Source organism: Burkholderia lata (assembly GCF_000012945.1).
Lineage (GTDB): Bacteria > Pseudomonadota > Gammaproteobacteria > Burkholderiales > Burkholderiaceae > Burkholderia > Burkholderia lata.
Genome location: NC_007511.1, coordinates 337301 through 798673, shown reverse-complemented (window position 1 = coordinate 798673; position 461373 = coordinate 337301). Strand labels below are relative to the sequence as shown.

The following is a 461373-nucleotide window of genomic DNA, read 5'->3' as shown; positions in this document are numbered from 1 at the left end:
CGGATGAGGCCTTTTTGTTCTGGTGCGCGTCATCCGTCCGGCTCACTGAATGGAGAAGACGATGGACCAGGCAAGCCCGCTGTTTGACCGTCCCGATCGGCGCCGTGCCGGCACGATCGCGTTACCGACTGTCGTGATCCGTTTCGCGGTCGCGCCGCGCACGACGCTGACGTGGCGCGCGCCGCAGGACGCGGAGCTCCGCACGCATGGCGCGGCGCTGTGGGTCACGCGCCCGCCGTGCGTCGACGACTACTGGGTGCAGCCCGGCGACGTGCTGCGCATCGCACGTGGCGAGCGCATCTGGCTCGGCACCGATGCGGACCGGTCGACCGAAGCGACGCTCACGACCGCATTCGTGCGTCGCGGCGAGCGCTTCAGGCGCACGCTCGCGCAAGTGCAACGTTTGCTCTTCGGGGCAGGGAGAACGAGCGGATAAGCGACGCGCCGTCAGGCACGCGAGACGCGGAACGGCCGCGACCGGAAACGGACGCACCTGCGGCGTTACGCGCCGCAGGTGCGCATCGAATGACGCGGCACGCCGGTGCGTGCCGCGTGCGATCGCGCGCCGTGCGCAGCGACGGGATGCAACAGGGGCATCAGGTGCTGGCGGCGAGACGCGGGCCCGTGCTTCGGGGAGTGGACTCGAGGTCGGGACGTTGCGCCGCCTGCGAGGTCACCCACGGATCGATGCCCTGCTTCTGCACCTCTTCGAGGAATGACACACGTGTGCGCCAGTAATCCGCTTGTAATTTCGCGTCGATGACGCGCTGTTCGGCAGCGAACAGTTCCATGCGCGCCGTCACGAGCATCGACGCAGCGGTTTTTTCCGGCGTGGGGGCGTGTCGCATCGCCCAACGGCTGATCCAGTTCAACATGCTGACCTCCGTGATTACGGACGAACCCGCATCGGGCAATCGCAAGCGGCCGTGCCTGCCCGAACACGCAACGGCCTTGACCGCACTACACCGCCCGGCCTGCACGGACTGCGACTCCCCCGCGTCGGCAATTACCGGCCGGCGTGTGCATGCGCGGTGTATCTATCCTAGAAAGACTTGCCGGTTTATGCGATGGGGTCTTGCAATCTTTTACACAGAAACCACAGTCGCCCCCGCATCACGAAATGACAGTTGCGGGCGGGACGGCTTCGGCGCAGGATAGCCCGATATCTGCAACCGTCTGGACTGACGAATGGCCGCTGCACGCCGCTGCCGGGCATCCGTACCGGCCGCGCACGTGCGCTTGCGCGCACGCGCTGCATGCTCCGCGTTCGTCCAGCATGCCGGCGCTCCGTTTCAGTCGGATGTCATCCCGCTCCCGCGCCGCGCGATACGCCGCGCGTTCCGCCCTGCACGCCGTTGCGCACGCATCGGCCGGCGTCGTTCGCACATCCCGCTCCCGTTTCAGCCATTTCTTCCGGCCCGTTCCGCCCGAACCGGTAAAATGCGCGCCTTCGCCGCGCGGCCGGGCTGCCAGACCGTTCGCGCGCAGGCAGCCGATCGATCTTTCGATCGTGCCCTCCAACTATATCGTCCGAGCTATCCGCGCTATTACAATCCGCCGATAGCCGGGCAATAGTGGCTGGTTACAGTAAGCCGGCCGCGCGCTGCCTTTACAACAATTCGGCACAACAAGCAACACGACAACCCGACCGGAGAAACGCCTTCATGGAATCCATCAAGCGGTATTTCGGCTTCGCTGAAGCCGGCACCGACTTCCGCACCGAAATACTCGCGGGCGTCACCACGTTCCTGACGATGGCTTACATCATCTTCGTCAACCCCGCGATCCTCGGCGACGCCGGCATGCCGAAGGAATCCGTGTTCGTCGCGACCTGCCTCGTCGCGGCACTGGCGTCGCTCATCATGGGCCTGTACGCGAACTACCCGATCGCGTGCGCGCCCGGCATGGGCCTGAACGCGTATTTCGCGTACACGGTCGTCAAGGGGATGGGCTTCACGTGGCAGGCCGCGCTCGGCGCGGTGTTCATCTCGGGCTGCCTGTTCCTGCTCGTCACGCTGTTCCGCGTACGCGAGGCGATCGTCAACGGCATTCCGAAATCGCTGCGGATCTCGATCACCGCGGGTATCGGCCTGTTCCTCGGCATCATCTCGCTGAAGACCTCGGGTGTGATCGTCGGCAACCCGGCCACGCTCGTCACGCTGGGCGACCTGCACAAGCACGACACGATCCTCGCGATCGTCGGCTTCTTCACGATCGTCACGCTCGACCACCTGCGCGTGCGCGGCGCGATCCTGATCGGCATCATCGGCGTCACGATCCTGTCGTTCTTCTTCGGTGACAACCAGTTCCACGGCGTGTTCTCCGCGCCGCCGTCGATCGACGCGACGCTGTTCAAGCTCGACATCCGCGCGGCGCTGTCGACCGGCATCATCAACGTGATCCTCGTGTTCTTCCTCGTCGAGCTGTTCGACGCGACGGGCACGCTGATGGGCGTCGCGAACCGCGCGGGCCTGCTCGTCGAAGGCAAGATGAACCGCCTGAACAAGGCGCTGCTCGCCGACAGCACGGCGATCGTCGCGGGCTCGGTGCTCGGAACGTCGTCGACCACCGCGTATATCGAAAGCGCGTCGGGCGTGCAGGCCGGCGGCCGCACGGGCGTGACGGCCATCACCGTCGCAGTGCTGTTCCTCGCGTGCCTGTTCATCGCGCCGCTCGCCGGCGTCGTGCCGGCGTACGCCACGGCACCGGCACTGCTGTACGTGTCGTGCCTGATGCTGCGCGAGATGGTCGAGGTGCCGTGGGACGATGCAACGGAAGCCGTGCCGGCTGCACTGACCGCGCTGCTGATGCCGTTCACGTACTCGATCGCGAACGGTGTGGCATTCGGCTTCATCGCTTACGGCGGCCTCAAGCTGCTGACGGGCCAGGCCCGCTCGGTCAAGCCGATCGTGTGGCTCATCGCAGCCGTGTTCCTGTTCCGCTTCTTCTATCTCGGCAGCGAGTGATGGTGGCGCTTCGGCGCGATGCTTGATGCACGATGAAAAAACGCCACCTTCGGGTGGCGTTTTTCGTTGTGCGCGCCGTGACTGCCGCCGCCTTGTCCGCGCGGATCAAGGGGTCGCGACGCCCTTGAGCTCCTCGTCGTACAGCCGCTGCGCCAGCGTCGGGTCGAGCGTCTTGACGCGGCGATACAACTGCACCGCGTCATCGGCCCGCCCGGTGCGGCGATAAGCGACCGCCAGGTTGGCCATGAGTTGCGCGTCGTCGGGATACGCGCGGTTCAAATCCTCGAAGATCCCGACTGCCGCGTCGGGCCGCTTGCCGCGAATCGCCGCGATGCCCATCGCCTCCCGCGCCAGCCGGTTCGACGGGTCAAGCTTCAATGCATGCGCCGCCGCGGTCGACGCTTCGTCGGGCTGGCCGATCTGGTTCAGCTCGCCCGCGAGCACCACCCACCCCGCCGGTAGCGATTCGTCCAGCGCAACCGCGCGCCGGAACGATGCGACGGCCTGCACATGCTGGCCCAGTTGCGCCAGCGTCACGCCGTGCATCCGCCATGCCCTCACGTCTCCGTCGTTCAGCTTGATGGATCGATCAAGTGCACTCAACGCATCGACGTAGTTCGACTGCGTCATGTACAGCGCGCCGAGCCGCAACCAGTATTCGGCATTGTCCGGCGCCGCTTCAACCGCACTGTGCATCGCGGTGGACGCATTGCCGGACTGACCTTGCAGCGCATACGCCTGGGTTAGCGCACCCTGAATGAGTGCGGTCGTGGCGGGATCGCTGCCCTTCTGCGCGCTCAGTGCGTGCTGGTAACTGGCGATCGCGTCCGCGAGGTGGCCGAGATCGTATTGCGCGCGGCCGAGTGCGTACCAAAGCCGCATATCGCCGGGAAAGGCCTTCAACCCGTCGTGCAGCACGCCGATGGTGGCCTGGGCATCCGGCTGCGTCGAGGCCAGCAGACTCCACGCGTCGGCCTGGCGCGAACCAGACAGCTCATGTACGCCCCGTTCGAACAACGGTCGCGCAGCGGCCTTGTCGCCGCGCCGCAAATACGCGATGCCGAGATTCATCGGCAGCATCGCGTCCGACGGATCGGCACGCATGCCGGCATGAAACGCGTCGAGTGCGCGATCCATCTGCCCCAGCTCGGCATAGGTGTTGCCGAGCGAACTCCAGCCAAATACGTACGACGGGTCGTTTTCGACCGAACGGCGATAGGCGGCCAGGCTGAGCGCACCGCGATCGGGCAGCCGGCTCATGTGATAGGCATTGCCGAGGTTGTTCCAAGCCCACGCGCTTTGCGGTCGCGCTGCCGTCCATGCAAGGTCATGGCGAATCAGCCCGTCGACGTCGTTCGCCACCGCGTACGCGCGCGCCTGGCTCATCCAGGCGGTCGATTGGAGCGGCAGGTCGACGGCCGGCATCTTCGCCGCCACGGTCGCAATCCACTCGACGGGCAGCACCATGTAGAGCGACGCGGCATTGTCCGCGTGGGCGCCCACCATGCCGATCAGATTGCCCTGCTCGTCGTAGACGCCGGCGCCCGGTTCGGGCAGGCGCGGCGCCGCCGGATTCGGCGACGCGAGCACGCCGGAATGCATGCCGCCGTCCGCGGCCCATGCATGGCAGCATGCGCGCAGCGCAACGGGATCACGACGGCCGAATCGCGCGCCCGCCAGATAGACGGTCGTGGCCGATTCCGGGCTTCGCGCCGTCAACGGCACCGCGGCGACGTCGAGATCCGTCGCCTCGACGATGCAGATGTCGCGATCCTGGTTGCCCGCGACGAGACGCGCGGGATGACGGTGGCCGTCGGGCGAGGCGATGTCGAACGCCTGCCGGCCCGCGAGCCGATGACACGGCGTCGCGACGCGACCCGGCGCCACGACGATACCGCCCGTCGTGACATCGCCCGCGACGATGTTGACCTCACCTGGCGCGCCCTGACCGATCGCGTCGTCATCCGATCGAACCACCGCATCGGCCATCGACATGCCGGCTGCGAGCAACCATGCGCCTGCCAGCAGACGGCGCGCCTTCCCCCATCCCGAACGAGTATCCACGTGCGGTGCCCTCTTTTTATTGTGTTGGTATTCGAATGATTTTCTCTGCGATCCTGACGAATCGAGACGCCGGTTCGTGTCGGCACACTAGCAGCCGGCCCGGTGCAGCAGCAATCCGGTGCGGCCCGCATACGAAAATGCCGCCCGGCCCCGCCGAACGGCATCGCATGAAAGGCAACGTCTTCGCGTGCGCAACGCTCAGCGATGCGCGCCGCAAGACGAGCGTCGTGTCATCAGCGCCAGTTGGCCTCGTAGAAGCGGACGTAGCCGCTGCGCAGCGTCACGCATTGCGCGCGCGTCTCCGACAGCAGGCGCCGTGCAGCCGCCTCGATACGGTCGCGGTGCTGGTCGAATGCGCCGACCATGTCCTCGAAGCGCGGCGACGCCGCGCCGAAGTGATCTTCCAGCGCCTCGGCGGTGATCTGACATTGGACGCGCTCGCCATTGACCAACGCCGTGAACGCAAGCATCAGGTCGCGCCCCGAATACTCGGGCTTCTCGTTCGTGAAATGGATCTGCATGGGAGCCGCCTCGACCGGTAGAAAACGAATGACCGCGTCCGTCGTCCGCTACCGGCCGGACGAAATGTACGCGGGCTCGCCGGCGGAGGCGCGGCCCGCGGATGATGGCGCGGACAATGCATGCCGGTTGCTTTCCACTTTAGACGGTTTCGCGCAGGAGACAAATTTTCCGGCATGCGTCGTTCCGACGCGCATTTCCTCTGATCAGCGCGGCATCCGGCACCGTTTCGACAAGCGGCGTCAGTGAGGATCGTTCGGCCAGACGTTGAGCGCGATGGCAGCCGTCGTGGCGCCCACCGCAATCGCGGCCGCCCCGTATCGCACCGCATCGGTCAGATCGAACAGCAGCCCGTGGATCGCCACGGCGATGCCGCCCAGCATGATGAAGGTGGCGATGGCCGCCAGCACGACTCTCAGTTCCGTCCGAACCATGATGCCTCTCCCGAACGGATGCATGTCGCGTCGCATGCATGTTGCAATGCGGAACACGGCGCGTGCGTGCTCCATTTCCATCATTGCAGGCGGCCATTTAAAAGCAAGGGGATTTTGTTCGCGGTCGCGCTTCGTACGCGGCGCTTGTATGATGATGCGTACCCGGATGGTTGCCGTTCGCACACCGATGGTGCGCCGCACGTGGAGGCGGGAATCCGTGGAGGATTTCGGTGCGTGTGCGGGCGCCGAGAGACGGTCAATTTCGAGAAGCATGGGGCAGCAGCAAGTGTTGAAGCGCTAATTGCTGTCGACCGCGAAGCATGGGGTCCCAGTAAGCGCTAAAGCGCTAACTGGGACCGACCGCGAAGCATGGGACAGCAGTAAGCGCTGAAGCGCTAACTGCTGTCGACAGGAGACAAGTCATGCCGCAACCCTTCGTGCTGCCCGCCACCGCGGGTCGCACCGACCTGCTCGCGCAGGCGCATGCGCGCTCGACCGCGGTCGGCCTGCGCGCGCACGAACGCCCGGATTTCTCGCCGCTGTCGCGCATCGCGCTGCGCGAACTGCTCGACACGAATCACGCGCTGTTCTCGCACGCCCGCCCGGTGATGGAAAACCTCCACGCGCAAATCGCCGACACGCAAAGCCTCGTGCTGCTGACCGACGCCGACGGCGTGATCCTGCACAGCATCGGCGACGCGGACTTCATCGAGAAAGCCAACCGCGTCGCGCTGTGTACCGGCGTCTCGTGGGCGGAAGGCGCACGCGGCACCAACGCGATCGGCACCGCGCTCGCATCGGGCCAGGCCGTCGCGGTGCATGGCTCCGAGCACTTCCTGCGCGCCAATCACATCCTCACCTGCTCGTGCGCACCGATCTTCGACCCGTTCGGCCGCACGCTCGGCACGCTCGACGTCAGCGGCGACCCGCGCGGCTCGAGCCCGCATACGCTCGCACTCGTGCGGATGTCCGCGCAACTGATCGAGAACCACCTGTTCGCGAACCAGTGCGCAGAAGCACTACGGCTGCGCTTTCATGCGCACGAGGAATGCGTCGATTCGCTGTTCGCCGGGCTCGTCGCATTCGGCCCCGACGGCGGGCTGATCGCCGCGAACCGCAGCGCACAATTCCAGCTCGGCGCATCGTTCGACGCACTGCAACATCAGGCCAGCGACGCACTGTTCGGCATGCGCTTCGGCCAGCTCGCGCAGCAGGCGGCACGCGCACCCGGTGCGATGTTCCGCCTCACGCTGTCGACCGGCGTGCGCGTGCTGGCGCGCTGCGAATTCGCGGAAGCGCACAAAACCACCATCGCCGTCACGCCGCCCGCACCCGCCGCACGCGTGCGCACGCCGGACCCCGACACGATCACGTTCGCGACGCTCGACACCGGCGACGCGCGCATGGCCGCCGTGCTCGAGCGTGTCGCGAAGATCCGCGGGCGCGACCTGCCACTGCTGATCCTCGGCCAGACCGGCACCGGCAAGGAATGGCTTGCCCGTGCGCTGCACCAGGCTTCGCCACGCGCGGACGGCCCGTTCGTCGCGGTCAACTGCGCAGCGCTGCCCGATTCGCTGATCGAGGCCGAGCTGTTCGGCTACGAGGACGGCGCGTTCACCGGCGCACGCAAGCGCGGCAGCCCCGGCAAGATCGTGCAGGCCGACGGCGGCACGCTGTTTCTCGACGAAATCGGCGACATGCCGCTCGCGCAGCAGGTCCGGCTGATGCGGGTGCTGCAGGAACGCGCGGTGATGCCGCTCGGTGGCGCACGCGCGGTGCCGGTCGACGTACGCGTGGTCTGCGCGACCCATCGCGACCTGCGCGCGATGATCGCGGAAGGCACGTTCCGCGAAGACCTGTTCTACCGGATCAACGGGCTCGCGGTCACGCTGCCGGCACTTGCCGCGCGCACCGACTTGCCCGCGCTCGTCGAACGGATTCTCGCGCGGCTCGCACGCAGCGAACCGATGCCGCGCCGCATCGCGGCCGACGTGCTCGACGCGTTCACGCGCCACCGCTGGCCCGGCAACCTGCGCCAGATGACCAACGTGCTGCGCACGGCCGGCATGCTCGCCGAAGACGAAGCGGAAATCACGCTTGCCCATTTGCCCGACGATTTCTGGCTCGACTGCGACGACGTGCCGGCGGCACCGGTTGAGCCGGCCACCGCAACACCGGCCGCATCGGCCGGCACGCGCGAAGGCACGACGCTGCAAAGCCATCAGGCCGCGGTGATCGACGCCGTGCTCGCGCGGCATGGCGGCAACGTGTCGGCGGCGGCGCGCGAACTCGGTCTCGCCCGCAATACCGTGTACCGGCACCTGCGCCGGCATTGACGCCAGCGGGCAGCCGGCGCGGGCTGGCCGCACGTTCGGGTATGCTTGACGCGTTGTCGCCGAACCGCCGCCCGCCTCTGCCTCCGCCATGACCGATCCGGAACCCCTCCCCCTCGTGCGCATCGAGCCGCTCGGCGCGACCTTCGATGCACCCGATTCGCTGACGCTGCTCGAAGCCGCCGCGTTCGCGCACGTGTCGCTGCCGCGTTCGTGCCGCAACGGCACGTGCCGAAGCTGCCTTTGCCGGATCGTCAGCGGCAGCGTACGCTACACGATCGAATGGCCCGGGCTGAGCCGCGAGGAAAAGGCCGACGGCTATACGCTGCCGTGCGTGGCCGTCGCGACGTCGGACCTCGTCCTCGACGTACCCGACGCCGTCATGCTCGACTAGACGCGGCGCGCGGATCGCGCGTGCCGTCCAGCAAAGGTTGATCCTGAGTGGAGAACGTCATGACCCAGCAAACCGATCGCATCGAAAAACAGGCCCGGCTCAACGCATCGCCCGACCGCGTGTGGGAAGCCGTCAGCAATTCCGGCGAATTCGGCCAGTGGTTCGGCGTCACGTTCGACGGGCCGTTCGCGGCCGGCCAGCCGCTGTTCGGCCGCATCACGCCGACCCGCGTCGACGACGACGTCGCCAAGGCGCAAGAACCCTACGCGGGCACTGTGTTCGAAATCGTCGTCGACCGCGTCGAGCCGAAGCAACTGTTCTCGTTTCGCTGGCATCCGTTCGCGATCGACCCGAATTTCGATTACTCGGCCGAGCCGATGACGCTCGTCACGTTCGCGCTTGCCGCACAGGCCGGCGGTACGCTGCTCACGGTCACCGAAACGGGCTTCGATCAGTTGATCGAAGCGCGCCGCGCGAAGGCGCGCGAGATGAACGACCAGGGCTGGGCCGCGCAGATGACGCTGATCACGAAATACCTGGCGAAGCACGCGTAGCGCGCGTAGCGCGCCGCCACGCCGCAGGTCCGTGGCGACCTGCGAATCGACGTGCGTGGCATAATCCGCTCCATCGTCGCCCAACCATCGCCGCGCATCGCATGCTGAGTCGTCGCCTCCGGAAGATCGGCAGTCTGATCGGGATGCTCGCCATCCTGATGACGGCGCTCGCGCCGACGATCTCGCAGGCACTGACGACGCAGCAGCGCGTCGATACGCTGCTGGCCGGCTACTGCACGGCCGCGCCGGCCACCGGCGAGCGCGCCACCGATTCGTCGGAGAAGCGCCTGCAGGCCCACCTCCAGGCATGCGGCTATTGCAGCCTGCTTGCTCACACACCCGCACTGCCCGCGCCCGAACTGTCGTTCGCGGCCAACGTGCACGTCATTCAGCATCGCGAAGCGACCCGCTTCGAAAGCCTGCGCCGCGCGCTGCCGCTCACGGCCGCGCAACCGCGCGCCCCGCCGATCGCGTCCTGATTCGTCGTCAACGCCCGTGATGCCATGACGCATCGCGTGGTCCGCGCACGCCGCCGGCGTGCGCGACATGTCACGTTTCGAAGGACGATCACGTGTCACCGGTTTGCGCGCGGCGTTACGCCGTGCTTGCGGCTGGCTGCTCCCGGTTCGTACCGTCGCGCCGACATTCGCTTGCGAGCGAACGTCCGGTCGCGCACATTCGCGCCTGCATCGGCCGCCATCGGTGCTGCTGCGAGGGTGCACGTGCATCCGTCCGTCGAATCCGTGTTGCGCCATCCGATTCGCCACTCGCCCACTCAACCATGAAAACCACGCCTTTCATTCGCGGCGCACTCGCCGCGCTCGGTTTCGTCATCATCCAGACTGCCCACGCACACGCGCTCCCGAAGACGCAGGAACCGGCCGCCGACGCCACGCTGTCGACCGCGCCGCACGCGGTCACGATCGGTTTCAGCGAAGCGCTCGAGCCCGCTTTCAGCTCGATCGCCGTCACCGACAGCCACGGGCAATCGGTCGTCGACGGGAAATCGTCCGTCGATGCCGGCAACCGGAAGCGCATGCAGGTCGCGCTGGCCAGCCTGACAGCCGGCACGTACACGGTCGCGTGGATTGCGGTGGCCAGCGACGGCCATCGCACGCACGGCCACTACGCATTCACGCTGAAATGAGGTTCGCGACGCGCATCGGCGTTTCGCGCCGGTCGCGCCGCCCCGTTACCTTCCGCATCCACCCATAAGGAGAACCAACCATGAAACGCTCGATTCCGACCGGCCTGCTGTTCGCCCTGCTCGCGCTGCACGCCCCCGCCACGTTCGCCGCGCCGGCCGTGCAGGCGGAAAACTGCTGGATCCGCGCAATGCCGGCGGCCGTGCCGTCGTCCGGCTACTTCACGCTGAAGAACGACGGCGATGCACCCGTCACGCTGACGGGCCTCGACTCGCCCGCGTACGGGATGGCGATGCTGCATGAAACGCAAACGAGCGGCAGCACCGCGAAGATGGTTCACGTCGATGCCGTCGAAGTGCCCGCGCACGGTACGGTGACCTTCAAGCCGAAAAGCTATCACGTGATGCTGGAGCAACCGCGCCAGGCGGTCGCGCCCGGTGCGAAGGTGCCGTTCCGGCTGCATTTCGCGGACGGCGCGACGGTGTCCGTGACCTGCGACGCCAAGGCGCCGACCTACGCCGGCCAGTAACGCCACCCGCCCCCGATCGAAGGAGACGCACATGAAACACCGCCTGCCGCTGGCCGACCTGATCGTCCGCTACCGGACGCCGCTGAACGTCGCCGTGATGATCGTCTGCGGGTTATGGGCCGGGTGGATCGCATGGATGACGCGGCCCGCCGCGATCGATACGCCGCCGTCGATCCCCGCGTACTGCATGCGCGACGCAAGCTGACGCGCGCGACGGCGCGGTTCCGGCGCCAGCCTACGCCAATTATTGGCGTGGCATCATCGCTTCATCCCGCCCGCCGGAACCGCCTCTCGGAGCGCCGCATGTCCATTCAGACCTGGATGCTGTTTGCCGCAGCCTATCTCGCCACGACGCTGTCGCCGGGGCCCAACGTGCTGCTCGTCATCCGCAACACGGTGCGCTACGGCACGCATGGCACGGCCGCGACGATCGCGGGCAACCTCGTCGCGCAAGGTGTGGTCGTGGTGCTCGTCGCGCTCGGCGTCGGCGCGGTGCTGGCCGCGATGCCGCCGCTGTTCGTCGCGATGAAGGTGGTCGGCGCCGCGTACCTGGTCTTCCTCGGTGTCCGGCAGTTGCGCGGCGACCGCAAGGCCGCCGCTTCGACCGGGGCGGCGGAGATCGCCGTGCCCGACCGCAGGAAACTGTTCCGCGAGGCGCTGTTCGTATCGGGCAGCAATCCGAAGACGATGATCTTCCTGTCGGCATTCATGCCGCAGTTCGTCGTGCACGACCGCCCGCTCGCGCTGCAGTTCGTCGTGATGTACGCGACGATCGCGTGTACCGTCGTGGTCGTTCACAGCGTCTACTCGGCCGGCGTGCGCCGGCTCCATCGCGGCTTCGGCATGAGCCGCACGGTGCGTGCGCTCAAGCGCGCGAGCGGGCTGCTGTTCGTCGGGCTCGGGATCAAGCTGCTGACTGCACGGCAGGCGTAAGCGAGCGCCCGTCAGCGCGTGTGTGCGGCCAGCTCGGCCGCGATCTCGCCGAACGACGGCCGCGCATCGACGTCTTCATTCAGGCAGGCCACGGCGAGCGCATCGAGCGCGCGCCTGCCGGCCCACGTGTGCGGTTCGCATCGCTCGAGCAGCTCGCCAAGCAGATAGCCGAACGCCCGCACCTCGAGCCGCTCGAACGCCGTAGCACGCGTGCGATCGTTCGTATCGTAGAGCGACGCCGCGCCGAAATCCCCGAGCAGCGCACCGCCTTCGCCATCGTGCAGGATGTTGTGCGCGTACAGGTCGCCATGCATGATGCCGCGGGCGTGCAGATGGCCCGCCACCGACGCGATGCCGTGCGCAATCCGCACGGCTGCGGCCGGTTCGAATCGCGCGTCGGCCGCATACACGTCGCGCGTGCAGGTCGCGAAGCTCGGCGGTCCGGCGAGATTGGTGAGCGCGGGATCGACCAGTTCCATCACGAGGCCGTGCGTGCCGTCGGGATGCCCGCTCACCTTGCCGATCACCGGGATCATGCTCGAATGGCGGCCGGCGTGCAGGCACGCGGCCATTTCGCAATCGGGCAGGCCGTCGCTCGTCACCGCGCCCTTGAACAGCTTGACCGCGACCGCCCGTGGCGGACGCCCATCCGCATGCCACTGCGCGCGAAAAATGACGCCCGACGCGCCCTCGCCCAGCTTCTGCTCGCATGACAGCGACGCCCAGTCGATGTCCGCGACCTCGTCACCGGCCGACGCCGCGGCTTCCGGCGCGGCGCCGAACGGGTTGCCCGCGGCGGCGAGCCACGCGAGGCGCGGCAGGCGCAGCAGCCAGTCGGGCAGTGCGTCCAGCCGGTTCGCGGACAACCGCACCAGTTCGAGTGCGCGGCATGCGGCCATTTCCGCCGGCAGCGTGCGCAACCGGTTGCCCGCGAGCATCAGCTTCTGCAGCCGCGAGCAAGCGCCGATGTCGGCCGGCAGTTCGTCGATGGCGTTGTCGGTGAGGATCAGCCAGCGCAGCGCGCGCGGCAGCGACCCGCTCGGCACCGTCTGAATCCGGTTCGCCTTGAAGCCGATCATGTCGAGCTGCCCGCACGCGCCGAGCACGTCGGGGAACGCGGTAAAGCGATTGCCGGACGCGAACAGGATACGCAGGCGGTGCAGCCGCGGCAGGTCGTCCGGCAGCGCGGAGAGCGCATTGCCGGTCAGGTCGAGCACTTCGAGCGTATCGGCAAGATCGAAGATCTCGCGAGGGAATGCCGTCAACCCGCATGCGAGCTTGAGTTGCCGTGCGCCGGCGAGCTGCCCGGCCTGCAGTTGTTCGAGGGTGTTTGTCACGCGGAGAAAACGGGTGGCGGTTGCGACTATCGTCGGGTCGATCGCCCGAATTCTACCGGGATCGCCTGCGTGAATCCCTTCAATGTGTCACACCCCCTTCACAAACGCGCAACGTCACGCTAGAATTGCGCCCCTTGCAGTGCCGACGTGGTGAAATTGGTAGACACGCTATCTTGAGGGGGTAGTGGCGAAAGCTGTGCGAGTTCGAGTCTCGCCGTCGGCACCAAAAAAGCGCTCCAGCCCGTAAAGTACGGGCCGGCCACGCGCCATCCCTTCCGCAGCGTTCTGCTGCACACTCCCGTTCGCCGGACGCGCAATAGATTCCGCAGGACTTGCTCCAGCGGGAAGCAGACGCGACGTCGACGCCAGCCTTATCCGTTCTCGAACACCTCGATTCCCATCGCCGTCGATCGCGCGAAACACCGCGTTGCGGACGAGAACGTCGTGCGCCGCGAGCACCGGCCTTCGCAAACGTCTCCCCGCCCCCCCAAAGCGATTGCATCGGTCCTCGCACGCACGCCGCCCCGATCACGCTGCGCACCTACTGCATGTACTGCTCGTTACCCATCAAGCCGATCTTCGTCGCCCCCAGCCGCTGCGCGGACGCCAGCACGGCGGCAACGTCGCGATACGGCGCCTGCCGGTCCGGCCTGAGCCGGATCTCGGCCTGCACCGGTTCGGCCGCGACCTGCGCAAGCTTCGTTTCGAGCGCCGCACGATCGGGCAGGCGCGTGCCGTTCCACGACGTCGCGCCGTCGGCAGCCACGTCGATCTGCACGATCTCCGGCTGCGCGGCCGGCGGCGCGTCGCCGACCGGCAGATTCATCCTGACCGCATGCATCTGGATCGGAATGGTGATGATCAACATGATCAGCAAGACCAGCATCACGTCGATCAGCGGCGTCGTGTTGATGTCCACCATCACATCCGGCTCGTTGCCCGACGAAACGTTCATGCCCATGACTGTCTCCTAGCTGCCGCGCGCGGGCGGCTCCGTGATGAACGACACCTTCTCGATACCCGCCCGTTCGCACGCCACAATCACGCGCCCGACGAATTCATAGCGCGTGCTTTCGTCGCCGCGCACATGCACGTCCGGCTGCGGCGTCTGCCCCGCCACGCCCTTCAGGCGCGCGAGCAGCGTCGGCGCATCGACCGGCATCGCGTTCCAGAAGAACGCGCCGTGACGATCGACCGCAATTTCGATGCTCGCGGGCTTGCTCTGCAACGGTTGTACGGTTTCCTTCGGCAGATCCACCGGAATCGTGTGCGTCACCACCGGAATCGTGATCAGAAAAATGATGAGCAATACCAACATCACGTCGACGAGCGGCGTCGTGTTGATCTGCGCGATGACCTCGTCGTCATCGTCCTGACGGACACTGATGCCCATGACCGCCTCCCGCTCAGTCGACCAGCGACGGCACGCGCGCACCGTTGCGCTCGGGCCGTTTGCCGCTAGCCAGCACCACGACGTGAAGCTGCGCGCCGAATGCACGCACCCGCTCCATCACGGCCTTGTTACGACGCACCAGGAAGTTGTAGCCGAGCACGGCGGGTACCGCCACCGCCAGGCCGATCGCCGTCATGATGAGCGCCTCGCCCACCGGCCCCGCGACCTTGTCGATCGATGCCTGGCCCGCGACGCCGATCGCGGTCAGCGCATGGTAGATGCCCCACACCGTGCCGAACAGGCCGACGAACGGCGCAGTCGACCCCACCGTGCCGAGAAACGCGAGGCCGTCCTGCAGGCGGTTCGACACGTTGGTCACCGCCCGCTCGACCGACGTGTCGATCCACGTATTGCGGTCGACGGCTTCGAGCAGCACCTCGTCGTGATGCGCACCGGCCTCGATCGCCGTCTCGGCAATGAAGCGGAACGGCGACGACGCATCGAGTTGCTGCACGCCCTCCACCAGTGACGGCGCGGTCCAGAGCTGCGCGTCCGCCCGCGTCGCACGCCGGTTCGCGCGATACTGCTCGAAGAACTTCGTCACCATGATGTACCAGCTGCCCATCGACATCACGACCAGCAGGATCAGCACGAAACGCGCAACGAAGTCGCCGCCGCGCCACAACGCATCGAGACCGTAGGGATTGATTGCGGCGTTCGATGTTGCGTTCGATATGGCGTTCGATGCGACGGGCGCCGCCTGCGGTGCGGCACCGGCGACGGCCGACGCTGCCGGCGTCACGCCGACCGCGCTCGCGACCGGTGCGGCCACCGTGCCTGTCTCCGCCCGCGCGTCCTGCGGCGCGACGAGAATCCCTGCCGTGCCACCGGCAATCATCATGCTGGCCGCGAAAGCGGCGATTACTTGCTTCGTCATGTCTGCTCCATTGATCGATCTGATTAGGCATCCGGCACGCAAGCGGCCGGTTTTCTGGCGGCGCACCGCTCAGTTCAGGTTGAACGAGAACGGCACCTGCACGCGCACCGCCTGCCCCTGCGAAATACAGCTGAATCGCCTCACCGCCGCGAGCGCGGCCCGATCGAGGATCGGGTCGGCGGACTGCGCGATGCGTTCGCCCGACACGCGACCGTCGACATCGACGACGAACTCCACCAGCACGTTGCCGACGATGTTGTTTTCCAGTGCTTCACGCGGATAGCGCAGCGACGCGCGCACCTGCTCCGAGTTCGGGCATACGACGCCCACTTCGTGGCTCGGCGCCGCGGGTGCCGCCGGTGCGGCCGGTGCCGGCGCGGAGACCACGGGTGCGCTCGTGTGCGCCAGCGTCGACTGCGACGACGCCTGAACCGGCACCTCCGGCGGCGGCACGAACATCCGTGCCGGCGGCGCAACCTTCGACGGCAACGCCTTCACGATCGGCTTCGGCGGTGGCGGAGGGGGCGGCGGCGGCTTGACCGGCTCGATGATTCGCACGTCGACCGGATGCTGGACGATCTGCGTCACGCGATTGGCGAGACCGTTCAACAGCGCGTAGATCAGCGCCGCATGCAGCAGCAGGACGGCCGCGATACCGCCGTAGCGGCGCACGGGATGGCGGCTGGCTTGCCGGAACGGGCGCGGTTGTCCGGCAAGCGTGCGGGCCGGGGCGGAATGCGCAAACATGGAAGCTCCTCGAATCGTCCGCGCGTCAGAACGGCGCGCTCAGTTGCACACCGATCGTGCGTGGCTGGATCACCGATGCCCAGACGTTGCCGCCCAGCGGCACATAGCTCGTATTGGCGGACAGCAGCCCTTCGCGGTTGAACAGGTTCCTGACGAAGAACGACAGGCTCGCGTACCGCAGGTCCACGCCAAACTGGAGATCCGTCACCGCATAGGCTGGCAGGATGAAATCGGGCGAGCCCGTGGCGCCCGCGAAGCTCGCATGACGCTCGCCCACGAAGCGCTCGGCGGCACTGGCCGTGGCCGACCACGGGCCGAGCGGAAAACGCCAGCTCGCGCCCACGGATGCCGCGAACTTCGCCGTGTTCGGCAACCGGTCGCCCGCGCGCGCGCCGACGCTCGGCGCCCCTTTCGTCAGGTACGCGTCGATCGCGGCGAGCGACGCGTTGAACGACAGCGCCGACGTCGGCCGCACCACGCCCGATGCCTCGAGGCCCTTGATCCGCGCATTGCCCGCGTTGACGAGCTGCGCGACGCCGTCCACCGCGCCGTATTGCTGGATGTCGTGCCATTCGATGTCGTACGCCGACAGCGCGACCGAGACGCGGTTGTCGAGCAGATCCGCCTTGTAGCCGATCTCGTAGTTCCACAGCGTGTCGGGCTTGTAGGTGGGATTGCCGGCGATCAGTTGCCCCGTCACCGCGCTGACCGCCATGCTGTTGGGGCCGCCCGGACGATAGCCGCTCGCGACGCGCGCATAGACGTTGCTTTTCGGCGTGAGCTTGTAGCTGGCCGTGAACATGTACGTCTTGCTCGTATCCGACGACGCGCCCGGCGCGGACAGCGGCGTCGGCACGAGCAGGCCCGACGTCTCCTGCCGGTAGTCCTGGCTGTTGTGCGCGATGCGCATGCCGGCCGTCAGCGCGATGCGCGACGTGGGGTTGTAGGTGACGTCGCCGTAGGCCGCGAACTCCTGGTAGCTGCCCGTATAGCCGAGCTTCTCCAGATCGCCGAGCGAGCGGCCGCCCGCCGTCGCGCGATACGCCTGCAACGTGGTGCTGTGCTCATGGTCGTAGTAGAGCCCCGCGACCCACTCCAGCGTGCGGTTGCCGGGCGAAGTCAGCCGCAGCTCCTGCGTCACCTTGTTGGTGCCGACGCTGGAATTCGGCGTGACGGTGCTGACGTCGAGGCCGCCCGCCGCAAGAATCGGCGCATAGAACGGCGTGAAATCGAGCGTCGTGGACGTGCGCAGCGACTGGTACGCGGAAATCGCATTGAGACGTGCCCAGCCGAAATCGTATTCGGCATTCGCCGTGTAGAACTGATTGCTCTGGTGATACGGTTCCGGCGCATCCTGCAATTTGGTCAGCGCGCCGTACGCGGGCCGACCGTCCATCCCGTAGTCGACGTAGTTCTGGCCGTTGCTGTTGATGTTCTGAAGCGTGGCCGTGAAACGGAACGTGAGCTTGCGGGTCGGCGTCACGAGCAGCGACGCACGCACGCCGGTGGTGTCGCTCCGGTTGATGCGCGTGCCGGCGGCCGCGCCGGTCGCATCGACGTAACCCCCGTCGTGGTTGTTGAAGGCGGCGATGCGCAGTGCGGCGACGTCGGATTTCAGCGGCACGTTCAGCACGACATTGGTCGTGTTGTTGAGGCCGCCATGCCAGGTCGACGAAAAACTCGTTCCGACGGTGCCGAAGAAGCTCTCGGTATCCGGCTGGTTGGTCACGTATTTCAGCAAGCCGCCCATCGCGCCCGCGCCATACAGCGTCCCCTGCGGCCCGAACAGGATCTCGATGTGATTCAGGTCGAGCAGCCCCATGTCCAGCGCCAGCGCGGCGCCGCCGCCCGACACGGTATTCGAGCCGAGCGGCGTATCGTCGACATACACGCCCACGGTCGGCCCGACGTCCTTGCCGGCCGTCACGCCGCGCATCGAGATCGTGCCCTGGCCGGGGCCGCCGCCGCTGTCGAAGCCGACGCCCGGCTGCGTCGACAGGTAGTCGCTCAGCTTCGTGGCGCCCGACTTCTGCAGCGCATCGCTCGACAGCGTGTCGACCTTCATCGGCACTTCGCGCGCAGGCTCGCGACGCCGGTTGGCCGTCACCTCGACGGAGTTGAGCGTGATCGCCGCGCCGCTGGCGCGACCTTTGGCGCTGCCCTGCCGGTCACGATCCGCACCGGGCGCCGCGCCCTCGGCGGCGACGGCGGGCGGCGACGTAACGGCACCGGGCTGTGCGGGCTCGGCCTGCGCGCACGCGTCCGATGCGGCGAGAAACATCCGCATCACGGTTACGGCAACCAGCGTCCGCCTGAAAATCGTCGATTCCGCTACGACTCCGCCCTTCTTGCTTGCCATCTGCGACTCCCCTTGTCTGTCTGAACGTAAGCGGACGTGTCCGTCTTCCGCTGCAGTCCTGCATACGGACCGCCCGCTCGAATGACTCCAAGGTAAGCAGCCAAATCGGCCGCTGCTTTTGCGAAACGCCGAAAAACATTGGCTACCGTCCTCGACTGCCGGCGCGCGGCAAACCGCGCGCAACGAACCGTGGACACGTGCAACGCGCCGCCGGACGACGCGGCAATCAGAACGGGATGCGGGAGAAAGTTAACGACGCGCGCCTTCCGTGCGTGCGTTCGCACGGAAGGCGCGTCAATGGCAGGAGAACTGCGTGCGGCGACGTTAAAGCGCCTGCGCGCCGACTTCGCAGGGCGGTTCGAATCGTGTGCGGAAGGTACGCAACACGAGACCCAGCAGGATCACGCTGAAGACAGCGGCCGGCACGCCGAGCCAGACGATCCCTTTGATCAATGCGTACGGCGTGCCGTCGAGGGCATCGGAGATCGCGCCGACGGATGGCACGGACATCGCCTGAAACGCGTACGTGACGAGCGACGACGTGCCGACGACGCGCCCGCGCAAATGCGGCGGCGCGATGTCCTGCAACAGCGTCGGCGTCAGTGCCGCGCCGGCGATATAGGCGGCGATGATGCCGATCATGCAGGCGAGCAGCATCGCCGTGCTCGTCGCGAACGACATCGTCAGCAACAACAGCGCGGCCAGCAGCGCCATCGCGCAACCGATCACGACCGGCAGCAGCCGTCCCCAGCGCGCGCGCAGGCATCGCACGGCCAGCACGCTCACCAGCAAGCCGAGTGCCGATCCACCGCCCACCGCGATGCCGCTGTACAGCCCCGACCGGGCGACGTCGACGTGAAAATCGCGGATCAGCGACACCGGCGCCCAGCCCAGGATCGCGCCCACGTAGAAGGCCGCCATCGCATAGCCGACGACCAGGCACGTCAGCATCCGTCCCGAGCGCCGCCAGTAATGCGCAAGCGTCTCCTGCGCGCGTGCGTGCGCGTCGGCCGTGCCGCCGCGCGGTGGATGGCCGACCAGTGCGAACAAGCCCGCGACGACCGGCCCGGGGATCGCGACGAGCAGGAACGCGAGCCGCCAGGGTTCGATCGACAGCGTGTGTGCGAGCGGCGCGGCCACGCTGAAGATCGCGCCGGCACCCGCGATCCCGAGCCCGGCGCCGAACAGCGCAACCGCGAAGAAGATCGTGTTCGCCGCCGTGCGCAGTGAAGGCGGAAACAGGTCCGGCAACATGCTGTAGACGACCGGCCCGAGCCCCGCCTCGCCCACCGCGAGCGTGAGCGTGCAGAGGAACAGCATCCAGCCCTGCGTGACGAGGCCGCAGAGCGCCGTCCCCGCGCTCCACACCAGCACGCAGGCGACGAGCAGCCAGCGCCGGTCGACCCGGTCCGTGAGCCAGCCGAGCAGCGGCGACGCCAACGCGCCGAACAGGATCGGGCCGAAGCCGACGATCGCGCCCAGGCTGGTATCGCTGAGCTGGAGGTCGCGCTTGAGCGGCTCGACGGCGAGCGTCAGCATCTGACGGTCGGTGATGCCGAGTATCGCGGCCAGCGCGAGCACGGCCAGCGCGAACCACGCGCGTGACAACGACGGCGATCGACCGGTTATTTCATTACGCACGCTGCGCCTCCTGCGCTGACGATCCTGTCTGCCCCGGCCGACGCCGGGCTCATTCCCGGCCGGTCGCGAGAGCCGGCCTGCAGACGATAGCCGCTCGACGGCGGCGAAACTTTCGCGGACGGCCGAAAGTATTCGGCTGGCGTCCGCGCGACTGCCCGACGATGCGGGCCGGGTCAGACCGCGATTTCGTCGAACGGCCACATCGGGCGTGTCAGGCGTGCGTAATCGTCGACCCTGAAATCGAGGCTCAGCGAACCCGGCGTGTCGCAGTAATAGATCGCGCGCGCCAACGGGCCGAACAGCGCCTGGAAATGCTGCGTCGACTTCACCACGACGGCCCGGCAACGGCGCAGGTCAACGCCGAGATCGAAGAAGCAGCTCGGGCTGTAGGTCTGCTGCCGGACGGAGTTGACGACCACCCGCACGCCGTCGATCTCCAGCACGGCGGAAAGGCCCAGGCCGGGCCCGGGAAACTTGAACATGTCGTCGTGTTGCGCCAGCCCCGTTTCGACCGCGAGGACCCGGGCGACCACATCGAGCGGGCGCCCCGCGCGCGGGCCGCTCTTGCCGCCGAGGCGCAGTTCGATCGTCGCGCCCACGCCGGCATCGCGCGCGAACACCGCCGCGACGGGATCCCAGATCATGCCGATCGCCACATCGCGCAGGCCCCGCTCGAGGACAGCCTCGAGGATGAAGGTGGAATCGGAGCCGGCGCCGCCGCCCGGGTTGTCGGCCGTGTCGGCAATCACGAACGGCAGGCCCGACGCGTCGGGCGGCGTCGCTTCGATCTCGTCGAGAATGCGTGCGATCGGCAGGCGCAGTGCATGCGTCTCGTCGCGTACGGCCACGAAGCCGCGCGCCAGTTCGCGGGCATGCGCGCGGGCCGTGCCGGATTCGCCGTCGCTCACCACCAGCACCCCGGCGCCGGTATCCGGAAAGTCGGACCACGGGAATCCGTGGATCAGCGACACCGACAGGACCCCGTCGCGCCCTTCCCGATCCATTGCATCCTGGTTGAGTCGCGCCATGCGCGGTTCGGTCGTGAAGAACATGCCGAGCATCGGCACGCGTTCGAAGTGCATCGTCGGCCGGATTTCGCCACGCGCGGTGCGTTCGGCGAGATCGATCAGGTCGACCGCCCGTTCGTCGAAGTCGGTGTGCGGATAGTGCTTGCACGCCAGCAGGATGTCGCAATGATCGAGCATCGCACGCGTGACGTTGGCATGCAGGTCCAGCTCGACACCGATCACGACGTCGGGGCCGACGAGCGCACGCGTCTTCGCCAGCAGATCGCCCTCGCAATCGTCGTAGCCCTGCGCCATCTGCGCGCCGTGCAACAGATACAGCACGATGTCGACCGGCTGCGCGGCGCGCAACCCGTCCAGGATCTCGTCGCGCAGCGTTTCATAGTCCTGCTTCGAGCACGGCGCGCCCGGTTCGGCGAACGCGAAGATCGAGGCGCTCACCTCGTGGCCACGTGCGTGCGCCTCGCGCACGAACGTGCCGTAGCCGACGAGTTCGTCCGCCTGCCCGTCGGGCACGCCGCCGGCCGGCCGGTACAGCGTGCGTTCCTTGAACGAGTGCAGGCTGGTTGGAATCGGGGAAAAGGAATTGGTCTCGTGCGCAAGCGCCGCAACGAAGATACGCATGGTCACTCCTGCTCGGGTTTGAAATATCGGTCGACAACACGCGCCCGGACGGGCGCGTGGATTTCGTGGTCGCATCGATGCCTGCTGGCCAGCCGTCGATACGATTTGCATGACGAAATAATTTAATTCCACCGGATCTATCGGCTTGCGCGTGTCGCAGTGGAACGGTATTCGCCCGCGGGCGCGTCAGTCCTCGCGGCGCAGATAGCGCAGGCGCGTATGCACGCCGTGCGGCCAGTCGCCGTCACCGCGGAAGGACACCAGCGCCAGCCGTCCGTTGATGCCGCACAGCTGCGCATCGGAGGTGCCTGGCGGCGCGAACAGGTCGTCGGCCAGCGGCTCGAGTTCGAGCACGTAGGTCGAGCCGCCGTCGAACGCATAGCGGGTCTCGCCGTCGCCCGTTTCCACGCCACCGCTCGGCCACAGCATGGCCCGCCGGCTATCGGCGTCCATCTCGGTCCAGTACGCTTCGACCGACAGCCGCTCGTTTCCCGCCACCGATGCGAGGCGCATCGGATAGTGCCGATAGCCGCCGGCATAGCGGGACACCGGCCGGCTCGACGCGGCCCGCTGAAACGGCATCACGGCCTCGTGCCCGAGATGCGCGAGCGTCGCGAGCAATACCTGGTCGTGCAGCGCGCTGGCGCCCGGGCCCGTGCCGGCGGTAAATATCACGAGATCCAGCTCGGGGCAGACCGCGAAGCTCGACGTGGTGCCATACGTCGTGCCGCCGTGCCAGTACACGGTCACGCCGCTCACCGGCACCTTCCACCAGCCGACGCAGATCGGCGGAACGCACGGGCGCCCTGCATCGAAGGTCACGGCCTGCATCGCCGCGACCGTCTCCGGCGCGAGGACCTGCGTGCCGTCGATCGAGCCGCCCGCCAGATGCATGCGCCCGTACGCGAGCATGTCCCGCACCGTGGAAATGGGCGTCGACCCGGCGCCCGCCAGCGACGGCGGCAACAGATACGCACGCGTGGCCTGCAGCCCGCCGCCCGTCGCGTTCGCGAACACGCCCACCGCATGACGATGCAGGATCGCCTGCTCGGCCGACGTGCACGATTCGTTCATTCCGCATGGGCGAAACAGCGTTTCTTCGAGCACCTGGTTGTACGGCTTGCCGGCGAGCACCTCGATCAGCCGCGCGGCAACCACGAAGCCGGCGTTCGAATAGTGGATCGTCTCGCCCGGCTCGAACAGTGCCCCGAAGCCGGCCAGCCGCTCCACGAAATCGCGGGTCGCGCCCGGGCCGGCTTCGGCCATCGGGCTGAAACTGTCGGCATCGATGCCGTTCGTGTGATTGAGCAGATGCCGCACGCACAGGCGTTGCGCGTGCGCCGGATCGGCCAGCGTAAACGACGGCAGATGCGCGACCACGGGATCGTCGAGGCCGATACGCCCCGCCTCGACGTAACGCATCAGCAGGTGCGACGTCATCACTTTGGTAACCGAACCGATCTGCAAGCGCGTATCGACGGTCATCTCCGCGCCCGTGTTCAGGTTCGCGATGCCGCGCGCCAGTTCGATCTGTTCGCCCCGGTGCCAGACGCCGGCGACATAACCGGCCGTGGCCTGACCGGTCACGGCGTTCGCAAGCAGGTCGTCTAGCTGGTGCTTCAGGATTTGCATAGCCGGATTCCATGGTAAGAAAATGGGCGTCGCCGGGCGCCGCGACAACAATGGCGGCCGGCACGCATGTCGCCAATGTAACGACGTTCCGCCCGACATCCTTTTGCCAGCGGCCGGAATGCTTTTGCGTGCGACTGTCGCTCGCATGCCCGACACGCACCACCGATACCGGCCACCCACGCCGAATGCACGCCGCGTCGGGATGCACGAAAGCGCGGAGGCGCGCGACAGTTCCCCGGCGGGCAGCGAAAGCGCACCAACGATGCGTCGGGTATGGTGTGAAGTCCATCGGACGGCTCGCCATCCTGCGTCGCCGTTTCTTCATGTACTGGCGGAATCGGGGAATTCCAATGTTCAAATGGCTTCCGGCCTTCCTGAGCCGCGACTGGGCGGGCCTGCCCATCGCGTTCGCGATCGGCGTCGCGGGCGGCGGGTTCGTCCGCACCGGCCTGCCCGTGTCGGGCGGCATACTGATCGTCGCCGGCATCGCGCTCGCGGCCGGCTCGCTCCATCACCTCGCGTTCCTGGCCCGCGTGCGCCGGGCCTGCCCGCCGCCGGGCACGCTCGTGGATGTCGGCGGCCATCGCATCCACATCCTCGCGGAAGGCCGTGCGGACGACCTGCCGCCGATCGTCTGGATGTCGGGCGCGCACATGGGCGGCCTCGTCCTCCATCATCTGCATCTGGCCTGTCGCGACACCACACGCTCGATCCTGATCGACCGGCCCGGCAGCGGCTGGAGCGACGCCGGCCCCTATCCGCGCTCGACCGCGCGCGAGGCGGAAGAAGTGGTCGAAGCATTGCACCGTGCAGGCGAACACGGGCCGTTCGTGTTCGTCGGCCATTCGTTCGGCGGCCTGCTCGTCGCCAACCTCGTGCGCCGCCATCCGCATCTCGCCTGCGGCCTCGTCCTGCTCGATGCGACCCATCCCGACTTCTTCAACTACGCGCCGCCATGCCTGCGCCCCACCGCCATGACGGTAGCCGGCAACCTGAGCGGCGTGCTGCATCTGTTCGGTATCCACATCGATCTCGTCGACGTGCTGGGCCGCCGTCAGCCCGCCGTCAAGCGGTTGCTCGACCTCGTCGAAAGCCAGCTCCCCGAGGCGCTGGCACTGGGCGCCATGCGCATCGAGATGCATGCGCGTGCCGGGTTCAGCGCCGCGTCCAGCCTCGCCGAACTGGGTGTCGCGCGCAGCGCGCACGCGGGCTTCGACACGCTGGTTCACGACGGCGAACTCGGCGACCTGCCGGTGTTCGTCGTCACCCCGCGCGACGCATCGGAGATGCGGCCCGAGCAGGCCACCGAGAGAGACAAGCTGTATCGCCGCATGGGCGTGGACGAAGCCGGCTTCGAGCGCTATCTCGCGCTGATGAGCGCGTCGCGCGGCCGCTATGTGTCGACGTCGTCGCGAAGCGAACTGATCCACGCGCCGGCGGGCGACGGACACAATTTCCCGTACGAATCGCCGGATTTCGTGGTGCAGGTGGTTGGCCGCATGCTGCGCATGCGCGCGTGCGTCGCCTGACGCGCGCACCCACGCTCAATCGACGGTCGGCACGCGGTCGGCCATGACCGCCCCGCCACGCGCACGCAACTCGCGCGGCGACATGCCGAAGCGTTTCTGGATGGCGACGGAGAAGCTGCTCGGATGGTTGTAGCCCACCGCGTACGCAACGTCGGTGACCGGCACACCCGGCTCGCGCAGGAGCCGCAGCGCCTGCTGCATGCGCAGTTCGTGCGCGTATTCGTGCACGCTCTTGCCGAGCAGCGTGCGAAATCCCGCGCACAGGCTGCTACGGCTCAGCCCGACCTGGCGCGACAGCACATCGAGCGAAGGCGGTGCCGCGAAATGCTCCTCCAGCACCGACTGCGCTTTCGACACCGCACGCCGCGTCATGCGGCTCACTTCGCCGTGGCCGGCTTCGTCGCCGGCGTGGCGCGTGGCATCGGATACCGAATCGATCGCGCGCGCCACGATCTCGAGGCTGCGCCCGTGCAGATAGATCGACCGGCTGCGGCCGTCGAGCGAGCAGTCGCCGATGTCCCGCAGGCATTCGAACATCGCGGGTGAAATCGGCCCCGCATGCATGAACGATTCCGTCAGCGTGCCCTCGACGAAATGTCGCAACGGCAGCGGCAGCGCCTCTTCCGCGCCGGCATAAAGCGCGCTGAGCGCACTGCGGTGCAGGCAAATGCTCGTCACCTGATGATGACCTCGCTCGGTCACGTCGCCCGCCGGCATGCCATCGGGCTCGGCGACCAGCACCATCGACGGGCCGTCGAGGCTGATCTCGCGCCCGCCCACCGCATACGACGCCGCTCCGCCACGACCGACGCGGATGCGCAATGTGTTCTGTCCGCGCGTGCGTCGCCGCACCACGCCCGCGAAGCTGACGTCGACGGAAGTCATCCAGAAAGCCGGCGATTGCGCGTGGAATTCGGTCTGGCCGTCCGCATAGGCGTTCGCGTATTCGACGCGATAGTGATGCCCGTTGCCGATCTGGCGGATCACCGTGGACGGGAAATCCGGCACCGACGGATTCGCGGGCGGCACGGCCAGTTCGCGACTCAGCGAATCGTAATCGAGGTACGGGGAATAGAGGTTCTGCAACATCGGCGCGGGACTCCGGTGGCTGCCCGCGTCCGGCCCGGAAGCGGGGCGCGATTCTCACGATCGCGGCAACGCTTCCTTATATCAAGCCGGAAATACGACGCAAAGAACATGTTTACCCCCGCATCCGGCCGCTGCCGTCAGGTCCGCCGATGCGGCAGGCCGAGTCGATGCGCGATGCCGACACCCGTCATGCAGCGTCAACGTGCCGCTACGCAAGCACGTCGCCCGCCACCCCGCGCTGCGCCGCCTCCCGCCGCCGCAACCGCATCGCGATCAACGCGGCCAGCACCGCCAGCGCCACACCGGCCAGGAACCCGCCCGTATATCCCACCTTCGCGGTGAGCGACAAAATCGTCGACGACGCGATCAGCTCGCCGAGATCGCGCGTGCTCTGCACGGCCGTCACGTCGGTGCCGGCCTGGTCGCTGCCGCCCGCGAAGCGCATGCCGGCCGTCATGATCGACACCGACGTGATCCCGGTCGCCAGTGAGCCGAGTACCGTGCACAGCCATGCCCACGACGACGACACCGGCAGCCACCCGCTCGCCTGTGCGAACCACAGCAGCGCGGCCGCGCCCGCACAGCTCACGCCGGCCGTAAACGCAGGCCACAACCCGAGCCGCCGGACGAGCCACGCGCCGCCGCCGCAACCGAGCACGACCGTCACGATGCCACCGGCCATCCCGAGTTTCCCGATCGCGTCGAGCGTCCAGCCCGCGTCGTTGAGAAACAGCTTTGACAAGCCGAAGCCCGATACGGCCGTCATCGCCGACAGCAGCGCGAGCGACAGCAGCGACCACGAGCGCGGCCGCTTCGCGAAGCGCACGAGGCTCGCATTGTGGTCGGCTTGCACGCGTGCGCGGTCCGCATCGCTCGGCAGCACCCACAGCACGCACGCCAGGCTCGCGAGCGGCACGGCGGCCAGCGCGAGAAACGCGGCGCGCTGGCCGAACAGGCCGATCAGCGTCAACGTGCCGGCGCCGCCGCCGAAGAAGCCGATCATCACGCCCGCGATCTGGATCGCGTTGATCTTCGCGAGCGTGTCGCCGCTGAAGTGCTCGGCGGCCATCCCGTCGTTCGCGATGTCCTGCGTCGCGCTCGCGAGCGACGCGACGGCCAGCAGGCCGACCGCCCACCCGGCCGTCGCGACCGTCATGCCGATCTGCGCGAGGCTGCCGAGGCACAGCACGACGAGCGTCTGCATCGGCAGCATCCAGCTGCGCCGCCGGCCGATGCGCGGCGACCAGCGGTTGTCGACGACGGGCGCCCACAGGAATTTCACGACCCACGGCAAACCGACGAGCGGCAGGAACGCCAGTGCGTGAAGCGGCGCGCCGTCGTGGCGCAGCAGGGTCGGCATCGCGTCCATCGCAATGCCGATCGGGATTCCCTGTGACAGGTAAAGCAGCGTGATCGTAATGACCAGGCGGCGATGTTCGAGCAGATCGCGCATCGAAGTCTCCAGTTGCATGACATTAAAAAGGTTCGGCGCCGGCCGGTACGCGCGCGGGCCGCATCGCATCACGGCGTGGACGACGCGCGGCACGCAGCAGCAACGCGCCGAATGCGACGAGTGCCGCGTCGATCGGCCAGTACACGGGCTCGCCCGCGCCGAGCAGCGCGATCGCGCAGTGCGTCACGCCGGCCAGCCCGTACGCGGCGCCGGCCGCGCCCATCAGCCTGCGTAGCCACGCCGCGCGATCGGCCACGCAGGCCGCGAGCGCGACCGTGCCGCCCCATACGGCCCAGAACAGCATCGCGAGCACATGGTCGACGTGCACGCCATCGGGCAACGCACGCCCTGCGAGCAGCAGCACGCCACCCGCGAGCACAAGCCCGCCGCAGGTGCCGACGGCGATCGCGGCCAGCACGTTCGCGGCGCGATCCTGCTGCGCGCGCCGCCGCTCGATCCACAGATGCAGCCCCGTCGCGCACAGCGCGCACGCGGCGAGCCCCATCAGGAAATGCACGACGCGCAGCACGCCACCCATCGCCCCCACCCAGCCGTACTGCGCGAAGTGCAGCGGCTGCACCGCGATGAACGCGCGCAGCCAGAAACCGCGGCCGCGCGACGTGGCATCCGCGAGCCATTGCCCGTCCGCCGCGCGGTACAGGTGACGCTCGAACACCGCCGTACTCGGCAGGCCGGCCGTCGTGCCGGCAATCTCGACGCGCGCGTTCGCATCGCCCCAGCCATGCAGCACGACCGCTTCGGGCCGGAAATCCGGCATGCGTGCCGCGTCGCGCCGCAACAGCGCATCGAGATCGGGCGCGCGTTGCCACGCGCCACCGGCGGCCGCAGGCGGAGGCCCGCCGAGCAGTTCGGCGAACGCGCGCTGCGGCTGCCCCGGATACGCGACGCCCGCGAGCGACACCGTGCCGAGCGCGCCGAGCCCCGACAACGCGCCGGTGAATGCGAACAGCACGAGCCACGGCGAGCCCCACAGGCCGATCCACGCGTGCAGGTCGAACAGCGCGGCGCGCAACCCTTTGCCGCGCCGGATGCGCGCCGCGTCGGGCCAGCGCCGGTGATGCACGACCACGCCCGCGACGATGAGCACGAGCAGCACGATGCCCCACAGGCTCACGAAGATGCGCCCGGGAAAGCCCGCGAACAGTGTCTTGTGCAGCGTGACGAGCAACGCCGCGCGTCCGCCGTCGGCGAGCCGTTCGCCCGTCGCCGGGTCGAGCGCCAGCGTGCACGCCTGGCGGGCGTCGCAGAAACGGATCGCAGGATCGTCCGGTTGCGGCAGCACGATGCGCGCATCGCGCAGCGAAACGCCGAGCGCCGCCGCGCGCGCGACGAGTTCATTCAGCGGCAGCGACGGCCGCGCGACGGCGATCGACGATGGCCGCCACCAGCCCTGCATCGAATCGGTCGCGAGGCTCCACGTGCCGCTGAACAGCACGACGAACAGCACCACGCCGAACAGCGCACCGGCGCCGCGATGTAGGGCGCGCCAGCGCGAACGCAATGAAGCGTCCATGTCAGCGCCCTCCCCAGAACATCGCGCACGGCACGAGCACCGCGAGCCACGCCCCCGCACGCCACGCGGCCTGCCGCCGCCCGGGCGCGACGAGCACCCACAGCAGCACGGCGACGCCCGCCGCAAGCGACAGCAGCACGGCCGCGTAGAGCCGGTTCAGGCCGTCGGCCGGGTAATGACGGGCGAGCGTGACCGCCAGCGCGACCGCGCCCGGCAGCACGCCGCCGATCGCAAGCGCCGCGCGCGTCCCCCAGCCGCCCGCCATCAGAACTGCCCGCGCACGGTCAGCATCACGTTGCGCGGTTCCCCGTAACGGTTGTTCCAGCCCGGGTTGCTCAGGCTCAGGTAGTACTTGCGGTCGAACAGGTTGTTGACGTTGACCGCCGCGCTCCAGTGCTTGTCGTAGCGGTAGCCGAGCCGCAGGCTCGCGAGCGCGTAGCCGCCCTGGCTCATCGTGACGCCGCCCGCCTGCGCCGAGTAATTGCTCTGCACCTGCACGCCGCCGCCGACGCTCCAGCGCCGTTCCTGCCACGGCAGGTCGTAGTTGGTCCACAGCCGGAACAGGTGACGCGGGTTCAGCAGCGGCGCGAACGACGAGCCCGCGTTCGCGAGGTTGTCCGCGTAGCTCATCGTGTCGTACGTGTAGCTCGCCCACACGCTCCACCACGGCGTGATGCGGCCGTTCGCCTCGAATTCGAAGCCCTGGCTGCGCACGCTGCCGCCGTTCACGTAGTAGCAGTTCGGCCCCGCGCACGGATGCGCGAGATCGACCTGCGGGCTGTTGTCGAGATCGATGCGGAACGCCGCGAGCGACACGTTCAGCTTGCCGCCCGCCAGCTCGCCCTTCACGCCCGTTTCGTAGGTGCGCCCCTTCACCGGCGTCAGGATGCCGCCGCCCCACATCGACTTGGTTTGCGGCTGGAACACTTCCGCATAGCTCGCGTACCACGACCAGTCGCGCGCGAAATCCCAGATCAGCCCGCCGTACGGCGTGAACTGGTGGCCGGTGTTGTAATGCGCACCGAGGCTGTCCTGGTTCCACCAGCTCATGCGGCCACCGAGCACGAGCGTGACGGGTTCCGCGAGCTTGATGCGGCCGAGCCCGTACACGCCCTTCTGCGAAATGTCGTTCTGCTGCGACTGCTGGTACGGACCGACGTCCGGCTCGGGCACGCTGCTCGGGTTCCAGCGGTACACGTTCACCGGCGTGCCGACCACGTTGCCCAGCAGCTGCGCCGTCATCTGCCCGCTGCTGCTGTTCGCGTAGGTCACGCCGAACAACAGGTCGTGCGTGAGGCCGAATGCATGCACCGGGCCCTGCACGTTCGCATCGATGCTGCGGCTGTAACTGCTGAACTGATATGCGCCGCCCGTCAGCGCACCGCCCGCGCCGGTCGCCGGGTTGATCGCGCCGTACGAGCCCGCGTACTTCAGGTCCGAGCGCACGCTCTGGTATTCGCCGCTGACCTTCGCCTTCCAGCCGGCGCCGAGCTTCTGCTCGACCGACGCGAACGCGCGTGTCGTGTCCCAGTCGAAGTGGCCCCACGCGGTGTCGAGGAACGTCGAGCGCGACAGGCCGAGGCTCGAGCCGTCGCGCGCCATCGGCACGCCGGACATGTCGGGTATCGAACGCGTCGTCTGGTATTGCGCGCCGAACGTGAGCAGCGTGTCGCGCGTCACGTCGACTTCCGTGATCCCGTAGATCGAGCGCGTGTCCTGCTTCGCGTGGTCGTAGAAGAAATGGCGATCCTCGTACGCGGCGACGAGCCGGCTGCGCACGGTGCCGGCCGCATTGAGCGGCCCGCCGATGTCGGCTTCCGCGCGATAGCGGTCCCAACTGCCGACGCTCACGCTCGCGTTCGCGGAGAACTGGTACTGCGGCCGCTTGCGCACGAGGTTGACCGTCGCGGCCGGGTTGCCCGAGCCGTGCAGCAGGCCGTTCGCGCCGCGCAGGATTTCCACGCGCTCGTACACGGAGATGTCCTGCGGCGCGCTCGCCATGTCGCCGATCACCACCGGCACGCCGTCGAATTCGAACGAATCGACCTTGAAGCCGCGCACGAAGTACGCGGTAGTGAGCAACACGTAAGGCTGCACGGTCACGCCCGCCGACTGCTGCATCACTTCGTCGAGCGAGAACAGGTTCTGCTGGTCGATCCGCTCACGCGTCGTCACGCTGACCGACTGCGGAATCTCCCGCAACGCCAGCGGCATCTTGCCGACCGTCGCCACCGACGGATCGTCGGCCACGCCACGCGACGCGGTCACCGAAATCGCCTTCAGCTCGCCCGCGGCGGCCTTCACGGCGGTCGCCTCTTCCTTCCGGACTTCCGCGCCGGCTGCCGACGCCGGCACCGGCGCCGTCTCGGCGAACGCCACCGCCGGATGCGCGGCAATCAACAAGCCCAGATACAGCGACGGACGCCAGCGCCCTCGCCCCACACGGGCGACGCGCGCGCCCTTCGTCCTTGATCTCCCAGGTTCCAGCACCTCGTACCGCATTCACGCCCCCGTATTTGATAATCATTCTCATTATCAAATAGAACCGGCGGGCGATTTTTCGATCGAGGGGCTTTTCCTATCGATTCCGGGCACGCCGGATCGCATTGTTCACGTCAGTGTTCGGACTCGGCCGGCCGCGCTTCCGCATCCATGCCCGCATCCACACCCGCTTCGGCGGCCGGTGACGCGCCGGGCGGCCGCCCGGCCCGGGCAAAGGTCGCGTACCACGCGTCAGCCTCGACCAGCTGCGCGTGCGTGCCGGTCGCCCGCACCCGGCCCGCGTCGAGCACGACGATCGTGTCGGCGGCCGCCGCGAGCGCCGGCTGGTGCGTGACGACGATGCGCGTACGCTGCCCGCGTAGCGCGACGAGGCTGTCGCGCACGCGCCGCGCGCTCAGCTCGTCAAGGCTCGCGGTCGGCTCGTCGAACATCAGCACCGGCGCACGGGCCAGCAGCGCGCGCGCGAGGCACGCCCGCTGGCGCTGCCCGCCCGACAGCAACTGGCCGCCGGGCCCCACGTCGGACTCGAGCCCGTCCGGCAAGCGCTCGGCGTCGCGCAGCAGGCCAACCGCGTCCAGCGCGTCGCGCAGCTCGGCATCGGACGCGTCCGGGCGGCCCATCCGCACGTTCCACGCGAGGCTGCCGCGAAACAGCCCGTTGTCCTGGAACACGAGGTTGCGCGTCGCGGCGAGCGTCGACTCGCTCAGGTGCCGCACGTCGGCGCGGCCGAGCAGCACGCGCCCGGCGCCCGGATCGTCGAGCCGGGCGAGCAGGCCCAGCAGCGTGCTCTTGCCGGCGCCCGTGGGGCCGACGATCGCGACGAAGCCGCCTGCCGGACAATGCAGGTCGACGCCGTCGAGCAGCGTCGCGCCGCCGGCCGACCGGTAGCCGACGCGCACCGCATCGACGCTCGCATCGTGCACTGGCGTGCCGCGCTCGGGGCTGTCGAACCGCGGCGCATGCAGCACCGCGAGCACGGTGTCGAGCGCGCGCCAGCCGCCGCGCAGTGCCTGGTCGAGCTGTGTGAGCTGCGCGAGCGGCTCGATGAAGCGCACGAGCAGCACGAGCACCGCCACGGCCGTCGCGGCATCGAGCCGGCCGGCCGAGACGGCCCACGCGCCGCCGACCAGCATCGCGACGAACACACCCTGCACCGCACCGGCAAAGCCGAGCTCGATCGGCAGCGAGCGCCGCATCAACGCACGCGTGCGGCGATGTTGCTCGTCGAACGCGTGCTGCAGCGCGGCGCGCGCATCGCCTTCCCGGCCCGCGAAGCGCAACAGCCCCTGATGCGCGGCGAAGGCCTGAAGCTGCACGGCCATCTCGCGATCGCCAGCCGCGCGCGATTGCTCGAACGCGAGCGTGCGCGTGCCGCCGCGTTCGAGCAGCACGAACAGCAGCACGGCGGCCGCCGCGAGGCACAGCGCGATACGCCAGTCGATCCACGCGAGCCCGGCGACGACCGCGAGCGGCGTCACGACCGCGCCGATCAGCGGCCCGAGCAGGTGCGCCGGAATCCCCATCGCCTGCATGACCGGCCCGCGCAGCAGCCCGGCCGGATGACTGTCGCGCACCGCCTGCCACGACGCGATGCGCGGCAGGTGCCGCACGAGGCGTTCGACGAGACCGGCCGCGAGCGCGCCGCCCGCGCGATAGCCGCCGCGCTGCGCGACATACAGCACGCACGCGTGGCACAGCGTCAGCGCGCCGAACATGATCGTCCACTGCAGCACGGCCGCCTGCACGCCGGCAAACCACGCGCGGATCAACGGCACGAGCAGCAATCCGCAGGCGCCGTCGAGCAAGGCGGCAGCCACCGCCCAGCCGACTCCGCGCCACAGCGCACGGCGCGTTTCGGCGGGCAGGCACTGCAAACGTTTGAGCGATTTCATCTTCATGCGGCCTCCCCGTCTGCCGCACCGCGTTCGCTCCATAGCCGCGCATACAGCCCGCGCGCGGCCAGCAGCACCGCATGCGTGCCACGCTCGACGATGCGGCCGCGATCCATCACGAGAATCTGGTCCGCATGCCGGATTGCATCGAGATCATGACTGACAATCACGCGCGTGCGTGCATCACCGCGCAGCGCATTGCGCAATGCGCGCCCGGTTTGCGGATCGAGCGCCGAAGCCGGTTCGTCGAGCAGCAGCAGCGGCGCCGGCGACAGCAGCGCACGTGCAATCGCCAAACGCTGCAGTTCGCCGCCGGACAGCCGCACGTCACGACCGCATATGCAGTCGTAGCCGCCCGGCAACGCGTCGATGCGTTCGTCGAGGCAGGCCGCGCGTGCGGCTGCGCGAATCGCATCGCGATCGGCGTCCGGCCGGTAAAGCGCGATGTTCGCGGCAATCGACACGTCGAGCGCGGCGGCCTGCTGGAACACCATCGCCACCTGTTCGCGCCGCGTATCCGACGCGAGCAGCCGCAGATCGGCGCCGCCGAGCCGCACCGTGCCGTGGTCCGGATCCATGAAGCGCGCGAGCAGCATCAGCAGCGTGCTCTTGCCCGCACCCGACGGCCCGACGATCGCGGTGGTCGTGCCGGCCGAAATCGTCGCATCGATGTCGCGCAGGATCGGTGTGCCGTCGATGTCGACACTCACGCCGCGCAGTTCGATCGACGCATCGCGCGGTACCTGTGCAGCGCGATCGGCTGGCCCGGGCAGAACTGGCTGCGCGAGCAACGCATCGAGGCGTGCGGCCGCCGCGCGCGCTTCGCGCAATGCGTCGGCACCGTGGCCGAGTGCACGCACCGGCGCCGCTACTGCCCAGATCAGCAGTGCAAACGCGCAGAGTTCGCCGACGGGCAAGCGGCCCGCCGTCAGCCACATCGCGCCGAACACGACCCACGCGAGCAGGAAGGGCGTGCCGAGCAGCACCTGCGTGCACGCACCGGGCCCGCCGACGCGGCCGACCCACGCCGAAAACGCCTGCTCGAAGCGCCCGGTCGACGCCAGCGCGGCCGCCTCGATACCGGCGCCCGGGTACTGCCGCACGAGCGCCGGGTTCTGCGCGAGCTGCGCGTAGTCGCCCATCAACTGTTCAAGCGCGCCGTTGCGCGACGTGACGGCCGGCGCGAACCGCGCCGAACGCATCCAGCGAAACAGTGCGGCGCCCGCGACGAGCGGTACCAGCGCGAACGTGAGCAGCACGGGATTCAGGTAAAGCAGGCACGCGAGCGCCGCGCACGGCACGACGATCAACTGCGTGACATCGGCCGGCGCGTGCGCGACGAGCTGGTGCAGCGCACGCACGTCCTGGTCGACGTGACGCGCGACGCGATCGCTGCCCGCACGCGCGAACCAGCCGAGCGGCAAGCGTTGCAGATGATCGGCGAGGCGCCTGCGCAAGCGATCGGCGAGATCGGCGTCGACCCGGTGCGTCAGGTGCAGCGCGACCGTCTGGCCGCCCAGCCAGCACACGCCGGCCACCACGGCCGCGACGAGCCAGCCGCGCGCCGTCGCGTCGAGCTGCGCCGTCGCGCGCCACGCGTCGGCGACACGGCCGAGCGCGAGCCACGGCACGAGCGATGCGACACCCGCCAGCGCCTGCAGCACGACCGCCGCCACGAGCGGCACCGCGAACGGCCGCAACATCGAAAGCAATGGCCCCTTCATGCGGCACGCTCCAGCAGCATGCCGAGCGTGGCCGCGCCTGCGTCGCCCGGCGGCTGCTCCGGAAAACCGAGCTGCATCGTCAGTTGCTGCCAGACGCGCGTCACGTCGATGGTGCGCTGGTTGCACGCCTGCAACCCTTCACCCGACACGAGCCGGTCGACCGCGCGCACGGCCGCTTGCGGCCAGTTGCGCGCATGAATCGCGCCCCACGTGTCGCGCGCGTCGTCGCAGATCTGGATGCTCGGCATGTCGCTGCCTGTCGTGTCGCCGAAGATCGGGAACAGCCCGTTCTCGTCGATCTCCGGTTCGCGCAGCGCGGGGGCCCACCACAGCGGGCCGTGCGGCGACGCGAGCGTCCACGTGCCGGCGTCCGTCGTCAGCGTGATGCCGAACAGCTGGCTCATCCGGCCGTCGTCGGCCGCCGCCATCTCGTTGTGCACGCGCAGCGACACCGGCGTTGCGGCAAGCACCATCGCGCATTCGCGCATCGACGACAGTGCCGGCCCGATCGGCTCGACCGACCACGGGCCCACGCCCTGCAGCGCGGCCGCGAGCACGTCGAGCGCCGCGAAACTGGCCTGCACCGAGCACACGACGTCCGCATGCACCGGCGCACTCGTTTCGCGCAGCCGTCGCGCGACGGCGATGAAGCGCGAGACGACCGGCAGGTTCGGATAGAAGCTGTTGAGCAGGCAGCGGCGGCCTTGACGCGACGCGGTGCGCAGCACGCGATCCCATTCGTCGGGCAGCAGCGGATGCTCGATCACCACGTCGATCCCGCGTTCGAGCAGCCGGCACGCGAGCGCAGCCCCGTCGGCGCCGCGCGCCGCGCCGCCGACCGCGACGCATGCAACGCGCACGTCCTCGGGTAGCGATTCGGGAGAGTCGAACACGGGCGCGCCGACACGCACGGCCAGCGCGGCGGTGCGCGCACTGCCCTGCCCCAGGATGCCCGCGACACGATACGCGCTGGACGCAGCGAGACCTACCGCGTAGAACTGGCCGAAGCGGGAGCCGGCCACGACGACCGGCAGCGGATGGACCTTCATTGCGCCTCCTTCAGGCGGGTGTCGACGAACGCGGCATTCAGGCAGTCGAAATGACCGCCGGGGATATCGACGGACGTGATGCCGCCGAGCGCCTGCGCCGTCCAGTATTCGGTGAGCGCCGCGCGCTGCTGCGGAATCAGCGGGTTGCAGCGCTCCGGCACGAACAGCCGCAGCGCACCTGCATACGGCGCGTCGCCCGCCCAGTGGCTCGCCTGCACCGAATGCATGAAGAGCCGGTACAGCCGCTCGCGTTCGTCGAGCAGCGGATGCGCGACCTCGTCCTGCATCGACAATCCGGCGGCGGCACGCAGCACGCGGCGGCGCAATGCATCGAGCGGCTCGCAGCGATCGCCGAAGATCTCCAGCTGCGCCTGCAGGCTGCCGGGCGCGAGTCGCGCGGGGTCGGCCTTCAACGCGTCGGCGAGTGCGTCGGCCAGCACGTACGTTTCCGGAAACCCGAGCGCGTCGAGCGGCAGCCCGAGCGTCGCCGCGAAGTTGAACAGCACGAGCCGTTCATCTTCGATCAGGTACGGAATCCGGTAGCTCGACACGATGTCGAGCGTGCGCACTTCGACGCCGAGCTGCACCAGCGACTTCGCCATGTCGAGCGCGACCAGCCCGCCCGAGCAGTACCCGAGCACGTCGACCTCGCGCACGCCGGTGCGCCACAGTGCGTCCGCATAGCGACGGCCGAGCGTCGCGTTCAGGTGGCGTGCCGGCACATCGAGATAGTCCTGCGCGTCGCGCACCGCGAAGCCGAGCACCGGGCCGAGCCGCGCGAGCGCCGGCATGACAGGTCGATACGCATGCACGGTGCCGAGCCCTTCGTGCACGATCACGCGCGGCACGCCCTCGCCCGGTGCGAGCGAAATCGGTCGCACGTCGGCACGCACGCGGGGCGCGGGTGCATGGATGACCGCCGACGCGTGCGCCGTGCGCATTGCAGCCGGTGACGTTGCGGCCGACGGCTGCTCGCCCGCATCGCGCAGGCACTGCGCGAACGCAGCGGGCGTCGGCTGCGCGAGCACCCAGCGCAGCAGCCGGTCGAACGGATGCGCTTGTGCGAGCGGTTCTTCGCCACGCAGCCGCGACACGAGTTGCGCGATCAGCAGCGAATCGCCGCCCGCGGCGAAGAAGTCCTGATCCGCCGTAACGTTGCGCGTATCGAGCACGGCTTCCCACAAGCCGATCAGCCGCGCCAGCAGCGGATCGGCGGCGGTCTGCATGCTGGCCGGCCGAGCGGACGCCGGTTCCGGTTCGCGGATGTCGGCGATACCGGCCAGCGTACGGCGATCGATCTTGCCGTTCGCGGTCACCGGCAAACGGTCGAGCACGCGCAATTGCGACGGCACCATGTAGCCCGGCACGCGCTCCGCGACGAACGCCAGCAACGCGTCCGGCGCGATGCGCGCCGCGCCGCGCTTCACGTGCGCGAGCAGGATGTCGTAGCCGAGCGCATCGAGCGGCGTGCCGGGCGCCACGCAACCGAGCGCGCGATCGCCGCCGTCCGACTGCAACCATTCGAGCCACTGCGCGCGCGGCACGAACAATCGCGCCGACTCGGCACGCGCGTCGCTCGGCGTTTCCATCATCAGCCCCTGGCTGATGCTGATCTCCGGATGCTCGGTCGTCAGTTCCTGGATCACCCACCACGCGTCGGCCGCCGACAGCGCACGCAGCCCGGCGACCAGCGCGACCGTGTCGCGCGCATTGTTCAGCGCGCCGGAGCTGATCGAGACGTCGATCGAATGCGGCGCGATGCCCTGCGCGTCGAACGGCGCATTCATGTCGAACCGCACGAACCGCATCCACGGATACGCGGCGAAACGCTCGCGCGCCGCTGCAAGGAAATAGCTCGACACGTCGCTGAACAGGTAGTCGATCCGCGCGCCCGCTTCGACCAGTGGCGCAAGGGCGTCGACGATCGACCGCGTCGCCGCGGCCGTTCCCGCGCCGATCTCCAGGATGCGCCACGGACGCTGCGGCTCACGCGCAACGATCGCGCGCACGGCCTGCGCCATCCCGTTGTGCAGTGCATGCGCATGTTCGCCGTCGCTGTACATCGCGTCGGCGATATGCGATGCGCCTTCCGGGAACATCAGGCCAGCCGGCGACACGCTGCCGTCCACCTGCACATCGATGCATCCTGCGCTGTCGCGGAAGTAGTCGACGAGAACGGCCGGCCACAGATCCGGCGACGCATCCTGCGCAAACGCGTCCCAGCTTGCGTGCGCATCGGCATGGCCCGCATCGGGCCTCAGACGCCAGCCGCCTGCTTCGGCATCCGCGTGCAGCACGCCGTGCTTGTCGAGCATCGCGAGCCAGTGGCGTAGCAGATGCTGTCGCGCCGACGGCACGCGCAGCCGTTCGCACAACGTCGCGAAATCCGTCGCGGCATCGTCGCTCAGCGCGCCTGCCGGCACGATCCACGCGGCCAGCGATGCAACGCAGGCGGCTTCGAGCTGGGCGACCGACCGTGCCACATCTGCCTGTTCAGGCCAGCGCGCGGCGTCGAACGCCGTACGCACCTGCTTCGCAATCTCTTGCAGCGCGTCGTCCTGCGTCGACGTCGAAGGCTCCGCGCCGTGCAGCGACGCGAAGCTCGCGAGCCGGCGCTCCGCGCCTTCGCCGAGCACGATCGTCGCGGCCGCACCAACGAGCGGATGCGCGGTCAGCGCTGCATCGATCTCGGCCAGCTCGATCCGGTAGCCGCGGATCTTCACCTGATCGTCCTGCCGCCCGAGGAATTCGAGCGAACCGTCGGCGCGCACGCGGCCAAGATCGCCGGTGCGATAAAGCCTGCGTCCGTCGCGATGACGGATGAAGCGTTCGGCCGTGCGCACGGGATCGTTCGCGTAACCGGTCGCGAGCCCCACGCCGCCGATATGAATCTCGCCGCGCACGCTGGGCGGGCACGGCCGGCCGAGTGCGTCGAGCACTTCCATCGTCTGCCCGGTCAGCGCGCGGCCGTACGGAATGCTGGCAAGCTGCGTGTCCGCAGGATGGATCGGATGCTCGATCGACCAGATCGACGCCTCGGTCGCGCCGCCCAGGCTGAACAACGCGCTGTCGGGCCAGCGTCGCCACCAGCGCGTGGGCAGTGTCACCGGAATCCAGTCGCCCGACCACAGCACGCGGCGCGGGCCCGGCACTTCGAGCGCCGGTTCGCTTTCGAGGTAGTCGATCAGCATCTGCCCTTGCGCGGGCACCGAGTTCCACAGCGTCACGCGATGCCGCACCATCAGCTCGGCCCAGTGCGACGGATCGTTGCCGCGCGCCGGATCCGGCAGCACGATGCACGCGCCGCGCGCGGTCGCGCCGAAGAAATCGTAGACAGACAGGTCGAAGCTCAGCTCGGCAAGGCCGAGCACCACGTCGCCGTCACCGACTTCGTGGCGCGCGCTGATGTCGGCCAGCGTGTTGCACACGGCCGCGTGGCTCAGCATCACGCCCTTCGGTTCGCCGGTGGAACCCGACGTGTAAATCACGTACGCGAGCGCGTCGCCGTCGAGGTCGCGCGCGGCACGCGGCGGCCATTGCGGATCGATCGGAAATGTATCGATATCGATGCGCACGCAACCGTCATGTTCGAAGTCGAGCGTCTGCACGCTGACGACCGCACGCACCCGCGCATTGCGCAGGATTGCCTGTTGCCGCAGCGCCGGCTGGCGGCTGTCGACCGGCACGTACGCGGCGCCCGCCTGCACGATCGCGAGCACGGCCGCGAGCTGGTGCGCGCACTTCGGCATCAGCACGGCAACGGTGTCGCCCACGCCGACGCCAGCCCGCTCAAGCGAAGACCGCAGCGCCGCCGCATGCTGCGCGACGTCGCGATACGTGCGCGCCCCTTGTGCATCGATCACCACCGGCGCATCGGGCGTACGCAACGCCTGCGCGGCGAAGCCGGCCGCGATATGCGTATCCGCATCCGGATGGACCTCGGCAGCTGGCACGGCGGACGGCAGCACGGTGTCACCCTCGCGCGACCACGACTCGGCATCCGCAGCGAGCCGGCCCAGCAACGCGACGTACGCGTCGAACATCGCCGCGGGCATCCCGTCCGGAAACAGGTCGTCGCGCACGTCCCAGCCGATTTCCAGCCCGCCGAACTGGTCGGTCACCTGGCAGTCGAGCCAGACCTGCGGCGTCTGACTGATCATGTAGAGAGGCGGTTCGGCTCGGCCCGCATGCTCGCCAAGCAGACGGCCGACGCTGCCGATGCCGCTCGTAAACACCACCGGCATCAGCGCCGCATCCTTGCCGCGCCGCCGCGCGAGTTCGCGCATCACGTCGACGCCGGTAAACGCGCGATGGTCGAGGTCGTCGAACATGCGTGCGCCGATCGTGCGGGCGCGCTCGACGAAATCACGCCCGTGCGTCGCGTCGACCGCGAGCAGGCTCAGTGCGGTGAAATCGCCGAGCACCGCGTCGATGCGCGGATGCACGGGCGGCCGGTTCAGCACCGTCAGGTTCAGGCAGAACGCGGGCGACTGGCTCCAGCGGCCGACGACCTCGGCGAACGCGGCCAGCGCGACACTGGCCGCGCTCAGCCCGAAGCGGCTCGCGTAGCTGCTCAGCGCAGCCCACTGCGCACGATCGAGCCGCGCATGCCGGTGCGTGAAGCGCGGCCGCGCGTCGGAACGCATCGCGGGCACCACCGGCAGATCGGGGCGCGCCGGCAGATCGTCGATGCGTGCAAGCCACCACGCCTTGTCGCGCGCATGATCGGCGCGGGTGCCGGCGTGGGCTTCGTTGACGACGTAATCGCGGAACGTCGCGTCGAGCGGCTCGGGCTGCCATTGCGGATCGTCGTAACGCCGCCGCCATTCGGCGAGCAGCAACTGCAGGCTCGCGTAGTCGATCAGCGTGAAATCGACGGACAGGTGTAGCACCGCGCCATCCGGCCCGAGGCTCACTTCCGGCTGCAGCACCGGCCAGCGGTCGAGCGCGTGCACCGCATGGTCGAGACGCTCGCGCACGCGCTTCACGTGCGCGTCGAATGCGTTCGCATCGGCATCGCGCAGGTCGTGCACCGCGAGCGGCTGCCACGGCACGTCGGGCAGCACGCGCTGCCATGCGTTGTCCTCGACGATCGCGCGCAGCATCGGATGCCGCGCAACGCACGCATTCCACGCGGCCTCGAAGCGCACGCAGTCGAGATTCGCGGGTTCGCCGTATTCGACGTACAGATGGCACGCATTGCCGCCGAACTCGAACGATTCATGCCGGCCGAGCACATACGCGGCCTGCACCGGCGTCAGCGCGAAGCGCTCGTGCCGGCGCGCCGGATCGCTGCGCCACGCGCCGTCCTGCAGAAATCGGACGAATGCGTCGCGTTCGGCCTTGATGCGCGCGGCGAGATCCGCATCGAGCGCGCCGGCCGGCGCGCGATAGCGCAACTGGCCGCCGTCGTCGCACCACAGTTCGATCTGGCGTTCGCGGCAAAGATCGAGCACGTCATCGAAGCTCACAGCACGCCCTCCTCGATCGTTGCGATGGGCGTGTCGCCTTCCGCCTGCGAAGCCTGTGCGGTCGGCGCCGCCTCATCGAGCTGCGCGGCAAGACCCGCGAGCGTCGGCTGCCGATAGAACGCGGCCATCCCGACCCGCACGCCGAGCCGCTCACGCAGTTGCGCGAGCAGGCGTGTCGCGAGCAGGCTGTCGCCGCCGAGCGCGAAGAACGTCGCGTCGCGCGCGTTCGCCGGGCGGCCGAGCGCGTGCTCCCAGCACGCGAGCAGCGTCGCCTGCCGTTCGTCTGCCGGCACGAACGCGTCATGTGCGGCGGGCGCATCGCCGAGTGCCCGAGCGAGCGCATCGCCTACCGCTCGCCGATCGATCTTGCCGTTCGCGTTGAGCGGCCAGCGCGCGATGCACCACAGCGCATCGGGACGCATCGCGTCGGGCAACCGGTCGCGCAGCCAGTCGGCCAGCGCCGCTTGCTCCGCCGGTTCGCCGACACGGTGCGCATCAATGCAGGCAAACGCGGTCGAGCGCCAGCTCCGCGATGCTTCCAGCGCAAAGCCGCACGCGTGTGCCGCCGACGCCAGCGCATCGTGCGCAAACGGCCGCGGCAGCGACGCATCGCCCGTCACGCCCGCGACGAGCTCACGCAGCGGCGAATCGCGCAGCACGTCGGCAAGCAGCAAACGACCATTCTGCGCAAGCAACGCTGCTGCGATCCGGAACGTGTCTCGCGGATCGTCGCGCAGGTGCGCGGCCGCGAAACTGATCACGCAATCGAACCGGCCGAGATGACGGGCGGGTAGCAGGCCGTCCTGCATCGCCTGCAACGTCGGCATCGTTTGTGCAAAGTACGCCTGCGCGTTGTGCAGCAGACCGGGCGACGCGTCGAACAGCGTCACGTCGAAGCGCGGATCGTCGAGCACGCCGAGCCCCGCATCGAACCATTGCCCGGCGCGCGCGTCGAGCACCGCGACCCGCAGCGGTTCGGTGCGCGCCGCGGCCTGGGCCTGGGCCTGGGCCTGCAACGCAGCGCCAAACTCGCGCAGCGCGCGTGCGCCATCCGGCAAACGTGCCGCGAACGCCAGCGGCGCGATCCGCGGATCGAGCGGCACACGCTGCGCGGCGCCTTCAGGATCGGCAGCGAGCGAGCGCAGCGATCCGGTCAGCTCGTCGAGATCGGCGGCATACCAGTCGAGCAGATCGAGCGCGCCGTCGACGGAAATCGATACGTCATCCTTGGCATGCCAATGCGCGCTCAGCGACGGCGGCAAGCCTGTATCGCCGTCGAGCAGCCGATCGGCTAGCGCGCGCGCAAGGGCCGCTTCCGCGTGCACGGTATCCGCAACGTCCGCTTCCGCGAGCACGGACGAGGACAGCGTTACCTCCGACATACGATCGGCCGGTACGAACGCCGCCGCGATACGCGCGGCTTCGCCGCCGACGACGCTCGCGCACGCACCGTCGATCAGCGGATGCGCAGCCAGCGCGGCCTCGATCTCGCCCAGCTCGATCCGGTGCCCGCGCACCTTCACCTGGCGATCCTCGCGCCCCAGGAATTCGAGCGTGCCGTCGGGCCAGTAGCGGCCACGGTCGCCCGTGCGATACCAGCGTCCCGACGCCTGCTGCACGAAGCGCTGCGCGGTCAGCTCGGGATCGTTCCGGTAGCCGCGTGCGAGGCTGTCACCACCGATCAGCAGTTCGCCCGGCACGTAATCCGGTACATCGTGGCCAGCGGCATCGATGACCCGATAAGCCTGCCCCGGCAACGGCCGGCCGTACGGAATCGAACGCCAGTGCGGCGGCACCTCGCGCACCGTCTGCACGTTCGACCAGATGCCCGCCTCGGTCGCGCCGCCGAGCGCATGGAAAGCACACGCGTCGCCGCACCGTTCGCGCAGGCGCGCCGGCAGGTCGAGCGCGATCCAGTCGCCGGACAGCAGCGCCGCGCGCACGCTGCGGCATGCGTCGGCCGCGGCCGGCACCGCCAGCGCCATTTCCAGCAGCGCGGGCGCGGAATTCCACAGCGTCACGCGATGCTGCGCGATCAGCTCGATCCAGCGCGCCGCGTCGCGTGCGTCGTCCTGGGTCGGCAGCACGAGTTCGGCACCGGCACCGAGCACGCCGAACAGGTCGTACACCGACAGGTCGAAATCGAGCGCCGATACCGCGAGCAACCGGTCTGCCGGGCTCACACCGAGCAGCGCATCGATCGCATCGATCGTGTTGAGCGCCGCTGCGTGCGTCATCTCGACACCCTTCGGCACGCCCGTCGAACCAGATGTATAGATCACGTACGCGGTGGCCTGCGGTGCGACCGCGAGCGGCACGGCCAGCGGTTCGTGCCGCATCAGCGCCGCGACGCCGAAATGCGGCAGCGGCGCATCGGCGAGCGTCGTGTCGCCGATCGCGGCCTTCACGCCAGCCGCGCGTTCGATCAGCGCCTTGCGCGCAGCCGGCTGCGCGATATCGAGCGGCACGTAGCACGCACCGGCAGCCAGAACACCGAACACCGCGGCCACCTGGGCGGGCCCGCGCGGCAGACTGATCTCGACGGCGTCGCCATGACCGATGCCGGCCGCACGCAAGCCGCCTGCGATCGCCAGCGCCTGCGCGGCCAGCTCGCCGCGCGTCACCGCTTGCTCGCCGCACCGCAATGCGACGGCCGCCGGCTCGCGCGCGGCCGATGCGAAGAAGTCGGCATGCAGCGTACGCGGACGCCCGGGTGCGGGCACGGCGTTGAGCGCATCGCGCACGCGTCGCTGCGCGGACGGCAGCTCGACCGCGATCGGCAGCCGCCAGTCGCGATCGCACAGCGCCTGCACAAGCGCGACATACGCGCCGAACATCGCATCGATCATCCCGTCGGGAAACAGGCCGTCGACGCTGTCCCACGCGAGCAGCGCGCCGTCCGGCACGCGATAGAGCTGATGATCGAGCCACACCTGCGGCGTCTGCGAAATCATGTCGTGCAGATCGCCGAACACGCGCGCGAACGCGTCGGGCACGAACGGCGCATCGCCGAGATTGCACGAAAACACGACGGGCGCCGCGCGCGGCGCACCTTGCCGGCGCGCATCGCGCAGCACGTCGAGCGCCGGATACGCAGCTTGCGCAATCGCGCCGTGCAGCCGCTGCTGGAATGCGCGCACCGTGTCGGCCGCGCTCGCGTCCGCGCGCAGGTCGCATTCGACGAGCAGCAACGTCGTGAAATCGGCAATCACGCGGCCGAGGTCGGGCGCATCGCCGTGCCGGTCGAACAGCGGCACGTTGAGCAGGAACGCATGACGGCCGCTCCAGCGCGCAAGCACCGCGGCGAACGCCGCGCCGAACACCGACGACAGCGTGACGCCATGCTGCGCGGCCCGCGCCTGCAGGCGCGCGAGTTCGGCCGTGCTCAGCGTATGCGCGACGCGGCTGAAACGCGGCGCGCGAATCGTTTCCGGCGCACGGGCGAGCGGCAGCGCCGGCCCTTCCGGCAACGTCGCGAGCCGCGCATGCCATGCATCACGCGCCACGGCCCGCGCATCGCGCGTATCGGCCGCGCGACGCGCGAGCCAGGCCGGGAACCACGTCGACGGCGCGTCGGGCAGCGCTGACGGCTCGGCGTACGCGGCGCCGATCTCCTGCATCAGCAGCCGCACGCTGTCCACGTCGGCCGCGAGCAGGTCGACGCTCAGCCATACGCGATCCTCGCCGCCCGGCATCTGCACGAGCCCCATCAAGAAGACCTGCGCGTGCTCGACGTCGAGACATTCGTGCGACCGGAACGCGCGCAGCGACGCCCATTCGGTTTCCGCATCGGTGGGCGTCCTGTCGCGCCAGTCCGCATGCGCGAACACCGGCGCGTCCGGCGCCGCGACGATCTGCTGGCGGCCACCGGTGAAGCGCGCACGCAGCATCGGATGGCGCTCGCGCACACGCCGGCACGTCGCGGCGAGACGAGCGGGATCGATCGAGCGGCACCGAAACTCGAGGAACGCGTGACAGCTCACGTTGCCGAGCACTTCGCCGTCGCCGCGGCCGAGCCAGTACGCCTGCTGCACCGCCGACAAATCGAACGGCGCATGCACGTCGACGTCGACCACCTCGGCAGCCTCGACGTCAGGCGCCGCGGGGGCGACGCGCGGCGCATTCGCGAGCAGCTCGGCCCACGCGCCGAGCGTCGGCGTGCGCGCGAGCGCATCGAACGTCAGCGCGTAGCCGAGACGGTTCACGCGCGTCTGCAGATACATCAACCGGATCGAATCGAGGCCGCAACTCAGCAGGTCCTCGTCATCGTCGAGCGATGCGATTTCGTCGACGGGCTCGTCGAGCAGCTCGGCGATCATCGCGACGAGCTGCGAGCGAAAGGCTATGGGAGAAAAACTGGAAGGATCGGAATGATCGATGCTGGAATCGACAGCGGTCTGGCTCATGGGCACGCCTTGTATGGGTCGTTCGATGGCGGATCCGCGCGGCGGCGGCCACCCGTGAATGAGAATCTATCTCATTCATACCCATGAGCCCGGTCGATTACTTTAGGCTGCCGGTCAGTTGTTTTAGATTGCCGCGCTCTCCATCTCGACGTCGTCGATTGCGTTCGACGACGCACGAATATCGCTCGGCGAAATGCCGTAGCGCTTGCGGAATGCGATCGAGAAATGCGCGGGACTGTAGCCAACCCGGTACGCGACGGTCGACACGTTCGCGTCCTCCGCGCACAGCATCGCGTGTGCGGTCCGCAGCCGGTATTCCTGCAGGTACGCATACACGCTCGTGCCGAACACCTTGCGGAAGCCGGCCGTCAGCTTGCGCGAATTCATCCCCACCCGGCCCGCGAGCGCATCGAGTGTGGGCGGCTGCTGCAACTCGCGCGTCAGGATGTCACTCGCCGCGTACACGCGTTCGACATCCGACGACGTGACGCGCACGTCGGCCGGCGCGAACTGCCGCTGCGTCGCCAGAAGCTGCGCACTCAGCGCGGTCAGCTCGAACGCCTTGGCCTTCAGGTAGTACTCGCGCACCGCACCCTCGAACGGGCACGTCGCGATCTGCACCGCGAGCGCCTGCAGCGCCTTCGACGCCGGGCAACTGACGATGCGCGGATCGCCGCCCGTCGGCGCGAGCATCTTCTCCGGCAACAGGCTCAGGTTGCGGTCGAGCGCATCGAGGCCAAGCTGCACGATCGTGTAGCGCAGCGGCGTGTCGCGGTCGTAGATCTGGTGCGTCGTGAATTCGCCGTCGTTGGCGATCACGCACAGGCCCGGCCCCTTGATGCACTGCTCGGGCTGGCCCGGCACGCGGCAGCGCAACTGCCCGCTCTGCACGAGGACGAGCTTCAGCCCTTTTTCGAGCGGCTCCTCGTACCAGTCGCGGCTGTCCGAGCACAGCGTGCCGCTCATGAGTTTCATGCCCGCGTCGATGTGCACCACGCCCGGATGATTGCCGGGCACGAGCACCGGCGGGTGACGTCGTGACGAAGCGAAGGAGGTCGAGCTCATCGGAGGTCCGTTGGTTAGGCGGCACGCGCGGCCCGGCGCGCGCCGGCGGCAACCGGCCGATTGTCCGGCCGGGCCGGGCGGGCGCCGCGCGACAGGCGCCCGATCGAATGAAATTGCCGCGATATCGAAAGAAACGGCGTTATCGCGGCACTTGTTACAAATGATAATACCTCTCATTTACATTTTCTGACAACTTGCCGGAACCCAAGGTCAGCGCATGCAACCCTCCCTTCCCTCCGTGGCGCCGGCCCTCCCGGCCGATGCGCCCGACTGGCCCGACGACTTCGCGCGCCGCTATCGCGACGCCGGCTATTGGCAAGACACGACTTTCTTCGACGCACTCGACGCACAGGCGCAGCGCGATCCCGATGCGCTCGCCATCGTCGACGGCACCTGCCGGCTCAGCTACCGCGACCTGCTGTCGCGCATCCGCCGGCTTGCGGGCGGCCTCGCCCGTCTCGGCCTGACGCGCGGCGACGCGGTCGTCGTCCAGCTACCGAACGGCGCGCGCTTCATCGAGACCTGCTTCGCGCTGTTCCAGCTCGGCGTGCGGCCGGTGCTCGCCCTCCCCGCTCACCGGCACTACGAGGTCGGCGCGTTCTGCCGCTTCGCCGGCGCGCGTGCGTACCTGGGCGCGGCACAACTCGGCGAGTTCGACTGCCGGCCGCTCGCGGCCGCGTTGCAGGCCGACTGCCCGACGCTCGAGCACATCGTGATGGCCGGTGACGACCATGCGTTCACCCCATTCGACGCGCTGTACGACGCGCCGCCGCTGCGCGAATGCGCGGCACGCGCCGACGACATCGCGTGCTTCCAGCTGTCGGGCGGCACAACCGGCACGCCGAAGCTGATCCCGCGCCGCCATCGCGAATACCTGTACAACGTGCGCGCGTGCAGCGCCGCGAGCAGCTTCGACGCCGGCACCGTGTATCTCGCCGCGCTGCCGATGGCGCACAACTTCACGCTGTGCTGCCCCGGCACGATCGGCGCGCTGCTCGCAGGCGGCCGCGTGGTCACGACCGGGCGGCCCGAGCCCGAACAGAGCTTCGCGCTGATCGCGCAGGAGCGCGTCACGCATACCGCGCTCGTGCCGCCGCTCGCGCTGCTGTGGCTCGACGAGCAGCCGCAACGGCAGGCCGACCTGTCGAGCCTGCGCGTGCTGCAGGTCGGCGGCGCGCGATTGATGGACCACGCGGCCGCGCGCGTCGCGCCCGTGCTCGGTTGCCGGCTTCAGCAGGTGTTCGGCATGGCCGAAGGGCTCATCTGCTGCACGCGGCTCGACGATTCGCCCGAACGGATCGCGCAGACGCAGGGGCGCCCCGTATCGGACGGCGACGAAGTGCGCATCGTGGACGATGCCGGCGAACCGGTCGCGCCCGGCGAGATCGGCGAGTTGCAGGTGCGTGGCCCGTACACGATCCGCGGCTACTACCGGCTCGCCGAGCACAACGCGACCGCGTTCACCGCCGACGGCTTCTATCGCAGCGGCGACCGCGTGCGGCGCACCGCGGACGGCGACCTCGTCGTCGAAGGCCGCGACAAGGACCAGATCAATCGCGGCGGCGAGAAGGTCTCCGCCGAGGAAGTGGAGAACCTGTTGCTCGCGCATCCGCAGGTGCACGACGCGGCGGTCGTCGCGATGCCCGACCCGCTGCTCGGCGAGCGCACGTGCGCATTCGTCGTCGCCCGCGCGCCCGCACCGTCCAGGCTGGTGCTGAAACGCTACCTGCGCGACTGCGGGCTCGCGGCGTTCAAGATTCCCGATCGCATCGAGTTCATGCCGCGCTTCCCGGAAACCGGCATCGGCAAGACCAGCAAGAAATCGCTGCGCGACCTGCTGCGCCGTCAGTTGCAGGCGGCCGCCGCATGAGCGCACGACCGACCGATTCGAACTGGATCCGCGAACTGCGCCTGTCGCCGTGCCCGCGCGCGCAGCTCGTCTGCTTCCCGCACGCGGGCGGCACCGCGAACTTCTTTCGCGGCTGGAGCCGCGCGCTGCCGTGGGACGTCGACCTGCTCGCGCTGCAGTATCCGGGCCGCGAGGAACGCTTCGGCGAGCCGTGCCTGGCGTCGATCGACGCACTCGCCGGCCCCGCCGCCGACGCGCTGCAACGCTATGCGCACGCACCGCTCGTGCTGTTCGGGCACAGCCTCGGCGCGGCGCTTGCCTACGAGGTGGCGGCGCGGCTCGAAGCGCGCGGCGCGGCGCCGCTTTACCTGGCCGTGTCCGCGCTGCCGCCGCCGCATCGCCAGCGCCTGTCGGATCTGCACCTGCAATCCGACGATGCGCTCGTGGCCGATGTCGCGCGGCTGTCCGGCGAGCACGCCGCGCTGCTCGCCGATCCGGAAATGCGCGCGATCTACCTGCCGATGATCCGCAGCGACTACCGCGCGATCGAGACGTATCGCCGCGACCGGCCGCCGCGGCTCAATACGCCGCTCGGCGTGATGCTGCCGCTCGCCGATTCCGAGCTCGACAACGACGAAGCGCACGCGTGGCAAGACGTCGCGTCGCGCCCGATCCGCATCGAGACGTTCAGCGGCGACCACTTCTACCTGCGCCACCAATACCCGGCGGTGATCGCGCATCTGGTCGAACGGATCGACCAATCCCTTCGTTACGGAAAGGAGTACACATGAAGACACCGGACGCCTGCACGGGGCTACCCGACATTCGCGACGCCATCGATCGCCTGGACGCCGACATCATCGACGCACTCGGCCAGCGCATGCAGTACGTGAAGGCTGCGTCGCGCTTCAAGCCCGACGAAGCGAGCATCGCCGCGCCGGAACGGGTGGCCGCGATGCTGCCCGACCGGCGCCGCTGGGCCGAACAGGCCGGCCTCGATGCCGACTACGTCGAGACGCTGTTCTCGGGCCTGATCGCGTGGTACATCGCGCAGCAGACGCAGTATTGGCGGCAACAGCGGGGGCTCGCATGAACGCCGGCCTCCCGCTGCTGCACGACACGTTCGCCCGCGCGGCCCGCCGCGCCGCCGATACCGGAACGCCGACGCTCGCGTCGGTGTCGGTGCCGCTGCGCCCGCTCGACTTCTTCGACCTGATCGCCGCGTGGGACGACGGCGCCACGCCGTGGTTCTTCCATGAAGCCGGCGATGCGCCCGTCACGCTGTTCGGCTGGGACTGCGCGCTCGAACTGACCGCCGCCGGCGACACGCGCTTCGCGCAGATCGATGCGCGCTGGCGCACGCTCGTTCGCGATGCCGTGATGGCCGGCCCGCAACCGCCGCGCGTCGTCGGCGGCTTCCGGTTCGATTCGCATGGCGCGCGCAGCGCACACTGGGCGCCGTTTCCCGACGCGAGCATGACGGTGGCGAAGCTGCTGATCGTGCGCGAAAGCGATGCGCACTGGGCCGTCTGCCAGCACGTCGTCGCCGCGCACGACGATCCGGCCGCGCTCGCGCATGCGTGTCTTGCGCGCATCGAGTCGCTCGGCACGCTCGCCGCCGCCCACGATGACGATGCCCCGCATCTGCTGCACACGCAGGCGCTGCAAGCCAGCGAGTGGCAGCACGAAGTGCGGCGCGCGGTGGACGCAATCCACGGCGGTGCGTTCGGCAAGGTCGTGCTCGCGCGCGACGTGCTCGAACAGTACGCGCGGCCCGTTGCCGTCGCGCCGTTGCTGCGCCGGCTGCGCAAGCGCGACGCGCATGCGCACCTGTTCGCGGTCCGCCGCGAAGGCGCCTGCTTCGTCGGCGCCACGCCGGAACGGCTCGCGCGTGTCGCGGCCGGCGACGTGCGCACGCATGCGCTGGCCGGGACGATCCGGCGCGGCGCCACGCCCGACGACGACCGCGCGCTCGGTGCGGCGCTGATGGATTCCGCGAAGGAGCGACTCGAACACGCGCTCGTCGTCGACGCGATCCGCGCTGCGCTCGCGCCGCTGTCACGCGCGCTCGACGTGCCCGAGCAACCGTCGCTGCACCGGCTGCCGAGGCTGCAGCACCTGGGCACGCCGATCCGCGCGACGCTGAAGGCGGACGCGACGCTGCTGCAGGTCGTCGCGGCGCTGCACCCGACGCCGGCGGTGGCCGGCCATCCGCGCGCCGAAGCGCTCGACCACATCCGTGCGCATGAAGGCTTCGATCGCGGCTGGTATGCGGCGCCCGTCGGCTGGATCGACGCGCACGGCAATGGCGATTTCATCGTCGCGTTGCGCTCCGCGCTGGTCGATGGCGGCGCGTGCCGGCTGTTCGCGGGCTGCGGCATCGTCGCCGATTCCGAGCCGGTCAACGAATATCAGGAAACCGAACTGAAGTTGTCGGGCATGCAGGCGGCGATCCGCGTGCGCGATGCAACGGCGGATGCGGATGCCGACGCACGCGGATCGGCAAAGGTGTCGGCCTCGTCGACGGTCGAGTGATGCTTCGTCGCGCAGGCCGCGCGCATCACAACAGCGGCAGCGTGAGCCGGATATGGTCGGCGAACGCCGCCGTCAGATGCGACGGCCGCTTGCGATCGAACTTCAGCGCAATGCCCACGGCCGGCAACGGCGGCAAGCGCGGATCGCCGGTGACGATCGCGAGGTCGGCCGGCACCGCCGTCTGCGTCATCACCGCGAACGCCTGCCCCGACCGCACCAGCGCGATCAGCCCCGCGAGACTGCTGCTCGCATACGCAACGCGGTAATCGCGCCCGGCACGATCCAGTGCTTCACAGGCCGCGAGGTGATCGAGCGTGTCGCGATCGGACAGCGCCAGCGGCAACGGATCGAAATGCGCGGGTTCGAGCCCCGGATAGCCGATCCAGACCAGTTGCTCGCGGCGAATGATGTCGTCGTTCGCGCCGTCGTCCGGCAATGAAATCATCGCCAGATCGACCGCGCGTTTCTCCAGCTGCTCGATGAGCCGCGGCGTCGGCCCGCAGACGACTTCAACGATCGCCTGTGGATGCTGGCTCGAAAACTGCCGCAGCAGCGACGGCAGCCAGACCTCCGCGTAATCGTCCGGGCATCCGAAGCGGATCGTTCCCGACAACCCCGTGCCGCACAGGTCGGCCATCGCCTCGTCGTGCAGCCGCAGGATGCGCTGCGCATGCACGAGCAGCCGCTCGCCCGGATGGGTCAGCACCACGCCGCGCCCGGTGCGCTGGAACAGCGGCTGGTCGACCACCTCCTCGAGCCGTTTCATCTGCTGGCTGAGCGCGGACTGGGTCCGGCCGACCCGCGCGGCCGCGCGGCTGAGCGCGCGCACCTCGGCGATCACGACGAACGAGCGCAGCAGGTCGATTTCGAGCGAAAGCGCCAAGGTATTAGCTCCTTTTCTACCTTGCATAAGAACTATTCGTTTCCATCAAACCAGACACGCGCCTAGACTGCAAGCGCCACCCTGCCCCTTTGCCTCTTGTCTGGAGACGCCCGATGTCCCTGAACGACGACCCGACCTTCTGGCGCAACGCCAGGCAGCACCTGGTCCGCTACGGCGGCACGTTCGAGCCGCTGATCATCGAGCGCGCGAAAGGCAGCTTCGTGTACGACGCGGACGGCCGCGCGATCCTCGATTTCACGTCGGGCCAGATGAGCGCGGTGCTCGGCCACAGCCATCCGGAGATCGTGTCCGTGATCGGCGAGTACGCGGGCAAGCTCGACCATCTGTTCAGCGGGATGCTGTCGCGGCCGGTCGTCGACCTCGCGACGCGTCTCGCCGACGTCACGCCCGCCGGGCTCGATCGCGCGCTGTTGCTCAGCACCGGCGCGGAATCGAACGAAGCGGCGATCCGGATGGCGAAGCTCGTCACCGGCAAGTACGAGATCGTCGGCTTCGCGCAGTCGTGGCACGGGATGACCGGCGCGGCCGCATCGGCCACGTACAGCGCCGGCCGCAAGGGCGTCGGCCCGGCCGCCGTCGGCTCATTCGCGATTCCGGCGCCGTTCACGTACCGGCCGCGCTTCGAGCGCAACGGCGCCTACGACTATCTGGCCGAACTCGACTACGCGTTCGACCTGATCGACCGCCAGTCGAGCGGCAACCTCGCCGCGTTCATCGCGGAGCCGATCCTCAGCTCGGGCGGGATCATCGAGCTGCCGGAAGGCTATATGGCGGCGCTCAAGCGCAAGTGCGAAGAACGCGGGATGCTGCTGATCCTCGACGAGGCGCAAACGGGCGTCGGGCGCACCGGCACGATGTTCGCGTGCCAGCACGACGGCGTGACGCCCGACATCCTGACGCTGTCGAAGACGCTCGGCGCCGGACTGCCGCTCGCGGCGATCGTGACGTCCGCGGCAATCGAGGAACGCGCGCACGAACTCGGCTACCTGTTCTACACGACTCACGTGTCGGACCCGCTGCCTGCCGCAGTCGGCCTGCGCGTGCTGGACGTGGTGCAGCGCGACGGGCTCGTCGCACGGGCCAACGTGATGGGCGACCGGCTCCGGCGCGGCCTGCTCGACCTGATGGAACGCTTCGACTGCATCGGCGACGTGCGCGGACGCGGGCTGCTGCTCGGCGTCGAAATCGTCAAGGATCGCCGCACGAAGGAACCGGCGGACGGGCTCGGCGCGAAGATCACGCGCGAATGCATGAATCTCGGGCTCAGCATGAACATCGTGCAGTTGCCCGGCATGGGCGGCGTGTTCCGGATCGCGCCGCCGCTGACCGTCAGCGAAGCGGAAATCGATCTCGGGTTGTCGTTGCTCGAGCAGGCGATCCGGCGCGCGCTGTAACGGCGCGCCACGGGCGGCGCCGCACGTGTCGAAACCTAGTCGAGCCGCCCGGACCGAAACACGCTGCGCAATTCGTCGTGATTGTGGACGTTGAGCCGGCGATAGATCTTGCGAACATGATCGACGACCGTGCTGTCGCGCAGCGCGAAGTCGCGCGCAATCTCGCTGTGCGAGCGGCCGAGCACGAGTTGCACACAGAGTTCGCGTTGCCGCTCGGTCAGGCCGAACGCGAAACCGAGCCGTTCGACCATCAGCCTGAGCGGCGGAAAGTGTTCGATGTAGATCACGATCGCGGCATCGCGTTGCAGCGCGGCCGCGTCGGTACATCGATAGGCCTTGAAGCGGAAACGCCCTGCGTGGTTGCGACGCTCGAGCGTCGCGGGTGGCGCCGGGTAGCCGAGCCAGATCCGGTTGAGGTTCGACCTCAGCGGCGCGAGCCAGTCCGGCAAGCGTTCGTGATGGTAGAACGCGAGCGGCTCGCCGGTCGCGAGCGCCATCATCCGGATGCTGTCCGCGTTGTGCAGCAGGAGCCGGCCATCGTCGTCGATCACCATGATCGCGGACTCGCTGCATTCCGATTCCTGCAGCGTGGGCTGCACGGGCCGCGACAGCGCATGGGCCAGATGCCGCGCCACGGGCTCGATGTCACGATGATTCTTTTCCGAGAACGGACGACAGCCTGGAGCGCGCGACAGAAGCAAGCTGCCCCAGCCGCGCGTGCCGTCCGTCGCGGTCAGCTCGAGACAGTGGCGCATCGACACCGGTCGCCACAGGTCCGCATACATGTCGCTCGCCAGCAATGCATGGTCGTAGTGCGCACTGTTGTCGAAGCCGCGCCCGCGGCGCATCGCATCGGAAAACGTGATGCCCAGCACCTCCTGCCGGGACGTGTTGTGGATGTTCGCGAAATACGTCGGCAACAGCGTGTAGACCACCTCGTTTTCGCTGCACACGTCCGACACCGCGTAGTGTTCGTCGGCATAGAAGAACATGCCCCAATCGGCACCGACGATGTGCCGGGTCGCCTCAATCACATGAGGAATGACGAGATGCGGCTCGACGGCAAGCGAACAGAGCCGACGAATATGACTCGCAAGCGCGACGTGTTTGTCAGACATGACTGCGCTCCTCGAACAGGCACCGGATTCGCTCGCGGGCCGCGACGAGACGCTCGACTTCACACGCTCCGCGATGTCTGTGCAGTGTAGGCATTCCACATGACAACTACGGCAATTGCCCCCTTTCAAGAGGGCGTTAAACCGGCATGCGGGTTCTATCATTTCGCCATTCCGGCTGCATTCGCGTGACGAACCCACTCCTGCGTTCGGCATGGGGCATTTGTCCGGCGCGATGCCATGATGGCGGAACGACCCGATTCACGATGCGCGAGTCAAACGCGCACAAGACGACTCGACACGCGCGACAGAACCATCGCGCGAATCTGCGCAGGCCGGTGCGTCAGTCGCCGTAAAGCCTTGGGGAATTGCCGGGGGAGGACCGACGTGACGCGTGCGGGCGCAGACAGGCGCAGGCCAGTCGACCGCGGATGCCGACACGTCGCGCATCACGATGCAGGTGAGCGCGCCGCAAGCAGCCGCACGCATGCGGAACGTCGACGTACGCGGACGATACGGAATCCGCGTCGTGGTGGTTGCATGGCTTTTTCATGTGAGGTGTCACGATGAAGAGCATGTATAAGGCGGCACTGGCCGTCATTTGTGTGTTGGGTGCATCGGGGCTCGCCCGGGCACAGGACGACGGCGCCGCGGCAGCGTCGAGCAAGCCGTCCGACTCGGCGATCAGCGCGACGTCGATGGGCAGCATGCCCAGCGCCGGTACGCAGGCCGGTGGGCCGACCGGGCTCACACGCGCGCAAGTCAAGGAGGAATACCTGCGCATGCAGAAGTCGGGGGATCTTCAGCGTCTCAACCAGCTGTATGAGGGCGGTCAGTAGCAACCGATGTCCGGCTCGGCATGGTCGCTCGTGTATCGGGTGGGGGTAGCTGGCGCGACCATGCATGGCCGACGGATAGACAGGCAGCGGGTGGAAGCGCGCCCGGCGTGCTTTCATGCCGAGCGCAACAGCGCTGAAACGCACGGACCGCATCCGTCCGTGATGCATGCACGTACGTGCATACCACCGCGCCGCCGGCCCGCTTCAAGGCGGTGGCATCCCGCCTCATTCACGCAAACAACCCTGCTTGATCCGGTCGTCGGCCAGCAGGTTCGCGCCCATGCCGGCGAGCCTCAGCCCGCTTCGGCCGCCCACGCTACGGCATCGGCGCCCGCCGGAATGCGCATCGGGCACGACGGATCGGTCGCCGCACGCCACACGGCTTCGGCGACGTCCTGCGCATGGGTGATCGGCGCGGATTCGTCGACCAGGCGCGCAAAGGTCGCCGCGACAAATTCCGCATAAGCCTCGTGTTCGAAGCCGTGCATGTGCGCACGTGCGTTGTCGGCGAAACGCGTGTCGGGCGCACGGCCCGGCAGCACGAGACGCGCACGCACGCCGAACGGTTCGAGTTCGAGCGCCACCGATTCGGTGTACGCATTGACCGCCGCCTTGCTGGCGCGGTAGGCGGCGAGCAGCGGCAGCACCTTCAGCGTGACGCTCGACGTGACGTTCACGACGACACCGGCCCCGCGCCGGCGCAACTGCGGCAGCACGGCTTCCGTCACCGCGATCGTGCCGATCGTGTTGGTCTCGAACAGCGCGCGCACGGTGTCGATCGGCATCAGTTCGGCCGGTGCGGCCGCGCCGAAACCCGCATTGTTGACGAGTACGTCGATCGGGCCGGCGGCATCGATCGCGGCGCGGATGCTGTCGGGGTTCGTGACATCGAGCGCCAGCACGCGCAGGTGCGCCGACGGCGGCAACACGTCCTCGCGCGGCGTACGCATCGTCGCGACGACCTGCCAGTCGCGGGCCAGGAAATAGCGGGCAATCTCGAGGCCGAAGCCGGAGGAACAGCCGGTGATCAATACGGTCTTCATGCGAACTCACTCCTGTGACGTGTTGAGCATGTGTTCGTACGATAGATGGCCGAATCCGTATTCGCTACAATCGAAAATCCGATTTTCATTGGCGAGAGTCCGGCGATGATCGACCCGTTGACCGAAGTCGTAACCTTGCTGCAACCGGGCGCGCGGCACTCCAAATACATCCGCGGCGCGAGCCCGTGGTCGATCAGCCGCACGGTCGCGGGCGAGCCGTTCTATTGCGCGATCCTCGACGGCGGGTGCCGGATCGCGATCGACGGGCACGCACCGATCGAGCTGCTGCCCGGCGATTTCATGCTGATTCCGGCGGTGTACGGCGTCGCGATGTCCAGCCTCGAACCGCCAGCGCCAGGGGTCGAAACCGCCCCGCCGGTCGAGCTCGACCCCGGCGAATTCCGGATCGGCGATCCCGCCAACCCGGTCGACACGCGGATGATGGCCGGCAACTGCAGCTTCGGTTCGTCGGACGCCTCGCTGCTGGTTTCGCTCTTGCCCCGATTCGTGCACGTACGTGGCGAACCGCGGCTGACCACGCTCGTGCAACTCGTGCGCGACGAATCGCGTGCGCAGCGCCCTGCGCGCGACATCGTGCTGGCGCGCCTGCTGGAAGTGCTGCTGATCGAGGCGCTGCGCTTCACGTCCGGCACGAACGCGTCGCCCGGCCTCGTGCGTGGGCTGGCCGACAGCCGGCTGGCCGCCGCGATCCGCCGCATGCACGAACGCCCCGCGCATCCGTGGACGATCGTCGAGCTGGCGAAAGAAGCCGCGCTGTCGCGCTCGACCTTTTTCGAACGCTTCAGCCGCGCGGTCGGCCTCGCGCCGATGGAATACCTGCTCACGTGGCGCATGGCGCTCGCGAAGGATCTGCTCCGCCGCAACGAGGGCCGCATCGCCGAGATCGCGGGGCGCGTGGGCTACAGTTCGGCGAGCACTTTCAGCGTCGCGTTCACGCGGCACGTCGGCCGGCCGCCTGCGCAATATGCGCGGGAGGAGCAAGCGACGGCGAACGAAACATGATGCAGCTCGGTGGTGAACTGCGCGGCCCGCTCGTACCGGAAAACGCGGGCCGAAGAAGGCGAAGGAAAAGGCCATGAAGGGGCTGGCGTTGCATGCGCAAACGCCGCCCAAGCAGCCCCGGCGTGCCGATTCAGCGATGCGCCAGCACGTTGACCAGCTTGCCAAACGGATCGCGCACATAGAACCTACGCACGCCCCACGGCTCGTCAGCCGGGCCATATTCGACCGGAATCCCCGCCGCCTGCACGCGCGCGAGCGCTTCATCGACGTCGTCGACCTCGATCGACAGATCGGGCGTCGGCGTGCCCGACCCACCCTGCGATGCGAAGCTGATCTGCACGTCCATCTGCTCGGCGTTGCCGTAGGTCGCGATCCAGCCGTGATCCATCAGCAGGTCGAGGCCGAAGATCCGTTGGTAAAAGCGCTTTGCGTCGTCGACTGATCGGGTGTCGACATTGGCGACGATCCGTTTGACTTTCATCGGGTTCCTTCGCGGGGCATGACAGTACCGCGACGCTACACCGGAACCGGGCGCGCAACCAGTGCCTCAGCGGCCAGCCGCCTCCATGTTCGCCCGCCGCGCCCGCGCGGGCCGCTCGACGTGCTTGCCGGCCAGCCACACGCCAACCGCGACGACCACGATACCGAGATAGGTCGTCACTTCGATCCGGTCGCCGAACATCCACGCGGCCCACATCAGCGTCACGGGTGGCTCGAGATAGACGAGGGTCGCCACGCGCGTCGCGGGCATGCGCTTGAGCAGCGCCCACAACGACAGGTAGGCGACGAAGGTCGAGAACACCGTCAGCCACACGACGGAGATCCACACGTTCGGCTGGGTCGGCACATGCAGGTTGCCCGTGCCGATCCCGCACGCCGCGAACAGCACCAGGCTCACGCAGCCCTGCACGAACAGCGGCAGGAACAATCCGTCCTCGTTACTGCGCGCGGCCGTCAGCGCGCGGCGCCGCTGATAGATCGTCGCGATCGACAGCCCCAGCGCCGACACTAGCGGCAGCAGGTACATGACGAGCCCGACCGACCCGGCCGGCAGCGCATATTGCCCGCCGATCACGATGCCCACGCCGACGAACCCGACGACGAGCCCGGCCCACTGTCGCGCCCCGCTGCGCTCGCTGCCTTCGAGCGACGTCATCGCCGCGGTGATGAGCGGCTGCAACGCCGCGACGATCGCGGCAATGCCCGGCGGCAGGCCATGCTGGATCGCGATATACACGCACGTCAGGTAGAGAAACTGCGACAGGAAGCCGATCACCGCGTGATAGCGAAGCTTCTCCCACGTCAGGCGCCCGAGCTGCCGGTTGAGGACGATCGCAAGACACAGCGTGACGAGCAGGAACCGCCAGAACAGCAGGTTGAACGCACCGGCCGTCTCCGCGCCGAGCTTGGCGCCGATGAAGCCGGAACTCCACGACAACACGAAAACGAGCTGGAGCAGGAATAGCTGCATGGGGCGACGGCTCTCAGAAAGGTGCCGGGGACAGGCGCTGGTCTTCCAGATCCTCGGGGCGAATCGGTTCGAGCCCGAGGCGGAGGTACTGCAGTTCGGCGTCGTCCCGGAGCGCGCGCTGCAGCGCCAGCCAGTTGACGATCGTGCGCGGGATGCCGTCGTCCGACGCGAGATGCCAGAACCCGTTGTCGTCCTCCCGCGTATACGGGCAATGAAACGACAGCACCAGCGACATGCGGCGCCCCGACTCGACCGGCTCGACGCCATGGAACAGCTTGCTGCCATAGATGAGCAGCGCGTCGCCCGCCGTGTCCAGATTCGCGGTCCTCACATGCCGGCGTTCGCGATCGTGGCGGTCGAACGTCTCCGCGGTCGATTCGTAGAACAGAAAGTTTCCGCCCTCGTAGTCGGATCGATCCGACAGCACGATATTCAGCACGAAGCTGGTGCCGTCGGTGTGCCACATGCCCAGCTGCTCCTTGCCGTCGCGCTGGTCCAACGGGTAGTAATAGTTGAACTGCGACCGCGCATTGACCATCGGATACGGAATCAGCGGCACACCGGCCAGACGCGACACCCTCAGCAGGAACGCGCGGTCGTGCATCATGTCGTCGATGAACCGCGAGCGCTCCGTCACCGCACGCACGCGCTTCGAGATGATCCAGTTGCTGCTCGACGCGCTGCGCTCCAGCGCGCGGCCGATCTCGCGCAACGCATGAACCGCTTCATCCGAAAACAATCCGCGAAGATGGCACACCGCGTTGAGCGCATCCGAGCGCGTGCCGCGCATCGGTACATCGCGATAGCCGAGATCGTCGAGGTTGCGCCGGTATCGCACTTCGTAGCTGTCGCGCAGGCAGGCGCTGCTCCAGCGCATCGGTTCCGTCACGGCATCCAGCGCGCCGTCGACGTTCGCGCCGCCGGACAGCGACGTCTGCAGCGCAAGCCTCACCCGATCGAACCCTCGCGCAAACACCGGCAATGCATTTCCCTTGTTCATCGCGTGCCTCGCTGTCGTGGTTGCGGCATTCAGCCCTTGAACTGGGCGATCTGGTACACGACGCTGCCGTCGCCGCTGTGCAGCTCGTCGATCACGCGGCAATTGGCGTGGCTATGGCGGACATGGCGGAATTGCTCCGGCGTGTATTTCAGGCAGACGTTGGTGATCAGATGCCCGTCTGCCCCGGCTTTCGAAACGGGCTGCAGCGTGACCGCCACATGGAACTGGTCGCCGAGCAGATTGAGCCGGACGATCGACACATGGTGCTTGCCGAGCGGCTCGAAGCCCTGCTGCCGGCTGACGACTTCGGAAAACCGCACCATGTTCTCGTTCTGGTAGAAGTTGTAGATGGGCTCTTCACGCCCCTCGACCAGCAACTGCATCTCCGACACGACATAGGTCGACTTGCCGCCGAGATTGCGGATGAGCCGGCCGATCGTCACCGGCAATTCGTTGCCCTCCTGGAACCCGAGCATCGTGATGAACGTCACGTCCTGGCCCACGTCGATGTGGTTCCATTGCACGTTCCGGTAATCGTCGGCGATGTAGTTGAAACAGCCGGGCGTTTTCAGGAACGGCATGATCGCGTGCCGCATCGCGTCTTCCGACGACTCGTTGATGTCGACGGCCGTGTAGCGCAGATGGTCCGGGCCGCCACCGCTGACGGCCTTCACGAGTTCGGTCGTCTTGACCGGCTCCGGCCCGAGCTCGATGTAATGCACATCGCGGCCGCGCGACAACGTCGCGAGCCGCTCGCTCAACTTGCCGATCGCTTCGCGCAACGAACCGTTGCCGTCGCGGTCCGCGCACAGCGCGGGGCTCCGCACGCCCAGCTCGTTCAGGTTCCGCATCAGCGAAAACACCTCGCGCCCTGCTTCCTTTCTCCTCGCATCATCGTCGCTGTGCTTGAGCGTCGAATATTTTTCGTGATTCTCGACCGTCCATACCGACTCGGCCTTCAGCTTCCTGTCCCGCACCAATGCATCTACAACGAAATCGTTGATCGACATGAATCGTTCCCCGGATACGTGCAACGCCCGGCCGGCTGCCTGCCGTTGTCTGCCTGTTGACCGAGAATATGGGATGCCCAATAATTCCGTCAATCGACATTACCTGAATCACTGATTCGGAAAAACCAAATCATGCCGCGCACCCTGGACGTCGACCTGCTGCGAACCTTCCACGCCGTCGCGAAGCTCGGCCGCTTCAAGGATGCAGCCGCTCATGTGAATCGCAGCCCGTCGTCGGTCACGGCGCAGATTCAGAAGCTCGAGGAAATGGTTGCGCAGCGCTTGTTTACGCGGAACAACCAGGCCGTCGAACTCACGCAGTACGGCCACAAGCTGCTCAGCGACACCACCGAGTTCCTGCTGAGCCACGACCGGCTCGTCGAATCGCTGTCGCCGCAGATACTGACCGGCAAGTTGCGGCTCGGCATCCCCGATTCGTACGCCGCGCACTTCATGGCGGAATTCCTGCCTCGCTTCGCCGCCGACCGGCCGCTGCTCGAGCTGACCGTCGAAGCGCGCTCCAGCGAAGAGTTGCAGTCTCTGTTCTCGCGCGGCCAGCTGGACATCACGATCGCCGTGGTCCAGAAAGTGCCGCCGCACGGCGAGCTGCTCAGCAAGACCCATCCGGTGTGGGTCGCCGCGCGGACCTTCAAGTTCAATCCCGACGCGCCGCTGCCGATCGCCGTGCAATTGCAGGGCTGCCCGTACCGCGACACCGCGCTGAACGCGCTGAAGAAGGCGAAGATCTCGCACCGGATGCTGCTCGAAAGCGCCAGCTCGCCGGCGGTCGAAGCGTGTATCGCCAACGGCCTCGCGGTCGGCCTCATCGAACACGATCGCGTGTCCGGCAACCTGACGAGCCACGTCGCCGGGATCGTGCTGCCCGACCTCCCGCCGCACCTGATCACCATCCTGACGGACGACAGCAATCGCGCCGCGCTGCATCTGCGCGACGTACTGAAAAGCACGTTCAGGATCGGACTGTGAAGACAAGGCCGGGAACCGGCCTTGCAAGAGAAAGCAAAAAAAGAAGCGCCGCCGGCCCGTTGCAGGCCGGCGGCTTTCGGCGTCAACCGCCGAGGTACGCCTGCTTGATCCGGTCGTTCGCGAGCAGGTTCGCGCCCGTATCGGCGAGCACCACGCGCCCCGTTTCGAGCACGTAGCCGCGATCGGCCACACCGAGCGCCTTGTTCGCGTTCTGCTCGACGAGGAACACCGTGACGCCTTCGTCGCGGATCGTGCGGATGATGTCGAAGATCTGCGCGATCACGAGCGGCGCGAGGCCGAGCGTCGGCTCGTCGAGCAGCAGCAGGCGCGGCTTGCTCATCAGCGCGCGGCCGATCGCCAGCATCTGCTGCTCGCCGCCCGACATCGTGCCGGCCCGTTGCGCCGCCCGTTCCTTCAGGCGCGGAAACAGCTTGAACACGTGCTCGATGCCGTCGTCGATCTCGTGGCGGCTCGCGAAGAAGCCGCCCATCTTCAGGTTCTCGAGCACCGTCAGGCTCGGGAACACGCGCCGCCCTTCCGGCGAAATCGCCATCCCCTGCCGCATGATCTGGTGCGTCGACATCGCGGTGATGTCCTTGCCCTCGAACAGCACGCGGCCCGACGACGCGCGCGGCGTGCCGCACACGGTCATCATCAGCGTCGTCTTGCCGGCGCCGTTGCTGCCGATCAGCGTGACGATCTCGCCCTTGTTCACCTCGATCGACACGCCCGCGAGCGCCTCGACCGCGCCGTAGTGCGTATGGACCTGTTCCAGCTTCAGCATCACTCTTCCCCCAGATACGCCTTGATCACGCGCGGGTCGTTGCGGACCGCTTCCGGCGTGCCGATCACGATCGGCCGGCCGTGCTCCATCACGAGGATGCGGTCCGATACGCCCATCACGAGGCTCATGTCGTGTTCGATCAGCAGCACCGATACGCCGAACTCGCGGCGCAGCTTGTCGATCAGGTGCTGCAGTTCGATCTTCTCCTGCGGGTTGAGGCCGGCCGCGGGCTCGTCGAGCATCAGCAGGCGCGGCTCGGTGATCATGCAGCGCGCGATCTCCAGACGCCGCTGGTGCCCGTACGACAGCGTGCCAGCCTGGCGGTTGGCCACCGACGTCAGCCCCATCCGGTCGAGCCACACCGCCGCGCGTTCGAGCGCTTCCTTTTCGGCACGGCGATACGCGGGCGTCGAGAACAGGCCCGGCAGCAGCCCCGCCTTCACCTTGCGATGCTGCGCGACGAGCAGGTTCTCGACGACGGTCAGCGACTTGAACAGGCGGATGTTCTGGAACGTGCGCACCAGGCCCTTCAGCGCGATCTTGTGGCTCGGCAGCCCGGCGATCGCGTGACCGTCGAGCACGACGTCGCCGCCGGTCGGCTTGTAGAAGCCGCCGACGCAGTTGAACACCGTAGTCTTGCCCGCGCCGTTCGGCCCGATGATCGCGAACACTTCATCGCGACGCACGTCGAAATCGATGCCGTCCACCGCGAGCAACCCGCCGAAGCGCATCTGCAGCCCGGCGACCTTCAACAGTTCTGCATTCGCGCTCATTGCGGCAGCTCCACGTGGGGACGGCTCGCGGGCAGCAGGCCCTGCGGACGCCACATCATCATCAACACCATCACGAGACCGAAGATCAGCATCCGGTACTCGGCGAAGCCGCGCGCGACTTCCGGCAGCACGGTCAGCAGGATCGCCGCGAGAATCACGCCGAGCTGCGAGCCCATCCCGCCGAGCACGACGATTGCGAGGATCAGCGCCGATTCGATGAAGGTGAACGATTCAGGATTCACGAGGCCCTGGCGCGCCGCGAAGAACGCGCCGCCGATACCGGCGAACGCCGCGCCGAGCGTGAACGCCGACAGCTTGATGCGCGTCGGGTTCAGGCCGAGCGAACGGCACGCGATCTCGTCGTCGCGCAGCGCTTCCCACGCACGGCCCATCGGCATGCGGATCAGGCGGCTCGTCACGAACAGCGTGAAGCAGACCAGCACCAGCGCGATCAGGTACAGGAAGATCACCATGTGCTCACCGCTGTATTCCAGCCCGATCAGTTCATGGAAAGTCTTCGCACCTTCGACGCTCGCGCTGCGCGCCATCTCGAAGCCGAACACCGTCGGTTTCGGAATGCTCGAGATGCCGTCCGGGCCGCCCGTGAGGCTCGTCAGGTTGTTCGCGAGCAGGCGGATGATTTCGCCGAAGCCGAGCGTGACGATCGCGAGATAGTCGCCGCGCAGGCGCAGCACCGGGAAGCCGAGCAGAAAGCCGAACGTCGCCGCCGCGATGGCCGCGATCGGCAGGCACTCCCAGAACGACAGCCCGAAGTACTGGTTCAGCATCGCGTACGTATAGCCGCCGACCGCGTAGAACCCGACATAGCCGAGATCCAGCAGCCCCGCGAAACCGACCACGATGTTCAGCCCGAGGCCAAGAATCACGTAGATCAGCGCGAGCGTCGCGACGTCCACCGCACCGCGCGAGCCGAAGAACGGCCACACGAACCCGATCGCGAGCATCACCCAGATGATCACGCGCTGCTGCTGCGCGCCCATCGCGGGCACCGCCGGCAGCTTGACCGCCGCTTTCGCGCGCACGAGCCACGGCTTGAACAGCTGGAACAGGAACACGGCCGCGACCGCGATCCACACCGGGCGCCAGTGCGGCGTCAGCACGACCTGATAGCCGTCGAGCTTCAACTGCAGACCGAGCACCGGAATCGTGAGGATCGCCGTCAGGAACGCGGCGGCCACGGCATTTTTCAGCGCCTGGCCGATCGAAGCGTCGGCGGCCGGGCGGCGAACGGAAATGACTTGACTCATCTGCGTCTCCCTCAAACCTTTTCGATGTCCGACTTGCCGAGCAGGCCGGTCGGGCGGAAGAGCAGGATCAGCACGAGCAGGCCGAACGCGACGACGTCCTTGTACTCGGCCGGCATGTAGCCTGCGGCGAAGGTTTCGGCGAGGCCCAGCAGCACGCCGCCGAGCATCGCGCCCGGGATGCTGCCGATCCCGCCGAGCACCGCGGCGGTGAACGCCTTGATGCCCGCGACGAAGCCGATATACGGGTTCAGCTTGCCGATCGTCAGCCCGATCAGCACGCCGCCGACGGCGGCCAGCATTGCGCCGAGCACGAACGTGAACGAGATCACGCGGTTCGTGTCGATGCCGAGCAGGTTCGCCATCTTCATGTCCTCGGCGCATGCGCGGCACGCACGGCCCATCCGCGAATGCGAGATGAACAGCGTGAGCGCGATCATCAGCACGAGCGTCACGCAGACGATCATCAGGCGCGAATACGGGATCGTCACGTCGAAGTCGCCGCCGAGATGGATGTCGAACGCGCCGGAGATCAGCACGGGCACGGACACGTCGCGCGCGCCCTGGCCGATCTGCACGTAGTTCTGCAGGAAGATCGACATGCCGATCGCGGAGATCAGCGGCACGAGGCGCGGGCCGCCGCGCAGCGGGCGATACGCGACGCGCTCGACCGCGAAACCGTACAGGCCGGTGACGATCACCGACACGATCAGCGCGGCACCGAGCACGAGCGGCAGCGGATAGCCGGCGGAGATGCCGATTGCAGTGAGGGTCACGAGGCCCACGTAGGCGCCGATCATGTAGATCTCGCCGTGGGCGAAGTTGATCATGCCGATGATGCCGTAGACCATCGAATAGCCGATGGCGATCAGCGCATAGATCGCACCCAGCGTCAGGCCGTTGACCAGTTGCTGGGCGAATTGCGGAAAGAAGTCAGTCATGTGCGGGAAGCTCCCGTTGGCGTTGTGTCGCATGCCGCCGCCGGATCACGGCGTTCGGCCGCGCGCAACGCACGGTGTCGTCTCGGACCGCCCGTTGGCTGCGCACTGGGCCGATGCGCAGCCAATACGCACCCGCCCCGTCCGGGTCTCGGACAGGGCGGGTGCGCGGGCGGGTACTCCGTGTTACTTGGCGGCGGTCTTCGTCGCGTCCTTGTGCCACGTGTACACGACGAACTTGAACGCCTTCAGGTCGCCCTGTGCGTCATACGCGACCTTGCCGATCGGCGTGTCGAACGTCGTCTTGTGCATGTACGCGGCGACCTTGGTCGGGTCGGTCGTCTTCGCTCCGGCGATCGAGTCGGCGATGATCTTCACCGCTGCGTATGCCGGCATCTGGAACGGGCCGTTCGGGTCGCGCTTCTTGTCCGCGAACGCCTTCACGAGCGCAGCGTTGGCCGGATCGGCCGAGAAGTCGGCCGGCAGCGTGACGAGCATGCCTTCCGAGGCCGGGCCGGCGATCGCCGTCACGTCCTTGTTGCCCACGCCTTCAGGCCCCATGAACGTTGCCTTCACGCCCTGCTCGCGCGCCTGGCGCATCAGCAGGCCCATTTCCGGGTGGTAGCCGCCGAAGTAGACGAAATCGACGCCTTGCGACTTCAGCTTCGTGATGATCGCCGAGTAGTCCGAATCGCCGGCGTTGATGCCTTCGAACAGGACGACGGGGATCTTCGCGGCTTCGAGGTCCTTCTTGACCGACGATGCGATGCCCTGGCCGTACGACTGCTTGTCGTGCAAGACCGCGACCTTCTTCGGCTTCACGTTGTTGATGATGTAGTGCGCGGCGGCCGGGCCTTGCTGGTCGTCACGGCCGATCGTGCGGAAGATGAAGTGGCGCTTCTTGCCTTCGGTCAGCTGCGGCGCGGTGGCCGACGGCGTGACCATCACGATGCCTTCGTTCTCGTAGATGTCCGAGGCCGGGATCGTCGAACCCGAGCACACGTGACCGATCACGTACTTGATCTTCTGGCTGACGATCTTGTTGGCAACAGCGACGGCCTGCTTCGGTTCGCAAGCGTCGTCCATCATCACGACTTCAAACTTGTTGCCGCCCGCACCGCCGGCTGCGTTGATCTGCTCGATCGCGGTCAGCGCGCCGGCCTTCACCATGTCGCCGTATTGGGCGACCGAACCGCTCATCGGACCAGCGATGGCGATCTTCACGGTTTCCGCTTGCGCGGCGGCGGCGCCGGCGGCGAACAGCACGGCGGCGACGGAAATGGACGTAAGACGGGACAGCGTCATCAGGAGCTCCTCGATGTTGTTAGTCATACGGGCAAAGGCGGCATGACTTGCGCAATCGAACAGCACCCGGGGCGAGGACATGGGACACGCCCGAGACACATAGAAGACGGAACTCCGGCGGAATGTTGCGTAGCGGGGCCCGGCTCTTGCAGTCCCCGAAGGGGACGTCTGGTTCGGAAAGACATCGTGATGCGTCTTGCATTGCGCAAGCGTTTCGCCTGCCCCGCTTGCCAAATCGCTTGTTCGGAGGGATGGTCCGACAGCCGTTGGCAAGGCAGTCGAAATTATATGGGCGTTTTTAAATCGTCTGTCAAAAATGCCGGTCGACCGAGGGAAAACACGGAGGGTTTTGTGGGGTGATGGTGGCGATCGGGGCGCAACCTTGGGCCGGGCGAGAACGTTTGCCTGGGGTGCAATTGGGTTGCTATGGAGTGGGCTGAGTTGGCTGGTTGCCTTGCAGTGCTTGGTGTTCGGGGATTGTTGATTTCGTGCGGCGTGCTTTCGGGCTGCTAAGGGTCTGATCGCTGAAAATTAATCAACTGATGATTAGTTGGGTGGACACCAACTCGGGGCGTTCGCTTGAGGCGGTAAATCCTTCTGTTTACAAACAAAACTAAACATTTGGAAGCTGGTTGTTATTTTCATGAAATAATACGAATTCGCTTCTGCAATCCAGCCAGCCTTCCTGTGAGTCGCGTACGCCGCGCCTCGCAGTCGCTTCAGGGCCGCTTCGACGCCCGTCCGTCGCCCAGCTGCCAGCCAGTGATCTGCCGTTTTTTCTCATCGCATATCACCTGCTTCGGAACGCTGATGAATCACCTCCCCCGCTTTTCTTCCACCGCCGCCGCGATCGCGTGTGCGCTTTCTGTTTCTGCTGTCGATGCTTCCGGGCGCGATTCGTTGGCCGATCGGTCGGCGGGCGCCAATGTGTTTCGGTCGGAGCGTAGGGCTGCTGCTCGGGATGACGGGCATGCGGCACGTATGGGCCATGGTCGCCTGGAGTACGCGGCGCCGGTGGAGCGCAGCCCGTTCGATACGCCGGATACGCGGCCGTTGAGGGTGACGGGTGATGCGCTTGTGGTGCCGACGCCTTCGGTTGAGCACGAGGCTGATTTTGTATTGCCCGCGAATCGCGTCGCGCTTGGTGCGGGTGGGAGCGACAGCTTTGGTCGCGCGGTGCCTGGATATGAACAGCGCGCGGAGAACTGGAATGAGTATCTGCGCGCTAACGGCTCAAGGCCGGCTGGTAGTGGCGGCTCGTATGCGCCGCAGCGGCCTTACGATGCTCCGCGCGGCCCGCATGGCGCGCCGAATCCATTCGATCCTTCGGTGCCGCAACCGGAGACGCGGACGTTCTATGACAACGGCGCGGGGACGAAGTGCACGGCTACCGGCGGTGCGGGGACGTCGCGGTCGTCTTGCAATATTGGTTGGTGAGGCCGCACAGTGCGCGACTTCGCGCAATGCACTCGCATCCTGCGGAATTTAACCATCCCGAATGGGAGGCACTACCCCTCTCGAAACAGATCGAGATAGCCATTCCGAGCGATGGTGTATTTTTCCTCAAGGGATACGACAGAGCCTCGCCCCGGTTGCCGCGATTATTTACCACATGCGAAATATAGGTTTAATTTTGATGCAGCACGGCAACCTCCCAGACTTCTCTCGAATTCCTCTACTTTAATTTCATCTTCCGGGGAAATATTAAACGCCCACGAATCGAGCGCAGCGAGAAAGAATGGCGTTCGCAACGGAAGCCATACGACTGCATCGCGCTCGTACGTGGCCTGAAATTTCATTGATCGCCCGCGCTTTATTTTTCAAGCGCTTCGAACACGCAATTCACTTTGACGATTTTGCCACGAAATAGGCTAGCGTGTTATTAGTTAGATAATTCCCATTGGAACCATCGAACTTCGCCGCAGCATCCGGCCCCGCGAAGAATCGGGTTTCCGGCTTCTCTCTGACAGCGCCAGTCTCGCGATCGATCAAGTATGTCTTTACTGCAAACTTCTTGAATACTTTCCAGACCACCTTAACAAACTCGTCCGTTGCCTCATCTGTTTCGGGGTCATAGGACGCCGCTAAGCGGCCATCCCGTAGGCTACCTGGTGCATATTTGGCCTCATGCGACCGTAGGAACTGAATTGCCCCAGGCCCCTCCATAGACCCGATATAGCCCGACCCGCCCGGATGAGGAGCAACAAATTCACGCGTATAGCGCTCCACAGTGCAAATCGCCTCATCGAGAATCACGACATCGGAGAATGACTGTCCATGACACTCGGCCATGCTGTCATGCACAGGAGGAATGGGTGAATTCCAAATATACGAATCAATAAATTTGACATGAGGAATATGCGCTTTCAGTAAATCTGAAAACACTGCTTCATCAACACTGGTCATAAAGGTCTGCAACGTCGGCATCTTAGTGGCCAAAACTTACTCCTTTCTTTTATCGGGTAGTGACAGTTCCAGGCGTCATCGTCGCCGTATTCAAGTCTCCCGGTTGCAAGGTTGATCCCTTAACAACCGTGATGACAATCGCACTCGGATCCTGTTGAGTGATGCGATTAGCGTTCGTCCACTCCCGTTGAGACATCCCGTTCACTGAACCCTTATCTACTGTCTGGATATAGACAGGATTGCCTTGAGAATCTGTGAACGTCATGTCTGTATAGGAACTACCCTTTCGCCCATTTCCACTTAATGGTGGCAAATAGGTCTCTGGGCGCTCCCCTCCTGTGAGAGCGTTACGTCCGCCTGCAACGTGTCGATCAGTTGGATTATCCGCAAGATACTGATCTCTGACTCCATCCATGTGGTTCTTAGTCGCTTGGTTACCCCGTCGGCACCATCCCCACGGATCAATCCATATCAGTGGACTCTCAGCATACGCATAAAGATTATGCCCGCCACTCAGGCCAATCGGATCCGGATTAATGAAGCGTCCGATGTCCGGATCATAGAACCGGAACGTGTTGTAGTGCAGCCCGGTTTCCCGATCCAGGTATTGCCCTTGGAAACGCAGGTTCTGCGGCCGTGGCACGTGGGCAGGTGTTGCAGAAGCCAATTGCACCTCGCCCCATTCCGGCACCGATTGCTGCGAAGTCCGCGCAATCCACTCCTCCTGCACCGCGTTGCCCCATACCTTGTATCGAGCCTGCCAAATCAACTCGCCTTCAGCGTTAGTCAGTTCCTCCGGCAACCCCGACACGTCGTTGTGGAAATAGTAGACCGCATCCCGCGCATTGGCGTCGTTAGCCGCCACCTTACCCTGGTCGATCCGCGCCAGCGGCACATAGCTGTTGGACTCATACAAGTACGTCAGCGCTTCCTCGCCCTGACGGTCGTGGTACGTCTCCTGCACGAGCCGCATGCCGTCCCACAGGAAATCCGTACTCGCGTAACCCCCATTGAGCTTCCGAATCCGCCGGCCGAACGCGTCGTATTCGAAATGCGTCGTCCCGACGCCAAGCCGGTCCTTCGTCACGACGGTCTTCAACTGGTTCCAGTCGTCGTACTCAAGCACCAACTCTTTGGCCGGCCCGTGCCCACTCAACTTGCGAACAAGCCTTCCATATACGTCGTACTCGAAGCGCTTGTCCTCGAACATCTTGAGCCGGTTGTGCTCAACGAAGCCTCCCGGGTGATCGCTCGACACCAGGTTCGCCGCCGCGTCCCAGCGAAACACTTCGGACGGCAATCCCGGCCCGGCCGCCTGTTCAATGCGCCCCGTCGCGTCATAGCGATAACTCGTCGTGCCATAGCGCAGATCCCGCTTCTGGATCACGTCGCCTGCGGCATCGTATTGCCATTGCTTCGCCAACAACTCGTCCGCCGCCCGACCTCGCTGTGCAAGTTGCCGGGCACGACGGCCCACCGCGTCGTACCCGAAATGACTGGTCAGCTTGCCTTGCGTCCGCAGAACTTCCCGATGCAGATCATCGCGCTCGATGTCGGCCACTGCAGCACCGTCAACGCGGATCTGGTGCACGTGCCCCGAACCGTAATGCAGCCAATCGATCGTACGCTCGCCCGAGATCGTGGTGCTGACGCGGTTACCTAGCTCATCGTAGGTATGCGCAAGCCAGCCCGTCGGCGTGTACTCCTCGAGCACCTCACCGCGCGCCCCATACTTCAGACTGACCCGATTCTTCAGCGACGAACCACGAGCGGCCAGCGTGTACAACTCGGCCGACGCGATTCGGCTTGCCTTGTCGTACAGGTATTCACATCGCTCATGCGTGGCTTGCTTCGCCGTCAGTCGTCCGATCGCATCGCGCTCGTATCGCGTCTCGATCTTTCCATCCCGCACGATCGTGCCTTGGCCACACACGTCGTATTCGTATGCGCGCTTGTGGCCATCAAGTCCGATCTGCTCAGCCACCAGATCGCGACGGTCATACTGAAAGCGATACGACTCACGATTTTCGTTGGTCAAGCTCGCAAGCCGAAACGCATCGTCGTACCCGAATCGCACGACGCGATTAGCCGCGTCGGTACGCGAAAGCAGCAGCCCACGCGGATTGAGTTCATACCGCGTGCTGCGCTGATTCGCATCAACAACCTCAATAAGACGCCCAGCCACGTCATAAAAGAACGCCTGACGCGCACCATCGGCCGTCCCGATCCCCGTGACCCGCCCCATCGCATCCGTTTCGTACACGGTCGACTGTCCGGCCGCATCGGTCACACGTGCGAGCGCCCCACGTGCGTCATACGCAAACCGCGTGACCTTGCCGGAACAATCGGTATACGACGTCAACTGCGCACGGCCATTCCACTCGAGGAATTTGTACCCACCCCGCGCATCACGAATCGTATGCACGAGCCCGCGCTCGTCCCGGTGATACTCGGTCGCAAAACCCGCCGGATCACGCGTCATCGTCAGGTTGCCGAGATCGTCGTAACGGTAAATCCAGCGCGAATTCGCCGGATCGGTTTCCGCTACGGGCAGGTCGTAGTACCCGTTCCACTCGGTCCGCTCAACCTGGCCAAGCGCATCGATACGCTGCGTCTGCCGCCCACGCTCGTCATATTCGAAGCGCGTCGTGTTCCCCGCCGGATCGGTCGTGCTGACCAACTGCCGCTTTGCGTTCCACTCCAACTGCCACACGTGGCCTTCGGCATCCGTATGGCTCGTCGGCTGTTGATCCTCGTTCCACGTCCAGCGCGTCACACGACCGATCTGGTCGGTGATCGTCACCGAACGCTGCGCGAGATCCGCGTTGAACGTGTACGCTTCGCCGTCGTTGGTCCAGTGGCGCACGACGCGCGCATCGCGGCCGACACCCTGCCACGCGTAAAAACACTGCAGGCCGCCACGCAGCGTGTGCTGGACCATCAGTCCATGCTCGTATGCAAAGCGTCGCCCGATATGGCCGCTACGATCGGTAACCGCCACCAGCTCGCCGGCATTGCTGTACGCGTAACGCACCAACGTGTCGGGTTGTTCGCCGTCAACGCCACGGGTCAATTCGATCGCGGCAATACGTTGCGGATGCAACTTGTCGTAGGACAGTGTCAGCAAGCGACCGGCGCTATCGTGCAACCGTACGGGCCGCGCAACCTCATCGCGGGCCTCTCGCTCAACCTCGATCCAGTTACCGTTGCGATCTTCGAGGCGCCACAGCTTGAGCGTCTCGCCATCCGCATCGGTACGAGCACGACCGAAATCGCGATACACCCCGTCGACCGTTTCGACCACATAGTGGCCGCCCTCGGTACAGATCAGGTAAATGCCTTCCGGCACGCTGAAATGGCTCTCACCCGGCGACACAGCCGGGAACACGATCTCGCGCCCCTGCTCGTCCCAGTACGTAATCGACGCAACCTCGCCATGTTCACGCGCGAGTCGCAACTCGACGCTGATCGGCACGCTCCATCCCGTCCCGAACAGGCTGTCTGCACGATCATCGAGGCTGCTATAGAAACGCTGCCAGACGATCGGCAGCGGTCCGGGCAATACGAAGTCGGTATCGTCCGTGCCATCGAGCACCTTGCTGCCGGTAATGACGTTAACCGGATGCCCCGCCGACGGCCGCGCCAGACTACCCAGCCAGGTACCGAACGCACCCGCCGCGAAATTCATCGCGATACACGGCACCTTGCTCTTCAGAAAGTTGCCCCAGCTCATCTTCCCGCGGCCACACACCGCGAGCGCGATACCGAGCGCAGCCCCCAGCCACCCGAGCCGCGTGGCCGACTTCACGTCCCGCACCCGCTGCGTCCCGCCGCCGATGAAAACGTTGTCCGAGCCTTCGGCAATCGTCCCGTCGCACGTCGTCTTGTCGCCGACCCGCGCCGCAGGTTGATCGTTGATATAAACGCTGCCCGATCCGTCCGCAATCATCTGCGGCCCGGGATGATCGGTACACGCAACGGTATCGAGATCGCCCGGCTTCGCCGCCCGTGAAGCCGGCTTGTTGTTGACGTAGACGTTCCCCGACCCGCTTGCGATCTTGCCTTTGATCACGGGTGGCACGAGCGAATTGGCCACCGACTTCGCACCGTCGTCGATGGCCTCGTTCATGCCGCTCGCTTCCATCAGCGCGCCCGAGCCGACCGCCACGCCTACACCGATCGCAATCACGAGCGGCGTCGCCAACCCCGCGGTGCCGATCTCGAGCGCAGCGAGGCCGGCGAAGATCAGCCCCTCCATCGCCTCTGCCACCAACGCACCGACGATGGCGCCGCCGACCACGGACCCGACCGTGCCGACAAGCTCCCCCATCAACGTCGTGTGCTGGATCGGATCTTCGAAGCGAGCGGCCGCGAAGTTTTCCGCGCTCACGACGCGTCACCCGGCCCGAGCAGGGACGGCCGCGCCGCGCGCGGCTGGAAACTGGCGAGCATGCGTTCGGCAATCGCCTGCTGTTCTTCGTTCAGCGGTGCCGCGCTGGTCAACGTCATCACCAGCACGCGGCCGGCGTCGTCCGACGGAAACATCGTCTGCACCTGGTGCCAGAGCCTGCCATCGCGCTCAAGCGTGGAATCGATCTGAACGCCCGCACGGGACCCCACCGTCACCGGCCGACGCGCTTTCTCGGTCAGCATCCTGGCATCGCGCGACGCCACGTCCCATTCGCGCGCGACGAACGCGTCGAGATTCTCCCCGTCGCGCAACCGACCGCGAGCGATCACGAGGTTGAGGCCGCCCGGGCCTGCATTCATCATCAGGATGTTGACGGTGCGGTCGAGCGCTGCGTCCGGCAGTTCGAAGGTGCCTTCGTGGATTGCGTAGTGCATGGCTGGTTTCGTTCGTATTATTTGTTGAGGTCGATACGCGTGCCGTTGACCATCACGCCGTCGTCGGTCATCAGGATCACGGAGCCCTTGTGCTCGAGGCGGATGCCTTCCGGCGCGAGCGAGATCGAGCTGTCCATCACCTTCAGCAGGATGCCGCGCTCGGCCATGTGGACCTGCGTGCCGCCGCCGCCATCCTTGGCCGGCGTCATCACCTCGACGGTGGTCGCGGTCGTGCTGCGCTTCTCGGCGATCGTCTCTGTCAGGTTGCCCTGCGGAATCTGCTTCTCTTCGCTGCCCGTCGCCACCAGCACGGTACGCATCGGCCCCAGCACCTTGTGCGTCTCGTTGTTCTCGACGACGGTATTCATGTCCTTCTGCGCATGCATGAAGAATTCCTGCATGCCGTTCGTGTCGGTCATGCGGATTTCGTTCGACCCCTGCCCCTTGTGCGTCTGGCTCTTGATCCCCATCGTCTGGCCGGCCGCGCCGTGATACGGATTGCCCTGTTCGCCATTGAACACGCGACCGACGATCACCGGGTTATCCGGATCGCCCTGGTTGAACGCCACGAGCACTTCCTGCTTGATGCGCGGAATCGCGGCCGCGCCCCAGCCGTCGCCCGCCCACGGTTGCGACACGCGCACCCACATCGAATCGGAGCCGTCCTTCTTGCCGCGCCGGTCCCACGGGAAATGCACCTTCACGGCGCTGCCGTTCGTGTAGATTTCCTCGCCCTTCGGCCCGACGACCATCGCCGACTGCGTGCCGTGAATCACTGGCTTCGGCGTGCCGCGCGGCGCGCGATACGGCACCTTCTTCGGCAGCAGCGCGAAGCTGTTGCGGTACGGCAGCTTCGCGCTGTGCTGCGTGTAGTCGTTCACCGCTTCGTGACGCACCTGCAGAATCACGTATTCCTGGTTGTTCTCGAGCACCGGGTGATTCGCCACGGTGACGGCGCCCGCCGTGGTCATGCGCCACGCGTAGCCGCCGCCGGTAAAACGATGGGCCTGCGCCTCCTCGGCTTCCATCGCGAAACGGGCGTAGCGGTTGCCGTCGTCGCCGTGGTCGTACAGCGACTGGTGCTCGAACCGCTCGGTCGCGTCGAGCCGCGCGTGCTTGAGGTTCTGCGGCCCGGCCTCCACCAGCATCAGCGGCGACGACGGGTTCTGGTGGTTGAAGTCGCGGAACGTGACCTTGCCGACGCCGAAACGCCGGCCTTCGTGCAATTGGTCGATGCCGCTGTCCTCGCTCGCCTCGGTGGCCGCGAACGGCACCGTCGCGAGCCCGTCGATCGGGCGGAACAGCAGGTTCGAATCGCCGATCACCAGGATGTGCTTGTCCTTCTCGTAGCGGTGCGTCCACACCAGCCCCTCCTGCTCCATCAGCCGCGCGCAGAAGTTGAAGTAGCTCTCCTGGTACATCACGACGTATTCGAGCGGCTTCTGGGCCGTCCGGATATCGAACACGAAATCGGAGAAGCCGTGCTCCTGGAAGATCTCGGTGAGGATGTCCTGCGCGGTCTTGTTCTGGAAGATCCGGCAGTCGGTCGAGCGCGTCAGGAACCAGAACCACGGCACCGCCGTCAGGTGATACTGCGTGACGTTGCCGGGGTTGCCGGCCCGGTCGAACGACGCGACGTAGCCGTCGAAGTATCGGTCGTTGTCGGCGGCGCCCGATGCGACGACGCGCTCCAGCGTCGACAGGCGAGCCTGCTGGTCGAACCGGATCTTCACTTGCTGACCGATCAGATCCTCGGGGCGCAGGTCGTGGCGATGCGACAGCAGGTCGAGATGGATTTCCGGCAACCGGTTCACGTGCTCGTCGACGACGGCGGCGCTGACCAGCAGCACGTCCGGGCCGAGCGGCGTATCGAGCGTCACGTAGCGGTTGAGCTGGGTCAGGCGCGCGGGGTTCGCGGCGCCGTTGATCGCCTCGGCGATCGCACCGGGCGTCTTGTCCATCAGCGAAAAACCGGTCTGCGCGAGCTGCATCGCGCGCTGGACGGTGTCGACGTGCCCGGCCAGGCCCGCGAGCGGCCCGAGACTGCCGGCGACACTCGACGCAACCGGGCCGGCGAGTCCGCCGAGCGCGCTCAGCGAGCCGAGCGCACTACCGCCCATTCCTGTGGGAATACCCCCGTTCGGAGCGAAACTCATTCTTGTTCCTTCTTGTGGTCTCAGGTTCCAGGTGCCGGCTGACCGGCCCGAAGCCCCGATAATGTAGGACAAAACCCGGACGCGTGAAAGACACCCGCAAACGTTTCCGTTCAGGCCCTCGATAATACAAAAACGGGCCGCCCAGGCGCGGCTGCTCATACCGACGCACCGCGCCGGCACGCGCGGAACACGACACAATCTGCATGAAACGTGTGACAGATCCGTACGGGGCGAGGCATCGCCCCTGTCACGATGGAATAGTGCGAACACTCTGGAAGGAAACGCGCGCCGGCTGGCGCTACAGCACCACTACGCGCTATCGATCATCGCGTTCGATAGCATGAATTCTGGCGCTTGCACGCGCCTTTCACCCCGCCCGGAGAAACCGCGCCCGGTCACCGCGGTGACACCACGATCGCCGCCCGCCGATTCTGCGCCCGCCCGCCAGGCGTCTTGTTATCCCCGACCGGATCGCTCTTCCCCTTCCCGACGATCGCGATGCGCTTCGTATCGAGCCCGACGTCGACTAGCTCAAGCGCAACGACCTCCGCCCGCCGCCTGGACAACTCGAGGTCATACTTGTCCACGCCTTCCTGGTCCGAGTATCCATAGACCCGTACCCCGTTAATCCCCGCCGACCGGAGCGTGCGACCGATCCGTTCGACGATCCGCCGCACGTCGGGCTTGAGGTTGTAGCGATCGAAATCGAACAGGATCGGCCCGGTCGAGCCGAACTCGAAACCCTGCTGGGTTTCCTGGAAGCCGGCCGACTTGAGCGCCGTGACCTGCGTCTGCGTCAATCCACGATGAAGCGGCGGCGCCTTGCAGCCGCCCAGCAGCATGCACAAAAGCAGCGCGCTGCCGACGCACAAGCGCCCAATGCCCACCGGAAACATGTTGTTCATCATTGACCCCTTCGATTGCACCCGCATCGCGAGCGCTCTTTCAACCCACTGCCGCGGCCTCGCCCGCAGCGTGAAACGATGAACCTCAAGCCGCCCCCGCGACCCCTTCCGCCAGTTGCCACGAGCCTGGGCGGGCGCGCTTGGCGCGGTACATCGCGGCATCCGCCGCCCGCAGCAAACCGCTCGCATCCGACGCGTGATCGGGATACAGCGCAACGCCGGCACTCATCATGGTGGCCACCACGCGGCCGTCGGACAGCTCGATCGACGGCGCCATGCCGGACAAGATCTCGTCAGCAATACGACATACGCTACCCGCTTCTCGCACGGCCGGCAGCATGACCGCGAATTCGTCGCCGCCCAGGCGCGCGACCAGGTCGGCCTCGCGCACCTGCATACGCAGCCGTGACGCGATGCCGATCAGCACCGCGTCGCCGGCGTCGTGGCCGAGACAGTCGTTGATTTCCTTGAAGCGGTCGCAATCGAGATACAGGATCGCGACCCGCTGCCCCGTGACCCCGGCTTCGCCGAGGGCGAGTGCGAGACGCGATTCGAACTGCACGCGGTTGGGCAGCCCCGTGAGCGCATCGTGCGTCGCCTTGTGTTCGAGCGACGCGTTCTCGTCGCGCAGCGTGTTCTGCCAGTCTTCGAATTCGTCGAGCAGCGCATTGAAGTCGTCGCCGAGCTGGTTGAGTTCGGCAATCGACGCCGGCTCGACGCGCTGCGCGAACGCACGTTCGCGCCGCACCGCGTGGGCGACGCTGGCCAGCGCGCGCAACGGCGAAACGATATTGCGCAACAGGCGCTTCGAGCTGATATACGCGCCGATCACGCTGACGGCCAGGCAACCGAGAATGCCGCCCACGCCGCCAAGCAGGAATCCGAAGAACTGATGGCCACGGCCGCGCACGACGACGTGGCCGACGACGATGCCGTCATGCACCACCGGCGCGGTCACGGGCCCCGGCAGCGCGAGATCGGCGACGACGCGCTCGAGCCGCGCGATCCCGCTGCCGGCAGGCAGCTGCCACGTCGCGAACGGCTGGTCCTTGCTATCCGTCACCACCACCTGTGCGACGTCCTCGTCGCCGGCGATCAGCCCGATCGCCTCGGCCGCCGCGACGCGGTCGCCGAACACGAGCGCCGCCTCGACCGTATAACCGAGCGAGCGGGCCAGCAGGTTCAGGTTGTTGCCGGCATACGCGCGCAATGCGATCACGGCCACCACGATCAACGACACGGCGGCCATCGCGACGGCGACGAACGCGAGGCGCAGGTGCGCGCGACGCAGCACGCTTTGCAGCGTCGGGCGCGGCACGCGCCGCAGCGAAACGGGTGGGGCGGGCCGTGTCATGGTGCCCCCGGCCGCCGCGCGAGATTGAGCACGTTCGGATGCACGCGCACGCCGCTGCGTGCGACCGCGTCGAGATTGATGTCGAACGACACGCGTTCGCCGTCGACGTTGAGACAGAACATGCCGCCCGCGGTGCACGATGGATCGTGTTCCGAAATCGTCAGCACCGGATGGCCGGCCACCGCAGCTCTCACGCGCGCTCGCTCATCTGCGCCCAGGTTGCCGAGATAGACGATGTCGCAGGCGATGCCGAGCGCGGGATCGTCGAAGCGCACACGCTGCACGTCGAGCAGTGTCGAACCGGCCTGCAGCGTGTCGGTCAGGCCGCGCGCGTAGTCGGGGCGGCCCGTGATGCACAGATGCAGGCGAACGGGTGTCGTCGGCCAGTGGGTGAAGCTGATGATGCCCAGCACGACCTGACGCACGGCCGTGTCGTGTGATGCAGCAGAGGAATCGGCAGAGTCCGCGGGATTTGCGGCAGCAACGATGCGCACCGCGTCGCCCGGATCGACAACCTCGGCGGACACCCCGGCAAGCACGGCCTGCGCGGCCCCCAGAACGCAAACGATTGCGGCCAGCGCGTGCCGCAGCGGAGCGGTTCGACCAGGACGGCCGGGCACCGTTCGCGCGGCGATTGCCGCCGCGTCCGCTGGCGTCGCTGCAGTCGCGAGACTGGTAGCCGACGCGCACACTTTCGCATCCATGATGGCAACATCCGCTGGCGTCGCTCCGGCGCTGCCTCCCGCCTCCCTCCATGCGCGTGCAGGCACCGAATTACGCGCATGATGGCTTCATCTTAGGTAAAAATTCGCATCACCAACCAGTGGGAAACACCCGCGAGCAGCGGGAGAAAGTCTGCGGAATCGGCACTTGCGCACGACGATGCCGGCGAATGCGTTCGCCGACGTCGATCCGGTTGCGACGTCGGCAAATTGATCAGCGGATTGGCGGCCGATGCAGGTCAAACTTCATACGTTCCGTCACGCTACGCCACCGCCGACAAATCGAAAGGCGTCTCCCGCAACCGCTTCCCCGTCAGCCGGAACACCGCGTTCGCAATCGCGGGCGTCACCGCCGGGCTCGACAGCTCGCCGACACCGCCCGGCTTCGCCGGATCGCCCTGCACGATATGAATGTCGGTATCGGGCATGTCGCTCATCCGCATCACGCGATACGTATCGAAGTTCGACTGCTGCACGCGGCCGTGCCGGAAATCGATGCGATCGGACGTCGCATGGCCGAGCCCCCACATCAGGCCGCCGTACAGTTGCTCGTCGACGCCGGCGGGCGACACCGCGATCCCGCAATCGGCGACGCACGTCAGCTTCTCCACGCGCACCGCGCCGTCCTTGCGCACGACACGCGCGACCACCGCGACATAGCTGTCGTACGCCTGGTTCGTCGCGATGCCGAGTGCAACACCGTCCGGCAGCGGCTGCCCCCACCCCGCCCGTTGCGCCGCTTCACGCAGCACGGCCGCATGGCGCGGCCGGTCGCGCATGTGCGCGAGCCGAAACTCGACCGGATCGCGCCGCGCCGCATGCGCGGCCTCGTCCATCACCGATTCGACGGCGAACACGTTCGGGATGTAGCTCACCGCGCGAAACCAGCCGGTCGGCACGCCCGTCTCCATCCGGATCCAGCCGATGTCGCGATGCGGCGCCGCATACGCAAACTCCCATTTCGTGAGCGCCTCGGTCGTGCTGAAATCCATCCGGTCGGTGCGCTCCAGATAGCCGGGCTCCCACTGTTGCGGCGATGCGGGCATCACACCGCGCAGCCACAGCGAGGCCAGATTGCCCTGCGCATCGAGCACGGCGCGCGCGCGGTGGTAACTTGCCGCGTGATAGAACAGCGCACGCATCTCGTCCTCGCGGCTGTTCATCAGCTTCACCGGCTTGCCGGTCTTCACCGCGAGCCACGTCGCCTCGAACAGCCAGTACTTCGATTCGCGCGCGCCGAAGCTGCCGCCCGACACCAGCTCGTGCAACGTCACGCGATGCGAAGGAATGCCGCCGATCACTTCAGCCGCTTCCATCGCGGTGGACGGCACCTGCAACCCGCCCCAGAATTCGATGCCGCCGTTGCGCGCCCACACGGTGAGGTTGATCGGCTCCAGTGGATTCGCGGCCTTGTGCGGCATCGCGTACGACGCCTCGATCGTGCGCGCGCCGGCCGTGTGCGCCTTCGCCGGATCGCCGTCGGCAATCGTCGGTACGACGCGCGCGGCCGGATCGTCGACCCACGCGGCCTGGCGCGCGGCGAGCGCGCTGCTGTCGAACGTCTCGAACAGGCTGTCCTCCCATTCGATCGTCAACGCGGCCTGCCCCTTGTGGGCTGACCAGTAGTCGTCCGCGAGCACTGCGACGCCGGCCTGGTTGCCGCCGAGCACGTCGGGGCGCGGCGGAATCTGCAGCACGTCGCGCACGCCGGGAATCGCGAGCGCTGCCTTCGCATCGACGCTGCGCACGCGGCCGTCGATCACCGGCGCGCGCGTGACGACCGCGACCAGCATCCCCGGCAGCGACACGTCGATGCTGTACGGAAACGAACCGTCGGCCTTCTGCGCAGCGCCGCGCTTCTTGCGCAGCTTGCCGATGTAGCGGAACTGCGAGGGATCTTTCAGCACGACCTGTTTCGGCGCCGGCAACTGCGCGGCCGCCGATGCGAGCGAGCCATACGTCGCCCGGCGGCCGCTCGCCGCATGCAGCACGGCGCCGTCTGCCGTCGTACACGCAGCGGCGGGCACGCCCCATTGATGCGCCGCCGCCTCGACGAGCATCGCACGCGCGGTCGCGCCCGCACGACGCAGCCGGTCGTACTCCATCGCGACGCTCGTGCTGCCGCCGGTCGAAAACACCTTCCACAGCGGGTGGATGTAGTCGGCGAAGAACGGATCTTCCGGCGTGATCACGTCGACCCGGAACGGATCGACGTCGAGTTCCTCGGCCACCATCGCCGCGAGTGCGGTGCGCGTGCCCGTACCCGAATCGTGCTTGTGCACAACGAGCTTGATCGTGTCGTCGGGCAGCACACGCACCCACGCGTTCGGTTCGAATTCGCCGGTGGACGGATGGGGATCGCCGCTTGTGCTCTTGCCCGCGGCCACCGCGTCGGGCATCCGGAAACCGATCGCGATGCCTGCGGCAAGCAATGCCGAACTCTGCTTGAGGAAGCGCCGGCGCGGCGTGCCGTGGTCGTGCGGTGCGTGCGGTGCGTGCGGTGCGTCCGGTGCGTCCGGTGCGTCCGGTGCGTGATCGTCGCGCATGTCACGCCTCCTTCGCGGGTTCGGCCGCGGCCTTCAGCGCCGGATCGCCGGACGCCGCACGCTTGATCGCGCGGTGAATGCGCGCATACGTACCGCAGCGGCAGATGTTGCCCGACATCGCCTGTACGATCGCGTCATCGTCCACCGGCTGCCCGCCCTTCAGCAGCGCGGCAGCCTGCATCAGTTGCCCCGGCTGGCAATAGCCGCATTGCGGCACGTCCTCGGCCACCCACGCGAGTTGCAGCGGATGGCGCCCGTCCGGCGACAGCCCCTCGATCGTCGTCACGTGCCGCCCGTGCGCGGCGACGGCCGGAATCAGGCACGCGCGTACGGCCTGCCCTTCGAGATGCACGGTGCACGCGCCGCACAGGCCCTTGCCGCAGCCGAACTTCGTGCCGGTGAGCTTGAGCCGGTCGCGCAGCACCCACAGCAACGGCATATCCTCCGGTACATTCTCGAGCGAATGGCGTGTATCGTTCACGACGATGTCGATCATGCGCTGTCTCCTGATTCGCATTCATGATGTCGGCCCGCGTCCATGGCGCGGTTGCGGAGCATTATCGAAACGCGATGCACGGGTACGCCAGCGATCATTTCGTCGATTCCCTGTCAGTCGGACTAACAGATGCTCAAGCGATACCCTTCGATCCAGTCGATGCAAGCGTTTCTGCAGGCCGCGCGGGTCGGCAGTTTTTCCAGCGCGGCACGCCAGCTGGCGCTCACGCACAGCGCGATCAGCCAGCAGATTCGCTCGCTCGAGGAATTCATCGGCCAGCCGCTGTTCGCCCGCGCCGGCGGCCGCGTGATGCTGACCGATGCCGGCACGTTGTTCGCGAACCAGCTGTCGGACGGGCTCGAACAGATCGATCGCGCGCTGTCGTCGGTGAAGGGGCGCACGACCGGGCCGTCACTGCGGCTCGACGTCGATCCGGAGCTGATGCAGGGCTGGCTGCCTGCGCGGCTGCCGGCACTGATGCACACGCTCGACGGCACGACGCTGACGGTACTGTCGGCACCGCGCCACGACCGCGATGCATTCGATCGCGTCGATGTTGCGCTGCGCTACGGCTACGGGGAATGGGAAGGCGTGGACAGCGCGCTGGTCTGCCCCGACCGGCTGACCGCGATGGCCGCACCCGCGCTGCTCGAACGTTACGGGCTGACCGCGCCGCTCACGCCCGAACAGGTGCTCGAACTGCCGCTGCTCGGCTATACGAAGCGATCGTGGATTCCGTGGCTCGAAGCGGCCGGGCTCGAGCCCGTCGAACCGGAGACGATCGCCGTGTTCGACAACGCGGCGGGGCTCGTCGCGACGCTCGCATCGGGGCTCGGTGCCGGGCTGGTGCGCGGGCTGCTCGCCGCCGATGCGCGCCGCGACGGCCGGCTCGTCGAACTCTGCACGATCGCGATTCCGACGCACTACAACCTGCATGCGATCTGGCCGCGCGAGCGCCATGCGCGCGTGAAGCCGCTGATCGACGCGATCGGCACGCTCGTCGCGCAGTCGCTCGGGCACTGATACGCCTCGTTACGCGTTGAACGCCGCCGCGACCTCGCGCACGGTGTCGAGGAACGCGCCGAGCACCGCGGACGTATCGTCCGCGCGGTAACGCGCCTGCAGCGACACCTCCAGCTCGGGCGGCAGCAGCGGCACGAACACGACGCCGCCCGTCGAGATCTGCCGCGACGACGCGGGCAGCAACGCGACACCCAGCCCTTCGCGCACCAGCGACAGCAGCGTGTGCACCTCGACAACCTCGTGCGCAATCTGCGGCGTGAAGCGCGCATCGACACAGCTCTGCTGCAGGAAGCGCGCCAGTTGCGAATGCCGCAAGCCGAATGACACGAACTGCTCGCCGGCCAGCTCGCCGAGCGCGATCGCATCGCGCGACGCGAGCGGATGGCCGGACGGCAACACGGCCACGGCCGTTTCGCGCACAACGATCTCGCTACGGATCGACGGATCGTCCTGGAACAGCCGGAAGAAGCACACGTCGAGCCGCTTCTCCTTCAGTGCGTCGATCTGCGCGGCCGGTGTCATCTCGTGCAGCGACCAGTGCACGTGCGGATGGCGCTCGGCGAACACGCGCAACGCACGCGGTATCGGCACGACCATCGCCGAGCTGATGATGCCGACCGCGAGCCGCCCCACTTCGCCACGCCCCGCGCAGCGCGTGAGATCGATCGCGCGATCGAACTGCGCGACGATCAGCGGCACCTGCTCCTTCAGTGTTTTCCCTGCCTCGGTCAATTCGACGCGATGTTGCGAGCGCACGAACAGCGCGGTGCCGAGCTGCTCTTCGAGCAGCCGGATCTGCTGGCTCAACGGCGGCTGCGAGATATGGAGCCGCGCGGCTGCGCGCCCGAAATGCAGTTCGTCGGCCAGCACCGCGAAGTACCGCAACACACGCATGTCCATATCGCAAACGTATCAAGAGCGTCAGTAAAAAATATTGTACAGAGCACATTCGGCTGGTGACACTCGGTCCCAAGCAGCAGTGCACGTCGCAGTGTGTCACTCGATGCCGGCGAGGGGAAGGCGCGAAAAAAAATGCGCCTTGCAAAGGGCCGCATGAATCCGACCGACAGGTCGCTTCATCGACGTGCCTGCCCGCGATACGGCAACCGGCTTTTCCGGTTCCTCTCAAGGAGATCGAGTAGATGATCATCGACACCAGCTGTTACCCGACGAATCTCGTCGACCTCGCATGGCGTCACGACGGCCCGCCGTTCACCGGCGAGCGCCTGATCGAGACGATGAACGGCCCGTTCCTCATCAACGGCAAGCCGCGCCGCGTCGACAAGGCGTTCATCCAGCCGCCGCAAGGCAACACCATCTATACGTATACCGACGGCGAGAAGTCGGGCACCGAATCGATCGACGCGTACATGGCGTACACGGTCGAGATGGTCCGCAAGCACCCCGACCGCTTCATCGGCTGCTTCGTCTACAACCCGCGCTGCGGCGTGGAGAACGGCGTGAACGCGATCGATCACTACGTGCGCAAGCTCGGCTTCAAGATGGTGCAGTTCCAGGCCAACATGCATGCGTACCGGCCCGATCGCGCACTCGACTGGCTGCGCCCCGCGCTGAAGAAGTGCGCGGAACTCGGCGTGCTCGTGAAGCTGCACACCGGCGACGGCCCGTACAGCATCCCGACCGAGTGGGTGCCGATGATCAAGGAATTCCCGACGGTCAATTTCATCATGGCGCACTTCGGCGTGCAGACCGGCGGCGTCTACTGTTTCGAGCCGTTCCAGCTCGCGATGGACCTGCCGAACGTGTATTGCGAATCGGGCTGGTGCCTGCAGTCGCGGATCGTCGAATTCGCGAAGGTGCTGCCGAAGCACAAGATCCTGTTCGGCTCCGACACGCCGCCGAACGAACCGGGAATGTGGCTGCGGTTGCTCGAAGTGCTCTGCTTCGATCCGCCACAAGGGATGAATCTCGACGAGGACACGCTCGAGGATTACCTCGGCAACAACACGGCCCGGATGATCGGTCTCGAACCGACGCCCGCGCCGCGCACCGTCGACGAAGCGAAAGCGCTGCTCGCCGCCTGACGCTCGCGCCCCTCTCTCCCGATTCCGGAGCATTGCATGATCATCGATACGCACCTGCACCCGACCAACCTCGTCGACGAAGCCTGGCGCCACACCGGCGAACCGTTCACCGGCGAACGCCTGCTGAAGATGATGGACGGCCCGTACATCATCAACGGCAAGCCGCGTCGCATCGACATGGGCTTCATCCAGCCGCCGCCCGGCAACACCGGCTACCGTGACGGCAACCGTCGCGGCCGCGACGGCATTCGCGACTACATGGCGTACATCGCCGAACTCACGCAGAAGTACCCCGACCGCTTCATCGGCAACTTCACGTACAACCCGCGCTGGGGCCCGGAAAACGGCGCGGCGGAGCTCGAATTCCACATCAAGGAGTACGGCTTCAAGATGGTGAAGCTGCACGCGAACATGCACGGCTACCGGCCCGATCGCGCGCTCGACTGGCTCCGCCCGGCGATGAAGGTCTGCGCGAAGTACAACATCGTCGTGCTGATCCACACCGGCGACGGGCCGTACACGATCCCGACGCAGTTCTACCCGATCATCCGCGAGTTTCCGATGGTGAACTTCATCATCGGTCACTTCGGCATCCAGACGGGTGGCAACTACTCGTTCGAAGCGTTCTGGATGGCGATGGATACGCCGAACGTGTACTGCGAATCGGGCTGGTGCTACCAGTCGCGGATCGTCGAGTTCGCCCGCGAGCTGCCGCGCAACAAGATCGTGTTCGGCACCGATTCGCCGCCGAACGAACCCGGCATGTGGCTGCGCGAGCTGGAGATGCTGTGCGGGCCCGCGCCGCAGGGGATGGATCTCGACGAGGACGGCCTCGAGGACTACATGGGCAACAACATCGCCCGCCTCGTCGGCATCGAGCCGACCAAGCCGCCGAAGGATCTCGACGAAGCGCAGAAGCGCCTCACATCGACCTACCTGTAACGCGCCGGCAGCCGGATCGCGTACCGCCTTGAACACGCGTGCGATCCGGCCTTTCCCCTTCCGTATCCGACGGAGTGCATCATGGCGTCCAGCCTTTTCGCCGAGCAGCAGGATTTCCATCACTTCGCGAACGCGTATCGCGAACGCTTTCCGGACGACGTGCTGACGCTCGCGCAGCCGCTGTCCGCCGACCAGGACGTCACGGCCGTCGTCGCGTCGCTCGCCGCGCGCGGGCGGCACGAGATGCTCGTCTGCGAGCGCGTCGACGGCCTTTCGACGCCGCTCGTCACCAACGTATTTGCGTCCCGCACGCGCATCGGCCGGCTGTTCGGCGTCGAGGCGAACGGCCTGTTCGACGCGTGGCAACAGCGTGCGAACGCGCCCGTCGCGCCGGTCGTCGTGCCGCACGGCTCCGTGCTCGATCAGGTGACCGAAGGCGATGCGGTCGATCTCGCACAACTGCCGATGATCCGCCACTTCGAAACGGATCGCGGGCCCTACGTGACCAACGCGGTGATCGTTGCCGAAGATCCGGTGACGGGCGTCGCGAACCTGAGCTACCACCGCTCGATGCCGCATGCACGCAACGCGCTGGCGACGAGCCTGCATTCGCGCGGACATCTGTGGCGGATGTTGCAGACCGCCAAGGCGCGCGGCGACACGCTGAAAGTCGCGATGGTGATCGGCGCGCATCCGCTGTTCATGCTCGCGGCCGCCGCGCGCGTGCCGTTCGGCGCGGACGAGCGCGCGATCGCCGGCGGACTGTTCGGCGCACCGCTGCAACTCGTGCGCACGCCGCGTCACGGCATCGGCGTACCGGCCGCCGCTGAGTTCGTGCTCGAAGGCACGATCGATCCCGATGCGCATGCGGAAGAAGGCCCGTTCGGCGAATTCACCGGCTACTCGTCGGACCGCTCGACCAACAACGTACTGCGCATCGACGCGATGATGCGGCGCAAGGACGCGTGGCTCGTCGATGTGGTCGGCGGCCCGTACGCGGAGCACCTGACGCTTGCGCGGCTGCCGCGCGAAGCCGAGATGAGCGAAAAGCTGAAGGCGCGCTTTCCGTCCGTCACCGCCATTCACTACCCGAATTCCGGCACGCACTTCCACTGCTACGTCGCGCTGAAGCAGTCGCGCGACGGCGAAGCGCGCCAGATCATGCTTGCGCTGCTCGGCTGGGACCCGTACCTGAAGAACGTCATCGCGGTCGACAGCGACGTCGACATCACCGACGACGCGCAGGTTCTGTGGGCCATCGCGACGCACTTCCAGCCGCACCGCGACCTGTTCGTCGTCGACGGCCTGCCCGGCAGCCCGCTCGATCCGTCGTCGTCGTCCGACGGCACGACGTCGCGGATGGGGATCGACGCGACGCGCGGCTCGCGCTTCGACGGCGTGCGCGCACGTGTCGGCGACGCCGCGATGCAGCGCGCCGCGCAAGTGATCGCGCAACTCGGCGGAGCGTCGCGATGAGCGCGCGGCGGCTCGTGGTCGGCATCAGCGGCGCGTCCGGCTTCGTGTACGGGATGCGGCTGCTCGCGCTGCTGCGCGAACTCGACATCGAGACGCACGTGGTCGTGTCGCGCGCCGCCGCGTTGACGATGGCGCACGAGACCGACTTCCGGCTGTCCGACATCACCGCGCTCGCGAGCGTGCTGTACCGCAGCGACGACATCGCGGCACCGATCTCGAGCGGGTCGTTCCGCACGCTCGGAATGATCGTCGCGCCATGCTCGATGAAGACGCTCGCCGAGATCGCGAGCGGCCTTTCATCCGGCCTGATCTCGCGCGCGGCCGACGTCGTACTGAAGGAGCGCCGCCGGCTCGTGCTGCTCGCACGCGAAACGCCGTACACGCTCACGCATCTGCGCAACATGGCCGCCGTCACGGAAATGGGCGCGATCGTCGCGCCGCCCGTGCCGGCGTTCTATGCGCGCCCCGCTTCGCTCGACCAGATGATCGACCACACGCTCGGCCGCGTGCTCGACCTGTTCGACCTCGATTCCCGCACCGTCCATCGCTGGAAGGACAGCGAATCCCGGCACCATCCGCAGCCCAACCGACTCAACGGAGACGCATCATGACCCACATCCACACCACCCACAGCGACGTCGAAAAGATTCCGGTCACCGTGCTCACGGGCTTTCTCGGGGCGGGCAAGACCACGCTGCTGAACTACATCCTGCGCGAGAAGCACGGCCGCAAGATCGCGGTGATAGAGAACGAGTTCGGCGAAATCGGCATCGACGGCGGGCTCGTGCTCGAATCGACCGAGGAAATCTACGAGATGACGAACGGCTGCGTGTGCTGCGTCGGCGCGGTGCGCGAGGATCTCGTGCGGATCGTGCGGATGCTCGTCGCGCGCCCCGACCGGCTCGATCACATCATCGTCGAGACGAGCGGCCTCGCCGATCCGTATCCGGTCGCGCAGACCTTCTTCCTCGACGATCCGATCGCGAAGGAAGTCGCGCTCGACGCGGTCGTCACGATGGTCGATGCGAAGCATATCCGCGCGCATCTCGACGATCTGGTGCTCGACGGCCGCGACAACCAGGCCGTCGACCAGATCGTCTGCGCGGACCGGATCGTGATCAACAAGGTCGATCTCGTCGACACGCCCGACGTCGATGCGCTGACCGCGCGGCTGCGCGAGCTGAACACGACGGCCGAGATCGTCACGTCGAGCTACGCGCAGGTCGATCTCGACCGCATCCTCGGGATCGGCGCGAATGAATTCGCGCAGATCCTCGTCGAGAGCGACGGGCTGCAGGCCGATGCACCGCATGCGGACGAACAGGCGCACGAGCACGATCATGAGCACGACGACCACGCTTACGAAGCCCACGCACACGACGACGATCACGATCATCACGAGCACGACGAAAGCGTGTCGTCGGTCGGCATCGAAGTCGATGCCGACGTCGATCTCGACGCGCTCGAAGCGTGGCTCGGCGAGCTACGCCACTCCGATACCGCGAACCTGTTCCGGATGAAAGGCATCCTCGCCGTGCAGGGCCGCGCGCAGCGCTACGTGCTGCAGGGCGTGCACGGCGTGATCGAACTGCGCGCCGCGCAGGCGTGGGGGTGCGAGCCGCGCTCGTCGCGCATCGTTTTCATCGGCCGCGATCTCGATCGCGCCGCGCTGACCGACCGTTTCCATGCCTGTCTCGCCGCGGCGGTCGCGGCCTGACGGGCACGCCAGGCGGGCGCGTCGCGCGCTCGCCCGAAAACGAACCTCAGGAGACTCGCCCATGAACGCTGCTTCACATCCCGTCGATCGGGTCCTGCCGCGCCGCCAGATGCTGACGCTCGGCCTGCAACACATGCTCGTCGCCTATATCGGCGCGATCGCGGTGCCGCTGATCGTCGCGTCGGCGTTGAAGATGTCGCCCGCCGACACGACCGTGCTGATCAGCACCGCGCTGTTCTGTTCCGGCATCTCGACGATCCTGCAAACGGTCGGCGTCTGGAAGCTCGGCGTGCGCCTGCCGATCCTGCAGGGCGTCGCGTTCAGCAGCGTCGGCCCGGTGATCGCGATCGGCCTGACGCCGGGCGTGGGGTTCGCCGGCGTATGCGGCGCGGTGATCGGCGCGGGCATCATCACGACCTTCGCCGCGCCGCTGGTCGGCCGGCTGCGCCGCCTGTTCCCGCCGGTCGTGACGGGCTGCATCGTCACCGTGATCGGGTTGCAGCTGTTTCCGGTCGCGTACCAGTGGGCCGGCGGCGGCGACGCGGCGAAGCTCCAGTTCGGCGAGCTGTCGTTTCTCGCGGTCGCGCTCGTCGTCGCGGTCGTGATCCTCGCGGTCAACCGCTTCGCGAACGCGTTCCTGCGCAACCTGTCGGTGCTGATCGGGCTCGTCGCCGGCAGCCTGCTCGCGATCGCGCTCGGGATGGGCAACTTCACGAACGTCGCGGCCGCGCCGTGGTTCACCGTGCCCTACCCGTTCCACTTCGGCACGCCGGTGTTCGCGATCGTGCCGGTGCTGACGATGGTCATCGTGATGATCGTGCAGATGGTCGAGTCGATGGGCCTGTTCGTCGCGATCGGCGACATCGTCGAGAAGCAGGTGAGCGAGGAGGACGTCGTGCGCGGGCTGCGCGCGAACGGCGTCGCAAGCGCGATCGCGGGCACGTTCGCCGCGTTTCCGTTCATTGCGTTCATGGAGAACGTCGGGCTCGTGATCCTGACCGGCGTGCGCAGCCGCTGGATCGTCGCGGTCAGCGGCGTGCTGATGTGCGTCGTCGCGCTGGTGCCGAAGATCGGCGCGATCGTCGCGTCGACGCCGTCGGCCGCGCTCGGCGGTGCGGGTATCGCGATGTTCGGCGTGGTCGTCGCCGCCGGCGTGCAGACGCTCGCGAAAGTCGACTTCGAGAACAACCGCTACAACGTGCTGATCGTCGGCTTCACGATCGCGACCGCGCTGATTCCGGTGATGGCGCCGAAGGTGTTCGCGCACATGCCCGACTGGACGCAGCCTTTCCTGCACAGCGGCGTCGTGCTCGCGTGCCTCGTGTCGGTGCTGCTCAACGCGCTGCTCAACGGCGTGCCGGCGGCCGAACCCGTTGAATCGCACGTGCATGCCGACGCCGCGCACGCCAGCCCGATGGCGCGCGAGTGCGACTGACGGGCTGTATGCCGCGAGCGGCGTCGAGCCTGCGCGCGGCGCCCGACGAATCACGATCCGACTATCCGAATCCGAGGAGACCCGACCATGAGTGTTCCTTCTTCTTCGCTGCTGATCCGCAACCCGATCGCGGTCATGAGCGGCCGCACCGGCGACGCCGCGCGGCTCGGCTCCGCCGACCTGCGCGTCCGCGACGGCCGGATCGACACGATCGCGCCCGGCCTCACGCCGCTGCCCGGCGAACGCGTGATCGACGCGACCGACTGCGTCGTCTACCCGGGCTGGGTCAACACGCATCACCACCTGTTCCAGAACCTGCTGAAAGCCGTGCCGTCGGGGATCAACGCGGGCCTGCAGGAATGGCTCGCGGCCGTGCCGTATCCGCGCGTCGCCCGCTTTACGCCGGCACTCGCGCGCATCGCCGCTCGGCTCGGCTTCGCGGAGCTGCTGCTGTCCGGCGTGACAACCTGCGCCGATCATCACTACCTGTATCACGCGGGCGGCACGACCGAGACCGGCGACTTGCTGTTCGACGAAGCGGCCAGCTTCGGGATGCGCTTCGTGCTGTGCCGCGGCGGCGCGTTGCAGGCGGCCGGCGATCATCCGGGCTTCGCCGGCACCGCGCTGCAACCCGAGACGCTCGACCAGATGCTGGCCGACATCGAGCGGCTGAAGGCGCGCTATCACGACGCGGGCACGGCATCGATGCGCCGCGTGGTCGTCGCCCCGACCACGCCGACCTTCTCGCTGCCGCCCGACCTGCTGCCCGAGGTCGCGCGTGCGGCGCGCGGAATGGGCCTGCGGCTGCATTCGCACCTGTCGGAGACGACGCGCTACGTCGATTTCTGCCGCGAGCGCTACGGCAAGCTGCCCGTCGAATTCGTCGCGGAGCACGAATGGCTCGGGCCCGACGTGTGGTTCGCGCACCTCGTCCATCTCGAAGCGAACGAAATCGCGATGCTCGCCGAGACTGGCACCGGCTGCTCGCACTGCCCTGTCAGCAATGCGCGGCTCGGCAGCGGCATCGCGCCCGCGCCGCGCATGGCGGCGGCCGGCGTGCCGGTGTCGCTCGGTGTCGATGGCGTCGCGTCGAACGAATCCGGCAGCATGACGCACGAAGCGAATTTTGCGTGGCTCGTGCATCGCGCGGCGCACGGTGCGGCGGCCACCACCGCCGAGGACGTGCTGCACTGGGGCACGCAAGGCGGCGCGCGCGTGCTCGGGCTGAACGCGGTCGGCACGCTCGAAGCAGGCCAGGCCGCCGATCTCGTGCTGTACGACGTGAGCGGGCCGCGCTTCAACGGCTTCCACGACTACGCAATCGCACCGGTCGCGGCCGGCGAGCCCGCGCCAGTGAAATACAACATCGTGAATGGCCGCGTCGTGGTGGACAACGGCGAGATTCCGGGCCTCGACCTGGCTGCGCTGCGCCGTGCTGCCGTCGATGCGGTGCGTCAGTTGCTCGATTGAACGGAAGCCCTGCGATGAATCCGCGCATCCGCATCGGCATCCTGACGCCGTCGTCGAACACCGCGCTCGAACCGCTGACGACCGCGATCGTCGCCGGCTTGCCGGACGTCAGCGTGCATTTCGCTCGCTTCACCGTGACCGAGATTGCGCTCACCGAGACCGCGCTCGACCAGTTCGATGCGGCGCACATGCTGGTCGCGGCGCGGCAGCTCGCCGACGCGCGGGTCGACGTGATCGGCTGGAGCGGCACGTCGGCCGGCTGGCTGGGCTTCGAACGCGACGCGGCCCTGTGCCGCGGCATCGAGAAGGCCACCGGCATTCCGGCGACCACGTCCGTGCTCGCGTTGAACGAACTGCTCGAACGCACCGGCGTGCGGCGGCTCGGCCTCGTCACGCCGTATCTCGACGACGTGCAGCAGCGAATCGTGCGCCAGTATGCGCAACTCGGCATCGATTGCGTGGGCGAACAGCATCTCGGGTTACGCGACAACGCCAGCTTCGCGGAAGTGCCCGATACGCAGATTGCCGCGTTGATGCGCCAGGCTGCGCGGGCACGGCCGGACGCGGTGGCGACGTTCTGCACGAACCTGCATGCCGCGCATCTGGCCGGGCCGTTCGAACAGGCGACCGGGATCGCCGCTTACGACACGGTGTCGACCGTGGTGTGGAAAACGCTGCGGATGGCGGGGGTCGATACGCGCGTGCTGGCGCGATGGGGGAAGCTGTTCGCGATGAGTTGACGATGCGGTGGACCGCCCGCGCGCCCGGCAGGCGCCGGGCGTGTCCGATCATCGCTTGTCGGCTTCCTCGACGAAAATCTCGAACCACGCGTTCATCACGGCCCAGAAATCCACGGGCTCGAGTTCGGTCGGGTTTTCGTGCCACCACAACCACCCTGCCGGGTTGCCACCGCCGGGCCCTTCATTCGAATCAACGCACAGCCAATCGCCGCTGCCGTTATGAAACACGGCCCGCACGAGATCCGGGTTCACGCCGAGCTTGCGTGTCTCGGCGGGTGTCAGGTCGAGCTTGTCCGCGAGCGCAGCCTGATCGGCGAGCGGCACCGGCCCCATCGAATTCGCGGGAAAGAACGTCCAGCCGTCATGCACGGTTCGATGAAAGCGCCGCAGATCTTCGGGCAGTGCAGTCCAGGGTGATTCATCATCCAGCCCCCGCTCGCCCAATGGCGCGCGGCCGATGAAGAAATTCAGGTCGTCGTGCTCGACCGTGTACGGATAGAGCAACACGACGTCGCCACCGTCGTTGCGGAACACGGCCGGACGCGCGAGCTTTTCGTGAAAGAACTGCGCAACGGCCGGCAATCGATCGATGACGCCGGCCCACATCTGCACGAGCGTATCCGCTCGCATGTCGTCCGGCGTGGCGAGCAATGCGCGCCATGCAGCCGGCACGTCGACATCGGCCGGAATCTCGTCCGCCGCGAGCCAGACGCTGCCGGTCGCGCGGTAGCGTTTCAACTCCGCCGCATAAACCGCTGCGGTCAACTCGATCATCGCGCGTCACCTTCGAAGGCCGGAATCCGCGCATTCTACTGCCCGCGTCGTCGCGACGATCGCGAATCGTCTCGTCCGGGCCACCTGCCATGCGCGGGCCACACGCGTCCGCTTGGTGCCCCACGCCGCCGCGAGTATGCTTGCAGTTCGAAGGCTCTCCAACCCGGGCGCACAAGCCTCATCGCGGGCGCGCGCCGCTAACCGTCACTCACCATCGATGGATTTCGACGTCATCGTTCTCGGCGCAGGCATCGTCGGCGTCTCCGCGGCACTCCACCTGCAGGATCGCGGCCGCAAGGTCGCCCTCGTCGATCGCGGCGCGCCCGGCGAAGGCACGAGCTTCGGCAACGCGGGGCTGATCGAGCGCTCGTCGGTCGAACCGTATCCGTTCCCGCGCAGCCCGTTCACGCTGATGCGTTATGCGCTGAACCGCTCGACCGATCTCTACTGGCACAGCACGTCGCTGCCCGCATTCGCGCCGTGGCTTGCACGTTTCTGGTGGGAATCGGCGCCGCTGCGTCACGCGGCGGCATCGCGCGACATGCTGCCGCTGATCGAGCGCTGCATCGTCGAGCACGACGCGCTGATCGCGCGGGCCGGCGCCGGCGAACTCATCCGCGCGAACGGCTGGCTGGAGGCATTCCGCACACCGGCCGCATTCGAACGCGGCGTGGCCGAAGCCGGGCTCACCGCGCGCCGCCACGGGCTCGGCATCACGCCGCTCGATGCGGCCGCGCTGGCCGCGCACGAACCGAGCCTCGCGCCCGGCTTCTGCGGCGCGCTGCACTGGCTCGACCCGAAAAGTGTCGTCGACCCGTCCGAGCTCGTCAAAGCGTACGCACACCTCTTCGTGCAAGGCGGCGGCACGCTGCTGACGGGCGACGCCGCGAGCCTCGACGCGCTGTCGCCGGGCTGGCAGGTCAGCACGCAGGACGGCATGGCCGCCGCGCCTGCGGTAGTCGTCGCGCTCGGCCCGTGGTCCGACACGGTGTTCGGCAAGTTCGGCTACAAGATCCCGCTGCGCGAGAAGCGCGGCTATCACATGCACTACGCACCGTCCGCGCGCGGCGTGCCGTCAGCGCCGATCGTCGATCGCGAATACGGTTACGTGATCGCGCCGATGAGGCGCGGGCTGCGGCTGACGACCGGCGTCGAGATCGCGCGGCGCGGGGTGCCGCCGACCGGCGTGCAGCTCGAACGCGCGGAACGCGTCGCGCGGCCCGTGTTCGGTTTCGGCGAGCGGCTCGACCCGCAACCGTGGCTCGGCTTCCGGCCGTGCACGCCCGACATGCGCCCGGTGATCGGCCCCGCACCCGCGCATCGCGGGCTGTGGTTCTCGTTCGGGCACAACCATCACGGGCTGACGCTCGGCCCCGTCACGGGCCGCCTGCTGGCCGAGATGATGACGGGCGAAGCGCCGTTCACCGATCCGGCGCCGTATCGCGCGGATCGCTTTTGACCTGGTAACGGTTCACGCGTCGACGCGCGCTCAGTCGAGCGCGCGGCCGAAGATGCGGATCACTTCGTCGAGATGCTCGGCCATCGCGCGGCGCGCGGCGTCCGGGTCGCGTGCGCGGATCGCATCGAGGATCGCGCGGTGCTCCAGTTCCGACCGGTGCGGCATGTCGTTCGGCATGTAAAGCGACTGCAGCCGCTGGAACATCAGGTCGTACTTGTGCGCGAGCAGCTGCTTGATCATCAGCGCATACGCGGCGTTGTCGCTCGCTTCCGCGATGCGGATATGAAACAGCCGGTCGCCCGGATGCGTGAGCGAGCCGCTGCGGTTGTCTTCCTGGTTGCGCAGGAACGCCTCGTGGATCCCTTCGATCTGCTCGTCCGAACCGTGCTTCGCAGCCAGCGACGCGGCTTCCGGCTCGATCAGCCGGCGCGCCTGCAGCAGCGCGAACGGCGGGATTTCGGTATCGAGGTCGAGCGCGATGCCGAGTTCGGGATCGATCTCGATGATCGTGAACGGCGCGGCTTTCGTATCGGGTTCGGGCGCGGTGGTGGCTTCAGGGTGGCGCACCTTCACGCCGTCGCCGACGCGCACGCTCACGAGCCCGCTCACTTCGAGGGCGATCAGCGCCTCGCGCACCGAGGTGCGGGACACGCCGAACTGTTCGGCCAGTTCGCGCTCGGGCGGCAGATAGCTGCCCGGCGGAAAATCGCCGGACTCGATCATCGCACTGAGCTTGTCGGCGATCTGCTGGTAGAGGCGGCGGTTCTGAATCGGCTGGATGGACATACGTCGGGGCTGGTGATCGGTTTCATTCCGGACGGTTGAGCGCGCATCGCACGCAACCGTTTGCGCATATTCTAAAGGCTCGGCCCCGGACATCGGGCGAAGAGTCGATGCGACCGCAACCATCGACACGCAGCGGCATCCGCCACCATTCGTCCGACGAAACCGCGCCCCGCCGCACACGCCCGCACGCTCACGTCGGCACCCCGTAACACCGCGCGGCGGTACCGCCCCACAGCGCGTTGCGCTCGGCCGCCGACAGCCGCGATTCGGCCCAGCGCTCGATGATCGACGCGACTTCGTCATACGACGCGGCCAGCAGGCACACGGGCCAGTCCGACCCGAACATCAGCCGCTGCGGGCCGAACGCGTCGAGCGCCGCGTCGAGACACTGCTCGATATGCCGGACGTCCTTCCCGCGCAAGCCGCGCTTCCAGTCGGCCTCGGTCACGAGCCCCGACAGCTTGCACGCGACATGGGGCAGCGCGCCCAGCTCGCGCAACGCGGCGCGCCAGCGCGCCAGCGCCGTGTCGTCGCGCTCGAAGTCGGCGAGTGCCGGCTTGCCGACGTGATCGAGCACGAGCCAGTGCGCGTCGTGCCGCGCACAAAATGTCCACATGTCCCGCAACTGGTGCTCGAACGCGAGCACGTCGTACACGTACCCGTTCGCCTGCAGCCACGCGATGCCGCGATTGAAATCCGGCGCCGCGACGAACGCGCCTGCATCGGCTTCGTCCTGCACCTGGTGACGGAAGCCGCGCAGCTTCGGGCTGCGCCATTCGGCAACGCGATCGGCGAGCTGCGGCGCGGCGAGATCCTCCCAGCCGACCACCGCCGCGATGCGCGCATCGTCGCGCGCGAGATCGAGCAGGAACGCCGTCTCGTCGCGCCCGGCGCGCGCCTGCACCGCGATCGACGCGCCGATCGCCTGCGCGTGCATCAGCGGCCACAGCGCGTCGGGCAGGTAGTCGCGCGCCAGCACCCCCATCCCGGCGCCGATCCACGGATAGTCGGCGGCGCGATAGCGCCAGAAGTGCTGATGGGAATCGATACGCACTGCGCCCATGATGCCCTCGTGTCCGGTCGCCACGACGGCGGCACGCGCCACCGCCGCTCGACGCAACGTTCAGTCGTACAACACCGCCGCGATCTTCGGATCGTCGATATTGGTCTTGTCGTACCAATAGAAACCGGTATCGATAACCTTCGGCAGCTTTTCGCCCTTGATCGCCTTCACGGCTGCCTCGACCGTCTTGTAGCCGATCCCGATCGGGTTCTGCGTGATCGCGCCGGCCATCAGCCCGCTGCGGATCGCGTCCTTCTGCTGCTTGCCGGAATCGTACCCGACGATCACGACCTTGCGCTTCATCTCGCGCACGCCGTTGACCACGCCGATCGCCGAGCCTTCGTTGGTGCCGAACAGCCCCTTCAGCTTCGGATACGCCTGCAGGATCGACTTCGTCACCTCGGTCGACTTCAACTGGTCGCCTTCGCCGTACTGAACCGTCACGACCTGCACCTTCGGGTGCGCCGACTTCATTCGTTCGAGGAAGCCGTCGCGGCGATCGATGCCGGTGCGGCTCGTCTGGTCGTGCGCGACCACGGCCACCTCGCCTTCGTCGCCGATCAGCGCCGCGAGCTTGTCGGCGGCGAGCGACGCGGCGGCCTTGTTGTTGGTCGCGGCCGTCGTCACCGGGATGTCGCTGTCCACGCCCGAGTCGAACGCGATCACCGGGATCTTCTCGGCCTGCGCCTTCTTCAGCAGCGGCAGCGCGGCCTTGCTGTCGAGCGCCGCGAAGCCGAGCGCGGCCGGCTTCTTCGCGATCGCGGCCGACAGCATGTCGATCTGCTTGTCGACCATCGCCTCGGTTTCGGGCCCTTCGAACGTCACCTTCACCTTGTAGTCCTTCGCGGCCTGCATCGCGCCCGCTTTCACGGCCTGCCAGAACTGATGCTGGAAGCCCTTCGAGATCAGCGGGATGTAGGTTTCCTGCGCCTGCGCGCCGGCCGTGACGCCGACGGCGAACGTCAGCCCGACGATCGCGTTCAACACCTTGCTCCTGATCACTTCGCGTCTCCTTTTTTCGTATCGACTGGAACGACTGGGACGCCGGCCGGAACCGGCGATGAAGCACAAGCCTGCGTGAATGCGTGCGTCAGCGGCGCCGCCGGCGCAGGATATCGACGTAGACGGCGAGGATGATGATCACGCCCGTCACGACCGTCTGCCATTCCTGCGCGACCGACATGATGCGCAGGCCGTTCGTCAGCACGCTCATGATGAACGCGCCGATGATCGTGCCGACGATGCTGCCCGCGCCGCCCGACAGCGACGTGCCGCCGATCACGACGGCCGCTATCGCGTCGAGTTCGTAGCCCTGCCCGAGCGCGGGCTGCGCGGAATTCAGCCGCGATGCGATCAGCAGCCCGGCAATCCCGCACACCGCGCCGCTGAACGTGTAGACCGCGATCTTCCACGCATCGACGTTCACGCCCGACAGCCGCAGCGCTTCCTCGTTGCTGCCGAGCGCGAACGTATAGCGGCCGAAGATCGTGCGGTTCAGCACGATCGATGCGCCGATCGCGACGAGGAACAGGATCAGCACCGCGTTCGGAATCGGCAGCGCGGGAATCAGGTTGCCGATCAGCGAATCCTGCGCGATCGACGTGAAGCCTGGCGTGTCGTTGAAGTAGATCGGCCGCGTGCCCGAGATCACGAGCGACAGCCCCTTGAGCAGCATCATCATGCCGAGCGTCGCGATGAACGGCGGCACCTTCATCTTTGCGATCACGAAGCCCGATACGCTGCCCGACAGCGCACCGAAGAACAGCGCGGCCAGGATCCCGATCGGCAGCGGCATGCCCCATTTCGTCAGCACGACGCCGGCCATCACCGCGCAGAACGTCATCAGCGTGCCGACCGACAGGTCGATGCCCGACGTGATGATCACGTAGGTACAGGCGACGGCCAGCACGCCGTTCACCGCGGTGGCCTGCAGGATCGCGACGAGGTTGTCGACTTCGAGGAAGTTCGGCGACGCGATGCTGAAGAACACGATCAGCAGCACGAGGCTCGCGAACGCGAGCAGCTTCTGGCGCGCGGCCGGGTTGAAGAAGCGGGCTTTCAGGCTCGCTGCCGCGGCCGGCGTGTCGCCGGGCGCGAGAGGCGGAACGGGATGCGTATCGTTGGACATGATCGTAGGGGTTGAATCAGGACAATACGGTCGACTCGCGCTGCGTCGCGAGCTGCATGATCTTTTCCTGCGTGGCGTCGGCCGCGCGCAATTCGCCGGTCACGCGCCCTTCGCACATCACGAGAATCCGGTGGCTCATGCGCAGCACTTCGGGCAGCTCCGACGAGATCATCACGATCGCCTTGCCGTCGGCGGCGAGCGCGTCGAGCAGCTTGTAGATCTCGCTTTTCGCGCCGACGTCGATGCCGCGCGTCGGTTCGTCGAAGAACAGGATGTCGCAGTCGCGCAGCAGCCACTTCGCGATCACGATCTTCTGCTGGTTGCCGCCCGACAGCAGCCGCGCCGGCTGCGTCACCGACGGCGTGCGGATCGCGAGCTGCCGCACGTACGATTGCGCGGTGTCGCGCAGCGCACGCGCGTCGAGGAACAAGCCGCGGCGCACGAAGCGGCGCATGCTCGACAACGCGATGTTGTTCTGCACGTCCATCCCGACCGCGAGCCCGAAGTGCTTGCGATCCTCGGACAGGTAGCCGATGCCGTGCCTCACCGCGTCGGCCGGCGAGCGGATCGACACGGTCTTGCCATGCACGCGGATCTCGCCCGCGTCGACCGGGTCCGCACCGAACACCGCTCGCGCGACCTCGGTGCGGCCCGCGCCCATCAGCCCCGCGAAGCCGAGGATCTCGCCGCGCCGCAGCGTGAAGCCGACATCGCGAATCGCACGGCCGCGCGACAGCCCGCGCACTTCGAGCGCGACGTCGTTCGCGGACGTATCGGGCGGCGTGCGGAATTCGGTGGCGAGCTGGCGGCCGACCATCATCGCGATGATCGCGTCCATCGACGTGTCCGCCATCGGCACGGTCGCGACATACTTGCCGTCGCGCATCACGGTCACGCGATCGGCGATCTGGCGCAGCTCGTCCATCTTGTGCGAGATGTAGACGATGCCGACACCGTGTGCGCGCAGGTCGCCGATGATGCGGAACAGCTCGGCTATCTCCGCGTTGTTGAGCGCGGCGGTCGGTTCGTCCATGATCAGCACGCGCGAGTCGAACGACAGCGCCTTCGCGATCTCGACCATCTGCTGCTTCGCCACCGTGAGCTGTCCGACCGGTGTACGCGGGTCGAGATCGAGCCGCATCCGCGCGAAGATCGCGGCCGCGTCGCGGTTGAGTGCCGCTTCGTCGACGAACACGCCGAAGCGGCCGCGCGGCTCGCGGCCGATGAAGATGTTCTGCGCGACGCTCAGGTGGTTCATCAGGTTCAGTTCCTGATGGATGATGCCGATCCCGAGCGCCTGCGCGGCGCGCGGATCGGCGATTTCCACTGCACGGCCGTCCATCCGGATCTCGCCGTCGTCGCGCTGGTAGACGCCCGCCAGGATCTTCATCAGTGTCGACTTGCCGGCGCCGTTCTCGCCCATCAGCGCATGCACTTCGCCGGCACGCAGGTCGAAATGGCAATCGTCGAGCGCCTGTACGCCGGGGAAGCGCTTGCCGATACCGGTCAATGCGATCAGCGGCGGCGCGGGGTTCGGAGTCAGGTCGGGTTGCATGGATCGCCGCCCTTAGCTGATCGCACGGTCGAGATGCGTATAGCCGCCGTCGACGAACAGCCACTGGCCCGTCGTGTGCGATGCGCGTTCCGACAACAGGAATACGGCCGTATCGGCAATTTCGTCGGCCGTCGTGAAGCGTTTGCCGAGCGGCACCTTGCCGGCGATGCCGGCCAGCTTCGCGTCGGGGTCGTCGAAACTGTCGAGCCATCTCCGGTACAGCGGCGTCATCACTTCGGCCGGGATCACCGCGTTCACGCGCACGCCATCGTCACGCAACGCGACGGCCCATTCGCGTGTCAACGCGAGCTGTGCGCCCTTCGATGCGCAATAACCGCTCGTATTGCCCTGCCCGGTCACGGCCGTCTTCGACGACAGGTTGACGATCGCGCCGCGCGTCGCCTTCAAGTGCGGCACGCAGTAGTGCGCCATCACGTAGTAATGGATCAGGTTGCGTTCGAGCGACGCGACAAACGCGTCGCGCCCTGCATCGAGCCCGATGCTGTCGTTGACGCCCGCGTTGTTGACGAGGCCGTCGAGGCGGCCGAAACGCGCGATGGTTTCCGCAACCGCATCGCGGCATTGCGCATCGTCCTGCAACTCGACAGAGATGCAGGCGGCACGCGGCTGCTTCTGCACGAGTGCGCGCCAGAACGCATCGTCGGGCGCGTGGCGCGCGAACACCACCGGAATCGCGCCTTCTTCGGCCAGCCGCATCGAGATCGCGGCGCCGATGCCCGACGCGCCGCCGGTCACGATCACGACCTTGTGTTGCAGATTCAAATCCACTTCGCGTCTCCGTCGTTCATGTTGTCGGCACGCTCAACGCGTGTCAGCCGCGGAACCGGTACTGCTCCAGCGATCCGGGCTTCATCTCGATCGAGAAACCGGGCGCCGTCGGCGGCATGTACGCCGCGCCGCGCACGACGCACGGTTCGACGAAATGCTCGTGCAGGTGATCGACGTACTCGGTTACGCGCCCTTCCTTCGTGCCGGCAATGCAGATGTAGTCGATCATCGACAGATGCTGCACGTACTCGCACAACCCGACGCCGCCCGCATGCGGGCACACCGGCAGCCCGTACTTCGCGGCCATCAGCATCACCGCGAGAATCTCGTTCACGCCGCCGAGCCGGCACGCATCGATCTGCACGACGTCGATCGCGCCGCGCGCGATGAACTGCTTGAACAGCACGCGGTTCTGGCACATCTCGCCGGTCGCGACCTGCACCGGTGCGATCGCCTCGCGGATCTTGCGATGCCCTTCGACGTCGTCGGGGCTCGTCGGCTCCTCGATGAACCACGGCCGCGCGAACGCCAGCTCGCGCACCCAGTCGATCGCTTCGTCCACTTCCCACACCTGGTTCGCGTCGATCATCAGCTTGCGGTCCGGACCGATCACCTCGCGCGCGATCGTCACGCGGCGGATGTCGTCTTCCAGGTTAGCGCCGACTTTCAGCTTCACGTACTCGAACCCCGCTTCGACCGCTTCGCGGCACAGCCGCCGCAGCTTGTCGTCGCTGTAGCCGAGCCAGCCGGCCGACGTCGTGTAGCACGGGTAGCCGTCGCGCTCGAGCAGTGCGATCCGCTCGGCCTTGCCGGGCACTTGCCGGCGCAACAGGTCGAGCGCTTCGTCCGGCGTCAGGCAGTCGGTCAGGTAGCGGAAGTCGATCGCGCGCACCAGTTCCTCGGGGCTCATGTCGGCCACGAGCCGCCACAGCGGCTTGCGCTCGGCTTTCGCCCACAGATCCCATACCGCGTTGACGACGGCCCCCGTCGCCAGATGGATCGCGCCCTTGTCGGGGCCGATCCAGCGCAACTGGCTGTCCGACGTGACGTGCCGCCAGAAGCGGCCCATGTCGGCGCGAATCCAGTCGAGGTCGAGGCCGACGACGAGGTGACGCATCGCGTCGATCGCCGCGCAGCAGATCTCGTTGCCGCGCCCGATGGTGAACGTGAGCCCGTGACCTTCGAGCCCGTCGCGGTCGGTTTCGAGCACGACGTAGGCCGCCGAATAATCGGGGTCCGGATTCATCGCATCGGAGCCGTCGAGCTGGCGCGAGGTCGGGAAGCGCACGTCGAGGACGCGCATCGATCGAATGATAGGCATGACGAATCGTCCGCGAAAGGAAATCAGGCCTGCACGGTGCGCTGGCGTTGCTCGCCGAGCCCGTCGATGCCGAGCGTGATCACCTGCCCGGCGCGCAGATAGACGGGCGGTTTCTGCCCGAGACCGACACCCGGCGGCGTGCCGGTCGAGATCACGTCGCCCGGCTGCAGGCTCATGAAGCGGCTCAGGTAGCTGATCAGGTGCGGCACGCGGAACACCATCGTCGCGGTCGTGCCGTTCTGGTAGCGATGACCGTCGACGTCGAGCCACAGCCGCAGCGCATGCGGATCGGGCACGTCGTCGGCCGTCACGAGCCACGGGCCGAGCGGCCCGAACGTGTCGTTGCCCTTGCCCTTGTCCCACGTGCCGCCGCGTTCGAGCTGGAATTCGCGCTCCGACACGTCGTTCACGACGCAGTAGCCGGCGACGTGCGACAGCGCGTCGGCTTCCGCGATATAGCGGCCGCCCTGGCCGATCACTACGCCGAGTTCGACTTCCCAGTCGGTCTTCTCCGAGCCGCGCGGAATTTCGACGTCGTCGTTCGGCCCCGAGATCGCGCTCGTCCACTTGCCGAACACGACGGGCTCCTTCGGCACTTCCATCCCCGATTCGGCCGCGTGGTCGGAATAGTTGAGCCCGATGCAGATGAACTTGCCGACGCGGCCGACGCACGCGCCGAGCCGCGGCGTGCCTTCGACGAGCGGCAGCGACGACGGCGGAATGTCGCGCAGCCGTGCGAGCGACGCCGGCGTCAGCACATCGCCGGCGATGTCGTCGATCACGCCGGACAGGTCGCGAATGTGGCCGTTCGCATCGAGCAGGCCGGGCTTTTCATGGTGTTTGTCGCCAAATCTCAGCAGTTTCATGTCGTCTTGAGCGGAAACGGAAAGTAAAGGGGAAGGCTTGGTCAGTTCGACCAGCCGCCATCGATCAGGTGGATCGCGCCGGTCGTGAACGACGCTTCGTCGGATGCGAGGTACAGCGCGAGCGCGGCCACTTCTTCCGCGCTGCCGATGCGGCCGATCGGCTGGCGCGCGACAAAAGCCTGGCGCACCTCGTCGGTCGACACGTGGCGCGTACGCGCCTGGTCCGCGATCCGTTGCTCCAGCGACGGCGATTCGATCGTGCCCGGGCAGATCGCGTTGCAGCGGATGCCCCGCTCGACGAAATCGGCGGCCACCGCCTTGGTCAGCCCGATCACGGCCGCCTTGGTCGTGCCGTAGACGAAGCGGTTCGGCACGCCCTTCACGCTCGACGCGGCCGACGCCATGTTGATGATCGATGCGCCGCCGGCTTCGAGCATCGCAGGCAGCAGCGCGCGGATCAGCCGGTACATCGACGTGACGTTCAGGTTCAGCGAGAACGCCCAGGCGTCGTCGTCGCAGTCGAGGATCGAGCCGTGGTGCACGAAGCCCGCGCAGTTGAACAGCACGCCGAACGCACGCTCGCTCGCGGCGAGCGCCGCGACGTCCTGCGCATCGGTCACGTCGAGCCGCCGCGTGGTCAGCCGGCCGCCCGCGCGTTCGGCGTCGGCCTCCAGCCGCACGAGCGCGGCTTCGTTGATATCGGTCGCCAGCACGTCGGCGCCCTCGCGCGCGAACCGCAGCGCGGTCGCGCGGCCGATGCCCTGCCCGGCCGCCGTCACCAGCGCGCGTTTGCCCTGCAATCTCATGAGCACGTCTCCCGAAATAGCCGGCCAGCCGTCGGCCGATTGGCACAAAGGACTAAAGGTCCAACCAATCATAGGAAGTGATGCCGCGTTTGTCACGGAATCGGGATTCGGTATTTACCCGAGTGAGAAAATCGGGCGGTTGAGCAAAGATTCGAGGTTCGAGCGCGCTCGGGGCACGCCCCGGGATTAGGACAAAGCCAATAGCTGCGCGCCTTCCGGTCGATTTTTTCGCAGATGCCTGGCGCGGCGCCACGCCAAACTGACGAAAAAGTCATGTTCACGTCAGGGTCTCAACGGGATGCGCGCGCCATCATGGCGTACCGGACTGCGCTTCCGGTCCATCGCCACCCCGCCCGCGTTCGATCCCTGCGGGCACCTCCGTCCCCCGGCGATGGGCTCCGTGACTGGGCGAGCAGACACGGCGCGCAGGCCGATTTCCCGCCCCGGACGTTGCGTCCGGGGCGTTTTTGTCTGTGCTTTCCAAGAAAATAAGCGTGGATTGTTTCTAAATCGGCAAAAGGTAATTTGAGCCAGACAGGATGTTTTTTCCGGTCACAGACGCTTACATTTAGCGCACCACTCATGGAAACCGCTACGGATTCGCCATCGGGTAGTGACATCCACTGCCAAGGCCGAAACCGCACGAGCTTTAGGAAACGGCAAAATGAAGGCCCCCAAATCCCTGCCTGCGCTCGATCCCGCCGACGTTCACGTCGAAATCCTCGAACGTTCCGATACGCTGCTCGTCGTCCGCTGGGTCGAACCCGGCCGCTGTCACTACGGTGAACAGCGCTGGCGCCGCCGCTTCGCACAACGCACCGGCACCTGCGCGCTGTCGCGCCAAGTGATCCATCGCGGCGACGAAGTCTTCCGCCCGGCCGAACGCCCGGCACCCGCGAACGCAGCCGCGATGATCTCCGCCGCCGAAGTGCTCGCGCTGGCCGGCGGCAGGTAAATCCTGCCGGCCGCGCGCCACGGCACGCGGCACCCCACGATGTGCCGGCCCTAGAAGCGCCGGTCTAATTCCCCCGCTTGTCTGCCACGCCGGCGGGCACTATCGTTACACCACTCAATGTAATGATTAGTGCCGCGGCCGATTGGTCGCGCCGATGGAGGCAGACATGCATGCATGGAGCGCGCGCCACGTCCCGGCGCAAGGCGGCAAGGTCGCGGTCGTGACCGGCGCCAACAGCGGGCTCGGCTGGCAACTGGCGGAAACGCTGGCCGCGAAAGGCGCGACGGTCGTGATGGGCTGCCGCGACGCAGCCCGCGCCGCACAGGCGGCCGACGCGATCCGCCGGCTCCATCCGGATGCCCGCGTCGAAGTCGACCCGCTCGACCTCGCCGATCTTGCGTCGATCGCACGCTTCGCGGCCGATGTGGCCGAACGCCATGGCCGCGTCGACATCCTCTGCAACAACGCCGGCGTGATGTTCCTGCCGCTGCGCCATACGCACGACGGCTTCGAGATGCAGTTCGGCACCAACCACCTCGGCCATTTCGCACTGACCGGCCATCTGCTGCCCGCGCTGCGCGCCGCGCGCCGCGCGCGTGTCGTGACGATGTCGAGCGGTCTCAACCGCGGCGGCCGGATCCGCGTCGACGACCTGCGTGCCGAGCATCGCTACAACCGTTATCTCGCCTATTGCGACAGCAAGCTCGCGAATCTCGTGTTCGCAATCGAACTGCAGCGCCGTTTCGAGCGCGCGGCGTTTGCCGGAATCAGCGTGGCCGCGCACCCCGGCTACGCGGCGACCAACCTGCAGTTCGCGGGCCCGGCGATGGACAGCTCGCCCGCCCGTGCCGCGCTGATGCGCGCCGCGAACCGTTATCTCGCGCAGCCTGCCGACCAGGGCGCGCTGCCCGCGATTCATGCGGCAACCTCGCCCGATCTTGCTGGCGGCGCTTACATCGGGCCCTCCGGGTTGTTCGAGTCGCGCGGGTTGCCGGCGCCCGCGAGCGTTCCGCGTGCAGCGCGCGACGTGGCCTCGGCGGCACTGCTGTGGGAAGCCTCGGAAGCAGCGACGGGCGTGCGCTTCCTCAGCTCGGGCGCGCCAGCGGGACGCTCGCCCGGCCGGCCGTTCGACACGGCGGCCGAGGTGCGCTGAAGCACGCAGCACCTCCCGCAACATTCCTCAGACTTATTGCAACTTCCGAAAAGAAAGCCAGATGAAAGACTGATTCGACGCCCCACTGTTACCACCCAGGAAACAATTTATCGTCAAAATCAGCGTTTACCCTCGACACTCCGGTGACTAAGATTTAGTCAATCGCTTAAGACATGGTGTCGAGAGCGAACTCAATAAAACACCGGAGGTCATCATGAAATCGCTCATTTCCGCAGTCGTTGCCGCTGCCGCCCTGTCCGCTTCGTTTGGCGCATTCGCCCAAAGCACCGTGACCCGCGCTCAAGTGCGCAGCGAACTGGTTCAGCTCGAACAAGCCGGCTACAAGCCGGGCCTGTCGAGCCCGTACTACCCGAACGACATCCAGAGCGCCGAAGCGCGTGTTCATGGTGCCGACACCAGCGGCTACGGCGCACAGCCGGCTCCGGTCGTCCACTCGGGCGCCCCGGCTGCGTCGTCGAACGCTCGCGACTCGATCTTCTTCGGCCAGTAAGCCGATGCGCCCTCGGCGGGCGCCGCGCGTCGCGCGATGAAGCACGAAAGTCCGGACGAGCCCCCTTGCGGGGCTCGTCCTTTTTTATGAAACGCATACCTCCGCCGCCCGGCAACGGGTGGCTTCGCCCGGGCGCCTGGCGTCCGGGCGCTTTTTCATCTGCGAGGTAGGCGTGCGGGCATGGTGAAGCCGGGCGCTACCGTCAGCGCGATACAGCCGCCGCAGGCGCCGATCGCGACAACACGCGCCACCGCGACAGCAGTTCGTCGCGATCGATGTAGCAGCCCTGCAGGTGCCGGCGGCCGGTAGACGGATCGAACTCGGTGCGCGCATGCAGCACGCGCCGGTTGTCGAACGCCCACATGTCGCCCGCCCGCAGCCGGCGCTGCACGCGAAAGCGCGGCTCGCGCGCCAACGCGAGGAACCGCCGGTACGCACGATAAACGGCCGCGACCGAGCCGGCCGGCGCATCGAGCGGCCCGCGCAGGAAGTTCGCAACGCGCACCTCGGTCACGTTGCCGCGCGCATCGAGCCCGATCACCGGCGCCGAGCAGCGGTAGTCGCTGTTCGCACTCTTGTTCCAGAACTCGAACGGCGTCGACGTGAGTTGTTCAAAGTCGGCCGGATGCTCGCGCCGCAGCGCATCCGCCAGCGCGAAGCCGTCGAGGAACACGCTGTCGCCGCCGGTCGCGTCATTCGCGAGGCAATGCAGGAACTGCACGCCCGGCTGCAACTCGCGGGTCGGCAAGTCGGTATGCGGCGGCAGGTTCAGCGACGTATACGCGTTGCTGTCCGGGCGCGGCTTCGATTCGACGTCGAACAGCACGCCGAAATTGCTCTCGCGGATCAGGCCGATGCGGCGCGCGATCTCGTCGACACGGCCGCGCTCGGCCGGCACGCCTTCGACGAGCGTCAGCCCCGTGCGTTGCAATGCGGCGAGCCACGCGAGCAATGCGCGGTCGTCCTCCATCACGTCGCGCCACGCGAACACGCCGATGGCCGTCGCATCGTCACCGGCCCATACGTGCCGCCCGTACGCGCCCTGACGCTCCGCGCGCGACGCATCGTCGTACGCATGCGCGCGCAACCACCCCGGCGACCACGCGCTGCGGTGCCCGTCGTTCCACTCGACATGCAGCGCGCCGTCGGCTTCGACGTGCACGGTGAGCGCGGAGAGATCCTCACGCGCGTCGGCGATCTCGAACACCTGTTCACGCGTGACGGCATGCACGCACGCGGCACACGCGCAGTTGTCGCGCAGCCAGTCGAAATGAAACGGCGATCGTCGCGTATCGCTCCACTCGACGTCCACCGCACCATCGCCAATCGTCGCCGCCGCAATGGCCGCGTCGGCCGAAAACGTCCGCCAGTCCTCGATACGGTGTTGCGCTGCCTGCATCGTTGCCTCCCGGAAACGCCCGCTACGCGTGTGGTGCGAGCAGAAACCCGCCGACCGTCCGGTGCATCAGCGCCGCCTGCGGGCTCGTTCCGAGCGCGCGCCAGCAGCCGTGCACCAGCCCCTCTCCCATCCAGTAGTGCGCGACACCGCGGGCCGCGCGAATCCGTTCGACGTACACGCGCGCATCGTCGCGCAGCGGATCGTGTTCCGCGCCGATCGCGAGCACGGGCGGCAGGCCGTCGAAACGCGACGCCGCGAGCGGTACCGACGCGTGCAGCAACGGGTTGCCGTCTCCCAGCGCATCGGACAGGCCGCCTTCCCAATACAGCGCGCGATAGCGATGGACATCGTCGAGCGTCAGCATCGGCGCGTGCGCTTCCGTTTCGCGCGCGGGCGACTGAGGCTCGAATCCGAGCATTGGATAGACGAGCGCGATGCCGTCGATACCGCCTTCGCCCGCATCGCGCAACGCGGTGACTACGGCTGCCGCGAGCATGCCGCCCGCGCTGTCGCCCGCGAGCGTCAGTGGGTGCACGCACGGCCCGAACGGCCAGCGTGCGTCGCGCGCGGCACGCGTGACATCCAGGCAATCTTCCAGCGCGGCAGGCGCACGATGCTCGGGCGCGAGCCGATAGTCGACCGCGATCACGTCGAGCCCCGTATCGGCCGCCAGCTGCGCGGTGATCAGCGCATGACTGTCGAGCGAGCCGACGACGAAGCCGCCGCCATGAAAGAACAGCACCGTGCCGCGCGGCGTGCCGTGCGCGGACGTGTAGCGCCGCAGCGCGATCTTGTGGCCATCGGGCGCATGCCACACGGCGTCCTGCTGCACGATGCCGGCAGGCAGCGCGGCCGGGGTCCATTCGGCCGCGAAGCGGTCGTACAGGCGGCGCTGCTCGCCGGGCGAGCGCGCGGCCGCGTCGGCCGGATACCACGCGTCGACGGCTGCAACGAACGCCGCGATTTCCGGTTCAAGCATCGTGTGCGCTCCGTGGTTGAAGGTTCGTGCCGGCTAACGGCGCGGCGGCAGCCCGATCACGCGGCCCGCATACGCGGGTGCCACGCAATCGCGCTGCAATGCATGCAGCTCGGCCACGCGGGCGGCCACGTCGTCGTCGAAGGGTGTCGATTTCGCACCGTCGCGCATATCGACGTGCAGCAGCATCTGCTCGCTCGCCGATACCGCATCGTCATGCCCGCCGGCGAACATCTCGAGATACAGGTGCACCCGCTTTGCGTCGTGCGCGAGCACGCGCGCATCGACACGCACCGGCGTGCCCTCCTTGATCTCGTGCAGGTAATTCACATGCGCTTCGAGCGTGTAGACCGAGCGGCCCCGCTCGCGACGCGCGGCGTCGTCGAGGCCGATACGATCCAGCAGCGCATCGGTCGCAAAGCTGAAGATCAGCAAATAGAACGCATCGCGCAGGTGGCCGTTGTAGTCGACCCATTCGGGCCGCACGACGTCGCGGTAAATCGTCAGCGGGGTATCGCCGGTCATCGTCTCTCGTCCTCAGTCTTCGAATCGCATCCCGTGCCGCGCCTTCACCGCGGCGATCGACTTCAGCACCTCGGTGATGCACTCGTCGCGATAGCGTTCGAGTTCCTTGATGCTGCGCGTGCCCTGCTGTTCGGTCGTGCCTTCGACGACGCTGTCGATCAGCGCATCGGTCAACGTCGGCGCGACCAGCTTCGTCCACGGCAATTCGAGCGCGGGGCCGAACTGCTGCATGAAGTGTCGCATGCCTGCGTCGCCGCCCGCGAGCGTGTAGGTCAGGAACGTGCCCATGAACGACCAGCGGATGCCCGCGCCGAAGCGGATCGCATCGTCGATCTCGCCGGTCGTCGCGACGCCTTCGTTGACGAGGTGCAGCGCCTCGCGCCACAACGCTTCGAGCAGCCGATCGGCGATGAAGCCCGGCACTTCCTTGCGCACGTGCAGCGGCCGCATGCCGAGCTTGCGATAGATCTCCATCGCGCCTTCGACCGCTTCCGGCGACGTGCGCGCGCCGCCGAGCACTTCAACGAGCGGCAGCAGGTAGACGGGATTGAACGGATGGCCGACCACGCAGCGCTCCGGATGCGTCGCCCGTGCGTAGAAATCCGTCGGCAACAGGCCCGACGTCGACGACGCGATGATCGCGTCGGGCTTCGCCGCGCGGCTGATCTGCTCGTGCAGTTCGAGCTTCAGCGCCTCGCGCTCGGGCGCGCTTTCCTGGATGAAATCCGCGTCGGCGACGCATGCCTCGATCGTCGAGACAAAACGCAGCCGCGCGGGATCGGCGCCCGGCGCGAGGCCGACGCGCTCGAGCGCGGGCCACGCGTTCGCGACGTTCGCGCGCAGCCGCTCTTCCGCGCCCGGCGCGGGATCCCAGACGACCACGTCGAGACCGTGCGCGAGCGCGCGGGAAATCCATCCGCTGCCGATCACGCCGGTGCCGATGGCGGCGAACGTCTTGATGTCGGTCTTCACAGCCATGTCAACGCATCCTTCAAATCAGGGGAAATCGGTGGGCGGCCGCGCCCGTGCGCGCCGCCGCGTCGTATCAATCAGTCAGGGGAACCACTCACGCGAATTCGGCGACAGCACGGCGTTCGAGCAGACGCTCGCCGCGTGCGGGCAAGCCGAGCTTGCGGCGGCCTTCGGCCGGCGTCAGCACGCGACCGCCAAGCCGTTCGATGACTTCTCTCGCGCGCTCGACGAGCGTGCCGTTGGTCGCATGCACGCCGCGATCGAGCCAGATGTTGTCTTCGAGGCCGACCCGCACGTGGCCGCCGAGCAGCATCGCCTGCGCGACCATCGGCATCTGCATGCGGCCGATCCCGAAGCCGGCCCAGTGCGCGCCCGGCGGCAGGTTGTCGACCATCGCCTTCATCGTGCCCGTGTCGGCCGGTGCGCCCCACGGAATGCCGAGGCACAGCTGGAACAGCGGCGGATCGTCGAGCAGCCCTTCCTTCAGCAACTGCTTCGCGAACCACAGATGGCCCGTGTCGAAGATCTCCAGCTCCGGCTTCACGCCGAGTTCCTGGATGCGCTTCGCGCCGGCGCGCAGCTGCGCGGGCGTCGACACGTAGATGTAGTCGCCGTCGCCGAAATTCAGCGTGCCGCAGTCGAGCGTGCAGATCTCGGGCAGCAGTTCCTCGACGTGCGCGAGCCGCGTGAGGCCGCCAACCAGGTCGGTGCCCTTGCCGAAACGCATCGGGTCCTCGCCCGGACCGATCTCGAGATCGCCGCCCATGCCGGCCGTCAGGTTGATGATCACGTCGACGTCGGCCGAGCGGATGCGGTCGACCACTTCGCGGTACAGGTTCGGGTCGCGGCTGCCGCGCCCCGTCTGCGGATCGCGCACGTGGCAGTGCGCCACCGTCGCGCCGGCCTTCGCGGCCTCGATCGCGGCGGCCGCGATCTCCTTCGGCGTGACCGGAATCGCCGGATGCTTGCCGACCGTATCGCCCGCACCGGTGACGGCGCAGGTGATGATGACTTCGTGGTTCATGCTGGTTGCCTCGCTTGAATCGGGTTGTGTCGCAATGCGGATGTTTCGTCGGGGCGCGCCGGGTGCGGCGCGCAAGCCGTCACAGGCCGAGATACGCCTTCACGGCCGGCAGCCCGTCCTTGCCGTCGAACGTCTTGACGCCCGCGAGCCACGGATCGAGCACCTGCGGGTTCTTCTTCAGGTACGCCTTCGCGGCATCGGCCGGCTTCGTCTTGTTCATCACCGACTGCATCAGCTGGTTCTCGAGCTGCGTCGAGAAGCGCAGGTTCGTGACGAGCTTGCCCGCGTTCGGGCAACGTGAAATGAAGTCGGGCGCCGTGAGCGTGTACACGCGCGCTTCGCCGTAGTTCGGCCCGAACGACGCGTCGCCGCCGGAGAGATAGTTCATGCTCAGCTGGATGTTCATCGGATGCGGTTCCCAGCCCAGGAAGACAACCCACTTCTTCTCGCGGATCGCACGTTCGACCGTCACCAGCATCCCGGCCTCGCTCGATTCGACGAGCTTGAAGCCGCCGAGCCCGTACTGGTTCGTGTCGATCATCTTCTGGATCGTCGCGTTCGCGCTGCTGCCCGGCTCGATCCCGTAGATCTTGCCGTCGAGCTCCGCGCGGTGCTTCGCGATGTCCTCGAAGGTCTTCAGGCCGGCCTGGTATTCGTAGCTCGGCACCGCGAGCGTCGCCTTCGCGCCCGACAGGTTCGGCGGTTCGACGACGTTGATCGACTTGTTGTCGAGGAACGGCTGGAGCTGCTTCTGCTGCACGGGCCACCAGTAGCCGAGCGACACGTCGAGCTGCTTGCTCTTCAGGCCGGCGAACGAGATCGGCACCGACGCGATCGTCGTGGTCGGCTTGTAGCCGAGCGCTTCGAACACGGTCGACGCGAGCGCCGTGGTCGACGTGATGTCGGTCCAGCCGATATCCGCGAAACGCACGGTGCGGCAGGTCGCGGCATCCGTTTCGGCAAGCGCCGTGTGCGTGAACGCGCCGGTCGCCAGCACGGCCGCGGCAAGCGCGGCGATCTTCGTCGACTTCATGGTTCGTTTTCTCCCGGTTGGACTCGCGGCAGCCGGCGCGCGGGGTGTGCCCGGCCTGCATCGTGGGAGTAAAAGTAACGAGCCATATTGGTCGCGAGAAGACCGGCGGCGACCTGTTCTTGACTATTTGCGACTATGAGTGGAAACCACTAGGTTTCTTGAGAGGCTTGGTGGGCGGGGATTTCACGCACATTTCCGATGGGTTCAGATTGTCCACGCGCGGCGCGATGCTTTCGATTCCGCCTGGACCAAACGGCGTGCCGGGGCGGCTTCGTTCCCGCGCTACTCGCGCCGCCCCGACGAACGGGTGTCACGGGCACATGTGAAGCTGGCCCGGCCTCCAGCAGCCGAAAGGGCGTTTCGTATTGTGGAATCCACGTCGAATTCCCGCGCCGATGCCTTTTCGTCGCTTGAAAACTTGTTTTGCATTGCAAAAATCACTACGTAACCCATTGAAAATCAAGCAAAAATAATGTCTTATGTCTTATATAAGACATCGCCAAAAGCTCGACGGGCGGCGTTACTATTTATCCCATGCAGTTCGCTTCGACAGACGTAGCGGGCACGCTCAACCAGTTACTCAAACGCGCTTTGCTCCCAGGAGATTGACATGGCCCAGTATCAAGACGACATCAAGGCAGTTGCCGGTTTGAAAGAAAACCACGGCAGCGCGTGGAATGCGATCAGCCCCGAGTACGCTGCCCGCATGCGTGCCCAGAACAAGTTCAAGACGGGCCTGGACATCGCCAAGTACACCGCGAAGATCATGCGCGCCGACATGGCCGCCTACGACGCCGACCCGGCCAAGTACACGCAGTCGCTGGGTTGCTGGCACGGCTTCATCGGCCAGCAGAAGATGATCTCCATCAAGAAGCACTTCAACAGCACCGAACGCCGCTACCTGTACCTGTCCGGCTGGATGGTCGCTGCGCTGCGTTCCGAGTTCGGCCCGCTGCCGGACCAGTCGATGCACGAAAAGACCTCGGTCAGCGCGCTGATCCGCGAGCTGTACACGTTCCTGCGCCAGGCCGACGCCCGTGAACTGGGCGGCCTGTTCCGCGAGCTCGACGCCGCCAAGGACGCCACGGCGAAGGCAGCAATCCAGGACAAGATCGACAACCACGTCACGCACGTCGTGCCGATCATCGCCGACATCGACGCCGGTTTCGGCAACGCGGAAGCCACGTACCTGCTGGCCAAGCAATTCATCGAAGCAGGCGCATGCTGCATCCAGATCGAAAACCAGGTGTCCGACGAGAAGCAGTGCGGCCACCAGGACGGCAAGGTCACCGTGCCGCACGAGGACTTCCTCGCGAAGATCCGCGCGATCCGCTACGCGTTCCTGGAACTGGGCGTGGACGACGGCATCATCGTGGCCCGTACCGACTCGCTCGGCGCCGGCCTGACCAAGCAGATCGCCGTGACCAGCACGCCGGGCGACCTGGGCGACCAGTACAACGCGTTCCTCGATTGCGAAGAACTGTCGGCCGACCAACTGGGCAACGGTGACGTCGTCATCAAGCGCGACGGCAAGCTGCTGCGTCCGAAGCGCCTGCCGAGCAACCTGTTCCAGTTCCGCGCCGGCACGGGCGAAGCGCGCTGCGTGCTCGACTGCATCACGTCGCTGCAGAACGGCGCCGACCTGCTGTGGATCGAAACCGAAAAACCGCACATCGCACAGATCGGCGGCATGGTCAGCGAGATCCGCAAGGTCATCCCGAACGCGAAGCTGGTGTACAACAACAGCCCGTCGTTCAACTGGACGCTGAACTTCCGTCAGCAGGCGTACGACGCGCTGAAGGCCGAGGGCAAGGACGTGTCGGCCTACGACCGTGCGCAGCTGATGAGCGTGGAATACGACGAGACGGAACTGGCCAAGCTGGCCGACGAGAAGATCCGTACGTTCCAGGCCGACGCAGCGCGTGAAGCAGGCATCTTCCATCACCTGATCACGCTGCCGACGTACCACACCGCCGCGCTGTCGACCGACAACCTGGCCAAGGAATACTTCGGCGACCAGGGCATGCTGGGCTACGTGGCCGGCGTGCAGCGCAAGGAAATCCGCCAGGGTATCGCCTGCGTGAAGCACCAGAACATGTCCGGTTCGGACATCGGTGACGATCACAAGGAATACTTCAGCGGCGACGCAGCGCTGAAGGCAGCAGGCAAGGACAACACGATGAACCAGTTCTGATACCGGTCATCTCCAGGCGAAACGCCAACCCGTTCATGGCGGGTTGGCGTTTTTTTTTATTCCGCGACAATCCGCACGAACGCCTCGGCCAGCGCCGTCGGCTCGACCGGCAACACCAGCGCGCACACCGACTTCGCGTCTTCATCCGAAATCGGCACGAAGACGACTCCGTCGATCCCGAGACTCGCCATCCGTTCCGGCACGATCGCGACGCCCAGCCCGGCTGCGACGAGATTCAGCATCGACGTCTTCGGCGACACGATCCGGGCGCTCGCCGGCACGAATCCACGCGTCAGGCAAAGGTCGATCACGACGCGCGCCAATCCGCCCCGCTCCCGATACACGGCCGATACGAACGGCTCGTGCCGCAGCCGCGAGATCGTCGTGCGCTTGCGGCACGCGAGCGGATGACCGGCCGGCACCGCCACGCACAATCGCTCGGCCGCGAGCTCGACGAAGCGCACGCGCGGATCGCGGCGCAGCACCGGCAGACGAACGATCCCGATATCGGCGTTGCCGTTCGCGATCTCCAGCACCTGATCCTCGGACGACGCGCGGTCGAGATCGATCCGCGCGCCCGGACACGCGCTCATGAAGCGCTCGAGCACCGGCATCAGGCTGCCGACGGGAACGGTGCTCGAATGCAGGAGCCGCAATACGCCCGCTTCGCCGCGCGACAACTGCGCGCCCTCGTCGGCCGCGGCGGTCAGGGTCGCCGGAATCGACGCCACGCGATCGCGATAGATCGCGCCGGCCGGCGTGAGCCGTACGCCTCTCGGCTCCCGGTCGAACAGCCGGAACTCCAATTCGTCTTCCAGTTGACCGATCTGCCGGCTGAGCGCCGACTGCGCGACGTGGAGCGCGCTCGCGGCCGGCGTGAAGCCGCCGAGATCGGCCACGGTCAGGAAATACTGGATTTGCCTCAGGGATGGCATGCCGAAAAGAGATGGATAAGCGCCCGATTTGATATTTGCGTTATACCGTCGCACTTCCCAGAATGGAAGCCTGCCGTGCCGGACCCGTCGTCACGGCCACCTCGCCGGAGCCTCCCGTTTCGTGACTACTCTCCTGTCCTATCTGCTGGTTGTTGCCGCCGGCGTCAGCGTGGCGTTGCAACAGGTGCTCAACGCCAATCTCCGTGCGCAGCTCGGCTCGCCGTGGTGGGCCGGGTCGGTCAGCTACCTCGTCGGCCTGGCCGCGATGCTCGCCGTCGCGCTCCTGTCCCCGCATCCGCGCCTGAGCGGTACCGTCACCGGTGCCGGATCGTGGTTCAGCTGGACCGGTGGGGTTTTCGGCGCGGTATTCGTCGGCATCGCGATCCTGATGGTGCCGCGACTGGGCGCCGCGACCACGTTGGCGCTGATCGTCGTCGGGCAGATGACCGGCGCGCTCGTGTTCGATCACTTCGGCGTGCTCGGCATCCAGCAGCATTCGGCCAGCCCGATCCGCCTGGCCGGCGCGGCGTGCCTCATTCTCGGGGTGGTGCTGGTTCGTGCGTGACGATGCCCCGGATCGCTGCCGAATGCGCGCGCATTGCCGAACCGCCGGCAACGCACGCACCCGCCGCTACGCTCACGCGTAGTTCATCATCACCGACTTGCTTTCCGTGTACTGGTCGATCACCGCGCGGCCGAGTTCGCGACCGAAACCCGACTGCTTCATCCCGCCGAACGGCATCGCGTTGTCGAGCAGCGAGTGGCAGTTGACCCACACGGTGCCGGCCGCGATGCGCGGGATCAGCTTGTGGATCGCGGACAAGTCGTTCGACCAGATGCTCGCGCCGAGACCGTAAGGCGTGTCGTTGGCGAGCTGCACGGCCGTGTCGACGTCGTCGAACGGCATCGCAACGAGCACCGGCCCGAAGATCTCCTCGCGCACGACGCGCATCGCCTGCGTCGTATCGACCAGCACGGTCGGTTCGACGAAGAAGCCGGGGCCGTCGACCGCGCGGCCGCCTGCGGCAGCACGCGCCCCCTCGCCGAAGCCCGAGTCGATATAGCCGCACACGCGCTGGCGCTGCTTCGCCGACACGAGCGGGCCGATCTGCGTCGACGGGTCCATCCCCGGGCCGATCTTCAGGCTCGCGGCGATCTTCGCGACGCGCTCGATCACATCGTCGAACACCTTCGCATGAATGTACGCGCGCGACCCGGCCGTGCACACCTGCCCCTGGTTGAAGAAGATCGCGTTCGCCACGCCCAGGGCGGCCTTGTCGGGATCGACGTCGGGCAGCACGATCACCGGCGACTTGCCGCCGAGTTCGAGCGACATGCGCGTCATGTTGTCGAGCGCCGCGTGGCCGATCGTCTTGCCCGTCTGCGTGGAACCCGTGAACGCGATCTTGTCGATGCGCGGATCGCTCGACAGCGCGGCGCCGGCCGTGTGACCGTAGCCGGTGACGATATTGACGACGCCGTCAGGAAAGCCGGCCTCCCGAATCAGCTCGCCGAGTCGCAACGCGCTGAGCGGCGTATCTTCCGCGGGCTTCAACACGACGGTGCAGCCCGTGGCCAGCGCGGGCGCAAGCTTCCACGCGGCCATCAGCAGCGGGAAATTCCACGGAATGATCGCACCGACCACGCCGACGGGTTCCTTGCGCGTATAGGTGAAGATCTCGCTGTCCGGCATGTATGGCATGCCGGCGTCGATCACGCTGCCTTCGATCTTCGTCGCCCAGCCGGCCATGTAGCGGAAGCACTGTGCGGCCATCGCGACATCGAGGCCCTGTGCCACCATCACGGGCTTGCCGTTGTCGAGCGACTCGATCTCGGCCAGCTCGCGTGCATTCGCTTCGATCAGGTCGGCGAGCGTCAGCAGCAGGCGCTCGCGGTCGGTGGTCTTCGCGGTGCGCCACGGCCCCGCGTCGAAGGCGCGCCGCGCGGCAGCGACGGCCTGCTGCACGTCGTGCGCGTCCGCTTCGGGCACACGCGCGAGCACGGTGCCGTCGGCCGGGTTCACGACGTCGAGCTGGCGTCCCGACGCCGCATCGCTCCACTCGGCACCGATCAGCATCTTCTTCGGCTTCGCGAGAAACGCGCGCGTGGCGTCGAGCAGCGGGAAATGTTCGTTCGTCTCCATCTTCTTGATTCCTCGATTTCCTGAATGGGTCGGTCAGTAGCGATCCGTGACACCGTCGATCCCGCGTGCCTGCAACGCGCGAACGAGGCCGGCGCGCACGGTCGCGACGTCGGAAAAGGCAGGGCGACGGTGCGCGGCGACTTCGGCGGCCGTATACGGCTTGAAGTCGCGCGGCAGCGCGTCGCGGTTCATGGTCGTGAGCACCCAGTTGAGCACGTCGGCCAGATCCTGGTCCGACAGCGCCGAGTTCGATGCGCCGGGCACGCGCATCACGTACTCGCGCCCGGCCGGCAGATGCGTGAAATAGCCGAGCGAGTTGGCGAGCGGCGGTACCTTGCCGGGGATACCGCCGCCCGTCGCCGTGTGGCAGCCCATGCAGTTGAGCACCCAGTGCTGCCGTGCGAGCGCCGCGTCGGCGGCACCTTCGGCATGCACGGGTGCCGCGGCCAAACCGACGACCGCCCCGGCCAGCATCAGCAGTGACGACAGGCGACGCGACACGCCGCCGAGCCACGACGACTCCGCGCACCGCGTGAGCGATGCGGCGTCGCCAACACGAGGCGCGCACGCGAGCTTCACAGGCCAAGCCCCTTGATGACGACTTCGCGTTGCGCATGAACGGCCGTGCCGTCCATCGCCTTCGCACGCGCCGCGCGGATATCGACCGCCGTGAACGGCTTCGCGTCGCCGTGCTGCGCGTTGAGATCGAACACGACGTAGTTGAGCACGTGCGCGATATCGTCATCGCTCGCGCTCGCAAACGACGGCATCTTGAAGTTGTAGTTCTTGTCGCGCACCTTGATCTCGCCGAACATCCCGTGCAGCAGCGTCGCGACCAGTTGCGCACGCCCCGGCTCGGCCGTCGCGTACTTGCCCGGATACTCGGTCAACGGCGGCGCGAGGCCGTCCTGCCCCTTGCCGCCCGCCTGGTGGCACACCGCGCACTGCGCGTCGAACAGGCTCTTGCCGGCCGGGTAATGCACGGTTTCCTGCGCGCCGGCGGGGCCCGCCAACGCAAAGGCCGACACGGCCGTCATGCATGCGACGGCGATCTTTCCTGCTTGCTTCCCTTTCATTGCTTTGCCGCTCCCAGCAGAACCGAAACCGAACAGTGATAGTTCGAATTACCGTTGGCCATGCACCAGTTGATGTCGTTGTTCAGCGACAGCTTGTACAGCGGCTTCTCGCGCTCGTTGCGATTGCAGAAGCACTTGCCGCACGACGTCTTGCCGCAGCAATCGTTGTACGACACGATGTAGTCCGAACCGTCGTGCGGGTTGCGGCACGTGCCGATCCACGTAATGGGTGACGGCGTCGTGCCCGGCGGGCAACTGCTCGACGTGCCGCCGCAGCAACTGCACAGCCAGCCGTCGATCGCGCAATATTTCCAGTAGTCGCAGCTCATCGGATCGTCGCTTGCCCCCGATGCGGCGCCGCCGGACGCCGCCGACGCGCCCGATGCCGCATCGGCCGCATACGCGGTACGATCGACAGGCAGCAGCGGCAGCATCGCCGATCCCACCAGCACCTTGCCGAGCTTCGCCATCGCGCTGCGCCGCGAACTGTGCTGCGCGACGCCGCGCGCCGACCGCTCGAACCATGAATCAAACAGGCCCATTTCGTTGTTCTCCCTTGACGTTGAAAGAGGGTCGGCCGGTCATGCGTGCTGCGCGTGTGCGTCGTGGTCATGGCTATGATCGCCATGCACGAACTGCTGCAGCGATGCGACGCCGCGCTCCTTCGCTTCGAACAGGCTCTCGAGATGCTCGCGCGTGTTGACGAGCCCCTTCGCCCGCACCGTGCCGGTTTCGTCGAGCAACACCGCATACGGCAGCTTGCCGATCTGGTACGCGAGGCCGAGCTCCTGCGACAGCACGTACGGGAAGCGTCCGAGGTCGTGCTTGCGCGCGAAGCGCGTGTGTTCGTCGACCTCGCCGTCGCTCGCGAGCACGATGTTCACCGGCGTCGCTTCGCTCGCCTGCAACGACGGCAGCAGCGGCAACAGCTTCTTGCAGACGGGGCAAGTGGGCGACAGGAAGAACAGCAGCGTCGCCTTGCCCGACGCATCGATACCGCCGACCTTCACCTGCGAGCCGCGAATGTCGGTCAGTTCGAACGTCGGCGCGATCGCGCCGACCGCCGGGCCCTTGTCGATCATCAATGCGCCGGCCGGCATGATGCGTTCGTACAGGATGCCGATCTGACGCACGAGCGCGAGGCAGATCGCGCCAAGCGCGAGGACGGCCACCCACAGCAGGGCGGTGGAAACGGTGAGAGCGGTTTGCATCATGAATTCCTCAAATGGGAAAGGCGCGGTACGTTGGCGAGCAGCACGTCGACGGTGAGCAGCGCGCAGACGATCAGCAGCACGGAGAAGAACAGCGTCAGGTAGTCGAACCACACGACCGCGCGTGCGCCCGGATCGACGAGCGCGGTCGCGGCCAGCGCGGCGAGCAGCAGCGCGCGCCCGACGTGCAGCCAGCCGATGCCGCGCGGTGCGTCCGTGCGCGCCGCCGTGAAGCCGGAACAGCCGCAGTCGATGTCGGTATGACCGCGCAGGAGGTTGATCGCAATCGCGGCGGCGAAGGCCAGCAGCAACGCGATCAGGCCGATCGCGCCGGCCGTGCGCGTATCGGGAAACAGCAGCGCCGCGGCACCGACGACTTCCGCGAGCGGAATCGCGAACGCGACGGGCGCGGTCAGCGCATCGGGCAGCAGCCGGTAGCCGGCAAGCGCCTGGCTGAACGCGGCGGGCCGGCGCATCTTCGCGAAGGCGCCGAGCAGCACGACGACGGCAGCGCCGGCCTGTGCGCTGGTGGCAAGTACGGGATCGAGCGTCATCGCGGCCTCACGGGTTGACGAGCAGCGACGACGTATTGCCGATCTGCTTCTCGATGTTCTGCAGCTTGCCGGTGCGCGCATCCATCACGACGAGGTCGGACGTCGCCGTCAGCCCGTAGAACAGCGGCTTGTCGTCCTCGCTGACCTGGATCGACACGAGCGGATCGACCTTCTGCTGCGCGAGATCCCAGCGCGCGACACGCTGCTTCGACTTCAGGTCGTACACCCACACCTGCGTGCCGGGATCCTTGTGCGAGCCGTCGCCACCCTTGTGCATCAGCACGTAATAGCGGTTCTGCCTGGCCTGCACGGCCGTCTGCTGCATGCCGCCCGGGCGCCAGCCTTCGGCACGCTCGGTATCCGTCAGCAGCGACCACGGCTTGCCGAATGCGGGCTTGTCGCCGCTGAAATCCGCACTGCGCACGTTGCCGCCATACGTTGTGAACAGATAGTCGCCCTTGTAGCGCGACGCGTTCACGAATGCCGGATCCTTGTCGACGTCGATGAACGCATCCGACATCGCGCGCTTCGTCTCCTTGCCGTTCGCATCGAGCGTGACGGTCAGCGCCTTGCCGCTTTCGCACAGCGCGGTGAAGCGGTCGTTGCCCGACGGATATGCAAGCACGCAGGCTGCCGTGTCGATCTCCGACAGCACTTTCTTCGACACCGCGTCGATCACCGTCAGCGATGCGGCCGGCGTGATGTTCGCGACGTACAGCCGCTTGCCGTCCGCGCTGAACGCGGTGTTGTACGGCGACGGCACATGCTGCGCGTGCTTCGCCGGAATCACGATCTCGCCCGCATGATCGAGCGTCGTGTTGTCGGTCATCTCGACGACATCGGTGCGGGTGCCGTGCGAGCCGCGAGAGAAGTAGGTCGTCGCGACGAAGCTCGTCTTGTGGTCGGGCGAAATCGCGAAGCCGGGGCCGAAGCCGCCGTCGATCTGGCCGAGCAGCTTCTTCGCATCGGCGTCGTACACGTAGATGCGTCCGTCGGTCATCGACGGCATCGAGATGTCGACGATATAGACCTCGTGCGGATGCCACGGCGGCATCTTCTGCACGACCAGTTCCTCCGGCTTTTCCGTCGCGTTCGCGCTGCCGACCCATGCCGCCGCGAACGCCAGCGTCGCCGCGAGCACCGCGGTTCGTCGCCTTGTCCTCATGTCGCCTCCAGTTGGGGAATCACGTTATGTGGGGCGACTGTAGTTCGACAATAAATCCGGTCAGCACCCGGACCGGCACCGCGTGCGTGCCGATTCGGGATATTGGAAAACCGCCTGAAAGCCACGCCGGCTGGACGCTTCCGACCCTCTGACAAATGCGCACGGAATAGCGCTCCCCCTTATTGCGCCGACCACGCGGTCGGTTTAATCTTGCGCGGTCCCGATCGACGCACCTGGAGGCGCTGTGTTCGTGTTTCACGAGAGGTTCGACAACGCGGACCGGCATGCCGAGGCGCTGCGCGGCTGGAACCAGCGCTATGACCAGATCGGCTCCGGCGCCTATCGCAGTGCGGTCAAGCATGCGGTGCTGGACGGCATGCAGCTGTTCCAGGAAGCCGCCAACGTGCGCATCATCCAGCGCGGAAGGTTGCCGCACGACCATACGGTGTTCGGCATGCCGCTCACCGGCTCCGGTGCATTCGCATTCGGCGGTGCGCGCATCGAACGCGGCACGATGGTGATGGCGCGCGGCGGTGCGCCGTTCGAGCTGCATTCGCCCGACGACATGTCGCTGATCGGCGTCGTCGCCGATCGCGAACTGATGCAGCAGGTCGAGGATGCAGCCGATGTCCACCTCGACGAAGCCACATTGCGGCGCGGCGTCATCGACATGCCCACCGCCGTGCTGATGCGCGCGAGCGTGCAGGTCGCCACGCAACTCGAGCGTGTGCTGTCGGCACCCGCCACGTACCACGATGCACGCGCGCAACGCGAACTGCGCGGCGAGATCGGCAACGTGCTCGTCGATCTCCTCACGTACCGGATTCCCCAGCCGTCGAACCGTCTCACGCACGCCTGCCGCGCCGACATCGTGCGCCGCGTGCACGACTATGTGATCGACCATCCCGAAGCACCGGTCGACGTGCTGAGCCTGTGCACACAATTGCGCGTAAGCCGGCGCACGATGCAGAACAGCTTCCAGTCGGTCGTGCAGACCAGCCCGTTGCATTACGTGCGTTCGCTGCGCCTGTCGCAAGTGCGGCGGATGCTGCTCGATACGCGGCAGGCCGACCTGCCGATCAGCGACGTGGCCGCGCGCTGGGGTTTCATCCACCTTGGGCATTTCGCAAACGCATACAAGGCGCAGTTCGGCGAGTTGCCGTCGACCACCGCGCGCCGGTCGGTGCGCGGCGCAAAAACGCGCTGAACCCGCGCAAAACCCGCGATAATCTCCCGCTGACCGTTCGGCGCGCGCGAGCCGGCGCGGCACCTGCCCGTCCGCTCGCCGCCCCGCGCAATGCGTGACGACCACCGGATTCCATCCCCTGCCCCGATGCCCGAGGATTTCCACTTCCTGCTGCTGCCCGGCTTCTCCGCGCTCGGCTTCATGTCCGCGGTCGAACCGCTGCGCGTCGCGAACCGCTTTCGCACCGAGCTCTATCGCTGGCATGTGATCAGCGCCGACGGCGCCCCCGTCGCCGCGAGCAACGGCATTCCGGTCGCCGCCGAAGCCGCGTGCGCGGAGGTCGACCAGGTCGATACAGTGTTCGTCGTCGCGGGCTTCGATCCGCTCGTGTGCTACACGCGCGCGATCGGCGACTGGCTGCGCCGCCAGCACCGTCATGGTGCAACGCTGGGCGGCATCGACACGGGCAGCTTCGTGCTCGCGGAAGCCGGGCTGTTCGACGCATCGCAACCGCTCACGCTGCACTGGGAGGCGCTGGCCGCGTTCCGCGAACGCTACCCCGGCCTGAACGCGACGCAGGAGTTGTTCGAGATCGACGACCGGCGCATCACGTGTGCGGGCGGCACCGCATCGATCGACATGATGCTCGACCTGATCGGGCGGCGGCACGGCGCCGATCTCGCGGCGGCGATCTCCGAGCAGTTCGTCGTCAGCCGGATCCGCCAGCGCTCCGACAGCCAGCGGCTCGAGATCGCCGCGCGCTACGGCGTGCACAACCGCAAGCTGATCCAGGTGATCGGCACGATGCAGCGGCACATGGAAACCCCGCTCGGCTCCGATGCGCTCGCGCAGGAAGTGTCGATTACGCGCCGCCAGCTCGAACGGCTGTTCAGCGCGACGCTGAACGATACGCCGACGCATTTCTACCTGAACCTGCGCCTCGATCGCGCGCGTGAACTGCTGCAGCAGACCGACATGAGCATCACGTCGGTTTGCGTCGCGTGCGGGTTCGAATCGCCGTCGCATTTCTCGCGCACGTACCGCACGCGATTCGGTTTGAGCCCGCGCAACGACCGGCGCGCGACGCGCTGATCGTCGCGGGCTTTAAGCACAATCCAGCGCGGTATTGCGCGTTCCGGCGGCGTTTCCCGCCGCTCGCTGAACAATGCCGGCGATTGATCGACGGACTGAAGCGGTCGTCGAAAATAAATTGGAATGTCGTTGAAAATATTCTGTAACATACCAAAAAAAGTTAGATAGGCAGCCTAACGACATGCGCGCTGCATCTCGACATGCATCGCGCCGCACCGGCTGCCAACCGATATCGATTCGATCCGAGGGGTATGACATGACGATGCTCGCTTCGCCGTCGCCGCACCTGCCTGCCGTTCGCTTCTTCGCCCGCTTCTCGTTCTGCTTCTCCCCCGCTTCGCCTGCCTGTTTCTTTTCGACCTGACATTTAGGGTTCCTTAGTCAGTCGACACCCCCAACACCGCTTCGCCGCACCGGCTTGATCGAGCCGGCGCGCGGGCCGTGTCGTGCCTGCGCGCCACGAACGCGCGGGCGTGTCCAACCGTTGAGATGAGGATCACGTATGCAGACATCACGCAAAGCACTGCCGCTCGCCCTGGGTCTCGCGCTCGGTTTCGGCATCGTCGGCGGCACCGCGGCCGATACGAAAGTCTCGAATCCGCAAGCAACGAGCCTGCGCGAAAGCCTGACGCGCGGCGTCGCACCGGCGGCCGCCAAGGCCGATACTGCCGCCGGGCAGTTCCGCCCGGACGGCGTCGCCGTCACGTTGTACAACCCCGCGTACCGCGCGAAGAAAACCGCCACGACACCCGCCGCCACCGCGCGCGACTTTGTCGCGTCGCAGGCCACGCAGCTCGGACTTGACGCGACCGCGCTCGCAAGCCTCGTCGTCACGTCGGAGCGCAGTGATGCCGATTTCACCGTCGTGCGCCTGCAGCAGCAGGCAGCCGGATTGCCCGTGTACGGCAGCGATATCGCGGTGACGGTCGCGAAGGACGGCCGCATCCTGTACGTCGCGAGCAACACGATCAACGGCGTGGTTGCGACGTCGCGCAAGTCGCAGGCCGTCGACCAGCAGCAGGCGCTCGACCGCGCCCGTGCGTATCTCGGCGTGAGCGGCTTCACGAACCTGGATGCGCAGCTCGTCGCGTTCGTCGACAAGACCGGCACGCATACCGCATGGAAGGTGCGCGGCCGCCCGAACGACGGCCCGAAAGGCGACTGGGAACTGCTGATCGACTCCGGCAGCGGCGAGGTACTGCGCGCCGAGGACAAGGCGTTCTACGCGACCGACGGCACGGGATTCGTATTCCGGCCCGATCCGCTGTCGTCGACCAAGAGCAGCTACGGCAGCACGGGCTACAAGGACAACAACGACGGCGATTCGTCGCAGCTCACCGCTGCGCGCGTACGCGTGACGTTGAAGGATCTCGCGCAGTCGGGCGGGCGTTATTCGCTGTCGGGTCCGTACGCGGCGTGCGTCGATTTCGATGCGCCGCTCGACAAGGCGTGCCCCGTGCAGTCGACGCCCACGTTCGAATTCACGCGCGGCAACCTGTATTTCGAGGCCGTGAATGCGTACTACCACATCGACACGTTCCTGCGTTACGTGAACCAGACGCTCGGCATCAAGGCGTTGCCGTACCAGTACACCGGTGGCGTGCAGTACGACCCGCACGGCGAATCGGGCGACGACAACTCGTCGTACTCGTCGAGCAGCGGCCGGCTGACCTTCGGGCAAGGCGGCGTCGATGATGCCGAGGATGCGGACGTCGTGATCCACGAGCTCGGCCACGGCATCCACGACTGGGTGACGAACGGCGGCCTGTCGCAGCAGGAAGGCTTGTCGGAAGGCACCGGCGACTATCTCGCCGCCGCGTACAGCCGCGACTTCAACCAGTGGAGCCCGTCGGACGCGCAATACCACTGGGTCTACAACTGGGACGGCCACAACGAGTTCTGGGGCGGCCGCGTGACCAACTGGAACGTCGGGCGCACCTACGCGCAGGCACGCGGCGCGGAGATCCATACGGCCGGCCAGTACTGGGCGTCGTGCAACCTCGTCGCGCGCGACGCGATCGGTGCGCAGGCGATGGACAAGGCGTTCCTGAAAGGCTTGTCGATGACCAACAGCTCGACCAACCAGAAGGCCGCCGCGCAGGCCGTGCTGACGGCTGCGTCCGCGCTCGGCTACAGCAACGCGCAGCTCACCGCGATCGGCAATGCATACAACCAGAGTTGCACGTACGGCGTGACCGTACCGAAGAAGTCGTAATTCCGCAGCAGGCGGGGGCGCATCGCACGACCTGCGGCACGCCCTCTTCCTCGACATCGCCATCCTCACGAGATCGAACATGCCTACTCTGAAACCGACCCGCCTGAGCGCCGCGCTCGGCGGCATGCTGCTGACCGCCGCCGCGCACGCGACGCCGGTATGGATCACGCTCGGCGACTCGGCGTTCCGCCAGTTGCAACGCATCGACGCCAGCGCCACCGCGCAATACAGCACGACCCTCGACGCCGGCAAAACGGCCGACGGCGCCGCGCGCCGCGAAACCGTCCACGTCGTCGAAATCGACGATTCGCGGCTCGGCGAGCTCGCCCACGCCGTCCACCATACGCGCGGCCACGGGCCCGGCTATGTCGTGCACGATTCGTTCGACGACGCGCGCCAGGCGCTGCAGCCGTTGCCGCCGACGCTCGCGAAGCAGGCCACGGCCTCCGTGTACAAGGTATCGAACGCGCCGCAGATCGGCACGTGGATCCAGCAGCTGCAGGCCAGCAACATCGTCGGCACGATCACGTCGCTGTCCGGCTTCACGAACCGCTACTACACGACGTCGCACGGCGTCGCCGCGTCGGACTGGCTCGCCTTGCAGTGGAAGCAGCTGGCGGGTTCGCGCGCCGACGTCACCGTCGAGCAGTTCGCGCATACGGGCTTTCCGCAGAAATCCGTGATCCTGACGATTCGCGGCAGCGATCCGGCCGCGGGCACCATCGTGCTCGGTGGCCACCTCGATTCGACGGTCGGCCGTACGACGGAGAACACGCGCTCGCCCGGCGCGGACGACGACGCATCGGGCATCGCCAGCCTCACCGAAGCGCTGCGCGTGCTGCTGGCGAACAACTACAAGCCGAAGCGGACGATCAAGTTCGTCGGGTACGCAGCCGAGGAAGCCGGGCTGCTCGGCTCGAAAGCGATCGCGAAGCAGTTCCGCACGCAGAATGCGAACGTGGTCGGCGTGCTGCAGCTCGACATGACGAACTACAAGGGCGATCCGAAGGATATCTACCTGATCACCGACTACACGAACGCGACGCAGAACACCTACCTGACGAATCTGGCGAAGACCTACCTGCCGGAACTCGCGATCGGCACGTCGCAGTGCGGGTATGCGTGCTCGGATCACGCGTCGTGGAATGCGCAAGGGTATCCGGCGTCGTTCCCGTTCGAGGCCGACCAGAACGACAGTCCGTATATCCATACCGTGAACGACACGCTGGAGAATTCGGATCGGCAGGCGAATCATGCGTTGAAGTTCGGCAAGCTGGCGCTCGCCTATGCGGTCGATCTCGGTGGCAACGGCGGCACGACCGTGAAGCCCTGACGGTGTGCGGTCGGGAAGGAAGCGACGGCAAGTGCTTCCTTCCCGGCGACTCCGGTCGAACGAGCGCGCCCTGGATCCGGTAGCGGTGCGGGCTCATCGCCGCGGAAAGTTCTGCTACCGGCGGTCGCTGACACATTCGTTAAAGAATGCCGCCTCCCTGTCGGGCACCCGGCGACATCGCGAAATTGCACAAGTCTCGCTGCCGGCTTCGCGCGCGCGTCCGGATAGAATCGTGACTCGACCACTCCGCTATCCACGCCTGCCATGATCGATACCACCCGCTCCCTCGACGATCTGTCGCCCGCTCGCGTTACGACGGCGTTCGACCTGCCCGGCCATACGACCGTCCGCTCGCTGGGCGTCGCCCAAGGCATCATCGTGCGCTCGCGCTCGATCGTCGGCTCGTTCGGCGCAGCGCTGCAGACGATCTTCGGCGGCAACATCACGCTCTATACGTCGCTGTGCGAGAAGGCGCGCGAGCATGCGTTCGAGAAGATGCTCGCCGATGCACGCAAGGTCGGCGCGAACGCGATCGTCGCGATGCGCTACGACTCGACCGAGATCGGTTCGGGTGTGACCGAAGTCATTTGCTACGGCACGGCCGTGATCGTCGAACCGGCATGATGCCCGACGCCGGCAAACCGCGTTGACCCGTTCAACCAGGCCTGCCGGCCAGGCTTCATCCGCTGTCCCGAAATTGTTCCTGCACATCGCCGGCGGCACCTGATCGCACCCGGGCTACCCGCCGCCGAACCCGCGCGAAACACGTATGAAGTTTTCGATTGACGCGCCGCGCGGTTCCCTCTTACCATCGCACTCGTTTTCATTCATGGAGGCTTCTGTGCCTACCGATGCGAGTTGTAGTTGGTCCTGTACCAACCTGACTGCCGCCTGAGGAAGCTTCGCAGAGCCTTGTCTTCTGCCGCATCCCGGGATAGCAGGATGCGGTGTCTTTCAGGATCGGCGTGCCGTCGATCCGAAGTTCCCGTACTCGACAATTCAGTGGCCGCTCGACACCCGGGCGGCGTCCGTACGTGACCCGCGTCGCGTGCGTGTGTCCGGCCGCATGCCCGCGCGTGTTCGGCCCAGGCACACGCACGTGCCGCGCAAATAGACAGGAGTTCGAAATGGACGACGACAGTAGCCGATTAAGCCGCGCCGGCACGCGTTCGCACGCCATGCCGGCGAACACCCGAATCCCAGCCACTTATCAGCCGATCGCACCCGACGCGACGCGGCGGGAAGCGCACGTCCGTCGTTGACGTCATGACGCTCCCGCCGTGTGCCGTCCGGCGCCTGGAGCACGCATGACACGACTCGCTATCTCCGCTCAGTCGAACCGGCAACACCGGTTCACCCACGACAGCCGCAAGGACGCGCTCCCGCGTCGCCATCCCGCACGTCATTTACGTCGAGCCGCCGCGGCCTCGTCACGTGCTTCGCGATGACGCCGCCCCGATCGCGCACACCACGCCCCGCCCTCTCATGTGCCCGCAACGCGGCAATGCCCGCCTTTCGGCACCACGCCATGTCCGATGTACCGGGAGAACACCATGCAAAACCGTATGAAACTCCATGCGAGCCGCCTGATCCGCGACAGCTACGTCTACTTCAAGATGCCCTATGCGCTGCTCGTGCATTTCGACCGGCTCACGGCAGCCTATGACCAGCTGGAGCGCAAGCAAAAGCTCGCGTTCTCGTTTCCCGATCACACCGACGGCTTCCTGCCGTTCGGGCTCGAATACTCGCATACGCCCGATCGGCCGGATCTGTGCGACCGGTTCTGCTACTGGGTCGCACGGCGCGACACGCATCACGGCTTTGCGCTGGCGAAGTCCGAGTTCTACCGCGAGATGGCCGCCTACGAAGCCTGCCTCCACGCCATCGCGCAGGACCTGCTCGATGCGGTATGCGACAACCTCGGCGGCACGCCGCAGCCGCCGGTCCGGCACAGCTCCTACCTGCAGTTCTGCGCGTACGAGCAGCAACACGGCAGTCACGACCGCGCGTACCTGCAGGATCCGCACGAGGACGGCCACCTGCTGTCGTTCATCCGCCCGACCGCACCCGGCCTGGTCCTGCTGCCCGACTCATCGCCAGTTTCCGCGCTGCCGCGGCCCGACGAAATGATCGTGCTGGCCGGTTCATTACTCGAAGCGCTCACCGACGGCGAAGTGCCGGCGATGCAGCACGCGGTCGAACGCCCGCGCACGCGCGCACGGCGCAAGTCGCTGATGTACTTCGTCAACCCCAACCTGTCCGCCGGGCACGCCCACACGATCGTCAACCCGCGTCCGCTGGACTTGCGGGCCCTCGCCGAACACCGGCACGTCGCATTCGGTAACAGCACGCTGTGCCGCCCGTGCGCAGCCTGACCCGCGCCATCCCGCCCACCTTTTCCCCGGAGAATCCATGCTTGGACGCTTCCTCCCCGTCGAAAACCGCTTTTTCGACTTCTTCGACACGCATGCGCAGCACATCGTGCTGGCCGCATGCGAGGTTCAGATGCTCCTCGACAATCTCGACGATGCCGAGCTGGCCATGGCCAACGTCCAGACCACCGAACGAACCGGCGACAAACTCGCGCACGATGCGATCGACTTGCTGCACAAGACGTTCATCACGCCGCTCGATCGCGACGAGATCCACAAGCTGGTCACGACGATGGACGACATCCTCGACCTGATGGAGGACGTCGCGACCACCGTCGTGGTCTACGACCTGAAGTCCGTCACCGAGGAGGCCAGCGAGCTCGCGGACATCGTCGTGCAGGCCGCGCTGCAAGCACAGATCGCAGTCAACCGGCTGTCCGACATGAAGGAGTCGGCGCAGATCCTCAAGGCATGCGAAGAGATCGATGCGCTCGAAACGCGTGCCGACCGCGTGCTGCGATCCGCGATATCGAAACTCTTTCGCGACGACATCGACGTGAAGACGCTCATCAAGCTGAAGGGTGTCTACGACCTGCTCGAACGCATCACCGACAAATTCGAGGATGTCGCGAACATCATCGAAGGCATCGTGCTGGAAAACGCCTGAGCGAATCAACAAGATGCATTCGATACAACTCGCCCTCTGGATGGTCGCGACGCTGGTGCTCGTCGCGCTCGTATTCGACTTCATGAACGGCTTTCACGACGCGGCGAACTCGATCGCCACCGTCGTGTCCACCGGGGTGCTGAAGCCCCAGCAGGCCGTCGTGTTCGCGGCGGCGTTCAACGTCATCGCGTATTTCATCTTTCACCTGAAAGTCGCGCAGACCGTCGGTAAAGGCACGATCGATCCCGAGATCGTCGACCACTACGTCGTGTTCGGTGCGCTGGTCGGTGCGATCGGCTGGAACGTGATCACGTGGTACTACGGGATCCCGTCGAGCTCGTCGCATGCGCTGATTGGCGGCCTCGTCGGCGCGGCGCTCGCCAAGTCGGGCTGGAGCTCGCTGAACATCGACGGGCTGCTGAAGACCATCGCGTTCATCTTCATCTCGCCACTGCTCGGCTTCATCCTCGGCTCGCTGTTCATGCTCGGCGTGTCGTGGCTGTATTTCCGTACCGCGCCCAGCAAGGTCGACCGGCGCTTCCGCCGGCTGCAGCTGCTGTCGGCCGGGCTGTACAGCCTCGGCCACGGCGGCAACGACGCGCAGAAGACGATCGGCATCATCTGGATGCTGCTGATCGCGTCGGGCTATGCGTCGGCGACCGCCGATGCACCGCCTGCGTGGGTAATCGGCGCGTGCTACCTGTCGATGGGCCTCGGCACGCTGTTCGGCGGCTGGCGCATCGTGCGCACGATGGGCCAGAAGATCACGAAACTCAAGCCGGTCGGTGGGTTCTGTGCGGAAACCGGCGGTGCGATGACGCTGTTCCTCGCGTCGTTCCTCGGCATTCCGGTGTCGACCACGCACACGATCACCGGCGCGATCGTCGGTGTCGGCGCGACGCAGAAGCTGTCGGCGGTGCGCTGGGGTGTGGCCGGCAACATCGTGTGGGCGTGGGTGCTGACGCTGCCCGCGGCTGCGTTGTTCGCGGCCGGCGGGTGGTGGCTCGGGCACCGGATCTTCTGATTGCTTCGGCGCGACTGGGCGCGTGACGCGTGACGTGTGGCGCACGACGCGTCACACGTCACGCGTCGCGCTCGAGCGACTTCATGTTCGTGAGTTGAGGAAACAACCGCATCCACGTGAGCGCGACCAGAATCGTCGCCATACCGCCGACGACGATCGCGGTCGGCGCCCCCCACCATGCGGCCGTCACGCCCGATTCGAATTCACCAAGCTGGTTCGACGTACCGATGAACAGCGAATTGACCGCGCTCACGCGCCCGAGCATGTCGTCGGGCGTGCGCAGTTGCACGAGCGACAGCCGCACGACGACGCTGACCACGTCCGATACTCCGAGTGCTGCCAGTGCGACAAGCGACAGCGCGAAGTGCCGCGACAACCCGAACACGATCGTCGCGATGCCGAACGCGATCACGCCGCCGAACATCGCGCGGCCCGGTCGTCCCTTCAACGGGAAGCGCGTGAGCCACAGCGTGCCCGCGAGCGCGCCGACCGCGGGCGCCGCACGCAGCGCACCGAGCCCCCACGGGCCGACCTGCAGGATGTCGCGCGCATAGATCGGCAGCAGCGCGGTCGCGCCGCCGAACAGCACCGCGAACAGGTCGAGCGACAGCGCACCGAGAATCGCCGGCTCGCGCCGGATGAACGCGATGCCCGAAAACACCGAGCGCAGCGTGACCGGCTCACGGGCGGGCGGTGCGCTGCGCAACGGAATCGTGCCGCTCAGCGCTGCCGCGATCGTGAATGCGACGACGCTCGTTCCGAACGCAGCGGGCGCGCCCACGCCGTACAGCAGCCCGCCGAAGGCGGGCCCGAGAATCTGCGCGGCCTGGTTCGCCGACGTCGACAGGGCGGTCGCACGCGGCAGGTCGGTGCGCGGCACGACGGCCGGCAGCAGCGACGACACCGACGGCGACTCGAACGCACGGGCCATGCCGACGATCGCCGCGAGCGCATACACGGCCGGCGCGGCCAGCCACCCTTGCGCGGCACCGAGCAGGAACACGCCGGCGGCCAGCGCCTCGACGCCCTGGCAGATCGTCGCGATGCGCCGGCGGTCGTAGCGGTCGGCCACCTGCCCGACGACGAGCGTCAGCGCGAACATCGGCACGAACTGCGCGAGGCCGACGAGACCGAGGGCGAACGCGCTGTGCGTGAGCGAGTACACGTACCAGCCGATGGCGACCGACAGGATCTGGAACGCCAGGGAAGACATCACGCGCGTGCCCCAGAAACGCTGGAACGGGACGTGGCGAAACAGGTTGGCAGGTAACGGGGATAAGGGACTGGGGTCGGGCACGGAGTCGGTCATCGAGGTCTCGGCGGGCGGCGCTGGGCGCCGGTACCGTTCGGGAAACGACTGCGCACGCCGATGCGTGCGCGCGACAACGGTGCAGGCGCGGCCAAAGCGCGATGATATGCCAACCGCGGAAAGCGGGCCGTGGGCGTCGGTGCTGACGATTCCGGCGGCCGCGTTGATCGCGGCCGCCGGTTGGTCGCTCGCGCCCCTCTATCCTCCGATGCACGCGGCCCGCGAGCTTCACTGCGGCGGGACGTCAGGCTCGCTTGCGCCCATTGCCATGCCGAACAGACGTTGACCTTCCGGCGTGTCCTCGACTCTCCAGCCTTCGGCGCTCAACGCTTCCCGGATCCGGTCCGCTTGCGCCCAGTCCTTCTCCGCCCTCGCACGCGCTCGCTCACCGAGCAACGCACGGACGTGCTCCGGAACGTCGACCGCAACCGGCCGCCATTCGCGCAAACCGAGTCCCAGCACCATGTCGAAGCTGTCCACGGTCGCTTTCAGGGTGGCGGGCGGCAGATTGCTCCTGACCAGATCCCACAGCACCGCAAGCGCCCTCGGCAGATTCAGGTCCTCGTTCACTTCGGCATCGAATCGCGCGGCGAAATCCGCATCGACGCGCCCGCCGTCCGGCCAGCCGATATAGAGGTGCCGAAGCCGATTCAGCGCGGTTTGCGCCGCATCGAGCGACTCCCACGTGAAATGCAGCTTGCTGCGGTAATGGGCCGTCAGGCACAGGTAGCGGTACGCGAGCGGATCGACACCGCGGCGCTGCAAGGTCTGCAGACGGACGAAGTCGCCGCTCGACTTCGACATCTTCGTGTGGACGTCGAGCGTCAGGAAGTGCCCGTGCATCCAGTAATTCGCGAGCTGCGTGCCGTGGGCCGCCCGCGTCTGCGCGATCTCGTTGCTGTGATGCACGGCGATATGATCCTCGCCGCCGCAATGGATATCGAACAGCGTCCCGAGATACTTCGCCGACATCGCCGAGCATTCGATATGCCAGCCCGGAAAGCCGCGACCCCACGGGCTGTCCCATTCCATTTGCCGCTGGACGTCGGCCGGGCTGAACTTCCACAGCGCAAAATCCGTGATGCTCCGCTTCCCGCCCAGCGCCACCCGCTTGCCTGCCTGCAACCCCGCGCGGTCCAGCCGTGCGAGGTAACCGTAGTCGTCCTGCCGACTGGTGTCGAAGTAGAGGCCGTCGTCCGTCCGATAGACGTAGCCGGCCCGGTCGAGCGTCTCGATGAACGCGATCTGCTCGGCGATGTGATCGGTGGCGCGGCACCAGATCGTCGGCTCGAGCAAGTTGAGCGCGTGCCAGTCCCGGACGAACGCCTCGGTGTAGCGCCGGGCGATGGCCCATGCCGATTCGCCGGTCCGACGGCTACCCTTCTCCATCTTGTCTTCGCCTTCGTCCGCATCCGACGTCAGGTGGCCGACGTCGGTGATGTTGACGACGTGCCGGACCGCGTAGCCGTTGCGCTCCAGTACGCGGCGCAGGAGATCCTCGAACACGTAGGTCCTCAGGTTGCCGATGTGGGCGTCGTCGTAGACCGTGGGGCCGCAGCCATACATGCCGACCTGCCCGGCCCGGATTGGCGTGAAGGGGCGTACGGTACGCGACCAGGTGTCATACAGCGCAAGCGGCATCGAGTTTCTCCGTCCCGAAAGTGTCGGCCCAAAAACAAAAAGGCCGCCTGTTTTGCATCACAGGCGGCCGGAAGGCGATTGCTTGAATGTTTAGCGAGTTCGCTAGACGCAACTTCCCCCAGGCATGTTCTGACAACATGCGCGGATCAACGAGGAGGGGGAAATGGCGAGATTCAGCATGCGGACGATGCTAGCGCCTATAGACGGCAATGGTCAATACCGTCGAGCAACCATTCCCGGTGACGATCCCGGGGTGGCAGCCGGGCGACCGGCATTGAACCGGACGGACCGCATGCCCGCTCACACCCGTCAAAAAAAAGCGCGAACCGTGGTTCGCGCCAAAGAGAGACCGCTCGCTGAAGACGTCACTACCCCACACAACACTGCTCAGAACGAATGCCGCATCCCGATCCGCACGTCGGCCTGCGTCTGCGTCGTCGACGGCGTGAAGCTGTAGCCGATCACCGCATCGACGCCTTGCGACGCACGCAGGTAATCGCCGGAGAGGTACACGTCCGTGCGCTTCGACAGCATGTAATGCAGGCCCGCCGTGCCCTGGTTCCAGTGGTGGCCTTCGAAGCGCGTGTGCTGGTAGCCGGCGATCAGGCTCAACGCCGGCGTGAACTGGTACGAGCCGCCGCCTTCGTAGACCTGCATGTGCGACGACTGGCCGAAGCCCTTGATCGTCGTGTACGAGAAGTTGCCGTCGAGCGTCAGCTTGCCGATCGTGTAGCTCGTGCCGATGCCGAACGTGCCCTGGCTGTCGACGTCCATCGGCGTGTTCGCAAACAGGTCGGTGCGTGCGCCGGTCGCCGGATCGACGGTGACGGTCTGCTGGCCAAGGAACGTGTGCGTGCCGATCATCGCGTACGGGTCGAATGCATAGATGCCGTTCGGGTTGTTCAGGCGCGTGTACGCGGCGCCGATCGAGAAGTCGCCCTTCGTGAAGCTCGCGCCCGCGCTCCATGCGCTGTTGCGATGGAAGTTGCCCGCGACGTTGCCGAACGAGTACATCGCGCCGAACTTGAAGCCGCTCAGGTCGTTCGACAGGAACTTCACCGAATTCGGCAGGCGGTCGCCGTTGAAGCGGTCGAAGTCGCCCTGATGGATCGCATAGCCGCTGCCCCACGCGGAGATGTTGTAGATCGACACGAGTTCGTTCGTGATGTCGAGCTGGTTGCCGAACGACAGCGTGCCCCAGTCGTTCTGCAGGCCGACATACGCCTGGCGGCCGAACTCCGAGCCGCCGAAGCCGAGCTGCCCGGTGCCGAGGCGGAAGCCGCTCTCCAGGGTGAACACGGCCTTCAGGCCGCCACCGAGATCTTCCGTGCCCTTGAGGCCGAAACGGTTCCCGTACGCGACGCCGTCGTCGAACTTGACCACGTGCGAGCCGCCCGTGTTGTTCACGTACGTGATGCCCGCGTCGAGAATCCCGTACAGCGTCACACTGCTCTGCGCATGCCCGATGGCAGGTACACAGGCCGCGCATGCAAGCGCGGCGGCTACGGCAACTTTCGTATGCTTCATTATCGACCACCCTCCCTGAACCGTTCGATGGAAAGAACCTCGTCCCGACGCGTACCGCGATGCGCCAGTGGATTCGAATTCAGTACGCCCGCTGGCTTCGGCATTTCGTTTTCCGCAATAACGCAGCCATTGGCGAAAAATACAAACCCATATTTCGGGTCACCCGTCTGAAGGCGACACCAAATGGTCACGATGCGACCGGTCGGGAAAACACGTAGACGGCGGCACGGTCAAAACCGGCCGCCGCGAGGGAGGGAATCAGTGACTGTCGAGGGCGGCGCGCACGGCCGGCAGGCCCGGTGCGCCGGCTGCCGTCGTCACGCCGTCCAGCCAGCCGGCGACCAGCGCCGGGTCGGCCTTCAGCGCATGCTGCGCCGCGAGCGCGGGTGACGTCTTGTGGTCGAGCATGTCGGCGATCATCCGGTTCTCGACGTCGACGGAGAACGTCATCTGCCGGAACAGCCGCGCAAGGTTCGCGCACTGGCCGGCGAACCCGGTGCGCGTGACCGTGTTGACCGTCGCGCCGCCGTAGTTCGGGCCGAAATACGCATCGCCGCCCGACAGGTAGGTCAGGTGGAACTTCGTGTTCATCAGATGCGGCTCCCACGCCAGAAAGACGATCCAGCGCTTGTCGCGTACCGCACGCTCGACCTGCGTGAGCATGCCCGTCTCGCTCGATTCGACCAGCGACCAGTTCGCCGGGCCGAGCGCATGGTCGGACAGCAGCCGCTTGATGTTCTGGTTCGCGGGCGCGCCGGGCTCGATCCCGTAGATCTTGCCGCCGAAGCGGTCCGCATAGCGCGCGAGATCGGCGAACGTATGCACGCCGGCAGCCGCCACGTAATCGGGCACCGCGAGCGTGAATTTCGCACCGCTCAGGTTCGCGTGCAGCACGTCGATCGATTTCTCGTCGACGAACGGCTTCACGAGCGGCGCCTGTGCGGGCATCCAGTTGCCGAGGAATACGTCGACCTGCCCTTTCTTGAGCCCCTGGTACGTGATCGGCACCGACAGGTTCGCCACGTCCTGCCGGTAGCCGAGCGCCTTCAGCACGACGCCCGCCATCGCGTTCGTCGCATCGATGTCGGTCCAGCCGGGCGCCGCCATCTTCACGTCGCCGCACGTCTGCGGGTCGGCCGCGTGCGCGGCCTGCGTCGTCATCAGGCACGCGGCCGCGGCAAGCGCCGCGCCGATCCGGATTGCTGCATTGCATTGCCGTTCCATCGTCCGCTTCCTCCATCGTTCGTCATTGATCGCGATGCGGGACGCTCAGCGCCCGACGCGCGGAAAACGCGCCATCGCCTCGAGCGTGTCGAGTTCGATGTGATTGCGCATGTAGCGCTGGCTCGCGTCGGTGAACGGCTGCCAGTCCCACGCCTGGATGCGGCCCTGCGTCGTCGCCGCGTAATGGAAGCGCCGGCGCCGCTGGCTCGCGCGCACCTGCCGGTCCAGCTCGGGCAGGTTCCAGCGCTGCGCGGCTTGCGCGCGGAACGTAGCGAGCACGTCGGCCGCTTCCGGCGTGTCGGCGAGGTTCGTGAGCTCGCGCGGGTCGTCGGAGAGGTTGTAGAGCTGGTCGGGATCGGCCGGGCAATGGACGTACTTCCAGTCGCCGCGGCGGATCATCACGACCGGTGCAACTGCGCCTTCCGCAAGGTATTCGCCGAGCGCGACGTCGTGCGCCGGCGTGCCGTGCAGGTGCGGCACGAGACTCGCGCCATCGACCGGGTCAGGCCAGCCGCCGGCCGGTGCGGCGCCGGCGAGATCGACGAGCGTCGGCAGCAGGTCGACGTGCGACACAGGCCCGCGCACACGCGCGGCATCGAAGCGGCCCGGCGCATGCACGATCAGCGGCACGCGGCAGCCGCCTTCGAAGAACGTCATCTTGTACCAGAGCCCGCGCTCCCCGAGCATGTCGCCGTGGTCGGACGTGACGATCACGATCGTATCGTCGGCGAATCCGCACTGTTCGAGCGCGCCCAGCACGCTGCCGAACTGCGCGTCGACGTAGGACGTCGCACCGTAGTAGGCACGGCGCGCGGCGCGAATCTGCGCGTCGGTGGGCGGCGTGCGGTCGTTTTCGCAGACGAAGCGCAGCCGCTGCGAATGCGGGTCGCTTTCCGCCGCATCGAGGTGCACGGCCGGCATGTCGATCTCGTCGTCGCTGTATTGATCCCAGTATTCGCGCGTGATCGCATACGGGTCGTGCGGATGAGTCAGCGACACGACCATGCAGAACGGCCGCGCATCGTGCCCGGCCGCACGCTCGCGCGCGACGTCGTACAGCTTCTGCTTCGCGGCAAACGTGACTTCGTCGTCGAAGTCGAGCTGGTTCGTGCGCACGCACGGGCCGGCCTCCAGCACCGAACTCATGTTGTGATACCAGCTCGGCCGCTCGGTCGGGCTGTCCCAGTCGGGCACCCAGCCGAAATCGGCCGGATAGATGTCGGTCGTCAGCCGCTCCTCGAAGCCGTGCAACTGGTCGGGCCCGCAGAAATGCATCTTGCCGGACAGCATCGTCCGGTAGCCGCCCGCGCGCAGGTAGTGTGCGAACGTCAATGTTTGCGCCGGCAATTCGGCGGCGTTATCGTAGGCGCCGATCCCCGACGGCAGCTTGCCGGTCAGCAGCGAGAAACGCGACGGCGCGCACAGCGGGCTCGCGCAGTATGCGGCGTCGAATACGACGCCTTGCGCGGCGAGACGGTCCAGCGTCGGCGTGCGCGCGACGCGATTGCCATAGGCCGGCAGCGCGAACGGCGTGAGCTGGTCGGCCATCAGGATCAGGATGTTGGGTGTCGGGTTCGTCATCGGCTGTCGTGGGGAAAACGGTGTTCGAATGGAACGGCGCGCCGCTTGCGCGGCGAGACGTCCGGCATGACGGAAGCGGCTCGACGAAAGTGCCGCGCGGGCGGGCTGCGCTGGCTAGAATCGCGGAATACGTTGCGCAGCGGCCGTGACGAAGGCTTTGAAGCGGGCCGAGAAGCGCAGGTATCGCACCGTCCGAAGCACTATCGCCCGCCCGAATTCGCGCGGGTAGGCGTCCGGCCCTTATGGGGCCATTAGAGAGGCTTATGTCGAAATCCGAACCGTTACCGTCGATGCAGGCGCTGCGCGCGTTCGAATCGGCCGCCCGGCTCGCGAGCTTCACGGCCGCCGCGCGCGAGCTCGGCTCCACCCAGCCGGCCGTGAGCCAGCAGGTGTTCCAGCTCGAGGCCGAACTGGGCGTGCCGCTGTTCGAGCGCAGCCCGCGCGGCGTCACGCTGACGGCCGATGGCCAGTGCCTGTACGAAGCCGTGCGGCTGAGCCTCGACACGCTGCGCGGCGCAACCGCGACGCTGCGTGCGCGCCGCGAGCACGGCGCGCTCACGATCGTCACCGACTTCGGCTTCGCGACCTACTGGCTGATGCCGCGCCTGGCCGGGCTGAAGCGCGTGATGCCGGACGTCGACGTGCGCGTCGTCACGTCACAGGATTACGACGCGCAGCGCGACCACGGCGACATCGCAATCCTGTTCGGCGACGGCCACTGGCCATCGTGCACCGCCGCACGGCTCTTTCCGGAATCGGTCACGCCCGTGTGCTCGCCCGCGTTCCGCGACGCTCATCCGCACGTCGCGCGGGCTGAGCACCTGCTCGCCATGCCGCTGCTGCACGTGCAGCCGACGCGCCCCGAGCGCTGGCTGTCGTGGTCCGGCTGGTTCGACGCGCATGGCCTCGATACGGCGGCCGCCGCGCGCGGCGTGACCTTCAACAGCTACGCGCTCGTGATCCATGCGGCGCTGCTCGGCGAAGGCGTCGCGCTCGGCTGGTCGCCGCTCGTCGACGAACTCGTCGCGTCCGGGCAGCTCGTGAAGCTCGTCGACGCGCCGGTCGTCACGTCGCGCGGCTACTTCCTGGTGCGGCCGCCGCAGCGGCCCGAGCCGGACGCGACCCACGTGTTCCGGCGCTGGCTGCTCGACGCCTGCGCGAGCGCGTGACGGGCCCTGCCCGCCCCCGCGCGCTGGCGCACCGATACCAGCCACACGGCGCGTTGGTTCTATCCGCCCCAAAATCGTCCTGATTTACTTGAGCCTCCCGCTACCCGCGCGGCGCGGCGCTTTCGTGCGCCGCCGCACGGCCGTGCGCCCATGCCATCCGAGGAGTCTCATGACCGCCGAGCACCGCCCCGATCAATTCGTCCTGACACTGTCGTGCCCGAGCGCGGCCGGCCAGGTCGCCGCCGTCGTCGGCTTTCTCGATCGCCATCGCTGCTATGTCGATGCGCTGAACGTGTTCGACGACGATCTCAGCAATCGCTTCTTCGTGCGCTGCGTCTTTCATCCGACGGATGAAACGCTGCAGATCGATGCACTGCGCCACGAATTCGCGCCGATCGCGGCCAGCCTCGGCGGCGAGCAGGGTGACATGCAGTGGGCCATCCACGACGTGAACGCACGGCCGAAGGTGCTGATCATGGTGTCGAAGCTCGAGCACTGCCTCGCGGACCTGCTGTTCCGCTGGCGGATGGGCGAGCTGAAGATGGACATCGTCGGCATCGTGTCGAACCATCCCGACTTCGAGCCGCTCGCCGCGCAGCACGGGCTGCCGTTCCGTCACTTCCCGATCACGGCCGATACGAAGGCACAGCAGGAAGCGCAGTGGCTCGACTTCTTCGAATCGAGCGGTGCCGAGCTCGTGATCCTCGCGCGCTACATGCAGGTGCTGTCGCAGGAGACGAGCGCGAAGCTCGCGAACCGCGCGATCAACATCCATCATTCGTTCCTGCCCGGCTTCAAGGGCGCGAAGCCGTATCACCAGGCCCATGCGCGCGGCGTGAAGCTGATCGGTGCGACCGCGCACTTCGTCACCGACGATCTCGACGAAGGCCCGATCATCGAGCAGGTCGTCGAGCGCGTCGATCATGCGCTGCGCCCCGAGCAGCTGCTCGCGGTGGGGCGTGATGTCGAATCGCTCACGCTCGCGCGCGCCGTGAAGGCATTCATCGAGCGGCGTGTGTTCCTGAACGGCGATCGGACGGTGGTGTTTTCGTAAGCGTGCGGCGGGCGGCCCGACCGCCCATCACGCGGAAGCCGACGGCACGCGCGCGGGCGCCGTGTCGATTCGGCGCGCCCTGCGCCGCAGGTACAGGTTGTTCAGGATCAGCGCTGTGCCCGTCAAGGCGGCGCCTGCGATCTGCGCATGATTGGGCACCAGCCCCGTGAACGCGGAGACGATGAAGGCGGTGATCGGCACGATGTCCATGAACAGCGTGCCGTTCATCGGCCCGAGCATCCGGTTGCCCGTCATCCACAGCAGGATCGCGCCGAAGCCGGCCACCGGCCCCATGTACACGAGATGCGGCAGCACCGCGTGCACGGCGGCCAGTGACGGCGCCGCGATCCGGTGCGTGACGATCAGCACCAGGTTGACCGCGACGATCGTGGTCAGCCCGAGCCAGGTCGTGAAGGTCGTGTATTTCAATGCGGACCAGCGGGTGAAACGCGCCGCGCCGAACGTATAGACGACCCAGCACAACGCACCGACGATGATCAGCGCATTGGCCGCATAGTGCTGCGGCTCGTGCAGTGCGCCGATCAGGTCGCCGCGCGTGATCACGAGAGCCACGCCGGTAAAGGACAGCACGACGAACAGCACCGACACCGGTGCGGGCGCGACGCGCCGCACCAGTGCGTTGAGCAGGAGCCCCATCATCGGTTGCGTCGCCATCATGATCGACGCGGTCAGCGCGCCTTCGTCGCCGGCCAGTTGCTGGCCCAGGAACACGAACGATCCGAATCCACAAAAACCGATCGACCCGAGCAGCCAAGCAAGCGCCACCGGCTCGCCGGCGGAACTGAACGCACCGGGCCCTTCGACGATCCGCAGCAGTGCGATGAAGCCCGCGCCGGCGATCAGATAGCGCAGCGACGTGAACGTGAAGGGATCGATGGTCCGCAACGCATCGGTCATCACCGGAAACATCACGCCCATCAGGATCGTCGCGGCCACACATGCCGCGACGCCTTTCCCGTACGCGTTCGCGCCGGGCATTGCGAGTGTTGCGTTATTCATGACTGATCATTCCCAAATTAATTGAAAAATGATGCCGGTGCGGCTGCGCGCAGCGGCAGTGTCGTATCACCACTTCCCTATGGTTCCGACGTGTCCTTCACGATCTCGATGCAGGCATCCTGCAATACCCCACATTTGAAACCGATCATTCTCAAAATGACCAAAAAAAATCAGGTCAGCGCCCGCATCGCGATATCGACGATCGATGCCAGCTCCGCCTCCGACGCACTCGACTTGCCCAGCACCCGCATGCCCTGGATCAGGCACAGCAGGAACCGGCCCACCTCTTCCGGATCGAGATTGCGGTCGAAATCGCCCGACTGCTGGCCGCGTGCAATGACCAGGCTGAATTGCGTGCCGATGCGCAGCAGCGTCGATTCGATGTATGGGCGCAGTGTGTCGTCGCCAGGCAGGAGTTCGACGGCCGAATTCGTGATGAAGCAGCCGCGCCGCTCCGACAGCCGCACACCGATTTCCGTGTAGTACAGGAGTGCCTCCCGGAGGGCCTGCCGCGGCGGCAAATCCGCCGCGAGCCGCTCCTTGAGCCGGGCGATCGCGCCTTCCGCATAGCGGTCGAACGCAGCGACCAGCAGCCCGTGCTTGTCACCGAACGTGCGGTACAGGCTGCCGCGGAAAACGCCGGTTGCCTCGCACAGCGCGTCGATCGACGTTGCGTGATATCCCTGCTCCCAGAACACGCGTGCAGCCGCGTCGATCACTTCGTCAGTGTCGAATTCGCGTGGACGCCCCCTGTCGCGGGCGCCGGAAGATGTCGAGGTCGGGCTCATGGATGCCGATATTAGAACCGATCGTTCTCAAAATCAAGCTGGAGTATCGAAAAGGAGAAAGCGCTACGCATACGCGATCACTCTCCAAAACCGCAAACACACATTCCTTCAATTCACCAACGGAAGGGAGGCACGAGAACGAAAACTCCTCGCCAACCATTGGCTCGACAGTGGTGGCGCCCAACTCTCCCCCGGACAACTTCATGCCAAACTGATGACGGTCGACGATTACACGAGGTACTTCAAGGCGTGGAGTGCGCTCCTGGACTTCAAGAAGGCGTTGAATAACACAGGAATGAAACCTGTCGCCTCGCTCGTCATATTCTAGAGAACCGCTGATAACCGTACTTACGACGATTGACCGATGAACAGACTCGTCCTGTGCATTTCATTCGCCCTTCTCATGGGTGCGTGTACGAAAAAGGAAAACCCGGCGCCTCAGTCGACTACGCTTCCCGACCTCAACAGCGTGCACACCGATCTCGCATTTACCTGCGCACACGAAGCCGACCATCTCCCTTCACTCGATCCCAAGGCAGACAGGTTGTTTCAGTACGCTCGATACCTGCAGAAGCGGATCGGGCCGAAAGACTTCGACGATATCGCTCGCTACTATCGGATATCCGCCGCGTATGGACACTACAAGGCGAACGACAACGCTCAACTCCTGATTTCGCAAGGACTGGCCCATTCTCCCGACCCGGCGAAAGAAGCGGTTGATCTCGCCTCACAACTGGTCGAGCAAGGCATACCTGCCGGCTATTACGACATCGGCCACTATCTCGAGACCGGATACGGCCTGAAGCAAGACGACGAGATGTCGTTGCGTTACTTTCGAAAAGCCGCCGATCTGGGCAACTCCGATGCGCAGTACTACATCGGGGAGCTACTCGCCCCGCGAGACAATGCACCGGCCATTGCAAAGCAGATGCGGGAGTGCGCTACGGCTCAAGGTAATGGCAAAGCAGCCAACATGCTTGGCGCGGACTTGATGACCGACGGCTTTTATCAGGAAGCACTCAAGGTCTTCCAGAAGGGCGCCGAGTCGGGAGACACGCAAAGTGCGTTCATGCTCGAACATGCGTTCCAAGGACCACCTAAATCCGAGGTCCTGTATTACCTGGCCCTGCCCAATGATGTCGAACGCACACGACGCTATGAATTGATCGGCAAATTTATCGACGGCAACGACGGCCGCAACCCGAAGGTTCCCGATATCAACAAGATCGTCCCTCTACCGCCGGCCAAACTTCCGCCCTGGGACGGCACCTTCCAATGGCAGAAGGAGCAGGATGCCGCCACGCCTCCGCAAAAGCCTTCCGACGAGACGATCAACGATATGGCGAAAGCGAAGCATCTCGATCCGGCAACGGGGCTGCCGCTCGCCGGCGCTCAGGGCTAAGCCTCGGAGGCGCCGGGCAACAATCGTGCGTCGCATGTAGCGCGCTTTGCGCCTCCCGTGCCAGACCCGTGTGCGGTTTCCGCGTCCGGCCCGAGAGTCGCCTTGCGCACTACACGTTCATTTCACCCAAGCAAAGTAATACGACAACCAGATCGTCAGCCCCGCGCCAACCAGCGCAACGTAAGGCATCAGGTTCAGCCACATCGCGCGCTTCGGCACTTCGAGTTCCATGTCGCGCTGCATCTGCGCGGGGAAACGGCCCCGATCCTGCCAGTAGTGGCGGAACAGGAACACCGGCACGATCAGCAGCATCGCGATCAGCCCGTTACGCAGCGTGCCGTCGCCCTGCAGGTTCGCACCTGCACCGACATACACCAGGTTCGCGTAGCCGCAGATGGAACCGCCGACGAGCAGCCACGTCGGGCAGCGGAACGGCCGATCCCAGTTGCCGCGATCCATCCGGTGGATCCAGCCCGACTGAAGATTCAGGAATACGAACAGCATGTAGCAGACGTTCGAGATCGACAGCACCGTCATGTAATCCGACATCATCAGCAACACGAGGTTGAAGCCGAGATCGGTCCACATCGCGCGCGTGGGCGAGCCGTGCTCGTTCACGTGCGACAGGTACTTGGGCAGCCAGCCGTCGACCGATGCCTGATACAGCGTGCGCGACGAGCCCATCATCGACGTCATCACGATCAGCAGGATCGACAGCATCAGCATCACGACGACCGCATTTGCGACCCATGCGCCGCCGCCGACGATCTTCGCCATCGCAGCTGCAACGCCGGTACCGTCGCCGATCGACGGATCGAGCATCGCCTGCGTGCCGAGCGCGCCCTGGAACGCCAACGGCACGAGCGTCATCACGACGAGACACAGTGCGCCCGACCAGAAGATCGCCTTGGCGGTATCGCGACGCGGATCGCGGAATTCACGCGTGTAGCAGACAGCCGTCTCGAAGCCGTACGACGCCCAGCCGGCCATGAACATCGCGCCGAGCGCCATCGTGACGCCCTGCCCGTTCCACGAGCCGAACGTCGCGGCCGTGAGATTGCCGTGCGCGTCGTGACCGAGCGGCAGCAGCGGGAGCAGGTTCGACATCGGCACGTCGCCCGTGATGAACGGCACGATGCCGACGATCAACAGCGGCGTGAGCGACGCGATGCCGAGAATGCGCTGCGTACGCGCAGCCTTCGATGCACCGCTGTGCTGAAGCTTGAACGTAATGAGAAGCAGGATCGTCGCGATGATGAACGTCGCATTGATCCGCAGGGACAGACCCGGCTTGATGAACCCGAGATCCGCAACCTTGAGCTGCCAGTGCAGCACCGCCGCGTCGGCGGGAAAGAGACTCGTGAGCGCATAGCTCGCCGCAAGGCCGCAGCCGAGCGCGAGCATCGGCGACCACGCGAGCCAGTTGCACCACACGGAAACCGGGGCGATCAGCTTGCTGTAACGGACCCAGCCGATCGCGCCGTACACGGACGCGCCGCCCGATTTATGGGGAAATAGCCCCGATATTTCCGCATAAGTCGCGCTTTGAACCAGCCCCATCGTGATCGCGGCGATCCAGATCGCCCACGCGGGCTGGCCGATCGTCGCGCATACGCCGCCGATCGTGAACAGCACGCCAGCCGGCACGCCGCTCGTCACCCAAAAAGCGTCTTTCCAAGTCAGGCCACGATGCAGCGTGTGGCCCGTCGAATCATGTGAGATGGTTGCCTCAACATCACTGGTGCGGTTCGCACGCAGTCCTGCCTGACTCATCCAATTCCTCCTGTGATGACTCCGCACAAGGGCGCTAGTGTAACAACTTACGCACTTTTTTGCAGAATCAAAAAAATAATTCCGGGATAAAGCCGTGTCGCAGTACGATTATTTCGCATTACTACCGACCCTTCCCGGACTGTCTCTTTATCTATTTATCGAGGCGATTCATCGCCGGCTTACTGCGCGCCTTCCGTCCACGCATTCACGCGATCCGCGTGCGCGGCGATCCACGCATCGGCGGCCGCATCGGGCTTCGAGCCGTTCTGGATCGCCAGCATCACGCTGTCGATTTCACCCGGCTTCCACTGGAATTTCTTCAGGAAGGCGACCACCGGCTTCGCCTTCGTTTCGAGCCCCGGATTCACGACGCTGTCGACATGTTCCGCGCCGCCGAACACCTTCTTCGGATCCTCGAGGAAGCGCAGCTTCCACTTCGCGAACATCCAGTGCGGCGCCCAGCCGGTCACGATCACCGGCTTGTTCGAACCGACGGAGCGCGCCAGCTCGGCCGTCATCGCACCGCCCGAACTCGGCATCAGCGTGTAGTTCAGGCCGTAGCTCTTGATCGCATCGTCGGTCTTGCGCATCACCCCCGCGCCCGCGTCGATGCCGACGATGCGGCCGCTGAAGTCACTCTTTTCCGCGTTCAGATCGTCGATGCTCTTCGCCTTCACGTAATCGGGGACGATCAGGCCGATCTTCGCGTCGGGAAAGTTCGCGCCGAGATCGACGACCTTCGTCTTGTATTCACCCCAGTACGAGCCGTGCGTGACCGGCAGCCATGCCGACAGCGTGGCGTCGAGATCGCCGCGCGCAACACCTTGCCACATGATCCCGGCGGCGACAGGCACAAGCTGAACCTGGTAACCGAGCTTCTTCTCGATCACGCGCGCTGCGACGTTCGACGTCGCCACGCTGTCGTCCCAGCCTTCGACGTAGCCGATCTTCAACGTGGGCTTCGTATCGGCGAGTGCCGACGCGCTCAGCGCCACCATTGCCGACAGTGCGCCGGTCCACAGCAGTTTTCCGAACAGCTTCATGGTCGATCTCCTTGATGTGCGCCTGCGCGCGTTGTCTCTCTAGGTTCTTCAACCACAAATCCGCGGTATCGTTGTTTTCCGACGGATGCTTGTCCGGGCGCGACGCGTCCGGACCGCCGATGGCGTGTTGCGACTACTTGTCGATCACGAGATCCGACAGCGGCTTGCTGCAGCACAGCAGCACCATCCCCTGATCGATCTCGCGCTGGCGGATACCGCCGTTGTGCTTCATTTCCACCTGCCCCGACACGAGCTTCACCTTGCAGGTGCCGCACATGCCCTGCGTGCACGAGGCCGGCAGCCGCACGCCCGACTGGCGCGCCGCATCCAGCACGTGCTGCTCCGAGCCGCACGAAATCTCGCGATTGCTCTTTGCAAAGCTGACCGTGTACTGCTTCGTGTCGGTGTCGGCGCCTTCGGCCGGCGGGGCGAGATCGGCGAGCAGCTCGTCGCTTGCGGTTTGCGCGAGCGTCTCGAACGAGAAGCTCTCCTCGTGATACTGCTTGCGCTCGAAGCCGGCTTCGTCGAGCAGGTCGCGCACGGCCTTCATGTACGGCGCGGGGCCGCACGTGAAGATTTCGCGCTCCATGAAATCCGGTGCGATCAGCTTCAGCAGCGGCAGCGTCAGGAAGCCCGTGACGCCCGGCCAGTTGGTGCGCGCACCGACGCGCTCGACGACGAACGACGTGCGGAAGTTTGTGTGGTTCGACGCGATCAGGTCGAGCTCGCGCGCGAAGATGATGTCGTCCGGCGTGCGCGCGCTGTGCACGAACAGGATGTCGCGATCCTCGGCGAGATCATGGTGTGCGCGGCTCATCGACATCAGCGGCGTGACGCCCGAGCCCGCCGACAGGAACAGGTACTTGCGCGCCGGATGCCGTGCGCACGTGAATTCGCCGGCCGGGCCGAGCACGCGCACCGGTGCACCCGGCTGCAGGTTGTCGTGCAGCCAGTTCGACACCTTGCCGCCCGGCACGCGCTTCACGGTGATCGACACCGTGTGCGGCCGCGCCGGCGACGACGAGATCGTGTAGCAGCGGTTGATCGTTTCGCCGTCGATGTCGAGCTCGAGCGTGAGGAACTGCCCGGGCTCGAACGAGAACGAGCGGCCCTGCGGCGAACGGAAGAAGAAACTCTTCACGTCGTGCGTTTCCTGCCGCACGTGGCAGCACACCAGCGTTTCCTCGACGTCGCTCGTCCAGCGCTCGGGAAGGCCATTCCAGAACGCCGGGCGCGTCACCCGGCTGTCCGTCGGCTCGAAGTTGGCCGCATCTCGCATCATGTCTGACTCCGCTTTACGCTGCTGGGTGCTATTCGCCGGTTTTTTCGGCGAGTCGGCCGATGTACCAGGCCGAGAATTTTTCGACGAGACCTTCCGTGAACGGCGAGTACGGGCCCGGCTCGTACGCGCTGCTGGTCGCGCCGCGCTGCGAGAATTCGACGAGCGCGCGATCCTGGTCGTTGGTCGCGTTCCAGACGGCCGTGAGGTTCTTCACGTCGTAATCGATGCCTTCCTTCGCGTCCTTGTGCACGAGCCACTTCGTGCGCACGAGCGTCTTGCCGGCCGACAGCGGGATCACCGAGAACGTCACGATGTGATCGCTCATGAAGTGATGCCACGAGTTCGGTTGCGTCCAGAACGACAGGCCGCCGAGGTCCGCCTTGTCGAAGCCGCCGAGCAGCTTCTTCGACGCGACCTTCGCATCGAGCGTCTGCGATTCGCCGTGACGATCGAGCGGCAGGCGCTGCGTGCGGAAGCCCGTCACGTCGAGCAGCTTCTCGATCTCTTCGGACGGCAGGCCCATTTCGGCCCACTCCTTCCCGCGCCGCACGCACGTTTCGGCGAATGCATCCATGCCTTCCGCGTTGGCGTCGGAACGCTGGTAGCCGAAGCCGTATTCGTACAGCGAGATGGTGAGCTCCGGATGGTTCGCGACGCAGTGATAGCACTCGCGGTTGTTCTCCATCGTGAGCTTCCAGTTGCCTTCCTCGATGATGTCGATCTGCGCGGCGATCTTCGTGTTCGGCAGATCGTGCGGCAGCAGGTACGGCTCCATCTCGGCGCGCAGCTGCGCGAAGTCGGCGGGCGGCTCGTCGGCGAGGCAGATGAAGATCAGGCCCGCGAGGTTCTCGACGTGCACCGACTTCAGGCTGTGCTTGCAGCGATCGAACTTCTCGCCCATGTGCTCGGCGAACATCAGCTGGCCCGTCAGGTTGTAGGTCCAGCTGTGGTACGGGCACACGATGTTGCCGACCGAGCCCTTATCTTCGTTGCACAGGCGCGCACCGCGGTGACGGCACACGTTGTGGAACGCGCGGATCGCCATGTCGTCGTCGCGCACGATCAGGATCGAATCGTTCCCCAGTTCCACGGTCACGTAGTCGCCCGGCTCCGGAATGTCCGGTTCGATCGCCACCTGGATCCAGTGCTGGCGGAAAATCGCCTCCATGTCGAGCGCGAAGATGTCCTCGCTCGTGTAGAACGGTGCGTCGAGGCTGTGCCCTTCCTTGCGCCGCTCGATCAATGCACGAATGTCTGCCGATACTTTCATCGTTTGCTCCGGATTCCTTGCATCCCTGGGTTCTTGCCGACAGGCATCAAAATCAGTAGTCGATGAGCTGATGCTCGCGCAAATACGCGAGGATCACTTGTGCTTTTTCGACCGAACTCCCTTCATTTACGACGTTGCCGCCACGGCTTTCGGTCGTCGTCGCGGACAGCATCCGGGCATGCCCGGAGCGCTTCTCGGCGGCGACCAGTTTTACGGGTTTACGCTCGATCGGACCGACCGTCCAAGCGGCCGCATCGGCATCCGCGCCGGGCGCCGCGAGCGCGGGCCGGATCGCGCCGGCACGCAGCCGCGCATACGCGTAGCGCGGCTCGGCATTGGCGAGCGGATGGACGGCGACGACGGCCGGCAGCGCCGCATCGACGCGCCGTCGCAGCCCCTTCGGCAAAAATTGCCGGACGGCCACGCGACCGCCTTCGACCGTCACGTCGACGGCCGAGCCGACCAGCGGATAGCCGAGCGTCGCGGCGATGCGATACGGCAGCATGCCGGTGTCGTACGCGCCCTCGGCGCGCGTCCCGGTCAGCACGAGGTCGTAGTCCTCGACGCGTGCGGCGAGCGCATGCACGGCATCGTCGCCGTCGCGGCAGGCCAGCACCTCGACCTCCCGTGCGCCGAGCGCGAGATATTCGGCCAGCGCCGCATTCGCGGGGTCGCCCGCATGGATCACGTCGAGCTTCGCGCGATGCCGTTCCGCGAGCTGGCGGCCGGTTTCGAGCGCGGCCGCGTCGTTGCGGCTGTAGCGCGCGACGCCGCTGACCGGATGGCGGCCGACGGACACGAGCACCGCAATGCGTTGCAAGGGACGGGGGGCGTTCATGCGGCAACTCCTTCCGGTTCACGGGTGCCGACCGCGGCCGGCGATTCGCCACGCGCGGCGCGCGCGGCCTGCACCTGTTCGATCAAGGCCGCGATCGTGCCCTGCGCATCGCCGACCACCGTCAGATTCGCGCGCTTCGCGATCGGCGCGCTGCCGTCGAGGTTCACCGCGATCACGTGGCGGCAGTCCTTGATCCCCTGCAGGTGCTGCACCGCGCCCGAGATGCCGAACGCGATGTACACGCTCGCCTCGACCGTCTTGCCGGTTGCACCGACCTGCTTGTCGCGCGTGAAGTGACCGTTGTCGACCGCGACGCGGCTCGCGCCGATCGCCGCGCCGAACGCACCGGCCAGCCGCTCGAACGCGCCGATGTCGGACACGCCGTTGCCGGCCGATACGATGAAATCGGCTTCCTCGAGCGCGACCTGGGCCGCGTCGATTTCGTCGAGGCCGAGATCGCGGTACGGTTGCGCGGCGTCGTGCGCCGGGCGGATGAAGTCGGCGGCCAGACGTTCGCCCGCTCCGACGAACGGCAGCTTCGCGTCGACCGCGTTCTGCGCGAGCAGGATCACGTCGGGCAGCGCGCGGGTGGCAAACGCGCGCCCGGCCTGCGCATACGCGCCAACATGTCTGGCGTCGAGCTCGACGACGTGCGTCGCGACGCTCGCACCGGCGGCCGCGGCATAACGCCGGCCGAGATCGCCGTCGCCCGTCGCGTTGTCGGGCACGAACACGTGTTTCGGCGCGAGTGCCGCCACGCAGGCCTGCAGCGCTTGCAGTTCGCTTTCAGGGTCGAACGCACGGCGATCGAAACCGGCGAGTTCCAGCAGCTTGTCGACGCCCAGTTCGGCCACGTCGTCCTTCAGTTCGCCGAACGCGAGCAGTGCGACTTCGGTCTGCGCATCGGCAAGCAGCGCGGCGGCAGCGATTGCCTGCCGCGAATGATCGTCGAGCGCGCCACGTTCGCTGTGCGCGACCACCAGCATCACGTGCTTCGGATCCTGCACCGCGCGGCGCGGCTTCGCAGCCGCTGCGCCATGACCGTGCGCGGACCCGTGCACGGCGTTCGCATCGGCGCTGCCTTCCTCGCCGAGCGTGATGCGCTTCAGGCCGGCGGCCGTGATGATGAACGGCCGGCGCGGATCGATTCGTTTGATCGTATTCATCGATTCACTCCAGCGAGGCGGCGACAAGTTCGGCCACGTCGAGCACGTCGGGGCGCGGGCCCACGACGCCTTCGAGCATCGCCGTGCAGTTCGGGCAGGCAACCGCGACCACGTCCGCGCCGATCGTGCGTGCGTCGGCGATGCGGATGTCGGGAATGCGCTGCTTGCCGGGGATGTCGGTCAGCGGCGCACCGCCGCCACCGCCGCAGCAGCGGCCGCGCATGCCGTTACGCTCCATCTCGACGACCTGGATGCCGATCGTCTTCAGCAGCTTGCGCGGCGCTTCCGTCTCGCCGTTGTAGCGGCCGAGGTAGCACGGGTCGTGATACGTGGTGCGCTTGTCCTGAAGCGCTTCGACGGCCTTCGGCGCGATCTTGCCGCTGTCGGCCAGTTCGGCGAGGTAGGTCGTGTGGTGCTTGACCGTCACGCGCAGCCCGAGCGCACGGTATTCGTTGCGCAGGCTGTGCATCACGTGCGGGTCGGCCGTCACGATCTGCTTGTACGACAGCGTGTCGAGCGTGCCGATCAGGCGCTTCGCCATCTGCTGGAACGTCGCTTCGTCGCCGAGCCGGCGTGCGACGTCGCCCGTATCGGTTTCGGTCGAGCCGAGCACCGCGTAGTCCACACCCGCCTTGTTCAGTACCGTGACGAACGCGCGCAGCGTGCGCTGGTAGCGCATGTCGAACGCGCCTTCACCCGCGACGAACAGCACGTCGACCGGTTTGCCGGGTTGTGCGACGGGCGCGCTCAGGTCGACCGACCAGTCGTAGCGCGCGGCCGTGTCGTAGCCGCCCATCGTGCCCGTCTCGCGCAGGTTCGCGAGCACTTCCTGGCCCTTGCCCGGCACCGTGCCGTGCACGAGCGTGCGGTTGCGGCGCATGTCGACGATCGCGTCGACGTGCTCGATCAGCATCGGGCATTCCTGCACGCATGCGCGGCAGGTCGTGCACGACCACAGCGTCTGCTCTTCGATCAGGCCCGACACGATTGGGCCGTTCGGCTCGCCGCGATGCTGGCCGACCGCGAGGCCCGGCGACGGGCTGCCCGCGTAGGCCGCATCGGTGCCGCCTGCCATCCCGACGACGAGATCCTGGATCAGCTTCTTCGGGTTCAGCGGCTGGCCCGACGCGAACGCGGGGCACGCGGCTTCGCACTTGCCGCACTGCACACATGCGTCGAAGCTCAGCAGCTGGTTCCAGCGGAATTCGACCGGCTTCTCGACGCCGTACTCCTGACGCTCGATGTCCGGCAGCTTCAGGGCGGTCGGCGGCGTGGCCGTGCCGTTGCCCGTGAACGACTCGCGAGTAGCCGCGAAGCGCTCCTGGCGCGGGTGGAAGGCCAGGTGCAGGAGACCTGCGATCGCATGCTTCATCGGGCCGCCCTTCGCGGCGCCGACCGTCATCGTGAACGCACCGACACCGATCAGCACGGCGCAGAGCACCGCGAACGCACCCGACATCGCACCGGTCGGCACCAGCATGAACAGCACGAGGCCGAGCGCGAACGAGCCGAGCAGCCAGGGCAGCGTATTCCACGGGCCGCGCGACAGGCGGGCCGGCACATCCTTCGCCGCGCGCCGGCGCCATACGAACACCGCGCCGACCAGCATCGCGAGCGCCGCGAGGAAGATCAGCTTGTCGAGCCACGGCGAGTAGATCGCGAGGCCGTAGTTGATGAACACCAGCGCGAGTGCGCCGATCGCGCCGCCGGCCGTCGCGACGTGCGTCTTCGCGATGTACGGATCACGGGCGACCACATGGTGCAGGTCGACGAAGTAGCGCTTCGGGATCGCGAACAGGTTCGCGACGCCGAACGAGCCCGGCGCGGTGGCCCGGCCCAAACGCCAGTAGGACGAGCGCTTCGCGACCGCGAACGCGAGCCCCGCCACCGACAGCCACAACAGGGCGGTAATGAGGAAGGACGGATTCATCGTTTAGAAATCCTTCACGAGACGCAGCGAGTCGTAGATCGCACCGTGGACGTTATGCATCGAGATGCAATCGCCGACACGGAACAGCAGGAAACGGCCGTTGCCGAGTTCTTCCGACAGGCACGGTTGCGGCTCGGCCGCGAACAGCGTGTGCGGATCGATCTGGCCGCGGTTCACCGATTCCGGCTTGAGCTTCCAGTACAGCTCGTCGTTCGGCGACGAACCGTTCTCGATCACCACCTGGTCGACCGCGCGCTCTTCCAGTTCTTCCGTGTACTCGTTACGCAGCACGGCGATCAGCTTGCCGTCCTCTTCATAGACGCGATCGAGCATCGTGTTCGGCGTCGGGATCACGCCGAATGCGTACAGGCGACGATAGAAGATCGGGAACGTCGTGCCGCCGCAATCGTCGGCGACCTTCACGTCGGGCGTGACGACCTCGACCTTCGAGCCGCGGCTCGCCATGAAGTCGGCCACGCCCGCGCCGGCATGCGTGCTCACGCCGTCGAACAGCAGCACGTTCTGCTTCGGCTCGACCTTGCCGGTCAGGATGTCCCACGAGCTGACGGCCAGCCCCTCGGCCACGCCCCAGCCCGGCACCTGCCACGTGAAGCTCGACCCGCCCGTCGCGAGCACGACGATGTCCGGCTTCTCGGCCATGATCATCTTCTCGTCGGCGGCCACGCCAAGACGGCGGTCGACGCCCAGGCGCTTCGTTTCCATGTCGAACCAGCGGATGATCCCCGACATCTGTTCGCGCTGCGGCGCCTTCGCGGCGATCATCACCTGGCCACCCACTTCGGCGTTCTTCTCGAACAGCACCACGTCGTGGCCGCGCAGCTTCGCAACGCGCGCCGCCTCGAGGCCCGCCGGGCCCGCGCCGACCACCACGACCTTGCGCTTCGGGCCGCGCGACTTCTCGATGATGTGCGGCATCGTCGATTCGCGCGACGTCGCCGCGTTCTGGATGCACAGCACGTCGAGGCCGTTGTACTGGCGGTCGATGCAGTAGTTCGCGCCGACGCACTGCTTGATTTCATCTTCGCGGCCGTCGCGGATCTTGATCACCATGTGCGGATCGGCGATCTGCGCGCGCGTCATGCCGACCAGGTCGATCATGCCGGTCGCGAGCAAGCGCTCGGCCTGACCCGCATCGCGGATGCTCTGTGCGTGCATCACCGGGATCTTCACGACCGACTTGATGCCAGCCGCGAGGTGCACGAACGGCTCCGGCGGCAGCGCCATCGGCGGCATGCAGTTGGCGATCGTGTTGTGCGTATCGCCGCCCGAGCCGACCACGCTCAGGTAGTCGATCAGGCCCGTCTCCGACATCGCCTGCGCGATTTCCTTCAGCGCTTCGTGATCGAGGCCGTCCTCGTGGAATTCGTCGCCGCACATGCGCAGGCCGACGCAGAAATCCTTGCCCACCGCCTCGCGCACGGCCGTCAGCACCTCGATGCCGAAGCGCAGCCGGTTCTCCAGGCTGCCGCCCCATTCGTCGGTGCGGTGGTTCGACCGCTTGCTCCAGAACTGGTCGATCAGGTGCTGGTGGGCGGCCGAGATTTCGATGCCGTCCATGCCGGCCGCCTTCACGCGCTTCGCCGCGGCGGCGAAATCGCCGATGATGCGGCGGATTTCCTCGATCTCGATGATCTTCGCGTTGCCGCGGTGCACGGGTTCGCGCACGCCCGACGGCGACATCAGGTGCGGCCAGTGCTCGCCGTGGAACGACGAGCGGCGGCCCATGTGCGTCGCCTGGATCATGATCTTCGCGCCGTGCTTGTGCATCGTGTCGGCGAGGCGCGTGAGCGGATCGATGATCTTGTCGGTCGACAGGTTCACCGATTTCCACCAGCCTTGCGGGCTGTCGATCGACACCGGGCTCGACCCGCCGCAGATCGCGAGGCCCACGCCGCCCTTCGCCTTTTCTTCGTAGTAGCGGATATAGCGGTCGCCCGGCAGGCCGCCCGGCTCGGCATACACCTCCGCATGCGCGGTGCTGACGATCCGGTTGCGCAGCGTCAGCTGGTTCAGCTGCATGGGTTTGAACAGGTGGGGATAACGCATCGCTGGCGACCTCTGGCGTTCGAATGTCTCGTGTTGCGGGTGTTGTTGTGTTTCGGTGAATCAGTGCGTCAAGGCGTCAGTGCGCGATCGGCGACACTTCGAAGACGCAGTGGTCGTGATGCTCGGCCGCGCACTGCACCTCCTTCGACTGCGCTCGCGGCGCGCCCTTGCCTTCCGGCGTCGTGTCGTTGACCCAGTCCATCGCGCCGGCGAACCAGCCCGCGAACATGTAGCAGAGCTTGCCTTCCTTGCCCGGCTGCTGGAGCACGAACGACGAGTGGCGCAGCTCGATCTTCGCGCGCGCGCTGGCCGGATCGGCCTCGATGATCGAGAACAGGCCCCAGCCGCGCTGCGACAGGCGCTTCAGGTAGTGTTCGAACACGGCCATGCCGGTCAGGCCATGCAGCTTCGCTTCCTTGTCGCACCAGTGGTAAGCGGACTTGTAGCCGGCCTTGTACAGGATCTCGGCATACGCTTCGACGCCGAGCGCTTCCTCGACGGCGACGTGATTGTTCGTGAAGAAGTGGCGCGGCACGTACAGCATCGGCAGCGCATCGGTGGTCCAGACGCCGGTATCGGGATCGACGTTGATCGGCAGTTGCGGTTGCATCGTGGTGACTCCGTGAGGAAAGTGGCCGCGCGGCTCAGTGCGCAGGCGCGACATCGTCCGCGCGCCCGTGCGGCTTGCACGGGCACGTCCCGATTTCTTTTAATGTTGAATCGCTGAGGGGGTTCGGCGTTCGCGGCGCTTATGCGCCCCACACGTCCTTGAACACGCGCACCCAGTTCTCGCCCATGATCTTGCAGATACGCGACTCCTTCCAGCCGTGGCGCTCCATCGCGGCCGTCAGGTTCGGGAATTCGCCGATCGTACGAATGCCGTCCGGGTTGATCACCTTGCCGAAGTTCGTCAGCTGGCGATAGCGGCCCTTGTCATGCGTCAGCATGTCGAAGAACTCCTTCGCGAAATCCTGCGTGAAATCCGTGCCGATGCCGACCGCGTCTTCACCGATCAGGTTCACGACGTAGTCGATCGCCTCGATGTAGTCATCGATGTTCGCTTCGATCCCGCGCTTGAGGAACGGCGCGAACATCGTCACGCCGACGAAGCCGCCCGCATCGGCGATCTCCTTCAGCTGTTCGTCGCTCTTGTTGCGCGGATGCTCCTTCAGCCCCGACGGCAGGCAGTGCGAATAGCACACCGGCTTCTTCGAGAACGCGATCGCTTCCGACGACGTGTTGCCGCCCACGTGCGACAGGTCGACCATGATGCCGACGCGGTTCATCTCGGTGATCACTTCGCGGCCGAAGTCCGACAGCCCGCCGTCGCGCTCGTAGCAGCCGGTGCCGACCAGGTTCTGCGTGTTGTAGCAGAGCTGCACGACGCGCACGCCCATGTCGGCGAACGCTTCGATGTAGCCGATGTTGTCCTCGAACGCATGCGCGTTCTGGAAGCCGAGGATCACGCCGGTCTTGTCTTCCTTCTTCGCGCGGAAGATGTCTTCCGTCGTGCGCACCAGCGTCAGCAGCTCGCTGTTGTCGCGGATCTTCTTCTTCATCACGCCGATGTTGTCGACGGTCTTGGTGAAGTTCTCCCACACCGACACCGTGCAGTTCGCGGCGGTGATGCCACCCTTGCGCATGTCTTCGAACACCGGCTTCTCGAACTTCGAGATGTTCAGCCCGTCGATGATGATGCTGTCTTGATGCAGCGTGCTCATGTGTTGCTCCAGTATTGTCGGGTCGGGGGGATCAATAGATCGGGAAGCGTTCGCACAACGCGAAGATCTCGCGGCGCACGCGCTGTTCGGTCGCGTGGTCGCCTTCCGGGTTCGCGCGCAGCGCGTCGAACACTTCCAGGATCAGGCGGCCCACTTCGCGGAATTCCGCGACGCCGAAGCCGCGCGTCGTGCCGGCCGGCGTGCCGAGGCGGATGCCCGACGTGACGGTCGGCTTCTCGGTGTCGAACGGAATGCCGTTCTTGTTGCAGGTGATGCCCGCACGCTCCAGCGCCTGTTCGACCGGCGCGCCCTTCAGGCCCTTCGGGCGCAGGTCGACCAGCAGCAGGTGGTTGTCGGTACCGCCCGTGACGAGATCGACGCCGCCCGCCTTCAGCACTTCACCCAGCGCCTGCGCGTTCGCGAGGACGTTGTCGATGTAGGTCTTGAAGTCCGCCTGCAGCACTTCGCCGAACGCGACGGCCTTGCCGGCGATCACGTGCATCAGCGGGCCGCCCTGCAGGCCGGGGAACACGGCCGAGTTGATCTTCTTCGCGATGTCCTCGTCGTTGGTCAGCACGAAGCCGCCGCGCGGGCCGCGCAGCGTCTTGTGGGTCGTCGACGTGACGACGTGCGCATGCTCGACCGGGTTCGCGTGGCGGCCCGCGGCGATCACGCCGGCGATGTGCGCCATGTCGACCATCAGCTTCGCGCCGACGCTGTCGGCGATCGCACGGAAGCGCGCGAAGTCGAGCGCACGCGGGTAGGCCGAGAAGCCGGCAATGATCAGGTTCGGCTTGTGCTCGTGCGCGAGCGCCTCGACCTGGTCGTAGTCGATCAGCATCGTGTCGCGGTTCACGCCGTACTGGACCGCGTTGAACCACTTGCCCGACAGCGCCGGCTTCGCGCCGTGCGTCAGGTGGCCGCCGGCGTCGAGCGACATGCCGAGTACCGTGTCGCCCGGCTTGGCCAGCGCGAGCATCACCGAGCCGTTCGCCTGCGCACCCGAGTGCGGCTGCACGTTCGCATAGCCGGCATTGAAGATCTGCTTGACGCGATCGATTGCCAGCGCCTCGACTTCATCCGCGAACTCGCAGCCACCGTAGTAGCGCTTGCCGGGATAGCCTTCCGCGTACTTGTTGGTCAGCACCGAGCCCTGCGCCTCGAGCACGGCGCGCGACACGATGTTTTCCGACGCGATCAGCTCGACCTGCGACTGCTGACGCTCGAGCTCCTTCAGGATGGCGCTGCGCACCGGCGCGTCGCGCTCGGCAAGGGGCTGCGAGAAGAAAGGCTGGGTGTTCGACATAGTGCGTCCGTGACGAAGAATAAGGGGCTGAAACCGAAGCTCAAGGCCCGCCCTGCCTGGGTTTCCCGCTCGTCCCGTACAAGGCTGCCGACGGCTCTATTCTTGTCGTTCGGATTTTCGGCGGATTGATGAATTTAGACGCGTTCTTTGCCTTTTCCGCCATCCGCGTCCGTTTTATACAAGTGACCGGTCGTGCTTTTTCGGATGACCAAGCAAATGGCCTCCGGCAGTTCACCTATGAACAGGCACGCCGGCGGTGCGATTGCCGCCCGGTCGGGGTGCAGCACATCACGATTTCGGTGCAGTGCAGCATGCGGCTTTCAGCCATACAACGTATGGAGCTAGGGTTTAGCCGTATGGCACGCTTGTTGCGCTGGCTCACACAATACCGCTGCCCGATCCGTGCCTCGGGCGAAAAGCTATTAGAGATTCTAGGAACGCTCCCCATGTCGCCCGACCGCACAGCGTCGCTGTCCCACTTCGCGTTCATGCCGTTACCGAATTTCACGATGATCGCGTTCACCAATGCGATCGAGGTGCTTCGGATGGCGAACTACCTGAGCGGCCAGCCGCTCTATCGCTGGTCGGTCATCAGCCCGGATGGCGGCCCGGTTACCGCGAGCAATGGCCTGACGGTCGACACCGGCCCGGCCGAATGCGTCGGGCAGCCCGACATCGTGTTCGTATGCGGCGGCGTCGACGTGCAGCGCGCGACCACGCCCGCCCATCTGTCGACGCTGCGCCGCTTCGCGCGCGCAGGCATCCCGCTCGGCAGCCTGTGCACGGGCACCTATGCGCTCGCGAAGTCGGGGCTGCTCGCGGGCTACGCGTGTGCGATCCACTGGGAGAACATGTCGGCGCTGAAGGAAGAGTTTCCGGATACGCGGTTCCTGAAGGAACTGTTCGTGATCGACCGCGACCGCATCACGTGCACGGGCGGCGTCGCGCCGCTCGACATGATGCTGAACCTGATCGCCGCGCGTGTGGGCACCGCGCGCGTCACGCAGATCGCCGAGCAGTTCATCGTCGAACACGTGCGCGATACGAGCGCGCAGCAACGCATGCCGCTCGTCGCGCGCCTCGGCTCCGCGAACAAGTCGCTGTTCGAAGTGATCTCGCTGATGGAGAACAACATCGAGGAGCCGCTGTCGCGCGAGGAGCTCGCGCGGCTCGCGAACATGTCGCAGCGACAACTGCAGCGCCTGTTCCGCGAACACCTCGGCATGACGCCGACGCACTACTACCTGACACTGCGGCTGCGCCGCGCGCGCGAACTGCTGCTGCAGACCGACATGTCGATCATGCACATCACGATGGCGTGCGGCTTCCAGTCGGCGTGCCATTTCAGCAAGAGCTATCGCGACGCGTTCGGCGTCGCGCCGACCCGCGAACGCCGCAAGCAGGTCGCGCCGCTTGCGCAGGGTGCGGCGAGTGCCGGCCCCGCCTTCCCGGCGCATGTGCTGCATGCGTGAGCTGCGCGTCGATTGACGCATGAAAAAAAAGCGGCCTTGATGGCCGCTTTTTTCTTTGCGCTTACGATCCCCACACCTGCATTTCGTCGAGCGAATAACCCCACTGCGTTGCGCGCTTCGTACCAACCATTCGCACGTAGCGGCCATGCCCGTTCAGGTTCGGCAGCGTCACGTGGCCATACGACACGCCGTTGTTCGTCGAGTAGATCGTCGTCCAGTTCGCGTTGTCGTTCGACGTCTGGATCTGGTACACGAGCGCGCCCGCATCCCAGTAGAGATCGATGCTGTTGATGGTCTTCGTCGCACCGAGATCCACGGAGATCCATTGCGGATCGACGCCCGCGCCTTCCGGCGAATCCCAGCGCGTGCTCGTGGTGTTGCCGTCGAACGCCTTGTCGGGCGTGAGCGATGCGTTGTAGCTCGCCGATGCGGCCGCCGGGTGCCCCTGCGACAGCAGCGTCGGCTGTGCGGCAGCCGGGCCGCCGTAGTAGCTCGACCCGAGCTTGGCCTTCGTCGTGTCGGCGTTCACGCCGAACTGCGACAGGCTCCAGCGCTGGCCGGTCGTCACGTCGCCGACGTAGAGCTGATAGCCGCCCGCCGTCGTCGACGAGAAGAACAGGTAGTTCGTGCCGCTCACCGGCGCGGGGTCGGAGTTGTTGCTGATGCAGTCGTTGAGCGCCAACTGATTCGGCGTCGATGCCGGGTCCGCGGTCTTCGAGTAGATCTGGTCGAGCTGGCTCGTGTCCTTCCAGCGCGCGTAGAACACCGTGCCGTCCGCACGCACGATCGGATAGTAGGTCTGCAGGCCCGCCGGATTATCGAACACGGCCGTAGCGCCGGTCGCGAGCGTGCGCTTCATCAGGCCCATGTTCGCGCCGGTGCCGCTCGCGTAGTACACGGCGCTCGCATCCGGTGCGAGGAACGGCATCGAATATTCTGCGCCGGCCGGCGCATTCGTCAGGCTCACGACCGACGTGAACACCGGGCCTGCACTCGTGTACGACAGCGTGGCCTGCTTGACGTCGCCGTTCTGCTTGAACACGAGCGTCTTGCCGTCCGCGCTGAATTTCGGGTCCTCGTTGCGCGTGGCGCCCGTGCTGTTGGTCAGGTTGACGGGCGGCGTGCCGGCGCCGAGCTGCAGCATGAACACGTTCCATGCGCCGTTGCTGATGCCCATGAATGCGAGCCACTTGCCATCGGGACTGAACACGCCGTTCATCGGATCGGTAATGCCCCACGTGCTCTTGCTCAGTTGCGTCAGCGTATGGGCCGAGAAGTCGTACAGGAACAACTGGCTCGTGCCGTCGCCGTACTTGACGTAGCTGTGATAGACGAGCTTGCCGGTCAATGCGGCGGGGAACGTCGTGTTGGATTGCGTCGGTGGATTGCTGATGCAGGCGGCCTGCGCGGCGCCGCCGAACAGGTTGAGGGCAACGCCGGCCACGAGGCCCGCGACGAGAGTATTCGATTTCACGCTGAAGGTTTCCGGTTAGGGTCATGACACCGCTGACTAGACCTCGCACGCCCAGGCGTACGGGCCACGGATCAGCCGGCGGACAGCGTGAATTCCGTATCGGTCAATGTCGGGAACGAAGATTGCTCGAGGGACGAAAGCATGCCAGCGAGTCGCGCCGAAAAACAGGATCAGAGCCTGTGAAAAACAAGCGGATCACGGGATAACGAGGCTGTCGCGCAGCGCGCGCCGTGCTACTCTTTTTTCGGCACAAAGCTGCTCGACTTGAGGCACGCATGAAGCGTTATGCGATGCTCGCCCGGACGATTTCCGAGTCGATCCGGCGTGGAGATCTGGCCCCCGGTGCGCGCATCCCGACCGTGCGTGCCGCGTGCCGCGCATATGGCGTGAGCCCGTCCACCGTGTTTCGCGCGTACTACGCGCTCGAAAGCGAGGGCCTGATCGTCGCGCGTGCACGGTCCGGATATTTCGTTGCGAACCTCGAAGACAAGCACGTGCGGTTCGGCCATGAACCGCCGCGCAAACCGGCTGCCCCGCCAGCGGGCAACGGCGATACGTTGTTCCGGCTGCTGGACTCGCTCAAATACGACACCATCGTTCCGCTCGGCTCGGCCTTCGCCAGCTATTCGCTGTTCCCGATGAGCAGCCTGTGGCGCGCGATGGCGTCGGCCGCTCGCAACATGGATCGCACGGCCCTGCTGTCCGGCGCGCCGCCCGGCCATGACGGGCTGCGTCGGCAGATCGCGCTGCGCTACCTGAATGCGGGTGCGGCGTTGCCGATGGACGAGATCGTCATCACGACCGGCGCGCTCGAAGCGCTGACGCTCAGCCTGCAGGCACTGACGCGCCCCGGCGACATCGTCGCGATCGAGCGCCCCGCGTTTCATGCGGTCCTGGAGGCCGTCAAGCGCCTGCACCTGAAGGCCGTCGAGATACCGGTCGACCCGCGCACCGGCCTCGATCTCGACGCGCTCGAGAAAGCACTCGACACGCATCCGGTGCGCGCCTGCTGGTTCATGACGTCGTTCCACAACCCGACCGGCGCAACGCTGACCGACGAGCGCAAGCGCGCGCTGATCGACCTGCTCGCGGCACGCAACGTGCCGCTGATCGAAGACGACGTGTATGGCGAGCTGCATTTCGGCACCACACCCACGCGCCCCGCCAAACTGTATGACGACAGCGGGCTCGTCCTGCATTGCGGCTCGTTCTCGAAATGCCTCGCGCCCGGGTTCCGGATCGGCTGGGTCGCGGCCGGACGCTACGTGCGGCAAATTCGTCAGGCAAAAGGCGCAAGTGCGCCCGCGGCCGACGTGCCTGCGCAGATGGCGATTTCGAGCTACCTGCGCGACGGCGCGTACGACCGCTTCCTGCGCAAGCTGCGGCGCAATCTCGCTGCGCACCAGGCACAGATGCTGGCGGCCGTGCGCGCGTATTTTCCCGCCGGCACCGAAGTGTTCACGCCGCTCGGCGGGTATTTCCTGTGGATCGAACTGCCGCCGCGCGTGGATACGATGCACCTGTTCGGCGATGCGATGGAAAGCGGCGTCAGCATCGCGCCGGGGCCGCTCTTTTCCGCGACCGGCGGATTCCGCCGCTATCTTCGACTCAATTACGGCCGGCCGTGGACGCCGGCGGTCGAGCATGCGATGCAGACCATCGGGACGCTCGCAGCGCGGCAGCGGCAGAACGGATAGTGCGGATCTGACGAATCACGGCCGCCCGCTTGCGCCTTGCGTTTCACGCGACGGCGACCAAAAATGAAGCGGTAGGCCACCACGGACGAACGTGTTCCGCGCACCCGACGTCATGGAGAACTTCATGAGCACCGCATGCGAACGACCGTCGACGACGCACGCTCCGCCGGATTCCGGCACGAGCCGATCGGCTGCCTTGCCGGCAAGGATCATGACGACCGGCAAACATTCGCCGCGTTGACGGCACCCGTCCGCTTCCTGCGATGCGAGTCCTGCCCAACCGCACCCTGCGCGCGCGCGATGACTGGCGCGCGATCCTGAACGCGCGCGCCGAGGCCCGGCGCACTGCCAGCTTCCAGTGCAAGGAATGCGGCTTCGTGGCCTTCCGTGCGCTCGAGCACTGCCCCGTCTGCGGCCGGTGGAACTGGCCGTTCGATCCGATCAGCCTGAAATCGAACGACACGCATGCTCCGCACTCCTTTCATACGTGGTCGTCGCGCATCGCACGTGCGCTTCGCAACGCGGCATTCCATCGGCCGCGCGCATCGAGCGCGCCGATCCTGAGCATCCTGACACTCGTGCTGCTGGTCGGCGGCTATGTGGTGGTCGACCGGACATGCAAGGCCGATCCGGTCTGTCGCGGTTCGAACGGTTCGAATGGTTCGGATAGTTCGGGCATTACGGCGAGTCATTCCGCCCTGTACGCGTCGAACGATCCCGTGCTGCCGGTCTTGCCGGCACCGGTCTATCCGTTTCATTCGACTGACGGAACTCAGGTGGCCACCGCTCGACACAGTCGCCCCGATGTCGCCGAATCCGCCGGCCGGACTGAAGTCGCGCAAGCAGCGCCGGCCATGCGCGCCCCCGACCGGTCGCACACCGCCGCCACGGTTCGCGTGGCGGACTGGAAAGGCAGTCGCAGTGCCGCGCATCGCTCGCACGCCATCCGCCGCGTGAGCATGCACACCGCGCATGCGCGACGCGCCGCCGCCGGCAGTACGCAAATCGCGCAGCTCTATCGCGGCCACTGAGCACGCAGGACCAATCCGGCCACTCGCGTCCGTCGATTCATTTTCCTGAACCGCCCGTCACAAAGCCTCGTTTGCGTCGCGACTCACGCGTGACGTTCAATGGGTCATTCGCCCGTGCCGGCGCATATCGCGTATCGCGTTCCGGCCGGCCGCCCGATCCACCGAACGGAGTCGTCGATGAATGCACTACAGCTCGTGACCCTTGCTGCCATCTGGGGCGCGTCGTTCCTGTTCATGCGCATGGGTGCGCCGGACTTCGGCGTCGTCCCGCTGATCGCGCTGCGCGCGTCTAACGCCAGCCCCGGCACGGACGATGCCACCCGAGCGCGTGCCGATCAGGCACGGCACGCGCCTTGCGTTCTGGCCGGTGGGCGACAAAGAATGAAATCGGAAGGCGGCGTAACGATGTGACGAAGTGAACAGCGGGCGGTCGGCACGACCGCGTGGCGGTTTCAGCGGAGGAATTCCATGAGCACCGAGAGCGCACTCCAGGCGACGATCCAGGCACTCGTTCAGGACGGCAAAGGCTTGCTGGCAGCCGACGAAAGCGGGCCGACCATCGCGAAGCGCTTCAAGACGATCGCGGTCGAATCGACCGAAGAGAACCGCCGCGCATGGCGCACGCTGTTGCTGTCGACGCCGGGCCTCGGTGAATTCGTCAGCGGCGTGATCCTGTATGAAGAGACGCTCGGGCAATGTGCGGACGATGGCACGCCGTTGCCCGAACTCGCCGCTCGCCAGCAGATCGTGCCCGGCATCAAGGTCGACGCGGGCAAAATTCCGCTTGCGCTCGCACCCGGCGACGAAATCACGCAAGGGCTCGACGGGCTTGCGGCGCGCCTCGACGGCTACCAGCGGCAAGGCGCACGGTTCGCGAAATGGCGCGCGGTGTACAACGTATCCGCCACGCTGCCTGGCCATGCGGCGATCCAGGCAAACGCCGAAGCGCTGGCGCGCTATGCGGCGATCTGCCAGGAGGCCGGCGTCGTGCCGATCGTCGAGCCGGAAGTGCTGATGGACGGCGATCATTCGATCGGCCGCTGCGCGCAGGTGACCGACGCCGTGCTGCACGCCGTGTTCGACGCGCTGCACCGGCACCGGGTCGTGCTGGCGCACATGTTGCTCAAACCGAGCATGGTCGTCGCGGGCAGCACGCACACCGCCCAGCCGGCCCCCGCCGAAGTCGCAGAGGCGACGGTGCGCCTGCTGCGCAGCGCCGTGCCGGCCGAAGTGCCCGGCATCTTCTTCCTGTCCGGCGGACAGACGCCGGAGGAAGCGACGGCGCATCTCGACGCGATGAATCGCGTTGCCGGGCGGCCGTGGCTGCTGAGCTTTTCATATGGCCGCGCGCTGCAGGAGCCGCCGCTGGCCGCGTGGCAGGGACAGGCGGCCAACGTCCGCGCCGCGCAGGATGCGCTGCTGCTGCGCGCACGCCTGAACGGTGCGGCCTGCCGCGGTCAGTACGATGCCGCGATGGAGCGCACCCCATGAACGGAGCCGGGCGAATGTCGCCCGGTCGATCGTCCACGCGCGAGCTTCTCGCCCGGCGCTATCGCGGGCACTGAGTGCGCGCCTCCCGAACGCACAAAGGGCCGAGGCGCTTGAACGCCCCGGCCCCTTCGATTGCCGCGCGGTGGTCGGTCGCGTTACGCCGCCAGCAACCCGTGCGGATCGATGACGAATTTACGCGGCGCGCCGCCATCGAACTTCTTGTAGCCTTCCGGTGCCTGGTCGAGCGAGATCACTTCGACGTTGACGATCTTCGCGATCGGCAGCCGGTCGAACAGGATCGCCTGCATCAGGTTGCGGTTGTACTTCAGCACCGGCGTCTGGCCCGTGAAGAACGAGTGCGACTTCGCCCAGCCGAGGCCGAAGCGGATGCTCAGGCTACCGTGCTGCGCGGCCTTGTCTTTCGCGCCCGGATCGTCCGTCACGTACAGGCCCGGGATGCCGATCGCGCCGGCCGGCCGCGTGATTTCCATCAGCGAGTTCAGCACCGTCGCGGGCGCTTCTTCCGAATGGCCCGACGAACCGTGGCCGTGCGCCTCGAAACCGACGCAGTCGACCGCGCAGTCGATCTCGGGCACGCCGAGGATCTGCTCGATCTGCTCGCCGAGCGAGGCGTCCTTCGACAGGTCGACCGTCTCGAAGCCCATCGCCCGTGCGTGCGCAAGGCGTTCCGCGTTCATGTCGCCGACGATCGTCACGGCCGCGCCAAGCAAGCGCGCCGATGCGGCCGCCGCCATCCCGACCGGGCCCGCGCCCGCGATATAGACCGTCGAGCCCGGCTTCACGCCCGCGCTCACCGCACCGTGATAACCGGTCGGCAGAATGTCGGACAGGCAGGTCAGATCGCGGATCTTCGACATCGCCTGATCACGATCGGGGAATTTCAACAGGTTGAAATCCGCGTACGGCACGAGCACGTACTCGGCCTGGCCACCGATCCAGCCGCCCATGTCGACGTAACCGTACGCGCCACCCGCACGCGACGGGTTCACGTTCAGGCACACGCCCGTATGCGTGTCCTTGCACATCGCACAGCGGCCGCACGCCACGTTGAACGGTACCGACACGAGATCGCCGAGCTTCAGCGTCTCGACGTCGCGGCCGATCTCGACCACCTCGCCCGTGATCTCGTGACCGAGCACGAGGCCGACCGGCGCGGTCGTGCGGCCGCGCACCATGTGCTGGTCGGAACCGCAGATGTTCGTGCTGACCACTTTGAGGATCACGCCGTGGCCGATCGCACGGCCGCTCGGATCGACCATCTTCGGATAATCGATTTTCTGGACTTCGACCTGACCCGGTCCAAGATAGACGACACCTCGATTGCTGCTCATCGTATTGTCTCCATGTCTCGTTGGATGGCGCCGCGGCGCGCCGGCTCATGCGGCACACGCGCAACGTGCTGTTCGAGAGTAGTCCCGGAGGCAGGGGCGCCGACGTCTCAAACGCGACACGCGTTTGAACAGCGCCGACATCGATGGCGGAAATGCGAAAGTCGGGCGGGAAACGACGCGAACGCTTCAGGGTGCCGTCATCCCTGAACCGAATAGCCGCCGTCCACGGGAATCACGGCGCCCGTCACGAAGTCGCATTCGGGCGCACACAGCGCGACGGCGATGCCGGCCAGATCCTGCGGCTTGCCCCAGCGCCGCAGCGGCGTGCGTTCCAGGACGCTGCGTTCGAGATCCGGAAACAGCCGTTTGGCCTCGGCAATCAGCTCGGTTTCGATCCAGCCGGGCAGCAGCGTATTGACCTGGATGTTGTCCGGCGCCCACTCGACGGCCCATGCCTTGCCCAGTTGGACGATCCCGCCCTTGCTGGCCGCGTAGGCCGCACCGTACGTCGTGCCGAACAGCGACAGCATCGAGCCGATGTTGATGATCTTGCCGCCGCCCGCACGCCGGAAGGCCGGATGAATGGCCTGCGCGCAGAAATGCGCGCCGCTCAGGTTCGTGTCGATGATGCGATACCAGTCGTCGGCGGTCAGTTCGTGCCCCTGCTGGCGGATATTCATCCCGGCGTTGTTCACGAGAATGTCCAGCCTGCCGAAACGCCGCTCCGCCTGCTCGATGGCGGTCATGCAGGCGTCGCGCCGCGTGATGTCCGCCGGGACGAACAGACCGCGCTCGCTGCCGCCCGGCAGCGACGCGATCGCCGCGTCGCCCTTGTCGCGATCGCGGCCGACGAGCACGACGTTGGCGCCCGCGTCGACCATGCCGCGCGCGATGCCGAGCCCGATCCCGCTCGCTCCGCCGGTGATGACGGCCACCTTGCCTGAAAGTTCGAACACTCGTGCCTCCGATTCGCGTTGCTGTCCAGATTGCGCGACAGCATAGCCCGGTGCAATGCGACGTTGCGCCGGTATCGGACACGATATTTTCAGACGCCGATCATGCGTTTTTCGAATCTTTCGGACGTTGCCTGAGCGGGTGGCCGACGCGGTGCGCGCCGGCAAACGCTCAACCGCCGGCGTTCTCGCGGATGATCGCGGCGGCGGCGCTTTCCGCGTCGCTCGCGACGCCGTCGTGCACGCGCGTGCTGACGGCCGGTGTCGGCGGCTCGCTGTCGAGCGCGTGGCCATTGCGGTCGTGCGTGTCGACCGTCGCGCGCATCGACAGCCCGACGCGCAGCGGATGCGCGGCGAGATCGCGCGCATCGAGCGCGATCACGACCGGCACGCGCTGCACGACCTTGATCCAGTTGCCGGCCGCGTTCTGCGACGGCAGCATCGAGAACGCGCTGCCCGTGCCAGCCGAGAAACCCTGCACGCGGCCGCGATAGGTCACACGCGAGCCGTACAGATCCGACACGACCTCGACCGGCTGCCCGACGCGCATGTGGCGAATCTGCCCTTCCTTGAAATTCGCCTCGATCCACAGCTGGTTGAGCTGCACGATCGACATCAGCGGCACGCCGGGCCCGACCTGCTGGCCGACCTGCACCGAACGCTGCCCGATCGTGCCGTCGACGGGCGCGACGATCGTCGTGCGTTTCAGGTTCCGGTACGCGAGCTTGAACTGCGCGGCCGCCTGCACGACGGCCGGGTTTTCGTCGACGGGCAGTTTGGTGCCGAGCGCGCGTGCCGCATCGAGCTGCGCCTGCGCGGCCGCGAGATTCGCCTGCGCACCGGCGACCGCCGCGCGCGCACGCGCGAGCTCCTCGGGCGCGACGATCTCGACCGACGCGCCCGAGCGCGCGGCAAATGCGCGCTGCGCGAGCGACAGGTCGGCGCGCCGCGCATTCACGGCCTCGACGTACATCGTGTTCGAGATCTTCGCGTTCGCGACCTGCCGCACCGCCTGCGCGAGCTGCGCCTTCGCCTGCGCGAACGCGACGGACGCCTCGGTGTCGTCGAGCTTCACGAGCGTCTGGCCGGCGCGCACGGCCTGCGTATCGGCGACCACGACGTCGGTCACCGATCCGGGGATCTGCGCGGCAACCTGGACGATGCTGCCAGCGACGTACGCGTCGTCGGTGTCTTCGTAATAGCGGTCGCTCAGCAGCCAGTACGCGATCCATGCAAGCGCGGCCACCAGCACGACCGCGAAGAACACGATGAAGCGCTTGCGGCGCGTCGTGCGGCGCGCGTCGAGTGCCGGGTCGTTCAGTGCGGCCGGCGGCGCGGCGGTATGGAGGTTGTCGTGGTGCATCAGTCGCTTTGCGTAACGATCAGACGATCGTGCTGGAACAAGGGGATCGGCGGCATGACCGACGGGCTCGGCGCCGGAATCGCCGCGGCCGTGTGCGCAAGAATGGAGGTGCCGCGAGGCGTCGTGCCGACGGCCGGCGCGCGAGCCGCGTCGTCGCGTCGTGCGGTCGCGGATGCGGATGCGGATGCGGATGCGGACCCCGCATTCGATGCAGCGACGATCGGCGGCACGGCCGCGCTCGCCGCATGCACGTCGGCCGACGCCACCGCCACCGGTCGGCTGGCGGCCACGGCGGCAGTCGGCATGGTCGCAGCAACCACTGCGGGCGAAGCAGCCGAAGCACCCCGCTTCGCCGCCCCGCTACGCGCCCGATGCGCGGCCGGCGCCTGCGCAACCGTTGCGCCCGCATCGAACCCGCCGCCCAGCGCGCCGATCAGCCCGACACGCAGCGTCCGCTGCCGGCCGAGCAACGCGATCATCTGCGCGCGTTCGTCGATCAGCGTGAGATCCGCGACGTCCACATCCTTCTGCATCAGCACGCCGCGCCGGTGACGGTCGGTCGCGATCTCCACGATCTTCTGCGCGGCCGCAACCGCGTCCTGCTGCTGCGCGACGAGCGTCTGCGACGTCTGCAGCGACGTGACGAACTGCGCGACCTGCCCGAGCGCGTCGTCGACGGTCTTGTTGTACATCCCGATCGCGACGTCGGCCTGCGCGACATCCGCACCGAGCTTCGCCTTCAGCCGGCCGCGATCGAAGATCGGCAGCGAGATCGCCGGGCCGACAGAGCCGGCGAGCGCATCGCGCGAGAACAGCGACGCGGGCGTCAGCGCGAACACGCCGCCGAGCGCGACGAGGTTCACGTCCGGATAGAACTGTGCGCGCGTCGAATCGGCATTCGCGAACGCGGCCTCGACGCGCAAACGCGCGGCGACGATGTCCGGCCGGCGGCCCAGGAGATCGGCCGGCAGCCGCGCGGGCAGCGCGCCGCCCGCGAACGCGCCGACGCGCGGCCGCTGCAGCGCGAGCCCGCGCTCGGGGCCGCGGCCCGACAGCACGCCGAGCTGCAATTGCGCGAGCTTGATCTGTTCGTCGTTGAGCGCGATCTGCGCGAGCAGCTTGCTGCGCTTGATCGATGCGTCGCTGGCGTCGTACGCGTTGTCGAGCCCGCGCGCGGTGCGCTCGCGCAGCACGGTCGTCACGCGCTGGCTCACCTTCAGTTTCTGCTGCAGCAGTTCCTGCGTCGCATACGCCTGGTCGAGCTGGCAGTACACGGTGACGATCGCCACCGCCAGCGTGAGCCGCACCTGCTCGGCCTCGACCCGCGCCGCTTCGCGCAGCGACATCAGGCTCTTCGTCGCGGCGCGGTTCTTCCCCCACAGGTCGAGCTGGTAAGTCAGCCCGACGAACACCGACGACGGCGAGGTGTTCGGATCGCCAAAGATCTCGACAGGTACGCGATAGCCGCTGACCGACACGTCGGCGACGTCGTTGCCCGGCTTCGGCATCCGCGCGCGGCTGACCGTCGCGCCGGCCGTACCCGTCAGCCCCGTCAACGAATCGAACTGCTGAAGCTGCGCCTGCGCGATCCGCAGCCGCGCCTGCGCGACCTGCAGGTCGGGGTTGTTTTGCGAAGCCTCGGCAACCAGTGCGTCGAGTTGCGGATCCTTCAACTGCTTGACCCAGTCGGGCGCGGGCCAGGCGCCGTTCACACCGGGGCCGGCCGTATGCGCGAGCGCATCGTCGGCCGGTGCACGCAGCGACAGCGACGGCAGGAAGCCCGACGGCACGCATCCGCCCAACGCCAGCGACACGGCTGCGGCGGCGATCATCATCGAGCCGCCCGTCAAGCCACGCGGCAGACTCGCCGCTTTTTCTTCACGCCGCATCGCGCCCCTCATCCCTGCTGAACGCGCTGCGCACGCGCGGCCAGACGCGGCCGCGTACGTTCGAGCGGGCCGAGCCGGCCGAACAGGCCGTCCGCGACGCCGAACAGGATGCCGGCGAGCTTCGCGCGCTTGTCGCGTTCGACGAGCGCGATCTGCACGACCTGCCACACCGTCAGCAGGTTCGGCACGATTGCCACCGGAAAGCGCAACCCGTACTGCATCCCGAGCTGCACCGCATTGCGTGCGCTGTAGTAGCGCCGTTGCCACGAGTGATTCATCGACGTCATTTCAAAAGGGCCGATCGCGTGACGCTGCTTCGCGCCGATCCGGTGCGGCAGCACCAGCGACGGCACGACATAGAGCGGCACGTTGCGCGACAGCGCGCGGAAACTGTATTCGGTATCGACGTGATCGATGAACAACGTCTCGTCGAAACGACCGAGCACGTCGAACGCGTCGCGCGACACGACGCAGCCCGACGAAATCAGGAACGCGCAGCGCTGCAGCGGCGCACCCGGCTCGATGCGCAGGCGGCGCAGCCCGATCCCGTTGGTCGACAGTTCGGGCAGGAAGCTGCGCGCGTTTTCGTCGAAGATGCGCGGGCCGGCCAGGAACGCACGCCTGCCAAGCCCCGCGCAGACATCGCGCATCGCGGGGAAATACGCGGCCGGCACCGACGAATCCTGGTCGAACAGCGCGACGGCATCGATGCGGTCGCGAAACAGCGCCGCGAGCCCCGCGTTGTACGCGCCCGCGATTCCGCCGCGATTGCCGTGATGCAGCAGCGCGATGCCTTCGCGCGCGCACAGCTCGCGGGCCCGTGCATCGGGCTGCGGCGTGTTGTCGACGACGAGCAGCGCGTCGCACGCGTGCCGCCATGCGCTGAGCGCGTCGAGCTGCGCATCGCTCGGGTGATACAGGATCACGAGTGCGCCGAGTGTCGTCATGTTCCTCTCCTCAATGCCCGAACGACGCCGCCGCGCCGCGTTTCGGCCGCGTCAGCCACATCAATGCCGCGAGTGCGAGACACGTCATGCTCGCCATCCAGAACATGTCGTTGGTCGCCATCATGTAGGCCTGCTGCATCACGACCTGGTGCAGCGTCGTCAGCTCGCGCACACCGTCGACGCCCATCGCGTTCAGCGTGTGCACGAAGCGCTGCGTGTTCGCCGATGCATGCGTGACGGATTGCGACACGACGTCGTAGTGATAGGTCGCGCGGTTGTCCCACAACGTCACGCTCATCGCGGTGCCGAACGCGGCGGACAGCGTGCGCAGGAAGTTCGACAGGCTCGACGCGGCCGCGAGCCGGTCGTCCGGAATGCGCGACAGCGTCGCGGCGGTCAGCGGAATGAAGAAGCACGGCAGCCCGATCCCCTGGATCAGCCCCGGCGCGGCGATCTGCGCGAACGTCATCTTCAGCGTGAAATGCGCATCCCACGCGAGCACGGCCGCGAACACGAGGAAGCCGAAGGTCGCGAGCACGCGCGCGTCGAAGCGATGCGCATGGAGACCGACGAGGATCGAGAACACCAGCGCGAGCACGCCGAGCGATGCGGTCGCGAGCCCCGCGTGGAACGCGTTGTAGCCCATCACGGCCTGCATCCACAGCGGGAACACGACGCCGACCACCGAGAAGCTCATCATCCCGAGCGAGATGATCAGCACGCAGAACGAGAACGTGCGATCGCGGAACAGGCTGAGATCGACGACGGGATGCGCCTCGCCCGCTTCCCAGATCAGCAGCGACACGATCGATAACCCTGCGACCACCGCGAGCGTGACGATCAGCGGCGAGCCGAACCAGCCGCGATCGTGGCCGAGATCGAGCATCGCCTGCAGCGAGCCGACGCCGATCACGAGCAGCACGATGCCCGGCACGTCGATCGGGCCGGCCTCGCCGCGCTGCGCGTCGGGGCGCAGCATCGCGGTGCAGACCGCGAACGAGAACAGCCCGATCGGCAAATTGATCAGGAAGATCCACGGCCACGAGAAGTTGTCGACGATCCAGCCGCCGACCACCGGCCCGAAGATCGGTGCGAGCAGCACCGTCATCGCCCACAGCGCGAGCGCGATCGTGCGCTTGTCCGGCGGGAACGTGCGCAGCAGGATCGTCTGCGACAGCGGCACCATCGGCCCAGAAAACAGCCCCTGCAGCGCACGGCAGATCACGAGCACATGCAGGTCGCGCGCGAGCCCGCACAGCAGCGACGTCAGCGTGAACAGCAACACCGCGCCAACGAACAGCCGCAACTCGCCGACGCGGCGCGCGAGCCAGCCCGTCAGCGGCACCGCGATCGCGGCCGCGACCGAATACGAGCTGATCACCCACGTGCCCTGGCTGTTCGATACGCCGAGACTGCCGGAGATCGCCGGCACCGCGACGTTCGTCACGGTCGAGTCGAGCACCTCAATGAAGGTCGCGAGCGACAGCGCGAACGTCAGCAGCGCGAGCCGGATGCCGCGCACCGGTTGCGCGGCCGGCGCGGGGGCCGGCACGTCGAACGCGGACGGCGCGACGGGCCCGTCGTGAAGCGGCGAAGCGGTGCTCATGCGCCGGCCACCGCAGCTTCGGCCCGCGCGGCGGTCTGACTGCGCGCCGGCACGAATCGTTCGATGAAATCGGCCGCAGCGTCACAGCCGTCCCGGTCGGCCGCCAGCCGTGCACGCGTGCGCGCCGCATGCGCGGCAAACGCAGGATCGCCGAGCACGCGCGCGAGCGCCGCGCCGAGACGCGCACCGTCGATCGGGCCGTCGACCCGCACGCCGCAGCCGCTCACGGCGACCCGTTGCGCGTTGTCGAACTGGTCGTGTGCGAACGGCGTGACGACCTGTGCGATCCCGGCTTCGAACGCGAGCGCCGCGGTGCCGACTCCGCCGTGATGCACGAGCGCGCGGCAACGCGGCAGCAGCGTGCGCATCGGCACGAAGCGGCGCACGATCAAACGGACACTGTCCGGCGCCGCATCGTGCGGCGTCAGCAGGATCCCGCGCGCGCCGGTCGCGTGCAGCGCGTCCGCCACCGCGCGCGCGTAGGCCGCGTGATCGACGCGTGTCGAACCGGCCGTGAACACGACCGGGGGTTCACCGGCCGCGAGATACGCATCGAGTGCCACATCGTCTTCAGGGGTCGCAATATCGTTGAACAGCGGGAAACCGCTTTGCAGGTGATTCGACGGCCAGTCCGGCTGCGGCGGCGCGAACCAGCCGGGAAACAGGCACAGCACGCCGTCGGTCGAATGCAGCCAGCGGCCCAGCACGCGCCGCGCGGGCGCGAGCCCGAGATCGCGGCGCACCGCGTTGAGCGCGGGGCCGCACGCGCGATCGAGCACCTGGCGCTCGATCAGCGTCATCAGCGCCGCCTTCACGGGCAGCGGCCAACGCGCGGGAATCGTCAGGCGCGGGTGCGTCGGCGGCGCATGCGCGGACAGCAACGTCGACGGCGATACCTGCACCGACACGTACGGCGTACCGTGCAGTTCCTGCATGAAGCGCGCGGAGAACGCCCACAGCGTGCCGACGAGCACCGTGTCGCCGTCGGTCAGCGCACGCAGCGCGTCGTAATGCGGGCGCAGCGTCGGTGCGATCACCTGCCACAGCGTGCGAAACGATGTGCGCGAATCCCACAACGCGGGGTTCGCCATCGCGGCCTCGTATTCGGCTGCCGTACCGATCGGCACGAACGCGAACCCGCAACGCCGCACGGTCGCCTCGAACGGCGCATGCGTGCAGAACACGACGTCGTGACCGCGCGCCGCGAGCGTGCGCGCGACGCCGAGCAGCGGATGCACGTCGCCCGCCGAACCGATCGCGGTCACGATCATCTTCGCCATCGCGCGCCTCGCGGGGTTCAGTAGAAGCCGGGAATCAGCGCCGCGACTTCGCGGCGGTACTGCGTGTATGCCGGCCCGAAATACCCGGTCAGCCAGCTTTCCTCGACGCGCACCTTGTACGCGAGCGACGCGAACACGAGCAGCACGCCGATCGCGCCACGCCATTCGCCGCCGATCAGTGCGGCGCCGACCAGCGCGATCAGGCAGCCCGTATAGATCGGGTGACGCACGAGCCCATACGGCCCCGTGCGGACGAGCTCATGGTCTTCCTTCAGCGTGACCGATACGCTCCAGTTCGTGCCGAGGTGCAACCGCGCCCACACCGAGAACAACAGGCCGGCCACCAGCACCGCGAGCCCGCACTGCGCCTGCAGGCCGAAGCGCTGCCAGTCCGGCACGAGCGCCTGCCACGACGGATCGGGCAGGATGATCAGCGCGCCGCCGACGATCAGCGGAACCGACTGCAACGTGCGCGAGCGCGACGCTTCCTTGCGCACGGTCGTCTTCACGCCTTGCGACGTGGCGATCCAGTAGGCGAGCCACGCGGCCCACGGTACGACGATGGCGATGGTCTGAACGATATTCACGGCTGGCCTGCCTCGTTGGGATGGGAATTCGGGAGCGCCGCGCGGTCCGCACGCACGGCGTGCGGCGTCACGACGACAGCGCGTGCATCGGTGCGGGCGCGCACGCCTGCGCGGCGGCAAGCGCGATGCCGGCGGCGAGCGACGACCCGCCGCAGAAAAAATCGAGCAACGCCGAGCGCGTGTATTCGCGCTGCGCGCGGCCTTCGATGTCGAGGAAGTGGCCGGCGTCCGGCACCGTCGCGAACCGTGCGCGCGGCACGTGCGCGCCGAGCTGGCGCACGTCGGCGGGCGTCGTGTATTCGTCGCGCTCGCCGTTCAGGAACAGCAGCTCGCAGCCGATGTTCGAGAACTCGCTGAAGTAGCGCTCGGGCTGCAGCGACAGGATCTGGTCGACGTGGAACGCGACCTGGTCCTGCTCGTCGCGCGGCAGGCGCGTGAGATAGCGGTAGTTGTACAGCTTCATGATGCGCGGCAGGTAGCGGCCGACGGTGTCGTTCAGCAGTTGCGCGGCCTTCAGGTTCTCGCCGGCCGCGATGTGGTCGCGGGCGCGCGTCACGTAGTCGACCATCGCGTCGTTCAGGAACGGCGAGAACGAACAGATCGCCGCGCGCCGCACGCTCGGGCAGCCGCGTGCGAGCGCGAACAGCGACGCGACGCCGCCCCACGACACCGACACGAGGTACGCCGGCGCGAAGCGCTCGACCAGGTGCTGCAGGATCGCGGCTTCGTCGTCTTTCGTCAGGATGAAGCAGCCCGGGTTGTGCTGGCGCGACTGCCCCGCATACGGCAGGTCGAAGCAGATCGTGTTGATCCGCTCGCCGAGATACTGGACGGTCTGCCCGAACGACGCGGTCGTCGCGAGGGCACCGTTGACGAGCATCGCCGTGTCGAACGCCGGGTCGAACACGTTCCGTTCGACGTAGACCTTCAGACCATTCGGCAGCGGGACCACGTGTTTTTCGGTCAGCATCGTCGTTCTCCGGTGGATGCGGCGTCTCGACGTCGCGGCATGCTGCAGGTGCGCAATGACTGCGCCGGTTTTAGCGCGCAATCCGAATCGCGCTGTTGGCCAATGCACCGCGGCAATACCGGCGGCATCGATTCATTCCTCGTAGTGCGGCGCCATACTAATACGGACAATATTACTGACTCAAGTCATTCCAACGATACCCTCTACTCGGTCAGGAAATGCGGCAGATTCAAATTATTCCCGGATTTTTTATGGTAAGCAGAATTCCTTCGAGGGTGATCGCAATCGTTTGCGGAGCCGCAGTCGATCCCCGTTTAATCCCAATATATCCATTCATAATCAATACGTTATGTAGTTTCATTCGCTTATTTAAAACGGATTTCCATGAATGAATCGTGACGTCGTTTCGCGAACCGACTTCCGTGCTTAACCGAATATCACACAGCTCAATACTCTTTCATTCCGTAATCGCATCGACACTCGCAACGATTAACCGGATTGATCGCTCTCTTCAGAAAGCGTTTTAAACAAACTCCAGCATTTTTAATCATCTTTCAATTATTTTTCCGCACCTGCACAACGTGCGATCGAGGGCCTCGTTCACCGGCCGGGAACCCGCCTCCGCCGTCAGACCCCGATTTTTTGTTGATTGAACGATCAATAAAAAACCGCTAAGCTCTCGACTTCCATGGACGGCCCGTCCGGGCGAAAGGAGTCGCGATGCCGAAAGTCGGAATGCGGGAGATTCGCCGCGCACAGTTGATCGACGCCACGCTGCGGTCGATCGACGAAGCGGGCCTGCCCGGCACGACGCTCGCATCGGTCGCGCAGCGCGCGAACATCTCGACGGGCATCGTCAGCCACTACTTCGGCGACAAGGACGGCCTGCTCGAAGCCACGATGCGGCACGTGCTGCGCGACCTGTGGTCGGCCACCACGCACCGCCGCGTGGCGGCACGCAAGGATCCGCGCTCCCGGCTGCGCGCGATCGTCGCCGCAAACTTCGACGACACGCAGGTCAGCGCGCCCGTGATGAAGACATGGCTCGCGTTCTGGTCGCAGAGCATGCACGACCCGATGCTCAAGCGCCTGCAGCATGTCAACACGCGGCGCCTCCATTCGAACCTGTGCGCCGAATTCGCGAAGGCGTTGCCGCGCACCCAAGCACGCGAAGCCGCCAGCGGCCTCGCCGCGCTGATCGACGGCCTGTGGCTGCGCGGCGCACTCGCCGGCGGCCCGATCGACACCCGGGCTGCATTGAAGCTCGCTCACGATTACATCGACCTGCTGCTCGCGTCCGACTGACGCGTCACGCAGTCGCCCTCAAGGAGATCCTCATGTCCGTATTCGGTTTGCAGCGCCTCTACATCGGCGGCGGTTACGTCGACGCCACGAGCGGCAAGACTTTCGACACCTTCGATCCCGCCACCGGCGAACTGCTCGCGCAGGTGCAGCAGGCCAGCGCAGCCGACGTCGACCGCGCGGTCGCGTCCGCCCAGGAAGGCCAGCGCGAATGGGCCGCGATGACCGCGATGCAGCGCTCGCGCATCCTGCGCCGCGCCGTCGACCTGCTGCGCGAGCGCAACGACGAGCTCGCCGCACTGGAAACGCGCGACACGGGCAAGCCGATCGGCGAGACGCTCGCGGTCGACATCGTCACCGGCGCGGACGTGATCGAGTACTACGCGGGCCTCGCGACCGCGATCGAAGGGCTGCAGGTGCCGCTGCGCGCCGAGTCGTTCGTCTACACGCGCCGCGAGCCGCTCGGCGTGTGCGCGGGCATCGGCGCGTGGAACTACCCGATCCAGATCGCGTGCTGGAAGACGGCCCCCGCACTCGCGGCCGGCAACGCGATGGTGTTCAAGCCGAGCGAAGTCACGCCGCTCACCGCGCTGAAGCTCGCGGAAATCTATACGGAAGCCGGCGTGCCGGCCGGCGTGTTCAACGTCGTGCAGGGCGACGGCTCGGTCGGCGCGCTGCTGACGGGCCACCCTGACATCGCGAAGGTGTCGTTCACCGGCGGCGTCGAAACCGGCAAGAAGGTGATGTCGCTGGCCGGCGCGTCGTCGCTGAAGGAAGTGACGATGGAACTCGGCGGCAAGTCGCCGCTGATCGTGTTCGACGACGCGGATCTCGACCGTGCGGCCGACATCGCGGTGACCGCCAACTTCTTCAGCTCGGGCCAGGTCTGCACGAACGGCACGCGCGTGTTCGTGCACCGCTCGATCAAGGACGCATTCACGCAGCGAGTACTCGAACGCGTGAAGCGCATCCGCGTCGGCAAGCCGACCGATGCCGATACCAACTTCGGCCCGCTCGTGTCGGCCGCGCAGCTCGACAAGGTGCTCGGCTTCATCGAAAGCGGCAAGGCGGAAGGCGCGAAGCTGCTCGCGGGCGGCACGCGCCTCACCGACGGCCACTTCGGTAGCGGCCAGTACGTCGCGCCGACCGTGTTCGGCGATTGCCGCGACGACATGAAGATCGTCCGCGAGGAAATCTTCGGGCCGGTGATGAGCATCCTCGATTTCGAATCGGAGGACGAAGTGATTGCCCGCGCGAACGACACGCACTACGGCCTGGCGGCCGGCGTCGTGACCGAGAACCTGTCGCGCGCGCACCGCACGATCCATCGCCTCGAAGCCGGCATCTGCTGGATCAACACGTGGGGCGAATCGCCGGCCGAGATGCCGGTTGGCGGATACAAGCAATCCGGTGTCGGACGCGAGAACGGCATCACGACGCTCGAGCACTACACTCGAATCAAGTCGGTGCAGGTCGAGCTCGGCCGCTACAACCCGGTGTTTTGAGAATCACGAAAGGAGACTGACCGTCATGACGACACGCGAATACGACTACATCATCTGCGGCGCAGGTTCCGCGGGCAACGTGCTCGCAACGCGCCTGACGGAAGATCCGGACGTGACGGTGCTGCTGCTCGAAGCCGGTGGCCCCGACTACCGCTTCGACTTCCGCACGCAGATGCCGGCCGCCCTCGCCTACCCGCTGCAGGGCCGCCGCTACAACTGGGCATACGAAACCGACCCCGAGCCGCACATGGACAACCGCCGGATGGAATGCGGCCGCGGCAAGGGGCTCGGCGGCTCGTCGCTGATCAACGGCATGTGCTACATCCGCGGCAACGCGCTCGACTACGACAACTGGTCGACGCACAAGGGCCTCGAGAACTGGACGTATCTCGACTGCCTGCCGTACTTCAAGAAAGCCGAAACGCGCGACGTCGGCCCGAACGACTACCACGGCGGCAACGGCCCCGTGTCGGTCACGACCAGCAAGCCGGGCGTGAACCCGCTGTTCGAGGCGATGGTCGATGCAGGCGTGCAGGCCGGCTATCCGCGCACGGATGACCTGAACGGCTATCAGCAGGAAGGCTTCGGCCCGATGGATCGCACCGTCACGCCGAAGGGCCGTCGCGCCAGCACCGCGCGCGGCTACCTCGACCAGGCGAAGGTGCGGCCGAACCTCGAGATCGTCACGCACGCGCTCGCCGATCGCATCCTGTTCGACGGCAAGCGCGCGTCGGGCGTCACGTACCTGCGCGGCAGCGAACGCGCAACCGCGCATGCGCGGCGCGAAGTGCTCGTGTGCAGCGGCGCGATCGCATCGCCGCAACTGCTGCAGCGCTCGGGCGTCGGCCCCGGCGCGTGGCTGAAGGAACTCGACATTCCCGTCGTGCTCGACCTGCCTGGCGTCGGCCAGAACCTGCAGGATCACCTGGAGATGTACATCCAGTACGAGTGCAAGGAGCCGGTCTCGCTGTATCCGGCCCTCAAGTGGTGGAACCAGCCGAAGATCGGCCTCGAATGGATGCTGAACGGCACCGGCCTCGGCGCAAGCAACCACTTCGAGGCAGGCGGTTTCATCCGTACGCGCGACGACGATCTGTGGCCGAACATCCAGTATCACTTCCTGCCTGTTGCAATCAACTACAACGGCTCGAACGCGATCGAGATGCACGGCTTCCAGGCGCACGTCGGCTCGATGCGCTCACCGAGCCGCGGCCGCGTGAAGCTGCGCTCGCGCGATCCGAACGACCATCCGAGCATTCTGTTCAACTACATGGCGGAAGCACTCGACTGGCGCGAGTTCCGCGACGCGATCCGCGCGACGCGCGAGATCATGCGGCAGCCCGCGCTGGATCGATATCGCGGCCGCGAGCTGAATCCGGGTGCGGACTGCAAGTCCGACAAGGAACTCGACGCGTTCGTGCGCGCCCGCGCGGAGACCGCGTTCCATCCGTCGTGCTCGTGCAAGATGGGTTACGACGACATGGCCGTGGTCGATGAAGAAGGCCGCGTGCACGGGCTGGAAGGGCTGCGCGTCGTCGACGCGTCGATCATGCCGATCATCACGACCGGCAACCTCAATGCGCCGACGATCATGATCGCCGAGAAGATCGCGGACAAGATTCGCGGGCGCAAGGCGCTTGCGCGGGTGGATGTGCCTTACTTTGTTGCGAATGGGGCGATGGCTCGTAACATCGCGAAGGCGGTGCGGCAGCCGGAGACGGTCTGACGACGGCGGGCGTGCTGCCCGCTCATCAATGGACTGACGAAACGCCGCCGACAGTGATTGTCGGCGGCGTTTTTCATGGGTTCGTCAGCCGCTGTTCACTTCCCGCTTCAAACGCTCGACGTCGACGTTTTTCAGGTAGTTCGTAATGTTCTGCCAGATCGGATGGAACCCGTAGCCGCCGTGCTGCAGCTCATCGAGCGCCTGCTCGCGCGTCCAGCCCTGATACACCATCCGGTACAGCGCCGACACGAGCCCCGTACGATCTGCGCCGTGCTGGCAGTGGATCAGCACCGGGCCGTCCTGGTCGGCCGTGCGCAGCGCCTTCAATGCAGCGACCATGTCCTCATCGCGGATGTCCCACGTGTTGATCCGGATGCGCTGCATCCTGATCTGCGTGCCGGCCAGGATGGTGTCGTCCGCGTGAAACGAACGAAAGCTGATGACCTTGCGGATGCCGAGCTTCTGCAGTTCCGGCACGTCCGAGCGCGACAGCTGGGCACTGCGGTACAGCGTCGGCGTAATGCGATGCAGGTTGTTCACATGCGCATCGGTCACGCTCTGCGCCCATTTGATCGGCCGGGCGGACACCTCGGAGGCCGGGTCCGCGTGGGCCGGCTGCACGAGCCCGGCAAGCGTGACGGCGAGCGCGGCAATGACGGCGATTTTCATGTCGGGTCGGGGATCAATAAAACGCGCGCTTGCGCTCGCGGGAAACAATGAACAGCACGATCGCGGCGGCGCTCATCGTCCAGTAGTCGGTCGGCGCCACGCCCAGCCAGTGGATATGCCACGGCACATTCGCCGGATTGAAGCGGGCCAGGCCATACGCCGGGTTCAGCACGAACCACAGGAAATCCTCGGTCAGCCAGAACACCATGATGCACGCGATGATCCGCGCTTCGACGCGCCACGACCACCGTCCGTTGAACACGGCCGGCAGGTGAAAGAACAGCGCGACGAACGGGAACACCCATGCGTGGTAGCCGGTCATCGGCCGCCCGCCCCAGAAGATGTCGAGCAGCCAGTGATGTTCGATGCGCCACGTCGGCAGGTTGGCGGCCCAACCCGCGCTGCCTTCGATCTGGATCTCCACGTTCGCGAAGAAGTACGCGAGCAACACGACCCACGCGACGACGAACACCGTATGGCGCGTCGGCACAAAACGCGCGACGCTCATGCAGCCGGCTCCAGACCCAGCACGCGATCGAGCACGAACCGGCCGGCCAGCGGCCGCCCGAGCGGCGCGAGACGGCGACGCATGTCGGCAAGACGCTCGGGCGTCTGCAGCAACGCGTGGATCCGGTAGACAAGCGCGTCGTCGTCGATCGCCTTCAGCGCAACACCCTGTTCGAGCAGGAAATCCGCATTGCGCTCTTCCTGGCCCGGAATCGGCGAGTTGACGATCATCGGCAGCTGCATCGCGAGACATTCGGACGTCGTCAGGCCACCTGGCTTCGTGATCACGAGGTCGGCACAGGCCATCAGGCGTTCGACCTGCTGCGTGAAGCCCTGCGGAAACAGCCGGCCTGGATGCTGCGCGGCAAGTTCTTGCAACGACGCCAGCATCGCCTTGTTCTTGCCGGCCAGCGCGATCAATTGGAAGTCGGCATCCATCTCGAGCAGGCGCGCGGCCAGCACGTCGAGCCCGCCGAGGCCCGCGCCGCCGGACATCATCAGGAACGTCGGGCGCGCGGGATCGAGGCCGAATTCGGCTGCGCAGGCCGCGCGATCGAGCGGCTGGCCGAACGCCGGCATGATCGGGATGCCGCTGACGTGCACCGTGTCGGGCGCCATGCCGCGCGCATGCATGCGCCACGCGATCTCGTCGTTGGCCGCGAAATAGCCGCGCATGTTCGGCACGACCCACATGCTGTGCAGGTCGAAATCGGTGACCTGCACCCACACCGGCGTATCGACGCGCCCCTTGCGGATCTCGCGCGACAGCAGTTCGGCGGGCAGGAAGTGCGTGCAGATGATCGCGTCCGGGCGCTGTCGTTCGATCTCCGCGAGCAGCGCCCGGCAATTGAGCCGCTCGATCGCGCGCCGGATCTTCTGCGACGGTGCGGCGGGGTCGACCTCGTCGGTCTTCTGGTACAGGTAGCCCCACAGCGCCGGCTGGCTGCTGACGAGCTTGATGTAGAGATCGGTGTACAGCTTGCGGAAGCCGGTGGACACGAAATCCATCACGTCCAGGTGGGTGGCTTCGATGCCGGCGGGATGGTGGTCGGCGAACGCGCGGATCGCTTCGGCCGCTCGGGTATGGCCGGCGCCGGCACTGACGCTCAGGAGGAGGATCTTCTTGTTTTGCTTTGACATCTGACTGACCGTTTCGATGAAGGTGGTCCGGAGGCGGGTTCGCAGCGGCGCTCTCACGCGGCGGCTGTTTGCGTCCGGCTTACAACAAGCTTGGCAGATCTTCGACGGTGCGGGCGGGCGGTTACAGCGAAGCGATCGCCGGCATCGACTGCGGAATCATACTGCGTTCGGTCGACGGTGCCTGGATCGGGGGTGGCGCGAAGCGGTCGGGCGGTCGGGCGGTCGGGCGGTCGGGCGGTCAAGCGGTCAGGCGGTCAGGCGGTCAGGCGGTCAGGCGGTCAGGAAGGATAGATGGCGTGGAAGGCGTGGCGCGCGGCCGGTGTGGACGCCGACGGCACGACGGCCCGGCGCGTCGCCGCCTGACGCCCATTCACGCGTGCGAACGGGACTAGGCATTTCGGCTCACGCAAGGACGATCGTGCCGGATTCGTTTGGAATCCTTGCGGATTGCTTCGAAAAAAGCGATGCGTCAGCCAGCCTTGTCCCCGTGTTCACCGAATCATGGCGATACACCACCCCGCTTTCGCATCCGCTTCCCGCGGACGATCGGGTTCCATCGCGACGTCAGGCTCATCGCGCCTTGCAGGCGTTCGAACGCGACGTCCTCCTTCGGCCCGAAGCGACTAACCGCCGGCCACGCGAGCACGTGATCGAGCCACACCTGCCACTCGTCACCATGAAAGCGGCGACCGACTTCCCGCACGGCGTCCGGTGCAGCGATCACGATGCCCGCGAGCAAGTAGCAGGCCCAGAAACTGCCCGCACCGACGAGCTGATCGAGTCGGCACACGGACAACGCCGCGAGCAGCCCGTCCACCGACGCGAGATCGGCACGATGCGTGCGGATCGCACGGGCAACGAGGTTATGCTGACCGCCATACGCGGCAACCGAGGCCCCGTCGCCAGCGGCGAGCGCGGCCGAGAACGTCACGAGCGCAGCCATCTCGTCGATGCGCGATGCATCGTCGCGCGGCCCGCACGCGCGCAGCACGATCGCGTCGATGACGGCGCCAGGCATCGCCGACGTTTCTCCACTCGCTGCTGCGACGACGGCCAGCCTTTCTCTCAGGTTCTTCGCTGGCGGCATGTCGTCCCGCGCGCCCTTTTCATGTTCAGTGCATTCACCGTCATCGCCCCCGTTGCATTCGACACCGCCGGCAATCCGCTCGAGCGCGGCCCAGCCGACATCGGGATCGTCGAATGCGCATGCCTCGATCACACCGTGCGCGGTGTCGAACACGGCGCGCGAGCCGGGGCAGCTGCGTTCGGCTTCGGCGAGTTGCTGCATCGACGGCACATGCGAGCATGCACCGCGCGGGTCACTCAGATCGCATGCGCAAATGCCGCCGTCCGAGGCGATCCACGGCGCGAGCCGTTGAAGAATCGCCGCCGCGTCTCGGGACAGGTTCGCGCCAGCCCGCATGCGCATCGCGTGCGACGCGATGACGGTCGTGTCGTCGGCGTCACCCGCCTCCGCCGCGCAAGCGGCAGCATCGAGATGTTCGATCAGGTACTGCAGCCACGCGGCCGTGCGCAGCCGGTCAGGCGTCGCGCCGCGGGCATCTCCATACTTTTCTGGATCGGTAAGCATGGGTCTTCCGGGATAGTTCTGGCCAATTGGAATTGTGTTGTTTCAATCGAATCGGACAGCGCGGCACGCCGCGCCAGCCCTGCCTGTCCACCCGGATCGGATCGCGACACGGGTGGTCAGCCGGCCGTCGCGCCGATACGCGCGACGACACGATTGCATCGAGAAACGGGGCGTCCGTCATCCATATCGCACGGCCCTCGTGCGCCACGGGCCCCCGCATCGATTCGCGACGCTCTTACTGCACGTGGAGCTTCGGCGACACCGTGAGCGGTCCGGAAAACTTGCAATCCGGTGTCAATTCAGCATTACTGAAAGTCAGTAACGAATTCGAATTGCTCCATGTCGCCACGATCTTGCTCGGCCCGCACCCTCCAAGCACCTTGAAGTCCACCTGCGCGTTGTTGATCGAAAGCTGTGTCGCGCTGTCCACCTGTCCTGTCCATGGCGACGAGCCGCTCGCGCTGCCGCTGACCAGTTGACACACGCTGCCCCCGTTGAACTGCACCGACGCGACATTGACGATACCGGCCGGCGTAATCGTTCCGTTGAACGTCACGGAGCAGTTCGCGATGATCTGCTTTATGGAGAGCGCTGTCAGCCCCGCCGCCGAAAACGGCTCACCGTTCGGATTCATCGGCTGGCCGTCCGCGCGCGATACGGTCACCGCAAAAGCAGGCGCGGCCGAAACCGCGGTAAATACCACTGCAGCAACAAGCGATGCAATTTGACGAATTTCCATTTGTACGGCCCTCTCTCTTGATCTATGGCGGCCTTACACGAGACACGCGACCGCTCTGCAGCCTGAATCCGGCCGCCGCGCCGATACACGCGACGGCACGAACCCATCGAAACCGCGGAAACCCGCCGCACATACCGCACGGCCCTCGTGCGCGGCGGGTACCCGCTTCGATCAGCAACGCTTACTGCACGTGGAACTTCGGCGACGTCGCGACCGTGCCGCCCACCGTGCAATCCGGCGTCAGCGTGGCATTGTTGAACGTCAGCGACGAGTTCGGATCGCTCCACGTCGTCACGACCTTGCTCGGCCCACAGGTACCGAGCAGCGTGACGTTCACCTTGACGTTGTTGATCGTCAACTGCGTCGTGCTGTCGGCCTGCCCCGTCCACGGCGACGTGCTACTAGCGCTGCCGTTGATCAGCCCGCACGTCGCAGCGCCCGCGAACGTCGTCGACGTGATATTGACGATGCCGGTCGACGTGATCGTGCCGTTGAAGGTCGCGTTACAGGTTGCACTGATCGATCCCTTGCTGAGGTTCGTGAGCCCGGTCGCCGAGAACGGCTCGCCGTTCGGGTTCATCGGCTGGCCGTCCGCCCGCGTAACGGTGACAGCGAAAGCAGGCGCGGCCGAAACCGCGGTGAAAGCCACTGCAGCAACAAGCGATACGATTTTGCGAATGCTCATTTGAACTGCCCCCTCTCTTCACTAATGGCGGCACGCCGCCAGGAACGCGACCTCCCGGCCGGAAAGGTCCGGCCAGCCGGTCGCAGGAAGCCGCCGGCGCGCGTCATGCGCACCGGTCGGCTCAGAACTTGTAGGAAATCCCGACGAACGTGATCAGCGGGTCGGCCTTCAACTTCGTGCGCGTGGTCGCGAGCGTCGAGCCGTCAGCCGCCTTGATTACCAGCGACGAGTAGGTCTTCAGCGGCATGTAGGTCAGCGTCGCCGTTACGCCCCAGTGCTTGTCGATCGCATAGCTCGCGCCGACGTTGTAGACGGGCGTGAACGACGACGACGCCTTGCCCTCCACCGACGTCGCGCCGGGCTTGCCGGCGCCGGCCGCGAGCACGCTGCCGAGGTTCTCGTTGATGTCCTTCGCGAAGTTGCCGTTCAGTTCGATGTTGCTGAACCAGCTGTACGCCACGCCGATCCCGACGAACGGGCGGAACCGCGCCGTCGACGAATTGAAGTAGTACTGCAGAATGATCGTCGGGCTCCACTGCCGTGCGTTCTTCACCGCCGGCTGATTCGCCGGATCGTCCATGTTGACGCTGCCGAGCGCACCGGCCGGGCCGGGCGGCCGGATCGAGCCGTGCCCGGTCAGCGTGAACTCGGGCGGTACGCCGAGCACCGACGTCACCGCGATATGGTCGGTGAAGAAGTGCGTGAGCGTGAGGCCGACGGTATCGGCGTTGTTGACCGTCAGGCTCGTGCCCGGCGACGTGAACGACCCAGGCAGGCGCAGCGGCCCGTTGATCGGCATGCCGGCAAGATTCGTCGTCAGCCCGTTGGTCGAATCCTGCGGCATGATGTGCAGCCAGCCCAGCGTCGCGACGTTGTCGCCCGCCTGCTGGGCCGATGCGAGCGTCGACACGCCTGCGACGACACCCGCGACAATCAGCTTCTTCATGAAGTCTCCCCTCATTCTGTCCGGGCGCCGCGCACCTGCGCGCGGCGCCACCGTGTCTCCATCCAGGCGTGCGTCACTGCACGAATGCGCCGACCGTGAAGTACGGGTTGCTCGTATCGTTCATGTCGAGGAACCCGAATACGCCGCCGGTGAACACGAACTTGCCGGTCGCCGGCCCCGACGCCGCGTCCGCATGCACGGTCGTCACGACGCCCGGCATCTTCTGCGTGTAGTCGAGGTTCAGCGCACGCGTGAGCGCGGCCTGCGACGCATTGAACGGATCGAGCAGCGTGGCCTGCGCGCCGACGAGCGCGGTCGCGCGGTAGTTGAACGCGCTGTCGACACCCGTGTATTCGCCGTTCTGCGAGCCTTGCGCGATCGCCGTCTGCGGGCTCAGGAGCGAGATGCCCGATTCGTCATCCGCGCTCGGCGGGCCTTGCGTGAGGTCCGCGTTGGCAGCGCCGGTGCGGATGAAGATCGGCACGAGCTGGTTGCGCAGCTTGCCGACGATCAGGATCCCCTTGCCCGCCTTCGCCGGATCGACCGCCGCGAGCGTCGGCGGAATCTGCGGCAGGTAGTTGAGCGACTGGAACGCCGGCGCATCCGGACGCAACGTGAACGGCTGGTTCACGGTCGCGCTCGACGCGAGCGGCTGCCCGCCGTTCTTCTTGCCGAAGTTGTCGGTCTCGACGTAGCTGCCGTCCGCGTTGATCGTGACCTGCTGGTCAAGCGCCACCGGCTGGAAGCTCTGCGACGGCACCTGGTGATAGCCGAGCTGGTTGTACTTGCCGGCGATCTTCGTCAGGTCGGTTTCCAGCGACGAGAAGCTGATGAACGGGTAGTACGGGAACGTCGTCTGCGGAATCTTGCCGACGCCGATCACGCCGTTGAACTGGATCGTCGCGCCGGGAATCGCGCCGCCCAGCACGCCCTCGCCGAGGAACAGCCGCGCGGGCCGGTTCGGGTCGAGGCTCGCGTTCTGCATCCGGAACGTGCACTGGTTCAGCTTCACGGTCGGCAGCCCCGTTTCGTCCGCGAGCGTGCCGTCGACCACGTTGGCCGGCGCCGTGTCGCGCGTCGGCTGCACGGTGCCCGTGGTGGTCGGCACCGGCGATGCGAGATACGTCATCCGGTACGTCATCTTCGTCGTGTCGAGCTGCACCTTCACCAGTTCGCCCGAACCGGAGCCGCCGATGAACACCGTGTTGTAGTCGATCGTCTGCGGGCACAGCCGGACCACCGGTGCGGGCGGCGGGTCGCCGTCGCCGCCGCAGGCGGCCAGCACGGGCGCGAGCGACACCGCAGCCATCCAATTCTTCACATTCATAGGAATCCTCTTTAATTTCGCTTCGCCGGCGGCGACGCGCGCGCCGCCGGTGTTCCGTGTTCAGTACGCCGTCACTGGACGAACGCGCCGACCGTGAAGAACGGGTTGATCTTGCTGTTGTTGACGACCATCGCGTAGACGTTCCCCGCCGTCACGAGCCAGCCCGTGTCGCCCTTGCTGAAGATCGCCACGTTGCCGTTCGCCCCCTTCGCGTTGAAGTCCTGCGAGGCCGTGATCTTGATCTTGCCGGGCGTCGCCTGCGTATAGTCGAGCGCGAACTGCGACGTAACCGACGACGTCTGCGGATCGATGAATGCCGCGGTGGCGCCCTGGAACAGCGTCGACGTGTAGTTCGCGGCAAGCGTCGACACGGCGGTGCCGTCCGTGCAATTTCCGGCCTCGGGCATGAAGAACGTGCCGTTGAACGTGCCGGGCAGGTCCGGATGCGGCTTCAGGCTATTGAAGCTCGGCCCCGAATTCCCCGGCGCGCCATACAGGCCGTTGGACGTCACCACCCCGCATGCGGACGCGCTCGTCGCACCGATGAAACCGCCCTTGAGCGCATTGGCCGCGACCGGCTGCGCGGGAGACAGCATCGAGATGCCGACTTCCGCGTCGGCGACCGACGCCAGCAGGTTGCTCGCGTCGGCATGCGAGTAGCCGACGCGAATCACGATCGGCACCAGCACACCGTTCAGCTTGCCGACGATCATCACGCCATGCGCCTGGGTCGGCGACAGCAGCACGAGCGGCTGCTCCTGGCCGGCCGACGGATAGGGCATGCCGGGATTCGCGCCGCTCACGAACACGTTATCGGCGCTGCCGTCCGTGTTCTTGCGCAGCGTCCACGGCGTACCGGTCGTCTGGCACGAGTAGTCGCTGCCCGACGTGATCGTGCACGTGCCGTCCGCATTGAATGTCTGGTTCCAGTTCACAACATCCGGCTGCCAGCCCTGCGGGGTTGCGGTCTGAAAGCTGCTGCCGGTCGGCGACAGATGAATGCCGACCTCGTTGTAGACGCCGGCCACCTTCGCGAAATCGGTCTCGGTGTCAGTAAAGCCGATAAACGGATAGAAATCGAACGTGCGCGACGGCACGGTGCCGATAAAGAGGCCCGGCGCGAGCGGAATGCCGTCGAACTGGATCGTCGCACCCGGAATCCCGCCGCCGACCACGCCATTGCCGACGAACAGCATCGGCGGATCGGTGCGCTTGATCGTCACCGCATACTTGCCGTCGCTCGTCGCGCCGCTGTCGAGCACGAACGCGCAGCGGTTCTGCTCGGCGGTCGGCAGATTGGTCGGATGATGGAAGGCGCCGCTGATGGTCAGGCCCGCGCGCGTGTCGTTGACCTGCCCGGCCGACGTCGGCACGGACGAGTCGAGGAACTGCATCTGATAGGTGAGCTTCGTCGTGTCGAACTTCACCTTCACGTACTCGCCGCTACCTGCGCCGCCCGTATACGTCGTCGTGTAATCAAGCGCGTCCGGACACAGCTTCGTCACGACCGGCGGTGTCGTTTCAGCCCCGCTCGGCCCGCATGCGCTCCCCGAGCACTGCGGCACATTGATCGGCCCCGGATCGTCACCGCCGCCGCAACCGGCGACGAACGGCAGCGCCAGTACCGCGCACGACAAAATCGCCTTCCGCCATTCAGGAATGCAAATCATCAACCCCTCCTTTTCAGGTACGACAAGTCTCGTCCGGACAGGCTGCATGGCCCGCCGGTTGGTATCGCACCGCGGCACGAACGCGCGGCGCATGACGGTGCGCGCAAGACGGCCGCAATGCCGGTCAGGCAAATGCGGCACACGCCGCAGCGGCAGACAAGCGCTCTCCCGCGGCGCCGTCATGCGGCACGGCGCCGTGAGAACAATCGAAACGGGAAGTGGTTCGCCGCTACACGGCGACAGGGCAACGCAGGGTCGCGATCAGCATCGCGTCTGCATTCAGCGAAAAAACGGGAAACGGCAGTCCGACTGGCCCCGCGGAAAGGCGTCTCATGTATTGGTCTCCATCCGTACGCTTGATTCGTTATCGTGATGCGTCGTTTGTCGAGACTATGATCGGACGATACCCACAAGTAAATGGATGCAGAGTTCCAAACGACCGAAACCGCGCAATCCTAGCGTTTACACGGTATTTGACAGATTTTCAAACAGCCTTCAATTTATTTGCTCAGACAAATACCCGGGCTGTATAACACGCGTTTGAACAGCGACCGCCAACCCGCGCCTGACCAAGCCAGCCGGGCCTGAGCCGCTTTCACACATGTTGCGGCGCAACCTTACACATCGATGATCGCGAGCGTGCCGTGGCTGCCCGGCAGCACCGCATGAAGGGTTCCGGCCAGCGCCAGGTACATCTGCCCGGCCTCGACCACGACCGTCTCGCCCGCGACCTCGAGCATCATCCGGCCGTCGAGCACCAGCAGCCCCTCGTTGTAGTCGTGTACTTCCGCTTCGTAGGCTTGCGCATCCATGCGCAGCACCTTGATCCTCGCCGGCCCCACCTCGCCGACGATCGTGGATTTCCACGCGACGGCCTGCGCCGCCGCCACGGATTTGAAATCGATCAAAGACATGCGCCCCGCTCCGTGAACGATGAAAGGAACGCATTATCGCGAGCGCCGCGCATGCCGTCCCGGTACGGCGCGACGGCCTTCGGGCGGCACAGTCGGCCGGCTACCCGCGCCGCCGCCGAGCCGAAGCGCGATCGCTGCCCGATTCACCGAAAACGACGCAAATTGTTCGCGCATCGCAAATAAAGCGACGCGTTATTCAGCGATGCGCCGTCAATTCACGCAAATCCGGCACCGGCAACGCGCGCCCTTTCCACGAGAATGCATTTCCATCTATCGATTGCTAATATGGCGGTCCCGCGATCCCGCACCACCATGCCGTTCGACATGACGCCCGTTCGCCATGCCGTCCCCGGTCCCGGCCGCTTCGCAGCGGCGGCGGCACCGGGCACGCACGGCGCACGTCGTCGCGCCGACCGGCCGTGCCATCCGTGAGCATGCAACCGATCCTTTCCGTCTCCGACCTCTCCAAGACTTACGCGTCCGGCTTCCAGGCGCTGAAGCACGTGACCCTCGACATCCGCCCCGGCGAGATCTTCGCGTTGCTCGGGCCGAACGGCGCCGGCAAGACGACGCTGATCGGCTCGATCTGCGGCATCGTCACGCCGACCGAAGGCCGCGTGACGGTCGGCGGCCACGACATCCGCGATCAATACCGCGCGGCCCGCGAACTGATCGGCCTCGTGCCGCAGGAACTGACGACCGACGCGTTCGAGACCGTCTGGGCGACCGTGTCGTTCAGCCGCGGCCTGTTCGGCAAGGCGCCCGATCCCGCGTACATCGAGAAGACGCTGAAGGCGCTGTCGCTGTGGGACAAGCGCGACAACAAGCTGATGACGCTGTCGGGCGGCATGAAGCGCCGCGTGATGATCGCGAAGGCGCTGTCGCACGAGCCGCGCATCCTGTTCCTCGACGAACCGACGGCCGGCGTCGACGTCGAGCTGCGCCGCGACATGTGGAAGCTCGTCGATTCGCTGCGCGACAACGGCGTGACGATCCTGCTGACCACGCACTACATCGAGGAAGCCGAGGAAATGGCCGACCGGATCGGCATCATCCTCGGCGGCGAGCTCGTGCTCGTCGAGGAAAAGCACGAACTGATGCGCAAGCTCGGCAAGAAGCAGCTCACGGTGCAGCTCGAGCACCCGCTCGCGGACGTGCCGCCCGCACTCGCGCCGTTCGGCCTCGAACGCGCGGACGACGGCGCCGCGCTCGTCTACACGTACGACTCGCAGCGCGACGACGCGAGCATCGCGAAGCTGATCAACGCGCTCGGCTCGGCCGGCATCGGCTTCCGCGACCTGCACACGACGCAGAGCTCGCTCGAGGACATTTTCGTCAGCCTGATCGACAACCGCCGCAACGGCCTGCAAGGAGCCTGACGCATGAACCTGCATGGCATCCGCGCGATCTACCGCGCAGAAATGGCCCGCACGCGCCGCACGCTGATGCAGAGCATCATCGCGCCGGTGATCTCGACGTCGCTGTATTTCGTCGTGTTCGGCTCCGCGATCGGCTCGCGCATCAGCGACGTGAACGGCATCGGCTACGGCTCGTTCATCGTGCCGGGGCTCGTGATGCTGTCGCTGCTGTCGCAGAGCATCTCGAACGCGTCGTTCGGCATCTACTTCCCGCGCTTCACGGGCACGATCTACGAGATCCTCTCCGCGCCCGTGTCGTACTGGGAGATCGTGATCGCGTACGTGGGCGCGGCCGCGTCGAAGTCGATCCTGCTCGGCGTGATCATCCTCGCGACGGCCGGCCTGTTCGTGCCGCTGCACATCCTGCATCCGTTCTGGATGGTGCTGTTCCTCGTGCTGACGGCGATCACGTTCAGCCTGTTCGGCTTCGTGATCGGCATCTGGGCCGACAGCTTCGAGAAGCTGCAGCTCGTGCCGCTGCTGATCATCACGCCGCTCACGTTCCTCGGCGGCAGCTTCTACTCGGTCGACATGCTGCCGCCCGCGTGGCGCGTCGTCACGCTGTTCAACCCGATCGTCTACCTGGTCAGCGGCTTCCGCTGGTCGTTCTACGGGATCGCCGACGTGCACGTGGGCGTCAGCCTCGGCGCGACGTCGCTGTTCCTCGTGATCCTGCTGGCGATCGTCGCATGGATGTTCCGCACCGGCTACAAGCTGAAGAATTGACGCAACACGGCCGCACGCCGCGCCGCCGCCGATGACGCATTTGGGCAAGCAGGCGGCGCTTTTCCTCTGATGCGGCATTTTGTGGTCGCGTCTACTGAAGATGAAGCATCGGGGCCACGAAGCACGCGCTTCGCGGCCCTTTTTCATTTCAGAGGACGCCATGCCCGCCGCCACCGCTCCCGCCTCCGCCGCCGCCCGGCTCGAACGCCTGCCGTTCTCCGGCTATCACAAGCGGATCTTCTTCATCATCGCGATCGCGTTCTTCTTCGACTCGGTCGACCTCGGCACGATGACGTTCGTACTCGGCTCGATCCGCAAGGAGTTCGGCCTGTCGACCGCGGCCGCCGGCCTCGTCGCGAGCGCGAGCTTCTTCGGAATGGTGCTCGGCGCGGCCGTCGCCGGCCTGCTCGCCGACCGCTTCGGCCGCCGGCCCGTGTTCCAGTGGAGCATGGTGCTGTGGGGCGCCGCCTCCTACCTGTGTTCGACCGCGCAGAGCGTCGACGCGCTGATCGTCTACCGCGTGCTGCTCGGGATCGGGATGGGGATGGAATTCCCGGTCGCGCAGACCTTGCTGTCCGAATTCGTGCCGACCGAGAAGCGCGGCCGCCTGATCGCGCTGATGGACGGCTTCTGGCCGCTCGGCTTCATCACGGCCGGTATCGTCGCGTACTTCGTGCTGCCGCAGTTCGGCTGGCGCACCGTGTTCGCGCTGCTCGCGATTCCCGCCGTGTTCGTGCTCGTCGTGCGCCGCATCGTGCCGGAATCGCCGCGCTGGCTCGAGCATGCGGGCCGGCACGCGGAAGCCGACACGGTGATGCACACGATCGAGGCGAAGGTAATGCGCTCGGCCGGCGTCACCACGCTGCCGGCGCCGTCGCGGCTGGCCGAGCCGGTCGTCGCCCGCGGGCGCGGCGCGCTGCGCGAGATCTGGAGCGGCGCGTACCGCCGCCGCACGGTGATGGTGTGGCTGCTGTGGTTCTTCGCGCTGCTCGGCTTCTACGGCCTCACGTCGTGGCTCGGCGCGCTGCTGCAGCAGGCCGGCTTCGAAGTCACGAAATCGGTGTTCTACACGGTGCTGATCTCGCTCGGCGGCGTGCCGGGCTTCCTGTGCGCCGCGTGGCTCGTCGAACGCTGGGGGCGCAAGCCGACCTGCATCGCGTCGCTGATCGGCGGCGGCGTGATGGCGTTCGCCTACGGCCAGAGCGCGCTGTACGGCGGCAGCATGGCGCTGCTGATCGGTACCGGCCTCGCGATGCAGTTCTTCCTGTTCGGGATGTGGGCCGCGCTGTACACGTACACGCCGGAGCTGTACGGCACCGGCGCGCGCGCGACGGGCTCGGGCTTTGCATCGGCAATCGGGCGCGTCGGCTCGCTGATCGGGCCTTACGTGGTCGGCGTCGTGCTGCCCGTGTTCGGCCAGGGCGGCGTGTTCACGCTCGGGGCGTTGTCGTTCGTCGCGGCCGCAGTCGCCGTGTGGACGCTCGGGATCGAGACGAAGGGCCTCGCGCTGGAACAGCTCGCGGCGGGCGATGAAGCGGGTGGCGGTGGCCGTTACGCGGCTGCGGCGGACAAGGTGTCCTGAGCGCCCGATCAGCCGGGATGTTCCTGACGGCCGGGCGGCGTGCAGTGCAGCGCCGCGCCCGGCTGCTGCGTGACCTGACAGGATTCGCGGCCGGACCGACGCTGCTAGACTGCATCCAGGCACCGTGTCGCGCGCCCCCTGATGCATCGCGGCGATCGCGCGACGGTGGTGTCCGGCCCCCACTGCCCGCGCAAGGATCGCATCGATGGACCACGCTCGTATCGAAGAAATCCGCAGCGGCCTGTTTCGCGCAACGACCTACATCGACAAGCTGAAGCTCGGCTTCAGCCAGTTCTTCGTCCGCTCGCCGAACGGCGACGTCGTCTGCATCGAAACGGGCACGCGTTCCAATTTTCCGCAACTGACCGCGAGCCTCGCGACCGTCGGCATCACGCCGTCGAGGGTGAGCAGCGTGATCGTCCCGCATTTCGAGGTCGACGAGATGGGCGCACTGCCCGACTTCCTCGCGGCCAATCCGGCGCTCGTCGCGTACGCGCATCCGATCTGCACGCACGGGCTCGCCGATATCTTCGGCGTGCGCGCGAAGCCGCTGAAGGACGGCGAGCCGACGACGATTTCCGGTATCGACGTGGTGCCGATCTTCACGAAGCATGTCCATCAATGGGATGCATTGGTCGTATATCTGCCGGCGTACAAGGCGCTGCTGTCGTCGGACATCCTGATGCGCTTCGGCGACGAAGCCGCCGACGACCCGCTGCCGGCGATCGTCGATTCGATCCGGCGCTCGGACTACCTGCCGTCGCTCGCCCACCTGGCGAGTGCGCTGCGCCGGATCCAGGCGCTCGATCTCGACGTCATCCTGCCGATGCACGGCCCGGCCATCACGCACGACATCCCGCGCGTGCTCGCCGGCGCGATCGCGCATTGCGAGGCGGCCGCCGCGTAGCGGGAAAAAAGCCGACAAAAACCACCACGCGCGGGCCGGTTCGCCCGCGCGGCATCAAATCGGTATCGACAGGAGAAGCCGCTTGCGCGCCCGCCAGGCGGCCGCGCAAACGACGACGGCGCTGCTCAGGCGCCCGTGACGACGAACTCTTCCGCCGCCTTGCGCTGGATCGCGGCCATCTTCGCGAGTTCGCGCTTGCTGCGCGGCTCGCTGGACGCGACGCCCGTCGCCTGCTTCGCCTTCGCACCCAGCGGGTAGAAAGCAAACGACGCGCCGGCCGGGGCATCCGGCTCGGCGCGCAGGCGTTTGTTCAGGATCTTCAAGTACTTTTTCTTCGAGACTTCCTTGGCTGCCATAGCACCCTCCCGCGTGAACGTGGTGCGGTCAGCATACCAGCTTTGGCCGCCGGCCCGGAACGGCGTTTGCGCCCCAATCCCGTACACCGCCGGAACGGGGCCGCCCGGCAGCACGCGCGTCAGGCCGCCGGCGCCCGGTGACGCATCACCGGCGCCGCCCACGATTGCGACCGGTCGCGGCTCGGCGGGCAGCCGAACCGCGACTTGTACACGCGCGAAAAATGCTCGATCGATTCGAAGCCCGTCGCCGCGGCCACCTGCGACACGCTCAGCTCCGTCTGCTGCAGCAACTGATGTGCCGTCGCCACCCTCAGGCTCAGGTAGTACTGCAATGGCGCGGTCGCCATATGCCGCTTGAAGTGGCGCTCGAGCTGCCGCTTCGACAGCCCGACCGCCTGCGCAAGCGATTCGCACGACATCGGCTCCGCCATCGACTCGCGCATCAGCCTCACCGCCTTCGCCACCGTCGTGCTCGTCGAGGCCGGCGCGGCCTCGACCTCCGCGAGCTGCAGCGCATCCGCGCCGCGCAGCTTCGCATGCAGCAGGTGACGGGCGATCTCCCGGGCGAGCTCGACGCCCTCCGACCGGCCGATCCATTCGAGCATCATGTCGATGATCGCCGTGCCGCCCGCGCAGGTGATGACGCGAGGCTCGATCGTGTAGAGCCGTGTCGTGGCGCCCACCTTCGGATAAGCCTCCTGGAAGCCTTCGACATTGTCCCAGTGCACGGCCGACGGGCGGCCCTGCAGCAAGCCGGCCGCCGCAAGCAGTTCGGTGCCCGTCTCGATGCCGCCGATCTGCGTGCCGAAGGCCATCTGGTTCTGCAGCCAGGTCTTCACGCCGCGATGCTTCGCATGACGTTGCGCGTCGAAACTCGCGATCACGAAGATCGTCGTGAACCCGCCGCGCGCATCGCCGATCGGCCGCGTCGGCGTCCACATGCCGTTCGTTGCATCCACGGGTTCGCCGTCGACCGACAGGACGGTCCACTCGTAGCGCACACGCTGGGCCAGCCAGTTCGCGAGCGACATGGCCTCGATCACGAGCGCGAGCCCGAGGTGGGAGAACTGGGGCATCACCAGCAGCCCCACCCGGTGCGGCGCCGGTACCGCCGCCGATTGCATGTTCCGTGAAGTCATCGCGAGACCGATCCGGGCCGGACAGGCCGGCCGATTGAACGAGGTTCGCGGGCACGCGCCTGCGATCCTCGCGAACCTTCACTCTGCCGCGCGCGACGTGCCGGGACTTGATGAAAAGCGACATCGACATGTCGCTTTGTGCCGGATTTCCGTCGCCCCGTTGCGCACCGGCCGGATCGGCCCGTCATGGCCGTGCAAGCGCGTCGTGCGCCGTCGCATTCGATCAAGCGAGCGGCTCCGGGCGATCTTATATTCAGCTCGCGTTCCGCCCCGCACCGGCGGGGCACGCCGATCTTCCGACTCCGTGGAACCAGCACATGCACATCAAACAGCTCTATATCGACGGCGCGTGGCAACCAGCCGCCGCAGGCGGGCAGCGCGCCATCATTGATCCTGCCACCGGCGAAGCGATCGCACGGGTCGCGTACGGCTCGGCCGCCGACGCCGGACACGCGATTCGCGCGGCGCGCGCTGCCTTCGACGCGGGCGAGTGGCCGCACCTGCCCGCCGAAGAACGGGCGGCATGCCTGCGCCGCCTCGCGAACGCGCTGCGTGACGAAGCGCCCGCACTCGCCCGCATCGAAACCGCGAACACCGGCAAGACGCTCGCCGAATCGTCATCCGACGTGCACGATGCCGCGTCGGCATTCGACTACTTCGCGAGCCTCGCGGTCACCGAGACGGGCAGCATGAATGCGGCGAAGCCGCACGTGATCAGCGTCACGCTGCGCGAGCCGGTCGGCGTCTGCGGTCTCATCACGCCGTGGAACTACCCGCTGCTGCAGGCGGCATGGAAGCTCGCCCCGGCGCTGGTGGCCGGCAACACGGTCGTCGTCAAGCCGGCGTCGCTGACGCCGCTGTCGACACATCGGCTCGTGGAACTCGCGCATGACGCGGGCCTGCCCCGTGGCGTCCTCAATCTCGTGACGGGCGGCGCCGACGTGGGCGACGCGCTCGCGGCGAGCCCGCAGGTCGACCTGATTTCCCTCACCGGCAGCAACGCGGCCGGCGCCAGCGTGATGCGCGCGGCTGCGGGCAATTTCAAGCGCGTGTCGCTGGAGCTCGGCGGCAAGAATCCAAACCTCGTGTTCGCCGACGCCGATGTCGACACGGCGCTCGATTACGCGCTGAACGCGGCCTTCTTCAACGCCGGCCAGATGTGCTCGGCAGGCTCGCGCCTGCTGGTCGAACGCACGCTGCACGATGCGTTCGTCGACGCGCTCGCCGCGCGCATCGCGGCAATCCGCGTCGGTCGCGGTGACGACGATGCCACCCGGATGGGCCCGGTGATTTCCGCGCAGCAGCGCGACCGCGTGCTCGCGCTGATCGGCGAGGCCGCCCGCGACGGTGCGCGCATCGTGTGCGGCGGCCGCGCACCGGCCGGCGACGCGTTCGCGACCGGCTTCTGGGTCGAACCGACGCTGATCGCAGGCGTGCGGACGACGATGGCAATCGCGCGCGAGGAAGTCTTCGGCCCGGTGCTGACGGTCGAGGCGTTCGACAGCGAAGACGAGGCGGTGGCCCTGGCCAACGACACGCCGTTCGGGCTCGCGGGCGCCGTCTGGACCCGCGACTTCGCGCGGGCGAACCGGGTCATGCGCCGGCTGCGGGCGGCGACGGTCTGGATCAACGACTACAACGTCACGCTGCCGGGCGCGCCGTGGGGCGGCTACAAGGCCAGCGGCATCGGCCGCGAGCTATCGCGCAGCGGCCTCGACGAATACACGGAACTCAAGCACGCGTACCTCAACTTCGAAGCCAGCCCGCAACGCTGGTTCTGATCCCCTCGCTACGGGAGCCCGACATGCTCACAGCCACGCAACCCGACCAGACGCATCGCGCAACACGCGCGGACCTCGCGTGCGCGTTCCGCTGGACCGCGCGCCTCGGCATGCACGAATCGATCGCCAACCATTTCAGCGTCGCCGTCTCCGACGACAACCGGCAATTCCTGATCAATCCGCGTGGGCGCCATTTCTCGCGGATCCGTGCGAGCGAACTGCTGCTCGTGAATGCCGACGACCCGGAGACGATCCGGCGCGACAACGCGCCCGACATCACCGCGTGGGCGCTTCACTCGGCAATCCACAAGCGCCACCGGCACGCGCGCTGCGTGCTGCACGTGCATTCGACGTACGCGACCGTGCTGTCGTGCTTCGCGCAGCCCGCGCTCCCGCCGCTCGACCAGAACTGCATGCGCTTCTTCGAGCGGGTCGCGGTCGACACCGGCTTCGATGGCATGGGACTCGGCGACGAGGCGTGCCGCGTCGCCGACGCGCTCGGCGACAAACCCGTGCTGCTGATGGGCCAGCACGGCGTGATCGTCGTCGCTTCGTCGGTCGCGCAGGCGTTCGACGACCTCTACTACTTCGAGCGTGCGTGCGAAACGTATGTCACCGCGCTGCAAACCGGGCAGCCGCTGCGGTTCGCGACCGACGCCGTTGCGCGTAAAACCATGCTGCAATGGCGCGACGACTATGCGGGGTTCGCGGAGCAGCATCTGGCGGAGCTCCGGGCCATTCTCGACGAGGAAGCGCCGTCGTACGCGTGGTAGCCGCCGGACGGCGCGGCCCGGCAAGGCTGCGCCGTCCGGGCGAACGCATGCATCGCTGACGTGCCGGGCGGCCGCGCAGCTCGACTCGTTTCAACGAGCCACCGCGCTCGCCGCCGCCGCGCGCTACTGCGCAGTCAAGCCGCCATCCACGAGGATCGACGTTCCGGTCACGAAACTGCTTTCGTTCGAGGCCAGGAACAGCGCGACGTCGGCGACCTGCTCCGGCGTACCCATCCCGAGCGGCTGAACCGCGTCGAGCAGCGTGTCCATCGCGTCGCGCCCGCCGAGCGCATCGATGAATGGCTTATTCATCGGGGTATCGATCCAGCCAGGACAGACGGCATTGGCGCGGATGCGATCCTTCGCGTGCTCGATCGCCACGCAGCGGGTCAGCATCAGCACCCCGCCCTTCGATGCGCAATAGGCCGCATGAAGCGGTTCGCCGACGAAGCTGCTCGTGGAGCCGAGATTGACGATCGACCCGCCGCCGGCGCGGATCATCGCCGGAATCGCGTACTTGCAGCCGAGGAACACGCCCTTTAGGTTGACGTCCATGACGGCATCCCAGTCCGCTTCGGTGGTGTCGACGAGCCGGGCCTCGCGAATGACGCCCGCGTTGTTGCACATGACGTCGAGCCGGCCGAACCGGCGCTCCACGAAGTCGATCAGCGCCTCGACCTGCTCCGCCGATCCGGCATCGGCCTGCCTCGCGACGATGACCCCGTCGCCGGCCAGGCGGCAGGTCTCGTCGAGTTGCGCGGTGTTGCGGCTCGTCGTCGCGACCACGCTGGCGCCTTCGTTCGCGAATCGCAGCGCGATGCTCCTGCCGATGCCGCTCGCGGCGCCCGTCACCACGGCGACTTTCCCGGCCAGCCGGCCGGTGCGGTTGTGGCTCATCGTCGTTTCTCCTGGAAAGGACCGAGCCGAGCATACCGCGCCCGGCCCATGGACGCACAGCGCGCACGCCGCCGCCGGTATGGCGGCGGCCGCTGCGCGCGGCCGGCTCAGTGAAGATTCAGCGCGGCCTGGAGGGCCGCCTGCGGATCGCGGCCGTCGACCGTCCTGACCCCGGCCAGCCACCCCTTCAGCACGTCGGGATGCTGCTGCAGCCACGCCTTCGCCGCGACCTCCGGCTGCTTGCCGCCGGCGATCGCCTTCATCACCTGATTCTCCATGTCGGTCGTGAACTGCAGGTTGGCAACCAGCCGCGCGACGTTCGGGCAGCGCGCCGCATAGTCGGGGGACGTCATCGTATAGACCTTCGCCTCCCCGTAGTTCGGGCCGAACAGGTTGTCGCCGCCGGCGAGGTAGCGCATGTTGAAGTCGAGGTTCATCGGATGCGGCTCCCAGCCGAGAAAAACGACCCACGCATGATCGCGGATCGCGCGCCGCACCTCGACCAGCATGCCGGCCTCGCTCGATTCGACCAGCTTGAACTTGCCGAGGCCGAACTGGTTGCCCGCGATCGCCTTGTGGATCAGTTCGTTGCCGTCGTTCCCCGGCTCGATCCCGTAGATCCGGTATTGCAGCCGGTCGGCGAACTTCGCGATGTCGTCGAACGAACGCAGCCCGGCGTCGTACGCGTAGGCCGGCACCGCGAGCGTGTACTTCGCGCCGACGAGATTCGGCCGGTCCAGCACCTTCACGGCCCCGCTCTTCACGAACGGCGCGCTCGTGGCGTCCATCGACGGCCGCCAGTCCCCGAGGTAGACATCGATCTGACGCGCCTTGAGCCCGGCCAGCGCGATCGGAATCGACGCCATCGTCTTGGTCGGCTGGTAGCCGAGGCTCGACAGCACGGTCGACGCCAGCGCGGTCGTCGCGGCAATGTCGGTCCAGCCGATGTCGGCAAACCGCACCGCGCGACAGGTCGCCGCTTCCTGCGCGGCGGCCTGGCCCGTGCAGACGGCAGCCAGTGCGATGCACCCGAGCGTGTTTCTGACGTTCATCGTGACTTCTCCTGAGAAATTGAAGGATGACTAAAGATCGAGAACGAGACGCGAGGATTTCGCGCGTGACACACAGATGTAGATCAGGTTGTTCGCACGTCGCTCGGCGTCCGTCTGCAGGCAGTCGCGGTGCTCCGCCTCGCCGTCAAGCAGCGTGACCGCACAGGTGCCGCACACGCCTTCGCCGCACACCGAATCGACCGCGATCCGCTCGTCGCGCAGCACGTCGAGGATCGACCGGCCCGCCGGCACCGCGACGCGGCGGCCGGTGCGGGCCAGTTCCACTTCGAATGCCTGCGCGCCCGCCTCCGGCTCGCGCGGCGGCGCGGCACCGGCGAACCGCTCGAAGTGCACCGTGCCGGCCGGCCAGTCTCGCGCCACTTCGAGCACGCTGTCGATCAGGCGGCCCGGCCCGCAGACATATACCTGTGCGCCGGCGCGCGGCACGCCCAGCAGCGTGCGCAGGTCCGCTTCGCCGTGCTGTTCGCTGCAATGCAGGCGGGCTTTCTCCCGCAACGGGCCGCGCTCGATCGCGTCGTGCAGCGCCATGCGCTCGCGCGACCGCGCCAGGTACAGCAACGTGAACGACTTGCCGAGCGCATCGAGCCGCCGCGCCATCGGCAGAATCGGCGTGATGCCGATCCCGCCCGCGATCAGCACGTACTCGCTCGCGTGCTCGTCGAGCGCGAAGTGATTCCGGGGCGCGCTCACGTCGAGCACATCGCCCGGCGCGAGCCGTTCGACGAGATACGCGGACCCGCCGCGCGAGCGCGGCTCGCGCAGCACCGCGATCCGGTAGGTCGAACCGTCGGCCGCGCGTTCGACGATCGAGTAATGACGCACGATGCCGTCCGGCAGGCGGACTTCGACATGCGCGCCGGGTTCGGCGGGGGGCAGTGCCGCACCGTCGGCCGCCGCCAACACGATGCCGCGGATCTCGGGCGTCAGCATGGCCGCCTCGACCACGACTGCCGCGATGCGATCGCCGGGCGGGAACGGGATGATCGGTGCCATCGCGTTCACCGCTGGCAGGTGCGCCAGTCGGGCTGCGCCCAGACCGGCGCCGCCGACGGCGGCAGCGGCGCGCGCCCCAGCACGAGATCGCTGCCTTTCTCGCCGATCATCACGGTCGGCGCGTTGGTGTTGCCGCTGACGATCGTCGGCATCACCGACGCGTCGATCACGCGCAACCGTTCGATGCCATGCACGCGCAGGTCGGGGCCGACCACTGCCTCCGGATCGTCCGCCGGGCCCATCTTGCAGGTGCCCGCCGCGTGATAGCCCGTTTCGGTGATGTCGCGCGCCCACGCATCGAGCGCGGCGTCATCGGTCTTGCCCGCGCCCGGCGACAGTTCGTCGCCGCACAGCTCGCGGAACGACGGCTGCGCGAGGATCTCCCTGACGAGCCGCACGCCCGCGCGCATGTCGGCCCGATCGCGCTCCGTCTTCAGGTAGTTGAACAGGATCCGCGGCGGGATGCGCGCGTCGCCCGACGCCAGCGTCACCGCGCCGAGGCTCGTCGGGCGCATCAGGTCGATGTGCACCTGGAACGCGTGTGCGCGCACGCTCTCGACGCTGCCCGGCTGCACGGCGAGCGGCATGAAGGTCAGTTGCAGGTCCGGATGCTCGACGCCGGCGCGCGAGCGGATGAACGCCCCCGCCTCGAAATGGTTGCTCGCGGCAATCCCGTCGCGGTTCGCGAACCACTTCGCGCCGGTCCACCATTTGCGCGGGGCGACCGTCCACGGGTAGATCGAGACGGGTTTGCGGCACAGATACTGCACCACCGTATCCGGATGATCGGACAGCCGGCGCCCGACGCCCGGCAGGTCGTGCCGCGCACGCACGCCCAAGCCTTCCAGCTCGTTCGCCGGCCCGATACCGGACAGCAGCAGCAACTGCGGCGTATTGATCGCGCCACCGCACAGCAGCACTTCGGCACTCGCGCGAACCTGCCGCGTCTCGCCGTCGCACGTGTACTCGATGCCGGTCGCGCGCCTGCCGTCGAACAGCACGCGCAGCACGAGCGCGCCGGTCACGACCGTGACGTTGCCGCGCCCGAGCGCCTCCGCGAGATAGCCGCGCGCGGTACTCCAGCGCGACCCGCTCCACGTCGTGCGGTCGACGCGGCCGAAGCCTTCCTGGCGATAGCCGTTCACGTCGTCGGTGTGCGCATAGCCCGCATCGACACCGGACGCGATGAACGCGCTGGCGAGGGGCGTGTCGGTCCGGCCCGCCGTGACGCGCAGATGGCCGCTGTCGCCGTGGTAGGGATCCGCACCGAGCTCGTGCCGCTCGGCGCGGATGAAATACGGCAACACCTCGCGATAGCTCCAGCCGGTGCAGCCCTGCCCGGACCAGCCGTCATAGTCGCGTGCGTGACCGCGGATATAGACCATCCCGTTGATCGACGACGATCCGCCCAGCACGCGCCCGCGCGGCGTCGCGATGCGCCGCCGGTTCAGGAACGGTTCGGGCTCCGATTGATACTGCCAGTTGAAGCGGTTGCCGCCCACCACGATACCCATCGCGGAAGGCATGTCGATCGACCAGTGCCGATTCGTCGGACCGGCCTCGAGCAGCAGTACCCGCACGCCCGGATCTTCCCCGAGCCGGTTGGCCAGCACGCAGCCGGCCGATCCTGCGCCGACGATCACGTAGTCGTAGTCGCGACGCACGGCGTCGATTCCCTGTGGTTTCTTCATCGCATGCATGCAGTTGATCGAGATCATGGAAGACGAGTGCGCGCAGCGGCAGCGCCGCCCGAGCGCCGGAAGCGGAACGGGGAGCGGCGCTCCCCTGCCGGCTACGCGCCGTGGATGCCGTCGTGCACGAGCGTATGGAAGTGGTGCACGAGATGCTCGCTTTCGTTGCTGCGCTGCGCATCGATCACGTAGCGGCCCTGGTTGTAGCCCACCGAATGCAATCCCTTCTGCACCGAGATGTTCAGGCGGATGTCTTCCGGGCCGAGATCGGTGTTCATCCAGTCCATGCACGCCTTGGTCACCGCGGGCACCGTGTCGTGCGTCGAGTAGTAGCCGAAGCGCAGCAGCGTCTTCTCCGGTTCCAGCGGGATGATCAGGAACGTGGCGAGGAATTCCGAGTACGGGAACGTATAGAACGTGTTGTGCGGCCAGATGCCGATGTTGAAGAAGCACTCGTCGGGGTTCTTGTCGCCGAGCGGCACGCCGTAGGCGGCGGTCGCGTCGCGGTTGGCCGGCGCGATGTAGGTCCACCACTTGTCGTGCTGCGTGAGCCGGTAGCCGGCGAAATCGATCAGGCCGGCCAGTTCGACGTGATGCGGGCCCGACAGCGAGAAGTGATAGCCCTCGATCGAGTTGTCCATGATGACCTTCCAGTTCGCCGGCACGATCACGTCCTTCTCCTCGATCAGCCGGTATGCGTCCAGCTTCGGGAACACGCGTTTCATCTCCGCGTCGGCGCCGGGGAACAGGTCGCGCATCGACGGCGCATCCGGATCGAGATTGAAGTAGTAGAAGCCGCCGAATTCCTCGACGCGCACCTTCGGGATGTTGTAAGCCGCGAGGTCGAAGTCTTCGACGCGATCGGTGCGCGGCGCGCCGCGCAGGCTGCCGTCCGCGCCGTAGCACCACGAGTGGTACGCGCAGCGGAACAGGCCCTTCTGCTCGCCGCGCCGCGCTTCCACGAGGCGATTGCCGCGATGCTGGCACACGTTGTGGAATGCATGGACCTTGCCGTCGCGGCCGCACGCGGCGATCACGCTCTGGTCGAACACGTCGGTCATCACGAATTGCCCTGGCGTGCTCAGCTCCGAGGTGTGTCCGATCACGTGCCAGGCCGACATGAAAATGCGATCGCGCTCGGCCGCGAATACCGCGTCGTCGTAAAAATAGCGCGACGGCAGCGTAAGCGCGCGTTCCGGCCGTTGCTGCATCCAGCGGTCGGCAGCGACGATGTCTTGCTTCTTCACAACGGAGATCGGTTGCATGGGCGGGGTTCCTGTTTCTGTCGTTCGTCGAAGGAGCGGCGGCCCGGTTTGCCGGCCGTCCGCCTTGAAGCGAACTTTATGGGGCCCCGCCGGCCCGCACTTGATGGTTCGCGACGTCGCGACGTCGCTGCCGCCGTCGGGCAATCCGTCGCGATTCAACGGCCCGAAGATTTTTTTTGCGTGATGTCGATTTCGTCGCCGCCCGCCCGTCGTATCGTTGCAAGCCCGAGAAGGCCGCGTTGCACGGCCGGCATGCCCCTCAACCATTCATCGAAGGAGAAACGACCATGCGCGTCCTCGTCATCGTCAAAGCCACCACCGATTCCGAATCCGGCCGGATGCCCGACCCCGAAATGATTGCCGCGATGGGCCGGTTCAACGAAGAACTGGCGCAAGCCGGCATCCTGCTCGCCGCCGACGGGCTGCACCCGAGCATGCGCGGCAAGCGTGTGCACTTCGCCGGCAAGAACCGCACCGTCGTCGACGGCCCGTTCGCCGAAACGAAGGAACTCGTCGCCGGATTCTGGCTGTGGAAGGTGAAATCGATGGAAGAAGCGGTCGAATGGGTGAAGCGCTGCCCGAACCCGATGCCCGGCGACTCCGACATCGAGATCCGCCCGCTGTTCGAGATGGAAGACTTCAGCCCGGCCTTCACGGAGGCATTGCAAGAGCAAAAGGCACGGCTGAGCGCGCAAGCCGAGGCCGGGAAGCACGCGTGAGTCAGTCGGCGTCCGACGGTTTCGCATGACCGCCGGGCGCCGCCCCTACCCGCTGCCGCGTGCGCGGCTTACGCGCGTTTGCGCGGCACCGCGAGCCGCTCGACCGCGCCGCCGGTCACGTCCCTGAACATCCCGGCGTCGCCGTACGCGCGCGCGGCGAGCATCGCGCCATAGACCAGCGAGACGAACGTCGCGGCCTCGGTTTGCACCGACACGCCCGGCTGCACGATGCCGTCTTTCACCCCTGCCTCGAGCACACGCACCAGCCACGCGGCGAGGTCGTCGAAATGCGCCTTCACCGCCCGCGCGACTTCGTCGGGCAGCGCCGGCAGCTCCGCGCCGAGCATGCCGGCGACGCAGAACGGCGCGCTGTCGTCCGCGATGCAGCGTTCCCAGTAGCCGATGTACGCGCGCATCTGCACCAGCGCGTCGGCGCCGCTTGACTCGAGTAGCGACATATCGGCATCGAAATTCGCCTGTGACTGCTGCAGCACCGCGACCGCCAGATCCGCCTTCGTCGGGAAATGGTGGTGGATGCTCGCCTTCCGGATGTCGATCGCGTCGGCGATGTCGGCATAGCTGAACCCGCTGTAGCCGCGCCGCATGATCAGTTGCCGCCCGGCTTCGAGAATGCGGCCCGCCGTACTGTCCCCCGTTATCGTCATATTTGCCTACCATCTAGTCGGATGAAAACTTGAATAGTTTACCGCCGCGAGATACTGTTTCCTAGCCGTACTTTCTCCTTGAAGTTGAAACTACCTACTAGTAGGATGGCTACATCGACGGAACAAAACGACTGTCGATACCCGACGGTTCCTAACTTGCCTTTCTTCTGGAGAATGAAAATGAAGCGCTCGTCCCAACTTCGCCGCATCGCTGCCGCACTCGCCATTTCCGCCGCCGCATTCGGCTCGCACGCGGCCGTCGCCGCCCCCGTCAAGAACGTCGTGCTGGTCCACGGCTACTTCGCCGACGGCTCGGGCTGGCAAGCCGTCTCGAACATCCTGACGCGCGACGGCTACAAGGTTTCCGTCGTTCAGCAGCCGGAAACGTCGTTCGACGACGACGTGAAGGCAACCCGGCGCGCCATCGACGCGCAGGACGGCCCGAGCATCCTCGTCGGCCACAGCTACGGCGGCGCGGTGATCACCGAAGCCGGCAACGACGACAAGGTCGCAGGCCTTGTCTACGTGGCCGCGTTCCAGCCCGATACCGGCGAAAGCCCGCTCGACCTGACCAAGAAGACGCCGCCCGCGACGAAGGCGATCAAGGCCACCGAAGACGGCCACCTGTACTTCGACGAAGCGTCGTTCCACGCCGACTTCGCGGCCGACGTGCCGGCCGCCGAAGCGAAATTCATGGCGATCTCGCAGGTGACGCCGGCCGCGCAGTCGTTCGGCGTGCCGATCACGCACGCTGCATGGCGGACCAAGCCGAGCTGGGCCGTGGTCGCCACCGCCGACCGCGCGATCAACCCCGAGCTCGAACGCTTCATGACGCAACGGGCCGGCAGCAAGACGATCGAACTGAAGTCGAGCCACGTTGCGTACATCTCGCATCCGGCCGACGTGGCAAAGCTGATCGAACAGGCCGCCAAGGGCGCCGGCAAGGAGTGATGCAACGGATTGCCCGATTCCGCCTGTTGACGTCCTCCCTCCGAGTAACGTATCGTTTTGACACGTTACTCGGAGAATTCTTTCCCTCATGCATTCCCGTTTCGACCGTTTCCGCACCACGCCGCTTGGCGCCCAGCTTGAAGCGCTGATCGCGCAACCCTCGCACTACGTCGAATTCGCGGCGCTGTCGCGCGTCGGCGTCGCCGCGATCGGCGCGATTCAGCACGAGATCGCACTGAAATTCCCCGAAATCGAAACAGACACGACCGCCCGCCAGTTCTGCGGCGCGATGGTCGCGGAAGTCATGCGCCGCCACGACCACGACGTCGTACAGGCGCGCGGGCGGCTCGGCGGCACGCTGTTCAGCTACGGCGCGGTGTTCAGCGCGTATCCGCAGTTGCTGCCGTTCGCCGATGTCGTCGCCGCGCTGGCCCGCCTGCCCGATCGGCTCGCCGCGTATGCGGCGCACGTGCCGGCCGCGCTGTGGACACGCCGCCCCGACGGCACGGGCTTCTCGCTCGTCGAGCATGCGTGCCACCTGCGCGATCTCGACGCGGTGTTCGCCGAACGCATCGACGCCGTCCGCACGCTCGAACTGCCGGTGATCGCATCCGTCGACGGCACCGTGCTCGCCACGCAACGCAACTATCTCGCACAGCCGCTCGACGCTGCCGTCACTGCATTCCGCACGGGCCGCGCCGCACTGTGCGCGACCGCGGCCACGCTCGATTCCGCGCAACTCGCCCGCTGCGGATTGCGGGACGGTATCCGCCGCATGTCGCTCGACGAACTCGTGCGCGAGCTGCTCGACCACGATCGCACGCACGTGCTCGAACTCGACGAACTGCTCGCCGAACTCGAATTGCCGCCCCTGCCTTCCGCGCCCGCCCCATGACCGAGCCCACGCCCGCCGTCTTCATTCACGGTTTCATCGGCACGCTCGACGTGCGCGGGTGGAACGGCCCGCATCTCGCCCCCGACCTGCTCGGCTACGGCGCGCATCGCGCGGTACCGTTCGATGCGATCACGCTCGCCGCGCAGGTCGAGCACCTTCGCCGCGCCGTCGATACGCACTTCGGCGCGCAGCCGGTCGATGTCGTCGGCCACTCGGTCGGCGGCGCGATCGCGATGCTGTTCGCGCATGCGCACCCCGGACGCGTGCGGCGGATCGTCAACGTCGAAGGCAACTTCACGCTCGACGATGCGTTCTGGTCGGCGTCGGTCGGCCGCATGACGCCCGCCGAAGCGGACACCATGCTCGACGGCCTGCGCGCCGATCCGCACGGCTGGCTGCGCGGTGCGATCGACGTGCCGTCGCCGGGCCTGCTCGACGATGCCCGCCGCTGGCTCGCGCATCAGCCCGCATCGACGCTGCGCGCGATGGGCCGCTCGGTGGTCGCAACAACGTGCGAGCCCGGCTATCTGCAGCAGCTCGCACAGGTGTTCGAGCGTCACCCGGTCTGGCTGATGGCCGGCGAACGCTCGCGCGCGGGCTGGCACGTGCCCGACTGGGCGCTCGCGCAGTGCGCCGGCTTTGACACGATCGAACGCTGCGGGCACCTGATCCCGGCCGAGCAGCCCGATGCGTTTCGCGCGACGCTCGAGCGCATCGTGTCCGCGCCGCCCGCCTGACAACCCGTAGGATTCGCCGAAATATGGTTGAAAGGCGCGGTTGCTAGAGTCGCCCGAACAGGGTTTCCCGGCGCCCGGCGCCGGATGGGGTCGACACATGCGAGGATCGATGTACCTGGCACGCGCCTTCTGGCTGCTTCTGCTGGTCGCCATTTCAGGCCCTGCTCTCGCATTCCATGCGCGGGTCGTCGCGATTCCCAGCGCCGCGATGAACGAGACGCTCAAGGCAACCGTCGTGCTGCCCGACGCTTATGCGCGCGGCCCCCGCGACGGCGACCGCTTTCCGGTCGTCTATCTGCTGCACGGCTCCGGCGGCGACCACACCGACTGGACGTCGAACACGCACATTGCCGCGCTGGCCGACCGTTACCACGTGATCCTCGTGATGCCCGACGGCGGGCACGAGAGCTGGTACATCGACAGCCCGTTCGACTCGGGCAGCCGCTACGAAACCTTCATCGGCGACGAAGTCGTGTCCTACGTCGATCTGCACTTCCGCACGATCGCGACGCAGCGTGCCCGCGCGATCACCGGGCTCAGCATGGGCGGCTTCGGCGCGCTGCGCATCGCGCTCGACCGGCCCGACACGTTCGGCGCGGTCGGCAGCATCAGCGGCGCGGTCGATCCGCGCTGCTGCGCGGACGAGCCCGGCATCGACCACGTATTCGGCGACCCCGGCCGCCACCCGTCGTTCTGGAACCGCAACGTGATCGTCGCCGGCGCCAGCGCGTTCGTGCGCGCGCATCTCGACCTGACGATCGATTGCGGCCGCGACGACGCGTTCGTCGGCTCGAACCGCACGCTGCACGAACGGCTCGTCGCGCTCGGCGTGCCGCACGACTATGCGGAGCGGCCGGGCGGCCACACATGGGATTACTGGTCGAATGCGATCCGCTACCAGATGCGGTTCTTCGCGACGTCGTTCCAGCACGGCGGCTATGCGTACCATCCCGCGCCCCATGCGCCGGGCATGACGCGCGCGGGCTGACGCGCGCCGCATCGCCGCGCCGCAACGCGGCCCGGCGAACCCGGTGGTACGATGCGCTGGCATCGACCACCCGACACCTTCCATGCCGCGCGACAACTTTGCGGACCTCCTCGCCTTCATCGCCGTCGCGCGCGAGCGCAGTTTCACGCGTGCGGCCGCGCAGCTCGGCGTCTCGCAATCCGCGCTCAGCCATACGATCCGCTCGCTCGAAACGCGCCTCGGCGTGCGGCTGCTCACGCGCACGACACGCAGCGTGGCGCCGACCGAAGCCGGCGAGCGCCTGCTGCTGAATCTCGCGCCGCGCTTCGACGAAATCGAGGCCGAACTGACGGCGCTCGCGGAACTGCGCGACCAGCCCGCGGGCACCGTGCGCATCAACGCGACCGACTTCGTGATCCGTACGCTGCTGTGGCCGAAGCTTGCGCCGGTCCTGCGCGACTACCGCGACCTGAAGGTCGAGTTCGTGAACGACTACGGGCTGTCCGACATCGTCGCGGAACGCTTCGACGTGGGTGTGCGGCTCGGCGACCAGGTGGCGAAGGACATGATTGCCGTGCGCATCTCGGCCGACATGAAAATGGCGATCGTCGGCGCGCCCGCGTATTTCGCGGAACGCGCGCGCCCCGTGTCGCCGCAGGATCTGGTCGCGCATGACTGCATCAACCTGCGCCTGCCGACGCACGGCGCGCTGTACGCGTGGGAACTCGCGCGCGGCGACGACACGCTGCAGGTGCGCGTCGACGGGCAGGTCACGTTCAACGGTACCTACGAGACGCTCGATGCAGCGCTCGCGGGCTACGGGCTCGCGTACGTGCCCGCCGAACTCGCGGCACCGCATGTCGCCGCCGGACGCCTCGACAGCGTGCTCGACGACTGGTGCCCGACATTCCCCGGCCATCACCTGTACTACGCGAGCCGGCGGCAGTCGTCGCGCGCGCTCGCCGTGATCGTCGATGCGCTGCGCTATCGCGCATGAGCCGACGGGGCGCCGCCCATGCGTCGCGATTCATGAACCGGATCGATAAGTGCATGCGGATTGCCGGGGATTATCGATAGACGCATCGGTGGCTACCATCGACGGTGTTCCCCACCTACCCCGGAGCCCTCGATGTCCGAACCGACTTCCCCTGCACGCAAAGCATTCGGCGCCATCGCCCCCGCCCTCGCCGACTACACCGACAACGTGCTGTTCGGCGACGTCTGGCAGCGCCCCGGCCTGTCGCCGCGCGACCGCAGCCTTGTCACAGTCGCGAGCCTCGTGTCGCTGTATCGCGTCAACGAATTGCCGTTCCACCTGAAGAAGGCGCTCGACAACGGCCTCACGCGCGACGAGCTGGTCGAAGCAATCACGCACCTCGCGTTCTACTCGGGCTGGCCGACCGCAAGCTCGGCGCTGACGATCGCTCAGCGCGTGTTCGACGAAGCCGGCGTGTAAGCGCAGCGTCCCCTCATTCAACCGGCGGGCACGCACCCGCATGGAGCGTTCATGGATTACCGCTATCTCGGGCGCAGCGCGCTCAAGGTGTCGCCGCTGTGCCTCGGTGCAATGATGTTCGGCGGCGAGACCGACGAAGCGACGTCCTCACGGATCATCGACAAGGCGTTCGACCAGGGCATCAATTTCATCGACACGGCCGACGTCTATCACGCCGGCCGTTCGGAAGAAGTCGTCGGCCGCGCGATTGCGTCGCGTCGCGACAGCTGGGTCGTCGCGACGAAGTTCGGCTTTCCGGCCGGGCCGGACGCAGAGCCGAACCGGCAGGGCCAGTCGCGCAAATGGATCGTCGAATCGGTCAACGCGAGCCTGAAGCGGCTCGGCACCGACTACATCGACATCCTCTATTTCCATCGCGCGCTGACCGACGCGCCGCTTGACGAAGGCATGCGCGCGATCGCCGACCTGATCCGGCAAGGCAAGGTGCGCTACTTCGGGCTGTCGAACTTCAAGGGCTGGCGCATCGCCGAGGTCGTGCGGCTCGCCGACCAGCTCGGCATCGATCGCCCGGTCGCGAGCGAGCCGCTGTACAACCTCGTCGATCGCACGGCCGAGGTCGAACAGCTTCCGGCCGCCGCGCACTACGGGATCGGCGTCGTGCCGTACAGCCCGCTCGCGCGCGGTGTGCTGACCGGCAAATACGCGGTGAATGCGCAGCCGCCCGCCGATTCGCGCGCGGGCCGCGGCGACCGTCGTATCCAGCAAACGGAATGGCGCCCCGAATCGTTGCATATCGCGCAGCAGGTAGCCGCGCATGCTGCCGCGCGCGGCACGACGTCGGTCGCGTTTGCGCTCGCGTGGGTGATGAAGAACCGCATCGTCAGCTCGACGATCGCGGGGCCCCGCACCGAAGCGCACTGGGACAGCTACATCGATGCGCTGAAGCTCGAACTCGGCCCGGACGACGAACGATTCGTCGATTCGCTCGTGCCGCCCGGGCATGCATCGACGCACGGCTATACCGATCCCGGCTATCCGGTTGAAGGCCGCAAGATCTGAAGCCGAAATGGGATGAGTGAATGACATGCCGGGCGCGATGCCCGGCATGAAGATGAACGCGCGTCGCCCGACGCGCGAATATGTGGAGAAGCGGCGGGATCAGTTGTCTTGCGCGGTTGCGTCGGCGCTGACGACGCGATCGAAGCATTCCTGTGCACGCGCCAATTCGTCGAGCGCGCGATCGAGGCGCGACATCGCGCGTGCGTATTCGGCCGACGAAACGTCGTCGTCGCTTTCGCCGCGCACGGCGCGAAAGGCCTGATCGACGTTGCGCGTGGCTTCGACGAAGCGCTGCGCGGCCCGGGCTTCCCGCGAACAGATGTGGGTCGACATCGACACTTCTCCCTCAGGGTTGCAGTGTGAAGCACGCCGACGCTCAGTGTGCGTGGTGCGCATGTCGGCGGCGTGAACCACGACCCATCGAGTATCGATGCATCGGCCGCCGCGCAGCGCGCTTCGTGCCGATTGTCTCTCTGCGCTCGCCGCTCCGCTATGGCGAGATTGCAACAAATTCTTGCGCGAGCTGCTGCGCGCGTTTCGTCACGCGCGCCCGATACGCGGATGCGCGAGACCCGTGAACGCGGCCGCCTCACTCGGCGACAGGTCGAACAGGTCGCCAGTGAGATCACGCGGATGCTCGGCGGCCGGCCGATTGCGCAAACGTGCCACGTGCGTGGGCGCAACATACGCGGCCGCCGTTTCGATCGGCGGCACATCGAACAGATCGCGCGTGACGCCGCGCACGTCGTCCGTCGGCGAACGACCGCGCAAGCGCGCGACGAGCTCGACGAAGCGATCGAAATCGCCCGCGCGCGTCGCCTTGTTCACTTCCGTGAGATCGCGCGCCTTCAACACGCACGGCTGCGCGAGCCGCACGAAATACGGTGCTTCGAGCTCGACCGACAGCGCAAGCGGATAGCTCTTGCCCGTCTGCTCCTTCGCACGCCCGACACAATCGACCACGGCCGCACCCTGTGCGGCGCCGAGCGACTTGCCGGTGCTCACGCTGCGCAGGTGATCGGGAAACACGCGCAATTGCGTGCCGACCGTCAGCGCGGTGGATGACGCGCACACGAGCGCGTAGTGCTGTTCGCGGCGCCGGCCCGACGGCAACGTCGAGCGGCTGGCGATGAACGTGTGCGGCGGCAACGGCCGCACCTGCCCGCTCGCGTCGACCCATGCATTCCACAGCAGCATGTCTTTCCGCTCGCCTGGACGCGGGCGCGACGCGACCGGCGAAAACAGCGCGAGCAGCGAGCCCGTGCGATGCGCGGCAACTTGCGCGCTGCTGCCGAGCGGCTGGTTGATGCCCCACAGAAAACGCCCGCCCCCAAGCCGGCGCTCCCATTCCTTGCGGAGCACGACGGTCGGCAGTTCCTCGCCGGACTCGGTACCGATCTTGGTCCAGCAGAACGTGGGTGGGAGGTGTTTCAGTGTCATCAACTATCTCGGGATACAGCCTCGCTGGTGACAGCAAGCCCATTCAACAGCCGTAACTGTATAGGTATAATGCATCGCATGGAAGCCCCGGACCAAGATTTTCCCGTTCAAGACCTGTTGCGCCGCTTGATGGCAGATACACGCTCGTCCAGCGAAATAGCGCGACTCTCCGGGGTCAGCCAGCCGACCGTATCGCGCCTGAGGCTGTCGAACGGACATCGGCTGCGCCGTAGCGCGCCATTCAATAAGCTATGCAGTTTCTATGGTGTCGATACCGGGCCGTCGCGCCGCCAGTACAACGACCTGCTGCGCGACGCGATCGTCGACGCGTGGGATGGATCGGACGAGCACGGGCGCGCGCTGCTGGTCGTGATTCAGGGGTTGAAAGGGCTGCAGGCGAAGGCGGATGATGGGTGATGGAGTGGGTTGCTGGAACTGAATACGGATGAAGGATTAGGAGGGACTTCGGTGGAAATCGCTTATCGCCACGGAACGGACACTGCCCATAGCGAGCCAAGGGACTCGAATTGAAAACGGTCATCAAGCGGATTTGCGAGCTTCAGCCAATGTATTCGTCATCGAATACGCCCGAAATGCAGGAGCGCGGCAATCTCATTCGATCCGAGCTAGCGCAAGAACTACGTCGGCGCCTTCCGGAGCTGAGTCGAGCGTTCGATCCGCTGTTCGATGATTTAGCCGTGGAGGGTTCAGACGGCATCGGCAGGAAGACGGAAGCGCCGTGGGTCCGACTCTACTCGAAGGCAATGTCTCCGACTCCACGGCAGGGGTTCTATGTCGTCATTCACTTCTCTGCTGATGGTTCGGCCTGCTTTTTCACCGTCGGTTGCGGCAGTACGGTTTGGAGCGGCGGTGATCTGCGCCCCGTATCTGATGCGCAGCTAACTGCAAAAACGTCGTGGGCTCGCTCCGTTGTTGAGCAGCGTTGGAAAACGCTGGCGCCGTTTACCGACACCATCTCGCTAGGCGCACGCGCATCACTTCCTAGGACATTTGAAAAGGCGACGGCATTGGCCCGACGGGTACCCGTCGAAAGCGTCGACGCATCCGATTTGGATGAGCTACTCTTTTCTGCAGCAGAAAGACTCTCCGCGATATATCTTGCGCAGCTTGATCAACGAGATGTGGCTCCGGGTGATCAAGACGCTCGCGATCTCGAAGCAATCGTAAGGCCGTTACGCCAGCGAACACGTGCACAAGGCATTGGACTCACTGCATCCGAGCGAAAGGCTGTCGAACTGCGTGCAATGCTCTTGGCAATCCAATTTCTCCAATCCGAAGGCTTCACGTGCGACGACAAATCGGCGGCTGAGCCATTTGACATTCTGGCTCGGCGAGACGGCCAAGCATTGAAGATTGAGGTGAAGGGAACGACTAGCGAACTATGCGACTCGATTCTGATGACCCGAAACGAAGTCGAGCTTCATAGGCGCGAAAAAGGCACAACTGGTCTTGTGATTGTTTCTCGAATTCAGCTCAATCGAAGCGGTGCAGCACCGAGCGCTTCGGGCGGAGTGGTAGAGGCCAAAATGCAATGGGACATCGACCAGTGGATACTTGAATCCATAGCCTTTAAAGTGCGCCGACCTACATAGACCACTGACTGGCTGATCGCCCGTGGATGCCTGAGTTACCAGCCTGTCATCGATGGGGACGTCACCAAGAAAACATCATGCGGAGGGCTCTCCGATCGAATGAACTCAGCGGCCCTTTGGTTGTTTCGTTCCGCAGCGTCCAGATCAATAGGAGGATCCGCGCCATCCCAAATGCAATCGATCCTCGCTTCGAATCCAGGAAAATGCCATATGCCACCTTCGATCCGAGCAACTACCAGGCCGTGTTGGGCCGCCCGCTCACATACTGCAATCGCCGCCTCGGTAGAAAGCTTCATCACAATGCTTCCACCGAGGGAAAAGAAATCATCCGATGAATCGTATACGCGGGAACGATCGACGTTCATTGTGTTTATTCCAATTTAATCTAGCGGTCAGGAATCCATTTTGGTCCGTCCTTTTCGATTGTGGACGACGCCAACTACCGCTTTGCGCAACGGTTTTCGACTAGTCCGCTCCGGGCCTTTACTGTCCCTTGCAACTGGACCCATGTGCCAGAAAGGAATACGACAAGGCGCGTCGGAGATTGCGATGGATGTTGCCTGACGCCCCCCCGCAAGCGACACGCAGCTTTCTCGAAAGCCGCCACTCAACCGAACCATGCGTTGGCTTCGATGTGCAGCATCAGCAATCGACGCAGGCTGAATCGGTGCTGCCATCCCGGCCCGCAAACCAGGCAACTTGCGCCCTCTCGTCAATCGAGATACTTGCCGAAATATTGCTTCACGGCAGCTTCGTTGTATTTGTCCTCTCCGCGCCAGTGCTCCATGAAATGCCAATCGTGCCTGCCTCGCGAGGGCCTGTCGTAAGACGACGGTCGCAGAATATCAACGCAAGCCAGAATTTCCATCAACACGTCGCGCTCGCTTTTCGTCGATTTGATGACCGGCGCCAGGTTGTCCCTCAGCGCACTCGGGTGGTCACCTGGCTGGCTTTGAGCGATCACTGACAGCATCGATTTGAGAATGTCGATGTCGGCCCGCGTGGGCTCCGAAATCTCTTCGCGCAGGAATTGCTGCAAATCGAACAGGGTATATATCCGGCCGCCGAGACGCACGCCGCCCCATTTGATGCGCTCGAAATTCAGCACGTTCAAGTCCACCTCTTCATACTCCCGGGATCCATCGCAGACGCCGCAACGATAGGAGGTGTGGGTGATGACACCGTTCGTGTAACCGTGTCCGCTCACTTTCGGAACGTATTCATGTGGCGGCGACAATCGTTGCGCGCACACGAAAGAAGCCAACGCCGAACGCCATTCCAGCCGTCGCGTCGAGAGGCTGCTCAAAAATGCCCTGGCTACGGCATCCTGCGCAACCTTGGGCAGGATTTCCTTGATCGCCGTAATGCTCTGGTCGTGCGTCAGCGTGACGGGGGAAAACATCACGCCTTGTTCCTTCGCATAGGCAAAATCGGCGTCGCTGATGCGCCTGTCCTTTCTGTCTACCCACCCGTTGCCGCTCCAGTAGGTTCTGACCAGGATGTTTTTTGCCTTCTTATCCATAAGACGCCTCATAAGTGGACTGCATGAACCAGCAGCAGTGGACTGGATAGTTCTCGTCCGGATGACCGCAACTGGCCGAATGCAGCCCCGCGCAATCTGCGCAAGTAACCCGTTCCCGCACACGACTCACCCCAGCACCGACTCCCTCAACCACTCGCGCGCCATCGCCGTACATAGCGACGGCCGCTCCAGCGTCGGGAAATGACCACATCCGTCGATCGCTTCAAATCGGGCATGTGGCATCACGCCGGCGATACGCCGGCCGACGTCGACAGGGACGAAGCGATCCGCGGCACCCCAGACGAGCAACGTAGGCACCCTGCTCGATGCAAGCGTCGACCAATGATCCACGCGCGTCAGCGTGGCGTCGGACTGCCGGGCAAACACATCCGCGCCGGCATCGCGGGCCATCTGCACGAACGCGGCCCGTGACGTGCCGTCGTGTGCCGGGATCGCCTGCTCGGCAAACTCCTCAATGACTCGTTCGTGCTCTCCGGCGCGAATTCGTCGGCTAGTGGCACGAGCGGCGTCCGGATCCGGATGAACGCCGGGCTGACAGCTCATCAACCAGAGCCCGCGAACACGGTCCGGCGCTCTCGCGAGCACTTCCATCGCGAGACACCCGCCGTATGCCGTACCGACGAGAATGAACGCACCGCTTGTCGATGCCAGGAGCTGCTCGGCACTCTCGGTGAAGGTTGCATGCGCAAGTACCTTCACGGTCGGCGAAGCAAGATCCTTCAGCGCTTCGACCTGATCCGCATACATGCGGCCATCGCACGGCATCGCGGGTAGAAATATGAGCGGTAGCAACATCAGGATGATTCAGGCAGGTAGTGGATCGCGTTTCGAAACCATCCAACGTAATCTCAGTCGACTTCAAGTTTCTGAGCGCAAGCTCATCAACAACGACATGTACTGTGCAGAAGAAAATCGACTTCACTGTACATTTCATCCCGCTTTTACCTAAAACACAATGCCCATCAGGCTCGGGATCGGAAAATCCGGAAAGGCCTTCTGCATGCCATAGGTGGGTACAAGACGATCAAAGAAATCCGGCCCGCTCGAGGCATCGCGGCGGCGATAAAAACTGGATGCCAATTCCATGAACACATCCGCTGACCAGCTTCCGTCGTCGCTTGGCCCTGCCACGTTTGTTCCATTCCTCATCGCAAGTATCGCGCTCGCAGCCGCATATGGAGCCAGCTTCCTCCTTTCCGAGCATCTGCGTCAAAGCGGCCTGGATTCTTCAATGGCAGGCGCGGTGATCTCGACCGGCATCCTGACCATGATCGTCAGTTCTCTCGTCGCCGGATGGGTAGCACAACGAATCGGCTTGATGTCGACCATCGTGGCGGCGGCTGCCGTCATGGCGCTGTCCATGCTCGCGTTCAGCCTGGCAGCGCACGACTTGAGGATCGCGTTTATCGGCGGCCTGCTTCTGGGAATGGGATGGTCGGCCTTTTACATACTTGCGCCGCTTCAGATCATTCATCACCTCAGGCCCTCAGCGCGGATCAAATACCTGACCTTGCTCTCGGGCGGCCAGATGGTCGGGCTGGGTCTCGCGTCACCGATCGGCCATTTCGTCGCCAGCCGCTTCGGGTCGTACGCCATCGTCTACGCAGGCCTGGCGTGTCTCTGCGTGATCGCCGCCATCGCATTTTCGATTGTCCGACAACGGACGGAACGCATACCCCATCCGCAGGCGGATGCAACCGGACTGACCGCCGCGCGGGTCGCCGAGATCCTGCGCCATGTCACCCGGCTGCCGATCATCATGATCGGACTCGCCGCTTGCGTCTTTTCCGCGTTGTCGAATTTTCAGGCGATCTACGCGGAATCGCGACACCTGTCGCCCGATACCTTCTTTGTGACATTCACGCTGACGACCGTCTTCTGCCGATTCACGCTGGCGCAGACGATCAGACGATCAGCCGATTGCCGGTCCGAAAGCTCGCATTCACGCTGTTCGCGCTGACGCTCGTGGCGCTGGTTCTCTTCGTGTCCAATCCGGGCAGCGAAATCCTGTACGTGATCGGCTCGTTCATCTTCGCGATCGGCTACGGACTCAGCTACTCCACCTTGAACGGCATGGCGGTCAATCTCGCCAGCGAAAAGGGTTTATCCGCGTCGGCGAGCTCACAAGTCTTCACGATCGCCTACTTCACGGGCCTGTTCGGGTTTCCGTATGTAGCCAGCGTATTGGTGACCCACGGTGGCGTGAACTGGATGATCGTCGCAACGATCGCCGTCGTCGTCATCAACTTGCTGATGCTCACTCACACGAGCCTTCGCCGCGACACCGCGCAGATCGCGGCACGCTGACCGCGAACGCGCGATACGAATACAGATACTGCGCCTGTCGCTCCAATCCGATCGCCAGCGGCCGCTGATCGCTACGCCTGCGATATGGGTCGGACGCGCACGGGCGTGCGCTGCGGGTCGTGATTCAGAGGTTGGAGGGGCTGCAGGCGAAGGCGGATGATGGGTGATGGGTGATGGTGTGGGCCGGGGCGCAGCGCGCCTGACCGTCCGCTTCGACCGGCGACGTTTCCTGCCGAGCGGCATGACGAGCGTGTTCGAAACCGCGCCGATGCACACGAAAGACGCGCGCGCGATCGCGATCGATCGCGTGTTTGAGGTGACGTCGCTCGCGTTGCGGTGAAGTGTGAGCAAGCAAAGACGGGATACCGGTTCCGTCGGATGAACTACCGCCCCGTTTCCATGATCGAGAAACGCAGAGATCCGCCGTTCACGGCACCGACACGACCCTCACCTCGACTCGTTAGCAAATGATTCCCGCTCGACCTGCGAGACACATTGCCTAGCGGCATCTGCAACGCGGCTCCTCTGTTGCGCCGATTTTTTGCACCAATACAGGGCCGCAGCCTTGTCCCTGGCCAGGCCCGATCCGCCCCATTCGTAGGATTCGCCCATGATCAGTTGCGCGGTGGCATCGCCCTGATCCGCCTCTTTGCGCGTGTGCGCTACCGATTTTCCATACCAGTATGCCGCCTGCGCAGAATCCTGACGCACGCCAATGCCAAGTTCATAGTCCGTCCCCAGTCGCCGTTCGGCAAGCGCATCCCCCATCTCCGCACCGCGTCTATGCCAGGCGACCGCCTCGACGTGGTCCCTTGGTATGCCAAACAAGCCGTTACGATAGAGTTCTCCGATCTGATTTGCACACCCTGCATTTCCGTGATCAACGGCCTTCTTCATCAGCGCCACGCCCCAAGAAACATCCTGAGGCTGGCCGTGTGTACCCATCACATATCCCAGCCCGACGATGCATTCGCCTTCGGCGTCTCCTTGATTGGCGGCTTTCTGAAACCAGACGTTGGCTTGCGCCTGATCTTTGGGCACCGCGAGTCCCGACTCATAGAGTTTGCCGAGACCGATTTCCGCACGTGAGTTGCCTTGTTCGGCAAGCGGACGCCAAAGTGCGAGCGCGGTTGCGTAGTCCGTACGCTGAAACGCCCTAGCGGCATCTTCAACCTGATCCGCGACGGCAGTGCCGGCGACTCCCAGGATCAGTGCGGTCCACACGACCGACCGCGTGTGCCGTGAAAAGCGGCCCAGGGATTGCAAATCAAGGTGCGTCATGGTCACTCCGACATCGCTGAAACGGAAAACCGGAAAAGACGGCAGCAACGGAAACATTGCCTGCCCCTACTGCTCCAACCCCACCCCCAACGGCCGCTGATCACTCCGCCCGTGATCGTCGACCACCCGCACCGTATAACTGCCAGCCGTCCGCGGCTGCCAGAACAGCGCATCGCCCGGCGCACTGCGCCCGACAAACGCATCGTTGACGAACCAGTACAGCGCATGCGCGCTCGCATCGGCCGTCGCGTTGAACGCGATGCGCGTCTCCTCGGTACGCGTCACGCGCATCGCATACGTACTGCCGCGCAGCGGCGACGTGATGCGCGGCGGATCGCCCTCGACCTGCCCGGCGTCGCGGCAGTCTGCGTTCTGCGGCGGCCGCCGGCGCGGAATGCCGGCCTGCACGAACACCTGTTGCAGATCCGACGGCCAGAACTCGAAGATCTCCGTATGCGTGCGCTTGCCGTCGTACGGCGGGCACGCGGCCTTCCCTGTCGCATCGTCGATCACGACCGGCCGGTGCACGGTACTCACGCGAATCGGCGACGTGCCCGGCATGAACCACGTCCAGCCCTGCTGCGGGCACCACTCGTTCGGCAAGTCGCCGCTCGCGAGGCAGATCCGCACGCGCTTCAGCTTCGGCGGCACCGCACGCGGCGGCTCGACGAGCGTCCGCTCGGCATTCAGCGCATCGACAACCTGAAAGAACAGCGGCGCGGCCGCATCGACGCCGACGAACGCCGTGTTGGTCGAGTTGTCGAAATTGCCGACCCACACGACCAGCACGTACGGGCCGAACACGCCGGCCGTCCACGCATCGCGGAACGACCATGACGTGCCGGTCTTCCAGTAAACCGGCACGCTCGATGGCTGCGCGCCGCTCGTCTCGTCGGGGCGCAGATGCTGGCGCAGCATGTCCATCGTCATGTAGCTCGCCTCGGCGCTGAGCAGACGCCGGCCGGGCAGCGCCGGTTCGTCCGCGCGCAACCGCAGCGGCCGGAACTCGCCGCGATTCGCGAGCATCGCGTAGAGCGCCGCAAGATCCTGCATCGTCACTTCGCCGCCGCCGAGCACGAGTGCGAGCCCGTAGTGCTGCGCGCTCGCGAGCCGGCGCACGCCGGCTTCCTGCAGGAACCCGTACAGATCCGGCGACTTGAGCTGCGACGCGACCCACACGGCCGGCACGTTGCGGCTGCGGTTCAGCGCATCGGTCGCGGTGATCGGCCCGAGGAAATGACCGTCGAAATTCTCCGGCGCATACGGGCCGAATGCGGTCGGCACGTCGCGCAGTACCGTCTGCGGATGCAGCACGCCCTGATCGAAGCCGAGCGCATAGATGAACGGCTTGAGCGTCGAGCCAGGTGAGCGCCGCGCGAGCGTGCCGTTCACCTGCCCGTCGATCGTGCGGTCGAAGAAGTTCGCGGAGCCGACGAGCGCCTTCACCCCCATGTCGCGCGTATCGACGAGGATCGCCGCCGCGTTGCGCACGCCGCGCGTATCGTTGCGTGCGACATAGCGTGCGATCTGCCGTTCGAGCGTGTGCTGCAGGTCGAGATCGAGCGTCGTCACGAGCCGCACGTCGGTGTCGCTGTCGTTCGCCGCCGCGCTCGAGGTCGTACGCCACGCGCTGCGTGCGGCGAGCGCCTGGTCGACCGCATGCGGCGCATCGAACGGCAACGCGGACAACGGCCGCATCGCAAGCGGCAACGCGAACAGCGGCTTGAACGATGCATCGCCCGGATGCTTCGTCAGCCAGCGCGCATACAGCCGGTTGCGCGACACGGCCAGCGCGCGGTTGATTTCATCCTGCCCGCCGCGCACGCGCCGCGCCGGGTCCTGCGGAATCACCGCGAGCGCGAGCGCCTCCGGCAGGGTGAGCGCGTCGGGCATCCGGTCGAAATAGACGACGCTCGCGGTGCCCGCGCCTTCGACGTTGCGGCCGTACGGCGCATCGTTCAGATACGCTTCGAGGATCTGCCGTTTCGAATAGAAGAGTTCGAGCTGCACGGCGCGCGCAACCTGCTCGAGCTTGCCTGCCGGCGTGCGCGTGTTCAGCCGCCACAGCGAGCGGGCGAGTTGCATCGTCAGCGTCGAGCCGCCCTGCGGATTGCCGCCGCGCACGTACGTGATCCACGCGCCGCGCGCGAGCCCGTACGGGTTGAAGCCGGGATGCCACCAGAACCAGCGGTCCTCGTGCAGCATCACGGCTTCGACGAGTTGCGGCGACATCCGGTCGAGCGGTACCCACAGCCGGTAGCGGTCGTCCTTCGCGAGCGTGAGCCGCAGCAAATGGCCCTGTGCGTCGACCACCGCGACCGACGACGGCTTCCAGTCGCGCAGCGGCGGATGCGGCCACAGCCGGCACGCGGCCAGCGCCACGAACGCGAGCAGCGCGCCGGCGATCCAGTTCTGCCAGCGATGCAGCCAGCGGCCGGCGCCGTGCAGCACGCGCTGGCGCACCGAAACGTCGTCAGCCACGCGCGGGCGCTCCTCGCACCCGGCGCGGCCGGTAACGACGTTGCAGCCTCATCGTCATCGCACGCGCTCCACCGTCAGTGTCGACCCGCCGGGCGCCTGGGCCTGCAAGCGGCGGTCGTACATCGACTCGCCGTATGCCGGCGGCGCGATGAAGCGGCCCGCGTTGCTCGCCTTGATCCGGTAGACGAACTCGCGCACGTCGGTCGTCGCGGTGCCGTAGATCACCACACGATCCTCGCGCACGTCCGCGAACTGCGGCTGCCACGTGGAACCCTTCACGCCGATCGGCGAACGCCACGGTGCATCGGCGACCGGCGCCGACGCGGCGTCGTCGCCATTGCTGTCGCCATCCTGCGCGTCGGTGACGGGCGGCGGCGCGATCACCGGATCGAAGCCGCCCGGCAACAGGTCGACGATCGCGATGTTGCCGACGCTCGCCGAGCCCGTCGCCCGGATCTTCAGGTGCACGTCGATCTCCTGGCCGACCGTGATCTTGTCGAGCGGCTTGCCGTCCGTGTCGGTGTAGTCACGCACGATCTCCAGCCCGTTCTTGATCGCCTTCGTCGACGTGCCGCGGTCGTAGCCCGACTGGCTCGTGATCCACCATGCGGGCAACGTGCTGCCGTTCACGAAATCGACGCGCGACGCACCGGCCGACCACGTGCCCGAGCGCACGAGGTTCGCCTGGATCGACGATACGTCCTTCGCCGCGGCGCCCGCGCGCACCTCGTCGATCGCGAGCTGGTCGAGCTGGCCCGCGCTCGACGCCGCATACGCATCGAGCGCGAGGATCGTCATCGCCGACGACAGCGTGTTGTATCGGTTGTCGACGAGCGGCGCGGCGAGGTTGTCCATCGCGCGCGGCGACAGCTTGCGCACGCGCTCCGGGAAGTGCTTCGCGATCAGGTACAGCACGCTCGCGTCGCGCGTCAGCGGATCGATGTAGTAGCCCGTCACGTAGCCGCCGTCGGATGCACGCTTGCGCTCGAGCAGCGCCTGCGGGCCCGCGATCAACGCCGCGGCCTCCTTGTCCTGCTTCAGCAGTTGGTACGACGCGGCAAGCCACGCGGCTGCGAGATCGTTCTTCCAGTCGTTCGGATACGCATCCTGCAGCCGCTTCTGCACGGCCGCGAGGCTGTTGGTCGTCACGTTGCCCTGGCGCGTCAGCAGATACACCGCGTACGCGCGCTGCCGCAGCAGGTCGAGCGAGCCGAGCGAGTCGTTCGCTGCAAGCTTCTGCAGATACTGGTTCCCCGCGTCGAGCATGTCCTTCGGCACCGCGATGCCGCGCTCGCGCGCGTCGAGCAGCACGTGCATCGCGTACGCGGACACGAACGGATCGGCATCCGGCGTCGCGCTCCACAGCCCGAACCCGCCCTGCGCGTTCTGCCGGCTGCGCAGCACGCCGAGGAACTGCGTGATCGCCGCCGCGTTCGTCGCGTCGGCGCCGGCGTCGGTCGCATGCATCGCGCTCGTCAGCGCGCGCACCGACAGCCACTTCGCCGCGAACACGCGCGGCACCGACGCGCTCACCATCTGCTCGCTGCAGTAGTGCTCGAAGTTGACGAGATACGACGACAACCCTTCGGACAGCACGAGCGGCGCGGTCGAGATGCTCGCATCGCGTGACGCATACGCGTCGTACATCGACCGCAGGTTCGGCACGCTTGCCTTCTTGCCCGGATCGAGCCGCGCGATGTCGAGCTGCGTGCGGAACGCGGCGGCCGGCCGCACCGACACGTCGACCCGCTGCTGCGCCCCTTTCGCGCCATAGCGCGCGCCGAACGACAGCGAACCCGAGCCGAGCGTATCGGTCGCCTTCACGCGGAACATGGCGACACCCTCGTGCTGCGGCGCGAGCGCGACGTTCTGCGTGGCCGGCCCGATCACCTGCAACTGCGGGCCCGTCTTCAGCGTGACCGCAACCGGCACCGGCTGGTTGCCGACACCCGTCAGGTTGTTCGCGACACCGACGCTGACGTCGGCTTCGTCTCCCGGCGCGAGCGTCGTCGGCACGTTCGGCGACAGCACGAAATCGCCGCGCACCGTCGTCGCGCCTTCGAACGTGCCGACCAGGTCCGGCGATACCGACACGGCCATCACGCGCAGCTTGCCGTTGAAATAGTCGGGCACGGTGTAGCTCAGGCGCGTGTCGCCGTTCACGTCGACGATCCCCGACCAGTAGACGACCGGCTTGTCGCGCTTGCGCTTGAACGGGTTCAGCTGGCGGCCGATCGCATCGTCGGCGTCGCCGCCTGGCGCGGCCATCGCCATCAGCTTCTCGAAGTCCGGCAGGATCAGGTCGAGGATCTGCGACGTGCCGACTTCGAGCATCCGCTTGCGGAAGAAGAACTTCAACGGATCGCCGAGCTTGTAGCGCGCAACCTGCAGGATGCCCTCGTCGACCGCGAACACGACGACCTTCGCGGGCTTCGCCGAATGCACGGTGAAATTCACCGTGTCGCCGGGCTTCACGAGCGCCGGCGCATCGACCGATACCGCATTGCGGCGCGCGTCGAGGTTCACCGAAAACGGCACGACGCCGTAGCTCAGCGGGCTCATGAAGATTTCATCGGACGACGGATCGCGGATGTACTGCACGTTGATGTAGCCATTGCCCTCGAAGCCGGCCGGCACGGTGATGTGCTGGATCGAGCTCGTCGTATCCGCATGGAACCACGCGTGCGCATACACCTTGTCGCGCTCGATCGTGATCAGGCCGCTGCCCGCATAAGGTGCGCGGATCGCGATCTCGACCTGCTCGCCCGGCTTGTAGTCGTGCTTCGCGAGCGTCACCTGCAGCTCCGCGTTGCGGTCGAGCGAGCGCGTGACGTTCGCGTCGCCCGTGACCGAATACTCGATCCGGTTCACCGCGGCGCCGTCCGCGTTGCGGATCACGAGCGCATAGCTGCCCGGCTTGTCGGTACGCAGCGTGAAGTCGAGCCCGGCCGCCGGAATCGCCAGCGGCTTCTCGTCGACCGGCACCTCCTTCAGCCGCGAATCGTATTTGTACGCGCCGGAATCCTGCTTGGTCAGCACCGACACGTAGCGTTCCTCGACGAGCTGTGCGCGCAGGCCCTTCACGTCGATCGCCTTCGCGTTCGGATCGATCGCGACGAGCCGCACCGTGCGCGGGCTGCCGCGCTTCACGTAGCCGAGATCGTCGACCGACTTGTAGCCGACGAGCCAGTCGTTGTTCGACACGAGCGTCTGCGCGTTCGCGGCGACGTTGCGCCCGCCTTCCGCTTCATAGGCCTTCGCCTGGAAGTAGAGCTGGTAGGTCGCGTCCGCGTACTTGTCGAGATCGAGATCGAACTCGGCATGGCCCTTGTCGTCGGTCGTGCCGTCCTGCAGCGTCGTCGTGTAGCCCTCCTTCGCGCGGCGTGCATCGAAGAAGTGATAGCCCTGCCAGCTGCGGAACGACGGCCACACCGGGCGCAGCGTCAGCGTCGCCGCGACGCGGCGCTTCTCCGCCGGCGTGCCGAACAGGTTCTGCGCATCGACGATGCCCTTCAGCCCCTTCGGCTTCACCCACCCTTCGACGACCTGCTGCGACAGCTTCGCGTCGACCTTCATCCGGTCGGGCAGGAACTCCTTCACCTGCACCGTCGTGCTGCCGATCGGCTCGGCGCCCGGCTGGCCGTCCTTGACGATGTACAGGTTGACCGTCCACGTGCCGGTCGGCGCCGTTTCGGCCGTCGTATAGCCGAGCTCGGTGAAGCCGGTCGCGTCGACCGTCACCGGCTTGCGTTCGACGGTGATCCCGCGCGGGTCGACGATCTCCGCCTGCAGCGGCACGCCGGCCGGGCTGCGCGCCCAGCTCGCCGCGCGCACGATCAGGCCGATGTGGAACGGATCACCGGGGCGATACAGGCCGCGGTCCGAAAACAGGTACGCGGATAGTTGCCCCTGGCCCGTCGCATTGCGCTCGCCGTCGACGTCGAAACGCGAGAAATCGAGCTGGCGATCGCGGCCGGCCACCGGCAGGAACGACAGGTCGGTGTCCTTCTTCACGACATACAGTTGCGGCCGCTTCTCGCGGTCGAGTCCCTTGAACGCGGGGAAATGCACGATGCCGTCGGCGCTGGTGGTCTGCGTGAACAGCGCCTGGCCGTTCACCGCGAGCACCGACACGGTTGCGCCCGCAACCGGGCGGCCATTGCGGATCGACTGGACGAACACGTCCTGGCTGCCGTCGAGCGCTTTCTTGACCAGCATCCCGAGATCGGTCACGACGATCAGGCGCGTGTCGCCGAGCGCGTTGTCGCTGTCGTCGCCATTGCTGTTGCCGTTGCTGTCGCTCGAATCGGCGTTGTCGGACTGATCCTGGCTGCCGTCGCCGGACGATGCATCGCTATCCTTCGCATCGTCGGCCTTCTTTTTCTCGGCCGCCGGGTCGTACTTCGTCAGGTGCAGCAGGAACACGCCGCGCTTGCCGCCTTTCAGGTACTGGCCGAGATCGATGCCTTCGTAATGCGCCTTGCCGGGGTCGCCGGCCGGGAACGCGCGCGTCTGCACGAAGCGCTCGACGATGTGATCCTCGCTGAACGAATACGACAGCTCGGGCCGCGCGTACGTGCCGTTGTTGAAGCTCACCAGATGCTGGAGCTGGTCGGGCAGCACGCGGCCGATCTCGACCTTCATCCCCGGCAGGTTGCGCGACACGACCGACAGCCGCTTGCTGCCGCTCATCGACAGCAGCGAACCGTCGGCCATGAAGCGCAGCAGCTTCGGATAGTCGGGCACCGTGAAGGCGGTCGTCACCGGCTCGGCGAGCAGGTAGCCGCCCGCCGATTTCAGGTCGCCCGCGAAACGCACGACGATGCGATCGCCCGGTGTCGCGTGGTACTTGAAGCTTTGCAGCGTCGCGTAGTCGTTCTCGGTCGGCACCGCGTCGAGCGGCAGCGGCTTCGACTGCTTCAGCACCGCATCGCTGATGTCGGCCACGTTCCATTCGTACGGCGGATCGTCATCCGACTGATCGACGCCCGGCTTGCGCTTCGGCAGCACCCACGCCTTGGCGCGCGCGGCCAGGTCGGCGCTGCGCACGCCGTCCGACGCTTCCGCGACGAGTACCTGCTCGGGCTCGTAGCGCTCGTTGTCGACGAGCGTCGGCGCGATGTTGGCGATCGACAGGCTGTAGAGCCCCGGCACGTTGACCGACGCATGCAGCACGTCCGGCGTGCCGTTGCCGCCGCGCGAACTCTTCACGCCCTTGTCGACGTCGAGCCGGGCCACCAGCGGATCGCGCGGAATCTCGAGCGGCTGCGAGTAGACCCACGCGCTCGTCTTCATCTTGTCGTAGTTGACCGTGTAGCGCAGCGGCGTCGAATTCTTGCCGTCGCGGCCGACCAGCACGAGGCCGATGCGCTTCTCGAATTCGGCCGGATCGACCGGGTAGTTGAAGCGCAACTGCAGCAGCGCCTGCTTCTCCGCCGGATTGTCGGGGTTCTGGTAGAACTCATTGTTGCCGAACGTCGCGGCGAACGCGGGCAGGTCGAAGGCGAAGCGGTCGTCATGCATCGTCACCTGCGGCGCGAACACCCGGTGCACCGCGAAACGCACCTCGACGTGTGCGCCGACCGGCCAGTCGGCCGCCGGCGTGAAGCGCAGCGTCTTGTCGTCGGCCCACTCCCATGCGCCTTTCAGCGCGGGCGTCATCTCGATGCCGTCGCCGGCCGGCTTGCCGACCTGTTCGATCGGCGCCGCCGATTGCGCGAACACGACTTCGAGCGGATGCACGGTGATCTTCGGCTTGTCGGAGTCGTCCACCTCATAGGTGGTGATCGCCGGCGCCTTCACGGTGAAGCTGACGGTCTCGGGCTCGGGCGGCTTCGGGCGGTGCTTGAACCAGTACACTCCGTAGCCGAGCGCGGCCGCGAGCAGCACCAGGCCGCCGGCATGCCACGGCCGGCGGCGCACGGCCGCGACGGTGATGCCCATCCATGCGGGCGCCGTCCACGACACGTCGCCGACCAGCGGCCGCAGCGCGCAGCCGAGGAGCCACCAGACGAAGCCCGCCACGCGAATCGGCAGGAGCAACAGGAAGCGCAGCAAATCCATTGTTATTTCCTTGTCAAGGACATGCTGCCTGGTGCGGCAACCTTCCCCGAATTGTTATGGGTCTGTGACGGCGCGGCCCGGTTGCGCCGTAATTGCTTGGTATGTTCGACCGGATGCTGGGCGCCATTATCGATCAGACCCGAAACGATGGAAATATCGGTGTGCCGCCGCGCAACGCTGCCGGATAACCGGCCGGTCGGGCGGATTTCGGCTCGCCGGCCGACCGCTGCGCGCGGTCACGCCGGGTTCGTTAGAATGCGCGGCTCGGCATGATTCGAATCAAAATGAAAGGAAACCGCTTGAAACTCCCGTTCGAATGGCAGATCGGGCTGCGCTATGCGCGCGGCGGCCGGCGCTCGGCCGGCGACGGCTTCGTGTCGTTCATTGCCGGCGCCGCGATGGCCGGCATCGCGCTCGGCGTCGCCGCGCTGATCGTCGTCTTGTCGGTGATGAACGGATTCCGGACCGAAGTGCGCGACCGGATGCTGTCGGTGCTCGCGCACGTGGAAATCTTCTCGCCGACCGGCGCGATGCCCGACTGGCGGCTCACCGCGCACGAATCGCTGCAGAATCCGGCGGTGCGCGCCGTCGCGCCCTATGTCGACGCGCAGGCGCTGCTGACGAATGCGGGCAGCGTGACGGGCGTCGCGCTGCGCGGCATCGATCCCGTGCTGGAGCCGCGGGTGTCCGAGATCGCGCGCAAGCTGAAAACCGGGCGGCTCGACGCGCTCGTGCCGGGCGAGATGGGCATCGTGCTCGGTTCGGCGCTGGCCGACGCGCTGCACGTGAAGATCGGCGACCGCATCACCTTCTTCGCGCCCGGCAACCGCGCGCGCATCGGCGACGCGCTGCCGCAGTTCCGGCAGTTCAACGTGGTCGGCACGTTCGAGTCGGGCCACTACCAGTACGACAGCGCGCTCGCCTACATCCACCTCCGCGACGCGCAGACGCTGTTCAACGTACGCGCGCCGACCGGCATCCGGCTGCGCCTCGACGATCTGCAGCGCGCGCCGGACGTCGCCCTGGAACTGTCGCGCACGCTGTCGGGCGACCTCTATATCCGCGACTGGACGCGACAGAACCGCACGTGGTTCGAAGCCGAGCGGCTGCAAAAGCGCATGCTGTCGCTGATCCTGATGCTGATCGTCGCGGTCGCCGCGTTCAACCTCGTGTCGTCGCTCGTGATGACCGTCACGCAGAAGCAGGGCGATATCGCGATCCTGCGCACGCTCGGCGCGCCGCCCGGGTCGATCATGAAGATCTTCGCGATCCAGGGGATGACGATCGGCCTCGCCGGCACGCTGGCGGGCGTCGCGCTCGGCTGCGCGATCGCGGTGAGCATCCCGTGGGTGCTGCCGGCGATCGAGCAGTTGCTCGGCATCCGCTTCCTGACGCCGTCCGTGTACTTCCTCAGCTCGCTGCCGTCGAAGCTCGCGGCGACCGACGTGATCGAGATCGCCGCGGCCGCGTTCCTGATGTCGTGCGTCGCGACGCTCTACCCGAGCTGGCGCGCCGCACGGGTACGGCCGGCCGAGGCGCTGCGCGACGAATAGGCGCGCGGCGTCCGGCGCCGGGCTCTGCGAGGCGCGTCGTCAGGCGATCTCGTGGAAACCGATGCTGTTGCGGCCGTTCAGGATGTCCTCGAACGCGGCCCCGAAGCCGACGTCGATCAGGCCCGCGCGTCGGCCGTAGGTCTTCTGCCCCGAATCGTCGACGAAGATCGCCGCGCCCGACGACAACTGACGGTCGGTATCCAGCAGCGCGAGCGTGCCGCGCGCGCTGCCGGCCGACGGGTCGAACTTCAGCGGCGTGCCGTCCTGCGTGGTGAAATGCCCGCCGACCTCTTCGAACTTCTGGTTGCGCGCGACGGACGCATTCATCTCTTTCATGAAAAGGAAGTCGGCGTCGGCGCGCTGGCTGGCCACCTTGCGATCGTCGTCCGTAAACGTCTCGCCCACGGCCGCCGCGCCCTGCCCGGCGAAGTCGACGGCCTGCTGGTGAAACGCGCGCGTCGCGAGCACGAGGCCCGCGTTCGCGTTCAGCGTCGACTCCACCCACGCGCGATCGCTTTCCGTCATCGTCTTCGACACGACCTGGATCCGGCCGTCGTCGGTCTTGAAGTCGAACTGCGCGTCGGCCAGGTCCGGACGCTTCGCGATGATCTCGTGCAAGCTCGTCGCGAGCTGGCTGGTGACGTCGCGCAGCTTCGTCGACAGGTCGCCCAGCATCGACATCTGCTTCATGCGCGCCGCCTGCATCGCGTCCAGGTCCAGCGCCCGGATGGTAATCGGCGTGTCCTGCGGTTGCCCGGACGCCGCGTCCGTCTGCTGGCGCCCGTCGAGCGCCGCTTCCTGCGCCATCTGCGCGAGCGAAAGGCCGCTCGCTGCCGTGACAGAAATCGTCATGCCCTCTCTCTCCTTTCAACGTGTTTTTTACCGTTTACGGACAGATTTCACGGAAATTTAGACCGATCGCAGGTCGATCGTCCGGCGGGCTTCAAAACTTTGTTTGACTCAAACTAAAAAAGTTTGACACCGAGATTTCACTGAGATAAGTTTTGCGCAAGCTTCCGGAAAGCAATCCGGCCAGCCCCGCCGACTCACGTCGCGCTTTCCTGCCGTTGCAGCACCGCCGTTCGCTCCATCCCCGCCTCATCGCATCGTGCCGTTCCGTTTCGTCTGAAACCTGAAGGAAGATCGGGCATGCCCGCATTTGATTCGCACTCCTGCATTCATTTCGTGCCGCGTGCCTCGTATCGACCGCGCGGCCCGAATCAGCCGCCGCACTGACGCTTTTCATTCGGGGCGATGCAGTCGCCCCGACGCTCGCCGGGTGGCGCGATGCGTGACGTGCATCGACACCGGCCGTGACACCCGGGCATCGTGCCCGGCGCTTTCGCAGGTGCAGTTCCGTTTCATCCGATGCAGCACCCGGCCGGGCCGCAGGGGGCATATCGCGGGCCGTCCGGTTCCAGACAATCAAAAGAAGAGGTCGACAATGGACATTCATCGAACCGGATTGCGTCGCGCGTGGCTTCCCGCGCTCGTTGCAGCCGCGACGCTCGCCGCGTGCGGCGGCGACGACGGCGGCAGCGTGGCGGGCGTCTCCGCGCTCGCTCAGGGCCAACAGGAGGGGGCCGCCGCATCGGCGGCCGACAAGCAGTCGCTCGCATCACGCATTTCGCCGTCCGGCGTGCCCTACGCCAATCCGGCGAGCAGCGGCCGCTACCGGCCCGTGATCACGAACGGCCAGGTGCAGCCGTCGCTGTCGGGCGGCACGATCGAGGAGAACGCGTGGGTCGACACGCCGGTCGATTCCGACGGCGACGGCACGCGCGACCGCATCCACGTGCGCATCGTGCGCCCGACCGAAACCGCGAACGGCGCCCGCACGCCCGTCATCGTGCTCGCGAGCCCGTACTACGCGGGCCTCGCCGACAGCCCCGACCACAACGTCGACGTCGAACTCGACGGCACGCCGCATCCGGCCGCGACTGCGGCCTCGACAGCGACCGGCGCCTCCGCGCGCATCATGGCCGCCGCGCCGCAGGTGCGGATGCTGCAGCAGGTCGAAGCGGCCGCCGCCGGACGCTCGTGGATCGAGAGCTACTTCATCCCGCGCGGCTTCACGATCGTCTACGCGGATTCGCTCGGCACCGCCGGCTCGGACGGCTGCCCGACGATCCTCACGCGCGACGAATCGGTCGCGATGGCATCGGTGATCCGCTGGCTCGGCCGCGACGCGACCGCGAAGGACGCGAACGGCAAGACGGTCGTCGCGAACTGGTCGACGGGCCACGTCGGCATGTACGGCGTGTCGTACGACGGCACGCTGCCGAAGATGGTCGCGAGCCTGCGCACGCGCGGGCTCGACGCGATCGTGCCGGTGGCCGGGCTGACGAACATGTACGGCTACTACCGTTCGGGCGGGCTCGTGCGCGCGCCGGAAGGCTATCAGGGCGAAGACGTCGACGTGTACATCAAGGCGCTGCTGACGAACGCGCATCCGGAGCGCTGCACGCACCTGATCGACGAGGCGCTGCAGCAGGAAGACCGCAAGACCGGCGACTATTCGCCGTTCTGGGCCGCGCGCGACATTCCTACCGCGTACGCGGTCGCACCGGCGCTCGTCGCGCAGGGGCTGACCGACGACAACGTGCGGGTCGACCAGTCGACGCTGTGGCATCTCGCGATGCGACGCCAGGGCGTGCCGACGCAGCTGTGGCTGCATCGCCTGAAGCACACCGACCCGACCCGCGTGCCGGCGATGGCCGATGCGTGGACCGCGGAAGTGAACCGCTGGTTTACGCGCTACCTGATCGGTTTCGACAACGGCGTCGAACGCGATCCGCGCGCGGTGATCGAGCAGGCGGACGGCACGCTGCTGAAGGAAGCGGACTGGGCCGCACGTCACGCCACGCCGGTCACGTACTTCGCGGGCGGCGACGGCGCGGGCACCGGCACGCTGCTGCGGTTGCCGACCGGCGGCCCGCTCGCCCGCTTCACCGACGATGCGCGCATTACTGCGCTCACGCTGGCGAACGCGCCGACCGGCGAGAACCGCAGCCGGTTCGAGACCGCACCGCTCACGGCCGCGACACGCCTGTCCGGTTCAGCGACCGCACGCGTCAGGCTGACCTTCACGGCGGTGGCCAACGTGACCGCCCTGCTGGTCGATCGCGCGCCGGACGGCACGGCGACGATCGTCACGCGCGCGTGGACCGACCCGCGCAACCGGTGGTCCGAGTGGCGCTCGGAGCCCGTGCTGCCCGGGATGCCGTACGACCTGAAGCTGACGTTCATGCCGCGTGACTACAAGCTGGAAGCCGGCCACCGGCTGGGGCTCGTCGTGCTGTCCAGCGACAACGAGGCCACGCTGCGGCCGACGCCGGGCACGGGCCTGACGCTCGATCCGGCCGGCACGTCGGTGACGGTGCCGCTGGCTTCGTCCTGAGCAGGCGTGCGGCGCGCGGAACGCACGTCAGCCGGCCCGCGTAGCCGACACAGCCGAACGTCCGGCCAGCCTTCAATCGTTGCGGGTTGCAAGGCTGGCCGGGCGACCTGCCCGACCGGTCGCCGCTGGACATCGGTCAGGCCCGTCGCCCGTTCGGATCGCCCTGGCGACTCCAATAATCGATTAGCCACTGTGCAGCCGGACCGCTCGCGCGATCCGCACGCCGGATCAGCGACAGCCCGTAGCGAAACGTGCGTCGGTCGGCCAGTTGCACCGGCACGAGACGGCCCGACTGCAGATCGTCCTCGATCAGATGCATGGGCATCGATCCCCAGCCAAGCCCCGCGAGCAGCAATCGATGCTTCGCGCCGAGGTCGGCCACCTTCCAGGTGCGAGTCGCATAGATTCCGAATGACTGCCCGTCGGTGACCTTGCTTCGGTCGGTAAGCACGATCTGCGTATGCTCGCGCGCCTCAGAAAGCGGTATGGGCGCGTCGCGCAGCGCGAGCGGATGCATGGGCGCCGCAACGGTCAGCAACTCGAGCGCCCCCATCGATGTCGCGTCGATCGCATCCGGCCAGTTCGGGATCGGGCCACTGATGCCGAGCACACACCCGCCGTCGAACACCAGCTTCAGGACGCCGCCGAGCGCCTCGATCGCCAGGTTGAGCGCGACTGTCGGGAACGCCTCGGCAAACGCCTGCATGCCTTCGACCAGCTTCGGCAACGGAAACATCACGTCGACGGCCAGCGACAGTTCGGCTTCCACGCCGCCCCGCAAACCGGCCGTCTTCGCCTGCAACTGCCCCATCAGCATGTCGAGCCGACGTGCATCGGCGAGCACGACCTCGCCTGCCGCCGTCAGTTGCGGACGACGTCTGCCACGTTCGAACAACGGCATGCCCAACTGCGCTTCAAGGCTGGCGACCGCATAACTCACCACCGATTGCGCCCTGCCGAGCTGTCGCGCCGCCCCCGAAAAGCTGCCTGCCTCGACGACGGCGACGAACGCACGAAGCTGATCCAGATTGGGGCTGCGATCCACGATCTATCCAGAAAATTGATTTTAACGATCCATTTTAGCCAATTGTTTTGATCGAAACGATCCCCTACATTCCTGTCACGCCATGTCGATCGCGCCCCCTCGCGTCGACAGTCCCCCGTCAATGTCACAGGAACATGGAACCATGACTACCGACAGCTTTCTCTCGCCGCCCCGGGCGCCTGCGCGTCCGACACTGTTCGATCCGATCGAACTCGGGCGCATCACGCTCAGGAATCGCATCGTGATGGCGCCGATGACGCGCAGCCGTGCCGGTGCCGGCGACGCCCCCGGCCCGATGAACGCGACCTACTACGCACAACGGGCCTCGGCCGGCCTGATCGTCACCGAGGGAACGCAGATCTCGCCACCGGGCAAAGGCTATCCGTTCACGCCAGGCATCTACAGCGATGCGCAGATCGCGGGCTGGAAACAGGTGACCGACGCGGTGCACCGTGAAGGCGGCCGCATTTTCGTGCAACTGGCCCATGTCGGCCGCATCGGTCACCCGGACCTGCAGCCGGACGGCGCACTGCCGGTCGCGCCGTCACCGATCCGGCCCGACGGCGACGCCTATACGCCGACCGGCCCGCAGCCCTACCCGGTACCGCGCGCACTCGAAACCGCCGAATTGCCTGCCATCGTCGGCCAATATGTGCTGGCAACTCGTGCCGCATTTCAGGCCGGGTTCGACGGCGTGGAGATTCATGCCGGCAACGGCTATCTGCTCGACCAGTTCCTGCGTGACGGCACGAATCGACGGACCGACGACTACGGCGGCACGATCGACAACCGGCTCCGACTGCCACTCGAGGTCGCGCGCGCAGTCAGTCTCGTTTCAGGCCCCGATCGATTAGGTATCCGTATCTCACCTGTCACGCCGCATTTCGGCGGAATTGCGGATAGCGATCCGCAAGCGCTGTTCGAACGATTCGCCGACCGGCTGAGCGGCCTCGCGGTCTATCTCCATGTCGTCGAAGGCATCCCTCAGGTCGCGCCGGACGCGGCGCCCGCATTCGACTACGACGCGCTGCGTCACGCCTTCGCCGGGCATTACATCGCGAACAACGGATACACGAAAACACGTGCGGAAACGGCGCTTTCCGATGGCCATGCCGATCTCGTGTCGTTCGGCTACCCGTTCATCGCGAACCCGGATTTCGCTGAACGCCTCCGGCACGACCGGCCGCTCGCGCATGCGGACATGTCCATGGCCTACGGCGGCGGCGAAGCCGGCTATACCGACTACCCGCCGTTCCGCGCATGAGCGCGCCCCTGAACCCGAACCGCTGAACCCAGCACCGGATCGCCGATCCGCCCCCCCTCGAATAAGGAGTCGCCATGATTCGATCGCTCAACCACGCACTGTACCGAACCGCTGCGCGGACGCCCGCCGTCAACGCCATCCTGTCCGTCCTGGTGCGCATCCTCATCGCCGGCGTCTACGTCGGCGCGGGCATCAGCAAGATCTTCAACTACGCAGGCACCCAGCAATACATGGCCCACATGGGTGTACCGGGCACACTGCTGCCGCTCGTGATATTCGTCGAGGTCGCCGGCGGCCTCGCGTTGATCGCCGGCTACATGACGCGACTGGCCGCGCTCGGTCTCGCGATCTTTTCGGTCATCGCCGCGGTGATCTTCCATGGCGGCGGCGACCAGACGCAACAGACCTTCTTCATGATGAACCTGTCGATGACGGGCGGCCTGCTCGCGCTCGTGCTGAACGGCGCGGGGCGCGCCTCGTTCGATCGCGACGATCGGGCGTCCCTGCCGGATTGATCCGGCCGACGCCGCGCCCTGCCCGACACCTCACACACCCCGGGGGCAACGCCCCCGCATCCGGCGAGACTTTCCCGTGAACACCATGAATGCCATTCAGATCGATCGTTTCGGCGATCCCTCCGTACTCCGTCCGGTCGTGATCGAGCGCCCGACACCGGCTCCCGACGAAGTCCTCGTGCGCGTGACGCGTGTCGGACTGAACTTCGCGGAAACGCTGCAACGCGCCGGTCTCTATCCGGGGCCGGCACCGACTTTGCCGGCGATATTGGGATCGGAAACGGTCGGCACCGTCGAAGCCGTCGGCACAAACGTACAGGGCTTCCGGATCGGCGAGCGCGTGGCCGCGGCGCTGTTCGGCGCCACGAGCGGAACCGGCGGCTATGCCGAATACGTGACGGTACGCGCGCCGCTGATCGTCGCGATTCCCGACGCGGTGTCGGACGACGACGCCGTGGCCGTCATGCTGCAGGGCCTGGTCGCCCGCGTGCTGCTGCGCGAGACGCCGGTGGCCGCAAGATCCGTCGCCATCACCGCGGCAGCCGGGGGCGTCGGTTCGATGCTCATCCAGCTGGCGAGACTCGACGGCGCACGGACGATCGTCGGCCTGGCCGGTTCCATGGAGAAGCTATCGACGGTGCGGGCACTCGGTGCCGATCAGGCCGTCAGCTATCGCGACGAGGCGTGGGTCGATCGACTGGGCGCTGCAACCGGCGGCACGGGCCCCGACGTCGTCTTCGATTCGATCGGTGGTACCGTGGCCCGCACGCTCGTGTCCAGCCTTGCGCCGCACGGTCGTTTCGTCGGCTATGGCGCGGCAAGCGGCCACATGCTTACGGTCGATGAAAGCCTGATGAACGCGCTCATCTTCGGCTGCCGCTCCCTGTCCGGTTTCTCTTTGCATGCGTTCCTCGCCGATCACGTCGTGCGGCAAACGCTCGGCGAGCTGTTCGGTCTGCTGGCCACCGGTGCGCTGAAGCCGTTGATCGGAGGCAGCTATGCGTTCGACGCGATCGCCGACGCGCATGCGACGCTCGAGTCGGGCGGGACGACCGGCAAGCTCGTGCTGCATATCGATCGATAGCACTTCTTGTCCGCCTGCGACAGTCACGGGACTCGTCGCACGCGGGTATCGATCACGGACGAAACGGTTGGCGGCGAATCGTTGTCCGGACGCTGTTCACACCGGCGTGAGCACCGGCTGCCCCGCGAAGTGCCGCACGGCGTTGTCGATGAACTGCTGCACCGACCGATCGAGCGCCTCGGGCGACCAGCCGCCCATGTGCGGCGTCAGCACGACATTGCCGAGATCCGTCAGCGCGCGCGGCGGCTCCGGTTCGCCTTCATACACGTCGAGCCCCGCGCCCGCGATGCGCCCTTCGTGCAACGCCTCCGCCAAAGCAGCGGTATCGACAACACTGCCGCGTGACACGTTGACGACAAACCCGCCGGGGCCGAGTGCATCGAGCACCGCGCGATCGATCAGGTGCCGCGTGCCCGCGCCGCCCGGTGTCGCGACGATCAGGAAATCGGCCCACTTCGCGAGTGCATCGACACGATCGAAATAGCGGTAGGGGACATCCTTCACCGAACGGTTGTGATAACCGATCTCGATGTCGAAGCCGGCCGCGCGGCGCGCGCACTTCTCGCCGATCTTGCCGAGCCCGACGATGCCGAGCTTCTTGCCCGACACGTTAGGCGGCATCGCCAGTCCGTCGCGCCACACGCCCGCGCGGGTTTTCGCATCGAGCTGCACGACGTTGCGCACGGCCGCGAGCAGCAGCGCGAACGCGTGATCGGCGACGCAATCGTCGTTGGTGCCGGCGCCCGTGACCACGGTAATGCCGCGCGCCTTGGCATGCGTGACGTCGATGTTCTCGTAGCCGGCGCCGAGCGCGCTGATGAACGTGAGTTGCGTAAGACGGTCGATCTCGGCCGCGGTGAGCCCCGTGCTGCCGTTGGTCAGCACCGCGCGTATCGTACCGCCGTGTTCGGCGATCGCACGTTCGCGTGCTTCGGATGTCGGGGCGTAGCGCACGTCGAACGACGTGGAGATATCGCGATGCGCGTCGCCGCGCAATGCGATCAGAACCAGCAACTCGGGCTTCATGTCAGGAAGTGTCGGCAAGGCGGGAACGGATTTCAGTGTAACAAGCCTGCAACACGGATGCGGGTTATCCCCACACGGGCTGTGGACACGCCGCCTCACCTGGTTTGCCAAAGCCGGCTCAGTCAAGTAACTTTCGGCGTACGCCCCCGTCCTGGAGAATGGCCCGTATGAAGCTCGCCCTGCCCGCCCGGATCCTGGGCCTCGCGTTCGCCGCCGCCATCGTCGCGCCCGGCGCGCATGCCGACACGCCCGTCGTGGTGTCGTCGAAGATCGACACCGAAGGCAACCTGCTCGGCAACCTCATCTCGCAGGTGCTGAAGGCGCACGGCATTGCCGTCACCGAGAAGATCGCGCTCGGCACCACGCCGATCGTGCGCAAGGCGCTCACGAGCGGCGAGATCGACATCTACCCCGAATACACGGGCAACGCCGCGTTCTTCTTCAACAAGGCCGACGACCCGCTGTGGAAGAACGCAAGCCAGGGCTACGACACCGCGAAGCAACTCGACTTCGCGGCGAACCATCTCGTCTGGCTCACCCCGGCGCCCGCGAACAACACGTGGGGCGTCGCCGTGCTCGCGCCCGTCGCGCAGTCGCAGCACCTGAAGACCTTCTCCGATTTCGGCAAGTGGGTCGCGGGCGGCGGCAAGGTGAAGCTCGCGGCGTCGGCCGAATTCGTGAACAGTGCGTCCGCGCTGCCGTCGTTCGAGAAAGCATACGGCTTCAAGCTGAAGCCCGACCAGCTCGTCGTGCTGTCCGGCGGCGACACGGCCGCAACCATCAAGGCCGCCGCGAACCAGACCGACGGCGTGAATGCCGCGATGGTCTACGGCACCGACGGCGGGATCGCATCGAGCGGCCTCGCGGTGCTCGACGACGACAAGCACGTACAGCCCGTCTACGCGCCCGCGCCGGTGATCCGCGAAGCCGTGCTGAAAGCGCACCCGCAAATCGCGGACTACCTGAAGCCCGTGTTCGCGAGCCTCGACCTGAAGACGCTGCAGACGCTGAACGCGCGCATCCAGATCAACGGCGAACCGGCCGCCGGCGTCGCGAAAAGCTACCTGAAATCGAAGGGCTTCGTTAAATGACGGGTCGCGCGGCAGCGTCCGCGCGACGCATCACGGCGGACAAGGTCGGCATCCTGATCGGGGTACTGACGATCGTCGCCGTGCTCGGCCTGCCGTTCGCGGTACTGCGGCCGAACCGCATCGCGGCCGGCACCGACCTGTCGGTGTTCGCCGCGCTGCCGGCCCTGCAGGGCGCCGTGCTCGCCGCGCTGTGGATCGTCGGCGCGCTATGGGCGATGACGGCAAACCGCCCCGCCTGGCGGCTCGTGGCCGGCTGCGCGTGGCTCGCCACGCTCGCGTACGCGGTCGGCGCGGCCGCGACGCACGTCGTTGCCCCTGACGACACGCTCGCCCGCGTGTCGCCCTCCTCCGGCGTCTGGTTGTTGCTGTTCGCGTGGGCCGTGCTCGTCGCGGACGCGCTCGCACGGCTCGCATTCGGCCCGTGGCGGCGCCTCGCCGCGCTCGTCGTCGCGATAGCAGCGATTTCGGTGCCGCTCGCGAGCGGCTGGTGGGACGGTCTCTCCGTGATGCGCGAATACGCGGTGCGCAGCGACGACTTCTGGATCGAGGCGATCCGGCACGTGTCGCTCGCAGGCGGCTCGGTGGCCGCCGCGCTCATCGCGGGCGTGCCGCTCGGCATCGCCTGTGCGCGCATCGCAGCGGTGCGTACCGTCGCGATGCCCGTGCTCAATATCGTGCAGACGATCCCCAGCATCGCGATGTATGGGCTGATGATGGCGCCGCTCGGCTTGCTCGCCGCACACGTGCCGCTCGCGGCCGCGCTCGGCATCCGCGGCATCGGCGTGGCTCCTGCCGTGCTCGCGCTGTTCCTGTATTCGTTGCTGCCGATCGCGTCGAGCGTCGTGGTCGGGCTCGGCCAGGTGCCGCCGCACGTCACTGAAGCGGCGCGCGCGATGGGCATGACGCGCGCGCAGCGGCTGCTGCGCGTCGATCTCGTGCTCGCGCTGCCGGTGATCCTGAGCGGCGTGCGCATCGTGCTCGTGCAGAACATCGGGCTGACCGCGGTCGCCGCGCTGATCGGCGGCGGCGGCTTCGGCACCTTCATCTTCCAGGGGATCGGGCAATCGGCCGCCGATCTCGTGCTGCTCGGCGCGATCCCGACGATCGCGCTCGCGCTGGTGGCGGCCGTCATATTCGAAGCCGCGACCACGCTCGCGAAGGGACGTGCAGGATGATCGAGATCGAACGTGCGGGCAAACGCTTCGGCGATATCGTCGCCGTCGACGACGTCTCTCTGACGATGAAACGCGGCACGATCACCGCGCTCGTCGGCGCATCCGGCAGCGGCAAGTCGACGCTGCTGCGCATGATCAACCGGCTGATCGCGCCGACCAGCGGCACGATCCGCATCGACGGCGTCGATACGGCCACCGTTGCGCCCGAACAGCTGCGTCGCGGCATCGGCTATGCGATCCAGGGGCACGGGCTGTTTCCGCACTGGAGCGTCGCGCGCAACATCGCGACCGTGCCGCGCCTGCTCGGCTGGCCGGCCGATCGCATCGATGCGCGCGTGAACGAATTGCTCGACCTGTTTCATCTCGCGCCGGCCGAGTTCGCGGACAAGCTGCCGCACGAACTGTCGGGCGGCCAGCAACAACGCGTCGGCGTTGCGCGCGCGCTCGCGGCCGAGCCCGCGATGCTGCTGATGGACGAGCCGTTCGGCGCGCTCGATCCGATCATCCGCAACAAGGCGCAGGACGACCTGTTCGCGCTGCAGCGCCGCCTCGGCATCACCGTCGTGATCGTCACGCACGATATCGAGGAAGCGCTGAAGCTCGGCGACACGATCGCGGTGATGGACGGCGGCCGGCTGCTGCAGGTCGCAACGCCTGCCGAGATTCTCGGCAAGCCGGCGGCCGGCGTCGTCGAGCAGCTCGTCGCAGGCGTCGACCGGCCGCTGCGCCTGCTCGCGCTGACGCCGATCGACGCAGTGGCCGAACCCGGTCATGCCGACGGCGAACCGATTGCCGCGACGCGCACGCTGCGCGATGCCGTGTCCGAGCTGCTGTGGCGCGGTGTCGATGTGCTGCCGGTCGAAGCCGGCGACGGCCACAACACGCGTCGCATCACGCTCGACGCGATCCGCGCGCACGCAAGGAAGCCCGCATGACGACGCGCAGCAGCGTGCAGCCCAAGCGATTGACGCTTCTTGCGGCTGTCGCGCGCGCGGCGGCGCTCGCGCTGCTGCTCGTGTTGCTATTGCGCCCCGCATGGCTGCAAGGCTTGTTCGCGCCGTTCGCGGACAACGGCGCACCGGTCATCTACGATCGTGCGAGCCTGCTCGACCTCACGCTTGCGCATCTCGGCACGGTCGCGTTGTCGAGCGTGATCGGCACGATCGTTGCGGTCGCGGCCGGCATCGCGGTCACGCGGCCATGGGGTGCGGATTTCCTGCCGGTCGCGCGCAGCGTCGTCGACATCGGCCAGACCTTCCCGCCCGTCGCGGTGCTCGCGCTCGCGGTGCCGGCCGTCGGCTTCGGCTTGAAGCCCGTGCTGATCGCGCTCGTGTTGTACGGTCTCCTGCCCGTGTTCGAAAGCACAATCGCCGGGCTCGAGGACGTGCCGCGCGACGTCGTCGATGCCGCACGCGGGATGGGGATGAGCGGCTGGCAGCAACTGGTGTCGGTCGAGCTGCCGCTCGCGTTTCCGGTGATCGTCAACGGGGTGCGGCTCGCGGTCGTGATCAATCTCGGCACCGCGACGATCGGCTCGACGGTCGCCGCGCGCGGGCTCGGCGACGTGATCATCGCGGGCCTGCAGACGTCGAACACCGCGTTCGTGCTGCAGGGCGGCGTGATCGTCGGGCTGCTCGCGGTGCTCGTCAGCGATGCGATCGGCGCGATTGCACGGGTGGCGGCCGCACGGCGCGCGTAGTGGGCGTAGTGGGCGTAGTGGGCGTAGTGCTCGTAGGGCCGCATCCTGTCGCGTACGGTTGCATGTAAAAACGACCGAAACGCAACACCCGGCGACGTTCATCCGGACTCCGATGCGTGTCCGCGCAACGATCGGCTCGCCGCCCGACGCGAGTCGACACAAGCCTACATGCCGCTTTCATTCGAACCGGCACTCGACCACCCGCCGCGATTGGCCGATATACTAGGCGCCTTCCAATTCCCTCACTCCACCATGCGACGGTTTCTCTGGCTGATCGTGCTTTCGCTCGGTATCGCGCAACAGGCATCGGCGCAGCAGGCGTCCGCACTGCCTGCGTCCGCGCCCGAAGCGGCCGCATCGGCGCCGTCCGTCGCATCCGCGCCGCTCGCCGACACCAACGATCAGCCGAACGAAGCAAACCGCCGCATCACGTCCTACCTGACGAAGAAATTCGGTGTCGCGAAGGAGCGGGCCGCGAAGCTTGCCGATATCGTGAGCGTCACTGCGACGAAATATTCGCTGCCTCCGGCCCTCGTTTACGCCATTATTTCGATCGAATCGCGCTTCCAGGAAAAGGCACGCGGCCAGCATGGCGCGACCGGGCTGATGCAGGTCGTGCCGGCCGCGCACCGCGGCCTGGTGCGCAACGTGAAGGACCTGACCGAACCGAATGCGAACGTCGAAGTCGGGTCGGCGATCCTGTCGGGCTACGTGAGGGCGGCCGGTGGCGACGTGCGGGCCGGACTGAGGAGCTACAGCGGCGGTTCGAGCGCGTATGCGGCGAAGGTGATGCAGCGCGTCGATTCGTTCCGCTTCGTGCTCGAACCGGACGACGACGCGAAACCCGCGAACCCCTCGAACGATACGAACGGCCGCATGGTGCCGGTCAGCGACAAGACGAGCCCGACGGCGGCCCGCAACAACTGATCCCGGTTTCGTTCGACGCGCATGCGCCACGCCCCCCGCTTCCTTGCCGTCGCCGCGCTGGCGATCGGCCACACCACCACGTTTGCCGCCGTCGATTGCGAGCAACACGGCCCGACGATGAGCAACGTGTGGATCTGCATACTCGATCAGAACAACCAGGCCGTCGAGCGCGCGTACCGGTCGCTCGAGCACAAGCTCAAGCAGCGCAACCCCGATGCCGCCAGCGCGCTCGCGAAGTCGCAGGCAAGCTGGACCCGCTTCGCCGACGACACCTGCGACTACGTGAAAGCCGCCAATCCGCAGCAGATGATCCCGGAAGACGCGCGGATGAGCTGCTGGGTCGATTTCAGCCAGGCACGTGTGCGCATCCTGAAGAAATGGGAAGCGCAGCTGGACGCGCCGCAACCGGCGCAGAACTGAACGACGAACGGATACCCGCCCGTCACGCCTGTGCGAAACGCTCCCGCAGAAATTCGATGAAATGCTGCGTCTTCGCGGGCAGCAGCCGCGTTTCCGTCATCGCGTAGACCGGAATCGGCTCGCCTTCCCATTCGGGCATCACGCGACGCAACCGGCCGGCGGCCAGATCGTCCGCGACGATCGCCTCGGACAGCACGATGATGCCCGCGTCGAGCGTGGCCAGGCGCCGCAGCATGCCGACGCTGTTCGCCCCGAAACGGCTGCTCACCGGCACCGCAACGGAACGCGTGCCATCGTGCAGCGTCCATGACCCGCTCCGCTGCAGGCCGAGGCACGCGTGCGTGGCGAGGTCTTCCGGCTGTTGCGGCTCGCCCGCGCGAGCAAGATAGCCGGGCGACGCATACAGGTAGTTCCGGAGCGTTGCGATCCGCCGCGCGATCAGTTGCGAATCCTCGGATGGGCCCATGCGGATCGCCACGTCGAACGGTTCGCTCACCAGGTCGACGCGCCGCGACGTCAGTTCGTAGTCGAAGCTCAGCTTTGGATGGCGGTTCGCAAATTCGACGAGCAGCGGCGCCAGAATGACCACCGCGAAATCGACCGGAAACGATGCGCGCAGCACGCCGGTCGGCTCCGCCAGCAGCCCGCCGAGTTGCTCGTGCGCGAGCCGCGCCTCGTCGACGATGCGCTTGCAGCGCTCGAAGTAAAGCTGGCCGGCCTCCGTCAGTTCGATCCGGCGCGTCGTGCGATGCAGCAGCCGCAGCCCGATCGCCTTCTCCAGCGCGCCGATGCGCCGCGACAGCGTCGAGTTCGGCATCCCCAGCGTCTCGGCCGCGCTGCGAAAACCCTTCGCCTTCACGACTTCGACGAACAGCGCCATGTCGTTCAGCAGTTCCATGCTCATTGCCCCATCAATGGATCAATGTTATCCAGATTACCCGGTTTATCCCGAAAAGGAAGCAATGGATGATGGATGCGTGGAGGCGAGGTCGGCACACCCGTGCGCGGCCGGCGCCCGAGGCGGCACCGACCCGGCGCCGCTATCCCGAATCTCGAGGAGCTGACGCATCATGAGCCAACTGTTCACCCCGGTCCGCGTGGGCCGATATACGCTGGAAAACCGCCTGGTCATGGCGCCGATGACCCGCAGCCGCGCCGCCTTCGACGGCACGCCCGGCGAATGGGCCGCCGAGTATTACGCGCAGCGATCAAGCCTCGGCCTGATCGTCAGCGAAGGCACGCAGCCGTCGGACGACGGGCAGGGCTACCTGACGACGCCCGGCATCTATACCGACGCGCACGTCGCCGGCTGGAAGGCGATCAGCGACCGCGTGCATGCGCGCGGCGGCCGCCTGTTCATCCAGCTGATGCACGTCGGGCGCATGTCGCATCCCGACAATACGCCGCATCACCGGCAGGCCGTTGCACCGTCGGCGATCGCGCCGAACGCGCCGATGTTCACGATGAAGGGGATGCTGGACATTCCCGCGCCGCGCGCGCTGACGCTCGACGAAGTGCGCGAGACCGTGAACGACTTCCGGATCGCCGCGCGCCGCGCGATCGAGGCGGGCGCCGACGGTGTCGAGATCCACGGCGCGAACGGCTACCTGATCCAGCAGTTCTTCGCGCCGAACGCCAATACGCGCACCGACGCGTACGGCGGCTCGATCGACAACCGCGCGCGCTTCGCGATCGAGGTGGCCACGGCGATCGCCGACGAGATCGGCGCGGACCGCACGGCCCTCCGCGTATCGCCCGGCAACACGCTGGGCGGCCTCGACGAAGGAACCGAAGGGCCTGACCTGTATCGCCATCTCGCGACGGAACTCGACCGTCTCGGCCTCGCTTACCTGCACGTGATGCATCAGGGCGACGAAGCGCTGCTGGCCGACCTGCGTTCACGCTGGAACGGCACGCTGATCCTGAACCGCCCGGGCCGCGCGCGCGACGCGATCGGCGACGACCTGAAGTCCGGGCTGGCCGATCTCGAAGCGTACGGGCAGATGGTGCTGGCGAATCCGGATTTCGTGACGCGGGTGAAGACCGGTGCGCCGATGAACGACGCGCGGCGCGAAACGTTCTTTGGTGGCGATGCGCGCGGGTATGTCGACTATCCGGCGTTGGGTGGGGTGGCTGCGGCTTGAGGCTGTCGCGCGGGGCGATAGCTGCGACACGCCTGAACTGCATCGCAGCTATCGCAGGTGATCCGCGCGATGTCCGCCAAAAACTGAACCTCTCATTGCTCACCACCTGTCACTTCGAACGGAGCGGGGAAGGACAAAGCGGAGGCAACGGATCAATCGGTATTTCGCATGGCATCCGGTATCCGGTACGTGCCATCGCGATAGTCGAGTGTCATGTTGCGGCGTTGAGCGGGTGACGTGTGTCCCGAGCATGTATCGACTTCGAGCCGGTTCACGCGCTCGACGTACTTTTCGCTGACCCGCAAAACGGCATAGCCTTGCGTGTCTGCCGGGCCGAGTGCGAGTGTGCGTGACGTCTCTGAAGTGCTTGTACAAGGGCCATCACGGTCGCCCGTCCAATCGCTCACGATCAGTCGATCCAACACAGTGCGCAAATGCTGCCCATCGATCAAATAGAGGCTCAGCGTTGCGATACCTGACATATCCGCGGGCGGCCCGCCAGACGACTTGAGGCGCACGCCGAAGGCACGTTGAGTGGAGGTCAGCTGATAGCGCGCCGTGTCGAGCTCGATGCCCTCAAAATAGTGGTCCTCGGCGTAGTGAATCGCCGATCGCTGAAACCGATGCGCGACTATCGCACCCGTAGCCGTGTCGGCAACCACTACTTCGATGTCGACGACGTTCGGCCCGTCGCTGCCGTCTTTCTGCATCAGGGGTAACGCCCCGATCGTCAGCGCCTCGTTCGCGGGCCAGACCTTGCAAACCGCGTGCGTAGCATCCAGAGTACGGCCGGGATGAAGTTGCGCCGACCAGTTCTGGAGGTTCTCACTGCACCCTGCATGCGCGACAAGCGGCGCCAAAGCGGCAACAGCGCACATCACAGCGCGTTTCATCATCGCCTTCCCGATGGTCTTCGTGAATTTTTCCCAATGGCGAATAGTACGTGGGAAACATCGAAAAGCGGTCAGAGGAAGTTCGACGGGGATTGGAACAGGCCGTGCCGGCAATGGTATTGCCGCCGGCATGGCGCGTAGAGGACGGCACCGCGAACATGGGCCGGCAAGGCCAGCGCAAGCTGCTGGAGCGGGTCCGAAGCTGGTCGCCCAAGAGCGCTCGCGTTATACGTGACGGGGGGGTGAACGTCTCATTGTTCCGATATTTCAGGAACAAAGCCGATTACATTCACCGCACACCCATTGTTCTCATATTTCAGGAACAAAGAGATTCGCTCGGCAAACCAGACGCACTGGCTTGCCGTGGCATCCCGCATCAAAACTGCCCCGCCGCCCCCGTCCACCGCAAATAATCCCCACGCGTCCAGTCGAGCGACACGCCGACGCGCTTCGTGCCGGGCCGGATCTTCGGCTTGTACACCGACAGCGTCAGCGACTCCAGCGCCGGCCACTCACGGAACGACAGCACCGCGATATCGGCAACGAGCGTCTCCAGCAGCCGCGTATGCGGCTTGTGCGACAGGAACGCGGCAAGGCGCGCGCAATAGCCGTCGTAATCGATCCACTCGCCCTGCTCGCTCGGCTCGCACCGATAGCCGAGCCTTGCATCGATCACGATCGGCTGCGGCGCTTCATGCTCATGCGCATGAATGCCGATCCGCGCGGGCACCTTCAGTTCGTCGACGAACACGCTCCAGCCGCGCCCGCGCAGGCGCGGCGCGTCGATCGCCACGAACGGTTCGTCGAACGGCTTCATGATGCGAGCGGCGCGGCCGCGTCGAGCATGATGCGCACGAAATAGTCGGCGAAGCTGCGACGCAGGACGATCTCGAATGCATCGTCACCGGTCGGGATCAGCACGATCGACGACTTGAAGTAGTGCGACTGCGCACACTGGCCCGGCTTGAACGCACGCGGATGGAGATCGAGCGGGCAGCCACGCGAGAGCACGTCGCGCACGCGTTCGCCGCTGATCTCGACCACCGTATAGCCGCTGCCGACATCGACGGCCGCCGCATACGAACCCTGCACGGCCTCCGCGAGCTGCGCCTCCAGCACGCCAGCCTGCACGGGCCCGTTCGAGCGCACGAGCCACTCGTCGGGGCCGAGCCACAGCACGTCGTACTCGGCGCCGCGCGCGACCGTGTTCGGTGCCGCGGGCGGCCGGCAGCCGACCACGCGCTCGAACGCGCTGACGAACGCCGGATCGCTCAACTCGCCGCGCACGTTGACGAGATCGAGGAACGGCCGCTCGCGCAGCGTGAACTTCTTCGAGGCGCGCGCCTGGTGCGGCTTCAGCACGTCGGCCGCGCCGACGAACGGCGATTCAAGCGTCACGCCGCCTGCGCCCGCCACCTGCGTCTGGTTTCTGGTTTCATTCCACATGCTGACGCACCCCTTCGGTATCGTAGAAAACCGGGCTCGAGATCTTCGCGGTGATGCGCTTGCCGTTGGCCAGCGGAATCACGACGCTCTCGCCCATCTTGTTCAGGCCGCCCTTCACCACTGCAAGCGCGATCGAGCGCTTGAGGATCGGGCTGTAGTAGCTCGACGTCACGTGGCCGATCATCGGCGTCGGATCGACCGCCGACACCTGCGTGTCCTTCGCGATGATCTGCGCGCCTTCCGGCAGCACGAACTGTTCGTCCTCGGTCAGCAGGCCGACGAACTGCTTGCGGCCTTCCTTGGCGGTGTCCGAGCGCGCAAGCGAACGCTTGCCGAGGAAGTCCTTCGACTTCGCGACGACGCCGCCCATCCCGAGGTCATACGGCGTGATCGAGCCGTCGGTGTCCTGGCCGACGATGATGTAGCCCTTCTCCGCGCGCAGCACGTGCATCGTCTCGGTGCCGTACGGCGTGATGTCGAACTCGGCACCGGCCGCCATCAGCGCTTCCCACACCGCGCGGCCCGCATTCGCCGGCACGTTCACTTCATAGGCGAGCTCGCCCGAGAAGCTGATCCGCATCACACGCGCCTTCGCGCCTGCAACCGTACCGTTCCGGTAGCTCATGAACGGGAACGCCTCGTTGCCGAAGTCGATGTCCTGGCACACCTTCTGCACGACCTTGCGGCTCTTCGGGCCGACCACCGCGAACGTCGCCCAGTGATCGGTGACCGACGACAACCGCACCTTCATGTCGGGCCATTCGGTCTGCAGCCAGCGCTCGAGCCACGTGAGCACGCGCGCCGCGCCGCCCGTCGTGGTCGTCATCATGAAATGCTGGTCGGCGAGGCGCACCGTCACGCCGTCGTCGAACACCATGCCGTTCTCGTCGAGCATCAGCCCGTAGCGGCACTTGCCCACTTCGAGCTTGTTCCACGGGTTCGTGTACATCCAGTTCAGCAACTTCACGGCGTCCGGGCCCTGGATGTCGATCTTGCCGAGCGTCGATGCATCGAGGATGCCGACGCTGTTGCGCACCGCCAGGCATTCGCGCTTCACGGCCGCATGGAGATCCTCGCCGTTCTTCGGGAAGTACCACGGCCGCTTCCAGTTGCCGACGTCCTCGAACAACGCGCCGTGCTCGACGTGCCACTCGTGCACGCAGGTCTTGCGGATCGGGTCGAGGAAATCGCCGAGCTCGCGGCCCGCGAACGTGCCGAACGACACCGGCGTGTAGTTCGGGCGGAACGTCGTCGTGCCCGTTTCCGGAATCGTCTTGCCGAGCGCCCCCGCGAGGATCGCCATCCCGTTGATGTTGCCGAGCTTGCCCTGGTCGGTGCCGAAGCCCATCGCCGTGTAGCGCTTCACGTGCTCGACCGACTCGAAGCCTTCGCGTGCGGCCAGCAGGATGTCCGCGGCCGACACGTCGTTCTGGAAGTCGACGAACTGCTTCGGCCCGCGCGCCGCGGCTTCACGGCTGCCGACCAGCCACAGCGGCTGCAGTGCGCCTTCGACGGCTTCCGCGACCTGCGGCGCGACCGCGCGCTGCGCAGCCGTAAAGCCCGCCGCTTTCGCGGCTTCCACGCCCGCATCGACCGCGAGCCGCAGCGCACGCGCCAGGCCGAACTCGCCGGCCGCGGCACCAATGCTCGCTTCCGCCTGCACGGGCTTGCCCGGCAGGAAGCACGCCTTCTCGTCGTTCCAGCAAGCCTTGCCGCCCGACTGCGCGAACAGGTGCAGCACCGGGCTGAAGCCACCCGACATCGCGACGAGGTCGCACGGCAGCGTCTGCAGCTTGCCGCCCACCTGGCCGTTCGAGATCGACGCGACGTCGACCGACGATACGCGCCACTTGCCCGATGCACCCGTCACGACCGCGCCGCTCATCACCGTCACGCCCTGCCGCTTCGCAGCGGCCGGCAGCGCGCCGTTCGACGATGCGCGCGAATCGACGACCGTCACCTTCGCGCCGCACGCCTTCAGGTCGAGCGCGGTCTGGTAGGCGCGATCGTTGTTCGTGAACACGACCGCGTCGCGACCCGGCAGCACGCCGAAGCGATGCACGTAGATGGACACCGCGCCCGCGAGCATCACGCCCGGCAGGTCGTTGTTGCCGAACACGATCGGCCGCTCGTGCGCGCCGGTCGCGAGGATCACGCGCTTCGCGCGGACTTTCCACAGCAGCTCGCGCGTACCCTTGCGCATCGACACCGGCAGGTGATCGGTCAAGCGCTGCGTGACCGTCACGAGGTTGTGGTCCTGGTAGCCGAACGCGGTGCTGCGCGACAGGATCGTCACGTCGGGCAGCTTGCGCAGTTCGGCCTCGATCTTCTCGACCCACTGCAGCGCGGGCTTCGCGTCGATCTCGGCGCGGCACGACAGCAGGCTGCCGCCGAGTTCGCGCTGGTCGTCGACGAGAATCACGCGCGCGCCGGCCGTGGCCGCCGCATGCGCAGCCGCGAGGCCCGACGGGCCACCGCCGACCACGAGCACGTCGCAATGCGCGTAGCACTTGTCGTAGCGATCGGCGTCGAGCGCTTCCGGCGCCTTGCCGAGGCCGGCCGCTTCGCGGATCTTCTCTTCGTACTTCGGCCACATGTTGCGCGGCCACATGAACGTCTTGTAGTAGAAGCCGGCCGGCAGGAAGCGCGACAGCTTCTGGTTGATCGCGTACTTGTCGTTCTCGAGCGTCGGCTCCGCGTTCACGCTGGACGCGACGAGCCCCTGGTACAGCTCGATCTCGGTCGCGCGCGCGTTCGGCACCGTGTACGGGCCCGATTCGAGCTGCACGACGGCATTCGGTTCCGCGACGTCGGCCGTCACGATCCCGCGCGGACGGTGGTACTTGAAGCTGCGCGCGACGAAGTGCACGCCGTTCGCGAGCAGCGCGGACGCGAGCGTGTCGCCCTGGAAGCCTTGATACGTGCGGCCGTTGAACGTGAAGGTCAACGGGATCGCGCGATTGATGCGGCCACCGGTGCCGAGGCGGTCTTTCTGGCTCATTTGCTCGTGCCCTCTTCGTGTGCGTTGCCGGCAGCTTCGCCACCGAACTTTTCGTAGCCCTTGATATCGTAGGTCACCGTGTCGCGCGTGGCCTTGAACCAGCGGCGGCAGCCCTGCGCGTGCAGCCATTGCTCCTTGTGCAGCCCGCGCTTGTTCTCGCGCATGAACACGTATTCGCCCCATTCGCGGTCGGTCATGTTCTCGTTGTTCACGGGGCGCACGATGTCGGCTTCACCGCCGCACGAGAACTCGGATTCGGCGCGCGGCCCGCACCACGGACATTCGATCAGCAACATGTTTATCTCCTCGTTCAGTGCGCGACGGCGGCAGCGCCGTGCTCGTCGATCAGGTGGCCCGTGTAGAAACGGTCGAGCGCGAACGGCGCGTTCAGCGGATGCGGTTCGTCGCGGGCGATCGTGTGCGCGAACACCCAGCCCGAGCCGGGCGTCGCCTTGAAGCCGCCGGTGCCCCAGCCGCAGTTGAAATAGAGGCCCTTCACGTCGGTCTTGGTGATGATCGGGCATGCGTCCGGCGACACGTCGACGATGCCGCCCCACTGGCGGTTCATCCGCACGCGCGAGAACACCGGGAACATCTCGACGATCGCCTGCAGCGTGCTTTCGATGATGTGGAAGCTGCCGCGCTGGCCGAAGCCCGTGTACTGGTCGATGCCGGCGCCGATCACGAGGTCGCCCTTGTCGGACTGGCTGATGTACGCGTGCACCGCGTTCGACATGATCACCGAGTTGACGACCGGCTTGATCGGCTCGGACACCAGCGCCTGCAGCGGGTGGCTTTCGATCGGCAGGCGCACGCCGGCCATGTCGGCGAGCGTCGTCGTGTTGCCGGCCGCGACCACGGCAACCTTCTTCGCCTTGATGAAGCCCTTCACCGTATCGACGCCGACGACTGCGCCGCCTTCGCGGCGAATGCCCGTCACCTGGCAGTTCTGGATGATGTCGACGCCCGCGCGGTCCGCGCCGCGTGCGAAGCCCCAGGCAACCGCGTCGTGGCGGGCCACACCCGCGCGGCGCTGGATCGATGCGCCGAGCACCGGGTAGCGGCTGTTCAGGTTGATGGTCGGCTCGATTTCCTTGATCTGCGCGGGCGTCAGGAATTCGGCGTCGACGCCGTTCAGCCGGTTCGCGTTCACGCGGCGCTCGGTGTCACGTACGTCCTGCAGCGTGTGGGCCAGGTTCATCACGCCGCGCTGGCTGAACATCACGTTGTAGTTCAGGTCCTGCGACAGCCCTTCCCACAGCTTCATCGCCTTCTCGTACAGCGCGGCCGATTCGTCCCACAGATAGTTCGAGCGCACGATCGTCGTGTTGCGCGCGGTGTTGCCGCCGCCGATCCAGCCCTTCTCGAGGATCGCGACGTTCGTGATCCCGTGCTCTTTCGCGAGGTAGTACGCGGTCGCGAGGCCGTGGCCGCCGCCGCCGACGATCACGACGTCGTATTCCTTCTTCGGTTCCGGGCTCTTCCACTGCTTTTCCCAGTTCTCGTGATACGAGAGGCCGTTGCGGAACAGGCTGAATATCGAGTAGCGGCTCATGTTAGTGATCCTTCGTTTAGCATTCGATGACGTTCACGGCCAGACCGCCGCGCGACGTTTCCTTGTATTTCGTCTTCATGTCGGCGCCCGTCTCGCGCATCGTCTTGATGACCGAATCGAGCGACACGTAGTGCTGGCCGTTACCCTTGAGCGCCATCCGCGACGCGTTCAGCGCCTTGATCGCGCCCATCGCGTTGCGCTCGATGCACGGGATCTGCACGAGCCCGCCGACCGGGTCGCAGGTCATCCCGAGGTTGTGCTCCATGCCGATCTCCGCCGCGTTCTCGACCTGGTCGGGCGTGCCGCCCATCACCGCGGCGAGCGCGGCGGCCGCCATCGAGCACGCGACGCCCACTTCGCCCTGGCAACCGACTTCCGCGCCGGAGATCGACGCGGTTTCCTTGTAGATGATCCCGATCGCCGCGGCCGTCATCAGGAATTCGACGATGCCGGCTTCGTTCGAGCCCGGCACGAACTTCACGTAGTAGTGCAGCACCGCGGGAATCACGCCGGCCGCGCCGTTGGTCGGCGCGGTGACGACCCGGCCGCCCGCCGCGTTCTCCTCGTTGACGGCCATCGCATACAGGTTGACCCAGTCGAGCATCGACAGCGGGTCGCGCAGCGACTCTTCCGAACGCTCGCGCAGGCGGGCGTTCAGCTCGGCCGCGCGGCGCTTCACGCGCATCGGGCCCGGCAGGTCGCCCTCGACCTTGCAGCCGCGCTCGACGCAGGCGGCCATCGTGCGCCAGATCGCGAGCAGCCCGGCCCGCACTTCGTCGGCGGGACGCAGCGCGGATTCGTTGCGCATCATCAGCTCGGCGATCGACAGCCCGTGCTCGCGGCACTGGCGCATCAGGTCGTCGCCGGTGCGGAACGGATACGGCACCTCGACCGCCGCGCGCACGCCGTTCACGCGATCGCCGTCGCGGTTCACGACGAAGCCGCCGCCGACCGAGTAATACTCTTTCTCGACGAGCAGCTGGCCGTGCTCGTCGAAGGCCTGGAAGCGCATGCCGTTCGGGTGCACGATGCTCGTGCCGCTCATCAGCTTGCGATAGAAGCCGATGTGCTCCTTTTCCTCGAAGCGGACGGTCTGCTTGCCGAGCAGCGACAGCGATTTCTCCGCGCGGATCGCGGCGAGCCGCGGCTCGATCAGGTCCGGATCGATCGTGTCGGGCAGATGGCCCTCGAGACCGAGCAGCACGGCCTTGTCGGTGCCGTGGCCCTTGCCGGTCGCGCCGAGCGAGCCGTATAGTTCGACCCGCACGCGGCGCACGAAACCGAGCAGGTTCGCGTCCTCCACGTGCGACGCGAAGCGGCACGCGGCGATCATCGGGCCGACCGTATGCGAACTGGACGGGCCGATGCCGATCTTGAACAGGTCGAAGACGCTGACGTTCATCTGGCTTCCTCTGGGTGGGACACACGTGAAATGACGTTGGCGTCAGTACATCAAAGCGTAAAATCGGCCGATAGAACAAAAACGGCATCGACGTGGGATACCGCCGCCAAGCGCCGCTTCGGCGGCCCCGAAAGTGCGTTTTGGCGATGGTTCGCGACGGAAAACCACAAGTCGGGCCGGAACCGATCAGCGACGCTGGCTACATCCGCGCCGCCCGGCCGCGCCCGACTGCCGTACCCGCATTACCCGTATCAACAGACTGAGTGAGACCGCCCGCCCGGCGTGAAGAGATTGGCCGCGATGACAACCGACGTACCCGCTTCCCCCCTCGCAGAACCCGCGCCGCGGCGTATCCGCTTCGGCATCGTGCTCCTGCCGAACTTCACGCTGACGGCCTTCTCGGGCTTCGTCGACATGCTGCGGCTGTCGGCGGACGACGGCGACTACAGCAAGCCCGTGCGCTGCGCGTGGAGCGTGATCGGCGAAACCCTCGCACCGGTGCGCGCGAGCTGCGGGATCCAGATCACGCCGTGGGAAACGTTCGACGGCGCCGAGCCGTTCGACTATGTGGTGGTGGTGGGCGGGCTGTTGCATTCGGGGCCGCAGGCGGGCCCCGAGACGCTCGACTTCATCCGCCGCTCGGCGGCGGGCGGCGCGACAGTCGTCGGCATCTGCACCGGCGTGTTCACGCTGATGCGCGCCGCCGTGCTCGACGGCTACCGCACCTGCGTGAGCTGGTTCCACTACTGGGATTTCATCGAGCGCTTTCCGGCCGCCGACCCCGACCTGCTGATCGCCGACCGGCTGTTCGTGATCGACCGGCGCCGCATCACCTGTTCGGGCGGCCGTGCGTCGATCGACGTTGCCGCCGCGATCCTGCTGCGCCACTTCGATCACGCGACCGTGCAGAAGGCGCTGCGCATCCTGCTGGTCGGCGAGATGCAGAAAGGCAACGCGCCGCAGCCGCATCCGCCGGGCCTCGAGCCGGCGACGCACCCGAAGGTCAAGCGCGCGATTCTTCTGATGGAACAGCATGTCGGGCGTGCGCTGTCGCTCGACGAGCTCGCGAGCAAGCTCGATTTGTCGACGCGGCAGCTCGAGCGGCTGTTCAAGGCCGAAACGGGCAAGAGCCCGCAGGCGTTCGCGAAGCAGGTGCGGCTGCGCACGGCCGCGTGGCTGCTGACGAGCTCGGACCGCACGGTGGCCGATATCGCGTCGAGCTGCGGGTTCGCCGATGCGTCGCACCTCGGTCGCGAGTTCCGCAAGCAGTTCGGCGTGCCGCCGGCGACCTACCGGGAGCGCGGCGGGGACGCGGCGGAAGCCGGCGCCGCGGCAGAAGCGGCGGCGCCGGCCGAGGACACGATCGACTGACACGCGCCGACCGGCCTGGCCGCGTCACTTCGTCAGGCGTGCGCCCTGAATTGAAACTGCAGCCTGCCGTCCTTGAACGGCAGGCTCGACAGGTCGTCCTGACCGACTTCCTCCCGGATCAGCCGGTTGAGTTTGGCATTCATCTCCACCATCAACGCGCCGTGCAGGTCCGGACGCATCGCCAGGTTGTGCATCTCGTCCGGATCGGTATGAAGATCGAACAGCTCGAGGTCATTGGCGGCCGTCAGATCGGCGAGCGTATCCGGCTCGTTGAAATTCGATAGCGCAAAGTAGCGGCTGAACCGATACCGGCCGTCGAACACGCTGCGGATCGCGCCGCGCTGCGCCAGATCCGGTTGCAGCGCGGCCGCCCGCCGGTGCATCTCGTCGGGCGGCACGCCCCGGTCCCGCATCGTCCTGAACTCGGCGAGCATCCATTCGCTGTCGTAGTAAAGCAGCATCGCGTAATTGAACAGCGCCGCGTCGCGGATCGCATGCACGCTCGCCCGTTCCGGCTGCGCGAGCAGATGGGCGAAGCTGGACCCTTTCGCATCGGGGCCGACGACACTCGCAACCTTGTCGGCCGGCGCACCGGTCAACGCGACGAGCGTCGGCGCGACATCGAGATGCGAAGTGAGCGCGCGGCACGACTTCCCGCCGCGAAATGCCGGATGCCGGACGATCATCGGCACGTGATTCTGTTGCCGATACGCGTTCGCACCCTTGTCGATCATCTGGTGATGGCCCGCCAGATCGCCGTGATCGGACGTCAGCACGACGATCGTCTTGTCGGCGATGCCGAGATCGTCCAGTTCGTCGAGCAGGCGCTCGACGTGCCGATCGCAGTCGCGTATGCAATTCAGGTAGTAATCCTGATAACGCTTGACCGTCGCATCGTCGAATTCGATCTTGCCGATCAGCGCCTCGTGGGCGGCGGAATACATCGCGTGCGCCTTCGGCCGATCCGGCGCGGCGAGCGGCTGGCGGCGCGATACCGGCAGCGGCACCTTGTCCCAGTGCGCACCGTATAGCTGCGTATCCGGCGCCGGACGCGTCGGAATCAACCCGGACCCGTTCGGCCGCCCCGACGGGTCGGTGTTGAGCCACATCACGTCATGAGGATTCACGAGGTTGACCGCGAGCATCCACGGCTTCGCGCCGGCCGCATTGCGCCGCTGCTCGCGCATCCAGCTGATGGCGGCCTGGGTGGTCACGCCGTCGAAGTTGTAGCCGCCATGCGCGGAGCCGACGAGGTCGCCGACGCCAAAGTAATCGTCGAAGCCGTACGAGCGCATCGCTTTGTTGTAATCGGCCACCGGCGCGTTGTACGGCGAATTCGATTCGTGCATCGTCGCGCTCAGATGCCACTTGCCGACGTACACGGCCTGATAGCCGGCGTCCTTCATCATGTGACCGACGGTCCGGATCGACGTCGGCATGTCCGGTTGCCACGGTAGCCCCGCGTTGTCGAACACACCCGTGCGCTGCATGTGCTGGCCCGTATAGATGGTCGAGCGCGACGGCGAGCACACGCAGGCGGCAATCTGGTGGTTGATGAAACTGATGCCGCTCCTGGCGAGACGCTCCCGCCCCGGCACGCTCATCGGCCATGCGTCGAAATAGCGCTCCTGGTCGACGAGCACGAACAGGATGTTGTAGCCGGCCGGCAGATCGAATCGCGCGGACAGCGCAGGGTTCGACTCGTTCGCCACGGGCTTCGCCGCCGATCCGCCGGCCATCGCCACGGACGGCGCGAGGGCCGCCGTCATCGCGACGGCGCCGGACGTCTTGAGAAACACGCGACGCCGGCTGTCGGGAAACGCCCGATTCGCTTCCGGTGAACCTGCGGGATTGATCAGCTCAGGCATGACTCGTTCCAATGACAAAGGACCTGCGACAACATCCGGGGGTGTTCAAATTTGTTCCATGTGCGGAACATTGATTCGTGGACGGCATTGTTGCATAGAGCATTTTCAAACAAAAGCGGTTTTCATCATCGTCGTTTTATCCGAGAAAATTCGGTAAAAACCATGAGTTCTAGGCCAATTGGTTTGATGTTCTAATGTTCCGCACACGCCACAATGTTCCATGTATGGAACAAAAAACTCAAACCAACCACCTGATCCCCACCGCCCCTGAACAAAAATGAACAGAACATGTTTGGTAGGACTGCTTGTCATTTCCGTCAGCGGCGCCGCTTCGGCGCAAAGCAGCGTGACGCTGTACGGCAGCCTCGATTCCGGCGTCGCCTACGTCAACAACAGCGGCGGGCACGCGCTGTTCAAGGCGAACCAGAGCAACATGCAGCCGGATCGCTGGGGCATCACCGGCGCCGAGGATCTGGGCGGCGGATTGCGTTCGGTGTTCCGCCTGGAAAACGGCTTCTTCACGAATACCGGCGCATTCGTGAACCCGGGCACCGAGTTCAACCGGCGCGCCTACGTCGGTCTCGACTCCGACCGGCTGGGGACCTTGACGCTCGGCCATCAGAGCGCGCTGTCATTCGATTTCCTCACGCCGTTCGCCAATGCGTACGCGGGAAACTCGTGGAACATGTTCCATCCGGGCAACGTCGACGGGCTCGCCAACTCCGCGACGTCGGTGATCGACAACGCGGTCAAGTACCGCTCGCCGAGCTACGGCGGCGTCAGCGTCGCCGGGCTGTTCGGGTTCGGCAACACGACCAACTTCGGCCACGGCAACACGTGGAGCGCCGCGCTGACGTATGACCACGGCCCGTTGCAGGTCGCGGCGTTCTACCAGCGCCAGCACAACCAGGCGTTCGCGCTGGCACCGCTGGCGCTGGGCACGTTCCAGGGGCAAACCGCCGCGAGCTATGTAGCCGACCGGGCGGAATTCTGGGGCGCGGGCGGCGCCTATACGCTGGGGCCCGTCAAACTGCATGCGCTCTATACGCGGGTCAAGCTGGAGTCGAAACAACACGCGGACATCTACCAGGCCTACGATTCCGGCGCCGAATGGTCGGTCACGCCATTCACCACGTTGACGGCGGGCGCCAACACCACGACGCTGGATGCGCATCGCTGGACCCAGGTCGGTCTCGGATGCCTCTACGCGCTGTCGAAGCAGACCCAGCTCTACTTGCAGGGCATTGTCGAGCACACCAACCCGGGAGGATTCGCCGCGTTGTCCGTCGCCGGCATTTCGAGCACGAACAACCAGGTGATGGTGTTGACCGGGATTCATCACAGCTTCTGACGGGCGCGAGCGCCCCGCCCGCGACCTTCTTCCGTTCCGGGTAACGATCGTCCGCGACGACGACGCACGGTCGCGCGGTCGCACGATCGCCTCATTGCCGCCCAACCGGAAAACCGACGCGCCCCCGACGCCACGCCCGGCATCGGGGGTATCGCCATTTCTCCCCCTTTCCGCCCGCCCTTCATCGCGCCGCCCACGGCGCGCGCAACCGCGCTCGGGGTTTTACCTCAGCAGCTTTTCCTTGCGATCCGGAGCGATCGGTAGCAGCATGTGCGTTCATTCTAGATCTATGTGTTCATTTTTGAACATTTCAAAGTAACGTGGCAGGAGACAACATGCTGAAGATCGGAATCGTGGGTGGCGGCATCGGCGGGCTTGCGGCGGCAATCGCGCTGCGTCGCGCGGGCCACCAGCCCGTCGTGTTCGAACAGGCCGCGCGCTTCGGGCGCGTCGGCGCCGACATCAACCTGACGCCCAACGCGGTGCGCGCGCTCGACGGCCTCGGCATCGGCGCGAAGCTGCGCGAAACGGCCGCGCGGCCGAACGCACGCATCAGCCGCATGTGGGACACCGGCGAGGTCACGTCGCGGCTCGCGATGTCGGATGAAGCGGAACGCCAATACGGCGCGCCGCAACTGACCATGCATCGTGCGGATGTGATGGCGGCGCTGGAGCAGGTGCTGCTCCCCGGCGAGCTTCACCTCGGCAAGCGCACCGTGGCCGTCGACCAGACCGCCGACAGCGCGACGGTGACACTCGACGACGGCGCCACGCACACGTTCGATCTGCTGCTGGGCGCGGACGGCATCCATTCCGGCGTGCGCCGGTTCCTGCTCGGCGACGAACACCCGCAATTCACGGGCATCGTGTCGTACCGGGCGGTCGTGCCGGCCGAGCGCCTCCAGGGCGGCGATCTCGGCGCCTTCGTCAAATGGTGGGGGCCCACCGACGATCTGCAGATCGTTACGTTCCCGTTGAATCTTGGCCGCGACATCTTCATCTTCGCCACCACGTCGCAGCCGGACTGGACCCACGAATCGTGGACCATGCCCGGCGACCCCGACGCGCTGCGGCGCGCGTATGCCGATTTCCATCCTGACGCGCGTGCGCTGCTCGACGCATGCGATACGGTGCTGGCTTCCGCGTTGTATATTCGCGATCCGTTGCCGAAATGGACCGGCGAACGCATGGCCCTGCTCGGCGACGCGTGCCATCCGATGATGCCGTTCATGGCGCAAGGCGCCGGCATGGCGATCGAGGACGCCGTCGTGCTGTCGCGCGCGTTGAGCGGCGCCGGGCCGGACACGCTCGCCGCGGCGCTGGCGCGCTATGAACGCGCCCGCCAGGAACGGACAGCGCGCATCCAGATCGGCTCGCGCGGCAACAACTGGCTGAAGAGCGGCGGCAATGCCGACTGGGTCTACGGATACGATGCCTGGTCGGTTCCACTGGCCTGAACCCCGCACACGCTTTCAACGACAAAGATGACAACGGACAAACCTGACGCCTCGCGATCAGCCGATGCCTCGCCGTCACCGGTCGAGCGCGCCTTTCGCCTGCTGCGATTCATCGCGGAAGGCGGCTCGACCGCCAATCTCAGCGACATCGCGCGGCAAATCGACGTCAACCGCGTGACGGTAAAACGCTTGCTCGACTCGCTCGAGGCAGCGGAATTGATCGAACCGCATCCATCGGGCGGATCGTATCGGCTCGGCATGTCGTTCCTGACGCTCGCCGCCGGCGCGCTGGGCAATGCCGATCTCACCGCACGCGCGCGACAGGTTCTTCCGGGCCTCGTCGAGAAGACCGGCCTCTCCGCGTACCTCGTGGTGCTCGAAGGCGCGGAGATCGTTTATCTGCTGCGCGAGACGCCCGATACGCCGCTCGTCAGCCGCATTCGCGTCGGCAGCCGGATTCCCGCGCACCGCGCGACGCCCGGGCTGGCCATGCTCGCCCACCTCGACGGCCCCGCGCTGCGCGCACGCTACGCGAACCGCGCGGACGAGCGCGACGCGCCCGACTGGACGACGCTAGACGCCACGCTCGAAGCGGTGCGCGGCAACGGCTGCGCATGGAGTTTTTCGGGCCTCGAAGCCGGCATCGATTCCTGCGCGGCAGCGGTTCGGGACAGCCGGGGCGCCGTGATTGCGGCACTCAGCATCGCCGGCCCGGACAGCGCGTTTTCGGCTAATCCTTCGCTGCGGCAGATCGTCGAGACCAGCATCAAGGCCGCGGCTCAGGCGCTGTCCCGCTCGAGTCTTTGACGCGTCCGCCGTGCCCCGCCGCCGGCAGCAGCCGGCGGACGCGAGGCAGGCGATCGCTCGGCGACGCCCACATGTGGCGTCTGCCTGTCCCGCCACCACGTCGGCCGGGCCCCACAACGAGCCGGAATATCCGAAACTGGAACCGGTTTCAATCCATTTAACCGACGTTGCCTCCCGTTAACTGAGGGTTATCCCGGATGCTGTCGCACATTCAAATTTGTATGATGACCACATAACCTGACAAACCAGAGCACCATGTTCGAGAAAATTCCCGCCCGTGCGATGAGCGACCATGTCGCGCAGCAACTGCTCAAGCAGATCGAAGTCGGCAGTTTCTCCGCCACCGGCAAGCTGCCGACGGAGGCCGTGCTCGCGCAGGAATTCGGCGTGAGCCGCACCGTGATCCGCGAGGCAATCTCGCGGCTGAAGAACGAGGGCGTGGTCGAGCCGCGCCAGGGCAGCGGCGTGTACGTGAACCAGCACGGTGCGATCCGGCCGCTGCGGATCGACTACGCGGAGGCGGTCGAGGCCACTTCGCTGCCGCACCTGCTCGCGGTGCGCCGCGCGATCGAGGCCGAGGTCGCGGCCGAAGCCGCGTTGAATCACACTGATGAAGACATGGCCGACATCGACGATGCGCTGCGCAAGATCGACGATGCGGTGGCCGAAGGGCGCGACGGCGTCGCGGAAGACGTCGCGTTCCACCGCACGATCGCGGCCGTCACCGGCAACCCGTATTTCCTGAAGACGCTGCAGTTCCTGAACCAGTACCTCGAAGCCGGCGTGAAGGTCACGCGGCGCAACGAAGCGACGCGCGAGGACTTCTCGCGCCAGGTACGCGAGGAGCACGCGGCGATCGCCGACGCGATCCGCGCGCGCGACCCGATGGCCGCACGCAACGCGGCACGCACGCACATGTACAACGCCGCCCGCCGTCTCGCGGAAGCCGGCATTTGCTGAAGCGCGCGGCCGCAGCCTCCGCAGGCGCCGCCGCTGTCACGAACCTCTCCCGAATCGATCAAGGTTGACCATGTCACGAAATGTTGGAGTCATCGGCCTCGGCGCGATGGGCCTCGGCGTCGCCCGCTCGCTGCTGCGCGCCGGCCTGCGCGTGCACGCATGCGACGTGCGCGACACCGTGCTGCAGGCGTTCGCCGCCGAAGGCGGCATCGCCTGCGCGACGCCGGCCGAACTCGGCGCGCAGTGCGACGTCGTCGTCACGCTCGTCGTCAATGCCGCACAGACCGAAACGGTGCTGTTCGGCGAGCACGGCGCGGTCGCGGCGATGAAGCCGGGCGGCGTCGTGATCGCCAGCGCGACCGTCGCGCCCGAATTCGCGGTTGCGCTCGGCGCGCGCATCGAGGCTGCCGGCCTGCAGATGCTCGATGCGCCCGTGTCGGGCGGCGCCGCGCGCGCGGCCTCCGGCGAGATGACGATGATGACGTCGGGCCCGGCCGCCGCGTACGCGGGCTGCGAGGACGTGCTCGCGGCGATCGCCGGCAAGGTCTATCGCCTCGGCGATGCGCACGGCATCGGCTCGAAAGTGAAGATCATCAACCAGCTGCTGGCCGGCGTGCACATCGCGGCAGCGGCCGAGGCGATGGCGCTCGGCCTGCGCGAAGGCGTCGATGCCGATGCGCTGTACGACGTGATCACGCACAGCGCCGGCAACTCGTGGATGTTCGAGAACCGCGTGCCGCACATCCTCAACGGCGACTACACGCCGCTGTCGGCCGTCGACATCTTCGTGAAGGATCTCGGCCTCGTGCTCGATACCGCGCGCCGCAGCAAGTTCCCGCTGCCGCTGTCGGCCACCGCGCACCAGATGTTCATGAGCGCATCGAGTGCCGGCCACGGCGGCGAGGACGATTCCGCCGTGATCAAGACATTCCCCGGCATCACGCTGCCGCCTGCCCGCTGATTCGAACGACGCTTCCGCCATGACCGCTTCCGCTTCCCGTCCCCTGCTCGGCTGCATCGCCGACGATTTCACCGGCGCGACCGATCTCGCGAACATGCTCGTGAAGAGCGGCATGCGCACCGTGCAGACGATCGGCGTGCCCGCCGACGGCACTGCAGCTGATGCCACGCTCGACGCCGATGCGATCGTCGTCGCGCTGAAGTCGCGCACGATCCCTGCGGCCGACGCCGTCGCGCAATCGCTCGCCGCCTACGAATGGCTGCGCGCGCAAGGCTGCCGGCAGTTCTTCTTCAAGTACTGCTCGACATTCGATTCGACCGATGCGGGCAACATCGGGCCCGTCGCCGATGCGCTGCTCGATGCAGCCGGCGGCGGCTTCACGATCGCATGCCCGGCGTTCCCCGAGAACGGCCGCACGATCTATCGCGGCCACCTGTTCGTCGGCGACGTGCTGCTGAACGAATCGGGGATGGAGAACCATCCGCTCACGCCGATGAAGGATGCGAACCTCGTGCGCGTGCTGCAGCGGCAAACGAAGTCGCCGGTCGGCCTGATCCGCTACGACACGATCGCGCTGGGCGCGGCCGCCGTGCGCGCGCGGATCGAACAATTGCGCGCGGAAGGCGCGCGCTTCGCGATCGCCGACGCGCTGTCGGACCGCGACCTCTACGTACTCGGCGAAGCGTGCGCGCGCTTGCCGCTCGTCACCGGCGGCTCGGGCATCGCGCTCGGCCTGCCCGCGAATTTCCGCCGCGCGGAGCAACTGCCCGAGCGCGACAACGCGGCGTCGCTGCCGCGCATCGACGGCCTGTCGGCCGTGCTCGCCGGCAGCGCGTCGAAGGCCACCAATGCCCAGGTCGCCGCATGGCGCACCACGCGGCCGAGCTTCCGCATCGATCCGCTCGCGGCATCGCGCGGCGAACCCGTCGTCGACCAGGCACTCGCGTTCGCGCGCACGCACCTGCCGCAGCCCGTGCTGATCTATGCGACCGCGACACCCGACGAAGTGAAGGCCGTGCAGCAGGCACTCGGTGTCGACGCGGCCGGCCATCTCGTCGAAGCCACGCTCGCGGCGATCGCACGCGGCCTGCGTGATCTCGGCGTGCGCAAGTTCGTCGTCGCCGGCGGCGAAACGTCGGGTGCGGTCGTGCAGGCGCTCGACGTGAAGTCGCTGCAGATCGGCGCGCAGATCGATCCGGGCGTGCCGGCAACGGCCACCATCGACGCGCAGCCGCTCGGCCTCGCGCTGAAGTCCGGCAACTTCGGCACCACGGACTTTTTCGACAAGGCGCTGCGCGCGCTGGACGGAGCCGCACGATGAGCGACGAAGCGAAACTGCGGGAAGAGATCTGCGTGGTCGGCGCGAGCCTGTATGCGCGCGGCCATGCGGTGGGCAGCGCCGGCAACATCAGCGCGCGCCTCGCCGACGGCTGGCTGATCACGCCGACCGACGCATGCCTCGGCCGGCTCGACCCGAACGACATCGCGAAGGTCGGCCTCGACGGCCAGCCCGTATCGGGCGGCAAGCCGTCGAAGACGCTCGCACTGCATCGCGGCATCTACGCGCGCAACGCCGAAGCGAACGGCGTCGTCCACACGCATTCGACGCATCTCGTCGCACTGACGCTCGCGGGCGTGTGGCGCGACACCGACGTGCTGCCGCCGATCACGCCGTACTACGTGATGAAGGTCGGCCACATTCCGCTGATCCGCTACCGCCGCCCCGGCGACCCGGGCGTCGCGGCCGAAGTCGCGGCGCTCGCCGACCAGGTGCGCGGCGTACTGCTGGACCGCCTCGGCCCGGTGATGTGGGGGCCGTCGGTGTCGCACGCGTCTTACGCACTCGAAGAGCTCGAGGAAACGGCGCGGCTGTGGCTGATGACGCACCCGAAACCCGAACCGCTCGACGACGCCGCGCTCGACGAATTGCGCACCAGCTTCGGCGCGCGCTGGTAACGACGCACCCCGCAACGATTCCCATGCCCGCCGTGTGCGCGGGCCTTCCGTCAGCACACACACGACCGGCGACGTACGCGCCGCCGGCACACGACATCATTGGAGACGACGATGACTGCTCTCGACGCGGCCGCTGGCCGCTCGCCCGCCGCGCCCGCCCATGCCGCGGAACTCGACCGCACCTACAAGAAAGTGTTCTGGCGCATCGTGCCGTTCCTGATGCTCTGCTACGTGGTCGCGTATCTCGACCGCGTGAACGTCGGCTTCGCGAAGCTGCAGATGTCGCAGGATCTCGCGTTCAGCGAAACCGTGTTCGGGCTCGGCGCCGGCATTTTCTTTCTTGGCTATTTTCTGTTCGAACTGCCAAGCAACCTGCTGATGCACCGGATCGGCGCGCGCATCTGGATCGCACGAATCATGATCACGTGGGGCCTGCTGTCCGCGCTGTTCGCATTCGTGCAGACGCCCACGCAGTTCTACGTGCTGCGCTTCCTGCTCGGCCTCGCGGAAGCCGGCTTCTACCCCGGCGTGATCCTGTATCTCACGTACTGGTTCCCGTCGCATCGCCGCGCGAAGATCATTGCGGTGTTCATGTCCGCGATTCCGGTGTCGGGCATCTTCGGCAACCCGCTGTCAGGCTGGATCATGGAGCGCTTCCACGGCGGCTCGGGCTTCCACGGCTGGCAATGGATGTTCATGATCGAAGCCGTGCCGGCCGTACTCATCGGCATCGCGACGATCCTGTATCTCGACAACAGCATCCGCAGCGCGAAGTGGCTCGACGAGCGCGAGAAGCAACTGCTGGAGGACGAGATCGCCGCGCAGCCGCAGGAACAGCAGCAGCACGGCCATTCGCTGAAGGCCGTGTTCTCGGACCCGCGCATGTGGTGGATGTCGCTGATCTACTTTGCGTTCGTCACGGGCCAGTACGGCCTCACGTTCTGGATGCCGACGCTCGTCAAATCGACCGGCATCACCGATACGCTCCAGATCGGCCTGCTGTCGGCCATTCCGTTCCTCGTCGCGATCGTCGTGATGAACCTGTTCGGCCACAGCGCGGACAAGCGCCGCGAGCGCCGCTGGCACCTGATCGTGCCGGCGCTGATGGGTGCGGTCGGGTTTGCGGTTGCCGCGTCGTACTCGCACAATACGGCGGTGTCGATCGTGTTCCTGTCGCTCGCGGCGGGCGGCGTGCTGACCTGCGCACCGCTGTTCTGGTCGCTGCCGACCGCGTTCCTCGCGGGCTCCGCAGCCGCGGCTGGGATCGCGATCATCAACTCGGTCGGCAACCTCGCCGGGTTCGCGAGCCCGTACGTGATCGGCTACCTGAAGGACGCCACGCACAGCACGGCGTCCGGCATGTACGTGCTCGCCGCGATGCTCGTGATCGGCGCGATCGCCGTGTGGCTCACGCCCGCGAAACTCGTCAACCGCTGATTCGCCAGACGAACGATCCGGCCGCCATTCGACGCGGGGCGCCGTGCGCCCCGCCCCATTCATTCACAGGACCCGCTGCCATGCCACGCTTCGCCGCCAACCTCTCGATGATGTACACCGAGCACGCGTTCCTCGAACGCTTCGCCGCTGCCGCCTACGACGGCTTCAAGGCCGTCGAGTACCTGTTTCCGTACGACTTCGCCGCCGAGGACATCCGTGCGCGCCTCGACGCGCACGACCTCGAGCAGGCACTGTTCAACGCGCCGCCCGGCGACTGGGCCGCGGGCGAACGCGGCACCGCTTCGCTGCCGGGCCGCGAGGACGAGTTCCGGCGCGGCATCGACCAGGCGCTCGACTATGCGCGCGTACTCGGCAACAAGAAGCTGCACGTGATGGCCGGCATGGTGCCGCCGGGCGCCGACCGCGCACGCCATCGCGACACCTACGTGGCGAACCTGCGCCATGCGACGCAGGCCGCTGCCGCGCACGGCATCACGATCCTGATCGAGCCGATCAACCAGCGCGACATGCCCGGCTATTTCCTGAGCCGCCAGGACGACGCGCAGGCGATCTGCGCGGAAGTCGGCGTGCCGAACCTGAAGGTGCAGTTCGACTGCTACCACTGCCAGATCGTCGAAGGCGACCTCGCGATGAAGCTCAAGCGCGATTTCGCGGGGATCGGCCATATCCAGATCGCGGGCGTGCCCGAGCGCCACGAGCCGGATATCGGCGAACTCAACTACCCGTATCTGTTCGCGCTGATCGATGCGCTCGGCTACGACGGCTGGATCGGCTGCGAGTACCGCCCGAAGGCCGGCACGTCGGAAGGCCTCGGCTGGCTCAAGCCGTACCTGTAATTCCCGTATTCCTTTGAGGGTGAAGAACATGAAAGTACTGATCACCGGCGGCGCCGGCTTTCTCGGCCAGCGTCTCGCGCGCAAGCTGCTCGAGCGCGGCGAGCTGACCGGCCCCGACGGCCGCAGCGAGAAGATCGACGAGCTGGTGCTGCTCGACGTCGTCGCAGGCAGCGATTTCGGCGACGCACGCGTGACGTCGATCGTCGGCGACATCGCCGACCGCGCGGTGCTCGACGACGCGATCGACACGCAGACCGGCGCGATCTTCCACCTCGCGGCAATCGTCAGCGGACAGGCCGAAGCCGATTTCGATCTCGGCATGCGGATCAACCTCGACGCGTCGCGCACGCTGCTCGAAGTGTGCCGTGCGCGTGGCCATCGGCCGCGCGTCGTGTTCACGAGCTCCGTAGCCGTCTACGGCGGCACGCTGCCGGATGTCGTGCAGGACGACACCGCGCTGAACCCGCAATCGTCGTACGGTGCCGAGAAGGCGATCGCCGAGCTGCTGCTGTGCGACTACGCGCGGCGCGGCTTCGTCGACGGCCGCGTGCTGCGGTTGCCGACGATCAGCGTGCGGCCGGGTCGCCCGAATGCGGCCGCGTCGTCGTTCGCGAGCGGCATCATCCGCGAACCGCTGAACGGCGAGGAAAGCGTGTGCCCGGTGCCGGGTTCGACGCGACTGTGGCTGCTGTCGCCGCGCGGCGCGATCGAAGCGCTCGTCGCGGGCTGCGAGATTGACAGCGCGAAGCTCGGCAACAAACGTGTGATCAATCTGCCCGGCCTGTCGGTGTCGGTCGATGAAATGATCGCGGCGCTGCGCGAAGTCGCGGGCGACGAAGTCGTGAAGCTGATCCGCCATGTGCCGGACGAACGCGTCGAGAAGATCGTCGGCAGCTGGCCGGGCCGTTGGGATACGTCGCGCGCGGAAGCGCTCGGGCTGAAGGGCGACACGTCGTTCGCGGACGTGATCCGCAGCCATCTCGCCGACGAACGACGCTGAATCCGCGCCGCGCGACACACGTGGCGGGCACGGGCTACCCGGTCACATCAATGCGGCCGGGCGGATTCCCCGATAGGCAACGTCGCGCGTTTCGTTCCGCCCGGCCGGTTCGCCGAACCGGCCGCCCACTGCCATGCCAGCAGGCCCGGCAGATAGAACAGCAGGTCGCGTACGCGGCGGGCACCGGCCAGCGCGAGACAGGTCGGCGGGTCGAACCCGAGCAGCCCGCCGATCAGCACGAACCCGCCCTCCTGCACGCCGAGCCCGCCCGGCATCAGGAACGCGATGCTGCTCACGAGCTGGATCAGCGCCTCGATCGCGAGCGCCTGCGCGAAGGTCGGCTCCGCACCGAGGAAATACAACGCGAGCCAGATTTCCAGCGCGTAGCCCACGAACTGCAGCGTCTGCCAGATCACGAGATAACGCACGACAATGCCGGTCTTTCTCCAGATCATCCGGATCGACTGATCGGTGCGCGCCGATTCGCCGACCAGCGCCACCACCTTGCCGCTCGTGACGCGGTTGAGCACGCGCATCGCGCGCTCGAACGGCCGCGCATGCTGCACCAGCGCGAACAGCAGCAGCACCGGCACCAGCGCGGCCATGCCGATCGCGAGGTTGCCGGCCACCCGCGCGGCGTCGGACGACACGTGCTCGAGCACGTAGCCGATCGCGACCAGCGCGAACACCAGCTGGCTGATCAGCGTCAGCTGCATGTCGGCGACGAGGCTGGCGACGACGGTTGCCGGCCGCACGCCCGCCTGCCGCAGCAGGCCGAACGATACGATCTCGCCGCCGATCCGCGCGACCGGCAGCAACCCGTTGATCGATTCGCGGATCCACACGAGCTTCAGCATCGTCGCGAACGACGGCCGGCGCGGGCCGCGGATCAGCATCCGCCAGTCCCACGCATTCGCGAGCATCGGCAGGATGTGCGCCAGCGCCGCGAGCAACAGCCCCGCGCCGGCGATCTGCAGGCGATGCAGGATTTCCAGCGGATGCTCACGCCAGATCAGCCACACGGCGAGCGCCAGCCCGCCCAGCGCCGCCACCTGCCCCACATGGCGCAACCGTGCGTCGCCCCGCGCGGCATTCCGCTGCGCGGTATCCACGTCGGGGTTCGTCGGTGTCGTCATGATTCGCTCGCGGGCGACAGCAGGCCTTCCCGGTCGACGCGAAAACGCGTGCCGCGCCACACGACATGCGACGAGAAGAAGCTCGATACGAACACGAAGAACTGCAGGAGATCGACAAACGGCAGCCAGAGCGCGCCGCGCAGGCCCGCGCCGGTTGCCCGGCTCGTTTTCAGCATCAGCAGCGCCCGCGCGGCAAGCGCGGCGGCCACCAGCCCGCACGCGGCGGTCGTGCCGCCGGAGAACAGCAGCGCCAGCAGCGCGAGCGGCACCGGATGCATCAGCACCGAACCGGCGTGACCGAGCCGATCCGCCGCGCGGATCGTGCAGCTCCAGCGCAATTCATGCGCGTACAGCTTCGCGAACGTCTCCTCCACACATGCATGCCCGACGACGAACGGCGGAATGACGACCTGCGCGCCCACCTGCCGCACCGCTTCACCGAGCGCATGATCCTCGGCCAGGTGATGCGCGAAACGCGTGAGCCCGCCGATGCGTTCGAGTGTCGCGCGCGTGAATGCAATCGTCTGGCCAAAACACGGCCGCGCGCGCCCGATGAAGAGCCCGGTAATGACGCCCGGCAGGAAATGGTAGTTCGTCATCGCGACGGCGACACCGGGCCAGAAGCCCGGCGAAGCGATGCCGCGATATACGCTCGTCACGATGCCGACATCCGGCTGCTGCAGCGCGCCGACGACGGCGCGCAAATAATCGCGCTCGACCAGCACGTCGCTGTCGGCGAGACAGAGCACCGAATACTCCGCGTGTTCGAGCATGTTCACGAGATTGGCGATCTTGCGATTCGGCCCGTATAGCCGCGCATCGGCGACGACCTTGATGTTCGCGTCGGGGTAACGCGCGCGCAGCGTCTCGACGGCCGCGAGGGCCTTGTCGTTCGCATCGTGCACGCCGAACAGGTGCTGGACCGGCCCCGGATAATTCTGCACGAAGAAGCTTTCGAGATGCTGTACGAGTTGCCACTCGTCGCCGTGCAGCGGCTTCGCGACGGTGACGCCCGGATAATCGCGCGGCTCGTCCGCCGCCCGGGAAAAGAACCGGCCGACCAGCACGCTGGCCGTGATCGTGTAAGCAATGCCCAGTAACACGCCCAGCCCGCAGACGATCGACATTGCCCCGGCCAGCGCGCGCATCACATGCAGCAAAACCATGCTTCTCCCCAGTGGTGACCCGTACGACCACGACACCCGGGAGCCGCCGCGCGCACGCGGATTCACCCGTGCGCGCCGCCGTATCGATTCCCGTGGAGCCGGATGTGAAGGACGACCAAGCGACGATACGCGCAATCAGATGACACAACTACCGTGCGGCGATCGATTCCTGTCACGCGCACGTAGCCGCATGCCACCGCGGCCCGGAATGCGACGTCGGCAAGCTTGCGGGCCGAAAGGATCGCAGTGGCAACCGCGATGACGACCCAGATACGAAACGTCATGGTGGTGAAAAATGATTCGGGTACGCGCCATGCAAGCAATGACACCAGCACGAAACACTGAATGAACATGCCGGCCAGCGCGGCGATCTGCAGATAGGCGCGCCATCGCTCGCTCGTCGAAGGTGCCATGGTGAAAGAATCTCCCGTGCGGACGACCGATACGGATCTGAAAGATTCGAAAGGTCGCGTGGGTCAGGATCAGGAACAGCGAAAGTCCAGCGGAGAACGATTGTGGCGACGCCTGCTTAACGTTTCGTTAAGAAAGCGACCGTAGAATCCGCCCGACCGATATCGTCCCCGTCGTACGCAGGAGTCTTCATGTCCACGCCCGCCCGATATGACACCGTTGCTCGCTTGCTGCACTGGCTGATCGTCGCGCTGATCGTCGCGCAATATGCGATCGGCTGGACGATGCCCGACGTGCATCGCGACACGCAACCCATCGGCCTGATCGCCGCGCACCTCCTCGTGGGCACCGCGCTGCTCGCGGCGATGGCCTGCCGCGTGCTGTGGCGCGCAACGCATCGCCCGCCCGCGAGTGACCTGCCGCCCGCGATGCGCGCGCTGTCGGGTGCGACGCATTTAGCGCTCTACGCGCTGCTGATCGCGGTGCCGCTGCTCGGCTGGATCAACGCGTCGTCGCGCGCATGGAGCGTGACGTTGTTCGGGATCGTGCCATTGCCCGCGCTGTCGGCGGCCGGCTCCGGATTCGGCCATGCGATGGGCGACGTGCACGGCATCCTCGCCTGGGCACTGTTCGTCGGCATTTGCCTGCACGTGGCAGCCGCGCTGGCGCATCGCTTCGTGCTGCGCGATCAGATCGTGCAGCGCATGATGCCCTGGTGATCGCCACGCTGGCGGCAGGGCCCGCGACTGCGCGCATGCATCCGGTTGCCGCCAGGGCCGATGCCAGCGTCGTTCCGGTTCAGCGCACGATCAGCCTGCCGATCCATCGCGCGCGGCTGGCCAGATGATCGCGCCGCCGCGCGAAGCGGCGCGCAATGACGGGCAGCGCAGCCGGCGCCCTTCTGCCGCGTCGAGCGGCACGAAGGGCTGCCGGACTGCCGTGCCGCGAACACGACGGCCTGAAGTCGCACAAGAGCATATCGACACCTAGTTGCTGGTCTGCGCCGGCATACCGGAGGCCGGTGCGTGCGCGGCGGCAGCCGCCATCCGGGCCCGGTCCTGCTCGGCAAGCTTCGCTTCCGCCGCCTGGATGTCCGCCGGATACTCGCCTTCGTCTCCCTTCGCCGGGTCGTACCCGGCTGCTTCCAGGCGGATCAATTCGTCGCGAACCTGTGCGCGCGTCAGCGGCGCGGCCGATTGCGCGAAGGCCGACTGACCGACGATCGCTCCGATCATCGTCAGGACTGCGATATATGTTTTCATCATGAACTCCTTCAATGTTCCGTATCGATCAACCTTGTTGAATTCCTGACCTGCGAATGCAGGCGACTGCGTCAGCTTCCGAAATAGATCGTGCAGAAGCTCGCGGGGCCGACGCATGCGGCAGAACCCTGGCGCGGCGACATCGTCGCCGGCTTGCCCGCTTCCGATGACGCGGCCGGATCGCTGCCCATCGCCGTGCTGGCCTGATGCTCCGGCATCTGTTCGGCCTGCCGCTGGAACAGCGGGCTCACGTCCGGATACGACGTATCGGTCACGAAGCGCAGCCCGTTGTTTTCGGCGTCGATCAGTTCCTGCCTGACCTGCGCGCGCGTCAGTTCCTGGGCCGACGCTTGCGTCGCGATACCCGCGAGAGAAATCGCCGCCACCGCGGCGGCCACCAGCCAATGCGTGTTCATGTTCCACTCCTTGAGAAGTCATCGAGACGACGTGCTACACCCGTATGACGACGGAGCGCGTGGGTTTATTCCCGCGCGTCGCACAACTCGGATCACTCGGCTTCTCCGGCGCCGGGAGCGCCCGGGACGGACGTTCATGAAACTGTCATTCTTTCGTCAGCCGGCGTAACCTGACGTAACGCAGCGCCCGCCGCGCTTCGGGCAGACTGATGTCACCCCTTACGGATCGCCTTTCGATCGACCATGTCCGTCGCTTACGACTATGTAGCCGGCCTGCTGCGCACGCTGTACGACCGCCATATCGACGGCGGCGCGGTGCTCGATACAGCCGCGTTTCCCGACGCCGAGCGTTTCGTCCGCGCGTGGACCGACATCCAGGCCGAGGCATTCGCCGTGGCGCGCGACATGCCGCGCATCCCGCGTTTTCACGAGATCATGCGCGAGCAGTACGACATCTCGGCCAACGACGCACGCGACTGGCGGATGTTCATCATGCAGGCGTACGGCCAGCCGTTTCCGCGCAACCTGTCGCGCTGCCCGACCGTCGCATCGATCGTCGCGGCGTCGCCGGACGTGCTGTCCGCATCGCTGTCGTTCCTCGCGCCCGGCAAGCACATTCCGCCGCATCGCGGGCCGTTTCGCGGCATCCTGCGCGGCTATCTCGTGCTGTCGATGCCGAAACGCGCGGACGGCACGCCGGCCGCCGTACTGAAAGTCGACGGCCACGAGTACCGGCTCGAGGAAGGACGTTTCCTGCTGTGGGACGACACGTTCATGCACGAGGTGTGGAACGACAGCGACGCCGTGCGGATCGTGCTGCTGCTCGATATCCGCCGGCGCGGGATGCCGCGCCTGCTCACGTGGCTGTCGAATGCGGTGATCGGCGTCGTTCGGCTCGGGATCCGGATTCGCGGGCGATCGATTCCGGTCTAGCGAACGTGGCCGGCATGCATCGGGTGACCCATCTTTTCGCGACTGCCCGCTCTTGTGTCCGGAAGGCGCTCAACGCAGCCAGGATGCCGGCGAAATCATCAGGATACCTTGTCGAATTCATCGTCCAACGCGTAGATGCCGCGCCTGGCGACGCACGGGAAAGGCGGATCGATCACCCGCACATTCGTCAGTTCCCAGCACACGTATCCGGCGCACCATTGCTTGCCTTGCGCGCGGGCTTCATCAGGCGTCCAGTCGTGTACCCCTACGACGTCGACCAACGCGAGCGCGATACCGTCAGGGTCCTCCTGCCCGTCCTGTCGCAGAAAAATCGTGTTCTGCACCAGCACGAGATCACGCAACGGCAGGGCCGGCGGCGCCCACGACCGGATTTCGACCTGCTTCCGGCCCGCGACGATATCGTCGACGGCGGGCTTGACGATCGACAGCGCGGATCGCGGCATGGCAAGTATTTCCTTCATCGGCAAGTGGAGAGCGTGCGACCGTCGATCGGCATCGCGGCCGAATCCGGCATGCGACGACGGTTCGGGCAGGATTGTTGCCGATTCGCCTGAACGTGTCGACCGGGACGGATCGGACACGCCGGCGCACCGCGACTACGCGATGCCGGCGTTCCGCCCCTGACGGATCGCCTAAACTACAGACCGTCCCCTCCGCGCGGCTCCTGCCAGCCACCGCCATGGCGCACCTCTTCTTCGCCGCCTCGATCCAGCGGCACATCGAAACGCCCGAACGCGACATCGACGCCCACTCGGTCGGCGAAGCATTCGACACCGTTTTCAGCGAGCAGCCGCGGCTGCGCGGCTACATCCTCGACGACCAGGGTGCGCTGCGCAAACACCTGTCGGTATTCATCGACGGCCATCCGATCCGCGACCGGCAACACCTGTCCGACGTGCTCGGCGACGCCAGCCGGGTCTATGTCGTGCAGGCGCTGACGGGCGGATAAGGGGACGTATGCACAAGCACCGACCGCGCACCCAAACGTCAGGTCGGGCCATCAGGAGACATCGCACATGAACGATCGACTGCTCGTCGCCACCCGCAAGGGCCTGTTCGTCCTGCAGCCCGACGGCCACGGCGGATGGACGCTCGGTGAGCCGCACTTCGCCGGCGAGCCGGTCAGCATGGCGCTCGCCGACCCGCGCGACGGCACGCTGTATGCCGCGCTGAACCTCGGCCATTTCGGCGTCAAGCTGCACCGCCAGCGCGCCGGCGCCACCGACTGGGAGGAATGCGCGGTGCCCGTCTACCCGCCGCAGCCCGCCGACGCCTCACCCTCAAGCGCCCGCGTGAATGCCGGCACCGGCGACGACGACGACGCGCCTCCCGGCCCGCCGCAGCCGCCGTGGACGCTCCAGCAGATCTGGTCGCTCGAAGCCGGCGGCGCCGACGAGCCGGGCGTGCTGTGGGCCGGCACGATTCCGGGCGGGCTGTTCCGCTCCGACGACGGCGGCAGTTCGTGGGTGCTCAACCGGGCATTGTGGGATCGCCCGGAGCGCGCCGAATGGGGCGGCGGCGGATACGACGCGCCGGGCATCCATTCGGTGATGGTCGATCCGCGCGACAGCCGGCACGTGACGATCGGCATCTCGTGCGGCGGCGTCTGGCAGACGGCCGACGGCGGCGCGACATGGCGAGTGACCGCCGACGGCATGGAAGCCGACTACATGCCGCCCGAGCGGCGCGGCGAACCAAACATGCAGGATCCGCACCGCGTCGTGCAGTGTGCGGCCAACCCGGACGTGCTGTGGACGCAGCATCACTGCGCGATCTTCCGCTCGACCGACGGCGCCGAACACTGGCGGCGGATCGAGGCGCAACCTTCGAGCTTTGGGTTCGCGGTGGCCGTGCACCCGCACGAACCGGACACCGCGTGGTTCGTGCCGGCCGTGAAGGACGCGTGCCGGATTCCGGTGGGCGGCAGGTTCGTCGTCACGCGCACGCGCGACGGCGGGCGCCGTTTCGAGCAATTCACGAACGGGTTGCCGAGTGCACCGGCGTACGACCTCGTGTATCGGCACGGGCTCGCGGTGGACGATTCGGGCACACGTCTCGCGATGGCGTCGACGACCGGTGGGTTATGGACGTCCGACGATGGGGGGGAACACTGGCAGTTGGTGTCTGCGCATTTGCCGCCGGTTTACTGTGTTCGGTTCGGGTGATGGTGTGCAAGCGGGCTGGTTCGCGCACCGCGCGCATGGCCCGCTTTACCGCTCAACGCCCGCCCCCATCCGCCCCACCGCCTCCCGCGTCTGCGCAATCTCCGCCTCAATCCAGTCGAGAAACGACCTGACCCACGGCTCGCGCTCCCTCCCCGGCCGGCACAGCGCGACGAAACGCGCGCCCTCGATCCGCACCGACGGCTCGATCGGCGTCAACGCCCCGTGCGCGACATGCTCGGCAGCCAGCACCGAGCTGAGCAGCGCGACACCCTGCCCGTGCAGCACCGCCTGCAACGCGTAATGCTCGTCATCGTAATGACGAAACACCGCGCGCTCGAGCCACGCTTCGCGGCCGGCCGCGCGACACCACGACGCCCAGTCGACCGACACCGGCAGCGGCGTATCCCACACGGTCTCGATCAGGTCGAGCGGCTCATCCGCGCGATGCGCATCGAATCCGGCGGCCGCATACGCGCCGAAATACTCGTCGATCAGCGCAATCTCGTGCAGCGCCGGAAACGTGCGCGACGTCGCGCGAATCGCGAGATCGATCCGCGCATCGCGTTCGAGATCCGCGAGCGCGTTGCCGGTTTCGACCTTGATGTGCAGTTGCGGATCGATGCGACGAAACCGGCCGAGGCGCGGAATCAGCCACATCGCGGCGAATGCGGGTGTGGTGGTCAGCACGAGCGTGCGCTCGCCGGTCGCTTCGGGCCGCACCGCATCGAGCCCGCGGCTCAATGCGAGCAGGGCATCGTGACTCGCGCGAAACAGGCGTTCGCCTTCGTCCGTGAGCCGCACGCCACTCGCCCCGCGCTCGAACAGCAGCACGCCGAGCCGGCTTTCGAGCGACTTGATCTGGTGCGACACCGCCGCCGGTGTCACGGACAGTTCGTCCGCGGCAGCCTTGAACGCGCCAAGCCGCGCCGACGACTCGAATACACGCAAAGCGGTCAGGGGAATTTTCGAGAACACGGGGCCTCGCGGGCCGGATCGGGCCGGGTTGAATTCAATTGAATCGGGGTGAGATTAGGTGAATTGAAGCGGGCACGCAACGCGGATAGCCTTGCGGGACGTCGCGGCACGGTGCCGCGGCGCGTGGCGTCCAACCGGAGAAACAACGTGCAAGGCCTACCGCGCAGGATCACGCAGGCGGTGCTCTACGAAGCGATCGCGATTTCCTGCATCTCGCCCGTGATCGCGGCGATCTTCAAGCAGAACCTCGTCTATTCGGGCGCGCTGTCGGCGACGATGTCGGCGATCGCGCTGCTGTGGAACATGATCTTCAACGCGCTGTTCGAACGCTGGGAAGCGTCGCGCCGCCAGCCGGCACGCACGCTCGGGCGGCGGATCCTGCACGCGACCGGATTCGAAGGCGGGCTGATCTTCATCCTGGTGCCCGTCGTGGCGTGGTGGCTCGACATCTCGTGGCTCGACGCGTTCGTCGTCGACATCGGGCTGTTCGCGTTCTTCTTCTGTTACGCGTTCGTATTCCAGTGGGCGTTCGATCGCGTGTTCGACGTGCCGGCGGCGACGAAAGGGCAATGAGCCGGGCAGGCCGCCCCGCAATATCGGATAGTCGAGAATGGCATCAATCGACGTGTTTGTTTCTATTTTAAACTTCACTCGAATTTTATAATTCCCACACTCGACTTACGCCACCCCATATATTCACAAAGTTAAAACAGCCATAGGGTTTACGTTACATTGCCGCTCCGCAAATTCAACTGCTAATGTAGGTTGACGATTAACACAAGATAATCACCCGCACCCACCCCATATAATCAGCGCAACCACACGCGCCGACTCAATCGCTAAATCCGCCCCGGAAGTTTAGAGGGCGATTTGCGATGTTCGCAGTTCAATTCCTCAACAAGGAAATCATCATGAACGAAAATCAAGAAAAGCAAGATCTCCCGCTGATCGAATGGATGCAGGAAGATCAGCATGAAGATTGGGTCGAGATGATGAAAGACAGCGCAGTCATTCCATTCGCAACCGCTCTGTGGGCATAAGCGGTCAGCCATCGGATGATGGCGGATCGCACTGATCCGCCATTTTTTTGATCCAGAACCTGGATATCCCGGAGAGTGTGATGGAAAAAAGTGTCGAAAATTTCTTTTCGTGCGTCCGCGGACATCCAGCCATGATGCAGAAAAGCGCGCCCGGCGCCAATATCCTGGTCGGCTCGGACAAAAGCCAGAAAAATACCGCGCAATCAATCATTCGGCATTGCCCTGAAAAACTGGAATATTCATTCACCTACGTCGAGCTCGACACGGAAGATCACGAACAGGTCATCAGGGAAATCGACCGATGTGACATGTTCATCTTCATGTACGACTCGTCGATACGTTCCGACATCAATCCGCACGGGCCGTCATTCATCCCGCCCCTCAAGCCAAAAATGGCCGAGCACTGGAAGAAGTCGGTATTGCTCCGCGAGTATGGCGAGTTCTTCAAAGAGGCCTTTTCCGAGAGCATCGACGACATTGCCGTGCGCAACGAACGCATCATTGCGGCAGCGCAACGCGCCCGGCGCGTGCAATTTCACGACGGTTTGGGCGGCTCGCTGCACGGAACGCTGGATCAGACCTGGAAAAGCCTGGATGGCCGCAACCACTACGATTTGATGCCAGGCGAAGTGGCGACCCGGGTACCCGACCTGACCGGCAACGTCGTATTCGGCGGCACCTTCCTGAGCACGGTGCCCTTCGCCATCAAGTACGGCGTCATCGACCCGATATTGCACATCTGGATCGATCGGGGCCAGGTGACCAGCGTCGAATCGGCCAATCGACAGCTCGAGGACGACCTCAAGTTATATCTGGATAAATGTGCGGGAAACCGGATTGTCGAAGAGTTCGGGATTGGTACGAACCTGAACGTCCGGCTGCATGGACGCAATGCGAGTTTCGAAGAACGCCACCCCGGGCTGCACCTCGGCCTCGGTGGCGGTGAACGTGGCAGCCATCATCTGGACCTAGTGTTTTCGTCCGGAACGATTCGGTTCGACGACACGGTCATCTTCGACGGCTCGTTCCACGTCTAGCGAGCGCCTTCGACGACACGGCCGGCATCGAAGCACCGACAAGGTGCCGGCCTCGCGATTTCCACCCTCGGCATCCTGCCCGCGCAGGTTCACGTTACGCCTGTCCCGCACGGTGGCCGCGCACACCGGAGCCGAATCGTCATGGTCGACCTCGAACAGCAATTGCATGTCGCGCAGACGCAATACGCAGGCGCTTCGCATGATCCCGCGCTGCTGCATCGCATCTGCGACCTGCTGACCGCCCTCCGGCGCGAGGAGGACATGCTTCCCTGGGCCGACCGCGCGCTGGCGCTCGATCCGCACGACGCCGTGTTCATTGCGCGACGTGCCGATGCGCTCTACCTGCTGGGCCGGTATGTCGAAGCCGCCGATACATGGCGACGTGATCCGTCGCGGCACAACCGCCCCGAACTCTACCGCTTGCGACTGGGCATGAGCCTGATGATGGCCGGCGATCTCCCACAGGCCATCCGGTTGCTCGACGAAGCCTTTCGGATGGCCGAATCAGGCCATGCCGAAATGACCGCATCGATCGGGTTCGCGATGGGCGAGGCGATGCTCAAGGCCGGCGATCCGCGCGGCTTCGCCTATTGGCGCATGCGCGATGACGTTCCGCGCCTGTCCGCCAATTACCGCCCGATCGACATCCCGGCATGGGACGGTGAATCGGATGTGCGCGGCAAGCGTGTCCTGATCACGCACGAACACGGATTCGGCGACAACTTTCTCCTGGCAGCCTGCGTGCCCGATTGGCTGGCGGCAGGCGCGCACGTCATGCTCACCTGCCATCCGCAGAACCATGCGCTCATGCAGGCGTCACTGCCGCATTGCGAGGTCGTCGCCGCACCCAATCCGCTGCAGTTTCATGCGCCATTGCCCCGTGAACTGCAATCATTGGCAGACGGGTTCGCGCCGGACCTGCATGCAACACTGCTCCATTTGCCCATGCTGAAAGCCCGGCAGACGCGCGTGCCGGAACAATGGTTCGCGCCCTATATCCGGGTGCCGCCGCAAAAGCAGCGAATCGCGGCCGAATGGGCCGCGCAACTGCGCGACAAGCATCCGGGGAAGAAGCTGATCGGACTGTTTTGGGATTGCGTTCAACGACACTGGCCCGAAAAGGGCGCCATCGTCAGGTGCTGGGCCAGCCGCCGCAGCCTGCCGCTCGATGCGATCAACGAGATCGTGGAGCACCCTTCCATGGCGGAATGCCTGCATTTCGTGAATCTGCATCATCCCGCTGCCGTGGCGCTGGCAGGCACGCCGGCCAGCAATGTCAGTCACTACCAGCCGGTGATTCGGGATTTTGGCGACACGGCGGCATGCATGGCTCAACTGGACGCCGTGGTCGCGGTGGATTCAGGCGTCGCCAATCTGGCGGCCATGATGGGCATGCGGACGTGTGTACCGACCCACACCTGTGGCGATTGGCGTTGGGGAGTCGAGGGAACGACGAGCCCGTGGATCAGGCAGGCGACCGCTTTGCGGCAAACCCGGGAAGGTGACTGGAGCGACGTGGTTCGAAGCATCCAGGCGTGGCTCATGCATGCCGTTGCCTGATGCCTGATGCCTGATGCCTGATGCTTGATGCCCGATGCGAACAATCCGACCTGAACAGGCCGGACCAGCACGCCGACGCCCCCCGCATCCCGGGACCTTCCCGAGATGAAGGGGGCGCCAGTCCGTCAAGCCGATTGCGGACCTGACGATCGCTCAATCACGTCGTTCAATGCACGCCGAGATAAGCCTTCACCGCCGGCAGGCCCGGCTTGCCGTCGAGCGTCGTGACGCCCGCGAGCCACTTGTCGAGCGCCTGCGGGTTCGCCTTCAGCCACTCGGCCGCCGCCTTGTTCGGATCTTCCTTGTTCATGATCGGCATCATCACGTGGTTCTCGATCGACGTCGTGAACTGCAGGTTCGACACGAACTTCGCGACGTTCGGGCAGCGCTGCGCGTAGTCGGGCGGCGTCGCCGTCAGCACCTTCGCTTCGCCGTAGTTCGGGCCGAACACGTCGTCGCCGCCGGTCAGGTAGTCGATCTTCATCTGCACGTTCATCGGATGCGGTTCCCAGCCAAGGAACACGATCCACTGCTTGTCGCGGATCGCGCGATTCACCTCGACCAGCATCCCGGCCTCGCTCGACTCGACCATCTTGAACTTGCCGAGGCCGAACTGGTTACCGTCGATCATCTTCTTGATCAGCAGGTTGCCGTCGTTGCCCGGTTCGATCCCGTAGATCTTGCCGTTCAGCTTGTCCGCGTACTTCTGAATATCCGCGAACGACTTCAGGCCACCCTGGTACACGTAGTCGGGCACCGCGAGCGTGTATTTCGCGCCGGTCAGGTTCGGCGTCGAAAGCACCTTGATCTGGCCGGCCTTCGTGAACGGCTGGATGATCGGGTCCATCGTCGGCGACCAGTAGCCGAGGAACACGTCGATCTGCTTGCTCTTGATGCCGGCGAACGTGATCGGCACCGAGGCGATCGTCTTCGTCGGGCTGTAGCCGAGGCCCTGCAGCATCGTCGACGCGAGGCCCGTGGTCGCCGCGATGTCGGACCAGCCGACGTCCGCGAAGCGCACGTTCTTGCACACGGGCGGGTCGGCCGCATACACGGCCGACATCGGCGCGGTTATCCCGATCCCGCACACCGCTGCGATCAATAGGCGCTTCATCTTGCTTCTCCTCAAAGTGATGTCGTTTGCTTGAATGCGGGATCGTTTATTGAAGCCGCGCGCCACGATCCCGGCGGCGTCGCGGACCTTAGGGTCGGTCAGCGCCCCGGCAACCGGCGCTCGTAGCTCGGCGCGTGGCCGAACTGCGCACGGTAGGCCTTACTGAAATGGCAGGGCGAATGAAAACCGCAGACCGTCGTCACGCGCGCGATCGACGCGTCGGTCGTGCGCAGCAGGTCGCGCGCGCGCTTCAGGCGCAGCGTCAGGTAATAGTGGGTCGGCGACACGTTCAGGTACACCTTGAACATGCGCTGCAGATGCCGCTGCGACAGCCGCACGAGCCGCGCGAGCTCCTCGAGCGACAGCGGCTCCTCGATGTTCGCCTCCATCAGCCGCACGACCTCGATCAGCTCGGCGCGCGAGAAGCCGACGCGCGCATCGACCGGAATCGGCTGCGTATCGGTCGAGCTGCGGATGCGCTCGAGGATGAACTGCTCGGACACCTGTGCGGCCAGCTGCTGGCCGAACCGCATGCCGACGAGGTTCAGCATCAGGTCCAGCGGCGCGGTGCCGCCGGTGCAGGTCAGCCGGTCGCGGTCGACGACGAACAGTTCGTCGGCGAACCCGACTTGCGGAAACTCGGCATGCAGCGCGGACAGGTTCTCCCAGTGCACGGTGCAGCGATAGCCGTCGAGCAGCCCGCTCGACATCAGTGCATACGCGCCCGTGCAGATGCCGCCGAGCGGCAGGCCGCGTTCGGCGAGCGCCGCGAGCGTATCGCGTGCGCCTTCGTCGACCACGTCGCGGATGCGGATGCCGCCGCAGACGATCATCACGTCGGGCAGGTTCGTGTAGTCGAGCGCCTGCGTGGGCCGTACCGCGATGCCGTTGCTGGCGTGCACCGGGCTGCCGTCGAGCGAGTAGATCGACCACTGGTAGTGATCGGCACGCCCGACGTAGTTCGCCATCCGAAGCACTTCGACGGCGCTCGAGAACGCGATCATCGAGAAGTTCGGCAGCGTCAGGAAGCCGAAATGGGCGAGGGACGAAACCGGTGAAACGCAGGCAGCGGGCGCGACAGCGACGGCGGACGTCACATCGGTCTCCTGGCGAGGAGGTTGCAGGGGGCCAGCCCCGCGGCCGAAGCCGCGGAAGCCATTATTTATATTCAGGGTAAGCGACCGGGTTGCTCCGGCCGCTGGGGGTCAGGCCTGTGCGGGCGCAGCCTTCACGCGAAACAGCTGCTTGAGACCCGAGAACAGCGGCGCCTTCACGGTGCCCGGCGCACGGCCGAAGCTTTCGGTGATGCGGTCGAGAATGATCGCGAGCAGCACGACCGACAGACCGCTTTCGAAACCGAGGCCGATGTCGAGGCGCTGGATACTGGCGAGCACGTCGTTGCCGAGGCCGCCCGCGCCGACCATCGACGCGATGATCACCATCGACAGCGCCATCATGATCGTCTGGTTCACGCCCTGCATGATCGACGGCAGCGCATTCGGGAACTGCACCTTGTACAGCAGCTGCCACGGCGTGCAGCCGAAAGCCTGGCCGGCCTCGACGATCTCGCGGTTCACGTGGCGGATACCGAGGCTCGTCAGGCGCACCGCGGGCGGCATCGCGAAGATCACCGTCGACAGGATCCCCGGCACGCGGCCGAGACCGAACAGCATCGCAGCCGGAATCAGGTAGACGAATGCGGGCATCGTCTGCATCAGGTCGAGGATCGGGCGCACGATCGCGGCGACCCACTTGCTCTTCGCGGCCCAGATGCCGAGCGGGATGCCGAGCACGAGGCTGATGATCGTCGACGACAGCGTGAGGCCGAGCGTGATGACCGTCTGGTCCCAGAAGCCCGTCGCGAAGATCAGCAGCAGCGACGCGGTGGTGAACAGCGCGAAGCGCCAGCCCACCCGCCACAGCCCGATGCCGATGAAGATGGCCATCATCATCCACATCGGGATCGCCTGCAGGCCATGCTCGACGAATGCCGCGAGCCCCTCGATCGCCTGGCCGATCGCGTCGAACGTTTTTGCGTCGTGGTCGAGCAGGTAGTGAACGGACTGGTCGACCCAGGTACCGAGCGGAATCATTTCAGACATGGGAACCTCGCGAACGCGTGATGGCCTTCAGGATGAGCGCACGATCGACCGAGCCGCAGTAGCAGCCGTCGTCGTCGACGACCGGCAGCGCATTCGGGCTCGCGACCACGCGCGCGACGACATGTTCGAGCGACGCATCGCGCCGGATGGATTCGATCGGGCTCACGGACGGCGTGGCCTGACCGATCGCATCGCGCGTGACGAAGCCGCGAATCTTGCGTTGCGCATCAAGCACGAACGCATAGTCGGCGCTGCCGTTCAGCGTCGCCGCGACGTTCGCGGCATCGCACTTCGATACGATCGGCACGGCGCCCGTCTGCATCAGGTCGCCGGCCGTCAGGTAGCGGCTGGTGTCGATCCCGTCGAAGAACGCGCGGACATAATCGTCGGCCGGGTTCGCGATGATGTCCTGCGGCGTGCCGACCTGCACGAGCCGGCCGCCTTCCATGATCGCGATGCGGTTGCCGATACGCAGCGCTTCTTCCAGATCGTGCGACACGAACATGATCGTGCGGCGCTGTTCCTTCTGCAGTTGCAGCAGCACATCCTGCATTTCGCGGCGCTTGAGCGGATCGAGTGCGGAGAACGCCTCGTCCATGATCATCAGCGACGGGTTCACGGCCAGCGCGCGGGCGAGGCCGACGCGCTGCTGCATCCCGCCCGACAGCTCGGACGGCAGCTTGTGCGAGAACGGTGCGAGGCCGACCTGCTCGAGCACCTCCATCGCGCGGCGTTCGCGTTCTTTCTTGCTGACACCCGCGACTTCGAGGCCGAATGCGGCATTCGACACCACGGAGCGATGCGGCATCAGCGCGAACGACTGAAACACCATGCTCATGTCCTTGCGGCGCAGCGCGGTCAGCGCCGAGCGGCGTGCCGACGCGACGTCGAGCCCGTCGATCATCACCTTGCCGGCGCTGGGATCGACCAGCCGGTTCACGAGGCGGATCAGCGTCGACTTGCCGGAACCGGACAGGCCCATCAGCACGAAAATTTCGCCTTCCTGCACATCGAAGGAGACGTTGTGCACGCCGACGACCTGGCCGGTGCGCTTGAGCACATCGTCCTTCGTCGCGCCGGCGGCGAGCATGTCGAGCGCCTGCTGCGGGTTGCTTCCAAACACCTTGCACAGACCTTCGACCACGACCTTGGGGGCATCCATCGAAACCTTCTCCTCGTGTAGCGGGGACTCGCGCTTGTCTTAGCGTGCCTACATAGTTGCCAGAAAAAACCCCGACCTGCCGACGAATTACGACAAACGCTTGCGCAAATACGACACGGCCTCCAGCCCCGCCGGGCGGGCCGCTGCACGCGGCGGCACCCGATTGCGGCGGCGCAATACGCGCACGGCCAACAACGGCGGGCATCGCGCGCCGGACTTGTGCGCAGCAGCGCGGCACATATCGCGCTGCGCTTTGCGCCAATTCGCATCGGGCACGCGTCGCTTTACGACAATTTCACGTCCGATCACGCGTCGATCTGCTCAGACGAAAGCGCATCGCATCCACCAGTAAAAAGCATGACCGTACAAAAAGCCGCGCGGCGACACCGGACGGTGCACGCCGCGATACCGCGCCAACCCGGAAAATCCGCAACGGCCGCTGTGATACATTCCCCGCCAACAGGCTGATCGGGACGCAGGCCGCCATTACGGCCACCGTGATCAGCAGCGCATGCCGGTTCGCCTGCCGGCCATGCCGATACCGCCTCGATCGGCAAACATCCGATCGCAGGCCGATAACGATACGAGAGAGGGAGCAAGGCGAGATGAACTGGGCTTTTACCGCAATCGGCTTCATCGTGGGCGGGATTGCCGCATTGATCGGGGATTTCTCCGCCATCACCGGCGCAGTGCTCGGCGCCGCGATCGGGTTCTGCCTCGACAACACGCTGCAACAGCGCAAGCGCAAGGCCAAAGGCGCGACACCCGCCCCGTTCGCGATGCAGGCGCCGCCCGCCCAGCCGCCGGTTCCGCTGGCCGAGCGCGTCGCGCGCCTCGAAGCGACCGTCGAAACGCTGACGCGCGAAATCGCATCGCTGCGTGGCCAGCTGGCCGGCACGAAGGCCGGCACGGCCACGACTGACGCGACCGTGCACACGCCCACCGGTACTGCCTCTGCCACCCCGTCCGCACCCGTCCCGCCTTCGGTCGCCCTGCCGCCGCGCGCGCCTGCCCAGCCGGCCGCCGCACGCTCGGACGCACCGGCATCCGCATCGGCACCGGCTCCCACACCCGCTCGCACCGCCACGCCGGCACCGACACCGGCCGCCGCGATCCGCGCGAGCGAAACACCTGCTGCTCCGCCCCCCGCACCGTCGGTTCCTCCCGCCCCGCCCAAGCCGCGCGAACCCGACCTCGTCGAGCGCGCATTCCGCGCCGCACGCGACTGGCTGCTCGGCGGTAACACGGTCGTGCGCGTCGGGATCATCGTGCTGTTCTTCGGCGTCGCGTTCCTGCTCAAGTACGCGGCCGACAACAACATGCTGCCGATCGAATTCCGCCTCGCCGGCACCGCGCTCGCCGCGGCCGCGCTGCTCGCGATCGGCTGGCGCGTCCGTACGCGCCGCGCGGCGTACGGGCTCGTGCTGCAGGGCGGAGGCGTCGGCATCCTGTACCTGACGATCTTCGCCGCGACCAAGCTGTACACACTGCTGCCCGTCGGCGCCGCGTTCCCGCTGATGGTTGCGGTGTGCGCGCTGAGCGCGTTCCTCGCAGTGCGGCAGAACGCACTGCCGCTCGCGTTCATGGGCACCGCCGGCGGCTTTCTCGCGCCGGTCCTGCTGTCGACCGGCCAGGGCAACCATGTCGCGCTGTTCAGCTACTACGCGCTGCTGAACGCGGGCATCTTCGCGATCGCCTGGTTCAAGGCCTGGCGTCCGCTGAACCTGCTCGGCTTCGTGTTCACGTTCACGATCGGCTCGGCGTGGGGCGTGACGGCCTACCGCCCCGCGCTGTTCGCGAGCACCGAGCCGTTCCTCATCCTGTTCTTCCTGATGTATGTCGGCATCGCGCTGCTGTATGCGGTGAAGCGCGAGATCGCGCTGCGGCACTACGTGGACGGCACGCTCGTGTTCGGCACGCCGATCGTCGCGACCGCGCTGCAGGCGTCGCTCGTGAAGGACATGCCGTTCGGGCTCGCGTGGAGCGCCGTCGCGCTGTCGGCGTTCTACGTCGTGGTCACCGCATGGCTCGCGCGGCGCCGCGACCGCCTCGCACTGCTGTTCGAATCTACGCTCGCGCTCGCGGTGATCTTCGCGACGCTGGCCGTGCCGCTCGCGTTCTCGGGCCCGACGACCAGCGCCGCGTGGGCGATCGAAGGCGCGGCCGTCGTCTGGCTCGGCGTGCGCGAGAAGCGCATGCTGCGGTTCGGCTTCGGCCTGCTGATGCAGGTTGCCGCCGCCGGCGCATTCTTCACGAGCCTGCTCGGGCCGGCCGACGCCACCGCGCTGCCGGTGCTCAACAGCCCGACCATCGCGATGCTGCTGATCGCGCTCGCCGGCGTGTTCACCGGCTGGTGGCTGCACGGACGCGGCGAAGCACGCGCGTGGCGTGCGTGGATGCCCGAGATCGGTGCCGCCGCCGCTGCGTGGGGGCTGCTGTGGTGGGTGAGCGGCGGGCTGCACGAGATCCTCGTCTACGCGAGCCGTCACGTCGACCTGCATGCCGACCGCTTCGTCGTCGATTCAACCGCGCTGTTCGCGGCCGGCACCGCGTGGCTCGCGCATGTCGCGCGCCGCCGGCTGGCGTGGCCGCTCGCCGAATGGCCCGCGCTCGCGCTGACGCCGGTGCTGGCGCTGCTTGCGCTGCGTGCGTTCGATGCCCACGAAGCGCCGCTGTCGGGGATGGGCGCGTTCGCGTGGCCCGTCGCCGTCGGCGCAGGCCTCGCGCTGCTATGGCGCCAGTCGCGCGGCACGGCTGGCGCCGATTCCGCGCAACGCACGGTGCCCGGCGTCGCGCCATCCATCTCGGCAGGCATCATCGCGCCGCTGCATACGCTGATGTTCTGGACCGTGTGCGGGCTGCTGTCGCTCGAAGGCTTCTGGCGCCTGCGCGCGTACGTGCCCGAAGGAGCGTGGAGCTGGAGCGCGTGGGCCTACGGCTTCGGCGCGCTGCTCCTGCTGGTGTCGGGCCCCGGCTCGCGGCTGCGCTGGCCCGTCGCGGCGTTTCCGCGTGCGTACCAGGTGTGGGGCGCGGCACCGCTCGCCGCACTGCTGTGGCTGTGGAGCATCGCCAGTGTGATCAGCGACGGCAACGCGGCGCCGCTCTTCTGGCTGCCGCTGCTCAACCCGCTCGACATCGCGCAGTTCCTGGTGTTCGTCGCGTTCGCCGTGTGGCTGCGCCGCCTGAAAACGCTCGGTATCGCGTGGCATCCGCGCGTCGTCGACTACGCAGCGATCGCCACCGTGTTCCTGTGGTTCAACGCGCTGATGCTGCGCACGCTGCATCACCGCTTCCACATGGTCTACGACACCGACACCGTGCTGTCGTCGTTCGGCATCCAGCAGGTGTTCATGGTCGGCTGGAGCCTGTTCGCGTTCGCCGGGATGTGGCTGACGCGTCGCGACGGCATCGCCCGCGTGTGCGCGCTCGCGTCGCTGCCGCTGATCGTCGTGATGTGGGTGTGGACCTTCTATGCGAACTTCACGCAGGACGGCGGAAGCTGGGCGCGGGTGCCGCTCTTCAACCCGCTCGACCTCGTGCTCGCGGTCGTCTATGCGCTCGCCGCGACGTGGTTCGTGCGTGCGCGCAAGCTCGGCTGGTCGTTCGACATCCATCGCGTCGCGCTGCTGAGTGCGGCCGGCGCAACCGCGTTCCTGTGGCTGAACGCGATCCTGCTGCGCACGCTGCATCACTGGGCCGGCGTGCCGTACGAACTCGGCGCGATGGCGGAATCGACGCTCGTGCAGGCGTCGGTGTCCGTGTACTGGACGCTCTGCGCGCTTGCGATCACGATCTGGGCGACGCGCCGCGGGCTGCGTCCGCTGTGGTTCGTCGGCGCCGCGCTGCTTGCGCTCACGGTCGTCAAGCTGTTCCTGTTCGACCTGTCGCACGTGACCGGCATCGAGCGCATCGTGTCGTTCATCGGCATCGGCGTGCTGCTGCTGTTGATCGGGTATTTCTCGCCGCTGCCGCCGAAGGCCGCGGCGCAGCAGGACGACAAAGTATGAAACGACTCACCGCCCTGCTCGGACTGAGCCTGCTCGCGTCGTTCGCGGCGGCCGACGGCATGCCGGGTGCCGGGCACGCCGCGCAGCGCTTCTCGCTCGACCTCGACGGCACTGCCGCGTATTACCAGCTCACCGTGCCGCAGCCCGTTTATGCGGCGAGCCGGCGCGACGACCTCGGCGACGTGCGCATCTTCAACGGCGCGGGCGAGCCGGTGCCGTATTCGCTCGACGCGCCCGCAGTGGCCGTGCCCGCCGTCCCGCCGACACGCACGCCGGTGCACTGGTTTCCGCTGCCACCCGCGCGCGCCGACAACGGCAACGCGCCGCTCGGCGTGACGGTCGGCCCGGACGGCGCGCTGCGCGCGGGCGTCGCCGCACCGGTGCCCGCAAAGCACGGCGCGGATCTCGTCGACCTGTCGCATGCGGACGGCGACATCGACGCGCTGCTCGTGCACATCGGCGACGACAGCTACCAGGGGCGTGTCGCCGTCGAAGCCAGCGACGACCTGCGCAGCTGGCGCTCGCTCGGCAGCACGCAGCTCCTGAAGGTCGGCCACGGCGACGCCATGCTGGTGCAGGAACGCATCGCGCTCGAAGGCGCAGCGCCGCGCTACTTGCGGCTCGACTGGCTCGACGGCGCGCCCGCGGTTACGTCGATCGACGTCGAAACACACCCGCGCGATGCGCGCGGGACCGACACCGCGTCCGTGCCGCGCCAATGGCGCGACGCCGTGCGCGTACGGGCCGGCGGCACGCCTGGCGAGTACTTGTTCGACACCGACGGCGCATATCCGGTCGACCGCGTGCGCATCGACCTGCCACAGCCGAACACCGTCGCGCGAGCGACGTTGCAGAGCCGCGCCGACGCGCAGGCGCCGTGGCGCGACGTCGCGGGTGCCGTGCTGTTCCGGCTGCAGGGCAAGGCCGGTGAGCAGCGCAATCCGCCGCTCGAGTTCGCGGCGAATACGGATCGCGCGTGGCGGATCGTCGTCGACATGCGCAACGGCGGCTTCGGTGGCGGCCAGCCGGCCGTCGCGGTCGGCTGGCATCCGGCCGCGCTGACGTTCGTCGCGCGCGGCACACCGCCGTTTACGCTCGGCGTCGGCGATGCGTCGCTGGTGTCGTCGGCCGTGAGTCGCGACGCGCTGCTGGTCGGCATGGCGCCCGAAGTGCGGCCCGCACGCGTCGGCGCGGCGTTGCCGGTGTCAGCGGTCGCACCGGCGCCGGCCGTCGATACGGACGCACCGCGCCGCTACGTGCTGTGGGGCGCGCTGGTCGTCGCGGTCGGCGTGCTCGGCACGATTGCGTGGCGCCTCGCGAAAGGCGGCGGCGATACGCACGGCCGCGACGGATGACGCAAGGCGCTTGTCGCCCGTCTTTACGCGCCATTTATCGGGCGAACCTGTTTCTTTCGACGGTCGCAACGCATAACTGCGTACAGTCGTCGCATCGGAACCACGATGCGACGACATGCAGGAAACCTATCCATCGTATGACCGGCCGGCGCCGCGCACGCGCGTGCGCCCGGCCCTGCGGCTGAAGCGCTTTCTGCTGCTCCTCCCGATCGTGCTGCCGCTGTCGATCGCATTGCCCGCGCATGCCGACGACACGCCCGCAGCACCGGTCACCGCCGCCAGCACGCCCGAAGCATCGCCGCCCCCCACCCTCGACACGATCGTCATCGCGCTGCGCAATCGCTTCCACGTCGCGTATGCGGACGCACGCACGATCGCGCGCGCGGTGCAGACCGAATCGGACCGCTACGGGCTTGCCCCGGCGCTGCTGCTCGCGATCATCGCGGTCGAGTCGGGCTTCGATCGCCACGCGGTCAGTGTCGCCGGCGCGCGCGGGTTGATGCAGGTGCTGCCCACCGCCCATCGCGATCTCGTCGCGCATGTGAAGGATCTGTCCGATCCGGCCACCAACGTGCGGATCGGCGCGGCCATCTTCCGCGGCTATCTCGACGACGCAGATGGCGACGTCGAAACCGCGCTCGTGCGCTACAACGGCGGCACGAAGCGCTATGCGCAGCGGGTCGCGCTGCGCGTGCAGCAATTCGATGCGCAGTTGCGCCATTCGAACGGCGCAACGAGCGACGAACTGCGGACGGCCGCGAACCCCTGAGCGCGTCGCTACCGCGCGCCGGCAAGCCGGTAGCCGACACCCGTCTCCGTCAAGATGTACGCGGGCCGCCGCGGATCGCGCTCCAGCTTGCGCCGCAGGTGGCCGACATACACGCGCAGATAGTGCGCATCCTTGCCGTGCGTCGCGCCCCACACCTCGCTCAGCAGACGGTCGTGCGTGAGCAGCCGGCCCGCGTGATGCGCGAGCGCGGCCAGCAACCGGAATTCGATCGGGCTCAGATGCACGCGCGCCCCGCCGCGCAACACCTGGCGATCGGCGAGATCGACGGTCACGTCGCCGAAGCACACACGTACCGCATCGATGCGCCCGCCGCCGGCTTGCCGCCGCAGGTGCGCACGAATCCGCGCGATCAGCTCGGCGGCGCCGAACGGCTTGGTCAGGTAGTCGTCTGCGCCCGCGTCGAGCGCGGCCACCTTGTCGCTTTCCGCGCTCAGCGCCGACAGCACGATCAGCGGCGCAGCCGAGCACGCGCGCAGCGCACGAATCAGTTCGGTGCCGCCAATGTCGTGCAGGTTCGTGTCCGCGACGATCAGGTCGGGCCGTCGTGCGCCGACGGCCGCCACGCCCGCCGCACCGGTCGCGGCCTCGCAGACGTGCATGCGTTCGGCCTTCAGCGCGACACGGACGAAATGCCGGATGAACCTGTCTTCGTCGACGATCACGATGACGACGGTCGGTTTGCTCATCCGGCAGCACCTCCGTCCGGTGCGTCATGCGCGCTTAACCGCGCCGCACAGTGCGTGTCCATGCTCACGCCCATCCGCATGCCACCAGCACCATGTCGATCAGCTTGATGAACGGGAACGGCAGCAGCACGCCACCGAGGCCGTACAGCAGCAGGTTCCTGCGCAGCAGCGGCGCGGCACCGAGCGGGCGATAGCGCACGCCCTTCAGCGCGAGCGGAATCAGCGCGACGATGATCAGTGCGTTGAAGATCACCGCCGACAGGATTGCCGACGACGGCGACGCGAGGTGCATCACGTCGAGCACGCTCAATTGCGGATACGTCGTCGCGAATGCGGCCGGGATGATCGCGAAATACTTCGCGACGTCGTTCGCGATCGAAAACGTCGTCAGCGACCCGCGCGTCATCAGCATCTGCTTGCCGATCTCGACGATCTCGATCAGCTTCGTCGGGTTCGAGTCGAGGTCAACCATGTTGCCCGCTTCCTTCGCCGCTTGCGTACCCGTGTTCATCGCCACGGCGACGTCGGCCTGCGCGAGCGCCGGCGCGTCGTTCGTGCCGTCGCCCGTCATCGCAACCAGACGGCCTGCCGCCTGGTGCTCGCGAATCGTCGCGAGCTTGGTTTCCGGTGTCGCTTCCGCGAGGAAATCGTCGACACCCGCTTCCGCTGCAATCGCCGCGGCCGTCAGCCGGTTGTCGCCCGTCACCATCACGGTCTTGATGCCCATCTTGCGCAGCTCCGCGAAGCGCTCCTTGATGCCGCCCTTCACGATGTCCTTCAGCTCGATCACGCCGAGCACGCGAGCGACACCGTCCACCCGCTCCGCCACCGCGAGCGGCGTGCTGCCGCGACGCGCGATGTCGGTCACGACCGCTTCGACTTCGCGCGTGACGCGGCCACCGTGGGACTCGACGTAATGCTTGATCGCGTCCGCCGCACCTTTGCGAATCTCGCGGCCAGCCGCCCCGGGAGCAGAACCCGCGGGGAACAGGTCGACACCGCTCATCCGCGTCTGCGCGCTGAACGACAGGAACACCGGATGCAGCGCCTGCATGTCGCGCTCGCGCAGGTTGAAACGCTGCTTCGCGAGCACGACGATGCTGCGGCCTTCCGGGGTTTCGTCGGCGAGCGACGACAGTTGCGCGGCATCGGCCAGCGCTTCCTCGGTCACGAACGGCGCGGGCACGAACGCCGACGCCTGGCGGTTGCCGAGCGTGATCGTGCCAGTCTTGTCGAGCAGCAGCACGTCGACGTCGCCGGCGGCTTCCACCGCGCGGCCCGACGTCGCGATCACGTTCGCCTGCATCATCCGGCTCATCCCGGCCACGCCGATCGCGGACAACAGCCCGCCGATCGTCGTCGGGATCAGGCACACGAGCAGCGCCACCAATGCGGTGATCGTCACGACATGGCCGGCTTTCATCGCTTCGACCGCGAACGTCGAGAACGGCAGCAACGTGGCGGTTGCGAGCAGCATCACGATCGTCAACGCGACGAGCAGGATCGTCAGCGCGATCTCGTTCGGCGTCTTCTTTCGCTTCGCGCCCTCGACCATCGCGATCATCCGGTCGAGGAACGCCTCACCCGGATTGACGGCGACGCGCACGACGATCCAGTCGGACAGTACGCGCGTGCCGCCCGTCACCGACGAGAAGTCGCCGCCCGCCTCGCGGATCACCGGTGCGGATTCGCCGGTAATCGCCGATTCGTCGACCGACGCGACGCCTTCGATCACGTCGCCGTCGGCCGGGATCGTGTCGCCGGTTTCGACGAGCACGACGTCGCCTTTGCGCAGGTCGGTCGACGCCATCACTTCGACGGCCGCCTTCGCACGCGGCGCCGCAAGCTTTTTCGCGACCACGTTGTGTTTTGCACTACGCAGCGATGCGGCCTGCGCCTTCGAGCGCCCTTCGGCGAGCGCTTCGGCGAAGTTGGCGAACAGCACGGTGAACCACAGCCACAGCGCGATCGCGACGATAAAGCCGGCGGGCGCTTCGGCCTGGCCGAACAGCGCGGCGATCCACAGGATCGTGGTCAGGATGCTGCCGACGTACACGCAGAACATCACCGGGTTGCGGAACTGCGTGCGCGGCGTGAGTTTCCTGAACGAATCGGCGATCGCCGGGCGCACGAGCGCGGGGTCGAACATCGAGCGCACGGCCGTGCGCGCATGGCCTGGCTGCGCGGGACGCGGACCTGTCATGGGAGGGAGAGACATGGCGGTTTCCTTTTGCCGGCGCGCTCGCGCAACGGCAGCCGGCGTCGGTCAGGCGAGCCGGCTGCCGTTGCGCGTTTTCGCGTGCGGCTTCCGTTTCCACGCAACCATCTTATGAAGGTTCGCGTGAAGATCGCGGCAAAGGATCGCGTCGAGGTATAAAAAGCGCGTAAACGCCGGTTTCGCCGCGGCGCGGCGGGGGTGTCTCAAGGGCCGTACACGAGCGGGAGCGCCACACTCCGCTCATTCGGCGTTTACGCGGCAAAGCAGGAAAACGAACCGGCGCGCAGCGTTCAGCCGAACGTGTAGCGCCCGTGCTGACGCGGACGCCACGGCGACGAGCGGCAACTCGCGGCCCCCGCCGCGCGTCGTGCCGCCCAGCCTGCGCCGCGGCGCACGTGCTGGCCGCGCCGGGCCGCTGCGACCACGCGCGCCGGCAACGCATACGCGAGACGCCGCACGGCCGCCACGCGCACAGCCATGCGCGACGCCGGCGACACGCGGCGCGCGACCTGCGCGATCGGCCGCTTGCAAAGGATCGCGCTGTCGTAGCGCTTGCCGTCGAAGCGCATCACGTCGACAACGTCGAAACCCTGCGCGCCGTAGAACGCAAGCAGGTGCGAAGCGGGATGCGGCGTATCGAGTGCGAGCAGCGTATAGCCGCGCAACGCGGCCCATTGCTCGGCGAACGACAGCAGCAACGCGCCGATCCCGCGGCTCTGGCAATCGGGATCCACCGCCACCTGCCGCACGCTCGCGACACCTTCGCGCCGGTACAGCGAGCACGCCGACGACGGATCGGTCGCATACAGCGTGGCCGTGCCGATCACGCGTCCGCCGCACACGGCGACGTAGCACTCGCCCGCTTCCGCGCGGCGGCGCGTGACGTCCTCACTTTGGTCGACACACGTGCAGTTGAGCCCCATCGCGCCGAGCCGCGCGAACGCGCGATGCAGCATCGGCGTGAGTTGGGCATAGCTGTCGAAGGCCGGATCGAAACGCCGCACGATCACCCGATCGGCGCACACTGAAGGCGGCGCGGCGGGAGACCGTTCGGCGATCACGTTCCAGGGTATCGACATTGCCTTGCTCCGTGGTTGGGATGCCCGAAGTCTATGAGCGCGCCAACCGCCCTCGCAAGAAAAAATGTCGTAAAAGTTTGGGGAAATGCGTGCGGGAGGGACGATCTCGACCGTGCGTGCCACGGCGCCGCGCGCATCGTTGCGAACGCATGACAGCGCGCCGATCGTTGTTTGCGCAAGCAATGCGACCCGCGGCCGGATCACGCGTCGGCGAACACCGTTGACACATGCGGCGGCGCCTTCCAGACTCGCGGATTCCTTCCTTCACCGAGCGCGCTCATGATCACCTGCTTCCTTCGCTACGTCATCGATCCGTACAAGCTCGACCAGTTCGAAACGTACGGCAAGATGTGGATTCCGCTCGTCGAAAAATTCGGCGGCACGCATCACGGCTACTTCCTGCCATCCGAAGGGGCGAACAACATCGCGCTCGCGATGTTCTCGTTCCCGAGCCTCGCCGAGTATGAGCGTTACCGCGAACGCTCGATGGACGATCCGGCCTGCCAGGCCGCATTCCGCTACGCCGAGGAAACACGCTGCATCGTCAGCTACGAGCGCAGCTTCTTCCGGCCGGTGTTCGAGTAACGGGCAAGCGCCCGGCGCATCGCGCCCCCTTTCCTGGCCGGGACAAAAAAAAGCCCCGCCTGCATCCGCGCGGCGGGGCCAACCCATGTCAGTAGAGACATCATGGAGGAGACGGGCCCATGTTATCGACCACGGCGCGCCGTCCCAACCAAGCATTTCTGCTATCGATCTGGGCGGCCGCGCACACGATTGCCCCTGCCGCACGGCATATCGATAGAACGAAAAGTCGTTTTCAGAGTGGCGGCGGGGTCGTTACCATCTGGTTTTAAGCCTGTGCTTAGCCGGGCAAGCCATCCCCAAGGAGCGCCCCTTGACTGCATTCGATCAACACCGCCGCCCGTTCGTCGTCGGCATTGGCGGTACCACCCGGGCAGCGTCGTCGACCGAACGCGCGCTGTCGTTCGCGTTGCGCGGCGCGCAGGCAGCCGGTGCACGCACGCGGCTGTTCGACGGCCCGTTCCTGCATACGCTGCCCCACTACGCGCCTGAACACAAAACGCTGACCGACGCGCAGCGCGACCTGATCGACGCCGTGCGCCAGGCCGACGCGATCATCATCGCGACGCCCGGCTATCACGGCGGCGTCTCCGGCCTCGTGAAGAACGCGCTCGACACGCTCGAGGAACTGCGCGCGGACGATCGCCCGTATCTCGACGGCCGCGCGGTCGGCCTGATCGTCACCGCGTACGGCTGGCAGGCGGCCGGCACCGTGCTGACATCGCTGCGTTCGATCGTGCATGCGCTGCGCGGCTGGCCGACGCCGTTCGGCGCGACCGTGAATACGCTCGAAACGCGCTTCGACAGTGCCGACAGCTGCTCGGATCCGAAGGTCGTGGCCCAGCTCGAGACGGTCGGCACGCAGGCGGCCGAGTTCGCGCTCGCGTTCGCATCGCATCGCGCGGCTTCGCATGCAGCATCGGTCGACGCGCTTGCGCCCGTGCTGAAGATCGCCAACCAGTAATTTTCCCGCCTTCCACCGCCCGCGCCCGGCCGACCACGTTCGCCGGCGCGGGCGGTGCGCATTCGGACGAACGGCCACGCGCCGTGCACGCCGACGCTGCTCCCCGCTCGCCCTTCCCCGCGCCCCGTGCCGATAACGATTCGGCCCGCTGCGTGATTTGCATTGGCCGAAAGATTGGTTCACGCCGCGAGCGGGTTTTCGTACGCTGAACCTCCGAACTTTCTCCGCGCACGCCATGAACCGTACGATCCGCTACAAGGGCTACGAAGTCGCCCCCGCTGCCGCCCGGTTGCCGAACGGGCTGTTCGCCGCCAACCTGACGATCGAAAAAGCGAGCGGCGGCCCGTCGCCACGCGCCGTTTCGTTCGACGCGATCGATTTCTTCTTCGAGGAAGAGCACGCGCTGGCCTACGCGTCCCGCTGGGGCCGCCTCTGGGTCGACACGAACGCGTGACGCACGCCTGGCCGGCGTGCGCATGGCCGCTCGAAAATACGCGTTTACGGAAGCTATGCAAAAATCTTTCGACCCGTAAACGTATGACAACAGCCATGAGTGACACGCTGCACGAAGAGCATGCAGCCGCAGATCACGCAATGCGCAACTGGACCTTCGAGAAGCAAGGTCCGGTACGGATCGGTTCCGATGCGCACATGCAGATGTTCTGTCGCATGCTGCTCGACACACACAACCCGTACAAGCCGGCGGTAATCGACTGGCCGGCGCTCAAGCCCGCCGAGCTCAAACGGCTCACGTCGCTGCCGATCTGGGACATCGCGGTGCAGACCGAAGGCCGCGCATCGATCCGCGTGGCAACCTATGCGGCGACAATCGGCAATCCGCTACTGCGCCGCGCACTCGAGATGGACGGCGGCGAGGAAGCGCGGCACAAGGTCGTGCTGTCGAAGCTCGTCGAAGCCTACGGCATCCGGCTCGCCCCCGAACCGGCATACCCTGCGCCGAAAGATCCCGAGTGGTGGTGGATCGTCACGGGCTTCAGCGAATGCATCGACAGCTTCTTCGCGTTCGGCCTGTTCCGTTCCGCGCAGCGCTCCGGCTATTTCCCGCCCGAACTCGTCGACACCTTCGAGCCGGTGATCCAGGAAGAAGGCCGCCACATCCTGTTCTTCGTGAACTGGTACGCGTGGTACTGGCGCTCGCTTCCGTGGTGGCGCCGGCCGTGGTTCTTTGCGCGGGTCGCAGCCGTATGGGTGCATTTGATCCGGGAGCGCATCGGCATCGCGCGCGGCATCGATTCCGACGGCGTCGCACGTGACGCGAACTTCCCGGCGACCGGCACCGGCGACATCGGCGACGCGCTCAACCCGCGCGAGTTGATCGAACTGTGCCTCGCCGAGAACGACCGGCGGATGGCCGGCTACGACAAGCGCCTGCTGCGCCCGATGTTCGTGCCGCGCATGGCGCGGTTTGCGCTGCGGTTTCTCAAGAAGTAGGAAAGCCGTCCCGGGCAAGAGTCCGGTTGCCCGGTTGTCAGGTCGGGCAACCGGGCCAAGCCCGCTCGGCGATCGAAACCTCGGGCCGCTGAATTCCATCGGGATCCGGCCGTCGGCAACGGCATCGCCTGCATACGGCCGCGCGGCAAGCGATACGCGGAGCCCAGCGCTCCGTTCTGTTGGGCGACCCGCGACCCGGGCCGCGTTCGAACTTCGCTACGCGCTCGTCGTACTTCCACGGCAAGCCGCATCACCTGGGCCGCCCTGCCCGCCGCCCGCTCGAAGTCGCCCCATCGCATACGGTGCGGGACCGCACCGACCTGCATCGGCCTGTCGGATGTGGCGCCCCCGACACACTCACTCGCACCCTTTTTTCTTCGGTGCTTCGGCGCGCGCGGACAAATTGTCACACCCGGAATTTGACGAATCGGGGACGTCGCCGCCGACGCCGGACAGCGTCTTTAACAACCTGTCGCCAGCAGGCGCACCGCCGACGCAGGGCCCGCCTCCCTGACGGGTTCGCCCCGTCTTCGAACCCCATTCAATTTTCACCATCGCCGAAATAGTCAATAGGACAAATTCGAAAGATGAATGATGACGGCCCGACCTGCCGCCCCGTAGCACTTTTTTACAAATTCGACGAGCCAACCGGCCCGGAACGCCCGTCGCGCGGGCCATCGCAGCGGACGAGATGCGCAATTCAGCACAGCCCGATGTTCTCAATTTCAAATTAAATTGATTTATAGTTAATCCGCATAATAAATAGAAAATCGACCTCAAAATCACGAATTAACAAATTAACAAGATAGCAATCATATTATCCATCAGCCCATCGACAAATATTACAACAACGAAAGGATTGCTTATCTCGCAAACGTTTGCTATTTCATTTGTCTTACAATTGGTCCAAAACGGTGTGTGACCTATCGCACAAAACAACCATAACATCATGATTTTTATACGAAAAACAGAAACGCACCCAGGAAATCCAAACCCTACATTCAACATTCTTACAACTTTCCAATACATTCTGAGCCGATACATCAAAACGCGATGTATTAACCATCCTTTAACTTTCAATACCCTCCATTTATCACTTTTTATCAATCTGAAAAATCCTCCTCCAATAAACTCCGCCCATCAATTTTGAGATTCGCGCGAGCGCACGGAGTATTCCTCTAACGAAAGAGATCGGTGTGTGGCGTGCATATTTGGAGGTAGCAGGACATGAACCGCACATACCGCTCGATCTGGAACGAATCCCTCGGCGCATGGGTCGCCGCATCGGAACACGACTCGGCACGGGGCAAGCCGAACAAGTCGGCCGTTTTGAAATCGGGCCTGGTCGGCCAGGTCGGAGCCGGCATCGCGCTTGCGCTTGCGCTCGGATTAGCGCCAGCCGAATCGGCGCTGGCGAACAACCTGGCGATCGGTTCGGGGGTGTCGAACGTCTCCACCGGCGCGGCCAACTCTGCGACCAACAACGGCTACAACGCCTCGGCGGGCGCCGACGGCACGAACGCCAACATTGCCATCGGCACGGTGGCCACTGCCGGTGGCTTTGGCAGTACCGCAATCGGTGACACCACGACCGCGTCGGGCCAGGGGTCGACCGCTATCGGCAACATGTCCACCGCATCGGGCGCGCAAGGTACGGCCCTCGGGAACAGCGCGAAAGCGACCAACAGCCAGACGACGGCCATCGGCTACGCGGCAACCGCGTCCGGCAACGGCGCCATGGCAGTCGGGTACGGCGCTACGGCGTCGAACTCCCAAAGCACCGCCATCGGCGCAGGCGCGAGCTCGACGGGCAGCGGGAGCGTCGCGCTGGGTAACGGCAGTACGGATGGCGGGCAATCGAACGTCTTCAGCGTCGGGAACAGCACGACGCAACGCCGGATCGTCAACGTCGCGCCGGGCACCGTGTCGTCGACCAGCACCGATGCGATCAACGGCAGTCAGCTTTATTCGTTGTCGACCTCGACTGCGACGGGGATTTCGTCGGCCAACAGCTCGATCACCTCGCTGTCCACGTCGACCTCGACCGGTCTGTCGTCGGCCAATAGCTCGGTCACCTCGCTGTCCACGTCGACCTCGACCGGCCTGTCGTCGGCCAATAGCTCGATCACCTCGCTTTCCACCGGGCTCAGTTCGACCAACAGCTCGGTCAAGTCGCTGTCCACCGGCCTCAGCTCGACCAACAGCTCCGTCACTTCACTGTCTACGGGCCTGAGCTCGGCCAATAGCTCGACCACCTCGCTGTCGACCTCGACCTCGACGGGGCTGTCGTCCGCCAACAGCTCGATCGGTTCGCTGTCCACCGGCCTCAGCTCGACGAATAGCTCGGTGACGTCGCTGTCGACTTCCACGTCGACCGGTCTTTCATCGGCCACCAGCTCGATCGGTTCACTGTCAACCGGCCTCTCGTCGACCAATAGCTCGGTGACGTCGCTGTCGACTTCAACCTCGACTGGCCTCTCGTCGGCCAATAGCTCGATCGGCTCGCTGTCCACCGGCCTCTCGTCGACCAATAGCTCGGTCACTTCGCTGTCGACCTCCACGTCGACGGGTCTCTCGTCGGCCAACAGCTCGATCACTTCGCTGTCGACTTCAACTTCGACTGGCCTCTCGTCGGCCAATAGCTCGATCGGTTCGCTGTCCACGGGCCTTAGCTCGACGAATAGCTCGGTGACGTCGCTGTCGACTTCCACGTCGACGGGTCTCTCGTCGGCTAATAGCTCGATCACCTCGCTGTCCACCTCGACCTCGACCGGCCTGTCGTCGGCCACCAGCTCGATCGGTTCGTTGTCCACGGGCCTTAGCTCGACGAATAGCTCGGTGACGTCGCTGTCGACTTCCACGTCGACGGGTCTGTCGTCGGCTAACAGCTCGATCACCTCGCTGTCCACCTCGACCTCGACCGGTCTGTCGTCGGCAAACAGCTCGATCGGTTCGCTGTCCACGGGCCTTAGCTCGACGAATAGCTCGGTGACGTCGCTGTCGACTTCGACTTCGACCGGTCTGTCGTCGGCTAACAGCTCGATCACCTCGCTGTCCACCTCGACCTCGACCGGCCTGTCGTCGGCAAACAGCTCGATCGGTTCGCTGTCCACCGGCCTCTCGTCGACCAATAGCTCGGTGACGTCGCTGTCGACTTCGACTTCGACCGGTCTGTCGTCGGCTAACAGCTCGATCACCTCGCTGTCCACCTCGACCTCGACCGGCCTGTCGTCGGCAAACAGCTCGATCGGTTCGCTGTCCACCGGCCTCTCGTCGACCAATAGCTCGGTGACGTCGCTGTCGACTTCGACTTCGACCGGTCTGTCGTCGGCTAACAGCTCGATCACCTCGCTGTCGACTTCGACCTCGACCGGCCTGTCGTCGGCCAACAGCTCGATCGGCTCACTGTCCACCGGCCTCAGCTCGACCAATAGCTCGGTGACGTCGCTGTCGACTTCGACCTCGACCGGTCTGTCGTCCGCCAACAGCTCGATCACCTCGCTGTCGACTTCGACCTCGACCGGCCTCTCGTCGGCCAACAGCTCGATCGGCTCACTGTCCACCGGCCTCAGCTCGACCAATAGCTCGGTGACGTCGCTGTCGACTTCGACCTCGACCGGTCTGTCGTCCGCCAACAGCTCGATCGGCTCGCTGTCCACCGGCCTCAGCTCGACCAATAGCTCGGTCACTTCGCTGTCGACTTCGACCTCGACCGGTTTGTCGTCGGCCACCAGCTCGATCGGCTCGCTGTCCACCGGCCTCTCGTCGACCAATAGCTCGGTTACGTCGCTGTCGACTTCTACGTCGACGGGTCTGTCGTCGGCAAACAGTTCGATCGGCTCGCTGTCGACCGGCCTGTCTTCGACGAATAGCTCGGTCACTTCGCTGTCGACCTCGACGTCGACGGGTCTGTCGTCGGCAAACAGTTCGATCGGCTCGCTGTCGACCGGCCTGTCTTCGACGAATAGCTCGGTCACTTCGCTGTCGACCTCGACGTCGACGGGTCTGAGCACGATTACGACCAAGACGAACAACCTTGGCACCAGCACGGCGTCGGCACTCGGCGGCGGGTCCACGTACGACCCGACGACCGGGACGGTTTCCGCGCCGGCGTACACGACTTATAACGCGAACGGCACGACGTCGACCGCCAACAGCGTCGGCTCGGCGATCAACAACATCAACAGCCAGGGCATCAAGTACTTCCACGCGAACTCGAACGGCGCCGACAGCACCGCGACCGGCACCGACGCCGTCGCCATCGGCACCGGCGCCGTCGGCAGCGCCAACAATGCCATTGCCATTGGCAACGGCGCATCCGCCGGCACGAACAACTCCGTCGCGCTCGGCGCCAATTCGGTGACCGCCGCGGCCAACCCCACGAGCAGCGCAACCGTCAACGGCGTTACGTTCAGCGGATTTGCTGGCGCCACGCCGGTCGGCACCGTTAGCGTCGGCGACCACAACACAGAACGGCAGATCACCAACGTCGCTGCCGGCCAGGTGACCGAGACCAGCACCGACGCGATCAACGGTAGCCAGCTCTATTCGGTCGCCCAACAGGTTGGTAGCGCGACCAGCGCCATTTCGTCGCTGTCGACGTCGACGTCGACGGGTCTGTCGTCGGCCACCAGCTCGATCGGTTCGCTCTCGACCGGCCTCTCGTCGACCAATAGCTCGGTCACCTCACTGTCGACTTCGACGTCGACCGGTCTGTCGTCGGCCAACAGCTCGATCGGCTCGCTCTCGACCGGTCTCTCGTCGACCAATAGCTCGGTCACCTCGCTGTCGACTTCGACGTCGACCGGTCTGTCATCGGCTAACAGCTCGATCACTTCGCTCTCGACTTCGACCTCGACGGGTCTGTCCTCGGCCAACAGCTCGATCGATTCGCTGTCGACCTCCACGTCGACGGGTCTGTCGTCGACGAACAGCTCGGTCACCTCGCTGTCCACCTCGACCTCGACCGGCCTCTCGTCGGCCAACAGCTCGATCGGCTCGCTGTCGACCTCGACTTCGACGGGTCTGTCGTCGGCGAATAGCTCGATCACTTCGCTCTCGACTTCGACCTCGACGGGTCTGTCCTCGGCCAACAGCTCGATCGATTCGCTGTCGACTTCCACGTCGACCGGCCTGTCGTCGACGAACAGCTCGGTCACGTCGCTGTCCACCTCGACCTCGACCGGCCTCTCGTCGACGAACAGCTCGGTCACTTCGCTGTCGACTTCGACCTCGACCGGCCTCTCGTCGACGAACAGCTCGGTCACTTCGCTGTCGACTTCGACCTCGACCGGCCTCTCGTCGGCGAACAGCTCGATCACTTCGCTGTCGACTTCGACCTCGACCGGCCTCTCGTCGGCGAACAGCTCGATCACTTCGCTGTCGACTTCGACCTCGACCGGCCTCTCTTCGGCAAACAGCTCGATCGGCTCGCTGTCGACCTCGACTTCGACGGGTCTGTCGTCGGCGAATAGCTCGATCGACTCGCTGTCGACCTCCACGTCGACGGGTCTGTCGTCGACGAACAGCTCGGTCACCTCGCTGTCCACCTCGACCTCGACCGGCCTCTCGTCGGCCAACAGCTCGATCGGCTCGCTGTCGACCTCGACTTCGACGGGTCTGTCGTCGGCGAATAGCTCGATCACTTCGCTCTCGACTTCGACCTCGACCGGCCTCTCTTCGGCAAACAGCTCGATCACCTCGCTCTCGACTTCGACCTCGACCGGCCTCTCTTCGGCAAACAGCTCGATCACCTCGCTGTCCACCTCGACCTCGACCGGCCTCTCGTCGGCTAACAGCTCGATCGATTCGCTGTCGACCTCCACGTCGACGGGTCTGTCGTCGACGAACAGCTCGGTCACGTCGCTGTCGACTTCGACCTCGACCGGTCTCTCGTCGGCCAACAGCTCGATCACTTCGCTCTCGACTTCGACCTCGACCGGCCTCTCTTCGGCAAACAGCTCGATCACCTCGCTGTCCACCTCGACCTCGACCGGCCTCTCGTCGGCTAACAGCTCGATCGATTCGCTGTCGACCTCCACGTCGACGGGTCTGTCGTCGACGAACAGCTCGGTCACGTCGCTGTCGACTTCGACCTCGACCGGCCTCTCGTCGGCTAACAGCTCGATCACTTCGCTCTCGACTTCGACCTCGACCGGCCTCTCTTCGGCAAACAGCTCGATCACCTCGCTGTCCACCTCGACCTCGACCGGCCTCTCGTCGGCTAACAGCTCGATCGATTCGCTGTCCACGTCGACCTCGACGGGTCTGTCGTCGGCGAACAGCTCGATCGGCTCGCTGTCGACCTCGACTTCGACGGGTCTCTCGTCGGCCAACAGCTCGATCACGTCGCTGTCCACGTCGACCTCGACCGGCCTGTCGTCGGCTAACAGCTCGATCACGTCGCTGTCGACCTCCACGTCGACTGGCCTGTCGTCGGCTAACAGCTCGATCGGCTCCCTGTCGACCTCGACGTCGACCGGCCTGTCGTCGGCCAACAGCTCGATCACCTCGCTGTCGACCTCCACGTCGACCGGCCTGTCGTCGGCCAACAGCTCGATCGATTCGCTGTCGACTTCGACCTCGACGGGTCTGTCGTCGGCCAACAGCTCGATCACCTCGCTGTCGACTTCCACGTCGACGGGTCTGTCGTCGGCTAACAGCTCGATCGGCTCCCTGTCGACCTCGACGTCGACCGGCCTGTCGTCGGCCAACAGCTCGATCGATTCGCTGTCGACTTCGACCTCGACGGGTCTGTCGTCGGCCAACAGCTCGATCACCTCGCTGTCGACTTCCACGTCGACGGGTCTGTCGTCGGCTAACAGCTCGATCGGCTCCCTGTCGACTTCGACGTCGACCGGCCTGTCGTCGGCCAACAGCTCGATCGGCTCCCTGTCGACCTCGACCTCGACGGGCCTGTCCTCGGCAAACAGCTCGATCGGCTCCCTGTCGACCTCGACCTCGACGGGCCTGTCCTCGGCAAACAGCTCGATCGGCTCCCTGTCGACTTCGACGTCGACCGGCCTCTCGTCGGCCAACAGCTCGATCGACTCGCTGTCGACTTCGACCTCGACCGGCCTGTCGTCGGCTAACAGCTCGATCGGCTCCCTGTCCACCTCGACCTCGACGGGTCTGTCGTCGGCCAACAGCTCGATCGGCTCCCTGTCGACCTCGACCTCGACCGGCCTCTCGTCGGCCAACAGCTCGATCGGCTCCCTGTCGACCTCCACGTCGACCGGCCTCTCGTCGGCTAACAGCTCAATCGGTTCGCTGTCGACGGGCCTCAGCTCGACGAATAGTTCGGTGACGTCGCTGTCGACTTCCACGTCGACCGGTCTGTCGTCGGCTAACAGCTCGATCGGCTCGCTGTCCACCTCGACCTCGACGGGTCTGTCGTCGGCCAACAGCTCGATCGGCTCGCTGTCGACTTCGACCTCGACCGGCCTGTCGTCGGCCAACAGCTCGATCGGCTCGCTGTCGACCTCGACCTCGACCGGCTTGTCGTCGGCCAACAGCTCGATCGGCTCCCTGTCGACCTCGACCTCGACCGGCTTGTCGTCGGCCAACAGCTCGATCGACTCGCTGTCGACTTCGACCTCGACCGGCCTGTCGTCGGCTAACAGCTCGATCGGCTCCCTGTCCACTTCGACCTCGACCGGCTTGTCGTCGGCGAACAGCTCGATCGGCTCCCTGTCGACCTCCACGTCGACCGGCCTCTCGTCGGCCAATAGCTCGATCGGCTCGCTGTCGACCTCCACGTCGACCGGCCTCTCGTCGGCCAACAGCTCGATCGGCTCCCTGTCGACCTCGACCTCGACCGGCTTGTCGTCGGCCAACAGCTCGATCGGTTCCCTGTCGACCTCCACGTCGACCGGCCTCTCGTCGGCGAACAGCTCGATCAGCTCCCTGTCGACCTCGACCTCGACCGGCCTCTCGTCGGCGAACAGCTCGATCGGCTCCCTGTCGACTTCGACCTCGACCGGCCTGTCGTCGGCCAACAGCTCGATCAGCTCCCTGTCGACTTCGACCTCGACCGGCATCACCTCGCTGTCCACCGGCCTGAGCAGCACGAACAGCACGATCCTGTCGCTGTCCACGTCGACCTCGACCGGCATCGGCTCGCTGTCCACCGGCCTGAGCAGCACGAACAGCTCGGTGTCGTCGCTGTCGACCTCGACCTCGACCGCGATCAATGACGCGAAGACGCACTACTACAGCGTCAACGACAACGGCACGACACAAGGCAACTACGACAACAAGGGCGCGGTGGGTATCAACTCCCTCGCCGCCGGCGTGAACGCCAGCGCAGCAGGCAACAGCAGCGTGGCAGTCGGCGACGGTTCGAACGCGCAGACGAACGGCGCGGTCGCGATCGGCCAGAACGCATCGGCAACGGGCGGCAAGGCCGTGTCGATCGGCTCCGGCAACACGGCAAGCGGCGACGGCGCAGTCGCGATCGGCGACCCGAGCATCGCAACGGGTACCGGCGCGGTGGCGATGGGCGCGAACGACACGGCGACCGGCAACGGCGCAGTGGCGCTCGGCAACGCGAACACGGCCAACGGCGCCAGCGCGCTCGCCCTCGGCAGCTCCAACCAGGCGCTCGCCGACAACACGATCGCACTCGGCAACCAGGCCACGGCCAACGCCGTCGGTGCACAGGCCTACGGCTCGGCTGCGAAGGCAACCGCCGCCGACGCACTCGCCTTCGGTACGAACGCACAGGCCAACGTCGCCAACTCGATCGCACTCGGCGCGAACTCGGTCACGAGCACCGCGAACCCGACATCGAGCGCCACGATCGGCGGTGTCACGTACTTCTTCCAGGGCAGCTCGCCGGTCGGCGTGGTGAGCGTCGGTGCACCGGGCCAGGAACGCCAGATCACGAACGTCGCCGCGGGCCGGATCTCGGCCAGCAGCACGGACGCGATCAACGGCAGCCAGCTCAACGCGACGAACAACGCGATCAACACGCTGTCGACGTCGACCGCGTCGAACGTCGCGTCGCTGTCGACGGGCATCAACTCGCTGTCCACCGGCCTGAGCGCGACGAACAGCAACGTGGCCTCGCTGTCCACGTCGACCTCGACCGCGATCAACTCGCTGTCGACGGGCCTGAGCACGACGAACAGCAACGTCAACTCGCTGTCGACGTCGACCTCGACCGGCATCGGCTCGCTGTCCACCGGCCTTAGCACGACGAACAGCAACGTAGCCTCGCTGTCGACCGGCGTCACCAACATCAACAACACGTTGAACTCGCTGTCGACGACGATCAACAACAACACGACGCGCGCCGCCAACAACAACGGCATCGCGGCCGACATGAACGGCAAGGGCACCGACGTCCCGACCGTCACCGCGGGTTCGAACTCGGTGGCGATCGGCGCGAATTCGACGGACGGCGGCCGCTCGAACGTGGTGTCGGTCGGTAGCGACACGCAGCAGCGCCAGATCACGAACGTCGCACCGGGTACGCAAGGCACCGACGCGGTGAACGTGAACCAGCTGACGCAAGTGCAGACGACGCTGTCGACGGCACTGTCGGGCCAGCAGGCGCAGATCAACTCGCTGGGTTCGCAACTGCAGCAGACCGACCAGATGGCGAAGCAGGGTATCGCGGCCGTCGGCGCGATGGCATCGATCCCGCAGCTCGATCGCGACGCCAACTTCGGGATGGGCGTGGGTACGTCGACCTTCCTCGGCCAGAAGGCGATGGCGGTCAACATGCAGGCTCGCATCACGGAGAACCTGAAAGCGTCGATCAACGGCGGCTTCAGCGGCGGGCAGAAGGTGATCGGCGCCGGCATGCTGTACCAGTGGAAGTAACGCGTCGCGCCGCCAGGCCGCCCGGCTCGCCAGCCGGGCGGCCCGCGGCGGCCCCGACGGCCGGACGAGCCCGCCGCGCCACCCGTGGCGGGCTTCAGTCAACCCAAGCATTGAGGATGTAACCGTGAACAAACTCGCTCTTGCGCTCGCACTTTCCGCAACGGCCCTCGCCGCGTGCTCGACCGCATCCGGCCCGACCTTCAGCGCCTCCGAACTGCAGCCGCGCGACGGCGTGCGGACCTTCCAGGTGAACTGCAGCGGCCTGCTGTCGGGCCCGCAGACCTGCATGAAGGCCGCCCGCAAGATTTGCGGCGAAGAGCCGGTGCGCGCCGTCGACTCGGCCCGTGCGCTGCGCGACAAATCCGATCCCACGACGCTCGTGTTCCAGTGCGGCGCGGCACCGGCCGAAGCGGCGTCGGCCGCCGCGCCGGCCGCTGCCGTCGTCGAACAGGTGAACCTGTCGGGCGACGCGCTGTTCGCGACCGATCACGCGACGCTCGCCCCGACCGCGCGCGAATCGCTCGACCGGCTGCTGAGCGAGCGTGCCGACCACACGTACTCGCAGGTGAGCGTCACCGGCTTTACGGATTCGGTGGGCAGCGACGACTACAACCTCGCGCTGTCGAAGCGCCGCGCCGAATCCGTCGCGACGTACCTGAAGGCGCACGGCCTGAAGACCGACTCGCTGACGGTCACGGGCCGCGGCAAGGCCGATCCGGTCGCGTCCAACGCGACGCCGGAAGGCCGCGCCAGCAACCGCCGCGTCGAAATCCGCCTGCAGCACTGAGCGGGCCGCCGCCGCGCGCGGCGCCCCGATCCGGCCGGCCGCCAGCGCCGCGCCGGGCTCGCCCCCGACCTCCGCCGGACCGCCCGGGCGCCGCTTCGCCGGCGCCCGTTTCCGTTGGCCGGCGGCTATGTCAAAGTTCGTCACGTCCTGCCAAAACCGGCGGTTTCCGTGCCACAATCGCCGCAGACAGTCGCCGGGGCAGCCTGCCCGAATCGCACGCCGTGCCGGCGTGCCCGACGACACGCCGGAAACCGGCTGCCGCCCTCGCGAACCCGGTCGCCCGATTCGCCCGCCGCGGCGCACCGGCGCACCTGCAACCATGACAATCCACGGCGCGCCGCTTCCAGGCCAGACGCTCGACGCGATGCCCGGACGCACGACGCCGCAGAGGAAACCAACCGGTGACGGACATCATTGAAGCCGCCTCGGGCGGCACCCGCAAGCAACGGCCGGCGGTCGGCATCTCGCTGTTTGCGCGCGACGGCCAGGCGATCTGGGAAAACGGCATACACCAGAACATCGCGTTCCTCGCGATGATGCTCAAGCGCTCGGATCGCGTCGGCCCCGTCTACTTCCTGAACGGCGGCGACGCCAACGCGCTGCCGGCCGGCCTCGAACTCGACGGCCTCGACATCCCGCTCGTGAAACCCTCCGACGTCACGCACGAACTTGACGTCGTGATCGAAATGGGCGCGCAGCTGCCGGTGGAATGGCTCAGGCACATGAAGGCGCTCGGCAAGAAAATCGCCGCGTTCTTCTGCGGGCACGTATACGCCGGCCTGTGCGAAACCCCGATCTTCGGCAAACCGTCGGGGCACATCTTCAACGGTGCGCCGTTCGACGAAGTGTGGCTGCTGCCGCAATACGACAAGACCGCGGCGCCGATGCTGCAGACCATCCTGCGCGCACCGGTTCACCTGATGCCGCACATCTGGTCGCCGTACTTCCTCGAGCGTCGCATCGCCGCGCTCGCCGCGGAAGGCGCGACGTTCGGCTATCGGCCGGGCCGCCGCCCGTGGCACCTGGCGATGCTCGAACCGAACATCTCGGTCGCCAAGTCCTGCCATTACCCGATGCTCGCGTGCGACGAGTTCTACCGTGCGCGCCCGGACGCGGTTCAGCACATGTTCGTGGTAAACGCGCTGCACATGAAGGAGCATCCGACCTTCGTGCACTTCGCGAACAGCCTCGATCTCGTGCGCCAGCACAAGGCCACCTTCGAGCCGCGCCTCGACCTGCCGGGCTTCATGGCGCGCCATGCGGACGCGGTCGTGTCGCACCACTGGGAAAACGGGCAGAACTACCTGTATTACGACGTGCTGTATGGCGGCTACCCGCTGATCCACAACTCGACGCTGATCGGCGACGCCGGCTATTACTACCCGGACTTCGATTCCGCGGCGGGCGGCCGGGCGCTGCTCGAAGCGTGGCTTCATCACGACGAACGCCTCGACGACTACCGCGCGAAGGCCGACCGGCTGCTGCAATCGGTCTCGATCGACAACCCCGCGAACCTCGACGCGTTTGTCTCGCGTCTGGTCGCCTGAACCGGAGAATACGCATGTCGGACTCCAATGCCCGTCAAGCGCCCGGCGAGGGCAAGCGTCTCGTCGTCGGCGTGTCGCTGTTCGTGCGCGGCGCCGGCCAGTCGCTGTGGGAAAACGGCATCTTCCAGAACTGCCTGCTGCTGATCCTGCTGCTGCGCCAGTCGCCGCTCGTCGCGGAAGCCGTGATGGTGAACGGTGGCGAGCAGATCGCCGATCCGCAGATGATGCTCGGCGAATGGGACGTGCCGCTGCTGTCGATGGACGAAGCGCTGCAGCGCTGCGACGTGCTGATCGAAATGAGCGCGCAGTTCGGCGCCGACTACCTGCGCACGTTCCGCGAGCGCGGCGGCAAGGTCGTCACGATGCGCGTCGGCAACGACTACGTGATCGACATCGAGCGCGCGATGTTCGACAAGCCGTCGGGTTTCCTGTTCTCGGGCGCGCCATACGACGCCGTGTGGACGATTCCCGAGTTCGAGCGCTCGTGCCTGCACTATTACCAGACAGGCCTGCGCGCGCCCGTCACGATCGTCCCGCACATCTGGCATCCGATGCTGTTCGACAAGGCGCGCGCGACGCTCGGCGCCGGGCTGTCGTTCGGCTATGAGCCCGGCAAGCCGCGCTGGCGCGTGACGATGTTCGAGCCGAACATCTGCATGGTGAAGACGAGCGTCATCCCGATGCTGGTGGCCGAGGAAGCGTATCGCGCGAAACCGGATTTCCTCGAGTTCGTGCGCGTGTGCAACACGCTGCACCTGAAGGAACATGCGACGTTCGTCCATTTCGCGAAGAGCCTCGACATCGTGAACCACGGGATCACGACGTTCGAAAGCCGCTACGCGGTGTACGAGTTCATGGCCGCGTACGGCGATGCGGTGGTGTCGCACACGTGGGAAAACGCACAGAACTACCTGTACTACGAACTGCTGTACGGCGACTACCCGCTGATCCACAACTCGCCGTTCCTCGGCAAGGCCGGGTATTTCTACCCGGACTTCGACTGCCAGGCCGGCGGCCGCGCGCTGCTGAAGGCGTTCGCCGAGCATGACGCAAACCTCGAGGCGTACCGCGAGGAGTCGAAGCACGTGCTCAGCTCCGTCAGCATCTACAACCCGCAGAACGTCGCCGCGTATTCGGACGCGATCGCGTCGCTCTATCGCGACGCGTGACGCTTGACGCGAACCCTCTGCTTCGGAGCCCGACATGCATGTACTGACCTTCACTCGCGCGAAATGGCTGATCGGCTTCGCCGTCGCGTCGCTGGCATTCAGCGCGCACGCGCAATCCGCGGGAGATTCCGCGAATGAATTGCTGCAGGACGCCGACAAAGTATTCAAGCAACTCGCAGCCGGTCAGTTCAACGACCTCTGGCTCGACTCGGCCGATTTCATCAAGACCCGCTTCAAGCAGGAGCAGTTCGCAAGCGATCTCCGTGGCGCATGGCAAACGGTCGCCATGGTGCGCCACCGAGACTGGGAACGAATCTCCCGCGATCGCTACACGAATGCGACGACGGTACCCGATGGCCTGTATGCGAGCGTCGACTATGTGACGACGTTGACCACCGGGGCGACGGTATACGAAAAAGTGAGCTTCCGCCTCGAAGGCGACGGGCATTGGCATCTGACCGGCTACGCGCCGCGCAGGATCCGGGACATCGCGAAATAGGCATCGCGCCGACGACACGGAGACAACATGAAGATCAATGTCGCGATAACGATGAACGTGCAGCGCGACGCGACGCAGTCGATCTGGTACAACGGCGCGAACCAGCACTGCGTGTACCTGTACATGCTGCTGAAGCAGTCGCCGCTGATCGGCGAGGTCTGGCTCGCGCACGACGACGGCATCACCGACTATCCGCAAGCGCTGATGATGGACGCGTTCGGCGACGCGCTGCGGCCGCTGTCGGCCGTCGTCCACCAGACCGACCTGCTGATCGAGATGAACGCGTTCATCGATTCGACCCACACCGAGGCCGTGCGCCGGCGCGGCGGCAAGTGCGTGTCGTACCGCTTCGGCAACGACTACGTGATCGCCGTCGAGACGATCAACTTCGAGAAGAACTCGTGGCGGCCGAACCCGAACCGCGTGCAGTTCGACGAGATCTGGACCAACCCGCAGCACATGCACACGTGCGCGGCCTATTTCCAGGCCGTCTATCGCGCGCCGGTGATCGAGCTGCCGCACATCTGGTCGCCGTATTTCATCGAGCGCAGCCTCGACGCCGATCCTGAGTTGAAGGCGCGCTTCGGCTATCGCAACCACGGCACCGCGAAGCGCATCGCGTTCTTCGAGCCGAACCTGAACGTCGTGAAGAGCGCGATCGTGCCGATGCTCGCCGCGAACGCGTGCTACATCGAGCATCCGGAACTCGTCGAGCACGTGTTCATGACCAACACGTTCGACAAGAAGGAAAACGTCGCCTTCAAGCATCTCGCGCTCGGGCTCGAGATGGTGCGCGACGGCAAGGCCACCGCCGACGTGCGCGCACCGTTCGTCGCATGGGCCGCGCATCACACCGACATCGTCGTGTCCCATCACTGGGAAAACGGCCTCAACTACCTGCTGTACGACGCGCTGTACGGCAACTACCCGCTCGTGCACAACTCGCCGTTCCTGCGCGACGTCGGCTACTACTACCCGGACTTCGAGATCTTCGATGCGGCGCGTGCGATCGCGACCGCCGCGCAGACGCACGACGCGCGGCTCGACGACTATGCGGCCGCGGCCCGCCGCTGCCTGCACCAGGTCGACACGCACGCCGAGCACAACGTCCATGCGTATTCCGCGCAGATCCAGCAACTGTTCGCCGGCCGCACGCTCGGCTGACCCCATCCGTCCACGCTCCCGCCCATGAATCAGATCGTCCGCAATTTCGTCGTGATCGATTCGATTCACGGTCCGTTCGTCATCAACCGGCACTGCGAGTTTCAGGCCGAGGCGCTGATAAAGACCGGGCGGCCGCACATCCAGCCCGAGCTCGACGCGATCCTGCAGGTGATCGACCAGTTGCCGGACGATGCGATCGCCGTGGACGGCGGTGCGAATGCGGGGCTCGTGTGCGTGCCGATCGCGCACCGGCTGCGCGCGCGCGGCGGCCGCGTGTACGCGTTCGAGCCGCAGCGTACGCTGTTCCATGCGCTCGGCGGCACCGTCGCGCTCAACCAGCTCGACAACGTCCATCTGCTGAACATGGGGCTCGCGGGCGTCAACGGCACGATGAAGGTACCCGACGTCGATTACGGGCAGGACACCGATTTCGGCCAGATCTCGCTCGTCGACGCACACGCGGAAGGCGGCACGCCGACGCCGGTCATCACGCTCGATTCGCTCGGCCTGCCGCGGCTGGATTTCCTGAAGCTCGACATCGAAGGGATGGAGATCGACGCGCTACGCGGCGCGCGCCGGCTGATCGAGACGCATCTGCCGTGGTGCTGGGTCGAATACTGGAAAGTCGGCGAAGCGCCGATCATCGCCGCCTTTGCCGGCCTCGACTACACGTTCTACCGGGTCGACAAACTGAATCTGCTTTGCGTGCCGAACGCGCGCTGGGACCCGCAGCGGCTGGCCATCTCGTTCGAGCCGATCGCCATCGAAACGACGGCCGAAGCCGATACGTCCCCGCCAGCGGCGCCCGCCGCCGACACCGACGCACCCGAAACGAACTGGAACCGCGCGCTCGACCACGAGTCGCGCTGCGAGTGGGGGCATGCGATCGACCGCTGGCAACGCGCGCGCGGCCGCGGGCTCGACGACGACGCGATCGCGTTGCAACTCGCGTCGTGCTACGGCTTCGCCGGTGCGCCCGACGCGGGGCTTGCGGCACTCGAGCGCTTCGGCGATCCGGCCGCGCTCCCCGACGCGACGCGCGGCGACATCGAGCTGATGCGTTCGATGCTGCTGCTGCGCGCCGGCCGGCGCGACGAAGCCGCCCGCGCCACCCTTGCAAGCGAAAACGTCCTGACGGCCGCGCAGTTCGGGCTGCCGACGGAGCGGCTCTACCAGGGCCAGCCGCTGCAAGGCAAGCGGCTGCTGGTAATCAGCTACGGCGGCGTCGGCGACCAGCTCCAGTACGCGCGCTACCTCGGCGCGCTCGACACGCTCGGCTGCACGAGCGTGACCGTCGTCGTTCCGGACGCGCTGACGGGCCTGCTGCGTCACACGTTCCCGCACATCGAATTCATCGGTGCGCACGGCGCGTGGGTCGACACGTCGCAGATCGCGCACGACTACTGGTGTTCGTTCCTGGTGCTCGCCGCACAGTTCGGCTACGCACCGGCGCCCAAAGGGTCGGCGGCCGCATACCTGTCGTGCCCGCCCGAGCACGCGGCCGCGTGGCGCGAGCGCGTGCGGCACGATGGCCATCCCGACGGCACGCGCCGCATCGGGCTCAACTGGCGCGGGCGCGACGAAAGCGACGCACGCTTTCATCGCGCGGCCAGCCTGCGCGACCTCGCGCCGCTGACGCGAATGCACGGCCACGCCGCGTACTGCATCAACCGCGACCTGTCCGCACAGTCCGAGCAATCGGACCTGCCGGTGACGTTCCCGCATCACGCGATCGGCGATTTCAGCGACCTGGCTGCGCTGATGCTGGCGCTGGACGCCGTGGTGACCACCTGCACCGCGCACATTCACCTCGCCGGCGCGCTCGGCGTGCCGGCCGTGCTGCTGCTCAGCCCGAAGGCCGACGCACGCTGGGAAACCGGCGCGCGTACCCCGCTCTATCCAGGCATCCGGATCGTGCGCGCCTCGCGCATCGGGCAATGGGACGACGCGGTCGACCGCGCGATGGCGTTCGTGCTCGGCGGATTCGGGAAGGATTGATCGATTTGATGCGGATCGGGGCCGCTGCGTGCGAATGAGGTCGACGCGGGCCGCGCGCCTCGCGCTGTGCCAGGGCCCGTGACTGGCGTGAACAGGCGCTAGACCAGCACCCGATCGCCGCTCTGCGCGGCGAACGTACGGCCATGCCGCCGTCCCATCCGAGCGAGCACCGCGAAGCAATGCACGACCGGCCGGCTGGCGCCGCCGGATTGCTTGACGAGGCTGTCGGATACGCCCCGCGCGATGGCCGAATCGTCGCCGCACGCGCCCCCGATGACGCCCGCGTAATAGTGCCGCGCCGCCAGCTCGCGGCCGCCGGCGTCGAGCGGTGCCATTCGCTGGATGCGACGCGCAATGGCTTTCAGGCCGTCGAGATACGGCGCGACGTCGATCGGCACATCGGTCGATTCGGCGCCCAGTTGCCACAGCATGTCGGCGAGCTCGGCGATCGCGACGAGGTCGCGCGCACCGGCCACCTGCGTGCCCGTCCCGCCTCCGGCCTTCGTCCCTGCCATGCTCACGCCCCTTTGCGATTCGTCCCGGCCACGCGCCGATCACGCCCGACATCGGCGTGCATCATGCACGCCACCTCGCCTGTTCCCGCGCCGTCACGCGGCGGCCGGCGACCGCCATGAAAAACGGATGCCCTGCGCCCACGCGACGCCGGCATCCACGATGATCTGACGGTCGACCTCGCTCTCCACGCCTTCGACGACGACGTGTCGCGCACCTTCGTGCGCGAACGCGATCAGCCGGCGGAACTGGTAGCGCCCGATCGCGTTGCGCTTGATCAACGACAGGATCGACCGGTCGAGCTTCACGATGTCGGGATTGCCGACCACCAGGTTGTTCAAGGCGCTGAAGCCGACACCGAAATCGTCGATCGCGATGCGGCACCCGGCTTGCCGGAAGCGGTTCACGAACGATCGCCCCGCGACGGGATTCAGCGGCCCCGTCTCCGTGATCTCGACTACCAGCCGCGCCGCGACCGACGGCTCGCGCTCGAGCCGCCTGAAGATGGCCAGCCACGCGTCGTCGACCACCGCGCTCGCCGCCGCCACATTGCAGCCGTAGACGGCAGCCGGATCGGCGCGCAGCGCGTCGATCGTCCGGCCGACCACGAGCCGGTCGAACCACCGCATCAGCCCGAGCGCCTCGAGACGCGGCAGGAACGCGATCGGCGGCAGCGCATCGCGCTCGCCCCACCGCAATCGCGCCAGGCATTCCTGGTACAGCACACCGCCCGACAGGTCGGCCCGGCACACGGGCTCTTGCGCGAACCCGAGCCGGCTTTCCACGAAACTGCGTACCGACGCGAGGTCGGGATGATCGTCGGGGGCGCCGAACACGAGATCGATTTCGTCACGATTCGCTTCCCGATTCGCCTCCAGGCGAGCTTCGACCGCATTCATCCGGCGCTCCGGCAAATGGCGAGCCGCCGATCGCGGCTCGACCTCAAGAAACATGCGAAGCAAGCCGACCATGACGCGCTCCGCCGCCTACCCGGCCCATCCTGTTATGTCGATCTTTTCCGGGAGCGTACTTTTCGCTTCGGCGCGCCGTCAAATTCGATATTTTTCAACGATATTCAGTTACTGGAAATACACCATGTACGCGCGATACCGACTGTGCGACAGGTCACACTAACGCAAATTGCGGAACCCTGATCCGGACGCCGTTTATTATTCTCGTCTAAACAACCTTGCCCGACTCAATTTTCCCGCAATTCACGGGCCCCGAAAATCAGGAAATTCTCGATTGATCAGATAAATACCGGCCCGTGAAGCACTGCCGGCAATCGCTGCCGGCCCCGCCACGGAGGCCGGTCGCCCGGTTTGCGCGTCACCGAAAATCGGCTGCCGCACGTCATTCGATCATCGCAGCATTCAATTTTCTCGTTTCAAACGAATTATTAAATATCCAAACCGGAATCAAACCACCTTGATTCGATAATATCAATTTAATTCATATGAAGATTATCGATTGAAACATGTTTAACAATCTTGAATACTTGTTAACCTATAAAATGATTTCTGACGGACTTCCCTCGGAGCCGTCAAATTCGTGCCTTCAAAAAACCGTCGAACCGATCGGGTTCGGCGGTTTCTTTTTTAACGGCATTATTTCGTCAGACATTAGGGCGGGACAATCCCGATGGCGGGATTCGGCGCAACGGTGTGCGCCGTCCGAAAAATCGGGCCTTATGCGGCCGAGCCGCCGACCAGGTTCGCGAGCAGCGCGTCGTATTCGGCAACGAGTGCCGGATTCGCCGACGTATAGCGGCCGAGGATCTCGCGCTGGCGCCGCGTGTACGCTTCCCAGTCGTCGTCGTGCGAATGCAGTGCGCGCAGCAGCGCATCGGCGCCCTGCTGCACGTCGTTGTCCGGATAGTAGTAGCCGAGATCAGGCGCGAGGCTCGCGTTGTGCACGAGCGGATAGCCCTGCCAGCACACGTCGAAATAGAAATAGTTGAGCGGGTTCGACCATTGGTGCGACACGACGATATCGGTCAGGTCGGCCAGGAACAGCGGCGTATCGAAGCGCCCGACGAAGCTCGCCTTGCCCGCGCGCACGATGTCGAGGTAGTTCATCAGCATCACGAACTCGGGGCTGTCGTGCGCGAGGCGGTCGGCATTCGTCACGTGCGCGAAGCAGACCGCGTCGGGATCGCGACGATACGCTTCGTCGATGATCAGCATCGGGTACACGCAGAACTTCACGACGTTGTGGTTCGGCTCCATCACGGTCAGCCGCTTGCCGGGCTCGCTGCGCGGCCGGTATTCGCCATTCCCGGGCAGCGACGCGGCGCGCGCGCTCAGGAACATCGGGTCCCACACGAACGGCACGACGCGCCCCGGGCAGCGGCGCAGCGACTGCAGGAACGGCAGCGACGACGGCGCGATCTGCGGAATCGCCCACACCTCGTCGTAGCCGCGGTTGATGAACAGCGAATCCCACATCCGGCGGCCGAACAGCATCGATTCCATCGCGTTGATGTACTCGACACCGCAGCAGTAGCTGACGAGCTTCGCACCGCGCGACTTCAGGTACGCCGTCTGTTCGCCGTCGATCTGCCCGCCGAGCTCGATCACCACGTCGAGCGAATCCTTCATGTCGGCGAACGGGCGCGTGTCGTACACGTTGCGATCCCACGGCAGCGCGTCGGTGAGCGGCACATCGGTGGTGTTGACCAGCGTCACACGGTAGCCGTGCGGCGACGCCATCAGCAGTTTCGCGAGAAACAGCGCGTTCTGCTTGATGCCGTTGATCCACAGGCTTTCGTCGGGGGCACGCAGTCCGATCGTGATACCGATGCGCAGGCCGTTCAGGACAGGAGACGTCATCGTCGGCGGGATGGAAGGTTGGATGGGGATGGAATGGACGCAGTGTAGCGCGCGAAGCGCCGCCCGCGTCAAGCGGCGCTCGCCGGCGGCAACCCGGCATTCTAGCGGAGCGCCGGCCCCATACTGTCAGGGATGGTCAGCGCGCGGCCGGCGCATGCAAATCCGCGAGCGGGTTATGCGATACTCCGGCGACCAGCCGCGCTACCGGCATGCCGGGGGATGGCCGGGCGGTATCGGCATCCAGCGCGGGCAGAAAACGACTTCGCAGCAACGCTGCGGAAAAATGGCTGACAGAATGGAACGCGACGCCGCGCAAGTCTTCCGGGCAATCCATCACGAACAGCGGCGGCACGCGCACGAACGCGTGCCCGGCCGCGATGCCGCGCGCAAACACCCCGCGCCCGGCGCCCGCCGTCACCCGCTTCGCGGCCGCCGGAGCGCGCGATGATCGTCCTCAGCCATTTCAGCCACGACGCGCCCGCCAGCCTCGAGAATCACCGGCAATACGCGCAGGCGCACGGATATCGCCACGAAATCGTCGACGCGTCCGCGATGCCGCAGACGCTGCCGTTGCGGCCGCTCTATCGCTACGAATCCCTGCTCCATGTGCTGCGCGGCGCGCAGCCCGGCGAACTCGTGCTGTTGCTCAGCGAAGATGCGGCGATCATCGAGCCCGTCGCGCTCGATCGCCTGATGAGCGGCCGCGACATGTTGTTCGTCGACGCGTTCGCGCCCCCGCTGCCGCAAGTCGACGTACAGGTCTGGCGCAATACGGCGGCCGTGCGGGCGATCGTGATGCAGCTCGTGCAGCGCTGCAAGCTCGGCAGCGAACCGCGGCTGACCTCGGAGGCCGCGCTGTTCGCGGAGTTCGGCACGCATCACTACATGACGCCGATCGACGGGCTGTATCCGGTCATGCCGACCAGCCCCGACCTCGATCCGATGTGGAGCCGCGAACCGACGTTCGCGATCAGCATCGACGACACGCCGCACGATCCCGAACGGAAAGGCACGACGCCGCGCTTCCGCGATACGCTCGTGGCGTACATCAATCGATGCCGGGCCGCCGGCCGGCCGATGTTTTCGTTCGATCACGCCGCCGCGAACACGCCGGACGAAGCCGCGGAGCGCAGCACCTACAATCCGGGCCGCCCGATTGCGTTGATGACGCTCTACACGCCGAACATCGGCAGCTATGCGCGCGTCGCCGAACGGAATTTCCGGCGCTACTGCGACACGCACGGCTACACGCTCTACGTGCATCGCGACATTCCGGCCGAGATCGGCCTGAACGCGACCGGCAACTGGTTCAAGCCGTGGCTGCTGCATGCGTACCTGCAGCATCACGAATGGGTCGTGTGGCTCGATGCCGACGTGCTGATCTCGGACCAGCAGAAACCACTGGCGCCGCTGCTCGAAGGCCGCGACTGGCTGCTCGCGCACGACATCGGCCAGTGGGCGTTCAACTCGGGCGTGATGGCGTTCCGGCGCACCGGGCGCAACGACGCGATGCTGCGCGACATGATGACGACGATCGCCGCGCTGCACGACCGGTCGAGCGTCTACGCGAGCGATGGCGACCAGCTGCATTTCATTCGCGCGATGGAGCACGACGGGCAATTGCACGGTGAAGGCGTGGACGATCTCATCCGCTTCAACACGCCCTGGCTGTTTCGCCGTGCGGACAGCTATATCGTGCATTACTACGGGATGTGGTCCGCGATGCGGGCGCTGATGATGGCGCACGACGACGGCGTGCTGCGCTGACGCCCTCGTTCACGGTGGCCAACGCGACGGCGCACGAATGCGTGGTGCCGCTACATGGCCACGATCCATTTTTCGAACCAGCCTTGACGGGAGATCAGCATGGAACAGATCGGGTATTCGTGGCCGACCTTCGACCAACTCACTCAGCATCTCGTCAAGGCGATCAACCCGAACAGCATTCTGGATATCGGGGCTGGCGGCGGGAAATACGGGCGGCTGCTCAAGCAGGTCGTGCCGGATTGCCGTTTTACGGCGCTGGAATGCGACGAGGAGACACATCCCTTCCTGATCGAGAACGGGTACGACGACATCATTTCCGGCGTCAGCGACACGCTCTATGAACGATCCGGTGACGCGTATGACACGGTCATCCTGGGAGACGTGATCGAACACATGCGTCACTCCCACGGTCGCGATTTGCTGGAGTTCCTCAACTATCGATCGCGGTACATCATCATCTCGACTCCCGAGTGCATGCCGATGAGCGGAGCGTCGTACTTCGAGAGCCACAACTCCGTCTGGCGGCCCGATTCATTCGTGTGGCATGACTTCTGGGCGCATCAGCAATGCGGGGTCATGCACTTCTACCTGCTCAGAGGGCACCTCGACTGGAACGCGATGCGTCTTGATTCGCTTGTGAATTCCGCAAACAATTCGAATCTATTCAATACGCGCGCCAGCAGCGAACAGGAGGCCGCGAATGAAAATATGCTCCAGCCGGTCAACCTGACACTCCATGACTCCCGGTACATGGAAAAAATCGATGGCGATCAATTTGCGGTATTTCGCCCGTTCTGATTTCACACCAAGGAAAAAAGGCGCCAGGCGGCGCCCTTTTTTCGATTTACGAAACGGGCGATGAACTGGGCGCCGGGCTACAGTCGATAACAACGGTAGCCGAAAAATCGCCCCTCGGCGCGGAACTGAGCGCGGTCAATTTGCCACGCTGTCCAGACAAACATTGAACGTTGACGGTTCTTCCATCAATCGGCGTCGTGATAATGTTCTCGCCGCGCCAGATGAAACCAAGTGCCCCGGCCGGATTGCTCTGCGGCACCACGGCCCCAGTAGCCGTGCACGTTCCGCCGGACGGCGACGAACACTGAAGCACGATCGTCGATCCGGTTGACTGCGCATTGGCACTGATAGCAGTGCCAATCAAATACAATGCAAAAACAGCAGTAGCGAGTGATTTCATGACAACCCTTTATAAAATTTATAGAGAGTGAAATTTCCCGTTATCTCCCCGGGAGAGAAAAGCATACGTCACGCATACTCCGGCATCAACATCAAATCCGACGCAATATTATCAACCAGCGATTCGCAATCGTTACGACGATTCAGCCAGCCCATTCCTTCGTCGGACTCCGGAATAGGAACGCACCGCGATTACCTGAAATTTATTATGCAATTCAATTTCGCCGAGTCGTTTACGCGCATATCGGAGTCAAAGTCGCACCTTCGCGCGCGGGTCTTTCCGGTGCGGAAGCCACGGGCGACGAGCCGGGTTGCTCACGCATGACGGGGCATGCGCATCCGCTGGCGGACGTCCGACGGCCGGCGGCGCAAACAACCCAGCAACCGGAAAGGACATCGACGCCGATGATTCGAAGCGACGAACCTCGTGCAACGCGCACATGAAGAGGGATGAACGAATGCGACGCCCATGACGCGCAAGCCGATCGCATGGCACGACCGGTTTTCGCAGGCACGCAGATGGAATTCGTTTGCAGGGACGTGGCTTGCGACTCGAATCGCTACCCTGCCGTGTCCGCAACGGCCCGACACTCAACCAGGCGCGGCGTCGCGACAGCACCCCGTTGGCCAACCGCCAATGCGCCACCAGGGTGCCTCCATACTCTCGGCGCGCGCAGGCGGGTGGCCGGCACGCACGGGCTACGGTCAGATCGCCGTCATCGTCGGCGCAACAGCAGCCGGGTCGGTGAGGCTCGGCTTGCCGGTTTCGACGTGCCCCGCGATGCGGCGCGTCCAGCCTGCGTTCCCCGCCACCACGAACTGCAGGTCGTACCAGTGGCTGCTGCACGACAGATCCCAGTGCGCCTCGACGCGCTGCCCTGCCGGCACCGTCAGCGTGCGCGCTGCGCCGCCGTACGCGACATCGGTCGCCGTGACCGTCAGCGTGCCGGTGCCCGCGTTGGCGATCGTCACGTACACGTCGCCGTTGGCGGTGTCGTAGCACGGCGTGATTTCGGGCTTCGCGCCGGCATCCGCCGCGGCCGAACCCGCGAAGCGCCGGAAATAACCGTTCGGGCCCCACACGCTCACCAGGTAGTTGCCGTTCGCGTCGAGCGCCCACGTATCGGTCAGCTGCTTGCCCGCTTCGACCGTGTAGCGGCGCGGCATCGCGGTCGCGTCACCCGTATAGACCCAGAAGTGCGCGCCCTGCGTGCCGGTATTCGCGAACGTCAGCGCGTAGCCCTGCGCCTGCAGCTGGCCGGTCACGTGCAGCTCGTACGGCAGCGCGCGCGCCGGCCGCGTGCCGGCCTCCTGCGCCGTCACGACCTGCTGCGCGGTGCTGGCCGGCGCGGTCTGCGACGACGCGCGCGAGCACTGCAGGTCCGCCTGCGCGACATACGCCTGAGTGCTCGGCAAAGTCGGCAGCGTGGCATCCGATTTCGAGAAGTCGAGCGCCGACGTCAGGTCGCCGCAGATCGCGCGACGCCACGGCGAGATGTTCGTTTCCATCACGCCGAAGCGCTTCTCGATGAATTGCAGCACCGACGTGTGATCGAACACCTGCGAGCAGACGAAGCCGCCCTTCGACCACGGCGAGACCACGAACATCGGCACGCGCGGGCCCAGGCCGTACGGCAGGTTGTCGGCCGTGTACGTGCCCGTTTGCGTCGAGGTCACGACGTTGTGCCGCTCGAGCGACACATCCACGGTGCTCATGCCGGAACCCGGCAGCGTCGGCGCCGACGGCGGCACGACGTGATCGAAGAAGCCGTCGTTCTCGTCGTACATGATCAGCAGGACGGTCTTGCTCCAGACCTCCGGATTCGACGTCAGTGCATCGAGAATCGTCGACAGGTAGTACGCGCCATACAGCGGCGTGAACTTCGGATGCTCCGAATACGCGGCGGGCGGCAGCAGCCACGATACCTGCGGCAGCGCGTTCGCCTGCACGTCGGCCTTCAGCTGCGTGATCGGGCGCGTGCTCATCCCGCGCGTCTGCAGCGACGAGCCGGCCGGCGCATTCACGAAGTTGTTGAAGCACGCGAGCATGTTCGTGCCGTAGTTGCCGGTGAAGTTGTCGAACCCGGTGCCCTGCTGGTAGATCTGCCACGAGATGCCCGCTTTCTCGAGGCGCTCCGGATACGTCGTCCAGCTGAAGGGCGGCAACTGGATCTTGTCGAACTGATTGTCGATGTAGTCGGTGTTGTCGAGCAGCGGGCCGCCGCCCGTGCCGAGCGGGTCGACCATGCCCGTCATCAGGTACATGCGGTTCGGGTGCGTGTTGCCTGGAATCGAGCAGAAGTAGTTGTCGCACACGGTGAACGCGTCCGCGAGCGCGTAATGGAACGGGATGTCGTCGCGGACGTGGTAGCCCATCGTCATGTTCGACTTCTGCACCGCCCATTGATCCGCGCGACCGTTGTCGATCGCGCCGTGCGTCGTCGCCCACGTATGCGGCAAGCCGCCGATGCACTGCGCGTTGACGCCCGGGTTGGTCGTGTCGTAGCGGAACGGCGCGATCACGCTCGTCTTGTCCTCCTGCCGCGGCTGGAACCACACCGGCTTGCCGTTCGGCAGCGTGACCGGGAAGCGGTCGTTATAGCCGCGCACGCCGCTCAGATGACCGAGGTAGTGGTCGAACGAACGGTTCTCCTGCATGAACACGACGATGTGCTGGACATCCTGGATCGTGCCCGTCACGGAATTCGGCTCGATCGCCAGCGCCTTGCGGATCGATTCGGGCAGCAGTGCGGTGGCGGCGGTCGCACCGGCGAGGCCGGCGGAGAACTTCAGAAAATCGCGTCGCGAATGGGTGGCCATGCTGGTTGCTCTTGATTGGATTTCTGGTGGAAACGGCCGGGATCAGGAAGCGGGCGAGGAGGCAGGTGCGGTGAAACCGGGCGGACAGTGCATCTGCGCGGTGGCGACCACGCCGCCGCCGCAGGCGGCCTTCTGCTGCGCGACGGGTGCGGCGGGGGCGGTCAGGTCGTCGTTGCAGGCGCCGAGGAGTGCTGTCAGCGCGATCAGGCCAGCGACCGCGACGGGCCGTAGGGCCGAGTTTCGCATAACGTCTCTCCGTGGATGGGATGACGTGACACAGGCACGGGTGCGCACCGGTCATGTCGACGGCGAGATGCTAATTTCAGCGTGTTACACGACAGTGTCGCGTAAGGAGGCGTGCACGCAGAGGGCGGCACGTGTCAGGACGGAAGGGAGAGCGAGAGGCGTAATGTAATCGAAAGATTCGCATTGCTTCGTTTTTGCCGAACGATCGAAGCAGGTGTGTTGCAGGACCGGTCGTGCAACGAATCGCGAAGCTTTGTTGACGAGCCGGCAACCGCAGCGGCCGGCCCACAACCAGCGAAACAGGCGATGCTCAGCCTTCCGCCATCATCAGCAACTGCGCGCCATCCGAGACCTGGTCACCGACGCCGTACAGCACTTCCGCGACGACGCCCGCGCTCGGCGCGCCGATCGTGTGCTCCATCTTCATCGCTTCCATCACGATCAGCGGCGTGCCCGCTTCGACCTTCTGGCCGGGCTCGACCAGCACCGCGATCACCTTGCCGGGCATCGGCGCGGTCAGGCGGCCACCGCCCTGCTCCGCGTCACCCGCGTGCGCAAGCATGTTGCGCCATTCGAACGTCTCCGCCGTGCCTTGCGTGAACACGTGGAAGTTGTCGCCGTCCGCATACACGCGGCCGCTGCTGCGCACGCCGCCGAGCGTCACGTCGAAATCGAGCGGCGTGGCGCCACGCGTCCATGCGAACGGTTGCGCGGCGGCGGCGCCGGTCGCGAGGCGTGCAACCGCGCCGTCGTCCTCGTACGTGGCCGTCACGTCCGCTTCGCGCTCGGCCGCGTGCCATTCGAGCGTGCGGCGATAGCCGCCGTTCAGGCGCCAGTCCGGCAGCGCGCCCCACGGCGATGAACCCTGCGCGGCCGCGCCGCGTTCGCGTGCGAACAGCGCCGCGCACGCGAGCGCCAGCATCGCGCGCGGCGGCTCTTGCGGTGCGAACAGCGTGTCGTGGTTACGCTCGATCAGGCCCGTATCGAGATCGGCCGTCGCGAACGGTGCGCACGCAACGATCCGCTGCAGAAACGCGGCGTTCGTGTGCAGGCCGACCACTTCGCAGGCACGCAGTGCGCGCAGCATCAGGCTCAGCGCTTCCGCACGATCCGCGCCGTGAACGATCAGCTTCGCGATCATCGGATCGTAGAACGGCGTGATCGCATCGCCTTCGCGCACGCCGCTGTCGACGCGCACCGATGCACCGATCGCGAACTCGACGCCTGCCGGCAGCCGCAGGTGCTTCAGCGTGCCCGTCGACGGCAGGAAGCCGCGCGCGGGGTTCTCCGCGTAGAGACGCGCCTCGAGCGCGTGGCCCTGCACGTGCAGTTCGTCCTGCTGCAGCGGCAGCGGCTCGCCGGACGCGACGCGCAGTTGCCACTCGACGAGGTCGAGCCCCGTGACCATCTCGGTGACCGGATGCTCGACCTGCAGGCGCGTGTTCATTTCCATGAAGTAGAACGCGTCGCCCGTCATGATGAATTCGACGGTGCCCGCGCCGACATAGGCAACCGCACGCGCGGCCGCGACGGCTGCTTCGCCCATCGCGCGGCGCACGTCGTCCGGCAAGCCCGGCGCCGGCGCTTCTTCCAGCACCTTCTGGTGACGGCGCTGCACCGAGCAGTCGCGGTCGAACAGGTACACCGTATTGCCGTGCGTGTCGCCGAACACCTGCACCTCGACGTGGCGCGGGCGCGTCAGGTACTTCTCGATCAGCACGCGATCGTTGCCGAAGCTGCTCGCGGCTTCGCGCTGGCACGACGCGAGCGCCGCCGGGAAATCGTCGGAGCGCTCGACCACGCGCATCCCCTTGCCGCCGCCGCCCGCGCTGGCCTTCAGCAGCACCGGATAGCCGATCGCGTCGGCTTCGCGATGCAGGTTGGCCGCGTCCTGGTCGTCGCCGTGATAGCCGGGCACGAGCGGCACGGCGGCCGCGTGCATCAGCGCCTTCGCGGCGGCCTTCGAACCCATCGCCGCGATCGCGTCGACCGGCGGCCCGATGAAGACGATGCCGGCCGCTTCGCACGCATGCGCGAAATCTTCGTTCTCCGACAGAAAGCCGTAGCCGGGGTGGATCGCCTGCGCGCCGGTGGCGCGCGCGGCTTCGATGATGCGCTCGATGCGCAGGTAGCTGTCCGCGGCGGCCGAGCCGCCGATGTGCACGGCCTCGTCGCATGCGGCCACGTGTTTCGCGTTCGCGTCCGCGTCGGAATAGACGGCGACGCTCGCGATCCCGAGACGTTTGCACGTCGCGGCGACGCGGCACGCGATTTCGCCGCGGTTGGCGATCAGAATCTTGTCGAACATGGCTTCGGTGTCGTCCGGAAAGAGGGGGTCACGCGCGCTGCGCGATCATTCACGCCACGACGGCGTGCGCTTTTCGAGGAAGGACGCAATCCCTTCGCGCGCTTCCGCGCCGGCGCGGGTGCGCGCGATCCAGTCGGCGGTCTGCTCGATCAGCGTCGCGTCGAGCGGGCGGCCGGCGACATCAGCCACGAGCCGCTTGCACGCCTTCACCGCGTCGGGGCCGTTCGCGACGAGCGTCGCGGCCAGCTTCGCGACCGTTTCGTCGAGCGCATCGGCCGGCACCGCGTCGTGAATGAAGCCGAGCGACGCCGCACGCGCGCTGTCGAACACCTCGGCCGTCGTGAAGTAGCGGCGCGCCGCGCGCTCGCCCATCGCACGTACCACGTACGGGGCGATCGTCGCGGGGATCAACCCGAGCCGCGCTTCCGACAGGCAGAACTTCACGCCGTCGGCGGCGATCGCGATGTCGGCCGCTGCCACCAGGCCCACGCCGCCCGCGTATGCATCGCCATGCACGCGTGCGATCACCGGCTTGCCGCAGCGATGGATCGCCTCGAGCATCCGCGCGAGCTTGCGCGCATCGGCACGGTTCTCGTCGCCCGAGTAACCGGCCATCTTCTTCATCCAGTTCAGGTCCGCGCCCGCGCAAAACGCCGCGCCTTCCGCGGCGAGCACGATCGCGCGCACGCCTTCGTGCGCATCGAGCCACTCGAACGCGGTGGTCAGCTCGGCGATCGTCGTCTCGTTGAACGCGTTGCGCACGTCGGGACGCGCGAGCGTGACGGTCGCCACGCGGCCGGCTTCACTTACCTTGATCGTTTCGTATCGCATCGTTCAGCCCTCCCGGCCGTTACATGCGGAACACGCCGAAGCGTGTGTCTTCGATCGGCGCGTTCATCGACGCGGCGAGGCCGAGCCCGAGCACGTCACGCGTCTGCGCGGGGTCGATCACGCCGTCGTCCCACAGCCGCGCGCTCGCGTAATACGGATGGCCCTGGCGCTCGTACTGGTCGCGGATCGGCTGCTTGAACGCATCCTCTTCCTCGGCGGACCACGAACCGCCCTTCGCCTCGATGCCGTCGCGGCGCACCGTCGCGAGCACCGACGCGGCCTGCTCGCCACCCATCACCGAGATGCGCGCGTTCGGCCACATCCACAGGAAGCGCGGGCCGAAAGCACGGCCGCACATCCCGTAGTTGCCGGCGCCGAACGAGCCGCCGATGATCACCGTGAACTTCGGCACCTTCGCGTTCGACACGGCCGTCACCATCTTCGCGCCATGCCGCGCGATGCCTTCGTTCTCGTACTTGCGCCCGACCATGAAGCCCGTGATGTTCTGCAGGAACACGAGCGGAATCTTGCGCTGGCAGCACAGCTCGATGAAATGCGCGCCCTTCACGGCCGATTCGGAAAACAGGATGCCGTTGTTCGCGACGATCCCGACCGGGTGGCCCCAGATGTGCGCGAAGCCCGTGACGAGCGTCGTGCCGTAGCGCGCCTTGAATTCGTCGAATTCGGAATCATCGACGATGCGTGCGATCACTTCGCGCACGTCGAACGGCTTGCGCGTATCGACCGGAATCACGCCGTACAGGCTCTTTGCGTCGAAGCGCGGCGGCTTCGGCTCGCGCAACGCCACCGGCGAGGCGATTTTCGGCGCGAGGTGATCGACGATGTTGCGCGCGATCGACAGCGCATGCGCGTCGTTCTGCGCGAGATGGTCGGCCACGCCCGACAGGCGCGTATGCACGTCGCCGCCGCCGAGATCCTCGGCGCTCACTTCCTCTCCGGTTGCAGCCTTCACGAGTGGCGGCCCGCCCAGGAAAATCGTGCCCTGCTCCTTCACGATGATCGACTCGTCGCTCATCGCCGGCACGTATGCGCCGCCCGCCGTGCACGAGCCCATCACGACGGCGATCTGCGCGATCCCCGCCGCCGACATCGTCGCCTGGTTGAAGAAGATGCGGCCGAAGTGGTCGCGATCGGGAAACACGTCGTCCTGGTTCGGCAGGTTCGCGCCGCCCGAATCGACGAGGTACACGCACGGCAGCCGGTTTTCCGCGGCGATTTCCTGCGCGCGCACGTGCTTCTTCACGGTGACCGGGTAGTAGGTGCCGCCCTTGACCGTCGCGTCGTTGCACACGATCACGCATTCGCGGCCGGCGATGCGGCCGATCCCGGTGATGACGCCCGCGCCCGGCGCGTCGTCGTTGTACATGCCGTTCGCCGCGAGCTGCGAGAACTCGAGGAACGGCGCGCCCGGATCGAGCAGTTGCGCGATGCGGTCGCGCGGCAGCAGCTTGCCGCGCGACAGGTGCTTGTCGCGCGCGGCCTGGCCGCCACCTTGCGCGAGCTGTTCGATCTTCGCGCGCAGGTCGGCGACGACCGCCTCGAGCGCGGCGGCATTCGCGCGGAAGTCTTCCGAGCGCGGGTTCAGTTTCGATTCGATGATCGGCATCGACGGGGCTCCGTTCGCGTGACGTGGGGCGTTACATCGTTTCCGCGAACAGCTCGCGGCCGATCAGCATCCGGCGGATCTCGCTCGTGCCGGCGCCGATCTCGTACAGCTTCGCATCGCGCCACAGGCGCCCGACCGGGTATTCGTTGATGTAGCCGTTGCCGCCGAGGATCTGGATCGCCTCGCCGGCCATCCACGTCGCCTTCTCGGCCGTGTAGAGGATCACGCCCGCGCAGTCCTTGCGCACCTGGCGGATGTGGTCGCTGCCGGCCGAGTCGAGGTGGCGGCCGACCGCGTACAGGTACGCGCGGCAGGCCTGGAACGTGGTGTACATGTCGGCGACCTTGCCCTGGATCAGCTGGAATTCGCCGATCGACTGGCCGAACTGCTTGCGGTCGTGGATATACGGCACCACCGCGTCGAGGCACGCGGCCATGATGCCCGTCGGGCCGCCCGACAGCACGGCGCGCTCGTAGTCGAGGCCGCTCATCAGCACCTTCACGCCGCCGTTGAGCTGGCCGAGGATGTTTTCCTCCGGCACTTCGACGTCCTGGAACACCAGCTCGCCCGTGTGCGAACCGCGCATGCCGAGCTTGTCGAGCTTCTGCGCGACCGAGAAGCCCTTCATCCCCTTCTCGACGATGAAGGCGGTGATGCCGCGCGAGTTGGCTTCGACGTCCGTCTTCGCATAGACGACGAGCGTGTCGCAATCGGGGCCGTTGGTGATCCACATCTTCGTGCCGTTCAGCACGTAGCGATCGCCGCGCTTGTCGGCGCGCAGCTTCATGCTGACGACGTCGGAGCCGGCGTTCGGCTCGCTCATTGCAAGCGCGCCGATGTGTTCGCCCGACACGAGCTTCGGCAGGTATTTCTGTTTCTGCGCGTCGGTGCCGTTGCGGTGAATCTGGTTCACGCACAGGTTCGAGTGCGCGCCGTACGACAAGCCGATCGACGCCGAGGCGCGCGAGATCTCTTCCATCGCGACCATGTGCGCGGTGTAGCCCATGTTCGCGCCGCCGTATTCCTCGGCCACCGTCATGCCGAGCACGCCGAGATCGCCGAACTTCTTCCACAGATCCATCGGAAACTGGTCGGTGCGGTCGACTTCGGCCGCGCGCGGCGTGATTTCCTTCGCCGCGAACGTCGCGACGGCGTCGCGCAGCATCTCGATGTCTTCACCGAGCATGAATTGCACACCGGGCAGGTTGATCATGTCTCCTCCGTCTCCAGAAAGTGTGTGGCACTCACCGATTTCTGAGTTTCGCTCAAATCGCATGAATACCTAGATTCATTGACCTATACAGCGTAAATTTTGCACAGTTTCGCGCCTCGTCGGGTTCGGCGTCAATAGTTTTTTGAGTGACACTCAGATATCATGCCGAGATGACAGCCGCTACCGCCGACACCATGACCGCCACCGTCAAAGCCGACCGCGCCGACACGCCGCGCGCGCCCGCCGGGCGCAAATCCCAGCAACGCGTGCAGGACATTCTGCGCGCCGGCCGGGAAGTGTTCGCCGAAAAAGGTTACGAGCATGCGACGGCCGCCGAGATCGCGCAGCGCGTGGGTGTGTCGGAGGCGACGGTGTTCAGCTATTTCCGCGGCAAGCGCGAGCTGTGCGCGCGCGTCATCGCGGATTGGTACGACGAAAACATCGCCGCGTTCGAGCACGGGATGCCGCAGGACGCGTCGGTGCAGCAGCAGTTCGCGTTCATCGTGCGCACCCACCTGCGGCTGATGCTGGTGAACGGCACGGGCCTGTGTGCGCTGGTGCTGTCGGAAGGCCGCGCGAAGCAGCATGCGCTGAGCGACGAGCTCACCGCGCTGCAGCGCCGCTACACCGCGCCGCTGATGGACGTGCTCGCGCGCGGCCAGGCGGCCGGGCAGGTGCGCACCGACCTGCCGCTGAGCCTGCTGCGCTCGCTGGTGTTCGGGCCGATCGAGCACGTGCTGTGGGATGCGATCCTCGGGCACCGCAAGCTCGATACGGAAGCGACGGCCACGCAGCTCGTCGACATGCTGTGGGCGGCCGTGCAGCCGCCGGCGCCGGAACAGGCGGCGCTCGTGCGCTTCAGGAACGAAGTGGCGGAAGCCGTGCGGCGGCTGGAAGGCGAAAGCACGCGCGGGTGACACGCGGCGGGCAGCACGCCCGCCGCCTCATCGCCGCGTCCCCGCCGTCGCGGGGTTCGGGGCGCTACGACTCGTCGCCGACGCGCAGCGGCGCGCGGCTCTGCTCGTTGTTCAAATGGACGAACTTGCGCAACAGGCGCACCAGTTCCTGCGAATCGTCCTCTCCCATCCCGTCGAACAGGCCGGCACGCAGTTCCTTCACCGACGGAATCAGGTGCGTGAGCAGTTCGACGCCCGCCGGCGTCAGCAACAGGCGGCGCTGACGCCGCGGCAGCACTTCGCGCACGATCAATCCTTTCGCTTCGAGCCGGACCGCGAGATCCGCGGTCGTCGACGTGTCGAGCGCGACCCGCTGCGCGAGCGTCACCTGATCGAGCCCCGGGCACTCGTAGAGCATCCGCAGGACCGCGTACTGCACCGGCGTCACGTCCCGGCCCAGCTTCTCGTAGAACATCGCAACCGCGATCTGGTGTGCGCGCCGGATCAGGTGCCCGGGTTCGTCGTACAGATCGAGCGGGAAAGCCGGCGCGTCGGCGGGATTCGTTTTTTCCATGAATGAGTCGATGACATAGGCGACGCGCGCCGGTTGCGCGCGCCGACGGCATGGCGCTGCCTCGCGCCATTTCCCGGGAAAACCAGTATACCGCCCGCCTTGCTCCAGCCAATCTCAATGAGTACACTGAATCTCATTCAGTACACGGAATGAAGCGATGCCGCGTACCGGCGGCATCGACCTGAAGGAGACGACGAACGTGTTTCTCAAGAATGCTTGGTACGTGGCGGGCACGCCCGATGAAATCGACGGCAAGCCGCTGGGCCGCAAGATCTGCAACGAGTCGATGGTGTTTTACCGCGCGGCGGACGGCCAGGTCGCCGCGCTGGAGGACTTCTGCCCGCACCGTGGCGCGCCGCTGTCGCTGGGATTCGTACGCGACGGCGTCCTCGTGTGCGGCTATCACGGGCTGGAAATGGGCTGCAATGGCAAGGCGGCCGGCATGCCGGGCCAGCGCGTCGGCGGCTTCCCGCCGATTCGCAGCTTTCCGGCGGTCGAGCGGTATGGATTCATCTGGGTCTGGCCGGGCGACGCGTCGGCAGCCGATCCGGCCAAACTGCCCGTGCTGGCGTGGGCCGAGGATCCGGCCTGGGCCCACGGCGGCGGCCTGTATCACATCCGCTGCGACTACCGGCTGATGATCGACAACCTGATGGACCTCACGCACGAAACCTACGTGCACGCGACAAGCATCGGCCAGAAGGAAATCGACGAAGCGCCGCCGAAGACGGCCAGCCACGGCGACGAAGTCGTCACGAGCCGCTTCATGGAGAACGTGATGCCGCCGCCGTTCTGGCAGATGGGTTTGCGCGGCAACGGGTTGGCCGACGACGTACCGGTCGATCGCTGGCAGATCTGCCGCTTCACGCCGCCGAGCCACGTGATGATCGAAGTCGGTGTCGCGCATGCGGGCCACGGCGGCTACGACGCGCCGGCCGACCTGAAGGCATCGTCGATCGTGGTCGACTTCATCACGCCCGAGACGGACACCTCGATCTGGTACTTCTGGGGGATGGCGCGCAACTTCCGGCCCGACGACCACGCGCTGACCGCCGAGATCCGCGAAGGCCAAGGCAGGATCTTCGCCGAGGATCTCGAGATGCTCGAGCGCCAGCAGCTCAACCTGGAGAAGTGGCCCGATCGCAAGCTGCTCAAGCTCAACATCGACGCCGGCGGCGTGCTGTCGCGCAAGGTGATCGAACGGCTGCTCGCCGACGAGAACGCGTCGAGCTCGCAGCGACCCGTGATTCCGGTCGCGCAGATCAAGGAGGCGTCATGAGCACCACGACGCTGACGGTCCGGGTGGCCCGCAAGTGGCAGGAAGCGCGCGACATCTGCGGCTTCGAATTCGTCAGCGATGACGGTTCGCCGCTGCCGCACTTCGACGCCGGCGCCCACATCGACGTGCATCTGCCGGGTGGCTTCGTGCGCCAGTATTCGCTGTGCAACCACCCGGAGCACGGCGACCGCTACGAGATCGCCGTGCTGCGCGATGCCGACGGTCGCGGCGGGTCGCGCGCCATTCACGACGACGTCCGGCAAGGCGATACCGTGCGGATCGGCGTGCCGCGCAATCAGTTCGCGCTCGTCCCCGACGCACCGCATCACCTGTTGCTCGCGGGCGGGATCGGCGTCACGCCGATCCTCAGCATGGCGCAACGGCTGTTCTCGTCGGGCACGCCGTTCGATCTGCACTACTGCGCGCGGTCGACCGATCGCATGGCCTTCGCCGAACGAATCAACGCAGCCGCGTTCCACGATCGCGCCCGCTTCCACGTCGACGACGGCGCCCCGGCACAACGCTTCGACCTGGCCGCGGTGCTCGCCGCCGCGCCCGCAGGCACGCACCTGTACGTATGCGGCCCCCGCGGCTTCATGGATGCGGTGCTGAACGCCGCGCGCGAACGCAACTGGGCGGAAGCGCGACTGCACTACGAGTTCTTCGGCGGCACGGTCGCGTCGTCCGGCTCGGACCGTGCGTTCCAGGTCCGGATCGCGAGCAGCGGCAAGGTGATCGACGTGCCGGCCGAATGCACGGTCATCGCGGCGCTGGCCGCGAACGGCGTCGACGTGCTGACGTCGTGCGAGCAAGGCGTTTGCGGCACGTGCGCGACGCGCGTGCTGCAAGGCGAGCCCGATCATCGCGACTCGTATCTGACCGCAGAGGAGCAGGCAGCCGGCGACCAGTTCATGCCGTGCTGTTCGCGAGCACGTAGCGACCTGCTGGTACTCGATCTGTAGACGGACTGCCCGACCCGCGACGAACAACCACAATACTGGAGACGATCAATGGAGCAACATGCCCGACCACCGATCAGTACAACTCAATTCCCGGTCGACCGATGGTGGGTCGCCGCGCTGTCATCCGAACTGACGGACAAACCCGTCGCCCGCACGCTGCTCGGCCATCCGGTCGTCCTGTTCCGGCTGCCGTCCGGGGAAGTCGGTGCGCTGGAGGATCGCTGCTGCCACAAGTCGCTGCCGCTGTCGTGCGGCTCGCTCGAAGCGCGCGGCCTGCGCTGCGGTTACCACGGTCTGCTGTTCGACCGCGGCGGCGCATGCGTGGAGATTCCCGGCCAGGAGCGAATTCCGGCAAAGGCATGCGTGTCGTCGTATCCGGTGCAGGAGCAGGACGCGCTCGTGTGGATCTGGATCGGCGCCGACGCGCACGCGCAACCGACCTGCGCGCCGCCACGCTACGCGTTCCACGCGGATCCGCAATACCGGTTCGGCGGTGGCAACTACCATTACGACGCACCGTATCAGCTGATTCACGACAACCTGATGGACCTGAGCCACCTCGGCTATGTCCATCTGAAAACGATCGGTGGCAACGCGCCGCTGCACATGGGTGCGGAAACCCGCGTCAGCAGCGACGGCGATACGGTGACCCTGGTCCGCCGGATGCCGGATTCCACCCCGCCGCCGACCTACACCGCCGCATGGCCGTTCGCGGGCAGCGTCGATCGCTGGCAGGAAATCGAGTTCCACGTGTCGCATATCCGGATCTGGACCGGCGCGATGGACGCCGGCGCCGGCGACCTGCACGATCCGGCGCGCGGCGGCTTTCACATGCGCGGCTTCCACGGCATCACGCCCGAGACGGCTACGACGACGCACTACTTCTGGACCGTCGCGACCAATCCGCAACACGACGTCGAGCGCGTCGCACAAACGGTCATCGAGCAATCCGCGGCGACGTTCGACGAGGACAAGACCGTGATCGAAGCGCAATACAGGAATCAGCTGCGCTTCCCGGACAGCCGCCAGATCGACATTCACGTCGACGCGGGCCCCAATCGCGCGCGGCGCGTGATCGAGCGGCTGCTGCGGCAACCCGAACCCGCGTAAGCGTCGTGCCGGCGCGCTGACGACGCCTGCCGGCCTCGGCGGGCATCCCGCGGGATGCCCGTCAGCCCGCGCATGTGCTTTCGTCCCATCCGCTACCGCCGGCTTCGATTCAATCCCATTTAATTAGTCATACTATTTTTTTAAGGATCTTTGACGTGAGCGCAAATATCCGCAATACGATCGACGAATCCCCGATGAGCGCGTTCCAGACGATTGCCGTCACGGCCTGCGTCGTGCTGAACATGCTCGACGGCTTCGACGTGCTGGCCATCGCGTTTGCCGCGCCGCACCTGGCAGCCGAATGGAAACTGAGCGGCAAGGAAATTGGCCTGCTGCTGAGTGCCGGGCTGGCCGGCATGGGCATCGGCTCGGTGCTGATCGCGCCGCTGGCCGACCGCGTCGGCCGACGCCGCATCATCCTGCTCTGCCTCGCCGTGATCTCGACCGGAATGCTCGCCTGCGCGGCCACGCACAGCACGCTGCAACTCGCCGTCGCGCGTGCGTACACCGGGCTCGGCATCGGCGGCATGCTGGCGAGCCTGACCGTCATCAGCGGCGAGTACGCATCGAACAAATGGCGCAGCGCCGCGATCGGCATGCAGTCGGCCGGCTACGCGATCGGCGCCACCGCCGGCGGCGTCATCGCCGGCTACCTGCTGTCGACGTGGGGATGGCGCAGCGTGTTCGCGTTCGGCGGCATCCTGACCGTGCTGTCGATCCCGATGGTACTCACGCTGCTGCCGGAATCGCTCGACTTCCTGCTGGCGAAGCGTCCGGACAACGCGCTGCAGACTATCAACCGCATCCTCGCGAGAATGAAGCGTGCGCCGATCGACAGGCTGCCGGCCGCGCCCTCGGCCATCGACACGGCGAGCCCCGCGGCGAGCTGGACAGCCGTGCTGCGCGCCCCGCTCGCACGCCGCACGATCGCGCTGTGGATCGCGTTCTTCCTCGTGATGGGCAGCTTCTACTTCGTCGTGAGCTGGACGCCGAAGCTGCTGGTCCAGGCCGGGCTGTCGGCATCGCAGGGCGTCACCGGCGGCGTACTGCTCAACCTCGGCGGCATTGCGGGCGCCTCGCTCTTCAGCCTACTGTCGACACGGTTCGGCCTGCGCAACCTGCTGGGCGCGACACTGCTGCTGGGCGGCGCGCTGATGGTCGTGTTCGGCGCGAATACGGGCTCGCTCGGCGTCGGGATGACCGTCGCGGTGTTCCTCGGCGCCGTGGTCAACGCATGCGTGGCCGGCATGTATGCGCTGTCGCCGACGCCCTACCCCGTCGAAATCCGCACGACCGGGATCGGCCTCGCGGTCGGCATCGGTCGCCTCGGCGCGATCCTGTCGCCGATGACGGTCGGCGCGCTGCTGGACGACGGCTGGTCCGTGTCCCATCTCTATCTCGCGTTTCTCGTGCCGATGGCCGGCGCGGCAATCGCAGTCGCCGTGGCGGGCTCGCGTGCCGCGGCACCGAGCCGGCGACGCGACCCGGCGATGCCGTAACGCGCGACACCCGCAGTCCCGCCGATACCCGTCGACATCGTCCGGGCCATTATAAAAATCGATAAGCATATCTACATACTGTTTGGAGACAGCCATGAAAACGAAACTGGGTGCCGCGCTCGCGACGGCAATGGTGCTGGCCGGACCGGCTTGCGCGCAAAGCAGCGTCACGCTGTACGGGATCATCGATACCGGCGTGTCCTACTACAACAACGCCGCGCACGACGGATCGTTCACCGGCATGCCGACGCTGACCGGCGAGGTGCCGTCACGGTGGGGGCTGAGAGGCACGGAGGACCTCGGCGGCGGCTACCAGGCCTTCTTCGTGCTCGAGAACGGCTTCCAGCCCGGCACCGGTGCACTGAACTATGGCGGACGCCTGTTCGGGCGGCAGGCGAACGTCGGCGTGAACAGTCCGTTCGGCGCGCTGACCCTCGGCCGCCAGATGAACATGTCGATGATCGTACTGACCAATGCCGACGTGATCGGCCCGTCGATTCACTCCATGGCGGATTTCGATTCCTATCTGCCGAACGCGCGCAGCGACAATGCGATCGGCTACAAGGGCACGTTCCACGGCGTGACGCTCGGCGCCACCTACAGCTTCGGCCGCGACGCGGCCGGGCCGGCCGGGCCGTCGGCCACGGGCTGTGCCGGACAGGTGCCCGGCGACATCGTCGCCTGCCGCCAGTACACGGCGATGCTCGCGTACGACGCGAGCAACTTCGGGCTCGCCGCGTCGCACGACGTGATGCGCGGCGGCGGCGGCGCGCTCGCGCCGCTGAACAATCCGGCGTACACCGACACGCGCGACATCGTCGCCGGCTACGTGAAGATCGGCCCCGCGAAACTGGGGGCCGGGTGGATCCGCCGCAACCTCGCGGCGGCCGAACACCTGCAGGCCGATATCGTGTTCGCCGGCGGCACGTACTACGCGACGCCCTACCTCGCGCTCGACCTTCAGGGCGTACGCTACCTGCAGCGCCGCGAAAACAGCGAAGGCGGCACGAATGCCACGCTGCTCGTCGGCCGCGCGAACTATTTCCTGTCGAAGCGGACGACCGTCTATACGTCGGTGGGCTACATGTTCAACAGCACGCTGGCTGCGAACGCGGTCGCTGCCGGCGGGACGGTCGGGACCGGAATGAACCAGCTCGGCGTGATGGCCGGCATTCAGCAGAAGTTCTGAACGCCGGACACCGCGTCAGCACAGGGTCAGTTGGCGAGGCGGCAGTGCGAGAGCTTCAACCCCGGCAGGACGGGCGCATCGATATAGCCCTCGTTCACGCAACTGAAGCGGAACGCCGACGACGTGACGAACGGCTTGATCTCGCCGCCGGGGAATTTCGGCTTCAGCGCATCCTGGTCGGCCACGTCGAAATGCGTGTCGAACTGCTCGCCGTCCTTCGTCAGCGCGCCGAAATAGGTGCCGCCCGGGTCGCTGCCCATCCGGATCACGGCGCCTACGAACACGAGGCGCTTGCCGTCGTACTTCGTCTTCGCGGCGGCCATGTCCTGCGTATAGGCCTCGATCACGGCGCCGTAATGCGCGTCGATCGCGGGCTCGGTGTCCGACGCGGCGCAGGCGGTCTGGTGAACGCCCGCCAGCATCGTGCATGCCGCAAGCGCGGCCGCCGCGAACGGCGCGGAAATCTTCTTCATGGGTGGTCTCCCGTTTAGCGTGGTGGTTGAAATAATCGATCACGGCGCTTCGCCGGCTGCCCGGCGCAACGCCCGATGAATTCGCTTCCGTTGCTTTAATCGTTCGAATGGCGGAACACGGCTGCGATCACTTCTCCACCCGCATGGTCGTGTGCGGTGCGCAGCGTCGCGCTGAACGCGACGTGACAGGAAGATGACATGGTGCGGCCCCCGGCTCTCTCATTGAATTTCACTGCGTCTGATTTTGGTCGCTACGGTAGCAGACGGCCGACGGCCCGGCAACCAAGGCCCGCGCACCGCCAATCGCATCATTACAATTGCAAATGATTCTCATTACATATATTATTCGCCCCCTGGCCGCGGCGAAACGCTGCGGCCCGCGACACGATCCTTAGTACTCCATCCTGCATCGATTCATGCCATCCCGTCGAACGCCCCGCCGCGCCCGGACCTTGCGTCCGTGGCGCACGAGCCTGCCTGCCCTGATCACGCTTTGCGTCGCGAGCGGCACGCATGCGTCCGCCGCCGAACGCGGCGACGCCGTGCCTGCTGCTTCCGCTTCCGCTTCCGCCTCCACGCCCGCGACGCTGGCCGCGCGCGATCTCCCGGCCATCAGCGTCAGTGCATCGGCAACCGCCGATCCGACGGTCGGCTATCAGCCGCGCACCACGCGCATCGCGGGCGGCGACAACCGTTCGATCAAGGAAATTCCGCAATCGGTCGCGGTGGTCAGCAGCAGCGTGATGCAGGACCAGCAGGCGCGCTCGCTCGACGACGTGCTCGGCAACATCAGCGGCGTCACGCAAACGAACACGTTAGGCGGCACGCGCGACGCGTTCATCAAGCGCGGCTTCGGATCGAACAACGACGGCTCCGTGCTCGTCGACGGCGTGCGCACGCCGGTGCTGCACAGCTATCTCGCGACGATCGACCGCGTCGAAGTGCTGAAGGGCCCGGCGTCGCTGCTCTACGGGATGCAGGATCCGGGCGGCGTGATCAACCTCGTCACGCGCAAGCCGGAAGACACGTTCGGTGGGTCGATTTCCGCGTCGCGCACGAGCCACGGCGGCAGCAGCGCGACGTTCGATCTCACGGGCCCGCTCGGCAAGCCCGGCCAGGTCGCGGGCGGCACGCTCGCGTTCCGGCTGACCGGGCAATACGACACGAGCCGCTACTGGCGCAGCTTCGGCCGCCAGCGCGACGCGCTGATCGCGCCCGCGCTGTCGTGGCACGACGCGAACACGTCGATCGATGTCAGCTACCAGTACGTCGACTACACGACGCCGTTCGATCGCGGCACCGTGCTCGTGAACGGCCAGCTCGACGATGCACTGCGCTATCGCCGCTACGAGGAAGCGTGGTCGCAGAGCACCGGCATCCAGGAAACGCTGCGTGCGCGCGTCGAGCACCGCTTCTCCGATGCGTGGCGCGTGCGTGCGACCTACGGCTGGGGCCGCGACCGCTACGACCAGACCATCACCCGCGCCACCGCATTCAACAGCACGACCGGCGCACTGACGCGCTCGTCCGATGCGAACCTCGGGCGCAACGATTCCGACCAGATCGCGACGCTCGGCCTGCTCGGCAACGTGACGCTCGCCGGGATGAACCATGCGATCTATATCGGCGGCGAATACGAGCGGCAGCGCAGCTTCCGCGGCGACACGATCCGCGGCAAGGCGACCAAGGGCTTCAATCTTTACGATCCCGTGTACGACCTGCTCGCGCCGGGCGGCACGCCCAACCCGAAGCAGAGCGATTCGCGCTCGGTGGTGCATGCGTATTCGACGATCGTGCAGGACTCGGTGAAGCTCACCGACCGCCTTACCGCGGTAGGTGGGCTGCGCTGGGAAAACTGGCAGCAGGAATCGGGGATGGGCCGGCCGTTCGTGTTCGCCGACCGCTCGCGCGGCACCGTGTGGCTCCCGCAGTTCGGGCTCGCGTATGCGCTCACGCCGGCGCTGACCGCCTACGCGAACGTGAGCCGCTCGTTCAAGCCGAACGTCGCCACGAACGTCGCCGCGCCGCTCGCGCCGGAATACGGGCGTGTGCTCGAGGCCGGGCTGAAGTTCAGCCTGAAGCCGGCGATCACCGGCACGCTCGCGGTCTACCAGATCGACAAGCGCAACGTCGCGGTCGCGGTCGGCGATCTGACGTCGACGATCGGTACCGCGCGCTCGCGCGGGATCGAGCTCGACGTCGCGGGGCAGATCACGCGCCATCTGAGCGTGATCGGCAGCTACGCTTATACGAACGCGAACGATCGCGACAGCAACACACCGCTCGTCAACGTCGCGCGCCATACGGGCAGCCTGTTCGCGGTGGTCGACACGACGATCGCGAACCTGCCCGGCCGCTGGCGCTTCGGCGGCGGCGCACGTCTTGTCGGTGCACGCCCGGGTGACACCGCCAACAGCTTCACGTTGCCCGGCTATGTGACCGTCGACGCATTCGCGGCCTACGAAACGACGATCGGCAAGTTCCCGACGCGCTTCCAGCTCAACGTGAAGAATCTGCTCGACAAGACCTACTACCCGTCGAGCAACAACAACCTGATCATCGCGGTCGGCGAGCCGCGACTCGTCACGCTGACGACGACCGTGTCGTTCTGATTGTCTGATGGCCTGATGGCCTGATGCGTACGTGGGCTTGCCGGCAAGCGGCGGCCCACGCGCAAACCTGCATCTGCGGCCGCCTTCCGCGCGCAACCGCTCCCCCCTCCTTGGCGCAGCATTCCGGCCACTTCACGGTTGATCGATTGCGGCAAGCCCGCGCACGTTGCGTCGAACAGCAACGCTGCGACGAAACATCGCTCGACCCTCTGGCCCGACAAGAGCGACAGCGAAACACCTCGTTGCTCGCCGCCAACACTCGCGCCGGATTCTGCTTGACCGGCGTCCCGCACAACGCCCGACGCCGCCCTCCACGCGCCTCCCCGGCACCCGCATCTCCGCCCGCAGAAATGCATTCGAGCGATGCAATTCCGCCCGCTCCCGAACCGCATCGCACACCGTATGATCGCCCCGGCCTTTTCCCAGGGGTGCTCGATACGCGCCGTCATCTCCGCGCGCTCACGCGCTCCGCCTCAACCACCCAGCGAACATGTCCCACTTCTCACTCATCCTCGTCGTCTCCCTGTTGAGCGCCTTTGGCCTGATCGCGTCCGACGTCTACCTGCCCGCGATGCCGTCGATGGCCCACGCGTTTTCGATCGGTGCATGGCAGATGCCGCAGACGGTATCGGCGTACCTGATCGCGCTCGCCTGCGCGCAACTGTTCTACGGCCCCCTGTCCGATCGATGGGGACGCAAACCCGTGCTGACGGTCGGCATCCTCGTGTACATCCTCGGCTCGATCGGCTGTGCCAGCGCCAGCGGCTTCGCAAGCTTTCTCGGCTGGCGCGTGCTCGAAGCGCTCGGCGCGGCGTCCGGCCTCGTCATCGGTCGCGCGATCATCGCCGACACCTGCGACAAGCACGCATCCGCGAAGGTCTACAGCATCGTGTATCCGCTCGTGTCGCTGTCTCCGGCGATCGCGCCCGCGATCGGCGGATATCTGGCGGCTTGGTTCGGGTGGCGGAGCGACTTCATTTTCGTCGCCGCGTTCGGCGGGGTCGCGCTCGTGCTCGTCCAGCTTCTTCTGAAGGAAACGCGGCCGCCCGTCACGCCCGGGCAACAGCGCGCCGTGCCGCTGGCCGGCTTCGCCGACGTGCTCGGGGATCGGGCATTCATCCGGTACACGCTCGTCGTCTGCGCGATCTATTGCGCGTGGTTCGTCTACCTGACGCAGTCGCCGTTCATCTTCTCGGGGCTCGGCCTGTCGGAACAGCAGAGCGGCTGGCTTTATCTGCCGCTGACCGCCGGCATCATTTCCGCCAACCTGCTCTCGCGCCGCATGCTCGACCGGATGTCCTACGACGCGATCGTCGCGGCCGGCGTGGGCTGCTTCGTGGCCGGCGGCATCGCGTTCGCCCTGTGCGAGTCGTCGCAGGTCAAGGGCATCATCGCGATCGTGATGCCGATGTTTCTCGTCAGCCTGTCGAACGGGTCGTCGCTGTCGCTCGCCGTGTCGGGCGCCATCGCGAGCGAACACGGGCGCGCGGCCACGGCGTCCGGACTCGTCGGATTTTTCCAGATCGGCAGTGCGTCGCTCGCGGCCACCGTGTCCAGCAGCCTGCTCGGTACCGGCAGCCATGTACTCGCGACGGCCATGCCGTTCTTCGCGATCGTCGCCGCAGTTGCGATCGTGCCGCGCTGGTATGCCGCGCGACGCACGCTCTCGATGCGCAAGGCCCAGCCCCGTTGAGCACCCGGCCCCGCACCGGCGAGATCCCGGCCGCTATCGATAGCGGTCGAACGAAGCAGCAATCTCGGCGGTAACTGCCCGAACGCGCGCCGTCCGGTTCAGGTCCGTATGCGACACGAGCCAGACCTGGTACGGCGCGGCGCGCGACTTGTCGGGCCAGATTCGCACGAGAGAATCATCCCCTTGCGCCATATACACCGGCAGTTCGCCGATGCCGATCCCCGACCGGATCGCTGTCGCCAGCATCAGGCTCGAACTCACTTGCGCAGCGATGCGCCCGCGCTCCATCGACTCGCCGCATAGCGTGTCGCCCTGGTTGGACGTGATGGCGGGTTGGTAGACGACCAGGTCATGCCCTTCGAAGGCGGCCCCGATCGCGGGCTCGCCGTGTGCATCCAGATACTCGCGACTCGCGAACAGCCCGACCTCCCACTCGGACAGCTTCCGGCGAACGAGATCGGGGTTTTCCGGCATCACGGTTCGAATCGCGAGATCCGCATCGCGCCGGGTCAGGTTGAGCACCTGCACCGACGTTGTCAGGATCACGTGTATCGCGGGGCATTTCCGTCGCAACGACCGTATCGCGGGCACGACGAAATCCATCGCGAGGGAATCGGTCGTCGTCACGCGGACCTCGCCTTCGAGCCGGTCGTCCGAGCCGTGGACACGACGCTCGAAGTCGCTCGCCGCCTGCTCCATCGCTTCCGCAGCCTGCAGCGAATGCTCGCCGGCCTGCGTCACGACATAGCCGGACGACGTCTTGAGAAACAGCTTCGCGCCCAGCGCCTTCTCCAGCGCCGTCAGGCGTCGCCCCACGGTGGCCTGATCGACATCGAGCACGGCCGCGGCTTCGCGCAGCGTCCCGGTGCGATGAACTGCCAGAAAAACGCGAGCATCGTCCCAGTTCATGGATAACGTTCTCTCTCGGTAAAGCGTGTGTGTATTCGTCGGTGGGCAATTATACAAGCCCCCCCTCCACTCCCTTCGCCACATAATCAGTCATCCAGATCAATATTCCGGTCAATTCGCCGACCCAAGCCGGAGCTGTCCACTGGATGTCCCCCAACGACCCGGGGCTCAGAAGAAGGTCGAATGCAACACGCGCGCCGATGGCCGTTGCACCGATCGCACCGCCCCCGCCCTGCCGCCCAATCATCAGACCCTCGAATATCTCCCATCCGATATCGCGATTTTCCGTATCGGGCGGGCGCCGCTAGACTGGCTACGCATTCGCGACGCCGCATCGCTGCACGGCAACGCGACACGCCCCCACAAAAACGATTCCGGGAGATAAAAGCCATGTCCGACCGGCATGCGCGCCGAGGCGCGCTCAAGACACTCGGCCTCGCGGCCGGCACCGCGCTGCTCGCCGCCGCGCGCTCCGCTCACGCGGCAACGCCTGAAACCGGCGCGCTGCTGCCCGGCGGCGCCACACACCTCGCCGACCTCACGCGCCGCCTCGCGGCCGCACCGAGGCGGCGCGACTTCAAGACGGTGCCGATGATCCTCGAACGCCCCGACCAGTGGGATCACGCGGCGCTCGCCGAAGTGACCGGCTACCGCGGCGGCCCGAAGCAGGTGTGGGACAACACCGAGCTCGGCGGCCCGTGGCTGAACCTGATGCGCAATTCGCTCAACGCGCAGATCTGGTCGTACCGTCATCCGGATTTCCTCGTCGTGTCGGCCACGCACGGCAGCGCGCATCTCGCGCTGTTCGACCAGGCCGCATGGGACAAATACGGCCTCGCGAAATTCGCCGGCGCCGCGTTCCCGACCAACACGCTGCTCGACGCGAAGCCCGCGCAATCGAAGGGCGCGCAAGACCACGAGTTGCCCGACGGCGCGTTCTCGTCGCACGACAACAGCCTCGCTGCGTTGCAGCAGCGCGGCGTCGTGTTCCTGTCGTGCCACAACGCGATCTGGGAACTCGCGGAACGGCTCGACGGCGCGAACGCGAATCCCGACAAGCTGCCGCTCGATGCGCTCGCGGCCGACCTGACCAACCACGTGATCCCGTCGGCGATCGTCACGCCGGGCGCGGTCGGCACGCTGCCCGAACTGCAGCAGGCCGGCTTCACGTACGCAAAATGAGCCCCGCGATGACATCGATCCCCCGTCAACTGCAACCGACATCGCGCCGCCGCCGGCGCACGCTGCGCGCCGTGCTGGCCGCGTGGCTCTGCTGCGCGTCGGCCCTCTCGCTCGCCGCACCCGCCGGCACCGCCGCGACCGTCTTTCCGCCCTGGCAGGGCGGCCGCAACAACGACGCGACGCATCGTGGCCTCGAATTCACGGTGCCGCAGGTCGACGTGCTCGCCGATTTCCACGGCGACCTCACCGCGCCGAAGCTCGTGCTGTTCGTCGGCGGCAACTATTTCTTCGCGATGGCGCCGCTCGTCGCGAAGTTCGAGGAAGACCATCCCGAGTATCGCGGCCGCATCTACTGGGAAACGATCCCGCCCGGCCTGCTGGTGAAGCAGATCCAGGCGGGCGGCACGATCACCGTCGGCAACATGACATGGACGGTCAAGCCCGACGCGTATTTCGCCGGGCTCGGCAAGATCAACGGGCTGATCGCGGACGGCACGCTCACCGGCCCGGCCGTGCCGTACGTGACGAACCAGCTGACGATCATGGTGCGCGCCGGCAATCCGAAGCGCATCGCGTCGCTGAACGACCTCGCACGGGCCGACGTGCAGCTTGCGATGCCCAATCCGGCATTCGAAGGCGTCGCGCGGCAGATCCGCGCGTCGCTCGTGAAGGCCGGCGGCGATGCGCTCGCGCGTACCGTCTACGACGACAAGGTGCGCACCGGCACGACCGAGCTCACGCACATCCACCATCGGGAAACCGCGCTGTTCCTGATGCAGGGTCGCGCGGACGCGGGCGTGCTGTGGCAATCCGAAGCGGCGTTCCAGGAACAGGTCGGGCATCCGCTGATGCACATCGACATTCCGGCCGAGCAAAATACGACGGCAATCTATGCGGGGGCGATGGTGAAGGACGCGCCGCATCCGGAGGCCGCGCGCACGTGGCTCGCGTTCATCCGGTCGCCGGAAGCGTTCCGGATCTTCCAGCGCTACGGCTTCGGCCGCTACGATGCGGCGACACCGACGCAGCACCTCGCGCCGGAGCAGAAGCAGCCCGACGCGGGCTGACCGCGCGGCCGCGCCGGTAATCCGGCGGCGCGCGCGACCTACAACAAGGAGGGGACACGTGAACGATACGGTGGATACACCGCGACGCCGGTTCGCGCCGCTGCTGCTCGCTGCGGCCGCGCTGCTGGCCGGCCACGCGCACGCGGACGACGCGACGCCCGGCAAGACGATCGCCACACAGGGCACGACGACGGGCGTCGCCGCGTGCATCGGCTGCCACGGCAGCCAGGGCGAAGGCAACGCGGCGGCCGGCTTCCCGCGCCTCGCGGGCACCCCCGCCGCTTATCTGTCCGCGCAGCTTGCGGCATTCGCGGACGGCAGCCGCCAGAACCCGGTCATGCAACCGCTCTCGAAACTGCTGACGCCGCACGAGCGCGATGCGGTCTCCGCGTACTTCGCGAGCCTGCCCGCGCCGGCCGGCATCGCCGCCTCCGACGACACGTCGATCGACCCGGCGAACACCGGCGCATGGCTCGCGACGCGCGGACGCTGGTCGCAAGGCCTGCCCGCGTGTGCGCAATGCCACGGCCCCGGTGGCCTCGGCGTGGGCACCGCGTTTCCGCCGATCGCGGGCCAGCCCGCCGCCTATATCGCCGGCCAGTTGAACGGCTGGAAACACGGCACGCGCCCGCCCGGGCCGATGGCGCTAATGCCGGCGATCGCCGGCAAGCTGTCCGACGCCGACATCGACGCGGTGGCCGCCTACTACGCGCGCGGCGGCGCCGCACAAGGAGACAAGCGATGATCGACCGCACGACGCTGATCCGCCGCGCCCGCGCGGCCCTGCTCGGCGCGGCCTGGATGCCCGCGCTCGCATTCGCGGCCACGCCGCAGGACGCACCGGCCGCCGCTTCCGCACCCGCGCCTGCGCCTGCCGCGATGGCGACCGCCGCCAAACCCTTCGCGCCGCCCGCCGAATCCGCGATACCCGCCGACGAGTTCGGCAAGACCGTGAAGCTCGGCGAGCAGATCTTCCTGCACACGCCCGAGTTCGCGGGCAAGTACGTCGGCAACAAGCTGACCTGCGCGAGCTGCCACCTCGACGCGGGCCGCCGGCCCGACTCGAGCCCGATGTGGGCCGCGTACCTGCTGTATCCGGCGTACCGCAGCAAGAATGGCCACGTGAACACGTTCGCCGAGCGCCTGCAGGGGTGCTTCCGCTACAGCATGAACGGCAAGGCGCCGCCGGCCGGCGACCCGATCCTCGTCGCGCTCGAAACCTATTCGTACTGGCTCGCGAAGGGCGCGCCGGTCGGCACGAAGCTGCCGGGGCAAGGTTTCCTGAAACTGCCGCCGCCCGCACAGAAGGCCGACTATGCGCGCGGCGCCGCCGTCTACACGCAGCACTGCGCGCTGTGCCACGGGGCGGACGGCCAGGGGCAGTCGAGCGGCGGCAAGGCGGTCTTCCCGGCACTGTGGGGCGCGCGTTCGTTCAACTGGGGCGCGGGAATGGGCGACATCCGCAATGCGGCCGGCTTCATCAAGGCCAACATGCCGCTCGGGCTCGGCGGCACGCTGACCGATCAGGAGGCGTGGGACGTCGCCACCTTCATGGACAGCCACGAACGTCCGCAGGACCCGCGCTTCACGGGCTCGGTGAAGGACACGCGCGCGAAGTTCCACGATTCGCCCGATTCGATGTACGGGCTCAGCGTGAACGGGCGCGTGCTCGGCGCGCCGTGATGCGAACGCCGTGCAGGCCATCCGGCCCGCACGGCCTGCGCTGCCCGCGCTGCCCGCGCGTTCACGGATGCCAGCGATACACGATCATGCTGGTGCCGTTGTAGTTGTCCTTCGTGATCACGTATTCGCCGGTCGAGCGCAGGTACGCGCGGATCCCGTACATCGAGTCGACGTCGTTGCCGACGTCCATCGCCGCCGTGTTCGAGTTGGTCAGCGTCGTCACGAGCGCGCCCGTGTTGAGATCGAACACGTCGACGTTCGGCACGGTGTGCACGTAGCCGACGAACAGGTAGTGGCCGGCCGCCGCGATCGATTTCGGGTTCGCACTGGTCAGGTTGATCACCGGGTTCGGTGCGGTCGTGTTGCCGTTCTTCCAGCCGTGATAAACCTCGATGTGCCCGTTCATCGCGGTCCAGTCCCAGTTGTTCGCGAGGCCCTGAGCGAGGATCATCGTGTCGCTGTCCGCCTGGTAGACGATGCGCGTCGTCGGCGCCACGGTGCTCGGCACGGGCGTCGTCACCGGCTTGCCCCATGACGGCTTGCCGGTCGCATCGAAGCCCGTCATCGGGTAGCGGGTAATCGCGTTGGAGCCGTTCAGCCCGGCCCACACGTCGCCGTTGCCGTCGATGTCGAAACCGGTCGTGACCTGCAACGACGTGTTGAACGGCTTGCCCGGCAGCGAGCCGGCCGGATTCGCGATATAGCCGGTCGCCGGCGTGAAGTAATAGAAATTGAAGTTGCCGGGATTCTGACCCGACGCGACGAGAATCCGGTTGCCGCCGACCGTCACGAGCTGGCCGAAATGCTGGCCGCGCTGATAGTCGTTCATGTCGAGGCGCGGGTCCTTCGGATAGGTGAACGGGTCGACCGTGTTCGCGACGAACGTGCCGCCCGCCGAACCCGTATAGACGTTGTTGCCGCTGTAGAAGAACGCGCCGTCGGTTGCCGGGTCGGGCGCGGCGATCGCCTCGAAGTTCAGCGCCTGCAGCTTCCATTGCAGCGCGCCCGTCGGGCTGTACGAATGCAGGTCGGTGCTGCCGTTGCGCCCGAGATCCCAGCCGCCGCCCCACGCGTTGTTGAGCACGTACAGGTTGCCGCCCGAATCCTTGCCGATGCCGACCACGCGCGTAAAGCGCTTGTCGCCGACCTGCCCCTTGATGCCCGAGGTCGTGTCGAGATAGCCGCCCTGCACGCCGAACGTGCCGATCTGCTGGGGCAACCCGGCGAGGCTGTAGATCTTGATGTTCATGTCCGGGCCCTGGTCGCCCACCAGCAATTGGCCCGTCGACGCATCGAAATACAGCGCCGACGGCCGCGCGCCGGCCGCCATCTGAATCGTGTTCATCAGCGTGCCGGTCGCGCTGTACTGCACGACCACGCCCGCGCTCATGCGCGCGACCCACAGGTTGCCGGCCGCATCGAGCGCAAGCGCGCCGGGCCCGGTCACGCCGATGTCGCGCTGCAAGACACCGTCGGTCGTATAGACGCGCACGCGGTTGCCGTAGAAATCGCTCGCGTACAGCAGGTTGCCGGCCGTCGCGAGGCCGGTGATCACGTCCGGGTTCGGGAGGCCCGTCCACGTGCTGACCGGGATGCGCAGGTCGCGCTGGTTCGTGCTGCGGTTGTAGCGGCCCACCGAGCCGCTGCCGAAGTTGCGGTTGTAGCCGAGTGCGACGAAGATCGACGTCGCGTTGCCGGTAATCGCGCCGCCCTGGAATTCGTCGTGGATGCCGATCGTGCCCATCGGCTGGCCGTTCTGGTAGAGCGCGACGCCGCCCGCGTTCTCGTCCCAGCGCGACGACGTGTAGATCACGCCCTCCGGCGCGACCCACATCGAGCGCGCCGCATTGCCCACGTGCTGGGACAGCGTGCCGTACGTGTTCGCGAGCCAGTCGGTCGAGTATTGCACCTGCGCGTGACTCGCCGGCGCCAGCATTGCCATGCACATTCCCAGCAACGCCGCCCGAATTTGTTTCATTGACATGAATAATGCTCCCGAACGTTCAATTGTCGACACTGTAAATCGCGGCACATGAAATATTGGTGATTCCGGCTAAAGCGCATTCGCCGTTATCACGAATTATTCACTCCGTTCTTTTTGCCGTCCGGCGCTTTTCCGTCAACGATGGTCAAACCCGCTCACCGCGCCGCCACGGCTTACCGGCCGCACGACTTCGGTGCTTTTTCCCCGGCATTTTCTTCCGGGCCGCTCAATGCAAATACGTCATTTTTTCTGAAATGCCCGCATTGCCTTTTTCATTGCCCGGAAATGGGCTCGATGATTACAAATCGAAATTGAAATGAAAGAGAAAAAATAATATCCGGCGCAATCGCGGCGTGCGATTCAGCGCAGCGGCAGGTGGCGGGAGGAAGGGAGGGGAAAGCGGGATCCGGCGGAGAAAACCAAAAGACCGCGCCGGCCGTGCCGGCACGCGGCCGCGATCGTTCAGCTCGCGTCGTCGAGCGTCGGGCCGTCCCAGCCGTCGAGGAATTTCGGCAGCGCATCGACGACGTCGATCACGCGGTGCCGGTAGAACAGGTGCATCGTCGGCTGCAGGTCGCCGGGCAGTTGCCCACCGTGCGCGCGCGCGGCCAGGCTGTTCGGCACGACGCGCATGCCGAGCCGGTTGGTGCCGAACACGATCTCGCCGCACGACGCGCAGTACGTGCGCGACATCGACTTCGCCGGATGCGGGAACGTCGCGCTAGCGCCTTCGACGTGCACCTGCTCGGGCGGCCATGCGGTCGCCGACAGCACCGGCGTGCCGTAGAAATCGCGGCAGGTCGCGCAATGGCAGTTCGCGCGCGCCGCAGGCTCGCCGCGCAGCGTCACGGTGACGGTTCCGCACAGGCAACTCGCGGAATGCGTTCGGGTCATGTCGTCTCCTCCAGGAAAGGAGGCGACAGTATAGGAGCACGCGCGCAACGTTGCCGGCATCGGCTGCGGGCAACGTTGCGGCCGCAACGATCGCGATGCGTCAGAACTTCTGGCGCAGGCCGAGGCTGACGATGGCCTGCGAGCGCGAATCGGACGAGTGGCCGTTCGCCTTGTCCGACACCGACGCGGTCGCGGCCACCGGCCGGCCGAGCGCGTCGAGCGTCATGCCCGATGCATGCTGGTACGCGCCGAGCAGGTACACGCTGGTGCGCTTCGACAGGTCGTAGACGGCGCCGAGCGTGACGTTGTGATACTGCGCGCGGTCGTCCACGCCGTCGACATCGCTGCCGCGCGTGTAGCTGTAGCCCGCGAACAGTTGCGTCTGCGGACGCACGTTCCAGCGCGTGAACACGCCGGCGACGTTGAACGTCGCGTGGCCCGTGAACAGCGACTGGCCGCCGCTGCGGTACTGCACGTTGCTGTAGTTCACGCCGACGACGGCCGAGCCGAAGTCGTAGGTCGCGCCGGTCGCGATGATCTGCTGCGATTGCGCGCTCGCATAGCCTTCGTTGATCGACGAGTTGAACAGCCCGTCGTCGGTGCTCTGCCACTTGCCGGCCGTCGGGTCCGTCGCGCCCGTCTTGCTGTTGTCCGACCGCTCGTAGCCGACGCCGACGCGCAGCGGGCCCGCCGCATACGCCGCGCCGACGCTCCACGTGTTGCGCTGCTTCATGCTGCCCGGCTGGCTGCCGAAGCCGTACAGCGCGCCGAACGTGAAGCCCGAGTAGTTGGCGCTCGTGTACTTGATCGAGCTGTCGACCCGTGCGGTCTGGTCGAGGTCGTCGATGTCGCCCGGGTGCGCGCCGAAGCCGCCGATGTACGACGACGGGCCGACCGGGCTCACGAAATCGTCGAGCGACGTGTACTGGCGGCCGAGCGTGACCGTGCCGTAGCGGTCGCTGCCGAGGCCGACGAACGCCTGGCGGCCGAACTGGCGGCCGCCCTGCCCCGACGTGCCGTTCGTGATGTCGAAACCGTTCTCGAGGACGAACAGCGCGCGCATCCCGCCGCCGAGATCCTCGGAACCCTTGATGCCCCAGCGGCTGCCGGACAGGTTGCCGGTCGTGAGCCCGACGCTCGAATGGCCGGTGTACGCGCCCGCGGAGCCGACCCGCTCGTTGCTGCGATAGGTGACGCCCGCGTCGACGATGCCGTACAGCGTGACGGAGCTTTGCGCGGCAGCGATGCCCGCGAGCGAGAGCAGCAGCGGGGCTGCGATCAGTTGCTTGTTCATGATTGTCGTGTCTCCGGGCGGTGAACCCGTTGTTCTGGCTGTCAGTTGCGAGTAGCGCGGGCAGCGAGATCGGCCGGCGTTGCGAGGCCGGCCACGTGCGCGCGCGACGACGCGGCGGGCATGCCCACTGCGGCCGCCATGGTAGATGGAACCGGTTCCGATCGAAAGCGGAATAATGAAAACAGTTTATTTCCAAAATTGAGATAGTCGAGCGGACCGCCCTGTGCGCAGCGCGCCGCGCCTGTACAGCCGGGGCGGGCGCCACCGATAATCGAACGCACGCCACCCATCGGGAGTGCCTTCATGCATGAAACGACCCTGCTGATCTTCGCCGCCGTTGCGTTCGTCGGTATCGCGACACCCGGCCCGACCGTGCTGCTCGCGCTGACCAACGGCTCGCGCTACGGCGTGCGCCGCGCGGCCTACGGCTTCGCGGGCGCGATGCTGTCCGACTTCGTGCTGATCGTCGCGGTCGCGCTCGGCCTCGGCGCGCTGCTGATGGCGTCGGCGTTCTGGTTCTCGGTGGTGAAGTGGCTCGGCGCCGCCTATCTCGCGTACGTCGGGATCCGGCTGCTGATGTCGAAGGGTCAGCTCGACGTCGCCGTCGCGGACGGTGGCACGGCGTCTTCCGGGCGCAACGCGTCGATCTTCGCGAAGAGTTTCCTCACGGCGGTGACGAACCCGAAGGGCTATCTGTTCTTCTCCGCGTTCCTGCCGCAGTTCCTCGATCCGTCCGCGCCGCTCGCACCGCAATACGTCGCGCTCGCGGTCACGTTCGCGCTGCTCGACGGGGTCGTGATGTTCGGCTACGCGCTGCTCGGCGCACGCGCGGTGCGGCTGCTGAAGCGCGCGGGGGCGCTGTGGCTCGAACGCACCTGCGGCGCGATGCTGCTCGCGCTCGCCGGGTCGCTGGCGCTGTACCGGCGTCATGCGGCATAGGAGCGGATTCCGATGAAAATCGCTACACCGCCCTCCTCCGGCCTTCCCGGCCTGTCGCTCCGCCAGATCGAACGCGCCGACCTCGACGCGTGGTACGCGTACCTGACGAACCCCGACGTCTTCCGCCACACGAGCTGGAACCTGCGCTCGCCCGACGATCTGCTGCCGCTGTTCGACGCCATCGAATCGGCCGATCCGGATTCGATCCGCCGTCTCGCCGTGATCGACGACGCATCGGGCGCGCTTGCCGGAACGATCGGCCTGCATACCGTATCGACCGTGAACCGCTCGGCGGAGATCGCATACGATCTCGCGCCGTCGCACTGGGGGCGTGGAATCGCGAGCGCGCTGTGCAAGGCTGTCACCGAGTGGACATTCGCCGAGGGCTTCATGCGCATGCAGGCCGTCGTGCTGACCAGCAACGAAGGCTCCGCGCGCGTGCTGCAGAAGTGCGGCTACCGCTACGAAGGGCTGTTGCGCGCATACAAGATGGTGCGCGGCACGCCGGGCGATTTCGCGATGTACGCGCGCCTCGCGACCGACTGACGCGCGACCCGCGGCTTCACGTACCACCGCCCACCGCTTCTTCGCATACGCACGCCGTTGGACGGCCTGCGCCGAATTGGCGACAATCGCCGTTCCCTTCCTCGACGATTCCGCCATGAAAATCGCCGCGCTGTCCGACATCCACGGCAACCTCGCCGCACTCGACGCGGTGCTCGACGACGTCCGCCACCGCGGCGCCGACGTGATCGTCAATCTCGGCGACATCCTGTCCGGCGCGCTCCATCCGCCCGAAACGGCCGACCGCCTGATCGCGCTCGACCTGCCGACCATCAAGGGCAATCACGAACGGCAACTGCTCACCGGCGATCGCGAGTCGATGCGGCTGTCGGATCGCTGGGCGCACGACACGCTGCGCGCCGATCATCTCGACTGGATCGCCGCGCTGCCCGAACGCATGACGCTCGGCGACGACGTGCTGATGGTGCACGGCACACCCGACAGCGACCTCGTCTATTTCCTCGAAACGGTCACGCCCGACGGCTGCCGCGCGGCCACGCCCGATGAAATCGCGCAGCGCGCGGGCGACGAACCGGTGTCGCTGATCCTGTGCGGCCACACGCATATCCCGCGGACGGCCAGGCTCGACGACGGCCGGCTGATCGTCAACCCGGGCAGCGTCGGGCTGCAGGCGTACGCGGACGACCTGCCGCATCCGCACCGCATCGAGACGGGCTCGCCGCATGCGCGCTACGCGATGGTGTCGCGCACGGCGGCCGGCTGGAACGTCGAATTCCATGCGGTCGAATACGACTGGCACACGGCGGCCGCCACCGCGGCATCGCGCGGGCGCGACGACTGGACCGTCGCGTTGCGCACCGGCCGGTGCTGACGCGTGCGGCTCACCCCGCTCCCCCTTCCGCTTCACTTCATTCACCGGAAAACCGCACCGCCATGCCCGTTCCGTCGCAACTGCTCTTCCTGCCCGGCGCATCCGGCAGCACCGCCTTCTGGCAACCGCTGGCCAATCTGCTGACGCATCCGGCCGAGCGCCGGATCGTCGGCTACCCAGGCTTCGGCGACACGCCGCGCGATCCGGCCGTCGACGATTTCGACAGCCTCGTGGGTCATGTTCTGGAAACGATCGACCGGCCGACCGCCGTGATCGCGCAATCGATGGGTGGCGTGATCGCGATGCGTGCGGCGCTCGACAAGCCCGAACTGATCACGCACCTCGTGCTGACGGTCACGTCCGGCGGCCTCGACATGGCTGGGCTCGGCGCGCAGGACTGGCGCACCGGTTTCGCGGAAGCCAACCCGCAGCTTCCCGACTGGTTCCTGACGTTCCATGCCGACCTGTCTCGGGATATCGGCCGCATCGCGCAGCCGACGCTGCTGCTATGGGGCGACGACGATCCGATCAGCCCCGTCGCGGCCGGCCGGCGCCTGCTCGAACGGTTGCCCGACGCGCGGCTGCATATCCTGCACGGCGGCCGGCACGATCTTGCTGCCGTGCATGCGCAGACGCTCGCACCGCTCGTCGATGCGCATCTGCAGCGCGTGTGACATCGCGCGCCGCGGCTTCAACGTCGTCAGCTTCGGTTTCGGCACACACCTGACACCACGCCGCTCACGCACCGCATCGCATCACGCCGCATTCCTCAACGTGAGCCGCGCCTCGAGCCCGCCACCATCCGTCCGGTTGTTCAGCGTGAGCGTGCCGCCCATCGCGAGCGCGAGCTGCCGCGCGATCGCGAGGCCGAGCCCCGTGCCGCCCGTCTCGCGGTTGCGCGACGTCTCCACGCGCCGGAACGGCTCGAACACCGCGTCGAGCTGATCGTCCGGAATGCCGGGCCCGCGGTCGCGCACGGCGATCACCGCGCCGCCGTCCGGTGCGGCCTGCACGTCGATCTCGGCCGCGCCCGCGAACTTCAGCGCGTTGTCGACGAGGTTGCCGACGATACGCCGCAGCGCCTTCGGCCGCGTGACGAGTGCGAGCGGCGCGCGGCTGTGCAGCGCGACGTCCTGCCCCGCATCCGTGTAGTCGCACACGATGCTGTCGAGCAGCGCATCGAGATCGATGCGGCGCGCGCCCTCCTCGGTGCCGTGCAGCGTGCGCGCGTACGCGACGCCCTCCTTCACCAGATGCTCCATCTCGATCAGGTCCTGGCGCAGCTTCGCGCCCTGCGCGTCGTCTTCCATCATGTCGGCGCGCAAGCGCATCCGCGTGATCGGCGTCTGCAGGTCGTGCGAGATCGACGCGAGGATCTGCATCCGCTCGGCCATGTACTGTGCGATGCGATCCTGCATCGCGTTGAACGCCCGGGCGGCACGCGCGACTTCCGACGGCCCGCCCTCGTTCAGCCGCTCGCCCTTCAGGTCGGGGCCCAGTGCGTCGGCGGCCTGCGCGAGCTGCTTGAGCGGCCGCGTCGCGAGCCGCACCGCGAGCCAGCAGCACGCGGCCAGCACCGCAAGCTGCAGCACGAGCACGACCGGCAGCCAGCCGGACAGCGGCACCGTCGACATCGGATGAATGTCGATCGTCAGCGGCGACCCGTCGGTCAGGCGCAGATGCACCTGCAGATGTTCACGGTCGCCGGGGATCGCGTTCGCGGTCAGCGGGTAGTCGCCGCCGATGCCGTCGGAAATCGACCGCTCGACGCGTGCCGACAGCCGCGCTTCCGGCGGCGTGCCGGTCTCGCCGGGCCCGAGGATGAACGCATAGCTGCGCCGCGCGAGACGCGGCAGCCACGCGGCCCGCTCGGCCGGCGGCAGGTGATCGAGCAGCGCGACCGAGCTCGCGACCTCGCGCTCAATGTAGCCCATCATCAGGTTGGTGGTCGCCTGGTCGCGCTCGGTCACGGTGAGCCAGAACGACAGCGTCTGCGCGAGCGCGAGGCCCACGCACAGGATCAGCGCGAGCCGCGCGAACAGCGAGCGCGGCCAGTGCCACGGCATGCGCGCGCTCATAGCGTACCGTCGACGGCGGTCACGGCCGACGAGAACACATAGCCCTCGTTGCGCAGCGTCTTGATGTAGCGCGGTTCGCGCGCACCGTCGCGCAGGCGCTGGCGCAGCCGGCTCACGAGCAGGTCGATCGACCGGTCGAACGGATCGGACTGCCGCCCCTGCGTGAGATTGAGCAACTGGTCGCGCGTCAGCACGCGTTGCGGGTTGTCGAGAAACACGCGCAGCAGCCGGTACTCGGCGCCGCTCAGCGCGACCAGCGTACCTTCCGCATCGAGCAGGTGGCGCCCGGTCGTGTCGAGCCGCCATTCGCCGAACGCGAGCAGCTCCGCGGTTTCCGTCACCTGCATGCCGGGCGGCAGCATGCGCGCGCGCCGCAGCACCGAGCGGATCCGCGCGAGCAGCTCGCGCACTGCGAACGGCTTGGCCAGGTAGTCGTCGGCGCCCATCTCGAGGCCGATGATGCGATCGGTTTCCTCGCCGCGTGCGGTCAGCATCAGCACGGGCACCGTGCGGAACTTGCCCGCGCGCAGGTCGCGGCACAGCGTGAGGCCGTCCTCGCCGGGCATCATCAGGTCCAGCACGATCAGGTCGGGCGCGCCGTCGTCCAGCACGTTGCGCATCTCGCGGCCGTTCGCGGCCAACGACACGCGCATGCCGTTCTTCTCCAGATAATCCGCGATCAGTTCGCGGATCGCGCGATCGTCGTCGACGATCAGCACGTGGTCGATCTTGTCCATGAGTCGTTGTCGGTGTCGAGGTATTCGGGCAGGCGATGTCCGCTTTTATACCGCACGGCGGGCATGCGTTTGTATCCCAATGTATCGCGCCGCCGTGACGACACACAACATTGCACACGCGTGGCTTGCCGGACACATCGCAGATACGTCGGCGCCGCCTAATGGGGCCTGTCGAAACCCGTCCGGCCGCCGCCACCGAGCGGCGGCCTCCCGCTCAGGAGAACGCCATGCTGCCCCGACTCAAGATCGCCGCCCTCGTCATCGCCCTTGCCGCCACGGCCGGGCTCGCCGCCTTCGCGGGCACCCGCGACGACGCCGGCATGCCGGCCTCGCAGGCCGGTACGGCGGCGCCCGATTTCACCGGCATCGACCGCTGGCACAACAGCGCGCCGCTGACACTCGGCCAGTTGCGCGGCAAGGTCGTGCTCGTCGATTTCTGGACGTACTCGTGCATCAACTGCATTCATACGATTCCGTACGTGAAGGAATGGGACCGGAAGTATCGCGACCAGGGGCTCGTCGTGGTCGGCGTGCATACGCCCGAGTATCCGTTCGAGCGCGACGCGGGCAACGTCGCCGATGCGATCAAGCGCTTCGGCATCAAGTATCCGGTCGCGCAGGACAACCGCTACGACACGTGGCGTGCGTACGGCAACCAGTACTGGCCCGCGCTGTACCTGATCGACGCGAACGGGAAAGTCGTCTACACGCGCTATGGGGAAGGCGAGTACGACAAGACCGAAGCCGCGATTCGCGGCGCGCTCGCGCAGGCCGGCGAAGGCGCGAAGGGCACGACGCGCACGCAGTAACCGGCCGGTGCGCGGGCGTGGCGGTTGCCCGCGCATGCCCGCGTGTCGGGTGCGTTCACCCGCGCTTCGCGTCGGCCGCCGCGATCATCGCTTCCCCGATCGCGAGGTTGCCGTTCGCGACCAGCGCGTCGCCGGCGCCGCGGATATCGGCCACGTCCTTGTTCTGCCCGAGCTTGCGCTTGCCGACGAGCCGCGTGATCTCGATCTGCAGCCCGACGATCGCCTGCAGCATCGCGTCGAGGTAATCCGGCGGCGCGTCGCCCATCTTCCACGGCACCGGCTGCGACGCCTCGTGCGTGCGCGTCAGCCGGGCGACCACGCCGCGCACGAACTTCTCGTCGTCGCGCACCGTGATGCGGCCGTGCGCATGCACGACCACGTAGTTCCACGTCGGCACCTGCCGGTGCGCCACATGCTTGCTCGGATACCAGGTCGGCGAGATGTACGCGTCGCCTGCGCGAAAGATCACGAGCACCTCGTCGCCGTTCGCGACGTCCTGCCAGACCGGATTCGCGCGTGACACGTGCGCATGCAGTTCGCCGAGCCCGCCGTCGCTCGGCAGCAGCTCGAACGGGATGTGGTTCGCATCGAGCCCGCTCTTGCCGTGCGTGATCAGGCTGCCGAACGGATGCTGCACGATCAGCTCGCGCAGCGCGTCGGGGTTGGGTTCGTTGAATTCGGCGGGGACGTACATGTCGGCTCCACGGTCATGCGGGGGTTGGAATGGATCAGGCGCTGGCCCGTCATGGGCCGATTGTGGCGCCAAACTGGTTTATGCTGTAGAGCCGGTTTGAAACATTTTCAGCAGACCAGAATCATGGCAAGAACGGCCCGGAACGTCGATATCCCGTCGCTCGGCGCGCTCGATCGCGCAGCCGGGGACCTGAGCCGCCAGCTCGCGCAGGCGCTGCGTGAAGCCGTGCGGCGCGGCGACGCCCGGCCCGGTGACACGCTGCCGTCCACGCGGCTGCTCGCCGCGTCGCTGCAAGTGGCACGCGGCACCGTCGTCGATGCGTATGCGCAGCTCATCGCCGAAGGCTTTCTCGAATCACGCGGCGGCGCGGGTACGCGGGTCGCGAACGCGCTTGCGGAGCCGCCACCCGGCCCCGAAACTGAGCCGTCCGCGCCGCGCCGCCCCCCGGCGAGCGCCGGCCTGCCCGAGCCGGCCGCCACCTTCGCGCGGATCGCTCGCGAATTCAGCCCGCTACCGGCCATGCCGTTCGCGATCTCGGTGCCGATCGGCCTCACCGCACCCGACGACATCTGGCGCCGGCTCGGCAACCGCCTGCGCGCGCGCGGCGCCGGTGCGCCGTCCGGCTATGCCGATCCGCAAGGCGCGCTGCCGCTGCGCGAAGCGATCGCCGACTACGTGCGCCGCTCGCGCTCGGTGCGCTGCGATGCCGGCCAGGTCGTGATCACGAGCGGCACGCAGCAGGGGCTGCATCTGGCGAGCCAGGTGCTGCTCGGCGCGGGCGATCAGGCGTGGGTCGAGAATCCGGCCTATCGCGGCATCACCGCGCTGCTCGACAGCACCGGGCGGCGCGACGCGATGGTGCGGGTGCCGGTCGACGCCGACGGTATCGACGTCGACGCCGGTATCCGTCTCGCGCCCCATGCGCGGGTCGCCTTCGTCACGCCGTCGCATCAGTATCCGCTCGGCATGCCGCTCAGCATGGCGCGGCGCAATGCGCTGCTCGCGTGGGCGCGTGCGCAGCGCGCATGGGTGGTCGAGGACGACTACGACAGCGAGCTGCGCTACGAAGGCCATCCCTTCCCGTCGCTGCAGGGGCTCGACCCCGACCGCGTGATCTACCTCGGCACGTTCAGCAAGATCCTGTTTCCGTCGCTGCGGCTCGGCTACGTGATCGCGCCCGACGATCTCGTGCCCGCATTCTGCGGCGCCCGCGCGCTGATGGATCGTCATGTGCCGACCGCCGACCAGCACGTGCTGGCCGCGTTCATCGCGGAAGGTCACCTTGACCGCCACATCCGCCGCGTGCGCGGCGTGTATGCGGAGCAGCGCGCACTGCTGATCGACACGCTCGGCGCACGGCTGCCGCGCGAACGCGCATGGGTGCAGCCGGGCGATCAGGGGATGCACGTCGTGCTGTGGCTCGCGGAAGGGATCGACGATCTCGACGTGGTCGAGCGCGCCGCGCAAGCCGGCGTCGCGGTGCGTGCGGTGTCGCCGATGTTCGCGCCGGGTACGGCTCGCCCGGGGCTCGTGCTGGGCTTCGGCGGGTTCGGCCGCGCGCAGATGGAGGCGGCCGCGCAGCGGTTGGCGGATGTGGTTGCGTCAGTGGAGTCTTGATCAGCGCGCATGTCCGGCGCCATTCCAGGCCGCGTCGGCCAAGGCCAAAAGTTTGCTGGCAGGCGCCGAAAGAGGTGTCGACATGTTATGAATCGCCAGGGTGTTGAACCATATCGGTTCGTCGACCTCGACGAACCTCACGCCGTGCCAGTCGAACATCTCGACGGAAAGCGGATCAACGAGCCCTATGCCTGCACCATGACACACCATGGAAGCAACGGTCAGCGTGTAGGCGGCCTCGATGACGACATTGAGTTTCTTGCCCCGATTCGCCAGCATCGCGTCGAGTTGACGGCGTGACGTATCTTTCGACGGCAACGCAATGAACGGGTAGTCCACCAGATCGAACAGCGAAACGCGGGATCGTTGCCCAAGGACATGATCCGCTGGCACCGCAAGTACTGCTCGCCGCCTTGCGATTGATCGGGCGACCAATCCATGGGTATCGATCAGTTCGGCGGCAAACCCTACGTCACATTGCCCGCTCGCAACACGCTCGCGCACCTCCTGGGACGAGTGAATTTCATAGCGAACAAGCAGATCCGGCAAGTCGCATCTCAATTGCGTGATCAAAGCAGGCAACGGCCCGTACCCCAGCGCGGGCAGACTCGCAATCGTCAGGATTCCGCTCCGCCCTTCCCGCAGACTGGTTGCCCGCTCCCGGATCACATCCATCCCGGCGAACATGCGCTCGACTTCGATCAACAGCGCCTTGGCCTCCGGCGTCGGGCGCAGCCGCGCACCATCCCTGTCGAACAACTTGAGGCGCAACGTCGCTTCCAATTGGCTGACGAGTCGGCTGATCGCCGATTGCGACGTGTGCATCAGATCCGATGCGCGGGTCGTCGTACCGGTCGTCATGACCGCCCTGAAAGCTTCGAGTTGGCGTGGATTCATCGACATTACCTATATCAATGGCGACTACCTGCAAGTCAAAACTGCATTGGGAACAACGTATCTGATCACGCATTATCTACGCGTCAAGTATCCATTATCGATATAGATCGGCCAACCAGGTCGACATGACTGAGAGGGCTTGTCGAATCGACAAGCCATGCTGATTCCCCGAGGACTGGTCCCATGAGCGTATGTATCGACGAAACGGAAATGCTTCGACTTTTCTGCGGTTCCGTTCCGCCGCGCCTGTGTTGATGCGGATGGGCTGTGGCAGGTTCCACGCGTGCCGCTTGAGGATCATCGCAAGCTGTCACTCATCCATTGCCTCGGGCAATGCTTCGACCTGCAGATGCCGCATGCACGCGCCCTGCTTTCAAATTACGAATCCGCCATACAGCGCTTCATCAGGGAAAAAGGAGCTGGCAATTGTCATCCGACCATCCTTCAAGAAACCACACAGGCACAGGCGGCAACGATCTACCGCCAATGGTCAACGACCTGTGGAAAAGCGGAGTCCTGCTAGCCGTCCTGGCCTCCTTCACCTTCAGCATCATGAATGCACTGGTCAAGGAACTCAGTGCGACACTGCCACCGGCCGAAATCGGCTTCTTTCGCGGCGTCATTGGTGCGGCGCTCGTGTATTTATTGATGCGGCGCGAGAGCGTGCCGTTCTCCCGCAACGGCCTGTCCATGCTTGTCGTGCGCGGCTTGCTCGGTGCGTTCTATCTCGTCTGCTATTTCTATGCGATCGCGCACATTCCGCTCGCCGATGCGAGCATCCTCGCGCACCTGTCCCCGGTGTTCATCATCCTGCTCTCGGCCATCTTTCTGAAAGAGCACATACCCAGACAGGTGTGGTTGCTGCTCCCGGTCATCCTCGTCGGTGCCGTCTTGATCGTCAAACCCTACCAATACTCGAGTTACTCGATCTATGCCGGACTCGGCCTGTTGAGTGCGGTGTTTGCGGGGGGCGCACACGTCGCCATTCGCCAGCTCAGCATCAAGCATCATGCGTACGAGATTGTTTTCTACTTTCTGGCCATTGCGGCACTCGTGTCTGTTCCGCTGATGTGGAAGGATTTTGTCTGGCCGGATACGCCGCGCCAATACGGCCTCTTGCTGGCACTCGGGGGCGTCTCGCTGTTCGGGCAATTGTTTCTCACAAAGGCGTTTACACATGAAAGGGCGTCGGTCGTCGCGATAACACGCTACATCGGCATCGTTTTCAATGCGTCATGGGGATGGATTTTCTGGCATGAATCGATGGACGTTGGATCAATCGCCGGCGGCATCCTGATCATCGTTGCCTGCATCAATTTGTCCCGACTCAAAACCTGAATCGCTGGGATGACACCCTTGCGCCAGGACGAAGCACGCATCGCGAGCGCGAGGCCGCGCGACGATTCGCGGACGTGGTTTCGTCAGCGGAATCGCGGCCGCGCGTGCCGTAAAAGGTTGTCGGCGGGCAACAAACGTAATCGTCTGTAAATCCTGCAAGCAAACGGCCGTTTTCACGGCCGGCACGCCTGCGTCGTTTGCTAGGATCGCGCCTCTTCCATCCGCGCTCCTGCCGCCTTGAACCGCTTCGTGCCGCTTCTCCGAAATGCGTGGCTCCGTTGCCGCGCCCGCGTCGCACCGTTCGCCGCTGCCTGCGGCGCGCGCCTCCGCGCGCTGGGCGCCGGCGTGCTGCATCGCCTGCGTCATCCGACACGCCGCGGCGTCGCGCTGACACTCGCCGCGATCCCGGTGCTCGGCCTGCTGGTGCTGCTCGCATTCGTCCCGTTCACGCCGAGCATCGGCGACATCCGCAAGGCGCGCATCGACCGCCCCGCGCGCGTGCTGTCCGCCGACGGCCAGCTGATCGCCGAGTTCCGGCCCGTCAACCGCGAATGGGTGCCGCTCAAGCAGATCTCGTCGCACATGGTCGATGCGCTGATCGCGACCGAGGACCACCGTTTCTACGCGCATCACGGCATCGACTTGCGCCGCACGATCGCAGCCGGCCTGCATACGTTCTCCGGCGACCGCCAGGGCGGCTCGACGATCACGCAGCAGCTCGCGCGCAACCTGTATCCGGATGAAGTCGGCCGCGCGCCGACGCTCACGCGCAAGGTGAAGGAGCTGATCACCGCATTCAAGATCGAGTCGGTGTACAGCAAGGACGAGATTCTCGAGACCTACCTGAACACCGTGCCGTTCCTGTACAACGCGTACGGCGTCGAAATGGCCGCGCGTACCTACTTCGGCAAATCGGCCGACCAGCTCGACATCGTCGAAAGCGCGACGCTGGTCGGGATGCTGAAGGGCAACAGCTACTACAACCCGGTGCTGAACCCGGAGCGCGCGGTGCAGCGGCGCAACATCGTGCTCGACCGGATGGCGCAGATGCACATGCTGACGCCGCAGCAGCTCGCGAAACTGCAGCGCCAGCCGCTGCGCGTCGACTTCGAGCCGCAGTCGGGGCAGCCCGGCCTCGCCCCGCACTTCGCGGTGCAGCTGCGCAAATGGCTGATCGCGTGGGCCGATCGCAACAATTACGATCTGTACTCCGACGGACTCGTCGTGCGCACGACGCTCGACGCGCGGCTGCAGGACATGGCGACACAAGCGCTGACGCGACACACCGAACGGCTGCAGGCGATCGCCGACAGCGCGTGGCGCGGCCCGTCCGGCTGCGGGCTGCGCAACGACCTGTTCCGCGGCTTCATCCGCCAGACACCCGAGTATCGCCAGGCCCGCGACACGGGGCTTGCCGATGTGCCGGCGCTGAAGCAGCTCGGCGCCAACCGGGAATTCATGCGCACGCTGTGCGAGCGCAAGACGCAGGTGCAGGCCGGCTTCGTCGCGATCGATCCGCGCAACGGCGCGATTCGCGCGTGGGTCGGCAGCCCCGATTTCGGCAGCGAACCGTTCGATCACGTGTCGCAGGCGCGGCGCCAGCCCGGCTCGACGTTCAAGCCGTTCGTCTATGGCGCCGCGTTCGCGGACGGCATGCGGCCGGGCGATACGTTCGTCGACCGCCCCGTGGCAATCCCGATCGACGGCCGTGCGGTCTGGCGCCCGACCGATGCCGAGCCGCCGACCGATGAGCCGATGACGCTGCGCGACGCACTCGCACTGTCGCGCAACCGCATCACCGCGCAGGTGATGCAGCACGAAGGCGCCGCGAAGGTCGCACAGCTCGCCCGCGCGATGGGCGTGCGCGAGAGCCCGCTCGACGCGGTGCCGTCGCTCGCGCTCGGCACGAGCCCTGTCACGCTGAAGGAGATGGTGTCCGCGTACGGCACGATCGCGAACCGCGGCGTGTACGTCGCGCCGCAGATGATCACGCGCATCGAGGATCGCGACGGCAAGGTGCTCGCCGCCTTCGACAGCGCGCCGCCCGAACGTGCATTGACGGAGCCTGCGGCGCAGACGCTGGTCGACGTGATGCGCGACGTCGTCGATCGCGGCACCGGCGCCGACATCCGTTCGCGCTACGGGATCCGCGTCGACGTCGCCGGCAAGACGGGCACGACGCAGGACAACGCGGACGGCTGGTTCATCCTGATGCATCCGCAGCTCGTGGCCGGCGCGTGGGTCGGCTTCGACGACGGCAGCGTGACGCTGCGCAGCGACTACTGGGGCGCAGGCGCACACAGCGCACTGCCGATCGTCGGCACGTTCTACGATGCGGCGCTGCGCGCGCGAGCGATCGATCCGCACGCGCAGTTCTCGCCGGACTTCCGGCCGCGCAGCGCACCGGCGCCGCGGCGACGTGCGCCGCATCCGGGCCTGTTCGACTGGCTGAGGTTCTTCCGCTGATCGGGGTGCCGGCGGGTCACGCCGGCATCCACGACAGCGGCCCCGCCTAACGAAGCGTCGTCGTCGCTTGCCCGTCCGCGTACAACCATACCGGCACGCCGTCGTCGCGCAACGCGGCGACCGGTTCGCCCAGGCTCCAGTTCTGCGCGACCGCGACACGGCGGACGAACCACGGCATCAGCATCGCGTGTCCGGCGGCGTCGCGATCGTCGTCGAACAGCGCATCGTCGCCGATCCGCGTGTAACGCGCCGGATGCAGCACGGTGCCGTCCGCGCGAAGCACCGTCGCCCGCACGTCGTTGCCGCCCTCGTCCTGCATACAGGCCAGCCAGCCGTGATCGGCGCCCCAGAACAGGCCGGCCACGTCGTCGTAGCGCCCCTGCGCGACCGTCGCGCCTGTCTCGAGATCGCAGATCGCGAGCTGCGCCGGCTCGCCCGGCAGGACGCCGATCGCGTAACGCGCGAACAGCTCGCCCGGTACGGCTTCGTCATCGGGCAACCACGGCAATGCACCCATGTTGACGAAGTCGAACGGCGTCAGCACGCGGCCCTGCCCGTCGACGATCGAGCAACGCCCGTCGTCGCGCCGGACGATGTGGCGGATCGCGCCGAGCTCGGTCAGCATGTCCGTCCGTTCGTCGTCGGTCAGCCTCGCGACTTCCGCGTAATGCGGCGCGACGACGACCCGGCCCTTCGCATCGACGAGCCCGACGTGACCGTTGCGCCGCGCGAGAAAGGCGCCGCATTCGGACGACCATTCGAGCGCATCCCACTCGCGCTGCGCGCGCCATTGCCCGTCGCGCCCGATCAGCCCCCACCGCTCGCCTTCGGATACCGCCGCGACGATGCCGTTCTCGAATTCATGCGCATCGTCGAAACGCGGCGGAATCACCCACGCACCGTGCGTATCGATGAAGCCCCAGCGGCCATCCAGGCTCGCGGACGCGACCCCGCCAGTGAAATCGCCGAAATCGTCGAGCGACGGTTCGAGCACCCACGTGCCATCCGTGCGCACGAGTCCGAACCGCTCGCCGACGCGCACGCAGGCGACGTCGCCGCTGAAATCCCACACCGCGTCGAATGACGGTTCGCGCACGATCCGCATCTCGTCGCCGTCGCCGTCGCCGTCGACATCGCCATCGGCGAACAGCAGGCCGACCTTCCCGTCGCGCGCGGCCCACAGCAACCGGTCGTCGCGCGCGCCGCTCGTCCACAGGTTCGTCCACTCGGGCGGTACGATCACGCGCCATGCGTCGTCGGTTTCACGCCGCACGCCCCACAGGCCGTTGCGTGCGCGAAAGCTGAACGTGCCGTAGCCGAGCCAGTTGCCGTGCACTTCGCCGGCATCGAACATCTCGGCAAACGTCACGCCGCGCGGCGGCTCCTGACGGATGAAATAGTGATGCGACATGCAGCCGAACCCGAAGCCCCACGCCCAATCGCGCCAGTCGGGCGGCGACCCGATCTCGAGCGCCACGCGCACGCCACGCACGTCGCGGAAGTCCATGCAGTTCGCGACCTGCCACCACAGGCGCGTGCAGGTATCGCGTTCCTGGTCGATGTAGTCGTCCGGATCGCCGCCGTCGAGCCACGACAACTCGTCGAGATTCGCGGAAAACCGGGGTGAGCCGTGCGCATCGCCAAGCGCGTCGATCGATTCGCCGAGATGGCGCACGACCGCATCGAACTGGCGAGCGAGCGCCGGATCGTCACCGCGCAGCGGATTCGCGACGACGAACGACGCGAGCCGGCTGAGTCGCGCATGCGCCGCACGCGCGTCGCTGGCGAGATTCGGCGTGCCGGCATCGCCGAACACGCGCTGATCGGTAATCGCGTCGCCCGCGCCGCCACCGGCGAGCAGCACGCGCCACAACAGCGGAAAGTGATTGTTGGATTCCGCGAGCGCGATCGTTCGCGCGTCGTCGCCGTCACCGGCCTGGAGATACAGCCATGATCGATTGCCCATCGAAAGGGTTGCCCTCGTCTTTATTGTTGCTGTTGTCGTGTCGGCGCTCATTATAGGAGCGCGCGATGACGAAGGCAGTCGCCGGTGCCACGCACGGCGCCGGCTTAGTCCACCCGGACGAAGCGGCGCCGCTGCGCGGCGCGCACCATCGTCGTCATCGTTCAACGACGGTGGAGCCCGCATGACCCACAGTGCAGTCGAGATCGCGAACCTGCTGTACCGCTACGCCGAGTTGCTCGACGCCGGCGACCTGCCGGGTGCCGCCGAGCTGTTCCGGCACGCGCACATCAAGACGCAGGAAGGTGCGCCGACGATCGGCGCGGATGAACTGCTCGCGCTGTTCAGCGCGAGCGTGAAGCGTTACGCGTGCGGCACGCCGCGCACGAAGCATATCGTGAGCAATCCGATCATCGAGATCGACGAAGCCGCGCATCGCGCGACGGCACGCTCGTACTACACGGTACTGCAGGCCGTCGACGGGTTCCCGCTGCAACCGATCGCGGCGGGCCGCTATCAGGATGCATTCGAACGCGTCGACGGGGTGTGGCGCTTTTCGTTCCGCGATTACACGTTGTTCGATTTCGCGGGCGACCTGCGCTACCACCTGAACCTGAGCGAATCACCGGCCGGTTGAAGCACCGGCCGGTGTAAGACACAGCCGCGCTCAGCCTGCGGCAAGCTTGGCAGCAAGCGCGTCGAACTCCGGCGCCCACGCCGCACGCCACGCGGCCTTCGTCGCGTCGTCCACCCACGCGCCGTCGATCCCGTTCAGCATGAACTGCTTCAGCTCGGCCACGGTGAAGCCGAAATGGCTGAACATCAGCTCCCACGCCTCGGACGGATTGACTTTGTGCAGCGTCGGATCGTCGGTGTTCGGATGGATCTTCAGCCCGAGGCCCGGCATCTTGCGCATCGGGTGCAGTTCCGCCCATTGCTCCGGCGGCAGCGTACGCAGGTAGTACGAATTCGTCGGCACGACGGTGAAGACGATCCCGCGTTCCGCATAACGTGCGCACAACTCCGGGTTGTCGACGATCGTATAGCCGTGATCGACGCGATCGACCTGCAGCAGATCGACGGCCGTCTCGACGTTGCGCCACGGCATCCCGAACTCGCCCGCATGCGCGGTCGTGCGAAAACCCGCCGCGCGTGCATCGCGGTAAGCCTTCCAGAACAGCTCCGGCGGCCGGTCGTTCTCGCGATAGTCGATCCCGAGCCCCGCGACTTCGTCCGCGCGGTTCGCCTTCATCCATTCGACGATCGCCACGGCTTCGTCCGGATCCTGCTCGCGGTCGATGCTCGGGATCAGGCACGCGCCGATCCCGAAGTCGCGCGCCGCGTCGCGGATCGCCGTCACGATCGCCGCCTGCGCGTCCGCATACGCGATGCCCGATACGCGCACCGTACCTGTCGGATTCCAGAAGAATTCCGCATGCCGGACGTTGTGCGCGGCCGCATCCTCCAGATACTCGTAGGCGATCCGCCGCAGGTCGTCGGGCTGCGTGAGCAGATACTTGTCGAGCGCGCGCAGCACGTGCAGCACGCCGACCGGCTTCTCGCCGCGCGCATAGAACGCGTCGATCTCCGCGCGCTCGATCGGCGCGCCGCTGCGCTCCGCGAGCGCGACGAACGTGTCGTGCCGCACCGCACCGAGCAGGTGGCAATGCAGCTCGACCTTCGGCAGCGCGTGGAAGAAGGCCCGATGGGCCGGCGTGATCTCGATGCCCGTGCGCGCGGCCGGGACGTTACCTGGTGTTGCCTTCATGTCAGTCTCTTTTTCGGTAGTGCCGATGCGTCGTGAAAGCCGTCTCTCAGTGCGGCTTCACGACGGTCCAGAAGTAATAGCCGAGCGGAAGCGCGAGCACGACGAGCCCCCACGACACATCGCGCCAGCGGCCGGCCAGCAGCTTGACGAGCACGTAGCACAGCAGCCCGCCCGCGATGCCGGTGCCGAAGCTGTTCGACATCAGCGTGAGCAGCACCATCGACATCACGGGCAGCGCATCGGTGAAGTCGTCGAAGTGCGTATGGCGGATCGTCGCGAACATCGACAGCCCGATCAAGATCAGCGCCGGCGCGGTCGCCTCTTTCGGGATCGCGAGCGCGACCGGCACGAACAGCAGCATCGCGGCGAACAGCACCGCGGCCGCCAGCGACGACAGCCCACTGCGGCCGCCGGCCTCGACGCCCGCGGCCGATTCGATCAGCGCGGTGAGCGCGGGAATGCCGAACACGGGCCCGATCGTCGCCGCGAGCGAATCGACGAGGAACGGCCGGTTGATGTTCGGCAGGTTGCCCTGTTCGTCGAGCAGGTTCGCCTTCGCGCCGACCGCGAGCGCGGTGCCGAGCGTCGAGAAGAATTCCGCCGCGAAGAACGCGAACAGGTACGGCGCGGCCGCGAGGCTCAACGCGCTGCCGATATCGAGCTTGAACGCGATCGGCGCGATGCTGTGCGGCAGCGACACGAACGATGCGGGCAGGTGCGTGACGCCGAGCGGCACGCCGGCCGCCGCCGCGACGAGGATCGCGATCAGGATCGCGCCGGGCACCTTGCGCGCCTGCAGCACGATCGCGACCGCGAGGCCGATCAGCGCGACGAGCGCACCCGGCCGCGAGAAATCGCCGAGCGCGAACGCGTTGGTCTTCGCATTCGCGACGACCATCCCCGCATTGCGCAGCCCGAGCATCGTCACGAACAGCCCGATCGATGCGCCGAGCCCGAGCTTGATCTGCACCGGAATCAGCCGCACCACGACGCCACGCGCGCCGAGAATCGTCAGCAGGAAGAACAGCACGCCCGACACGCAGGCGATGCCGAGGCCCGTCTGCCAGCCGACGTGCTCCGTCGTCGCGAGCGTCACGCCGATGATCACCGAGCCGCCGATGCCGGGGCCGACGAGGAACGGCAGGTTCGCGTAGAGCCCCATCAGCGTGGTGAACAGCACGAACACGAGGATCGTCGCGGTCGTCGCCGCGCCGCGCTCCATCCCGCCCGTCGCGAGCAGCGACGGGATCACGACGAGCAGGTACGCGGCCGCGAGGAATGACGTAACGCCCGCGATCGTCTCGGTCCGCACGCTGGTGCCGCGCGCGGCAAGCGCGAAGCGGCGTTCGAGCCAGTTGGCCGGCGCTCGCGCCGGCATCGTGTCAGTCGCTGACATGGTGGTTCTCCTGTGATTCCGAATATTGTCCTGTGTCGATTCACGCAGCGCGGTCTTATACTGCCGCGTACCGCATCCCGACCGTTATTGCCCGATGTCGTCCGACCGCTCGTCGCTGCTGCCCGCGCTCACGCTGCGGCAGGTCCAGCACTTCGTGGTACTTGCCCACGCACGCAGCTTCACGCAAGCCGCGCAGGCGCTGTCGCTCACGCAGCCCGCGCTCACCGCGTCGATCCGCCAGATCGAGTTCCTGCTCGGCGGGCGCCTGTTCGCGCGCTCCGCGCACCGGCTCACGCTCACTTCTGCCGGCGAAGCCGTGCTGCCGCTCGCCGAACGCCTGCTCAACCAGGCACGCGGCACCTTCGACGACATGACGCGGCTCATCGGCGAACGCATCCAGACCGTGCGCATCGCCTTCATCCCGTCGGTCGCGGGCCGCCTGCTGCCCGCGCTCAACGCACTGCGCGACGCGCACCCGACGCTGCGCTTCACGCTCACCGACCTGCCGAACAGCGCGCTCGTCGAAGCCGTGCGCGACAGCGTCGCCGATCTCGGCATCGGCGTGCGCGAGCCGGACAGCGACGACGGCACACTGCGCTACCGGCAGCTCTTCGAGGACGAGATCGTGATCGTCGTGCGGCATGACGATCCGCTCGCCCGCGCGAAGAGCGTCACGTGGGCGAAGCTCGTCGATCGCGAGCTCGCGGTGTTCGTGCGCGGCAGCGTCAGCGAATCGCTGCATCGCACCGGCGGCGCCGAGAAGCTGCGCCTGAACGTCACGTACCGGATGGAATACACCGAGCCGCTCTACGCGCTTGCGCGCAACGGCCTCGCGACCGCCGTGCTGCCGAGCCTCTACACGATGCATCTGCATGATCCCGAACTCGTTGCACTGCGCGTCGACAAGCCGCGCGTCACGCGCGCGATCTCGCTGATCTCGCTCGCCGGCGACGATCGCGGCCCGCACGTGCGGGCGTGCCGCGAGTGGATTGCGAAGCACATCTGATCGCGTTCACGTTCACCGTTCACCGTTCATCGTTCGCCGCGCGACTGCCCGCGTTCAGGGCAGCTTCGCAATGCGCTCGACGAGTGCTGCGTAGAAGCGGTCCGCGTCGACCTCGTTGATCCACGTCGCATTCGCCGTTCGGCCGCTGCGTCCGTTCCAGTCGACGACGGTCTCGCCGAGCGTCCACTGCCCGGTCGTCTCGACCATCACGTTCACCTTGCGGCCACCGAACAGCGTCGGATCGACGAGATAGCCGACCGCCGTCGGGTCGTACATCGGTGCGTCTTCGACGCCGCGCCGCTTCTTGTTGTACGCGAGCTCGGCATCCATGATGTCGGCAACGATCGTGCCGCAACGGTTGCCGAGCGCGCGGAACGGCGCGACGCGCGCCGGCGTGATCGGCGCCTTTACCGCGACGTCGCGCGGCAGCACGACGATCGGCACGCCGCTGCCGAATACGACTTCGGCCGCCTGCGGATCGACGTAGATGTTGAATTCGGCGGCCGGCGTAATGTTGCCGCGTTCGAAGAACGCGCCGCCCATCAGCACGATTTCGCGCAGTGCGCCGCGAATCTGCGGCGCTTCGACCAGCGCGGTCGCGATGTTCGTCAACGGGCCGAGCGCGCACAGCGTCACGCTCCCCGGCGCTGCGCGGCTCAGCGTATCGACGAGATACGACACAGCATGGCCGCCGGCAAGCGGCGCGCGCGGCTCGTGCAGCTCGACACCTTCGAGACCGGTCTTGCCGTGTACGTTCGCGGCCGTCACGAGGTCGCGCACGAGCGGACGCGGGCAGCCTGCGTAGACGGGCAGCGTCTTCGTGCGGGCGGCCCAGTCGCGGATGATCCGCGCATTGCGTTCGGTCAGGTCGAGCGGCACGTTGCCCGCGACGGCGGTCAGCGCGCGTACGTCGAGCCGGTCCTGCGCGCCCAGCGCGAACAGGATCGCGATGGCGTCGTCCTGCCCCGGGTCGGTATCGATGATCACCGTGCGGCGCGCGGCGTCGCCGCCGGCCGCGAACGCGCCCGTTTCGGGCAGCAGCGCGGTGCCGGCCAGCGCGGCGGACAGTTTCAGGAAGGTGCGGCGGGATGCGATCGAATGGGTCATGGTCTGGCGCTCAGAAAACATGCCGGACGCCGACCGTCGCCATCATCTGGCGCGTGCTGGTCGAGCGTGCGTACGCAAAGATCTGCGCATGGTCCGCGTCGCCGGCCGCCTGCTGCGCGATCACCGTCAGCGCGACGTCGGTGCGTTTCGACAGGTAGTAATCGGCCTGCAGGTTCACCTGGTGCCATTTCGGCCGCTTGTCGATCACGTCGTACTTGCCGTTTGTGAACGCATACGCGGCGCCGAGGAAGAGCTGCGGTGTCATCGTGTAGACGACGTTCACGCCGAGGTTCTGCAGGTGCAGGTGCGTATTGTCGAGGTAATCGTAGCGCACGTCGGTAAACATCGCCGCGAACTGCGCGCGGCCGATCGTGTAGAAGCCGCCCGTGCCCGCGATCCGCTGCCGGCTCGCGTAGGCCGCAGGCGACATCGCGCTCTTGCTGAAGATCAGCAGCGGCGACGCATAGTCGTTCGCGATCGCGCCGTCCTGGTTCGTTGCGCTGTACGGGTGGTTGTACTGCGCGTAGACCGCGCTCCAGCGCAGCGGCCCCTGCTCGTAGCCGAGCCCGAAGCTGTACGCGCTGTTGTTCGCGAAGCCGGTCGCGTTGCTGAAGCCGTACAGCGCGGTGAATTTCAGGCCGTAGTAGACGGGGCTCACGTACTTCACCGAGTTCTGCACGCGGATGTCGTTGTAGCCGTTGTCGTTGTCGCCGATGTTCACGCCGTTGCTCGCGATGATCACCGGCCCGATGTAGTCGTGGATCGCGTCGTACTGGCGGCCGAACGTCAGCGAGCCGTAGGTGCGGTCGGAGAGGCCCACATAGGCCATCCGCCCGAACTCGCGGCCGTTCTGCGCGGCCGTGCCCGTCATCACGTTGAAGCCGTTCTCCAGCTGGAAGATCGCGGACAGCCCCTGCCCGAGATCCTCCTTGCCCTTCAGCCCCCAGCGCGGGTTCTGGTTCGTGCCGGACAGCGCCTGCCAGGCGTTCTTGCCGCCCTGGTTGGTCGCGAACCCGACACCGGCCGAGATGAGACCGTACAGCGTGATGCTGCTTTGCGCACAGGCATGCGTCGCGAAGGCGCCGAGCATCGCGAGCGGGGCGAGCTTGTAGAGAGTTTTCATCGGGTCGTGTGATCGGTGGTGGTCCAGGCGCGGCAGGGTTCCGCGAAACTGGCCTCGACTATACGAACCCGGATCGGATAATAAAAGTTTGCTTTTGTTATGGTTCAATAAAACGGATTTATTCTCATCCGGATCACTCCCGTGCCCGCTGCACCAACCGTCAGTCCGCCGTGTCGCCGCCCTTCGGCAGCTTCGACCACGCCTTGCGCCCCGGCAACGGCGACCACCCCGGCCGTGTCTTGCGTGCGCTGTCGATCACGACCAGGTAGCGGCCCGCGATCGGCGTGATGTCGCGATCGCGACGCAGCACCCACAACGACTTGCCGGCCTCGACGCGCGCCTGGTAATCGTCGTCGAGCAGGCCGTGGCGGTCGAAGAACGTGTTCAGCGACGCGGGAATCCGCACGCACCCTTTCGAGTGGCGGATGCCGAGCAGCGATTCGAGACGATCGGGGTCGGTCGCATGCATCTGGAAGCGCATCGGCGACACGCCGCCCTTGCCCCATCCGCGCTCGCCGTCCACCCAGCCGAAGTCGTAGATGCGCATGTCGCGGCGCCCGTAGCCGCGAATGCCGTTCTCGTTCGTCGTGCCTTCCGCGCGGAAATCCATGTTGTCCGGCGAGTGGTGGAACACGCCGAGCGGCGTCAGGAAATGGTCGTACTTGCCCGGCAGCCCGGTGCCGACCGGCGATGCGCCGATCATCATCCACGCGTTGGCCGGCGTCGCGCGGAAGTAGATGAACAGCGCCTGCACGGTCGACGCGCGGTCGACCATCGCGATGTATTCGCCGGCAAGATCGCCGAGGTCCGCATCGACGAGCGCCTTCTGGAGCCGCTCGCCGTACGCGCGCTGCTCGCTTGCGGGCACGCTCAGGCGCCGTGTGACTTCCTGCGTGAAGCGCTTGCGCATGTCGACCGCGCGCGCCGTCGCATTTTTCGCCTCTTCGGCCGACAGTGGCGGATGCTGGCGCGGCGGTGTCGGGGCGGGTGCCTCGGCCTCGCTGGCGGGCGTGGCGGAAGCGGCAGAGGCGGGGGTGGCGGCGGAAGCAGCGGAAGCGGCAGAGGCCGCCGATGCGCTCGACGCGCCCGACGCCGGACTGGCAGGCTGCGCAGGATGCGTGTGCGATGCGGCTGGCGCGGGCTGCGCCGCCGAGGCTCCCGACAACGCATGCGCCGACGAAGCGGCATGCGCACGGGAAGCCGCCGATGCAGGCGACTCGACTGATGAGGATGACGTAGCGACAGGCGACGATGCGTCGGACGCCGCACAGGCAGGCCGCTCGACCAGCACGGAGATCGGCAGCGCCGCAGCGAGCGAGATACACGCAGCGGCGACACGAGCAAGACAACGCGGCTTCGCACATCGCCGCGTAAAGCTGAAAGGCATCATACGTTCGAAGCCATCGGCCGATCCGGCCGCCGCATGCTGCTGGGCGGGCGGCGCATCTTCCGCGCGAGCCATCGACACGTCCGGCGCATCGTGTGCGCCCGGCGCCGACGCCTCTTCGCGGCGGAGCCGTTCGCTGTTGCAACGCGACCGGTCCGATGGCGGCTAATGAGTCGTCAGGCCCTTCATTTTACGCGTCCGCGCAAGAATCCGCAGCGAGGAACGGCGCGGTTTTGCGCTTCGTCACGCTTTGTTTCAACTCGTTGCCGCCCGCTTTTTCGTTACGTGGCAATCTGGTTCGTTGGGCGTTCGAGATCGATACAGGAAGCGGTGTGTTTCGCCAGGGCATGACTGCATTTTCAAATCGATTCGTACGCCGGATCATTCCCGAAACACGGTACGCGCCGTACGCACGATGCAATCGCCATCGCATCGCACGCATGCCGCACGAACCGTGCGACACGCGTGCGCAACCACCGGTTACTTCGAGATGGTTTCGAGCGCAATGCCCTTCGTGCGCGGCCCCATGAACCCGATCGCGGCCATCACGATCACCATCGCGCCCGCGATGAACGCGAACACGCCGAAGGTGCCGAAACCCTTCAGCACGGCCGCGATCACGAACGACGAGAAGATCGCCGAGAAGCGGCTCCACGAATAGACGAAGCCGACGGCCCGTGCGCGGATCGACGTCGGGAACAGCTCGGCCTGATAAGCGTGGAAGCTGTACGACATGATGTTGCTGGCGAGCGTGAGACCGATGCCGAGCACGATCAGGAATGCGCCCACCGTCGTCTGGCTGAACAGCAGCCCGCAGACGACGATCGCCGCCGCCATCGCGACGATCACCGACTTGCGCTCGAAGCGATCGGCGATCACGAGCCCGATCAGCGGGCCGATCGGCGCGGCGAGCGCGATCACGCTCGAATACATCAGGCTCGACGTGATCGTGATGCCCTGCTTGATCAGCAGCGTCGGCACCCAGTTCGCGAAGCCGTAGAAGCCGACCGTCTGGAACACGTTGAAGATGGTCATCATGATCGTGCGGCTGCGATACGGCGGCACCCACATGTCGCGGAAGCTGCCGCGCGGCGGCACGGGTTCGGCGGGCGCGGGCGGCGGCAACGGGCGGCCATATTCGGCTTCGACCTTCGCCTCGAGCGCGCGCATGATGCGATCGGCTTCGTCGACCCGGCCCTGCTGCGCGAGCCAGCGCGGGCTTTCCGGCAGTTCGCGGCGAATCCACCACACGAACAGCGCGCCGTGCGCGCCGATCAGCACGACCCAGCGCCAGCCATCAAGGCCGAACGGTGCGTGCGGCACGAGCAGGTATGCGAGAAACGCGACCACCGGCACCGCGACGAACCCGACCGCCTGCTCGCACGCAAATGCGCGGCCGCGAATCTGCTTCGGGACGAGTTCGGAGATGTACGTACCGATCGTCACCATCTCGACGCCGAGGCCGAGACCGACGACGAAGCGCCAGAAGTTGAGCCCGGCGGCGGTGTCCTGGAATGCCATCACGACGTTGGCGGCCGTGTACCACAGCAGCGACCACGTGAAGATCGCGCGGCGGCCGAAGCGGTCGGCGAGAAAGCCGCACGCGATCGTGCCGATGAAGAGCCCGGAGAACAGCGCGGCGATGAAGCTCGCGACGCCCGTGGTGCCGAACAGGCCGTGCGTCGTCGCGGAGAGAATCCCGCTTTTCACGAGGCCGGGGGCGACGTAGCCGCTATAGAGCAGGTCGTAGAGCTCGAAGAAGAAACCGAGGCTCAGCAGGACGACGAGCTTCCAGACGGTGCGGGTGGGCGGCAGGCGGTCGAGGCGTGCCGAGATGGAGCCTGGGTCGACGGGTGAGGATTGGGCAGGTGCCTTCGAGAGGCTGTCCGTTGAGGCCATCGTGGGCGCGTCTCCTGATCGTGTCGTGTTGTTGTCCGGCGACCAGCGAGCCGCCGTCGGGCGAATCGCTGCATTGTACCGGCACGTCCCGCCGGTGCGCGCGCACCCCGGCCCCGATATCCGGAACGCAACGACGGGCCGGCCACACGCCGGCCGACGAACCGCTTCGGACACCCCATTTTTGCGCCAGATAATGTGTAACTTGCGTAACCGTCTGTCGGGTACTGAATGCGCGCCAGAACGGCTATCTGTCGCCGCACCGCGGCGCCACCGCCCCCACCGTCCGGGCCTGATGCACCGTTTCGCGCGGGCACGCACCACCGGAATCGCTACAAACGGGGTACGCAATCGGGACAACCACGCGTTCCACACCCCGGTAACATGCTACCGGGCCAACCACCGGCTTCCGGGCGCCTTTCGGCGACCTGAATTGTCGGCAAATCGTAAGCATTCCATGTTCATACAACGACTATCCACCTACGTGCGCCGGATCGCACTGATCGCGCTGCTGCAGTTCGCGGCGATCGCGACCGCGTCCGCGTTTCCGGCGGCCGCCTCGGCCCCGAACGCGAGCGGCGTCGGCGCGCCCGTCCCGGCCATCTCGCTGAACGACGCCGTCGCGCAGCTCAAGCAGATGCAGGCCGAACTGGACCGCATCAAGCAGCAGACCTCGACCGCGTCCAACAGCAAGGAGCTGGACGGGCTCAGCGACTCGACGCAGGAACTGAGCACCGATGTCGAGAAGCTGCAGAGCGATCTCGTTCCGCAGCGTACGCAGATCCAGGGGCAACTCGACGTGCTCGGCCCCCCGCCTGCCGAAGGCGCCGCGCCGGAAACGCCGGCCGTTGCGAAGCAACGGGCCACGCTGAACGCACGCAAGACCCAGCTCGATGCAGCGCTGAAGCAGGCCGCCGACCAGAAGACCAGCCTCACGAACCTGAACGAGCAGTTCGCGAAGCTGCATCGCGGCCTGCTGAAGAACCAGCTCGCGTTCCGTTCGGGCGGCATTTTCAGCGCGCAGTTCTGGCTGCCGCTGTTCCATCTTTCGCCGGACGACGCCCAGCGGCTCGGGGACTTCGACGAAGAAATGCTCGACATGCTGCGCTCGTCGTGGGTGCCCGGACAAAAGACGATCACCGTGCTGCTGCTGGTTGCCGCATTCGCGGCATGGATGGGCGGCCGCCGGCTCATCGAGCGCGGGCTCGCGTGGCTCTGCGTGAACCGCCTGCCGGCCACCCGTTTGCGCCGCAGCGCACTGGCGTTGTCGACCGCGCTGTCGACGCTGCTGGCAACCGCCATTGCCGTGCAGATCCTGTACCTCGCCGTCGCGCGCCATTACGACCTCACGCCGGCGCTGAACGACCTGTGGGACCAGTTCGCGAAGCTTGCCGCAACCTGCGCACTGATCGCCGGCCTCGGCCGTGCGCTGCTCTGCACGAAGCATCCGTCGTGGCGCCTGCCCGCGCTCGCCGATCCCGTCGCGCTCGCGATGAAGCCGTTCCCCGGCATCCTGGCCGCGCTGCTGCTGGTGTCCGGCACGCTCGAATCGATCAACCGGATCGTCGACACCAGCCTGTCGGTCACGCTGTTCGGCCGCGGGATCGTGTCGCTCGTCGTCGCGGTGACGGTCGGCGCATCGCTGCTGCGCTCGAACCGCGCGCGCAGCGCGCTCGCGGCCGCCGGCGAAGCGCCCGAGCAGCGCTCAACGCTCGCCGGGCTGATCCATGCGGCCGTCACGCTGGCCATCGTCGCGGCCCTGATCGCGCTCCTGATCGGCTACATCACGGTCGCGCGCTTCATCACCTACGAGCTCGTGTGGTTCGAGATCGTGCTGGGCGCCACCTACATCCTGATCCAGTTGACGCGCGACGCGAGCGAAAGCCTGTTCTCGTCGAGCCTGACGACGGGCCAGCAGATCAAGCACCTGTTCGCGCTCGAGGATCGTCACCTCGACCAGGCTCGCACGGTCCTGTCCGGTTTCGGCACGAGCCTGCTGATGCTGATCGCGGCCATCGCGCTGCTGACGGGCGGCTTCGGCACGACGCCGGGCGACCTGATGGACAGTGCCGTCGCGATGATCGGCAGCCAGCGGCTGCAGAGCCTGAACATCATGCCCGACCGGATCATGAACGCCGTGATCGGGTTCGCGATCGGCTTCTACCTGCTGCGCTCGCTGCGCCGCTGGCTCGACAGCGAGTTCATGCCCGCGCTCGGCATGGATACCGGGATGCGCGTGTCGCTGATCACGCTGTTCACCAACGTCGGCTACGTGCTGCTCGTGCTGATGACGCTCGGGCTGCTCGGCGTCAGGTGGAACAACCTCGCGTGGATCGTCAGTGCGCTGTCGGTGGGTATCGGTTTCGGCCTGCAGGAGATCGTGAAGAACTTCGTGTCGGGGCTGATCCTGCTGACCGAGCGCCCGGTGAAGGTGGGCGACATGATCAGCATCGCGGGCGTCGAAGGCGACATCCGCCGCATCAACGTGCGTGCGACCGAGATCCAGCTCAGCGACCGCTCGACCGTGATCGTGCCGAACTCGCAACTGATCTCGCAGAACCTGCGCAACGTGACGATGGGCAACAGCACGCAAGGCGTCGCGACGCTGGTGCTGACGTTCCCGCTGAACACGGATCCCGAGCAGGTGCGCGACCTGCTGCTCGAAGCGTATCGCTCGCATGAGGCGATTCTCGAGAAGCCGGCGCCGTCGGTGACGTTCAGCCAGCTGACGCCGGATGGCATCACGCTGAGCGTGACGGGTTACGTGTCGAGCCCGCGGATCGCCGGTTCGACGAAGAGTGATTTGCTGTTCGAGATCCTGAAGCAGCTGCGCGCTGCGGGGATCACGCTGTCGAGCCCGCAGATGCTGGTCGTTCAGAACATGCCGGCGGCGGGAGACGCATGACGCGGCTCGCACGCTTGCCGTCGCGCAAATGAACGAAGGGCCGGCACCGCAACGCGGCAGCCGGCCCTTTCTACTTCTACGCAGCGCCCTACCGGGCGTCCCGCATCAAACGTCGAACTTCACGCCCTGCGCCAGCGGCAGCTGACGGCTGTAGTTGATCGTGTTCGTCGCGCGGCGCATGTAAGCCTTCCACGCATCCGAACCCGACTCGCGGCCGCCGCCCGTTTCCTTCTCGCCGCCGAACGCGCCGCCGATCTCCGCGCCGCTCGTGCCGATGTTCACGTTGACGATCCCGCAGTCGCTGCCCGCTGCCGACATGAACTGCTCGGCCTCGCGCATGTCGTTCGTGAAGATCGCCGACGACAGGCCTTGCGGCACCGCGTTGTGCAGTTCGATCGCGTCGTCGAAGTTGTCGTAGACCATCACGTACAGGATCGGTGCGAACGTTTCGCGCTCGACCACCGCCGATTGCTTCGGCATCCGCACGAGGGCCGGACGCACGTAGTACGCATCCGCGTGACCGACGTCGACGCGCTCGCCGCCCTTCACCTCGCCGCCCTGCTCGCGTGCATCGCCCAGCGCCTTCTGCATCGCGTCGAACGACGCGCGATCGACCAGCGGACCGACCAGCGTGCCTTCTTCAAGCGGGTTGCCGACCTTCACCGACGTGTAGGCCTTCTCGATGCGCGGCAGCAGCTGTTCGACCAGGCTGCGATGCACGATCAGGCGGCGCAGCGTCGTGCAGCGCTGGCCGGCCGTGCCGACCGCCGCGAACGTGACCGCACGCACCACGAGGTCCAGATCGGCGCTCGGTGCAACGATCATCCCGTTGTTGCCGCCGAGTTCGAGAATGCCGCGCGCGAGACGCTGGCTCAGCACCTTCGCGACTTCCTGGCCCATCCGCACGCTGCCCGTCGCGCTGACGACCGGCACCTTCTTCGATGCCGTCAGCACCTCGCCGACATCGCGCATGCCAAGCACCAGCTGGCTCAGTTCCGCCGGCGCGACGCCCGGGTGGGTCTTGTCGAATTCGCGGATCGCCTTCTGCAGCAGCACGTGGCACGCGATCGCGGTGAGCGGCGTCTTCTCGGACGGCTTCCACACGACCGAATCGCCGCACACGAATGCGAGCGCCGCGTTCCATGCCCACACGGCGACCGGGAAGTTGAACGCCGAGATCACGCCGCACACGCCGATCGGGTGCCACGTTTCCATCATCCGGTGGCCCGGGCGCTCGGAGGCGATCGTCAGGCCGTAAAGCTGGCGCGACAGACCGACCGCGAAATCGCAGATGTCGATCATTTCCTGCACTTCGCCGAGGCCTTCCGACGTGATCTTGCCGGCTTCGAGCGTGACGAGGGCGCCGAGCTCGGCCTTGTGCTCACGCAGCACGTTGCCGAACACCCGCACGAGTTCGCCGCGCACCGGCGCCGGCACCGTGCGCCACTTGAGGAATGCGTCGTGCGCGGCGTCGATCTTGCGCTCGGCGTCGGCGGGCGTGTCGACGGCCAGCTTCGCGAGCGTCGCGCCGTCGAGCGGCGAACGCGCGGTCAGCGCATTGCCTTTCCACTGGGCGAGATCGATATCGAGCGCGGCAAGAATGTCGTTGAATTGCATCACTTCCTCTTCAGGGACAGATTGATCGGTGCGGCGGCAGCGCCGCCCGCGTGATTCGATTGGAGCGCGTTCGCGCGCCCTGTGCAAGCGGATGCGCCGCGCGGCAGGCCCGGTGCGCCGTTCGGCGCATCGCGCTGCGCCGCCGCCGGAAGCCCGCCGGACGGCGCGCTCCGGCCTCGCAGGGCACGATCCATGAAACACATTGTCGGTGGCCACAAGTCGGGCCGCTATTGATATTAACTCACGACTTCATTCCGAAAACGCAACACCCACGCGGGATGAAACCGTGCGTTTCTTCATCGATATCGGACATGCCCAAGGCCCGTGACCGGGCCGTTCGGGATGCCGTGATGGGGCACAAGTTGATGACAAAGCCGCATCACCCTGTTCTGAAATATCGTTTGCCGCCCGTGCACCGGGCACACACAATCGTTGCGACGTCGAGGTGCAACGCACCCGGCGCGCCGCCGGCCGCCATCACGGCTGCCGGACGACAGACGAAGGCGACACGCATCGCGGCCCGGCTCATCCGGCGCGCTCCAGCATCGCATCACCGCTGCCCGGCCCGCGGCCGGCAACGCGTCGCGCTTCGTCACCGAAAAAACAATCCCGGAGACAGCGCCCAGCGCCCGCCATGCATTCAGATGCCCGCCCCGATTCACCCCGTCCGTCCGGCTCGCCGCCCGCGAAGCCGACCCTTCACCGTGCACTGCAGGCACGCCATCTGCGAATGATCGCGATCGGCGGTTCGATCGGCACGGGCCTGTTCGTCGCGTCCGGCGCGTCGATCTCGCAGGCCGGCCCCGGCGGCGCGATGCTCGCGTACATGGTGATCGGCCTGATGGTCTATTTCCTGATGACGAGCCTGGGCGAAATGGCCGCGTTCATGCCGGTGTCGGGTTCATTCGCGACCTACGGCGCGAAGTTCGTCGACGAAGGCTTCGGCTTCGCGCTCGGCTGGAACTACTGGTACAGCTGGGCCGTGACATTGGCTGTGGAGCTCGTCGCCGGGCAGCTCGTGATGAACTACTGGTTCCCGCATGTGCCCGGCGTCTGGTGGAGCGCGCTGTTCCTCACGCTGATCTTCGCGCTCAACGCGCTGTCGGTACGCGGTTTTGGCGAAGCCGAATACTGGTTCGCGCTGATCAAGGTGCTGACGGTGCTCGCGTTCGTCGGCGTCGGCCTGCTGATGATCTTCGGGATCATGCAGGGCGGCCCGAGCGCGGGCTGGGGCAACTTCACGATCGGCGACGCGCCGTTCGCCGGCGGCTGGGCGACGATGCTCGGCGTCGCGATGATCGCGGGATTCTCGTTCCAAGGCACCGAAATGATCGGTGTCGCGGCCGGCGAATCGGAAAACCCGCGCACGACGATCCCGCGCGCGGTGAGCCAGATCTTCTGGCGCATCCTGCTGTTCTACGTGTTCGCGATCTTCGTGATCGGCGTGCTGATTCCCTATACCGATCCGAGCCTGCTGAAGAGCGACGTGACCGACATCGGCGTGAGCCCGTTCACGCTCGTGTTCCGCCACGCGGGCCTCGCATTCGCGGCCGGCGTGATGAACGCGGTGATCCTGACGGCCGTGCTGTCGGCCGGCAACTCGGGCATGTACGCGTCCACGCGGATGCTCTACAACCTCGCGGTCGAAGGCCGTGCGCCGAAGATCTTCGCGAAGCTGTCGCGCGGCGGCGTGCCGCGCAATGCGCTGTATGCGACGACGGCCGTCGGCGCGCTGTGTTTCCTCACGTCGCTGTACGGCGACAAGACCGTGTACCTGTGGCTGCTGAACACGTCGGGAATGGCCGGCTTCATCACGTGGCTCGGCATCGCGGTCAGCCACTACCGCTTCCGCAAGGGCTTCCTGAAGCAGGGCTACCGGCTCGACCAGCTGCCGTACCGGTCGAAGTGGTTCCCGTTCGGCCCGCTGTTCGCGTTCGCGCTGTGCGCGGTCGTCGCGCTCGGCCAGGATTACCAGGCGTTCTTCTCCGACAAGATCGACTGGGTCGCCGTCGCCGCGACCTACATCGGCCTGCCGTTCTTCCTCGCGATCTGGCTCGGCTACGCGCTCGTGCGCAAATGCCGCCTCGTGCGCTACGAAGACATGGAGATCGCGCCGTGGATCGAACGCAACGCGACGCCCGAACCCGCCCCGCAGGCTGAAACCGGCTACGCAGGCTACGTCGCCCGCCCGGCCAACCCGACGCCGGGCGCCTGATCGCGCGGATCGGCCCGCCTCGTACCGGCCGCCACGCGAGTGCGGCGGCCGGTGCCCAGACAGCCCCATTCGACGCGGCGCGCACGTTCAGGCAAGATCGACGCGCGCCGTCTGTTTTTCCGCCGTTACGAGTCAACGAAATCGCATGCAGAACTTCTACGAAGCCACCGTTACCCGCCAGCCCTACCCGCAACTGACCGGCACGATCGACACGCAGGTCTGCATCGTCGGCGGCGGCCTCGCCGGCCTGTGCACGGCGCTCGGCCTCGTCGAGCGCGGCGTGCATGACGTCGTCGTGCTCGACAGCGAACGGGTCGGCTTCGGCGCATCGGGCCGCAACGGTGGCTTCGTCTTCGGCGGCTACAGCCTCGACAACGCCGACCTGCTGCGCACGCTCGGCCGCGACGAAGGCCGCCGGCTGTACCGGCTCACCGTCGATGCAGTCGACCTGATCCGCTCACGGATCGCGCGCTACGGCATCGACTGCGACATCGTCGACCAGGGCGTGATGCTCGCGAACTGGTTCGACGATCCGTCCCGGCTCGACAGCGTGCGCACGCTGATGAAGGACGAACTCGGCGTCGACTGGGAACCCGTTTCCACGGACGCGCTGCGCAAGCGGCTGAAGACGCAGCGCTACTACGGCGGCCTGTTCGAGCCGAACGCGTTCCACTTCCATCCGCTGAAGTACGTGCTCGGCGTCGCGGCGGCCGCCTCGCGCGGCGGCGCACGCGTGTACGAACGCTCGGCCGCGCTCGGCATTGCGCGCGAAGGCGCCGGGTACGTCGTGCGCACGGCGCAGGGTACGGTGCGCGCAAAGGACGTCGTGTTCGCCGGCGGCGGCTACGCGCGCGGCGTGTCGCCGCGCATCGAGCGCGCGGTGCTGCCGATCGCGACCTACGTGATCGCGACCGAACCGCTCGGCGCGCGCCTGCCCGACGCGATCGACGCGCCGTACGCGATCTACGACACGCGCTTCGCGTTCGACTACTACCGTCCGCTGAAGGACACGCGCATCCTGTGGGGCGGCCGGATCTCCGTGCTCGACCGCGGCCCCGACGCGATCGCGCGCCTGCTGCGGCGCGACCTGCTGCGCGTGTATCCGCAACTGGAAGGCGTGAAGGTCGACTACGCGTGGGGCGGGCTGATGAGCTACGCGCGGCACAAGATGCCGCAGATCGGCCGCGACGCGGACGGCGTGTGGCATGCGATCGCGTTCGGCGGCCACGGGATGGCGCCGACCACGGTGGCCGGCGAAGTGCTCGCGGCCACGCTGGCCGAAGGCCGGCCGGTGCCGGAAGGCTTCAACGCGTTCGGGCTCACACGCACGTTCGGGCTGGCGGGCCTCGCTGCCGCACAGCTCACGTACACGGCGTACCAGGCCCGCGACGCGCTCGCGTCCTGCCGCCGCTGAGCGGCGGCCACGGCGGCCGAAACCGCCCTGCCGATTAGAGCGTCAGGTCGGCCGGGCGGGGATTTCCCGCATGCTAGAATGCCTTTTCCAAGCCGCCGAAGCCACAATAAAGTCACATGAAAGCAGGAAGCAAGGCCGCCACGTCCGACACCCGCGCGCTTCCGTCCGATGCGCGGCGCAAATACGATCCCGAGCAAACCAAGCGCAACATCCTCGACGTCGCCACGCAGGAATTCTCCGCGATGGGCCTCGCCGGCGCGCGCGTCGATGCCATCGCCGAGCGCACGAACACGACGAAGCGGATGCTCTACTACTACTTCGAAAGCAAGGAAGGCCTGTATGAGGCCGTGCTGGAGAAGGTGTACGGCGACATCCGGGCACTCGAGCAGGAACTGCACGTCGGCGACATGGAGCCGCGCGAAGGCATGCGCCGCCTCGTCGAATTCACGTTCGACTATCACGACAAGCATCGCGACTTCGTCCGCCTCGTGTCGATCGAGAACATCCACGGCGCGAAGTATCTCGAACAGCTCAAGTCGTTCAAGAACCGCAACGTCAGCATCATCAAGACGCTCGAGGAACTGGTCGAGCGCGGCGCGGCGAGCGGCGCGTTCCGCAAGGACATCGACGCGTTCGACCTGCACCTGCTGATCAGCTCGTTCTGCTTCCACCGCGTGTCGAACCGCTACACGTTCGGCGCCGCGTTCGGCCGCGATCCGTCGGCACCGCGCCTGCGCGCGCGGCATCGGGACACGATCGCCGACGCCGTGCTGCGCTACGTCGCCGCCTAAGCGGCGGCCTCAGCCGGTTTCCCTGCCAGGCTCACGCCGGGCGCGCGACGTCCGCTCCCGGCGTTCTCGCGTGGGTCAATCCGTCGGCGCCGTCGACGCCAGTGCGATCCGCGCCTTCGCTTCCGGGCTTCCCGCCACGTAATACTTCTTCGCCCAGCTCGAATCGGGCGCAAGCGCGAGCCGCGCATGCGCGCCCGTGCCCCCGTCCGTGCCGTGCTGCTTCGCATTGATCGTCAATGCCCGCGCACGGTAGTGCTCGTACAGCCGCAGGAATTCCGCGAGATAGATCGCCGCGATCCGCTGGTCGCGGATCTCGAGCAGGTTCTCGTCGTTGTACTGCTCGGAATTGCGGCTCATGTTCGCCGAGCCCGTATAGACGACCGGATTCGCGCCCTCCGCATCGATCACGATGAACTTGTGATGGATCACGACGGGCGGAAAGGCCGGCGCCGGCTCCCCCGGAAACAACCGCAATTCCGGCTCGAAACCCTGCGGCACGGTGGCCGGCGAGAAATACGCGGCATCGATCACGTCGTGGTTGTCGCGGCTGCGGTGATACAGCTCGAGGTTCGCGAGCGTCGCCGCATCGAGCGTCTGGCCGGCCTGCTGCTCGGCATCGGCCTTCGTCGCGCTGCCGACGTTGATCTTGTTCACCAGCCCGAACATCATCAGCCCGCGATCGCCGGCCGCGAAGCACGCGTCGCGCAGCGCCGCGTCGGTCGGCATGAACAGGCAGAACGACACCGAATGCTTTGCCGCCGCGATCGCGGCCACGATCGTGTCGATCTCGGTGCGCTGCCCGGCCGGCTCCGGCGAAAACGCGAGCCGCACCTGCGCACTGCCGATCGTCATCGGTTCCGACCAGCCCGGCGACAGCTTCGCCGTCTCCGCGATCGACGGATTCCCGGCCAGCGCATGCGCACGATCGTTGTACAGCGCGGCGAGCGCGGGCGAGTCGAACGCGTGCAGCACGTTCGCCTGCTCCGTGAGCCCCTCGGTCGTGAAGTTCGCGGAACCGGTGAGCACGCGTGAGGGCGCCGCATTCGACGACGCATCGGTCACGATGAACTTGTCGTGCATGATGTGCGTCTTGTCGCGCGGCGCGAGCGTAGCGAGCCCCTGCAGCGCATCGACGGCCGGCTGGTTCGGCGACGGCAGCGGCGGCTTGCCCTTGCGCGCCGTCGTGTGCGCGTCGTACACGATCGCGAGCGACGCTTCGCCGTGCTGGCGTCCGAACGCTTCGAACGCGGGCAGCGCCCACAGCGTGTCGGTCAGGTGATAGACGGCTGACGCCGCGCGCGACGCCGGGTCGAGCATCTCCGCGAACACCTGCTCCATGTCGTTCGCGAGCCACGTGCGCAGCTTCAGCGCCTGCGCGGCGCTCGGCGCCGCATTCGGCGCGAGGCCCAGCGCCGCCACCTGCTTCGCGAAGGCCTGCGAGCTGACCACCGCGCGGTTGAACCACGTGCCGATGCCGTCCTCGATATGCGCGGGCAGCACGACGTCGCACACGCCGCCTTGCGCGTCGAGCACCTGCAGGTTCGCCGGCGTGCCGACGACCGGATACACGTCATAGCGGAACGACGCGCCGCGATCCTGCGGATCGATGCGCGCGTCCCACCACATGAATTTCTGGATCGGCGCCTGGTCGGTCGGCGCGTCGCCCTGCGTGTGCGCGGCCGGCCCGTCGAACGTCAGGCGGTTCGGCAGCCAGCTGTTCGGCGCGCGCGTCTTGCCGTCGGCCGACCAGAAGCCCGGCGTGCGCCGGATCGCGAAACCGAGGAAATCGGACCGCGACGCCGCATCGGGCCAGTCGAAGGCCAGCAGGACCAGGGTGGGGGAAAGATAGCTGCGCACGCTGACGGTCATTCGTTGCTCCCTGGCCTTGCGGCCGGTCGAGGTGAATGGGTCAGTGTTGACGGCGGTTCTTCCCTGGGAATGACGGTTCGATGAACCTTGTATGTCGGACGCGCGTCAGTCGCACACGAGCAGTTCGATCCCGCGTGCGGTCAGCGCGCGGCGCACGGCCTTGTCGGGCGTGCGTTCGGTCACGAGATAGCGGGCCGCCGCCGTGCCATTGATCCGCACCGGCGTCACGCGGCCGAATTTCGAATGGTCGGCGACGATCATCGCGGTGCCGGCCGCCGCGATCATCCGGCTGCGCACTTCGGCCGCGAGCCGCGAGTAGTCGGTGCACTCACCGTCGGGCGTGATACCGCCGGCGCCGACGAACGCGAAATCCACGTGGTACTGCGCGAGCTGCTGGATCGTGTCGAGCCCGAAGGTCGCGTCCTCGTCGTCGGACAGCTCACCGCCGAGCAGCGTCACGCGGTTGCCGTTGCGTCGCGCGAGCACGAACGCGGTGCGCCAGTCGTTCGTGTAGATCGACAGCCGGTGCCGGTCGGCGAGCGCGAGCGCAACCGCGTGCGGCGTGCTGCCCGAATCGATCAGCACCGATGCGTCGTCGGGCACGAACTCGGCGGCGCGCCGCCCGATCGTGCGCTTCGCCTCCGCGTTCGCGGCTTCGCGCTCGGACAGGCTCGGCTCGCGGCGATCCGCGGCCAGTGCACCGCCGTGCGTCATCACGAGCAGGCCGCGTGCGGCCAGTGCGTTCAGGTCGCGCCGCACGGTCTCGCGCGACACGTCGAGCGAGCGGACGAGTTCCGCGACCGACAATGCGCCCGACCGTCCGAGTTCCGACAGGATGAATTGATGACGTTGTTCCGCCAGCATCGCGTGTACGCCCGAGGCGACTGGTTATGGGTAAGCCGACCATTGTATTACGGCCGTTTGACCGGCATTTGACTGCGGCGGGAAACGACGCAGGCCGCATTTCCCGAAAGCGAAATTCTGAATTGCCTGACGCGCGCGAATCGGCGCGGCGCCGGTTGCTACACTTTGCGCTTCGCCGAACGACCGACCAAGCAAAGGGGCTCGCGCCATGTATCGCAAAGGCAGTGTGATCGAAATCCAGTTTCCGCCCGAACGTCTCAACGACGCGGCCGGCGATCCGTACTGGATCGACCTGACGCTCGACGAGGCCCGCCGGCTCTACGAACAGCTCGCCGCGCGCTTCGCGACCGACGCGCGCGCCAACCAGCCGCTCGACACGTTCTCGATCGACTGATCGCCGCAGCATCACGCTCGCCCGCTCCGCCTCCGGGGCGGCGCCCTCTTCCCCCAGCACCGCCCCGCCCGCACCGACGGCCGCATGCGCGGCACGCAGCATGAGTGCAGGATTCGACAAGACGCCCGCATCGCTTCCGCCGATACTGGCCGACTTTACGATTCTGTCCGGCCGCCTCGCGGCCCGCCACGCATGCTGACCTCGATCGTCGCCGCCGCTTTTGTCGCACTCTGGTCCACCGGCTTCATCGTTGCACGGGCAATCAAGCCCTACGCCGATCCCAACCTGTTCCTGCTCGCGCGTTTCGCGGGCACGGCCGCGCTGTTCGGCCTGGTGGCGCTCGTCGCGCGTGCGCCTTGGCCGGCCCGGCGCGAATGGCCGCGCCACCTGATCGCGGGCGCGCTGCTGCAGGGCGTCTATCTCGGCGCGAGCTACTGGGCCGTCGCGCAAGGGCTGAACGCGGGCGTGATGGCGCTGCTCGGCGCGTTGCAGCCGCTCGCCACCGCCGTGCTTGCCGTCCCGCTGTTCAATGAGCGCCTGCCCGCGCGCGGCTGGTTCGGGATGGCGCTCGGGCTCGCCGGCGTCGCGCTCGTGCTGGCGCCGAAGGTCATGGGCGGCGTCGCGCCGCCGCCGGGCGCCGCGCCCGCATGGCTCGTCGTCGGCGTGTCGGTACTCGCGGTCGGGTCGATCACCGCCGGCTCGCTGTACCAGAAAGGCAAGCTCGCGCAGAGCGACCTGCGCACGGCGGTTGCCATCCAGAACTTCGGGGCGGCGATCGTCGCGGCCATCTTCGTCGTGCTGCTGCACGAGACGCGCTGGATCGGCGCGCCGGCGCTGTGGGTGTCGCTCGTGTGGGGCGTCGTGTTCCTGTCCGGCGGCGCGGTCACGATGCTGATGTGGATGCTGCGGCGCGGCAACGCCGCGCGCGCGACGTCATTGCTGTTCCTCGCGCCGCCGCTGGCCGCGCTGCAGGGCTACTGGCTGTTCGGCGAAACGCTCGCGGCGATCCAGCTCGCCGGCTTCGCGCTCGCGCTGGTGGGCGTCGTGCTCGCGCGGCGCTGACGCACCCGCCCGTGTGCGCGGTCGTGCGGCTGCAGGCACGCCGGCCGCCACGCGCATCGCATACCGGCTGCGCGAACGCCCGTTACGCGGCATCGATGCACCCGCCCGGCGCACCGTGCACCACGGCGATGCGGCCGTCTCGTCGAAGCAACGCGAAATCGCCGGATCGCACGCCCGGCGCGGCGCCGCGCCGCGATTGCGCTTATGATGGGCGCCTTGATTTCGTTCCGGAACTCCCTTCATGACATCCGCCGATTACGCCAGCCGCCAACGCGCGATCATTGCCGAACTGAACGTCGCGTCGGAATTCGACGCCGAGGCCGAGATTGCCCGCCGCGTCGAGTTCCTCGCGCAATACCTTCGTTCGACCGGCCTGCGGACCTACGTGCTCGGCATCAGCGGCGGCGTCGATTCGTCGACGGCCGGCCGGCTCGCGCAACTGTCGGTCGAAAAGCTGCGCGCCGACGGCTACGATGCGCGCTTCGTTGCGATGCGCTTGCCGAACGGCGTGCAGAACGACGAAGCCGATGCACAGCGCGCGCTCGCGTTCGTCCGCGCGGACGAGGAACTGACCGTCAACGTGAAGCCGGCCGCCGACGCGATGCTCGGCGCGCTGGCCGCATCCGGCCATGCGTTCGAGACGCCGGCGCAGCAGGACTTCGTGCACGGCAACATCAAGGCGCGCGAGCGCATGATCGCGCAGTATGCGGTGGCCGGCGCACGGCGCGGCATCGTGATCGGCACCGATCATGCGGCCGAGTCGCTGATGGGTTTCTTCACGAAGTTCGGTGACGGCGGCGCGGACATCCTGCCGCTCGCGGGGCTGAACAAGCGTCGCGTGCGCGCGGTGGCCCGTGCGCTCGGCGGCGAGGAACTGATCGTGATGAAGGTGCCGACGGCCGACCTCGAGGAACTGCGCCCGCTGCGCCCCGACGAGCACGCGTACGGCGTGAGCTACGACGAGATCGACGATTTCCTCGAAGGCAAACCCGTTGCCGACAACGTGTACGAAACGGTGCTGCGCTTCTACGACGCGTCGCGCCACAAGCGCGCGCTGCCGTACACGATGTTCGACTGGCCGACTGCATAAGCCGGCCGCCCAGTCTGAAAGAACACGCCGCGCGCACCGCAACGGCTGCGCGCGGCGTACTGCCGACAGGTATGCTACGCGTGCCCGCCCGTCTTCGTCGCCTGCAGCGCACGAATCCGCATTCGCGCACCCGTATCGCTGACCGTCGCGTCGTACATCGCCGCGAGATCGCGCTTGAGCGCGGTGCGTGAGCCGCCATCGAGATACACCATGTGCCCCGACGGGTAGAAACGCGCGGACAGGTTCTGCCGCACCTTCTGATCCTCGAGCGGCATCTGCTGCAGGTCGATCACGGTCTGGTAGAACGGCGTGACGAAATCGTAGAAGCCGTTCGCCGACAGCACCTTCAGGTCGACATTCAGCGCCATCACCGCGGCGAGATCGCCGGCCGTGTAGAGGATCACGTTCCCCTGCGCATCGATGCCCTGCTGCGCGCCGGTCGGGTCGATGTGGCTGAAATCCCAGTTCTGGAACGCCTGGTCGTTCAGGTCGGTGAACGCGGAATTCGACGTGAACTTCAGCTGTTCGTTCAGGTAACTGTTCCACATCGCCGTATAGACACCCGTCACGGCCGTCATCGTCGGATCGTTGCCGCCCGAGTTCGGGTCGATCTTGCCGGCGATGCCCGACGAGATCCCGGTCACGCGGCCGTCGTACGAGCCGAGCGCGAGCCCCTGCGCATGCAGCAGCGTCGTCAGGAACAGCGAATTGCCGCGCGTGTCGTAGCCGGCGATGTTCAGACTCCACGATTGCAGCGTCGCCGTATCGATGCCCGTGTATTGCGACAGCTTCTGCACGGCGGCCGGGTCCGCATGCGGGACCGTGCGCAATGCGTTCAGGTAGTCGGTGCGCGAGAACTGCGCGACTTCCTCGACGAACGCGCCGAGATCGGTCGGCGCCGGCGTGACACCGAGCTTCTTGTGATACCACGCATCGGCCGCCGCGGTCGGCAGCGCGCCGACCGGGTTGCCGGCCTGCCGGTAGTCGAGGATCGACGATTGCAGCGTGACGCCGTTCAGGTCGACACCGTCCTCGTGCAGCTTGTACGCGAGCACGCAGCTGCGTGCCGTGCCGTACGATTCGCCGAACAGGTACTTCGGCGAATTCCAGCGGTTGTTCTTCGTCAGGTAGCGCTTGATGAACTGCTTCAGCGAATCGGCATCCTGGTCGACGCCCCAGAAGTTGCGATTCTTGTTCGGCGCGACGGCTGCCGAGTAACCGGTGCCGACCGGGTTGATGAACACCAGGTCGCTGTGGTCGATCATGCTGTCCGGGTTGTCTTCCATCTGGTACGGCGCGGGCGGCGTGAAGCCCGGCATCGACGTCTTGATGCGCTTCGGCGCGAACGAGCCCAGCAGCACGAACACCGACGACGAGCCCGGCCCGCCGTTGTAGAAGAACGTCACGGGTCGCGTTTCTTCCTTCGCGCCGTCGGCCGTGAACGCGACGTAGAAGAGCTTCGCGGCCGGCTGCGAACTGCTCGGATCGACCGTCACGAGGTGGCCGGCCGTCGCCGTGTAGGCGATGCGCTTCCCGTCGATCAGGATCGTGTGATGCGTGATCGCGGCCGCCTCGGTCGTGTCGGTCACCGAATCGTCGGGGCCATTGCCGTACGCGACCGGATCGAAGAACGGCTGGTCGCGGCCGTGGCTGAGCGCGACCGGACTGACGGTCGGCGGCACGCCATGCGAATTGTGGTCGCCGTGATGCAGCGGATACACGCCGCCGGAGGATGCGGAATCGATGCCCATCGTGCTGCTCCTGGAGGTGAGAAAAAGGCGCGGACAGGACGCCCGCGCCACACGGAAAGACGTGTACCGCGGCCGTCAGCTCGACGGCTTGCGCGTCAGGATCGCGGCGAGCTGCGCGCCGTTCGGGCTGCCGAGGCCCGTGCACGCATCCCAGCCCTGCGCGGCCGCATACGTGCCGTTCGAGCCCTGCGTGATGTCGCGCAGCGCGCCCGGATTCTTGTAGAGCACCGGGTTGACCCAGCCGGCGGTCGCACCGCCCGCTGCGCCCGCCGCCGCACTCGCCGCCGCATTGATCCGCGCGATCAGCGCGGCCCACAGCGGTGCGACCGCGCTCGTGCCGCCCATCACCGTGGCCGTGCCCGCGATCGACACTTCGTAGCCCGTCTGCGGCGACGCGTCGCCGGCAACGTCCGGCACGCCGCGCTTCGCGAGCGGTGCGCTGCTGCCGTCGGCGCGCGCGACGGTGAGCCCCTGCTGCCACGCCGGCAGGTCGAACAGCGTGCTGACGCCGCCCCCGCCCGCGCCGCCGCCGGCCGCCTCGTCGTTCCACGTGACTTCGCTGCGGATGCCCTGCCCGGGCAGCGCGTCGAGCTGCGTGCCGCCGCAACCGAGCACGTACGGGCTCGACGCGGGGAAATCGACATGATCGGCGCCGTCCTGCAGCCCGTCGCCCGAGCCGCTGTCGCCGGATGCCGCGCACACCGTGATGCCCTGCGCGGCCGCCGCCTGCAACACGCGGTTGAACGCCTGCGCGGACTGCGTCTGCCAGATCGCTTCCGGGCCGCCCCAGCTGATCGAGATCACCGACGGCTTGTTGGTCGTATCGCTGACGGCCGCGTTGACGGCCTGGATGAAGCCCGCGTCGCTGTTCGCCGCGAAGTACACGGCGATCTTCGCGGCTGGTGCAATCGCGCCGGCGATCTCGATGTCGAGCGCGACTTCGCCGTCCGGGCCGCTCGGGTCGCCGGTCGGCGTGTTGCGGCCGGTGCCGACGTTCACGTCGACGAGCGTCGGCGGCGTCGTGATGCCGAGCCCGCGGAAATACTGCTGGATGTCGGCCGCGCGGTAGCCGCCGCCGAGTTCGATGATCGCGATGCACTGCCCTGCGCCGTCGCCGGCCGGGAAGCCGTACAGCGATGCCAGCTGGATCGGGGTGAACGTGACGCCCGCCGCGCCGCCGCGCGCGGGCTTGAACGGCGGACGCAGCCGGAAATGCGGCCGCGCCTGCGGACGGCTGTCGAGGCCGAGCACGGCCGTGACGGCGTCGCCGAGATCGTCGGGCAGCGCGATCGGGCCGGAGCGGCCGCGATACTGGCCGATCGACTGATGCTCGAAGCGCTCGAGCTTGACGCCGAACGCCGCTTCGAACTGCTGGATCGTGCCGGACAGCACGACGACGCTTTCAACGGGATCGACGCGATCGATCGTCAGCTGGTGACGACGCGCGAAGTCCTCGGCCTTGCGAATATCGTCGGGATTGGCGGAAAAGCGTTGCGCGAAGGTGGCACGCGACACCGGTTTCGCTTGCGCGTCGCCGGTGGCGAGCTGGTGAAGCAGCGTATCGAGTTGCCCTTCTTCCTGCCGCCGCAACATGATCGTGACGTGGATGCGTTCTGCCGGATCGCACGGGCCGAGGCACTTGGACTCGGCGACGATTCGGGGTTCACGGTCGGCGTGAAGATGCCTTGCCATGTTCAGACCCTCCTTGGTACCGCGTTGCACGGAACAGCCAGGAAATCGGACAGGGCCGGCGGGAGACGGTTCCGTTCGGTCGGTCGGGTTCGCGCAGCGCGAAGTAACAGGGAGTTTAGAACAGTCAGACGATTTGCGCGCACGCCCTTCTGCGACGGGGCGCACACGCGGGCCGGCGTTGCGCGCGGCCGTCATCCGGTGCGGCGACGCGCCGCGCGACTTGCGCCGGCGCGACGCCGCGTCGGCACTCAGTCCATCGACAGGCGCAGCGCGAAGCCGATCAGCGCCGCGGAAAACGTCCAGCGCTGCATCGTCTGTGCGAGCGGATGCGCGCGCATCCACGCGGCGATCCGCGACGCACCGAACACGCACGCGAGGTCGAAGCACACGCCGGCCGCCACCAGCAGCGCGCCCAGCTCGAACATCTGCAGCACGACCGGCCCGGCCTCGGGGCGCACAAACTGCGGCAGCAGCACCGAGCAGAACAGCAGCGCCTTCGGGTTCAGCAGGTTGGTGAGCAGGCCCTTCACGAACGACTGGCGCAGCTCGCCCGCCGTCGCTGCCGCGTCGCCATCGCCGAGCGCGAACACGGGCGAACGGAACACCTGGATCGCGACATAGGCGAGATAGAGCGCGCCGCCGTAGCGGATCACTTCATACAGCCACGGCGCGCTGCGGATCAGCGCCGCGACGCCGCAGGCGGACAGCGTCACGTGCGCGGTGCGCGCGAGCGACAGGCCGGCGGCGGCCGCCATCCCCGGCCGCACGCCGCGGCCGATGCTGGTCTGCAGCACCAGCGCCATGTCCGGCCCCGGCACCGCATAGATGGCCGCCAGCGCGGCGAGATAAATCAACAGCAAATGCGTGGAAATCATGGTCTGCCCCTGTCCTCTTACGACGATATGTTGCCGCCAGGGTGCGAGGGATTATTGGCCATATTTGGTTCAGGATTGGCGATCCTTAGGGGAATCCGCCACAATCACCTAATCCGCACCAGGAATCCGCCAACATGACCGAACTCGACAAAACCGACCGCGCCATCCTTGCCGCGGTGCAGCGAGACGGCCGCCTGCCGATCGCCCGTCTCGCCGACACCGTGGGCCTCTCCGAGACCCCGTGCGCGCGGCGCCTGAAGCGTCTCGAAAACGACGGCTACATCGAGCGCTACCGCGCGCAGTTGTCGCGCCAGGCGCTGGGGTTCGGTGTCGTCGCATTCGTGCTCGTGCGGTTCGCGACACACGACCGCAAGACCGCCGACCGCTTCGAGCGGGAGGTGCTCGGCATCGAGCGGATCCTGGCGTGCCACAACGTGGCGGGCACGGCCGACTATCTGTTGCAGGTGGTCGCGCGCGACCTCGACGACTACGGCACGTTCCTGCGCGAATCGCTGCGGATGCTGCCGGGCGTGACGTCGATCGAATCCGCGCTGTCGCTGCGCGAGGTCAAGCACGACGCGGGGTTGCCGGTGCCGTGATGCGAGCGGGCGGACGGCGCACGCAAGCCGAACCCGGCGTCCGATCCATCACTTCGACGCCGATCGATGTGGACAGCGTCGGGCGGGCCGCGCCGGCGCAACATTCGTTCACATTGTTGAGCCCGGCGGCTTAAGCGATGTCGGGCGGCTGGTGCGCGCGTTCGAGATCCTCGAGAAACGCTTCCACGAGCGGATTGCCGCGCCCATTGCGCGCGACGACCATGTGGAACGTCACGTCGTAGCGCAATTGCTCCGGATTGAGCGGCGTGAGCAGCCCCTGCGCGACGTACGGCGCCGCGAAGTGCTGCGGCAGATAGCCGAGGTGGTGGCCGGACAGGATCAGCAGCGCGACGGCCTCCATGTTGTCGGCGGTCGCGGTCACGCGGTCGGGCGTCGTCGACATCTGCGCTTCGGGTAGCGGATACGAGCGCCACGCCCATTCGAAGCCCGCGACGTCGGCCGGCGTCAGCGCACCGGCGCCGTCGAACAGCGGATGGCCGCGGCCGCAGTAGGCGACCTGGCGCTCGATGAACAGCGGTGTGTAGTGCAGCGTCGGCACCCGGTGCCAGAAATAGCCGACCGCGATCTGGATCTCGTCGCTCAGCAGCTTCTCCTCGAGATCGCCCGGCGCACGCACGGAGATCGAGAAACGCACGGCCTCGTCGCGGGTGCGGAACGCGGCGATCGCCTCGGCGATCCGCGCGTTCTGGCTCACCGGCGTATGGCCGATCAGGCCGATGTGCAGCGTGCCGACCAGCTGGCGGTCCATGTGCCGCGCCGCCATCCCGAATTCGTCGAGCGCGGCCAGCAGCTTGCGGCTCATCGCGTGAAAGCGCTCGCCCTTCGGCGTGAGCCGGAAACCGCTGCGGCCGCGCTCGCAGAGCCGGTAGCCGAGCCGCGTCTCGAGCGACGACAGCTGCGCGCTGATCGTCGACTGCCCGACGTTCAGCACGGCCTGCGCGGCCGATACGCCGCCCGCGTCCGTGACCGCGAGAAACACGCGGATCAGCCGCAGATCGAGGGTCGACAGATTCCCCAGCACGTTCATCCCCTTCCATACATCGATGAAAATCGATGTTTACGTCGATATCTTCGCATTCTTCTTTCCCGGCGGAGCGCGTAAAACTGTGCGCCAAGCCGCGTCGCATGATACGGCAACCCCACATCGGAAGAGACAGCCCATGAACGACCACACCCATTTCCAGCCGCTCGGCGGCAATGAAATGCCGCGCTGCGGCGGCATCGCGACGATGATGCGCCTGCCGCACGTGGCGAGCGCCGAAGGCCTCGACGCCTGTTTCGTCGGCGTGCCGTTCGATCTCGGCACGTCCAACCGCACCGGCGCGCGCTTCGGCCCGCGCCAGATCCGCACCGAATCCGTGCTGCTGCGCCCGTACAACATGGCGACGCGCGCCGCGCCGTTCGATTCGCTGCAGATCGCCGACATCGGCGACGTCGCGATCAATCCGTACAACCTGCACGATTCCATCGCGCGCATCGAAGCCGCGTACGACGCGATCCTCGAACACGACTGCAAGCCGATCACGCTCGGCGGCGACCACACGATCGCGCTGCCGATCCTGCGCGCGATCCACCGCAAGCACGGCAAGGTTGCATTGATCCACGTCGATGCACACGCCGACGTGAACGACACGATGATGGGTGAAAAGATCGCGCACGGCACGCCGTTCCGCCGCGCGGTCGAGGAAGGCCTGCTGCACGGCGACAAGGTCACGCAGATCGGCCTGCGCGGCACCGGCTACGCGGCCGAGGATTTCGACTGGTGCCGCGAGCAGGGCTTCCGCGTCGTCCAGGCGGAGGAATGCTGGAACAAGTCGCTCGCGCCGCTGATGGAAGAAGTGCGCGCGCGCGTCGGCGACACACCCGTCTACATCAGCTTCGACATCGACGGCATCGACCCGGCCTACGCGCCGGGTACCGGCACGCCGGAAATCGCGGGCCTCACGGTGCCGCAGGCACTCGAGATCATCCGCGGCGCGAAGGGGCTGAACATCGTCGGCTGCGATCTCGTCGAAGTCGCGCCGCCGTACGACCCGTTCGGCACCACGGCGCTGCTCGGCGCGAACCTCGCGTACGAGCTGCTGTGCGTGCTGCCGGGCGTCGCCTACCGCGACTGATCCCCGCGCCGCCACCTATTCCAAATCAGAGGATTCAGAGGAGCACACATAAAGATGGGGACTTCCGTCAAGCAACCCAAGCGGGCGGCGCTCGCGTCGTTCGTCGGCACCACGATCGAGTGGTACGACTTCTATAGCTACGCGACCGCCGCCGCCATCGTGTTCGGGCCGCTGTTCTTCCCCGGCGAAAACCGCTTCATCAGCCTGCTCGCGTCATTCGGCTCGTTCGCGGTCGGTTTCTTCGCGCGGCCGCTCGGCGGCGTGATGTTCGGCTACCTCGGCGACCGCTTCGGCCGCAAGCGTTCGCTGCTCGCGACGCTGATGCTGATGGCCGTGTCGACCGTCGCGATCGGCCTGCTGCCGACTCATGCGCAAGCCGGCGTGATCGCACCGATCCTGCTCGTGCTGATGCGTGTGCTGCAAGGCATCGCGGTCGGCGGCGAATGGGGCGGCGCGGTGCTGCTCGCCGGCGAGCATGCGCCGGAAGGCAAGCGCACGTTCTTCGCATCGTTCGCACAGCTCGGCAGCGCAAGCGGCCTGATCCTGTCGATGCTCGCGTTCGGTGCGATCAGCACGCTGTCGAAGGAAGACATGATGAGCTGGGGCTGGCGCGTGCCGTTCCTCGCGAGTTCCGTCCTGCTGATCGTCGGCTTCGTGATCCGCGCGAGCGTGTCCGAGTCTCCCGAGTTCGAGGAAATCAAGAAGAGCGGCAACATCGCGCAAAAACCGCTGCGCGAAGCGCTCAAGTACTGGCCGCTGCTGCTGCTCGCGATCGGTGCAAACGTGTACGGCATCGCCGGCGTGTATTTCAGCAACATCTTCATGATCAGCTACGCGACGCAGTTCCTGTCGCTCGACCGGTCGATGGTGCTGCATTGCATGACGATCGTCGCCGTGCTGCAGTTCGTGGTGCAACTCGCGGCCGCGTTCCTCGCGCAGCGCTTCGGCACCACGCGCGTGCTGCTGATCACCGGCGCATGGGCCGCGATCGTCCCGTTCGTGATGCTGCCGCTCGTGCACATGGGCACGCCGCTGTCGATCACGGTCGGCGTCGGTCTCGCGACGCTCGCGGAATCGGGCTACTACTCGGTGGTCGCGGGCTTCGTCAGCGGCATCTTCGTCGCACGCATCCGCTACACGGCGATCTCGATCGCGTACCAGGTGTGCGGCGCGCTCGCCGGCGGCCTCACGCCGCTCGTCGCGACCATCATCGCGCAGAACACCGCGCCGCAATGGTGGCCGCTCGCGCTCCAGTACACGAGCGCCGCGATCGTGTCGTCGCTGTGCGTGTGGCTGATCTCGCGCCGCGTGAGCATCGACGATGCGGGCGCGCCCCGCAAGACGGTCGACACGTTGCCGCACGCAGCACGCACTGCGTAACGCGTACCGGTCAGGCGGCTTCGCCTGCCCGCATCTCGCACGAAAAAAAAGGGCGACCCGGGTCGCCCTTTTTTCTTTCCATGTTCCGGCCGCCTCGCACACACCGTCATCGTCGATGCCTCGCAGTGCAGATGAATGTTCGGGTCGTAGAAGAAGCGCGTGTAGTCGATGCCCGATGCGAGCATCGCGTCCATCACTTCTTCGCCCGAGCATGACGCGCGGCACGAACGCAGCAATCCCTTGCGCTGGCCGCCGGGAAGCCGTGTACGTTCCTCGGGGTCGTCGTGTTCACTCCGCGCCGAAGAGCGTATTCCGAAGGACGTCACGCATCGCACTGTCCGCATGCTCGGCGCGTCTTTTCGCCGTATCGAAATCCGGGGAGCCGCGGTCGGTGTCGACCAGCGCAGCCTGTGCGTCGTCGCTTGAAATCCACGCACCGGCGATCGCACGCAATGCGTCGCGGTCGCGACGCAGCAGCCGGGTCACGACCGCGCGACCGATCTCCTCGTACATCGCCCAGCAATCGTCGCTATCGTCTTCGAGCGCCCGCATCAGCCGCCCGATTGCCTCGTTCGCTGCATGACTCACCTGGTACACCTCCCGCTCCTGATCTAACCGTAGAAATGATGCGTCCCGGGGCCTGCCCGGGACGGCCTCGACCGGTGCCCCACCCGCCGCCGGATCGTCGATCTCGACGGCTGGCACACAGCGTTCGCGCGTCATTGCACCTGGTTGCGCAGCGTCTTCGCGGCGGCGACCATGTTCGTCAGCGCCGGAATCACTTCCGCCCACTGGCGCGTCTTCAGGCCGCAGTCCGGGTTCACCCACAGGCGTTCCGCCGGAATCCGCTCGGCCGCCTTCTTCATCAGGCCGACGATGTGTTCCTGCGTCGGGATGTTCGGCGAGTGAATGTCGTACACGCCCGGCCCGATTTCGTTCGGATACTTGAAGTTGTCGAACGCGTCGAGCAGCTCCATGTCCGAGCGCGACGTCTCGATCGTGATGACGTCCGCATCCATGTCGGCGATCGACGCGATGATGTCGTTGAACTCCGAATAGCACATGTGCGTGTGGATCTGCGTATCGTCCTGCACGCCGTTCGCGGTGATGCGGAACGATTCGACCGCCCACTTCAGGTACTCGCCCCACTGCGCGCGGCGCAGCGGCAGCCCTTCGCGCAGCGCAGCCTCGTCGATCTGGATCACGCGCACGCCGGCCTTCTCGAGGTCGAGCACTTCCTCGCGGATCGCCAGCGCAAGCTGGTAGCACGACACCGAGCGCGGCTGGTCGTCGCGCACGAACGACCAGTTCAGGATCGTCACGGGGCCGGTCAGCATGCCCTTCATCGGCTTGTTCGTCAGCGACTGCGCATACGTGATCCACTCGACCGTCATCGCCTTCGGGCGGCTGATGTCGCCGAACAGGATCGGCGGCTTCACGCAGCGCGAACCGTACGACTGCACCCAGCCGAACTGGCTGAACGCGTAGCCGTCGAGTTGCTCGCCGAAGTATTCGACCATGTCGTTGCGCTCGGCTTCGCCGTGCACGAGCACGTCGAGTTCGAGCGACTCCTGTTCGCGGACGCTGCGTTCGATCTCGGCCTGCATCGCCTTCCGGTAACCGGCTTCATCCAGCGTGCCGGCCTTGAACTGGCTGCGAGCCTGGCGGATTTCGCCGGTCTGCGGGAACGAGCCGATCGTCGTCGTCGGGAACGCCGGCAGGTTCAGGCGTGCCGACTGCTTCGGCGCGCGCTGCGTATAGGGGCTCACGCGGTTGCCGAGCTGCGCGTCGATCCGGGCGATTGCAGCCTTCACCGCCGGGTTGTTCACGCGCGGCGAGTGGCGACGCGAATGGATCGCGGCGGCGTTCGCGGCCAGCGCATCGGCCACCTTGTCGCGGCCTTCGTTCAGTGCGGTCGCGAGCACCTTCAGTTCGTCGAGCTTCTGCAGCGCGAACGCGAGCCACGAGCGGATTTCCGCATCGAGCTTTTCCTCGCTCGCGAGATCGACCGGTACGTGCAGCAGCGAGCACGACGGTGCGAGCCACAGGCGATCACCCAGTCGCTTCGCGAGCGGCTCGAGCCAGTCGAGCGTCGCGTTCAGGTCCGTCTTCCAGATGTTGCGGCCGTTGATCGCGCCCACCGACAGCACGCGCTCGGCCGGCAGTTCACGCGCCAGCGCGTCGACTTCGTCGCGTGCGTTGATCGCATCGACATGCAGGCCGTCGACCGGCAACGAGGTCGCGAGCGCCAGGTTGCCCTGCAACTGGCCGAAGTACGTCGCGAGCAGCACCTTGATCCGACGCGTTTCGAGCGCAGCGTACGCGGTCCTGAAGGCTTGCTGCCATGCCGCGTCGAGTTCGGTGACGAGAATCGGTTCGTCGATCTGCACCCATTCGACGCCCTGCGCGGTCAGCGTATCGAGCAGCGCGCCGTACACCGGCAGCAGCTTCGGCAGCAACGCGAGGCGGTCCGAATCGTCCTTCGCCTTGCCGAGCCACAGGTACGTGACCGGGCCGACGATCACCGGCTTCGCGGCCACGCCCTGCGCCTGCGCTTCCGCCAGTTGCTGCAGCAGGCGCGACGGGTCAAGCGAGAAGTTCGTGTCCGCGTGGAACTCCGGCACGATGTAGTGGTAGTTCGTATCGAACCACTTCGTCATTTCGCCGGCCGACACTCCGCCGCAGCACGCGGCGTGCTCTTCCGCCGACTGTGCCGAACGACCGCGCGCGACGCGGAAATAGTTGTCGAGCGCGTCGCCGTGGAAGCCCTGCACGCGCTTCGGCAGGTTGCCGAGCGTGAAGCTCATGTCGAGCACCTGATCGTAGAACGCGAAGTCGCCGACCGGGGCCAGGTCGAGGTCGCGCTGGTCGTTCCAGTGACGCTGGCGCAGCTCGGCGCCGAGCGCCTTCAGCGCGCCGCGCGACGATTCGCCCTTCCAGTAGCGTTCAAGACCGAACTTGAGTTCGCGCTTGGCGCCAATGCGCGGAAAACCGAGGTTGTGTGTCGTGACCATGAGCGCCGTCCAGAAGAGAAATTGAAGGTCCGGCAATCATCATAGGGATTTCAAATCATGAAATAAAATGGCATTATTTCATTCATCCATTAAAGTTATTCATGCATTCGTTGCGCGAGCGAAATCCATGCTGGAACGATTCCATCTCGTCGTCATTCGTGAGGTCGAGCGCCAGGGCTCGCTGACCGCGGCCGCCAATACGCTGCATCTCACGCAATCGGCGCTCAGCCATACCGTCCGGAAAATCGAGCAGCAGCTCGGCACGCCGATCTGGGATCGCGAGGGTCGCGGCCTGCGGCTCACGCAGGGCGGGCAGTATCTGCTGAAGCTGGCGAACCGGCTGCTGCCGCAGTTCGAGCTCGCCGAGGAGCGGATGAAGCAGTACGCGAAAGGCGAGCGCGGCACGCTGCGCATCGGGATGGAGTGCCACCCGTGCTACCAGTGGCTGCTGAAGGTCGTGTCGCCTTACCTGTCGCGCTGGCCCGACGTCGACGTGGACGTGAAGCAGCGCTTCCAGTTTGGCGGCATCGGCGCGCTGTTCGGCTATGACATCGACGTGCTCGTGACGCCCGATCCGCTGAACAAGCCGGGCCTGCGCTTCGACCCTGTGTTCGACTACGAGCAGGTGCTGGTGGTCGCCGATTCACACCGGTTCGCGAACGCCGACTACGTGACGCCCGAACAGCTGACCGACGAGATCCTGATCACTTACCCGGTCGAAACCGACCGGCTCGACATCTACAACCAGTTCCTGACGCCGGCCGGCATCGTGCCGAAGCGGCACAAGTCGATCGAGACGACCGACATCATGCTGCAGATGGTCGCGAGCGGGCGCGGCGTGGCCGCGCTGCCGAGATGGCTGGCCGACGAATACGCCGACCGGATGCCGGTCGTGCCGGTCAAGCTCGGCAAGAAGGGAATTGCGAAGCAGATCTTCCTCGGCATCCGCGAAGCGGATGCGTCGATCGACTATCTGGCCGCGTTCGTCGCGCTGGCGCGCGAATCGACGTGGAGCGCGCCGCGCATGCTGCGCTAGACGCGCCCCGTTGCGATGCGCGTCAGGCGGCGCGCATGCCGACGCGTTCGGTGCGTTCGACCCATGCGCCGAACAGCAGGCCGATCGTCGTCCACGTGATCACCTGCATGCCGATCGCCGCGACGCGGAACTTCCACAGCACGGCGGCCGGGAACGCTGCCGGCACTTCGTTGATCGACGGCAGCCCGAGCTGCACGGCCGCGATGATCGCGACGAACACGAGCCCCGCGACAATCGACGCGTTCCATTGGCCGAGCTTTGCCAGCAGGTGGCGGCGCACGTTGACCGAGAACACCATCGTCGCGATCGAGATCGCAATCATCAGGAAGAACAGGCCCGTGCGATAGCCGATCGTGTCCGGGTCGCCGACCGACGGCGGATTGGCCGGGTACTTGATGTTCGGCACGATCACGAGGGCGATGAACGCAGCCAGCGCGAGCCACGCGGCCAGCGGCCGTGCCGGGAGGCGGCTGCCTCGGCCATACGCGTACGCAAAGACCAGCGAGAACAGTCCGCCGAATGCCGCGCCGTAGGTCACGACGCCCGTCAGCAGACCGAGGCCGGCCTGCGTGTGGCGGCTCACTAGCTCGGGTTCCGGCGCGTCGCCCTTGGCGGCATCGAGTTTTTCTTCAAAGGAGATTGCCTGATCGACTTGCGGTTCGCCGACGACTTTCGCGAAACCGAACGTGAGAAGGCCTGCGGCGATGCCTGCGAGCATCCCGCGCATGAGCAGCTTTCCGACCATCATGAACTCCGCGTCAGTGGCAGGGGAAGCCGAGCAGATGGCGACCGTCGTGGACGAATTCGTGGACGTACATGCCCGGCACGAGCGACGTCGCACCCTGTTCCGCGCCGACGAAGTAAATCGCGAGCAACAGGATCAGGCCGACGAACACGGCCCACGGCAACAATTCACGGACGGGGATGGGCGCCGGCACGACCGCCGGCTTCAGCACTGCTTCGCTCATGGATGCACCTCAGGGGAATCGCGCCCCGACAAATGTTGGATGGGTACGAAGGCAGGTCTGGCTTCCGGGATCATGGATCACCGGTTACAGTGGCGCGACCGCGCCGGAATTGAACCGGCTTCCGCGTTTCGTATCGGGCGAATTGTACGCGCGAACGTTCGCGTATTGAAGCGGCGACAGGTGAACGAACGCACCCGTCCCGGGTCATCCGAAACACGACATGAACATGCATGCCTCGCTGCGCCTGATCGCACACGCATCGACCCGCGCGATGCGTACCGGCACGTTTCCCGACGACGATCCGCTCGACGCGCACGGGCTCGCCGAAGCCTTGGCACTGCGCGACCGGTGGACAGGCGTGACCGGCGCGCTCGTGTTGTGCAGCCCGGCCCGCTGTGCGGTGCAGACCGCCGATGCGCTCGGCCTGCACGCCGACGTCGATGACGCACTGCGCGACATCGATTACCGGAACTGGCGTGGCAAGCGGCTGCACGACCTCGCGCGCGACATGCCTGACGAATTGAGCGCGTGGATCGGCGATCCGTCCGCGTCGCCGCACGGCGGCGAATCGTTCGACGCAGCGATGCGCCGTGCCGGCACATGGTTGAACGCGCTGCAACACGGCCGCGACATCGTCGCCATCACGCATGCGCCGATCGTTCGCGCGGCCGTCGCGCATGCGCTGCGGATGGATCCCGGCGCGGCAACCCGCATCGACGTCGCACCGCTGTCGTGCACGACATTCGCTGCGTCGCCGCACGGATGGATGTTGATCGCCGACGACGATCGGCGCGACACTGCCACATAGCCTCCCGCCGTGTTGCGTTCACTTTGTGGACCACGACGCAAGCCGATGCGTCGCATCGTAATCGCGACGCTCACCTTACGTCGCTGTAAGACACTCCGTTCGTTGTCCCTGCTGTCATCAAACTGACTGCTAGCCGAAGCTAGGATCGGTCGCGGTTCCCTTACGAGATACCGTCATGAATCAACCTGCTTCGTCTACCCCGAACAATTCGGGTTCCGTCGAGCGCACCAGGCAGCTCGGCTATGCCGTCTTCCTGCTGGTGCTCGCGATCGGTGCAATCTATATCGCCACGCACCTGATCGACGATCTGTCGCCGATGCGCGAAGGATCGCTGTTCCCGTACCTGATGCTCGGCGCCGCGCTGCTGATCGCGCTCGGCTTCGAGTTCGTCAACGGTTTCCACGACACCGCGAACGCGGTGGCCACCGTGATCTATACGCACTCGCTGACGCCGAACGTCGCGGTGATCTGGTCCGGCCTGTGGAACTTCCTCGGCGTGATGATCTCGAGCGGTGCTGTCGCGTTCGGCATCCTGCAGCTTCTGCCGGTCGAGCTGATCCTGCAGGTGGGCAGCGGTGCGGGCTTCTCGATGGTGTTCGCGCTGCTGATCGCCGCGATCGTGTGGAACCTCGCGACCTGGTATTTCGGGTTGCCGTCGTCGAGCTCGCATACGCTGATCGGGTCGATCATCGGCGTCGGGCTGATGAACCAGCTGATGCACGGGCCGTCCGGCACGAGCGGTGTCGACTGGGGCCAGGCGCTCGGTGTCGGCAAGTCGCTGCTGTTCTCGCCGATCGTCGGCTTCCTGTGCGCGGCGCTGCTGCTGCTCGTGCTGAAAACCCTCGTGAAGATTCCGGAGCTGTACAAGGAGCCGCCGAAGGATCAGCCGCCGCCGTTCTGGATTCGCTGCCTGCTGATCCTGACCTGCACCGGCGTGTCGTTCGCGCACGGCTCGAACGACGGGCAGAAAGGGATGGGCCTCATCATGCTGATCCTGATCGGCACGGTGCCGGCCGCCTACGCGCTGAACAAGGCCGTCACGCCGGCCGAGACGCAGACCTTCGTAGCGGTCGCGAACCAGGCAGCCGCGACGTTCGGGAAGTACACGAACGGCGTCGCACCGTCCGCGAACCCGCGCGCTGACGTCGAGCTTTACGTCCAGCATCGCGAACTGACGCCGGCCGTGATCCCCGCCGTGCAGCAGTTGTCCACGTCGCTCGCGACCGCGGTCGGTGCATCGGGCTCGATGGCGGCCGTGCCGCAGCGTGACGTCGACAACGTGCGCAACACGATGTATCTGGTATCCGAAGCAATCCGCCTGATCGAGAAGTCCGGTCAGCCCGCGTTCGCCGCCGACGACAAGCTCGCGATCGACAACTATCGCAAGCAGCTCGACCACGCAACCAAGTTCATTCCGACTTGGGTGAAGGTTGCGGTCGCGATCGCACTGGGCCTCGGCACGATGGTGGGCTGGAAGCGGATCGTCGTGACCGTCGGCGAGAAAATCGGCAAGCAGCATCTGACGTACGGACAGGGCGCGTCGGCCGAACTCGTCGCGATGCTCACGATCGGCGCAGCCGACGTGTACGGATTGCCCGTATCGACGACGCACGTGCTGTCGTCAGGCGTCGCAGGCACGATGGCGGCGAACGGATCGGGCTTGCAATGGGGCACGGTGCGCAGCCTCGTGCTGGCGTGGGTGCTGACGCTGCCGGCGTCGATCGTGCTTGCCGGCGGACTCTATTGGCTGTTCCGGTCGGTGGGATAAACGGTGATTCGGCGGGGGGCCGGCGACAGCCGGCTGCCCGCTGCAGAAGATTCGACCCTCGCTTCTTCGCTTCTTCGCTTCTTCGCTTCTTCGCTTCTTCGCTTCTTCGCTTCTTCGCTTCTTCGCTTCTTCGCTTCTTCGCTTCTTCGCTTCTTCGCTTCTTCGCTTCCTCGCTTCCTCGCTTCCTCGCTTCCTCGCTTCGCCAATTCGACTCGTCGAGGCATCCGGTGCGTCCATGCCGTCGTGGGCGTTCACCCTCTTTCTTTCCCGAATTGAAGCGCAAGATCTGGAGCGCGCTGGCGCATGGACATCCGTAGACTGGGCGCATCAACATTTACCGTGGGCGCCACCGTGCGGACAATGCGGCCGACGCATTCCGCACGGCTGAATGGCGCCACATTGCTGACGAACCGAGGTACGCCCGTGAACATTGCCGACCTGCAACCTGCCGTCGAATCGCTGGAAATCGCGCAACGCGTCAACGCGATCGACTGGACGACTGTCGATGCCGATCTCGATCGCTACGGATGCGCGCGCGTGCCGGGCCTGATCTCGGCAAGCGAGTGCGCGACGCTCGCATCGCTCTATCCGCGCGATGCGCTCTATCGTTCGCGCGTCGTGATGGCGCGGCACGGGTTCGGTCGCGGCGAATACAAGTATTTCGCGTACCCGCTCCCCGCGATCATCGCCGAGCTGCGTGCGACGATCTACCCGCATCTCTCGCCAATCGCGAATCGCTGGAACAAGGCACTCGGGATCGACGTCCGCTATCCGGCAGACCACGCGACCTTCCTCGATCGCTGCCACGCAGCAGGACAGACGCGACCGACGCCGCTGATCCTGCAATACGGCGCCGACGACTACAACTGCCTCCATCAGGACCTGTATGGCGAACATGTCTTTCCGCTTCAGGTTGCGATCCTGCTGTCGGCACCGGGCAGCGATTTCACTGGCGGCGAATTCGTGCTGACGGAACAGCGACCACGCATGCAGTCGCGTGCGGAAGTGGTGCCGCTGACGCAAGGCGACGCCGTCATCTTCGCCGTGCACGGCAGGCCCGTGCAAGGAACGCGCGGCGTCTATCGCGTCAACCTGCGCCACGGCGTCAGCCGGATTCGGAGTGGCCATCGCCACACGGTCGGCATCATCTTCCATGACGCACAGTGACGGCTATCGGAACGAGCACGACGCTGTCGCGCCATCCGCCATGCAGGCGGATTCTCGCGGGCAATACCGCGCATCCAGCGATGCCAATCGCGCGTGATCGATCAGGGTTCTTCGCGAACGGGTGTCACCAGGCGATCAGTTCGGTCATCCACCATGGGAGATGACCTTTTCGCTTCTCGTCAAAACGTCGCTATATGCTGGCCGCATGTTTCGCGTGAGCGACAGAGAGCCCAGACACTCACCTATCGCAGCGCACAGTCGACAGAAAACCCGGCCTACCCACGCGCCGCATTCGCCCGCAGCCGGTCGCCCGCATCTGAGGCGAGCCGTGCATAGCCCGGCAACGTCAGCAACGCGAGCACGCCCGCCGCGACGAATGCCCAGCGAAAGTCGTCAAGCACGTAGTGCATGCCCGCCGCATCACCGCGCACCAACGCAGCGAGTCGCAGCGACAACGCACCGAACGCGATGCCCATCCCGATCGTCATCTGCTGCGCGGCGCTCCACAGCGTGCTGGCCGCACTTGTCTGCTGAGCCGGGATATCCGCATAGGCCAGCGTCGCGAGCGTCGTGAACTGCATCGAGCGCGTCAGTCCGTAGACAAATACGACAAATAGCGTAATCGCGAGTGGCGTCGAGGCAGTCAGCCAGCCGCATGCGATCGTGAAGAGGCCGACTATCGTCACGTCGACGAGGGCGACGCGCCGGAAGCCGAAGCGGTCGAGAATCCACGACGTTCCCGCCTTCATCCCGAGATTGCCGAGCGCGCTCGCGAGCAGCAGCAGGCCGGATTGGAACGGCGACAGCCCGAAGCCGATCTGGAACAACAGCGGCAGCAGGTACGGCACAGCATTGATGGCCATCCGCGTAATCGACCCGGTGATCACCGTCACCGAGAACGTCGGCACGTTCAATGTCGTGAAGTCGAGCAACGGATGCGCGCAACGTCGCGCGTGCCACCACGCGGCGATGCCGAACAGCACGCTCCCGCCCACCAGGACAGCCGCGCGCGTAAAGTGGACGTCCTGCTGGCCGGCCGCTTCCGTGCCGATCAGCAGGCAGGTCAGCGCACCTCCGGCGAGCACGAAGCCGCCCCAGTCGAGCGGCCGTTGCTCGTCGGCCCGCGTGTTCCGGACGATCAACCACGTGCAGGCCAGCGCGGCGATGCCGAACGGAACGTTAAGCAGGAAGATCCATCGCCATGACGCATAAGTCGTGATAAAGCCGCCGATCGGCGGCCCGACGACGGGCGCGACGATGCCTGGCCACGTGATCGTCGCGATCGCACGCATCAACTTCGCCTTCTCGGTGCTGCGCACGACGATCATGCGCCCGACCGGCACCATCATCGCCCCGCCGACGCCTTGCAGCAGGCGCGCAGCGGTGAACGTCACGACGCCCTCGGACAACCCGCACAGCACCGACGCACCTGTAAAGACGACGATTGCACTGGCGAACACGGTGCGCGAGCCATAGCGGTCCGCGATCCAGCCGCTGATCGGGATGAACACCGCCAGCGCCAGCATATAGGCCGTCATCCCGAGACTCAGCGCGTTCGGCCCGACGCCGAACGAGCGTGCCATTTGCGGCAGCGCGGTCGCGATCACGGTCGTGTCGAGGTACTCCATGAAGAACGTCGCGGCGACGAGATACGGCAAGAAGTCGGTCGTCCGACCACCTTGGGCAGGGCTGTCAGTCATGAACGATGCGGGAGACGGAATGCGGAGGACACCGACCACCCGCGGTTACCTGGAAGCGCCGGGAATCGGGACGAATGGCGATATTACCCCGAAGGGCTTGCACCTCGCTCTGCCGGACATGTCGCGTGAATGGACTTTATGCGCATAGATTTTTTATGACGATTTGGCGCTGGGCTCGCTGCGTGCGCCGATGATCACGTTGGCGCAACGTGTCTATGGGCCAAGTAGATGGTCCGGGAGGGCTGTCGCCAAGACGCATCAATTGCCCGCCATTTTCGACAAACATCGCTCATCGTCGGCTAATGATGTGCCATCGATGGATGGATCGACGTTAGATGGGCACTCAGTGGCGAACCGATTGATGCGGGGAAAAGGAGAGCGCGCCGGGAGATTTCGGTGGCACAGAGCTGTAGGTCGCTCGAGAACAATGGAGGCCCGAGACGACGCATTCGACGCATCGGCCCCAGCCAGATTGATGTGGAGCGCGGCGAAACGCACCTAAAGATTTGCGTGGCGGACGGTACCGCGGATCGCTCGAGAACGGCAGGTGCCTGGATCGGCGCATTCGGTGCCCCAACTCCAGCCAGGCCGCCCATCCCGATCGTTAGTGCATTTCTGCCGCGCAAATGCAAAAACCCCCGCCTTTCGGGCGGGGGTTTCTGGCTTAGGGAGCCTGACGATTACCTACTTTCACACGGGAATCCGCACTATCATCGGCGTAGAGTCGTTTCACGGTCCTGTTCGGGATGGGAAGGGGTGGGACCGACTCGCTATGGTCATCAGGCAAAAGGGGTTGTTGTGCTGGCTTCGCAGCACAACCAATCTTGGAAGAAGCAGTAATTTTGAGTTGTGTGTATCACACACGAGAATCAACCAGTCCGACGCGCTGTGTTCAGCGCGAGACAGACTTGTTATAGGATCAAGCCTTACGGGCAATTAGTATCAGTTAGCTGAACGCATTACTGCGCTTACACACCTGACCTATCAACGTCCTGGTCTCGAACGACCCTTCAAGGGGATCTAGTCCCCAGGGATATCTCATCTTAAGGCGAGTTTCCCGCTTAGATGCTTTCAGCGGTTATCTCTTCCGAACATAGCTACCCGGCGATGCCACTGGCGTGACAACCGGTACACCAGAGGTTCGTCCACTCCGGTCCTCTCGTACTAGGAGCAGCCCCCTTCAAATATCCAACGCCCACGGCAGATAGGGACCAAACTGTCTCACGACGTTTTAAACCCAGCTCACGTACCTCTTTAAATGGCGAACAGCCATACCCTTGGGACCGGCTACAGCCCCAGGATGAGATGAGCCGACATCGAGGTGCCAAACACCGCCGTCGATATGAACTCTTGGGCGGTATCAGCCTGTTATCCCCAGAGTACCTTTTATCCGTTGAGCGATGGCCCTTCCATACAGAACCACCGGATCACTATGACCTGCTTTCGCACCTGCTCGACTTGTCGGTCTCGCAGTTAAGCACGCTTATGCCATTGCACTATCAGCACGATTTCCGACCGTACCTAGCGTACCTTCGTACTCCTCCGTTACGCTTTGGGAGGAGACCGCCCCAGTCAAACTGCCTACCATGCACTGTCCCCGACCCGGATCACGGGCCAAGGTTAGAACCTCAAACAAACCAGGGTGGTATTTCAAGGACGGCTCCACCGAAACTAGCGTTCCGGTTTCATAGCCTCCCACCTATCCTACACAGATCGGTTCAAAGTCCAATGCAAAGCTACAGTAAAGGTTCATGGGGTCTTTCCGTCTAGCCGCGGGTAGATTGCATCATCACAAACACTTCAACTTCGCTGAGTCTCGGGAGGAGACAGTGTGGCCATCGTTACGCCATTCGTGCAGGTCGGAACTTACCCGACAAGGAATTTCGCTACCTTAGGACCGTTATAGTTACGGCCGCCGTTTACCGGGACTTCAATCAAGAGCTTGCACCCCATCATTTAATCTTCCGGCACCGGGCAGGCGTCACACCCTATACGTCCACTTTCGTGTTTGCAGAGTGCTGTGTTTTTATTAAACAGTCGCAGCCACCAGTTTATTGCAACCCCTTCACCCTTTGCCCGCAGGGGCATCAAGCTACAAGGGCGTACCTTATCCCGAAGTTACGGTACCAATTTGCCGAGTTCCTTCTCCCGAGTTCTCTCAAGCGCCTTAGAATACTCATCTCGCCCACCTGTGTCGGTTTGCGGTACGGTCATCATTAGACTGAAGCTTAGAGGCTTTTCTTGGAACCACTTCCAATTGCTTCGCTCCCTAGGGAGCTCGCGCCACACCCTTGAATTCCGCGCCCGGATTTGCCTAAGCGCCTTCTCCAATGCAGCGACCGGGACTTCCAACACCCGGACAACCTTCCGCGATCCGTCCCCCCATCGCATCTAACAATGGTGCAGGAATATTGACCTGCTTCCCATCAGCTACGCATTTCTGCCTCGCCTTAGGGGCCGACTCACCCTACGCCGATGAACGTTGCGTAGGAAACCTTGGGCTTACGGCGAGGGGGCCTTTCACCCCCTTTATCGCTACTCATGTCAGCATTCGCACTTCTGATACCTCCAGCATCCCTTCCGAGACACCTTCGCAGGCTTACAGAACGCTCTCCTACCATGCGTGCAAAGCACGCATCCGCAGCTTCGGTATATAGCTTAGCCCCGTTACATCTTCCGCGCAGGACGACTCGATCAGTGAGCTATTACGCTTTCTTTAAAGGGTGGCTGCTTCTAAGCCAACCTCCTGACTGTTTTAGCCTTCCCACTTCGTTTCCCACTTAGCTATATTTGGGGACCTTAGCTGGCGGTCTGGGTTGTTTCCCTCTTGACACCGGACGTTAGCACCCGATGTCTGTCTCCCGTGATTGCACTCTTCGGTATTCGGAGTTTGCTATGGCGGGGTAATCTGCAATAGACCCCCCAACCATGACAGTGCTCTACCCCCGAAGGTGAGACACGAGGCACTACCTAAATAGTTTTCGGAGAGAACCAGCTATTTCCAAGTTTGTTTAGCCTTTCACCCCTATCCACAGCTCATCCCCTAACTTTTCAACGTTAGTGGGTTCGGACCTCCAGTACGTGTTACCGCACCTTCATCCTGGCCATGGATAGATCACTTGGTTTCGGGTCTACGCCCAGCAACTGAACGCCCTATTCGGACTCGCTTTCGCTACGCCTGCCCTATACGGTTAAGCTTGCTACTGAACGTAAGTCGCTGACCCATTATACAAAAGGTACGCCGTCACCCCTTACGAGGCTCCGACTGTTTGTATGCATGCGGTTTCAGGATCTATTTCACTCCCCTCCCGGGGTTCTTTTCGCCTTTCCCTCACGGTACTGGTTCACTATCGGTCGATCACGAGTATTTAGCCTTGGAGGATGGTCCCCCCATCTTCAGACAGGATTTCACGTGTCCCGCCCTACTTGTCGTACACTTAGTTCTTTCATACTGTTTTCGCCTACAGGGCTATCACCTGCTATGGCCGCACTTTCCAGAGCGTTCGGCTAACAATACAAATAAAGAGTACAAGGCTCATCCCATTTCGCTCGCCACTACTTTGGGAATCTCGGTTGATTTCTTTTCCTGCGGTTACTTAGATGTTTCAGTTCACCGCGTTCGCTTCACATGGCCTATGTATTCAGCCATGGATACTCCAAAAGGAGTGGGTTTCCCCATTCGGACATCTACGGATCAAAGCTTGTTTGCCAGCTCCCCGTAGCTTTTCGCAGGCTACCGCGTCCTTCATCGCCTGTGATCGCCAAGGCATCCACCACATGCACTTGTTCGCTTGACCCTATAACGAGTCTGTCTCTCGACAGTCGTTACAGGTTGAGTTCTCGCATTTGTGCCGTATTCCAATTGAGTCAAACATAGAGTTCGAATCATCTTGAGATACATCGATACAATCACAACCCGGATAGTTTTCACGTCCATCTCATAGACGCTTCCGCTATCCAAATTACTTACTTCTTCCAGATTGTTAAAGAACGACAGCCGATATGGTTTTATTCATATCATCTGACTGGCTCAATCGCCAATGCAAAATTCTCGGTTCAGTGTCTGAACCAAGCCCTTAGCGTTGGTGATTGGTGGAGGCAGACGGGATCGAACCGACGACCCCCTGCTTGCAAAGCAGGTGCTCTCCCAGCTGAGCTATGCCCCCATGTACAGATATTCCTCAGGGTGTACCGCCAGTCAAGACGGTGGTGGGTCTGGTTGGATTCGAACCAACGACCCCCGCCTTATCAAGACGGTGCTCTAACCGACTGAGCTACAGACCCCTGAGTCTGTCTTTAAATTTACAGCCGATAAGCGTGAGCGCTCAACTTTGCGAGATAGCTCTGGAAAGGAGGTGATCCAGCCGCACCTTCCGATACGGCTACCTTGTTACGACTTCACCCCAGTCATGAATCCTACCGTGGTGACCGTCCTCCTTGCGGTTAGACTAGCCACTTCTGGTAAAACCCACTCCCATGGTGTGACGGGCGGTGTGTACAAGACCCGGGAACGTATTCACCGCGGCATGCTGATCCGCGATTACTAGCGATTCCAGCTTCATGCACTCGAGTTGCAGAGTGCAATCCGGACTACGATCGGTTTTCTGGGATTAGCTCCCCCTCGCGGGTTGGCAACCCTCTGTTCCGACCATTGTATGACGTGTGAAGCCCTACCCATAAGGGCCATGAGGACTTGACGTCATCCCCACCTTCCTCCGGTTTGTCACCGGCAGTCTCCTTAGAGTGCTCTTGCGTAGCAACTAAGGACAAGGGTTGCGCTCGTTGCGGGACTTAACCCAACATCTCACGACACGAGCTGACGACAGCCATGCAGCACCTGTGCGCCGGTTCTCTTTCGAGCACTCCCACCTCTCAGCGGGATTCCGACCATGTCAAGGGTAGGTAAGGTTTTTCGCGTTGCATCGAATTAATCCACATCATCCACCGCTTGTGCGGGTCCCCGTCAATTCCTTTGAGTTTTAATCTTGCGACCGTACTCCCCAGGCGGTCAACTTCACGCGTTAGCTACGTTACTAAGGAAATGAATCCCCAACAACTAGTTGACATCGTTTAGGGCGTGGACTACCAGGGTATCTAATCCTGTTTGCTCCCCACGCTTTCGTGCATGAGCGTCAGTATTGGCCCAGGGGGCTGCCTTCGCCATCGGTATTCCTCCACATCTCTACGCATTTCACTGCTACACGTGGAATTCTACCCCCCTCTGCCATACTCTAGCCTGCCAGTCACCAATGCAGTTCCCAGGTTGAGCCCGGGGATTTCACATCGGTCTTAGCAAACCGCCTGCGCACGCTTTACGCCCAGTAATTCCGATTAACGCTCGCACCCTACGTATTACCGCGGCTGCTGGCACGTAGTTAGCCGGTGCTTATTCTTCCGGTACCGTCATCCCCCGACTGTATTAGAGCCAAGGATTTCTTTCCGGACAAAAGTGCTTTACAACCCGAAGGCCTTCTTCACACACGCGGCATTGCTGGATCAGGCTTTCGCCCATTGTCCAAAATTCCCCACTGCTGCCTCCCGTAGGAGTCTGGGCCGTGTCTCAGTCCCAGTGTGGCTGGTCGTCCTCTCAGACCAGCTACTGATCGTCGCCTTGGTAGGCCTTTACCCCACCAACTAGCTAATCAGCCATCGGCCAACCCTATAGCGCGAGGCCCGAAGGTCCCCCGCTTTCATCCGTAGATCGTATGCGGTATTAATCCGGCTTTCGCCGGGCTATCCCCCACTACAGGACATGTTCCGATGTATTACTCACCCGTTCGCCACTCGCCACCAGGTGCAAGCACCCGTGCTGCCGTTCGACTTGCATGTGTAAGGCATGCCGCCAGCGTTCAATCTGAGCCAGGATCAAACTCTTCAGTTTAAACCTGTTACTGTTTTCGGTTCAGTTAAGAACCGGTCGCTCACTCAAAGCTGACAGGTAAATGAATTACTTCATAAACCTGACTTACTTTAGTGTGAGACTCTTGATACTTTCGCTATCTGATCCGAGGATCAGCTCGCTTCCATCAAGCGCCCACACTTATCGGCTGTTAATTTTTAAAGAGCGTTTCTGCGAGGAACTTCGCGTTTCTCAGCAGCGCTGCGTTTTCAGCAGCAGAGAAGCGAGATTATGAACCGTGTTTCGCATTTCGTCAACAACTTTTTTCACTACATCGTTGCGACTGCGGGGCTCAACTTCCAGGCCAGCTGCGCGCTCCAGACTGCTGCACACCGCCAACCCTGCTTCCCTCTTCCGCGCCGTGTTTCCGTTAGCGCGAAAGAGGCGTGATTGTAGGCAGCCTCCTCGATCTGCGCAAGGGGTTTCTCAAAAAAATATAAGGCTCCGCACGCTGCCGCGTGCGGAGCCTTATATAGAAGCAGCCGAACCGTCAGGCCGCGCGTACCTGGCGCGCGACGATCTCCATATAGTGATCGAGATCCGGCGTCACCTTGCCCTCTTCCTTAGCCGTATCGTCCCAGCGGCGCAGACGCAGCGCGTCCTCTGCGAAGGGGCGTTGCAGGAACGCCGCCGTCTCCTCTTCACTGAAGATGCCGCCCTGCAGCCCGAGGCTGCGCACCGAGTCCGGCGAAAGGCTCTCGAAGTAGCCGGCGTCCGTGCGACACAGGCAGCGCTTCGCGTCGACGTGCAGCCGGATCGGCTCCAGCACCGCGTCGGAGAACAACGGCCGCAGGAACGGCAGCACGTAATACTGATGCAGATCGTCGATCCCGCGCGCGCTCGGCGTCTCGCCCTGGCGATTCAGCAGATGCCCGAGATCGTGCAGGAACGCTGCCGCGACCAGCGCTTCGTCAGCCCCCGCCTCTTCCGCCAGCAATCCGCTCTGCAATGCATGCTCGAGCTGCGTGACCGGCTCGCCGCTATAGGCCACATGGCCATGCTCGCGATACAGCCCGTGGATCTCTTCCACCGTCAATGCCATTCACTCACTCCCAAGGCAGCGAAAACGTCTTCAGGTTCGTGAAGCTCTTCATCGCCTCCTGAACGCCTTCCTTGTAACCGAGCCCCGAATCCTTGATCCCGCCGAACGGCGACAGCTCGATCCGGTATCCGGGCACTTCCCATACATTCACCGTGCCGACGTTCAACTCGTTCACGAACCGCACGACCGCCGCCGTGCTGTCCGTACAGACGCCCGACGACAACCCGAACGCCGTCCCGTTGCTGATCCGGATCGCGTCGTCGATCGTGTCGAACGTGATCACTGGCGATACCGGGCCGAAGGTCTCCTCGCGCACGATCGTCATCGACGGATCGACGTTGTCGAGCACGGTCGGTGCATACAGCGCGCCGCGCCGCACGTTGCCGGTCAACAGGCGAGCGCCCTGTGCGACTGCCTCTTCCACTCGCGCTTCGAACAGCCGCGCCGCTTCCTCGTCGATCACCGTACCCATTTCGTTCGCGGGATCGAACGGATCGCCGTACTTCCATGCACGCGTCTTCTCGACAAGCAGTTCGGTGAACGCGGGTGCGATCGAGCGCTGCACCAGCATCCGCTTGACGGCCGTGCAGCGCTGGCCCGAATTCCGGTACGAGCCGAGCACCGCCAGCGACGTCGCGCGGTCGAGATCGGCATCGTCCAGGACGATCAGCGGATCGTTGCCGCCCAGTTCCAGCACGATGCGGCGGTAGCCGGCCCGTGCGGCAATCGCCTTGCCGATCGCAACGCCGCCGGTAAAGGTAATCAGCGACGCATGCGGGTGCGTGACGAGCTCGTCCGCGATCTCGCGCGGATCGCCGGTCAGCACCTGCAGCATCGGCTCCGGCAGCCCGGCCTCATACAGCAGGTCGGCCAGGTAGAACGCCGACAGCGGCACCTTCTCCGAGGGCTTCACGATCACGCGGTTGTTGGTCGCGATCGCCGGCGCGATCTTGTGCGCCACCTGGTTCATCGGATGATTGAACGGCGTGATCGCGACGATCACGCCGTCGAGCGGCTGCCGCTGCGAGAACACGCGGCGCGCCTTGCCGTGGGGCGTCAGGTCGCACGAGAAACTCTGCGCGTCGTCGCGCAGCGCCTCGATCGCCGCAAACTTCAACACGTCGGCCACGCGGCCGATCTCGTAGCGGGAGTCCTGTTTCGACAGCCCCGATTCGAGCGTAATCAGGTCGGACGCTTCCTCGGTGCGCTCGCGCAGCAGCGCGGCCGCACGCTCGAGGATCTGCGAACGCTCGTACCGCGTGAGCTTCGGCCGATACGCCATCGCGTAGTCGAATGCCGCGCGCACATCGTCGACGCTCGCCAGCGGTGCCGTCCCGACGCGCGTGCCCGTGTACGGGTCCATGACGTCGAGCGTGCGTTCCCGCGTCGCGCGTGTGCCGCACCAGCGCAGCGCCTCTGCGCGAAACGCCGGGTGATCGTGTCGGGGATGAGCCATCATGTCGCGACCCGGTTCAGCACGAAATCGAACACGTCGAAGTTGCGCGGGCGACGCGCGGGATCGATCGGCTCGATACGGCGATTGAACAGCAGCGGTACTTCCTGCTCCGACACGCCGCCATGCGAACGCAGCGGCACCGTGAGGCCCGACAGATCGTGTTCGCGCTCGCGCGTGCCGAGCGTCATGTCGCGGCGGCCGATCACGACGAGATCGCCGATCCGGTCAGCCGGCAGCTCGAAACGTGCGGCGGCTTCCGCGTTGTCGAGCACGAGCTCGACGCCGTCAAGGCCGCCGACGCGCCACATCGCCTCGGCCCGGTCGACGCCCGGCGCCAGATAGATGGTTGCGAACGAGCCGAGCGCGCCGTGATGCACGACGTACGGATCCGTGATCGGCAGGATCACGCGCGCAGCCTGCACACCGTACCAGCCGTCGAATGCATCCTGCAGATAGATGACGTTCGGCCGGCCCGTCGCGGGATCGTGCTTCGCGTTCATCCCGTGGTCGGCCGTGAGGCCGATCGCCCAGCCTAGCGCGTCGAGCTGCGCGAGATAGCCGTCCATCATCGCGTAGAACGCGTTCGCGCCGGCACTGCCCGGCTCGCACTTGTGCTGCACGTAGTCGGTGGTCGACAGGTACATCAGGTCGACCTGGCGCGTCTGCGCAAGCCGCACGCCGGCCGCGAACACGAATTCGGACAACGCCGCGCTGTAGACGTCCGGCGACGGCAGGCCGACCCAGTCGAGCACGTCGACGATCCCGTTTTCCGCGAGATTCGCCTGCGCCGCCTTCTCGGCCGAAAAGCAGATGCCGTTCAGTTGCCAGCCGAGCAGCCGGCGCAGCTTGTCCTTCGCCGTCACGACGGCGACCCGCGCACCGGCGTCGGACGCCGCCGCGAGCAGCGTGCCGGCCCGGAGGTAAGCCGGGTCGTTCATCATGACTTCGGCACCGCGCCCGCCGTCGGCGGCCGGATCCCAGAAATAGTTGCCGCAGATCCCGTGGACCGACGGCGGCACGCCGCAGACGATCGACAGGTTGTTCGGGTTGGTGAAGGTCGGCACGACACAATCGGCGCGCCAGGCCGTACCTTCCGAAATCATCCGGCCGATGAACGGCGCGACGCCCGCTTCCACCGCCCGTTCGAGATAGTCGTACTCGCAGCCGTCGACGCAGACGACGACGGTCGGCTCGACCGGCAGCCGGTAGTGCCGGCCGTTGACGTCGACGGCGCGCCCCGCGAGATCCGTCGATGTGCCGGCTGCCGACGCTTCGCCGGGTTGGCGCAATGAGAAGGCGGCGTTCATGATGCCTCCCGCTTGCCGCGCGGCACGCGCGCAGCGATCAGCAGCAGCGCCGCGAGCGACGCGCCGAGCATCAGCAGCGACAACGCCGATGCCGGAAGGTAATAGCCACGCTCCACCTGGCCGATCACGACGATCGGCACGGTTGCGAAACCGGGCGGATAGACCGTCAGCGTCGCGCCAAGCTCGCCGAGCGACAGGGCGAAGCCAAGTGCGAGGCTCGCGCGCAGCGCCGGCACGAGCTGCGGCAGCAGTACGCGACGCAGCACCATCGCGGGCGGTGCACCCAGGCTCGCCGCCGCTTCGCGCAGCACGGTCAGTTCCGGACGCAGTGCGGCAGCCGCGCAGCGATAGCAGAACGGCAAAATCAGCGCGAGCTGCACGAGCACGACGATCGCCGCCGAACTCGACAAGTCGAGCGGCTTTTGGTGATACGCGATCAGCACCGCGAGCCCGAGCACGACGCTCGGCACACCGTTCGGCACCATCACCAGCGCGTCGACCACCGCGCCGAGACCGCGCCGGTCGCGCCCTTCGAGTGCCAACGCGAGCCACAGCCCGAGGATCGTGCCGACCGCCGACACGCCGAAGCCGATTTCCAGGCTCGTCAGCAGCGCGTCATATTCCGGCGACCCGAGCCGCTCGAACCAGCGCAGGCTGTAGCCGGCCGGCAGAATCGTGCCCGACCACTGCGTCGACACGCTCGACAGCGCGACGACGACGACAGGCAACACGAACAGCCAGAAGCACGCGAACGCGGCCAGCGCGAGCGCCGCGCGCGACGCATGCTTGAGCACCGTGTCGCCCCAGCCGATCTGGTGGCGCGGCACGGCTTGCCCGATACGAAATTCAGCGGACATCGTTCCCTCCCGTCGCACGCCGGTTCACCCGGCGATAAACCGCATACAGCGCCAGCGACAGCGCAAGCATCACGACCGCGCCGGCCGACGCGGTCGGCAGGTCGAGGTCGACGGTCGCGCTACTGTAGATCGCGACCGGCAGCGTCACGAGCCGCGCGCTGCCGAGCACCAGCAGAATCCCGAATTCGTTCAGCGTCAGCAGGAAACACAGCACGGTACCGGCGGCGATGCCCGGCCACGCGATCGGCAGCACGACGCGGCGCGCCAACATCCAGCCGGACGCGCCGAGGCTGCGCGCGGCTTCGATCAGCCGCAAGTCGAGCGTTGCGAACGACGCGAGCGTCGGCCGCACGACGAACGGCGTATAGAACACGGTCTGCGCAAGGATCACGCCGCCGATACCGAACAGGAAATCGAGCGGTGGATTCTCGAGATGGAACAGGTGCTGCAGCGCGATGCTGATCGAGCCTTGCGAGCCGTACAGGAAGATCAGCGTGAACGCGACGAGGAACGACGGGAACGCGACGTACAGTTCCAGGAAACGCGTGACGAGCGATGCGCCCGGAAACGGCCTGAAGAACAGCAGCGCGGCCAGCAGCACGCCAAGCACCGACGCGGTGCCCGCACTCGCGAACAGCACGCCGAGTGTGGTCAGCAGCACGCCGCGCGTGTCGGGGTTGCCGAAGAATGTGCGGTACGCGGCGAAACTCAGCCCGTGGTCGCCCGATACGCTCAGCAGCACGAGCCGCACCAGCGGATAGACGACGAGCGGACCCAGCAGGATGATCGCGAGCGCGGCCAGGTGCAGGTCGCCCATGCGCTTGCGGCGCCGCGCGGCAGCAGCGTGCGCGGCGGCCGACGCGAGCACGTGCGGCGGCAGGCCGGCTTCAGGGCTCGATAAGGACGACATCGTCTGCCTCGCAATGCAGGGAAACGCGCGCACCGCGCTCGGGAGCCGCACCGCGGCCGCGTTGCATCGTGACGCGCACGGGCTCGTCGGGGGCCGCATCGATCGTGACCGCGATCGACAGGTCAGCGCCCTGCCATTCGACGGACGACACCGTGCCGTGCAGCCCGCCCGCAGCCGGCGGCATCAGGGTCAGGCGCTCGGGGCGCACGCAGGCCACCTTGCCGCGCACTTCGTGGCGCGGATCGCCGAGCGGGAAGATCACGTGCGGCGGCAGCAGGTTCGCCGGGCCGAGATAGCGTGCAACGTAGCCGTCCTGCGGCGCGTCGTACAGCTGCTGCGGCGTGCCGAGCTGCGCGATATGGCCGTCGCGCATCAGCAGCGCGCGATCGGACAGCACGAGCGCGTCGTCGCGGTCGTGCGTAACGCAGACGACGGTCAGGTTCGGCAGGCGCTCGTGCAGTGCCTTCAGTTCGCTGCGCACCGATGCGCGCAGGTTGGCGTCGAGCGCCGACAGCGGCTCGTCGAGCAGCAGCACGTCCGGCTCGATCACGAGCGCGCGCGCCAGCGCGACGCGCTGCTGCATCCCGCCCGACAGTTGCGCCGGCAGGTGATGGCCCGCATCGCCGAGCTGCACGAGCTTCAGCGCATCGGCGACGCGGCGCGTCACTTCCGACGACGCCATGCCGCGGGCGCGCAGCCCGAATGCGACGTTCTCGAACACCGTCAGGTGCGGGAACAGCGCGTAATTCTGGAACAGCAGACCGAGATTGCGCTTGTGCGGCGGCGCGTAGGTCAGGTCGCGTCCGGCAACGGTCAGCGTGCCGGTCAGGCCGTCGGCCTTCACGAACCCGGCGATGAAGCGCAGCAGCGTGGTCTTGCCGCAACCGCTCTTGCCGAGCACGGTCAAAAATTCACCGGCACCGATCGACAGCGACAGATCTTCCAGCACCGTGCGTGCGCCGTAGCGCACGCTCAGGTGTTCGATCTGCACGCCGCCCGGCGCGCCGGACCGCAGCGTTGCCTGCGGTTCGGCGGCGCCGAATGCGCCGGGATGGGTCAGGGTGGTTTCCACCGGGTTCATCCTCTTGCTCACAAATACAGGCGGCGTGCGCCGATCACTTCGGCTTGACGACGTCGAGCTGCTTGCCCGAGCTGCCGATCACGTCCTTCTTCCAGCGCTCGATCCACACCGGCTTCTTCGCCATCACCTGGGTCCAGTCGACCGGGATCAGCTTCACGCCCGCGATCGCCTTCTTGACCGCTTCGCCGTTCTTGCCGGCCAGCGGCACGTCCGTGCGGCCCGGGATGCCGTACATGTCCGGCACCTTCGACTGCACTTCCGTCGACATCAGGTAGTCGATCAGCTTCTTGCCGGCGTCCTGGTTCGGGCCGCTCTTGATCAGGCCGATGCCGTACGGGAGCTGGAACGTGGTCGGCTGGTCGCCTTCCTTCGCGGCCAGGAAGATCGGCTTGACGGACAGCGCGCCGTGTTCGGCATCGTCGAGGTCCATCTGCAGGTCGCCGTTCGCCACGCTGATTTCGTTACGCGACAGCAGCACGTTCAGGTAGCCCGTGCCCTTCGTGTGGAACTTCACGCTCTTCGACAATTGCGCGAGGTAGTCGAACGCCTTGTCTTCGCCCATCAGCGACGTCGTCAGGATCAGCACGGCCATCCCGTCGCCGGCGGTGGCCGGGTTCGAGTACGCGACCTTGCCGGCATAGGCCGGCGACAGCAGGTCGCCGAACGTCTTCGGCTGGTTCTTCACGACGTCCGGGTTGATCGCGAACGAGAAGTAGTTGTTCACGAACGTCGCCCACGTGCCGTCTTCAGCCTTTGCGATGGCCGGCACGTTCTTGTAGTTCACGCTCTGGTACGGCTGCAGCAAGCCCATCTGGCCGGCTTGCTGAATGAACGGCGGCAGCGTGACGATCACGTCGGCCTTCGGGGAGTTCTTCTCGATGTTCGCGCGGTTGACGACTTCACCGCTGCCCGCCGTCACGATGTTGACTTTGACGCCTTCCTTCTTCTCGAAGGCCGGCAGCACATCGCGATAGAGGTTCTCGAGACCGTCTGCCGTATACAGCACGACCGCGCTCGCCGCATGTGCGGGCAGCGCGGCGCCCATCAGACCGGCGACGCTGGCGGCCAGCGCAAGCTTGCGGAACGCGCCGGCAGCGGCGCGCGAGGGTTTCTGCAGTGTCATCTGACTTCTCCGTAGGCGGAACACCAAATGGCCGGGGCACGATCCGGCTCTCCTGTTATCTCCGGGCAGGGCCGATCGACGGCCTGCCTCGCTGCCGCGCTGAGGTTAGGTTTCGCGCGGCAAGCGAAGGATCACAGCGTTCGATGACAAACCCGTGACGAATGCGGCAATTTCCAAAAAATGACACATTTTGCCAATATCATGCAAGTCATTCAGAAATGCCGCCCGGCGTTTCTTCCGAACTTTGCAGAGGAAAACCATGCCCGATCCGATTCTTCTTACGCCTGGCCCGCTCACCACGTCCGCCACAACCCGCCACGCAATGCAACATGACTGGGGTTCGTGGGATGCCGCTTTCAATCAACTGACGGCGAGCGTCTGCGCGGATCTCGTCGCGATCGCGCACGGCGGCGACGAGTACGTGTGCGTACCGATGCAGGGCAGCGGCACGTTCTCGGTCGAAGCCGCGCTCGGCACGCTGGTGCCGCGCGACGGCGTCGTGCTGGTACCTGACAACGGCGCGTACTGCGCGCGCATCCTGAAGATCCTCGGCCGGCTCGGCATCGAAGCGATCGCGTTACCGTTCGGCGAGGATGCGGCCGTCGATCCGGCCGCGATCGAAGCCGCGTTCGCGCGCGAGCCGCGCATCACGCACGTCGCGCAGGTGCATCTGGAGACGAGCGCCGGGGTCCTGAACCCGCTCGACGACATCGCCGCCGTGTGCCGGCGCCACGGCAAGCGCCTGATCGTCGACGCGATGAGCTCGTTCGGCGCGCTGCCGATCACGCTGGCCGGCAGCGGCATCGATGCGCTGATCTCGGCGAGCGGCAAATGCCTCGAAGGCGTGCCGGGGATGGGGTTCGCGATCGTGCGACGCGAAGCGCTCGACGCAAGCGAAGGCAATTCGCCGTCGCTCGCGCTCGACCTCCACGATCAGTACGCGTACCTGCTCAAGACGGGCCAGTGGCGCTTCACGCCGCCGACGCACGTGATCGCCGCGCTGCGCGCCGCACTCGACCAGTATCTCGCCGAAGGCGGTCAGCCCGCGCGCGGCGCGCGCTATGTGGACAACTGCCGGACGCTGGTCGAATCGATGCACGCGCTGGGCTTCACGACGTTCCTCGACGCGAGCGTGCAGGCACCGGTGATCGTCACGTTCCACGCACCCGACCACCCGGCCTACGATTTCCGCCGCTTCTACGACGCAGTGCGCGACGCGGGCTTCATCCTGTATCCGGGCAAGCTCACGCAGCTCGAGACGTTCCGCGTCGGCTGCATCGGCGCGATCGACTCGAACGATATCCGCCGCGCGGTCGCGGCAATTGCGCAGGCGGTCGAGTCGCTCGGCATCGCGGTGCAGCGCGCATAAGGCCGGATGCAAGCGGGCGTAAAAGCAGGCGCACAAACAAAAAAGCCCGGCGGCCTTGCGGCTGCCGGGCGAACGCACTGGATGTGCGTGGAGCCGGTGCTTACAGCTCGATCCGCTTGATGTCGCCGACCACGAAGATGTACGACGCCGCGCCGATCAGCGCGATCACGCCGATGAACACGAGCGCGCCGACGAACGACCCGGTCGACGCGACAATGAAGCCGACCACGAGCGGCGTGACGATCCCGGCAAGGTTCGCCGCGAAGTTGAAGATGCCGCCCGTGACGCCGAGCAGGCCGTCCGGCGCGATGTCCGACACCAGCGTCCAGCCGAGTGCGGCCATCCCCTGCGCGAAGAACGCGACCGACATGATCGCGATCACGGCCTCGTTGCTCTGCACATAGTTCGCGAGAATGATCGTCGATGCGAGCAGCAGGCCCGCGATGATCGGCAGCTTGCGCGCGAGGTTCGCGGACTTGCCGCGACGCAGCAGCCAGTCGGAGAAGATCCCGCCGAACATCACGCCGACCGATGCGGCAATGAACGGCATCACCGCGAAGAAACCGATCTTCAGCCAGCCCATGTGGCGCTCGGTGGCGAGGTAGGTCGGGAACCAGGTCAGGAAGAACACGAGCGTCGAGTTGCCGGCGAACTGGCCGAGGCAGATGCCCGCGAGCTGGCGCTTCTTCAGCAGCTTGCCGGCCATCGACCAGCTGAACGACTTCTGCTCGCCCTTCGCACCCTTGCCACCTTTGTCGCCGTCCTTGCGCACGCCATGCACGAGGCCACCGCCCGCCTCGATATACGCCAGCTCCTCCGAATTCGCCCCCGGATGGTTGCGCGGCTCGTGATAGAACTTCCACCAGACCAGGCCGAACACGATGCCGACCGTGCCGACGACCCAGAACAGCGAGCGCCAGCCGAACGCCCCCATCAGGGCGAACAGCACCGGGCTGAAGAACGCGAGGCCGATGTACTCGCCGACGGTATAGGTACCGGTCGCCATCGCGCGCTCGTTCTGCGGGAACCACGTCGCGACGACGCGGCTGTTGGTCGGGAAGCACGGCGCCTCCGCGACGCCCAGGCCGAGACGGCACGCGAGCAGCGTCGCGACGCCCGGGACAAAGCCCTGCAGGAACGTGCACAGCGACCACAGCGTCATCGACCAGTAATAGGTGACCTTGCTGCCGAAACGGTCGAGAAAGAGGCCACCGGGCACCTGCGCGGCAACGTACGTCCACGAAAACGCGGAAAACATGATGCCCATCACGGCCGCGTTGATGCCGAGCTCCTTGGTGAGCTGCGGCGCAGCCACCCCGAGCACGGTGCGGTCGAGATAGTTGATCATCGTGCCGATCGCGAGCAGCGCGAGAATCTTGTAGCGCGCCGAAGTGCGCCGGACGGTGCCGGACGCCTGCGCCGGCGCGGCGCTCGTGTGGGTGGTGTGCTGCATGGTCGTCTCCTGGTCTCTCTTTCTGGAAGGGGGTCAGCGCGCGACGAGCGACTGAAAGTGATCGAACATCCGCTCGGCGTCGGGCGTGCGTCCGGTGAAGATCTCGAACGCGTCGACAGCCTGGTAGACGGCCATCCCGCCGCCCGGCAACGTGGCGCAGCCGGCTGCGCGCGCCGCGTGGATCAGTTCGGTTTCGAGCGGGAAGTACACGATGTCGGCCACCCACATGCCCGCGTGGAGCAACTCGGCCGGCAGCGGCAGGCCCGGATGCTTGGCCATGCCGGTGGGCGTCGCGTGGATCAGGCCCGTCGCGGCGCGCATCGCGCTCGCGAGATCACCACCGGGCGCGACCCGTGCGGCGGGGAAGCGTTGCTGCAGTTCGGCCGCGAGCGCGGCGGCGCGCGTGCCGTCGACATCGAAAATCGTCAGTTCGGCCGCGCCCATCTGCAGCGCCGCGTGCGCCACGGCCGCGCCCGCGCCGCCCGCACCGAGCTGGACGACGCGCTCGAGGGACGCGTCGGGCAACCCGCGGCGGAACGACTTCGCGAAGCCCGACCAGTCGGTGTTGTGGCCGATCCGCTTGCCGTCCTTGAACAGCACGGTGTTCACCGCGCCGAGCGCGCGCGCATCGTCCGACAGTGCGTCGAGGTGCTCGATCACGCGCTGCTTGCACGGGTGTGTGATGTTCAGGCCGTTGTAGCCCATCCGCTGCGCGGCATCGAGCAGTTGCGGCAAGGCGTCGACGGTCACGCCGAGCGCGTCGAGGTCGATGCGCCGGTAGACATAGCCGAACCCCTGGCGGAATCCTTCTTCCTCGTGCATCGCGGGCGACAGCGAGCCGCCGATGCCCTGGCCGATCAGGCCGATCAGAAACGACGGGCGGCTCATCGTGCGGCTCCCTGCGCAAACAGTGTCGCCAGACGCTGCAGCGCGAATACGTAGCCTTCGGTGCCGCAGCCGCAGATCACGGCTTCGGCGACCGCCGACACGTAGGAATGGTGACGGAACGCCTCGCGGCGATGCACGTTCGAGATATGCACTTCGATCACCGGCTTCGCGATCGCGGAAAGCGCGTCGGCCAGCGCCACCGACGTATGCGTATAGGCCGCCGGGTTGATCACGATGCCGTGCGTGTCGTGACGCGCGGCGTGCAGCCAGTCGATCAGCTGGTGCTCGGCGTTCGACTGCCGGAAGTCGATTTCCAGCCCGAGCGCCTCGCCCGCCGTGCGGCAGCGCTGCTCGACATCGGCGAGCGTTTCCGCGCCGTAGATATGGGGCTCGCGCGTCCCCAGCAGATTCAGGTTCGGGCCGTTCAGCACCAGCACCTTGTGCTTGCTCATGGTGATTCTGCTCCTAAAACAGGGGCGGACCGTGACCGGCATCGCCCCGAACACATCGGAATTTGGCGCTAGTGTGCGCCCGGGAATGCGGGCTGTCTTTCCGGGTTTTCGCTAATTTGTACCACCTAGTTAGTTTGTACAATACGCATCACTAGCCCAGTAAATTCGGGATATGGCGTTCACCATGAATTCAACGACTGGTTCATTCAGGGTCGATTCGACCAACGCCATGCCCCGCTCATTCGCAGGAATCGCCCATGCAGCGCTCGATCGCCACCGTGTCACTGTCCGGCACGCTCGCCGAGAAACTCGCCGCCATCCAGGCCGCAGGCTTCGACGGCGTCGAAATCTTCGAAAACGACCTCGTCTACTTCGATGGATCGCCGGCCGACGTCCGGCGCATGGCCGCGGATCTCGGCCTCGACATCGTGCTGTTCCAGCCGTTTCGCGACTTCGAGGGCGTGAGCGCGACCCAGCTCGCCCGCAACCTCGACCGGATCAAGCGCAAGTTCGACGTGATGCATGCGCTCGGCACCGACCGCATCCTGGTGTGCAGCAACGTGTCGGCCGACACGATCGCGGACGACGGGCTGCTCGTCGACCAGCTCGGTACGCTCGCTGAGGCCGCGCGGCAGGCCGGCGTGGTCGCCGCGTACGAAGCGCTCGCGTGGGGCCGTGTCGTGAAGCGGTACGGCCATGCGTGGCAACTCGTGAATACCGTGAACAGCCCGCATCTCGGCCTGGCGCTCGACAGCTTCCACACGCTGTCGCTCGACGATTCGCCGGACGCAATCGCCGACATCCCCGGCGACCGGATCGCGTTCGTGCAGATCGCCGATGCGCCGAAGCTCGCGATGGACGTGCTCGAATGGAGCCGCCATTACCGCTCGTTCCCGGGCCAGGGCGATTTCGACCTCGCGCACTTCACTGCGCGCGTGATCGAGTCCGGCTATACGGGGCCGCTGTCGCTCGAGATCTTCAACGACGGCTTCCGCGCGGCGCCCACGGCGATCACGGCCGCCGACGGCCATCGCTCGCTGCTCTATCTGGAGGAACTGACGCGCGAGCGGCTCGCACAGGACGGCCATGCGCCGGCCGCCAGCCAGCCGCTGTTCGCGCCGCCGGCGCCGCCCGCGCACGTCGGGTTCCAGTTCATCGAATTCGCGGTCGACGCGCAGGCGGCGGCGACCGTCGGCGAATGGCTCGGCCGGATGCGCTTCCGGCTCGCGGGCCGCCATCGGTCGAAGGACGTGACGCTGTTCCAGCACGGCGCCGCGTCGATCGTGCTGAACGCGGAGCGCGATTCGTTCGCCGATGCGTTCTTCCAGCAGCATGGGCTGTCGCTGTGTGCATCGGCATTCCGCGTCGACGACGCGAACGTGGCGTTCGAGCGCGCAGCAGGCTTCGGCTATGCGCCGTTCTCCGGCCGCGTCGGGCCGAACGAGCGCGTGTTGCCGAGCGTGCAGGCGCCGGACGGCAGCCTCGAATACTTCGTCGACGAAGCGCCGAACGCGCCGACGCTGTACGAATCGGATTTCGTGCTGACCGACATCGACGGCCCGAGCGAAGTCGGGCCGCTGACCGGTATCGACCATGTGTGCCTCGCCCTGCCGGCCGACGCGCTCGATACGTGGATCCTGTTCTTCAAGACGGCATTCGGCTTCGAGGCCGAGCGCAGCTGGCTCGTGCCCGACCCGTACGGGCTAATGCGCAGCCGCGCGGTGCGCAGCGCCGACGGCTCGGTGCGGATCGCGCTGAACGCGTCGGTCGACCGGCACACGGCGGTGGCCGAATCGCTCGACCGCTACCACGGCACAGGGCTGAACCACGTCGCATTCCGCACGGACGACATCGTGAAGACGATCGCCGCGTTCGCGGCCGACGGCATTCCGTTCCTGCGCATTCCGCCGAACTACTACGACGATCTCGCCGCACGCTACGCGTTGTCGGACGAACTGATCGACACGCTGAGCACGCATCACCTGCTGTACGACCGCGACGAGCACGGCGGCGAATTCCTGCATGCGTATACAGAACTGGTCGACAACCGCTTCTCGCTCGAGATCGTCGAGCGGCGCGGCGGATACGACGGCTATGGCGCGACAAACGCGGCCGTGCGGCTCGCCGCACAGGCGCAGCGCAGGAAATAAGGGAAGGAACTGAACCGGGATCTTGGGGCCGAATCACATTCGCAGCCCGCGGCCGCTTCAAAGGGCCGCATCCCGCGCGCACCATCGTGGTGAATCACGAGGCCGCGCACCCGCCCGCGCGGCTGGCCGCGATCGGGCCGGAAACCGCATTCCATATGGCGTTACATCCCGTAACCCGTACCGCAGCGCAGCATCCCGTCGCCCAGTGCGGTTTTAAGAATCGCTTAAGTCTTCGACGGCACCATCCGCAACCAGTACCCGATGGTTATCTCGAAAAGGAGGAAAGCGATGAGCGCCGTAGAAGCACCCGCGGGCCGCCAGGCCGCGCCCCCTGCAAAGAAGACGATGCTGCGCCGCCTGCTCAGTCATCATGAAATCGCGACGCTGCTCGTGCTGCTGCATGCACCGATCGGCGCGAACGCCAAACCCGAACTGCCCGCGTTGCAGGAAGCCGGTCTCGTCGAGATGGTCAAGCTCGACGCCGATACGGCACCCAGCTTCCGGCTGACCGAAAACGGCACCGCCGTCCTGAAAGGGCTCGGCTACCGCTGAGCCGCCGTTTTCACCCCTTTCCCGTTTTCCCGCATCACCCCGATCCCAGCGACTCGCCGGCCCTTTCGGCGTGTCGCGTCACCCTGCCCGCTCCTGCAGCATCAACCGGTATTCCGTCGGCGTCACGCCGACCGTCGCCTTGAACTGGCGCGTGAACGCGCTGTGATCCGTATAGCCGCATAGCGCCGCAACGTCGGTCACCTTGTCGTGCGTGACGAGCAGCGCGGTGGCCGCATCGAGCCGCGTCTTCAGCAGCACCTGGCGCGGCGTCAGGTGGAACACCTTGTGGAAGTAGCGTTCGAGCTGCGCGACCGACATCCCGGCCATCTGCGCGAGCTGCTTCAGGTTCAGCGGCTGCACGAAGTGATCCTGGATGTGCTGGACCACGTCGGCGAGCCGGCTGTACGCCGGGTGCGATCCCTCGTGCGCCTTCAGGTCGCGCGAAATGCCCGCGAGGCCGACCACCCTGCCCGCAGCGTCGCGCAGCGGCTCCTTGCAGGTCAGGCACCAGCCCGGCTGACGGCCCGGATACAGGTGGAGCTCGAGCTGGTCCATCAGTTGCTGGCCGGCGTTGATCGTCGCCATGTCCTGCTCGAAATAGCTGCGGCCGAAGCGGCGCGGAAACACTTCGTCGGCCGTCTTGCCGAGCAGGTCGCGCTTGTCCTTGTAGCCGCAGCGCATCGCCAGCGTGCGATTGACAATCGCGTAGCGGCCGCTCGCATCCTTCACGAAGAACGCGACGTCCGGCAGTGCGTCGAACACCGGTTCGAGCAGGCGGAAGTGCGCAAGCATCGCGCCGAGATCGGCGTTGTCGGGCTGGTAGCGCAACGGTTCGGACAGGCTCATGGGCGGTACGGCAAGCAAGGTCGTCATCCCGGCAACCGCAATGCGAGTGGCAGATGGCGTCGATTATAGAAGCGCCCCTTCGATCGCGTCGCGCCGATCGCAAAGGCGGGCAAGTTGGTGGCAGCCGTCGCATCGCGCCGCCGCCGATCGGCCGGCATCGTCACGCGACAGACGACATACGTTGCATGCGCAACTACTACGCCGAGCGTGCGGCGGCCGGCCGCGCATCCGCTTGCGCCAGCGCGGCAATCACGCGTGCGCCGGTGCCGCCATCCCGCGCGCGTACTGGCGCATTCACACACCGGCACCGCACGCCCGAACTCGCCAGCATAGAAATGCGAACGTGCAGCGTCTTGGCGCGTTTGCGCATTTGGCGTGACGATTTCGGCATATATCAGGGTTATCGACGATATGCCGATATCGTCGCCGGCCGCGCACCGAACGCGCAAGACGCACGCATTTTCGCTACCTAGACTTCGTTTCACGGTCACGAGACGACCTCACGCCGCGGCAGCAATCGGCATGCACGGCCTGCGGGACCGGCCGTCATGTGCGCCGATTCCGGCACAGCCCGGGCAGCACGCGGCAAGCACGCACGGCCCTCGCATCGGCCGGCCGACCGAACCGTCTCGCCCGGTTTACCGGCGCCGGCCCGCCAGCCGGCGGCGGCCCAACCACGCCATCAAGGGGAAGTGAAAGTGAAGCTGAAGGTATCGCACGTCGCGCTGGCCGCTGCCTGCGCACTGTCGGGCGCGCACGCCATTGCCGCCGACGTCGTCAAGATCGGTTTCGCCGCACCGCTGACCGGCCCGCAGTCGAACTACGGCACGGACATGCAGAAGGGCGTGCAGCTCGCGATCGCCGATTTCAACGCGACGCGTCCGACGATCGGCGGCAAGCCCGTCACGTTCCAGCTCGATTCGCAGGACGACCAGGCTGACCCGCGCACGGGCACGACCGTCGCGCAGCGGCTGATCGACGACAACGTCCGCGGGATCATCGGACACTTCAACTCGGGCACGAGCATTCCCGCATCCGACCTGTACGATCGCGCAGGGCTGCCGCAGATCTCGATGGCCACGTCGCCGCAATACACGGCGCGCGGCTACAAGACGACCTACCGGCTGCTGACGAGCGACGCGCAGGCCGGCCGCATCGTCGGCACGTACGCGGTGAAGACGCTGCGCTTCAAGCGCATCGCGATCATCGACGACCGCACGGCCTACGGCCAGGGCATCGCAGACGAATTCGCGAAGGCCGTCGAGGCGGCGGGCGGCACGATCATCAAGCGCGACTTCACGAACGACAAGGCGCTCGACTTCTCCGCGATCCTGACCAACCTCAAGGGGATGAACCCGGACGCGATCTTCTACGGCGGCGGCGACGCGCAATCGTCGCCGATGATCCGCAAGATGCGCCAGCTCGGGATGAAGTCGGCGTTCGTGACGGGCGAGATGTCGCGCTCGCCGACGTTCCTGAAGGTCGGCGGCGACGCGGCCGAAGGCGCGATCGTCTACATGGGCGGGCTGCCGAAGGAAAAGATGCCGGGCTTCTCCGGCTACGCCGCACGCTACAAGGCGCGCTTCAACGAAGACGTGATCACCTACTCGCCGTACGCGTATGACGGCACGATCGCGCTGCTCACCGCGATGAAGGACGCGAACTCGACCGACCCGAAGGTGTACACGCCGTATCTCGGCAAGCTGTCGGTCAAGGGCGTGTCGGCCCCCAGCATCGCGTACGACACGAAGGGCGACCTGAAAGATGCGCCGGTGACGATCTACAAGGTCGAGCACGGCGCGTTCAAGCCGGTCGATACGATCGCCGGCAACTGATCCGCGAGACCCTGCCCCGCGCGGCGCGTCAGCGGCTCACCGGCCGCCCGCGCCGCGCGCGCTTCTGCGTGCGCTTCTGCGTCTGCGTCTGCGTCGGCGTCGGCTTCGGCGTCGGCTTCGGCGTCGGCTTCGGCTTCGGCTTCGGCTTCGGCTTCGGCTTCGGCTTCGGCTTCGGCTTCGCGGTCCGAAGCGTTCCTCGGCGCGCCCCCGCGCGCGCGCATTTTGCGCTCCTGTAGAATCCCCCCACCCGCTTTGACGCTTCGTCTCCGCCGCGCCTCACCCCGGTGCAGCGGTGCGTGTTGCGTGCCTCACCCGGCACGCGGCACGCTTCGACGATGCAAGCCGCGCCTTGTCAGTCCATGCCGATAGCGGGCCCTGGAGACGCAGCACCGACAACAACATTCGAAAACCGATCGTCCTGACCATGCAAGCTTCCGAATTGAGCGGCGTGCCTCGCGCCGCCGAACGCGCGCTCACGCGCAGCGACTACAAGACCCTTGGCCTTGCCGCACTCGGCGGCGCCCTCGAGTTCTACGACTTCATCATCTTCGTGTTCTTCGCGCCGGCGATTGGGCAACTGTTCTTCCCGCACGACATTCCCGACTGGCTGCGCCAGCTGCAGACGTTCGGCATCTTCGCGGCCGGCTATCTCGCGCGCCCGCTCGGCGGCGTGATCATGGCGCACTTCGGCGACCTGTTCGGCCGCAAGCGGATGTTCACGCTGAGCGTGCTGATGATGTCCGTGCCGACGCTGCTGATGGGCCTGCTGCCGACCTACGACACGATCGGCATCCTCGCGCCGGTGTTGCTGCTGCTGTTCCGCGTGCTGCAAGGCGCGGCAGTCGGCGGCGAAGTGCCGGGCGCGTGGGTGTTCGTGTCCGAGCACGTGCCGTCGCGTCATATTGGCTATGCGTGCGGCACGCTGACCGCAGGCCTGACGGCCGGCATCCTGCTCGGCTCGCTCGTCGCAGCCGGCATCAACAGCCGCTACTCGACCGCCGAAGTCGGCGCGTTCGCGTGGCGCATCCCGTTCCTGCTCGGCGGCGTATTCGGCCTGTTCTCCGTGTACCTGCGCCGCTGGCTGCACGAGACGCCGGTGTTCGCCGAGATGAAGGCGAAGAAAGCGCTCGCGGACGAGATTCCGCTGAAGGCCGTGCTGCGCGACCATGGCCGCGCGGTGATCGTGTCGATGCTGCTCACGTGGATGCTGTCGGCCGCGATCGTCGTCGTGATCCTGATGACGCCCGCGCTGCTGCAGAAGCAGTTCCACCTGACGCCCGCGACGACGCTGTTCGCGAACAGCGTCGCGACGCTGTGCCTGACGGCCGGCTGCATCACCGCCGGTTCGCTCGCGGGCTGGATCGGCGCGAAGCGCGTGCTCGGCATCGGCGGCATCGGGCTGGCCGCGTGCTACTACCTGCTGTTCGTGCAGGTCGCGGCCGACGCGTCGACGCTGCCGCTCTACTACGGGATCGCGGGCTTCATGGTCGGCACGATCGGCGCGGTGCCTTTCGTGATGGTCAAGAGCTTCCCGGCCGTCGTGCGCTTCTCGGGCATCTCGTTCTCGTACAACGTCGCGTATGCGATCTTCGGCGGCCTCACGCCGGTGATCGTGTCGCTGATGATGAAATCGAATCCGCTCGCGCCGGTGGTGTACGTCGCGGTGATCTGCGTACTCGGCGCGATCGCCGTGCAGTTCTCGAAGGATGCGAAAGAGGATTCGCCGCACTGAGCGGCGACGGTGCGCGTGCGGTGGCGTCCAGCCGCCGCAGCGGATGACGGAACGCACCCGCGCCCCGCAAGCAATCCATGAACAAAGGGCCGAATCCCGCGGGATTCGGCCCTTTTGTTTTACATCAGCGCAACGGCAACAGCGTGCGTATGTACGATCAGCGCAGGCTGCCGTAGGACGTACTCGGCCGGCGCAGGCCGTCGATGCTCGCACCACCGGCGCCCGTGACGTACAGCAGCAGGAAACCGCCGGCGATCGCGATGTTCTTCCAGAAATGGATCACCATGTCGTGCTGGACCGCGGCGTCCGTCGCGTCCCAGAAATTGTGCCCGACCATCGCGGTCGCGACCGTGTAGAACGCCATCAGCAGTGCAAGCGGCTTCACCTTGTAGCCGACGATCAGCAGCAGCCCGCCGAGCCCCTCGATCGCGACGACGATCGGCCCGATCACCTGCGGATACGGCACGTTCAGCCCATGCAGGTAACCGATGAAATCGCCGTAACCGAGCAGTTTCATCACGCCGCCCCACAGGAACAACGCCGCCAGCGCCAGGCGCGCGAAAAAAATGACGCCGGAATCGACGGAACGCGTCATGCCTCTCTCCTCGTGTGCAATTCGGCCGTCCGCGCGGGGCACACCCGGGCGGTTCGGCGCCGCGCAGCCCTGCGGGGCCCGCGGCAAATGGGCCAGCATAGACAGAGTTTCGGCCGTGTCCAAGAAAAAGGTTGTAGCAAATCTTTACACGGCGGCGGCCGCGCGGCCCGAAGGCGGCGGGATGAAAAGGCGTTTAGCCCGCGTCGCTCAACAACACGCCCTTCTTGAAGATGAAGCAGCCGTAGCCGCGCAGCTCACCGGTGACGATCACCGCGTAGGCCTGCTGCGCGCGCTCGTAGAACGCGAACCGGTCGACACCAGTAAGCGGCACCGCACGCCCTTCCGCGCCGTCGATTTCGGCCTGCACCTCGCGCTGCACGGGCGGCACCGCCGCCGCATCGCCGACGACTTCCATCCGCCACGCGGGCGTGTCGACGAACGTGTCGAGCGGCAGCACGGACAGCACCGCGCGTACGACGCGCGCCGAATCCGCGCCGTCGATCCGCAACGCGCGACCGACCACCGTGTGTTCCGCGACGGATTCCGCGGGGAAATTCGCATCGCAGATCGCGATTTCGTCACCATGGCCCATCGCGCGCAGCGTGTGCAGGATGTCGGCGTGCAGCAGCGGGTCGAGATTCTTCAGCATGTCGGCTAGTCTCCGGGATCAGGAACGAACCGCATAACGTTACCCGATCCCGGTGACCGTTGCGCATGCATCGCTCGCGTCACGACGCCGCGGCCGGCATTTCGTCGATGAAGCCCGTGACCGATGCGAGGCGGCCCGACGCGTCGACGGTGCCGAAGTCCGAACCCTTCACGATCGCCGCGCCGTCGGGCGACACGAGCGCCCACGAGAACCGCAGGTGCTGACCGAACCCGTCGACGTCGGTCGTGCGGCGGAAGCGGAACGCTGGGAAGCGCTCCTGCACGGCCGCGATCATCGCGTCGATGCCTGCGTGGCCGTCGCCGGCCATCAGCGGATCGCGATACGCCGCGTCGCTCGCGTAGATCGCATCGATCAGCGCGCGGCGGCGCGCGACGTCGGGTTCGTTCCAGGCGTCGAAGTAGCGGTCGATCAGGTCGGCGTGAACGGAAGAAGCGGACGAAGCGGATTGGGCGGTGTTCATGGCGAGGCTCCTTGTGTCGATGAGAGGACGATGTCGCGAACGTGGCGTGTTTCGTATTCGCGTGCAGTCATCGTCGCCTGCCCCGCGCCGGCGGTCGATTACGTACGAGGTAAGGAAATCGCGCCGGTCGCTTCGAGCCAATGGCCGCTCCGCACGCCGGACATGATCCGCCATGCAGCAAGTTCTCCTCATCGTGGACATCCCGCCGACACTTACTCCGCCGCAATAAAAACGGGCGCCCTCGGGCGCCCGCTTCGTCTGGCGGCAACGGCCGCGCGCGTCAGGTCACCGGCGCCGGATTGAACAGCGTCAGCGCATTCGCGAGCTTCCATTGCTCGGCCCATGTGCGGCGCTTGCCGCTCGCGACATCGAGCATCAGCCGGAACAGCTCCCAGCCCGTGTCCTCGATCGTGGCCGCGCCGGTCGCGATCTGCCCCGCATCGAGATCCATCAGGTCGTGCCAGCGGCGCGCGAGGTCGCTGCGCGTCGCGACCTTGATCACCGGCACCTGCGCGAGGCCGTACGGCGTGCCGCGTCCGGTCGTGAAAATATGCAGGTTCATCCCGGCCGCGAGTTGCAGCGTGCCGCAGATGAAGTCGCTCGCGGGCGTCGCCGCGTACAGCAGCCCCTTCTGTTTCGCGCGATCGCCGGGACGCACGACGCCGGCGATCGGCGCGCTGCCCGACTTCACGATCGAACCCATCGCCTTCTCGACGATGTTCGACAGGCCACCCTTCTTGTTGCCGGGCGTCGTGTTCGCGCTGCGGTCGACGCGGCCGCGCTGCAGGTAGCGGTCGTACCAGTCCATCTCGCGGATGATCTCGCGCGCGACGTCCTCGTTCGCCGCGCGCGACGTGAGCTGCGCGACACCATCGCGCACTTCCGTCACCTCGGAGAACATGATCGTCGCGCCCGCGCGCACCAGCAGGTCCGCCGCGAAGCCGACAGCCGGGTTCGCAGTGAGCCCCGAGAACGCGTCACTGCCGCCGCACTGCACGCCGACGACGAGATCCGACGCGGGGCACGTCTCGCGGCGGCGGCGATCAAGCCGCTCGAGATGCGATTCGGCCATCTTCATGATCGAGTCGATCATCGAGTTGAAGCCGACGTGCGCGGCGTCCTGCAGGCACACCACGCCGCCGTTGTCGGCCGCACCGTCGGCCGCGACGGGAATCGTGCCGGGCGGCAGCAAGCGCTCGGGCTGCAGCTTCTCGCAGCCGAGACTCACGGTCATCACCTCGCCGCCGAAATTCGGATTCAGGCTGATGTTGCGCAGCGTGCGGATCGGGATGTCGGCGTCGGGCGCATCGATCGCCACGCCGCAGCCGTACGTGTGTTCGAGCCCGACCACGTCGTCGACGTTCGGGTAGCGCGGCAGCAGCTCGGCCTTGATCCGCTTCACCGCGTGCTCGACCACACCCGATACGCACTGCACGGTCGTCGTGATCGCAAGGATGTTGCGCGTGCCGACCGAGCCGTCGGCATTGCGGAAGCCCTCGAACGTATAGCCTTCGAGCGGCGGCAGCGGCGGCGCGGCGCGCGTTGCGAGCGGCAGGTCGTCGAGCCCCGGCGGTTCGGGCATGCGCATCGTGCGCTCGTTGACCCAGCTGCCGCGGCGCAGCTCGACCAGCGCATAGCCGATCACCACGTTGTAGCGGACGATCGGGTCGCCGGCCGCGAGATCGACCAGCGCAACCTTGTGCCCCTGCGGCACGCCTTCGCGCAGCGTCAGCCCGTCGGCGAACGTCGCGCCCTCGGCCAAGCCGCCGTCGTTGACGACGATCGCGACGTTGTCGTCCGGATGCACACGGATATAGAGCGGGGAAGCAGTCATCGGAATTCCTGGAGACTATCGGCCATATTGTTAGTCATCATACGACATTCAACCTTGATCGGCGATGCTGCGTAAACCCTTATCCGGAAAGACCCTACTATTTATCGACCAGCAAACCGCTTGCGTCACCCCTCCCCTCGTTGTACGATGACATACAACGACATCGCCAATGTGGCTCGTATGCCGTTCCCGACGAACCCAGCACTCGCGCTAGACGGACGAACCAACCATGACCTCACCGCAAGAACTCAAACAGATCATTTCCCACGGCCTGCTGTCGTTTCCGCTGACGGATTTCGACGTCGACGGCAGCTTCCGCCCGTCCACCTATGCCGAGCGCCTGGAATGGCTCGCGCCGTACGGTGCGAGCGCGCTGTTCGCGGCCGGCGGCACCGGTGAATTCTTCTCGCTCACGCAGCGCGAGTATTCGGACGTGATCCGTGTCGCGACGGAAACCTGCAAGGGCAAGGTGCCGATCCTCGCCGGCGCGGGCGGCGCGACGCGCGTCGCGATCGAATATGCGCAGGAGGCCGAGCGCCTCGGCGCGAGCGGCGTGCTGCTGATGCCGCACTACCTGACCGAAGCGAGCCAGGAAGGGATCGCCGACCACGTCGAGCAGGTGTGCCGCGCGCTGAAGATCGGCGTCGTGGTGTACAACCGCGCGAATTCGAAGCTGAACGCCGACATGCTCGAGCGCCTCGCCGACCGTTGCCCGAACCTGATCGGCTTCAAGGACGGCGTGGGTGAAATCGAAAGCATGGTGACGATCCGCCGCCGCCTCGGCGACCGCTTCGCGTACCTCGGCGGCCTGCCGACGGCCGAAGTCTATGCCGCCGCGTACAAGGCGCTCGGCGTGCCGGTGTATTCGTCGGCCGTGTTCAACTTCATCCCGAAGACGGCGATGGAATTCTACGAAGCGATCGCGAAGGACGACCACGCCACGGTCGGCCGCCTGATCGACGAGTTCTTCCTGCCGTACTTGAAGATCCGGAATCGCCGCGCGGGCTATGCGGTCAGCATCGTGAAGGCGGGCGCGAAGCTCGTCGGCCATGACGCAGGCCCGGTGCGTGCGCCGCTCGTCGACCTCAACGATGAAGAAGTCGCGGAGCTCGACGTGCTGATCAAGAAGATGGGCCCGCAGTAAGCGGCGGGCAGTCAACCGGCACACGCTTCGGTGTGTGCCGGCGCGGCGCCGCGCATTCGGCCCGCTTGCTCCTTTCGACGGCCGGCCCGCGCCTCGCGGGCCGGCCGTTTTCGTCACATCTGCGAAATGGTGCCGACGATCCGGTAGCGCAGGCTGCCCAGCCTGAGCCGGGTCGCGGCGATCTCCGCGCCAGTGGCCGAGCGCCGCGCACGCGTGTTCGGGTCGCCGGCGAGCATCTGGTCGAGCACGTCGGGATCGACGACTGCGTCGAAGAATCGCCCGACCGTGAGCATCGCGTACTGCTTCGCAGTCGCCAGCTGGCTGTTGGCCTGCGTCAGCGCGTCGGTGCGCAGGCCCGGGTCGCGCTCGTCGATGCTGCGGCGGTGCTTCAGCGCGAACACCAGCGCCTCCATGTCCAGCCTGAACCGCTTGACGGCCTGACCGAACCGGAGCGAATGCGGATCGGAATCCGTCACGGGCCGCCCCTGGTTGATCGTCACGTCGAATTCGCTGCCGCCCAGGTCGCGCTGCAATTCGAACAGCGCATTGGCCAGCACGCGGCCTTCGCTGTATTCCCCGACCTGCGTGCGCACCGATTTCGCGACGTCGCCAACCGCTTTCCACAACCCGGCCGCGAACAGGTGGTCGCCACGTTTGCTGATGTTCATGATGCCGTTCCCTCTTGGTCTTTTTCTGGATCTCTCAGGTTTTGCCTGCGGGTCGGTCGACCCGGGGCTTCGGTACTGTAGGAGAAAAGCGGGCGGCGGGAAAGCCGGCAAGATCAACGACCGTTTTTGCCCACACGACGGCGCCGGCGCTCGCCCCGGCCAGCGGCCCCCTCCATGTCCCCTCGGCACGATCCAGATTCATTACACCCTCTGGCACATGCATCACCATCAGCATCAGTTGATGCGATAATTGATGCCTCGATCCTTTCCGGAGGCGCACCATGCGCACGACCTTGTCCCTTGACGACGCCCTGCTTGCCAAAGCGCAGCAATTGACCGGCGTGACCGAAAAATCAGCCTTGGTGAAAGAGGCGCTGCGCGCGTTGATCGCCCGCGAAAGCGCCCGTCGGCTCGCCCGACTCGGCGGCACCGAGCCTGATCTCGAATCCATCCCGCGCCGCCCGTCGGACCCAGCATGATTCTTGTCGACACCTCCGTCTGGATCGACCATCTTCGCGCCGGTGACGTCACGCTCACAGCGCTACTGGAAACCGACCGAGTACTGATCCATCCTTTCGTGATCGGCGAACTCGCGCTCGGCAGCCTGCGAGATCGCCAGACCGTACTGGATGCGCTGCGCGATCTGCCCGTCGCCACCTCGGCAACTGACGATGAAGTTCAGCGCCTGGTCGATGTCGTGCCGCTTCACGGGCTCGGCATCGGCTACGTCGATGCGCACCTGCTCGCCTCGGTCCGACTGACCGGTGGCAGCAAGCTGTGGACACGCGACCGGCGCCTGCTGAGCGCAGCAGACCGCCTGGGGCTCGCTGCGCATCCCGCCCACTGACGCGGCGAGATCGGCACCACCCAAACCTGCCATGCAAAAAAGGCGGAAGCGGCTCACCGGCCACTTCCGCCTTTTCCTTTGTTGCGACCGGCGAGCACCCAGGCTCCCCGGCCGCAGCGGATCGCTCCCTCAATCGAGGTGCGTCATCACTCCGCCTTCCCGTCCCGCAGCCGCGGAATCGCGAGCGGATTGCTTTCCTGCAGCCCTTCCGGCAGCAGATCGTCCGGGAAATCCTGGTAGCACACGGGCCGCAGGAAACGGTCGATCGCCGTCGCGCCGACCGACGTGACGGCCGGGTTCGACGTAGCCGGGAACGGCCCGCCGTGCACCATCGCGTCGCACACCTCGACGCCGGTCGGGTAGCCGTTGACCAGCAGGCGGCCCGCCTTGCGTTCGAGGATCGGCAGCAGCCGGCGCGCGAGCGGTTTGTCGTCAGCGTCCATCTGCAGCGTGGCCGTCAGCTGGCCTTCGAGCGCTTCGAGCACGCGCGCGACTTCGTCGAGATCGCGGCAACGCACGATCAGCGACGCCGGACCGAACACCTCGTGGCTGAACGCCGGTTCGGCCAGGAACGCCTGCGCGCCGACTTCGTACAGCGCGCCGCCGGCCTGGCAGTCGGTCTGCGCCGCCTCGCCCGCGCCGATCTCACGCACGCCCGGTAGTTCGGCCAGCTTGCCGCGACCGTTGCGATACGCATCGGCGATGCCGCGCGTGAGCATCACGCCGGCCGGCTTCTTCGCAAGCGCCTGCGCGGCGACGGTTTCGAAACGGTCGAGATCGGGGCCGTCGATCGCAAGCACGAGGCCCGGGTTGGTACAGAACTGGCCGACGCCGAGCGTCAGCGAATCGACGAAGCCCGTCGCGATCGCGTCGCCGCGCGCGGCGAGCGCCGCCGGGAACAGCACGACGGGGTTGATGCTGCTCATTTCCGCGTAGACGGGAATCGGCTGCGGGCGGGCGTTCGCGAGCTGCACGAGCGCCATGCCGCCCTGCCGCGACCCCGTGAAGCCGACCGCCTGGACCGCCGGATGGCTGACGAGCGCCGCACCGATCACGCGGCCGGGGCCAACCAGCAGCGAGAACACGCCCGCCGGCATGCCGGTTTTCGCGACGGCGGCACGGATCGCGCGGCCGACCAGCTCGGACGTGCCGAGGTGCGCCTCGTGCGCCTTCACGATCACCGGGCAGCCAGCCGCGAGCGCCGACGCCGTATCGCCACCGGCCACCGAGAACGCGAGCGGGAAATTGCTCGCACCGAACACGACGACGGGCCCGAGCCCGACTTTCTGCAGCCGCAGGTCCGAGCGCGGCAGCGGCGTGCGCGCCGGCTGCGCGGGATCGATCGACGCGGCAAGGAAGCGCCCGTCGCGCACGACGCGCGCGAACAGCCGGAGCTGGCCGACGGTGCGGCCGCGCTCGCCCTGCAGCCGCGCGACGGGCAGGCCCGTTTCGGCGTGGGCGCGCTCGATCAGCGCGTCGCCGAGCGCGACGATTTCATCCGCGATCGCGTCGAGAAACGCCGCGCGGGCCGCGAGCGGCTGCGCGCGGTACGCGTCGAACGCATCACGTGCGAGTTCGCATGCGCGCTCGACGTCGGCCTGCGTCGCGACGCCGAATGCCGGCGCGTCGATCGGCGCGCCCTTCGACGGGTCGAACGCGCGCAAGGTACCGGCCGAGCCGGCCACCGCGTCGGCGCCGATCAGCATCTCTCCAGTCAGTTGCATGGGGTGTGCTCCGTGGTTCGGGAATTGATCGCCCATTGTAGCTCAACAGATATGATGTCCGCCCACCAAGCATCAATATTTACGTCACCTGCCAGCCCTGACCAAAAACACGTAGAACCCTTATTCCACGGGATAACTGCCGCCATTTTTACGCTTTCACGTCATCATCCAGAGGGAAAACCCGAGGTTTCTGCGTCTGATTATTGCCCATAAACTGCCGCCACGTCATACGACGACGTACATTAAAGTGCCTAATCAGACCTCCTCTCGCGAGCTTCCGCTCGACCTCGCGCGCACCGCGCGCCGGACCGCCGTGCGTTACTGGATCCTGGCGATGCTATTCGTCGTCACGACGCTCAACTATGCGGACCGCGCGACGCTGTCGATCACCGGCACGCCGATCCGCAAGGCGTTCGGCATCGATCCGGTGACGATGGGCTACATCTTCTCGGCGTTCAGCTGGGCGTACGTGCTCGCGCAGTTGCCGAGCGGCTGGTTGCTCGATCGCTTCGGCGCGCGGCGCGTGTATGCGGGCAGCATCTTCCTGTGGTCGGCGTTCACGCTGCTGCAGAGCACGATCGGCCTCGGCGGCAGCGCCGCGTTCGCGGTGGCCGCGCTGTTCGCGATGCGCTTCGCGGTCGGCATCGCCGAAGCCCCTGCCTTTCCGGCGAACGCGAAGGTCGTCGCGAGCTGGTTCCCGACCGCCGAGCGCGGCACCGCGTCGGCGATCTTCAACGCCGCGCAGTACTTCGCGGCCGTGGTGTTCTCGCCGCTGATGGCGTGGCTCACGCATGCGTACGGCTGGCATCAGGTGTACCTGTGGCTCGGCCTCGCGGGCATCGCGCTCGCGTTCCTGTGGCTGCGGGTCATGAAGGATCCGGCCGACCATCCGGCCGTGAACCGCGCGGAACTCGAGCACATCGAACAGGGTGGCGGACTCGTGCGGACGACGGCGCGCAACACCGGCGGCACGCGCACGGAAGGCAGCCGCGTGGCCGGCTGGTACTACGTGCGCCAGTTGCTGTCGAACCGGATGCTGATCGGCGTGTACCTCGGCCAGTACTGCGTGAACGTGCTCACGTACTTCTTCCTCACGTGGTTCCCGATCTATCTCGTGCAGGCGCGCGGGATGTCGCTGCTGAAGGCCGGTTTCATGACGTCGCTGCCCGCGATCTGCGGGTTCCTCGGCGGCGTGCTCGGCGGGATGTTGTCGGACGGGCTGATCCGCCGCGGCGTGTCGCTGACGCTCGCGCGCAAGATCCCGATCGTCGGCGGGATGGCGCTGTCGATGGTCATCATCGGCTGCAACTATGTCGACAGCGAAGTGCTCGTGATCGTGCTGATGGCCGTGTCGTTCTTCGGCAAGGGGATCGGCTCGCTCGGCTGGGCCGTCGTCGCGGATACCGCACCGAAGGAAGCGATCGGCCTGTCGGGCAGCCTGTTCAACATGTTCGGCAACACCGCCGGCATCGTCGCGCCGATCGCGATCGGCTACCTCGTCGGCGCAAGCGGCTCGTTCAACGGCGCGCTCGTGTTCGTCGGGCTGAACGCGCTCGTCACCGTGTTCAGCTATCTCGTGATCGTGAAGGACATCCGGCGCGTCGAGCTGCGTCATCGCGACGCCTGACGTTCGGCTTCGAACCAATACGACGGCGGTCACGTGAAAACGGCCGCCGTTGTTGCATCGGATATCCGGTGTCGGCGGTCAGGTCGACGAATGCGCGACGCGCAGCATGTCGTGCACGCCGGACGTCATCAGCGCGAGGAACGCGAGCAGGCCGACGTAGCAGAGCGCGTACGTCGTCTTCGTCTCGATCGACGTCGCGTAGTACACGCGATTCTCCGGCGCGTCGGGATCGTAGCGCCACGCGCGTTTCAGCTGCGGCAGTGCGAGGATCGCCATCACGATCAGCAACGGGCTCGGACGATACACGAACAGCGCGATCAGCACCGGCACGCCCGCGAACCAGATGCGCGGCGACAGCACCGCGGTGATCCGCCCGCCGTCGAACGGCGACAGCGGAATCATGTTGAACAGGTTCAGGAAGAAGCCCGTGTACGACAGTGCGAGCAGCAGGTTGCTGTCGTAGTGGCGCGCGGCCGCGTAGCAGGCCAGCGCACCGAGCGTGCCGACGAACGGCCCGGCGAGCCCGACGTACGCCTCGGTTTCCGCGTCGTGCGGCATCTCCTTCAGCTGGATCCACGCGCCGACGAACGGAATGAAAGTCGGCAGCCCGACGTCGAGCCCGCGCCGCTGCGCGGCGATGTAATGGCCGGCCTCGTGCACCAGCAGCAATGCCACGAAACCGGCCGCGAACCGCCAGCCGTAGAACAGCGCGTAGACCGCGATCGACGCCAGCATGGTGCCCGCCGAAATGAGCACCTTGCCGAGCTTGAGGCCGCCGAAGATCAGCAGCAACAGCTTCGTCATTCCTTGCGCTCCGCGCCGGGCACGTCGGATACGCCGGATGCATCGGCGACGGCCGGCACCGCGGCCGCCTTCGGCTTGCGCCCGAAGAAGCGCTTCACCGCCGCGCCGCCGGCCAGCAGCGCGACCACGCCGATCTTGAAGAACTTCACCGCGAACGCGCCGATCAGCGCGAGCAGGCCGAGCTTCTTCGCGCCGACGCCGACGATCAGCGCCGCGAGGCCGTACTCGGCGACGTGGTCGGTCGACTTGTTGAAATCGGCGTAGCGCTTGCCGTCGTTGAAGCTGATGTTCGACAGCAACTCGTCGGCCGACACCTTGTATTTCGGCAGATCGGCAAGCGTCGACGCCATCGTCAGCGACAGGTAGCCGTCACGGCCGAGCACGAGCGTCCGGTAGTTCACGCCGTCGTTCTCGGCGTTCGGCGCCGCGCCCTTGTCGCGGATGATCGCGGACCACACGAGCCGGTGCGAGGCCGCGTCGTACGCGGGCGCCTTCGCCCAGCCAACCACCTCGGTTTCCGGCAGGCCGCGTTCCTTGCGCCCGGGGTTGTCTTCCTCGGTGCCGGACTGCAGGCTCTTCAGCAGCTCGTCGGGCTTCCAGTCCTTCGCGTCGTCGTCGCGGATATAGCCGCTCGGCTCGAACGACACGACCGAGATCCAGTCGGCATCGGGATCGTCGGGCAACACGAGGCCGACCAGCTTGGATTCGTCGATCGAGTTGCCCATCGAGCGCAGGTAGCGGCCGGCTTCGGCGGCCGGCACGAACGATTCGCCGGCCTTCAGCTTCAGCACGGCTTCGTGTTTCACGTCGATGTCGGTCGGGCCCTTCACGACCGCGTCGTTGGCGGCCGCGGCGGCGGCCCTCATTTCCACCTGCGCAGCTTCGGTCTGCGCGTGGCCGGTGGTCGCGGCGAATGCAAGCGTCGCCACGCAGGCGAGCCGGACGGCAAGTTTTTTCATTGTTGGATTCCCCTGGAATGCCTTGTCGTAAATATGCACGGCGTCGGCCCATGCGTTTTCAATCGCGGGTCCGGCGTCGTCTCTCAGTTGGCACGGGGGCTATGGTAACGCAGCGCGGCGACACGCCCGGGAACCGCGCGATGCTTACGTCGCAGGTAATGCCCAAGGGGCACGGGATTGCCTATCATCAGCACCATGAACTCGACCGCCGCCCTCCATTCGCCCTCCCCGTCCGCCGGCCGCGCTTCCGGCATCGGCTCGCTGCTGCGCACGTGGCGGCAACGCCGGCGCCTGAGCCAGATGGCGCTCGCGCTCGACGCGGAAGTCTCCGCGCGCCACCTGAGCTTCGTGGAATCGGGCCGCGCGCAGCCGAGCCGCGAGATGGTGCTGCATCTCGCCGAGCGGCTCGACGTGCCGCTGCGCGAACGCAATGCGCTGCTCGTCGCGGCCGGCTTCGCGCCGCTGTTTCGCGAACGGCCGTTTTCGGATCCGCAGCTCGATGCCGCGCGCCATGCGGTCGAAGCCGTGCTGCGCGGCCACGAGCCTTATCCGGCGCTCGCCGTCGACCGCCACTGGACGCTGCTCGCCGCGAACCGGATGCTCGGCGCGCTGGTCGCGCAGGCCGCCCCGGCGCTGTTGCAGCCGCCCGTCAACGTGCTGCGGCTGAGCCTGCATCCGGACGGGCTCGCATCGCAGATCGTCAACTGGCACGAATGGCGCGCACACATCCTGCATCGGCTGCAGCGGCAGATCGATGCGAGCGGCGACCGCACGCTGCACACGCTGCGCGACGAACTCGCCGCATATCCGGCGCCGGCCGGCCAGCCCGACGACACGCATGCGCGCACCGACTTCGCGGATATCGCCGTGCCGCTGCGGCTGCGCACGGCAGCCGGCGAACTCACGTTCTTCAGCACGACGACGGTGTTCGGCACACCGGTCGACGTGACGCTGTCTGAACTCGCGATCGAGGCGTTCTTTCCGGCCAACCCGGAGACGGTAGAGGCAATGCGGGCGCTGGCGGACGCATTGCCGGCGCAGTAGCGCGTGCGCCACCCCGCCTGACGGAAGCCGGCACGCGAACGCCGGCTTCCGGGCCGACTACGGCCACGCCGGTCGCCGGCGCATTTCTCCAGACAATTTCCCCTGAAGCATAGAGATCGACCGCTACGGCAAACCTGGGCGCCGGCGCGGCCGATCAGAATGCGTCGTCGCATCTCAGGTTGCCGATCCGGAACGCGCGAGCGTGCCGGGTCACGTCAAGCAACGCAGCCGCACCTGCGCCGTTTCCCCCTCGGATTCACTCCGCCGAATGTCAAATTTGTTTAGTACATCTTTTCAATCGGATCGTACTCGAACCAATGCGATAGGGAAATCGTGAGACGGACACGCTAGCCACAACACAATTTTCATATCGAGCCTAGGAACAACATGAACAAGAATCATCGAGGGTTGGGGAACCCGGCGCAGCGCGTGCCGGCGAAGTCGAAAGCGGCGCTGGCCATCGCCGTCAGCGCAGCAGTCGTCGCCTTCACGGCTTCCGCACCGGCGCGGGCCTCCTACGTGCAGAACGGGAATTCGATCGATACCGTGGCAGGTTGCTCGGACAACATCGCGATTTCGGGCACCAACACGTATCAGGCCACGGCACGGGGCTGTGACAACATCGCGATCGGCCCGTCGGCCGTCGCCGATTCGGGTTCGTCGACCGGCGCGTACAGCGAAACCGTTGCGATCGGGCGGCAGTCCGTCGCAACAGGTACGCAAGCGACGACGCTCGGCGGCAATTCCGTCGCGACCGGCGATCATGCAACGGCGGTCGGCGCGTTTGCCGCTGCGACTGGCCTCAACGCGACGGCAGTCGGCGAGGGCGCGGTCGCGAACGGTGCCACGGCTGCGGCATTCGGCCAGGGCGCATTCGCCGTGGATCAATCAACTGCAGTCGGCCAGGGCGCCAGCGCCACCGCGACTTTTTCGACCGCAGTCGGCAAAGGCAGCAGCGCGGCCGGCGGCACGGCGCTCGGCTTCCAGGCCAACGCCGGCGCAGCCGATGCGGTCGCGCTCGGCGTCGACAGCTCGGCATCCGCGACCGGCAGCGTCGCGATTGCCCGTGCGACGGCATCGGCGGTGAATGCGGTCGCGATCGGCGAAGGTGCCAACGCGTCCAATGCGAACTCCGTGGCACTCGGCTCGAATTCGGCCACGCGTGCGGCGACCACCGTCAGCAGCGTGACGCTGAACGGCGTCGGCTACAGCGGCTTCGCGGGTACGCCGGTCGGCGTGGTCAGCGTGGGCAGCGCCGGCGCAGAACGCCAGATCGTCAACGTCGCGGCCGGCGCCATCAGCGCGACCAGCACGGACGCGGTCAACGGCTCGCAGCTCTTCTCGATCGCCAGCCAGGTGTCCACGCTGACGAATAATCTGGCCACGCTGACGAACACCGTCGGCAAGATTTCGTCGAGCGTCCCGAGCGGCACGGTGACGGACAGCACGAGCACCGCGATCGGCAAGAACACGTCGGTCAGCGCGACGAACGGCACGGCGCTCGGCAACGGCGCGAATGTGTCGGGCGACAACGGCACGGGGATCGGCGTGAACGCGACCGTCGCCGCGGCGAACGGCACGGCGACCGGCACGAACGCGACCGTCACGGCAGCGAACGGCACCGCCACCGGCACGAACTCGAAAGTCACGGGGACGAACGGCACCGCGATCGGGTCCGGCTCGAATGTCTCCGGCAACAATTCGACGGCGATCGGCGCGAACAGCCAGGCACCGGCAAACAATGCGGTCGCGTTGGGTGCGAATTCCGTCGCGTCGCGCGACAACACGGTGTCGATCGGTGCCCCGGGCGCCGAACGCCAGCTGACCAACGTGGCCGACGGCACCGCGCCGACGGACGGCGTGAACCTGCGCCAGTTGAACGGCGCGATCAACTCGGTCCGCGACGAAATGTCGAAGTACCGCAAGGACGCGGATGCGGGCACCGCGAGCGCGATCGCGATGGCCAACATGCCGCAAGCCGTGCTGCCCGGCGAGAAGGTCGTCGCGCTCGGCGGCGGCACGTACGGCGGTCAGAGCGCGATGGCGGTCGGTCTTTCCTTCGCGACGACGAAATGGCTGGTCAAGGGCTCGGTGACGACGGCCGTGTCGGGCCACGGCTCGTTCGGCGCGGGTGCGGGCGTCGGCTATCGCTGGTAATCGACGTGGGCGGTGAAGCGTCGGGCGGCTTTACCCGACGCCGGGAAGCGTGCCGTCGGCGCAATCGCGTCGACGGCACGCGTACGAGGTCACCGCGATCAGCGACGCTCGAGCGCCAGCTTCACGCCCAGCCCCAGCAGGACCACGCCGCTGACGCGATGCATGCGCGTCAGGATGCTCGGGTTGCGGCGAATCGACGCCGACAGCAGACCGGCGAACAGTGCGACGGGCCCCTTGACGAGAAACGTCAGGCCGGCAAACGTCGCGCCCAGCACGAACAGCGACAGCATCGGATGCGCGGTGCCCGCCGGCACGAATTGCGGCAGGAACGCCAGATAGAAGAGCGCGACCTTGGGATTCGACACGTTGGAAAGCGCGCCTTGCGCGAACGTGCGAAGCCGCGATGCCTGCGCACCGTCGCGGCCGCTCGCGAGCGTCAGTTCGCCCGACGACCGCAGCAACGTGATGCCGAGGTACAGCAGATACAGCGCGCCGATCACCTTCAGCGCCGTGAACAGCCATGCGGATGCCTGAAGAAGCGCGCCCAGACCGAGCGTCGCGAGCATCGTATGAACGAGCAGCCCGACGCTGACGCCCGCGGCCGTGACGAGGCCCGCGCGCGTGCCGCCGGACAGCGTGCGCGACATCACGAGCACCATGTCCTGACCCGGCGTGACGATGATCAGAAGCGACGTTGCGATGAATGGCAGCCAGGATAGATGTGACATGGGAGCGCTCCTGAAGGGATAGCCGGCGGACGAGAATCACCCGGCCGGTCGTCAGATTATCGGTGCCCTTCCGTGGAGATTGGATGCGTATTTGGCTACGTGAAATCGGTGATTTGGAGCTAATCTCTAGTTTTAAAGATTTTGGTAGTCAAAAATGCCAATCAAACTGGACGCGATCGACCGGCGCATTCTGCGTGCCTTGCAACGGAATTCGAACCAGACGAATGCCGAACTCGCGCAACAGGCCGGGCTGTCGGCCACGCCATGCCTGCGCCGCGTTCATCTGCTCGAGGAACAAGGCGTGATCGACGCTTATGTCGCGCTATTGAACCCGGCCGCCGTCGACCTGCGATTCACCGCGTTCGTGCGCGTCACGCTGGAACGCCAGGACAAGACAACCGTCGAACGCTTCGCGCGCGAAATGGAGCAAGCGCCGGAAGTGCTCGAATGTCATCTGATGGCCGGCAGCTACGACTATCTGCTGCGCGTGATCGCGCGCGATCTCGACGACTACCAGCGCTTTCAGATGGAGACGCTCACGCAGATCGAAGGCGTCCGCAACGTCGAAACCGAGATTCCCCTGAAGCGCATCAAGCAGACGGTTCGCCTGCCGATCTAGGCATCCAGAAACGTCACGGCCTGCCCTTCAGGCTCCCCGTTCAGCGCGCCGTCGCGCACCACGACCCGCCCGCGCACGACCGTGTGCACGGGCCAGCCGGTGACCGCGCACCCGTCGTACGGCGTCCAGCCGCTCACGCTGGCAATCCATTCGTCGCGGATGATCCGGCGCGCGCGCAAGTCGACGATACTGAAATCGGCGTCGTAGCCCGCCGCAATCCGCCCTTTCCCCGCGATACCGAAGATCCGCGCCGGCCCTGCGCTCGTCAGGTCGACCAGCCGTGCGAGGCTCAGGCGGCCCGCATGCACGTGATCGAGCATCAGCGGCAGCAGCGTCTGCACGCCGGTCATCCCGCTCGGCGATTGCGGATAGGGCCGGCGCTTTTCATCGCGCGTATGCGGCGCGTGATCGCTGCCGATCACGTCGACCACGCCATCGCGAACGGCCTGCCACAGCGCATCCTGATGATGTCGTTCACGCACCGGCGGATTCATCTGCGCGAACGTGCCGAGCCGCTCGTAGCAATCGGGCGCGTACAGGCTCAGGTGATGCGGCGTGACCTCGACGGTCACGCGCTGCCGGTGCCGCGCGAGGAACGCCATTTCCTCGGCAGTCGATACGTGCAGCACATGCAGCCGTCGGCCCGTCTCTGTGGCCAGCCCGACGATGCGCCGCGTCGCGGCCAGCGCGCTTTCCTCGTCGCGCCACCGATGATGATCGCGCACGTCGCCGCTCGCTTCCACGAGCGCCCGGCGTTCGCGCAGCCGCGCCTCGTCCTCCGCGTGGACGGCCATGCGCCGCCGCCCGTTGCGCACGATCCTGCGCAGCACCGCTTCGTCGTCCGCCAGCAGATCGCCGAACGAACTGCCCATGAAGACCTTCACGCCCGCGCAGCCCGGCAGGTTTTCGAGCTCCGGCAGCCGTTCGGCGTTCGCGGCCGAGCCGCCGATGTAGAACGCGTAGTCGCACCACGCACGGCCGTGCGCAAGATCCAGCTTGGCCTGCAGGTCCTGCGCGGTCAGCGTCAGCGGATGCGTGTTGGGCATCTCGAAGATCGTCGTGACGCCGCCGAGCACCGCGCCGCGCGTGCCGGCCTCGAGGGTCTCCTTGTGCGTGAGGCCCGGTTCGCGGAAATGCACCTGGCTGTCGACGACGCCCGGCAGCACGTGCAGCCCGCCCGCATCGAGCACGACGTCGGCGCTCCAGTTGCCGTGCAACGCGCCCAGCGCGACGACGCGGCCGTTCACGCACGCAACGTCGATCCGCTCGGCACCGTTGGGCGTCATCACCATGCCGCCGTGCACGAGCAGGTCGGCGTGACGTCGCTTCGGCGCATCGCTCGCGCCCCCTTCGCTTCGGATGGGCTCGTCCATGACTCAGAACTCGTTCTGGATGTGCTTGTAGCCCAGCACCAGCGCATTGTTCGTGCGTACGACGTCCTCGGAGAAATCGCTCGCGTCGGCCGTCACCTGCGGCAATGCGGCGAGATCGGTTTCCGGCCCGATGCGCTCGGTCGAGCGCACGTAGAAACCCGGCGGCAGGTGGCAGCCGTCGACGACCGCGTTGTAGCGCACCACGCAGCCGTCGTCGATCGTGCAGTTGAACAGCACGCTGTTGAAGCCGACGAACACGCCGTTGCCGACCTTGCACGGCCCGTGGACGATCGCGCGATGCGCGATCGACGTGTGCTGGCCGATGGTGACGCTCGCGCCCGACTTCGAATGGATCACCACGCCGTCCTGGATGTTCGAGTGCGCGCCGATCACGATCGGCGCGATCCGGCCGCCGGCATCCGTTTCGTCGGCGCGGATCACCGCGTACGGGCCGATGAACACGTTCTCCTCGACGATCACGAGCCCGCACAGAATGGCGGTCGGATCGACGAAGGCGCTCGGGTGAATCTGCGGCAGGTCGCCGCGCGGGTTCTTTCTGATCATCAGGATTCCTGCCTTGAAATGGGGCGGCCGCGCTTGATCCGCTCGAACAGGCCTGGATCGCGCCACTGTCCGGCGATGGCCGGCGCGAACACGATGTCGTCCAGGTCGATGCGACCCATGCGCGGATTGAACGCATCGTCGCGAAAACACTGCGCGTAACCGGTCTCGGTTTCGTGAACGATGATCGAATGCAGCCGCACGTCGGCTTCGCCGTTCGCCATGCGCGTGCAGGAGAGCGCCGCATCGACGAGGCGGAAGAACACGCGCGAGAACTGCTCGGCGCTCGGCGACACGGGCAGCAGCACCCAGCGCTCGGAATGCCGGCGCATGCTCTCGACATAGCACGGGTCGTCATCCGACCACAGAGTCACTGCGTGGTCGAACGCGTCGATCAGGTCGCGCACGTCGCCCTTGAGCAGCCCGAAGTCGTAGATCATCTGCCCGTGATCCAGCGCGTGCGCTTCGAGCAGCAGCTCGACGCGGTACGAATGGCCGTGGATCGAATGCGAGCAGCGCCGCGTGCTGCAGCCGCGCACGATGTGCGCGTTCTCGAACCGGAACAGCTTGCGGATCAGCATGCGTCGGCGCCTTCGCGAACCGGCGCGGCCCAGGCCACCGCATCGTGCGGATGCAGGCTTTCCAGATGGCGGACGTGCACGCGCGGGTTCGCATGGTGGCCGTCCAGCGCGGCCTGGACCCGGCGCGCGGCATCCTCGACGAACATCAGGTTTCCGCCGTTCAGCACCGCGAACGCCTGTTCGTCCGCGCGCTTGACGGCCGTCTGCACCGGCGTGCCGAGTGCGTGCTCGATGCGATCGATCAGGTCGATCAGCCCCAGCGTCGCGCCATCGGCGGGCAGCGCCACGCTGACGACGGCTTCGCTGCGCTGGCTATGCGGCGTGGCCGCCGTCGCGTGCCGTTTCAGCCACGCGGCGACTGCCGCCGGCTCCACGCGATCGTCATGGCCGAACGCCGCCAGGAAAGCCTGCTCGACCCAGTGCCGCGACAGCGCGGCCGAGCACGGGCACGTCGACGAATAAACGACCGTCACCTGCGCGCGCAGTTCGAACCGGGCGCCGCTCAGCGTCGCGTCGATCCGGACCGGATAGGCCTTCCACCCGGCCAGCCCGTCGGTCACCAGCGCGGCGCGACGCGCCAGCAAGTCGAAGCGCAGCCGCAGCCGCGCGCTGCGCGTATCGCAGTCGCGATGGCTGTCGACCATCGCGTGCAGCACATGCTGCAGGCCGGCCGGCGACAGCGCCGTGCCGTCACCGAGCCCGTCGAGCAGCCGGTACAGCCGCGACATGTGGATACCCTTCACGTGCGGCGCAGGCAGATCGACCTGCACGTCGGCGCGCGCATGCACGTCACGCCGGCAGCCGGGCTCGGCCACCGCGACGGGCAGGTCGATGCCCTGCATGCCGACCCATTCGAGCGGGCGGCCGCCCGGCGCGGCATCGGTCAGGGAAATATCGGGAAGGGGTGCGTTCATGCTTGAAATCCGGTGGAGCGCCTTCTCCATCCGGATCGATGCAGGAAGCGCGTTCAGGTCAGGGCCAGTCGCGAAACGGGTTGTCCCACGTGGTCCAGTGTTCGGGGCCGGTGGCCATCTCGGCGTCGGTCAGCAGACACGCGTCGAAGCGCGCGCGCAGCGCGGGCTCGTCCATGTCCATGCCGATCAGCACGAGTTCCTGCCGCGCGTCGCCGACGTGCTCGTCCCAGCGCGCGCGGATCTGCGCGACGGCTTCCGCGTCCTGCGGCCAGCGCTCGGGCGGCACGGCCGCCCACCAATGGCCGGCCGGCCCGTGCCGCGCGACCGCGCCGGCCTGCGACCACGAACCGGCGACGGTCGGGTGGGTGGCAAGCCAGAAGAACCCCTTCGAGCGGACGACGCCCGGCCATTCGCTTTCGACGAGATCGAAGAAGCGCTGCGGATGGAACGGCCGACGCGCGCGATAGACGAAGCTGCGGATGCCGTACTCGTCGGTCTCCGGCGTGTGCGTGCCGCGCATCTCCTGCAGCCAGCCCGGCGCGCGCGACGCTGCTTCGAAGTCGAACAGGCCTGTGTCGAGCACGCGCTCGAGCGGCACCTTGCCGAATTCGGCGATCTCGATCCGTGCGCGCGGGTTCAAGCCGCGCAGCAGCGCGACGAGCCGCTCGCGCGCGCTTGCGTCGATCAGGTCGATCTTGTTGATCACGATCACGTCGCAGAACTCGATCTGGTCGATCAGCAGATCGACGACCGTGCGCGCATCTTCCTCGCCCATCGATTCGCCGCGCGACTGCAGGCTGTCGCGCGACGCGTAGTCGCGCAGGAAATTGAACGCGTCGACCACCGTCACCATCGTGTCGAGCCGCGCGACTTCGCCGAGACTGCGGCCGTCCTCGCCTTCGAACGTGAACGTCTCGGCCACCGGCAGCGGCTCCGAGATGCCGGTCGATTCGATCACGAGCTGGTCGAAGCGCCCTTCGCGCGCGAGCCGGTCGACCTCGATCAGCAGATCCTCGCGCAGCGTGCAGCAGATGCAGCCGTTGCTCATCTCGACCAGCTTCTCGTCGGTACGTGACAGCCCCGCGCCGCCGTCGCGCACGAGCGCGGCGTCGATGTTGACCTCGGACATGTCGTTGACGATGACCGCGACGCGCCGGCCTTCGCGATTGTTCAGGATGTGGTTGAGCAGGGTCGTCTTGCCGGCGCCGAGGAAGCCGGACAGGACGGTCACGGGAAGCCGCGTGGACGGTGGGAGTGCGGTGCTCATCGGGCGATTCCGGTCGAGGACGTTGAGAAGAGAATGATATATTGTATCGCAACGATATAACATATCATTTCGGACGTCCAGCAGGCCGGCCACGCGGCGGCGCTTCACGATCCCGCCGGGGCACCGGTTCGACGTGGCGGCACCGCGCACGGCATGCCTAATGAAAGGTGTGGTTGATAAGCTCTCCGGCGAGACCGATGGCCCCCACACACCATGAAAACGAAAATACTTGCTGCGTTGTCACTGTGCGCCGCGCTGCCCGGCGTCGCACTCGCCCAATCGATCGCGCCCCCGGCGCTGAAGCCGGGCGACACCTGGACCTACATCAACACCGTCGAAATCGGCCCGAACGGCTGGCGCCAGACGCGCGACCAGATTTCCGTGCAGCGCACGACGTCCGAGCACATCTACGTCGAAACGCAGCAGAGCGGCACGACGCAGGCGCCGCGTGAGTTGATCGTCGATGCGGACTGGAGCCGTTCGCGCAGCGTCAACGGCACGGAAACCGTGGTGAATCGTCCGCTGGCGTTTCCGCTGACGGCCGGCAAGACGTGGACGGTCAAGTACAGCGAGTCGCACCCGAATGCGCAGCACGCGTCGGAGGCGTACGACACGCATTACAAGGTCGTCGGCCCCGACACCGTCACCGTGGCCGGCGGCAAGTTCGACGCGATCAAGATCGAGGCCGAAGGCACCTGGAAAGCGCAGCCCGCGCCGGGGCAATCGATCACGTCCGGCGTATCGCGCAACGCGGGCGGTTCGACGATCGTGATGCAGAGCCGCAACAACGGCACGGCCGAACAGACCGGCAAGACCTACAAGGCGTTCTGGTACGTGCCGGCCGTGGGCCGCTGGGTCAAGTCGGTCGAGGAGTACTACGACGCGAACGGGACGCGCAACGCGCGTTATTCGAACGAGCTGGTGTCGTTCAAGCGCGCCGGCGTGGACGGCGGCGCACCGCTGGCCAGCCAGCCTGCGCTCGCGCCCGCCCCGGTGGCCGTGCCGGCAGAAGCCCTGCCTACCGTCGATCAGTAACGGAGCGCGCGCTCACTTACGTATAGAGCGACGCCTGCGGCAACTCGCCCGTCAACGCAAACCGGCCCACGTCACGCAGCCGGTAGTCGAGCGGATCGTGCAGCGTATGCGTGCGCGCGTTCCGCCAGAAACGGTCGAGGCCGAGCGACGCGGCCGTCGCGCGTGCGCCGCAGGCGTCGAACAGCGCCTCGCCATTCTCGAGCGCCGCGCGCTGCGCAACGATCTTCGCCTCCGATACCGCGAGCGCCACCTCGGCGCGCTCGTCCGCCGTCAGCGCATCCTGCCGCGCCCACGCACGCTGCAACGCGGCGGCCGCGCGATCGGCCAGCGCCGCCGCGGCAATCGCCCGCACACGCATGTCGCCGAAGCGCTGCAGCGTGTACGGATCGTCGCTCGCCTGCGCGACCTCCGACTGAATCCACGGACGGCCATGCTTCAGCACGTAGTCACGCGCTTCCGCCAGCGCGCCTTCCGCGAGCCCGACGAACAGGTTGGTCAGCACGAGCTGCGACACGAGCGTGCGCAGCGTCGCGCGCGGGGTCGGCGGTGCCTCGGAACGATGCAGCACCTCGTCCGCCGCGAGCGCCACGCCGTCGAAGCGCACGCTGCCGCTGTCGGTCTGGCGCTGGCCGATCGGATCCCAGTCTTCGTTGACCGTGATCCCCGCGCGATCGGTCGGCACCACCCCGAACACCGTGCGGCCGGTGTCCGGATCGTGTGCGGACACCGTCATGCGCTGCGAGCCGCGCGTACCGGAACAGAAGCCCTTCAGGCCATCGAGCCGGTAACCGCCGTCAGGCGTCGCCGTGGCCACGAGCCGCGTGTCGAGCGGATTGACCGCATTGCCCCACCACCAGTGCTGCTCGACCGTACCGCGCAGATAGCGTTCGCGCTGCGCGGCGTTGCCCCACACGTCGACGCTCACCACCTGCAGGCACTGGAACCCGACGAGATGCGCGAGCGCGCTGTCGACGCGCGCGACCTGCCGGATCGCGTCATAGATCTCGGGCCATGCGGCTGCCTGCCCGCCGAACGCACGCGGCACCGCGAGCGTCAGCAGGCCCGCATCGGCGAGCCACTGCTTTTCCTGCGCCGCATGACCGCCTGTGCGGTCGCGCGCGGCGGCAGTGGCGCGCAACGCGTCGATCGCCCGGGCCAACGCGGCGCCGTCGAAGGCGGGTGCATCAGTATCCGGCGCGAAGGTCGCCGGGCCACGTGGATCGTTCATGCGACGGCTTCCTGCGCAACCGTTTCACCCGACAGCGGCACGAGCGCGTCGAGCGTGCGGCTGGTCAGCCGCGACAGGATCTCGCGCCGCCAGTCGTCGTAGATCGCGCGGTATTCGGCGATATCCGCACCGAACACGTGCGCGGTGTGCGCGTACTCGTCGTGCAGATAGTCGTCGAGCCGCGCCTGCGTTTCCTCGTCGGCCGCGATCACGCGATCGATCAGCGCGTCACGCTCCGCCGCCGGCAGCGCCTTCAACGTGTCGAACCACCATTGGACGATCTGCACGCGATGCCACTCCTCGTCCGGCCGGATCCGGTTCTCGCCATGCTCGCGCATCGCGGAATCGCCGATGCGGCCGGTCTTGCGCTGGATCCACAGCTTCGCGAGGATGTGCAGCTCGTAATGCCATTCGAACGCGAGGAAGCCCGCGACGTCGCGCACCGCGATGTCGCCGATGCGCGCCCAGTGCGCGGCGACGAGCCGGTCGACTTCCGGCAGCGGATCACGGCCCGTCAGTTCGGTCACGCGTTCGCGGCCGATCACCGCGTGCGCGCCATCGTCGCCGAGCTGGCGCGACAGGATCAGCTGGAAATGCGGATCGTCGCAGAACAACGTGTCGATCGCCTTCGCGACGACCTGCACGATGAACAGGTCGTGCGATGCCATCTTCGTGTAGTAATCGGCGACGGCGGCCCGCTCGTCGTCATTGCGCGGCTCGCGCGGCGGCGTGGCGAGCTTCGCCGGGAAGTCCGGACGATGGCGTCGCGCCACGTCGAGAAACAGCGCTTCCTCGAATTGTCCGTTCCATTCGCGCGGCGCGCCGATGGGCAAGGTCATAGGGTTCGTTCTCTCAGGATCATGAATGAAGCGAGCGGACGCTCGTGGCGTCGCTCAGGTACGCCGGGTCACGCGTCGGACCAGGCGGTCGCCCGTGATTTGCACGGCCGAGACGAGCGCGATCAGGATCACGATCACGGTCGCCATGACGGTAGTGTCGAAACGCTGGTAGCCGTAGCGGATCGCGAGATCGCCGAGCCCACCCGCGCCGACGGCGCCCGCCATCGCGGTCGAACCGATCAGCGCGACGACGGTAATGGTGAAGCCGCCGAGCATGCCCGGCAGCGCT

General features: G+C 66.5%; 392 protein-coding genes, 3 tRNA genes, 3 rRNA genes, 5 pseudogenes and 1 riboswitch (1 of these 404 running past the window's edge). Of the genes and pseudogenes, 176 read left to right on the top strand and 227 right to left on the bottom strand.

What is annotated here, in order from left to right; all coding sequences use genetic code 11:
* The first annotated feature begins 61 nt into the window (after window positions 1–61).
* Window positions 62–436: a DUF2917 domain-containing protein gene (locus BCEP18194_RS26305; protein WP_011354313.1), complete on the top strand. Its 375-nt coding sequence runs from the start codon at window positions 62–64 to the stop codon at window positions 434–436.
* Between the two features lie 160 nt (window positions 437–596).
* On the opposite strand, the gene BCEP18194_RS26300 is transcribed toward BCEP18194_RS26305, so the two are convergent.
* Together BCEP18194_RS26300 and BCEP18194_RS42150 are read right to left on the bottom strand one after the other, a co-directional pair.
* Window positions 597–875, bottom strand: coding sequence for a hypothetical protein (locus tag BCEP18194_RS26300; RefSeq protein WP_011354312.1), 279 nt, complete (start codon window positions 873–875; stop codon window positions 597–599).
* A gap of 238 nt (window positions 876–1113) precedes the next feature.
* Window positions 1114–1521, bottom strand: a complete 408-nt coding sequence (locus tag BCEP18194_RS42150; protein WP_011354311.1) for a hypothetical protein — start codon at window positions 1519–1521, stop codon at window positions 1114–1116.
* Between the two features lie 143 nt (window positions 1522–1664).
* Between BCEP18194_RS42150 and BCEP18194_RS26295 the strand changes: the two genes are divergently transcribed.
* Window positions 1665–2966, top strand: a complete 1302-nt coding sequence (locus BCEP18194_RS26295; RefSeq protein WP_011354310.1) for an NCS2 family permease — start codon at window positions 1665–1667, stop codon at window positions 2964–2966.
* A gap of 105 nt (window positions 2967–3071) precedes the next feature.
* Here the strand turns inward: BCEP18194_RS26295 and BCEP18194_RS26290 are convergent, their stop codons facing one another.
* Together BCEP18194_RS26290 and BCEP18194_RS26285 are read right to left on the bottom strand one after the other, a co-directional pair.
* Window positions 3072–5030 (bottom strand): serine protease, encoded by a 1959-nt coding sequence (locus BCEP18194_RS26290; RefSeq protein ID WP_011354309.1) that lies wholly within the window; start codon window positions 5028–5030, stop codon window positions 3072–3074.
* A gap of 233 nt (window positions 5031–5263) precedes the next feature.
* Window positions 5264–5551 (bottom strand): DUF1488 domain-containing protein, encoded by a 288-nt coding sequence (locus BCEP18194_RS26285; protein ID WP_011354308.1) that lies wholly within the window; start codon window positions 5549–5551, stop codon window positions 5264–5266.
* Window positions 5552–5579: 28 nt separating this feature from the next.
* On the opposite strand from BCEP18194_RS26285, the gene BCEP18194_RS41350 reads away from it, so the two are divergent.
* Window positions 5580–5798, top strand: a complete 219-nt coding sequence (locus BCEP18194_RS41350) for a hypothetical protein (RefSeq protein WP_157687240.1) — start codon at window positions 5580–5582, stop codon at window positions 5796–5798.
* Here the strand turns inward: BCEP18194_RS41350 and BCEP18194_RS42385 are convergent.
* On the bottom strand, window positions 5792–6067 hold the full coding sequence (locus tag BCEP18194_RS42385) for a DUF2964 family protein (RefSeq protein ID WP_307873415.1): 276 nt from the start codon (window positions 6065–6067) through the stop codon (window positions 5792–5794). The two genes, BCEP18194_RS41350 and BCEP18194_RS42385, sit on opposite strands and share 7 nt — an antisense overlap.
* 338 nt (window positions 6068–6405) lie before the next feature.
* On the opposite strand from BCEP18194_RS42385, the gene BCEP18194_RS26275 reads away from it, so the two are divergent.
* The 8 genes from BCEP18194_RS26275 (at window position 6406) to BCEP18194_RS26245 (ending at window position 11871) form a co-directional block, all read left to right on the top strand.
* Window positions 6406–8319: a sigma-54-dependent Fis family transcriptional regulator gene (locus BCEP18194_RS26275; protein ID WP_011354306.1), complete on the top strand. Its 1914-nt coding sequence runs from the start codon at window positions 6406–6408 to the stop codon at window positions 8317–8319.
* Window positions 8320–8407: 88 nt separating this feature from the next.
* A complete protein-coding gene (locus BCEP18194_RS26270) occupies window positions 8408–8710 on the top strand; it encodes a 2Fe-2S iron-sulfur cluster-binding protein (RefSeq protein WP_011354305.1) in 303 nt (100 codons plus the stop codon).
* 59 nt (window positions 8711–8769) lie between these two features.
* The gene (locus BCEP18194_RS26265; protein ID WP_011354304.1) at window positions 8770–9264 is read left to right on the top strand and encodes an SRPBCC family protein; all 495 of its coding nucleotides are present in this window, start codon (window positions 8770–8772) and stop codon (window positions 9262–9264) included.
* 101 nt (window positions 9265–9365) lie between these two features.
* On the top strand, window positions 9366–9743 hold the full coding sequence (locus BCEP18194_RS26260; protein WP_011354303.1) for a DUF2946 domain-containing protein: 378 nt from the start codon (window positions 9366–9368) through the stop codon (window positions 9741–9743).
* A 302-nt stretch (window positions 9744–10045) separates the two neighbouring features.
* On the top strand, window positions 10046–10411 hold the full coding sequence (copC, locus tag BCEP18194_RS26255) for a copper homeostasis periplasmic binding protein CopC (RefSeq protein ID WP_011354302.1): 366 nt from the start codon (window positions 10046–10048) through the stop codon (window positions 10409–10411).
* Between the two features lie 80 nt (window positions 10412–10491).
* Window positions 10492–10938 carry a copper chaperone PCu(A)C gene (locus tag BCEP18194_RS26250; RefSeq protein WP_011354301.1) on the top strand — a complete coding sequence of 149 codons (447 nt, stop codon included), beginning with the start codon at window positions 10492–10494 and terminating at the stop codon, window positions 10936–10938.
* A gap of 31 nt (window positions 10939–10969) precedes the next feature.
* On the top strand, window positions 10970–11143 hold the full coding sequence (locus BCEP18194_RS41740; protein ID WP_167316034.1) for a hypothetical protein: 174 nt from the start codon (window positions 10970–10972) through the stop codon (window positions 11141–11143).
* A 98-nt stretch (window positions 11144–11241) separates the two neighbouring features.
* A complete protein-coding gene (locus BCEP18194_RS26245; protein ID WP_011354300.1) occupies window positions 11242–11871 on the top strand; it encodes a LysE family translocator in 630 nt (209 codons plus the stop codon).
* 11 nt (window positions 11872–11882) lie between these two features.
* Here the strand turns inward: BCEP18194_RS26245 and BCEP18194_RS26240 are convergent, their stop codons facing one another.
* Window positions 11883–13208 carry a leucine-rich repeat-containing protein kinase family protein gene (locus tag BCEP18194_RS26240; RefSeq protein WP_011354299.1) on the bottom strand — a complete coding sequence of 442 codons (1326 nt, stop codon included), beginning with the start codon at window positions 13206–13208 and terminating at the stop codon, window positions 11883–11885.
* Between the two features lie 141 nt (window positions 13209–13349).
* Here BCEP18194_RS26240 and BCEP18194_RS26235 point away from each other — a divergent pair.
* Window positions 13350–13434: transfer RNA gene (locus BCEP18194_RS26235), tRNA-Leu, on the top strand.
* 315 nt (window positions 13435–13749) lie between these two features.
* Here the strand turns inward: BCEP18194_RS26235 and BCEP18194_RS26230 are convergent.
* From BCEP18194_RS26230 to BCEP18194_RS38830, 8 genes are all read right to left on the bottom strand, one after another.
* Entirely contained in the window at window positions 13750–14169 is a 420-nt protein-coding gene (locus tag BCEP18194_RS26230; protein ID WP_011354298.1) for an ExbD/TolR family protein, read from the bottom strand.
* A gap of 9 nt (window positions 14170–14178) precedes the next feature.
* On the bottom strand, window positions 14179–14601 hold the full coding sequence (locus BCEP18194_RS26225; protein WP_011354297.1) for an ExbD/TolR family protein: 423 nt from the start codon (window positions 14599–14601) through the stop codon (window positions 14179–14181).
* Window positions 14602–14614: 13 nt separating this feature from the next.
* Entirely contained in the window at window positions 14615–15538 is a 924-nt protein-coding gene (locus tag BCEP18194_RS26220; RefSeq protein ID WP_011354296.1) for a MotA/TolQ/ExbB proton channel family protein, read from the bottom strand.
* Window positions 15539–15607: 69 nt separating this feature from the next.
* Complete coding sequence (locus BCEP18194_RS26215; protein ID WP_011354295.1) at window positions 15608–16285, bottom strand: energy transducer TonB; 678 nt, start codon at window positions 16283–16285, stop codon at window positions 15608–15610.
* Window positions 16286–16310: 25 nt separating this feature from the next.
* Window positions 16311–18644, bottom strand: a complete 2334-nt coding sequence (locus tag BCEP18194_RS26210; protein WP_011354294.1) for a TonB-dependent receptor — start codon at window positions 18642–18644, stop codon at window positions 16311–16313.
* A gap of 324 nt (window positions 18645–18968) precedes the next feature.
* Window positions 18969–20285 carry an MFS transporter gene (locus tag BCEP18194_RS26205; protein ID WP_011354293.1) on the bottom strand — a complete coding sequence of 439 codons (1317 nt, stop codon included), beginning with the start codon at window positions 20283–20285 and terminating at the stop codon, window positions 18969–18971.
* A 173-nt stretch (window positions 20286–20458) separates the two neighbouring features.
* On the bottom strand, window positions 20459–21934 hold the full coding sequence (locus tag BCEP18194_RS26200) for a M81 family metallopeptidase (RefSeq protein WP_011354292.1): 1476 nt from the start codon (window positions 21932–21934) through the stop codon (window positions 20459–20461).
* 186 nt (window positions 21935–22120) lie between these two features.
* The gene (locus BCEP18194_RS38830) at window positions 22121–23566 is read right to left on the bottom strand and encodes a serine hydrolase domain-containing protein (protein WP_050781614.1); all 1446 of its coding nucleotides are present in this window, start codon (window positions 23564–23566) and stop codon (window positions 22121–22123) included.
* A gap of 350 nt (window positions 23567–23916) precedes the next feature.
* On the opposite strand from BCEP18194_RS38830, the gene BCEP18194_RS38825 reads away from it, so the two are divergent.
* On the top strand, window positions 23917–25095 hold the full coding sequence (locus tag BCEP18194_RS38825) for an alpha/beta fold hydrolase (protein ID WP_011354290.1): 1179 nt from the start codon (window positions 23917–23919) through the stop codon (window positions 25093–25095).
* 15 nt (window positions 25096–25110) lie between these two features.
* Here the strand turns inward: BCEP18194_RS38825 and BCEP18194_RS38820 are convergent, their stop codons facing one another.
* From BCEP18194_RS38820 to BCEP18194_RS26135, 11 genes are all read right to left on the bottom strand, one after another.
* Window positions 25111–26184: a helix-turn-helix transcriptional regulator gene (locus BCEP18194_RS38820; RefSeq protein WP_011354289.1), complete on the bottom strand. Its 1074-nt coding sequence runs from the start codon at window positions 26182–26184 to the stop codon at window positions 25111–25113.
* A gap of 208 nt (window positions 26185–26392) precedes the next feature.
* The gene (locus tag BCEP18194_RS26180) at window positions 26393–27637 is read right to left on the bottom strand and encodes a RhtX/FptX family siderophore transporter (RefSeq protein ID WP_011354288.1); all 1245 of its coding nucleotides are present in this window, start codon (window positions 27635–27637) and stop codon (window positions 26393–26395) included.
* A gap of 22 nt (window positions 27638–27659) precedes the next feature.
* A complete protein-coding gene (locus BCEP18194_RS26175) occupies window positions 27660–29171 on the bottom strand; it encodes a PepSY-associated TM helix domain-containing protein (protein WP_011354287.1) in 1512 nt (503 codons plus the stop codon).
* Between the two features lies 1 nt (window position 29172).
* The gene (locus tag BCEP18194_RS26170) at window positions 29173–29436 is read right to left on the bottom strand and encodes a hypothetical protein (RefSeq protein ID WP_011354286.1); all 264 of its coding nucleotides are present in this window, start codon (window positions 29434–29436) and stop codon (window positions 29173–29175) included.
* On the bottom strand, window positions 29436–31673 hold the full coding sequence (locus BCEP18194_RS26165) for a TonB-dependent siderophore receptor (protein WP_011354285.1): 2238 nt from the start codon (window positions 31671–31673) through the stop codon (window positions 29436–29438). The genes BCEP18194_RS26170 and BCEP18194_RS26165 overlap by 1 nt, the downstream gene beginning before the upstream one ends.
* A 113-nt stretch (window positions 31674–31786) precedes the next feature.
* Window positions 31787–33571 carry an ABC transporter ATP-binding protein gene (locus tag BCEP18194_RS26160; RefSeq protein ID WP_011354284.1) on the bottom strand — a complete coding sequence of 595 codons (1785 nt, stop codon included), beginning with the start codon at window positions 33569–33571 and terminating at the stop codon, window positions 31787–31789.
* Window positions 33568–35289: an ABC transporter ATP-binding protein gene (locus BCEP18194_RS26155; protein WP_011354283.1), complete on the bottom strand. Its 1722-nt coding sequence runs from the start codon at window positions 35287–35289 to the stop codon at window positions 33568–33570. The genes BCEP18194_RS26160 and BCEP18194_RS26155 overlap by 4 nt, the downstream gene beginning before the upstream one ends.
* Window positions 35286–36338, bottom strand: a complete 1053-nt coding sequence (locus tag BCEP18194_RS26150) for a Gfo/Idh/MocA family oxidoreductase (RefSeq protein WP_011354282.1) — start codon at window positions 36336–36338, stop codon at window positions 35286–35288. Before BCEP18194_RS26150 ends, BCEP18194_RS26155 begins: the two co-directional genes overlap by 4 nt.
* The gene (locus tag BCEP18194_RS26145) at window positions 36335–41809 is read right to left on the bottom strand and encodes a non-ribosomal peptide synthetase (protein WP_011354281.1); all 5475 of its coding nucleotides are present in this window, start codon (window positions 41807–41809) and stop codon (window positions 36335–36337) included. The genes BCEP18194_RS26150 and BCEP18194_RS26145 overlap by 4 nt, the downstream gene beginning before the upstream one ends.
* Window positions 41806–46215, bottom strand: a complete 4410-nt coding sequence (locus BCEP18194_RS26140; protein WP_011354280.1) for a non-ribosomal peptide synthetase — start codon at window positions 46213–46215, stop codon at window positions 41806–41808. The genes BCEP18194_RS26145 and BCEP18194_RS26140 overlap by 4 nt, the downstream gene beginning before the upstream one ends.
* A gap of 123 nt (window positions 46216–46338) precedes the next feature.
* Window positions 46339–47280, bottom strand: coding sequence for a helix-turn-helix domain-containing protein (locus BCEP18194_RS26135; protein ID WP_011354279.1), 942 nt, complete (start codon window positions 47278–47280; stop codon window positions 46339–46341).
* A 217-nt stretch (window positions 47281–47497) separates the two neighbouring features.
* On the opposite strand from BCEP18194_RS26135, the gene BCEP18194_RS26130 reads away from it, so the two are divergent.
* From BCEP18194_RS26130 to BCEP18194_RS26115, 4 genes are read left to right on the top strand one after another with little or no spacing between them, the layout of a single operon-like run.
* Window positions 47498–49150, top strand: a complete 1653-nt coding sequence (locus BCEP18194_RS26130; protein ID WP_011354278.1) for a (2,3-dihydroxybenzoyl)adenylate synthase — start codon at window positions 47498–47500, stop codon at window positions 49148–49150.
* Window positions 49147–49920: a thioesterase II family protein gene (locus BCEP18194_RS26125; protein WP_011354277.1), complete on the top strand. Its 774-nt coding sequence runs from the start codon at window positions 49147–49149 to the stop codon at window positions 49918–49920. Before BCEP18194_RS26130 ends, BCEP18194_RS26125 begins: the two co-directional genes overlap by 4 nt.
* Window positions 49917–50222 carry an isochorismate lyase gene (locus tag BCEP18194_RS26120; protein WP_011354276.1) on the top strand — a complete coding sequence of 102 codons (306 nt, stop codon included), beginning with the start codon at window positions 49917–49919 and terminating at the stop codon, window positions 50220–50222. Before BCEP18194_RS26125 ends, BCEP18194_RS26120 begins: the two co-directional genes overlap by 4 nt.
* Window positions 50219–51664 (top strand): isochorismate synthase, encoded by a 1446-nt coding sequence (locus tag BCEP18194_RS26115; protein WP_011354275.1) that lies wholly within the window; start codon window positions 50219–50221, stop codon window positions 51662–51664. The genes BCEP18194_RS26120 and BCEP18194_RS26115 overlap by 4 nt, the downstream gene beginning before the upstream one ends.
* A gap of 25 nt (window positions 51665–51689) precedes the next feature.
* Here BCEP18194_RS26115 and BCEP18194_RS26110 read toward each other — a convergent pair whose 3' ends face one another.
* Entirely contained in the window at window positions 51690–52574 is an 885-nt protein-coding gene (locus BCEP18194_RS26110) for a LysR family transcriptional regulator (RefSeq protein ID WP_011354274.1), read from the bottom strand.
* A gap of 86 nt (window positions 52575–52660) precedes the next feature.
* On the opposite strand from BCEP18194_RS26110, the gene BCEP18194_RS26105 reads away from it, so the two are divergent.
* Window positions 52661–53962, top strand: a complete 1302-nt coding sequence (locus tag BCEP18194_RS26105; protein WP_011354273.1) for an aspartate aminotransferase family protein — start codon at window positions 52661–52663, stop codon at window positions 53960–53962.
* 35 nt (window positions 53963–53997) lie between these two features.
* On the opposite strand, the gene BCEP18194_RS26100 is transcribed toward BCEP18194_RS26105, so the two are convergent.
* Entirely contained in the window at window positions 53998–55080 is a 1083-nt protein-coding gene (locus tag BCEP18194_RS26100) for a helix-turn-helix transcriptional regulator (protein ID WP_011354272.1), read from the bottom strand.
* A 563-nt stretch (window positions 55081–55643) separates the two neighbouring features.
* Between BCEP18194_RS26100 and BCEP18194_RS26095 the strand changes: the two genes are divergently transcribed.
* Entirely contained in the window at window positions 55644–55916 is a 273-nt protein-coding gene (locus BCEP18194_RS26095; protein ID WP_011354271.1) for a hypothetical protein, read from the top strand.
* A 293-nt stretch (window positions 55917–56209) separates the two neighbouring features.
* On the opposite strand, the gene BCEP18194_RS26090 is transcribed toward BCEP18194_RS26095, so the two are convergent.
* Entirely contained in the window at window positions 56210–56959 is a 750-nt protein-coding gene (locus BCEP18194_RS26090; protein WP_011354270.1) for an SDR family oxidoreductase, read from the bottom strand.
* A gap of 45 nt (window positions 56960–57004) precedes the next feature.
* On the opposite strand from BCEP18194_RS26090, the gene BCEP18194_RS26085 reads away from it, so the two are divergent.
* Complete coding sequence (locus tag BCEP18194_RS26085) at window positions 57005–57982, top strand: AraC family transcriptional regulator (protein ID WP_011354269.1); 978 nt, start codon at window positions 57005–57007, stop codon at window positions 57980–57982.
* A gap of 130 nt (window positions 57983–58112) precedes the next feature.
* On the opposite strand, the gene BCEP18194_RS26080 is transcribed toward BCEP18194_RS26085, so the two are convergent.
* The 4 genes from BCEP18194_RS26080 to BCEP18194_RS26065 all read right to left on the bottom strand — a co-directional run bounded on the left by BCEP18194_RS26080 (window position 58113) and on the right by BCEP18194_RS26065 (window position 61463).
* A complete protein-coding gene (locus tag BCEP18194_RS26080) occupies window positions 58113–58463 on the bottom strand; it encodes a VOC family protein (protein WP_011354268.1) in 351 nt (116 codons plus the stop codon).
* 66 nt (window positions 58464–58529) lie between these two features.
* Window positions 58530–59453, bottom strand: coding sequence for a DMT family transporter (locus BCEP18194_RS26075; protein ID WP_011354267.1), 924 nt, complete (start codon window positions 59451–59453; stop codon window positions 58530–58532).
* A 13-nt stretch (window positions 59454–59466) separates the two neighbouring features.
* Window positions 59467–60453, bottom strand: a complete 987-nt coding sequence (locus BCEP18194_RS26070; protein WP_011354266.1) for a 2OG-Fe(II) oxygenase — start codon at window positions 60451–60453, stop codon at window positions 59467–59469.
* Between the two features lie 29 nt (window positions 60454–60482).
* Window positions 60483–61463 carry a hypothetical protein gene (locus BCEP18194_RS26065; protein WP_011354265.1) on the bottom strand — a complete coding sequence of 327 codons (981 nt, stop codon included), beginning with the start codon at window positions 61461–61463 and terminating at the stop codon, window positions 60483–60485.
* Window positions 61464–61595: 132 nt separating this feature from the next.
* Here BCEP18194_RS26065 and BCEP18194_RS26060 point away from each other — a divergent pair, with 132 nt between their 5' ends.
* The gene (locus BCEP18194_RS26060) at window positions 61596–62450 is read left to right on the top strand and encodes a LysR substrate-binding domain-containing protein (RefSeq protein ID WP_011354264.1); all 855 of its coding nucleotides are present in this window, start codon (window positions 61596–61598) and stop codon (window positions 62448–62450) included.
* A gap of 82 nt (window positions 62451–62532) precedes the next feature.
* Here BCEP18194_RS26060 and BCEP18194_RS26055 read toward each other — a convergent pair whose 3' ends face one another.
* The 5 genes from BCEP18194_RS26055 to BCEP18194_RS26035 form a co-directional block, all read right to left on the bottom strand.
* Window positions 62533–63234 (bottom strand): ABC transporter ATP-binding protein, encoded by a 702-nt coding sequence (locus BCEP18194_RS26055; protein ID WP_011354263.1) that lies wholly within the window; start codon window positions 63232–63234, stop codon window positions 62533–62535.
* Window positions 63234–64007 (bottom strand): high-affinity branched-chain amino acid ABC transporter ATP-binding protein LivG, encoded by a 774-nt coding sequence (livG, locus tag BCEP18194_RS26050; protein WP_011354262.1) that lies wholly within the window; start codon window positions 64005–64007, stop codon window positions 63234–63236. The genes BCEP18194_RS26055 and livG overlap by 1 nt, the downstream gene beginning before the upstream one ends.
* On the bottom strand, window positions 64004–65275 hold the full coding sequence (locus BCEP18194_RS26045) for a high-affinity branched-chain amino acid ABC transporter permease LivM (RefSeq protein WP_011354261.1): 1272 nt from the start codon (window positions 65273–65275) through the stop codon (window positions 64004–64006). The genes livG and BCEP18194_RS26045 overlap by 4 nt, the downstream gene beginning before the upstream one ends.
* Window positions 65276–65286: 11 nt before the next feature.
* On the bottom strand, window positions 65287–66213 hold the full coding sequence (gene livH / locus BCEP18194_RS26040) for a high-affinity branched-chain amino acid ABC transporter permease LivH (RefSeq protein WP_041493199.1): 927 nt from the start codon (window positions 66211–66213) through the stop codon (window positions 65287–65289).
* Between the two features lie 183 nt (window positions 66214–66396).
* Window positions 66397–67515 (bottom strand): branched-chain amino acid ABC transporter substrate-binding protein, encoded by a 1119-nt coding sequence (locus BCEP18194_RS26035; RefSeq protein ID WP_006480712.1) that lies wholly within the window; start codon window positions 67513–67515, stop codon window positions 66397–66399.
* 810 nt (window positions 67516–68325) lie between these two features.
* On the opposite strand from BCEP18194_RS26035, the gene BCEP18194_RS40200 reads away from it, so the two are divergent.
* Window positions 68326–68952 (top strand): hypothetical protein, encoded by a 627-nt coding sequence (locus BCEP18194_RS40200; protein ID WP_081436656.1) that lies wholly within the window; start codon window positions 68326–68328, stop codon window positions 68950–68952.
* A gap of 405 nt (window positions 68953–69357) precedes the next feature.
* Here BCEP18194_RS40200 and BCEP18194_RS40195 read toward each other — a convergent pair whose 3' ends face one another.
* The 9 genes from BCEP18194_RS40195 to BCEP18194_RS25995 all read right to left on the bottom strand — a co-directional run bounded on the left by BCEP18194_RS40195 (window position 69358) and on the right by BCEP18194_RS25995 (window position 82945).
* Window positions 69358–69954, bottom strand: a complete 597-nt coding sequence (locus tag BCEP18194_RS40195) for a hypothetical protein (RefSeq protein ID WP_011354257.1) — start codon at window positions 69952–69954, stop codon at window positions 69358–69360.
* Window positions 69955–69970: 16 nt separating this feature from the next.
* Window positions 69971–74311: an RHS repeat-associated core domain-containing protein gene (locus BCEP18194_RS41730; protein ID WP_011354256.1), complete on the bottom strand. Its 4341-nt coding sequence runs from the start codon at window positions 74309–74311 to the stop codon at window positions 69971–69973.
* Window positions 74308–74766, bottom strand: coding sequence for a DcrB-related protein (locus tag BCEP18194_RS26025; protein WP_011354255.1), 459 nt, complete (start codon window positions 74764–74766; stop codon window positions 74308–74310). The genes BCEP18194_RS41730 and BCEP18194_RS26025 overlap by 4 nt, the downstream gene beginning before the upstream one ends.
* Before the next feature lie 17 nt (window positions 74767–74783).
* Window positions 74784–76922 (bottom strand): type VI secretion system Vgr family protein, encoded by a 2139-nt coding sequence (locus BCEP18194_RS26020; protein ID WP_041493198.1) that lies wholly within the window; start codon window positions 76920–76922, stop codon window positions 74784–74786.
* A 395-nt stretch (window positions 76923–77317) separates the two neighbouring features.
* Window positions 77318–77827, bottom strand: coding sequence for an OmpA family protein (locus BCEP18194_RS26015; RefSeq protein WP_011354253.1), 510 nt, complete (start codon window positions 77825–77827; stop codon window positions 77318–77320).
* Between the two features lie 85 nt (window positions 77828–77912).
* Window positions 77913–79181: a diguanylate cyclase domain-containing protein gene (locus BCEP18194_RS26010; protein ID WP_011354252.1), complete on the bottom strand. Its 1269-nt coding sequence runs from the start codon at window positions 79179–79181 to the stop codon at window positions 77913–77915.
* A complete protein-coding gene (locus BCEP18194_RS26005; protein WP_011354251.1) occupies window positions 79178–79885 on the bottom strand; it encodes a YfiR family protein in 708 nt (235 codons plus the stop codon). Before BCEP18194_RS26005 ends, BCEP18194_RS26010 begins: the two co-directional genes overlap by 4 nt.
* Window positions 79886–80166: 281 nt before the next feature.
* Window positions 80167–82449, bottom strand: a complete 2283-nt coding sequence (locus tag BCEP18194_RS26000; protein ID WP_011354250.1) for a xanthine dehydrogenase family protein molybdopterin-binding subunit — start codon at window positions 82447–82449, stop codon at window positions 80167–80169.
* Window position 82450: 1 nt separating this feature from the next.
* Entirely contained in the window at window positions 82451–82945 is a 495-nt protein-coding gene (locus BCEP18194_RS25995; protein ID WP_011354249.1) for a (2Fe-2S)-binding protein, read from the bottom strand.
* 129 nt (window positions 82946–83074) lie between these two features.
* Here BCEP18194_RS25995 and BCEP18194_RS25990 point away from each other — a divergent pair, with 129 nt between their 5' ends.
* Window positions 83075–83968 carry a LysR substrate-binding domain-containing protein gene (locus BCEP18194_RS25990; protein ID WP_011354248.1) on the top strand — a complete coding sequence of 298 codons (894 nt, stop codon included), beginning with the start codon at window positions 83075–83077 and terminating at the stop codon, window positions 83966–83968.
* 9 nt (window positions 83969–83977) lie between these two features.
* Here BCEP18194_RS25990 and BCEP18194_RS25985 read toward each other — a convergent pair whose 3' ends face one another.
* Window positions 83978–84868, bottom strand: coding sequence for a LysR substrate-binding domain-containing protein (locus tag BCEP18194_RS25985; RefSeq protein ID WP_011354247.1), 891 nt, complete (start codon window positions 84866–84868; stop codon window positions 83978–83980).
* Between the two features lie 242 nt (window positions 84869–85110).
* Here BCEP18194_RS25985 and BCEP18194_RS25980 point away from each other — a divergent pair, with 242 nt between their 5' ends.
* From BCEP18194_RS25980 to BCEP18194_RS25945, 8 genes are all read left to right on the top strand, one after another.
* Complete coding sequence (locus tag BCEP18194_RS25980; RefSeq protein ID WP_011354246.1) at window positions 85111–86013, top strand: amidohydrolase family protein; 903 nt, start codon at window positions 85111–85113, stop codon at window positions 86011–86013.
* A gap of 36 nt (window positions 86014–86049) precedes the next feature.
* Window positions 86050–86955: an amidohydrolase family protein gene (locus BCEP18194_RS25975; RefSeq protein WP_011354245.1), complete on the top strand. Its 906-nt coding sequence runs from the start codon at window positions 86050–86052 to the stop codon at window positions 86953–86955.
* Between the two features lie 81 nt (window positions 86956–87036).
* Window positions 87037–88431 (top strand): UbiD family decarboxylase, encoded by a 1395-nt coding sequence (locus BCEP18194_RS25970; RefSeq protein WP_011354244.1) that lies wholly within the window; start codon window positions 87037–87039, stop codon window positions 88429–88431.
* On the top strand, window positions 88428–89042 hold the full coding sequence (locus BCEP18194_RS25965; RefSeq protein ID WP_011354243.1) for a UbiX family flavin prenyltransferase: 615 nt from the start codon (window positions 88428–88430) through the stop codon (window positions 89040–89042). The genes BCEP18194_RS25970 and BCEP18194_RS25965 overlap by 4 nt, the downstream gene beginning before the upstream one ends.
* A complete protein-coding gene (locus BCEP18194_RS25960; protein WP_011354242.1) occupies window positions 89039–90148 on the top strand; it encodes a CobW family GTP-binding protein in 1110 nt (369 codons plus the stop codon). The genes BCEP18194_RS25965 and BCEP18194_RS25960 overlap by 4 nt, the downstream gene beginning before the upstream one ends.
* Before the next feature lie 61 nt (window positions 90149–90209).
* A complete protein-coding gene (locus BCEP18194_RS25955) occupies window positions 90210–91583 on the top strand; it encodes a nucleobase:cation symporter-2 family protein (RefSeq protein WP_011354241.1) in 1374 nt (457 codons plus the stop codon).
* A gap of 87 nt (window positions 91584–91670) precedes the next feature.
* Window positions 91671–93053 (top strand): amidohydrolase family protein, encoded by a 1383-nt coding sequence (locus BCEP18194_RS25950; protein ID WP_011354240.1) that lies wholly within the window; start codon window positions 91671–91673, stop codon window positions 93051–93053.
* Window positions 93054–93067: 14 nt separating this feature from the next.
* Complete coding sequence (locus BCEP18194_RS25945) at window positions 93068–93793, top strand: maleate cis-trans isomerase family protein (protein ID WP_011354239.1); 726 nt, start codon at window positions 93068–93070, stop codon at window positions 93791–93793.
* Between the two features lie 48 nt (window positions 93794–93841).
* Here BCEP18194_RS25945 and BCEP18194_RS25940 read toward each other — a convergent pair whose 3' ends face one another.
* Window positions 93842–94567, bottom strand: a complete 726-nt coding sequence (locus BCEP18194_RS25940; protein WP_011354238.1) for an SMI1/KNR4 family protein — start codon at window positions 94565–94567, stop codon at window positions 93842–93844.
* Window positions 94568–94784: 217 nt separating this feature from the next.
* Between BCEP18194_RS25940 and BCEP18194_RS25935 the strand changes: the two genes are divergently transcribed.
* Window positions 94785–96026 (top strand): NAD(P)/FAD-dependent oxidoreductase, encoded by a 1242-nt coding sequence (locus tag BCEP18194_RS25935; protein WP_041493197.1) that lies wholly within the window; start codon window positions 94785–94787, stop codon window positions 96024–96026.
* A gap of 30 nt (window positions 96027–96056) precedes the next feature.
* Here the strand turns inward: BCEP18194_RS25935 and BCEP18194_RS25930 are convergent, their stop codons facing one another.
* The 9 genes from BCEP18194_RS25930 to BCEP18194_RS25890 form a co-directional block, all read right to left on the bottom strand.
* Entirely contained in the window at window positions 96057–96812 is a 756-nt protein-coding gene (locus BCEP18194_RS25930; RefSeq protein ID WP_011354236.1) for a FadR/GntR family transcriptional regulator, read from the bottom strand.
* Window positions 96813–97002: 190 nt separating this feature from the next.
* On the bottom strand, window positions 97003–97875 hold the full coding sequence (locus BCEP18194_RS25925) for an amidohydrolase family protein (RefSeq protein ID WP_011354235.1): 873 nt from the start codon (window positions 97873–97875) through the stop codon (window positions 97003–97005).
* Between the two features lie 60 nt (window positions 97876–97935).
* On the bottom strand, window positions 97936–98877 hold the full coding sequence (locus BCEP18194_RS25920; RefSeq protein WP_011354234.1) for an ABC transporter substrate-binding protein: 942 nt from the start codon (window positions 98875–98877) through the stop codon (window positions 97936–97938).
* 88 nt (window positions 98878–98965) lie between these two features.
* Window positions 98966–100003: an ABC transporter permease gene (locus tag BCEP18194_RS25915; protein WP_011354233.1), complete on the bottom strand. Its 1038-nt coding sequence runs from the start codon at window positions 100001–100003 to the stop codon at window positions 98966–98968.
* 16 nt (window positions 100004–100019) lie between these two features.
* On the bottom strand, window positions 100020–101558 hold the full coding sequence (locus BCEP18194_RS25910; protein WP_011354232.1) for a sugar ABC transporter ATP-binding protein: 1539 nt from the start codon (window positions 101556–101558) through the stop codon (window positions 100020–100022).
* Window positions 101559–101570: 12 nt separating this feature from the next.
* Window positions 101571–102347 (bottom strand): SDR family oxidoreductase, encoded by a 777-nt coding sequence (locus tag BCEP18194_RS25905; protein ID WP_011354231.1) that lies wholly within the window; start codon window positions 102345–102347, stop codon window positions 101571–101573.
* 43 nt (window positions 102348–102390) lie between these two features.
* Window positions 102391–103668, bottom strand: a complete 1278-nt coding sequence (locus BCEP18194_RS25900; RefSeq protein ID WP_011354230.1) for an L-fuconate dehydratase — start codon at window positions 103666–103668, stop codon at window positions 102391–102393.
* Window positions 103669–103691: 23 nt separating this feature from the next.
* A complete protein-coding gene (locus BCEP18194_RS25895; protein ID WP_011354229.1) occupies window positions 103692–104534 on the bottom strand; it encodes an ureidoglycolate lyase in 843 nt (280 codons plus the stop codon).
* Between the two features lie 41 nt (window positions 104535–104575).
* The gene (locus tag BCEP18194_RS25890; protein ID WP_011354228.1) at window positions 104576–105340 is read right to left on the bottom strand and encodes an SDR family oxidoreductase; all 765 of its coding nucleotides are present in this window, start codon (window positions 105338–105340) and stop codon (window positions 104576–104578) included.
* Between the two features lie 664 nt (window positions 105341–106004).
* On the opposite strand from BCEP18194_RS25890, the gene BCEP18194_RS25885 reads away from it, so the two are divergent.
* The 3 genes from BCEP18194_RS25885 to BCEP18194_RS25875 all read left to right on the top strand — a co-directional run bounded on the left by BCEP18194_RS25885 (window position 106005) and on the right by BCEP18194_RS25875 (window position 107959).
* Entirely contained in the window at window positions 106005–106295 is a 291-nt protein-coding gene (locus tag BCEP18194_RS25885; RefSeq protein ID WP_011354227.1) for a DUF3331 domain-containing protein, read from the top strand.
* A 166-nt stretch (window positions 106296–106461) separates the two neighbouring features.
* On the top strand, window positions 106462–107448 hold the full coding sequence (locus BCEP18194_RS25880) for an oxidoreductase (protein WP_011354226.1): 987 nt from the start codon (window positions 106462–106464) through the stop codon (window positions 107446–107448).
* Between the two features lie 214 nt (window positions 107449–107662).
* Window positions 107663–107959, top strand: a complete 297-nt coding sequence (locus BCEP18194_RS25875) for a DUF4148 domain-containing protein (RefSeq protein ID WP_011354225.1) — start codon at window positions 107663–107665, stop codon at window positions 107957–107959.
* A 202-nt stretch (window positions 107960–108161) separates the two neighbouring features.
* Here BCEP18194_RS25875 and BCEP18194_RS25870 read toward each other — a convergent pair whose 3' ends face one another.
* From BCEP18194_RS25870 to BCEP18194_RS25845, 6 genes are all read right to left on the bottom strand, one after another.
* The gene (locus BCEP18194_RS25870) at window positions 108162–109358 is read right to left on the bottom strand and encodes a TauD/TfdA family dioxygenase (protein WP_011354224.1); all 1197 of its coding nucleotides are present in this window, start codon (window positions 109356–109358) and stop codon (window positions 108162–108164) included.
* A 22-nt stretch (window positions 109359–109380) separates the two neighbouring features.
* A complete protein-coding gene (locus BCEP18194_RS25865; protein WP_011354223.1) occupies window positions 109381–110337 on the bottom strand; it encodes an alpha/beta hydrolase in 957 nt (318 codons plus the stop codon).
* Between the two features lie 33 nt (window positions 110338–110370).
* Window positions 110371–110859: a thioesterase family protein gene (locus tag BCEP18194_RS25860; RefSeq protein ID WP_011354222.1), complete on the bottom strand. Its 489-nt coding sequence runs from the start codon at window positions 110857–110859 to the stop codon at window positions 110371–110373.
* 12 nt (window positions 110860–110871) lie between these two features.
* Window positions 110872–111837, bottom strand: coding sequence for an L-carnitine dehydrogenase (locus BCEP18194_RS25855; RefSeq protein WP_011354221.1), 966 nt, complete (start codon window positions 111835–111837; stop codon window positions 110872–110874).
* A gap of 88 nt (window positions 111838–111925) precedes the next feature.
* Window positions 111926–112855 (bottom strand): 3-keto-5-aminohexanoate cleavage protein, encoded by a 930-nt coding sequence (locus tag BCEP18194_RS25850; protein WP_011354220.1) that lies wholly within the window; start codon window positions 112853–112855, stop codon window positions 111926–111928.
* 79 nt (window positions 112856–112934) lie between these two features.
* Window positions 112935–113888, bottom strand: coding sequence for a choline ABC transporter substrate-binding protein (locus tag BCEP18194_RS25845; RefSeq protein WP_011354219.1), 954 nt, complete (start codon window positions 113886–113888; stop codon window positions 112935–112937).
* A gap of 610 nt (window positions 113889–114498) precedes the next feature.
* Between BCEP18194_RS25845 and BCEP18194_RS25840 the strand changes: the two genes are divergently transcribed.
* On the top strand, window positions 114499–116082 hold the full coding sequence (locus tag BCEP18194_RS25840) for an isocitrate lyase (protein ID WP_011354218.1): 1584 nt from the start codon (window positions 114499–114501) through the stop codon (window positions 116080–116082).
* 56 nt (window positions 116083–116138) lie between these two features.
* Here BCEP18194_RS25840 and BCEP18194_RS25835 read toward each other — a convergent pair whose 3' ends face one another.
* Window positions 116139–117017, bottom strand: a complete 879-nt coding sequence (locus BCEP18194_RS25835) for a LysR family transcriptional regulator (RefSeq protein ID WP_011354217.1) — start codon at window positions 117015–117017, stop codon at window positions 116139–116141.
* Window positions 117018–117138: 121 nt separating this feature from the next.
* Between BCEP18194_RS25835 and BCEP18194_RS25830 the strand changes: the two genes are divergently transcribed.
* Window positions 117139–117582: a DMT family transporter gene (locus tag BCEP18194_RS25830; protein ID WP_011354216.1), complete on the top strand. Its 444-nt coding sequence runs from the start codon at window positions 117139–117141 to the stop codon at window positions 117580–117582.
* A 72-nt stretch (window positions 117583–117654) separates the two neighbouring features.
* On the opposite strand, the gene BCEP18194_RS25825 is transcribed toward BCEP18194_RS25830, so the two are convergent.
* From BCEP18194_RS25825 to BCEP18194_RS25795, 7 genes are all read right to left on the bottom strand, one after another.
* Entirely contained in the window at window positions 117655–119160 is a 1506-nt protein-coding gene (locus BCEP18194_RS25825; protein WP_011354215.1) for an aldehyde dehydrogenase family protein, read from the bottom strand.
* A gap of 33 nt (window positions 119161–119193) precedes the next feature.
* A complete protein-coding gene (locus tag BCEP18194_RS25820; RefSeq protein WP_244273117.1) occupies window positions 119194–119634 on the bottom strand; it encodes a c-type cytochrome in 441 nt (146 codons plus the stop codon).
* A 101-nt stretch (window positions 119635–119735) separates the two neighbouring features.
* Window positions 119736–120236, bottom strand: coding sequence for a c-type cytochrome (locus tag BCEP18194_RS25815; protein ID WP_011354213.1), 501 nt, complete (start codon window positions 120234–120236; stop codon window positions 119736–119738).
* Window positions 120233–120778: a methylamine dehydrogenase light chain gene (locus BCEP18194_RS25810; RefSeq protein ID WP_011354212.1), complete on the bottom strand. Its 546-nt coding sequence runs from the start codon at window positions 120776–120778 to the stop codon at window positions 120233–120235. The genes BCEP18194_RS25815 and BCEP18194_RS25810 overlap by 4 nt, the downstream gene beginning before the upstream one ends.
* 39 nt (window positions 120779–120817) lie before the next feature.
* Window positions 120818–121450 (bottom strand): methylamine dehydrogenase accessory protein MauD, encoded by a 633-nt coding sequence (gene mauD, locus BCEP18194_RS25805; RefSeq protein WP_011354211.1) that lies wholly within the window; start codon window positions 121448–121450, stop codon window positions 120818–120820.
* Window positions 121447–122001, bottom strand: a complete 555-nt coding sequence (locus BCEP18194_RS25800; protein WP_011354210.1) for a MauE/DoxX family redox-associated membrane protein — start codon at window positions 121999–122001, stop codon at window positions 121447–121449. Before BCEP18194_RS25800 ends, mauD begins: the two co-directional genes overlap by 4 nt.
* 7 nt (window positions 122002–122008) lie before the next feature.
* Window positions 122009–123166: an amine dehydrogenase large subunit gene (locus BCEP18194_RS25795; RefSeq protein ID WP_011354209.1), complete on the bottom strand. Its 1158-nt coding sequence runs from the start codon at window positions 123164–123166 to the stop codon at window positions 122009–122011.
* A 244-nt stretch (window positions 123167–123410) separates the two neighbouring features.
* On the opposite strand from BCEP18194_RS25795, the gene BCEP18194_RS25790 reads away from it, so the two are divergent.
* The 8 genes from BCEP18194_RS25790 (at window position 123411) to BCEP18194_RS25755 (ending at window position 133055) form a co-directional block, all read left to right on the top strand.
* Window positions 123411–124373: a helix-turn-helix domain-containing protein gene (locus BCEP18194_RS25790; RefSeq protein WP_011354208.1), complete on the top strand. Its 963-nt coding sequence runs from the start codon at window positions 123411–123413 to the stop codon at window positions 124371–124373.
* A 126-nt stretch (window positions 124374–124499) separates the two neighbouring features.
* Window positions 124500–125444: a GlxA family transcriptional regulator gene (locus tag BCEP18194_RS25785; RefSeq protein ID WP_041493196.1), complete on the top strand. Its 945-nt coding sequence runs from the start codon at window positions 124500–124502 to the stop codon at window positions 125442–125444.
* Window positions 125445–125946: 502 nt separating this feature from the next.
* A complete protein-coding gene (locus BCEP18194_RS25780) occupies window positions 125947–127659 on the top strand; it encodes a M36 family metallopeptidase (RefSeq protein WP_011354205.1) in 1713 nt (570 codons plus the stop codon).
* Between the two features lie 79 nt (window positions 127660–127738).
* Entirely contained in the window at window positions 127739–128992 is a 1254-nt protein-coding gene (locus BCEP18194_RS25775) for a M20/M25/M40 family metallo-hydrolase (protein ID WP_011354204.1), read from the top strand.
* 264 nt (window positions 128993–129256) lie between these two features.
* Window positions 129257–129616 (top strand): YbjQ family protein, encoded by a 360-nt coding sequence (locus tag BCEP18194_RS25770; RefSeq protein ID WP_011354203.1) that lies wholly within the window; start codon window positions 129257–129259, stop codon window positions 129614–129616.
* Between the two features lie 929 nt (window positions 129617–130545).
* Complete coding sequence (locus tag BCEP18194_RS25765) at window positions 130546–131367, top strand: 2OG-Fe(II) oxygenase family protein (RefSeq protein WP_011354202.1); 822 nt, start codon at window positions 130546–130548, stop codon at window positions 131365–131367.
* A 37-nt stretch (window positions 131368–131404) separates the two neighbouring features.
* Complete coding sequence (locus BCEP18194_RS25760) at window positions 131405–132031, top strand: DUF47 domain-containing protein (protein WP_011354201.1); 627 nt, start codon at window positions 131405–131407, stop codon at window positions 132029–132031.
* Between the two features lie 13 nt (window positions 132032–132044).
* Window positions 132045–133055 carry an inorganic phosphate transporter gene (locus BCEP18194_RS25755; protein ID WP_011354200.1) on the top strand — a complete coding sequence of 337 codons (1011 nt, stop codon included), beginning with the start codon at window positions 132045–132047 and terminating at the stop codon, window positions 133053–133055.
* Window positions 133056–133113: 58 nt separating this feature from the next.
* Here the strand turns inward: BCEP18194_RS25755 and BCEP18194_RS25750 are convergent, their stop codons facing one another.
* The 5 genes from BCEP18194_RS25750 to betC all read right to left on the bottom strand — a co-directional run bounded on the left by BCEP18194_RS25750 (window position 133114) and on the right by betC (window position 140337).
* Complete coding sequence (locus tag BCEP18194_RS25750; protein ID WP_011354199.1) at window positions 133114–134364, bottom strand: MFS transporter; 1251 nt, start codon at window positions 134362–134364, stop codon at window positions 133114–133116.
* A 228-nt stretch (window positions 134365–134592) separates the two neighbouring features.
* Window positions 134593–136005, bottom strand: a complete 1413-nt coding sequence (gene cysS, locus BCEP18194_RS25745; protein WP_011354198.1) for a cysteine--tRNA ligase — start codon at window positions 136003–136005, stop codon at window positions 134593–134595.
* A gap of 387 nt (window positions 136006–136392) precedes the next feature.
* Window positions 136393–137532 (bottom strand): porin, encoded by a 1140-nt coding sequence (locus tag BCEP18194_RS25740; protein WP_011354197.1) that lies wholly within the window; start codon window positions 137530–137532, stop codon window positions 136393–136395.
* Window positions 137533–137790: 258 nt separating this feature from the next.
* Window positions 137791–138756 carry a choline ABC transporter substrate-binding protein gene (gene choX, locus BCEP18194_RS25735; protein ID WP_011354196.1) on the bottom strand — a complete coding sequence of 322 codons (966 nt, stop codon included), beginning with the start codon at window positions 138754–138756 and terminating at the stop codon, window positions 137791–137793.
* A gap of 45 nt (window positions 138757–138801) precedes the next feature.
* Complete coding sequence (gene betC, locus BCEP18194_RS25730; RefSeq protein WP_011354195.1) at window positions 138802–140337, bottom strand: choline-sulfatase; 1536 nt, start codon at window positions 140335–140337, stop codon at window positions 138802–138804.
* Window positions 140338–140600: 263 nt separating this feature from the next.
* Here betC and BCEP18194_RS25725 point away from each other — a divergent pair, with 263 nt between their 5' ends.
* Together BCEP18194_RS25725 and purU are read left to right on the top strand one after the other, a co-directional pair.
* Entirely contained in the window at window positions 140601–141506 is a 906-nt protein-coding gene (locus BCEP18194_RS25725; RefSeq protein WP_041493195.1) for a choline sulfate utilization transcriptional regulator, read from the top strand.
* A 169-nt stretch (window positions 141507–141675) separates the two neighbouring features.
* Window positions 141676–142560 carry a formyltetrahydrofolate deformylase gene (purU, locus tag BCEP18194_RS25720; protein WP_011354193.1) on the top strand — a complete coding sequence of 295 codons (885 nt, stop codon included), beginning with the start codon at window positions 141676–141678 and terminating at the stop codon, window positions 142558–142560.
* Window positions 142561–142587: 27 nt separating this feature from the next.
* Here purU and BCEP18194_RS25715 read toward each other — a convergent pair whose 3' ends face one another.
* Both BCEP18194_RS25715 and BCEP18194_RS25710 read right to left on the bottom strand, forming a co-directional pair.
* A complete protein-coding gene (locus tag BCEP18194_RS25715) occupies window positions 142588–143580 on the bottom strand; it encodes a DMT family transporter (RefSeq protein ID WP_011354192.1) in 993 nt (330 codons plus the stop codon).
* Between the two features lie 170 nt (window positions 143581–143750).
* The gene (locus BCEP18194_RS25710) at window positions 143751–144368 is read right to left on the bottom strand and encodes a TetR/AcrR family transcriptional regulator (RefSeq protein WP_011354191.1); all 618 of its coding nucleotides are present in this window, start codon (window positions 144366–144368) and stop codon (window positions 143751–143753) included.
* Here BCEP18194_RS25710 and BCEP18194_RS41330 point away from each other — a divergent pair.
* Window positions 144367–144696, top strand: a complete 330-nt coding sequence (locus BCEP18194_RS41330) for a hypothetical protein (protein ID WP_157687236.1) — start codon at window positions 144367–144369, stop codon at window positions 144694–144696. The genes BCEP18194_RS25710 and BCEP18194_RS41330 overlap by 2 nt on opposite strands.
* A gap of 36 nt (window positions 144697–144732) precedes the next feature.
* Window positions 144733–145770 (top strand): SEL1-like repeat protein, encoded by a 1038-nt coding sequence (locus BCEP18194_RS25705; protein WP_011354190.1) that lies wholly within the window; start codon window positions 144733–144735, stop codon window positions 145768–145770.
* A gap of 117 nt (window positions 145771–145887) precedes the next feature.
* On the opposite strand, the gene BCEP18194_RS25700 is transcribed toward BCEP18194_RS25705, so the two are convergent.
* The 11 genes from BCEP18194_RS25700 to BCEP18194_RS25650 all read right to left on the bottom strand — a co-directional run bounded on the left by BCEP18194_RS25700 (window position 145888) and on the right by BCEP18194_RS25650 (window position 160166).
* Complete coding sequence (locus BCEP18194_RS25700; protein ID WP_011354189.1) at window positions 145888–147543, bottom strand: APC family permease; 1656 nt, start codon at window positions 147541–147543, stop codon at window positions 145888–145890.
* Window positions 147544–147722: 179 nt separating this feature from the next.
* Window positions 147723–148586: a glycine betaine ABC transporter substrate-binding protein gene (locus BCEP18194_RS25695; protein ID WP_011354188.1), complete on the bottom strand. Its 864-nt coding sequence runs from the start codon at window positions 148584–148586 to the stop codon at window positions 147723–147725.
* Window positions 148587–148719: 133 nt separating this feature from the next.
* Window positions 148720–149868 (bottom strand): hybrid-cluster NAD(P)-dependent oxidoreductase, encoded by a 1149-nt coding sequence (locus tag BCEP18194_RS25690; RefSeq protein ID WP_011354187.1) that lies wholly within the window; start codon window positions 149866–149868, stop codon window positions 148720–148722.
* Between the two features lie 28 nt (window positions 149869–149896).
* Window positions 149897–151138, bottom strand: coding sequence for an aromatic ring-hydroxylating oxygenase subunit alpha (locus BCEP18194_RS25685; RefSeq protein WP_011354186.1), 1242 nt, complete (start codon window positions 151136–151138; stop codon window positions 149897–149899).
* A 52-nt stretch (window positions 151139–151190) separates the two neighbouring features.
* Entirely contained in the window at window positions 151191–151976 is a 786-nt protein-coding gene (locus tag BCEP18194_RS25680) for an electron transfer flavoprotein subunit beta/FixA family protein (protein ID WP_011354185.1), read from the bottom strand.
* Window positions 151973–153142, bottom strand: a complete 1170-nt coding sequence (locus tag BCEP18194_RS25675) for an electron transfer flavoprotein subunit alpha/FixB family protein (protein WP_011354184.1) — start codon at window positions 153140–153142, stop codon at window positions 151973–151975. Before BCEP18194_RS25675 ends, BCEP18194_RS25680 begins: the two co-directional genes overlap by 4 nt.
* Before the next feature lie 4 nt (window positions 153143–153146).
* Entirely contained in the window at window positions 153147–155072 is a 1926-nt protein-coding gene (locus BCEP18194_RS25670; protein WP_011354183.1) for a (Fe-S)-binding protein, read from the bottom strand.
* 3 nt (window positions 155073–155075) lie between these two features.
* Window positions 155076–157139, bottom strand: coding sequence for an NADH:flavin oxidoreductase (locus BCEP18194_RS25665; RefSeq protein WP_011354182.1), 2064 nt, complete (start codon window positions 157137–157139; stop codon window positions 155076–155078).
* Window positions 157140–157215: 76 nt separating this feature from the next.
* Window positions 157216–157749 carry a DUF5943 domain-containing protein gene (locus BCEP18194_RS25660; RefSeq protein ID WP_006488993.1) on the bottom strand — a complete coding sequence of 178 codons (534 nt, stop codon included), beginning with the start codon at window positions 157747–157749 and terminating at the stop codon, window positions 157216–157218.
* A gap of 139 nt (window positions 157750–157888) precedes the next feature.
* A complete protein-coding gene (locus tag BCEP18194_RS25655) occupies window positions 157889–158860 on the bottom strand; it encodes a dipeptidase (RefSeq protein WP_011354181.1) in 972 nt (323 codons plus the stop codon).
* A 31-nt stretch (window positions 158861–158891) separates the two neighbouring features.
* On the bottom strand, window positions 158892–160166 hold the full coding sequence (locus BCEP18194_RS25650; RefSeq protein WP_011354180.1) for a serine hydroxymethyltransferase: 1275 nt from the start codon (window positions 160164–160166) through the stop codon (window positions 158892–158894).
* A 356-nt stretch (window positions 160167–160522) separates the two neighbouring features.
* Between BCEP18194_RS25650 and BCEP18194_RS25645 the strand changes: the two genes are divergently transcribed.
* On the top strand, window positions 160523–161638 hold the full coding sequence (locus tag BCEP18194_RS25645) for a GlxA family transcriptional regulator (protein ID WP_011354179.1): 1116 nt from the start codon (window positions 160523–160525) through the stop codon (window positions 161636–161638).
* 61 nt (window positions 161639–161699) lie between these two features.
* Here BCEP18194_RS25645 and BCEP18194_RS25640 read toward each other — a convergent pair whose 3' ends face one another.
* Window positions 161700–163112, bottom strand: coding sequence for a discoidin domain-containing protein (locus tag BCEP18194_RS25640; RefSeq protein ID WP_011354178.1), 1413 nt, complete (start codon window positions 163110–163112; stop codon window positions 161700–161702).
* Between the two features lie 275 nt (window positions 163113–163387).
* On the opposite strand from BCEP18194_RS25640, the gene BCEP18194_RS25635 reads away from it, so the two are divergent.
* The 4 genes from BCEP18194_RS25635 (at window position 163388) to BCEP18194_RS25615 (ending at window position 167331) form a co-directional block, all read left to right on the top strand.
* Entirely contained in the window at window positions 163388–164809 is a 1422-nt protein-coding gene (locus BCEP18194_RS25635) for a PLP-dependent aminotransferase family protein (RefSeq protein ID WP_011354177.1), read from the top strand.
* Between the two features lie 263 nt (window positions 164810–165072).
* On the top strand, window positions 165073–165840 hold the full coding sequence (locus BCEP18194_RS41325) for a hypothetical protein (RefSeq protein WP_011354176.1): 768 nt from the start codon (window positions 165073–165075) through the stop codon (window positions 165838–165840).
* 177 nt (window positions 165841–166017) lie between these two features.
* Window positions 166018–166251 carry a hypothetical protein gene (locus tag BCEP18194_RS42470; RefSeq protein ID WP_011354175.1) on the top strand — a complete coding sequence of 78 codons (234 nt, stop codon included), beginning with the start codon at window positions 166018–166020 and terminating at the stop codon, window positions 166249–166251.
* A gap of 57 nt (window positions 166252–166308) precedes the next feature.
* Window positions 166309–167331 (top strand): class I fructose-bisphosphate aldolase, encoded by a 1023-nt coding sequence (locus BCEP18194_RS25615; protein ID WP_011354174.1) that lies wholly within the window; start codon window positions 166309–166311, stop codon window positions 167329–167331.
* Window positions 167332–167486: 155 nt separating this feature from the next.
* Here the strand turns inward: BCEP18194_RS25615 and fdhA are convergent, their stop codons facing one another.
* The 9 genes from fdhA to BCEP18194_RS25570 form a co-directional block, all read right to left on the bottom strand.
* A complete protein-coding gene (gene fdhA / locus BCEP18194_RS25610) occupies window positions 167487–168683 on the bottom strand; it encodes a formaldehyde dehydrogenase, glutathione-independent (RefSeq protein ID WP_011354173.1) in 1197 nt (398 codons plus the stop codon).
* Window positions 168684–168880: 197 nt separating this feature from the next.
* A complete protein-coding gene (locus BCEP18194_RS25605; RefSeq protein WP_011354172.1) occupies window positions 168881–169639 on the bottom strand; it encodes an SDR family NAD(P)-dependent oxidoreductase in 759 nt (252 codons plus the stop codon).
* A 169-nt stretch (window positions 169640–169808) separates the two neighbouring features.
* Window positions 169809–170999: an efflux RND transporter periplasmic adaptor subunit gene (locus BCEP18194_RS25600; RefSeq protein WP_011354171.1), complete on the bottom strand. Its 1191-nt coding sequence runs from the start codon at window positions 170997–170999 to the stop codon at window positions 169809–169811.
* Entirely contained in the window at window positions 170999–172888 is a 1890-nt protein-coding gene (locus BCEP18194_RS25595) for an efflux transporter outer membrane subunit (protein ID WP_011354170.1), read from the bottom strand. The genes BCEP18194_RS25600 and BCEP18194_RS25595 overlap by 1 nt, the downstream gene beginning before the upstream one ends.
* A gap of 8 nt (window positions 172889–172896) precedes the next feature.
* Window positions 172897–173835: a glycosyltransferase family 2 protein gene (locus tag BCEP18194_RS25590; RefSeq protein ID WP_011354169.1), complete on the bottom strand. Its 939-nt coding sequence runs from the start codon at window positions 173833–173835 to the stop codon at window positions 172897–172899.
* 10 nt (window positions 173836–173845) lie between these two features.
* Window positions 173846–175441 (bottom strand): DHA2 family efflux MFS transporter permease subunit, encoded by a 1596-nt coding sequence (locus tag BCEP18194_RS25585; protein ID WP_011354168.1) that lies wholly within the window; start codon window positions 175439–175441, stop codon window positions 173846–173848.
* Window positions 175438–176721: a glycosyltransferase gene (locus tag BCEP18194_RS25580; protein ID WP_011354167.1), complete on the bottom strand. Its 1284-nt coding sequence runs from the start codon at window positions 176719–176721 to the stop codon at window positions 175438–175440. The genes BCEP18194_RS25585 and BCEP18194_RS25580 overlap by 4 nt, the downstream gene beginning before the upstream one ends.
* A gap of 17 nt (window positions 176722–176738) precedes the next feature.
* Window positions 176739–177308 carry a methyltransferase family protein gene (locus BCEP18194_RS25575; RefSeq protein WP_011354166.1) on the bottom strand — a complete coding sequence of 190 codons (570 nt, stop codon included), beginning with the start codon at window positions 177306–177308 and terminating at the stop codon, window positions 176739–176741.
* Between the two features lie 67 nt (window positions 177309–177375).
* Window positions 177376–178278, bottom strand: coding sequence for an alpha/beta fold hydrolase (locus tag BCEP18194_RS25570; RefSeq protein ID WP_011354165.1), 903 nt, complete (start codon window positions 178276–178278; stop codon window positions 177376–177378).
* A 720-nt stretch (window positions 178279–178998) separates the two neighbouring features.
* Here BCEP18194_RS25570 and betI point away from each other — a divergent pair.
* Genes betI through betA form a run of 3 tightly spaced genes read left to right on the top strand, consistent with a single transcriptional unit; the run spans window position 178999 to window position 182811 of the window.
* Complete coding sequence (betI, locus tag BCEP18194_RS25565; protein ID WP_011354164.1) at window positions 178999–179583, top strand: transcriptional regulator BetI; 585 nt, start codon at window positions 178999–179001, stop codon at window positions 179581–179583.
* 32 nt (window positions 179584–179615) lie between these two features.
* Window positions 179616–181085 (top strand): betaine-aldehyde dehydrogenase, encoded by a 1470-nt coding sequence (gene betB, locus BCEP18194_RS25560; RefSeq protein ID WP_011354163.1) that lies wholly within the window; start codon window positions 179616–179618, stop codon window positions 181083–181085.
* 25 nt (window positions 181086–181110) lie between these two features.
* Window positions 181111–182811, top strand: a complete 1701-nt coding sequence (gene betA / locus BCEP18194_RS25555; RefSeq protein WP_011354162.1) for a choline dehydrogenase — start codon at window positions 181111–181113, stop codon at window positions 182809–182811.
* 84 nt (window positions 182812–182895) lie between these two features.
* Here the strand turns inward: betA and BCEP18194_RS25550 are convergent, their stop codons facing one another.
* The 10 genes from BCEP18194_RS25550 to BCEP18194_RS25505 form a co-directional block, all read right to left on the bottom strand.
* A complete protein-coding gene (locus tag BCEP18194_RS25550; protein WP_011354161.1) occupies window positions 182896–183480 on the bottom strand; it encodes a dual specificity protein phosphatase family protein in 585 nt (194 codons plus the stop codon).
* Window positions 183481–183493: 13 nt separating this feature from the next.
* Window positions 183494–183988, bottom strand: a complete 495-nt coding sequence (locus tag BCEP18194_RS25545) for a hypothetical protein (RefSeq protein ID WP_011354160.1) — start codon at window positions 183986–183988, stop codon at window positions 183494–183496.
* Window positions 183985–185127 carry an MGDG synthase family glycosyltransferase gene (locus BCEP18194_RS25540; RefSeq protein WP_041493191.1) on the bottom strand — a complete coding sequence of 381 codons (1143 nt, stop codon included), beginning with the start codon at window positions 185125–185127 and terminating at the stop codon, window positions 183985–183987. The genes BCEP18194_RS25545 and BCEP18194_RS25540 overlap by 4 nt, the downstream gene beginning before the upstream one ends.
* A 499-nt stretch (window positions 185128–185626) precedes the next feature.
* A complete protein-coding gene (locus BCEP18194_RS25535; RefSeq protein WP_011354158.1) occupies window positions 185627–186718 on the bottom strand; it encodes a hypothetical protein in 1092 nt (363 codons plus the stop codon).
* 235 nt (window positions 186719–186953) lie between these two features.
* A complete protein-coding gene (locus BCEP18194_RS25530) occupies window positions 186954–187457 on the bottom strand; it encodes a hypothetical protein (protein ID WP_011354157.1) in 504 nt (167 codons plus the stop codon).
* 181 nt (window positions 187458–187638) lie between these two features.
* Window positions 187639–188142 (bottom strand): hypothetical protein, encoded by a 504-nt coding sequence (locus BCEP18194_RS25525; RefSeq protein ID WP_011354156.1) that lies wholly within the window; start codon window positions 188140–188142, stop codon window positions 187639–187641.
* A gap of 121 nt (window positions 188143–188263) precedes the next feature.
* Window positions 188264–189088 (bottom strand): OmpW/AlkL family protein, encoded by an 825-nt coding sequence (locus BCEP18194_RS25520; protein ID WP_011354155.1) that lies wholly within the window; start codon window positions 189086–189088, stop codon window positions 188264–188266.
* Window positions 189089–189161: 73 nt separating this feature from the next.
* Window positions 189162–190415 carry a DUF2957 domain-containing protein gene (locus BCEP18194_RS25515; RefSeq protein WP_011354154.1) on the bottom strand — a complete coding sequence of 418 codons (1254 nt, stop codon included), beginning with the start codon at window positions 190413–190415 and terminating at the stop codon, window positions 189162–189164.
* 71 nt (window positions 190416–190486) lie between these two features.
* Complete coding sequence (locus tag BCEP18194_RS25510; RefSeq protein WP_011354153.1) at window positions 190487–192085, bottom strand: DUF2957 domain-containing protein; 1599 nt, start codon at window positions 192083–192085, stop codon at window positions 190487–190489.
* Between the two features lie 617 nt (window positions 192086–192702).
* Window positions 192703–192999 carry a cupin domain-containing protein gene (locus tag BCEP18194_RS25505; RefSeq protein WP_011354152.1) on the bottom strand — a complete coding sequence of 99 codons (297 nt, stop codon included), beginning with the start codon at window positions 192997–192999 and terminating at the stop codon, window positions 192703–192705.
* A gap of 434 nt (window positions 193000–193433) precedes the next feature.
* Here BCEP18194_RS25505 and BCEP18194_RS25500 point away from each other — a divergent pair, with 434 nt between their 5' ends.
* The 4 genes from BCEP18194_RS25500 to BCEP18194_RS25485 all read left to right on the top strand — a co-directional run bounded on the left by BCEP18194_RS25500 (window position 193434) and on the right by BCEP18194_RS25485 (window position 197632).
* On the top strand, window positions 193434–194378 hold the full coding sequence (locus tag BCEP18194_RS25500) for an ABC transporter ATP-binding protein (protein ID WP_011354150.1): 945 nt from the start codon (window positions 193434–193436) through the stop codon (window positions 194376–194378).
* A 3-nt stretch (window positions 194379–194381) separates the two neighbouring features.
* Window positions 194382–195143, top strand: a complete 762-nt coding sequence (locus BCEP18194_RS25495; protein WP_011354149.1) for an ABC transporter permease — start codon at window positions 194382–194384, stop codon at window positions 195141–195143.
* Window positions 195144–195303: 160 nt separating this feature from the next.
* Complete coding sequence (locus BCEP18194_RS25490) at window positions 195304–196725, top strand: MFS transporter (RefSeq protein ID WP_011354148.1); 1422 nt, start codon at window positions 195304–195306, stop codon at window positions 196723–196725.
* Window positions 196726–196930: 205 nt separating this feature from the next.
* Complete coding sequence (locus tag BCEP18194_RS25485) at window positions 196931–197632, top strand: MBL fold metallo-hydrolase (RefSeq protein WP_011354147.1); 702 nt, start codon at window positions 196931–196933, stop codon at window positions 197630–197632.
* A 125-nt stretch (window positions 197633–197757) separates the two neighbouring features.
* Here the strand turns inward: BCEP18194_RS25485 and BCEP18194_RS25480 are convergent, their stop codons facing one another.
* Window positions 197758–197988: a hypothetical protein gene (locus BCEP18194_RS25480; RefSeq protein ID WP_041493471.1), complete on the bottom strand. Its 231-nt coding sequence runs from the start codon at window positions 197986–197988 to the stop codon at window positions 197758–197760.
* 119 nt (window positions 197989–198107) lie between these two features.
* A complete protein-coding gene (locus BCEP18194_RS25475) occupies window positions 198108–199127 on the bottom strand; it encodes a GlxA family transcriptional regulator (RefSeq protein ID WP_041493190.1) in 1020 nt (339 codons plus the stop codon).
* Between the two features lie 110 nt (window positions 199128–199237).
* Between BCEP18194_RS25475 and BCEP18194_RS25470 the strand changes: the two genes are divergently transcribed.
* Together BCEP18194_RS25470 and BCEP18194_RS25465 are read left to right on the top strand one after the other, a co-directional pair.
* Entirely contained in the window at window positions 199238–200908 is a 1671-nt protein-coding gene (locus tag BCEP18194_RS25470) for an aldehyde dehydrogenase family protein (protein WP_244273074.1), read from the top strand.
* 23 nt (window positions 200909–200931) lie between these two features.
* The gene (locus BCEP18194_RS25465; RefSeq protein ID WP_011354143.1) at window positions 200932–201681 is read left to right on the top strand and encodes a class II aldolase and adducin N-terminal domain-containing protein; all 750 of its coding nucleotides are present in this window, start codon (window positions 200932–200934) and stop codon (window positions 201679–201681) included.
* A 123-nt stretch (window positions 201682–201804) separates the two neighbouring features.
* On the opposite strand, the gene BCEP18194_RS25460 is transcribed toward BCEP18194_RS25465, so the two are convergent.
* From BCEP18194_RS25460 to BCEP18194_RS25440, 5 genes are all read right to left on the bottom strand, one after another.
* Window positions 201805–202578, bottom strand: a complete 774-nt coding sequence (locus BCEP18194_RS25460; RefSeq protein ID WP_011354142.1) for an SDR family oxidoreductase — start codon at window positions 202576–202578, stop codon at window positions 201805–201807.
* Between the two features lie 107 nt (window positions 202579–202685).
* Window positions 202686–203630 (bottom strand): choline ABC transporter substrate-binding protein, encoded by a 945-nt coding sequence (locus BCEP18194_RS25455; RefSeq protein ID WP_011354141.1) that lies wholly within the window; start codon window positions 203628–203630, stop codon window positions 202686–202688.
* Window positions 203631–203660: 30 nt separating this feature from the next.
* Window positions 203661–204644: a PDR/VanB family oxidoreductase gene (locus BCEP18194_RS25450; RefSeq protein WP_011354140.1), complete on the bottom strand. Its 984-nt coding sequence runs from the start codon at window positions 204642–204644 to the stop codon at window positions 203661–203663.
* A gap of 5 nt (window positions 204645–204649) precedes the next feature.
* The gene (locus BCEP18194_RS25445; RefSeq protein ID WP_050781654.1) at window positions 204650–206335 is read right to left on the bottom strand and encodes a choline dehydrogenase; all 1686 of its coding nucleotides are present in this window, start codon (window positions 206333–206335) and stop codon (window positions 204650–204652) included.
* A 101-nt stretch (window positions 206336–206436) separates the two neighbouring features.
* Window positions 206437–207600 carry an aromatic ring-hydroxylating oxygenase subunit alpha gene (locus tag BCEP18194_RS25440; protein ID WP_011354138.1) on the bottom strand — a complete coding sequence of 388 codons (1164 nt, stop codon included), beginning with the start codon at window positions 207598–207600 and terminating at the stop codon, window positions 206437–206439.
* A 287-nt stretch (window positions 207601–207887) separates the two neighbouring features.
* Between BCEP18194_RS25440 and BCEP18194_RS25435 the strand changes: the two genes are divergently transcribed.
* Window positions 207888–208319 carry a YciI family protein gene (locus BCEP18194_RS25435; RefSeq protein ID WP_011354137.1) on the top strand — a complete coding sequence of 144 codons (432 nt, stop codon included), beginning with the start codon at window positions 207888–207890 and terminating at the stop codon, window positions 208317–208319.
* A gap of 68 nt (window positions 208320–208387) precedes the next feature.
* Here the strand turns inward: BCEP18194_RS25435 and BCEP18194_RS25430 are convergent, their stop codons facing one another.
* Entirely contained in the window at window positions 208388–208984 is a 597-nt protein-coding gene (locus tag BCEP18194_RS25430) for a TetR/AcrR family transcriptional regulator (RefSeq protein WP_011354136.1), read from the bottom strand.
* A 180-nt stretch (window positions 208985–209164) separates the two neighbouring features.
* On the opposite strand from BCEP18194_RS25430, the gene BCEP18194_RS25425 reads away from it, so the two are divergent.
* From BCEP18194_RS25425 to BCEP18194_RS25395, 7 genes are all read left to right on the top strand, one after another.
* Window positions 209165–209935: an alpha/beta hydrolase gene (locus BCEP18194_RS25425; protein WP_011354135.1), complete on the top strand. Its 771-nt coding sequence runs from the start codon at window positions 209165–209167 to the stop codon at window positions 209933–209935.
* Window positions 209936–210023: 88 nt separating this feature from the next.
* Window positions 210024–210830 (top strand): DinB family protein, encoded by an 807-nt coding sequence (locus tag BCEP18194_RS25420; RefSeq protein WP_011354134.1) that lies wholly within the window; start codon window positions 210024–210026, stop codon window positions 210828–210830.
* A complete protein-coding gene (locus tag BCEP18194_RS25415; protein WP_011354133.1) occupies window positions 210827–211567 on the top strand; it encodes an alpha/beta fold hydrolase in 741 nt (246 codons plus the stop codon). The genes BCEP18194_RS25420 and BCEP18194_RS25415 overlap by 4 nt, the downstream gene beginning before the upstream one ends.
* Before the next feature lie 109 nt (window positions 211568–211676).
* A complete protein-coding gene (locus tag BCEP18194_RS25410) occupies window positions 211677–212555 on the top strand; it encodes an alpha/beta hydrolase (protein ID WP_208860723.1) in 879 nt (292 codons plus the stop codon).
* A gap of 82 nt (window positions 212556–212637) precedes the next feature.
* Window positions 212638–213531, top strand: coding sequence for a LysR family transcriptional regulator (locus BCEP18194_RS25405; protein WP_011354131.1), 894 nt, complete (start codon window positions 212638–212640; stop codon window positions 213529–213531).
* 132 nt (window positions 213532–213663) lie between these two features.
* The gene (locus BCEP18194_RS25400) at window positions 213664–213990 is read left to right on the top strand and encodes a carboxymuconolactone decarboxylase family protein (protein WP_011354130.1); all 327 of its coding nucleotides are present in this window, start codon (window positions 213664–213666) and stop codon (window positions 213988–213990) included.
* A gap of 51 nt (window positions 213991–214041) precedes the next feature.
* Window positions 214042–215049: an aldo/keto reductase gene (locus BCEP18194_RS25395; RefSeq protein ID WP_011354129.1), complete on the top strand. Its 1008-nt coding sequence runs from the start codon at window positions 214042–214044 to the stop codon at window positions 215047–215049.
* Window positions 215050–215148: 99 nt separating this feature from the next.
* Here BCEP18194_RS25395 and BCEP18194_RS25390 read toward each other — a convergent pair whose 3' ends face one another.
* Together BCEP18194_RS25390 and BCEP18194_RS25385 are read right to left on the bottom strand one after the other, a co-directional pair.
* Entirely contained in the window at window positions 215149–215382 is a 234-nt protein-coding gene (locus BCEP18194_RS25390; protein ID WP_011354128.1) for a hypothetical protein, read from the bottom strand.
* 207 nt (window positions 215383–215589) lie between these two features.
* Window positions 215590–216489 (bottom strand): hypothetical protein, encoded by a 900-nt coding sequence (locus BCEP18194_RS25385; protein WP_011354127.1) that lies wholly within the window; start codon window positions 216487–216489, stop codon window positions 215590–215592.
* Window positions 216490–216567: 78 nt separating this feature from the next.
* On the opposite strand from BCEP18194_RS25385, the gene BCEP18194_RS25380 reads away from it, so the two are divergent.
* Entirely contained in the window at window positions 216568–216906 is a 339-nt protein-coding gene (locus BCEP18194_RS25380; RefSeq protein ID WP_011354126.1) for a helix-turn-helix domain-containing protein, read from the top strand.
* Window positions 216907–217016: 110 nt separating this feature from the next.
* Window positions 217017–218102, top strand: coding sequence for an MrcB family domain-containing protein (locus tag BCEP18194_RS40175; protein ID WP_011354125.1), 1086 nt, complete (start codon window positions 217017–217019; stop codon window positions 218100–218102).
* Between the two features lie 35 nt (window positions 218103–218137).
* Here the strand turns inward: BCEP18194_RS40175 and BCEP18194_RS40170 are convergent, their stop codons facing one another.
* From BCEP18194_RS40170 to BCEP18194_RS41320, 4 genes are all read right to left on the bottom strand, one after another.
* Window positions 218138–218467, bottom strand: a complete 330-nt coding sequence (locus tag BCEP18194_RS40170; protein ID WP_011354124.1) for a hypothetical protein — start codon at window positions 218465–218467, stop codon at window positions 218138–218140.
* Between the two features lie 347 nt (window positions 218468–218814).
* A complete protein-coding gene (locus BCEP18194_RS25375; RefSeq protein WP_011354123.1) occupies window positions 218815–219624 on the bottom strand; it encodes a hypothetical protein in 810 nt (269 codons plus the stop codon).
* Window positions 219625–219750: 126 nt separating this feature from the next.
* On the bottom strand, window positions 219751–220392 hold the full coding sequence (locus BCEP18194_RS25370) for an alpha/beta fold hydrolase (protein ID WP_244273072.1): 642 nt from the start codon (window positions 220390–220392) through the stop codon (window positions 219751–219753).
* A gap of 198 nt (window positions 220393–220590) precedes the next feature.
* Window positions 220591–220731, bottom strand: coding sequence for a hypothetical protein (locus tag BCEP18194_RS41320; protein ID WP_157687235.1), 141 nt, complete (start codon window positions 220729–220731; stop codon window positions 220591–220593).
* On the opposite strand from BCEP18194_RS41320, the gene BCEP18194_RS38815 reads away from it, so the two are divergent.
* The 4 genes and pseudogenes from BCEP18194_RS38815 (at window position 220730) to BCEP18194_RS42140 (ending at window position 222292) form a co-directional block, all read left to right on the top strand.
* Window positions 220730–221605 (top strand): MFS transporter, encoded by an 876-nt coding sequence (locus BCEP18194_RS38815; RefSeq protein WP_011354121.1) that lies wholly within the window; start codon window positions 220730–220732, stop codon window positions 221603–221605. The two genes, BCEP18194_RS41320 and BCEP18194_RS38815, sit on opposite strands and share 2 nt — an antisense overlap.
* Before the next feature lie 5 nt (window positions 221606–221610).
* Complete coding sequence (locus BCEP18194_RS41315; RefSeq protein ID WP_167316033.1) at window positions 221611–221952, top strand: hypothetical protein; 342 nt, start codon at window positions 221611–221613, stop codon at window positions 221950–221952.
* Window positions 221953–222038: 86 nt separating this feature from the next.
* Window positions 222039–222119, top strand: a pseudogene (locus tag BCEP18194_RS42380) (XRE family transcriptional regulator); the annotation flags it as partial.
* Window positions 222119–222292, top strand: a complete 174-nt coding sequence (locus BCEP18194_RS42140; RefSeq protein WP_244273070.1) for a hypothetical protein — start codon at window positions 222119–222121, stop codon at window positions 222290–222292. The pseudogene BCEP18194_RS42380 and the gene BCEP18194_RS42140, both read left to right, overlap by 1 nt.
* 107 nt (window positions 222293–222399) lie before the next feature.
* On the opposite strand, the gene BCEP18194_RS25360 is transcribed toward BCEP18194_RS42140, so the two are convergent.
* From BCEP18194_RS25360 to BCEP18194_RS25350, 3 genes are read right to left on the bottom strand one after another with little or no spacing between them, the layout of a single operon-like run.
* Window positions 222400–223290, bottom strand: coding sequence for a tetratricopeptide repeat protein (locus tag BCEP18194_RS25360; RefSeq protein ID WP_081436654.1), 891 nt, complete (start codon window positions 223288–223290; stop codon window positions 222400–222402).
* Between the two features lie 9 nt (window positions 223291–223299).
* On the bottom strand, window positions 223300–225714 hold the full coding sequence (gene pbpC, locus BCEP18194_RS25355) for a penicillin-binding protein 1C (protein WP_011354118.1): 2415 nt from the start codon (window positions 225712–225714) through the stop codon (window positions 223300–223302).
* Between the two features lie 54 nt (window positions 225715–225768).
* Window positions 225769–231777, bottom strand: a complete 6009-nt coding sequence (locus BCEP18194_RS25350) for an MG2 domain-containing protein (protein ID WP_011354117.1) — start codon at window positions 231775–231777, stop codon at window positions 225769–225771.
* 284 nt (window positions 231778–232061) lie between these two features.
* Between BCEP18194_RS25350 and BCEP18194_RS25345 the strand changes: the two genes are divergently transcribed.
* Window positions 232062–233330 (top strand): lipoprotein-releasing ABC transporter permease subunit, encoded by a 1269-nt coding sequence (locus BCEP18194_RS25345; protein WP_081436653.1) that lies wholly within the window; start codon window positions 232062–232064, stop codon window positions 233328–233330.
* Between the two features lie 39 nt (window positions 233331–233369).
* Here the strand turns inward: BCEP18194_RS25345 and BCEP18194_RS25340 are convergent, their stop codons facing one another.
* Entirely contained in the window at window positions 233370–234182 is an 813-nt protein-coding gene (locus BCEP18194_RS25340; protein WP_011354115.1) for a hypothetical protein, read from the bottom strand.
* A gap of 592 nt (window positions 234183–234774) precedes the next feature.
* On the opposite strand from BCEP18194_RS25340, the gene BCEP18194_RS25335 reads away from it, so the two are divergent.
* The gene (locus tag BCEP18194_RS25335) at window positions 234775–236730 is read left to right on the top strand and encodes a Xaa-Pro dipeptidyl-peptidase (RefSeq protein ID WP_011354114.1); all 1956 of its coding nucleotides are present in this window, start codon (window positions 234775–234777) and stop codon (window positions 236728–236730) included.
* 136 nt (window positions 236731–236866) lie between these two features.
* Here BCEP18194_RS25335 and BCEP18194_RS25330 read toward each other — a convergent pair whose 3' ends face one another.
* Window positions 236867–237775: a LysR family transcriptional regulator gene (locus tag BCEP18194_RS25330; protein ID WP_011354113.1), complete on the bottom strand. Its 909-nt coding sequence runs from the start codon at window positions 237773–237775 to the stop codon at window positions 236867–236869.
* 142 nt (window positions 237776–237917) lie between these two features.
* On the opposite strand from BCEP18194_RS25330, the gene BCEP18194_RS25325 reads away from it, so the two are divergent.
* The 3 genes from BCEP18194_RS25325 to BCEP18194_RS25315 all read left to right on the top strand — a co-directional run bounded on the left by BCEP18194_RS25325 (window position 237918) and on the right by BCEP18194_RS25315 (window position 240638).
* Window positions 237918–239039, top strand: coding sequence for an alkene reductase (locus BCEP18194_RS25325; protein WP_011354112.1), 1122 nt, complete (start codon window positions 237918–237920; stop codon window positions 239037–239039).
* Between the two features lie 74 nt (window positions 239040–239113).
* The gene (locus tag BCEP18194_RS25320; RefSeq protein ID WP_011354111.1) at window positions 239114–239554 is read left to right on the top strand and encodes a DoxX family protein; all 441 of its coding nucleotides are present in this window, start codon (window positions 239114–239116) and stop codon (window positions 239552–239554) included.
* A gap of 76 nt (window positions 239555–239630) precedes the next feature.
* A complete protein-coding gene (locus BCEP18194_RS25315; protein ID WP_041493188.1) occupies window positions 239631–240638 on the top strand; it encodes a zinc-binding dehydrogenase in 1008 nt (335 codons plus the stop codon).
* Window positions 240639–240734: 96 nt separating this feature from the next.
* Here the strand turns inward: BCEP18194_RS25315 and BCEP18194_RS25310 are convergent, their stop codons facing one another.
* Window positions 240735–241664: a 2-hydroxyacid dehydrogenase gene (locus BCEP18194_RS25310; protein WP_011354109.1), complete on the bottom strand. Its 930-nt coding sequence runs from the start codon at window positions 241662–241664 to the stop codon at window positions 240735–240737.
* Window positions 241665–241831: 167 nt separating this feature from the next.
* On the opposite strand from BCEP18194_RS25310, the gene osmF reads away from it, so the two are divergent.
* The 6 genes from osmF (at window position 241832) to BCEP18194_RS25280 (ending at window position 246976) form a co-directional block, all read left to right on the top strand.
* On the top strand, window positions 241832–242755 hold the full coding sequence (gene osmF / locus BCEP18194_RS25305; RefSeq protein ID WP_011354108.1) for a glycine betaine ABC transporter substrate-binding protein OsmF: 924 nt from the start codon (window positions 241832–241834) through the stop codon (window positions 242753–242755).
* A complete protein-coding gene (locus BCEP18194_RS25300; protein ID WP_011354107.1) occupies window positions 242752–243930 on the top strand; it encodes an ABC transporter permease in 1179 nt (392 codons plus the stop codon). Before osmF ends, BCEP18194_RS25300 begins: the two co-directional genes overlap by 4 nt.
* Window positions 243927–244865 carry an ABC transporter ATP-binding protein gene (locus BCEP18194_RS25295; RefSeq protein ID WP_011354106.1) on the top strand — a complete coding sequence of 313 codons (939 nt, stop codon included), beginning with the start codon at window positions 243927–243929 and terminating at the stop codon, window positions 244863–244865. The genes BCEP18194_RS25300 and BCEP18194_RS25295 overlap by 4 nt, the downstream gene beginning before the upstream one ends.
* Window positions 244862–245629: an ABC transporter permease gene (locus tag BCEP18194_RS25290; protein ID WP_011354105.1), complete on the top strand. Its 768-nt coding sequence runs from the start codon at window positions 244862–244864 to the stop codon at window positions 245627–245629. The genes BCEP18194_RS25295 and BCEP18194_RS25290 overlap by 4 nt, the downstream gene beginning before the upstream one ends.
* A 252-nt stretch (window positions 245630–245881) precedes the next feature.
* The gene (locus BCEP18194_RS25285) at window positions 245882–246556 is read left to right on the top strand and encodes a lytic transglycosylase domain-containing protein (RefSeq protein WP_041493187.1); all 675 of its coding nucleotides are present in this window, start codon (window positions 245882–245884) and stop codon (window positions 246554–246556) included.
* A gap of 21 nt (window positions 246557–246577) precedes the next feature.
* Window positions 246578–246976, top strand: coding sequence for a lysozyme inhibitor LprI family protein (locus BCEP18194_RS25280; protein ID WP_011354103.1), 399 nt, complete (start codon window positions 246578–246580; stop codon window positions 246974–246976).
* Window positions 246977–246998: 22 nt separating this feature from the next.
* Here BCEP18194_RS25280 and BCEP18194_RS25275 read toward each other — a convergent pair whose 3' ends face one another.
* Window positions 246999–247874 carry a LysR family transcriptional regulator gene (locus tag BCEP18194_RS25275; RefSeq protein ID WP_011354102.1) on the bottom strand — a complete coding sequence of 292 codons (876 nt, stop codon included), beginning with the start codon at window positions 247872–247874 and terminating at the stop codon, window positions 246999–247001.
* A 172-nt stretch (window positions 247875–248046) separates the two neighbouring features.
* Between BCEP18194_RS25275 and BCEP18194_RS25270 the strand changes: the two genes are divergently transcribed.
* Entirely contained in the window at window positions 248047–249120 is a 1074-nt protein-coding gene (locus BCEP18194_RS25270; RefSeq protein ID WP_011354101.1) for an alkene reductase, read from the top strand.
* A gap of 152 nt (window positions 249121–249272) precedes the next feature.
* On the opposite strand, the gene BCEP18194_RS25265 is transcribed toward BCEP18194_RS25270, so the two are convergent.
* The 7 genes from BCEP18194_RS25265 to BCEP18194_RS25235 all read right to left on the bottom strand — a co-directional run bounded on the left by BCEP18194_RS25265 (window position 249273) and on the right by BCEP18194_RS25235 (window position 257417).
* A complete protein-coding gene (locus BCEP18194_RS25265) occupies window positions 249273–250013 on the bottom strand; it encodes a hypothetical protein (protein ID WP_157687234.1) in 741 nt (246 codons plus the stop codon).
* 376 nt (window positions 250014–250389) lie between these two features.
* Window positions 250390–250830, bottom strand: coding sequence for a dihydroneopterin aldolase (locus BCEP18194_RS25260; protein WP_011354099.1), 441 nt, complete (start codon window positions 250828–250830; stop codon window positions 250390–250392).
* Entirely contained in the window at window positions 250827–251459 is a 633-nt protein-coding gene (locus BCEP18194_RS25255; protein WP_011354098.1) for a sarcosine oxidase subunit gamma, read from the bottom strand. The genes BCEP18194_RS25260 and BCEP18194_RS25255 overlap by 4 nt, the downstream gene beginning before the upstream one ends.
* Window positions 251449–254460, bottom strand: coding sequence for a sarcosine oxidase subunit alpha family protein (locus tag BCEP18194_RS25250; RefSeq protein ID WP_011354097.1), 3012 nt, complete (start codon window positions 254458–254460; stop codon window positions 251449–251451). The genes BCEP18194_RS25255 and BCEP18194_RS25250 overlap by 11 nt, the downstream gene beginning before the upstream one ends.
* Complete coding sequence (locus BCEP18194_RS25245; RefSeq protein WP_011354096.1) at window positions 254457–254756, bottom strand: sarcosine oxidase subunit delta; 300 nt, start codon at window positions 254754–254756, stop codon at window positions 254457–254459. The genes BCEP18194_RS25250 and BCEP18194_RS25245 overlap by 4 nt, the downstream gene beginning before the upstream one ends.
* A gap of 14 nt (window positions 254757–254770) precedes the next feature.
* Complete coding sequence (locus BCEP18194_RS25240; protein WP_006480591.1) at window positions 254771–256015, bottom strand: sarcosine oxidase subunit beta family protein; 1245 nt, start codon at window positions 256013–256015, stop codon at window positions 254771–254773.
* A 16-nt stretch (window positions 256016–256031) separates the two neighbouring features.
* Window positions 256032–257417: an L-serine ammonia-lyase gene (locus tag BCEP18194_RS25235; RefSeq protein WP_011354095.1), complete on the bottom strand. Its 1386-nt coding sequence runs from the start codon at window positions 257415–257417 to the stop codon at window positions 256032–256034.
* A 300-nt stretch (window positions 257418–257717) separates the two neighbouring features.
* On the opposite strand from BCEP18194_RS25235, the gene BCEP18194_RS25230 reads away from it, so the two are divergent.
* Window positions 257718–258788 (top strand): GlxA family transcriptional regulator, encoded by a 1071-nt coding sequence (locus tag BCEP18194_RS25230; RefSeq protein ID WP_011354094.1) that lies wholly within the window; start codon window positions 257718–257720, stop codon window positions 258786–258788.
* Between the two features lie 32 nt (window positions 258789–258820).
* On the opposite strand, the gene BCEP18194_RS25225 is transcribed toward BCEP18194_RS25230, so the two are convergent.
* Window positions 258821–260656 carry a sulfatase-like hydrolase/transferase gene (locus tag BCEP18194_RS25225; RefSeq protein WP_011354093.1) on the bottom strand — a complete coding sequence of 612 codons (1836 nt, stop codon included), beginning with the start codon at window positions 260654–260656 and terminating at the stop codon, window positions 258821–258823.
* Between the two features lie 277 nt (window positions 260657–260933).
* On the opposite strand from BCEP18194_RS25225, the gene BCEP18194_RS25220 reads away from it, so the two are divergent.
* The 10 genes and pseudogenes from BCEP18194_RS25220 to denD all read left to right on the top strand — a co-directional run bounded on the left by BCEP18194_RS25220 (window position 260934) and on the right by denD (window position 271442).
* Entirely contained in the window at window positions 260934–262007 is a 1074-nt protein-coding gene (locus BCEP18194_RS25220; RefSeq protein WP_011354092.1) for a porin, read from the top strand.
* Window positions 262008–262342: 335 nt separating this feature from the next.
* Entirely contained in the window at window positions 262343–263464 is a 1122-nt protein-coding gene (locus tag BCEP18194_RS25215; protein WP_011354091.1) for an FAD-dependent monooxygenase, read from the top strand.
* 27 nt (window positions 263465–263491) lie between these two features.
* On the top strand, window positions 263492–264271 hold the full coding sequence (locus BCEP18194_RS25210) for an IclR family transcriptional regulator (protein ID WP_011354090.1): 780 nt from the start codon (window positions 263492–263494) through the stop codon (window positions 264269–264271).
* Between the two features lie 255 nt (window positions 264272–264526).
* The gene (locus tag BCEP18194_RS25205) at window positions 264527–265231 is read left to right on the top strand and encodes a FadR/GntR family transcriptional regulator (RefSeq protein WP_011354089.1); all 705 of its coding nucleotides are present in this window, start codon (window positions 264527–264529) and stop codon (window positions 265229–265231) included.
* A 52-nt stretch (window positions 265232–265283) separates the two neighbouring features.
* Window positions 265284–266192: pseudogene (ltnD, locus tag BCEP18194_RS25200) on the top strand (L-threonate dehydrogenase); the annotation flags it as partial.
* 19 nt (window positions 266193–266211) lie between these two features.
* Window positions 266212–267513 carry a 3-oxo-tetronate kinase gene (otnK, locus tag BCEP18194_RS25195; protein ID WP_011354088.1) on the top strand — a complete coding sequence of 434 codons (1302 nt, stop codon included), beginning with the start codon at window positions 266212–266214 and terminating at the stop codon, window positions 267511–267513.
* Complete coding sequence (locus BCEP18194_RS25190; protein WP_011354087.1) at window positions 267510–268148, top strand: aldolase; 639 nt, start codon at window positions 267510–267512, stop codon at window positions 268146–268148. Before otnK ends, BCEP18194_RS25190 begins: the two co-directional genes overlap by 4 nt.
* A gap of 111 nt (window positions 268149–268259) precedes the next feature.
* Entirely contained in the window at window positions 268260–269585 is a 1326-nt protein-coding gene (locus BCEP18194_RS25185) for an MFS transporter (RefSeq protein ID WP_011354086.1), read from the top strand.
* A gap of 80 nt (window positions 269586–269665) precedes the next feature.
* A complete protein-coding gene (gene otnI / locus BCEP18194_RS25180; RefSeq protein WP_011354085.1) occupies window positions 269666–270442 on the top strand; it encodes a 2-oxo-tetronate isomerase in 777 nt (258 codons plus the stop codon).
* A 28-nt stretch (window positions 270443–270470) separates the two neighbouring features.
* A complete protein-coding gene (gene denD, locus BCEP18194_RS25175; RefSeq protein ID WP_011354084.1) occupies window positions 270471–271442 on the top strand; it encodes a D-erythronate dehydrogenase in 972 nt (323 codons plus the stop codon).
* Between the two features lie 47 nt (window positions 271443–271489).
* On the opposite strand, the gene BCEP18194_RS25170 is transcribed toward denD, so the two are convergent.
* The 3 genes from BCEP18194_RS25170 to BCEP18194_RS25160 form a co-directional block, all read right to left on the bottom strand.
* On the bottom strand, window positions 271490–272578 hold the full coding sequence (locus BCEP18194_RS25170; protein WP_011354083.1) for a lysylphosphatidylglycerol synthase domain-containing protein: 1089 nt from the start codon (window positions 272576–272578) through the stop codon (window positions 271490–271492).
* Window positions 272575–273744: a bacteriohopanetetrol glucosamine biosynthesis glycosyltransferase HpnI gene (hpnI, locus tag BCEP18194_RS25165; protein ID WP_011354082.1), complete on the bottom strand. Its 1170-nt coding sequence runs from the start codon at window positions 273742–273744 to the stop codon at window positions 272575–272577. The genes BCEP18194_RS25170 and hpnI overlap by 4 nt, the downstream gene beginning before the upstream one ends.
* A gap of 62 nt (window positions 273745–273806) precedes the next feature.
* Entirely contained in the window at window positions 273807–274157 is a 351-nt protein-coding gene (locus tag BCEP18194_RS25160; protein ID WP_011354081.1) for a hypothetical protein, read from the bottom strand.
* A 189-nt stretch (window positions 274158–274346) separates the two neighbouring features.
* On the opposite strand from BCEP18194_RS25160, the gene BCEP18194_RS25155 reads away from it, so the two are divergent.
* Window positions 274347–274874, top strand: coding sequence for a cytochrome b (locus BCEP18194_RS25155; RefSeq protein WP_011354080.1), 528 nt, complete (start codon window positions 274347–274349; stop codon window positions 274872–274874).
* A gap of 267 nt (window positions 274875–275141) precedes the next feature.
* On the opposite strand, the gene BCEP18194_RS25150 is transcribed toward BCEP18194_RS25155, so the two are convergent.
* Window positions 275142–275417, bottom strand: a complete 276-nt coding sequence (locus BCEP18194_RS25150) for a DUF4148 domain-containing protein (protein ID WP_041493463.1) — start codon at window positions 275415–275417, stop codon at window positions 275142–275144.
* A gap of 71 nt (window positions 275418–275488) precedes the next feature.
* Window positions 275489–275833: a DUF4148 domain-containing protein gene (locus BCEP18194_RS25145; RefSeq protein WP_011354078.1), complete on the bottom strand. Its 345-nt coding sequence runs from the start codon at window positions 275831–275833 to the stop codon at window positions 275489–275491.
* A gap of 243 nt (window positions 275834–276076) precedes the next feature.
* On the opposite strand from BCEP18194_RS25145, the gene BCEP18194_RS25140 reads away from it, so the two are divergent.
* Window positions 276077–276766, top strand: coding sequence for an aspartyl/asparaginyl beta-hydroxylase domain-containing protein (locus BCEP18194_RS25140; RefSeq protein ID WP_011354077.1), 690 nt, complete (start codon window positions 276077–276079; stop codon window positions 276764–276766).
* Window positions 276767–276864: 98 nt separating this feature from the next.
* On the opposite strand, the gene BCEP18194_RS25135 is transcribed toward BCEP18194_RS25140, so the two are convergent.
* Complete coding sequence (locus tag BCEP18194_RS25135) at window positions 276865–277368, bottom strand: ASCH domain-containing protein (RefSeq protein ID WP_244273066.1); 504 nt, start codon at window positions 277366–277368, stop codon at window positions 276865–276867.
* A 98-nt stretch (window positions 277369–277466) separates the two neighbouring features.
* Between BCEP18194_RS25135 and BCEP18194_RS25130 the strand changes: the two genes are divergently transcribed.
* The gene (locus BCEP18194_RS25130) at window positions 277467–277736 is read left to right on the top strand and encodes a MoaD/ThiS family protein (protein WP_011354075.1); all 270 of its coding nucleotides are present in this window, start codon (window positions 277467–277469) and stop codon (window positions 277734–277736) included.
* A 67-nt stretch (window positions 277737–277803) separates the two neighbouring features.
* On the top strand, window positions 277804–278952 hold the full coding sequence (locus BCEP18194_RS25125; protein ID WP_011354074.1) for a WD40/YVTN/BNR-like repeat-containing protein: 1149 nt from the start codon (window positions 277804–277806) through the stop codon (window positions 278950–278952).
* Window positions 278953–278997: 45 nt separating this feature from the next.
* On the opposite strand, the gene BCEP18194_RS25120 is transcribed toward BCEP18194_RS25125, so the two are convergent.
* Entirely contained in the window at window positions 278998–279927 is a 930-nt protein-coding gene (locus BCEP18194_RS25120; RefSeq protein WP_011354073.1) for a LysR substrate-binding domain-containing protein, read from the bottom strand.
* A 147-nt stretch (window positions 279928–280074) separates the two neighbouring features.
* On the opposite strand from BCEP18194_RS25120, the gene BCEP18194_RS25115 reads away from it, so the two are divergent.
* The 4 genes from BCEP18194_RS25115 (at window position 280075) to BCEP18194_RS25100 (ending at window position 283564) form a co-directional block, all read left to right on the top strand.
* Entirely contained in the window at window positions 280075–280500 is a 426-nt protein-coding gene (locus tag BCEP18194_RS25115; RefSeq protein ID WP_041493462.1) for a PACE efflux transporter, read from the top strand.
* Between the two features lie 338 nt (window positions 280501–280838).
* Window positions 280839–280967, top strand: coding sequence for a hypothetical protein (locus BCEP18194_RS42285; protein WP_021163990.1), 129 nt, complete (start codon window positions 280839–280841; stop codon window positions 280965–280967).
* 131 nt (window positions 280968–281098) lie between these two features.
* Window positions 281099–282004 (top strand): leucyl aminopeptidase, encoded by a 906-nt coding sequence (locus BCEP18194_RS25105; RefSeq protein ID WP_157687233.1) that lies wholly within the window; start codon window positions 281099–281101, stop codon window positions 282002–282004.
* Window positions 282005–282145: 141 nt separating this feature from the next.
* The gene (locus tag BCEP18194_RS25100; RefSeq protein WP_011354070.1) at window positions 282146–283564 is read left to right on the top strand and encodes a bacterial transcriptional activator domain-containing protein; all 1419 of its coding nucleotides are present in this window, start codon (window positions 282146–282148) and stop codon (window positions 283562–283564) included.
* Window positions 283565–283730: 166 nt separating this feature from the next.
* Here the strand turns inward: BCEP18194_RS25100 and BCEP18194_RS25095 are convergent, their stop codons facing one another.
* From BCEP18194_RS25095 to BCEP18194_RS25080, 4 genes and pseudogenes are all read right to left on the bottom strand, one after another.
* Window positions 283731–284678, bottom strand: coding sequence for a choline ABC transporter substrate-binding protein (locus BCEP18194_RS25095; protein ID WP_011354069.1), 948 nt, complete (start codon window positions 284676–284678; stop codon window positions 283731–283733).
* Window positions 284679–284776: 98 nt separating this feature from the next.
* Window positions 284777–285775, bottom strand: coding sequence for a GlxA family transcriptional regulator (locus BCEP18194_RS25090; protein ID WP_011354068.1), 999 nt, complete (start codon window positions 285773–285775; stop codon window positions 284777–284779).
* Between the two features lie 108 nt (window positions 285776–285883).
* A complete protein-coding gene (gene choW, locus BCEP18194_RS25085) occupies window positions 285884–286780 on the bottom strand; it encodes a choline ABC transporter permease subunit (protein WP_011354067.1) in 897 nt (298 codons plus the stop codon).
* Window positions 286773–288064, bottom strand: a pseudogene (locus tag BCEP18194_RS25080) (quaternary amine ABC transporter ATP-binding protein); the annotation flags it as partial. The pseudogene BCEP18194_RS25080 and the gene choW, both read right to left, overlap by 8 nt.
* Window positions 288065–288547: 483 nt before the next feature.
* Between BCEP18194_RS25080 and BCEP18194_RS25070 the strand changes: the two are divergent.
* The 3 genes from BCEP18194_RS25070 (at window position 288548) to BCEP18194_RS25060 (ending at window position 294073) form a co-directional block, all read left to right on the top strand.
* Window positions 288548–291949: a DUF2339 domain-containing protein gene (locus tag BCEP18194_RS25070; RefSeq protein ID WP_011354064.1), complete on the top strand. Its 3402-nt coding sequence runs from the start codon at window positions 288548–288550 to the stop codon at window positions 291947–291949.
* Window positions 291946–293304 (top strand): DUF3999 domain-containing protein, encoded by a 1359-nt coding sequence (locus BCEP18194_RS25065; RefSeq protein ID WP_011354063.1) that lies wholly within the window; start codon window positions 291946–291948, stop codon window positions 293302–293304. The genes BCEP18194_RS25070 and BCEP18194_RS25065 overlap by 4 nt, the downstream gene beginning before the upstream one ends.
* Window positions 293305–293419: 115 nt before the next feature.
* Window positions 293420–294073 carry a lytic transglycosylase domain-containing protein gene (locus tag BCEP18194_RS25060; protein ID WP_011354062.1) on the top strand — a complete coding sequence of 218 codons (654 nt, stop codon included), beginning with the start codon at window positions 293420–293422 and terminating at the stop codon, window positions 294071–294073.
* A gap of 8 nt (window positions 294074–294081) precedes the next feature.
* Here BCEP18194_RS25060 and BCEP18194_RS25055 read toward each other — a convergent pair whose 3' ends face one another.
* The 3 genes from BCEP18194_RS25055 to BCEP18194_RS25045 form a co-directional block, all read right to left on the bottom strand.
* Window positions 294082–294780 carry a response regulator gene (locus tag BCEP18194_RS25055; protein ID WP_011354061.1) on the bottom strand — a complete coding sequence of 233 codons (699 nt, stop codon included), beginning with the start codon at window positions 294778–294780 and terminating at the stop codon, window positions 294082–294084.
* 64 nt (window positions 294781–294844) lie between these two features.
* Entirely contained in the window at window positions 294845–296929 is a 2085-nt protein-coding gene (kdpB, locus tag BCEP18194_RS25050; protein ID WP_041493460.1) for a potassium-transporting ATPase subunit KdpB, read from the bottom strand.
* 359 nt (window positions 296930–297288) lie between these two features.
* The gene (locus BCEP18194_RS25045) at window positions 297289–298077 is read right to left on the bottom strand and encodes a GNAT family N-acetyltransferase (RefSeq protein ID WP_011354059.1); all 789 of its coding nucleotides are present in this window, start codon (window positions 298075–298077) and stop codon (window positions 297289–297291) included.
* A 279-nt stretch (window positions 298078–298356) separates the two neighbouring features.
* Here BCEP18194_RS25045 and BCEP18194_RS25040 point away from each other — a divergent pair, with 279 nt between their 5' ends.
* From BCEP18194_RS25040 to BCEP18194_RS24970, 11 genes are all read left to right on the top strand, one after another.
* Window positions 298357–298662: an NIPSNAP family protein gene (locus BCEP18194_RS25040; RefSeq protein ID WP_011354058.1), complete on the top strand. Its 306-nt coding sequence runs from the start codon at window positions 298357–298359 to the stop codon at window positions 298660–298662.
* Window positions 298663–298972: 310 nt separating this feature from the next.
* On the top strand, window positions 298973–299623 hold the full coding sequence (locus BCEP18194_RS25035) for an NADPH-dependent FMN reductase (RefSeq protein ID WP_041493184.1): 651 nt from the start codon (window positions 298973–298975) through the stop codon (window positions 299621–299623).
* Window positions 299624–299858: 235 nt separating this feature from the next.
* Window positions 299859–300077 (top strand): hypothetical protein, encoded by a 219-nt coding sequence (locus BCEP18194_RS25030; protein ID WP_011354057.1) that lies wholly within the window; start codon window positions 299859–299861, stop codon window positions 300075–300077.
* 95 nt (window positions 300078–300172) lie between these two features.
* Window positions 300173–301075: a hypothetical protein gene (locus BCEP18194_RS25025; RefSeq protein WP_041493183.1), complete on the top strand. Its 903-nt coding sequence runs from the start codon at window positions 300173–300175 to the stop codon at window positions 301073–301075.
* A 1227-nt stretch (window positions 301076–302302) separates the two neighbouring features.
* A complete protein-coding gene (locus BCEP18194_RS41300; RefSeq protein ID WP_011354054.1) occupies window positions 302303–310903 on the top strand; it encodes an ESPR-type extended signal peptide-containing protein in 8601 nt (2866 codons plus the stop codon).
* 124 nt (window positions 310904–311027) lie between these two features.
* Window positions 311028–311690, top strand: coding sequence for an OmpA family protein (locus BCEP18194_RS24995; protein WP_011354053.1), 663 nt, complete (start codon window positions 311028–311030; stop codon window positions 311688–311690).
* 401 nt (window positions 311691–312091) lie between these two features.
* Window positions 312092–313237 (top strand): DUF2827 domain-containing protein, encoded by a 1146-nt coding sequence (locus tag BCEP18194_RS24990; RefSeq protein WP_011354052.1) that lies wholly within the window; start codon window positions 312092–312094, stop codon window positions 313235–313237.
* Between the two features lie 14 nt (window positions 313238–313251).
* The gene (locus BCEP18194_RS24985; RefSeq protein WP_011354051.1) at window positions 313252–314406 is read left to right on the top strand and encodes a DUF2827 domain-containing protein; all 1155 of its coding nucleotides are present in this window, start codon (window positions 313252–313254) and stop codon (window positions 314404–314406) included.
* A gap of 34 nt (window positions 314407–314440) precedes the next feature.
* Window positions 314441–314905, top strand: coding sequence for a DUF4019 domain-containing protein (locus BCEP18194_RS24980; RefSeq protein WP_011354050.1), 465 nt, complete (start codon window positions 314441–314443; stop codon window positions 314903–314905).
* A gap of 27 nt (window positions 314906–314932) precedes the next feature.
* Entirely contained in the window at window positions 314933–316069 is a 1137-nt protein-coding gene (locus BCEP18194_RS24975) for a DUF2827 family protein (RefSeq protein WP_011354049.1), read from the top strand.
* A gap of 24 nt (window positions 316070–316093) precedes the next feature.
* Window positions 316094–318067 (top strand): FkbM family methyltransferase, encoded by a 1974-nt coding sequence (locus BCEP18194_RS24970; RefSeq protein WP_011354048.1) that lies wholly within the window; start codon window positions 316094–316096, stop codon window positions 318065–318067.
* A gap of 98 nt (window positions 318068–318165) precedes the next feature.
* Here the strand turns inward: BCEP18194_RS24970 and BCEP18194_RS24965 are convergent, their stop codons facing one another.
* The 4 genes from BCEP18194_RS24965 to BCEP18194_RS24950 all read right to left on the bottom strand — a co-directional run bounded on the left by BCEP18194_RS24965 (window position 318166) and on the right by BCEP18194_RS24950 (window position 321805).
* A complete protein-coding gene (locus BCEP18194_RS24965) occupies window positions 318166–318582 on the bottom strand; it encodes a hypothetical protein (RefSeq protein WP_011354047.1) in 417 nt (138 codons plus the stop codon).
* A gap of 93 nt (window positions 318583–318675) precedes the next feature.
* Window positions 318676–319479: an EAL domain-containing protein gene (locus BCEP18194_RS24960; RefSeq protein ID WP_041493180.1), complete on the bottom strand. Its 804-nt coding sequence runs from the start codon at window positions 319477–319479 to the stop codon at window positions 318676–318678.
* A 789-nt stretch (window positions 319480–320268) separates the two neighbouring features.
* Window positions 320269–321411, bottom strand: coding sequence for a DUF2827 domain-containing protein (locus BCEP18194_RS24955; RefSeq protein ID WP_011354045.1), 1143 nt, complete (start codon window positions 321409–321411; stop codon window positions 320269–320271).
* Between the two features lie 136 nt (window positions 321412–321547).
* Window positions 321548–321805, bottom strand: a complete 258-nt coding sequence (locus BCEP18194_RS24950) for a hypothetical protein (RefSeq protein WP_157687232.1) — start codon at window positions 321803–321805, stop codon at window positions 321548–321550.
* Between the two features lie 50 nt (window positions 321806–321855).
* Between BCEP18194_RS24950 and BCEP18194_RS24945 the strand changes: the two genes are divergently transcribed.
* Both BCEP18194_RS24945 and BCEP18194_RS24940 read left to right on the top strand, forming a co-directional pair.
* Window positions 321856–323178, top strand: a complete 1323-nt coding sequence (locus tag BCEP18194_RS24945) for a hypothetical protein (protein WP_011354043.1) — start codon at window positions 321856–321858, stop codon at window positions 323176–323178.
* 99 nt (window positions 323179–323277) lie between these two features.
* The gene (locus BCEP18194_RS24940; RefSeq protein ID WP_011354042.1) at window positions 323278–323976 is read left to right on the top strand and encodes a class I SAM-dependent methyltransferase; all 699 of its coding nucleotides are present in this window, start codon (window positions 323278–323280) and stop codon (window positions 323974–323976) included.
* A 46-nt stretch (window positions 323977–324022) separates the two neighbouring features.
* Here the strand turns inward: BCEP18194_RS24940 and BCEP18194_RS41295 are convergent, their stop codons facing one another.
* The 7 genes from BCEP18194_RS41295 to BCEP18194_RS24910 all read right to left on the bottom strand — a co-directional run bounded on the left by BCEP18194_RS41295 (window position 324023) and on the right by BCEP18194_RS24910 (window position 333420).
* Window positions 324023–324376, bottom strand: a complete 354-nt coding sequence (locus tag BCEP18194_RS41295; protein ID WP_157687231.1) for a hypothetical protein — start codon at window positions 324374–324376, stop codon at window positions 324023–324025.
* 704 nt (window positions 324377–325080) lie between these two features.
* Window positions 325081–327195: a phosphocholine-specific phospholipase C gene (locus tag BCEP18194_RS24935; protein WP_011354041.1), complete on the bottom strand. Its 2115-nt coding sequence runs from the start codon at window positions 327193–327195 to the stop codon at window positions 325081–325083.
* 42 nt (window positions 327196–327237) lie between these two features.
* Entirely contained in the window at window positions 327238–327441 is a 204-nt protein-coding gene (locus BCEP18194_RS24930; RefSeq protein ID WP_041493179.1) for a hypothetical protein, read from the bottom strand.
* 310 nt (window positions 327442–327751) lie between these two features.
* A complete protein-coding gene (locus BCEP18194_RS24925; protein WP_011354039.1) occupies window positions 327752–329749 on the bottom strand; it encodes an acetyl/propionyl/methylcrotonyl-CoA carboxylase subunit alpha in 1998 nt (665 codons plus the stop codon).
* A gap of 45 nt (window positions 329750–329794) precedes the next feature.
* Window positions 329795–330580 carry an enoyl-CoA hydratase/isomerase family protein gene (locus BCEP18194_RS24920; protein WP_011354038.1) on the bottom strand — a complete coding sequence of 262 codons (786 nt, stop codon included), beginning with the start codon at window positions 330578–330580 and terminating at the stop codon, window positions 329795–329797.
* Window positions 330581–330599: 19 nt separating this feature from the next.
* Window positions 330600–332207, bottom strand: coding sequence for a carboxyl transferase domain-containing protein (locus BCEP18194_RS24915; protein WP_011354037.1), 1608 nt, complete (start codon window positions 332205–332207; stop codon window positions 330600–330602).
* A gap of 31 nt (window positions 332208–332238) precedes the next feature.
* Window positions 332239–333420 (bottom strand): isovaleryl-CoA dehydrogenase, encoded by a 1182-nt coding sequence (locus tag BCEP18194_RS24910; protein ID WP_041493178.1) that lies wholly within the window; start codon window positions 333418–333420, stop codon window positions 332239–332241.
* A 170-nt stretch (window positions 333421–333590) separates the two neighbouring features.
* Between BCEP18194_RS24910 and BCEP18194_RS24905 the strand changes: the two genes are divergently transcribed.
* Window positions 333591–334337 carry a TetR/AcrR family transcriptional regulator gene (locus tag BCEP18194_RS24905; protein WP_011354035.1) on the top strand — a complete coding sequence of 249 codons (747 nt, stop codon included), beginning with the start codon at window positions 333591–333593 and terminating at the stop codon, window positions 334335–334337.
* Window positions 334338–334401: 64 nt separating this feature from the next.
* Here BCEP18194_RS24905 and BCEP18194_RS24900 read toward each other — a convergent pair whose 3' ends face one another.
* A complete protein-coding gene (locus BCEP18194_RS24900) occupies window positions 334402–334890 on the bottom strand; it encodes a MarR family winged helix-turn-helix transcriptional regulator (protein WP_011354034.1) in 489 nt (162 codons plus the stop codon).
* 199 nt (window positions 334891–335089) lie between these two features.
* Here BCEP18194_RS24900 and BCEP18194_RS24895 point away from each other — a divergent pair, with 199 nt between their 5' ends.
* From BCEP18194_RS24895 to BCEP18194_RS24875, 5 genes are all read left to right on the top strand, one after another.
* Window positions 335090–336169 carry an aromatic ring-hydroxylating oxygenase subunit alpha gene (locus tag BCEP18194_RS24895; protein ID WP_041493457.1) on the top strand — a complete coding sequence of 360 codons (1080 nt, stop codon included), beginning with the start codon at window positions 335090–335092 and terminating at the stop codon, window positions 336167–336169.
* Window positions 336166–337131, top strand: a complete 966-nt coding sequence (locus tag BCEP18194_RS24890; protein WP_011354032.1) for a PDR/VanB family oxidoreductase — start codon at window positions 336166–336168, stop codon at window positions 337129–337131. Before BCEP18194_RS24895 ends, BCEP18194_RS24890 begins: the two co-directional genes overlap by 4 nt.
* A gap of 48 nt (window positions 337132–337179) precedes the next feature.
* Entirely contained in the window at window positions 337180–338241 is a 1062-nt protein-coding gene (locus tag BCEP18194_RS24885) for a Rieske 2Fe-2S domain-containing protein (protein ID WP_011354031.1), read from the top strand.
* Between the two features lie 155 nt (window positions 338242–338396).
* Window positions 338397–339740, top strand: coding sequence for an MFS transporter (locus BCEP18194_RS24880; RefSeq protein WP_011354030.1), 1344 nt, complete (start codon window positions 338397–338399; stop codon window positions 339738–339740).
* A gap of 94 nt (window positions 339741–339834) precedes the next feature.
* Complete coding sequence (locus BCEP18194_RS24875; protein WP_011354029.1) at window positions 339835–340929, top strand: porin; 1095 nt, start codon at window positions 339835–339837, stop codon at window positions 340927–340929.
* Between the two features lie 26 nt (window positions 340930–340955).
* Here the strand turns inward: BCEP18194_RS24875 and BCEP18194_RS24870 are convergent, their stop codons facing one another.
* Window positions 340956–341402, bottom strand: coding sequence for a hypothetical protein (locus tag BCEP18194_RS24870; RefSeq protein ID WP_011354028.1), 447 nt, complete (start codon window positions 341400–341402; stop codon window positions 340956–340958).
* A gap of 416 nt (window positions 341403–341818) precedes the next feature.
* On the opposite strand from BCEP18194_RS24870, the gene BCEP18194_RS24865 reads away from it, so the two are divergent.
* A complete protein-coding gene (locus BCEP18194_RS24865; protein ID WP_011354027.1) occupies window positions 341819–344014 on the top strand; it encodes a TonB-dependent siderophore receptor in 2196 nt (731 codons plus the stop codon).
* 490 nt (window positions 344015–344504) lie between these two features.
* Window positions 344505–345707, top strand: a complete 1203-nt coding sequence (locus tag BCEP18194_RS24860; protein WP_011354026.1) for a multidrug effflux MFS transporter — start codon at window positions 344505–344507, stop codon at window positions 345705–345707.
* Between the two features lie 33 nt (window positions 345708–345740).
* Here BCEP18194_RS24860 and BCEP18194_RS24855 read toward each other — a convergent pair whose 3' ends face one another.
* A complete protein-coding gene (locus tag BCEP18194_RS24855; RefSeq protein WP_041493177.1) occupies window positions 345741–346616 on the bottom strand; it encodes a LysR family transcriptional regulator in 876 nt (291 codons plus the stop codon).
* Between the two features lie 390 nt (window positions 346617–347006).
* Between BCEP18194_RS24855 and BCEP18194_RS24845 the strand changes: the two genes are divergently transcribed.
* From BCEP18194_RS24845 to BCEP18194_RS24830, 4 genes are read left to right on the top strand one after another with little or no spacing between them, the layout of a single operon-like run.
* Entirely contained in the window at window positions 347007–347798 is a 792-nt protein-coding gene (locus BCEP18194_RS24845) for a transcriptional initiation protein Tat (RefSeq protein ID WP_041493175.1), read from the top strand.
* 8 nt (window positions 347799–347806) lie between these two features.
* On the top strand, window positions 347807–348865 hold the full coding sequence (locus BCEP18194_RS24840; RefSeq protein WP_041493456.1) for a molybdate ABC transporter substrate-binding protein: 1059 nt from the start codon (window positions 347807–347809) through the stop codon (window positions 348863–348865).
* A gap of 58 nt (window positions 348866–348923) precedes the next feature.
* Window positions 348924–349610: a c-type cytochrome gene (locus BCEP18194_RS24835; protein WP_041493174.1), complete on the top strand. Its 687-nt coding sequence runs from the start codon at window positions 348924–348926 to the stop codon at window positions 349608–349610.
* Window positions 349607–350548 (top strand): c-type cytochrome, encoded by a 942-nt coding sequence (locus BCEP18194_RS24830; RefSeq protein ID WP_011354021.1) that lies wholly within the window; start codon window positions 349607–349609, stop codon window positions 350546–350548. Before BCEP18194_RS24835 ends, BCEP18194_RS24830 begins: the two co-directional genes overlap by 4 nt.
* A gap of 61 nt (window positions 350549–350609) precedes the next feature.
* Here the strand turns inward: BCEP18194_RS24830 and BCEP18194_RS24825 are convergent, their stop codons facing one another.
* Window positions 350610–352532 carry an SMP-30/gluconolactonase/LRE family protein gene (locus tag BCEP18194_RS24825; protein ID WP_011354020.1) on the bottom strand — a complete coding sequence of 641 codons (1923 nt, stop codon included), beginning with the start codon at window positions 352530–352532 and terminating at the stop codon, window positions 350610–350612.
* Between the two features lie 59 nt (window positions 352533–352591).
* Between BCEP18194_RS24825 and BCEP18194_RS41290 the strand changes: the two genes are divergently transcribed.
* Window positions 352592–352852 (top strand): hypothetical protein, encoded by a 261-nt coding sequence (locus tag BCEP18194_RS41290; RefSeq protein WP_157687230.1) that lies wholly within the window; start codon window positions 352592–352594, stop codon window positions 352850–352852.
* A gap of 142 nt (window positions 352853–352994) precedes the next feature.
* Here BCEP18194_RS41290 and BCEP18194_RS24820 read toward each other — a convergent pair whose 3' ends face one another.
* Window positions 352995–353426 carry a GFA family protein gene (locus tag BCEP18194_RS24820; RefSeq protein WP_011354018.1) on the bottom strand — a complete coding sequence of 144 codons (432 nt, stop codon included), beginning with the start codon at window positions 353424–353426 and terminating at the stop codon, window positions 352995–352997.
* Between the two features lie 100 nt (window positions 353427–353526).
* Window positions 353527–354720: a porin gene (locus BCEP18194_RS24815; protein WP_011354017.1), complete on the bottom strand. Its 1194-nt coding sequence runs from the start codon at window positions 354718–354720 to the stop codon at window positions 353527–353529.
* Between the two features lie 303 nt (window positions 354721–355023).
* Between BCEP18194_RS24815 and BCEP18194_RS24810 the strand changes: the two genes are divergently transcribed.
* From BCEP18194_RS24810 to BCEP18194_RS24795, 4 genes are all read left to right on the top strand, one after another.
* The gene (locus BCEP18194_RS24810; RefSeq protein ID WP_011354016.1) at window positions 355024–355659 is read left to right on the top strand and encodes a LysE family translocator; all 636 of its coding nucleotides are present in this window, start codon (window positions 355024–355026) and stop codon (window positions 355657–355659) included.
* A gap of 12 nt (window positions 355660–355671) precedes the next feature.
* Complete coding sequence (locus tag BCEP18194_RS24805; RefSeq protein ID WP_011354015.1) at window positions 355672–356205, top strand: GNAT family N-acetyltransferase; 534 nt, start codon at window positions 355672–355674, stop codon at window positions 356203–356205.
* Between the two features lie 115 nt (window positions 356206–356320).
* Complete coding sequence (locus BCEP18194_RS24800; RefSeq protein WP_011354014.1) at window positions 356321–357055, top strand: metallophosphoesterase family protein; 735 nt, start codon at window positions 356321–356323, stop codon at window positions 357053–357055.
* Window positions 357056–357117: 62 nt separating this feature from the next.
* Entirely contained in the window at window positions 357118–357729 is a 612-nt protein-coding gene (locus BCEP18194_RS24795; RefSeq protein WP_011354013.1) for an alpha/beta fold hydrolase, read from the top strand.
* Between the two features lie 81 nt (window positions 357730–357810).
* On the opposite strand, the gene BCEP18194_RS24790 is transcribed toward BCEP18194_RS24795, so the two are convergent.
* Complete coding sequence (locus BCEP18194_RS24790; RefSeq protein WP_011354012.1) at window positions 357811–359133, bottom strand: ATP-binding protein; 1323 nt, start codon at window positions 359131–359133, stop codon at window positions 357811–357813.
* The gene (locus BCEP18194_RS24785) at window positions 359130–359870 is read right to left on the bottom strand and encodes a response regulator (protein ID WP_011354011.1); all 741 of its coding nucleotides are present in this window, start codon (window positions 359868–359870) and stop codon (window positions 359130–359132) included. The genes BCEP18194_RS24790 and BCEP18194_RS24785 overlap by 4 nt, the downstream gene beginning before the upstream one ends.
* A 227-nt stretch (window positions 359871–360097) precedes the next feature.
* Here BCEP18194_RS24785 and BCEP18194_RS24780 point away from each other — a divergent pair, with 227 nt between their 5' ends.
* A complete protein-coding gene (locus BCEP18194_RS24780; RefSeq protein WP_011354010.1) occupies window positions 360098–360679 on the top strand; it encodes a thioredoxin family protein in 582 nt (193 codons plus the stop codon).
* Between the two features lie 55 nt (window positions 360680–360734).
* On the opposite strand, the gene BCEP18194_RS24775 is transcribed toward BCEP18194_RS24780, so the two are convergent.
* The gene (locus BCEP18194_RS24775) at window positions 360735–361373 is read right to left on the bottom strand and encodes an FMN-binding negative transcriptional regulator (RefSeq protein ID WP_011354009.1); all 639 of its coding nucleotides are present in this window, start codon (window positions 361371–361373) and stop codon (window positions 360735–360737) included.
* A 123-nt stretch (window positions 361374–361496) separates the two neighbouring features.
* Between BCEP18194_RS24775 and BCEP18194_RS24770 the strand changes: the two genes are divergently transcribed.
* On the top strand, window positions 361497–362990 hold the full coding sequence (locus tag BCEP18194_RS24770) for a PLP-dependent aminotransferase family protein (RefSeq protein WP_011354008.1): 1494 nt from the start codon (window positions 361497–361499) through the stop codon (window positions 362988–362990).
* Here the strand turns inward: BCEP18194_RS24770 and BCEP18194_RS24765 are convergent, their stop codons facing one another.
* Window positions 362991–363887 carry a LysR family transcriptional regulator gene (locus BCEP18194_RS24765; protein WP_081436707.1) on the bottom strand — a complete coding sequence of 299 codons (897 nt, stop codon included), beginning with the start codon at window positions 363885–363887 and terminating at the stop codon, window positions 362991–362993. It abuts the gene before it with no gap.
* A gap of 265 nt (window positions 363888–364152) precedes the next feature.
* On the opposite strand from BCEP18194_RS24765, the gene BCEP18194_RS42465 reads away from it, so the two are divergent.
* The 3 genes from BCEP18194_RS42465 to BCEP18194_RS24755 all read left to right on the top strand — a co-directional run bounded on the left by BCEP18194_RS42465 (window position 364153) and on the right by BCEP18194_RS24755 (window position 367691).
* Window positions 364153–364410 carry an opine metallophore biosynthesis dehydrogenase gene (locus BCEP18194_RS42465; protein WP_367649776.1) on the top strand — a complete coding sequence of 86 codons (258 nt, stop codon included), beginning with the start codon at window positions 364153–364155 and terminating at the stop codon, window positions 364408–364410.
* The gene (locus BCEP18194_RS24760) at window positions 364374–365225 is read left to right on the top strand and encodes a DMT family transporter (RefSeq protein WP_041493173.1); all 852 of its coding nucleotides are present in this window, start codon (window positions 364374–364376) and stop codon (window positions 365223–365225) included. Before BCEP18194_RS42465 ends, BCEP18194_RS24760 begins: the two co-directional genes overlap by 37 nt.
* Before the next feature lie 237 nt (window positions 365226–365462).
* A complete protein-coding gene (locus BCEP18194_RS24755) occupies window positions 365463–367691 on the top strand; it encodes a penicillin-binding protein 1A (protein ID WP_011354005.1) in 2229 nt (742 codons plus the stop codon).
* 46 nt (window positions 367692–367737) lie between these two features.
* Here the strand turns inward: BCEP18194_RS24755 and BCEP18194_RS24750 are convergent, their stop codons facing one another.
* The gene (locus tag BCEP18194_RS24750) at window positions 367738–369657 is read right to left on the bottom strand and encodes a WG repeat-containing protein (protein ID WP_011354004.1); all 1920 of its coding nucleotides are present in this window, start codon (window positions 369655–369657) and stop codon (window positions 367738–367740) included.
* Between the two features lie 181 nt (window positions 369658–369838).
* On the opposite strand from BCEP18194_RS24750, the gene BCEP18194_RS24745 reads away from it, so the two are divergent.
* Window positions 369839–370291 carry a nuclear transport factor 2 family protein gene (locus tag BCEP18194_RS24745; RefSeq protein ID WP_011354003.1) on the top strand — a complete coding sequence of 151 codons (453 nt, stop codon included), beginning with the start codon at window positions 369839–369841 and terminating at the stop codon, window positions 370289–370291.
* Between the two features lie 30 nt (window positions 370292–370321).
* Here the strand turns inward: BCEP18194_RS24745 and add are convergent, their stop codons facing one another.
* Both add and BCEP18194_RS24735 read right to left on the bottom strand, forming a co-directional pair.
* Window positions 370322–371422 (bottom strand): adenosine deaminase, encoded by a 1101-nt coding sequence (gene add / locus BCEP18194_RS24740; protein WP_011354002.1) that lies wholly within the window; start codon window positions 371420–371422, stop codon window positions 370322–370324.
* A gap of 46 nt (window positions 371423–371468) precedes the next feature.
* On the bottom strand, window positions 371469–372818 hold the full coding sequence (locus BCEP18194_RS24735) for an NCS2 family permease (protein ID WP_011354001.1): 1350 nt from the start codon (window positions 372816–372818) through the stop codon (window positions 371469–371471).
* A gap of 94 nt (window positions 372819–372912) precedes the next feature.
* Between BCEP18194_RS24735 and BCEP18194_RS24730 the strand changes: the two genes are divergently transcribed.
* A complete protein-coding gene (locus tag BCEP18194_RS24730) occupies window positions 372913–373824 on the top strand; it encodes a LysR family transcriptional regulator (RefSeq protein WP_011354000.1) in 912 nt (303 codons plus the stop codon).
* 54 nt (window positions 373825–373878) lie between these two features.
* Here BCEP18194_RS24730 and BCEP18194_RS24725 read toward each other — a convergent pair whose 3' ends face one another.
* From BCEP18194_RS24725 to BCEP18194_RS24705, 4 genes and pseudogenes are all read right to left on the bottom strand, one after another.
* Window positions 373879–374931 (bottom strand): nucleoside hydrolase, encoded by a 1053-nt coding sequence (locus BCEP18194_RS24725; protein WP_041493172.1) that lies wholly within the window; start codon window positions 374929–374931, stop codon window positions 373879–373881.
* A 10-nt stretch (window positions 374932–374941) separates the two neighbouring features.
* Window positions 374942–376054, bottom strand: coding sequence for a porin (locus tag BCEP18194_RS24720; protein ID WP_011353998.1), 1113 nt, complete (start codon window positions 376052–376054; stop codon window positions 374942–374944).
* Between the two features lie 160 nt (window positions 376055–376214).
* Window positions 376215–377533 (bottom strand): annotated as a pseudogene (locus BCEP18194_RS42460) (hypothetical protein).
* A 388-nt stretch (window positions 377534–377921) separates the two neighbouring features.
* Window positions 377922–379340 carry an MFS transporter gene (locus tag BCEP18194_RS24705; protein ID WP_011353995.1) on the bottom strand — a complete coding sequence of 473 codons (1419 nt, stop codon included), beginning with the start codon at window positions 379338–379340 and terminating at the stop codon, window positions 377922–377924.
* A gap of 454 nt (window positions 379341–379794) precedes the next feature.
* Here BCEP18194_RS24705 and BCEP18194_RS24700 point away from each other — a divergent pair, with 454 nt between their 5' ends.
* Window positions 379795–382242, top strand: a complete 2448-nt coding sequence (locus BCEP18194_RS24700; protein WP_011353994.1) for a DUF3772 domain-containing protein — start codon at window positions 379795–379797, stop codon at window positions 382240–382242.
* A gap of 105 nt (window positions 382243–382347) precedes the next feature.
* Here the strand turns inward: BCEP18194_RS24700 and BCEP18194_RS24695 are convergent, their stop codons facing one another.
* Entirely contained in the window at window positions 382348–383859 is a 1512-nt protein-coding gene (locus BCEP18194_RS24695) for an L-piperidine-6-carboxylate dehydrogenase (RefSeq protein ID WP_011353993.1), read from the bottom strand.
* A gap of 634 nt (window positions 383860–384493) precedes the next feature.
* Here BCEP18194_RS24695 and BCEP18194_RS24685 point away from each other — a divergent pair.
* The 3 genes from BCEP18194_RS24685 to BCEP18194_RS24675 all read left to right on the top strand — a co-directional run bounded on the left by BCEP18194_RS24685 (window position 384494) and on the right by BCEP18194_RS24675 (window position 388279).
* A complete protein-coding gene (locus BCEP18194_RS24685) occupies window positions 384494–386074 on the top strand; it encodes an amino acid permease (RefSeq protein WP_011353992.1) in 1581 nt (526 codons plus the stop codon).
* Between the two features lie 145 nt (window positions 386075–386219).
* Window positions 386220–387488: an NAD(P)/FAD-dependent oxidoreductase gene (locus tag BCEP18194_RS24680; RefSeq protein ID WP_011353991.1), complete on the top strand. Its 1269-nt coding sequence runs from the start codon at window positions 386220–386222 to the stop codon at window positions 387486–387488.
* A gap of 116 nt (window positions 387489–387604) precedes the next feature.
* Window positions 387605–388279, top strand: a complete 675-nt coding sequence (locus tag BCEP18194_RS24675) for a TetR family transcriptional regulator (protein WP_011353990.1) — start codon at window positions 387605–387607, stop codon at window positions 388277–388279.
* A gap of 75 nt (window positions 388280–388354) precedes the next feature.
* On the opposite strand, the gene BCEP18194_RS24670 is transcribed toward BCEP18194_RS24675, so the two are convergent.
* Both BCEP18194_RS24670 and BCEP18194_RS24665 read right to left on the bottom strand, forming a co-directional pair.
* Window positions 388355–390148, bottom strand: coding sequence for a phospholipase D-like domain-containing protein (locus BCEP18194_RS24670; protein WP_011353989.1), 1794 nt, complete (start codon window positions 390146–390148; stop codon window positions 388355–388357).
* Window positions 390149–390253: 105 nt separating this feature from the next.
* A complete protein-coding gene (locus tag BCEP18194_RS24665) occupies window positions 390254–391012 on the bottom strand; it encodes a DeoR/GlpR family DNA-binding transcription regulator (RefSeq protein ID WP_011353988.1) in 759 nt (252 codons plus the stop codon).
* 208 nt (window positions 391013–391220) lie between these two features.
* Here BCEP18194_RS24665 and BCEP18194_RS24660 point away from each other — a divergent pair, with 208 nt between their 5' ends.
* The 3 genes from BCEP18194_RS24660 (at window position 391221) to nadE (ending at window position 393558) form a co-directional block, all read left to right on the top strand.
* Window positions 391221–391406 (top strand): hypothetical protein, encoded by a 186-nt coding sequence (locus tag BCEP18194_RS24660; RefSeq protein ID WP_006480515.1) that lies wholly within the window; start codon window positions 391221–391223, stop codon window positions 391404–391406.
* 192 nt (window positions 391407–391598) lie between these two features.
* Complete coding sequence (locus BCEP18194_RS24655) at window positions 391599–392468, top strand: DMT family transporter (RefSeq protein WP_041493170.1); 870 nt, start codon at window positions 391599–391601, stop codon at window positions 392466–392468.
* Between the two features lie 241 nt (window positions 392469–392709).
* Window positions 392710–393558 (top strand): ammonia-dependent NAD(+) synthetase, encoded by an 849-nt coding sequence (nadE, locus tag BCEP18194_RS24645; RefSeq protein ID WP_011353986.1) that lies wholly within the window; start codon window positions 392710–392712, stop codon window positions 393556–393558.
* A 74-nt stretch (window positions 393559–393632) separates the two neighbouring features.
* On the opposite strand, the gene BCEP18194_RS24640 is transcribed toward nadE, so the two are convergent.
* From BCEP18194_RS24640 to BCEP18194_RS24630, 3 genes are all read right to left on the bottom strand, one after another.
* Window positions 393633–395309: a S10 family peptidase gene (locus BCEP18194_RS24640; protein ID WP_011353985.1), complete on the bottom strand. Its 1677-nt coding sequence runs from the start codon at window positions 395307–395309 to the stop codon at window positions 393633–393635.
* A 75-nt stretch (window positions 395310–395384) separates the two neighbouring features.
* Window positions 395385–397001 carry a S53 family peptidase gene (locus tag BCEP18194_RS24635; RefSeq protein ID WP_011353984.1) on the bottom strand — a complete coding sequence of 539 codons (1617 nt, stop codon included), beginning with the start codon at window positions 396999–397001 and terminating at the stop codon, window positions 395385–395387.
* A 248-nt stretch (window positions 397002–397249) separates the two neighbouring features.
* On the bottom strand, window positions 397250–397876 hold the full coding sequence (locus tag BCEP18194_RS24630) for a LysE family translocator (RefSeq protein ID WP_011353983.1): 627 nt from the start codon (window positions 397874–397876) through the stop codon (window positions 397250–397252).
* Window positions 397877–398010: 134 nt separating this feature from the next.
* Here BCEP18194_RS24630 and BCEP18194_RS24625 point away from each other — a divergent pair, with 134 nt between their 5' ends.
* Entirely contained in the window at window positions 398011–398475 is a 465-nt protein-coding gene (locus BCEP18194_RS24625) for an Lrp/AsnC family transcriptional regulator (RefSeq protein ID WP_011353982.1), read from the top strand.
* A 130-nt stretch (window positions 398476–398605) separates the two neighbouring features.
* Here BCEP18194_RS24625 and BCEP18194_RS24620 read toward each other — a convergent pair whose 3' ends face one another.
* Window positions 398606–399517 (bottom strand): LysR family transcriptional regulator, encoded by a 912-nt coding sequence (locus BCEP18194_RS24620; protein WP_041493453.1) that lies wholly within the window; start codon window positions 399515–399517, stop codon window positions 398606–398608.
* 139 nt (window positions 399518–399656) lie between these two features.
* Here BCEP18194_RS24620 and speB point away from each other — a divergent pair, with 139 nt between their 5' ends.
* Both speB and BCEP18194_RS24610 read left to right on the top strand, forming a co-directional pair.
* Window positions 399657–400613: an agmatinase gene (gene speB / locus BCEP18194_RS24615; protein WP_011353980.1), complete on the top strand. Its 957-nt coding sequence runs from the start codon at window positions 399657–399659 to the stop codon at window positions 400611–400613.
* A 54-nt stretch (window positions 400614–400667) separates the two neighbouring features.
* Complete coding sequence (locus BCEP18194_RS24610; RefSeq protein WP_011353979.1) at window positions 400668–401993, top strand: MFS transporter; 1326 nt, start codon at window positions 400668–400670, stop codon at window positions 401991–401993.
* A 131-nt stretch (window positions 401994–402124) separates the two neighbouring features.
* On the opposite strand, the pseudogene BCEP18194_RS42125 reads toward BCEP18194_RS24610, so the two are convergent.
* From BCEP18194_RS42125 to metE, 3 genes and pseudogenes are all read right to left on the bottom strand, one after another.
* Window positions 402125–402304, bottom strand: a pseudogene (locus tag BCEP18194_RS42125) (hypothetical protein); the annotation flags it as partial.
* Window positions 402282–402716 (bottom strand): hypothetical protein, encoded by a 435-nt coding sequence (locus BCEP18194_RS24605; RefSeq protein ID WP_011353977.1) that lies wholly within the window; start codon window positions 402714–402716, stop codon window positions 402282–402284. The gene BCEP18194_RS24605 and the pseudogene BCEP18194_RS42125, both read right to left, overlap by 23 nt.
* Entirely contained in the window at window positions 402713–405007 is a 2295-nt protein-coding gene (metE, locus tag BCEP18194_RS24600) for a 5-methyltetrahydropteroyltriglutamate--homocysteine S-methyltransferase (protein ID WP_011353976.1), read from the bottom strand. The genes BCEP18194_RS24605 and metE overlap by 4 nt, the downstream gene beginning before the upstream one ends.
* 127 nt (window positions 405008–405134) lie before the next feature.
* Between metE and BCEP18194_RS24595 the strand changes: the two genes are divergently transcribed.
* On the top strand, window positions 405135–406043 hold the full coding sequence (locus BCEP18194_RS24595; protein WP_041493167.1) for a LysR family transcriptional regulator: 909 nt from the start codon (window positions 405135–405137) through the stop codon (window positions 406041–406043).
* Window positions 406044–406065: 22 nt separating this feature from the next.
* Here the strand turns inward: BCEP18194_RS24595 and BCEP18194_RS24590 are convergent, their stop codons facing one another.
* On the bottom strand, window positions 406066–406788 hold the full coding sequence (locus tag BCEP18194_RS24590) for a CbtA family protein (protein ID WP_011353974.1): 723 nt from the start codon (window positions 406786–406788) through the stop codon (window positions 406066–406068).
* Between the two features lie 13 nt (window positions 406789–406801).
* Window positions 406802–407011, bottom strand: a complete 210-nt coding sequence (locus BCEP18194_RS24585; RefSeq protein WP_011353973.1) for a CbtB domain-containing protein — start codon at window positions 407009–407011, stop codon at window positions 406802–406804.
* 33 nt (window positions 407012–407044) lie between these two features.
* Window positions 407045–407182: riboswitch (cobalamin riboswitch) on the bottom strand.
* Window positions 407183–407231: 49 nt separating this feature from the next.
* Here BCEP18194_RS24585 and BCEP18194_RS24580 point away from each other — a divergent pair.
* From BCEP18194_RS24580 to BCEP18194_RS24570, 3 genes are all read left to right on the top strand, one after another.
* The gene (locus BCEP18194_RS24580; protein ID WP_011353972.1) at window positions 407232–407819 is read left to right on the top strand and encodes a histidine phosphatase family protein; all 588 of its coding nucleotides are present in this window, start codon (window positions 407232–407234) and stop codon (window positions 407817–407819) included.
* Window positions 407820–407994: 175 nt separating this feature from the next.
* Window positions 407995–409587: an inorganic phosphate transporter gene (locus BCEP18194_RS24575; protein ID WP_011353971.1), complete on the top strand. Its 1593-nt coding sequence runs from the start codon at window positions 407995–407997 to the stop codon at window positions 409585–409587.
* 423 nt (window positions 409588–410010) lie between these two features.
* Window positions 410011–410754: a 2OG-Fe(II) oxygenase gene (locus tag BCEP18194_RS24570; protein WP_041493452.1), complete on the top strand. Its 744-nt coding sequence runs from the start codon at window positions 410011–410013 to the stop codon at window positions 410752–410754.
* Window positions 410755–411029: 275 nt separating this feature from the next.
* Here BCEP18194_RS24570 and BCEP18194_RS24565 read toward each other — a convergent pair whose 3' ends face one another.
* The 13 genes from BCEP18194_RS24565 to phnS form a co-directional block, all read right to left on the bottom strand.
* The gene (locus BCEP18194_RS24565) at window positions 411030–412454 is read right to left on the bottom strand and encodes an MFS transporter (RefSeq protein WP_011353969.1); all 1425 of its coding nucleotides are present in this window, start codon (window positions 412452–412454) and stop codon (window positions 411030–411032) included.
* Window positions 412455–413125: 671 nt separating this feature from the next.
* Window positions 413126–413238, bottom strand: a 5S ribosomal RNA gene (rrf, locus tag BCEP18194_RS24560).
* Window positions 413239–413369: 131 nt separating this feature from the next.
* Window positions 413370–416251: ribosomal RNA gene (locus BCEP18194_RS24555) — 23S ribosomal RNA — on the bottom strand.
* Between the two features lie 293 nt (window positions 416252–416544).
* Window positions 416545–416620 (bottom strand) — tRNA-Ala (locus BCEP18194_RS24550).
* Between the two features lie 41 nt (window positions 416621–416661).
* Window positions 416662–416738, bottom strand: a tRNA-Ile gene (locus BCEP18194_RS24545).
* A gap of 64 nt (window positions 416739–416802) precedes the next feature.
* Window positions 416803–418335: ribosomal RNA gene (locus tag BCEP18194_RS24540) — 16S ribosomal RNA — on the bottom strand.
* Together the 16S, 23S and 5S rRNA genes with 2 tRNA genes alongside form the textbook arrangement of a ribosomal RNA operon.
* 508 nt (window positions 418336–418843) lie before the next feature.
* The gene (locus BCEP18194_RS24535) at window positions 418844–419395 is read right to left on the bottom strand and encodes a phosphonate degradation HD-domain oxygenase (RefSeq protein WP_011353968.1); all 552 of its coding nucleotides are present in this window, start codon (window positions 419393–419395) and stop codon (window positions 418844–418846) included.
* Between the two features lie 4 nt (window positions 419396–419399).
* Complete coding sequence (gene phnY / locus BCEP18194_RS24530) at window positions 419400–420854, bottom strand: phosphonoacetaldehyde dehydrogenase (RefSeq protein WP_011353967.1); 1455 nt, start codon at window positions 420852–420854, stop codon at window positions 419400–419402.
* On the bottom strand, window positions 420851–422158 hold the full coding sequence (gene phnA / locus BCEP18194_RS24525; RefSeq protein ID WP_011353966.1) for a phosphonoacetate hydrolase: 1308 nt from the start codon (window positions 422156–422158) through the stop codon (window positions 420851–420853). Before phnA ends, phnY begins: the two co-directional genes overlap by 4 nt.
* Window positions 422155–423015 carry a 2-aminoethylphosphonate ABC transport system, membrane component PhnV gene (gene phnV / locus BCEP18194_RS24520; protein ID WP_011353965.1) on the bottom strand — a complete coding sequence of 287 codons (861 nt, stop codon included), beginning with the start codon at window positions 423013–423015 and terminating at the stop codon, window positions 422155–422157. Before phnV ends, phnA begins: the two co-directional genes overlap by 4 nt.
* Entirely contained in the window at window positions 423005–423925 is a 921-nt protein-coding gene (gene phnU, locus BCEP18194_RS24515; protein WP_011353964.1) for a 2-aminoethylphosphonate ABC transporter permease subunit, read from the bottom strand. Before phnU ends, phnV begins: the two co-directional genes overlap by 11 nt.
* Window positions 423903–425006, bottom strand: coding sequence for a 2-aminoethylphosphonate ABC transport system ATP-binding subunit PhnT (phnT, locus tag BCEP18194_RS24510; RefSeq protein ID WP_011353963.1), 1104 nt, complete (start codon window positions 425004–425006; stop codon window positions 423903–423905). The genes phnU and phnT overlap by 23 nt, the downstream gene beginning before the upstream one ends.
* A 34-nt stretch (window positions 425007–425040) precedes the next feature.
* Window positions 425041–426129: a 2-aminoethylphosphonate ABC transporter substrate-binding protein gene (gene phnS / locus BCEP18194_RS24505; RefSeq protein ID WP_011353962.1), complete on the bottom strand. Its 1089-nt coding sequence runs from the start codon at window positions 426127–426129 to the stop codon at window positions 425041–425043.
* 259 nt (window positions 426130–426388) lie between these two features.
* Between phnS and BCEP18194_RS24500 the strand changes: the two genes are divergently transcribed.
* Window positions 426389–427498, top strand: a complete 1110-nt coding sequence (locus tag BCEP18194_RS24500) for a 2-aminoethylphosphonate--pyruvate transaminase (protein ID WP_011353961.1) — start codon at window positions 426389–426391, stop codon at window positions 427496–427498.
* A 100-nt stretch (window positions 427499–427598) separates the two neighbouring features.
* On the opposite strand, the gene BCEP18194_RS24495 is transcribed toward BCEP18194_RS24500, so the two are convergent.
* From BCEP18194_RS24495 to aroQ, 3 genes are read right to left on the bottom strand one after another with little or no spacing between them, the layout of a single operon-like run.
* A complete protein-coding gene (locus BCEP18194_RS24495; protein ID WP_011353960.1) occupies window positions 427599–428951 on the bottom strand; it encodes an MFS transporter in 1353 nt (450 codons plus the stop codon).
* Window positions 428952–428984: 33 nt separating this feature from the next.
* Entirely contained in the window at window positions 428985–429839 is an 855-nt protein-coding gene (locus BCEP18194_RS24490) for a shikimate dehydrogenase (protein WP_011353959.1), read from the bottom strand.
* The gene (aroQ, locus tag BCEP18194_RS24485; protein WP_011353958.1) at window positions 429836–430291 is read right to left on the bottom strand and encodes a type II 3-dehydroquinate dehydratase; all 456 of its coding nucleotides are present in this window, start codon (window positions 430289–430291) and stop codon (window positions 429836–429838) included. Before aroQ ends, BCEP18194_RS24490 begins: the two co-directional genes overlap by 4 nt.
* A 257-nt stretch (window positions 430292–430548) precedes the next feature.
* On the opposite strand from aroQ, the gene BCEP18194_RS24480 reads away from it, so the two are divergent.
* Together BCEP18194_RS24480 and BCEP18194_RS24475 are read left to right on the top strand one after the other, a co-directional pair.
* Window positions 430549–432441, top strand: coding sequence for a bifunctional sugar phosphate isomerase/epimerase/4-hydroxyphenylpyruvate dioxygenase family protein (locus tag BCEP18194_RS24480; RefSeq protein WP_011353957.1), 1893 nt, complete (start codon window positions 430549–430551; stop codon window positions 432439–432441).
* Window positions 432442–432729: 288 nt separating this feature from the next.
* Entirely contained in the window at window positions 432730–432993 is a 264-nt protein-coding gene (locus BCEP18194_RS24475; protein ID WP_011353956.1) for a hypothetical protein, read from the top strand.
* A 78-nt stretch (window positions 432994–433071) separates the two neighbouring features.
* Here the strand turns inward: BCEP18194_RS24475 and BCEP18194_RS24470 are convergent, their stop codons facing one another.
* Entirely contained in the window at window positions 433072–433866 is a 795-nt protein-coding gene (locus BCEP18194_RS24470; RefSeq protein WP_011353955.1) for an AraC family transcriptional regulator, read from the bottom strand.
* A gap of 158 nt (window positions 433867–434024) precedes the next feature.
* Between BCEP18194_RS24470 and BCEP18194_RS40110 the strand changes: the two genes are divergently transcribed.
* Together BCEP18194_RS40110 and BCEP18194_RS24465 are read left to right on the top strand one after the other, a co-directional pair.
* Window positions 434025–434312, top strand: a complete 288-nt coding sequence (locus BCEP18194_RS40110) for a hypothetical protein (protein WP_011353954.1) — start codon at window positions 434025–434027, stop codon at window positions 434310–434312.
* A gap of 225 nt (window positions 434313–434537) precedes the next feature.
* Window positions 434538–435674, top strand: coding sequence for a branched-chain amino acid ABC transporter substrate-binding protein (locus BCEP18194_RS24465; protein ID WP_081436648.1), 1137 nt, complete (start codon window positions 434538–434540; stop codon window positions 435672–435674).
* Here BCEP18194_RS24465 and BCEP18194_RS41285 read toward each other — a convergent pair.
* Window positions 435620–435895 carry a hypothetical protein gene (locus BCEP18194_RS41285; protein WP_011353952.1) on the bottom strand — a complete coding sequence of 92 codons (276 nt, stop codon included), beginning with the start codon at window positions 435893–435895 and terminating at the stop codon, window positions 435620–435622. The two genes, BCEP18194_RS24465 and BCEP18194_RS41285, sit on opposite strands and share 55 nt — an antisense overlap.
* A gap of 203 nt (window positions 435896–436098) precedes the next feature.
* Between BCEP18194_RS41285 and BCEP18194_RS24455 the strand changes: the two genes are divergently transcribed.
* Window positions 436099–437406 (top strand): MFS transporter, encoded by a 1308-nt coding sequence (locus tag BCEP18194_RS24455; RefSeq protein ID WP_011353951.1) that lies wholly within the window; start codon window positions 436099–436101, stop codon window positions 437404–437406.
* 157 nt (window positions 437407–437563) lie between these two features.
* Here BCEP18194_RS24455 and BCEP18194_RS24450 read toward each other — a convergent pair whose 3' ends face one another.
* The 4 genes from BCEP18194_RS24450 to garD all read right to left on the bottom strand — a co-directional run bounded on the left by BCEP18194_RS24450 (window position 437564) and on the right by garD (window position 440965).
* Entirely contained in the window at window positions 437564–438001 is a 438-nt protein-coding gene (locus BCEP18194_RS24450; RefSeq protein ID WP_011353950.1) for a DoxX family protein, read from the bottom strand.
* 193 nt (window positions 438002–438194) lie between these two features.
* Window positions 438195–438650: an RbsD/FucU family protein gene (locus BCEP18194_RS24445; RefSeq protein WP_011353949.1), complete on the bottom strand. Its 456-nt coding sequence runs from the start codon at window positions 438648–438650 to the stop codon at window positions 438195–438197.
* Window positions 438651–438729: 79 nt separating this feature from the next.
* The gene (locus BCEP18194_RS24440) at window positions 438730–439131 is read right to left on the bottom strand and encodes a nuclear transport factor 2 family protein (RefSeq protein WP_041493165.1); all 402 of its coding nucleotides are present in this window, start codon (window positions 439129–439131) and stop codon (window positions 438730–438732) included.
* Between the two features lie 280 nt (window positions 439132–439411).
* A complete protein-coding gene (gene garD, locus BCEP18194_RS24435) occupies window positions 439412–440965 on the bottom strand; it encodes a galactarate dehydratase (protein ID WP_011353947.1) in 1554 nt (517 codons plus the stop codon).
* A gap of 229 nt (window positions 440966–441194) precedes the next feature.
* Here garD and kdgD point away from each other — a divergent pair, with 229 nt between their 5' ends.
* Window positions 441195–442109 carry a 5-dehydro-4-deoxyglucarate dehydratase gene (kdgD, locus tag BCEP18194_RS24430; RefSeq protein ID WP_011353946.1) on the top strand — a complete coding sequence of 305 codons (915 nt, stop codon included), beginning with the start codon at window positions 441195–441197 and terminating at the stop codon, window positions 442107–442109.
* Window positions 442110–442222: 113 nt separating this feature from the next.
* On the opposite strand, the gene BCEP18194_RS24425 is transcribed toward kdgD, so the two are convergent.
* Window positions 442223–442777 (bottom strand): hypothetical protein, encoded by a 555-nt coding sequence (locus tag BCEP18194_RS24425; protein ID WP_011353945.1) that lies wholly within the window; start codon window positions 442775–442777, stop codon window positions 442223–442225.
* A gap of 281 nt (window positions 442778–443058) precedes the next feature.
* Between BCEP18194_RS24425 and BCEP18194_RS24420 the strand changes: the two genes are divergently transcribed.
* Window positions 443059–443256: a type II toxin-antitoxin system VapB family antitoxin gene (locus BCEP18194_RS24420; RefSeq protein ID WP_011353944.1), complete on the top strand. Its 198-nt coding sequence runs from the start codon at window positions 443059–443061 to the stop codon at window positions 443254–443256.
* Window positions 443253–443624 carry a type II toxin-antitoxin system VapC family toxin gene (locus BCEP18194_RS24415; protein WP_011353943.1) on the top strand — a complete coding sequence of 124 codons (372 nt, stop codon included), beginning with the start codon at window positions 443253–443255 and terminating at the stop codon, window positions 443622–443624. Before BCEP18194_RS24420 ends, BCEP18194_RS24415 begins: the two co-directional genes overlap by 4 nt.
* 146 nt (window positions 443625–443770) lie before the next feature.
* Here the strand turns inward: BCEP18194_RS24415 and BCEP18194_RS24410 are convergent, their stop codons facing one another.
* Window positions 443771–445348 carry an aldehyde dehydrogenase (NADP(+)) gene (locus BCEP18194_RS24410; protein ID WP_011353942.1) on the bottom strand — a complete coding sequence of 526 codons (1578 nt, stop codon included), beginning with the start codon at window positions 445346–445348 and terminating at the stop codon, window positions 443771–443773.
* Window positions 445349–445595: 247 nt separating this feature from the next.
* Here BCEP18194_RS24410 and BCEP18194_RS24405 point away from each other — a divergent pair, with 247 nt between their 5' ends.
* A complete protein-coding gene (locus BCEP18194_RS24405) occupies window positions 445596–446975 on the top strand; it encodes an MFS transporter (RefSeq protein WP_011353941.1) in 1380 nt (459 codons plus the stop codon).
* A gap of 78 nt (window positions 446976–447053) precedes the next feature.
* Here the strand turns inward: BCEP18194_RS24405 and BCEP18194_RS24400 are convergent, their stop codons facing one another.
* Together BCEP18194_RS24400 and BCEP18194_RS24395 are read right to left on the bottom strand one after the other, a co-directional pair.
* Window positions 447054–447779 (bottom strand): site-2 protease family protein, encoded by a 726-nt coding sequence (locus BCEP18194_RS24400; RefSeq protein WP_011353940.1) that lies wholly within the window; start codon window positions 447777–447779, stop codon window positions 447054–447056.
* On the bottom strand, window positions 447776–448738 hold the full coding sequence (locus BCEP18194_RS24395) for a DUF2167 domain-containing protein (protein WP_011353939.1): 963 nt from the start codon (window positions 448736–448738) through the stop codon (window positions 447776–447778). The genes BCEP18194_RS24400 and BCEP18194_RS24395 overlap by 4 nt, the downstream gene beginning before the upstream one ends.
* Before the next feature lie 195 nt (window positions 448739–448933).
* On the opposite strand from BCEP18194_RS24395, the gene BCEP18194_RS24390 reads away from it, so the two are divergent.
* Together BCEP18194_RS24390 and BCEP18194_RS24385 are read left to right on the top strand one after the other, a co-directional pair.
* Window positions 448934–449782: a helix-turn-helix domain-containing protein gene (locus BCEP18194_RS24390; RefSeq protein ID WP_011353938.1), complete on the top strand. Its 849-nt coding sequence runs from the start codon at window positions 448934–448936 to the stop codon at window positions 449780–449782.
* Between the two features lie 387 nt (window positions 449783–450169).
* A complete protein-coding gene (locus BCEP18194_RS24385; RefSeq protein ID WP_011353937.1) occupies window positions 450170–451939 on the top strand; it encodes a YadA family autotransporter adhesin in 1770 nt (589 codons plus the stop codon).
* 98 nt (window positions 451940–452037) lie between these two features.
* On the opposite strand, the gene BCEP18194_RS24380 is transcribed toward BCEP18194_RS24385, so the two are convergent.
* Window positions 452038–452667, bottom strand: a complete 630-nt coding sequence (locus tag BCEP18194_RS24380) for a LysE family translocator (protein ID WP_011353936.1) — start codon at window positions 452665–452667, stop codon at window positions 452038–452040.
* Window positions 452668–452821: 154 nt separating this feature from the next.
* On the opposite strand from BCEP18194_RS24380, the gene BCEP18194_RS24375 reads away from it, so the two are divergent.
* Complete coding sequence (locus tag BCEP18194_RS24375) at window positions 452822–453286, top strand: Lrp/AsnC family transcriptional regulator (RefSeq protein WP_011353935.1); 465 nt, start codon at window positions 452822–452824, stop codon at window positions 453284–453286.
* Here BCEP18194_RS24375 and BCEP18194_RS24370 read toward each other — a convergent pair.
* Genes BCEP18194_RS24370 through zigA form a run of 5 tightly spaced genes read right to left on the bottom strand, consistent with a single transcriptional unit; the run spans window position 453283 to window position 457982 of the window.
* Entirely contained in the window at window positions 453283–454659 is a 1377-nt protein-coding gene (locus BCEP18194_RS24370) for a dihydroorotase (RefSeq protein WP_011353934.1), read from the bottom strand. The two genes, BCEP18194_RS24375 and BCEP18194_RS24370, sit on opposite strands and share 4 nt — an antisense overlap.
* A gap of 3 nt (window positions 454660–454662) precedes the next feature.
* Window positions 454663–455223, bottom strand: coding sequence for a carbonate dehydratase (locus BCEP18194_RS24365; protein WP_011353933.1), 561 nt, complete (start codon window positions 455221–455223; stop codon window positions 454663–454665).
* Window positions 455223–455801, bottom strand: a complete 579-nt coding sequence (locus BCEP18194_RS24360) for a 6-pyruvoyl trahydropterin synthase family protein (protein ID WP_011353932.1) — start codon at window positions 455799–455801, stop codon at window positions 455223–455225. The genes BCEP18194_RS24365 and BCEP18194_RS24360 overlap by 1 nt, the downstream gene beginning before the upstream one ends.
* Window positions 455795–456715: a GTP cyclohydrolase FolE2 gene (folE2, locus tag BCEP18194_RS24355; RefSeq protein WP_041493450.1), complete on the bottom strand. Its 921-nt coding sequence runs from the start codon at window positions 456713–456715 to the stop codon at window positions 455795–455797. The genes BCEP18194_RS24360 and folE2 overlap by 7 nt, the downstream gene beginning before the upstream one ends.
* A gap of 58 nt (window positions 456716–456773) precedes the next feature.
* Window positions 456774–457982, bottom strand: coding sequence for a zinc metallochaperone GTPase ZigA (gene zigA, locus BCEP18194_RS24350; RefSeq protein ID WP_208860722.1), 1209 nt, complete (start codon window positions 457980–457982; stop codon window positions 456774–456776).
* A gap of 213 nt (window positions 457983–458195) precedes the next feature.
* Here zigA and BCEP18194_RS24345 point away from each other — a divergent pair, with 213 nt between their 5' ends.
* Window positions 458196–459017: a hypothetical protein gene (locus BCEP18194_RS24345; protein WP_011353929.1), complete on the top strand. Its 822-nt coding sequence runs from the start codon at window positions 458196–458198 to the stop codon at window positions 459015–459017.
* Between the two features lie 16 nt (window positions 459018–459033).
* Here BCEP18194_RS24345 and BCEP18194_RS24340 read toward each other — a convergent pair whose 3' ends face one another.
* The 3 genes in view from BCEP18194_RS24340 to BCEP18194_RS24330 are tightly spaced (at most 54 nt apart) and all read right to left on the bottom strand, a layout consistent with a single transcriptional unit that may run on beyond the window.
* Window positions 459034–460245 carry an acyl-CoA dehydrogenase family protein gene (locus tag BCEP18194_RS24340; RefSeq protein WP_011353928.1) on the bottom strand — a complete coding sequence of 404 codons (1212 nt, stop codon included), beginning with the start codon at window positions 460243–460245 and terminating at the stop codon, window positions 459034–459036.
* Complete coding sequence (locus BCEP18194_RS24335; protein WP_011353927.1) at window positions 460242–461084, bottom strand: hypothetical protein; 843 nt, start codon at window positions 461082–461084, stop codon at window positions 460242–460244. The genes BCEP18194_RS24340 and BCEP18194_RS24335 overlap by 4 nt, the downstream gene beginning before the upstream one ends.
* Window positions 461085–461138: 54 nt before the next feature.
* Window positions 461139–461373: the final stretch of a methionine ABC transporter permease gene (locus BCEP18194_RS24330; protein WP_011353926.1), read on the bottom strand. It continues 422 nt past the right edge of the window; 235 of the gene's 657 nt are visible here — the last part of the coding sequence; its start codon lies off the right edge, out of view; it ends in the stop codon at window positions 461139–461141.

What these genes read in the sequence shown, in the direction of transcription:
- BCEP18194_RS26305 (WP_011354313.1), top strand. Translation starts at nt 62, where the DNA reads ATGGACCAGGCAAGCCCGCTGTTTGACCGTCCCGATCGGCGCCGTGCC.
- BCEP18194_RS26300 (WP_011354312.1), bottom strand. Translation starts at nt 875, where the DNA reads ATGTTGAACTGGATCAGCCGTTGGGCGATGCGACACGCCCCCACGCCG.
- BCEP18194_RS26295 (WP_011354310.1), top strand. Translation starts at nt 1,665, where the DNA reads ATGGAATCCATCAAGCGGTATTTCGGCTTCGCTGAAGCCGGCACCGAC.
- BCEP18194_RS26285 (WP_011354308.1), bottom strand. Translation starts at nt 5,551, where the DNA reads ATGCAGATCCATTTCACGAACGAGAAGCCCGAGTATTCGGGGCGCGAC.
- BCEP18194_RS41350 (WP_157687240.1), top strand. Translation starts at nt 5,580, where the DNA reads ATGACCGCGTCCGTCGTCCGCTACCGGCCGGACGAAATGTACGCGGGC.
- BCEP18194_RS42385 (WP_307873415.1), bottom strand. Translation starts at nt 6,067, where the DNA reads ATGATGGAAATGGAGCACGCACGCGCCGTGTTCCGCATTGCAACATGC.
- BCEP18194_RS26275 (WP_011354306.1), top strand. Translation starts at nt 6,406, where the DNA reads ATGCCGCAACCCTTCGTGCTGCCCGCCACCGCGGGTCGCACCGACCTG.
- BCEP18194_RS26270 (WP_011354305.1), top strand. Translation starts at nt 8,408, where the DNA reads ATGACCGATCCGGAACCCCTCCCCCTCGTGCGCATCGAGCCGCTCGGC.
- BCEP18194_RS26265 (WP_011354304.1), top strand. Translation starts at nt 8,770, where the DNA reads ATGACCCAGCAAACCGATCGCATCGAAAAACAGGCCCGGCTCAACGCA.
- BCEP18194_RS26260 (WP_011354303.1), top strand. Translation starts at nt 9,366, where the DNA reads ATGCTGAGTCGTCGCCTCCGGAAGATCGGCAGTCTGATCGGGATGCTC.
- copC (WP_011354302.1), top strand. Translation starts at nt 10,046, where the DNA reads ATGAAAACCACGCCTTTCATTCGCGGCGCACTCGCCGCGCTCGGTTTC.
- BCEP18194_RS26250 (WP_011354301.1), top strand. Translation starts at nt 10,492, where the DNA reads ATGAAACGCTCGATTCCGACCGGCCTGCTGTTCGCCCTGCTCGCGCTG.
- BCEP18194_RS41740 (WP_167316034.1), top strand. Translation starts at nt 10,970, where the DNA reads ATGAAACACCGCCTGCCGCTGGCCGACCTGATCGTCCGCTACCGGACG.
- BCEP18194_RS26245 (WP_011354300.1), top strand. Translation starts at nt 11,242, where the DNA reads ATGTCCATTCAGACCTGGATGCTGTTTGCCGCAGCCTATCTCGCCACG.
- BCEP18194_RS26230 (WP_011354298.1), bottom strand. Translation starts at nt 14,169, where the DNA reads ATGGGCATGAACGTTTCGTCGGGCAACGAGCCGGATGTGATGGTGGAC.
- BCEP18194_RS26225 (WP_011354297.1), bottom strand. Translation starts at nt 14,601, where the DNA reads ATGGGCATCAGTGTCCGTCAGGACGATGACGACGAGGTCATCGCGCAG.
- BCEP18194_RS26220 (WP_011354296.1), bottom strand. Translation starts at nt 15,538, where the DNA reads ATGACGAAGCAAGTAATCGCCGCTTTCGCGGCCAGCATGATGATTGCC.
- BCEP18194_RS26215 (WP_011354295.1), bottom strand. Translation starts at nt 16,285, where the DNA reads ATGTTTGCGCATTCCGCCCCGGCCCGCACGCTTGCCGGACAACCGCGC.
- BCEP18194_RS26210 (WP_011354294.1), bottom strand. Translation starts at nt 18,644, where the DNA reads ATGGCAAGCAAGAAGGGCGGAGTCGTAGCGGAATCGACGATTTTCAGG.
- BCEP18194_RS26200 (WP_011354292.1), bottom strand. Translation starts at nt 21,934, where the DNA reads ATGCGTATCTTCGTTGCGGCGCTTGCGCACGAGACCAATTCCTTTTCC.
- BCEP18194_RS38830 (WP_050781614.1), bottom strand. Translation starts at nt 23,566, where the DNA reads ATGCAAATCCTGAAGCACCAGCTAGACGACCTGCTTGCGAACGCCGTG.
- BCEP18194_RS38825 (WP_011354290.1), top strand. Translation starts at nt 23,917, where the DNA reads ATGTTCAAATGGCTTCCGGCCTTCCTGAGCCGCGACTGGGCGGGCCTG.
- BCEP18194_RS38820 (WP_011354289.1), bottom strand. Translation starts at nt 26,184, where the DNA reads ATGTTGCAGAACCTCTATTCCCCGTACCTCGATTACGATTCGCTGAGT.
- BCEP18194_RS26180 (WP_011354288.1), bottom strand. Translation starts at nt 27,637, where the DNA reads ATGCGCGATCTGCTCGAACATCGCCGCCTGGTCATTACGATCACGCTG.
- BCEP18194_RS26175 (WP_011354287.1), bottom strand. Translation starts at nt 29,171, where the DNA reads ATGGACGCTTCATTGCGTTCGCGCTGGCGCGCCCTACATCGCGGCGCC.
- BCEP18194_RS26170 (WP_011354286.1), bottom strand. Translation starts at nt 29,436, where the DNA reads ATGGCGGGCGGCTGGGGGACGCGCGCGGCGCTTGCGATCGGCGGCGTG.
- BCEP18194_RS26165 (WP_011354285.1), bottom strand. Translation starts at nt 31,673, where the DNA reads ATGCGGTACGAGGTGCTGGAACCTGGGAGATCAAGGACGAAGGGCGCG.
- BCEP18194_RS26160 (WP_011354284.1), bottom strand. Translation starts at nt 33,571, where the DNA reads ATGAAGATGAAATCGCTCAAACGTTTGCAGTGCCTGCCCGCCGAAACG.
- BCEP18194_RS26155 (WP_011354283.1), bottom strand. Translation starts at nt 35,289, where the DNA reads ATGAAGGGGCCATTGCTTTCGATGTTGCGGCCGTTCGCGGTGCCGCTC.
- BCEP18194_RS26150 (WP_011354282.1), bottom strand. Translation starts at nt 36,338, where the DNA reads ATGAAGGTCCATCCGCTGCCGGTCGTCGTGGCCGGCTCCCGCTTCGGC.
- BCEP18194_RS26140 (WP_011354280.1), bottom strand. Translation starts at nt 46,215, where the DNA reads ATGAGCCAGACCGCTGTCGATTCCAGCATCGATCATTCCGATCCTTCC.
- BCEP18194_RS26135 (WP_011354279.1), bottom strand. Translation starts at nt 47,280, where the DNA reads ATGAGCTCGACCTCCTTCGCTTCGTCACGACGTCACCCGCCGGTGCTC.
- BCEP18194_RS26130 (WP_011354278.1), top strand. Translation starts at nt 47,498, where the DNA reads ATGCAACCCTCCCTTCCCTCCGTGGCGCCGGCCCTCCCGGCCGATGCG.
- BCEP18194_RS26125 (WP_011354277.1), top strand. Translation starts at nt 49,147, where the DNA reads ATGAGCGCACGACCGACCGATTCGAACTGGATCCGCGAACTGCGCCTG.
- BCEP18194_RS26120 (WP_011354276.1), top strand. Translation starts at nt 49,917, where the DNA reads ATGAAGACACCGGACGCCTGCACGGGGCTACCCGACATTCGCGACGCC.
- BCEP18194_RS26115 (WP_011354275.1), top strand. Translation starts at nt 50,219, where the DNA reads ATGAACGCCGGCCTCCCGCTGCTGCACGACACGTTCGCCCGCGCGGCC.
- BCEP18194_RS26110 (WP_011354274.1), bottom strand. Translation starts at nt 52,574, where the DNA reads ATGCAAGGTAGAAAAGGAGCTAATACCTTGGCGCTTTCGCTCGAAATC.
- BCEP18194_RS26105 (WP_011354273.1), top strand. Translation starts at nt 52,661, where the DNA reads ATGTCCCTGAACGACGACCCGACCTTCTGGCGCAACGCCAGGCAGCAC.
- BCEP18194_RS26100 (WP_011354272.1), bottom strand. Translation starts at nt 55,080, where the DNA reads ATGTCTGACAAACACGTCGCGCTTGCGAGTCATATTCGTCGGCTCTGT.
- BCEP18194_RS26095 (WP_011354271.1), top strand. Translation starts at nt 55,644, where the DNA reads ATGAAGAGCATGTATAAGGCGGCACTGGCCGTCATTTGTGTGTTGGGT.
- BCEP18194_RS26090 (WP_011354270.1), bottom strand. Translation starts at nt 56,959, where the DNA reads ATGAAGACCGTATTGATCACCGGCTGTTCCTCCGGCTTCGGCCTCGAG.
- BCEP18194_RS26085 (WP_011354269.1), top strand. Translation starts at nt 57,005, where the DNA reads ATGGCCGAATCCGTATTCGCTACAATCGAAAATCCGATTTTCATTGGC.
- BCEP18194_RS26080 (WP_011354268.1), bottom strand. Translation starts at nt 58,463, where the DNA reads ATGAAAGTCAAACGGATCGTCGCCAATGTCGACACCCGATCAGTCGAC.
- BCEP18194_RS26075 (WP_011354267.1), bottom strand. Translation starts at nt 59,453, where the DNA reads ATGCAGCTATTCCTGCTCCAGCTCGTTTTCGTGTTGTCGTGGAGTTCC.
- BCEP18194_RS26070 (WP_011354266.1), bottom strand. Translation starts at nt 60,453, where the DNA reads ATGAACAAGGGAAATGCATTGCCGGTGTTTGCGCGAGGGTTCGATCGG.
- BCEP18194_RS26065 (WP_011354265.1), bottom strand. Translation starts at nt 61,463, where the DNA reads ATGTCGATCAACGATTTCGTTGTAGATGCATTGGTGCGGGACAGGAAG.
- BCEP18194_RS26060 (WP_011354264.1), top strand. Translation starts at nt 61,596, where the DNA reads ATGCCGCGCACCCTGGACGTCGACCTGCTGCGAACCTTCCACGCCGTC.
- BCEP18194_RS26055 (WP_011354263.1), bottom strand. Translation starts at nt 63,234, where the DNA reads ATGCTGAAGCTGGAACAGGTCCATACGCACTACGGCGCGGTCGAGGCG.
- livG (WP_011354262.1), bottom strand. Translation starts at nt 64,007, where the DNA reads ATGAGCGCGAATGCAGAACTGTTGAAGGTCGCCGGGCTGCAGATGCGC.
- BCEP18194_RS26045 (WP_011354261.1), bottom strand. Translation starts at nt 65,275, where the DNA reads ATGAGTCAAGTCATTTCCGTTCGCCGCCCGGCCGCCGACGCTTCGATC.
- livH (WP_041493199.1), bottom strand. Translation starts at nt 66,213, where the DNA reads ATGACTGACTTCTTTCCGCAATTCGCCCAGCAACTGGTCAACGGCCTG.
- BCEP18194_RS26035 (WP_006480712.1), bottom strand. Translation starts at nt 67,515, where the DNA reads ATGACGCTGTCCCGTCTTACGTCCATTTCCGTCGCCGCCGTGCTGTTC.
- BCEP18194_RS40200 (WP_081436656.1), top strand. Translation starts at nt 68,326, where the DNA reads ATGAATCACCTCCCCCGCTTTTCTTCCACCGCCGCCGCGATCGCGTGT.
- BCEP18194_RS26025 (WP_011354255.1), bottom strand. Translation starts at nt 74,766, where the DNA reads ATGCACTACGCAATCCACGAAGGCACCTTCGAACTGCCGGACGCAGCG.
- BCEP18194_RS26020 (WP_041493198.1), bottom strand. Translation starts at nt 76,922, where the DNA reads ATGAGTTTCGCTCCGAACGGGGGTATTCCCACAGGAATGGGCGGTAGT.
- BCEP18194_RS26015 (WP_011354253.1), bottom strand. Translation starts at nt 77,827, where the DNA reads ATGAACAACATGTTTCCGGTGGGCATTGGGCGCTTGTGCGTCGGCAGC.
- BCEP18194_RS26010 (WP_011354252.1), bottom strand. Translation starts at nt 79,181, where the DNA reads ATGACACGGCCCGCCCCACCCGTTTCGCTGCGGCGCGTGCCGCGCCCG.
- BCEP18194_RS26005 (WP_011354251.1), bottom strand. Translation starts at nt 79,885, where the DNA reads ATGGATGCGAAAGTGTGCGCGTCGGCTACCAGTCTCGCGACTGCAGCG.
- BCEP18194_RS26000 (WP_011354250.1), bottom strand. Translation starts at nt 82,449, where the DNA reads ATGCGCGACGATCACGCACCGGACGCACCGGACGCACCGGACGCACCG.
- BCEP18194_RS25995 (WP_011354249.1), bottom strand. Translation starts at nt 82,945, where the DNA reads ATGATCGACATCGTCGTGAACGATACACGCCATTCGCTCGAGAATGTA.
- BCEP18194_RS25990 (WP_011354248.1), top strand. Translation starts at nt 83,075, where the DNA reads ATGCTCAAGCGATACCCTTCGATCCAGTCGATGCAAGCGTTTCTGCAG.
- BCEP18194_RS25985 (WP_011354247.1), bottom strand. Translation starts at nt 84,868, where the DNA reads ATGGACATGCGTGTGTTGCGGTACTTCGCGGTGCTGGCCGACGAACTG.
- BCEP18194_RS25980 (WP_011354246.1), top strand. Translation starts at nt 85,111, where the DNA reads ATGATCATCGACACCAGCTGTTACCCGACGAATCTCGTCGACCTCGCA.
- BCEP18194_RS25975 (WP_011354245.1), top strand. Translation starts at nt 86,050, where the DNA reads ATGATCATCGATACGCACCTGCACCCGACCAACCTCGTCGACGAAGCC.
- BCEP18194_RS25970 (WP_011354244.1), top strand. Translation starts at nt 87,037, where the DNA reads ATGGCGTCCAGCCTTTTCGCCGAGCAGCAGGATTTCCATCACTTCGCG.
- BCEP18194_RS25965 (WP_011354243.1), top strand. Translation starts at nt 88,428, where the DNA reads ATGAGCGCGCGGCGGCTCGTGGTCGGCATCAGCGGCGCGTCCGGCTTC.
- BCEP18194_RS25960 (WP_011354242.1), top strand. Translation starts at nt 89,039, where the DNA reads ATGACCCACATCCACACCACCCACAGCGACGTCGAAAAGATTCCGGTC.
- BCEP18194_RS25955 (WP_011354241.1), top strand. Translation starts at nt 90,210, where the DNA reads ATGAACGCTGCTTCACATCCCGTCGATCGGGTCCTGCCGCGCCGCCAG.
- BCEP18194_RS25950 (WP_011354240.1), top strand. Translation starts at nt 91,671, where the DNA reads ATGAGTGTTCCTTCTTCTTCGCTGCTGATCCGCAACCCGATCGCGGTC.
- BCEP18194_RS25945 (WP_011354239.1), top strand. Translation starts at nt 93,068, where the DNA reads ATGAATCCGCGCATCCGCATCGGCATCCTGACGCCGTCGTCGAACACC.
- BCEP18194_RS25940 (WP_011354238.1), bottom strand. Translation starts at nt 94,567, where the DNA reads ATGATCGAGTTGACCGCAGCGGTTTATGCGGCGGAGTTGAAACGCTAC.
- BCEP18194_RS25935 (WP_041493197.1), top strand. Translation starts at nt 94,785, where the DNA reads ATGGATTTCGACGTCATCGTTCTCGGCGCAGGCATCGTCGGCGTCTCC.
- BCEP18194_RS25930 (WP_011354236.1), bottom strand. Translation starts at nt 96,812, where the DNA reads ATGTCCATCCAGCCGATTCAGAACCGCCGCCTCTACCAGCAGATCGCC.
- BCEP18194_RS25925 (WP_011354235.1), bottom strand. Translation starts at nt 97,875, where the DNA reads ATGGGCGCAGTGCGTATCGATTCCCATCAGCACTTCTGGCGCTATCGC.
- BCEP18194_RS25915 (WP_011354233.1), bottom strand. Translation starts at nt 100,003, where the DNA reads ATGTCCAACGATACGCATCCCGTTCCGCCTCTCGCGCCCGGCGACACG.
- BCEP18194_RS25910 (WP_011354232.1), bottom strand. Translation starts at nt 101,558, where the DNA reads ATGCAACCCGACCTGACTCCGAACCCCGCGCCGCCGCTGATCGCATTG.
- BCEP18194_RS25900 (WP_011354230.1), bottom strand. Translation starts at nt 103,668, where the DNA reads ATGCCTATCATTCGATCGATGCGCGTCCTCGACGTGCGCTTCCCGACC.
- BCEP18194_RS25895 (WP_011354229.1), bottom strand. Translation starts at nt 104,534, where the DNA reads ATGAAACTGCTGAGATTTGGCGACAAACACCATGAAAAGCCCGGCCTG.
- BCEP18194_RS25890 (WP_011354228.1), bottom strand. Translation starts at nt 105,340, where the DNA reads ATGAGATTGCAGGGCAAACGCGCGCTGGTGACGGCGGCCGGGCAGGGC.
- BCEP18194_RS25885 (WP_011354227.1), top strand. Translation starts at nt 106,005, where the DNA reads ATGAAGGCCCCCAAATCCCTGCCTGCGCTCGATCCCGCCGACGTTCAC.
- BCEP18194_RS25880 (WP_011354226.1), top strand. Translation starts at nt 106,462, where the DNA reads ATGCATGCATGGAGCGCGCGCCACGTCCCGGCGCAAGGCGGCAAGGTC.
- BCEP18194_RS25875 (WP_011354225.1), top strand. Translation starts at nt 107,663, where the DNA reads ATGAAATCGCTCATTTCCGCAGTCGTTGCCGCTGCCGCCCTGTCCGCT.
- BCEP18194_RS25870 (WP_011354224.1), bottom strand. Translation starts at nt 109,358, where the DNA reads ATGCAGGCAGCGCAACACCGTATCGAGGACTGGCGGACGTTTTCGGCC.
- BCEP18194_RS25865 (WP_011354223.1), bottom strand. Translation starts at nt 110,337, where the DNA reads ATGCTTGAACCGGAAATCGCGGCGTTCGTTGCAGCCGTCGACGCGTGG.
- BCEP18194_RS25860 (WP_011354222.1), bottom strand. Translation starts at nt 110,859, where the DNA reads ATGACCGGCGATACCCCGCTGACGATTTACCGCGACGTCGTGCGGCCC.
- BCEP18194_RS25855 (WP_011354221.1), bottom strand. Translation starts at nt 111,837, where the DNA reads ATGGCTGTGAAGACCGACATCAAGACGTTCGCCGCCATCGGCACCGGC.
- BCEP18194_RS25850 (WP_011354220.1), bottom strand. Translation starts at nt 112,855, where the DNA reads ATGAACCACGAAGTCATCATCACCTGCGCCGTCACCGGTGCGGGCGAT.
- BCEP18194_RS25845 (WP_011354219.1), bottom strand. Translation starts at nt 113,888, where the DNA reads ATGAAGTCGACGAAGATCGCCGCGCTTGCCGCGGCCGTGCTGGCGACC.
- BCEP18194_RS25840 (WP_011354218.1), top strand. Translation starts at nt 114,499, where the DNA reads ATGGCCCAGTATCAAGACGACATCAAGGCAGTTGCCGGTTTGAAAGAA.
- BCEP18194_RS25835 (WP_011354217.1), bottom strand. Translation starts at nt 117,017, where the DNA reads ATGCCATCCCTGAGGCAAATCCAGTATTTCCTGACCGTGGCCGATCTC.
- BCEP18194_RS25825 (WP_011354215.1), bottom strand. Translation starts at nt 119,160, where the DNA reads ATGGAGACGAACGAACATTTCCCGCTGCTCGACGCCACGCGCGCGTTT.
- BCEP18194_RS25820 (WP_244273117.1), bottom strand. Translation starts at nt 119,634, where the DNA reads ATGCTGGCCGGGGCGGTCGTCGGTTTGGCCGCGGCACCCGTGCATGCC.
- BCEP18194_RS25815 (WP_011354213.1), bottom strand. Translation starts at nt 120,236, where the DNA reads ATGAAAGGGAAGCAAGCAGGAAAGATCGCCGTCGCATGCATGACGGCC.
- BCEP18194_RS25810 (WP_011354212.1), bottom strand. Translation starts at nt 120,778, where the DNA reads ATGGGCCTGTTTGATTCATGGTTCGAGCGGTCGGCGCGCGGCGTCGCG.
- mauD (WP_011354211.1), bottom strand. Translation starts at nt 121,450, where the DNA reads ATGATGCAAACCGCTCTCACCGTTTCCACCGCCCTGCTGTGGGTGGCC.
- BCEP18194_RS25800 (WP_011354210.1), bottom strand. Translation starts at nt 122,001, where the DNA reads ATGACGCTCGATCCCGTACTTGCCACCAGCGCACAGGCCGGCGCTGCC.
- BCEP18194_RS25795 (WP_011354209.1), bottom strand. Translation starts at nt 123,166, where the DNA reads ATGAGGACAAGGCGACGAACCGCGGTGCTCGCGGCGACGCTGGCGTTC.
- BCEP18194_RS25785 (WP_041493196.1), top strand. Translation starts at nt 124,500, where the DNA reads ATGCCCGAGGATTTCCACTTCCTGCTGCTGCCCGGCTTCTCCGCGCTC.
- BCEP18194_RS25780 (WP_011354205.1), top strand. Translation starts at nt 125,947, where the DNA reads ATGCAGACATCACGCAAAGCACTGCCGCTCGCCCTGGGTCTCGCGCTC.
- BCEP18194_RS25775 (WP_011354204.1), top strand. Translation starts at nt 127,739, where the DNA reads ATGCCTACTCTGAAACCGACCCGCCTGAGCGCCGCGCTCGGCGGCATG.
- BCEP18194_RS25770 (WP_011354203.1), top strand. Translation starts at nt 129,257, where the DNA reads ATGATCGATACCACCCGCTCCCTCGACGATCTGTCGCCCGCTCGCGTT.
- BCEP18194_RS25765 (WP_011354202.1), top strand. Translation starts at nt 130,546, where the DNA reads ATGCAAAACCGTATGAAACTCCATGCGAGCCGCCTGATCCGCGACAGC.
- BCEP18194_RS25760 (WP_011354201.1), top strand. Translation starts at nt 131,405, where the DNA reads ATGCTTGGACGCTTCCTCCCCGTCGAAAACCGCTTTTTCGACTTCTTC.
- BCEP18194_RS25755 (WP_011354200.1), top strand. Translation starts at nt 132,045, where the DNA reads ATGCATTCGATACAACTCGCCCTCTGGATGGTCGCGACGCTGGTGCTC.
- BCEP18194_RS25750 (WP_011354199.1), bottom strand. Translation starts at nt 134,364, where the DNA reads ATGACCGACTCCGTGCCCGACCCCAGTCCCTTATCCCCGTTACCTGCC.
- cysS (WP_011354198.1), bottom strand. Translation starts at nt 136,005, where the DNA reads ATGCCGCTTGCGCTGTATGACACCTGGTCGCGTACCGTACGCCCCTTC.
- BCEP18194_RS25740 (WP_011354197.1), bottom strand. Translation starts at nt 137,532, where the DNA reads ATGAAGCATACGAAAGTTGCCGTAGCCGCCGCGCTTGCATGCGCGGCC.
- choX (WP_011354196.1), bottom strand. Translation starts at nt 138,756, where the DNA reads ATGGAACGGCAATGCAATGCAGCAATCCGGATCGGCGCGGCGCTTGCC.
- betC (WP_011354195.1), bottom strand. Translation starts at nt 140,337, where the DNA reads ATGACGAACCCGACACCCAACATCCTGATCCTGATGGCCGACCAGCTC.
- BCEP18194_RS25725 (WP_041493195.1), top strand. Translation starts at nt 140,601, where the DNA reads ATGTCGAAATCCGAACCGTTACCGTCGATGCAGGCGCTGCGCGCGTTC.
- purU (WP_011354193.1), top strand. Translation starts at nt 141,676, where the DNA reads ATGACCGCCGAGCACCGCCCCGATCAATTCGTCCTGACACTGTCGTGC.
- BCEP18194_RS25715 (WP_011354192.1), bottom strand. Translation starts at nt 143,580, where the DNA reads ATGAATAACGCAACACTCGCAATGCCCGGCGCGAACGCGTACGGGAAA.
- BCEP18194_RS41330 (WP_157687236.1), top strand. Translation starts at nt 144,367, where the DNA reads ATGGATGCCGATATTAGAACCGATCGTTCTCAAAATCAAGCTGGAGTA.
- BCEP18194_RS25710 (WP_011354191.1), bottom strand. Translation starts at nt 144,368, where the DNA reads ATGAGCCCGACCTCGACATCTTCCGGCGCCCGCGACAGGGGGCGTCCA.
- BCEP18194_RS25705 (WP_011354190.1), top strand. Translation starts at nt 144,733, where the DNA reads ATGAACAGACTCGTCCTGTGCATTTCATTCGCCCTTCTCATGGGTGCG.
- BCEP18194_RS25700 (WP_011354189.1), bottom strand. Translation starts at nt 147,543, where the DNA reads ATGAGTCAGGCAGGACTGCGTGCGAACCGCACCAGTGATGTTGAGGCA.
- BCEP18194_RS25695 (WP_011354188.1), bottom strand. Translation starts at nt 148,586, where the DNA reads ATGAAGCTGTTCGGAAAACTGCTGTGGACCGGCGCACTGTCGGCAATG.
- BCEP18194_RS25690 (WP_011354187.1), bottom strand. Translation starts at nt 149,868, where the DNA reads ATGATGCGAGATGCGGCCAACTTCGAGCCGACGGACAGCCGGGTGACG.
- BCEP18194_RS25685 (WP_011354186.1), bottom strand. Translation starts at nt 151,138, where the DNA reads ATGAAAGTATCGGCAGACATTCGTGCATTGATCGAGCGGCGCAAGGAA.
- BCEP18194_RS25680 (WP_011354185.1), bottom strand. Translation starts at nt 151,976, where the DNA reads ATGAACGCCCCCCGTCCCTTGCAACGCATTGCGGTGCTCGTGTCCGTC.
- BCEP18194_RS25675 (WP_011354184.1), bottom strand. Translation starts at nt 153,142, where the DNA reads ATGAATACGATCAAACGAATCGATCCGCGCCGGCCGTTCATCATCACG.
- BCEP18194_RS25670 (WP_011354183.1), bottom strand. Translation starts at nt 155,072, where the DNA reads ATGAATCCGTCCTTCCTCATTACCGCCCTGTTGTGGCTGTCGGTGGCG.
- BCEP18194_RS25665 (WP_011354182.1), bottom strand. Translation starts at nt 157,139, where the DNA reads ATGCGTTATCCCCACCTGTTCAAACCCATGCAGCTGAACCAGCTGACG.
- BCEP18194_RS25660 (WP_006488993.1), bottom strand. Translation starts at nt 157,749, where the DNA reads ATGCAACCGCAACTGCCGATCAACGTCGATCCCGATACCGGCGTCTGG.
- BCEP18194_RS25655 (WP_011354181.1), bottom strand. Translation starts at nt 158,860, where the DNA reads ATGAGCACGCTGCATCAAGACAGCATCATCATCGACGGGCTGAACATC.
- BCEP18194_RS25650 (WP_011354180.1), bottom strand. Translation starts at nt 160,166, where the DNA reads ATGTCGAACACCCAGCCTTTCTTCTCGCAGCCCCTTGCCGAGCGCGAC.
- BCEP18194_RS25645 (WP_011354179.1), top strand. Translation starts at nt 160,523, where the DNA reads ATGGCACGCTTGTTGCGCTGGCTCACACAATACCGCTGCCCGATCCGT.
- BCEP18194_RS25635 (WP_011354177.1), top strand. Translation starts at nt 163,388, where the DNA reads ATGAAGCGTTATGCGATGCTCGCCCGGACGATTTCCGAGTCGATCCGG.
- BCEP18194_RS41325 (WP_011354176.1), top strand. Translation starts at nt 165,073, where the DNA reads ATGCGAGTCCTGCCCAACCGCACCCTGCGCGCGCGCGATGACTGGCGC.
- BCEP18194_RS42470 (WP_011354175.1), top strand. Translation starts at nt 166,018, where the DNA reads ATGAATGCACTACAGCTCGTGACCCTTGCTGCCATCTGGGGCGCGTCG.
- BCEP18194_RS25615 (WP_011354174.1), top strand. Translation starts at nt 166,309, where the DNA reads ATGAGCACCGAGAGCGCACTCCAGGCGACGATCCAGGCACTCGTTCAG.
- fdhA (WP_011354173.1), bottom strand. Translation starts at nt 168,683, where the DNA reads ATGAGCAGCAATCGAGGTGTCGTCTATCTTGGACCGGGTCAGGTCGAA.
- BCEP18194_RS25600 (WP_011354171.1), bottom strand. Translation starts at nt 170,999, where the DNA reads ATGCACCACGACAACCTCCATACCGCCGCGCCGCCGGCCGCACTGAAC.
- BCEP18194_RS25595 (WP_011354170.1), bottom strand. Translation starts at nt 172,888, where the DNA reads ATGCGGCGTGAAGAAAAAGCGGCGAGTCTGCCGCGTGGCTTGACGGGC.
- BCEP18194_RS25590 (WP_011354169.1), bottom strand. Translation starts at nt 173,835, where the DNA reads ATGACGACACTCGGCGCACTCGTGATCCTGTATCACCCGAGCGATGCG.
- BCEP18194_RS25585 (WP_011354168.1), bottom strand. Translation starts at nt 175,441, where the DNA reads ATGAGCACCGCTTCGCCGCTTCACGACGGGCCCGTCGCGCCGTCCGCG.
- BCEP18194_RS25580 (WP_011354167.1), bottom strand. Translation starts at nt 176,721, where the DNA reads ATGGCGAAGATGATCGTGACCGCGATCGGTTCGGCGGGCGACGTGCAT.
- BCEP18194_RS25570 (WP_011354165.1), bottom strand. Translation starts at nt 178,278, where the DNA reads ATGCTGACCGAAAAACACGTGGTCCCGCTGCCGAATGGTCTGAAGGTC.
- betI (WP_011354164.1), top strand. Translation starts at nt 178,999, where the DNA reads ATGCCGAAAGTCGGAATGCGGGAGATTCGCCGCGCACAGTTGATCGAC.
- betB (WP_011354163.1), top strand. Translation starts at nt 179,616, where the DNA reads ATGTCCGTATTCGGTTTGCAGCGCCTCTACATCGGCGGCGGTTACGTC.
- betA (WP_011354162.1), top strand. Translation starts at nt 181,111, where the DNA reads ATGACGACACGCGAATACGACTACATCATCTGCGGCGCAGGTTCCGCG.
- BCEP18194_RS25550 (WP_011354161.1), bottom strand. Translation starts at nt 183,480, where the DNA reads ATGAAAATCGCCGTCATTGCCGCGCTCGCCGTCACGCTTGCCGGGCTC.
- BCEP18194_RS25545 (WP_011354160.1), bottom strand. Translation starts at nt 183,988, where the DNA reads ATGAGCGTCGCGCGTTTTGTGCCGACGCGCCATACGGTGTTCGTCGTC.
- BCEP18194_RS25540 (WP_041493191.1), bottom strand. Translation starts at nt 185,127, where the DNA reads ATGTCAAAGCAAAACAAGAAGATCCTCCTCCTGAGCGTCAGTGCCGGC.
- BCEP18194_RS25535 (WP_011354158.1), bottom strand. Translation starts at nt 186,718, where the DNA reads ATGCTTACCGATCCAGAAAAGTATGGAGATGCCCGCGGCGCGACGCCT.
- BCEP18194_RS25530 (WP_011354157.1), bottom strand. Translation starts at nt 187,457, where the DNA reads ATGGAAATTCGTCAAATTGCATCGCTTGTTGCTGCAGTGGTATTTACC.
- BCEP18194_RS25525 (WP_011354156.1), bottom strand. Translation starts at nt 188,142, where the DNA reads ATGAGCATTCGCAAAATCGTATCGCTTGTTGCTGCAGTGGCTTTCACC.
- BCEP18194_RS25520 (WP_011354155.1), bottom strand. Translation starts at nt 189,088, where the DNA reads ATGAAGAAGCTGATTGTCGCGGGTGTCGTCGCAGGCGTGTCGACGCTC.
- BCEP18194_RS25515 (WP_011354154.1), bottom strand. Translation starts at nt 190,415, where the DNA reads ATGAATGTGAAGAATTGGATGGCTGCGGTGTCGCTCGCGCCCGTGCTG.
- BCEP18194_RS25510 (WP_011354153.1), bottom strand. Translation starts at nt 192,085, where the DNA reads ATGATTTGCATTCCTGAATGGCGGAAGGCGATTTTGTCGTGCGCGGTA.
- BCEP18194_RS25505 (WP_011354152.1), bottom strand. Translation starts at nt 192,999, where the DNA reads ATGTCTTTGATCGATTTCAAATCCGTGGCGGCGGCGCAGGCCGTCGCG.
- BCEP18194_RS25500 (WP_011354150.1), top strand. Translation starts at nt 193,434, where the DNA reads ATGCAACCGATCCTTTCCGTCTCCGACCTCTCCAAGACTTACGCGTCC.
- BCEP18194_RS25495 (WP_011354149.1), top strand. Translation starts at nt 194,382, where the DNA reads ATGAACCTGCATGGCATCCGCGCGATCTACCGCGCAGAAATGGCCCGC.
- BCEP18194_RS25490 (WP_011354148.1), top strand. Translation starts at nt 195,304, where the DNA reads ATGCCCGCCGCCACCGCTCCCGCCTCCGCCGCCGCCCGGCTCGAACGC.
- BCEP18194_RS25485 (WP_011354147.1), top strand. Translation starts at nt 196,931, where the DNA reads ATGGACCACGCTCGTATCGAAGAAATCCGCAGCGGCCTGTTTCGCGCA.
- BCEP18194_RS25480 (WP_041493471.1), bottom strand. Translation starts at nt 197,988, where the DNA reads ATGGCAGCCAAGGAAGTCTCGAAGAAAAAGTACTTGAAGATCCTGAAC.
- BCEP18194_RS25475 (WP_041493190.1), bottom strand. Translation starts at nt 199,127, where the DNA reads ATGACTTCACGGAACATGCAATCGGCGGCGGTACCGGCGCCGCACCGG.
- BCEP18194_RS25470 (WP_244273074.1), top strand. Translation starts at nt 199,238, where the DNA reads ATGAAAAGCGACATCGACATGTCGCTTTGTGCCGGATTTCCGTCGCCC.
- BCEP18194_RS25465 (WP_011354143.1), top strand. Translation starts at nt 200,932, where the DNA reads ATGCTCACAGCCACGCAACCCGACCAGACGCATCGCGCAACACGCGCG.
- BCEP18194_RS25460 (WP_011354142.1), bottom strand. Translation starts at nt 202,578, where the DNA reads ATGAGCCACAACCGCACCGGCCGGCTGGCCGGGAAAGTCGCCGTGGTG.
- BCEP18194_RS25455 (WP_011354141.1), bottom strand. Translation starts at nt 203,630, where the DNA reads ATGAACGTCAGAAACACGCTCGGGTGCATCGCACTGGCTGCCGTCTGC.
- BCEP18194_RS25450 (WP_011354140.1), bottom strand. Translation starts at nt 204,644, where the DNA reads ATGGCACCGATCATCCCGTTCCCGCCCGGCGATCGCATCGCGGCAGTC.
- BCEP18194_RS25445 (WP_050781654.1), bottom strand. Translation starts at nt 206,335, where the DNA reads ATGAAGAAACCACAGGGAATCGACGCCGTGCGTCGCGACTACGACTAC.
- BCEP18194_RS25440 (WP_011354138.1), bottom strand. Translation starts at nt 207,600, where the DNA reads ATGCAACCGATCTCCGTTGTGAAGAAGCAAGACATCGTCGCTGCCGAC.
- BCEP18194_RS25435 (WP_011354137.1), top strand. Translation starts at nt 207,888, where the DNA reads ATGCGCGTCCTCGTCATCGTCAAAGCCACCACCGATTCCGAATCCGGC.
- BCEP18194_RS25430 (WP_011354136.1), bottom strand. Translation starts at nt 208,984, where the DNA reads ATGACGATAACGGGGGACAGTACGGCGGGCCGCATTCTCGAAGCCGGG.
- BCEP18194_RS25425 (WP_011354135.1), top strand. Translation starts at nt 209,165, where the DNA reads ATGAAGCGCTCGTCCCAACTTCGCCGCATCGCTGCCGCACTCGCCATT.
- BCEP18194_RS25420 (WP_011354134.1), top strand. Translation starts at nt 210,024, where the DNA reads ATGCATTCCCGTTTCGACCGTTTCCGCACCACGCCGCTTGGCGCCCAG.
- BCEP18194_RS25415 (WP_011354133.1), top strand. Translation starts at nt 210,827, where the DNA reads ATGACCGAGCCCACGCCCGCCGTCTTCATTCACGGTTTCATCGGCACG.
- BCEP18194_RS25410 (WP_208860723.1), top strand. Translation starts at nt 211,677, where the DNA reads ATGTACCTGGCACGCGCCTTCTGGCTGCTTCTGCTGGTCGCCATTTCA.
- BCEP18194_RS25405 (WP_011354131.1), top strand. Translation starts at nt 212,638, where the DNA reads ATGCCGCGCGACAACTTTGCGGACCTCCTCGCCTTCATCGCCGTCGCG.
- BCEP18194_RS25400 (WP_011354130.1), top strand. Translation starts at nt 213,664, where the DNA reads ATGTCCGAACCGACTTCCCCTGCACGCAAAGCATTCGGCGCCATCGCC.
- BCEP18194_RS25395 (WP_011354129.1), top strand. Translation starts at nt 214,042, where the DNA reads ATGGATTACCGCTATCTCGGGCGCAGCGCGCTCAAGGTGTCGCCGCTG.
- BCEP18194_RS25390 (WP_011354128.1), bottom strand. Translation starts at nt 215,382, where the DNA reads ATGTCGACCCACATCTGTTCGCGGGAAGCCCGGGCCGCGCAGCGCTTC.
- BCEP18194_RS25385 (WP_011354127.1), bottom strand. Translation starts at nt 216,489, where the DNA reads ATGACACTGAAACACCTCCCACCCACGTTCTGCTGGACCAAGATCGGT.
- BCEP18194_RS25380 (WP_011354126.1), top strand. Translation starts at nt 216,568, where the DNA reads ATGGAAGCCCCGGACCAAGATTTTCCCGTTCAAGACCTGTTGCGCCGC.
- BCEP18194_RS40170 (WP_011354124.1), bottom strand. Translation starts at nt 218,467, where the DNA reads ATGAACGTCGATCGTTCCCGCGTATACGATTCATCGGATGATTTCTTT.
- BCEP18194_RS25375 (WP_011354123.1), bottom strand. Translation starts at nt 219,624, where the DNA reads ATGGATAAGAAGGCAAAAAACATCCTGGTCAGAACCTACTGGAGCGGC.
- BCEP18194_RS25370 (WP_244273072.1), bottom strand. Translation starts at nt 220,392, where the DNA reads ATGTATGCGGATCAGGTCGAAGCGCTGAAGGATCTTGCTTCGCCGACC.
- BCEP18194_RS38815 (WP_011354121.1), top strand. Translation starts at nt 220,730, where the DNA reads ATGAACACATCCGCTGACCAGCTTCCGTCGTCGCTTGGCCCTGCCACG.
- BCEP18194_RS41320 (WP_157687235.1), bottom strand. Translation starts at nt 220,731, where the DNA reads ATGGAATTGGCATCCAGTTTTTATCGCCGCCGCGATGCCTCGAGCGGG.
- BCEP18194_RS42140 (WP_244273070.1), top strand. Translation starts at nt 222,119, where the DNA reads ATGGGTGATGGTGTGGGCCGGGGCGCAGCGCGCCTGACCGTCCGCTTC.
- BCEP18194_RS25360 (WP_081436654.1), bottom strand. Translation starts at nt 223,290, where the DNA reads ATGTTTCCGTTGCTGCCGTCTTTTCCGGTTTTCCGTTTCAGCGATGTC.
- BCEP18194_RS25350 (WP_011354117.1), bottom strand. Translation starts at nt 231,777, where the DNA reads ATGGATTTGCTGCGCTTCCTGTTGCTCCTGCCGATTCGCGTGGCGGGC.
- BCEP18194_RS25345 (WP_081436653.1), top strand. Translation starts at nt 232,062, where the DNA reads ATGAAAGGAAACCGCTTGAAACTCCCGTTCGAATGGCAGATCGGGCTG.
- BCEP18194_RS25340 (WP_011354115.1), bottom strand. Translation starts at nt 234,182, where the DNA reads ATGACGATTTCTGTCACGGCAGCGAGCGGCCTTTCGCTCGCGCAGATG.
- BCEP18194_RS25335 (WP_011354114.1), top strand. Translation starts at nt 234,775, where the DNA reads ATGGACATTCATCGAACCGGATTGCGTCGCGCGTGGCTTCCCGCGCTC.
- BCEP18194_RS25325 (WP_011354112.1), top strand. Translation starts at nt 237,918, where the DNA reads ATGACTACCGACAGCTTTCTCTCGCCGCCCCGGGCGCCTGCGCGTCCG.
- BCEP18194_RS25320 (WP_011354111.1), top strand. Translation starts at nt 239,114, where the DNA reads ATGATTCGATCGCTCAACCACGCACTGTACCGAACCGCTGCGCGGACG.
- BCEP18194_RS25310 (WP_011354109.1), bottom strand. Translation starts at nt 241,664, where the DNA reads ATGAAGCCCGAGTTGCTGGTTCTGATCGCATTGCGCGGCGACGCGCAT.
- osmF (WP_011354108.1), top strand. Translation starts at nt 241,832, where the DNA reads ATGAAGCTCGCCCTGCCCGCCCGGATCCTGGGCCTCGCGTTCGCCGCC.
- BCEP18194_RS25300 (WP_011354107.1), top strand. Translation starts at nt 242,752, where the DNA reads ATGACGGGTCGCGCGGCAGCGTCCGCGCGACGCATCACGGCGGACAAG.
- BCEP18194_RS25295 (WP_011354106.1), top strand. Translation starts at nt 243,927, where the DNA reads ATGATCGAGATCGAACGTGCGGGCAAACGCTTCGGCGATATCGTCGCC.
- BCEP18194_RS25290 (WP_011354105.1), top strand. Translation starts at nt 244,862, where the DNA reads ATGACGACGCGCAGCAGCGTGCAGCCCAAGCGATTGACGCTTCTTGCG.
- BCEP18194_RS25285 (WP_041493187.1), top strand. Translation starts at nt 245,882, where the DNA reads ATGCGACGGTTTCTCTGGCTGATCGTGCTTTCGCTCGGTATCGCGCAA.
- BCEP18194_RS25280 (WP_011354103.1), top strand. Translation starts at nt 246,578, where the DNA reads ATGCGCCACGCCCCCCGCTTCCTTGCCGTCGCCGCGCTGGCGATCGGC.
- BCEP18194_RS25275 (WP_011354102.1), bottom strand. Translation starts at nt 247,874, where the DNA reads ATGGAACTGCTGAACGACATGGCGCTGTTCGTCGAAGTCGTGAAGGCG.
- BCEP18194_RS25270 (WP_011354101.1), top strand. Translation starts at nt 248,047, where the DNA reads ATGAGCCAACTGTTCACCCCGGTCCGCGTGGGCCGATATACGCTGGAA.
- BCEP18194_RS25265 (WP_157687234.1), bottom strand. Translation starts at nt 250,013, where the DNA reads ATGAAACGCGCTGTGATGTGCGCTGTTGCCGCTTTGGCGCCGCTTGTC.
- BCEP18194_RS25260 (WP_011354099.1), bottom strand. Translation starts at nt 250,830, where the DNA reads ATGAAGCCGTTCGACGAACCGTTCGTGGCGATCGACGCGCCGCGCCTG.
- BCEP18194_RS25255 (WP_011354098.1), bottom strand. Translation starts at nt 251,459, where the DNA reads ATGTGGAATGAAACCAGAAACCAGACGCAGGTGGCGGGCGCAGGCGGC.
- BCEP18194_RS25250 (WP_011354097.1), bottom strand. Translation starts at nt 254,460, where the DNA reads ATGAGCCAGAAAGACCGCCTCGGCACCGGTGGCCGCATCAATCGCGCG.
- BCEP18194_RS25245 (WP_011354096.1), bottom strand. Translation starts at nt 254,756, where the DNA reads ATGTTGCTGATCGAATGTCCGTGGTGCGGGCCGCGCGCCGAATCCGAG.
- BCEP18194_RS25240 (WP_006480591.1), bottom strand. Translation starts at nt 256,015, where the DNA reads ATGAGCCGCTACTCGATATTCAGCCTGTTCCGCAACGGCCTCTCGTAT.
- BCEP18194_RS25235 (WP_011354095.1), bottom strand. Translation starts at nt 257,417, where the DNA reads ATGAACGTCAGCGTCTTCGACCTGTTCAAGATCGGCATCGGCCCGTCC.
- BCEP18194_RS25230 (WP_011354094.1), top strand. Translation starts at nt 257,718, where the DNA reads ATGACAACCGACGTACCCGCTTCCCCCCTCGCAGAACCCGCGCCGCGG.
- BCEP18194_RS25225 (WP_011354093.1), bottom strand. Translation starts at nt 260,656, where the DNA reads ATGCCTGAGCTGATCAATCCCGCAGGTTCACCGGAAGCGAATCGGGCG.
- BCEP18194_RS25220 (WP_011354092.1), top strand. Translation starts at nt 260,934, where the DNA reads ATGAACAGAACATGTTTGGTAGGACTGCTTGTCATTTCCGTCAGCGGC.
- BCEP18194_RS25215 (WP_011354091.1), top strand. Translation starts at nt 262,343, where the DNA reads ATGCTGAAGATCGGAATCGTGGGTGGCGGCATCGGCGGGCTTGCGGCG.
- BCEP18194_RS25210 (WP_011354090.1), top strand. Translation starts at nt 263,492, where the DNA reads ATGACAACGGACAAACCTGACGCCTCGCGATCAGCCGATGCCTCGCCG.
- BCEP18194_RS25205 (WP_011354089.1), top strand. Translation starts at nt 264,527, where the DNA reads ATGTTCGAGAAAATTCCCGCCCGTGCGATGAGCGACCATGTCGCGCAG.
- otnK (WP_011354088.1), top strand. Translation starts at nt 266,212, where the DNA reads ATGACCGCTTCCGCTTCCCGTCCCCTGCTCGGCTGCATCGCCGACGAT.
- BCEP18194_RS25190 (WP_011354087.1), top strand. Translation starts at nt 267,510, where the DNA reads ATGAGCGACGAAGCGAAACTGCGGGAAGAGATCTGCGTGGTCGGCGCG.
- BCEP18194_RS25185 (WP_011354086.1), top strand. Translation starts at nt 268,260, where the DNA reads ATGACTGCTCTCGACGCGGCCGCTGGCCGCTCGCCCGCCGCGCCCGCC.
- otnI (WP_011354085.1), top strand. Translation starts at nt 269,666, where the DNA reads ATGCCACGCTTCGCCGCCAACCTCTCGATGATGTACACCGAGCACGCG.
- denD (WP_011354084.1), top strand. Translation starts at nt 270,471, where the DNA reads ATGAAAGTACTGATCACCGGCGGCGCCGGCTTTCTCGGCCAGCGTCTC.
- BCEP18194_RS25170 (WP_011354083.1), bottom strand. Translation starts at nt 272,578, where the DNA reads ATGACGACACCGACGAACCCCGACGTGGATACCGCGCAGCGGAATGCC.
- hpnI (WP_011354082.1), bottom strand. Translation starts at nt 273,744, where the DNA reads ATGGTTTTGCTGCATGTGATGCGCGCGCTGGCCGGGGCAATGTCGATC.
- BCEP18194_RS25160 (WP_011354081.1), bottom strand. Translation starts at nt 274,157, where the DNA reads ATGGCACCTTCGACGAGCGAGCGATGGCGCGCCTATCTGCAGATCGCC.
- BCEP18194_RS25155 (WP_011354080.1), top strand. Translation starts at nt 274,347, where the DNA reads ATGTCCACGCCCGCCCGATATGACACCGTTGCTCGCTTGCTGCACTGG.
- BCEP18194_RS25150 (WP_041493463.1), bottom strand. Translation starts at nt 275,417, where the DNA reads ATGAAAACATATATCGCAGTCCTGACGATGATCGGAGCGATCGTCGGT.
- BCEP18194_RS25145 (WP_011354078.1), bottom strand. Translation starts at nt 275,833, where the DNA reads ATGAACACGCATTGGCTGGTGGCCGCCGCGGTGGCGGCGATTTCTCTC.
- BCEP18194_RS25140 (WP_011354077.1), top strand. Translation starts at nt 276,077, where the DNA reads ATGTCCGTCGCTTACGACTATGTAGCCGGCCTGCTGCGCACGCTGTAC.
- BCEP18194_RS25130 (WP_011354075.1), top strand. Translation starts at nt 277,467, where the DNA reads ATGGCGCACCTCTTCTTCGCCGCCTCGATCCAGCGGCACATCGAAACG.
- BCEP18194_RS25125 (WP_011354074.1), top strand. Translation starts at nt 277,804, where the DNA reads ATGAACGATCGACTGCTCGTCGCCACCCGCAAGGGCCTGTTCGTCCTG.
- BCEP18194_RS42285 (WP_021163990.1), top strand. Translation starts at nt 280,839, where the DNA reads ATGAACGAAAATCAAGAAAAGCAAGATCTCCCGCTGATCGAATGGATG.
- BCEP18194_RS25105 (WP_157687233.1), top strand. Translation starts at nt 281,099, where the DNA reads ATGATGCAGAAAAGCGCGCCCGGCGCCAATATCCTGGTCGGCTCGGAC.
- BCEP18194_RS25100 (WP_011354070.1), top strand. Translation starts at nt 282,146, where the DNA reads ATGGTCGACCTCGAACAGCAATTGCATGTCGCGCAGACGCAATACGCA.
- BCEP18194_RS25095 (WP_011354069.1), bottom strand. Translation starts at nt 284,678, where the DNA reads ATGAAGCGCCTATTGATCGCAGCGGTGTGCGGGATCGGGATAACCGCG.
- choW (WP_011354067.1), bottom strand. Translation starts at nt 286,780, where the DNA reads ATGTCTGAAATGATTCCGCTCGGTACCTGGGTCGACCAGTCCGTTCAC.
- BCEP18194_RS25070 (WP_011354064.1), top strand. Translation starts at nt 288,548, where the DNA reads ATGAACTGGGCTTTTACCGCAATCGGCTTCATCGTGGGCGGGATTGCC.
- BCEP18194_RS25065 (WP_011354063.1), top strand. Translation starts at nt 291,946, where the DNA reads ATGAAACGACTCACCGCCCTGCTCGGACTGAGCCTGCTCGCGTCGTTC.
- BCEP18194_RS25060 (WP_011354062.1), top strand. Translation starts at nt 293,420, where the DNA reads ATGCAGGAAACCTATCCATCGTATGACCGGCCGGCGCCGCGCACGCGC.
- BCEP18194_RS25055 (WP_011354061.1), bottom strand. Translation starts at nt 294,780, where the DNA reads ATGAGCAAACCGACCGTCGTCATCGTGATCGTCGACGAAGACAGGTTC.
- kdpB (WP_041493460.1), bottom strand. Translation starts at nt 296,929, where the DNA reads ATGTTCGACCCCGCGCTCGTGCGCCCGGCGATCGCCGATTCGTTCAGG.
- BCEP18194_RS25045 (WP_011354059.1), bottom strand. Translation starts at nt 298,077, where the DNA reads ATGTCGATACCCTGGAACGTGATCGCCGAACGGTCTCCCGCCGCGCCG.
- BCEP18194_RS25040 (WP_011354058.1), top strand. Translation starts at nt 298,357, where the DNA reads ATGATCACCTGCTTCCTTCGCTACGTCATCGATCCGTACAAGCTCGAC.
- BCEP18194_RS25030 (WP_011354057.1), top strand. Translation starts at nt 299,859, where the DNA reads ATGAACCGTACGATCCGCTACAAGGGCTACGAAGTCGCCCCCGCTGCC.
- BCEP18194_RS25025 (WP_041493183.1), top strand. Translation starts at nt 300,173, where the DNA reads ATGAGTGACACGCTGCACGAAGAGCATGCAGCCGCAGATCACGCAATG.
- BCEP18194_RS41300 (WP_011354054.1), top strand. Translation starts at nt 302,303, where the DNA reads ATGAACCGCACATACCGCTCGATCTGGAACGAATCCCTCGGCGCATGG.
- BCEP18194_RS24985 (WP_011354051.1), top strand. Translation starts at nt 313,252, where the DNA reads ATGTCGGACTCCAATGCCCGTCAAGCGCCCGGCGAGGGCAAGCGTCTC.
- BCEP18194_RS24980 (WP_011354050.1), top strand. Translation starts at nt 314,441, where the DNA reads ATGCATGTACTGACCTTCACTCGCGCGAAATGGCTGATCGGCTTCGCC.
- BCEP18194_RS24975 (WP_011354049.1), top strand. Translation starts at nt 314,933, where the DNA reads ATGAAGATCAATGTCGCGATAACGATGAACGTGCAGCGCGACGCGACG.
- BCEP18194_RS24970 (WP_011354048.1), top strand. Translation starts at nt 316,094, where the DNA reads ATGAATCAGATCGTCCGCAATTTCGTCGTGATCGATTCGATTCACGGT.
- BCEP18194_RS24965 (WP_011354047.1), bottom strand. Translation starts at nt 318,582, where the DNA reads ATGGCAGGGACGAAGGCCGGAGGCGGGACGGGCACGCAGGTGGCCGGT.
- BCEP18194_RS24960 (WP_041493180.1), bottom strand. Translation starts at nt 319,479, where the DNA reads ATGAATGCGGTCGAAGCTCGCCTGGAGGCGAATCGGGAAGCGAATCGT.
- BCEP18194_RS24955 (WP_011354045.1), bottom strand. Translation starts at nt 321,411, where the DNA reads ATGACGTCTCCTGTCCTGAACGGCCTGCGCATCGGTATCACGATCGGA.
- BCEP18194_RS24945 (WP_011354043.1), top strand. Translation starts at nt 321,856, where the DNA reads ATGATCGTCCTCAGCCATTTCAGCCACGACGCGCCCGCCAGCCTCGAG.
- BCEP18194_RS24940 (WP_011354042.1), top strand. Translation starts at nt 323,278, where the DNA reads ATGGAACAGATCGGGTATTCGTGGCCGACCTTCGACCAACTCACTCAG.
- BCEP18194_RS41295 (WP_157687231.1), bottom strand. Translation starts at nt 324,376, where the DNA reads ATGAAATCACTCGCTACTGCTGTTTTTGCATTGTATTTGATTGGCACT.
- BCEP18194_RS24935 (WP_011354041.1), bottom strand. Translation starts at nt 327,195, where the DNA reads ATGGCCACCCATTCGCGACGCGATTTTCTGAAGTTCTCCGCCGGCCTC.
- BCEP18194_RS24930 (WP_041493179.1), bottom strand. Translation starts at nt 327,441, where the DNA reads ATGCGAAACTCGGCCCTACGGCCCGTCGCGGTCGCTGGCCTGATCGCG.
- BCEP18194_RS24925 (WP_011354039.1), bottom strand. Translation starts at nt 329,749, where the DNA reads ATGTTCGACAAGATTCTGATCGCCAACCGCGGCGAAATCGCGTGCCGC.
- BCEP18194_RS24920 (WP_011354038.1), bottom strand. Translation starts at nt 330,580, where the DNA reads ATGCGATACGAAACGATCAAGGTAAGTGAAGCCGGCCGCGTGGCGACC.
- BCEP18194_RS24915 (WP_011354037.1), bottom strand. Translation starts at nt 332,207, where the DNA reads ATGCCGATCATCGAATCGAAACTGAACCCGCGCTCGGAAGACTTCCGC.
- BCEP18194_RS24910 (WP_041493178.1), bottom strand. Translation starts at nt 333,420, where the DNA reads ATGATCAACCTGCCCGGTGTGCAATTCATGCTCGGTGAAGACATCGAG.
- BCEP18194_RS24905 (WP_011354035.1), top strand. Translation starts at nt 333,591, where the DNA reads ATGACAGCCGCTACCGCCGACACCATGACCGCCACCGTCAAAGCCGAC.
- BCEP18194_RS24900 (WP_011354034.1), bottom strand. Translation starts at nt 334,890, where the DNA reads ATGGAAAAAACGAATCCCGCCGACGCGCCGGCTTTCCCGCTCGATCTG.
- BCEP18194_RS24890 (WP_011354032.1), top strand. Translation starts at nt 336,166, where the DNA reads ATGAGCACCACGACGCTGACGGTCCGGGTGGCCCGCAAGTGGCAGGAA.
- BCEP18194_RS24885 (WP_011354031.1), top strand. Translation starts at nt 337,180, where the DNA reads ATGGAGCAACATGCCCGACCACCGATCAGTACAACTCAATTCCCGGTC.
- BCEP18194_RS24875 (WP_011354029.1), top strand. Translation starts at nt 339,835, where the DNA reads ATGAAAACGAAACTGGGTGCCGCGCTCGCGACGGCAATGGTGCTGGCC.
- BCEP18194_RS24870 (WP_011354028.1), bottom strand. Translation starts at nt 341,402, where the DNA reads ATGAAGAAGATTTCCGCGCCGTTCGCGGCGGCCGCGCTTGCGGCATGC.
- BCEP18194_RS24865 (WP_011354027.1), top strand. Translation starts at nt 341,819, where the DNA reads ATGCCATCCCGTCGAACGCCCCGCCGCGCCCGGACCTTGCGTCCGTGG.
- BCEP18194_RS24860 (WP_011354026.1), top strand. Translation starts at nt 344,505, where the DNA reads ATGTCCCACTTCTCACTCATCCTCGTCGTCTCCCTGTTGAGCGCCTTT.
- BCEP18194_RS24855 (WP_041493177.1), bottom strand. Translation starts at nt 346,616, where the DNA reads ATGAACTGGGACGATGCTCGCGTTTTTCTGGCAGTTCATCGCACCGGG.
- BCEP18194_RS24845 (WP_041493175.1), top strand. Translation starts at nt 347,007, where the DNA reads ATGTCCGACCGGCATGCGCGCCGAGGCGCGCTCAAGACACTCGGCCTC.
- BCEP18194_RS24840 (WP_041493456.1), top strand. Translation starts at nt 347,807, where the DNA reads ATGACATCGATCCCCCGTCAACTGCAACCGACATCGCGCCGCCGCCGG.
- BCEP18194_RS24830 (WP_011354021.1), top strand. Translation starts at nt 349,607, where the DNA reads ATGATCGACCGCACGACGCTGATCCGCCGCGCCCGCGCGGCCCTGCTC.
- BCEP18194_RS24825 (WP_011354020.1), bottom strand. Translation starts at nt 352,532, where the DNA reads ATGTCAATGAAACAAATTCGGGCGGCGTTGCTGGGAATGTGCATGGCA.
- BCEP18194_RS24820 (WP_011354018.1), bottom strand. Translation starts at nt 353,426, where the DNA reads ATGACCCGAACGCATTCCGCGAGTTGCCTGTGCGGAACCGTCACCGTG.
- BCEP18194_RS24815 (WP_011354017.1), bottom strand. Translation starts at nt 354,720, where the DNA reads ATGAACAAGCAACTGATCGCAGCCCCGCTGCTGCTCTCGCTCGCGGGC.
- BCEP18194_RS24810 (WP_011354016.1), top strand. Translation starts at nt 355,024, where the DNA reads ATGCATGAAACGACCCTGCTGATCTTCGCCGCCGTTGCGTTCGTCGGT.
- BCEP18194_RS24805 (WP_011354015.1), top strand. Translation starts at nt 355,672, where the DNA reads ATGAAAATCGCTACACCGCCCTCCTCCGGCCTTCCCGGCCTGTCGCTC.
- BCEP18194_RS24800 (WP_011354014.1), top strand. Translation starts at nt 356,321, where the DNA reads ATGAAAATCGCCGCGCTGTCCGACATCCACGGCAACCTCGCCGCACTC.
- BCEP18194_RS24795 (WP_011354013.1), top strand. Translation starts at nt 357,118, where the DNA reads ATGCCCGTTCCGTCGCAACTGCTCTTCCTGCCCGGCGCATCCGGCAGC.
- BCEP18194_RS24790 (WP_011354012.1), bottom strand. Translation starts at nt 359,133, where the DNA reads ATGAGCGCGCGCATGCCGTGGCACTGGCCGCGCTCGCTGTTCGCGCGG.
- BCEP18194_RS24785 (WP_011354011.1), bottom strand. Translation starts at nt 359,870, where the DNA reads ATGGACAAGATCGACCACGTGCTGATCGTCGACGACGATCGCGCGATC.
- BCEP18194_RS24780 (WP_011354010.1), top strand. Translation starts at nt 360,098, where the DNA reads ATGCTGCCCCGACTCAAGATCGCCGCCCTCGTCATCGCCCTTGCCGCC.
- BCEP18194_RS24775 (WP_011354009.1), bottom strand. Translation starts at nt 361,373, where the DNA reads ATGTACGTCCCCGCCGAATTCAACGAACCCAACCCCGACGCGCTGCGC.
- BCEP18194_RS24770 (WP_011354008.1), top strand. Translation starts at nt 361,497, where the DNA reads ATGGCAAGAACGGCCCGGAACGTCGATATCCCGTCGCTCGGCGCGCTC.
- BCEP18194_RS24765 (WP_081436707.1), bottom strand. Translation starts at nt 363,887, where the DNA reads ATGAATCCACGCCAACTCGAAGCTTTCAGGGCGGTCATGACGACCGGT.
- BCEP18194_RS24760 (WP_041493173.1), top strand. Translation starts at nt 364,374, where the DNA reads ATGGTCAACGACCTGTGGAAAAGCGGAGTCCTGCTAGCCGTCCTGGCC.
- BCEP18194_RS24750 (WP_011354004.1), bottom strand. Translation starts at nt 369,657, where the DNA reads ATGGGCAATCGATCATGGCTGTATCTCCAGGCCGGTGACGGCGACGAC.
- BCEP18194_RS24745 (WP_011354003.1), top strand. Translation starts at nt 369,839, where the DNA reads ATGACCCACAGTGCAGTCGAGATCGCGAACCTGCTGTACCGCTACGCC.
- add (WP_011354002.1), bottom strand. Translation starts at nt 371,422, where the DNA reads ATGAAGGCAACACCAGGTAACGTCCCGGCCGCGCGCACGGGCATCGAG.
- BCEP18194_RS24735 (WP_011354001.1), bottom strand. Translation starts at nt 372,818, where the DNA reads ATGTCAGCGACTGACACGATGCCGGCGCGAGCGCCGGCCAACTGGCTC.
- BCEP18194_RS24730 (WP_011354000.1), top strand. Translation starts at nt 372,913, where the DNA reads ATGTCGTCCGACCGCTCGTCGCTGCTGCCCGCGCTCACGCTGCGGCAG.
- BCEP18194_RS24725 (WP_041493172.1), bottom strand. Translation starts at nt 374,931, where the DNA reads ATGACCCATTCGATCGCATCCCGCCGCACCTTCCTGAAACTGTCCGCC.
- BCEP18194_RS24720 (WP_011353998.1), bottom strand. Translation starts at nt 376,054, where the DNA reads ATGAAAACTCTCTACAAGCTCGCCCCGCTCGCGATGCTCGGCGCCTTC.
- BCEP18194_RS24705 (WP_011353995.1), bottom strand. Translation starts at nt 379,340, where the DNA reads ATGGCCTCAACGGACAGCCTCTCGAAGGCACCTGCCCAATCCTCACCC.
- BCEP18194_RS24700 (WP_011353994.1), top strand. Translation starts at nt 379,795, where the DNA reads ATGTTCATACAACGACTATCCACCTACGTGCGCCGGATCGCACTGATC.
- BCEP18194_RS24695 (WP_011353993.1), bottom strand. Translation starts at nt 383,859, where the DNA reads ATGCAATTCAACGACATTCTTGCCGCGCTCGATATCGATCTCGCCCAG.
- BCEP18194_RS24685 (WP_011353992.1), top strand. Translation starts at nt 384,494, where the DNA reads ATGCATTCAGATGCCCGCCCCGATTCACCCCGTCCGTCCGGCTCGCCG.
- BCEP18194_RS24680 (WP_011353991.1), top strand. Translation starts at nt 386,220, where the DNA reads ATGCAGAACTTCTACGAAGCCACCGTTACCCGCCAGCCCTACCCGCAA.
- BCEP18194_RS24675 (WP_011353990.1), top strand. Translation starts at nt 387,605, where the DNA reads ATGAAAGCAGGAAGCAAGGCCGCCACGTCCGACACCCGCGCGCTTCCG.
- BCEP18194_RS24670 (WP_011353989.1), bottom strand. Translation starts at nt 390,148, where the DNA reads ATGACCGTCAGCGTGCGCAGCTATCTTTCCCCCACCCTGGTCCTGCTG.
- BCEP18194_RS24665 (WP_011353988.1), bottom strand. Translation starts at nt 391,012, where the DNA reads ATGCTGGCGGAACAACGTCATCAATTCATCCTGTCGGAACTCGGACGG.
- BCEP18194_RS24660 (WP_006480515.1), top strand. Translation starts at nt 391,221, where the DNA reads ATGTATCGCAAAGGCAGTGTGATCGAAATCCAGTTTCCGCCCGAACGT.
- BCEP18194_RS24655 (WP_041493170.1), top strand. Translation starts at nt 391,599, where the DNA reads ATGCTGACCTCGATCGTCGCCGCCGCTTTTGTCGCACTCTGGTCCACC.
- nadE (WP_011353986.1), top strand. Translation starts at nt 392,710, where the DNA reads ATGACATCCGCCGATTACGCCAGCCGCCAACGCGCGATCATTGCCGAA.
- BCEP18194_RS24640 (WP_011353985.1), bottom strand. Translation starts at nt 395,309, where the DNA reads ATGGGCATCGATTCCGCATCCTCCGGCGGCGTGTATCCGCTGCATCAC.
- BCEP18194_RS24635 (WP_011353984.1), bottom strand. Translation starts at nt 397,001, where the DNA reads ATGGCAAGGCATCTTCACGCCGACCGTGAACCCCGAATCGTCGCCGAG.
- BCEP18194_RS24630 (WP_011353983.1), bottom strand. Translation starts at nt 397,876, where the DNA reads ATGATTTCCACGCATTTGCTGTTGATTTATCTCGCCGCGCTGGCGGCC.
- BCEP18194_RS24625 (WP_011353982.1), top strand. Translation starts at nt 398,011, where the DNA reads ATGACCGAACTCGACAAAACCGACCGCGCCATCCTTGCCGCGGTGCAG.
- speB (WP_011353980.1), top strand. Translation starts at nt 399,657, where the DNA reads ATGAACGACCACACCCATTTCCAGCCGCTCGGCGGCAATGAAATGCCG.
- BCEP18194_RS24610 (WP_011353979.1), top strand. Translation starts at nt 400,668, where the DNA reads ATGGGGACTTCCGTCAAGCAACCCAAGCGGGCGGCGCTCGCGTCGTTC.
- BCEP18194_RS24605 (WP_011353977.1), bottom strand. Translation starts at nt 402,716, where the DNA reads ATGACGCGCGAACGCTGTGTGCCAGCCGTCGAGATCGACGATCCGGCG.
- metE (WP_011353976.1), bottom strand. Translation starts at nt 405,007, where the DNA reads ATGGTCACGACACACAACCTCGGTTTTCCGCGCATTGGCGCCAAGCGC.
- BCEP18194_RS24595 (WP_041493167.1), top strand. Translation starts at nt 405,135, where the DNA reads ATGCTGGAACGATTCCATCTCGTCGTCATTCGTGAGGTCGAGCGCCAG.
- BCEP18194_RS24590 (WP_011353974.1), bottom strand. Translation starts at nt 406,788, where the DNA reads ATGGTCGGAAAGCTGCTCATGCGCGGGATGCTCGCAGGCATCGCCGCA.
- BCEP18194_RS24585 (WP_011353973.1), bottom strand. Translation starts at nt 407,011, where the DNA reads ATGAGCGAAGCAGTGCTGAAGCCGGCGGTCGTGCCGGCGCCCATCCCC.
- BCEP18194_RS24580 (WP_011353972.1), top strand. Translation starts at nt 407,232, where the DNA reads ATGAACATGCATGCCTCGCTGCGCCTGATCGCACACGCATCGACCCGC.
- BCEP18194_RS24575 (WP_011353971.1), top strand. Translation starts at nt 407,995, where the DNA reads ATGAATCAACCTGCTTCGTCTACCCCGAACAATTCGGGTTCCGTCGAG.
- BCEP18194_RS24565 (WP_011353969.1), bottom strand. Translation starts at nt 412,454, where the DNA reads ATGACTGACAGCCCTGCCCAAGGTGGTCGGACGACCGACTTCTTGCCG.
- BCEP18194_RS24535 (WP_011353968.1), bottom strand. Translation starts at nt 419,395, where the DNA reads ATGGCATTGACGGTGGAAGAGATCCACGGGCTGTATCGCGAGCATGGC.
- phnY (WP_011353967.1), bottom strand. Translation starts at nt 420,854, where the DNA reads ATGATGGCTCATCCCCGACACGATCACCCGGCGTTTCGCGCAGAGGCG.
- phnA (WP_011353966.1), bottom strand. Translation starts at nt 422,158, where the DNA reads ATGAACGCCGCCTTCTCATTGCGCCAACCCGGCGAAGCGTCGGCAGCC.
- phnV (WP_011353965.1), bottom strand. Translation starts at nt 423,015, where the DNA reads ATGTCCGCTGAATTTCGTATCGGGCAAGCCGTGCCGCGCCACCAGATC.
- phnU (WP_011353964.1), bottom strand. Translation starts at nt 423,925, where the DNA reads ATGTCGTCCTTATCGAGCCCTGAAGCCGGCCTGCCGCCGCACGTGCTC.
- phnT (WP_011353963.1), bottom strand. Translation starts at nt 425,006, where the DNA reads ATGAACCCGGTGGAAACCACCCTGACCCATCCCGGCGCATTCGGCGCC.
- phnS (WP_011353962.1), bottom strand. Translation starts at nt 426,129, where the DNA reads ATGACACTGCAGAAACCCTCGCGCGCCGCTGCCGGCGCGTTCCGCAAG.
- BCEP18194_RS24500 (WP_011353961.1), top strand. Translation starts at nt 426,389, where the DNA reads ATGCCCGATCCGATTCTTCTTACGCCTGGCCCGCTCACCACGTCCGCC.
- BCEP18194_RS24495 (WP_011353960.1), bottom strand. Translation starts at nt 428,951, where the DNA reads ATGCAGCACACCACCCACACGAGCGCCGCGCCGGCGCAGGCGTCCGGC.
- BCEP18194_RS24490 (WP_011353959.1), bottom strand. Translation starts at nt 429,839, where the DNA reads ATGAGCCGCCCGTCGTTTCTGATCGGCCTGATCGGCCAGGGCATCGGC.
- aroQ (WP_011353958.1), bottom strand. Translation starts at nt 430,291, where the DNA reads ATGAGCAAGCACAAGGTGCTGGTGCTGAACGGCCCGAACCTGAATCTG.
- BCEP18194_RS24480 (WP_011353957.1), top strand. Translation starts at nt 430,549, where the DNA reads ATGCAGCGCTCGATCGCCACCGTGTCACTGTCCGGCACGCTCGCCGAG.
- BCEP18194_RS24475 (WP_011353956.1), top strand. Translation starts at nt 432,730, where the DNA reads ATGAGCGCCGTAGAAGCACCCGCGGGCCGCCAGGCCGCGCCCCCTGCA.
- BCEP18194_RS24470 (WP_011353955.1), bottom strand. Translation starts at nt 433,866, where the DNA reads ATGACGACCTTGCTTGCCGTACCGCCCATGAGCCTGTCCGAACCGTTG.
- BCEP18194_RS40110 (WP_011353954.1), top strand. Translation starts at nt 434,025, where the DNA reads ATGCGCAACTACTACGCCGAGCGTGCGGCGGCCGGCCGCGCATCCGCT.
- BCEP18194_RS41285 (WP_011353952.1), bottom strand. Translation starts at nt 435,895, where the DNA reads ATGCGCGCGCGCGGGGGCGCGCCGAGGAACGCTTCGGACCGCGAAGCC.
- BCEP18194_RS24455 (WP_011353951.1), top strand. Translation starts at nt 436,099, where the DNA reads ATGCAAGCTTCCGAATTGAGCGGCGTGCCTCGCGCCGCCGAACGCGCG.
- BCEP18194_RS24450 (WP_011353950.1), bottom strand. Translation starts at nt 438,001, where the DNA reads ATGACGCGTTCCGTCGATTCCGGCGTCATTTTTTTCGCGCGCCTGGCG.
- BCEP18194_RS24445 (WP_011353949.1), bottom strand. Translation starts at nt 438,650, where the DNA reads ATGCTGAAGAATCTCGACCCGCTGCTGCACGCCGACATCCTGCACACG.
- BCEP18194_RS24440 (WP_041493165.1), bottom strand. Translation starts at nt 439,131, where the DNA reads ATGAACACCGCCCAATCCGCTTCGTCCGCTTCTTCCGTTCACGCCGAC.
- garD (WP_011353947.1), bottom strand. Translation starts at nt 440,965, where the DNA reads ATGACTGCTTCCCCGCTCTATATCCGTGTGCATCCGGACGACAACGTC.
- kdgD (WP_011353946.1), top strand. Translation starts at nt 441,195, where the DNA reads ATGACCTCACCGCAAGAACTCAAACAGATCATTTCCCACGGCCTGCTG.
- BCEP18194_RS24425 (WP_011353945.1), bottom strand. Translation starts at nt 442,777, where the DNA reads ATGAACATCAGCAAACGTGGCGACCACCTGTTCGCGGCCGGGTTGTGG.
- BCEP18194_RS24420 (WP_011353944.1), top strand. Translation starts at nt 443,059, where the DNA reads ATGCGCACGACCTTGTCCCTTGACGACGCCCTGCTTGCCAAAGCGCAG.
- BCEP18194_RS24415 (WP_011353943.1), top strand. Translation starts at nt 443,253, where the DNA reads ATGATTCTTGTCGACACCTCCGTCTGGATCGACCATCTTCGCGCCGGT.
- BCEP18194_RS24410 (WP_011353942.1), bottom strand. Translation starts at nt 445,348, where the DNA reads ATGCAACTGACTGGAGAGATGCTGATCGGCGCCGACGCGGTGGCCGGC.
- BCEP18194_RS24400 (WP_011353940.1), bottom strand. Translation starts at nt 447,779, where the DNA reads ATGACGAAGCTGTTGCTGCTGATCTTCGGCGGCCTCAAGCTCGGCAAG.
- BCEP18194_RS24395 (WP_011353939.1), bottom strand. Translation starts at nt 448,738, where the DNA reads ATGAAAAAACTTGCCGTCCGGCTCGCCTGCGTGGCGACGCTTGCATTC.
- BCEP18194_RS24390 (WP_011353938.1), top strand. Translation starts at nt 448,934, where the DNA reads ATGAACTCGACCGCCGCCCTCCATTCGCCCTCCCCGTCCGCCGGCCGC.
- BCEP18194_RS24385 (WP_011353937.1), top strand. Translation starts at nt 450,170, where the DNA reads ATGAACAAGAATCATCGAGGGTTGGGGAACCCGGCGCAGCGCGTGCCG.
- BCEP18194_RS24380 (WP_011353936.1), bottom strand. Translation starts at nt 452,667, where the DNA reads ATGTCACATCTATCCTGGCTGCCATTCATCGCAACGTCGCTTCTGATC.
- BCEP18194_RS24375 (WP_011353935.1), top strand. Translation starts at nt 452,822, where the DNA reads ATGCCAATCAAACTGGACGCGATCGACCGGCGCATTCTGCGTGCCTTG.
- BCEP18194_RS24370 (WP_011353934.1), bottom strand. Translation starts at nt 454,659, where the DNA reads ATGGACGAGCCCATCCGAAGCGAAGGGGGCGCGAGCGATGCGCCGAAG.
- BCEP18194_RS24365 (WP_011353933.1), bottom strand. Translation starts at nt 455,223, where the DNA reads ATGATCAGAAAGAACCCGCGCGGCGACCTGCCGCAGATTCACCCGAGC.
- BCEP18194_RS24360 (WP_011353932.1), bottom strand. Translation starts at nt 455,801, where the DNA reads ATGCTGATCCGCAAGCTGTTCCGGTTCGAGAACGCGCACATCGTGCGC.
- folE2 (WP_041493450.1), bottom strand. Translation starts at nt 456,715, where the DNA reads ATGAACGCACCCCTTCCCGATATTTCCCTGACCGATGCCGCGCCGGGC.
- zigA (WP_208860722.1), bottom strand. Translation starts at nt 457,982, where the DNA reads ATGAGCACCGCACTCCCACCGTCCACGCGGCTTCCCGTGACCGTCCTG.
- BCEP18194_RS24345 (WP_011353929.1), top strand. Translation starts at nt 458,196, where the DNA reads ATGAAAACGAAAATACTTGCTGCGTTGTCACTGTGCGCCGCGCTGCCC.
- BCEP18194_RS24340 (WP_011353928.1), bottom strand. Translation starts at nt 460,245, where the DNA reads ATGAACGATCCACGTGGCCCGGCGACCTTCGCGCCGGATACTGATGCA.
- BCEP18194_RS24335 (WP_011353927.1), bottom strand. Translation starts at nt 461,084, where the DNA reads ATGACCTTGCCCATCGGCGCGCCGCGCGAATGGAACGGACAATTCGAG.